Raw genomic sequence first — 456,980 nt, 5'->3', positions numbered from 1 at the left:
ATCCAACTGGCGCCGAAGACCACTCGGATCACGACGATGCGGATGCCGTCGACGACGATACTACGGATGCGCTCGGCGGCACTGACTGGCTGCTCGAACAGCTGAGCGGTAGCCGCACACAGGATCGCACACCCGCGCAGCGCGCACCGGCGCAGCGCGCACCGGAGTCGGAGGTGCCGGAGGCTGAGGTGCCGGAGGCTGAGGTGCCGGAACTGACCGTGCCGGAGCCGACCGTGCCGGAGCCGACCGTGCCGGAGCCGACCGGAGCAGCGGACGTTCTCGCCCCGCCACCCATCGCGCCTGATCCGCCCGTCGTGGCCGAAACACCCTTGACGCCAGAAGCGCCCATCGCGCCTGATCTGCCTCGTTCCGCGGACGCTCCGCCGAAGCTGCGCTGGTCGTGGGCCACCGAATCAGTCGAACCCATCAACCCCGTCGATCCGATCGAACCGGCCGCACCGACTGAGCGCGTCGTGCCGGCAGCTCAGACTGCGCCGACGGTTCCAATCGTGCCCCCAGTTCCAAGCGTGCCGGCAGTTCCCGAGGCTCCAAGCGTGCCGACGCAGTCAATTGCGCGCGCGCAGCCCGACGTTCCGCCTGAGTCGGTCGCGAACGCATCGGATACCGGCCCCGCAACTTTCCTGTGGGGACTGACGCCAAACGACCAAGTCGACCCGTTGATCCATCCGCAGGCGACGGAGCCTGTGGTGCCCGAAACCGCTCCGTCCCAGGTGGCCCCAGCCGTGTCGACCCCGGCCGTGCCGACCCCAGCCGTGCCGACCCCAGCCGTGCCGACCCCAGCCGTGCCGACCCCAGCCGTGTCGACCCCAGCCGTGTCGACCCCAGCCGTGTCGACCCCAGCCGTGTCGACCCCAGCACTCCCGACCCCAGCACTCCCGACCGCGGCACTCCCAACCACGGATGCGCCGCTACAGGAGACGGCGACCGACGCGTTCTTCACGTCGGCCGCGACGGGCTCACCGGCGGGCCTTGCGCCGGTCGGCCCTGCAGCTGTCGCCCACGCAGCTGTCGCCCACGCAGCTGTCGCCCACGCACCGGTCGCCCCCGCGCCCGGAGCGATCCCTGCCGCTGTGGCAACCAGGTCCCCGATTGCGGATGCCCGGCACGGCGCGGGCGGTCCGCGCGGGCCGCGCGACGCATCCGCTCGTCGGTCCACGCGAGTGCTGTTCTGGGTGGCCGGCGCGCTCCTCGTCGTCTTACTGCTGATCGGGCTGTTCGTGCTCGGCACCCGGCTCCCCACAATGTTTCAGGGTGCGCCTGCTCCCACGCCGACCGCGACGAAGACGGCAACTCCGACTCCCACGCCGACCCCGACGGTGGTCGCAACCGGGCCGCAAAGCCCCGGAACACACGCCTGGGACTCCCTGCGCGGCGGCGAATGCCTGCAACCGTTCACCACGCCGTGGGCGCTGACTTTCACCGTTGTCGATTGCGCGACTCCGCATGCCGCGCAACTCGTATACACCGGAGTGTTCTCAACGGATGCCGCCGCCGCGTACCCGGGTGTCGACCAGTTGGCCTCGCAGATCAATCTGCTCTGTAGTCGCCCCGGCATCCTGAACCTCACCGCTGCCGCTGCGTTCACCGATGCACAGATCCAGGCCGCGTATCCGGCGACCGCCGAGCAATGGCAAGGCGGTCAGCGTTCGTACTTCTGTTTCGTGAACCGTGCCGGCGGCGAGCCGCTGACCGGGAGCATTGCCGGCCCCGGCCCGTCCTGACCTGCCGGCTGCCGCGGTGCGGACCGCGCGCCCGAGACCGCACGCTCGAGACCGCCCGCCGAGACCGCGCGCCCCGCCCGTGCGCCGCTTCGCGCACGGTGCGCCAGTTTAACTGGCGCACGCCACACGTCGTGGCGCACGGTAGCGGGTGAGGAGCATCGTTGAGCAAAAAGTCCGCCGAAAAATAGAAAGTTGGTCCATTAGTCGACTAATGGACTAGAGTGGTCCTGTGTTCACCGATGACAGCCCACTCTTTCAGCAACTCGCTGATCGGATCGCTGATGACATCGCGGCCGGAACGTATCCGGAAGAGACCGCCGTGCCGTCGGCGACCGACTTCGCCCTGTTCTTTCACATGAACCCGGCGACGGTGAGCAAGGGGGTCAACCTGCTCGTCGACCTCGGCGTGCTCTACAAGAAACGAGGCATCGGCATGTTTGTCGCACCGGGAGCGCGAGACACCTTACGCAGGCGCCGCCTGAATGAGTTCCAGGACAAATACATTGATCCGCTGCTGGCTGAGGCCCGTGTCCTCGGCATCGACTCCGACACTCTGCAGCAGTTGATTTTCGAGAAAGTGGAGGACCACGCATGACGAACGCAATTGCCGTGCACGGTGTCACCAGAACGTTCGGGCGCATCAAAGCCCTGAATGACTTGAGCTTCGCCGTCGCCGAGGGGTCGATCCTCGGTCTGCTCGGTCGTAACGGCGCCGGAAAGACGACGATCATGTCGATCATCGCCGGCCAGGATCGCCCCAGCTCCGGCGGCGTCGAGGTACTCGGCGCTGCGCCGTTCGAGAACGCGTCCGTGTTGTCGCAGATTTCCTACGTGCGCGACAACCAGCGCTACCCGGACGACTACAAACTGCACCACGTGCTGCGAATCGCGCCCGACTTTGCCCCGAACTGGAACGCGGATGTCGCCGCAGAATTGGTCGACGGCTTCCGCATCCCCGGCAAGGCCCGGATCAAGAAGCTCTCGCGCGGGCAACTGTCGTCGATCGCAATCGTGCTCGGGATCGCCTCGCGTTCACCCGTCACGCTGCTCGACGAGCCGTACCTCGGGCTGGACATCACCGCTCGGGCACTCTTTCACGATGTGCTCATTCGCGACTATGCGGCGCACCCGCGCACGATTGTGCTGTCGACGCACCTCATTGAGGAGTCGGAGCGGCTCTTCGATCATGTCGTGATCATCGACCGCGGTACGGTCGTTGCAGACAGTCCCACCGATGAACTTCAGGGCCTCGCGTTCACGGTCAGTGGCACAGCGGATGCCGTCGGCCGGCTCGCAGCCGGCCGAACCGTGCTGCGCTCGCACGCGATCGGCGGCCTGCGGTCAGTGACCGTGCGCGGTGGCCTGGACGACACCATGCGAGCGGATGCCCGTGCGGCCGGCGTGCAGGTCGCCCCGGTCACCCTGCCGGAACTCGTCGTGGCATTCGGGGAATACGAGCCGGACTCGAGCGAGAAGCCAAGGCGATCGGGATCGGCGCGGGTGGGCGCACCCGCGGAAGAGAAAGTAGTTGCGGGTGCGGACGCATCCGGTGGGTTGGTTGCGGCGGGCGAACCGACCGCAGCGAAGAAGGGAACACACTGATGAGTACCGTCGTGTCATCGGTCAAGCTGCACCTGAACAAGCGCGAGACAACGCTGCTCGTGCCGCTTTACATCACAGCGCTGGTCGCGCTGGTGTCCGTGCTGATCTCGCTGTTCTTCTTGCGGTCGGGAAGCGTTCCAGGAAGTGCGATCTGGGTCGAGTCGTCCCGGTACAACCCAGGGTTGGTCTATGCCCTCGCCGGATTTCTGGGCTACCTCGGCGTGCAATCCGTGGGCACGACGTTTCCGTTCGCGCTCACCTTGGGCGCAACGCGGCGGGCGTTCACGGGAGGCACGCTGGTGTGGGCCGCGATCATGTCGGCCTACCTCACGGTCGTGTTCGCCGTGCTGATGTTGATCGAGAAGGCGACCGGCCACTGGTTCTCGAACTTCTACATCTTCGACGTCAACGTTCTGGGTGCCGGGGACCTGACCCGGCTGGTGCCGATCGTGTTCCTCGGCACGCTGACGCTCCTCACACTTGGCGGAGCTTTCGCCGCGGCCTGGGTACGATTCGGATCGCGTGGGCCTGTCGCGCTCGCGGTGTGCGTCGTGCTCGTCTTGATCGTCGCGCTGATCATCGTCATTCCTTCGATGCCCGCGATCGTTGCGGCATTCCAGCTGTGGTGGCTGGCCGTCGCGGCGATTGTCGTTGTGGCGTTGTCGGCGGCGGGTTCCTGGCTCATGCTCCGTTCGGCAATCGTGCGCTGACGCGCCCGAGCGCTCGGTGGTCGAGCAGGCGAGATCTCCACGGATCAGCTCACCAGGTCTCGATACAGTCGCTAGCGCTCCTTACTCGACCAACGGGTCCGGTGGCCGGGTAAAGAAGTCGCTAGCGCTCCTTACTCGACCAACGGGTCCGGTGGTCGAGTAGCCCGCGAGCTTTCGGTCCCTGAGCGCAGCCGAAGGGCGAGCAGGCGTATCGAGACCCGTTCAGCGACCGGATGCCGCATGGCGCGCCACGCGCGCCGTCAACCCGCTGCGCACGGCCGGCCACTCACCGCTGATGATCGAGAACACGACAGTGTCGCGGAGCGAGCCGTCTTTCCAGACCTGATTGTTCCGCAGCACGCCGTCCTGCTTGGCGCCGAGGCGCGCGATCGCAGCCCGCGACTGCTGGTTGTGCCAATGAGTGCGGAACTCGACCACGTTGCATCCGAGCGTCTCGAACGCACGGGTCAGCAGCAGCAATTTGGCGTCCGGGTTGATGCCGGTGCCTTGGGCGCTCGGCGCCATCCAGGTCGAACCGATCTCGACGCGTGCGTGCTCGGCCGCGATGTTCATGTAGGTGGTCAGGCCGCAGATTGCACCGGTGTCTGTGCGACGGATGGCCCAGGGCGCCATCATGCCGACCGCCTGCTCGGCGAGGCGACGGTCGATCTCGGCAGGCACAGCATCCGGGGTCGGTATGTTCGTGTACCACGTGCGCCACAACTCGCCATCGGCCACAGCGTCGGCGAGTTCGGCCGTATGATCGGTGCTGAGTTGCTCCAGAGTTGCAAGCCTGCCGGTAAGTGTGGGTGCGGCTGTGAAGTCCATGGATCAACGGTACGGCAGCAGCCGGCATTGACACGGTTCAGATCGCGTCGGTTTCCATGGGTTCGGTTGAAACCAGCTCGTGCACGCCGGAGATGATCTCGTCGGGTCGGAATGGGTAGCGTTCGATCTCTGCCTGATCACTGATGCCGGTGAGCACCAGGATCGTATGCAGCCCGGCCTCGATGCCAGCGACGATATCAGTGTCCATCCGGTCGCCGATCATGCCGGTGTTCTCCGAGTGTGCGCCGATCTTGTTCATCGCGGAGCGGAACATCATCGGGTTCGGCTTGCCGACCACGTATGGCTCCCGCCCCGTGGCCTTCGTGATGAGCGCGGCGATCGCGCCGGTGGCCGGGAGAGGTCCGTCGGCGCTCGGCCCGGTGGCATCCGGATTGGTCACGATGAAGCGGGCACCGTCGACGATCAACCGGATCGCCTTCGTAATCGCCTCGAACGAGTAGTTTCGGGTCTCACCGACGACGACATAGTCCGGGTCCGTTTCGGTCATGATGAAACCGGCCTCGTGCAGAGCCGTCGTGATGCCAGCCTCGCCGATCACGAACGCGCTGCCCCCGGGCAACTGCGACTTGCAGAACGCGGCGGTTGCCAGGGCGGAGGTCCAAATCGACTCTTCAGGAATTTCGAGACCGGATGCGCGCAGTCGCGCTGCCAGGTCGCGCGGCGTGAAGATCGAATTGTTGGTCAGCACGAGGAACGGGGTCTCGGCGTCCCGCCACTGCTGGATCAATTCTGCGGCACCGGGCAGTGCGTCGTTCTCGTGGACGAGCACGCCGTCCATGTCGGTCAGCCAGCATTCGATCTCGTCGCGGTTGCTCACTCATACCTCCCTTTTGTGCTGGTTCTAGCGTAACCGGGGCAGATGAACCGGAGGTTTCGAGCGCCTGCGCCCGCATACGTGGGGTCCATCTCGAGTTCTGAACAGATTTCGGGCATGTCGGTCTCAGCGAGGGCGCCGAATCTCGGCTTTTGCTGAACCGGATGAGAAACTGAGGGGGTGATCACACTGAGCGACGCACAGACCTGGACGGTGATCGGCGTGCTTGCGGCCGGTTTCGTCGGGTTCATGTCGGTCATCGTCACGCTGCTGAACCGCACCCTGAGCGCTGAACTTCGCGGTATCCGGACAGAGTTGAACGCGTTCCGCACCGAGGTGGCGTTGCGGTTTGAGAACATCGAGAAGCGCATGGACCGGTTTGAGACTCGGTTGGACGGCCTTGACCGCGATGTTCAGGCGCTCACAGGCAAGGTGTTCGGTCACGACCAGTAGCCAGGAGAGGTGACTGACCCGACGAAACCGAATCCGATGCGCTCTATTGGTGCAGGAGGGTGCGGATGTGGTCGGCGACGGTTTGCGGTTGTTCTGCGTGGATGAGGTGGTTGGCGTCGAGGCGTTCGTAGCGCCCGTTGGGGAGAGAATCAGCGTAACGACGTTGGTGTTCTTGAGCGGACACGTTCTGGCGTTCTCGCCCCTTCTCGGGGCGTCCTGCTGAGAGCGTGATCGTAAGGCACTTCGGGAGTTCGGGCGGCTGGGCGCGAAACGGCGGGATGGCTGCGGCCACCGCGTGGACTTCCTTGCGTGTCTGAGCGGTGCCGGCGGGGGTGAAGTCTTCGGCGAGCATGGCCTGATAGGTGTCGTCGGCATACCAGCGCCGCAGATTCCCACTGAACAGTCGCGCCAGCGGAGCGAACCGGGTCAGCGTCTGCGTCACCGCAAGCATGCGGTCCGTTTTGTGGACTGTCTGGTCCCAGCTGTCGTATGTGGGGGAGGTCTCTGGCGTTGGGTCGAGCAGCAGCAGTCCGCGCAGTCGGCCGCCAAGACGCTCGACGGCGCGGCGGGCGACCAGCCCTCCCATGCTATGTGCAACCAGCACGAACCGCCCCGGGACGACTGCCTCGACCATTGCCACCAGGTCGTCGGCCATGTCATCGATGCTGAGTTCTTCGGTGGTGCGACCGCTGAGAGCGCGCCCCGCACGGTCGTAGGTCACTAGCCGGGCCCGATCGGCTAGCAGCGCTACCACCGGGTCCCAGCCGGTTCGGCCGCAGCCCCCGCCCGCCTCGAACACCACCCAGTCATCCCCCGTGCCGGACTCTTCGACATAGACCGTGCGCCCATTGACTGCAACGATGCGACCGGGAACGTTTCTCACCCTGTTACCTCCTCAACTAATGTCAGATATGACAACGGTATCAGATGTGAAAGAGTAAGTGTATGAATGTCACTGAAGTGCTACTGCACCCGGTTCGCCTCCGGGTGATTCACGCATTGTCCGCGAGCGACGAGTTGGCCATCACGGAGCTGTGCGAGCGGATGCCGGAAATCTCGAAGTCAACCGTCTACCGCCATGTCGCGGTGCTCCTCGACGCGGGCCTCCTGGAAGTCGGCGGTGAACGACGGGTCCGCGGAGCGATCGAACGCAGCTACCGTCTACGTCGAGACCGGCCAACCCTTGACAGTGACGATGCATCGGCAATGACTCTCGATGAGTACCGCCGATCCTTTGCCGCGGCCGTGATGACCCTGCTCGCCGAATTCAACTCCTACCTCGACCGTGCGGGAGCGAACCCGACAGCCGATTCCGTCTCCTACCGCCAAAGCACCATCTGGGCGACTCCGGAAGAACTCACAGCGCTGAGGCAACAACTGATCACTCTGCTGGCCCCCACTCTCGCCAACCAACCAACATCCGGTCGACGGCCCTACTTGCTCAGCCCGATCCTCTTCCCAAGTGATAAGCCGACCGACGCCCTGTCAATCCCCTGAAACCGTGGAGGGCGGCCCCGTACGATCATCGAACAAGCCGAGGTCGTCATCCTTGGTCACGGCAACGTCGGGCATAACCCGCGGGCTCGCCTCGATGCGGATCGTCGCTACATCGACGACGTAATGCGGCGAGGGCAATCCGACGACGTCCGGGTGAGAAACACCGGGATGGCCGGAGCCCACGAGCACATGCAGCGGCTCCTTCGGGAGGCGGACCGCCCGTAGACGTTCTACGTGACTGCCTTTGGAGGAACGCAAGGTTGCGCTAGATCCACATGGCTCATCACGCTTCTAGATTCTCTTGGTGGAAACGCGGCGATGCATGGATGCACATCATTCGCAGACGCCCCTCGCCTGTCGCGCGAAACTGATGCGCCGTGCCCGGTTCGACAACCAGAATGTCACCGATCGATGCGGGAGTTTCTCCACCGTCGGCAGTGACGATGGCCTCGCCCTCGAGGACGACCCACGTCTCGCTGTATGGGTGACGGTGCGGGGCGGGACCCTGGCCTTGCTCATTGTCCACAAGGAAGAACGAGACACCAGATCCATGCTCCTCGCCTTCGAACTTGATCGTGCGGCCAGTGCCGATCACAAGCTCGGATCCCTCCACCTTATTCAGCATCGGGCTACTCCTTTGAATCGTATTGGGGGCGGTAGGCCGAGATAAAGGCCCCGACCCCGAGGTCTATGAGCTGCGTCAGTTCGTCTGCGTCAAATCCGCCATCCGGGCCGCAGAACATGACCCGGTTGCTTGGAATCCACAGGAGCATTCCCGTGAGGTGCTGCGCGGCAACCGGCGGCCGTGAAATCGACAGCAGCCCGCGCTCAGCCACGAGCCGGAGACAATCTGTCACTGATTCGAGCACCCTCTCGAAACCTCGTTGCCAATACAAACGTCCCAGATCTGGGAAGCGGGTTGCCTCGGCGAGGACCAGGCGTCGGATCTCCTGAACACGCGGGTTCATAATCGAACGGGTGAATTGCTCAGCGAGGAGCTTGATCGCTGACTCGGCATCTAGCGCAGAACGCATTGCGTCAGCGAGCTCGTCGAACGGATTGTGGATGCGGTCGCTCACGTCGGTGATGAGCGCTGTGAAGAGCCCCTCTTTGTCGACGAAGTACTTGTAGATCGTCTGCTTGGACACCGATGATGCTGCAGCGATCTGGTCGGTGCTCGTGCCGACATAGCCGTTGGCGACGAACAGTGTCAGGGCTGCGTCGAGCATCTGCTGTCGCTTTTCCTCGCTCCCCCGTGACGCGGGGCCGCCTTCGTTGTTAACTTGCATCGCGAACCTCCCTGGTACTAGACAGTACCGTACTATCTCGGTACAGTACCGTCTAGTACCGACCACGCGGGTCGGCAATGAGAGGAACACCGTGAAGCAGGTCGCCGCCGTATTCGGTCCCGTCATCGCCGAGTTCTTCGGTAACTGAGGGACAGCGGTGGGTAACGTCATTGCGCAACTATTCATCTCTTTGGACGGCGTCGTCCGGGCGCCTGAGAAATGGCATTTCCCCTTCATGAATGACGAGATGGCGTCCGCGGTTTCTGCTCACTTTGCGCGTGCGGATACGCTTCTGCTCGGGCGGGTGAGCTACGAGATTTTCGCTGATTCGTGGCCACACCGGCCGGGCGAGGAGTTCCTTGCACAGCGCATCAATTCGATGCCTAAGCTCGTCGCTACTTCAGGAACTGAGGCACTCACGTGGCGAAACTCCTCCATTGCCCACGCAGACCTGCGCGCACAACTCACTCATTTGGCCGCAGAGGAAAACGCCATCATCGCCGTCGCCGGAAGCATCACTCTCGTGCGCTGGCTCATCCGGGAACGGCTGCTTGACGAGCTTGAGCTCATGATTCATCCGATCGTGCTCGGCAACGGCGAAAAGTTGTTCGCCACTGGTCTCGACTCGATCACATTTGACCTCGCGCAGTCTGCAGTGTTCGCCACGGGTGTGCTCGACCTCATCTATCGGCGTTCAGCGGCGGCTGCGGATCAAACTGCCGAGAACAGAAGGAGCTAAAACAATGTCATTCCAGGCATACCTCGACACGATCGAAGACAAGACCGGCCTCACGCCGCGGGAACTTCTCGCGCTGGCACACGACAGAAAACTCGATATTCAACCGATCAAAGCGGGACCTATCATCGACTGGCTCAAGGAGGAGTACGGTCTCGGGCGCGGACACGCGATGGCTATGGTTCACGTCATCAAGAACGGGCCCACCATTAGCGAAAAGCACGTTGGGTCAGAAGGAAGTCACCGAGACGAGTCCACGGAACTGTGGCTGGATGGAAAGAACAGCCGGCCTGCGTAACGGTTGCTCCGTGTGCTGAACACACGACACGATCGCACAATCGGCATCCACTACCAAAGTCAATTACCAAGAGCCAACATCAATTACCAAGAGGGGTAACCGTGGTCAGCTACACGTCGAATATCATCACCCGTGGGCTCTCGCTCAAGGGCTACACGATGCCGCGCAATCCGACAATCTGTGGCGAGGTCATACAGCCTCGAACGATACCCTGAATGGGTGAACGAACCGACACCGGCAGCTCCGGAACAAGCGATGCCAGCGGTGTCAACGCATGAGCCGACGACGCACGAGGTGTCGACTCGTGACCAGCCTGCGCACGAGCATCCGACAGCCGAGTGGACGACGCACGGTGTCGGTCCGTGGCGTGGCGGCCGCGACGAATGGCCCGCCGACCCGCGCTTTGACCCGGAACTTCTCGAGCACGGCGACACCCGCAACGTGATCGACCGCTACCGGTATTGGTCGATGGAGGCGATCGTCGCCGACCTCGACACGACACGGCATCCGTTCCACGTCGCCATCGAGAACTGGCAGCATGACATGAACATCGGCTCGATCGTGCGTAGCGCAAACGCGTTCGGCGCGCACACAGTGCACATCGTCGGCCGGCGGCGCTGGAACAAGCGGGGCGCCATGGTGACCGACCGCTACCAGCATGTGGTGCACCACGCAGATGTCGTTGATCTGGTCGCCTGGGCACGTCACGAAAACCTGCCGATCATCGCGATCGACAACGTGCCCGGCAGTGTGATCATCGAGACGTTCGAGTTTCCGAAGGCGTGCGTGCTCGTCTTCGGACAGGAAGGTCCCGGGCTCTCGGTCGGGCTGCTCGAGGCCGCGGATGCCGTTGTCGAAATCAGCCAGTTCGGCTCGACGCGGTCGATCAATGCGTCAGCTGCGGCTGCCGTGGCTATGCATGCCTGGATTCTGCAACACTCGGGGCTCCGCCCAGCTGCTGAGTGATAGCGAAGCGGTCGACTGATGGTGCAGCGGCGGCATCATTCGACCGTTCGACTATCGCTCGACGGCCGCTGGCGTGCTACTCCGTCAGGTTGTCGCTGATCACGTCGAGCGCGAGCGACTTGGCGCGTGCGGCGTCGGCGCCAAGACGATCTGTCAGCGCTGCAACCAGCCCTTCGACCAGGATCGCCTGCGGCAGGCGCGACGCGAGGGTGATCTCGTCGCGGAAGGTTAGATCCGGCATGGTGACGACGAGGCTGATTGTTGCAGCCTCGGCCAGTGGGCTGCGGGCGAACGCCGTCACCGCGATCACCGTTGCACCGGCCGCGGTGGCCGCTTCTGCGACCCGCAGCGTCGAGGTGCTGGAGCCACTGCCGCTGATCGCCAATACGGCGTCTGCTGGTGTCAACAATCGGGCGGTGATCTGCTGGCCGAACACGTCCATCGGGGCCTCGGAGGCACGACCGATGCTGCTGAATCGGGCGGCCGCATCCAGGGCGAGCGAGGCCGACAGCCCGTTTCCGACGACGACAACACGACCGGCGGATGCCAGCGTCTCGACCGCCCGCTCGACCTCGGCTTCGTCCAGCAACGCCAGCATTGACGTAACCCCGGCTGCGACGTGCCGGAACGCGTCACCGACGATACCGGCCGCGCCGGCCGCCGCCGGTGCGGGTGCGACCAGATAGCCGGCATCCCGAGCCAAGAGCACGCGCAATTGCTGATAGCCGGAGAAGCCGAGACTTTGGCAGGTGCGCACGACGGTCGCACGCGACGCGCCCGCCAGCTCAGCTACCTGCCCGGAACTGAGTTCCACGATCTGCGCCGAGTGCTCCAGTAGCGCGGTTGCCACCGCCTGCTCCGTCGGTAGCAGCGAGGGCAAGAGCGAGCGAATGGTGGCAATCACCTCTCCGGGCTTGGTCGGCGTCATTTCTGCGGTCCGGCCGCGCGGGCGATCTGCTCGATGGCTGTCGCATCCAGATTGAACAGTTCTGTGCCGTCGTCCGGTCCGGGCGCCGAGACGAAGGTGACACGCGGTGCGGCGGACGCTGGCCCGCCGGTGACAGGCCCGCCGGTGACAGGCCTGCCGCTGACAGGCCTGCCGCTGACAGGCACGCCGCTGACAGGCCCGCCGCTGGCAGGCAGGTCAATGAGCGCAAAGCCGGCGCCGATCGTCGCGCGCTCCGTTCCGGCGGGAGCGAGCGCATCCGTCGTGTTCGTGATGCCTGGGGCGACCACGACGGGGATGCCGGCTGCCGTCACGACGAGACTGTGATGGTAGTGGCCCGAGAGAATTAGTCGCACACTGCTGCCCTCCGCGCTGCCGTTGGCGCCGGCGCAGGCCTCCAGCAGTGTCTCCGGGTGCTGAAGCTCGAGCGCTGCCAGCAGGGGGGTATTTGCCGGCACGGGTGGGTGATGCAGTACGACGATCGTGCCGTTCTCGGTGGGCTCCGCCAGCTGGGCGCGCAGGCGATCGAGTTGCGAGGCATCCATTTCGCCGTATCCGAAGCCGGGAACCGAACTGTCGAGGTGCACGATCCGGAAGCCGCGAACAGTTTTCGCGCCTTCGCGTTCGCCGAGCACGGTTTCGAAGCCGTCGCGGAGGTCGTGGTTGCCCATCGCATAGACGACTGCCGCCCCGCGCTGCGCCGCCCATGGCTCGATCGCCGCGCGCAGCGCCCGGTACGATGCTTCGCTGCCGTCATCGGAGAGGTCGCCGGATGCCACCACCGCATCGATCGCGTCGAGTTCGCCGGCGCGGTCAAGCACGCGCTGCAGCGCGGCGCGGGTGTCGACCAGGCCATAATGCAGCGAACCGTCACCGGAGAGGTGGGAGTCCGAAATGTGCAGAATGCGAAGCGCTTGCGTGTCTGAGGTCGATGGTTCCGATGTCGTCACGCGCTCACCCTACCGGTCGCCACCGACGTGCCGTGGCGCTGCCGATAGTGCCCGTTTCGGGCGAGAGTTGCTGCACTTGCAGATACTCTTGTCCGAAACGGACACTCCCGATGCAGATTGCCGCCGACACCGCGCGGGTCACAGTTCACCTTCGTCTTCGCGAATGGTCGGTGAGGCTTCTGTGCGAGCACGGCGAACAGAACGCCGCTTGAGGGCGGAGACGATCGGCAACTCCCACCGGCCCGAAATGATCCGATTGCGCACAGTGCCGGAAATCTGGTCGATGAGCATCGTGATCGCCACAACCGCGATCATGAGGATGCCGACCACATCCCAGATGCGGAATTGGATGTTGTCGATCAGCATCTTGCCGATGCCGCCGGCGCCGATCAGCCCGAGAATCGCGGAAGCGCGCACGCTGATCTCGAACCGATATAGCCAGAACGCGAGCACATCCGGCTTCGAATTGGGCCAGACCCCCCAACGCATGACCTGCACCCGGGATGCACCCGCGGCAGTCGCGGCCTCGATGGCACCACGGTCGACGGACTCGAAACTCTCGTACCCCCACTTGCCGAGTGTGCCGATCGATCCGAGCGCGATTGCCAACGCGCCGGTGAAGGCGGTGAGGCCGGTGACGGAGAGCATCAGCACGGCGATGACGACCTCGGGCACGGCACGGAGAACGGCGAAGAGTCCGCGCAACGGCAAGCGCACGACGCCGGGCATCAGCCCACGGGTGGCGAGCAGGCTCAATGGGAAGGAGATGATGATGCCGAGCATGGTTCCGAACCAGGCCATTGCCACCGAGAGCATCGTCGCACCGATCGCCGCCGGCAACTGTGCCCAGGCGGGCGGCAGGAACATCAGCCCCAGATAGTGCACGAGCTTCTGCGGGAAGGTGAGAAGGGCATCCCAGGAGATGTCGACACTCCAGAATGCAGCCAGCACGATGAGGGTGACCAGCACCCAGATTCCCTTACGCAGAAGGTTGTGCGGCTTGTGCGGCCGCGCGGCGATCACGGAGCCCGTCGAAGGGGGCGTGATTTTCGGTGCTGTGGTCGTCATTGCGCTCATCGGATCAACCTCTTGCGTGCGTAGGAGCTCAGGAGTTCCAGCAGCACGACGAGCACAAGGATCTCAAGGATGACGAGGCTGAGGTAGTGGTACTGGTAGAAGGTGCGCACCTTGTCGATGAGCATGCCCAGACCACCCGCGCCGACCAGGCCGATCACTGTCGATGCACGGATGTTGAGTTCGAGCACGTAGATCGTCTGCGAGATGTAGCTGGGCGCGACCTCGGGGAGCATTGCCGCGCGGTTCGCCTTTGTCCACGTCGCGCCGGCCGCGAGGCCGGCCTCCTGCCCGCCGCGGTCGAGGCCGTCGAGCGCTTCGGAGATCAGTTTGACCATGATCCCGAGGTTGAACAGCACCAGGGCCATGATGCCGGAGAGTGCGCCTGTGCCGATAACCGTGACGAACAAGGATGCGTAGAGCAGGTCGGGCACGCTGCGCACGACGTTCATGATGAAGCGGGTGATCCCGAGGAAGACACTGTTCGGATTGGTCGCCCGGGATGCCCAGAACGAAACCGGCAGCGCGATCACGATGCTCACGGCCGTGCCGATGATCGCCATTTGAATGGTCTCGACCAGTGCAGGGACGGTCTGGGGAAAGAACGAGTAGTCGGGTTGTGTGAGTTGAATGAGCGTGTTGCTCGCGTTCTGCGCGTTTCGCACCAGCGCGCCGAAGTCGACCCCGATGGCGACCGCTGCCCAGATCGTGATGCCTGCCAGTACGACGACGGCGACGAGAGTCTTCCACCACGTGCGGGGTTTGATCGGGCGACCCTTGACCGTTGGTCGAGTAGGCCGCCCGCGGCCGTATCGAGACCTGGTGACGGGGTCTCGATACGCTCGTGCCTCGCTAGACGACCACCGGGTGCTCGCGTTTGTCACGGCGACACCACCGGCGCGTCAAGCACGTCCTCGGCGGTCAATGATCGACCGTAGATCGCCTCGAAATCTTTCTCGTCAGCATCCGCACCGGGGCCGTCGTAGACGACCTCGCCGCCGCGCAGCCCGATCAGGCGTTGGCCGTAGCGCCGGGCGAGGTCGAGGAAGTGCAGGTTGACGACGACGGTGATGCCGAGGTCTGCGTTGATGCGCTGCAGGTCGCGCATGACCACGTGCGACGTCGGTGGGTCGAGTGACGCTGTGGGCTCGTCGGCGAGGATCACCTTCGGCCGCTGCGCAAGGGTGCGGGCGATCGCGACCCGCTGCTGCTGACCGCCGGAAAGCTCGGACGCGCTCGTATAGGCCTTCGACACGATCTCGACGCGTTCCAATGCCTGCATCGCGAGTTCCACGTCGGATTTCTTCCATGCGCCCAACAGGGTTCGCCAGGTCGATGTGTGGTGCAGTCGACCCATCAGAACGTTGTTGATGACGGTGGTGCGCTTGGCCAAGTTGAAACTCTGAAAGACCATGCCGACCTCGCTGCGCAGTGTGCGCAGCTCCTTGCCACGCAGGTGCGACAACCGATGGTCGCCAACGGTGATCTCGCCGGAACTGATCGGCACGAGCCCGTTGATGGTACGCACGAGTGTGGATTTGCCCGCGCCGGAGAGCCCGACCACGGCGACCATCTCGCCCGGCTCGATGTTCAGGCTGACCGCCTTCAGGCCGGAGAATCCGTTCGGGTAGGTCACTGCAACCGTGTCGAAGCGGATGCCCGCACCGCTGGTGTTCTCACTGCTCATTTCATGCCCCTTCTGCCATTTCGCTGGTCGAGTAGCGAGGAACGAGCGTATCGAGACCCGTATCGAGACCCGACTCGACCGAAGGACTCTCCTACCGGGTCTCGATACACTCGCTGGCGCTCGTTACTCGACCACCGGGTCTCGATACACTCGCTGGCGCTCGTTACTCGACCACCAGGTCTCGATACACTCGCTGGCGCTCGTTACTCGACCACCGGGTCTCGATACACTCGCTGGCGCTCGATACTCGACCACCGGGTCTCGATACACTCGCTGGCGCTCGTTACTCGACCACCGGATCTGCCTAGCCCAGACCGATGGATGCGGCGGCTGCCTGTGTCTTCTGCAGACTGGCAGGGTTCGCGTCGACCAGACCGGTGATCTGGTAGATCGCAGTGAGTGTTTTGACTCCCTCATCCGTGGAAGCGTAGTCCTTCATCGCGTTGGCGATCTTGGTCTGCCACTTCTTGCTCAGGTTCGCGCTGAGCGAGACGCCGTCGTTCGGAATCTCGTCGGTCAACGCGAAGACGACGACCTTGTTGCCGACGTCCGGCGTGTCAGCCTGCACGACCTCGCGAGCATCCCAATAGCTGGTGCCCACGGAGGCGTCACCGTTGTAGACCGCGAGAACGCTGGCGTCGTTCGCCGTGACCTGGACGACCTTGATGTCGTTGTCGACGTTGATGCCGACCTTCTTCAGCGCGGCCACTGGGAAGATGTAGCCAGCGGGAGAGGCGGCCTGCAGCAACGACACGGTTGCGCCCTTGATCTTTTTGATGCTGTCCAGACCAGCCGGGCCCTGGCCCGACTGGGTGCCGTTGCAGTACAACATGCCGTTTGCGCCCTTGACGGGTGTGTCTGAGCAGTACTTCGCCGGATCGTTTGTGAAGAACTGGGCCGCATAGCTCGACTTGCCGTTGCGCTGTGTCTGCAGGGCAGGAACGGCACCGTACTTGTCGCAGGCCTGACTCATCTGCAGGCTCGGCAGCATGCCGATCTGTGCCTGGTCGCTGCCGATCGCCTCAACCGCCGCCTGGTAGTCCTGCGTGATGACGCCCTTCACCGGGATGCCGAGCCGCTGCGTCAGTGCGTCCTCGAGGGGCTTGACCGACTCGACGAGCTTGCTCGCGTCGCCGGAGGGCACGAGCGCCAGCGTCAGCTGAGTCGGCGCGGCCGCCTTGTCGTTCGACTTGCCCGTGCACGGACCGGCCGCCGCGCCATTCGAGGAGGTGGGTGCTGAGATGTTCTGCTGCTTCACGCCGCACCCGCTGAGCGCGAGTGTGGTGACCAGCGCGAGGCCGATGGCCGTCGCGATGGCAAACTTTTTGCGTATCATTGCGTTCCTGTTCTGTGATGGTTGTGCGGTGTGGGTCATGGTTCAGAAAGTGCGGATTCTGACGGCCTGGATTCTGACCGTGCGGGTCCGTCGAGAGCAAGCGGATGCGCGGCGACAAAGGCGTGCGGATTAGCCGCCCAAGCGCGAACATCCGGATACAGCTCCTCGAACGTGCGAGCAACAGCGTGCGCCGGGCCGGCGTGATGGGAAAAACGGTCGATGAGCGCCGTCGCGCATCCAGCGCGAAGTGGCGCGGCGATGTCGTTGCCCCAGATATCGCCGATCGCCAAAACCGTCGCCGGTGAGCGATCGCCAATCAGCTCTGGCAGGAGGGTCGCCCAACCGGCGGGCTTGTCGGCATCCGTCACAACCCGGTCGATTGCGTCGGCCAGGCCGAGCGCGGTGAGCGTCTCGCGGATGCCGTCATCCGGCGCGTTCGTGAGCAATACCCGCTCGACGCGGCTGCCGAGCTCGTGCAACAGATCGTGCAGCCCGGTCGGCGTCGAGACCGGCAGTCTGCCGTCGGCGAGCGCGCGGCGGCTGGTCAGGTACGCGCGTTGCAATTCGTCCGCGGTCGCGCGATCGGAGGCCAACGCGGCGACCGCCGAATATCCGTCGATGTACGCCGGGGAACCAGGTTCGCCGTCTAAGAAGGCGCCGAGTCGTGCGCGAATTCCCGCATCGAGTTCAGCGGATGCGTCGCCATCGCGGTCCGCAATGCTCGCGTCATCGAGCAGGCCGGCGATGACGGCCTCAGCGTAGGCCCAGACCGGCGCATCTCCGATACAGACGGTCCCGTCGAAGTCGAGGACGAGAACGGGTCGGGCAGCATTGGCGACGGTCACACGTGCAGCCTAACTCGAAATGGTCGAAATGTTCACAAAAATCGTTTGCGTGAAACGATCGTTCACGAACCGTTAACATTCCAGGCGCGGCGAGCCCGCTGGCATCCGATTCAGTAGCCGAGAAAGGCATCCGTCTTAATGCGCCGCGCCGGCATGCCCTGCCGCCGCAGATCGCGGCGCACCGTGTGCACCAGCCCGCTCGGACCGGAGACATAGACCGTGCTAGCCCGCAAGTTCGGCACAGCGTCGGCGAGCAATTCGGCCGTGATCCGCCCGATCGGCCCGGTCCAATCGTCGTCCGGCTGGGTGACCACGAGCACGGCGCGCAGGCCGATCGCCCGCGCGGCCCGTTCGATGAGGTCGCGGTAAACGAAGTCCTCGGGGCGACTGACCCCGTAGACGAGAGTGATGTCCCGCCGGTGCGGGCGCTCGAGCAGGTGTCCAAGCATCGAGCGGAACGGCGTGATGCCGATGCCGGCCGCGATGAGCACGAGCGGCAACCTCGGGTCGTCGGGCAGTCGCAGGTCGCCGCCGACGTAGGTGCCGGTCAGTACGGTACCGTGTGGGGCCGCGATCAGCGCGCGCTTGAAACTGCTCACTGCGTCGCCGCTGGTAAAGCCGAAACGGATGTCGGACTCGGCGGGCGAGGACGCGATCGAAAACACGCGTCGCGCCCCATGGGCATCCGGTCGAGCGTGCGCCAGCTCCAGCTCGAGGAATTGGCCGGGCTGGAACGACACCGGATGCCGCGGGGTTGCGACCACCTCGAACGTTCCGGGCGCGATCTCGTCGACCGAGTCCAGCGTCAGCCGGATGCGTCGCCGCTGGGCGACGGCGAACGCCAGAATGTTGCCGATCAGGAGAGCGACCTCCGGGGTCAGAATCGGCAGTTGGGCGGAGGCGAGTAGGCCCACCAGTGCGGCGTAGACCACGCGCCAGCGCAGCGTGCTCGGTGAGGTGAGCGGTTCGGTCAGCATGAACGCGACGAGGAACAGGATCGGCCAGGATGTCGCGCCGGTCGCCAGCGCCGATGCGACGTCGACATTCCGCACGAGAGCGACCACGATGAGGGTCGCGACAGACGCGATGATGGCCGTGCCCGCCATCAACTGCTGTCGCACCCGCCACACGGTGAGGCCGCCGCAGATGATCGTCATGGGCAGCAGCACGGGCGAGGCCACCCACCAGGTCGCGTAGCCGAGGCCGACGAGCCCCGTGATGGCGACCGCGACAGCCGCCGGGTTGAAGATATGCCGACCGCGGAATGCAAGCAGATACTTCGATGCGGAGGCCGCGAGCGCCACGACCATTGTTGCCACGACGCCGCTTGGTGTGGTCGGTGCCGGGAAGATTAAGAACAGCAGCAGGGTGGTGATCAGCCAGGATCCCGGGTTCTGCGTGGTGCGAAACATCAGAGCGAACAGTGCGCCTGATCCCCAGCAGACAACGCCAATCAGCGCAAACGACGCGACGAGGTGCAGCAGGTCATACGGCACCTCTCCGAACAGGCTCAGCACGCCGGCGGTCACGGCTATCGCGGCCAGAGCGTAGATCACGAAGCGATACATCGAGACGTCGTCGATGTTGCTCTCGATCAGGCGTTTCATGCGGCATCCCCATCGAAGATCGTGAGCGCGGCCGAGTCGGTCCGCTCGATCGTCCCGTCGCCGTGAACGACGATGTAATCGAACGGTCCCAGGTGTGCCAGGCGTCCCGGCGGCACGAAGAACAATGCCGTCGCGAGGCCGTCTGCGTGCATCGCCGAGTCCGCGATCGCCCAGGCGGCGATCACCTCCGTGGTTGGGCGACTGGTGCGCGGGTTGAGGATATGGTGCCAGTCGCCCCAGGCCCGCCGGTTCGTCGCCGACCCGCAGATCGCACTGTGACCGAGGTCGCCGGATCCGCCAGCGTCGGCGGAGCCGCCGGAGCCGCCCGGGCCGCCTGGGTCGGCGTGCGCGGGGTCGCCGCCACTGATGCGCGCGGTGCCAATCAACCGGTCCGGCCAGATCGGATGCTCCAACCCGATCAGGTGGGTGGCGGTGCCGACGGCGATGTCGCCGCCGCCGTCGACGATGTATGCGTCGATGCCTGCCGCACGGATCAGGTCGGCGACCCGATCCACCGCATATCCTTTGCCCGCCGCGCCGACGTCGAACAGCAGGGGGCGGTCAAGCGCGATGCCGCGTGCGCGGAGCTGAGAACGGTGATCCCAGGCCGGTGTCGTCGCAATCTCCGGCCGTGGCCGCAACCCGACCGCTGCGTCGTAGCCGGCATCGCTCAGCGTCTGCCCGATCAACGGTGTCACCGCTCCGTCTGTCGCGTCGTACAGTCGGGCGTACCAGCGCAGCAGCCCGAGATGGTGCGGCGCAAGGGTGCGCGATCCGCCGTCTCGCGCCAGGCTCGACACCATCGAGTCGGCGCGAAACCGGGACCACACAGCATCCACCCGCTCCAGTTCGGCCGCGATCGAGGTGCGAAGTGCGTGGGGGAGCCCGCCGGCGGCATCCACGTACCACCGGGTTCCCAGCGCCTCGAACTCGAGCGCCGTCGCGGACTCAGCTATGGGCATCGGACTTGATGGTCGTGATGGCCTCGTTGAACCCCATCGAGGTCAAGGAGGAACCGGACACCCGCGATACGGAGACGTCGTCAAGCTTCTTGCCGATCACGAGGGAGTCGATGCCGGAGGCAAACTGGGACTGGAACTGCGCCGCGGTGCCCTGGGCGGTCGAGGTATCGAGTGAAAGTTTGGTCACCGTGTCGTTCGAGATCGTCACGGTGACACCGATCTCTTCGGTGCCGCCCGGTGACACGTATGAGCCGGTTGCACTGTACGTGCCGTTCTTGTAGGTCGTCGCCGAGGCCGCGGTTGCCGACTTCGCGGTGGTCGGCGTGCCGGACGCCGTGGGCGAGCCGGATGCGGTCGGCGAGTTCGACGCGGCGGCGGATGTCGGCTCGCTCGTCGATGCGGACGCTGCGGCCGTGGCGCCGACCGTTGTCGCAAGCGCGGTGTTCTGTGTGAGCACGACGGCCGCAGTGGCGGCGCCACCGATCAGGAGCACGGTCGCCGCTCCGATCGTCTTCTTGGTCGTGATGCCCGCCACGGTGCCCTCCGTTCGCCGTCGGTCGTCCTCATGGAAGCAGCTGGCGGCCGGTGTCTCTCCATTCAAGGTCCTGCGGACGCGAGAACAGCTTGGACCAAGACGATTATCGGCGGATCCCTTATTACCTCATAGCCAAAGCAACTCAGCCGATCAGACTCGTGAGGGGAGCAGAGGTGAGGGGAGCATATGCCCAGGCTCACGCTATGGGCGCCAGTGGCGTCTTACCCTACCGCTTCAGATCGTACCTGGCGTATTGTGTAAGACATGAAGGCGATTGTAACGTTGAGCAGTAAGGGGCAATTGACATTGCCGGCTGCAATCCGTCACGCCCTTGGGCTTTCGCAGGGAGACCGACTCGAGGTAACCGTCGATGCTGGCGAAGGCTCGGTGAAAATCTCGCCGCTGGCCACAATCGAAGAGTTGAGCGCGCACATCACCGGCTACGCGGCACAACGTGAGCCCGTGACCGACGTTGATGCGTACTACCAAGCCCACCGAAATACACCGAAGTGACCGCCGGCTCACTCGACGCCAACGTGGTGCTCAGGCTCTTACTCAACGATGTGCCGAAGCAGCATGCCCAGGCCGTCGCGCTGATCAACAGCGGAGGATCGTTTGCCATCTCCGACACGGCACTGATTGAGACCAACTTCGTGCTGGGCCGCGCGTACGGGCTCACTCGTGCCCAACAACGCGAAGCGATCGTGGGCATCCTCCTCCAACCCTCGATTCGCGGGAATCTCGAGTGCTTCGCGAACGCGTTTGAACTGTACGTGGAACATCCGGCCCTCTCCTTCGAGGACTGCTACCTGGTGGTCGCCGCGGATGCCGGTGGCAACTCCCCGCTCTGGACGTTCGACAAGAAACTCGCCAACCAAAGCACTGCGCGCTTGCTGAAGGCGTGAGCGCTCTCGCGACGGCGCGGGGCGCGCGCGGGCGCTCAGCCGATCAGGCTGGGTTGGAGGTCGCGCAGCGTTCGGAAGTGCGTCATCCGCACCACCCCGATCGCAGCGAGCACCAAGGCGACGGCTCCCCAGGCAGCCAGCACGCCGGCATCCGACCAGGCCAGGCCGAGGTTGCCGCCATACATCAGCTGGCGCAGACCGTCGACGGCGAAGCCCATCGGCAGCGCGTGATGGAGCGCGACGAGCGGGCCCGGCAGCGTCTGCCACGGGAAGGTGCCGCCTGCTGTCACCAACTGCAGGACCATCAGCACGAGGCCGAGGAACTGGCCGACACTGCCGAGCCACACGTTCAGCGCGAGGATGATCGCCGTGAACGTAGCGGATGCCAGCACCATCAACCCGAACGCGCCGAGCGGGTTGCTCACGTTGAACCCGAGCGTGACCGCGACGACGATGAAGACGGTCACCATCTGCACCACGCCGAGGATGCTCGGGGTGAGCCAGCCGGCCAGTGTCACCTTCAGTGGCGAGTGGAGCGCGGTGATTGCGCGTCGGGACACCGGCTTGACAATCAGGAACAGCGCATAGATGCCGATCCACGCGGCGAGGGCAACGAAGAACGGCGCGAGCCCCGCACCGTAGGTGCCCGCGCTGGTCACTTTTGAATTGTCCAGGTGCACCGGGTTCGCGATCGTCTGAGCCTGCTTCGCCTGCAGCGCATGCGAACTGTTCGGGATCTGCGCGATGCCGTTTTGCAGCCCATCGTGCAGGGTGGTCAAGCCGCTGGTCAGCGTTCCGAGTCCGCTATCCAGAGCGGATGCGCCGCTCGCTGCCTGCCCGGAACCCGCGGCCAGCTGTGCCGCGCCGCTCGCAGCTCGCTGGATGCCCTGCGTCAGGGCCGGCGTTGCGGCGGCAAGTTGCCCGGCGCCCGCGGCCACCTGATTCGCGCCGTTGGAGAGTTGGTCTACTTTGCCGACGGCGGCTTGCACCTGAGAATTGCCCTCGACGACGGCCGCGCCGAGCGGGTCGAGATACTGGGTGACGATCGCTTCCGCCTGAGAACTGGCCTGATCAGGAGCCAGACCCTGTGCTGTCAGTGCGGCGGTGATGCGGTTCACGAGATCGGCGCGTGCCTGCGGAACGCGGGTCGCGGCATCCTGCGAGACGGCGCCTGCCTGGTTGGCGACCTGCGCAAGTTGCGCATCGCCGGCGGCGACCTGCTGCGCACCGCTGGCAAGCCCGGCCGTCTGCGTTGGCAGGTCGGCGGTCTTCTGGCTCAGAGTGCCGAGGCCGTCGCTCAGTGCGGCGGAGCCGCTGGCGAGCTGTGCCGTTCCGCTGGCGAGTGCGCTCGCGCCGGATTGCGCGGCCGCTGCGCCATCCGCCAGTTGCTGCGCGCCGGCTGCGGCGGTGACGAGATCGCCGCGAATCGTGGACAGGCCGAGCAGGAATTGGCTGGCCGCCTGCTCGTTCACTTGCTGCACGATGGAGGTGCGGATTTTCTCCGCTGCCTGCGTTCCGATGGTCGACGCAAGGTAGCTGTTCGCATCGTTGGTCGTCAGCGTCACGGTCGCCTGGTGCGGCGAGGAGGTGCTGGCAGAGGCCAGTGCCTCAGAGAAGTCGGTCGGGAAGGTGATGACGAAGTCGTACTTCGAGTCGTTGACACCGTGCGTTGCTTCCGTCGACGAGACGATGCTCCAGGCGAATGAGCCGTCTTTCACGAGCTGGTTGGCAACAGTCGTGCCGTAATTCGTCGCAGCGCTGTTGACGATGGCGCCCGTGTCATCGACCACGATTGCCGCAGGGATCTGATCGAGCTTCGCGTACGGATCCTGATTTGCCCAGAGGTACAGGCCCGCGTAGATCAGGGGCACCACGGTCAGGGCGAGCAGCGCGAGAACGGCCATCCGTGTCGAGGTCAGGCGGCGCAATTCCGCCGCGATCATCTGAGGGATCTTCATGCGTCGCTCTCGTCCATTTCGGTCCCGGCGACTGCCGAAGGGTCCGACTCCGGCAGGTCATCGCTGTCGTGCATTTCGGTCCCTGAGCTTGCCGAACGGTCTGACTCCAGCAGGTCATCGGCCTCGTCCAAATCGGTGTCGTCGCGGCTCGGGTCTTCGTCGAACATCGCCAGCGGGCCGGATACCGCGGCGGCGGGTGTTGCGACGGCGGATTCCGCGGTGCCGGATGCCGCGGTGCCGGCCTCCTGCATCCGCTCGACGAGCGCGCCGGCGGCGATCGCCGACGCCGACGCGTCGCCCGCGATCACCAGCACGGCCAAGCCGCGTGCTGCGAGTTCGCGAGCGATCTCCCACCACTGAAGCGGATCCCCGCCGTGCCGGTCCGGTGAGACGATGACGAGCCCGTCGACGCCGGAGCGCAGCAGAGCCAGTTCGCACAACAGCCGAACCCGCTCGGTCGGGCGCATCGTGCCGATGGGCTGCCGCGCGTGGTCTGCGAGACCGAGCTGGCGAAGCATCCGCATGACGGCGAGCGGATGTGAGCGTCGCCCGGCGAACATCAGCTCTTCCGCGGTGACGCCGGCGACCGTGACATTGCTCGCCGGTTCGCACACCTCGGGGGCGTCGATCAGGGCGACGCGTGTGCGCATCCGTGAGTAGTCGGCTGAGCCGTCGATCGCGACGGTGCCGCTGTCTGGGCGCATCCGCCCCGATGCGATCAGGCCGAGAACGGTTGGCCGCTGCTCTGTTTCGGCGCGGGCGAGAGTGGCGTTTCCGGTCGCGAACGTCACGGTCGTGGCGGGCAGCACGATGTCGCGCTGGCCCTTCGTGACGGCGGCCAGTTCGATCCTCACGCGTCTGCTCCTTCGCGGAAAGTCAGCTGCGGCGTCGCAGCGATAAGAGCGTCGGCCTCGCGCCAGCCGAGCCCCGCTATGCTCAAACCGGCACGCATGACGAGCGAGTGGGCTCTGCGCGCGGACATCCGCGTTCTGGTCGCCTCGTCGAGCACGGACAAGGCGGCGCCCTCGATCAGGCGGGCAAGCGTCGCAGGCTCGATGTCTTCACGCAGTTGCCCTGCAGCGACCCCGCGTTCGACGGATGCGCGCAGCCGCCGCCGTGCCGGCCCGAGCGCGCGCGCCACCTGCTCGCGGTGCGGGCCGCGCACCGCGAGCTCAGCCATGACGCGAACGTTCTCGACCTCGCTCCAGAGTGTCGCACCGAACAGCGCGATCTCGACGCGGGCATCCGGATGGCTGATCGGATCAAGCGATGCGCCCACGCGCTCAGCGCCGCGGGTGAGCACCTCGGTGACGAGGTCGTCGCGAGTCGCGAAGTGGCCGTAGATCGAGCGGCGGCTGAGGCCGGCCTCGTCCGCGACGGCCGAGATCGGTGCGTCGATGTCGCGATTCAGAACGGATGCCGCCGCCACCAGAATGGCGGCCCGGTTCTCCGTTGCGTCGCGTCGCGTGGCGCGCGTCGGTGGGGTGGGTGAGGGTGTCGTGGGTCGTGCGGGTGTGGTGGGTCGTGGGTGCGGGGCGGGTTGCCGCGGCGGGTTGAGCATCCGTTCATCGTAGTATCTTGCACATGTTTGTGCAAGATAACGCCAAATTAGCCAACGACTCCGCCTTCCCCCGCCGAGTGCGCTCAAGTGGTCGTTTCGATGCCCAACGAGTAGCTCAGAACGACCACATGGACGCACTCGGCGTCTATAGCACGGGGAACGGGACTTGGGGCGAAACGTCAGAGCGAGCGGCGAGCGATCGCGACGAGGTCGCCTGCGGCACCATAGCCGGGGCCGGAGTCATTCCAGACCGCGCGCATGGTGCGGCCAAGCGCGATGCCTTCTGTCGAGACGGCGACCAGTTCTCCGGTCTTCAGCAGAGGCGCGACGGCGAGTTCGCTGATCACGGCAGGCGCAACGCCTGCGGCGACCGCAGCGCGTACGGCCGCGTTGCTGCCCAGCTCGAGCGCGGGGGCGACGAGTTCATGGTCGCCCAACGCCTCGTCGAGCGTGGTGCGGGTGCCCGAACCACGCTCGCGCACGACCAATTGAGTGTGAGCGAGTTCTTCGGCCGTCACCGGTCGACGGCGTTTCGCCCACGGATGAGTCGGGTCGACGATCACAACGAGCCTGTCGTGTGCCACTGGCGTGCTGCGCGCGTCGCCGGCGCGCACGGGTGACTCGACGAAACCGACGTCGCACGCGGCGTCCTTCACGAGTTGGAAAACCTCCGTCGAATTGTGCACGCGCAACTTGATATCCAACTCCGGATGCGTGCGCCGCAACTCGGCGAGCCACGCCGGCATGAGGCACTCGGCGACGGTCATGCTTGCCGCAACGGTGAGGTGCGTGTGGTGCTCGGCTCGCAGAGCATCCGTTGCGATGCGCAATTCGTTCGCGCTGTCCAGAACGGTGCGAGCCCAGTCGGCGACGACAGCGGCATCCGCGGTCAGCGTCGAGCCACGCGGGTGGCGATCCAGCAGGCGGATGCCGAGCGTCACTTCGAGTCGCGCGATCGCCCGGGTCGCATTCGGCTGCGCCATGCCGACACTGCGGGCCGCCGCACCGAGGCTGCCGTGCTCGGACACCGCGATGAGCAATTCGAGCACGGCAAGGTCCGGCCAACGATCAGGCATATCACAATGATATGTGGCGTTGCGTGATTGGCGGCTACCGGGCCGGATGCCGCAGTGAAAGTGTGGAGATCATGCCAGCAGAACTCCCGCCCACCGGCCCGATCGTCACCCATGATTCGCTCGCGGTGCCTGTTCCGGATGCTGCGCTCGCGGATGCTGCGCTCGCGGATGCTGCGCTCGCGGATGCTGCGCTCGCGGATGCAGCGCTCCCGGATGCAGCGCTCCCCACCGCTGCGCTCCCCGCCGCGGCGTCGACGCGCCACGGTACGCTCGTCGCACTCCTGCCGGGGCTCGGGCTGGCGGCCGCCGCTGTCGCGATCGCAATGGTCGTCGCCGCGTTTGTACCTACTCTGAGTGCCCTGCTGACGGCCATTGTGCTGGGCGTGATCGTGCGCAACACTGTGCGCCTTCCTGTCCGCGTCGAGAGCGGGTTGACCTTCGCGGCGAAGAAACTGCTGAGGGTCGGAATCGTATTGCTCGGGCTGCAGTTGGTGCTCGGCGACATCTTCGGGCTGGGTGCCGGCATGATCGTGGTCGTTGTCGCCATCGTGACGATCGGCATCTTCTCGACCCTTGTGATCGGCAAATGGATGGGCATCGGCGCCTCCCAGCGGCTCTTGATCGCCTGCGGGTTCTCGATCTGCGGCGCATCGGCCATCGCAGCCGCGGACGGTGTGATCGAGACGAAGAAGGAAGAGGAGGTCGTGGTCGCCGTCGCGCTCGCGACGATCTTCGGAACGCTGATGATTCCGTTGCTGCCGTTGTCGGCGCACGTGCTCGGGCTGAGTACGCACGATGCCGGGCTCTGGGCCGGCGGCGCGATCCATGAGGTCGCCGGAGCTGTCGCCGCCGGTGGTGTGATCGGTGGCGCCGCGCTCGGGCTCGCGGTCATCGTCAAACTCGCCCGCGTTCTGATGCTCGCGCCCGTGCTGGCCGGCATCAGCATCGCGCGCAGGCGTGCGCTGAAGGGCGAGGCCCACACGATCAAGCGACCGCCGATCATCCCGCTGTTCGTGGCCGGATTCGTGCTTATGGTGCTGATCGCCTCAACCGGGATCGTGCCCACACCCGTGCTGGGCGTCGCGAAGATAGTTCAAACCGCGCTGCTGGCGGCAGCCATGTTCGCGCTCGGCACCGGGGTGCGCTTCTCGACCTTCATGTCAGTCGGGTTCAAACCGTTCGCACTGGCAGCAGTGTCAACCGTGATCGTCGCTTGCACGGCCCTTGGCGGCGTGCTGTTGCTGGCCTGAACGCGGTCGATGTGGCCCGCGCGCAGATGCGCTCGCTCTGCGAGGGCGAGCGCATCTGCGCGCGGGCCGAACCGTGAATCAGCCGAGCACCTCTCGCAGCCGAGCGGCGAACCCGTCGGGGTCACTGGGCATTCCCGGCTGCGCCGTGAAGCCGCCGTGATTGCTGGGAAATTCCGTCACGGGGATGCCGACAGCCGCTGCAATCGCTCGGGCGCCGCGCGCCGCCATCGTCTGCCCAGACTCGACACCCGCGGCCAGTACGAGCCTGTCACCGAGCGAACGGAGCGCAGCGAGGTCAGGCCGATACGCGATGGTCGCCGGCATGTTGCGCAGCAAGGGATTGGTCCGCACCCCGTCGTCGTCTGCCGACATGCCGAACATTGCGGGGTCCGGGGCCGGCCGGTCGAGGTAGTCCGCCGGCACCGGCCCGTCGAACATCACGAACGCGATGAACTTCGCCATAGCCGCGCCATCGCCCTGCTCGGCGTAGGTGCGCTTCATGTCCGCGACCACGGCGAGGATCGCGTCGGCGTCGGGCAGTTCGGGCGCGCTGGGCGGCTCGTGTGCGACCACCATCCGCACGTCCTCCGGATGGGCGGCGGCCAGTGCCAGCAGGTTCACCGCGCCACCACTGCTGCCGAACGCGTCGACCCGGCCGACGCCCAGAGCTCGGACGACGCGGTGCAGATCGTCGACGTGCTGCTCGGTGCTGATGTCGGCGGAACCGAGGGGATTGCGTCCTGCGCCGCGTGGGTCGTACGTCACGACCGGCCGATCGGCGAAATGGTCGGCTAACAGCTGGAAGCCCGTTGCGTCCATCGGTGCCCCGAAGAGAAAGAGCGCCGGTCGGTCGGCCGTCGCCTGAGCGAGGTCGCCGCGGATGTCATAGGTGATCGTGTCGTCACCGTCGCCCACGGTGTGCGTGGTAATGGTCAGCTCGGTCATGTTGTCTTCCTATCTGAAGCTCGCCTCACACCGAGGCGAGCACCTCGCGCTCGAGGCGCTGGTAGCTGGTTTCCATGCCGTCGACCATGCCCGTGGCGAGCACGATGTCGCGGGTCGCCGCATCCGGATATTCGATGAGGAGGGTCAGCAGGGTCGCGCCGTCCTCCTCGTAGAGCTGCAGGTCGTTCGTCGTCGACGGGTAGTCGGTGCCGGTCATGTGCTCGGTCGTGACGGTTCGGCGTGGCGCATCGATGACGAGGTTCTCGCCGTCGAATCCGAACGGCTGCCCCGGTGTGCCGTCGACGGGCTCCCACGCGTAGCGGTAACGTCCGCCGACCACAGGATCGACCTCGCACACGGTCATGCGCCATCCCTCGGGGCCGAGCAACCATTGCCGCAGCAGCTCAGGCTCGGTGTGCGCGCGCCAGACGAGCTCGCGTGGACCCTCCACGAGTCGCGTGATGCGCACGTGCTGGTCGTCGAGCACCTCGAGCCGCGTGCCCTTGCCCTGCGCGTAGTCGCGGAGGTTCTGCAACACGGTGTCGAGCTGCGACATCGCCATCCGAGTGCCCTCGACCATGCCCATAGCGACTGACTGCTCGAGCGCTTTGAGGGACTCGAAATGCGTCACGCCGTGGAACCGGGTGCGCTCGCCATCCGTGTCGAAGGAGAAGATCATGCGCATCGGCGGCATCTCGGTGAGCAAGTCTCCGCTCTCGTTGGCGAAGCCGTCGAGCACCTCGAACGAGCCGGGCGCATCGATGCGGAGAAACTCCCACCGGGCGTGATGCGTCTGGCCATCCGGCCCCGTCATGGAGTACTGTGCGAGGCCGCCTGGCGTGAACTCGAACTGGGTGAATGTGGCGGGCCACCCGGGAGGACCCCAGAACCGCTCGAGCTGGCGCGGGTCGGTAAAAACGGTCCACACGCGATCGATGGATGCATCGAACTCGGCGTGGATGTTCATCGTCAGCGTTGCGGGGTCACTGATGATCTCAGTCACGGGCATGGCTTCCTCCTGGGTTTCTGGGTTTCGACTGTGGTTCGTCGGTTGTGGCGGTTGTCTCAGCTGTCTCGGCCGTCTCCGCGAGCAACGCATCGATGCGATGAATGCGGTGGCGCCAGAGATCCTGGTAGCGCTCGAGCAGCAGCTGCGCCCGGGCGATCATGGCGGGGTCGGTGCGCACGAGTCGCTCCCTTCCCTCAGCCCGCTTGATGATCAGGTGGGCAGTCTCGAGCACGGCGACATGTTTCTGCACCGCTGCGAACGACATGTCGTACGCAGCGGCGAGCGTCGAGACCGATTGCTCGGCCTCGATCGTCCGTCGCAGAATGTCGCGCCGCGTCGCGTCGGCGAGGGCCCGGAAGATCCGGTCCACCTCGTCGTCACTGAGCTCTGCTTCTACAACCATTTGGTTGTAGATTAAGGCCGACAGGTGCGAATGTCAACCCCTTCGCGGTTCGGGTTCCGTTCGGCGGCACAACAGTCTCTCCACCCAGCCGGCGGCGTTAGCATGTGCACATGACCGCAGAGAACCTGTTGCCCGAGCCCGAGACGCGACTGCCCGCCGAGCCGGAGGTGGTTGCTGCGCTCGCCGCAGCATCCGGCGATCTGGGGATGCTTCGCGCGGCGGTCACGGCGCATCCGACGTCGTCGCTGGCGTGGGTCACGCTCGCCGATGCAACGTTCGATCCGGATGCTCCGCTCGAGTCCTACGCGTATGCGCGCGTCGGATATCATCGCGGCCTCGATGCTCTGCGCAGGGCCGGCTGGCGCGGCCAGGGGCCGGTTCCGTGGACGCACGAACCGAACCGCGGTGTGTTGCGCTCGTTGTACGCGCTACGGCGCGCGGCTGCGGCGATCGGCGAGGCCGATGAAGTCGCCCGGCTCGACGAATTTCTCGCCGGCGCCGATCCGGATGCTGCTGCCGCGATCGAGGAGACGCGAACCGCCGAGATTCCGGTGCAGCAGAACCCTGTTCAGCATCATCCCTCGCCGCCGACGGAAGCGATCGTCATCCGAGGCGAAGACTGACCAGGCTGAAAGCGGGCCAGGTTTCCGCGAGAATTCGCACGATTTCCGCCTCCCGCGTGTCAGTGGACTATGCAAGACTCACTGCATGTCGGACAGTGGCGAAACGACAGTAGGCACGGCGGGGACGATCGAACCCGCCGAGTTCGACGTCTTTCTCGCCGGCCCGGTTTTCATGGACATCGTGCTTTCCGGCATGGAACACGCCCCGGTGCTCGGAACCGAGAGTTGGGCCGAATCGATGGGTACGTGCCCGGGTGGCATCGCTAACGTAGCGGTGGCGCTGAGCAGGCTCGGCCTCTCGATCGCGTTGGCGACGGCCTTCGGTGACGACGCCTACGGAGATTTTTGCCGGGAGAGTCTCGAGCTTTCCGAGGGCATTGACATCAGCCGGTCGGTGCGCATGGTCGGCAAGCACACGCCGGTCACCGTGTCTCTTGCCTATGACGGCGACCGCACGCTGGTCTCGCACGGGCACCCGAATGAGCACCCGAGCGTCGGCACCGACGTGCCGCGAGCCCGGGCCGTGTTCGCCTCGGTGGAGAGCGGCCGCAGCACGCCCTGGTTGCAGAAGGCGCGCGACAAGGGCGCGCGAGTCGTGCTGAATAGCGGCTGGGATGCATCCGGTCGGTGGGATCTGGATGGACTGACCGACTTGAAATTGGCCGACGTGTTCGTCGCGAATCAAGCAGAAGCGATGGCCTGGACACGCACAACGGATGCCGTCGCCGCGGTGCGCAAACTGGCCGAGCTTGTTCCGCTGGCGGTTGTCACACGCGGGCCGGAAGGCGTTGTGGCGCTCGATCGGGAATCCGAAGCCGTGGTCACGCTGCCCGGCATGGCCGTGAAGGCGCTCGACCCAACGGGCGCTGGTGACATCTTTCTCGCCGGGTTGATCTGCGGCTTGCTGATGGGTCGACCGCTTCGGGACGCACTTGTGCTGGGCTGCCTGAGCGGCAGTCTGTCGGTTGAGCGCCTCGGCGGTTCGTTCTCTGCGCCGACTCCAGAGGAACTGCAACAGTGGTACCGCGAGCACGTGCGGTTCGGCGAGCCGGCGTTTGAGAAGAATTATGGCTTTCTGTCGCAGTTGTTTCCGCACAACGAGCATCCGCGGTCCCCGCGCCGTACGATTCCGACGGTCGGCTTCCGGCCGTAACCGAAGCGAGGCGGGTGCGGAGCTCGGGGTCGGCTGTGAAACCCGGATCTGGCTGCGAGAGGAGTATGTTCGACAGGGTGATCCGTGGCAGCGCCAGCGCAAGGGTTCGCTCCGTGAAGCGACGCAGGTTCGCTGCAATCGGCATCGCGGTCGCTATCACCGCGACGCTCGCCGGATGCTTTCCGGTCGCCGAGCACGCCGCCGCGGATACCGTGCGCGGCCACACACCTCGTGCAACCGTCACCACCACGCGGCCGACCCCCTCGGCGATCCCAAATCCGGCGTTGTCGCGCCCCGCCACCGCCGAGCCGGGCGGCACCCCGGCGCCGAGCCCAACGCTGACGCCCGTTCCGGCGGGAACGGTCGTCGCGCAGGGGGACGTGGCCTCGCCGAAGGGCAGTATTCACTTTCACTATCGAATGGTCGCAAACGGCGACAACACATACTCCGCCCAGTACTCCGGCTTCACGTCGACGGTGCCGATTCCGGTGTCCGTCACACTGATCGATATTCCGCCCCAGGTCGGAGACGGGTTGACCTACCACGGAGTTGGCGACCACCAGCTCGGTGGTCCGACGACCACGGCGGTCTCGTCGTCGGCATCGCTCGGTTCCGAGGACCAACCCTCGTACCCGGTCGCTCTTGTGACGTACTCGTCTGTGGCCTCCGGTGATGGTGTGCCGGTCGAGCTCGGGCCGAACAAGGTTCTCGCCGTGAACACCGTGCACTGGTCTATTCCCGTTCGCCAGTCGAATGTGCATCCGATCGATGGCGGTGCGAGAACGTATGCCACCGGGTCGGTCACAGCGACCACCGCCGGCGGTGCCCCGCGGAGCTACCTGATCGCCCCGGGCGATATCACGGCTGTTGTCGCGCAGCGTTTTGGCATTTCGATCGAAGATTTGATCTGGCTGAACGCGAACTTGCAGGTGTTCGGCGATCAGCAGTATCTGTACGAGGGCACAACGCTGAATCTGGATCCGGACAGCCTCTGACCGGCATCCGCCGACCGGCACCGGTCGTCACCAGTGTTCGTTGATGATGGCCGCACGGCGGCGCAACGCGGCAGCCTGCCCGTGAAGAGCGATGCTCGCGCCGAGCACAATCTGCAACAGCAGACCGACGTTGTATCCGTTGCCAGCGAAGATCAGAATGCCCGTGAAGGTCGCATTGGGTTGTGCCGGAACGAACGGGAAGTACGAGACGGCCTGTCTGAGTAACGTCCATGCGATCACGATGGCCAGCCCCCAACGCAACGCACGATTCAGCGCCCGGCGACGCAATACGACGATAACGGCGACGATCAGACTCGCCAGTGCTACGGCACCCAGCCCCGCCAGCAGGTAGCCGCGGACGACTAAAGGCTCATACGGCGCCGGGCCCGACCACACGACGACAAGCAACCGGACAAGACCGCCGACGACGGTCGCGATTACGAACACTCCCACGGCGATCCTGCCGGTGCGGGAGCCACCGACCAGTCCGGTCTCGCCGCGGACGCCGAACCCCAGACAGAACACCGCGCCCGCAAGAATGAGCGCGGCAATGAACGAGACCACTGACAAGACCACATTCGGCACCGGATACCACGAGAGCGCGGTGACACCGTTCAGGGTGATGAACGGAAGCCCAATCAACAGCGAGAGCAGAGCGGATGCGGCGATTCCGCACCCTCCCCAGAGTGTCGTGAACCGCGTGGCGGTGCTCGCGGCGGGGCCCGGCGAATGCGACTCCACGGCAGTCACCGGTCCGGCAGCTGGGGTGGTGTTTCAGGCGAGGTGGACACTCTGCCGGATCCCTGGCGTGGGTGAAGTGCGAGCCAGCGATGGCCGACGACGATCCAAAGAACCAGTGCCCACGCGACGGCCATTGCGATCACCAGGTACAGAATCACCAAGATGATACTGAAGCCGCCGAATATCATGCCTCGATGCTTGCGAAAATGCTGTGCATCGGGTCAGCGAACCGAAGCGTATGGGCCGGTGCGTTACGAAATCCCGACCGCGCGGCGCGCGTTGATGGTCTTCACTTGCGATGGCAACGTGAACAGGTCGATGATCGTTCCGATCCCGAAGACCCCGAACGTCAGCAGCCACAGGATGCCGCGGCCGATCTTGCCCATGTAGAAGTGTTGAATGCCGGCAACCCCGATCAACGTGAACAGCATGAATGCGTATGCGGCGCCGATCGACCGTGGCGGCAGAACCGGCCCCGCCTGCACAAAGACGGTCTGTTGCGGTGCTGCCGGTGGCTGCGGTGCTGCGGGCGGTTGCTGGGCTGCTGGCGGTTGCTGGGCTGCTGGGTTTGACATTGCGGGCCCTTTCGTGGGTAACCATCACCATACTGAGTATGTAGTAGGTCTGCGAGCCCCACAATGGGCGACATCGTCCCTGGTGCCGTGCTGGTGGACGAGTGGCGCGCTGGCGGCCGTCGGGGTGCAGGCCGAGAATAAAACAGGTGCGGCCGTGGTGCGCCTGTGTTATATTCACCCACATGGATGAATATCAAACACAAACGCTTGATCGAGTGTTCGGCGCGGTGGCCGACCCGACTCGACGAGCAATCCTGACCCGCTTGGCCCGGTCCGACGAGCGGGTTACGGATGTTGCGCGCAACTTCTCGATATCGCTCAACTCGGTGTCCAAGCACATCCGGGTGCTCGAGGGTGCGGGCCTCGTGCGCAGAACCGTGCGTGGTCGAACACACATGCTGTCGTTGAACGGTGCACCGCTCGCGGATGCCTCTGAATGGCTGGAGCACTACCGCACGTTCTGGACTGACAGCCTCGCTGCCCTCGACCGCTTCGTCTCCGGCGCTCCGGATGCGAACGGTTCGGCCGCACACGCGAGCGCAGCCGACGACGACGACGACGCGGTGCGCCCATGACCGACATCGCAACTGCACCGGCAATCGTCGTGAGCCGGGTGATCAACGCGAGCGCTGAGCGGCTGTTCGACGCGTGGCTCGATCCCCAAGCCGTCGGCATATGGCTGCGGCCCGGAAATGCCGAGACCACCGATGCCACCATCGACGCACGCGTCGGCGGCCGGTTCACGATCGTGATGAACTCCGCAACCCCCACGATTCACGGCGGCACATATCAAGTGATCGATCGCCCGCGGCGGCTTGCCTTCACCTGGCGCTCGTCGCACACCGACGACCGGGACACGCTTGTCACCGTTGATTTCGTCGCGGTCGACGCGGCCGATGCCGCCGTGCCCAGCACCGAGGTCATCATCACCCATGAGCAGCTTCCGCACGAGAAGGCGCGGCTCGAGCACACCGACGGATGGTCCGACGGTCTGGCATTGCTCGAACGGTTCGTCGCCGAGACGCGCTGAGAGCACGTGATCATGTCCGTTATCGCCGGTGAGAGCAACACCCGTCAGAGACCGACGCGTCAGAATCTGAGTGAGGCAGCGGCCGTAACGCTCACGCTGGCGCTCGCCGCGGCATCCTGGATCGCGGCCATCGCCATGATGCGCGGCATGAACATGGGCGTCGCAACCGAGCTGGGTTCCCTCGCTTCGTTCATGCTGTTGTGGATCGTCATGATGGCCGCCATGATGCTTCCGGGTGCTGTTCCGGCAATGCTGCGACGGGTGCGCTTTGTCGGGCGGATGCGCGTGGCACCGTTCTTCATCGTCGCGTACCTCGCAATCTGGGCGGTAGTCGGCGTCGTGATGTACGCACTGTACAAGCCGCACGGCACCACCGTCGTGGGCGTGGTCGCGATCATCGTCGCAGCATATGAGTTGACGCCGCTCAAGCGCCGCTTCCGCAGCCTGTGCCACGACGGCGCGTGTACCGGACTTGCGTTCGGCCTGTACTGCGTCGGTTCCAGCATCGGCCTGATGGTGCTGTTGCTGCTCGTCGGCGCCATGAACCTCGTCTGGATGGCGGCTGTCGCCGCCCTCGTGCTCATGCAGAAGCTCCTGCCAGCGAAGGCCACGATCGACGTGCCGGTCGCAGGTGCGATCGCAGCACTCGGCGTTCTGATTCTGATCGCCCCGGCGGCGCTGCCGGGCCTCATGCCAGCCATGTGAAAAATACTGGAAAGAAACTGCGAAGCAAATACGAAGGAGAACGACCATGACCCAGCACACAACGGGCACCCGCGAGGAGTGGCTCGCGGCCCGGCTCGAACTGCTCGAGGCGGAGAAGGCCCTGACACACAATGGTGACGACGTCACTCGACAGCGCATGGCACTGCCTTGGGTGCGCGTCGACAAGGACTATCGGTTCGCGACCGACGCCGGTGAGGCATCTCTCGCGGACCTGTTCGCCGGCCGCACCCAACTGCTGATCTATCACTTCATGTTCGGTCCCGACTACACGGCCGGGTGCCCGTCCTGTTCTGCAATCGCGGATGGCTTCGACGGCTCAGTCGCGCACCTCGCCAACCACGACGTTTCATTTTTCGCCGTGTCGCGAGCTCCTCGGCCGAAATTACAGGAATTCAAGAAGCGAATGGGCTGGAGCTTTCCGTGGGCGTCGTCATTCGGCGGCGACTTCAACTACGACTACGGGGTCACGCACACGAAGGAGGACTGGGCGTCCGGAGCCGTCGACTACAACTACCGCTCGCTGGATGTGCGACCCGCCGAGTCTGGCGAGGAGAATCAATTTCTCACGGAGCTCGCCGCAAGCGTGGGAACGGACTGGCCCACCTATCGGCAGGAAGGCCCCGGAATGAGCGCGTTCGCGCTGGACGACGGCGTGATCTACCACACCTACTCGACATACGAGCGCGGGCTGGACGCGCTCTGGGGCATGTACCCGTGGCTCGACCGAGCTCCCCTCGGTCGCAACGAGTCAGGCATGTGGTGGCGTCGGCATGACGAGTACGTGACACAAGAGGCGTGAGCAGCCTCACAGCACAGAATCGGAGGAACTATCAATGCGCAAACTCATCGCAGCGTTCAAGACATCGCTCGACGGCAGGACGGAAGGCCCACAGGGATACGCAGACTGGGTTGCCGCCTGGTCAGACGACTACGGTCTGACGGAACAAGTGGACGCGTGCGTGCTCGGCGGCGGCATGTACCCCGGATACGAGCAGTATTGGACGACGATCCAGAACGATCCCACCGGCATCAACCCGCAAACGGGCACCGCGCCGACTGCCGGTGAGGTCGAATGGGCGCGAGTCGCCAGCAGCACTCCACACTACGTGCTCTCGAACACCCTTACGAGTGCCAATTGGCCGAACGTGCAGTTCCTGCGCAGCCTGGACGAACTGGCGGCGCTGAAACAACAGGAAGGCCGCGACATCTACCTGATGGGCGGGGCGACCATCGCGGCGAGCGCGATTGGCGGCGGGATCGTCGACGAGTTGCGGCTGATCGTCTACCCGCTGATCGTAGGTGAAGGGAGCGCCCTGTTTGCCACTGGCGGCACTCGCCGAGCACTCGAGCTTCGCTCGTCTGAGCAGCTTCCGGACGGAACGCTCAGCCTGGTGTACGGGATCGGTCGTGACTGACGTCGATCGCAACACTGTCCAGGAGTTCCGAGCGAATAAGGGACAGGTCGGCGGGGCGCTCGCAGGCACCCCGCTGATCCTGATCCACCACATCGGCGCCCGGTCCCGGATCGAGCGCGTCACACCATTGGTCTGCTCGCCGCAAGATGACGGCACCTTTGCAATCGTCGCGTCAAACGGCGGATCGGTGTCTCACCCTGCGTGGTACTACAACGTGATGGCCAATCCGAGTGTGATCGTTGAGTTCGAGTCTGAGACGTTTTCGGCGCTCGCAGAGGAGGTGACCGGTCAGGACCGAGATCGGCTCTGGCCAGCACTGCTGGCCGGTTCACCGAGTCTCACAGCTTTCGATGAAAGCACCGAACGATCGATCCCGTTGATCCTCCTCAGGCGCCACACACCATGACACTCCAGTCGGCGCCACGCACCAATTGCGCCTGAGCCGCCCAGGTGCCGCCGAGATCGATCAGCGTCGCCTTCGCAGCATCACGATAACGAGGATCAGGCCGCCGAGCGCGACAAGACCCGGCACAGCGTAACGGCGGATCAACACCGGCATGACGGTTGAAAGCAAATTGAGTTCGGCGGGTTCTGCAGACGGCGCCGCTGACCATTCACGTGCCGGTGCAGATGGGGTCGACGCAGATTGGGCTGGCGCGGTGGGAGCGGGCGTTGGCTGGACGGGTGTCGTCGGTGCCGGCTTCGCGGGTGCCGGCTTCGCGGGTGCCGGCTTCGTGGCTGCGGACTGCCCCGGTTCATCTTTCGCCGTGGCCGTCTTTGCCGCCGCGGGCTTTGCCGCCGCCTTCGTGGTCGTGACCTTTGCGGATGCAGCCTTCGCCGGCGCCGCTTTTTCGGCGGCAACCGTCGTGGTGGCGGCCGTCGCCGCAGCAGAATCGGAGGCCGCCGCAGCGGAGGTCGCAGCATCCGGCGCAGCGCTCGGCCCGAGCTTCGCCGAGATGCAGTCGACGAACTGGCCGAGGAGCTTGTCGCTGACATCCTGGATCACGCCACGCCCGAACTGCGCCGGCTTGCCCGTGACGGACAAGTCGGTCGAGACCTCGACCAGCGTGCCGGTGCCCTCCGTTGTGAGTTGTGCCACGACCGTCGCACCGGCCGTGCCGTTGCCGCGCTTGTCCTTGCCCTTGGCCTCGACGACCATCCGGCCGGTCGCTTGGTCGCGCTCGAGGAATGTGCCCGTACCGCCGTAGAGCATCGAGATCGGGCCGAGCTTGACCTTCACCGTGCCCTCGAAAGTGTCACCTTCCGCGGACGTCAGGGTGCCGCCGGGCACGCACGGCACGAGCATTTCCAGGTTGTTGAACGCGGCCCAGACGACGTCGATCGGGGCCGGAACGACAAACCGATGTTCGAGTTTCATGAGACTCCTGCTGATAGGGCAGCAGCGATGACCGCCTTGCGTGTCAGCACCGCTGCGAGGTGGCGTCGATAATCTGCGTCGCCGTTCAGATCGCTGGGAGGATTTGTGCCGTCCGCGACGGCTGTGGTTGCTTGCGCGATCGCGCTCTCGTCGATTGCGCGCCCGACCAGAACCTGCTCCACCGCTGGCACGCGCAAGGGCACCGAGCCCATGTTGGTCAGTGCAACGCGGGCATCAGCGATGACGCCGCCGTCAAGACGCAGCGTGACGGCGACACCGACGATGGACCACTGTTGTGCCACCCGGGTGAATTTTTCGTAGTGGCTCAGCCAGCCGTCTTTCTTCGGGATGCGCACCTGAGTGAGGATCTCATCTTCGCCGACTGCTGTTGTGAACAGATCCTCGAAGAAGTCCGCCGCTGCAACAGTGCGGGTGCCGCCGGGGCCGACTATGACGAACTCGGCATCCATCGCCAGCGCGGGTGCTGGCAGATCACCGGCGGGGTCTGCGTGCACGAGTGCGCCGCCGAACGTGCCGCGATGCCGGATCTGCGGGTCGGCCACGGTATGCGTTGCCTTAGCGATGAGTCCGGCGTACCGTGCGACGAGAGGGTTGGTTGCCACCTCCTGGTGCGGAGTCATGGCGCCGATCACCAGCGTGTCGCCGTCCTCGCTGACGCCGCGCAACGCGTCGATCTTGCCGAGGTCGATCACCATGCTCGGCGCCGCCATCCGAAGCTTCAGCACCGGGATCAGGCTCTGCCCGCCTGCCAGGATCTTGCCATCGTCGCCCGCCTCGGCCAGCAGCGCGAGTGCTTCCTCGACCGTGGCCGGCGCCGAATAGTCGAACGCTACCGGGATCATGACGCATCTCCTGTCGCTGTGTTTGTATGCGCTGTGTTGGTATCCGCTGCGCTGGTGCGCTTGCGGGCTTCTTCGATGGCGTTCCACACCCGACTGGGTGAGCAGGGCATGTGGATGTCCTCCACCCCGAATTGGCGAACGGCGTCGAGAATGCCGTTAACGATCGCGGGCGTCGAGGCGATCGTTCCCGCCTCACCGACGCCTTTGACACCGAGCGCGTTCGTCAGTGCCGGGGTGACCGTGCGGTCCGTGGTGAATGACGGCAGGTCGGCTGCGCTCGGCAGAAGGTAGTCGACGAACGAGCCGGACACCAGGGTGCCCGAATCGTCATAAACAGCCTCCTCGAACAGCGCCTGCGAAATGCCTTGTGCGAGACCGCCGTGTACCTGGCCATCGACCAGCAACGGGTTGATGACGTTGCCGATATCATCGACGCAGACGTAGCTGCGAAGTTTGACCTCGCCGGTCTCCGTGTCGACTTCGATCGCGGCCAGGTGCGTTCCGTGCGGAAAGTTGAAGTTCACCGGGTCGAAAGTCGCATCCGAGTCCAGGCTGGGCTCGAATCCATCAGGCATGTTGTGTGCCGAGAAGACGGCGAAGGCGATCTCGCCCAGCGTCATTCCCGCGTCGGTGCCCTTGACTCCGAATCGGCCGGCCGTGAATTCGATGTCGTCGCGATTGGCTTCCAGCAGATGAGCTGCGACGGTCTTGGCTTTCTCGATCACCTTGTCTGCTGCGGCGACCACCGCCATCCCGCCGACGACGAGAGAACGCGAGCCGTAGGTGTCCATGCCCTTTTGCGCCACTTGCGTGTCGCCGTGCAGGATCTCGACGTTGTCAAACGGCACGCCGAGGCGATCCGCGACGATCTGACTGTACGAGGTCTCGTGCCCTTGTCCATGCGGGCTGATACCGGTGACCACCTCGACCGCGCCGGTCGCCAGCACGCGAATCTGCGCGTGCTCCCAACCGCCCGCCGCATAGTCGAGAGAGCCGAGCACGCGTGACGGCGCAAGCCCGCACATCTCCGTGTAGGTGGAGACGCCGATTCCGAGTTGCACGGTGTCACCCGCTTCACGCCGCGCGTGCTGCTCGGCGCGCAGGGCGTCGTAGCCGAACAGCTCCAGTGCCTTGTCGGTTGCAGCCTCATAGTTGCCGGAGTCGTATTCGAGCCCTGCCACCGTTGTAAACGGGAACTCTTCGTGCTTGATCCAGTTCTTGCGGCGCAGTTCGATTGGATCCATGTTCAGTTCGACGGCGAGGTCGTCCATGATCCGTTCGATCGCGAACGTCGCCTCGGGTCGTCCCGCGCCGCGGTACGCACCGGTGACCACCTTGTTGGTGAACAGGTTGTTGCACTCGAAGCGGTAGGCGGGGAACTTGTAGATCGCGTTGAACATGAACGCGCCGAGGATCGGGATGCCGCCCCCGATGAGGCTCTGATATGCGCCCATATCGGCGAGCAGGTTCACGCTCAACCCGGTGACGACGCCCTCTTTCGTCGCCGCGATCTTGACGCGTTGCACCTGGGCGCGCCCGTGGTGGGCACCCATCAGCGATTCGGTCCTGGTCTCGGTGTACTTGCACGGCTTTCCAGTGTGCCGGGCGGCCAGCAGGGTGATGAACTCCTCCGTGGTCACCGCGAGCTTGCCGCCGAAGCCGCCGCCGACATCCGGTGCGATGACCCGCACCTTCGACTCAGGGATGCCCAGCGCAAGCGAGATCATCAGCTTGAGAATGTGCGGCACCTGCGTCGCCGACCACATCGTGATCTGCTCGCCGGTCGGATCAACGACGGTCGAGCGCGGCTCCATGAACGCCGGGATCAGTCGCTGCTGGTAATAGGTGCGCTCGAGCACGACATCGCTGTCGGCCAACGCAGCTGCTACGTCGCTTCCTGTGCCAGCGGCCGCGGAATCGAAGACCCACTTCGCGGACAGGTTGGTGCCGAGTTCCGGCTGGGCGAGCACCTCGTCTGTGAACGCCTCCTCGAGGTCGAGCACGACGGGAAGTTCGTCGTAGTCCACGTCGATGACGTCGAGGGCGTCTCTGGCCTGCGCGGCGGTGCGTGCGATCACGCACGCGACGATCTCGCCGGCGAATGCCACGCGGTCGATCGCGATCGGCAGGTACGGCACCGCCTTCTGGTCCGGCGTCACCGGCCACGCCGATGGGATGCTGCCCTGCTCAGCGGCTACATCCTTGCCGGTGAGCACCATGACGACGCCCGGCGCCTTCTTCGCCTCGTCGACGTTCAGCGAGGTGATGTTCGCGTGTGCGAACGGGCTGCGCAGCAGCGCGATGTGCAGCATGCCGGGCAGCACCATGTTGTCGGTGTAGCGCGAGCGCCCCGTGATGAGTCGCTGGTCTTCCTTGCGGGTGCGCGGTGCGCCGATCTCGGTGATGGTCATTTCGAGGCTCCAACCGGTTCGCCGACCGGGATTGTGGCACCGAGGTCGACCTTAGCAGCAGCCTGCACGGCCTTCACGATGTTGTGATATCCGGTACACCGGCAGAGGTTACCTTCGAGGCCCTCTCGGATCGTCTGCTCGTCGGGGTTCGGATGCTCGTTCAGCAGATCGATCGACTCCATGATCATGCCGGGCGTGCAGAACCCGCACTGCAGCGCGTGGTTCTCATGGAACGCCGTCTGCATCGGGTGAAGCTCGCCATCGCGTGCAATGCCCTCGATGGTCGTGATCTCATGTCCGTCAGCCTGAACGGCGAGCATGGTGCACGACTTGACGCTGACGCCGTCGAAATGCACCGTGCAGGCTCCGCAGTTGCTGGTATCACACCCGATCAATGTGCCTGTCTTGCCGACGACCTCGCGAAGATATTGCACCAGCAACATTCGCGGCTCGACATCGTCTGTGTATGACATCCCATCGACTGTTACCGTGATGGTTCTTCGCGCCATGGCATTTCTCCGTCCGCTTACACTTCGTCGTGTCTTCCCTGTATAACACCGACCCCAGGTAACGACAACCGGAACGGCGCGTCTTGGCGCCTGCGGGCGCGCAAGTCCAAGCGCATCCTCGCGGTGGGCGGACGCTGGAGGCGTCTGTTCAGCCGTCAGCGCCCTGATGTACCCGTCGATCGGTTTCGCTGAGCGGCACGTTCGTTCCGCCCCAGCGCAGGCCGATGATCTGCGCTGCGACTGAGACCGCGGTCTCCTCCGGCGTGCGTCCGCCGAGATCGAGTCCGATCGGGCTGGTCAATCGGGCAAGCTCCTCAGGGCCGAGCCCCGCTTCGACCAGGCGTACCAGTCGGTCCTCGTGCGTCTTTCGCGAACCCATTGCGCCGATATAGGCCGGGGCTTGCGTGCCCTCCAGCCGCAAGGCGAGGTCAAGCACCGGAACATCGAACTTCGGATCGTGGGTCAGTACGCAGATCACCGTCCGGGTGTCGATCCTGCCCTCATCGATCTGCTTCTTCAGATACTGATGCGGCCACGACACGACGACTTCGTCCGCGTTGGGGAACCGGGCCTTGGTCGCGAATACGGGCCGCGCATCGCACACGGTCACGTGGAAGCCCAGAATCGCACCCTGTTTTGCCACGGCAGCGGCGAAGTCGATCGCGCCGAACACGATCATCCGCGGCTTGGGTTGGAACGATGCGACAAACACACGCATACCGGTGTCCATGCGCTCGCCCTGTGCTCCATACGTTAGCACGGCCGTCGAGCCTGCGGCGAGCAGGCCGCGCACGTCATCTGTGACGGCTTCGTCGATGCGTGTGGTGCCGAGCGTGCCGCTCGCCGTCTCTGGACGCACGATGAGGCGCTTGCCGACGAGCGTCGCATCCGGATGCTCGATGATCGTCGCAATCGCGACCGGTCGGCCGGCGGTGATGTCGGCGGCGACCTCATCGAGGTCCGGGAACGACGTGCGCGAGAACGGCTCGACGAACACGTCGATGATGCCGCCGCAGGTCAGTCCGACGGCGAAGGCGTCGTCGTCGCTGAATCCGTAACGCTGCAGCACCGGCTGGCCGGATGCCGCAACCGTGCGGCACAACTCGTAGAGCGCGCCTTCGACGCATCCGCCCGACACGGAGCCGGAGACCGTGCCATCCTCTGTGACGAGCATCGACGCACCCGGCGGCCGGGGCGCCGATCGGATCGTGTGCACGACAGTGCCGATCCCGACGACTTCGCCGGCGTCCCACGACGCGAGCAGCTCGCCCAATACCTCACGCATTGGCTATCAACTCCAAGAGTTCAGCGAACGCGGCCAGCGAATGACCAGCCACGAGCCCATCCAGGGAAGGAAGCGCGGCAACGATGCCGCCTTGCACCGGAGCATATCCCGCTTTGCCGCGATGCGGGTTGGACCAGAGCACCACGCGAGCCAGCCGATGCAGGCGTTGCATCTGTTCGCCAAGCAATGCGGGGTCGCCCACCTCCCAACCGTCACTGGCGATCACGGCGACCGCCGCGCGCGCAAGGCCGCGCTGCCCCCATTGGTTCAGGAACTCGCGCAACCCCTCGCCGAGCCGGGTTCCGCCTGACCAGTCCGGGATCGCCTCGCCGGCCAAGAGCAGCGCTTTCTCGACGTCGTGCAGGCGCAGCGGCACCGTGATCCTGGTGAGTTTGGTTCCGAGCGTGAACACTTCTGTGCTGCGCGGAGCCGCGGCGACGACGCGATGCGCGAGCCGGAGCAGGCTGTCGGCGTACGGCTCCATCGAGCCGGAAATGTCAATCAGAAACACGATGCGTCGCGGCCTGGTTGTCGCGCGGCGGTAGCGAAGCCGGCCGGGTTCTCCTGCGTGGCGCAACTGTTCGCGCACGGTCTTGGCCGCATCGATAGCTCCCCGGCGCGACGGCCGCCGACGCACGCTGCGGCGCTGCGGAATCCGCACCGGCAGCGATGCGAACAGCCGGGCAAGCCGCGCCCGATCGGATGCCGTCAAGCTCGCGATGTCGCGATGCCGCAGAGTTTCTTCCCCGCTGGCCAGCACGGCGATCAGATGGTCCTCGCCCTCCTCGCCGGCGGTGTCGTCTCCGCCGACGTCGGCCTGTGTGACGGTTCGCGGGGCGGGCCTCGGCGTGCCGGTGCGGTTCGAGTGCTCGGAAAACCAGTGCTCGAAGGTCTTGTCGTACACCACCGTGTCGTCTGGGCCGGCGCACAGCGTGGCGCGGCCCGCCCAGTAGACGTGGCTGCGGCGCCCTGCGTTCAGCCGGGTCGAGGCATCAAGAAACGCCTGCGTGCGGTCGGGTCCAACGGCCAGGCCTGCCGCGCGCAGCGCGTGGGTGAATCCGATGAACATCGCCGAGATGTCGTGTTCGGCGCCGACGGCATCCGTCACATCGGTTGCATCCGTCGCATCGGTTGCGCTCATCGCAGCGGTTGCGCCAGTCGCATCGGCTGCGCCGGTCGCATCGGTTGCGCCGGTCAGTGCCGATACGTCTGTTGGTGGATCATTCATCGCACGCCCGTTATCTCAGACCGTCAGCATGGTATCCAGCGCCGATCGCACGCGCTCGGTGTCTTCGCGGTACTTGCAGACCGCGCCGATGGTGGCCGCGGCCGATTCAAGGTCGAGTTCACTCACGCCGAGTTGGTGCAGGGCGCGTGCCCAGTCGAGGGTTTCGGCGACCCCGGGGGGCTTCAGCATTTCACCGCGCAGCCGCAGCTCCTGCACGATGGTGGCGACCTGCTCTGCCAGCCGCTCGTCCACTTCGGGAAGCCGGGTTCGGAGTATCTCGACCTCGCGAGCCAAGCCCGGATGCTCGATCCAGTGATAGAGGCAGCGGCGTTTGAGCGCGTCGTGCAGTTCGCGCGTGCGATTGGAGGTCAGCACGACGATGGGCGGCACGGCCGCGGTGATCGTACCGAGTTCTGGAATTGTCACCTGATTCGTCGACAGCACCTCGAGCAGGAACGCTTCGAACTCGTCGTCGGCACGGTCGATCTCATCGACGAGCAACACGACGGGAGCCTCACGCAGAGCGCGCAGGATGGGGCGCGCCAACAGGAAACGCTCGTCGAACAGTGATTGTTCGAGTGCTGCGGTATCCAATGTGGTGCCGTCCTGTGCGGCACCGGCCGCCTCGACGGTGCGAAGGTGCAGGATCTGACGGGTGAAATCCCAGTCGTAGAGCGCCTGCGTCGAGTCGATGCCCTCGTAGCACTGCAGGCGGATCAGCGGAATGTCCAGCGATTGCGACAGCGCTTCGGCCAGCGCGGTCTTGCCGGTGCCGGGCTCGCCTTCCAGCAGCAGGGGTCGCTGCATTGCCAACGCGAGATAGGTAACGGTGGCGAGCCCTTCGTCGGCCAGGTAGCCGACGGATCGCAGGCGAGTGCTGACGTCCTGGGCTGAAGCTACGGTGCTTGTTGCTACGGTGCTTGTTGCTCCCGCGTTCATTGCTGCAGTGCTCATTGCCCCAGCTTAGGAAGGATCGGGCTGCGGGCATCCACGTCATCATCGGCACGCGTGTCGACGTCGGCTCCGCCGGCAAGGTCAGAGCAGTCGACCTCGAGCACGTCGTGGCGCGCCAGGTAGGCGCGCGCACCGTGGTCGCCGGAGCATTCGGCGGCGATCGCGGCCCAGTGATCTCTGCCCAGCAACACCGGATGCCCTCGTGCAGGATCGCCGGCACCGCCGCGAGCCCGTGCACCGATTTTGGCGCCGGCTTTGGCGCCGGTTTTGCCGCCGGCTCGGTATGACGCGCGCGCCAGGACGCCGGGTTCCGCGTGGCTGAGGACGCGGCGGATGACCTCAGCTCCGACATCCGGCAGATCGACCAGGTGAACGAGTGCCGCGGCAGCGTGGCGTGTGGCGATGGCGCCGAGCGCTGCGCGCAGCGATGCACCCATCCCCTCTTCCCAATCGGATGCTTCGACAATGGTCACCGGCTCGTCGGCCAGCAGCGCACGCACAGCGGGCGCGGCTGCACCGATCACAATGACCACCTCGGCGCATCCGCCGTTCGACAGGGTTCGGGCGGCGCTGACTGCCCACGGGAGTCCGTCTGCACCCTCGACGAGTGCTTTGGGCAGCCCCATGCGCCGACCGGCGCCCGCAGCCAGCAGCAGCCCGATCGCATCCGTCATGCTGTCGTTTCCGTCATACTGTTGCGTTCGTCATGCGCTGAGCTCGCCCAATGCCCCTTCCAGGGCGACCCAGCCGAGCATGGCGCACTTGACCCGCGCGACGTAGCGCGAGACGCCGCTCAGTGCGACGGCGTCACCGAGTAACTCCGGGTCGCCCTCGTCGGCTCCCTGCGAATGGATCATCGCACGGAAGGCCGCGATGCGCGTCGTGACGTCGCCTGTGGTCATGCCGGGAACAAGGTCGTGGAGCATGGAAACGGATGCTTGCGAGATCGAGCAGCCCATGCCATCCCAGCTCAGCGATTCGATTGCCTCGCCCGTGGCATTGAGGTGCACCTGCACGGTGACTTCGTCACCGCACGTCGGGTTGATTTGGTGGGCAGTTGCCGCAGCTGTGTCCTGCAGCCCGGCGCCGTGGCGCTCGCGGGCGTGATCCATGATGACCTGCTGGTAAAGGGCAGTCGTGCTGGTATCGGTCACGGTGTGCTCCCGGTTCGCACGGCAAGAAGTTCAACGGTGAACATGATTTCAGCCTACGCCGGGAGCGCGAGGATTGCTCCGCAGCCGTCGTCGCACGAACCAGGCATGCGATCGCGGTGCGCCACATGAGGCGCGGTGCGCCAGTCGAAGTGGCGCACCGCACGCGAAAAGGCGCACGAGTTCGTAAGACGCGCTCCGCACGGTGTAAACCGGGGAATGGAACAGACACAGGAATGGAATTGAACATGGAAGAGTCACGTCCGCCACTGCCGCCTTTCACTCGCGAGAGCGCGATCGAGAAGGTGCGCCTTGCTGAGAACGCTTGGAACACGCGCGATGCGGAGCGTGTTGCCGGGGGCTATTCGATCGACAGTCGGTGGCGCAATCGTGATCAGTTCGTCGTCGGCAGGCCCGCGATCATCGAGTTCCTGCGCGGTAAGTGGGAGCGCGAACTCGACTACCGGCTGATCAAAGAGATGTGGTTGTTTGGCGACAATCGCATCGCCGTGCGGTTCGCCTATGAGTCGCACGACGCGTCCGGGCAGTGGTTCCGCTCATTCGGCAACGAGTACTGGGAGTTCAACCCGGACGGCCGGATGCTGGTGCGGCATGCCAGCATCAACGACGTTCCGATCGCTGAGTCGGAGCGCAAATACCACTGGGATGCTTCCGGCCCGCGCCCGAAGGATCACCCAGAACTGCGCGACCTCGGGTTGTAGCGACTGAGCGTCGCAGGACTCCAGCTGGTGCGCAGCGCGCGCCGAGTCTGCTGCACCGCGTCGACGGTCAGCTCGACGATGCGCTCGGCCCCGGGGAGCGTCGCTGCTGCGGCCGGGTCCCAGTTCACGCGCGCCCGCCCCGACACCTGCAGCAGCCCGCCCGTGGCCCAATCGGGAAAGAGCAGACCCACGCGGGGGTTGAGCGTGATGTTGCCCAACGTCATGAACATCGCGTTGCCGTTGTAGTCCGGCCAGCGGAGCGTCTGGGGGGAGTCCACCACAACGAATCCCGGATTGCCGCCTCGGTGTGAGGCGTCAGCCGGGCCATCCGGATGCGACGTGCCGATGAAGAACGTGTCAGCCGCGCCGATCATCTCCATCTGGGCGGCCGACAATGTGGTGCCCGTCTCGACGGTGCTTTCGGTCTCGAAAGTGCGGCCCGGTTCGCGGTCCGGTTCCGGCAACGGCTGTCGACGGGAGATATAGCGCCCACAGTTCGAGTACACCTGCGCCGTGTCGATGGCGAAGCCGTCGGATCGCGGCTCCAGAAGCCCGTTCACGCGCATCCTGCCGTGGCTATCCCACAGGATCGTACCGGTCTCGCCACCCCGCGCGACCAGTGGCGCAAGCGGGTCGCTGGGCAGCGGCATTGCGTGCACGACCATGATGCGCGGGTCTGGCGCCTGCATGAATCCAGGCGTACCGGTGAGCATGGTCGCCCACATCCGCGCGTCGCGGTCATGGCCGGCGATCACGACGGCAGGCCGTGTGACCAGGAAATCCGCGGCGATTTCGGGAATCGACTTGCGAATGACCGCGCCAGAACTCCTTCCGGCGCGCTCTTGCACGGCCAGTTCGCCGGAATGGAATACCTCACTCATCGCGACTGGTCCGAGTCTTCGCGGCCCGAGTCACGCCTGCGCCAGGGTCGTCACATGTCGCGGCTGTCACTGGATGTGTTGGGTTCAGAAGAATCCACAGGTCGGTGCTTCACCGCTGGGCGCGGGACTTTCCTCTGCGCCGCTTGGGGCGAAGATCTCCAGCCGGATGCCGTCGGGGTCGGCGAAGAAGATGCCACCGGAGTTGGACCCTTCCGAGTGAGCCACGATGCTGTCGTGGAAGAACGGGGCATTCAATTCATGGGCGATCACCTCGGCGGCGCGAACCTGATCCATGTTCTCCACCTGGAAGGACAGGTGGTGCAGGCCAGGTGTCGACGTACTGAATCGCCCGGAGCTCTGCTGGAAGAGCGTGAGCACCAATCGACCGTCACGGCCCAGGAAAACCCAGCGTCGGCCCTCGTCTGTGCCTTCCCTGGCGATGCTCAGCCCAAGCAGGCGCTGATAGAAGGCCTTCGAACGCTCGAGCTCGGAGACGTTCAGCGCGACGTGACCCGTCTGCAACGACGTGAGCGTAGGGGTGATGGTGGATGTGGTCATGACTGCCCTTTCCGGCATCGGCCTACGATGCCGTCAATTGCGATTGTCTCTCCTTTTGCCTAACTATTCAAGTGATGATGTGTGGGTAGATATTCATTGCACTAGTGCAAGGCGCTGGCAAATAGTCATACGAAAAGTAACTTGAAATGATATCCGCATAAGTTAGAATCAGAACATGGAACGACCTTTGACTGGTGAGCCGCTTGCCGTCGATCTCGTGAATACCCGCTGGCATCGAGCCGGCGAGGAGTACGACCTGCTGGCAACTTTGCCAGGGCTCGTCCAATGGTTGGCCGAATGCAGCATCGACGTTCAGCCGGACGAGCGGATGCGCAGTGCTCTCGTCTACACGCGCTCCACGTTAGAGAGCATCTTCGACAACCAGCCCGGTGCTGAGGAGCGACTGAATTCAATCCTCGCGCGTGCACTCGTGGTCGATAGCATCCTTGACGGCGAGGTGCGGCACCTGCCTGTGTTCGCAGACGAGTCGTGGCGGCCGGCCTGGCAGGCTGCGCAGGACTATCTGCGGTTGCGCGGGGCTGGGCCAGACAACATCCGCCAGTGTGAGCATCCGTCGTGTGTGCTGTATTTCCACGACACGACCGGACGTCGTCGGTGGTGCTCGATGGCTGGATGCGGAAACCGCGCGAAGGCGCAGCGCCACTACTCCAGGCTTCGCACCGGCATCGCAGGCCGCGCGTAGCGCACTGGTGCGCCGGAACGTAAGGCAACAGGTCCAGAACAGATCTGACCCAGATCTGATCTGGATCAGAACAGATCTGGATCAGAACAGATCTGGATCAGAACAGATCAGAAAGAGGGATATCCGTGTCACTGCCCAGAGTCAGGCTGGCCAAGAAGATCCAGGTCGCAGAGGGGACGATGTCTTTCCACTTCGAGAAGCCCGATGGCTTCGAATTCAAGGCTGGGCAGTTCGCCGATTACACGTTGCTGGACCCTCCTGAGACCGACGCAGAGGGGGACATCCGCGGCTTCACGCTGTCGAGCGCACCATACGAACACCATCTTGCCTGCACGACCCGCATGCGTGACACCGCGTTCAAACGCGTGCTGGGGCAACTGCCGATCGGCACCGAGGTGGAACTCGACGCGCCGTACGGGTCGTTTACTTTACATAACAAGATCTCTCGACCGGCGGTGTTCCTGACCGGTGGCATCGGGATCACCCCAGCACGCAGTATCGTGCTCCAAGCCCAGCATGATCACACCGGCCACTCGATCGTCCTGTTCTACTCGAATAAGCGGCCGGAGGCTGCCGCCTACCTCGACGAACTGACCGGGCTCAGCGAGTCCAGCGCGAATTTCACGTTCGTGCCGACGATGACGAAGCCCGAGACATCCGCGGTCGGCTGGGCCGGTCATACGGGCCGGATCGACGCCGCGTTGCTGACCGAATACGTCCCCGACGTGGCGGCGGCGATCTACTACCTGTGCGGTCCGGCAGGTATGGTCAAGCAGATGCGCACGGTGCTTGCCGAGGCAGGGGTCGATGACGACGACATTCGCACCGAGGAGTTCACCGGGTATTGATTGAGCCGGGATCGCGGCTGTCGCGACCGCGCGGTGCTATTCGATGCGGTCGTGACCGTTCTTGCTGCCGAAAAGGCCGAGCCCACGGCGCGTGACCATCTCGAAAGCCTCTCGATACGTCGTCGGCACTGGCTCTCCGGGATCATAGCGCGACGCCAGCAGTGCCATCAGACCCGCACCAGGCGGGCTGAGCGGGCGATCGTCATCGCCGTGTGGCACCGGCGCGCGCGACTCGGGATTGGCGGGGACATAATGCGGATAGGTATCAGGCCAATCCTGCGGCTGGCGCGGTGAGGTCAGGTTGATCGCGTTGTTGATGGTGCGTGCGTCTCGGTCGCGTGCTGTCAGTCGCTTCAGGCGGAAACGCTCACTCAGGGTCGCGATCACGGCCGCGTGGTGCATCTGATCGTGGATGATCGTGTTGCGTGCGGTGTACGCAGAAATCGCGATAGCCGGCACGCGCACGCCGAGGCGATCGAAGCCGAACCCCATCTCCGTGTTCTTGCGCTCCTCCGGTGGTGTCGCGGCCGGCGGCGGAACGTGATCATGGATGCCGCCATGCTCATCGAAGGTGACCAGCAGCATGGTGTTGAGCGCGTTCGAACCCTTTTGGCTGGAACTCGACCGAATGGCGGAGTAAAGCTCGTGCAGGAAGGTGTCCCCCGCACGTACGTCGGAGATCGCCCCGCCGGTGATCACATCACCGTCGACCACGGTGTGTGCGAATCGCACGCCGGCCGGCGGATGCATGTCGTTGTGGTCGTAGAGCAGGCGGGGCTCGACGAACGAATATGCCGGCAGGTTGCCGCTTTCGACATCGTCGTAGAACTGCGTCATGGTGCGGAAGTTGGTGCGCCAGTATTTCTCGATCGAAGGCGCATGGATGAACCCGGTGAGCGAGACCAGCTGCCGGTCGTCGAAGTACACGGCCCACGGGATCTTCGCCTCCGAGAGCCGGTTGAAGATCGTCGGCACATTGTTGCCCGGATTGAACCATTTCGAGATGCCTTCAGGGCCGCCGGTGTTCGTGACGAAACCGTGCGAGGTCGACGCATGGAAGAACGAGCGATTGCAGAAGGTTTGCGATGGCACGGCGCAGTGCCAGTTGTCGTACACGGCGAACTGCTGCGCGAGGGTGGAGAACACCGGCAGTTGCTGCGGCGTAAATGCGCCCATCACGACGCGGTAGTCCTCGATATCGGGCTCGACGCCGGCCCGCACACTGAGGTCGTTGATGTAGTCGTGCACGAATCCGCTCATCGTCGGTTTCGTGCCTTTCGGCGGCGTGTTGAACGGCGGAAGCATGTCGCCCCCGTGCAGTGTTGCGTTCACGGCAGGGTCGATGTGATTGAACAGCTGCACGTTGACGTGGTTGTATTCTTCGCCCGGATCCGGTGCGGGCTGACGCATGACGAAGTCGGTGTCGCCCTCGTATGGATACGCCGGGACCTCGTTGCCGTTCAGATCGAGGTTGCTATGGTCGCCGAACGCGAGTCCGTTGAAATGCTCGCCTTTCGGCAGATTCGTCTCGTCATAGAGATAGCCGAGAAGGTTGTCGAATGATCGGTTCTCGAACATCACCACCACGAGATGGTCGAAACCGGGCGACTGCCGTGGTTGTACACGCCGGAAGCCGGTCTGAGAGAGAGGGGTGTCGGGCAGCGTCTCCTGATGCGCACCGGCGGAGGCGCCGATCGCCGCTCCGATCGCTCCTCCTGCGATTCCACCGACGACCGCGCCGGCGGCAGCCAGGCCGGCACCCTTAACGAACTGGCGCCGCGAGCGCTGCCGCGCGGGCTGGCCGTCTGGCAGTGGTGAGTCCTCCTGCGTGTCGGCTGGGCGCTCACCGTTCTCATCGGATGCCGTCATTGCGTATCTAATATATCGGAGGCCTATCGTCGCATCGGCCCGGTCAGGCTTCGCCCTGTCCGTGATGGTCGACGCGCGGTATGGGCGGAATAAAGAGGGGGATGCCCGCGGCGCGCGCAACCTCACGATAGGCGACTGCCAGCGAGGCGACACTCTCGTGCGCATTCAGGCCGCTCGGGTTGGGAACAACCCACAACTCGGCACCAGCCAGATCGCCGGGCTGTTGGCCGACGACCGCTCGCCGTTGTTCGAAGGCGGTGCGGAACGCCGTGATGCCCAACATCGCCACGACACGCGGCCGCAGGCGACGGACTTTCTCGCGCAGCGCCACCGCGCCCTCGCGCAGTTGTGTTGTGCTGAGCTCATCGGCACGTGCTGTCGCAAAGGCAACCAGCGTCGTCATCCCGACGCCTTGCGCGTGTAGGTGGGCCGCGTCGTCCGGCCGAAAACCTTCGGATGCATCGACAATGCGGTCCGTGATGCCCGCCTGATACAGCGCAGGGTAGAAGCGATTTCCTCGCCGCCCGAAGTCGGCCTGCACCGCAACACTGCGCAGTCCCGGGTTGATGCCGACCAGCAACAAGCGCACACCGGGCGCCACGAAATCGGGCAGCGATTTGCCTCGAAACTGATCGAGTTGCCCGCGCGTGTACGCCATTTCAGCAGCGTACTGCAGGCGTCCTCAGCCCTTGACTTGCTCAGTTTCGGTTGCCGACTCGTACGGCAGTCGCGCTATGCCCGACAGCGTCGCACTGACCGGCGGAGTTCTCATGGACGCCGACATCGCGGGCACTGGCTGGCGGCTGATCTTCCTGATCAACGTGCCTGTCGGGATCGCGGGCCTCGTCCTCGTCGGGATCGGCCAAGCGCTCGGCGTCGGATCGTTGTTCCGGCTCGTCCGGTCCGAGGTATCCGTCCACGCGGCGGGAGTCGGCAGCGGAGTCCTCGTCACGGCTCGACAAGCCGCGATGTCGATCGGTGTCGCCGGCCTCGGCAGCCTGTTCACCGGCCTTGCCGCACAAGGCACGATGCTGCACGCCGTCGTCGTCATCCCCGCCGTGCAAACAGGAATCACGCTGATTCTGGTCGCAGTCAGCCGACTCCTGCCGCGGATCGCGAGGTAGGAACAATTCGATCCCAACGCCAAATCCAAGGCAGCGAACCGGCGGCATTTCACCCGTCATAAACTCGCAATTCGAGGCTCGATTTTCTATCCAACTGGGTGCCAGTAGTGGAACGGCGACTGGGACGGGCGAGCACAGGCCGTCCCGGTTTGCGCATTCCGGAGCGCACGCTGTTCTTCAGCTACGGGGCTTTGTACCCACGCGGACAGCGCGGGCCGAGCGTTCAGCGCTGTGCCGTTACTGCTAACGCAGATTAGATATTCGACTGAATCAGATTCCGGCCGGAGCGGGGCCGCGGAGGAGCATCCCGGGGAGGATATCGCAGAGCCATGCCATGATCTGGTCGTGACTCCAGCCGCGCTCAGTGGCGAGCAGGTTGTAAGTGCTGTCGCCGTAGACGGTCATGAATGCGTCGGTCAGCTCATCGAAGGACCGGTCATCCCGGAGCGGCCACTTACCCGCGAGTATTTCCAACACCTGGCCGAACGCAACCCGGCGAAGGGTCTCATGGTACTTGTGCGTGCGGCGCACTTCATCGTCGGTGAGCGCAGCCGCGCGCAGTACTTCGGCGATAGCTGCTGCGCGCGCAAAAACGTCCCCGGCACCGCGGATGAAAATCCGCAGAGCCTGCGCCGCATCCGGCTCCGCCACCATTTCCCCCCACCAGGACTGGGCCTGCGGCGGGCGGGGATCCTCTTCACCGAGGACCGCTGCATCGATGACGGCACTGATCAGTTCGGGTTTGGTGTGGAAGACGAAGTACACGGTCTGTGAGGCCACTCCCGCGCGGGCAGCGATGCCCGCCATGGTGGCCCCATGGAATCCCCTGGCAATGAATTCCTTGTGCGCCGCCTGGACGATCTTGCGCCTGGTGGCGTCTGCTTTCTTCCTGCGGATGCTATTGACAGGCGAGGTCTCCGGGTTCATATTTAGAGTATCTCACTAGAGTATCACTCTAGTTAACTTCGTCGACAAGGAGCGTGTCATGAGAACGCGCAACTATCACCCTTTCCTCGCCTTCCGCTTTGCCGCCCGCCGGGGCGTGCGGCTCTTCGTGCCCGAGCCCGCTGCTGAAGTAAGGAGAATCCCATGAACACGTACTCATTAGGTACCCGCAAGGCCGCGCTCATAGCGATCGGCACAACCTGTGGGATCGCCTGGGCCGCGGGGTTCCGAGGCTACATGGTGGAACTCGCGGGCCAGACATCCACATTCAGCTGGTGGGGGACGTTCGGAACGATCCTCTTCCCTGGAGCCATTGCGGGCGGACTGCTGGGCTGGGCGGAAGCACTACGGCGCACCGGCGGGCGACGAGGATGGCGCTGGCTCGCTCTTGCACCACTCGCGTTTGCCGTCGCCCCACAGCTACTTCCCGATGCCATAGTGCACCTTTTCACCCAAGGTCTCGGCGGAGGGGCAATCGCCGTCCCTCTAATGGGGATCGGCGGGGGCTACGCCCTCTCTCGACGAGGACCGCTCTGGGCCAGACTCGTCTGCGGCATCGTCAGCGCAACCCTCGTCGCGATACTCGCCCTGACGGGACCCGGCATCGGCGGAGCCAGCCTCGCGCTTACTGAACCGCGCGGCGCCTGGGTTGCCGTGTTGGCCACGTCGTTCGTCGTTGTGCTTGCCCTCGCGTCGTCGATCCCGCACCGACCCACCGTCACAGCCGCGGACCGGGCCCCTTCGGACCGGACCGTCCGCTCCGAATCCAGCGCGGCCCGGTGGTCCGCCCGGTAACGGGGCATTCACCACAAACATCCGCTCACGGGCAGCCGAGTCTGGATCCGTTTGCGGTTGCCGGCTATGAAGGGCAGGGCAGGACCAGGCCTAACCGTTTGCCACCTTGCTCGTGGTTTCGCGGCCGGCCCAGATCGATCCGGTACACGGCCCCGCGGATCACCGGGCCTGAGGCTCTGTGTTGATGTCCTCGGCCTTCAATGCCTCTGCGTCTGCACGGAACTGGACCAGCCAGCGTTGCCACGCGAGACGCGGCCCATAAGCGGAACCCTCAAGGGGCGTCTTCGTCGCCTTGTCGGTGTGCGGGCGACGCGAGTCGCCGTGCTGCTTCGACGACGAACTGGCGGCGCCGTGCGCGCTCGTGCTGGTCGCTTGGCGCGGCTCCGGTGATCATCTCGGCTAGCTGCGGGACGGTTTGCCACCAGGCGGCGAGGGCGATCAGGGCGAACACGAGGTGAGCGGGGTCAAGCGCGGGGTCGAGCAGGCCGGCGCGTTGGGCGGCGGCGAAGCGTTCGACCTTTTCGCGGTAATGCGTCGTGCGTCCGACGGCATCAGCGGGCGGGCCGTCCTGGAGCCCTTCCCACTGCAGGAGGCGGCCTAGCTCGGGATGGGCAGAGTGGTAGTCATAGGTTGCCCCAGCGAATTCTCCGATGTCATCCAATCCGACCCCGGTGAGGGCGACTGCGGAGGCGAGACGTTCCAGTTCGGTCGCTAGCACGAGCTCCCAGAGCGCCTTCTTGTCGCCGAAATAGCTGTACAGCCGTTCCTTGTTCACGCCGGCGCGAGCTGAAATGGAACTGACCGTGGTGCCGTCGAATCCTCGAGCGGCGAACTCCGCCATGGCCGCTTCGCGGAGGCGCCGACGCGTGCCCTCAGTGTCCCATGCCATGACTTGAGGCTACCAACCGTGGAGTTGGAAAAAAGTGAAAAGCATCGTAGTATTCCAACCACATCGTTGGAGTTGGAGAAGTAGCATGAAACAGATGGATCGTCTTCCTCTGGAGATCCGTTCACCGCAACCCGGTTCGATAGCACTGGTGACGGGAGGCAACAGTGGCATCGGGTTCGAAATAGCGCGACAACTGCGTGATCACGGTGTCGTCGTGTGGGTGGGCGCGCGCGACTTCGATAGGGGGCTACAGGCGGCGAAAGAACTAGGCTCGACTGCTTGCGTCGTGCGACTGGACGTCACCGATCCGTCGCTGATTGCCGCGGCCTGGCCTACCGAAGCTCTAAGACCGCGGTCAACGCCGTCACCCTCCTCACGGCACAGGCACTCGGCAAGGACTTCAAGGTCAACGCGCTAGCGCCAGGCCTGCGCCGAACGAACCTCATCGCAGGCATGTCCGTTGGTGGCGACCCGGCCGAGGCCGCCACAGGAGCCGTTCGTCTCGCGCTGTTGCCCGACGACGCACCCACTGGGGCCCTCTGGTCCTGGGACGGCACCCGCACCCCCTGGTAGTCGAGGCGGGCGTTCCGCGCCATCCGCTCGCCCGCAACAACCTCTGAAGGCGGAACGGCGCGGCTGCTCGAGCAGTGGCGGCGGCGCTGCCCGATACAATGGGGTGGACTTGTCGTTACGCCGCACGGCCGCGGTCGGGTCCGGCCAGGTACCTGACCGTGAGGAGCATCATGCCGGCAATCGTCATCATCGGCGCCCAGTGGGGCGACGAGGGCAAAGGCAAAGCGACAGACCTTCTGGGCAGCCGCATCGACTACGTCGTCAAGTTCAACGGCGGCAACAACGCCGGCCACACGGTCGTGATCGGCACCGAAAAGTATGCGCTCAACCTGCTGCCGTCCGGCATCCTGACACCGGGCGTCACCCCGGTCATCGCGAACGGCGTCGTCGTCGACATCGAAATCCTCTTCAAAGAACTGGATGCCCTGATCGCGCGCGGCGTGGACGTCTCCCGTCTCAAGGTCTCTTCTAACGCACACGTCATCACTCAGTATCACCGCACGATGGACAAGGTCACAGAACGTTTTCTCGGCAAACGCCAAATCGGCACGACCGGCCGTGGCATCGGGCCGGCGTATGCCGACAAGATCAATCGGGTGGGCATCCGCATCCAGGACCTGTTCGACGAGAACATCCTGCGCCAGAAGGTCGAGGGCGCACTCGACCAGAAGAACCACTTGCTCGTCAAGGTCTATAACCGTCGTGCCTTCACGGTCGACGAGATCGTCGACGACCTGCTCAGCTACGCAGAGCGGCTGCGCCCGATGGTCGCAGACACCAGCCTGCTGATCAACCAGGCGCTCGATGCGGACAAGAACGTGCTGTTCGAGGCGGGTCAAGCGACGATGCTGGATGTCGACCACGGCACCTACCCTTTCGTCACCTCGTCATCGTCAACGGCAGGCGGCGCCGCGATCGGTGCGGGCATCGGCCCGGCACGCATCAGCAGGGTGATCGGCATCGTCAAGGCGTATACGACTCGCGTGGGCTCAGGACCGTTTCCCACCGAGCTGTTCGACGAGCAAGGGGAGTGGCTGCGTCAGGTCGGCGCCGAATTCGGCACCGTCACGGGTCGCCCCCGCCGCACCGGCTGGTATGACGCGTTGATCGCTCGCTACGCGACGCGCATCAACGGCGTCACCGACTTCGTGCTCACCAAACTCGATACTCTCACCGGGCTGGAGAAGATCCCGGTCTGCGTCGCGTACGACGTCGAAGGTGTTCGGCACGATGAGATGCCGGCTTCGCAGAGCGACTTTCACCACGCGCTGCCGATTTACCAGGAATTCCCGGGCTGGAAGGAAGACATCACCGGGGTGCGTCGGTTCGAGGATCTGCCGAAGAACGCCCAGGATTATGTCGTCGCGCTCGAAGAACTCAGCGGATCACGCATCTCGGCAATCGGCGTGGGCCCCGCCCGTGACGCGATCGTGGTGCGGCACGACCTCGTCGGCTAGCAGCCGCGGCGTGCGGTAGGGCCTGCGCCCGTTCGTGCGGCATGCGCCACTTCAACTGGCGCATGACGCACGAAGTGGCGCACTGGTTGAGGAGGCCGGTCCCTGGGCTTGCCCAAGGGCGGCCCGCGCTCAGACGATGCTGAAGTGCTCCGGCAAGCCGGCGCGGCCCGTCATGGCGAGCAGAAGGTCCTCACCACGCCCGGCATCCGCGGCGATGCCCGCAGCCAACCGCGCACATTCACGCACGGCGTCATCGGGAAACGCCGGACGGATGCCCGTTGCACGCTCGATATCCATCGTGTGTACCACCAGCTCGAACAGTCGCGTCCGCAAGTATTCCTGAAGCGGCATGTTGCCGCCGCGCACCGCGATCCGGCGGTCGAGTCGCTGGTCGCCCAGGCGTACGAGCACGCGCTTGTTGGCTGCCGCGATCGTCCGAACCGGATCGGAGCCGAGCGCAAGCCCGCTCTCGATACCGCGACGGGCGACGGCGGCGGAGGCCGCGGCATCCGGAGTCACGTGCGCGTAATACTGCTCTGCGGTCGCGATGCTGATGCTGTCTGGCTCATCGAGCGCCAGGTAGTCGATCACGGTCTGCACCGCACGTGAGGTGTGCCCGACGAGTGAGCGCACGCTCCAGACGCCGAGCCCGGGCAGCTCCCATTGATCGTCCGCGATGCGTGCGACGACATCCACGAAAGCCTTAGCCGTGCCGCCGTACAGTTCGATCGTGCTCACGACACAATATTCGCACGGCGCGGGCGGTAGGCACAGGGGATGTTATGCGGCGAAGTGGTGGCTTGGAGACGGCCGAAGCCGGCCTCCGGCGCCACGCATGCCAGCCCTTGCGCTCAACGCAATCGCCTCAGCTGCAGCGCGATGGCAGACTGGCGGCATGACTCGTGTCGCCGATGCTGAACTATCCGATCTGTGGAGCGGTTCGTACACCGCGGACTCGAATGGGCATGGCACCGGCATTGGCCTGCTTCGCACGACCGGCGACGGCACGCTCCGCGCAGTGCGAACGGCAGCACCGGCCGAATCGCCGTCGTTTCTGGTGCAGCACCCGTTTCTGCCTGTCGTTTATGCCGCCCAGGAGGCGGCGCAGACCGTCCAGACCTTCACGATCGTGGATGCGGCGGACGTGGATGCGACGGGCGTGGATGCGACGGGCGTGGATGCGGCGGGCGTGAATCCAGCCGGCTACCTCGAGCCGCTCGGCGCAGCGTGGCCTGCCGGAGCGGCCGTCTGCCACGTGACAGTCGATCCGGACGGCCGCTATGCGATCGCCACGTGCTGGGGCGACGGCACGGTGCACTTCTACGAGTTGGATCCCGCCGGCGCGATCGTGGCCGACCACGTAGCGGCGCCGGCGATCGACCCCTATGCCGATCTCCCCGGCGGCGTTATCACCGTGCCAGAGGCCGCGCCGCGCATCTCACGCGCACACGCCTCTCTCGTGCTGCCAGACGGCCGCGTTCTGACGACTGATCTCGGCTTCGACCTAGCGCGCGTCTGGCGTGTCGAGCCCGGCGTGGGGCTGGTGGCCGACCACGAGGTGACGCTGCCTGCGGGCAGCGGGCCGCGGCATCCGGTGCTGCATCCCGGCGGTGCCGTCTCAATCGTGACCGAGTATTCGATCGACGTTGTTACCGTGGCGCTCGGCCCGGACGGTCGATACGCAATCACGGATGTCGCGCCCGTGTTCGCCGGCGGACCGCACCCGGGCGACGCGGCGGCGCACATCAGCCTCGACGCGCGCGGCCAACATGTGCTTGTCACGGTGCGCGGGTCAAATCGCGTCGCCATGCTCGCGGTGCGCGACGATGGAGCGCGTCTTGAAGCCGTCGCCGACGTCGACTGTGGCGGCAATTGGCCCCGCCACCACCTGCAGCGGGGGTCATTTCTCTATGTCGCGAATCAGCTTTCCGACACGATCGCAACCTTCCGCCTGGATGCCTCCGGCCTGCCCTCGGAGCTGCTTCAGACCCTGCAGACCGGCTCCCCCACCTGCCTGATCGAGCGACGTTGATTCGGCTTCGTCGTAGACGCGGTGAGGTATCCGCTGCGGCTGGCAACAGCCGAGCACCCTCTTGGTGATCAAGGTTAGGTATGCCTACACTAAGTTCTATGACCGCATCCGCTTCGTACAACACTCGGCAGGCCGCTGTCACGTCGACGCAGGACAACGCACCGCGGCTCGGCGAGGGAGTTCCGCTCGCACGGATGCCCGCGCACTGGATGCTCGGCCGGCTCGGTAAGAAAGTCATGCGACCCGGTGGGCTGACGCCCTCGCTGCACATGCTTGACGCCCTGCAGATCGGCCCCGACGATGATGTCGTCGACATGTGGCCGGGCCTCGGGGTGACCACGGAGCGCACGCTCGCGGCGCATCCACGCAGCTACACGGCGATCGAACGTGGCGCGGCCGAGGCGGCACGCGTGCAACGGATGCTCACCCACGCCAACGAGACCGGTGCGGCCCGGCGATGCTTGGTGGAGCCCGCACACAAGACGAGTCTCGCCGACGGCGCCGCGAGCGTCGTCTACGGCGAGGCGTTGCTGACCCTCGAGCCCGCCAAACGCAAGGTCGCAACCGTGGCGGAGGCAGCCCGCCTGTTGCGCTCTGGCGGACGGTACGGCATCCACGAGCTACTGCTGACTCCGAAATCGCTGCCCGAGTCGGCGAAGGACGACATCGAGACGACCTTGACCCGCGTGTTGCACGTGCTGGCACGCCCGCTGACGACGGATGAGTGGCGCCGGCAGTTGGAGGACAGCGGGTTCGAGGTCGACTTCGAAGAGACCGGCAAGATGCTGCTGCTCGACATTCCGACCTTCCTCTCTGACGAGGGCTTGTGGGGCTCGACGATGTTCACGGCGCGGTGTCTCGCGCATCCGTCCGTGCTTCCGCGAATCACCGAGATCTGGAACGTGTTCCGCCGGTACCGCGACAACCTCGGCGCGATCGTCATGACGGCGCGTCGCGCCTGACTCGTCGCGCGCCTCGATCCGACCACGGCATGAAGGCGGCGTAGAACAGATTGCACCGCGGTCTGACGCGGCGGCCAGTCGTCGGCGACCCAGTCCGTGAACCACAACCAGCTGTCGTGCCAGCGTAGTGACTGCACAAGTTCGCGGTTCTCAACCAGTGTGCGAATGGCTGTATCCTCCACGTGTGATGCGATCGGTCAGGAACTCGCGCTCGACTTCATTCTCGGTTAGTTCAAGTGCCCGTCGGTAGGCGATCAGGGCGTCGTCGTCGCGGCCAAGCCGGTGCAGCAGGTCGGCTTTGATCGCCGGTAAGTATTGATATCCGGCAAGCCGCGAATCCCGCTCCAGCTCCTCGAGCTCAGCCAGTGCATTCGCCGGTCCAAACGCCATCGCCACCGCCACCGTGCGGTTCAATGCCACGACCGGTGATGGCCACACACCTATCAGGGCGTCATACAAGTTCACGATCTGCGGCCAGTCGGTCTGGCCGTATGTCGGGGCCTCGGCGTACAAGCAGGCGATCGCCGCTTGTAAGACGTAACGCCCCGGTTGACCTCCGTGGAGCCCGTCCATGATCAAGCCACGCGCCTCGGCGATCGCACTGTGATTCCAGAGCGATCGGTCTTGATCCTTTAGCCGTAGCAGCCGACCGTCACCATCAACTCGAGTAGCACGTCGTGCATCGGTGGCGAGAAGCAACCCGAGCAGCCCCCAGACTTCCCGCTCGTCGGGCATGAGCTCGCGCAGCATTCTGGCCAGGTGAAGCGCTTGGTCGACAAGATCAGCGCGCATCAACGACGAACCAGTGGGCGCTGTGTATCCAGCGGTGAAGAGCAGGTAGACGACGCCGAGAACTCCGCGCAACCCTTCCGGCAGTTCGGCGGAGCCCGGCACGCGGTAGGGGATGCGGGCCGACACGATCTTCTTCTTTGCCCGGGTCATCCGCGCCGCCATCGTCGGCTCAGACACCAGGAACGCTCGCGCGATGTCTGCGGTAGACACCCCACACACCAGCCTCAACGTCAGCGCCAGCTGGCCATCCTGCGCCAGCGCCGGGTGGCAGCACATGAAGATCAACCGCAGTCGTTCATCTTGAACGCCAGCGGCCGGTTCGACAGGTTCTTTTGACGTAACATCATCGACCAATTTCTCGGGTTCGACCAGCAGTGGCAGCTTCGACCGCAGCACCATCTCGCGCCGGATAGCATCCACGGCGCGCCGCTTGGCCGTTGTCGTGAGCCACGCTAACGGGTTGTCCGGGATCCCATCCCGAAGCCAGGCAACCAGTGCCGAGGCATAGGCCTCTTGGACGCATTCTTCGGTTAGGTCCAAGTCCCGAGCGACGCGGGCTGTCGCGGCCAGTACCAGAGCCCAGCCGCGCCGATGCGCGTCTCGAATTGCCGACTGGACGGCTGCTGCGTCCGTCATCCGTTAGGCGGATCGATCCACGATAAAGCCGCTGTCGACCGGTCGCACCTCGACGCCGCCGCCCTGCTGAGTGATCGGATTCCGCCGCGCGATTTCTAGGGCCGCGTCCAGGTCGTGAGCCTCGATCACGTAGAATCCGGCCACCACCTCCTTTGCATCGATGAACGGCCCATCCGTCACGACGTCGCCCCGAATCGACGTCGCTGTCGTGTCGGCGGGTCGCAGTGCGAACGCCGCGACCATGGCACCGGCCGCCACGACTTCGTCTGCATAGCGACCGTGGGCCTGGCTTGCGTCCGTTGTCGGTTTTTCGGTGTCAGCGAGATTCTTCGCGTAGATCAAGATTGCGTACTGAGCCACCAGGTTCTCCATTCAGATAGTGGATATTTTGCTCTTACACCACTACGACGAACAAGCGAGACGGAATCGACAGCCCCGACCCAAATCAGTCACCGACGGTTGCCTCGGCACCACCATCGCCGTTCATAACGCCCGAGCCGCTCTGCTTATGACACATCGGTTGCCTCGGCACCACCATCGATGGTCAAAACAACGCCGCCATCATTGGGCTGTGGCCGCACCCGTTTGCTCCGCGCGCCGAAGGCGCATTGGCCGCGCGTCGTCATCGGTGCCGCGGTCATCGTGGCTGCCCTCAACGGCTGATTGCCGCCGTAGCATCGTAGACTCTCCCAAATCGGCGCTGCGGCGGGAATCGGCCTGGTCTGGGTGCGTTTGAGGGCCACGAGGCCCATACTCACCCGGGTGATCGGCGCAGCGGGTGCGGCGTGACGGGTAGTGTCTCACTATGGCTTCGCACGACACCCCCATGAATGACACCGAGGCGGCGCTCGCCGAGCTGCACAGCATCCGCGAAAGCATCGACAATATCGACGCAGCACTGGTGCACATGCTGGCCGAGAGATTCAAATTCACCCAGTTCGTCGGAACGCTAAAGGCCGAGCACGGTCTGCCTCCAGCAGACCCGGAACGCGAGCGGGAGCAGATCCAACGCCTTCGTCGGCTTGCGGAGACGAGCCACCTCGACCCGGAGTTCGCAGAGAAGTGGTTCAACTTCGTCGTCGCCGAGGTGATCCACCATCACGTCGAGGCAGCCGAGCGCACCCCGGGGCGCGTGTCTGGCGGTAAGCCGGCGTGAGCCCGCGGTGGAACCCGGCGGCACTGCCGCGCCTGCACGGCAGAACTATCGTCGTCACCGGCGCCAACGCCGGAATCGGCTTCTTCACGAGCCTGCAACTGGCCGGCGCCGGCGCGCACGTCATTCTCGCATGCCGCAATGAAACGCGAGCGGATGCCGCAATCGCGGCCATCCACGCCCGCGTGCCTTCCGCACAGCTCGAGTTTCTCTCACTGGACACCGCCGACCTGACGTCAGTGAGCGCAGCTGCCGCGCGCATCCGAGGTCTGGAACGGGTCGATGTGCTGATCGAGAACGCCGGTATGGTGCATCCGCCGGCAGAACGCACCACAAACGGCGACGGCAATGAGCTCGTACTGGCGACGAACTTCTTAGGGCATTTCGCGCTCGCGGCCCAGGTGATGCCGGCGCTGCTGCGAACCTCCGGCGCACGAATCGTGTCGCTCGGCAGCATGGTCACGCGGCTGTACGACTTTCGCATCGGCGACCTGCAATTGCGCGCGCACTACACGCCGAATCGCGCGTACGCACACTCGAAGATAGCGGTTCAGTCATTCGGCTTCGAGCTCGATCGGCGGCTGCGCGCCGCCGATGCCGACGTTGCGAGCATCGTCGCGCATCCGGGTTATTCGATCGGTGGACTCACCGAGCGCATTGAGGGCGTAAACGAGCCGAGCGGCGGCAAACGCGCGGTGGATGCCCTGTTGTCGCCGATGGCGCAATCGAAGAGCCGTGGCGCCTGGCCTATCGTGCGCGCTGCCGTCGACTCGGCCGCGGTCGGCGGCCAGTATTACGGCCCGCGCTTGCTGACCGAGGGGCAGCCCGTACTGCAGCAGCCGACGCGCACAAGCGTCGACCCGGAGGTCGCGGCTGAGCTCTGGAGAAAGGCCGAGGAGTACACGGGCATGTCATTCGAGTAGCGTTCGCGTCATTGACGTGACGAGACGCTCCGCCTAAAGTTAATCCACGCTCCTTTTAGAAGCGGGTTCATCGTCGATCGGAGGCGTCGTGACCGTGCTGCACGCAATCATCCGCAGAGTGGAGGGCGCCCAGGCGCTGGACCGGTACGCCAAACCGGTCGTCGACTTCGTCGGTCGTAGCGTGAAACCGCGATGGATCCGCAATCTGCTCAGCGGCACGTATCTCGGGCATCCGATGCATCCGCTGCTCACCGATCTGCCGATCGGAGCGTGGAGTATGGCGACACTTCTCGACACGATCGGCGGACCGGACACCGAGCGAGCCGCCGACATTCTCGTGGTGGCCGGCATCGTCGCCGCAGCGCCGACGGCCGCAGCAGGGCTGAACGACTGGTCGGACACCTACGGGCCGGAAACCCGGGTTGGCCTCATCCATGCAACAGCCGTCGGCACCGCGGTCGCCGTGTACGCCGTCTCGGTGATCGCCCGAGCAACCGGTAATCGACGGGCCGGAAAATTGCTGGGTCTGGCCGGGTTCGCCGCACTCACCGCCGGCGGGTTTCTCGGCGGCTACCTCAGCTTTGTGAGAGGAGTGAACGTCAATCGCACCGCGTGGCAAGAAGGCGCGGCAGAATGGACCGCGGTGCTGCCTGACTCCGAGTTGCCGGAAGATGAGTCGCGTCGCGTTGACGCGGATGGGGTTCCGGTCATGCTGTATCGGCATGCGAATCGGCTCACAGTGCTGGCAGCTACGTGCAGCCACATGGGAGGCCCTCTCGATGAGGGCGCGATCGAAGGCGGATGCGTCACCTGCCCGTGGCACGGCAGCGTGTTCCGTCTGGAAGACGGCGGCATCGTGCGCGGACCGGCCACGAGCCCGCAGCCGCGCTTTGACGCGCGCGTGCGAGACGGCCAGATAGAAGTGCGTGCCGCCTGACCGGCTAGTGTCCGACGACAGGCCCGAAGTGCTCGGCGAGCGTTGCGCGGTGGGTGGCGCGGAGTTCCTCGAGGCCGACGGTGAAGGCATCCTGAATCTCGAGCACCGGTTGGGTGCCGATCTCGACATCGGTGACGCCGATGCGCAGCACCGGGTAATCGCGGCCCTCGCAGAGGCCGCGGAACTTCACGTCGTCTTCACGCGGCACGGACACGATCACCCGGCCGGCCGACTCGGAGAACAGGGCGGTCGCGGCGTCCACGCCGTCGCGCTCCATGATCTCGCCGAGCCAGACGCGGGCGCCGACACCGAACCGTAGCACCGACTCCGCCAGGGCTTGCGCGAGTCCGCCATCTGCGAGGTCGTGTGCGGAGACGATCAACGCCTCCGTCGCGCCGGCGTGCAGCAGTCCGGCGAGACGCTTCTCTTCGGCCAAGTCGACGATCGGCGGATGCCCACCCAAGTGCCCATGAATCGTGCCGGCCCAGGCGGATCCGTCGAGCTCCTCACGGGTGACCCCGAGCAGGTAGATGTTGTCACCGGCGTCTTGCCACCCACTCGGGATGCGACGGTCGACGTGATCGATCACGCCGAGAACGCCGACAACCGGCGTCGGGAAGATCGGCGTGTCGCCCGTCTGGTTGTAGAACGACACGTTGCCGCCGGTGACGGGAATCTCCAGCTCCAAGCATCCGTCTGAGAGGCCCTCGACGGCCTGGCCGAACTGCCACATCACCTCGGGGTTCTCCGGGCTGCCGAAGTTGAGGCAGTCGGTGACGGCCACCGGCACGGCGCCGGTCACCGCGACGTTGCGATATGCCTCGGCAAGCGCAAGCCGAGCACCCTGTTTCGGGTCGAGCTGGCAGTAGCGGCCGTTGGCATCTGTCGCGATCGCGAATCCGAGACCGGATGCCTCGTCCACGCGGATCATGCCGCCGTCGTCCGGGAACGCCAGCGCCGTGTTGCCGCCCACGTAGTAGTCGTACTGGTTGGTCACCCAGCTCTTGTCTGCCAGGTTCGGGCTGCCGAGCAGTGCGAGGAACTGCTCGCGGAGCGCCTCGGTGTCGTTGTCTGACGGTCGCTCCAGGGCCGACGCCGAGTCGGCCTGCAGCGCATCGAGCCAGCTCGGATAGGCGACGGGACGGTCGTAAACAGGCCCGTCGACCGCAACCGTGCGCGGGTCGACGTTGACGATCTCGACGCCGCGCCAGTTGATGACGAGCCGCCCGGTGTCCGTCACCTCGCCGAGCACGCTGGTTTCGACATCCCACTTGGCCGTGATGGCAAGGAATGCGTCGAGCTTCTCCGGTGCGACCACGGCCATCATCCGCTCTTGCGACTCGGACATCAGGATCTCTTCGGCCGTCAGGGTCGGGTCGCGCAGCAGCACGGAGTCGAGTTCGACGAACATGCCGCCGTCGCCGTTGGCTGCGAGTTCGCTCGTCGCGCAGCTGATGCCGGCCGCCCCGAGGTCCTGGATGCCTTCGACGACCTTGTCGCGGAACAGCTCGAGGCAGCACTCGATCAGGACCTTCTCGGCGAACGGGTCGCCGACCTGAACGGCGGGGCGCTTGGTCGGGCCTGTTGCGGTGAAGGTGTCCGACGCCAGAATGGATGCCCCGCCGATGCCGTCGCCGCCGGTGCGCGCACCGAATAGCACGATCTTGTTGCCGATGCCGCTGGCGTTCGCGAGGTGCAAATCTTCGTGGCGCAGCACGCCGACACTGAGCGCGTTCACGAGCGGGTTGCCCTGATACACCGGGTCGAAATAGGTCTCGCCGCCGATGTTTGGCAGGCCGAGGCAATTGCCATAGAACGAGATGCCCGAGACGACGCCGTGCACGACGCGAGCGGTGTCGGGATCGTCGATCTTGCCGAACCGCAGCTGGTCCATGACGGCGACCGGGCGTGCGCCCATCGAGATGATGTCGCGCACAATGCCGCCGACACCGGTCGCGGCACCCTGGAACGGCTCGATGTACGACGGATGGTTGTGGCTCTCGACCTTGAACGTCACGGCCCAGCCCTCACCGACATCCACGACGCCGGCGTTCTCACCCATACCGACCATGAGGTTCTGCTTCATGGCCTCGGTGACCTTCTGCCCGAACTGGCGCAGATACATTTTGGAGCTCTTGTACGAGCAGTGTTCGCTCCACATCACCGAGTACATGGCGAGTTCGCCGCTGGTCGGCCGGCGGCCGAGGATCGTCTTGATCTGTGCGTATTCGTCCGGCTTCAGGCCGAGCGCGGCATAGGGCTGCTCTTTTTCCGGTGTGGCGAGAGCGTTTTCGACGGTGTCTGGAATCTGCTCATTCACGGATGATGCGGATGCCGTGGGCTGGGTCACGCGGCGGGACTCCTTGGCTACTGGGCGCCGGAGGAGGGAGGGCGCCGAACCAGTCAAGTCTACCGACGGCGGCGGAGGCTCAGCCTCGATCAATGCCGAAGGTGCGGCGCATCAGCGCCTGCAGGTTGCGGTCGAGCGAGTCGAATCGATCGTCGACGTTCGTTTCCAGTCGGCCGATTTCGCTGCGCAACACGTGGATGAACAATGTTGAGACGATCGTGACCATGCCGATGAGGCTTGCAGCGAACACGCATATGACGGTCCACACCTGCGGCTCATTCATGGTCGACACCCCTCCATTGTCTCCGCGTTACAACGAGATTGCCAGGGCGCGAATCGTGCAGCCATGTGGCCAGTCGGAATGTGCACAACTGACACCGATATCGGCTTGTGCAGACCGAGCCAAATTCAGGTTGGTTGGGGTTGGCCCTGCCATGGCAGCAGCACGTGCGCATCGCTCCCGTACTATCGTGCTATGCGCCCGAATCCTGCGATTTTGGATACCTTCAGTGTCGATGAACCGGCGTTTCGGCTTGTCGGCAGGCAAGGAACAGCGTGGCGTGCTGGACAGCTTGCGCTCGAGCCGCTGGACGCGCGGACTGCCGTCATCGATCTCAGCTTGTATTGGCGGCCGATCAACACCGCGGGCGCGTGCTTGTGACGGGTCGAATGCATCCCGCGGAAATCCAGATCGACGCCTGTCTGGTTCGGGCGCTGCTGGCCGGGCAGTTTCCGCAGTGGGCTGCGTTGCCATTGGCGCGGTTCGACTCATCCGGAACGGTCAATGCGATGTTCCGGCTCGGGGGCGAGCTCGCGGTCCGACTTCCGCTCATCGCGAGCGGTGCTGCGAGCATTGAGCGCGAGGCGGTGTGGTTGCCGAAGTTGAGTCGGCAATTGAGCGGCCAGATGACCGGGGGCAGATCGCTAGCACGCATCCCTCGCGTGCTCGGTGTCGGCTCGGCCGGTGCCGGCTACCCGTGTCCGTGGCTCGTGGTCGATTGGCTGCCGGGGGCGTCGCCCGGGTTAGGGAGTGAGCCCGGCACGGATGCGCTCGCCCGCGACCTGGGCGCGTTCGTGCGCGCATTGCGCCGGATCGACGCGACGGATGCTCCGCCAGGCTATCGAGGCGGCTCGCTTCACCCGTTGGATTCCGCAGTGCGCGACTGCCTCAGGCAGGTCGAGGACGTCGTCGACAGTGCGGGTTTGCTCCGTCTGTGGGAGGAGTCGTTGGCGGCACCCCAGTGGGCGGGAGCGCCAGTCTGGACGCACGGCGATCTCCTCGCGGCCAACATTCTCGTGGCGGATCAACGACTGAGCGCCGTGCTGGACTTTGGTGCGGCAGGCATCGGCGACCCCGCATGTGACGCGATGGCCGCGTGGAGCGTGCTGCCGGCATCCGCTCGGGATGTCTATCGGCGAGCGATCGCTGCTGACGACGCAATGTGGCTGCGCGGGCGCGGTTGGGCGTTGGCGCAGGCGGCGATCGCGCTGCCGTACTATCGCGAGACCAACCCGGGCATGACAGCCAGTTCCGTGCATATTTTGACCGAGCTGATGCGTGGGTAGGCGGCGCACGAGGCGGGTGGCGCGTTGCCGATGCCGTGAACTCGATCGGCTGGGCAAGCTGCTGGCTGCCCGGTCGCCGCAGTAGATAGTGCAGTTCTCCAGCGGTATCGTCAAGGCACACACAATCACAGAGGAAGACCGATGACCGATTTGCCAGAATCGCCGCGTCAACCGAATCCGATACGGTCGCAGCCGGAAGCTCAGCGGCCTGCCGCTCCGCAGGTCGATGCGGCACAGCCGCAGTACGCGCAGCCGGTGCAGCAGCCGTACCAATCGCAGCCGTACCAACAGCAGCCGTACCAACAGCAGCCGTACCAATCGCAGCCGCCGTACCAATCGCAGCCGCCGTACCAATCGCAACCGCAGCCGGTCGTGCCGCAAGCGTATTATGCGGCACCGCAATACGTTGTGCCAGTGGTCGCGTATGCCCCGCCGCAGCCGAAGGGACTGAGCGTCACGTCAATGGTGCTCGGGCTCGTTTCTATTGTCTTCGGCTTCACTCTCCTGGTGCCGATCGGTGCTGTCGTGTTCGGGGCGATCGGGCTGAAGAGGGAGCCGGCAGGGCGCGGTATGTCGATCGCCGGCATCGTGCTCGGCGGCTTGTGCTTGGTGTTCTGGGCGTTTCTGGTCGTCTTTTGGATCGTAGCGATCGCCGGCTTGTTCGGCATCGCAGCCACTGTGCCGTCGGTGTCCAACTAGCTATTGATGTGCCACGCTTGTCACGGCAAACTTTCGTCCCGGTGAGTCAGGCGAGCGTGTAGAACTCAAGTGCGATGTTGTCGGGGTCTCGGAAAGCCACCAGCGACCCGCTCGAACCCTGCTTCACCGGTGATCGCCCGACGCCGACAGCATCCAAGTGTTCTGCCCACTGATCGAGAGTTTCGCGGTCGGCGACCGCGAAGCTGAGGTGATCCAACCCCGCGCGACGCTCCGAGAACGGCCCGGGGATGGCCTTGTCACCATGACTGTCGAGCACGAGCTCGAAGCCGGACCGGGCCATCATCACTCGGGTGATCTCGCTGACCTGCACCTGTTTCACGATCTCGAACCCGAGCACGTCGCGGTACCACGCGGCAGAGGCGGGCGCGTCGCTCACAGTCAGCGTGACGTGGTGGATCCCTGAAATCTCCGGAACGGTCATATTTCTGATCGTACTCATCCGGCGTTCTGGCGGCACCGGAGATTTGCCACGTGCGGCCTACTTGCTCCAACCGCCGGGAGGGCCGATCAGCAGGAACGCGCTCATGATCACGATGATGCCGACGACGAACAGTGTGACCAGGATTCCGGGGTGGCGCAAGAACCAACGCAACACGGCGCGGACCCAGGTGTGGTCGCGCGGGTCATCGGTTGCCTCGCGATGCCACTCCCCGGCGAGATTGCCGTGCTTGTCGAGCCACAGGTCGAACGGGATCGTCGCGTACGGCACGATCGCGGTCAGCACGGCCCCGACGATCAGCTTCACGCTCCACCGCTGGTTGACGCCGACCAACACCGCAGTCAGCGCATAGGTGATGAACACGAAACCATGAATCGAACCGCCGATCAGCACCGGCAGCGTGCCGAGCCCGCCGACGTATTTGAGCAGCATGCCGGCGATCAGCAGTGTCCAGGTGATCGCTTCGGCGATCGCGACCACACGAAAGAATTTGTGCGGTGTGATGCCGGTAGATGCGGACTCGGAGGAGGCATGCCGGGTTGTGTTCGGCTCGGTCGCCTTCGCTGCTGCGGCAGCAGTTTCCGGCGTGGTCAGGGGAGTGCTCATGCGTCAATACTGCCCGAGGCGGCCGCGAAGCACATCGAACGAAAGTTTGAATCCGGGTGCCTGGCTGCGCATGCGACCCCTGACCCGTCACGTTTGGCTGGCTAAACCCGATAGTTCCAGCCAACCGTGACGGGTCACGGCCGCTACGCGCAGGCCGGCCTCAGGCGATGATCGTCCAGGGGTTCTCGATCAGGCGGGTGAGCGACTGCAGGAACTGCGCAGCAAGCGCCCCGTCGACGATGCGGTGGTCGGCGGAGAGCGTATACCGCATCTGGTAGCGCGGCAGAATCTCGTCGCCGACGACGGTGGGCTCTCGCTTGGTGCCACCGACCGCGAGGATGGCACCCTCCGGCGGGTTGATGATCGCCGTGAACTGCTCCACTCCGAACATGCCGAGGTTGGAGATGGTGAACGTTCCACCGGACATCTGCTCGAGCGTGAGCTTCTTGTCGTTCGCGAGCGCGACAAGCTGTTTGGTCTCGACGCCGAGCTGCGTGACGGTCTTGGTGTCGGCATCCGGAATCACGGGAACGACCAGGCCATTCTCCGACGCCACAGCGACACCGATATTGACCCGGTGGTGCACCTGCATCGTCTCGCTGGTGTCGTCGATGTACGACGCATTGACCAGCGGATGCTCACGCAGCGCCAGCGCGCTCGCCCGGATCAGCAGGTCGTTGACACTGACCTTCGGCCGACCGGATGCCGTCAGCTGCGTATTCAGGTCGGCGCGCAGCTGCATGAGTGCTTCCGCATTGGCCACGGCTGTCACATAAAAGTGCGGGATGGTGCGTGCGCTCTCGCCGAGACGGCGCGCGATCACGCGGCGCGTTTTGGTCATCGGAACGGATTCGGAGCCGCGCTTCTCGTCTGCGCTTGTGGGCGCGGGAGCCCCACCGGCAGGCGCGGCGCCAGCCGTCGGGCTGACGGCGCGGGCTGGTGCCGGTGCTGCCAAAGCAGCCGCGGCGGCCGTGGGCGCGACCGCCGATGGCGCCTGGGTAGCTTCAGCCCCGGGGGCCAGAAGCCCATCGAGGTCCGTGCGGATGATCCGACCGCCTGGGCCGGTGCCGCGAACGTTCGACAGGTCGAGGTTGTGGTCACGCGCGAGCTTGCGCACGTAAGGGGAGGCGAATTGGCGCTCGCCATCTCCTGCACCCTCTGTTGGTCGAGTAACGAGCGACGAAGGAGCCCGCGTATCGAGACCTGGTACGGGGGTCTCGATACGCTCGCTGGCGCTCGCTACTCGACCAGCGTCGGGGGTCTCGATACGCTCGCTGGCGCTCGCTACTCGACCAGCGTCGGGGGTCGTCGCAGGAGCAGCAGGCGCGCCAGCATCCGCACCATCGTCGATCAGCGCGATCGGGGTGCCGATCGACACGTTCTCGCCCTCGGCAACGAGGATCTTCGACATCGTGCCGGCCTCGTACGCCTCGTACTCCATGGTGGCCTTGTCCGTCTCGATCTCGACAAGAATGTCGCCGACCTCGACCTTGTCGCCCGGCTGCTTGTGCCAGGTGGCGATTGCGCCCTCCTCCATGGTGTCGGAGAGTCGTGGCATGGTGATTTCGATCATGGTTCTTCGCCCGTCTGTGATCTAGCGGCGGCTGCGGTGCCCGACCGCATCAAGGGTCTGGCGGATGGCGCCGATCACATCATCCGCGGACGGCAGCGCTGCCGTCTCCAGGGGCTTCGAATAGGGCATCGGCACCTCGGCCATGGCAACGCGCCGAACCGGCGCATCCAGGTAGTCGAACGCGCCGTCCGAAATCGTCGCGGCAACTTCGGCACCGATTCCGTAGGTGAGCCAATCGTCTTCGAGGATCACGGCCGAGTGCGTTTTCTTGACGGATTCGACGATGGTCTCGCGGTCGAGCGGGCGCAGGCTGCGCAGGTCGACGACTTCGATGTCCAGGCCGTCAGACTCGGCGAGTTGCTGGGCGACCTGCTCGGCGACGTGCGCCATCCGTGAATAGCCGATCAGCGTGAGGTCCTTGCCGGTGCGGGTGACGGCGGCCTTGCCGATTTGCGCCGGGATGTCCTCGTCCGGCACCTCGCCCTTGGTGTTGTACAAGGCCAGGTTCTCCAGGAACAGCACGGGGTCGTCATCACGGATCGAGGCGAGCATCAGCGCTTTCGCATCCGCCGGGGTGCTCGGGGCGACAACCTTCATGCCGGGAACGAACGCGTAGTACAGTTCGATGTTCTGTGAGTGCGTAGCGCCGAGCTGCTGCCCGCCACCACCGGGCGTGCGGATGACCATGGGCACCTTGGCCTGGCCGCCGAACATTCCGTAGATCTTGGCCGCGTGGTTCACGATCTGGTCGATTGCGATCAGCGAGAAGTTGATCGTCATGATCTCGACGACCGGGCGCAAGCCCAGCATCGCCGCGCCGATTGCGGCACCGGTGAAGCCTTCCTCGGCGATCGGAGTGTCGCGCACCCGCTTCTCGCCGAACTCGGCAAGGAGGCCGGCCGTGATCTTGTACGAGCCCTCGAAAATGCCGATCTCCTCGCCGATCAGGAAGACATCCTGATCGCGGAGCATTTCGGAGCGCAGGGTGTCGTGCAGAGCCTGGCGATAGGTCTTGATGCTCATCGGGCGGCTCCTTGCGCGGCAGTCTGGGCAGAAGCGGGTGTCGGTGCCGGGTCGAACAACGGCTGCCCCGGGAGCCTGCGCGAATCGTTGGGGACCGGGGTCGCGTACGTGTAGTCGAACAGGGTGGAGACATCCGGGAAGGGGCTCGCCTCGGCGAACGCCGCCGCCTCGACCACGATCGCGGTCTCTTCTGCGTCGATCTGCTTGACGGCTGCGTCCGTGAGCACGCCGCTTGCAACGAGCTTGGCGGCGAAGGTGTGCACGGGGTCGTGCTCCTTGAGCGCCTCGACCTCTTCGGCGGAGCGGTACTTCGCGGGGTCGACGACCGAGTGGCCCTTGAGGCGTTCGGTCATCACCTCGAGCAGGAACGGCTTGCCGCTGCGCGCGGTCGCGACCGCACGCAGCGCCGCTTCGTAAACGGCTTCGGGGTCAAGCCCGTTGACCCGCTCGGATGCCATGCGGTACGACGATGCTCGTTTGTACAGTTCCGGCTCACCTGAGGCAGCCTCGACCGTTGTACCCATGCCGAGTCCGTTGTTGATGATCACGTAGACCACCGGCAGGTTCCAGATCGCAGCCAAGTTGAGTGACTCGTGGAACGCGCCGATGTTGGTCGTGCCGTCGCCCATGGTGCATAGCACGACCTCATCGCCATCGCGGTAATCGATCGCCAGCGCTGCTCCGGTGGCCAGCGGCAGCTGGCCGCCGACGATGCCGTAGCCGCCGAGCAGTCGCTGGGTGATGTCGAACATGTGCATCGACCCGCCCCAGCCCTTGGAGACGCCATCGATACGGCCGAACAGTTCTGCCATCACACGCTTGGGGTCGATGCCCTTGCTGATCGCATAGCCGTGTTCGCGATAGTTGGTGAACAGATAGTCACTGGGCCGCAGTGCAGACATCAGCCCCACGACCGCGGCTTCTTCGCCGAGGTTGAGGTGGCAGTAGCCGCCGATCAGGGCCTGCGTGTATGCGCGCGCCGCGCGCTCTTCGAAGCGGCGGATCAGGACCATCTGGCGATAAAAGTCAATCAAGCGGCCGTGATCCTGAGCCGGTCGTGCTTGCGTCTTCGGGCGGGACGCTGCAGCACCTCGTGCCGTCGTCTTCCGCGTCCGCGTCTGTGCGGTCACCGGGACTCCCTTCGTCGACCTTCGTGGGGTCGGACGTCTCGTGCATGTCGTCATTAATGACACTAACGAGTATCATTATATAGCAGGGGCGGTAACCCTGCACTGTTGTCCAGTATGCCCAGGTTTGACTGCCCAGGTTGTTTGCCCAGTCTTGTCCGACGAGGAGGCTCGCAATGCCTACTTTTGCCGAGGTGAGTGCAGGGCGCAAGCGCGGCCGTCCGACTGCGGACGAACGCGTGCAGCGCAGGGCGCAGATTCTCGACGTCGCACTGCCGGTCTTCCTGGAGAGCGGATTCGGCAACACCACCGTCGATCAGCTCGCCGCCGCCGCGCACGTCACGAAGCGCACGATCTACAGCTACTTCGGCGACAAAGACGGCGTGTTCACGGAGATGGTGCGCAGCCTCGCGACCACGGTCAGCGACCACGCTCCAGACAACGAATCACTTGAGTCGCTGGCCGCTCGCATCGTCTATCGCTTGGACTCGGCCGAGCTGATCGGTCTGCACCGCTTGGTCATCGCAGAATCCACCAGGTTTCCGGAGCTCGCCGTGGCCCTGCACGACAACGGCGAGGTGCAGCACATCGCACGGTTGCGTGAACAGATCCGCCGTGAGTACGGAGCGGATCCCGCCGATCGCGCGTCTGACCTGTTCACGCTGCTCGTCGGAGAGGACCACCGAAAGCGCCTGCTCGGCCTGTTGCCCGCCGTGACGGCGGATGCCGCGCGCGCTCACGCGCATGCTGTACTCGCGTCGTTCGGACTCGCGCGACCCTAGCCCGCTGGCCTGCGCCGCTTGGCGCGCGGTGCGCCACTTCAACTGGCGCAACGCGCACCAAGTGGCGCACGGCGGCGGCGGCGGTGGTGGTGGCGGGTAGGCTACGCCGCGGCGAGAGCCGCGATCGCGCTCGTGAAGAAGGTGAGGCCGTCCACTCCGGAGCGCATCGCGGCATCCGTATCGGGCCCGAAGCCGGGCTCGGTGGCGTGCTCGGGGTGTGGCATCAGGCCGACGACGTTGCCCCGATCGTTGGCCACACCGGCGATGTCGTTCAACGATCCGTTCGGGTTGACACCGACGTAGCGGAACACGACCCGACCCTCACCTTCAAGCCGAGCCAGCTCGTCAGCGGATGCGACGAACCCGCCTTCGCCGTTCTTCAGCGGGATGACGATCTCATCGCCTGCGGTGAATCCATTGGTCCAGGCGGTGGACGTGTTCTCAACGCGCAGCTTCTGATCGCGGCGGATGAACCTGCCGTGGTCATTGCGGATCAACCCGCCCGGCAGCAGGTGCGCCTCGGTGAGCATCTGAAAGCCGTTGCAGATGCCGAGAACAGGCATTCCCTTGTTCGCCGCATCCACGACCTCGGTCATGATCGGCGACAGGCTCGCGATCGCCCCGCAACGCAGGTAGTCGCCATAACTGAAACCGCCCGGCAGCACGAGCGCGTCGACTCCCCGCAGGTCGTGCTCGCCGTGCCAGAGGGCGACCGGCTCTGCACCGGCAGCACCGACCGCGCGCAGCGCATCCCGGTCGTCGAGCGAACCGGGAAACGTGACGACGCCGATCTTCATCGCGCGTGCCCTTCGGCAAGCTCAGGGACCGAGGTCGGCTCAGGAACCGGGGTGGGCTCAGCGACCGGCACGACCGCGATCGACACCACATCTTCGATCACACCGTTGGAGAGCACGTCCTCGGCGATTTGACGAACGGATGCCAGCAGCGCGTCGTCAGCTTGCAGCTCCGTCGTCAGTTCGAACCGCTTGCCAACGCGCACGTCGAAGTGCCCCTTGCCTGTTCGCGCGAGCGCGCTCGCGACGGCCTTGCCCTGCGGATCGAGCAGCTCGGCCTTCGGCATGACTTCTACGACGATGGTGGGCACGTGAGGCTCCCTTATATGACGAGATGCGGTGGGATGGCTCGATTCTACCGGCGCGGCCGGCAATGCCCGTCGTACGTCTATAGCGCCTCGCTATAAGGTGACTGCATGGTGGAGGAGTTGGCCGCTGTCATCCTGCAACGGGCGCGGGCACGTGCGGGGATCAGTCAATCGCAATGGGCGCGGCGATCCCACGTGCCGCAGCCAAGTATCTCGGCATACGAGGCGGGTGTCCGCGCGCCGCGGCCCGATACGGTGAGCAAACTCGTGGACGCGCTGCGCAACTTTTTGGCCCGCGACTATGACGGCGCGGATTACGGCATCATGTGGGGCCTGATCGCGGACGACCTGCCAACGATCGCGCAGGAATTGCTCAACGACGTTCGACGGGATTAGGCCAGCCCGGACTGGCGAAGCAGCACGTCTCGCAGCGTGTCGCGCACGGCGGCCATGCCACGATAGGTCTCCTCGAAGCTTGTGCTCAGCGGTGACAGGCCGATGCGCAAGCCGCCCGGGTCACGGTAGTCGGGCAGCACATCCTGCTGCCAGAGCATCGCGTTGACCTTGCGCATCGCCGGATGATTGACGGTCACGTGCCCGCCGCGCCGCGCCGCCTCGCGCGGGCTGGCGAGCGTGGCACCGAGCGGCGCGAGCCATTCGTCGGCGAGTGTGATCGCGAACTCGGTCAGCGCAACTGACTTCGCCCGCACCGCATCGATCCCGCGGTCCCCGATCATCGCAAGCGTGTCCTGCATCGCCAGCATGCCGATCAGCGACGGCGTTCCGCTGATGAACCGGCGGATGCCCGTGGCCGGCAGATATTCCGGACCCATCGCGAACGCATCCTCGTTTCCGAGCCAGCCGTGGATGGGCTGAGTGAGGCTCTCCTGCAGTTCGGCGCGCACGAAGCCGAACGCGGGCGACCCGGGACCGCCGTTCAGGTACTTGTACGTGCAACCGACGGCGAGGTCGGCACCCCACGTGTCGAGTTCGACCGGAACGGAGCCGACGGAATGGCAGAGGTCCCAGAGAATCAGCGCACCCGCGTCGTGGGTGATCCGCGTGATCTCTGCCGCATCGGCGAGGAACCCTGAGCGGTATGCGACATGGCTGAGCACAACCAGCGCCGTCTGCGGGCCGACGGCAGCCGCGACCTGTTCCGCGGTGACGCCGGCCGCCGTGTCGGACTCGATCCAACGCAGGGTCATGCCCGTTTCGGCCGCGATTCCGGTCAGCACATAACGGTCGGTCGGGAAGTTGTCGGTGTCGAGCACGATCTCTATCCGCCCACCGGCATCGGTCCCTGAGCTTGCCGAAGGGCGCCCTTCGGCAAGCTCAGGGACCGGGGCGCGCTCACGGAGCGAAGCGTCGACTGCCGCCCGGGCGAGCTTGTACAAGAGCACCGTCGTCGAGTCGCCGACAAAGGTCTGCCCGGCTGAGGCCCCGAGCGCGACCCGGCCGAGCGAGTCTCCGATCGTGAGAGGAAGCTGCATCCACTCTTCATCCCAGCCGCGGATGAGCCGATCGCCCCAACCTGCCGTCAGGAATCGCTGGATGCGCTCGATGCTCGCGATCGTCGGCCGGCCGAGCGAGTTGCCGTCGAAGTACACCAGCGGTCCATCCGTGCCGTAGAACTGTTTGCGAAAGTGTGCGAGGCCGTCGCTGCGGTCCGCGCGACGCGCGAACGCGAGGTGCGGATCGAGGCCGATACCGGCATCCGCCGGTGTGGTGTTGGTCATGTGATTGTGTCCTCTGTTGTAGGCGATGCAGTTGTAAACGATGCAGGTGTAAACGATGCAGGGTTGTCGATGGTGCAGCCTCGTGCGGTCGCCAGCCAGTGGGCGGTTTCGCGAGCTGCACCGGGCGGCCGCCCGGGCACCCGGGCGAATCGCGGGCCGAACGCTGCCTCTTCGGCCGAGCCGGCGATCGAGCGCACGAGTGCATCGCCGTCGAGTCCGACCTCGGCCAGTGCCAGCAGTTCGCGTTGATTCACGCCGACCGGCAGCGGCCCGTTGCCGAGGTCGGTGCCGTAGAGCACTCGACCGCCCGCGCCTGCGAACCTGCGCAGGTTGTCGCTCGCGACCTCGAAAGCGGCGGTCTTGCGGCCCCAGCCGTGGATATCGAGTGTCGAGATCCACACCAGACCTGCGGATGCCATTCGGCCGACCACGCCGTCGGCAAGTCGCTCGCTGAATGGAGTGTGCGCGAGTGCCGTAACTCCTGCATCGAGCGCGCGCTCGGCCTGGCCAACGCCCTCGGCGTGGGCGACGACGGGAAGCTCGTGTTCTCTGGCGGCAGTGACGATCGCGGCGAGCAGGGCATCGCTCGGCACCGGCCCGGCGACCGAGTTCAGCGTGACCTTGATGACGGATGCGCCGAGCGCGGCCTGCGCGGAAACCGCGCCGGCGGCATCCGTCGGCGCGGCGAGCTCGATCGCGGCACCCGACGGTGCCCATGATGAGCGTGACGGGTAGCCGCCGGTGCACGTCAGGAAGCCGCCGGCTATGCGTACGGCTGGGAGAGCGGGGTCACGCGAGTTCAGCCATCCCCCAGCAGTGGGCGGTTCCCAGCCCAGGTCGGTGACATCCGTCAGCCCGCCCGGCAGCAGAGCCCTGGCTTCGATTAGACCAAGGTGCACGTGGTGGTCGGTCAGGTGCGCAAAAACGGTGCCGGGAATGTGGATATCGACCTCGGTGGTCGAGCGGTCAACCAGAGTCGGTGGTCGAGTGGCGGAGGGTATCGAGGCCACGGGACGACGCGACGAGATCTCTTGGTCTCCTAGGGAAGTGTCCGCATTTCCGCCTACCACCAAGGCGCTAAGCGACCCCCACGCTCGATACGCTCGCTGGCGCTCGCTACTCGACCAGCGGGGCTCGCTACTCGACCGCAGACGATCAACGGGTTCAATGACCGGCGTGAGGCGCCCTGCCCAGGCGCGGAAGAGCGTGGGGCCGTGCCATCCGTTCGAGAAGAATTCGTCGGCCGCGATGAGCAGCCCGTCGGTCACGACGGCGCGCCGATCTCGGTGCGCACGGCGAACAGCTCAGGAAAGAAGGTGAGCTCGAGCGCTTTCTGCAGGAAGGTGACCCCGCTCGATCCGCCCGTGCCGGTCTTCATTCCTATGGTGCGTTGCACGGTCTTCAGATGACGGAAGCGCCAGAGCTGGAAGTTGTCTTCGAGGTCGACGAACTCCTCGCAGGCCTCGTAGGCGGCCCAGTTCTCGCGCGAGTTCTCGTAGATCACCCGGAACGTGTCGACGAGTTCTGCGTTGCTCTGGTAGGCCTTGGTGACGTCGCGGTCGAGCACTTCGGCGGGGATCGCGTAGCCGGCACGGTGCAGGTAGCGCAGGAACTCGTCGTACAGGCTCGGCTGCTCGAGCAGGTCGGACAGCAGCGCGTGCGCCGGCGGATTGCTCTCGAACACCCGCAGCATGCGCGCATCCTTGTTGCCGAGCACGAACTCGACGGCACGGTACTGCCAGGACTGGAACCCGGATGAGTTGCCCAGGAATCCGCGGAACTCCGCATACTCAGCCGGCGTGAGCGTTGCAAGCACGGACCACTGGTCGGTCAGAGTCTTCTGAATGTGCTTGACTCGGGCGACCCGCTTGAGTGCGACCTTGAGATCGTCTGCCCGAAACAGATCGCGCGCGGATGCGAGCTCATGCAGCACAAGCTTCAGCCACAGCTCGGTGGTCTGATGCTGCACGATGAACAGCAGTTCGTCGTGGTGTTCGGGAACGCTCACCGGGTTCTGCGCGCTCAGCAGCGTCGTCAGATCCAGGTAGGAGCCATAGCTCATGCGCTCGCGAAAGTCGGTGACCAGGGTGTCGTCGAAATCGCGGATGTTATCGCCTCCGGCCACGAAAAGCCTCCTTGCGCTCGTGTCGTGCTCTCCACCGTAGTTGACCAGCCTCGGTGATCGAGTAGCGCAGCGTATCGAGATCCGTCTTGCGCGGGAATGTCGGTGGTGTACGTGAACGTTGCCGAGTGTATTCGTTTGACGCATGCGACTCCAGGAGGTATATTCCATGTGGAATAACCCGTGCCGAATAGATCGAGGGAGGTGCGCGTGGCGACCGCAATCACGCCGCTCGGAATCGCCTCACTCGCTCTTCTCGCTGAGCAGCCGATGCATCCGTATGAGATGTATCAGACGTTGATCAAGCGCTCCGAGGATCGCATCGTCAAGGTGCGACCCGGTTCCCTCTATCACACCGTGGATCGACTCGTCGCAGACGGACTCGTGCGCGCGATCGGAACCGAGCGCGAGGGCAATCGCCCGGAGCGAACGACATACGAGATCACCGAATCCGGGCAGCTGAGCCTGACCGAGCGAGTCGCTGAGATGCTGGCGACGCGCGTCAATCACTATCCGGAGTTTCCGCTGGCGATCGGGGAGGCGCACAATCTCCCACGTGACACGGTTGTGGACCTGCTCCAGAGGCGCTTGGCGCAATTGCGAGCCGATCTCGAGTTTGTCGCAACCGCGGTTCGCGCAGTCACGCACAAGGAGCTTCCGCGCAAATACTGGCTGGAAATCACCTATCAAAAGGCCATCCTCGAGGCGGAAATCGGTTGGATAGAGAGCTTCGTCGCCGAGCTCGAATCAGGCGACATCGACTGGTAGCCGCGCCACGCGGCATCCGTCGTCCACAGATCATCACAACTACAAGGATTTCCCCCAATGGATAAAGTCACTCGGCCCTGGCCGGCGCTCTGGGCGCTGTGCGTCGGATTCTTCATGATCTTGGTCGACTCGACTATCGTGTCGGTCGCGAACCCGAAGATTATGGAAGGCCTGAACACCGACATCAACACGGTAATCTGGGTCACCAGCGCCTACCTGCTGGCCTACGCCGTGCCGCTGTTGATCACGGGCCGGCTCGGTGACCGCTTCGGGCCGAAGAATCTCTACTTGATCGGGCTCGTGGTGTTCACGCTGTCATCCGCATGGTGCGGAATGATGGGACTGCCCGGCGGCACGGTCGAGATGCTGATCGTCGCTCGCGTGTTCCAGGGGCTCGGCGCCGCGCTGATGACGCCGCAGACCATGGCCGTGATCACCCGGATCTTCCCGCCGCAGAATCGCGGTCAGGCGATGGGCCTGTGGGGTGCCGTGGCCGGTGTGGCCACCCTGGTCGGACCGATCCTCGGCGGTGTGCTCGTCGACGGATTCGGCTGGGAGTGGATCTTCTTCATCAACGTGCCGGTCGGCATCGTCGCTTTCGTGATGGCATGGCGGCTCGTGCCGCGGTTGGCGAAACGGTCGCACAAGTTCGACATTCTCGGTGTTGCGCTCAGCGCAGTCGGCATGTTCCTGCTCGTGTTCGGCATCCAGGAGGGTCAGACCTACAACTGGGGCACCATCGCAGGCCCGATCACGGTCTGGTCGCTGATCATCGGCGGCATCGCCTTCATGGTGGCGTTCGTGGTCTGGCAGCACTACAACAGGGGTGAGCCGCTGCTGCCTTTGAAGCTATTCCGCGACCGCAATTTCTCGCTGGCGAACGCCGCGATTACGACGGTCGGCTTCACGATCACGAGCATGTCGCTGCCGCTGGTGTTCTTTTTTCAGATCGTGCTCGGCTTTTCTCCGACACAGTCAGCGCTGATGCTGGTTCCGATGGCGGTGATCTCAGGGGCGCTCGCCGCACCCGTCGGCAAGCTCGTGGACAAGATCAACCCGCGCTATCTCGCCCTGGCCGGGCTGCTGTTTCTCGCTGTTGCACTGTTCTGGTACTCGGCCTGGCTCGACACCGATGTCAACCTGTGGTGGCGCTTGTTGCTGCCGAGCGCCTTGATGGGGCTCGCCAATGCGTTCGTCTGGTCGCCGATTTCCACGACGGCCACCTACAACCTGCCACAGGCGGATGCCGGTGCCGGCTCGGGCGTTTACAACGCGACCCGTCAGGTGGGCGCCGTTCTCGGCAGCGCGTCGATCGCGACGTTGATCGTCGCGCGACTCGGCGCCAACGGGCTGAAAGCATCCGCTACGGGTGGGGAAATTGCCGGTGCGTTGCCCGACCAGTTGAAGGCGGGTTTCACCGCCGCAATGGCGCAATCGCTGCTGCTGCCCGCCGCGGTGGCCCTGGTGGGTGCTGTGATCGTGATCTTCTTCGCCAAGCCGCGCAAGAACGAAGCGTGGACGCACGCGCTCACCACGCAGGGCGTGCGCACTGCCGCCGCGGCGGCAGCCCATGGGTCGCATGCTGCACCGGTCGATGTGGATGCCGTGCCTGCCGCTGCCGCCAGCCACACGACGCACGGGTCGCACGCGGCCACCGTCCAGGTCGAGGCCGAGGTCGAGGTCGACGCCGAATAGGTTGCTACACGGCAACGCGCACGCGGATGAGGTTCGCCCAGGGGTCCTCGAAGCTGAGTGACGCGCCATCGTCGCGCGTCTGCACGCTGTAGTGCGACATCCGTTCGCCAAGTGCGCCGAGGTCGTCGCTCGACGGCACGAGAATGTCGACGCGACCGAGTCCGAGCGCCGGAGCGCGACGGCCCGCACCGGCACTATTCCAGGTGTTCATGGCCATGTGATGGTGGTACCCGCCCGCGCTGACGAACAGCGCGGACCCGCCCATCGATGCCGTCGTGTCGAAGCCGAGCTTGTCGACATAGAACGCTTTTGCGGATGCCGTGTCCCCGACCGACAGGTGCACGTGGCCGACGACCGCACCGCCGATCACCGGATCCGCGATGGCCTCCTCGGTGAGATGTTCGTTCAAGAAGCCGTTCGGGTCGAGGTAGAGGGTGCTCATCTCGATCTGGCCGTGGGTCCAGCTCCACTGCGTGCGGGTGCGGTCCCAGTACAGTTCGACCCCGTTGTTCTCCGGGTCGGTGAAGTAGAACGCCTGGCTGACCAGGTGGTCTGCGCTACCCGTGAAGGTACCGGGCTCTTTCGTGGCGACCGAATAGACCGCCGCGGCAAGTGCCGTCTGGGTCTCGAACAGGATCGCCGTGTGGAACAGCCCTGCGCTCCGCGGCGCTGAAGCGCGCAATTCAGGCGCGTACTGCAGGATCACGACGGGGGTCGTTCCCCTACCGAGAACGGCGGTGTCCGCATCCTGGCTGAGCAGCTGTAGTGTGACGGCGTCGCGATAGTACGCGACCATCCGATCGAGGTTGCCGACCTTGAGCAATACGGCGCCCATTGCGGTATCTGCCGCAAGGCGGTCTGCTGACAGGTTGGTGGCTGCGGCGCTGGCGGGCGGACGGATGCTGCCGGTAGCGGATTCACTCATGCCGGATGCAACGTGCATGCGTCTGCATCTATTTCCGTGCCCCCGCGTCTGAGGTCAGTCTCTCGAGAAGTTCACGATATCGTGCGGCCGTCTGCTCGACGATGTCGGCGGGCAATTCCGGCGGTGTAGCGTCGGTCCCTGAGCTTGTCGAAGGGTCCCAGTGGGCCGATAGCCAGTTGCGCACGATCTGCTTGTCGAAGCTGGCCATGCGCTGTGCAGGCGAAGCACCGGATGCGTATGCGCGCGCATCCCAGTAGCGACTCGAGTCGCTCGTGAGCACTTCGTCCGCAAGGGTCAGCTCGCCGGTGATCGGGTCGGCACCGAACTCGAACTTGGTGTCAGCGAGAATCACGCCTCGTGCTTCGGCGATCGCCGAGGCACGAGCGTAGACCTCGAGCGAGCGGTCGCGAAGCTGCGCGGCGGCATCCGCTCCGACGAGGTCGACGGTTCGATCGAAGGAGATGTTCTCGTCGTGCTGACCCATCGGCGCTTTCCAGGCGGGAGTGTAAATGGGTGCGGGCAGCTTGTCACCGTTGCCCAATCCTGCGGGCAGTTGCACACCGCACACACTCTGCGTTCGCTGATACTCGGCCCAACCGCTGCCCGCGAGATAGCCGCGCACCACACACTCGATCGGATACATCGCGAGCGGCTTGACGAGCATTGCTCGGCCGGCAACGGCATCCGGAATCTGGTCGACGACGCGCCCGTCGCGCAGGGTGTGGTCGGGAATCAGATGGTTCGGGATGCCCGTCAGCTGGTCGAACCACCACAGGGAGAGCGTGGTCAGCAACTCGCCCTTGCCGGGGATGCCCGGTTGCAAGACGTGATCGAACGCACTCACCCGGTCGCTTGCGACCACGAGCAGCGCCGGTGCGCTCTCGACGATGGATGCCGCCCCGGGGTCGGACACGTTGGGATCGTGGCTGTCAGGAACGTACAGATCGCGCACCTTGCCGGAATAGACGCGGGTCCAGCCGTCGAGAGTGGGAGAAGTCACGGTCCCATGCTAGAGCGTGCGTTTCCACGCTCATGCGGCAGAATTGTTGCAACGAACAACGAACAACGAACGAACGGGCGGGCACGTGAGCGACCAGACAAACTGGGCCGGAAACTACCGATATCAGGCTGAGCAGATTCTGCACCCGGCATCCATTGCCGAGCTTCAGGATGCCGTGGCCGGCGCCGCGTCGATTCGCGCGTTGGGCACGCGGCATTCGTTCAACGACCTTCCCGACACCACGGGCGCCCTGGTAAGCGTCGACCGGCTGCCGCAGGAGGTTGCAATCGACGTGGAGAAGCGCACTGTCACGGTGCCGGCCGCGATGCGGTACGGCGATGTCGGCATCCGCCTGCACGAGCAGGGCTGGGGGCTGGGAAACCTGGCGTCGCTCCCCCACATCTGTGTTGCCGGAGCGATCGCGACCGGCACCCACGGGTCGGGCAATCGCAACGGCAACCTGTCGTCGGCGGTAGCCGCGATCGAATTCGTCGACGGCACCGGCGAACTCGTCACACTGCGGCGAGGCGACCCCGACTTCGGTGGAGCGGTCGTCGCAGTCGGCGCGCTCGGCGTGACGACGGCGGTGACCCTGGACATCCGACCGACATTCCAGCTCAGCCAACGGGTGTATACCGACCTCCGTTGGGATCGAGTGCTCACCGACTTCGATGCGATCACAGACAACGCGTACAGCGTCAGCCTGTTCACGAATTGGCAGGGAGAAACGGTCTCGCAGGTCTGGGTCAAGAGCGCGATCGGGGCCCACACGGCGGCTGATTCCGGTGCGGGCTCAGCGGTCGCATCCGCATCGGCATCCCCGGCGGATGACGAATTCTTCGGCGCGCGAGCCGCGACTGTGCCGCTGCACATGCTGCCCGGCATGTCACCCGACAATTGCACGCAGCAGCTGGGTGTCGCAGGGCCGTGGCACGAGCGGCTGCCGCACTTCAAGCTGGCGTTCACGCCGAGCAACGGCGAGGAGATCCAAAGTGAGTACCTGATGGACCGGCGGCACGCCGCAGCAGCGGCCGAGGCGCTTCGACCGCTCGGCGAGCTGCTTGCGCCGGTGCTGCAGGTCACAGAGATCCGAACGATGGCGGCGGATGATTTGTGGCTCAGCCCGGCGTTCGGCGCAGACACGGTCGCATTTCACTTCACCTGGCTACGCGATCAGGCCGGCGTCGAGGCCGTACTTCCTGCGATCGAGGCGGCGCTGGCGCCGTTCGCGGCGCGCCCGCACTGGGGTAAGGCGTTCATCGACGTGAACCGTGTCGTGTCGTCGTTGTATCCGCGGATGGCGGACTTCCGCCGACTCGCACAGCGTCACGACCCGCGCGGTGTGTTCCGCAACGAGTTTCTCGAGCGGCACGTATTCGGTTAGTCGGGAACTTTTGCTGCTGTGGCGCTGGCCACGGCGGAATTGCCGGCGGCCGTCGCAGCGCCGGCCTGCGCTGTTTTGCTCGCCGACGATGCCGCATTACTCGCTGACGGTGATGTGGTGCTCGCTGACGATGCTGCGTTGCTCGCCGCCGGTGCGCTCGCAGCGGTCTGCACCGCGGCTGCCGGTTGTGTGTCACCGGGGCCGAGAATGACCTCGGTAACGCGCGAGACGAGCTGCCGGAAGATGTCCTGCTTGTAACCGACGATGAATGCGACCACGAAGAGGATCGCGGTGCCCGAGATCGATACGTCGATCGTGCCGGATTTGGTTGAGCCGACCGTTCCGAGAAAGAAGACGACGATAAGGGCGCCGATGGTGCCGAAGGCGGCACCCATCGGCAAGCGGACGAGGTACCAGGCGTTCCAGGTGCGGGATGTCGCTGATGCCGGTTGCAGGCCGAAACTGCGCCAATGATCGGTAACTCCGGCGATCGCCGTGCACACGCCGCCGAGAGCGCCGCCCCACGGCACGCTGACTGGCAACACTCCCGCGATCGGGCTCGAGATTGCGCCGCGCACGCCCCACCAGTCCGCCATGTAGGCGACAGCCAGCAGCCCGAGCACGCAGAACTCGCCGAGCAGAAAGATCAACATTGAACTCGGGCGAATCCGTGACACCCAGTCCGCGGGCGAATCGATGACCTTGACCGCGGCCGTATGCGCGATTGCGCCGGTCGCCGCCGCAGTCTCAGATTTTGCGCCCACCGGCGCCCCTACTTTGCCCAGTGACGTACTTGTCGCACTCATGGCATCTCCAGCCGTTGTGCAGAAACCGTTGTGCAGAAATCTAATACCAGAATTCACTCGCCGCTATGGCGAATTTCCCTGTCGTTCGTGCGGGCTATTCAGAACAGAGAGCGTCGGCCTCTCGTTCAGCAGCCGCGGGTTGAAGCCGGCCGCGCGCTTGTACTGGTCGGCAATTTCGGTGAGCTCGTCGAGCGAGATCACGTCGAGAATGTCCGTGAAGCCGTCGGGCGCGCGCTCGTAGGCCATCTGCATGACCCTTTCCGGGCCGAGCGAGCGGTTGCTCAGAGTGAGCGATGCGGTGCTCGGCCGTCGCAGCCGCTCGTATTCGGCCAGCGCGTCGTCGATCGAACCGGCGGTGGCCAGCTGATATGCGATCGTTCGAGCGTCGATGATGGCCTGGGATGCGCCGTTCGAGCCGATCGGGTACATCGGGTGGGCAGCGTCGCCCAGCAGTGTCTGCCGGTCGAAAGTCCAGCGCTCGACCGGGTCGCGGTCGACCATCGGATATTCGAGCAGCTCGTCGGCGGAGTCGATGAGAGCCGGGATGTCGATCCAGTCGAACCGCCAGTCTGCGAACATGTCGGCGATGCGCTGCTTGTCGACTGATCGCATCCAGTCGTTTACCCCGGACTCGCCGCCGACGCGTTTTTCTGCGATGAAGTTGATGAGCGCAAGCCCGTCGTCGCCGGGTTCGGAGAGCGGGTACGCCACGAATTTCTGGCGTCCGTCGCCGGCCATGAACATGGTGCGGCCGTCGAGGTACGGCCGCACCCGGGCGGTGCCGCGCCATAGCGTCAGCCCGTTCCACACCGGAGCTCCCTGGTGGGGGTAGCGTTGCTCGCGGATCGCGCTGTGGATGCCGTCGGCCGCGATCACCACGTCGGCGCCTTCGGTGCGCTCACCGCCATCCCGTGAGCTGATCTGCACGAACTGGCGTCCCGAGTGGGCAGTCGTGGCAGTGGCGGCGCAGTCCAGCACGATCGCGCCGGGAAGTCGTGCATCGACCGCATCCGCCAGCAGCAGCTGCAGCCGACCGCGGTGAACGGAGTACTGCGGCCACGCGTACCCCGCGGCAATCCCGCGTGGCTCCGACCAGATCGACTGCCCGAAACAGTTGACATAGCTCAGCGTGCTGGTCGGGACTCCGAGTTCGGCTAGCGCGCCTCCCAAGCCGAGTTCTGTGAGCTCTCGGACGGCATGCGGCAGGAGGTTGATTCCGACGCCGAGTGGGCGCAGCTCGCCGACCGCCTCGTAGATCGTGACGTCCGTGATGCCGGCCGCGTGCAGCGACAGAGCAGTGGCAAGCCCGCCGATCCCGGCACCGATGACGATGACTTTCATCGCCGGCCTTTCGTGATCGGGACGGACCTCATGAGTCAGCTCTTCTGGCGGCTGCGAGCCTGGCTGCGGAGTCGAGGATCAGCTCGATGCCCATGCGGAAGATGTCCTCATCGCGAAGGTCGCGCAGATCGGCCGCGACGGCGGCGATGTGTTCGTGCTTCAGGGGGTCGACGAGCAGTGGGCCTTCAAACCACGAGTCCTCCGTCGAATCCGGCGAACTCGCCCGTCCGCGCGCAATACCCGCCGCCTCCGAGAGCACATATGACGCGAAGAGGGCGTAGTGACTCACCAAGTCGCCACCTTCGAGACCCGCCTCCGTGAACGCGGCGAGAATGAACTCGATCGTCGCTGTCTCGGCAGGACCATTCGTCGTGAGCACTGTCGCCTCGACGGCGATCGCAGGATGTGCCACGAACGTCGCGAGGGTGGCATGCGCTAGGTCGCGCAGGCGCGTTCGCCACGAGGCATTGTCCCGCAGTCGTATCAATGCAGTGGCTTGCAACTCGTCGAGCAGGGCGCGCATCAGGTCGTCCTTACTCTGAAAGTGCCGATAGACGGCGGTCGGGTCCACCCCGAGCTCCGTGCCAAGGGCGCGTACTGAGATGGTCGCTACGCCCGGCCGCGACGCAATCTCGAGGCCCGCTTCCACGATCGTGGCGTGGTCCAGGCGCTTCGAGCTCTGGGCCCGCGGTGATGTTCGTCCGTTCACGCTTTCACCATACCGGATTGAAAACAGTGTTGTCATCGCTGTTGACATTGGTGATGATTCTCGCCTAGCATCGCGAACAACCATTCGTCGATGAAGGGATCCGCACCGTGGCAGCAGCAGACGTGATCGTGACAGGGGCCAGGTTGTTCACCGGCAGCGGGCAGCCGTTGAGCGGAAAGGCGATGGTAATCGCCGATGGCCGAATCGTCGCCCTAGTCACCGAGGACGCCATCGGCAGCTATCGCGGACCATTGACCCGAATCGTGGACGTCGAGGGGTGCCTGGTTGCGCCGGGATTCCAGGACGCGCACATCCACCCGGTCGGCGGTGGTGTCGAACTCATGCAGTGCTCGCTCACCGAGGCGGAAGACGCGGCTGACGCGCTCGCCAGGCTTGACGCATATGCGACCGAGAACTCGGAGGGCTGGATCCTTGGCGGCGGATGGTCGATGGATCACTTCCCCGGGGGTGCGCCCGGTCGCCGACTGCTCGATGACGTCGTCGGAGATCGACCGGTTCTGCTGAGCAGTCGCGACCACCACAGCGTCTGGGCCAGCAGCGCGGCGATCCGAGCAGCCGGCATCGATGCAGCAACGCCCGATCCGGTTGACGGCCGCATCGAACGCGAGGTCGACGGGTTCCCGGCCGGCACATTCCACGAGGGGGCAGCGGACCTGTTCACTGAAGTGAGACCGGCCGTTGACGACGACCTCGCATACGAGGGGCTGCTTCGAGCTCAAGAGGAGTTGCTGAAACTCGGGATCACAGGTTGGCAGGACGCAATGGTCGGGGAGGGTTTCGCCGGAATGCCCGGCAACCTGCAGGCCTACCGTCGCGCTCTCGCTGAGAACACTCTGGTTGCGCATGTCGTCGGCGCCCAATGGTGGGTACGAGACGCGGGCGCGGAGCAGATCGTCGGCATGATCGATCGGCGGGCCGAATTCGCAGCGATCGACAGCGACCGCCTTCGACTGGGGACTGTGAAGATCATGGTCGACGGTGTTGCCGAGAACTTCACCGCAGCGATGAAGAACCCCTACCTCGACGGCCACGGACATGAGACGGAGAACTCGGGGCTGTCGTTCATCGACCCGCAGCGTCTGACTGAGTACGTGACCGAATTGGATCGCGAAGGATTCCAGGTGCACTTCCACGCACTCGGCGACCGCGCAGTACAAGAGGCGCTCGATGCAATCGAGGCAGCACGAGCAGCTAACGGCGCATCCGACGGCCGCCACCACCTGGCACATCTGCAGGTGGTTGCCGAGGACGACGCCGCACGCTTCGCGCCGCTGGGTGCTGTTGCCAATCTGCAGGCACTCTGGGCTTGCCACGAGGCCCAACTCGACGAGCTCACGCTGCCCTTCTTGCAGCCCGAACTCGAGGCGCGCCAGTATCCGTTCGGCGATCTGCAGCGCCAAGGTGTGCGGCTCGCCGCCGGAAGCGACTGGCCGGTCTCGAGCGCCGACCCGATCGCGGCGATCCACATCGCCGTCAATCGCGTGAGCCCAGGCAGGCACGACGCCCCTCTTGGTGGTGAGAGCCAGCGGATCGACATCGAGACAGCATTTGCCGCGTACACCTCCGGTTCAGCGTACGTGAACCATCGCGAGGCCGACACGGGCTCTATCGCACCCGGGTATCGAGCCGATTTCGTCGTGATCGAACCGGATCCATTCAGCGTGCCCGCTGCAGACATCTACAAGAGTGTCGTCGTTTCGACCTGGGTCGACGGCGCACCCGTCTACGTCCGCAATTAATCAGATTCGTTCACGATAGGAGTTTGCAATGCCCAGTACCCGAACAGGCCTACGTCGTCGCACGCGTGCTGCCGCCGCGACTGCATTTACGCTCGCTGCGGCCATCGCGCTGGCCGGCTGCTCGCCCTCCAGCCCGACTTCGGACTCAGGCAATAACGCGCCGTCGTACAAGCTGACGGCACAGACACCGAAGCCATCCGGTGACATCGACTCGTTTACCTGGGTTTCGTATGCCGAGCCATTTTCGCTCGACTACGTGTACGCGTTCGACTACTCGGACAACCAGGTGCTCTCGAATGTTTGCGAGTCCATGTTGCGCCTCAACCCCGATTTCAGCATCTCACCGGGACTTGCCGAATCGTACTCCAACCCGACGCCGCTGACCTGGGTGTATGAAATGCGGCCGGGAGTCACATTCCACGATGGCACCCCAATGACCGCGGCGGATGCCGTCGCGTCGATGCGTCGAAACATTGATCCGGCGGTCGGCTCGTCGTGGTTCTCCACCTATCAGAATGTCAAGTCGATCGATCAGACCGGTCCGATGGAGGTTACAGTCACTCTGACGAAACCGGACTCGCAGTTCAATCTCGGAATCAGCGGTTCCGCCGGTGTCGTCGAGTCGGCGCACACTCTCGCCGAGAAGGGCAAGAACTACGGCAACTCGACCGGCCTGGTCAACTGCACCGGCCCGTTCGAACTCACAGCGTGGAAGGCCGGCGAATCCGTCACCCTCACGCGCTACGACAACTACTGGGACACGGCACTGCGCGCCAAGGCCAAACAGGTCACGATTCTGTTCATGACCGACCCGAACGCCCGCGTCAACGCGCTGACCTCCGGCCAGGTCGACGGCGGCTGGATGGTGCCGTCGGAGGCCATCAACAAACTGCAGGCCTCCAAGACCGGCAACTTGTACTTCGGTCTGAACACCGCGGTCAACAGCCTCGTGGTCGGCAACCTTAATGGCGTGCTCGGCAACGTCGAGGTGCGCAAAGCGCTGCTGATGGCCTTGGACCGCCAGGGGATGGTCGACGCTGCAGCGAAAGGATTCGGTGAGGTGACCAATGCGCTGACCACGGAGTCCGTCTGGGGTGAGGCGACGGCCGCAACGCGCAAAGCGGCCTTCAGCGATCTCACCGACTACAAGTACGACGTCGCCGCGGCGAAGAAACTCGTCGAGAAGGCGGGCGCCACCGGAAAGACGATCGTGATCCGCACGGCACCGATGGGAAACGACTTCGCCATCGTCGCACAGGGAACTGCGGCCGCCGCAAAGTCGATCGGCCTCAAGGCGACGATCCAGACAATGACGCCCGACGCGTACACGACGCTGTTCTCGGACCCCAGCGCTCGCAAGGGGGTCGACCTGTTCTACACCTCGTGGTACCTGTCCACTCCGGACCCGTTGGAGATGTACGGTGTGCTGCAGACCGGCCAGTTCAGCAACTATGGAAACTGGTCGGACCCGCAGTTCGATAAGCTGGTGAACACGGCCGTTGGCACCGCCGACCCGGAACCGCGCGCGCAGATCTCCGTCAAGTTGCAGAAGATCGCGAATCAGCAGCTGCCCTGGCTGCCGCTGTTCCAAGGTCCGATGACCGTGTATCTCGGCAAGCACATCACGGGTGTCGCGCCATCGGTTGCGATGCTCTACTACCCATGGGCAGCGACCATTGGTGCGCGGTAGAGCGATCTTCCGGCGCGTCGCTGGCAAGCTCGGATCCCTCCTGCTGACGCTGTTCCTCGCCTCGCTGCTGGTCTTCTTCTCGCGTTTCCTGGTACCGGGGAGCCCCGTGAGCTTCCTGTTGCGCGGCAGGAAGCCATCGCCTGAGGCGCAGGCAGCGGTGACCGCGCAGTTCGGGCTGAACCTGCCGCCCTGGGAACAGTATGTTCACTGGGTCGGCGGAATGTTCCACGGTGACTTCGGTACCTCCCTGCAGTATCGGCAGTCGGTCGCCGCCGTAATCGGCGACCGACTGCCGGTGACTATCGGGTTAGTCGTCATCTCCGGCCTGATGATCATCGTCTTCGGCTTAGTCGCCGGGGTGGTCGCGGCACTCTACCGCGGCCGCCTCGGCGACCGGGCGATCCTCACCGTACTCACCGTGTTCGGCGCCATCCCTTCATTCGTGGGCTCGATCGTGCTCATTGCGATCTTCGCTGTGCAACTCGGCTGGTTTCCATCGTTCGGATCCGGCACGGGACTGCTCGACATGCTCTATCACTTGTTCTTGCCATCTGTAGCGATGGCCATTGTCTTCGTTGTGCTGGTGGCAAAGGTCACGCGCATGGCAATGGTCGAGCAACTGGGCCGTGAGCACGTCGAGGTCGCGACCAGTCGCGGGCTTGGGCGCTTCACCGTGATCCGCCGACACGTGTTCCGCAACGCGATCGGGCCGATCGTCACGGTCAGCGGCATGCTCATAGCCGGCCTGTTGGTCGCCACGACGATCGTGGAGTCGGCGTTCGGCATATCGGGCATCGGCTCGCTGCTGGTGCAATCGGTCAACCGGCTCGACTTTCCAGTCGTTCAGGCGATCGTGCTTCTGGTCGTCACCTCGTTCATCGTCGTCAACGCAATTGTGGATCTGCTCGAGCCGGTCATCGACCCTCGCGCCGCAGCAGGAGAGGGGGGACGATGAGCGCGCCAACACCGACGCTTGCCGTCAAGGTACTGAAGTCGACGCGTCGCAGACGGCCCAGGGCGAGCTGGACGATCAGCATCGTCGTTCTGGTCGCGGTGACGCTCGCGGCTGTGTTCGCACCGTATGTGGCCCCGTACGATCCCGATCACATCGACTTTCTGGCGATCTATTCAAATCCGAGCTGGGCGCACTGGCTCGGCACCGATTCACTCGGCCGCGACACCCTGAGTCGCATGATCTACGGAGCGCGTACCGCATTGCTCGGCCCGCTTCTCGTGGTTGTCGCCTCGACGCTGCTCGGCATCCTGCTCGGCCTGGTCGCCGGGTGGCGAGGCGGCTGGATCGATGCGGTGCTCGGCCGGGTGTTCGACGTGCTGTTCGCGTTCCCGTCTCTGCTGATCGCGATCATGGCGGTAGCACTGTTCGGCAAAGGACTGGTCGCCCCCGTGATCGCGATGAGCATCGCGTACGCCCCGTTCGTCGCGCGACTCACCCGATCACTGGTGGCGACCGAACGCGCCCGTCCGTATGTGTCGGCGTATCGAGTGCAAGGATTCGCCGGCGGGTGGATCGCGCTGCGCCGCGTTCTGCCGAATGTCGCGCCGGTCGTCGGTGCAGAGTCCACACTCAACTTCGGATACGTGCTCGCCGAACTGGCAGGCCTCTCGTTCCTCGGCCTCGGAGTGCAAGCGCCGACAGCCGACTGGGGTGCCATGATCAACGAAGCTCAGGCAGGCATCGCCGGCGGCTACTTCCTCCCGGCGATTGTGCCGGCCATCGCCGTTGTGATCGTCGTGGTCGCGGTGAACGTGATCGGGGAAGAGCTGTCCGACCGGATCGGTGGGGGAATGCCCGCATGACGCTCATGGAAATCTCGGGGCTCACACTCGAGCTGGCGAGCGGTAAGCGGTTGCTGCACGGCATCGATCTTTCGATTGCCGATGGCACGACAGTCGGCCTCGTCGGTGAATCCGGCTCGGGCAAGTCGCTGACGGCGCGGGCGGTGCTCGGCCTGTTCCCCGACCGATCGACACAAACGGGAATCGTGAACCTCAACGGCACCGATGTGTTGAAGGCGAACAAGAAGCAGCTGCAGTCGCTACGACGATCGACCGTCGCGATGATCTTCCAAGATCCGCGCGCCGGGATCAATCCGATGCGCACGATCGGAGACCACCTGACCGAGGAACTGCGCATCGGCGAGGGGTGGCCGGCGGCGAAAGCGACCCAGCGCGCCATCGAGTTGCTCACCGCCGTGCACCTTCCGCGACCGGAAGACCACCTGCGACAGTACCCGCACGAACTCTCCGGCGGGATGCTGCAGCGGGTCATGATCGCGGGCGCGCTCGCCGGGTCGCCTCAACTGCTCGTCTGCGACGAGCCGACCACCGCACTGGATGTCACGACGCAGGCCCAGATTCTCGATGTGCTCGCCGAGCAACAGCAGGAGCGCTCGATGGGCATGCTGTTCATCACTCACGACCTCAATCTCGCGGCGTCGCTGTGCGAACGCGTCTATGTGATGCGCGACGGACTGGTCGAGGAGCACGGCACCGCGAGCCACGTGTTCCGCAATCCGGCGACCGCATACACGCGGCGCCTGATCAGTGCCACCCCGACGATCGAGGTCACTGGCAATGAACCGCACGAATCCGCGGGCGCCGAACGGCCGGCTGTTCTCGAAGCGCGCGGCCTCGCCAAAACCTACCAGTTGCGCTCCCGTGAAGCGGTGCGCGCCGTCGTCGGGGCAACGCTCAGCATTCCGGCCGGTGAAGCTCTCGGCGTGGTCGGCGAGTCTGGCTCAGGCAAGTCGACACTCGCACGCATGATCGTCGGCCTCGAGCAACCCGACGCCGGAACGATCCTGATCGACGGGCGGGAACAGGACGGACGCGCACGCTCCCGCGCTGCCAGACTCGAACACGCGCGACACGTGCAGATGGTCTTCCAAGACCCTTATCTGTCACTCGACCCGCGCATCACCGCCGGCAGGGCCGTCGAGGATGCCGTACGTCTGCACCATCCGGAGGTCGGCACTCGCGATGCTCGCGCTCAGGTGCTGACGCTGCTCGACCAGGTCGGGTTGGCCCAGGCCCACGCACAGGCGCTTCCGCGCACCCTCTCCGGAGGGCAGCGGCAACGTGTCGCGATTGCCCGTGCGCTCGCGATCGAGCCCAGGATCCTGGTGATGGATGAGGCGACAAGCGCGCTGGACGTCTCCGTTCAGGCGCAGGTGCTCGAAGTGGTCTCCGACATCAGAGCCAAACGCGGCTTGACGGTGCTGTTCATCAGCCACAATCTGGCGGTGGTGCGCACCGTGTGCGAACGCACGCTCGTCATGCGCGCCGGTGAGATCGTCGAGAGCGGGCGCACGACTGACCTGCTCTGTGCGCCGCAACACGAATACACACGACTCCTCATCGATTCTGTTCCGCGCGCGATGGCCGCCGGCTGAGCGTCGACCAACCGGCCGCCGGGCCGCCCGGCCGGCTGGCCGCTGCCGCTGTCCGCATCCGAATTCATCACGAAAGGCGCAATACCGATGTCCCTCACCACCGTTTTCGAACGCGACACCCCCTCGCGCGCGGCGATCGCGCACCTGCTGGAGGGCAGCCAACTCGACTCCTTCTGGGTTGCCGACGCTCCGGGCACGCGGCGCCCGGCACTCGCGCAAGCGCTCCGATCCGATCTTGTCGTCGTCGGCGGCGGTTATCTCGGACTGTGGGCGGCGCTCCTTGCCAAGCGCGAGGATCCAGCCAGGCGGGTAGTGCTGCTGGAGGCGCGCCGGATCGGCTGGGCGGCATCCGGACGCAACGGCGGCTTCTGTGAGGCCAGCCTCACCCACGGCGAGCTGAACGGCATGAGCCGGTTCCCGAAAGAGTTCGATCGTCTGCAGCAACTTGGACGAGAGAATCTCGACGCGATCGAAAGCACGCTCGCCGAGTTGTCGATCGACGCCGAGTTCGAGCGCAACGGCGCATTCACCGTCGCCGTCGAGCCGCACCAGGTCGAGTGGGCACGCGAAGCGGCTGCCGAAGACGGCGTGGAATTCTTCGATCAGGCTGCGATGCGCCGCGAGATCGATTCGCCCACCTATCTCGCCGGCGCTCTGAACCGACGCGACACCGCGCTGGTGCACCCGGCGAAACTCGCAGCAGGCCTGGCCGACGCGTGCGAGAAACTGGGCGTCGAGATCTTCGAGGAGTCGCCGGCTGCGAACCTCGTGACGGAGTCCGACGGCTCGGTGCTCCTGCAGGTGAACGGACACGTTGTCAGCGCGGGTGCTGTGGTGCTCGCGACGAACGCGTTCCCGTCGCTGCTGAAGCGCAACCGGCTGATGACGGTGCCGGTCTATGACTACGTGCTGATGACCGAGCCGCTCACCGACGCGCAACGTGACGAGATCGGGTGGAAGGGGCGGGAGGGCCTGGCCGACATGGGCAACCAGTTCCACTACTACAGGCTGACGAGCGACAATCGCATCCTGTTCGGCGGTTACGACGCGATCTACCACTACGGTCGCGCAGTGAAGCCTGAGCACGAAGACCGGCGTGCCACCTTCGAAAAGCTGGCGGGCCACCTGCTGACCACCTTCCCGCAGCTGGAGGGAATCACCGCGACACACCGATGGTCGGGCGCCATCGATGCCTGCAGCCGGTTTTGCGCGTTCTACGGAGTCGCCCGCAAGGGTCGCGTGGCCTACGCCGCCGGCTTCACCGGCCTTGGCGTCGGCAGCACGCGTTTTGCTGCGCGCGTGCTGCTTGACTTGCTCGCCGGCCAGAAGACGGAGCTGACCGAGCTCGAGATGGTGCGCCGCAAGCCGACACCGTTCCCGCCGGAACCATTGGCAAGCGTCGGAATCAACCTGAGCCGGTGGGCGCTGAATCGCGCAGACCACAACGAGGGGCGCCGCAACATCGTGCAGAAAACGCTCGATGCGGTCGGGCTCGGCTTCGATTCGTAGCGCTCGTCGCTTAGTCGAACGCGGGTGGCCGACCGTCAACGACCCGCGCCGCGATGTCGGTGCGGTATTGCCCACCCTCCAACCGGATGCGCCCAATCGCCTCGTACGCGCGCCCGCGGGCCTCGGCGAAGGTCGTTCCGAGTGCGACAACGTCGAGCACACGCCCGCCGGTTGCGATCAGCGCGCCGTCGTCGCCGATCGCGGTCGCCGCGTGCAGGAGCTGCACCTCGGCAACGGATGCCGCAGCATCCGCACCCTCGATAACGCGCCCGGTCACCGGCGACGCCGGGTAGCCCTCGCTTGCGAGCACGACCGTGACAGCGACGTCGAGCGCGAACTCGGGCCGCGGCATCCCGGCCAGTTCGCCGGTGGCGGCGGCGAAGAGCAACCCGGAGAGCGGGGTGAGCAACCGCGGAAGCACTACCTGGGTCTCCGGGTCGCCGAAGCGCGCGTTGAACTCGATCACCCGGATGCCGCTCGGGGTGAGAATCAGACCGCAGTAGAGCAGGCCGACGAACGGGGTCTGTTCCTGCGCGAGTTGATGGATCGTCGGTAACGCGACCGTTTCGATGACGTCGTCGACGAACGTGTCGGGCAGCCAGGGCAGCGGCGAGTATGCACCCATGCCGCCGGTGTTCGGGCCGACGTCGCCGTCACCGAGTCGCTTGTAATCCTGGGCAGGCGCCAGCGGAAGCACGCTGTGTCCGTCGCTGAGCAGGAACAGCGACACTTCTTGGCCGTCGAGGAACTCCTCGATCAGCACGGCGCCGTGCTCAAGCCAGAACGCGGCGTGTGCGAGTGCTGCCGCGGCGTCTTCCGTGACAAGCACACCCTTGCCTGCCGCGAGGCCGTCGGCCTTCACGACATAGGGTGCGCCGAAGCGCTCGAGTGCGACCTGTGCCTCGAGCAGTGTCGAAGCTTGCAGAGATCGGCCGGTCGGAACGCCTGCCTCGTCCATGATGTGTTTGGCAAACGACTTCGACCCCTCCAGCTGAGCCGCCGCCTTGCCCGGGCCGAACACCGGAATCCCATGCGTGCGGAGCGCGTCGGCAACGCCGGCGACCAGCGGTGCCTCCGGCCCGATCACAACGAGTTCGATGCTGTGCTCGTTCGCATAATTCGTGACGATGCCGGGGTCGTTCGCGTCCAACGTCACGGTGTGCACATCCGCCGCGATCCCCGCGTTTCCGGGGGCAGCGGTGATCTCGTGGCCGGCGTTTTCGGAGAGCAGCGCCTTGATGATGGCATGCTCGCGGGCACCGGAACCGAGAACCAGAATCTTCACGGGTTAATGGTAGTTGCAAGCATGGCGTCGAGGCGCTGGACTCAGGGGACTCGGGGACTCGGGGGACTCGGGGACTGGAGGACTTGGGGAGCCGGGGACACGGGGACTCGGCACTCGAGGAGCCGGCGGATTCTGGGACGATGCGCACCTTGCGGAGCCGGGCACTCTGCGAGGATGGATGCGTGGCACGGGCGCGTATCTTGGACGACATCGGCGAGGATGCGGTGCGGGCTGCGCTGACGGCATCCGTCGCATGGATGGGTGATCAGTCGGCCCAGAGCAATTCGGCCCAGGGTAAGTCGGCGCAGGGCAAGTCGGCCCGGAGCAGTTCGGTGCCGCGCAGTTCGGTGCCGCGCAATTCGGTGCAGAGCAGTTCGGTGCCGCGCGACACGCTGGCGACGGCCGTACGCTACCTGCTGCAACTGCTCGCAGAAGAGGCTCCGGGCAACACTGTCGAGATGCGGGTGCCGCCGTTCGGCGCAGTGCAGTGCATCGAGGGCCCGCGCCACACGCGCGGCACCCCGCCCAATGTCATCGAGACGGATGCCGCCACCTGGCTCGCCCTCGCGACCGGAAGCGTCAGCTGGGCGGATGCGCTCGCCTCCGGCCGCGTCCACGCGTCCGGTCAGCGCGCCGACCTGACCGGTCGACTGCCGGTGCTCTCTCAGCAGGCGCTTCACACCCGAAGTGAGGGACAATAGCAGCATGACGCAAACCGACAGCGGGCGCCCGGCCGACCACGACGCATCCGCAGCAGATGCAGGCGCGACCGGTCACGGTGAGACCGGCGACGGAGCGACCGGCGACGGCTCGACGGACGCTGTCGTGTTTGACCAGACAATTACGCCCGAGAGGGTGCGCATCAAGCGCACGCCGCGCTACGGTCGCTTCATTTTGGTCGCGGTGCTCGTGTGCGCGGCTGCCGCGTTCATTCTCACGTATTCGTTCCCGCAGGGGCAGGGTTACGACCGCACATCGGTTTTCGGTTACATGTTGCTCGTCGCCATCGCTGTTGGCGTCGTGCTCGGCGCGCTGGTTGCGCTTCTGGCCGATCGGATCACTAGCCGCCGTGCCGCGACCGTTGTCGTCGACCGAATCGACGTGACAGAACGTGCCGATGCCGATGCCGGTGCGGACGCGGGCACAGGCGCGAACGCCGATGCGGGTGCGGATGCTGGCACTAGCGCGAACGCTGGTGCGGGTACGGGCCCACTCGCGCCGGGCCCAGGGCCCGGCGCAGGCAGCTGATCGCGGCGGTTACGCGCTAAGGGATGCTTCGCCCCGCCTGCGGAAAGTGAATGCTCATTTTCGCTATTTTGAATGTGCCTTACATAGGGCGGATTCGAAACAGCGAAAACGATTGCATCGAATCCTGGCGCACGAGTGCGGCCCCACGCGGCTCGCCGCGCCACTCCCTACGCAGCGCTACGCAGCGCCATCCTCCACGATCAGGCGGCGACACAGGGGCGGCTTCGGGCGCATACTGGCACCGTTCAGCTGAGCTGCGTGCGCTCGACCCATTCGAGGTATTCGGGCGTGACGGTGCCGGTGACGTAGTCCCCGGTGAAGCAGCACATCTCGAGGTTCGACACCTCGGAGCCTTCGATGATCGCGGCCTCCATGTCGGCGACCTCCTGGTAGATCAGGTTGTCCGCGCCGAGTTCGAGTGCGATCTCTGGAATCTTGCGCCCGGCGGCGATCAGTTCGCTGCGTGAGGGCATGTTGATGCCGTAGACGTGCGGATAGCGCACCGGTGGCGCTGCCGAGGTGAAGGTCACCTTGTTCGCCCCCGCAGCGCGAGCCATCTCGACGATCTGCTTCGATGTCGTGCCGCGCACGATCGAATCGTCGACGATCAGGATGTTCTTGCCCTTGAACTCTGACCCCATCGCGTTCAGCTTCTGCCGCACGCTCTTCTTGCGCTCAGCCTGCCCGGGCATGATGAACGTGCGCCCGACATACCGGTTCTTGTAGAAACCCTCGCGGTATTCGATCCCGAGCTTCTGCGCCACCTGAGACGCGGCTGGGCGCGACGAATCCGGAATCGGCATGACCACATCGATGTCACCGAGCGGCGTGTACTGTGCGATCGTGTCGGCCAGGCGATTGCCGAGTCGCAATCGCGCCTCGTACACCGAAATGCCGTTCATCACCGAGTCGGGCCGAGCGAGATACACATACTCGAACGAGCATGGGATCAGCCGTGGGTTTGCCGCGCACTGCTTCGAGTACAGTTCGCCGCTCGTCGTGATGAAGATGGCTTCGCCGGGGGCGACATCCCGCACCACGTCGTAGCCGAGCGCCTCGAGCACGAGCGATTCGGATGCGACGATCCACTCGTCGCCGAGCAGGCCGGCTGAGCGACGGCCGAGAATCAGCGGGCGGATGCCGAACGGGTCGCGGAATGCGAGCATCCCATGGCCGGCGATCATCGCGATCGTCGCATAGGAACCCTCGACGCGTGCGTGCACCTGCGCGACCGCGTTGAAGACCTGGTCTGGGTCGAGGTCGAGCCCGGAAACCTGCGCTTGCAACTCCGTCGCCAGCACGTTGAGCAACATTTCCGTGTCGCTCGTTGAGTTGACGTGCCTGCGGTCGACGTGGAAAAGATCGTCTGCCAGCTCGCGCGTGTTTGTCAGGTTGCCGTTGTGTACGAGGATGATGCCGTACGGCGCATTCACGTAGAACGGCTGCGCCTCCTGCTCGTTGGCGGCGTCACCGTTCGTGACGTAGCGCACGTGGCCGAGGCCCATCGTTCCGAGGAGCGAGCGCATGTCGCGGGTGCGGAACGCCTCACGCACCTGACCTTTGGCCTTGTGCATGTGGAAGGTGCTGCCCTCTGCGGTGGCGATCCCGGTTGAATCCTGCCCTCTGTGCTGCAAAAGAAGGAGGCTGTCGTAGAGCTGTTGGTTGACCGGCTCGGGAGAGACGATGCCGACGATGCCGCACATGCGTTAGCGGACTCCAGTTGGTGAGAGGCTGCACCCGGAACCGGGCGCTTCTAGTCTCGCACACGCGGTTAGGCGTGCGGTGCCGTGCTGTGTGCGCCGTGCCCGGCGAACGACCCGGCACGATTGGCTGCAGATTGTCGTGATTTCCCGCCAAACGTGACGGGTCGCGGAGGTGTGACCTGATCCCTCGAGCTCCATCGCGCCGGTACCCTTGTGACGTGACCGAGAACTCCACTGTGCACACCACATCGGCCTCGTACCGCGAAGCGGGCGTCGACACGGCGGCCGGCGACCTCGCCGTCGAACTGATGAAGGGCGCCGTCGCCGCAACGCACGGGCCCGAGGTGCTCGGCGGCGTCGGCGGATTCGCCGGCCTGTTTGACGCATCCGCTCTGAAAGCGTTCAACAAGCCGCTGCTGGCGACCTCGACGGACGGTGTCGGCACCAAGGTCGCGATCGCCCAGGCGATCGACAAGCACGACACGATCGGCCAAGACCTTGTCGGCATGGTCGTCGACGATATCGTCGTGGTCGGCGCGAAACCGCTGTTCATGACCGACTACATCTCGTGCGGCAAGGTCGTGCCAGCGCGGATCGCCTCGATCGTCGAAGGGATCGCCCGGGCGTGCTCCGCAACCGGCACGGCGCTTGTCGGTGGTGAGACCGCCGAACATCCTGGACTCCTCGGCCCAGACGATTACGATGTTGCCGGTGCGGCCGTCGGCGCCGTCGAAGCGGATGCCGTCCTCGGCGCCGACCGCGTGCGTGACGGTGACGTCGTGCTCGCCCTCGAATCGTCGGGTCTGCACTCGAACGGATTCTCGCTCGTGCGGCACATTCTGGCCGCCCGCGGAATCGGATTCACCGACCGACTCGCCGAGTTCGGCGGGCCCGGTGGCGGCGCTGGCGGCAATGCCACGGCCGCCGCCACGGTCGGTGAGGCGCTGCTGGAGCCGACGCGGCTCTACACCTCCTCGTTGTTGCGGGTGTTGGCTGACGCAACGCTCGGCGCATCCGTTCATTCGCTGTCGCACGTGACCGGTGGCGGCATCGCAGCGAACCTCGCCCGCGTGCTGCCGGTCGGCTCGTGGGTCGAGGTCGACCGTGCGACGTGGTCGCCATTACCCGTCTTCCGCGTGTTGAGCGACCTGGCCGGCACCACCTTGGAAAGCGCAGAGGGCACGTGGAATCTCGGCATCGGTTTCTTCGCCATCGTCGCACCGGATGCCGCCCTCGCCATCGCGGCGGTGCTCGCGGCAGACGGCATCCCGACCTGGCGGGTCGGTAGCGTCTCGACCGCACCCCGGGACTTCGCCGGCTTCGCGCAAGGTGCTAAAGGCGTCGACGGCGGCGCCGTTCGACTGATCGGCAGCTACCGCGCCTGACGAATCAGTCAGCTGACCGGTGCGCTGCGCCACGTGACGCGGCATGCGCCAGTTGAAGTGGCGCATACCGCAACAGTTGGCGCAGGTCGGCGACGAAACGTCTTCTTCCGCCCGGACCCCAGGTTGGGACACCGATCCGGCATCCCGAATGGTACGGTGCTGGCATGCCCGAGACACTGACCGAACCGCAGGCTTCCGTATCAGGCGCGCCGACATCGCAGACCGCGTCGATCTACACGCGTCTGCGTGCCGCGATCCTCGAACTTGATCTGACGCCAGGCGAGCGCCTGACCGAGCGCGGTCTCGAGAGCGAGTTCGCGGCATCCCGCACGCCAGTGCGCGCCGCATTGCTGCGCCTGGACACTGAGGGCCTCGTGCGCCGCGACGGCCGCGGCTGGATCGTCGCGCCGATCGACCTCGACGAGGTACGCGCGGCATCCGAATATCGTGAAGCGGTCGAGGCGGCAGCCGTGCGGCTGGCAATTGCACGCGCTTCGGAGGCCGACTTGGCCGGACTGCTCGAACTGCTGCGCTCCTTGCCCGGCGACGACGACATCGAGCACGGGGAGCCGGGGCCGAATTTCCACGTCGAACTCGCGCAACTTTCCTGCAACCCGTTCCTTGTCGCCGGAGTGCAAGACGTCGTGACCCGGCTCGCGCGCACCCGGTGGCTCGACCTGCGCACCGCGCAGTCGCGCGAGCAGGTGCGCAGCGAACATCGGCAGATTCTCGCAGCCCTCGAAGCGCGCGATGCGGATGCCGGTGCTCGCGCCGTCGTCGCACACATCCGGAATACGACGGATCGCCTGGTAGCGTCGCTGAACGCCGACCGCAGACGCTTCAAGGCGCGCGGGCTCTCGATCGTCGGGGAGCGTTGAAGCCGGTGGTCGAGTAGCGCACGAGGAACGAGCACGGAAGCCGGTCGAGTAGCGCGCGAGGAACGAGCACGCAAGCCGGTGGTCGAGTAGCGCGCGAGGAACGAGCACGCGTATCGAGACCGCTCACCGGGATCTCGATACGGCCGCGGGCGGCCTACTCGATCAGCGAAGGCGGGCGGCCTACTCGATCAGCGAAGGCAGGCGGAGGAACGAGCGCAGGGCGTGACAAATGTCACGGCGAGATCCTGACGGGCGGCCCGGGACGACGCGGACCAGGCGCGACACCATGAAAAGGTGAATCAGACAACAGCCATACAACTCACTAGCCTGCGCAAACGCTTCGGCTCGCTCGCCGCCGTAGACGGCATCGACATCACGATCGACACCGGCGAGGTCGTCGCGCTGCTCGGCCCGAACGGTGCCGGCAAGTCCACCACCATCGACCTGGCGCTCGGCCTCGCGACGCCGACCGCCGGCACAGCGACGCTGTTCGGGGCCGACCCACGCGCAGCCATCACAGAGGGTCGCGTCGGCGCCATGCTCCAGGGCGGTGCACTCCTGCCGGACATGACCGTCTCGCAAGCGGTCGCGTTGGTCGCGAGTGTGCACAAGCATCCGCTCACGGTCGCGGAAGCGCTGGAGCGAGCACGCTGCAGCGAGATCGCGAAGCAGAAGGTCAGCAAGCTTTCCGGCGGGCAGATGCAGCGCGCGCGGTTCGCAGTCGCCGTCGTGTCCAACCCCGAGCTGCTGATCCTCGACGAACCGACCGCCGCGATGGATGTCGAAGCACGCCGCGTGTTCTGGCAGTCCATGCAGGAGTTCACAGACGAGGGCCGCACCGTCGTGTTCGCGACGCACTACCTCGATGAGGCGGACACCTACGCAGACCGCATCATCATGCTCAGTGCCGGACGGATCGTTGCAGATGGTACGCCCGCCGAGGTGAAATCGGTCGTGTCGGGGCGCCGCATCCGCGCCGGCTTCGACTTCGACTGGACGGCAGAGATCGAATTCGAACTGCAGAGTCTGCCCGGCGTGACCAGCGTCGAGCATCGGGGTGAGCAGCTGACCATCGACAGCGACGATTCGGATGCTGCGCTTCGCACGCTCCTGTCGAACTACCCCGACCTGCACGATATCGAGGTCACCGCACACAACATGGACGACGCGTTCCTTGCACTGACACAAGCTGCACAATCCGACCAAACGCCGGCCGGGCGCGCGGCGTTGGCCGAACCAGAGCCCGCCGCGGCATCCGCCGCCATACTGAACGGAGCACACAAATGAGCATCGCCTACATCGGGCTGGAATCGGCCCGGCAACTGCGCAACGTGCGCGGCTTGATCTTCACCTTCGCCATCCCGCTGATGATGCTCTTGATCTTCGGCAGCGCATATGGCTCGGGCGGCGTCATCGACAAGACGACCGGGCTGCCGTGGGTCGTCGTGACCACAATCCAGATGGCCGGTTACGGCGGCATGATGGCTGCGCTCGGGCAGGCGTTCAACATCGTCACAGAGCGTTCGCTGGGCTGGAACCGTCAGCTGCGGGTGACGCCGCTGAGCGGAACCGGTTATCTGATCTCGAAGGTGGTGTCCGCGTTGGCCGTCGCGCTCGTGTCGATCGTGCTGCTGATCGTCGTCTCGGTGGTCGTGCTCGGGGCGAAGCTCTCCTTCCTCGGCTGGACCATGGCCGCTCTCGGGCTCTGGATCGGGGTCATCCCGTTTGCTCTGATCGCGGTGCTGATCGGCCAGTTCGCGAAGCCGTCATATGCCCAGCCGCTGTTCCTGATCGTCTTCTTCGGCCTGGCGATCCTCGGCGGCCTGTGGATACCGTTGCAGATCATGCCGAGCTGGGTCTCGAACGTGGCCCAGGCGGTTCCGTCGTATTGGCTTAACCGACTCGGCCAAATGGGGGCGAGCGTGAGCGGCAACGCGCTCGAACCCGTGCTGATTCTGCTGGGCTGGACGCTCGCGCTCGCCGTGTTCATCGCCTGGCGCTACAAGCGCGACGCTACCCGCAGTTGATGCGCGGCAATCGTGTCGGCTCGAACGCATCCGGTTGCGCAGACATCCGACGCATCCGGAAGTACAGTGGCTGACATGGATGCGGCGACGCTACCCGCCACACCAGGCTCGCCATGGCGAGCCTGGTGGAGGCGCGCTATGGCGAGCATCCGCAACCGCAACACGCGCGGATGGTACCGGGGGGCAGGCTTCGGCCTGATCTACCAGGTGGTCATGATCATCTCGATCTGGAGCAGCCCGAACGCATACGGGCTGACCCAACAAGTCATCGCGACCGTGCTGCTCGTTCCGTTCTATATCGGTTTCATCTTCCTGCCTCCGATGGGGTGGGGAGAACAGCGTCGGATCCGGGTGGCGATTCTTGCCGTGTACTGGCTCTACACGGGCCTGTACTTTCCGCTGATCGGCGCGGATGCACTATGGCTGTGGATTCTGGTCGGCGCGGTCGCCGCGACACTGTGCGAAGAACTCGTGCTCTTCATCCCGATCATCACGGTGCTCGTGGCGGTGCCGCTGCTCTACGGTTTCGTCACAGACTTCGCCGATTCCACGGCGATCGCAGCGCCGATCATCTTCTCCGTTGCCGTGATGATGTTCGGCATCAATGAGCAGATCAAGGCAATGCGCGAGCTCAAGCAGGCGCAAGGAGAAGTCGCGCGGCTCGCCGTGGTCGAAGAGCGCGCCCGGTTCTCCCGAGACATGCACGACGTGCTCGGCCACTCGCTGACCGTCGTCACGGTTAAATCGGAGCTCGCCCGGCGCCTGGTATCGATCGACCCCGCGCGGGCAGAGGCAGAGATCGCCGACATCGAACGGCTCTCCCGTGCGGCGTTGACCGATTTGCGGGCGGCAGTAGCCGGCTATCGGGAGATGACGTTGACCACCGAGTTGGGCGCTGCGCAGGCGGCGCTGGCTGCCGCGGACATCCAGGCACACCTGCCCGCGAACCCCGATTCGGTGGCAGCCGAGGTGCGCGAGCTCTTCGGATGGGTGCTCCGCGAGGCGGTCACCAACGTGGTGCGGCACTCAGATGCGCGCAACTGCTGGGTGCAGGTGACGCGGACGGAACTCACTGTCGACGACGACGGACACGGCATGGCGGATGCGACGATGCCGGCCATGCGAAGCGGCTCCGTTTTGGCCGGCGGCGCGTTCACCGACGCCCCCGGCGGCGATGCCGTTGCCGGTGATGCCTTTGTCAGCGGCGTTGGCCTTCTCGGCCTGCGCGAGCGTGCGGAAAAAGCCGACGCTGACCTTACGGTAACCGCGAGTGACCATGGCGGCGTTCGGGTTGCGGTCAGGAGGCGGGCGTGAGTGAACCGATCCGGGTGCTGCTCGCTGACGATCAGGCGCTGGTGCGTGGGGCTCTCGCCGCGCTGCTCGAACTCGAGACCGATCTCCACGTGGTCGCGCAGGTCGGTCGCGGCGACGAGGTGCTGGCGGCGGCACGCACTCACGACGCGCAGGTCGCCCTGCTCGACGTCGAGATGCCGGGAATGGACGGGCTGGCGGTGGCGCGGCAACTGCGGCAGCAGCATCCGCAGTGCCGGTCGTTGATCGTCACGACGTTCGGGCGGCCAGGCTACCTGCGGAGCGCGATGGAGGCAGGTGCAAACGGATTCATTGTCAAGGACACGCCGGCGAGCCAGTTGGCCGACGCCGTTCGCCGGGTCGCGCAGGGCTTGCGCGTGGTCGATCCGGCACTTGCCGCCGAGTCGCTCGCGTCTGGCGCGTCGCCACTTACCGAGCGTGAGACCGACGTCCTGCGCGTGGTTCAGCGCGGCGGTTCGGTCGCAGACATCGCCCGGGAGCTGCATCTGTCTGCAGGCACCGTTCGCAATCACCTGTCGAGCGCGATCGGCAAGACCGGCGCCCGCAATCGATCGGATGCCGCTGCAACGGCGGCCGAGCAGGGCTGGCTTCTCTGACGGACTGCAATGCCGGCCGAACACGCCTTTTACCCGTTGTGCGGCCGTGATTTAAATGATATCAAATACATATCACTTAATAGTCAGGAGGAAGCGATGAGTTCCGTACAGGAAGCGTCGCAACAAGAACCCGCGCAAAACGGTCGACGCGGTGGCAGGGTGGACATCCACGAGCGCCGGGCGTGGTCGGTCAGCGGATGGTTCGGGGTGCTCGCGCTCGCCGTCTGCGCGACTGCCGCAGTGCTGTTCGGTTTGAATGCGTTGCCATGGCTCGTGACGATCGCCATCGTGATCTTTGTCATCATCTTGGGCTCACTCGTGATCGTGCAGCCAGGTCAGACCAGTGTCATTCAGTTCTTCGGCCGGTATTCGGGCACGGTGCGCCAGACCGGCTTGTCCTGGGTGATACCGCTGTCGACGCGACGCTCCGTCAGTGTGCGCGTGCGCAACTTCGAGACCAACCGGTTGAAGGTCAACGATGCGGACGGCAACCCGGTCGAGATCGCCGCTATTGTCGTGTGGCAGGTCGCCGACACCTCAAAGGCGACGTATGCCGTCGACGACTATCGCGATTTCGTCTCGGTGCAAGCGGAGTCCGCCCTGCGCCACACGGCGACGACGCACCCGTACGACGATGCAGGAGCAGGCGGCGAGTCGCTGCGCGGCTCGACCGACCTCGTCGCGAGTGAACTCGCGGTGGAGGTCGCAGAGCGCGTGCTGCTTGCAGGCGTGGAGATCGTTGAGGTGCGAATCAGTCACCTGGCGTACGCATCCGAGATCGCCCAAGCCATGCTGCGCCGTCAACAGGCGAACGCCGTGGTCGCGGCGCGTTCGCGCATCGTCGAGGGTGCGGTCGGCATGGTGGAGATGGCGCTCGTCCGACTCAACGAAGGCAACATCGTCGAACTCGACGACGAGCGAAAAGCGGCGATGGTCAGCAATCTGATGGTCGTGCTGTGCGGTGATCAGCCGGCCTCGCCCATAGTCAACGCCGGATCCCTGTACTAGTCGTGGCCAGCGAGCGCAAACAGCTGCTGCTGCGGATCGATCCCGCCATCCACAACGCGCTGGCACGGTGGGCAGACGATGAGCTGCGAAGCGTCAACGCGCAGATCGAGATGCTGCTGCGCCAATCCTTGAAGAGTGCTGGCAGGATGCCCAAGAAGGCAGGTCCGTTGTCCAAGCGAGGGCGCCCGCGATCCGAGTGATTGAGTGGATCAGCCCAGCAACCAGCCGTTCTGCTCGGCGATCCTCACAGCTTCCGCCCTCGTGCGCGCCGCCGTCTTGCCGATCGCGCTCGAGAGGTAGTTGCGCACGGTGCCCTCGCTGAGCGTGAGGCTGCGCGCGATGTCCGCAACGGTCCCGCCCGCTCTCGCGACACTGAGCACGTCCGTTTCGCGATCGGTCAGGGGCGAGTCACCGCTTGCCAGCGTTTCAGCGGCTAGAGACGGATCGATCACGCGCAGCCCCGACGCCACCTTTCGCACCATCTCCGCGAGCTGGCGGGCCGGGGTGTCTTTGACGACGAACCCGCTCGCTCCGGCTTGCATGGCGCGTTTCAGGTAGCCGGGCCGACCGAACGTCGTCACGATCAGCACCTTTATGGACGGCAGGTGGGCGCGGAGTTCGGCTGCGGCAGCGATGCCGTCCTGCCCAGGCATCTCGACGTCGAGCAGGGCGACATCAGGATGTGTGTCCATCGCCGCGGCCAACACCTCGTCTCCGCGACCGACCTCCGCAACGACTTCGATGTCACGTTCGAGGCCGAGCATCGTGGCAAGGGCGCCGCGCACCATCGCCTGGTCGTCCGCGAGCAGAAGCCGGATCGGTTCGGTGCTCATGCGGCATCCGCCTGATGGGCCGGCGGCATTCCGACGTACAGTGAGAAGCCGCCGAGCTCGGATCGGCCGATCCGCAGCGACCCCCCGACGGCCTCGACGCGTTCTCCGAGACCGCGCAGGCCGGTACTGGTCGACGCGGTCAAAGCGGCCGGCCCGCGACCGTCGTCGGCGACCTCGATTTCGGCCGGCGAGATGCGGATGCGGCAGTGCTTCGCCTCGGAGTGGCGCACCACGTTCGTCACCCCCTCGCGCACCACCCAGCCGGCCAGTTCGCGATACCGGGTGGGCAGCGAGTCGACGGTCGTCGGCAGATCGGCGTCGATACCGGCGCTGGCGAGAATCGAGCGCGCGTTCGCCAGCTCGCCGACGATGTTCACGCCGCGATAGCCTGCCACGGTCGCGCGCACGTCGGCCAGCGCGCCGCGGGCCAGCTCCTCGACTGCCGCGATCTCGGCGCCCGCCTTGGTGCCCTCGTCAGCATCGATGAGCATGCCGGCGAGCTCGGCTTTGACCGTGATCGCGGTCAGCGAGTGGCCGAGGATGTCATGGATGTCGCGGGCAACCCGGCCACGCTCCTTCTCGACTGCGAGCCGCGCCAACTCGTGTTGCGTCGCACGCAACTGATTGATGGCGGCGATCTGCCTCGCGAATCCGGCCATCATCATCGAGATGGATGCAACGATGGCCGCGACGTAGAACAGCGACTCGCCGCGCACCCCGCCCGCATACTGGAACACGACAGTGAGGGCGCTCAGCACCCCGACGAGGGCTGCTGTCTTGCGCATTGAGAACATGCTCATGGCGATCACGACCCCGACGAAAGTCCACGTCTGGCTGACGTGCCAGCCGACAATCGGCCAGAGCATGAAACTCGCCGCCCACGTCGCAATGATCACCCAAATTCGCTTGCCGGGCGGCAGCCACCAGGCAAGTGGAACGGCGACTCCGACGGCGGCCGCGTAGATCACGATCAGAGCGATCGCCATGACGCGCAGCGGCACACTCGATGTGGTCTGGAAATATTCGTAGGCGAAGAAAGCGAGCCAGGTCAGCGCAAAGCTGAGCCCGAGATACCACTTGCGCGCGCCGCGGAACAGGAGTGCCTCCCGCATCGGCAGCTGGCTGATTTCCGGGAATCTCAGGCTCTCGCCGAAAGAGTCGAGGTCGGGCGGCTCACCCGGTTCGCCGCCTGGCCGGTGTTTCGTGCCGAGCATGCTGCCCAATATACTCAACCCAATCTACCCACCGGCGAGAGCGCATCAGCCACGCTTGGTGTCGCGACGGAACAGCAGCACCGTGCCCGCGGTGAAGATCAGCAGCCACAGGATGGCGTTGAGCAGGGCGAGCATGTCGAAGCCGTCACCGGTGAGCGGGGCACGCGCCAGCTCGCCGATGCCGTAAACCGGGGTCCACGCTGCAACGTTCTGCAGAATCTGCGGCATCATGCTGAGCGGGTAGAACAGGCCGCCGATGAACGAGAAGAACACGACGATCAGGCTGACGAACTGCATGGCGTTCTCGCTCGGCACCAGGTAGCCGACCAGCAGGCCGAGAGCGGTGAACACGAGAGATCCCAGAATCCAGACGGCGAGACCCGAAAGGATCCAGTCGGCGGCCGGCATGGCCACGCCGGTCAGCGCACCGGTGACGTATGTCGCCCCGACGGCGATCAGACCGAGCATGAGCCCGGCGATGATCTTCGTCGCGATGTTCGCGACCGGGTTCAGCGGGGTCAGCCGCAACTGTCTGCTCCAGCCCTGCATCCGCTCGACGGCGACCGATCCGCCAGCGGCCGTCGCGGACATCATCGCGCCGTAGAGCGCCATCGACACCATGATGTATGCGGCCACGGAGATGCCGCCCTGCGACACCGACGTGTGCCCCAGCGCGACGTGGCGTTGGGGGTAGCCGACGAGGAAATACATCGCGACCGGAAAAACGAGGGTGAAGATCAAGGTTCTGCGGTTGCGCATTTTGCGGCGCAATTCGATCCACAAGAATGTCAGGTTGAAACCGCCGAACGGCGGAACTTTGCGGTCGAGGTCGACCCGGTCGCGGGCGACGTTCGGTGCGACGGATGTTGAACTCATGCGTTGGCCTGCTTTTCGTTGTCGTCGCCCGTGAGGGCGATGAAGGCGTCTTCGAGGTTGTGGGAGGTGATTTCGAGGTTCACGGCCTGCGTTTGATTCAGCAGGTAGCGGGCGACGGCATCCGAATCGTCGGTGGAGACGAGAATGGTGTCGCCGCGCTTTTCGACCGAACGCACCCCGGTGACGGCCGCGATCGCCGCCTGGCCCGCGTTGTGCAGGGTCGCCCGCACGGTGCGACCGGATGCGAGGTTCTTGATCTCGGCAGACGTGCCGTCGGCCACGATCGAGCCTTTGCGCACCAGGATGATGCGGTCGGCATACGTGTCGGCCTCGTCAAGGTAGTGGGTGGCGAAGACGACGGTGCGTCCGCGGGCCGCATCCTGGCGAATGGCACCCCAGAAGTCGCGTCGACCCTCGACATCCATGCCGGTGGTCGGCTCGTCGAGCATCAGCAGCCCCGGGTCGGAGAGCAACGACATCGCGAACCGCAGGCGTTGCTGCTGGCCGCCCGAGCATTTGCCCACCATCCGGCCGCCGATGTCGCGGATGCCGGCGCGCTCGAGAACTTCGTCGACCGGCCGCGCATTCGCGAAAAATGTGGAGGTGAGTGTGACGGTCTCGCGCACGGTCAAATCCTTCAGAAGACCGCCGCTCTGCAGGACCGCGGAAACCTGACCGCGTGCGATCGCACCGCGCGGCGAGTGGCCATACACGGTGACAGAACCCGCATCAGGCTTGCTGAGGCCGAGCAGCATGTCGATCGTGGTGGTCTTGCCTGCGCCGTTCGGCCCGAGAAAGGCGACGATCTCGCCCGGAGCGACCTGCAGGTTGATGCCGTTGACGGCGTGCACGCGGCCGAAGCTCTTGGTCAGACCGCGGGCGTCGATGGCAAGCGCGGTGTTCGTGCCTGTCGTGCTTACGCGCGCTGGCCCGGCGGCCAGAGGCGCCGAGGCGGGGAGTGTTGTGTTGTCCATGCCTCCACTCTGACGGATGCGCCGGGCCGCGCCCACACACATCCGTCACGACCTGCATATGACGTCTGTCACACGTCTGATGAGGAGAAACATCGGTACGGTGCCGGCGGACAGAGCGTTGCCGCGGTCACCCGCGAAGCTGTCGATGACCGGCTGAACCGCAGGCGCAGCAGTAAGACGACGCGCGTTTGGAGGGGACTACGCGCGCTTGGAGGCGACTACGCGCGCTTGGACTGGTCGTGCGTCTCGAACTCGTCGTTCGCGTCGCCGTCGGGCTCGTAGTCAGCCCACTTCGAGTAATCGGCGTCGTTGTGGGAGTGCCCGGTCAATTCGCGCTCGAGTTCGTCGTAGTTGACGTTCGGGCTGTAAGCCTTCAGTTCGCGCGCGATCTTGGTGTGCTTAGCTTTTTGACGGCCGCGCCCCATGCGAGACCCCCTTACGATGACAGGCCGGGCGAGCAATGAGTCGCGCGGGATTGACGAACAGCAGAGATAACAAAACTAACGGCTAGTTTAGCATGAGGGCCGTAACAGCCGCCCGTCGGCCACGCAACCGATCACGATGGCCAAGCAACAGAATGAGAGGGTATCGGGCGTGTCTTCAACCGAAACCTCAACCCGGGTGGTGATCGTGGGGGCCGGCCAGGCGGGGCTGGCTGTCGCATACTATCTGCGACGTTTCGAGTTGGAGCCCGGGGTCGATTTCATCGTCTACGACCGAGGCCCTGGTACTGGCGGCGCGTGGCAATTGCGCTGGGATGCGCTGCGACTCGGCAGCGCGCATCATGTCAGCGATCTTCCCGGCATGTCAGAGCTCGGGATCAGTTTCGACACGGCCGATCGCACACTGCCCGCGAAGGATATCGTGGCCGGTTACTACCGACGTTACGAGGAACATTTCGACCTGCACGTGCAGCGTCCGGTCACCGTGCGCACCGTCTTCAACCGCGGCGCGGACCTCGTCGTCGGTCATGATCGTGGTGAGACCGTGACGCGCATGCTGGTGAATGCCACCGGAACCTGGGGGGCACCCTTCGTGCCGTATCTACCGGGCAGCGACACATTCTCCGGCCGGCATGTACACACGAGCGGCTATCATTCTGCGGAAGAGTTCGCCGGGCAGCGCGTCGTCGTAGTTGGCGGGGGAACGAGCGCCGTTGGTTTTCTGATGGAGCTGGAGGGCGTCGCATCCGAATTGACCTGGGCCACCCGTCGACCCGTCGACTTTCGAAATGAGTCAGAGCTCACCATCGAGGGCGGCGTCGCCGCCGTGTCGATGCAGGATGCCGCGGCTCGCGCTGGCCAGGCGCTGCCCAGCATCGTGAGTGGCACAGGCGTTCCCCGCACCCGACGAATCGTTGCGGCGATCGGTCGCGGTGTGCTGGTCGAGCGCCCGATGTTCACGAGCGTCGAGCCGGGCGGCGTGCATTGGCCGGACGGTTCATTCAGCCCGGCGGATGCGATCATCTGGGCCACCGGGTTCCGCCCCGAACTGCGACACCTCGCGCCGCTCAAACTCCGCGAGAAGGCCGGCGGCGTCACGGTCGAGCAGGGGGCTGCCTGGCAGGACCCGCGGATCTTCCTCGCCGGCTATGGCCCGACAGCCTCCACGATCGGCGCCAACAGGGCCGGGCGCGTGATTGCCCGGCAGATCATGGGCCAGCTGTAGCGTCGTCGCGCTGGCCGAGCTATGGGCGCCCTGTGCGGCCCGCGCGTCAGCGCTTCATGCGGCTCGCCCGCTTGCGCGAGTGCCGAGTGCTGGGTCGCGGCGTGGTCGGCGTGGGCTCTTCGGTCGTGGTGGACGTGGACGTGGCCTTCGATGCCGGCGCCAGCGGTCTGCGCGCCGGGGGCCTGATCGGTTCACCTCTGCGATCCTGCCCCGGCAGCGGGCGCGAACGGCGCCCATAGATCAACTCGGACGAGTCCAGCAGCCATGGCACGAGCGCGATCGTCACGCCGTGACACATCATCAGTTGCTTGCTGATCCGGCGGGCTCGGTGGTTGTGCAGCAGACTCTCCCACCAGTGCCCCACAATGTACTGCGGCAGGTAGACGGTGACGACCTCCGAGCCGTGCTCCTCGCGGCGCTTCTTGATGTACTTGACCAGCGGATAACCGAAATCTCGATACGGTGATTCGATGAGGTGCAGTGGAACGTGGATATTCATCTCGCGCCACTGCTTGCGCAGTTTCTCCGTTGCGTCCGCATCGACCGAGATGTTGATCGCCTCGATGCTTTCGTGCCGCGCTGCGATCGCGTAGTCAAGGGCCTTCAATGCAGGCTTCTGCATCTTGCCGATGAGCACGATGGCGTGGTCACCCGAGCTGCCGAACGTGGTTGTCGAGTCGACCTCGACCTCTTTTTCCACGTCGCGGTAATACCGGTTCACGCCGAGCATCAGCAGGAACAGGATCGGCATGAAGATGAACACCAGATAAGCGCCGTGCGTGAACTTCGTGATGGTCACCACCACCAGCACACTGAAGGTCAGGATGGCGCCGAACGCGTTGATGCACAGGCTCCGGATGATCGTGCCCCGGTTCTTCGCGCCGCCCCTCAGCAACGAGACCCAGTGTTTGACCATCCCGCTCTGGCCCAGCGTGAACGACACGAACACGCCGATGATGTACAGCTGGATGAGCTGGGTGAGATTGGCCTGATAGACCACCAGCAGGATGATCGCCGCAAGCCCAAGCAGGATCATGCCGTTCGAGTACACCAGGCGGTCGCCGCGCGTCGACAGCGCCTTCGGCGCATACGAATCTCGCGCCAGCACGGATCCGAGCAGAGGGAACCCGTTGAACGCAGTGTTGGCGGCCAAGAGCAGCACAACGGCCGTCGCCGCCTGAACGAGGAAGAACAGCACGGTGTTGTTCCCGAAGGTTGCCGACGCAACCTGCGCGATCAGACTGAGCTGCGGAGAGGTGGCGCACTGGCTCCAGCCGATCAGGTCGCACGGGTTCTCGGCGTAGTGCACGCCGGTGACCAGTGCCATTGCCGTCAACCCGGCGAACAGTGTGACCGCCACTCCGCCCATCATCAGGAGTGTCGTGCGCGCGTTCCGGATCTTCGGAACGCGGAACGCAGGAACGCCGTTGGCGACCGCTTCGACGCCGGTCAGCGCGCTGCATCCGCTCGAGAAGGAACGCAGTAGCAGAAGTACCAGCGCTGCCTGCGTCAGACCCTGTGCTTTCACGGCGTAGCCGGCGGAGGCGGCGACGGGCGGATGGCCCAGCAGCGTCTCGATCAACCCGGTCACGATCATCAGTGCAATGCTGCCGATGAAGACGTAGGTGGGAATGGCGAACGCCTTGCCCGACTCGCGAACGCCGCGCAGGTTGACGGCCGCGATGAGCACGACGAACGCAACCGCGAGCTCGGTGCGCCATGGGCTGAGCACAGGTAGCGCCGAGATGATGTTGTCCACACCGCTTGCGACCGAGACGGCAACGGTCATGACATAGTCGACCAGCAACGCGGATGCGACGATCAGGCCGGCCTTCTCGCCCAGGTTCTTGTGCGCGACCTCGTAGTCGCCTCCGCCCGACGGGTAAGCCTTCACCAGTTGCCGGTACGACGCCACCACGGTGATGAGCAGCACAACGACGGCCGCCGCGACCCACGGAGCCAGACTCAGAAAGGCGACCCCGCCGACGAGCAGGATCATCATCATCTCCTGCGGGCCGTAGGCCACGGATGACAGAGCGTCGCTGGCAAAAATGGGTAAAGCGATCCGCTTGGGCAGCAATTGACCCTCGAGCTTCTCACTCGGAAGCGGGTCTCCGATCAACCAACGTTTGGCAGATCGCCCATCTATTGCGGGGGACTTCCCCTCATTTGTCACGAGGCACGACACTACACTCTGCTAATCCGCTGTCAAGTTGACATGGCAGCGTGTCTGTATGAGGGCTGAGAGTGCGCTGAGATCGGTGTATTTCAGGGGTGTCTGTGACGGTGCGCGCGACGGAGTTCATGGCGATTCTTGATGCGGTTTTCACCGCACAACTTTCAGGTTAATTTTATCTGCTCGCGCGTACCGTTGGGGTATGGCAATCGCAAAGAGCCATACCGATCCACACCAGGTGGCAGAGCACGCCGCCGAATGGCTGGACGGCAAGCTGTTCCGAGTACTCGGACCGCCGCCGCTCGGGCCATACGGCTACGACGAGGCGACGCCGACCGGACAAGGTTCGTGCCCACTCTGCGGCAAACCAATGTCGCAGCATACGGTTGAACATGAAGAGGCGCACACGTTCCTTCACTGCCCGGATCCCGGTGTGACTGACGTAGCAGAATCAGGCCGCGCGGCTTGAACGCCGTTCGGCCTGACACAGTCTGACAAAAACACTCCCGGTGTCCGCATCGGGGCGGGAGCGCTAGGAGGATAACGCTGCGCGAATATCTGTGCGCGCTTCCGCGAGCCGGGCGCGCAACGCAGCGACAGCATCCGGCGAGATCGCACCGGCGGCCGCCTGCTTTCGAAGGTCGGCACGCAGTTGTTGGCGAAACTCGTTGATGACGAGTTCCGCTTCGCGTGCCGCCATGCGGGAGTTGCCTGCAGCGTCTGGCGCGGCGAAGGTCGCGGATGCGGCGCGTTTCGCGTCACGTTTCGCCTCGCGAGCCGCGGAGGCGAGATCGGCTCGAAGACTCTTCATCGCTTGATTGACGCCGGCGCGAACCTCGTCGGCGAGCCGTCGCACCGAATCGGTGACCTCGTTCTCGATGTCGGAGAGCTCGCCCGCGCGGGCGGCGAGTTCGGCGCGGCCGGCATCCGTGATCTGATAGACGGTCTTGCGGCCGTCCGTTTGCTTGGTCACGAGACCCTCGTCTTCGAGCTTCGCCAGGCGAGGGTAGATCGTGCCGGCGCTCGGCGAGTAGGTGCCGCCGAATCGGTCGCTCAGTGCCTGGATGAGCTCATAACCGTGCCTCGGCGACTCGTCGAGCAGACTCAGCAGATACAGCCGGAGGCTGCCGTGCGAGAACACAGCCGGGGTCATGCCGATGCCTCTGTCTTCACCCGTGTCGACGGGCGGCGCACGATCGAAATGTCGCCAGACACGGTGTTACCGGTCACGTCGATCCACTGTCCGTCGAGTGAGCCGGTCTGTTCCGTGAAGCTTTTGTCCTGGGCGCGTCGCACGACGGTGTCGTCGACCCGCAGCCGTCCGCTGATCGCGTTCACGCGGTAGCGCGCGCTGACACCTTGGTCGAGGCGCACCGTGACGTCTCCGGAAACGGTGTTGGTTGCGATCCGGTCGGGGGTGCCGCTGACGTCGAGGTAGATGTTGGCGCTCACGCTGTCCGCGCTGAACGAACGAAGTGCGCCAGAGGCTGTGATGTCGCCGGAGACCGTGTGCGCCGTGACCGCGCCAGCGTGATCGTGCACGGACAGTTCGCCGCCGACCGCGTTGAGGTCCAGATCTCCGGAAAGGCCGTCGACTGTGATCTCGCCGGAAACCGTGCTGAGCCGGGCATCCGTCGTCAGCCCTGAGATGAGCGCATCCGCCGAGACGACGCCCAGCTTCAGGGCGACATCGCGCGGGACCATTACGCTGATGTCGGCCCCGGCTTTGTCGCTCCAGGCGCGGAAGACGTCGAGAAAGTTGTCCCAACGCAACTGCGGATGATCGATCTCGAGCAGGTCGCCGTCGATTGAGATCTTCAACTCCTTGCCGCTCACCGAGTGCACTTCGACGCGCGCGCCGGGCTCGTCGTGGCCGATGATGTCGATCTGGCCGCCGATCAGCCCGACTTTCAGCTTGCGCACGCGCTCGATGTCAATCGTCTTCGTCTGACCGGGGTTCACCAGCCACTTTTCTTGTGCCATGTGTTTCTCCTTGGGTTGGCCTCCGGTCGCTTCCGGCCGGGGAGTGGGTGTGACGCGCCAGTTTCGAGATATAACGCGTTCTTGTAGAGACACGATATATCTCGAGTCTGGGAAGTGCAACACTATTTTGAGACTCCCGCTTGACATTGACGCGACGTCAATCTTTAGGGTGGAATCACAGCACAGGGAGGGAGGTGGGCATGGCGGTTGATACCGAAGCGGACTGGCCGATCCACGAGATCGCTCGGCTGGCCGGCACGACCAGCAGGACGCTGCGCCACTACGGCGACATCGGGCTGCTTGCGCCCAGCCGAATCGGCAGCAACGGTTATCGCTACTACGACCGTGCCGCTCTCGTGCGCCTGCAGCGCATCCTGCTCCTGCGCGAACTCGGCATGGGCTTACCAGCCATCGCCGCCATGCTCGCGAAGCAGACCGACACACCGGCCGCGCTGCGTAACCACTTGGAGTGGTTACGCCGTGAGCAGGAGCGGCTGGTGCGGCAGATCGCATCCGTCGAGCTGACGATTGCGGATCTGGTGGGTAGGCCCGACGGGAACACAACGAAAAACAAGAAGGGAGGCGGGCGACCGATGGCACAAGACATGCTTGACGGGTTCGATCACACGCAATACCAGCAAGAAGTGGAGCAGCGTTGGGGCGCCGACGCCTACGCGAAAAGTGACGCCTGGTGGCGTTCGAAGACGGATGCCGAGAAGAAGCAATTCCAGCAGACTCACGTTGACATCGCCCGCGACTACGCAACCGCGCGGGCCGCGGGAGTGGATGTGGCCAGCGATGAAGTGCAAGCGATTGTCGCGCGACACGTCGACTGGCTGAACCTGTCGGCGCCCGTGACCGGGAGGCGGATCACCAGCGGGCGACTGCGTGGTTACGGTGACATGTACGTCGGCGACCCGCGCTTCGCCGCGAACTACGGCGGGGTCGACGGCGCAGAATATGTGCGCGCCGCGTTCGAGGTCTACGCGGCTTCGCTGGCCGAATAGGTCGCGGCAGCCGACGGGCTCGTGCGCGCCTAGGCCGGAGGCGGCGAAGCCTGCGGCAGTCGGATCGCGAAGGGTGGCATCGCCCAGTGGATCAGCGTGCCGATCAGAAGGGCGAACGCGAGTGTGCCGAAGCCGACATTGCCGCCGAGAATCCAGCCGATGATCAGCACGGTGAGTTCGATCGCGGTGCGAACTATCCAAATCGGCCTGCCGGTGCGCGCGTGCAGGCCTGTCATCAGGCCGTCGCGTGGGCCCGGCCCGAGTTGCGCGCCGATGTACAGCCCTGTGGCGAGCGCCAACAGCACCAGCCCGCCGGCAAACAACAGGATGCGCAGCCACAGCTGGTCAGGCACCGGAATGATCGCGAGCCCCAACTGTGCGCTCGGTCCGATCAGCAGCGCATTGAGGATCGTGCCGAGCCCCGGCAGTTGCCGCAGCGGGATCCAGAGCAGTAACACGGCGAGTCCAATGATGTTCGTCAGCACTCCGAAGGGGATGCCCGTGCGAATCGACAAACCTTGGGTCAACACGTCCCACGGGTCGAGGCCGACGCCGGCCTGCACCATCGCGCTGATGGCGATGCCGTAGAGGAACAATCCAATCAACAACTGCGTAAGACGTCGCCCGAACCGGTAGCGGATGCCGCGACCCCAGGCGTCCTGCAGCGACGCCGTGTTCTTCAGACGCGTTCGAAGCGCTGCCGTCCTGTGCGTTCGTGGTCCGGGCATTCCTGGTCTGGGCGCTCCTGATTGGCGCGCTCCTGATCGGCGCACCCGTGGTTTGGCGATTTCCGTCACTATGCAATCCAATGTGAAAAGTGGCACTTGAACAAGAGGCCAATCCCTCTAGAGTGGACTTATGGCAGTCGAACTACTCACCGCCCGCGCGCTCGATGTGCTCCTGGGCGAGTGGCGCGGGCCGGGACCGGCCTACGAGGCGCTGGCCGATCGCATCCGGTTGCTCGTCTTGGACGGACGCGTTGCGATCGGCGCGCGGTTGCCCGCCGAACGCGAGCTTGCAGAACGGATGGCGCTGAGTCGCACGACCGTTGCCGCTGCGTATCGCAGGTTGCGCGAACGGGGTTTCGCGAGCAGTCTTCGCGGCTCCGGCACGCTCACGCGGTTGCCGTCGAGTGCCCCTCTGCAGCATGCCAGCCTCGGCGACGCTCTGCTCGACTTCACCAAGGCGGCCCCACCTGCCCCGCACGGTCTTGCTGCCGCCGCGCGTGCCGCGACTGAGGATTTGCCGGCCTTTCTCGGCGACTCCGGGTACGACCAGGTCGGCCTGCCCGTGCTTCGCGAGGCGATCGCGCGTCGATACGAGCAGCGGGGGGTTGCGACGGAACCCGACCAGATTCTCGTCACGGTCGGGGCGCAGCAGGCCATTGCCCTGATTGCGCGTACGCTGCTCAGCCGTGGCGATCGTGTGCTGATCGAGACACCGACCTATCCGCACGCGTACGAGGCGCTGAGGGATGCCGGTGGCCGGCTCGTCGGAGTGCCGGTTCTTGCCGACTTCGGACCGGCCGACTTCGGACCGGCCGACCCCGGATCGCCATCGCTATCACCATCACCCTCACCCTCACCGAGGATGGAGGCGGCCGCGGACGCTGGTGCGATCGTCGACGGTTGGGATATGGCGGCGCTCGAAGCCGCGATCCGTCGAACGAGCCCGGTGCTTGCCTATGTGATGCCCGACTTCCAGAACCCGACCGGCCGTAGCATGTCGCCCGCGTTGCGAGCCCGACTGCTTGAGGTCGCAGCAGGCCAGGGCACCCTCGTCGTCGCGGACGAGACGACGGCGGAACTGAACATCGACCGGGCCGGTCGATTCCTGCCCCTGCCGGCGTATGCGACCGGCAACCACTCGAGTGTGCTGCTCATCGGATCGGCCAGCAAGAGTCTGTGGGGGGGCTTGCGGATCGGCTGGATTCGCGCGGAAACCTCTATGATCCGCAGGCTTGCCGCAGTGCGTAGCGGGATCGACCTAGGCACCCCGATACTCGAACAGCTGATCGTCGCTCGGCTGCTGCCGGATGCCGAGCAGATTCAGGCAGAGCGAGCGCAACGGCTCGCGGCCGGCCGAGATGCCGTCGAAGATGAACTGGCTCGCGCGTTTCCCGGCTGGGATGTTCCGCGGGTGCACGGTGGTTTGGCGGCCTGGGTCAACATCGGTGTTCCGATGAGCTCGGCGCTCGCACTCGCCGCGCGCAATCACGGCCTGCTTATCACGGCCGGTCCGCGCTTCGGCATCGACGGGGCGTTCGAACGCTTTCTGCGGGTGCCGATCACGGGCAGCGCCGATCACGTGCAGCGCGCAGTCAGCGCCCTGACCCGGTCGTGGCCCGGCCTTGCCCAGCATCCGCTGCCCGATCCGGCATATTTGGCTGCCGTCGTGTGACCGCGGTTCGCACTGCGGTGCGCACCACGACCGGGGCTGCGACGGTTTCGCGGCGTGAGCACGGTTCCGCGGCGCAGCGACGATTTCGCGGCGTGAATGCAGAGACTGCAATGTTATGCTCGCAGCGGCTGACGACGTGGCCGGCGTCGAGCGAAGCCGCAGTCCGCGGCAGCTGTCATTCCCGAGGAGACTTTCGTGCATTTTCTTGCCGTTCTGAGTATGAAGAACCGTGCACTGATAGCCCTCGTGACGATTGTTGCGGCCGTGTTCGGTGGGATCGCACTCACCGGCCTCAAGCAGGAACTGGCGCCGTCCATCCAGTTCCCACAGTTGGCGATCGTCACGAGCTATCCGGGCGCATCGCCAGAGGTCGTCAACAACGATGTGAGCACGCCGGTCGAAAAGGCTATTCAGGGCGTGGCGAACCTCGACAGCAGCTCCGCGGTGAGCAGCACCAACCAATCGTTGATCACGGCCAAATTCACGTATGGAACCGACCTGGCTACGGCCGAGCAGAAGCTGAACCAGGCGATCAATCGCATCCAGTCGACCTTGCCCAGCGGCGTAACGCCGCAGGTGTTCAGCGGCAGCATCGACGACCTGCCGGTCATTCAACTGGCGGTCACGAGCACTGAAGGCACGAAGACGCTCGGTGCTGACATCACGCGGCTGGCGCTGCCCGACATCCAAAAGGTCAACGGCGTCAACGGTGCGCAGCTGATCGGAGCGGTCGGCCAGCGTGTGACAATAACCCCGGATGCCGCCAAGCTGGCCGCCGCCGGCCTCACCACCACCTCGATCAAGACCGCGCTCGCACAGAACGGCGTGCTGTTGCCCGCCGGTTCGATCACGGAAGACGGCAAGACCTACACCGTGCAGGCGGGCCAGAAGCTCACCTCCGTCGCCGACATCGCGGCACTGCCGCTGATCGGACTGCCGCCGACAGGCTCTGCGGGCGGCGCGGCGGGAGGCGCTTCGGCAAGCTCAGCGACCGCCGGCGCGGCTGCGACGGGCGCGACGGGCGGCGCTTCGGCAAGCTCAGCGGGCGGCGGTGCGGCTGCGACCAGCGGCGCTTCGGCAAGCTCAGCGACCGCCGGCTCAGCGACCGGGGCGAGCGCGACCGCACCGGCCGCGGTGCCCACGCCGAAGACGATCGGTGACGTCGCATCCGTCGCCGAAACGGACGACCCGACCACCACGATCTCGCGGGTGAACGGCAAGCCGGCGCTCACGATAGCGGTCACGAAACTGCCGAGCGCGAACACGGTCGATGTGTCGAAGGGTGTGCGGGCCATCGAGTCGAGTCTCGAGTCGAAGCTCGGACACGACGCAAAGATCACCGTCGTTTTCGACCAGGCGCCGTTCATTCAGCAGTCGATCAGCTCGCTGGCTGAAGAGGGTCTGCTCGGTCTGGCGTTCGCCGTGATCGTGATCCTCGTGTTCCTGCTGTCTGTGCGAGCCACCCTGGTGACGGCGATCTCGATTCCGACCAGTGTGCTCATCACATTCATCGTGATGCAGGCCACCGGTTACACGCTCAACATCATCACGCTCGGCGGCCTGACGATTGCCATCGGGCGCGTTGTCGACGACTCGATCGTGGTGATCGAGAACATCAAGAGACACATGGTGCCCGGCGCGGATCGATCGACGACGATCATCCACGCTGTGCGCGAGGTCGCCGGCGCGATCACCGCGTCGACGATTACGACGGTTGCCGTGTTCCTTCCGATCGCCTTCGTCGGGGATGTCACCGGCGAACTGTTCCGCCCGTTCGCACTGACGGTCACGATCGCACTGCTGTCGTCACTGCTGGTCGCGTTGACGATCGTTCCAGTGCTCGCGTACTGGTTCCTGCGCCCGAAGGCGTTGAAGCCTGGCGAGATTGCACCAGAAGACGACCCGACCTACCTGCCGGCAGCCGCCGGCCACGTGGATGAGCTCGAGCATCCGACTCGCCTGCAGCGCGGTTACCTGCCGATCATCCATTGGACGCTCAAGCACTCGGTTTCGACCATCATCATCGCCGTGCTCGTGCTCGGCGGTACGATCGCGCTCGTGCCGTTGATGAAGACGAACTTCCTCGGTGAGACCGGGCAGAACACCCTGAGCATCAGCCAGAAGCTCGCACCCGGCACAAGCCTGCAAGCCCAGGACGACGCGGCGAAGGTCGTCGAGAGCAAGCTGCTGAGCACGCCGGGCGTCAAGACCGTGCAACTTTCGATCGGCTCGAGCGGCAGTTCGCTGCGCGACGCGTTCACCGGCGGTGGTGGCGGCATCCAGTATTCGATCACAACGGACGACAGCGCCGATCAAGTGGCATTGCAGTCAACGATCGAGAAGGAACTGAAGACGATTTCGGATGCCGGGACCATCACCGTTGCAGCCTCCAGCGGGTTCGGCGCGTCAAGCGACATCGAGATCGATGTGTCCGCGTCGACGAGCGCAACACTCACGACCGCGACCAACAGCATTGTCGACTCGGTGAAGAAGCTCAACTCGATCAAACAGACCACGAGCAACCTCAGCGCCTCGCTGCCCTATGTCGCGGTCGTCATCGATCGTCAGAAGGCTGCGGAGGCCGGCTTGAGCGAGGTCGCTGTCGGCACGATCGTCTCGCAGGCGATGCAGCCAACAACGGTCGGCACCATCGCCATCGACAACACCACCTTGTCGATCTACATTCAGGATGCGACGGCCCCGACAACAACGGCAGCCCTGGCTGCGCTTGAGATTCCGACCGCCCGCGGGCCGGTCGCGCTGGACACGCTGGCAACCGTCACTCAGACAACGGGGCCAGCGACGGTCACAACGCAGAAGGGGCTGCGCACGGCAGCCATCAGTGCGACCCCGGCGACCGACAACCTGGCGGTGTCGAACGCAGACGTGCAGAAAGCGCTTGACACGACGAAGCTCCCGCAGGGTGCAACCGCGTCGATCGGAGGCGTGACCGCCAGCCAGTCGAGTGCGTTCTCGCAACTGGGGATCGCTTTGCTGGCCGCCATCCTGATCGTCTACGTCGTGATGGTGGCGACGTTCCGCTCGCTGCGCCAGCCGCTGCTGCTGCTGGTCTCGATCCCGTTCGCCGCAACCGGGGCGATTGCGCTGCAGGTGATCTCGGGCATCCCACTCGGCGTCGCATCGCTGGTCGGCGTGCTGATGCTGATCGGCATCGTGGTGACGAACGCGATCGTGCTCGTCGACCTGGTGAACCAGTATCGACGGCGGGGAATGACGGTTCCGGATGCCGTCGCGCACGGCTCGTCACGTCGGTTGCGGCCGATCCTGATGACCGCACTTGCGACGATCTTTGCGCTGCTGCCGATGGCGATCGGGCTCACCGGGCATGGCGGGTTCATCTCGCAGCCGCTGGCGATCGTGGTGATCGGCGGGCTCGTCTCGTCAACGCTCATGACATTGATCGTGCTGCCGACGCTCTACAACCTGGTGGAGGGTGCGCGCGAACGCCGCCTTGCTCGTCGCGAGGCGAAGGCCGCGAAGCTGCTGCCCGCGCTGGTCGACTGACGCCTACCGCCGCCCGGCTGGCTGGCGGATGGCGGCATTGATGCGGTTCCAGACATTGATGGATCCGATTGTGAACAGCAGCGCCGCGATCTGCCGGTGATTGAACACGGCGGTGATTTCATTCCCGAGCTCGTCGGGCACCGGATCGGGTTTGTCCGCCAGCCGGGTCACCGCCTCGGTGAACGCGAGTGCCGCGCGTTCACGCGCGGTGAAGTACGGTGCCTCGCGCCACGCAGCCACTGCCGCGATGCTCTCGTCGCTCGCACCGTCATCCTCACGGAGCTCACGCGTGTGCTCCACGGTGCACCAGCTGCATCCGTTGATCTGACTGGCCCGCAGCGTCACCAGGTGGGTGATCGCCGGCGGCACCTGTGCGGACGCCGCCACCTTGTTCAACGAGGCGAGGGCGTCCATGCCGCCTTCCAGCAGGAACGCCGGGTGAGGCATTCGCGCCTTGATGTCGACGATGGGGTCGGCGGTGGGGCCGGGGGTGGCTTCGGCCACCGGATCGCCCGCCAGTGCGACGGCGGGTGCGACCGTGGTGTCGACTTCTGACGCTGCGTTGAAGGTCTGTGTGTTGTCGGTCATGATGTATTCCTGTTCGGTATGTCACACCGCCTCGATCTGGGCGGTCATACAGGTGACCCGGTAAACGAAGGAGATGTGACATGACCGATCAGATCTTGTTGGCGACGCGGTTCGAGGAGCACCGGCCGCGCCTGCGCCGCCTCGCGCGCCGCATGCTGGGGTCGGATGCCGAGGCCGATGACGCCGTGCAGGAGACCTGGCTGCGGCTTGCGCGCACGCGCGACGACGACGTCGACAATCTGGGCGGATGGCTGACCACCGTCTGTTCGCGGGTGTGCTTGAACATGCTGCGCGCCCGTGCGACTCGCAACGAGACTGACTTCGCCGAAGGCTTGCCCGATCCCGTGGTGGAATCTGTCGCGGATGGCGACCCCGCGGCGGCAGCACAACTGTCGGATGCCGTCGAAACTGCGCTGCTGCTCGTGCTCGACCGGTTGAGCCCGGCCGAGCGCGTCGCGTTCGTGTTGCACGACACGTTCGATGTGCCGTTCGCGCAGATCGGCGAACTGCTCGAGCGTGCTCCGGATGCCGCCCGGCAGTTGGCGAGCCGCGCCCGTCAGCGAGTGCGCGCTGCCACCGCCGACGCGGATACTCTCGGCGCAGATAGCGGCCGGGGACTGGTTGACGCGTTCTTCGCGGCAGCCCGAGACGGAAACTTCGATCGTCTCGTGTCGGTGCTGGCACCCGACGTGCAGATGCGCGCGGATGGCGTGGCTTCGGCGACCGCGATCGTGCGCGGAGCCGCGCAGGTAGCAGCGCGTGCCGTGATGTTCGCCAACCCGACGGCGGTATTGCGTGCGGTTCGAGTGGACGGCCGGCCGGGCGTGATCGTCATCGTCGACGGCACACCCGTGTCGCTGTTCGCGTTCGCCATCGACGGCAGTCGCATCACCGGCATCGACGTCTACACCGGAGAGGTGCGTCTGGCCGGTATCCGCCTGCCCTGAGATGAGACCGGCGTCGGAAGGCACCTGCTCGACCATGATCACGTGGGGGCGCGCACATCCGTGGTCTGGGGTTCAGAACCGGTCTTGTCGTGGCTGTCACACCCCAACGCGTTTCGCGACGGTGCGACTCCGATCGACATTCTGCGCGAGCGCGGCTCCCGGGACGTCATTGACGCTCTCGACGTCGAGCAAGCCGGCAGGTACGCCTGAGAATGAAGCTCCGCCGGATCATCCCGTATGGCCCTTCTGCTTGGGCGCACGCACCTGGACATCCGTTGTATGTTCACCGCGGGCAGACGGTCGGTCGGTGGGATAACGCGCCTGCCTACGCGACGTGGTATCTGTCAGATTCGGCCGCTGGTGCGGCCGGTGAAGCGTTCGGAAACCTTGCAACCTGGAGGCAGAGCATGTTCGAGCCTCCGTTCCTGCCAATTGCACGCCGGGCGCTTGGCGTGTTCGAACTCGACCCCGGCACGAGACGATTGGACCTTGATAATGCCGGCGAACTCGCCAGCCGTGATGCCAGGCCTTCTCAAGTCGTGATCAGAAACACGGCATTCACTCAACCGTTCGCGGTTCGGCTGCGCTCAGCGCTTCGACTGCGCTCAGCGACCGGGCCTGGCGGTCGCTGACCGCAGTCGTAGCGCGCCCGCATAGGGTGGAACCATGCCAACACCGGAATTCATACTGAGCCTGCGCGAAAAGATCGGAACGCATCCGCTCTGGCTTAACGGTGTGACGGCGGTGATCCTGCGCGGCGACATCACCGAGGCGGGTGACGACGACCGCGAGGTGCTGCTCGTGCGTCGCGCCGACAACGGCACCTGGACGCCCGTTACTGGCATCATCGACCCGGGTGAGCAGCCTGCCGTCGCTGCAGAACGGGAGGCTCTCGAAGAGGCGAGCGTTGTTGTCGTCGCCGAGCGACTGGCGCAGGTTGGCGTGACGGAACCGGTCGTCTACGGAAACGGTGATCGCGCGCAGTACCTCGATCTGGTGTTCCGCTGCCGCTACGTCTCCGGCGACGCCGCCGTCGGGGACGACGAGAACACCCAGGTGCGGTGGTGCAGGCTCGACGCATTGCCGGAGTTTCGCGCCGACTATGCCGAGCGCATCCTGCAGGCTGCGAACGGTGGCCCGGAAGCGCGCTTCCGACGCTGAACGCGACACCGCGCGTGTACCGACCGACGTACCGACCGAATTCGACGAAATCGGAGTAGACGGGGGCACCCGCGGCAGGCATGATCGTCGCATGGAGATTCTGCAGGTCGCTCAGCATGCCGATGACCTTGATCGCGCCGCCGCATTTTACGAACTGGTGCTCGGGAGCAAGCCGGCAGCACGGTTCGATCCGCCCGGCCTGGTGTTCTTCAACGTGGGGTGCTCGCGGTTGCTGCTCGAGCAAGAGGCGCCGTCGGCTCTGGTGTACTTGCAGGTCGATGATGTCGTGGCCCGCGTGGATGAGTTACATGTGCTCGGCGTCGAAGTCATCGACGAACCGCGCGTGATCTATAGCCACACCGATGACAGTCTCGGGCCAGCGGGGACCGACGAGTGGATGGCATTCATTCGAGACACTGAGGGCAACACGGTCGGCCTTGCCAGTTTCGAGCCGCGGCACGACCCGTAAATCGGGCCAAAATCGCGCTCCGACGCGCCGGGCCAATCGCGGCCGACGTGTCGAATGCGCGAGAACAGGAAGATCGATCAGAAGCAGGCTGATTGCTCCTGTTCTCGGGTGAAAGCGCCGATGCGGCCTGTTCTCGGCCGCCGCATCACGCCGTCAGCACGCCATCTTTCCACACGCGTCGCACCAGGGGCACACCCGGCCGATAGGCGAGGTGAAGATAACTCGGCGCGGCGAGTTCAACCAGGTCGGCACGGGCACCGGGAATGACCCGGCCTATGTCGGTGCGTCGAAGCGCTGCGGCACCGCCTGCCGTTGCGGCCCACAGAGCTTCGGCCGATGTCATGTGCATGTCACGCACCGCGATCGAAATGCAGAATGGCATCGACGATGTGAACGACGACCCCGGGTTGCAGTCGCTCGCCAACGCGACGGTGACGCCCGCGTCGATCAGGCGGCGGGCATCCGGATAGGGGTGCCGTGTCGAGAACTCGACGCCGGCCAGCAGCGTCGCGACCGTGTTCGAGCCGGCGAGCGCTGTCACGTCATCATCGGTCAGATAGGTGCAGTGATCTACGCTTGCGGCGCCCAGTTCGACGGCAAGCTGCACGCCGGGGCCCGGCCCAAGCTGACTGGCGTGCATCCGGATGCCGAGCCCGCGCGCCGCCCCCGCCGTCAGGATGCGCCTGCTCTGCTCCGGAGTGAACGCCCCCGATTCGCAGAAGACGTCGATCCAGCGTGCGAGCGGCGCGCATGCGTCGAGCATCTCGCCGATGACCAGATCGACATAGCCCTCCGGATTGTCTGCGAACTCCGGTGGCACGACGTGCGCGCCGAGAAAGGTGACCTCGTCGGTCACAGTTCCCGCAAGCTCGAGCAGACGACGTTCGTCGGCGGCGGTCAAGCCGTAGCCGCTTTTGATCTCGACCGTCGTCGTGCCCTGGCTGCGCATTTCGCTGATCAGCGCGTTCAGGCGAGCCCGCAATTCGTCATCGGATGCTGCTCGCGTCGCGCGCACCGTGCTACGTATGCCGCCAGCCGTATATGGTGATCCGTCCATGCGCGCTTCGAATTCGGCTGAGCGATCCCCGGCGAACACGATGTGGCTGTGACTGTCGACGAAGCCGGGGATCATGGCCGCGCCGTTCAGGCTCGTGACGGTGTCCGCCCCTGCTGCAGCGGCTGCCGGCGCGGAGGCTGCGGAGCCCACCCAGGCGACGCGCCCGTTCTCGACGAGCACCGCGGCATCCGTCACGATACCGAGTGCAGAACCGTCACCGGGGCCATTCGGGTCATTGGTGACGAGCTGGCCGATGTCGGTGATGAGTTGGCTGGGCATAGGGTCATCCTCCTCTTATGCGTGCTGGTCGAGTAGCCCGCGAGCGCAGCGAGCCGGCGTATCGCGATCTTCGTGTCCCGCACAGTCGGGTCTCGATACACGACCTCGCTTGCGCTCGGCCGTTACTCGACCACCGGTACCGCTGGTCGAGTAGCCCGCGAGCGCAGCGAACCGGCGTATGCTCCAGCTGGTCGAGTAGCCTGCGAGCGCAGCGAGCCGGCGTATCGAGACCCCGTGTCCCGCACCGGGTCTCGATACACTCGCTCACGCTCGTTACTCGACCACCGGGCCGCCTACTCGACCACCGGGGTTTCGAGCATCGGCACGCGCAGTCCGCGCTCGCGGGCGACCTCGGCGGCGTGTTCGTAGCCGGCGTCGACATGCCGCATCACGCCGGTGCCCGGGTCGTTGACGAGCACACGGGCGAGCTTCTCGGCGGCCAGCGGAGTGCCGTCTGCGACGGTGACCTGACCGGCGTGGATGGACCGACCGATGCCCACACCACCGCCGTGATGGATGGAGACCCAGGTGGCGCCCGACGCCGTGTTCAGCAGTGCGTTCAGCAGCGGCCAGTCGGCGATAGCATCCGATCCGTCCTTCATGCCTTCGGTTTCCCGGTACGGCGAGGCTACCGAGCCCGAGTCGAGGTGGTCGCGGCCGATCACGATCGGGGCGGTGATTTCACCCGATGCGACCAGCTCGTTGAACTTCAGCCCGGCAAGGTGGCGCTCCTTGTAGCCAAGCCAGCAGATACGCGCAGGCAGGCCCTCGAAGTGCACCTTGTCCTGCGCCTTGGTGATCCAGCGGCGCAGGTGCTCGTCCTCGGGGAACAGCTCCAGGATGGCGCGGTCGGTCGCCGCGATGTCGGCCGGGTCTCCGGAGAGAGCAGCCCACCGGAACGGGCCCTTGCCCTCTTCGAACAGCGGGCGGATGTATGCGGGCACGAACCCGGGGAATTCGAACGCGCGCTCGAACCCGCCGAGCTTCGCCTCTGCACGGATGGAGTTGCCGTAGTCGAAGACCTCGGCGCCGGCATCTTGGAATGCGACCATTGCGCCGACTTGGGCGGCCATCGATGCGCGCGCTTTCGCGGTGAACCCTTCGGGATCCGCTGCGGCAGCCCGGTGCCACTCCTCGACGGAGATGCCGATCGGGAGATAGCTGAGCGGATCGTGCGCGCTGGTCTGGTCGGTGACGATGTCGATCGGCGTGCCGCGTTTCAGCAGCTCGGGGAATACCGTCGCAGCGTTGCCGACCAGGCCGACCGACAAGGCGCGCCGCTCCCCCTTCGCGGCGGTGACCCGTGCGATGGCGTCGTCGAGGTCGTCTGTGAGCTCGTCGAGGTAACCGTGGTCGACCCGACGCTGGAGGCGGTCGCGATCGACGTCCACGATCAGGACCACGCCCTCGTTCATCGTGACCGAGAGGGGTTGAGCGCCGCCCATGCCGCCGCATCCGCCGGTCAGCGTGAGGGTGCCCGCGAGGGTGCCACCGAATCGCTTCTCGGCGATGGCGGCGAACGTTTCGTACGTGCCCTGCAGGATGCCCTGGGTGCCGATGTAGATCCAGCTGCCCGCGGTCATCTGTCCGTACATGGTTAGACCGAGGTCTTCGAGCCGGCGGAATTCCGGCCAAGTGGCCCAGTCCGGCACGAGGTTCGAGTTGGCGATGAGCACGCGTGGTGCCCATTCGTGGGTGCGGAAGACGCCGACCGGTTTGCCGGACTGCACGAGCAGCGTCTCATCGGACTCGAGCGTTGTCAGCGTGCGGATGATCGCCTCGTAGGCATCCCAGCTGCGGGCGGCGCGACCGGTGCCGCCGTAGACGACGAGGTCGTCTGGGCGCTCGGCGACCTCTGGGTCGAGGTTGTTCATGAGCATGCGCATGGGCGCCTCGGTCTGCCAGCTCTTGGCGGTCAGAGTGGTGCCTCGGGGTGCGCGTACGGTGCGTGAAGTAGCCATACCAACAGTGCACACGAGAGCGGATGTCGCGGCAACCGTGCCCGCTCGTGTTCTGTCCGGTATCCCGGACGGCGGGCAGCGCGTGCGAACGTTGTCTCCACGCCGGCCCGGAGTTTTGACGACGCCCCGGACTGGCAGCCGGTTGCCAATCCGGGCTAGCGTCAAATACCCGGTCTAGCGCAGGCTGTGGGCCGCTACAACCGCGATCTCGTCAGCGACCGCGCCGAGAAGCCGAGAGTGCAGCCGCCATTGCTGCCAGTACAGCGGCACGCGGATGTCATCCTCACCGATCGCGACCAACTCACCGGTCGCTTCCAGCTCTCCGATCTGCGCAGCAGGGAGCATGCCCCAGCCGAGACCGAGCCGCACTGCAGTGAAGAACTCGCTCGATGCGGGGATGAAATGGCGCGGCTGCGCAGGCAGCTCGCCGCCGTGCCCGCTATGGTCGCCGCGCGCCTCGTGCTGCCGCAGGTAGCGATCCTGCAGATCGTCGCTGCGGTCGTAGATGACGACCGGCGCCGCACGCAGAGCGGATGCTGTCACTCCGTTCGCGAACCAGCGGTCCGCGAACTCGGGGTTGGCCATCGGGCGGTACCGCATCTGGCCGAGCGGGCGAACGATGCAGCCTTGGACCGGATCGGACACCGAGGTGATCGCCGCCATCACGCTGCCGTCGCGCAGGCGCGCGGTCGAGTGGTCCTGGTCTTCGCGAAACACGTCGAAGACGACGCGATGGGCGGCTGCGACCCGTGCCAGCGCAGGCAGCGCCCAGGTGGCTAGCGAGTCGGAGTTGATGACCAGAGGGATCGACGTGAAGGGGCGGACAGCATCCGGATCGCCCGGTCCGGCAGTCGAGGCATCGCCTGCCGAGACGTCACCGGCTGCGGCGCTGCCTTGCGCGGCGCCACGCTCCGCGCCACCGCCACCGCGCACCTCGACGCCGAGCGCTTGTGCCGCCTCGTCTTCGAGCAGTGTCACCTGGCGTGCCAGGCGCAGCACCGCCTCGCCTGACGAGGTCACGCGCACGGGTTTGACGCGCTGTAGCAGCACCCGGCCGACTGAGCCCTCCAGTGCCTTGATGCGCTGACTAATGGCCGACGGGGTCACGCGAAGCTGCCGCGCTGCCGCCTCGAAGGTGCCGCTGTCGACGACGGCGACGAACGCACGCAGCTGCTCAAGTTGAAGTTCCATGATTAGCAACGCTAATGCATCCGTAGAAACATTAGTTGGACTGAACATAAATGCGTGCCTAGAGTCGAAGCCATGGAGAGTCTGCCCGCGCTGATCGCGACGGCGGCGGCCGGGCTGGGGCTCGGGTTGTCGCTGATCATCGCCATCGGTGCGCAGAACGCGTACGTGCTGCGGCAGGGCATCCGCCGCGAGCACATCGCGGTGATCGTGGCGATCTGTGCGCTGTCGGACATCGTGCTGATCGCGCTTGGAATCTCCGGGATCGGGTTCCTGATCAAGCAATTCCCGGTGGCGCTGACGGTGATCCGCTACGCCGGGGCCGCGTTCCTGTTCGGCTACGGGCTGCTCGCCGCGCGGCGAGCGTTCAAGCGCCAGGTCTTGCAGGCGGATGCGTCCGCCGCGCGACCATCGCTGCGCACGGCTGTGCTGACCGTTCTCGCCCTGACCTGGCTGAACCCGCACGTGTATCTCGACACCGTGCTGCTGCTCGGGTCGGTCGCGAACACGCACGGTGATGCGGGCCGCTGGGCATTCGGCATCGGTGCGGCGATCGGCAGCGTGCTCTGGTTCTCGCTGCTCGGTTTCGGCGCCCGCTTTCTCGGCCCGCTCTTCGCGCGCCCGATTGCGTGGCGGATTCTGGATGCGGCGATCGCCGTCACGATGATCGCTCTCGGCACCCGGTTGCTCCTGGGCGTGTAGCGGACTGGTGTTGTGGAGGGGCGCAGCGGCGCGTGCAACGACAGGAGTAGCGACGCGCGCCGCGACGCGTGTCCCCGGCTGGGGATAGTGTGGCGCTATGTCCACCCCCGCTTCCGCCACCTCGCTATCCGAACAGTTTCTTGCGCTCCATCGCGGCGCGACGCCGCTCCTCTTGCCAAACCCGTGGGACGTCGGCTCCGCCCGCATGTTTGCGGCGATGGGTTTCGAGGCGCTGGCGACGACGAGCAGCGGGTTCGCGGCATCCGTTGGGCGGCTGGACGGCCAGGTGACACGCGACGAGGCGCTGGCGCACGCCGCCGAAATCGTGCGGGCGACAGCCCTGCCGGTCAGTGCCGATCTGGAGAACGGATTCGGTGCCGACCTCGCCACCGTCGCGGACACCTACACGCTTGCGGCACAGAGCGGGCTGGCCGGCGGCTCGATTGAAGACAGTACTGACAACCCTGACTCCCCAGTTCTCGACCTGGCCGCCGCCGCGGACCGGGTGCGCGCCGCCGCGGAGGCAGCACACGGTATTGACCCGCACTTCGTTCTGACGGGCCGCGCAGAGAACTATTTCCACGGGCGGCCGGACCTCGCGGACACGATCCGCCGGTTGCAGGCGTATCAAGAGGCCGGGGCAGACGTCTTGTACGCGCCGGGTGTGACGCTGGCTGAAGACATCCGCTCGATCGTGACCTCGGTGGATCGCCCTGTCAACGTGCTCGCGCGCCCGACCGCGCCGACAGTGGCAGAGTTGGGTGCCCTCGGGGTCGCCCGGATCTCGGTCGGCGGGGCGTTCGCGTTCGCCGCATACGGTGTCGCGGCCGAGGCGGCTCGTGAGTTTCTGGAGTACGGCACGTATGGCTTCGCGGCGCAGTCTCGGGCCGGTAGTGCAGCGGTCACCGCGGCGTTCGGTGATGCCTGACGATGGGCACGGCGAGCGTCTATCGGGCGGCCGACCAGGTGCGGATGCCGTGGAAGAACGGCGCAGGCACAACGCTCGAGGTCGCGCGACTCGACGATGCTGCGACCGGGCGGATGCTCTGGCGCGTGTCGATCGCTGACGTCGCTGACAATGGCCCGTTCTCGATCTTCGACGGCTACCGGCGGATCATCTCAGTGCTTGAGGGGGAGGGAATGCAGCTCACCGTCGGCGGTGAACGGTCGCGCCCGCTGCGGCGGCACGACGCATTCGCGTTCGACGGGGGCGCAATCACGAACTGCGAGCTGCTCGGCGGCCCGATTCGCGACTTCAACCTCATCTTCGCCGCGGATCGCGTTGCCGGGCGGATGCGTTGGGTGACCGTTCGCGGTCGCGAGCGCATCGCGAGCACGGCCGCGACACTGCTGGTCTACAACGCGGCGGATGAGACGGTGCACGCCGAGTCAGACACGAGCGCGGTCTCGCTCGACCCGGGAGACTGCCTGCGGATGGGCGATGCGGAGTTGAGCCTGCTCGCGCGCGGTTCGTCCGAGGCTGTCTGTGCCGTCATCGAGTTGTCGGCGCACAAGCGCCCGGTGGTCGAGTAACGCACGAGCGCAGCGAGTACGCACCCCGTTGGTCGAGTAACGCACGAGCGCAGCGAGTACGCACCTCGTTGGTCGAGTAACGCACGAGCGCAGCGAGTACGCACCTCGTTGGTCGAGTAACGCACGAGCGCAGCGAGTACGCACCCGTTGGTCGAGTAACGCACGAGCGCAGCGAGTACGTGTATCGAGACCCCCGACGACGACGGTGCGAGGTCTCGATACGTCTGCTCGCCCGTCGGCTGCGCTCAGGGACCGAAAGCTCGCGGACCACTCGACCAGCGCTCGGGCGAGACGACGCGACCGCCAACGATCACGCGCGTCACGTCCGACGCGGTCGCCACCATCGGCAGCTGCGCCGGCTCCGCGCCACCCGTGCGCAGCGAGCTCGGGTCGAGCTCGACGAGGTCGCAATACTCGCCGACCGCGATCCCGGTACTCGTGCCGCCGGCTCCAGAGTCCAACCCGAGCGCACGGTAGCCGCCGGCGCCTCCGATCTGCCACAGTTGCTCTGGACTGAACCGACCGCGCTGGCCCGATGACAACCGCTCGCCATATTCGAGCCCGCGCAACTCGAGCAGCGGGTCGATGACCGCATTCTGGTCGCTGCCGATCGACAGGTGCGCACCGGCATCCGCGAGCCGTCTGGCCGGACCGATGCCGTCGCCAAGATCGGCTTCCGTTGTCGGACACATCACAACCCCGACGGATGCCTCACCAAGCATACGAATGTCGTCGTCGGTCAGGTGGGTCGCGTGCACGGCGTTCAGCCGCGCCGATAACAATCCAACTTCAGCGAGCAGCGCTGTCGGCGTGCGTCCATAGGCGGCCAAGGAGTCCGCGTTCTCTTGCGGTTGCTCCGACAGATGGATGTGCAGCGGCACGTCAGCGGGCAGCTCGCGTGCAATCTCGGCCATCGCCTCGCGCGGCACCGCCCGAACCGAGTGAATCGCGGCGCCCAGCGTGACTAACGGGCGGCCCTCGAGCGCGTCGCGCAGGCGCGCCCAGCGGTCCAGCCAAGCGGATGCCGACCCATCCGAAAAGCGCCGCTGGCTCGGCTCCGGCGGTTTGCCGATTCCGCCCGTCAGATAGCAGGTGTCGAGCAGCACCAAACGGATGCCCGCCGCCTCGGCCGCATCAGCCAACGCCAACTCCATACCGTGCGCCGGGGGATAGGGCGTGCCGTCCGGTTGATGATGCACATAGTGGAACTCGCCGACCGCCGTGTAGCCGCAGGCGACCATTTCGGAGAAAACCCTGGTGGCGAGGTCGCGATAGCTGTCGGGGTTCAACATGTCGGCAGCGGCATACATCGACGTGCGCCACTGCCAGAAGTCACCGCCGTTGTCGTGTGTGCGGCCCCGCAACACACGATGGAAGGCGTGCGAGTGCGCGTTGCCGAATCCGGGCACGACGAGGCCGAGGGAAAGGCCGAGCTCGGCCTTCAGGCGCGAGTTCTCGTTGCGGGTCACGGTAGAGGCTTCGCCAGTGGTCTCGATACGCTCGCTGGCGCTCGCTACTCGACCGGCGATTCCGTCCGAACTTTGTTGGTCGAGTAGGCCGTCCGCGGCCGTATCAAGACCTGTATCGATCCGGCTGATGCGGCCGGAGGCATCCGTCTCAATGAGTACATCGTTGACGAAGTGATCCCCCAGCCACGCTTGCGCAGCTCGGATGATCACAGCAACTCTTTCAAGACCGTGACCAGCGCGTCGGCGCCCGCGACTGCGTCCTCGTCGCGAGCGAACTCCTGCGGCGCATGCGAGATGCCGCTCGGATTGCGCACGAACAGCATCGCGGTCGGCACGTGTGCCGCAAGCACGCCTGCATCGTGCCCAGCACCGGTCGGCAGCAGCGGAGCGTCGCCGCGTGCGTCCCCGAGCACGTGCGCGATCCGGTCGCGCAACTGTTGGTCGAAGTGCACCTCCGAGCTGTAGGACTCCTCCGCAACCTCGACGGCGCAGCCTTCCGCGTCAGCCGCGTCCGCAGCGGCGGCAGCGATCTCCCCAACCACGGCGCGGGCGTCGGCATCCCGATCCGCGCGCACGTCGAGCCAGACGCCGACCTGCGAGGCGATCACATTCGTGCCGCCTGGCAACGGTTCAAGGCGTCCCACGGTCGCACGCGACCCGGCGTGCGCCGTCGCGATCGCGCGGGCCGCGATCACCGCTCCTGCGGCAGCAAGCATCGGATCGTGCCTGTCGCTCATCGCAGTTGTGCCCGCATGATTGCCCTGGCCGGCGAAGCGCAGCATCCAACGACCATGCGCCAGAATGCTCGACGCGACTCCGACGGGTCGGTCCAGCTCGATTAGGCCGCGGCCTTGCTCGACATGGAGTTCGACGAAGACACCGATACGACTCAGTGCTTCCCGGTCGACGCCGAAGTGTTCGGGGGCGAGACCGAAGTCGCGTGCGGCATCCGCGAAGGTTGTGTCGGAGGCATCCGTCAGCGCGCCCGCGCGGGTCGGATCGATCGCGCCGGTCAGCAGTCTCGAGCCCAGGCAGGCGACACCGAAGCGGGAGCCTTCTTCTTCGGCGAAGACCATGACGGCGAACGGTCTGGTGGGCGTGAAGCCCTCGAGCTGCAGTTGCGCGACAGCGTCGAGGGCGCTGGCGACCCCGAGTGGCCCGTCGAACGCGCCTCCGCCCGGCACGGAGTCGAGGTGGCTGCCGGTGACGACCGCGTTCGCGCCGGGCTGCCCCCACCAGGCCCAGATGTTGCCGTTGCGGTCGGTCTCAATCGCAAGCCCTAGCGAAGTCGCCCGTTCGACGAACCAGTCGCGCAGCTCGCGTTCGGCCGGGTCGAAGACGTGGCGAGAGTATCCGCCGCGGCGCGCGTCGCGGCCGACATCCAAGATTTCGGCGAGCAGACCGATGGTGCCCGTCATCGGGTGCCTTGCCGTCTGGGGCCGGCCGGGCTGTTATGGCTGGCGGAATTTGCGCCAGTTCCGGCGCCGTGCGCCACTTCAACTGGCGCAGGGCGCACGAAGTGGCGCACCGGCAGCCACACCCTGCCCGACATCACCCCAGCACCCATCACCCCAGGTCCCCGATCACGGATGCCGCCGCGTCGACCACTCGCCCGCTCGCCACCATCGCGGCAACCGCTTCGATCTCGGGCGAGAGGAAGCGGTCGTGGCCCGGCCCTTGCACCTCGGTGCGTACGAGGTCGTGCACCGCACCGGTTGCCGCGCCCGGCGTGAGCGGAGCACGAAGGTCGAGCGCTCGCGCCGCTGTCATGATCTCGATGGCCAGCACCCGGCCGAGGCCATCGATCGAACGACGCAGCTTGCGGGCAGCAGCCCAGCCCATCGAAACGTGATCTTCCTGCATGGCGGAGGACGGGATCGAATCAACGGATGCCGGCGCAGCCAGCCGCTTCAGCTCGCTGACGATCCCCGCGGCCGTGTACTGGGCGATCATGAGCCCGGAGTCGACACCGACCTCGTGCGCGAGGAACGGCGGCAGCCCTTTGTTGCGGGAGACGTCGAGGAACCGGTCGATGCGGCGCTCCGACATGCTGGCGACATCCGCTGCCGCGATAGCGAGGAAGTCGAGCACGTACCCGATCGGTGCGCCGTGGAAGTTGCCGTTCGACTGTACGCGTCCGTCGAGCGTGACCACCGGGTTGTCGATGGCGCTGGCCAGTTCGCGCTCAGCGACCCGGGCGGCGTGGTCTGCGGTGTCGCGCGCGGCACCGTGCACTTGCGGCGCGCAACGCATGGAGTAGGCGTCCTGAACGGTTGGGTCTTCGGGGCCGGCATGACTGGCCACGATCGGCGAGCCCGCGAGCAGCCGCCGCAGATTCGTCGCCGATTCGGCCTGGCCGAGCTGCGGCCGCAGCGCCTGCAGATCGGCGGCAAAAACGGCGTCGGTGCCGAGCAAGCCCTCAACACTCATCGCAGCGGCGATATCGGCGGTTCTCAGCAGACGGCGCAGGTCGTGCAGCGCGAGAACAAGCATGCCGAGCATGCCGTCCGTGCCGTTGATCAGGGCGAGGCCCTCCTTCTCGGCCAGCTGGATCGGCTCGATGCCGGCGGCGGCGAGAGCGGATGCTGCGTCCGTCAGCTCGGATTCGCCGAACTCGTTCACGACCCGCACCTCGCCCTCTCCTGTCAACGCCAGCGCGCAGTGCGCGAGCGGCGCCAGGTCGCCGGAGCAGCCGAGCGAACCGTACTCGCGAACGACAGGGGTGATGCCGGCGTTGAGCATCCCGGCGTATGTCTGCACCGTTTGCACGCGAACGCCGGTGCGACCGGTCATGAGCGTGGATAGCCGCAACAGCATGAGGGCGCGCACGACTTCGCGCTCGACCTCGGGGCCGGAACCGGCGGCGTGCGAGCGGATCAAGCTTGTCTGCAGCTGCGCTCGCCGGTCAGCGGTGATGAACGTCGACGCCAGGGCGCCGAAACCGGTCGAGATGCCGTAGTGCGGGCGCACGTCGTTCGCGAGCGCTTCGATCCGTGCGCGCGAGGCGCCGACGCCGTCGAGCGCCTCAGCAAGCAATTCGATGCGCGCTCCGTGCCGGGCAACGGCGACGACATCGTCGAACGAAACGGGCCCGGTGCCGACCGGGACGGTATCCCCGCCAATGCCGCCGCGGTTAGCGGCGTCAGTGCCGGGGATGATGGAGTGCGAAGAGGTGCTCATCATTCGATTGCACTACATGCCACGAGCAGAGACAACGCGTCTAGACTGGCCACTGTCTGGGATCCCGGACGGCGCACGTTCGGACAGTGCGCCACAGATGCACGAAAACGCTGGAGTCGACCATAGTGGAGGCGATCTCGTCGAAGGTGCCTGCGGCGGATGCGACGCTGCGCATCCTCTCGCACCTCGCCGGCCAGCGTGGCCCCGTGCCCGCGTCGGCGATTGCGACCGCACTCGATCTGCCGCGCTCGACCGTCTATCAGTTGCTTGCCGTGATGCAGGAGCGCGGCTTCGTTGTGCACCTGCCCGAGGACCGTCGTTATGGCCTCGGCGTGCGCTCGCTCGAACTCGGCGGCGGTTACGCGCGGCAGGAACCGCTCGCCCACCTGGGCAGGATGCTGATCGCCGCCCTCGTGGACCGCGTCGGCGAAAGCGCGCACCTGGCCGTGCTCCACGGCAGAGACGTTGTCTACGTCGTCGAGGAACGTGCCGCGCATCGACCTGCACTGGTGACCGGTGTCGGAGTTCGGCTACCCAGTCATCTGACCGCGAGCGGGCGGGCGCTTCTGGCCGCGCTGCCCGCCGCACAGCTGCGTGCGCTGTACCCCAATGCGGATGCGTTCGCCGACCGCACAGGACGCTCACCGAGGACCTACAGCGAGTTGCGCCGCATTCTGCAGAGGACGAGACAGGACGGTTTCGCGAGCGAGGACGGCGAGATCACCGAGGGGATCGCATCCGTCGGGGTCGCCGTGCTCGATCACGTGGGCTGGCCGGCAGCCGGTATTGCCGTTACGTTCCCGCACGAGAACATTCCGCGGCAGCGCTGGCCGGAGCTGGCTATCGAACTCGACCGCACGGCCGCGGAACTCGGTCGGCGCATCCGCGGTCGGGTCAGGTGAACTGCGACGCATGGCATCCGCCCAGATCGCTGAATGTCGGCCGTGAACGGTTGTCAAACTTTCGTTCGGCGATAGTACTATTCCATAGTACGAAAATATTCGATACGTCTCGAACTAAACGAATGGGTGTGTCATGAGTGCGGAATCTCTTCCCCAGCGGGTGCGCGTCGCACCGGATATCGCACGCTCCTGGCTTTTGGTGCCTGCGACCAAACCGGAATCTTTTGACGCCGCCGTCGCCTCGCGTGCTGACGCAGTCATCCTCGACATCGAAGATGCGGTCGACCCGCAGTTGAAGCCGCGAGCCCGGCACGACGTGGTCGACTGGCTGCGCTCGGGCGGTCGAGCGTGGGTGCGGATCAACGATGCAACGACACCATTTTGGGCAGATGATCTCGCGGGGCTGCGCGGGTTGGAAGGCCTTCTTGGAATCGTGCTGGCGAAGACAGAGAGCGTGGAGGCGGTCTCAGAGACCGCAGCGACGCTCGGCGGTACTACCCCGGTCATCCCGCTGATCGAGTCGGCCATCGGCATCGAGGAAGCGGCGTCGATCGCGAAGGCCGTCGGGGCGTTTCGGCTGGCATTCGGCAGCGGCGATTTTCGGCGCGACACCGGGATGAGCGCGGAACCGGAGGCGATGGCATATCCCCGTGCTCGCCTCGTCGTGGCCAGCCGCGTCGGCCGGTTGCCCGGGCCGATCGATGGCCCGACCGTCGGTTCGAGCCTTCCACATCTGCGTGAGCATTCGGCCATCACCGTTGCCATGGGCATGACGGGCAAACTCGCGCTGTCGCCCGAGCAGACGCACGCCATCAACGAGGTGATCAGCCCAACGCCGACTGATGTCGCATGGGCGCTGGAATTCCTCGATGACTTCCAGAGTCGCGGCAGTGTTGTCCGAGATGGAAGTGATCTGCCGCGCTTGGCGCGGGCGCAGAAGATCGAGAAGCTGGCTCGTGCGTTCGGGGTTCCACTGGTCCGGTAGCCGATCAGTCCCAACCACGAGCGGGACACCTGCCCGATGTGCCCAGGACGGTGCCGCTGAGAACCTGATTGCCGACGCCGGATTCCCCGGCGCACAAGCAGAGGAGTCTCTCATGGCCACAATTTCTACACCCCGCGCGGATGCGCCGGCGGTGTCGCCCGCAGCGCGGTGGACGCGTGGTGCGCGCGTCGGCGTCGCCGTCGCATTCATCGCCGGCGGTGTGTTGTGGGTGATCGCCGAACTCATCGGATTCGGACTCGACGGTGCTGCCCGACTGAACTGGGCGGAATCCCATCAATTACTCGCCGGCATCGGTCTCCTCGCCGACATCCTTGCTGTGCCGTGCCTGTTGATCGCGACACTCGCTTGGTACTTTCTGGCTCGGTCCAGGTCTCCCCGACTCGCTCTCACGGGTGCGCTCATGCTGCTGTTCGGGCTCACCGCCCAATCCGTCAGCAACGGTGTGGACAACGCGCAATTCCAGATCGCGATGAGTGGAAAGGTCAGCGCGACGGAACTCGCGGCCGCCCTGGGCTCTGCACCGGTCGCATCCGTGCCGGGTGTCGCCTTCATGATCATGTTCTACCTCGGCGCGTTCGCGGGTATCATCGTGCTGATGATCGCCGTTTGGCGGTCCAGGACTCTTCCACGAACGGGAGCGGCTCTGGTGATCCTCTTCCAGCTTTCGACCCTGATCGGGCTGCCGATACCCGCGACCGTGCTGGCCGCTGCGGGGTTGATCATCATGGCGATCTCACTTCTTCGTACTCCGGCCGTCTCCTCGGTGACACCAACGGTGCGATGAACGCAGACAGGGCTCCTCTCACGGCGGCGCCCGAACGACTTGCGGCAGTGCCGCCTTCTCCGAGGCAGGCGGCCCCGCTGCTGCGCCAGCGGGGCACCACCGGCACAGCCGGCGCGGCATCCATCGGTCTGGCAGCACTCGCGGTACTGCTGTCAACACTCGCGCTCGCGTTGCCGATGCTCGGCGGAACACGTTTCATCGAGCTCGTCGACCAGAACCTTGTCACGTCGGTGGCAGTCGGGGCATCGTTCCCGATCGTCGGTGCGATCGTGCTCGTGCGGGACAGCGGCAATCTCTTGGGTTGGGTCTTCATCACGGCGGGGGAACTTCAAGCCCTGGCAACATTCGGCGCGCAATACGCGACGCACGCTCAACTGCCTGGCGCCGGCGTTGCTGCATTCGTCGCGGCGTACGCGTGGTATCCGGGAATGATGCTGCTGCTCACGCTCACCGCACCGCTGTTCCCCACGGGTCGCCCGGCGTCGAGGCGCTGGCGAGTTCTGTGCTTCGCCGGCGTGATCGTCAGCATCGCATCGTTCAGCATCGTGTTGACGGATGAGCCGATGCTCAATGGATTTCCCGCGTTCCGTGACCCGTTCGCGCTGGGAACCGGATTACAGCCGGTGCTCGACACAGCCGGGAATATCCTGCTGCTGTGCGCGGCCGCTTGTGCGCTTGTTGGAATCGCCGGGATCGTCGTTCGACTCGTGCGGTCGAACGGAGCACAGCGGCGCAGCTCGGTGTGGTTTGTCAGCGCGTTCCTGATCGGCGTCATCGCGCAGCTGCTTCAACCGGTAAGCCCGATCTTTCCGACCGTCGCGTGGGTGCTCGTGCCGGCGGCGTGGGGTGTCGCCATGACGCGGCACGGACTGTTCGAAGGCGATCGACTGCTCAACCGCACGCTGGTGTACTCAGCGCTGACGCTCGTCGTCGGCGCCATCTTTGGGCTGGCGGTCGGCCTCGCGGGTAGCTATCTCGGTGGCGCGCAGGCCGGCGCCGTCGTCGCTGCGATCGCGATCGCGTTCGCCATCGATCCGATCCGTCGGTTCGCCCAGCGGGTCATAGAGAGACTGCTTTACGGTAAACGGCGCGACCCGTTCGCGGCCATCGAGGCGCTCGGCGTTCGCCTCTCCGACACCTTCGCCCCACAAGATGTTCCGGATGCTATCGTCTCGACGGTCGTCGACGCACTGTTGCTGCCGTTCGCGTCGCTCACGCTCGAGGGTGAAGACGTCCCCGCCGCCACCGCAGGCGCGGTGAGCGGCAATGCTGTCGAACTGCTGCTCGAGTATGGCGGTGACCCTGTCGGCATCCTGCAAATCGGGTTGCGGGCAGGGCAGCGATTTCTCGATCCATCAGACGAGCGGCTTCTCAACGAAATCGCTCGTGAAGCCGGTGCCGCTGTTGACGGCGTGCGCCGCGAGCGCGAATTGGCACGGTCGCGAGCTGCGCTCGCGATGGCCCGCGAAACCGAACGCGACCGCATTCGCCGCGATCTGCACGATGGGCTCGGCCCGGCTTTGGCCGGAGTGGCGCTCGGACTGGGAGCCGCGCACAAGGCCATCGCGCCGCTTGCACCGGAGACCGCAAAACTGCTCACGCAGCTTCAGGCGGAGGTGCGAGACAGCCTGCGTGACGTGAAGGCGCTTGTGGCCGATCTTCGACCGTTGCCACTCGAGACCGGTGGCCTTGCTGCTTCAATTGAGCGCTACGCCGCTGTTCTCGTCGAGCGCTCGCTGGGACGTCTCACGATTGCGGCGTCCGTGGACGTTTCGCCGCTGCCCGAGGACGTCGAGACGGCCCTCTACCGCATCGTGCTGGAATCGCTGACAAACGTGACCCGGCACGCATCCGCATCATCGTGCATGATCGACATTCACGAGGCTAATGGTGTGGTGTTCCTGAGCGTGACGGACAACGGAATCGGGATGCCGGTCGCGGCCGGCGCGGTGTCGCTGGATTCGTCATCCGCTGGAATCGGATTGCGTTCGATGGTGGAGCGGGCACGCGAGTTGGGCGGCGAGTTGACGGTCACCTCAGTGCCGGATGCCGGCACCAGCGTGCGTGCCCGGCTACCGTCGAGTCGAGAGAGGGCAGCACGATGACCATCAGGGTCCTCATCGCTGACGATCATCCGGTGTTCCGCCACGGCGTGCGCGCCGCGCTGTCTGCGGACAACGGCCTCGAGGTCGTCGGCGAAGCGGACAACGGGCCGGATGCCGTCACGCTCGCCGAATCGACTGCAGCCGATGTCGTTCTGATGGATCTGAGCATGCCCGGCGGTGGCATCGAGGCGACCCGTGACCTTGTCGCGAGGATGCCGGCGGCCGCCGTGCTGGTGCTGACGATGTTCGATAACAGCGAGTCCCTGTTCGAAGTGATGCGGGCGGGAGCGAAAGGCTACCTGGTCAAGGGCGCAGACGAGGAGGAGATCCGTCGAGCGATCTACTCCGTCGCCGCCGGAGAAGTGGTATTCGGGGCCGGGATCGCATCGCGTGCACTCGCGCATTTCTCCGCGGCCGCCAGCGTAGGCGGGCGCGGCGGCCGCGTCTTTCCCGAACTGACGGATCGCGAAGTGGACATTCTCGAACTCGTGGCCGGCGGCCTGGTCAATGCAGAGATTGCGCGGCGATTGTTTCTCTCGGACAAAACCGTGCGCAACTACGTCTCGACCATCATGCTCAAACTGCAGTCGCACTCGCGCTCGGAGGTGATCGTGCAGGCACGTCATGCCGGCCTCGGCGGGGCTGCGCGCGAAGTACCCGGGGCGGCCAATGGCCCCGCGTGAGTTGTGCTCGCGTGAGCTGTGATCGTGCGTCAACGGGCCCGAGTGTGCCTTGCACGAGGTCCATCATCAACCACTACACGAGCACTTTAGATGAGTCTCGTCGCGCCGGAACTGCTCGACTATGAGATCGTCTCAGTACTGCGAGGACTGACTCTGGCCGAGCAACTCAGTGTGGCCAGAGCCCAAGACCTGTTGACCGACGTCGATGATCTTCCGGGTTCTGAGCGTCGCCAATCGACGGTCATTGCGCGGGCCCCGCTTGAACGCCGCTACAGGTCGGCGAACGCGTCGTACGGGTGCTCGATCGAGTCCGCGATCATCCGCAGGAAGCCGGCGGCGGTGCCCCCGTCGCAGACCCGGTGATCGAACACGAGCGAGAGTTGCATGATCGTGCGCGGCACAATCTGGCCGTCCACCACCCAGGGGCGCTCCAGCATCCGGCCGATGCCGAGGATCGCGACCTCAGGATGGTTGATGATGGCGGCGCTGCCGTCAACGCCGAGGGTGCCGTAGTTGTTGATCGTGAATGTCGAACCGGCCAGCTCCGCGGGCGTCGCCGTCCCGTAGCGCGCGGCGCTCGTGAGCCGCGCGAGTTCGGCGTCCAGTTCGCGCACGGTGAGCGCATCCGCAGTTCGGATGACAGGCACGACGAGACCGCGCGGCGTGTCGGTGGCAACCCCGAGGTTGACGCCGTCGAACTCGATCAGGTTGGCGCCATCCGGCGACAGCCGCGCGGCGAGCATCGGGTAGCCGGCGAGCGCGGTCAGGGTGAAGCGGGCGATCAACGCCACGATCGACGGATGCTTCTCCCCGATCCGGATGCGTCGGCGCAGCTCCCGCAGTTCGGTCGCGTCGACATCGACCCAGACGGTCGCCTCGGGGATCTCGCTGCGACTGCGCTTCATGTTCGCTGCAACCGTGCGGCGGAACAGGCTGAGCGGCGTTGCGGACCGGACGGTCAAGCCGGTGCGGGGGTCGATGTCGGCCATTGGCGTCGGCTTGGCAGAAGCAGCTTCGACATCGCTGCGGGTGATGATTCCACCGGGTCCAGATGGAATCACGGTCGTAAGATCCAGCCCGCGCGCTCGCGCGAGTTGGCGGACCACAGGGGAGCTGACCGCTACTGGTCGTGCCGGCGTGCTGGTGGCCGAGTAGCCAGTCTGTTGGTCGAGTAGGCCGCCCGCAGCCGTATCGAGACCCGTATCGGCGCCTGCGTCCGAGGTCTCTTGGTCTCCTAGGTGCGTGGGTCAGTAGTGGTGTTGGTGTGGTTTGGATGTTTGATCAGGGATTTTGGGTCCCAGTGTGGGATAATTTGGTATGGGATCGGATACTCCTGATGGTCTTTTCGATGAGTCGCTGATTGAACGGGTGATGCCTGATCTGTCGGTGATCCAGGCTGGCGCCGGGATCCATAAACGGTTCAAACCGTTCGATCCGGATCTGGTGATGATGGTGCCGCCGTCGTTGGACGAGTGGCTGCCGGAGGTTCATCTTTCCCGGTTCATTGCTGACGTCGTGGACAGTCAGCTGGACTTGTCGAAGTTTTATGCGTCGTATGCCAAGGCGAAGGGCCAGCCGCCGTATGACCCGCGCCTGATGGTTCGTGTGCTGCTCTACGGGTATTGCGTGGGCGTGCGTTCCTCGCGGGAACTCGAGCGTGCGTGTGTGGATGTGGTCGCTTTTCGTTGGTTGACCGCGCAGCAAGCACCCGATTTTCGTTCGATTGCCCGGTTCCGCAAACGTCACCTGTCGGCCTTGGGCAACGTGTTCTTGCAAGCGTTGGAGTTGTGTCGGGCGGCGGGGATGGTCTCGCTGGGGCAGGTCGCGTTGGACGGCACGAAGGTGCGGGCCAACGCGTCCCGCCGCAAGGCGATGAGTTACGCCCGTCTGACCCAAAGGCAGAAGGTCCTGGCCGAGGAGGTCTCCGATCTCCTCGCGGAGGCCGAGGCGATCGACACTGCGGAAGACACCCGGTTCGGCAAGGACAAACGCGGTGACGAGTTACCGGCCGAGCTTGCCCGGCGTGAAACGCGTTTGGGCAAGCTTGCCCAGGCGCGGGCTGCGCTCGAGGCCGACGCGGCGGCCAAAGCCCGTAAAGATGCCGAACAGAAAGCACGCGAGCACGGCGATGAGGACGGTGCGGTCAAGGAGAAGGGTCAGGACGCGGCAGCCAAAGCTGTGGTGGGACCGAAGACGCAACGCAACTTCACCGACCCGGACTCGAGGATCATGAAGACCGCGGACGGGTCCTTCCACTACTGCTATAACGGTTTCTGCCTGGTGGATAAGGACCATCAAGTGATCGTCAGCAACGATATGACGAACACCCCGAATGATTTCGAACAGTTGGCCCCGATGATTCAGAAAGCCGAAGCGACTCTGGGGGTACTGCCCGGTCAGGTTCTGGTCGATGCCGGCTTCTGCTCGGTGAAGAACCTCGAATTCGCGGAGGGCATCGAGGAAGCCAGTGCGGGCAAGACAGAGTTCTTCATCGCAACCCGCCGACTCAACGCTGCAGAGGAAGCGATCATGGGGACGGGTCAGCAACAGGCGGCCGCGGCGACCGCAAAACTACGAATGGTGCAAAGGCTGCGATCCAAACACGGCCACGATATTTATGCCAGGCGCAAAGCGATCGTGGAACCGGTGTTCGGACAGATACACACCAGGCAAGGCAAACACGTGCTCCTGCGCGGGCTTGATCAAGCCAAACACGAGTGGGACCTGATCGCCGGCTGCCACAACCTACTCAAACTTTTCAGCGCCACAACCGCACGGTCAATGAACGGACTGGGAACCTAACCCGTCAGGATCGGGCCGCCCCACCAGGACCAGTCAAGCTGCCGCCGTCGCTCCACGGTCTCTGCAACACCAGAAGACCCCACCGATCACACATGGCACGCCTGCCCGCCACGACAGCCAGCGGCCGGAAACCGCCGCCAACTCCCAACCCCAAACCACTACTGACCCTCGCACCTAGGGAAGTGTCCGCATTTCCGCCTACCACCAAGGCGCGAAGCGACCCCCACGCTCGATACGCTTCGCTACTCGACCACCGACGCTCGCTGGCGCTCGCTACTCGACCACCGGCGGTCGCGCTCGCAGCACGCCTACGGCGGCGGCGCGTGGTGTGCGTGGTCTCTGTCGTGCCGTAGCCGACGAGCACATTGCCGGAACCGGCTCCCTGCTGATCGAGTAGGCCGGGTCCCTGAGCTTGTCGAAGGGCGGCCGTATCGAGATCGCCGTCACTGACCTCTTCTTCAGTTGGGGAAGCATCGACAGTCGACTCCGCCAGCGAAGGCTCGGCGCTTCGGCTGCGCTCAGCAACCGGGCCATCCGCAACAGACAGCAGCGGCTCACCGACGGTCAGTGCTTCGCCCTCCGTGCCGTGCAGCGTCTCGACGACGCCCGCGAACGGGCTCGGCACTTCGACGACGGATTTGGCGGTCTCGACCTCGGCGATCGGCTGATCGACCACAATCGTGTCGCCGACGGCAACCAACCAGCGCACCAATTCGGCCTCGGAGAGGCCCTCGCCGAGATCCGGAAGTGTGAAAACGCGCGTGGTCACCGCGGACTTCCAGAGGAGTCGTCGAACCACTGCAACTCATCCACGGCGTCGAGCACTCGGTCGACCCCGGGCAGGTAGAACTTCTCGAGCTTCGGCGGCGGGAACGGAATGTCGAATCCGGTCACCCGCCGCACGGGCGCCGACAGATGGTGGAAGCAGCGCTCGGTGACCCGCGCAACGATCTCGGAGGCGACACTCGCGAACCCGGGAGCCTCCGCCACCACGACGGCACGGCCTGTCGAGCGCACGGCCGCGCAGACCAGCTCGTCGTCGAACGGGGTGATGGTGCGCATATCGATCACCTGCAAGCTGCGCCCTTCCGCAGCCGCGGCTTCGGCCGCGGCCAATGCGACAGGAACCGACGGTCCATACGCGATCAGCGTCGCATCCGTTCCCTCACGTGCGATGCGGGCGCGTCCGATTGAGGGCAGCGGTGCCGCGATGTCAACCTCGCCGCTCGTCCAATACAGCTTCTTCGGTTCGAGAAAGATCACCGGGTCTGGGGAGGCGATCGCCGCGCGGAGCAGGCCATAGGCATCCTGCGGGTTCGACGGCGACACGACCGTGAGGCCCGGCGTGTGCGCGTAATACGCCTCGGACGAGTCCGAGTGGTGCTCGACCCCCCCGATTCCGCCGCCGTACGGAATACGAATGACCATCGGCAGACGCACCATGCCGCGAGTGCGGTTGCCCATCTTCGCGACGTGGTCGACGATCTGCTCGAACGCGGGATAGGCGAACGCATCGAACTGCATTTCGACGACCGGGCGCATCCCGTTCATCGCCATGCCGACGGCAGTTCCGACGATGCCGGCCTCCGCCAACGGCGTATCGAAGCAGCGGTTCTCGCCGAACCGGGCGGTCAGCCCATCCGTGATGCGGAACACGCCGCCGAGCGGGCCGACGTCTTCGCCGAAGATCAGAACGGATGCGTCCGCCTCCAACGCGTCCGTCAGCGCACGGTTCAGCGCCTGCGCCATCGTCATCGTGGGCAGCGGTGTCGTCGCCGCTTCGCGGTCGGTGTCGTGCAACAGTGTCATGCCCGCTCGCCTCCTATCGGGAGTTCGTCGTGATCGCGGTCGATTTCATCAGCAAGCGTTGCCGCCTGTTCGTTCAGTTGCGGGGTGCGGTTCGCGTAGACGAACTCGAACAGATCGGATGCTGTCGGCGCGCTCTCCGCGTTCAGCGCATCGCGCAGAACCGTCGCCACTCGTTCGGCCTGGGCGTGCATTGCGGCGTCGTCGCCCTCGCTGAGTGCGCCGATGCTGCTGAGGTAGCTACGCATCCGAATGAGGGGGTCGCGGTCGCGCCACGGCCCGACCTCGGCGTCGCTGCGATATCGGGTGGCGTCGTCCGCGTTCGTGTGGGACTCGATGCGATAGGTGACGGCCTCAATGAGCACGGGGCCGCCGCCCGCGCGGGCCGACGTCACGGCATCCGTCATGACCGCCAGCATCGCGGCGAGATCATTGCCGTCGACACGCACGCCAGGCATTCCGTAGCCGATGGCTTTGTGCGCGAGCGAGGGCGCCGCGGTCTGCCGTGAGAGCGGCACTGAGATGGCGTAGCCATTGTTCTGAACGAGGAAGACGACCGGCAGGTGGAAGACCGCGGCAAAGTTGAGAGCCTCGTGAAAGTCGCCCTCACTGGTCGCGCCGTCGCCGCACATGGCCAAAACGACGGTGTCTTCGCCGCGGAGCTTCGCCGCATGCGCGAAGCCGACGGCGTGCAGCAATTGGGTTGCGAGCGGAGTGGACTGGGTCGCGACATTGTGCCGATGCGGGTCATAGCCGCTGTGCCAATCGCCGCGCAGCAGCACGAACGCTTCGACAGGGTCGACACCGCGGGCCAGCACCGCGACCGTGTCTCGGTAGGTTGGGAAGAGCCAGTCTTGATCGCCGAGCACGAGCGCCGCGGCGACCTGGCACGCTTCCTGGCCGTGCGACGACGGGTACACCGCGAGCCTGCCCTGGCGCACGAGCGCGCTGGCCTGGTCGTTGACGCGGCGGCCGATCACGAGTTGCCGATAGCCCTCGATGAGGCGGTCGGCGTCGGGCATCGCGTGGCGGATGCCGGCGCGCACCATGCCGTTCTGGTCGATCAGCTGCACGGGTTCGAGGTCGGGAAGCAGTGCAGCGTGGGTTTGTAGTCGCTCCGATTGTGTCGGAATCGAGTCAGGCATCCGTTCTCCTTCGAAAGACGTCGCTCTTCTCTAGGATGACTTTTCTTGGAGAATGTCGCCAGTCCGACGTACATTGCTAGATGTTTTGTGCTTCATGCAGTTCAGGCTGGCAGAATGTCTATCAACTGTAGGTTCCGCTAGGAAGGTTTGGACACAATGTCGGAGCCGTTGGACGAGGTGGATCTGCGAATCGTGACGCAGTTGCGGCGCGACGGGCGGGCATCCATCAGCGCGGTGGCGCAAGCTGCCCACATTTCGCGGGCGAACGCATACTCACGGGTGGCGCGCCTGGTCGATGCGGGGGTGATCACGGGGTTCACCGCGAAGGTCGATCCGGTGCGGGTCGGCAAAGCATCGTCGGCGTATGTGACCATGCGGGTCGACCAGGCGAACTGGCACGAGTTGCGCGATCAACTGATCGCCATTCCCGAGGTCGAGCATGTCGCGCTGGTCGGCGGTGACTTCGACGTTCTGCTGCTTGTGCGGGCGCGAGACAACGAAGATCTGCGGCGCGTCGTACTTGAAGAACTGCAGTCGATCGCAGCCGTGCGTGACACGAAGACCGCGTTGATCTTCGAGGACCACGACACCCGGTGATGCCGCAAGCCAGTGGTCGAGTAGCCCGCGAGCGTAGCGAGCAGGCGTATCGAGACCTGTCACGTCTAACCGGAAATTGCACGTAAAACAGGACACTCTCGCGATTTTCGTCCGGGCTTGCGCGCAGACTCCGGTCTGTCGTCGACGGCCTGCCCCGATCTTCATGAAGCAAGTGCTGCTGCGCGAGCCAGACGGCACAATCGGGCGCAAGCAGGCGTCATGGGCATTATCGTGCGCAGCAGCACGGTGAAGCCGGGCGACGATATCCGCATCGAGGCGCTGACCGAGTACGTGCCCTCCAGTCCGTCTAACGCAGCAGGGGGCGTGACATCTTGCGCGCACGCGGAATGACGGTGCGGGCCGCTATGGTGCATATCAGGGATTGATCTTCGGCCAACGCCGACGGCATAGCTGAAAGTAGGGATCGTGGTGACCCAGGCGTCAATGGACAATCCGATCATTAACTCTCCCTACAACGAACCAATGCAGCATTGGGAGATTGGCGACAAGGGTCCAACGGGTGAACTAATCGAGGGTAGACGCCCAAGCGAGTCATTTGTTCCGGTGCCCAAGCCGAAGAAGCGTGGCAAGCACGGCACGCTGATGTTCGAGCAGCCCCAGCTCGACATCCTCTCGGTCACCGATGAACTGATCGTCGAGAACGACGCGATTGACCAGTTGCGTGACGAGGTGCGGCACTGGCGCGACACCGGATACCCAAGCGTCACAGCCACCAGTCGCTGCCTACTCGAGCACTGGTCGAGCCCGACGCGTGACAACCGCATCCTTTTTGCCCAGCGTGAGGCGGCTGAGACCGCAATCTTCCTGCACGAGGTCGTCGGGCGCCCTGGCTACACGCCGAGCCGCGTCGGTGGTGCCGACTGGCGCACGCTGCTCAAAGACGCCAACGATACGCACAATGCAGGCCTTCCGCGTATTGCGCTGAAGATGGCAACCGGCACCGGCAAGACCGTCGTGATGACCATGCTCATCGCCTGGCAATCGCTGAACAAGATCGCCAACCCGCAGGACTCCCGCTTCGCCAAGCGCTTCCTTGTCATCACGCCCGGCATCACTATTCGCGATCGGCTCAGCGTGCTGCAGCCGGCGAGTCCCGACAACTACTACGACGAGCGCGACATCCTGCCGCGACATCTGCGCGGCGAACTCGGGAAGGCTGAGATCTCGGTGATCAACTATCACCAGCTCATGCAACGCGACGCGAAAGAGATCAAAGGCGTCGCAGCCAACACACGCAAGCTCCTGCTTGCGGGCAAGAACATGCCAGACGATCCCTTTAAAGAGACGCCGCAGGCCGTCGTCTCGCGAGTGCTCAAGGGTGTTGGCGGCACCCGCGGCAAGGGCGAGATCATCGTCATCAACGATGAGGCGCACCACTGCTACCAGGTGAACACCACGGACCGCGATCACGCTGATCTGAAGAGCAAAGCGGATGCCGACACCAAGGCCGACCTCGAAGATGCCAAGGTGTGGTTCCGAGGCGTCGACTGGATCCGCCGCTATTCCGGCGTTAAGACGGTCTACGACCTGTCGGCGACTCCGTTCTATCTCAAGGGCTCCGGCTGGAGTGAGGGGCTGATCTTCCCCTGGGCGGTCAGCGACTTCTCGCTGATGGATGCCATCGAGTCGGGCATCGTGAAGGTGCCCCGCCTGCCCGTCGACGATGACTCGGCCGGTGACGTCGTGAAGTATCTGAACCTATATGACCAGGTGAAGGATGACCCTGCGTGGCCCAAGACCGTGAGGGCCGCGCCCACCGAGCCCGGCTCGTGGATTATCCCCGCCGCTCTCGACGGCGCCCTGCGGAGCCTCTACAAAAGCTACGAAGTCTCATACTCTCGGTGGGAGGAGCACCTGCAGTCGATGGGCGAACCCCCGCCCGTGATGATCCTCGTCACCCCGAACACCGTGGTCTCCAAGCTAATCTACGAGTGGATCGCGGGCTACGAGAAGCGCGTCGGCGATGAGTCAGTGCACGTCACGGGCCATCTGGAGAAGTTCAGCAATGTCGAGAACGGCAGCTTGGTCGCCATTCCTCGGTCGATCATCATCGACTCCAAGCAACTTGAGGCTGACGACGCGATGTCGAAGGAGTTCAAGGATGCCGCAGCCGAGCAGATCGAGGCATTCAAGCGGACGTTGCGCGAAGCGGGTCGACACAGTGACGCCGAGAATCTTGATGACAAGGCGCTGCTGCGCGAGGTGATGAACACCGTCGGCAAGAAAGACAAGCTCGGAGAACAGGTGCGCTGCGTTGTGAGCGTCTCGATGCTCACCGAGGGGTGGGATGCGAATACCGTCACGCACATCCTCGGGGTGCGCGCATTCGGGTCGCAGCTGCTGTGCGAGCAGGTGATCGGGCGCGGCCTGCGTCGCCGGTCGTACGTTGCTGACGACAAAGGCATGTTCGGTGTCGAGTATGCGAACGCCTATGGCATTCCGTTTGCGTTCATCCCCGCGGATAAACCGGTGCCGCAGGCAAAACCGCCCGAGCCGGCTATCCGCGTCGAGGCGTTGGATGAGCGAGCCGAACTCGAGATCGACTTCCCCGTACTTTCCGGCTATCGCGTTGAAATCCCGGATGCCGAGCTCATCTTCGATGTCGATGATGCAGCCCGCATCCGCCTCGACAACGAGACGGTTCCCAGCTGGGTGCAGAACGAGCCTTTGATCGGCACGCCCGAGCGCATTGAGGGTCTGAAGGAGGTGCGCGAGCAGGAGCTCGCATTCCTCGTCGCCCGGCACATCCTCAACCAGTTCTTCACAACACAGGGTGATGCTCGCCCCTGGTTGTTCCCGCGCCTGGTCGAGTTCACCAAGCAGTGGTTGAATCAGTGCGTCGACACCGCTCCCGGCTATACGCTCGGCTACCTCTCCCTGGCGGAACCACAGCGACTCGCGGCCGAGGCGATCTACAACGCGATCACCAGACTCGAGAGCGACGACGCGCGTCGGCCGCGTCTGCGCCCAATCCTCAGCCCGTTCGAGCCGCGCTCCTCGACGACTGGTGTGTCTTTCGACACCCGCAAACACCACTTTGAGACGACACGCTCCCACGTCAGCCACGTCACCCTCGACGGCAAGGTCGGCAACGAATGGGAGCGAGAGCTCGCAGTGACCTGCGAAAAGCTCGCCGAAGACGGGGTTATCACGAGCTACGTGAAGAATGACCATCTCGGCTTCACGATCCCCTACGTGTACAAGGGCCGCTCGCACCAGTACTGGCCCGATTTCTTGCTGCGCCTGCCGCAACAGCCCGGCGAAGACTTCACCCGCACACTCATCGTCGAGGTCTCCGGCTCGCAGAAGAGCCCCGGCCCGACCAAGGAGAAGGCACGCACCGCTCGCGACAGCTGGTGCGCGGCCGTCAACAATCACGGCGGCTTCGGCCGCTGGGGATATGTGGAGATGGGCAAGGCTGCAGTTGACGACGCAGAGAATTACCTGCGCAAAGTGCTGCGCCTGCTCATCGCCGACGCGCCCATCGTCGGCGACCCCGACCTGTTGTATACGAACCTGCTCGCGGGGCTCTCCCGCGAAGAGTCCACGGAAGGCTGAGCATGGCACGCCGCGCTGCAATCAAGGGCCCAACCCCCGTCGACGCCATCACGCACGATGACACTCGCACCAACATTCCGACAGCGGATGCCGCGGGCACGTTCTACGACGAGACGAGAGACGCTCTTCCGCCCGTGCCATTCGATCGGCGTGACCCAACTCTGGACCCACAATTGGTGTGGCGTGGCAAGTTCGACGACGGCGATGACGAGATGCTCGTCGACGCGCCACCGATTTACATACAGGAGAAGATCGACCCCCGCGTGCTCATCGAGAACCTCCGCCGCTCCCCGGCCGCTGAGCGAGCGCAGCGAGCCGAAGCGCCTGCCCCCACAATGTTCGACTTCTCCGACTACGACGAACTCGACGAGCTTTCACAGGTCGAGTTCTACCAGCATCAGGAGAGCTGGAAGAACCGTATGATCCTCGGCGACTCGCTGCAGGTCATGGGCTCCCTCGCCGGGCGAGAGCAGCTGCGCGGCAAGGTGCAAATGATCTACCTCGACCCGCCGTACGGCATTAAATTCGGCTCGAACTGGCAGGTTTCGGCCCGCAAGCGTGACGTGAAAGACGGCAAGCTCGAGGATGCCGCCCGCGAGGCCGAGCAGATCAAGGCTTTCCGTGACACCTGGGAGTTCGGGATCCATTCCTACCTGTCGTATCTGCGCGACCGGCTCGTCGTCGCTCGCGATCTGCTCACGGAATCGGGGTCGGTGTTCGTGCAGATCGGTGACGAGAATGTGCACCTCGTGCGGAGCCTGCTGGACGAGGTGTTCGGGAGTGAGAACTTCGTGGCTACAGTCGACTTCAAGAAAACCGGCGGTTTCACTTCGTCTGCGCTACCGCGCAACTTTGACTACGTGCACTGGTATGCGAAGGACGCCACAGCTGTAAAGTTTCAACGGCTCTATGCGCCAGTATTGCCAGAGCCTGAAGACACTGCGTTCTACGATTACGTAGAGGATGCGGCCGGATGCCGCCGCGCATTGAATGCAAGTGAGAAGCGAGCGCCTCGTTCCCTCGTCGGGAGGCTCATCGCGCGCAATCCCCTGATATCTGACGGAGAAACGGCAGACGGTGGATTCATTATCGACTTTGAGGGTCAGGATTACCACCCAGCTGCTGGAAACCATTGGAAGACGAATCGTGCAGGTGTCGACAAACTCCAGGCTGCGCGCCGACTGATCGTAAAGGGCAACACTCTTCGATTTGTGCGCTACTGGGATGACTTTGCAGTTGACACGATCGGAAGCGTCTGGGCCGATACCGTCACGGGTGGCTTTCGCGGTGACGACAGGCTTTACGTGGTTCAAACCATCACGAAGGTCATCGAGCGCTGCATGCTCATGACCACCGACCCCGGCGACCTAGTGCTCGACCCCACCTGCGGCTCCGGTACGACGGCGTATGTCGCCGAACAGTGGGGCCGTCGCTGGATCACAGTCGACACCTCCCGCGTCGCGCTGGCCCTCGCGCGGCAGCGGCTCATGGGCGGAAGGTTCCCCTACTACCTGCTTGCCGACAGTGCAGAGGGGCGCAAGAAGGAAGGCCAGCTGTCGAGCACCGCCATCGATCCGCAAGGGGCCGGCAACGACATCCGGCACGGGTTTGTGTGCGAGCGCGTGCAGCACATCACGCTGAAGTCCATCGCGAACAACCCCGACATTCACGAGGGTATGACGCGTGACGAGATCGACGCGGCGATCAAGCGCCACGCCGACTTCGAGTATCTCTACGACAAGCCGTATGAGGACAAGAAACGGGTGCGGGTCACCGGCCCGTTCACGGTCGAGAGCCTGTCGCCGCACCGGTCGCTGACATTCGACGACGCAGAGGCGTTCCTGCCAGCATCTGACGACACGCTGGATGACGCGCAATTCGAAAAGTCCATTCTCGACAACTTGCAGCGTGCCGGTATCCAGAACGGACGCAAGGCCGAGCGCATCCATTTTGCAAGCCTCGACGCTTACGCCGGCACTCATGTGCAGGCGATCGGCGACCGCCGCAGCGGTGATGAGCCGAGCGCTGGTGCTGCATCCAGCCGAATCGCGATCGCGATCGGTCCGCAATATGGCACCGTCTCACCCGGGTTCATCAAGCGTGCCGCACGCGAGGCCATCGCCGACTCTGAGGTCGACCTGTTGTGCGTGCTGGGCTTCTCGTTCGACCCGCTTGCCACGAACGTCACCGAGGACGACGGCGTGACCGTCGTCGACGCAGGTGACGGCTTCGCCACCGTCGAGGGTGAGCGCGACCTCGGCCGCATCAAGGTCCTGCTGGTGCGCATGAACGCCGACCTGCTGATGGGTGAGCAGCTGAAGAAGACCGGCGCCGGCAACCTGTTCACGGTGTTCGGCGAGCCCGACATCGAGGTATCAGAGGTCGACGGCGGCAGGCTGCAGGTCGCCCTGCACGGCGTCGACGTGTACGATCCGACCACGAGCGACGTGCGCAGCGTTGGCACCGAGCGCATCGCCCTGTGGATGATTGACACCGACTACAACGAGGAGTCGTTCTTCGTGCGCCACTGCTATTTCACCGGTGGCAACGACCCCTACAAGAAGCTGAAGACCGCGCTGAAAGCCGACATCAACGCGGACGCGTGGGCGCAGCTCAATCGCGACGTCTCCATGCCGTTCGACCGCCCTTCCTCCGGCAAGATCGCCGTCAAAGTCATCAACGACTATGGCGACGAGGTCATGAAAGTTATTGAGGTCTAGCCATGCCCTTGCCTTACCGCACCGTTCTGCGGCTTCCCGCCGATATTGATGTTGTTCAACTCGCTGAGCAAGAGATCGAGGGCTGGATCGCTGAGAAGAAGATCACAGCAAAGGCGCGACGCGAGTTGGCTGCAGGTCAGTTCTTCGTGCCAGGTGTTCACCAGCTCAGCGGAAGCCACACGCTGTCCGTAGCGCATGCAGACCGGTCGGAGGACGGCAGTCGTCGACGCCTGTACCGGTTCACGGAAGCGAATGATGCGGGCGAGTGGCAAGTCGACGTTGTCGCGCTCGACTACTCGGCCGAAAGTCGCCGTGACGACGCGTTGGTCATTCTCTCTTCACGGGTCGATGCGCCTGATGCCACGGGTGAAGTGGACCCACCTCGCCTTGTACGTCGCATCCTTGAACGCCGCGAGATCCTGGATAGCAGCACTGCTGTTACGGCCGAGCCGAAGCTTATCCATGTCGATGATGTAGCCGAGGTCATGACCGCGATCACAGATCCGGATAGGTCGGTCTCCGTAATCGTCGCAGCGTCACCAGGCATTGATGTCAATGTGCAGTTCAGGGAACGGGTCGGGCAGCTCACCAGGAAAATCCTCGGTGCAGCAGGTGTCTTTGTGTTGACGCCTGACGCTCAACGCGAGCTGGCTGGCCGTTTGCCAGCTTCGCATGCTGTGCCGGAGGGTCGAGTTCGCACGTTTCTCCCTCAGGTTGACTTGGAAGATCCCCTCGACGGTAGACGTCACCGTGTACTTCGCCCCAGCGTCTTTGCAAATGCGATTCATGGTGGATCCGTATCACGGGCCTTGCAGGGCGTCTTCGCCATTGAGACGCGGGCTCCGAGGCTGAGCAGCCCTCTACCGAAGGATATCCGGAGGGCGATCGAATCGCTGGCCAGTGGTCTCGCAGAGATAACGCGTGCGGGGCGGATCGAAGAGCGAGCGCGAGCGGCGCGGTCAGCGCGCGATGTCTCGACGGCGACCGTCCCATCTGCAGAGTCGTGGCGCTACCGCATTGGCACGCTTCTGCGGAAGTGGTTGCATATCGACGGAGCAGTGACGGATTCTGACCTCGACACGTTGGACGACTTCATTGCGACGCAGACGGCGACGTCTGAGACGATTTTCGAGGACGCACGAAAACTTGAGCAGGAATTGAGTGCCGAGCGTGAGCGTGCAGTCGATCTGCAGCTTGAACTCGACGATCTCAGCCTCGACCTCGCGGACGCAGCAGACGAAGCTGAAGCAGCGCGTCGTCGTATTGAGTACCTACAGCGCCAACTTCGAGATGCAGGGAGGTATGCCGAAGCATACGCTGAGCCCGACAAAGACGCAGTCTGGGGCGCGCCCGACAGCATCGTGGAGCTTGTCGAACGGTTGCAGCCGTCATCTTCGTCTCCACATATGGCCAGCAGCCTGGTGATCTTCACCGGAGATGTGGCAGCAGCAGAGGAAGTGCAGAAGCGCGACCAGCTGGGGCGATACTGCAGCGCGATGTGGGAATACGTCCACGTGTTGTACGACTACGCCAGCCTCAAGGCATCAGGTGCGTTTAGTGGAAGCGTGCGCATGTATCTGATTGATGAGAGCGTGTTGGCTACGAAGTGCCCGCCGCAGCGGCATGCGGCGAAGGAGAGCGACACTGTATTGTCGAACGCGTCGTGGCGGGCGGAGCGCATTTTGCCTGTGCCAACATCAATCGCACCAACAGGAAGAACGCTGATGGAAGCACACTTCCGCCCGACTCATCGCGACGCATTCGCGCCTCGTATGTACTACTATGACGACACCGACAATAGTGGCAAGATCTACGTCGGATACATCGGCAAACACTTGACGAATACGAAAACGAAGAATTCGTGAATCGGCGTGAGTTCGTCCAATCACCTGAAAGATCGGGTCAGTTCAGGTTTAGCCAGCTGGCTGTGTCGGCATGCGGGCCCGGGACGAAAGCGGCACAACACACTCGGGTCGTCGCTAATCGATGTAGCGAATGAGCCTGCTCATTGGTGCGAGCAGGTGCATTTCGTCGACAGGCGACTGAATGAAATCACCGTTGTGGGCATAGAAAGCTCGCGCGCTTTCATCGCGGCAGTGGACCAGCACGGCTGCCGCACCAATGCTCTCGCTCAGCTGTACCGAACGCAGAAGTGCGTCACGCAGCAGTTCCCACCCGAGCCCCTGATTCGCATAACTCTCGTCGATTGCGAGCCTCGCGAGGAGGATACAGGGGATCTGTGACGGGCGACGTTTGGCGATCGGCTCGGGCACATCCGACTTCGCGACCGCAGCCATCGCGATCGCGTAGTACCCGACAACGCGGTCACCTGCCGTGATCACATAGGTGGTCGCGTTGTTGGCCTCTTGGTTTTGCCACGCATACTTTGTGAGCCACTCGTCAAGTTCTGCAGCTCCGCTGCGGAATTGCGTTCGATCATCTGATCGGAGCAGCTTTCTCGGTGCGCTCAGATCGGTCATTCAGCGTGATCGAACCGTGAACGGCGGGAGAACATCTTCTCGAACTTGCTGGTGGACGGCAGCGGCTCGTCAAGCAATCGCTGGAATTCCGCGAACTGTTCCTCGGTCGCGGTGAACCAGCGACGGTCAGCCAGGACGCGCTCGGCGTGTTCCACGGCGCTCCCCAGGATGAAGTCAGTCAGGGTGTGATCGGTGGTTTCAGCGGCGCGCCGCAAGATTGTCTCCTGGCGATCCGTCGCGCGGAGGTAGATTCGTTGGCTTTTCGAAGGGCGCGCGTCAATAACGTGCTCAGGCATCGCATGCTCCTTGTGTCGTACGCACATCGTACGCACGAGAATTGAGTGTTGTCAAACGCTCGACAGGCACGCGCCCAATGGCACGAGCGGGTGGGCTCGTTGTCGGTCGTGATCGGTAGCCTGACATACGTGATGACCTACACATCCGCTCAAAAGTCTGCCATTGACGAGATCACGCACCCGCTTCAACTGATCGCGTGCGCTGGCTCGGGCAAAACGCAAGTGATCTCGCAGCGCATCTCGCACATTCTCGCGCAGCCGGGCATCCACCCGAGGAATGTCGTGGCGTTCACTTTCACGGAGAAGGCTGCGGCCGAGCTGAAGGAGCGCGTGCACGCGATCGTGCGTGCCGAACATGGCGACGTCCTGGGGATGGCAGAGATGTTTATCGGCACGATGCACGGCTACTGTCTCAACCTGCTGCAGACGTACATCCCCGAGGCTTTCAAATTCAGTGTGCTGACCGAGATCACGCAGCGACTTCTCATCGACCGCAACAGTAAAGCGTCGGGACTGACCACCTGCCCCACGACGAGCGTCCAGGGGCATCTGCGCCGATATCAGAACTCAAAGTTGTATATGCAGGCGCTCTCCATCCTGCAAGAAGACGACGTTGACTTCGAGCTCATCCCGGATGGTGTCGACGAGAGCCTGCACGCATACCTTCAGCTGATTGCGAAGCGCAACTATTTTGACTACACGGCGATGGTTGCCACCGCGGTCGATCTTCTCGAGACGGATGCCGACGAGACCGAAGACATGAGTCGACTCCTTCTTCAGCATGTGAAGGACGATGTGCGCTACGTCGTGGTCGACGAGTATCAGGACCTCAACCCGCTGCAAGAACGGCTCGTCGCAGCCTTGGTGCGCTATGGCGCGAACCTGTGCGTCGTCGGCGATGACGACCAGACGATCTATCAGTGGCGGGGCAGTGAGGTCAGTCACATCCTCGACTTCGCGAATAACCACGAAGAAGTGCGCGCGATCGAGCTGGCAGACAACTTTCGCTCGTCGAAAGGCATCGTCGAGTTGGGTCGTGCCGTCGCCGAACGCATTCCCTCTGCAGAGCGGCTGACGAAGCGGATGGAGTACGCATCCCACCAGCAGTGGGAGCGTGGCGACATGCTCGCCCTCGAGTTCGGCGACGCGAAGGCCGAGGCGTTGTGGATTGTCGGTCGGCTGGAGCAGCTGCGGGGGCTTCCGTTCCAGGACGATCCCGGCAGCGTCCGGCGCGGCCTCTCCTGGTCTGACTGCGCTGTGCTCTTCCGCTCCGTCAAGGATGCCGGCCCGCTCGTCGAAGTGCTGCGCGCTCGCGGCATCCCGTACATCATCAAGGGTCTGGCCCGGCTGTTCGACGCGCCAGAGATCATCGCCGTGGTTGGGCTTTTCCGGTATCTGCAAAGTGAGATTGACAGCAGTGAACTGCGGGCACTGTGGGCAACGGCGAACGTGATCCCGCGGCCCGAACGTTTCTCCACAATGCTGCGCCGGTTGGATGCAGCCCGGCGATTCGATGGGGGTGACAGGTGGGGTCTTTACAATATCCAGCGCCTCTATCTCGAAGTGCTCGAGATCCTCGGTATTCGAGAAGACACGATTCCGGGTACGCCCGAACGTGCCGAGCTGGTGATGTATGAGCTTGGTAAGTTCTCTCAGGTCATCTCCGACTTTGAGACGATCTACTTCGCCTCGGAGCCCGAGCGCAAGTACGAGTCCTTCCTCGGCTTTCTCACGTATCAGGCACCGACGTACTACGAAGAATCGGATGAGGAGGCGAGTTACGCCACCCCGGATGCCGTGACCATCTCGACCGTGCACCGAGCCAAGGGCATGCAGTGGCCGGCCGTGTTCGTGCCGGCATTGAGGAAGAACCGGTTCCCTGCTGCCCGCGTCGGCGGACTCAACGTGTTCCACGTGATCCCTGTCGAGGCAGTGCCACATGGTGACCGTTACCGCGGCGGCCTCAGTGAGGAGACGCGTCTCTTCTACGTTGCACTCACGCGTGCGAAGAAATACCTCTACATGACCTGGGCGCCAGGGGATGCTGCCCGGTCAAAAAACGTCTCGGAGTTCTTCACCTTTGCGACCAAGTCTTCGTGGGTGTCTACTCGAGACTCCGGTCTGGCGGGCAGTGAGCGGCTGACACCGACGCCGAAGCTCGAGACCCCGGCAGTGAACCTTTCGTTCTCCGAGCTCAAGTATCTCTTCGAATGCCCTTATCAGTTCAAGCTGCGCTTCATGTACGGGTTCAATCCACCACTTGACGAGGCAATTGGATACGGTAAGGGGCTACACGATGCGCTGGCAGAAATGCACAAGCGAGCAATCGCGGGCGACGTACCCACTCGTGACGAAGCAGTCAGCCTCGTCGATCGTCACCTGCACACACCGTATGCGTATCCTGCGCTCCGTGAGCAGCTACATCGCGCTGCGGTGGACGCTATCGAGCGGTACTTCGACGTGCACGGCGAGGACCTCACCCGCACGATCCATTCGGAGAAGGAGATCGCGGTGACGGTCGGGCCCGGCGTGACGGTCGATGGCCGGATCGATCTCATCAAGAAACTCGAAACCAACGAAACTTCCATCGTCGATTTCAAGTCAACTTCGCGTGCGCAGCCCGAGAACGTCACAAGAGACCAACTGCACGTATACGCGCTCGGCTATGAAGAACTGACCGGCGCACGCGCTGATCTTGTCGAGGTGCTCAATCTCGATGAGGAGGGAAAGAACGTGCGTGAAGAAGTCGACGAGCGGCTGCTTGACGGCATCCGAGATCGAATTCTCGCGGTTGCAGATGATATTAGAGCCAATCGATTCGTCTGTTCGCACGATCACTCGAAGGACGGGTTCGACGACTTGAGGTGGCTTGTCGAAGGAGGGCGCTCACAATGATTCGTCACATCGCGGACGTCCGGGCATCTGCAGATTCTCAGGAGTGTGCGCGGTGGCACGGTGAGGCGGGGTGACAGCATCCGGATCCAAGGGCAGTCAAGCGGGCGGCGCGGCGGCTACCTACTGAAGTTGACGATGCTTCCGTTCAACGGCAACTGGTCGGTGCGTTTCTGTACCGTCGACAGATGGTCGGCGAAGTATTTGCCTGACACGTAGCTGTCGGTGTTCAACATTGCAGAAGGGGCGATAAACCCTGCATACGAGAAGCTGTTGATCACGTAGGGAACAGCGTCAGCGCCAATCAGATTCGGCTCGTTCATGAGCTGGAAGTGCAGATGGGCGGCGTTCGAATTCCCTGTGTTGCCGAGCTTCGCAATGGCCTGACCGGCCTTCACTTTGTCGCCCGGTTTGACGAGCAGCGAGCCCTTCTGCAGGTGCGCGTACATGGCCCAGACGCCCCCGCCGATGTCCTCGACGATGTTGTTGCCGTCGACGTTCTCCACGGTGATCTGCTTGGCAAGCACCGGATCGTCGGCGGGCAGCGTGCCCGGCGTGTTCGGTGCAAGCTCATTGAGCTCCGATGAGATCGTACCGTCGGCAACCGCGTAAACCGTTTGACCGTAGCCGAAGTAGCTCTCGTTCTTCGTCTTGTCGCCGGTGTAGAACTCGCCTTGGTCGTTGGTGCGCATCCAGTCGATTGCGAGGCGCTGGCTGTTCGAGAGTTTGCCGTCCAGGGGAGACAGCGACGGGATGTGCGGGAATCCGATGTCGCAGCATCCGTTCTGCGCCACCCAATTAGTGCCCTTCACGGGCGGCGCGATCACGCGGGCGGCACCGGCAGAGATGTTCACCGGTGCGACCAGATAGTTCACTTCGGTCGGGTCCTTGGCTCCTGGGTTTGAGGCCGCGGACAGGAACATGCGGTGCAAGACGATCTGCGGGGCATCCTTCAGGGATGCGAACGAGTAGCCGACGAGTAGCGCCCGGGATTGCTGCGGGGGAATCGAGGTGTCCGGTGCCGGGCTTGACGGCAACGTGCGTAGTCGATTGCAGTTGCCGTACTCGCACGTCGGGTCGACCAACTGCGTGCCGGAGAACGATGCGACGACCGTTGAGCGGTGCGCCTCATCGACCACCTGCACCTTTTCGAGCGTTGCGGATGCCCTGCTCGCGTTGGTCAGCAACAGATCGTAGACGACGTGGTACTTTCCGTCGGTGCCCTTGAACGGGAGCGTCGGAGCGCCGAGTTGCGTGACGGTGACGGCGGTGTACGCCGGTGGCAGGACGATGCGTTTTGTCGTCACTGTCGTTGTGCTGGGGGTTGTGCTGGTGTCGGGGGTCGAGGTGCATCCCGTAAGAACAAGCGCCAGGGCCAGCGCCCCGATCGCAATGCGTGGCCACTTCATGGTGTCTCCTTAGGAGGACGGATCTGTGTGGAGGCCGGCGCGTCGCGACGGCTGACGCCGGTGCAGATTGAACGTGTTCACACCCGGAGCGAACAGCCGACGGCTGTGCGCACTGGATTAGTATATTGGAATGCGCGAGTGGCGCATCGCAGCGGCGTATCGTGCCGGCGCGTCGTAGCGGCGCATCCGGAACTGTCTGGCAAGCAGGGTCGACTCGGCCTGAACGTAGTCGTGGCTCCAGCTGCCGCTGCTCACGATGCGGGATTCACGTGGGAAACTGAATGACATGTGCCCTAGCCCTGCCGAGCAGACCGTCGCTGTCGCATCCGTTTTGGCGGTGAATCGTGACGACCAGCACCGCTTCAGCAAGCCGAGTCGACAGGTCATCGTGCTGCTCGAGGGTCTCGGTGTCGAAGGGGATTCACACCTTGGAGTAACCGTGCAGCACCGGTCGCGGGTCGCTCGCGACCCCAGCGAACCGAACCTGCGCCAGGTGCACCTTATTCATAGTGAGCTGTTCGCGGAGCTCGCAGGCGCGGGGTATTCGGTCGCGCCCGGGGAGATGGGCGAGAACATCACGACCGTCGGCATCGATCTGCTTGCGCTCTCACGCGGCACCCGTCTGCACCTCGGCGACGACGCTGTGATCGAGATCACCGGATTGCGCGATCCATGTGAGCAGCTCAACGGGTTGGCGCGGCACCTGATGAAACAGGTGCTGCTGCGCGAACCGGACGGCACAATCGTGCGCAAGGCGGGCATCATGAGCGTGGTGGTGCATGGCGGCACGGTGAAGCCGGGTGACGGCATCCGGATCGAGGCGCCGGCCGAGCACGTGCCGCTGCAGCCCGTCTGACCCTGGTTTCCGAACCCCGAACCATTACCCGCGCGCACCCCCAACCCCACGCTCACGCTCTATGAGGTGCGGACTTATGTCGCTCAACCTCGGGGCAAAGCGACCGAAGTCCGCACCTCAACGGATGGGATCGGTGGGGTGGGCTGGGCGGGGGCGATCGCCGCGCTCGCGCTGCGGCTATGCCGAGCGCTGGTAGCTGCGGAAAGCCAGCGTCGCGAGCCAGCTCATCACGGCGACGAGGGCCGCGAGCAAGCCGAGATTGGCCCAGACCGCTCCCCAGTCCGGCGTGTTCTGCATGGCCTGGCGCCCGGCGACCACTGCCCATTCGAACGGGTTGTACCGCGCCACGTTGCCGACCCACTCCGGCGAGAGTTTCGTGTTCATGATCGCCGACGACAGGAACATCAGCGGCAACGAGATCAACTGTGAAATACCGATCAGCGCAGTCTGCGTTTTGGCAAGCAACGCGATCGCATTCGAGAACGCCGAGAACACGAAGGTCAGCAGCACCGCCGAAACAAGCAGAATCAGGATGCCTCCGGCCCCGCCGTCGAAGCGGGCACCAGCCCACCACGCCACACCGAGCACGATCAGCGTCTGCAGAATCGTGAGCACCGCCTGATAGAGCATCGTGGAGATCACCAGGCCGACGCGACTCGTCGGTGAGGTGAGAAAGCGATCCATCACCCCGCGATTCATGTCGTCGATATAGGTTGTGCCCGCCCAGGCGGCTCCGAACAGCGCCATCATCATGACGATGCCCGGCGTCAGATACTCCAGATAGCTGCCTGCCACGCCGAAGCCCGGGATGTCGATCACGGATTTGAACAGCTGCCCGAACAGCAGCAGCCAGATGATCGGCTGCACGAGATTCATGACCAGGTAGACGGGCATCCGCATGAATGCGCGGAGGTGACGCCCGGTCAGGATGGCCGTGTGGGTGATGAGCGCGCCAGGCTGGGCGGCCCGCGCACTCGAGGTGGACAGTGGTGCTGGTGCGATCACGGTACTCATGCCGCATCCTCCTTGGAATCGTGTGACTGTCCGGCCGCAAATGCGCGGCCGGTGTGCTTGAGATAAACGTCGTCCAGGCTGGGCCTGGCGACGGTGGCGGATGCGACCGGCACCGCGGCATCCTCGAGGGACGCGAGCATGCGCGGGAGCGCAGCCGCCCCGACATCTGCGCGGGCGCGCACCGTGCGGCCATCCGCAGACAAGTCGCGCAGCCCGGCGACGCGTGCCAGTGCGGGCAAGGCCCGTTCGGCGTGCGCATCCGGTGCCAGCTCCACGATGACGGCGTCGCCGTGTAGCGCGTCTTTCAGCTCGTTCGGCGTGCCCTGTGCGACCACGCGGCCGTGATCGACAATCGCCAGGCTGCTGGCCAGCCGGTCGGCCTCATCCAGATAGTGGGTGGTGAGCAGCACGGTCATCTGTTCGACCCGCGCCATCGCCTCGAGCTCGATCCACATTTCCGTGCGTGCCTCCGGGTCCAGCCCGGTGGTCGGCTCGTCGAGGAACAGCACCTGCGGCCGGTGCATCAGGCCGATGGCCACATCGAGCTTGCGCGCCATCCCTCCCGAATAGGTCTTGACCAGGCGGCCACCGGCATCCGTCAGCGAGAAGCGGTCAAGCAATTCGGATGCCCGCGCTCGCGCCGCGCGCGCCGGCATGCCCTGCAGGCGCCCGGCGAGTACGAGGTTCTCTGCTCCGGTGGCCATCGGATCGGAAACCTGCTTCTGGGCGACGAATCCGATAGTGCGCCGCACTCGATCGGGATGGCGCGCCACATCGATGCCGGCGACGGTCGCGCTGCCCGAGTCCGCGCGCGACAGTGTCGAGAGGATCTTGACCGTGGTGGACTTGCCTGCGCCGTTCGGGCCGAGCAGGCCGAAGATCGTGCCGGGCTCGGCCTCGAAGCCGAGGCCGTCAAGAGCTTTCACGCGCGGCTTGCCGCGCCCGCCCGGGTAGGTTTTGGTGAGGTTGTCGGCGACGAGCGCCGGCAAAGGTGTGATGTGTGCCACGAGGGGCTCCTTTTCTGTGGAGTCTCCGCGCGCGCTGTGATGATGCGCCGATAGGCTGACGTTGGGCCTTGAGTCAGCTGTTCACGCAGGTCCCGCACGCGGGAGACTTCAGGGTTTGGGTGGCTCGGATGTTCCAGCATCCGGGCCGCCTCTGGGTTATGAGTGCCGTGATGGTTACGAAGTCAGTTGTCGCTCTTTTCGTTCGTGGGTGTGGGGTGACTGGGGAACAACATCCGCGCGAGAACGATGAAGAAGATCGCGAGGCCTGCCAGCAGGGCGAGCCACGACCAGGCGAACCCGACCGTCATGCTCAGCACGACGAATGCGGCGAACGAAAGAATCCAGATGGCGGCTGTGTAGATGCCGAACCGTGCAGCGGCAACGGGGTCTTGAGTGAACCGGTCGTCAGCCTGAGCTTGGCGGGCGAACTCGCGAGCCCAGGGCTTCTTGCGGTTGGTCTGGGTGGCGCCGAGGAAGGCGAACAGCACGATGCCGGCGACGACTCCGAGAGAAGCGAACACAACCGCCCAGATCGCGATGACTCCAAGCGCAATGAGCCCGCCGATCTCGAGGCCGAAGACCGTGAGAAGCGTCGCAAAGAAATACCCGCCGGCTCTGTTGCTCGGCATCGGATGGTTCGTCGTCGTTTCCTGCACGAGTGAGAGCCCGACCAGCCAGGCGGCTCCGGTCGCCGCGATGCCGGTCATCAGGATGACGACCCCGGCGGGCAGTGCGAGCACGCCGATGGCGCCCAGCGCCGCCAGAAGCAGACCGACCGCCGTGGCAATCGCAGCGATGACGATGCCGACCACGAATGCAGGCTTGGGTCGCACGCGGTAGACCCGGTACGCCTCCTGGATGCTTATCGCAGGCCGCCCAGCTGACGATGCTCGCGCCGAGCCCGTGGCATGTTCGACCGCTGTCGGCTGCGGGGATCCATCGACCTCGGCAATCAGCTCGCGGATGTCGCCGAGCTCGTCGATCGCGCGCGTCGCCGCCGCGGGCGCATCCGTTCCGCTCGCGGTCAGTTCGTTGACGCGAGCGGAGAGATTGCTGCGCAGTTCTTCTTTGAGGTCTTGGAGTTCCGGAGTCATGGTGACCGTGCCGAAGACCTCGTCGAGGTACCGGTGGATGTTCGTGTTGTCTGCGGTGCTCATCCGAGGTTGCCTTTCACGTTCAGGAGGGAGTTGATGATGCGCTGGGTGGCCGTCCAGTCGCGCACGTTCTGGGCGTAGACGGCGCGACCGGCATCCGTTATTCGGTAGTACTTGCGGCGGCCGCCCTGGGTTTCATCGCCCCAGTAGGCCTCGACGAGTCCGTCTTTTGCGAGGCGGCGAAACGTGGCGTAGAGCGTGGCTTCCTTGATCTCGTAGTCGCCACCGGTGGCATCCCGGATCGTTTTGTAGATCTCGTAGCCGTATTGGTCGGAGGCACGCAGCACGCCGAGCACGATCGTGTCGGTGTGCCCGCGGAGCAGGTCGGACGCGAACGGCTCGGATCGCGCCGGTACGGCGGCCGCGGTTTCCGCTGCCGCCGCCGGCGTTTCATCATGAGCGTTCGGTGTCATGTCAGGTACTGTATCACGCACAGTACTATGGCATCAATACTAAATCTGCCTGCCCATCAGTTGACCTGCCGGATAGCAGGTCACCGCTTCGGCGGCGGAAGCTCAGTCGCGGAAGATGGTGACCGCTTCCCGGATCGCATAGAACACGATCACGAGGCCAGCAAGCGGATCTGCCCACCACCAGCCGAAGAGGAGGTCCAGGAGAATGCCGACCAGCACGCTCATGGCGAGGATCCCATCGATCAGCGTTACCCGGCCCTCAGCGGTCAGCACAGGGTTTGCCAACTTCCGGCCGGTATGCGCCTTGCCGAACGCGAGCGAGAACATCGCCACCGCTGTCAGTGCCGTCCACCCAACACCGCCCAGTAGCGGGGTTGGACGATGCGCGAGAATCAGCGCAATACCCGATTGGATCAACAGATACGCAGCCAGTGCGATGAAAGCCCAGCCAATCAGGCGAAGAGCGAGCCGTTGTCGATCCTCACCCACTCCGGTCAACTCCCAGATCACCACGGTGCTCGCGCCAATCTCGATCAGGCTGTCCAGCCCGAAGCCCAGCAGTGCTACCGACGAACTGGCGATCGCGAGGAATGCAAGAAGGACCACTCCGACCACGTTCCAGACGAGAGTGAAGACCTCCAACCCGATTCCGGTGCGACGCCAGCGAACGAGCTGGGCAGCAGACATCGAGTTGGAGGACACGCGAGGATCATAACCGGCGAACGCCCAGTAGTTCGCGACCACCAGCTCCAACGCGGCGCATCCGTCAATGACTACACTGACTCCGCGGCGCGATACCGTAGATCGGTGACGAAGCCCCTGGGTGTGGCCGTGCTGTTCGGCGGGACGAGCGAAGAACGCGACGTGTCGATCGCCAGCGCGCGTGAGGTAGTCCGTGCACTGCGCGAGCGCGGGCACAATGTGCTCGCCGTCGATACAACGCGCGGGGTGCTCTCGGCTGCGGATGAGCGGTCCGTTCTCGACGCGCAGGTTCGGCGCCGCCCACCGAGCGGGGCAGAACTCGAGCGGATGTCCAACCCAAGCGCCGCGCTCGTCCTCCCGGCGCAGCTGGCCGGCAACGACATCGACGTCGTGTTTCTGGCACTGCACGGCGGTAGCGGCGAGGACGGGCGCATCCAGTCGCTGCTCGAGCTCGCCGGCATTCTATACACCGGGGCCGGGCCGCTCGGCAGTGCGCTTGCGATGGACAAGGACGTGTCGAAGCGGCTGTTCCGGGAAGCGGGAATTCCGACGCCGGATTGGCGCATGGTGCCGACCGATGCGGCGCCCCGCGACGCTGCCGGCGAAGAGCCCATGCAGCTGTTCGTCGACGAAGTCGTCGTAGATTTCGGCCTGCCGATCGTGGTCAAACCGAACGCGCAGGGTTCTACGGTCGGGCTTTCGCTGGTGCGAGAGACCGAAGGGTTCGCGCGAGCGGTGGCCGTCGCATCCGTCATCGGTGAGGTGATGTTCGAGCGTTTCGTCCCAGGCCGGGAGCTGACGGTCGGTGTGCTCGACGGTGCGGCTCTCGCGGTGGGAGAGGTCGCGATTCCACGTGATTCCGTATTCGGCTACGTCGAGAAATATCAGGCCGGCGCCGTCGTGGAGAAATTTCCGGCCGCCGTGCCGGCCGTCGTCGCAGCGCGAGCGCGAGAGCTTGCGGCATCAGCTCATCGGACCCTCAAACTCGATGGCTACAGTCGCGCCGACTTCCGGCTTGATGCGGCGGGCGAGCTGTGGTTGCTCGAGGTCAACACGTTGCCCGGGCTGACGGCGACGAGCCTCCTGCCGCAATCCGGCGCCGCGGCGGGCATCGAATTCGGTTTGCTTTGCGAGCGCATCTGTGAACTCGGGATACGCCGCGCCATCCACTAGCCGGTGCGTGCGGCTGGGAGCCAGACATCCGAACCGAACGGGCGCAGTGTCGGTTGGTCGGCATAGCCGAGGTGGCGCAGCCCGAAAATATCTTCGATACTGCGCAAGAGTGAGTAGTGGTTGTACGGCGTGCTGCTTGTCGCATCCGCGCGCACGAACGGCGACAGGATAAGCGCTCCGATTCTGCCGCCGCCCTTGCCGCCGCCAGGCGCACTTTTAAGTGCTTCGACTGGGCCGCCCGGGTAAGCCACGTTCGGTCCAGACGGCTCGCGGCAGCACGCACTGGAATCGCCGTCGGCCTCATCGTTGACGATGATCAGCGCTCCATCAGCGCGGAACGCGGGCGAGGCTGTGATCCGGGGAACCCAGGTGGCCAGCCAGGCGTCCTCAGCCTCCGGCCCCGCGGGTTGGCCGACACAGGTCGCATCGTGGCCGTCGTTGCACAGGCTGGGAACGATGAAAGAGAAGTTCGCCGTCGTCGCTGCGGAAGCCAGGTCGCCGGTCAGGCGCGGAAGAGGACCGACATTCTGCGCGCAGGCAGCGGTGTCGACGACAGAGGTGAAATACAGAAACGGATTATGCCGGGCGGTGTACGCATCGCCGGGCGCTGCCTTCTGCGTGCGGTCAGCGGAAAACGGTCCGAGCCCAGGTTTGCCGCAGGTTGCCTGCTCTCGCCCACTGAGGTTGCCCATGTCTTCCAGATACCCTCGCCAGGTCAGGTGCGCGTCGGCGAGCTGGCCGACCAGCGTCGGCGTCCACGCAGGGTAGATGCACCCGGTGGATGCTTTCACCTGACCGTCGGCGGCAGGTCGCGGGCTGATCATGTTGCGGTAGTGGCCACAGTCGAGTTGGATGTCTTTGTTCGGTGCGACGCCGCCGATCATCGCCAGATAGTTGCCCAGGCTGTAGTGGGCGGTCCCGTAGTACTGGCTGAGCAGAGTTCCTTGCCGACGCAGAGTCTGCGAGAGATACGCGTATTTCGAGCCGGGCCCATATGACTGTGCGTAAGGCGAATTCTCAAGGACGATCACGAAGACGTGATGGATCGCCGACTGCGACTGCGGCACTGGTGTCACCGCGACCGTGGGCGAGGGTGTGGCGTTGGTCGGCAGGGCCGCCCGCCCAGGGGCATCCGCGGAGGTGCAGCCGGTGAGCAGCAGTGCCGTCACGAGCGCGAATAACGCGCAGCGGTGCGGCCGAAGCCGAGAACTCATATTCGATTATCTAAGCCTGAAGGTGCAAAATGCCGAACGGCGTTCGAGAGATCGGGGCTGCCCTGAGCGAGTGTTGCAGTGATGGGTGCGACGACCGTTGCCCTGGCGGTCGGCCCGGCGCCGGGTTGCGGCAGAATAAGGTTGCGGCCGGCGTCGCGATCGGGCCAGATGAGCCGCCGCATGTCCACGGATGGCTCAGACCCGATCTGCTGACGCACGCGGGAGCGGAACGCGCTGTATGAGTTCATCGCCTCCGCCTGATTGCCTGCAGCCAAATAGCTGCGGATCAGCAGACGTTCGGCGCTCTCGCGCAGCGGTTCAATTGAGAGTGCGAGCGTCGCGGCCTCTGTTGCTGCGTTGTTGAGACCACGACCGAGGAAGTTGTCCGCCAGCGCCTCCGCTGCATTCAGCCGACGCAGACGCAGCCGCTCCTGCCAGAACACGATCCAATCGGTGTACATCCCCGGAAGAAGTTCGGCATCGTCAAGCAGCCGCAACGATGCCAACGAGTAGGCCTCTGGCACGTTTTCCTCGATGGCCGTGAGGCAAGCGCGCACCGCTGCGAGGTCAACGCTCACGCGCGGGTCAAGCGATACCGGATCATGAGTGCCGGCCAGGAGCCCTGGGAACTGATGAACGAGCTGCCAGATACACGAGCGCAAGCTGCCTGCGGCTTGGTCTTGTTGACTGTCCGGCCAGAATAGCCCGGCAAGGTAAGCGCGCGAGCGCCCCCCGTGCAACGCAAGCACGCTGATCAGATTCTGCTGACGGCCGCTCGCCATGCGCGGAACACCGTTCCAGCGCAGGTTCCAGGCCCCCAGCAGGTTAAGGGACCACTGACCTTGCTCCACCTCGTCGACGGACATGACTAGCCACCCACCCTGGTGCGCGCCACGCAACAGACAGGCGGGTCGGGTCGACGGCCGCTACTGCATTGCGAGAACCGTTGTGTTAAGTTATCGCCCCGTTGTTGCGGCATGTCAACCGCAAGATGAGATCTCTTCGGCTTCACTTTTGCGTCGCGCTTCAGGTCGCCAGGGTCTCCGCGATGGCCCAATCGCGTACAACCTCGATGAGCTGTTCCAGTGTGGTGGCATACTGCACGACCGGCTCCCCTGTAACCGACGACTCGAACGTCAGCCGTGCGCGGAAACCGCCGTTATCGGACTGCTTTGCGATCAAGCGAATGATCATCGTTCCCGCCCGCACCGACTTCATCGTGGTCGATGCAGACTTCGGCATGCCCATGTCCGTATCACCTTTGCAGTCGAATTCTTGCCATCAACATGGCTGAGAGTATGGCCAACGACCGCGGATCTCAAGGTCGCTCGGCAGGGCGCTATCGTCTCGCTGACACAGCGATCACCGGCACCCAACACCGCCAGAATCCGGCGATGACGTCGCCGCGATAGCACAGCATCGCCTGCGTGACGCGGCGATCGCATGACGAAGACACCCCGATCACCGCGCTCGTACGCCGAGCTGACACGGTCGCTACGCGTCGCGATGTTGACTGAGTTTTCGAATACGTGGACAGTGCCGGCTAGCAAAAAGGGGGTGGCTGTCGATGTCCATTCCGAACTTTGGTTCCGCCGACACGGCGGCTGGGCCGTCTGTGAGCGTAGTGATCCCGACGCTCAACGAAGCGAGGAATCTTCCGTGGGTGATCCGACGCATCCCCGACTACGTCGATGAGGTCGTTCTCGTCGACGGCCACTCGAGTGATCGCACCGCCGATGTTGCACGGGTACTTCGGCCGGACGTCGTCGTGATCACCGAGTTGCGCCCGGGCAAAGGTGCGGCGATTCGCGCCGGCTTCGCGGAGGCCAGCGGTGAAATCATCGTGATGTTGGATGCGGACGGCAGTATGGACCCGCAGGAGATCGGCTGGTTCGTCTCACCTCTGCAGTACGATTTCGACTTCGTCAAAGGTTCCCGCTACGTCACAGGCGGAGGCTCCGAGGATCTGACGCGGATGCGCGACGCCGGCAACCGGGCCCTGACGGCTTTGACGAACGTCGTGTTCCGAAGCAACTTCTCCGACCTCTGCTACGGCTACATCGCGCTGCGCCGTGAGTGCGTCGACGTTCTGGACCTGGCAGCGGACGGTTTCGAGATCGAAACGGAACTTGTCGTGCACGCAGTGCTTGCCGGGCTTCGGATCGCGGAGGTTCCGAGCACCGAACTGTGCAGAATCTCCGGCCTCTCAAATTTGCACGCGGTGCGCGACGGTTTGCGTGTTGTCCGAACGCTTGGGCGAGCATGGGCCGGCTGGGCTGCACCCAGTGGCGGCGCGCGTCCCGAGGCGGTGCGCCGTGTGCCGTATCGCTACCCGCAGCCAAACTACCCGCATATCCCGACAGAGCCTGACTCTGTTCTTCACCCGCAGGTGATTTGAATGTTCGCGCCGAACACGCTGTGCGCGTTGAGCGTCGTCATCTGTGGTTACAGCGATGCCCGCTGGAACCAGATGCTGGAAGCGGTCGCCTCGATACGCTCCCAGACCCTGCCGGCGCACGACATCATCCTGGTCGTCGATCACAACCCTTCGCTCATGGCCCGGCTAGCGAAGGCGCTGCCCGACATCACGGTGATCGAGAACGCCGACCAACGCGGGTTGTCTGGCGCACGCAACACCGGCGTCCGGGCCACCACCGGAGACATCGTTGCCTTTCTCGACGACGACGCGACAGCCGCTCCGGATTGGCTGGAACAGCTGAACGGGGTATTCGATGACCCAGATGTGATCGCGGTCGGTGGGCGGATCGAACCGTTGTGGGAGGATGCGCGCCCTGCGCACTTCGCCGAAGAGTTGGATTGGATCGTGGGGTGCACCTATCGCGGCATGCCGAAAGTGGCTGCAGAGGTGCGCAATGTCATCGGGGCCAACATGGCGTTTCGTCGAGCCATGCTCGAGCGGGTCGGCGGGTTCGATACGGCTATGGGACGAGTGGGCACTCTGCCGCTCGGGTGCGAGGAAACCGAACTGTGCATTCGCGCGAGCATGCAACTCCCGTCGAGTCGGATCGTGTATGAACCCGCTGCCGTCGTCCACCATCATGTTCCCGCAGCGCGTGCCTCGGCGCACTATATGCTCTCACGCGCATGGTCCGAAGGAGTCTCGAAGGCGCAGGTTGCGCGCTTGGTCGGGCGTCGGCGAGCACTTCATTCAGAGCGTCACTACGCCCGAGTCGTGCTGCCGCGCGCATTCGTCGCGGGTCTGCGCGACTGGCGCCGTCGTGACGGCTCAGGGTTGCGGCGCAGCGCGATGGTACTCGCCGTCTTGACGGCGACAACAGCCGGGTACACGCAAGGGTGGATGTCAATCACCGTGCGGTCACTTGCCAGGGTAGCCAGATCGCTGCCCGGCGCAAGCAATGAGGGGGAGTATGAACATGCGGCATAATCTCATGATCGGATGCGTCGTCGCCGTGCTCGCGGCGGTAGCGAGCGTGTCATGGTCCGGTGCGGCGTTGGCCGATGTGCCAGTCTGCCAGCCGGCCACCCCGCCACCGACGGATGCTTTCCCCGGCGTCGTGACGGCTGCGGACAACTTCGAATCGGGCAGTCTGTCGCCCGCGTACACCGTGGTGACGACTGGCACTGGAACAGCGTCAGTCTCCTCGGCCGCGGCATACTCCGGAACCTGTTCTGCCTATCTGCACGTGACGGCTGACTCGAACTCGCTGGCGGACTTCTCCGTCCCGCTGGCTCCCGGGGCGACCGCGGCGTACGCGGACGCCTGGTTCGATATCACCGTCGCGGGCGAAACCGGCAACGATGTTCCGTACTTCCGCTTCTTCCTGGGCAGCACTCGTTACATTGACATCTATCGGTACAACAACAACGGCCAATTGTGGCTGCGTGTTCTGACTCCGACCGGCAACAGCTACACACGGCTTCGCTGGCAGAATATTCCGCTGAGCACATGGCACCACCTGGCCATGTATGTGCTGCCGAACGGTGCGGGCAGCACTGTGCAGGTGTGGTACGACGGCACGCTGGCGTACTCCAACACCCAGGTCAACACGGCGGCTACCGCTGTCAATAGAGTGCAGCTCGGCGCTGAACACAATCGTCAAATGGGCGACACCTACATCGATGACCTCATCGTCAAGAGCGTGCTGCCGTGACCGTGACGGGGCTTGCCGCGTCCGACCGCGGCCTCGCTTGGGGCGGTATGGTGTTCGACATCCACGGCCTGGTCGCGGTGCGTGTCGAGGAGCAAACCCCCGGCGCGGCACAGTTGCGGGACATGCTGGGGCCGTTCGCCGGTGAATCGCAGGCAGCGTTTGAGCTTCTGGTACGCGGGCCGCAGCCCCCGGTTCCGCGGCAATCGATGGCGGAAGACGTTTACCGGTTCACCGCCGATTCGCTCACCCTGCCGCGCGATCGCGTCACGATCGTGCGCAGCATAGACGGTTTCAGAGTTGAGGGAAGCGGCGAACTCCTCACCGCCGTCATCCCGGTGCTCGATCGGTTGTGCGTGATGCAGCGGACGGCGATGGTGCACGCCGCCATCGTCGACTATCGCGGCGCCGGAGTGCTGATGCCGGCGTGGGGCGGGGTCGGCAAGACCAGCACGATCGCGAAGCTGGTCGCGCTTCCAGGAGTTCGCTTTTTGGCAGACGACTGGGGATTCCTGCGCGGCGATGGAACATTGCTCGGCTACGCCAAGCCTCTGTTCATCAAACCGCATCATCGTGAGATCTATCCGCAACTGTTCGTCGGACCGCGCAAGCCGTTGGCGCCGGGGAGGTTGATTGCGCCGCTGTCCAGAGTCGCGACCGCTGTGCATCCGGTCATTGTTCGATATCCGCGGGCTGCGGCATTCACCCGGCGCTGGTCGCCGGAACACCGGATGGTGGCACCGGTCGATGTGTTCGGCAGCGAGAACATTGCGTCGAGCGTGCCGGTGCGGCTTGCACTGTTCTTGGAGCGCTTCGACGCGGACGATGCATCATTGCACTCGTGCACGCACGATTGGATGGCATGCCGAATAGTTGGAAACTTCCACACCGAGTTGCCGCTGGTTTCACGGCGACTCATCGAAGCGCTCGGGTCGAGCGGGTTGGTGCCGCTCGACCGTCACTTCAGCGAGAAGACTGCGGTCGTCGCTCGGGCGCTGTCTGACGTACCGTGCAAGCTGTTGCGTCTTCCGGTGGCGTGGTCGGCCGACCGCGCGTCCGACTACGTCACCGGAGTCGTTTCGAGACTGGTCGGCGCCCTCGATCAGGCCCGTGGAGAGGAGGTCGTTCCCGATGCGCCCGATTGAGATCTCCGTCATCATTCCCGCTCGCAACGCCGCACAGTGGGTGGGCGACTGTCTTCGTTCCGTCGCAGCGCAGCATGTCGCTGAAGTGATCGTGGTGGACGGCTGCTCCACGGACGCCACGGCCGAGATCGCGCAGTTACTCGGCGCGCGAGTGTTGTCGGACGAAGGTGCGGGGTTGCCTGCCGCACGGATGCTGGGAGTGCGTGCCGCACGCTTCCCGATCATCGCCTTGATCGACGCGGATGTCGTGCTGCCAGCCGGAGCGCTCGGGCGTCTCCTTGCGGAGTTTGTCGAGGGCGAATACGACGGCATTCAGTTCGGACTGGTCAGCGAGTCAGACGGTCCGGGCTATTGGGGCGGAGCGCTTGCATGGCACCACAATCACAGCCGGGTGCGATCCTGGTTCGGGGTGTCCGCGACGCTGATCAGGCGCGAGGTGTTGTTGCGCATCGGCTTCGACGATCGATTCCGCTCGGGAGAGGACATTGACTTGCGGCTGCGGCTGGCGGCCGCAGGCTGTCGGCTCGGCGTTTCCACAAATGCCGTGGTGCGTCATCGGTTCTTCGACAGCTTCGACTGCGCGCGCGACCAGTGGCTTCAAGACGGCGCGGGGCTCGCGCGAACCGCTCATGAGCATCCGCATCGAGCCGCGTGGCTCGTGCTTCTGCCGCTGCTCGCCACCGTGCGGGGCGTCGGCCTCGCACTCGTGAGCGCGCCGAAGTACCTGCCGTACTGGCTGGGGTTCCTGCTCTACAACTACCGCGCGATGTTCGGCCAGATGATGAGCTCCGATCTCGCAAAGCCATGACCGGGGCACAGTGGTGACCGGGGCTTCGGCGGGCATGCGCCGCAACCGCCTCATGCGATTGCGTTCTGGACGGTTGTCGCTCACCGGCAACGCGGCATGGTTGGCAGCCGCGCGGGTTGCGCCGATGCTCACCGGTTTCATCTTCTGGGCGCTCGCAGCGCTCATGCTGGCACCGGCCCAATTGGGGCTCGGGTCTGCAGTTGTCGCCTCCTCGCTTCTCACTGTTCAATTGGGTCAGCTCGGGGTCGGCCCTGCAACGCTGACCGCGCTTCCGGCCCACCCTTTGCAGAGCAGGCGGCTCATCGCGACCGGGCTCATCACGGTGTCTGTTGCCGCTGCGGCCGTCGCGGGTGGCCTCGTTGTGGTCACACGCATGATGGGGCAGGGTGTCGGCACCGCCTGGAATGACCCGGCCGCGGTGGCGATCTTCGTCGCGGCAGCGGTGCTCTCGGCTGGCGCGTACCAGTTCGACCACATCGCCGTCGCGCAGTCGCGTTCCGATCGGGCTCTGTTCCGCAGCATTGTGCAGAGCGGTGTGCAGCTCGGCACGCTCGTCGTGTGCGTGGCCCTCGGCAATCGCAATCTGATTGCGATCATCTCGGCGGTGGCTGCGGGTGCGGCAGCCAGTGTCCTGCTGGGCTGGTATGAACTGCGGCGGCGCGGCATCCGGCCGGACTGGCGCCACGGAGCCCAACCCGCGGAGACCGCACGACTGTTGCGCGTCGGCCTACCGAATCACGCGCTGATTCTTGCCGATCGGGCCCCCGGCTATCTGCTGCCTATTATCGTCGCGGCGGTGTTGTCTCCCGCGGCCGCAGCATCGTGGTACATCGTCTGGATGCTTGCAGCGGCCGTCTTCTTCGTGCCGCAATCCGCCGGGTATTCGTTGCAGACGGCGCTCGCCGCGCCCGCTGGAGCGGATGCCCCGCCCGCTGAGGCGGGAGCCTCCGCGGATACGGCAGGTGCCTCCCCTCCAGCGGGTGCCGCGCGCGGGCTCGTCAGAAAGTCGTTGCGGGTGAGCCTGCTCGTGACAACGATCGCAGGAGTGCTATTGGTGCTTGCCGGACCTCCTGCCCTGCGCCTGCTCGGCCCGGCGTACGCGAGCGCGTGGCTGTTGCTGCCCTTGTTGGTGCCCTCACTAATCGTCTGTTCGGTGACGCAGGTGTACTACGGAGTGTGCCGCGCCCAAGGGCGTTTAGCTGAGGCCACCGGCGTTGCAGTGCTGGCCGGGCTGATCGCGGTCGCGCCCGCGGCGCTCGTGCTGAGCGCCGGTGGTGGGCTGATCGGCATCTGCGTGCTGTGGCTGGTCGCGCAATTGGTCGCTGCGGCGATAGCGGGAATCAGGCTCTGGCAGCTCACGCACGCATCGCGCGAGCGGAGCCACAGTGTCGCCCTGTCGGGGCGCAACACGATCGGTCCGGCGCGATGACGCTGACGAAAGCATCCGTGCGCAGTATCGCCGCGACGTCGAATGCCGGGCAACAAGGCGGTGCCGCGCAGCGCGGAGGAAGGCTCTATGCGCCTTTGCTTCTCGGAGCAGTGCCGGCGGTTATCGGCGTCTGGGCGTTGACCCAGGTGAATTCGGCTGACATCGGCGACATCGGCGTCATCGGTGCACTGCCGCCCGCGTACTATGCAGCGCTTGGTCTCTCGCTGATCGGATTCGTCCTGTGCGTTCGCGCCGGTCGGCTGCATCCGCTGCTGCTGACGGAGCAGTTGATCGTGCTGATCGTCATCCTCAATGCCGTCGACCCGATCGTCCACGGACTGCCGCGGTTGGAGGCGAGCTATCGGCACCTCGGCATCGCAGAGTACATCGCACAGTACGGCCAGGTCGACCCGAAGTTGGATGCATATTTCGACTGGCCCGGCTTCTTCGGTGCAATCGGAATGCTGGCGGACGCGGCCGGCGTCCACGACCTGAGCGCCCTGGCCACCTGGGCGCCAGTGGGCGTGAATCTGCTGTTGCTTCCGATGTTGCTCGCCACGGCACGCCGCCTGACGCGCAACCCGCGCCAAGCATGGGCAGGAGTCTGGGTATTCTTCATCGCGAGTTGGGTGGGGCAGGACTATTTGTCGCCCCAGGCGTATGCGCTGTTGTTGTTGTTCACGGTGCTTGCCTGCGTCCTGACCGTTTTGGACGGCTGGGGATGGGCCGAACGTGCAGTGACCAGGGGTGGTGCACGCGGTCGACGCGTTGTCGACAAAGTGCTCAACACTATTCGCCCGAGTGCGACTTGGCTGGATCCGGCACCGCCGTGGCGTAGCGCCCACTCCCGCGGTCTGGAATACGTTGCGATCACGGCGGTCTGCGTGATCGTGCTGCTCGCGATGACCGTTGCCCACCAGCTCACGCCGTTCGCCGCCGTCCTCTTTCTATTCGGATTCCTTCTGATCGGGCGCAACCGGATGCCTGCGCTCGTCATCGTGGCGGCGATTCTGCCGATCTCCTGGCTCTTTCTCGGAGCGCAACCGTACTTGGCGGGGCACTTCGGCACCGTGTTCGGGTCGGTCGGAGATGTCGCGGCGGCGGCATCCGCTTCGGTGGCCGACCGCATGGCAGGCAGTGACGCGCACCAGTTCGTCGTCCTTCTCAGGCTCGCCGAAACCGGCGGCGTCTGGGCGTTGGCCGTCTTCGGCGCAGTCGTCGCGCGGGTGCGGCGCGTGACGTGGCTTGCCGCAGGCGTCGGGGTCGTAGCGCCGTTCGTTCTGCTGCCGGCGCAGCCCTATGGCGGCGAAATGTTGTTGCGCGTGTACATGTTCGGCCTGCCGTTCGCGGCGTGTTTGGCAGTGCTTCCGTTCCTGCCCAAACGGGCGGGGCGACTCGGGTGGAAGTCGTGCGCGTCCCTCCTGCTATTAGGCTCCCTGCTCGCAACGGCGACGCTGGTCACGCGATACGGCAACGACAGCATGGAGAACTTCACTCCGAAGGAGTTGGCGCTGGTCGACGCACTGTATGCGACGGCCCCGCGGGGCTCCACGCTGATCGAAGCTGTGCACGACACGCCCTGGCGCTTCACGCACTACGCCGCTTATCACTACACGACCGTCTTGGCGGCGCGTCCACGCCCCGATGCCGGTCCGCTCAATTGTGGTCACATCGACTCGATGCTAGCCGCGAAGGGCGGCTATCTCATTGTGACAAAAAGTCAGGAGACGGCAGCCCGGTTGCTCGGGATCGGCCCAGCGAATGCTGTCGAGAACTTCGTGGCCACCTGCGGGGCAGCTCCCGGATGGTCCGTGGTCGCACAGAATGGCGACGGGATTGTCTTTCACGTTCAGGGGGTGCCGCGTGCGAAAGGATGATCCGATCGTAAGCGCGGCAATCGGGCCCGCGGGCCTGACCACAGCCGTTGTCACCGTATGCGCAGTCGCTGCCGTGCCGCTGTCGTTCGCCGGTCCCGGCTGGTTGAGACTCGCCGTGGTCGGCCCGTTCTTGCTGGCCGGGCCCGGCGCGGCATTGGCGCTTTTCTTGTGGACGGCGAAGCCGGACGAGCCGCGACGACCGCAACGGTGGCTGCCGTTCGCCGTCACTGTGGCGATCGGTTCCAGCCTCGCCGCCAGCGTGCTCATCGCCACGGCCATGATCTACACGCACCTTTGGTATCCCTCGCTCGCCGTTTGCCTCCTGTCGGCGATAACTCTGGCCATCGTCACTGTTCCGGCCCGGCGACTGCGTTGGCCGGAACTCTTGATCAGGTGGGAGTCAATGACACGAGCTTCGGCCCTCAGAGCACAGCGGTGGGTCGCGCGGCACGCGGTGCCCGGCAGCCCCGGCACACGCTCGGGCTCGGGCTCAGGAACAGGCTCTGGCTCCGGCCCCGGCTCCGGTTCGGGCAAAGGCTCGTGAGCTGCGCCTCGTGCCGGAGCAATCGTGAGAGTGCGAAGCTTCTGTGCAGAACAGCCGCGCTGATCGCGGCCTGTCTCTTCTTGCCGGTCGGGTGTGCGAGCGGGGGGACATCGGTGCGGCCTGCCGACGCAGCTTCCCTGAATGACGGCATTCAGGCAGCGGTCACACACCACTGGGGTCGAGTGATCGCCGGCGACGAGTTCAGCAACACTGGGGCGCCCGATCCCGCCAAATGGAGTGTTTACCACGGCGCTGGTCATAGCGGAAACGGAGTGCGGAGCCCGGCCGCCTGGACAGTGGCCCATGGCGTGGCAACCGTTCACGGCGATGCGAACGGAGTCACCGGCGGTATGACCGCCCTGTTCGCACAGCAGCGCTATGGGCGGTGGGAAGTGCGCATGCGCACCAGCCGCCGAGTTTCCCAATATCACCCCGTGCTCATCTTGTGGCCACGAGACAATGTGTCGCCGAACTGCGCCGAGATCGACTATGCGGAAGGCGACGCGGATCCAACCACGGTGCAGTTCTTCTTGCACTACGGCTGCACCGGGTCCCACGCGCAGTTGCGTGTGCGGCGCGTGATCGATATGACGGCCTGGCACAACTATGCCGTCCAGTGGACGGCCGCCGGCATCGTCGGGTACCTCGACGGTGTCGAATGGTTCACGGATTCGAATCCCGCAGATCAGCCGACCGTTCCCCTGCGCCAGACCATTCAGCTCGACTGGTTTCCGAACGGCGAACCCACCCGCGCCGCCCAGTTGCAGATCGCTTGGGTGCGCGTCTATCGCTGAGCGTGCCGCGCCAGCCTGACGCTCACGCCAGCCTGACGCTCACGCGGGTCGGCTCATCACGCGGAGGCGCCGCAGCGCCAGCAGCGCGATCACGACGCCGCCCAGCCCGAGCCAGGTGACCGCCGATACCGCTCCGGCAGCACCGGAGTAGAACGCCACGGTCAGGCCGCCGCCGAGTGCGAGCGTGAGGAGAACGGCATCCGACTGCCAGAGCAGCACGTTGAGCACCGAAAGGTCTCCGGCCGGCGTGACCACGGGCGTGAGCAGGAGCACGGGCAACGGACCCTTCGCGGAATCGTATACGCGCACGACCACGATGAACGCGGCGAGCAGAATCCACCACGAAACGGATGCTGCGGATGCAGCGCCACCGTCCAGCCCTGTGCCGCCCAGCAGAGCACCGACGCCTCCGAAAAGGATCGCGGCGGCCGCCGGGGCGAGCGCGTGCGCGAGGGTGCGCGGTCCGATCGCCCAGCCATACAGGGATGCGCCCGTCGCGTTCGCGCTCGAGTCGCGCAGCCCGTCGCACCAGACGCCGACGCTCAAGAACGCGAGCAGAGCGCCGGGTAGCGCGATTGCCCAGCGGATGCCGTCGGGCGCTGCCCCGCAGATTCCGATCAGCCAGCCCGCCGTGACGATTCCGACAATGCCGAACGCCAGCCGCGTCGGGAAGCGTGTAATCGCCAGGATGTCGCGAGTGAACACCGCGAACGGCATCGGTCCGCCCATTGGAACGCGCAGGCGCCGCCCGCGCCGAGGTGGCTCCCGGAATCCGCCAGCAGCTGCAGCAGCATCTCCGGTGGTCAAAAGCATTCCGGTCGTCTGCCAGCGGCGCGATTGAGCGAGTGCTTTTGGAGCGGAGACGTTGTCGAGCAGAAACGGAATGCTGCCGGCCGTAACCAGTGCAATCACCATCGCCGCGGCGGGCCAGATGACCGGCGCGGACGTCGTGGCCGCCTGAAACGACAGCGCAAGCCACCCCCACGGGGTTGCGTTCGTTGTGACGAACGCGAGAGCGGGGAGGTCGGCGACGGCGAGAACGCCGGTGGCCAGGATTACGGCGGCAGCAGACACGGTGATCCAACGCCGCACCGCCTGCCCGAGCAGCCACGCGATCGACACGAGAACCGAGAAGGCGAAAGCCGCCACCAGGAAGAGAACAGCAGAGCTCGCTTCGGCGCTTGGGCCGATGGTTAGGCTGATAGTTGGGCCGGCGCTCGGGCCGGATGAGTTGCCGCTGACTGCCTGCGCAATGGCAATCAGCGCGGCAGTCAACACCAGAAGCAACGCCACCGCTGCGCATGACCACAGGAACGCCCGGCGCAGGCCGAGTCGCCGCGCGATCGGACTGCCGAGTAGGTACTGAATGAGAAACGGCCGCGGAACCGCCGGCCCTCGAATCGGCCCGACAAGCATTGCTCCGGCTACCAAGATCGATCCCGCGAGGGCGACGGCGCCCGTCGTAGCGGGTGTTCGTATCACTCCCTGCACGCTCGGTGTTGCTAGCCCCAACACGATGAATCGCAGAACGGGAAAGACTGCAATGGCTGTGGCGAGGCATGCGGAGTAGGTGAGGTAGGCAATGTCCCCGGTTCCGCGCCTGCCGCCGCGCTGGGCGATCACGGCTCGCGCTGCGCGCAGCGCGAGCCGATCGGAAACGGTGGTCACGGCTGGCCGAGCGTGACTCGAGCGTCGGCGACGGCATCCGCAAGTGTGGCGCTGTGCGTTGCGACGATGACGGCTGATCCGTTGGCTTTTGCGGTCAATATCGCCGAGCTGACCAGGGCGAGGCGGTCGCGGTCAAGCCGTTGCTCGGGTTCGTCCAGAATGAGGATGTCGAACGGGCGAATGAACGCGGTCGCGAGTGCGAACAACTGCGTCTGACCCGACGAGAGTTCGTGAGTGAAGCGCCGCGACAGCGCGCTGATCCCCCATTGCTCGAGTGCGCTGTCGGCGCGGTCGTCGGCCGTCTTGCCGATGATGCCCCAGCTGGTGGCGATGAATCGCAGCTGTTCTCGAACGGTCAGGTCCGTGGCAAATGCAGGCAGTCCGATCAAGGCGGAGATTGCTCGCCGTGTGTCGCGGCGTCGTTCGTCTGGGTAGGTGGCGTTCGGGCGGCTGCCGCCCAGTGAGACCGTGCCGGAGGTCGGGCGCAGCAAACCTGCGAGGATGCGTAGGAGTGTTGTCTTGCCGGAACCGTTCTGGCCGAGTACGGCGAGCGCGTGACCGGGACTGACGTGGGCCGACACGGGTGCCAGCAGAACTTCACCGTCAATGGATGCGCTGACCTGGTGGGCATCGAGCAGCGCGGTCATGCTTCCCATTGTTGCGCTTCGGCTTCGCTCACCGAACGCGTGGCTACGGTGTGGGCCGGAAGCCGCGCAACCGCAGACTGTTCGAGACGACAAAAACTGAGGAGAACGCCATCGCGGCGCCCGCCAGCACCGGGCCGAGCAGGCCGAGCATCGCGATCGGAATCGCAGCGACGTTGTATGCGAAAGCCCAGAACAGGTTGCCCTTGATGATGCCGAGCGTGCGTCGCGCCAGCCGAACCGCGTCGACCGCAGCGACCAAGTCACCGCTCATGATGGTGATGTCCGCCGCGGCGATCGCGGCATCTGTTCCGCCTCCCATGGCGATGCCGAGGTCTGCGGCCGCCAAAGCTGCCGCATCGTTGACCCCGTCGCCGACCATCGCAACAACGTGCCCCTCCGCTTGCAACTCACGGATCGCGTCGAGTTTGCCCTGCGGTGTGACACCGGCGCGGGCGTGCTCGATGCCGACCTGCGCCGCGATCGCCTGCGCCGCTCCGGCATTGTCGCCGGTGAGCAGCAGCGGGGTCAGACCGAGTTTTCGGAACTGCGCGATCGCATCCGCACTGCTTGGCTTCACCGTGTCGCCGACGGCGAGCATGCCGCGAGCTTCGCCGTCCCAGGCAATCGTGACCGCGGTGTTGCCCTGCTCTTCCGCCGCCTCGAGCGTCGCTTGCAATTCTTGCGGCACGCGGATGCCCCACTCGGCTTCCAGCCAACTTGCGCGACCCGCGAGCACGAGGCGCCCGTCGACGACGGCCTGCACGCCGCACCCTTGGTGCGAAGCGAAGCCTTGCGCATCATCGACCGGCAACCCGCGTGCAGTGGCAGCCGCCACGATCGCCCGCCCAATCGGATGCTCGGAGCCATGCTCCGCTGCGGCCGCCAGCCGTAGCAACTCGGCCTCACTCGTTGCAGCGATGTCTGCACCACTGTTGGAGCCACCGTCAGCTTCGGTGCTCGCGCTGACCACGGCGATCCCGGTCAGGGTCATCCGCCCGGTCGTGACGGTTCCGGTCTTGTCGAGCAGTACGGTGTCGATGCGCCGCGTCTGCTCGAGCACCTGCGGCCCACGGATCAGGATGCCCAGCTGTGAGCCGCGCCCGGTGCCGACGAGCAACGCGGTCGGTGTTGCAAGCCCGAGCGCGCACGGGCAGGCGATGATGAGCGTGGCGACGGCCGCGGTGAACGCGAGTTGCGCCGAGCCGCCGAGCACGAGCCATCCGATGAAGGTCAGGATCGCGAGCACGATCACGATCGGCACGAAAATGCCCGAGACGCGATCGGCCAAACGCTGCACCTGCGCCTTGCCGTTTTGTGCTTCTTCGACGAGGCGGCCCATTCTGGCCAGTTCGGTGTCCGCGCCTACCCGCGTCACCTCGACGACCAGCCGCCCGCCGACGTTCACGGTCGCGCCGATGACGCGATCGCCAGGGCTCACTTCGACCGGAACGGATTCGCCCGTCAGAATGCTGCGATCCACAGCGGATGCGCCATCGAGAATCATTCCGTCGGTCGCGATCTTCTCGCCCGGGCGCACGACGAACACGTCGCCGGGAACGAGGCTGCTGACCGGAACGCGCACCTCGCGCCCGTCGCGCAGCACCACGGCATCCTTCGCGCCGAGTTCGAGCAACGCACGCAGGGCGGCTCCGGATTCGCGCTTTGCGCGCGCCTCGGCGTAGCGGCCGGCCAGTATGAACACGGTCACCGCAGCGGCGACTTCAAGGTAGATCTCCTGGGCGCCGGCGTTCGGGTCGGCGAAGAAGGTGAAGCTCATGTGCATGCCGGGCATGCCGGCAGAACCGAAGAACAAGGCATACAGCGACCAGGCGAACGCGGCGATCACGCCGAGGCTGATCAGCGTATCCATCGTCGCGGCGCCGTGGCGGGCATTGACGAAAGCGGCGCGATGGAACGGCCAGGCACCCCACACGGCAACGGGTGCCGCGAGCGTCAACGCCAGCCATTGCCAGTTCGTGAACTGGAACGCCGGCACCATTGACAACACGACGACGGGCAGCGCGAGAGCGGCCGAGACGATCAGGCGGCGCAGCAGGCTCGCGGCCGCAGCGTCTGCCGGGTCGATTGCGGCCGCGGCATCGGCCGCGGCATCCGTCTGCGGTGGTGCGGGAACGGAAGCCGTGTATCCGGTTGCCTCAACGACGGCGATCAATTCGGCTGCGTTCAGTGGCGCGTCGGCGTGGACACGGGCCTTCTCCGTGGCGTAGTTTACGGTGGCCTCGACTCCGGGAACTTTGTTGAGCTTGCGCTCGATCCGGTTCGCACAGGAGGCGCAGGTCATACCGCCGATGTCGAGCTCGAGTTCTGTGAAAAGTGCTGCGCCACGCGCGCCCGCGGCATGCGACGAACTCGGCGCGCTCATCGTGGAACGGCCGCCAATTCGTAGCCGGCTTCCTCAATGGCGGCGCGAACAGCATCCTCAGTCAGTGGTGTGGCGGCGACGACCGACACGCGTGAACTGCCACCCGGCTTCAGCTCGACCGAAACGGATGCGACGCCGTCGAGCTCGGAAAGCTCCTCAGTCACACTCGCGACGCAGTGCGAGCAGGTCATGCCGTCGACGAAATACTCCTGAACATCCTCGCTCATGAACGCACCAGCCGGGCGATCGCAGCGGATGCTTCGCGCACCTTTTCCTCGGCGACCGCACCGCCTTCCCTGCTCGCCTCTGCAACGCAGTGGCTGAGGTGGTCCTCGAGCAGCGACAGCGCAACGGTCTCCAAGGCGCTGGTTGCGGCCGAAACCTGGGTGAGGATGTCGATGCAGTAGGTGTCTTCTTCGACCATGCGGGCGATGCCGCGCACCTGTCCTTCTGCGCGCCGTAGGCGTTTCAGCAGATCCTCTTTGTGTGCAACGTAACCGACCACGGTGGCTCCTTCAGCTATACCCTCGATGGGTATAGCGTATACCCCCATCGGGTATGAGTGGTACCCATGCGGGGTATCTGCTCAGAATTGATTTTCAACTGCATCGTTCACCAGCTGCGCAATGAATGCGGTCAACGCTCTGCCTTCAGCGCGAGCTACCTTCGGCCGCCCTTCGGCAAGCTCAGGGACCGGGCCTCCTCAGGGACCGGGTATCCTCAGGGCATCGCTCGACCAGCGGAAGGTCGAGCCAGGAGTTTGCGGTTCAGAATTCAGGCTGGAGTGGCACCCCACGACGCCGTGAGCGGCGTGTCAGCCGATGCAACCTGAATTAAGGCACCGGCCGGCCCGGCCAGGGGCGAGCAATCCGTAATCCTGGCTAGACTAGGTGGCTAGGAGCAGGTCATGACCGAGTCGAAGAACATCCTGGAAGCGCGCAATCAACTGTCGAAGCTGGTCGCTGCGGCCGCGAGTGGGTCTGACACGATCATTGCGAAGCGTGGCGTTCCGGTTGCCCGCCTCACAGCGGTTGCGCAAGAGCCACCGCACACGGCAGGTGGGCTCGCGCGATGGCTTGGCGACAACGGTGCGCCCGATGTCGGTCGGCGCGGCGTGAACGACCTCGACGCTCAGATCGCGGGTGAGCGCGAGGGCTGGGAATGATCTACCTCGACTCCTGCATCGTCATCTACGCGACAGAAGACGCAGGGCCGCGCGGCGCATCCGTTCGTCGCATGCTTGCCGAAGCAGGAGGCGAGATTGTCGCGATCAGCCCGCTCGTGATGCTCGAATGCCTCGTCGGGCCGCTCCGCGACGACAATCTGATGCTTCGAGATCACTACGAACGCGTGTTCACGCAGTTTCACGTGCTCGATTTGGGGTCTGACGTCTACCGTCGAGCGGCCGAGTTACGGGCGAAGCACGGCATCCGCACCCCGGATGCTCTGCACCTCGCGGCGGCGCAGCTGAGCGGATGCGACGTGCTCTGGACCAACGACGCCCGCCTTGCGAGGGCGTCGCACGGACTGGCGCGGGACGTGAGTCACGCGTAACGTGCACGTCGGCCATCGCGGCGCGCCCGCGCAATTGCCGTGCAGCCCGCGATCTGCAAGGATTACTATCCGAACGGTCGGTAAATACCGCGGCAGCTCAGCCTGCCATCACGTCCGAGCGTTCGACAGACGACGCGGTCGGGAGCAAGCATGGCGGAGGCCTATCTGGTGGGCGGCGTTCGCACGCCGGTCGGTCGTTACGGCGGGGCGCTCTCCAGCGTGCGACCCGACGATCTGGCAGCGCTCGTCATCGGCGAGGCGCTGCGCCGTGCGGGTCTCGACCCGCGCAACCTTGAACCGGATGCCCTCGACGACGTGATCTTCGGCGCCGCCAACCAGGCAGGCGAAGACAACCGCAACGTCGCCCGCATGGCCGTGCTGCTGGCAGGCTTGCCCGACGCGGTGTCGGGGATCACGGTGAACCGGTTGTGCGCATCCGGAATGTCGGCGATCACGATGGCGGCGCAGGCGGTGCGCGCTGGCGACGCCGACCTGATCGTCGCCGGCGGCGTCGAGTCGATGACGCGCGCGCCCTGGGTGCAGGCCAAACCGCAGAAGGCGTTCGCCAAGCCCGGCGCGCAGTACGACACCTCGATCGGCTGGCGCTTCCCCAACCCGGTGCTGCTGGCCCGCGACAAGGCCACCTTCTCGATGTCCGAAACTGCTGAGGAGGTCGCCCGCATCGACGGCATCACCCGCGAAGAAGCGGATGCGTTCGCCTTGCGCAGCCATCAGCGCGCCGTCGCTGCGGTGGATGCCGGCCGCTTCGCCGCTGAGACCGTGGCCGTTCCGACCGCCGGGAGCGATGTGCTCGTCGATGAGGGTCCGCGTCGGGACACCTCACTGGAGAAGCTGGCAGCACTTCGGCCGGTTGTGGCTGGCGGAAGCGTCGTCACCGCGGGAAATGCCAGCCCGCTCAACGACGGTGCATCCGCGATCGTGGTCGCCAGCGCCGCGGCGATTAAGCGCTACGGACTCGCCCCGCGTGCCCGCATCGTGGTCGGCACGAGCGCCGGGATTGCGCCGGAGATCATGGGGTTGGGTCCTGTTCCGGCGACGCAAAAGGCCCTGAAGCGCAGCGGCATCCGGCTTGATGAGCTCGGGTCGATCGAGTTGAACGAGGCGTTCGCGACGCAGTCGATCGCGTGCATCCGCCGCCTCGGCCTGGACGACGCTCTCGTCAACGCGGACGGCGGAGCGATCGCGCTCGGGCATCCGCTCGGCTCCAGCGGGTCGCGGCTGGTCGTCACGCTGCTGAACCGGATGGACCGAGAAGCCACCCGGTACGGGCTCGCGACGATGTGTGTCGGCGTCGGCCAAGGAACGGCGTTGATCGTGGAGCGGGTCTCGTGAGCGTGCTCGAGATCGAGCGCGGCGAGCACACGGTGATCGCGCGCCTGGACCGGCCCGAGGTGCACAACGCGATCAATCAGGAGCTCGTCGACGCGGTGCATTCGCTCTGCGCCGAGCTGGAGGCGACCCCGCGCATCCTGATCATCACCGGCTCACACGGCGTATTCGCCTCCGGGGCTGACATCGCCGAACTGCGCGAACGACGAGCGGCGGATGCGCACGCCGCTATCAACGCGACCGTCTTCGAGCGAGTCGCCGCCCTGCCGATGCCGGTCATCGCCGCGATCGACGGCTACGCGCTCGGCGGCGGTGCTGAACTCGCCTACGCCGCCGACCTGCGGATCGGCTCGCCGACCATGAAGATCGGCAACCCGGAGACCGGGCTCGGCATCATCGCCGCGGCCGGTGCGACCTGGCGGTTGAAAGAGCTCGTCGGCGAACCGCTCGCGTTGGAGATGCTGCTGACCGGGCGTATCCTCGACGCCCACGAGGCGCTCGCGGCGCGGCTCGTCAGCGCGTTGCATCCGTCGAACGCCCTGTTGGACGCAGCGCTTGCGCTCGCTGAACGCATCGACGCGAATGATGCCCTCGCCACGCGCTACACGAAAGAGGTGTTCCGGTCGGCGCGCTCGCAGCATCCACTGATCGACTCACAGGCGCAGGCGGTGCTGTTCGAGTCGGAGGAGAAGGCGCGGCGGATGACCGAGTTCCTCGAGCGCAAGCACACCCGCGGCACGCGTGGCTCGGGGTCGCGGGCGAGCGGTGCGCGCGGCGACGACCGTGAGGAGCAGCGATGAGCGACACTGCTCGAGTCGCGACGGAGTCGATCCTCACCGAGTTCCCTGTCGGCGTGCTCGGCGGCGGGCGGATGGGCGCCGGAATCGCGCACGCGTTCCTGCTGGCCGGCGCATCCGTCGTGGTGGTTGAGCGCAACGACACCGAAGCGGATGCCGCGCGCGGCCGCATCGCGCACGCGCTCGATCAGAGCATCGAGCGTGGGGCGACGGGCACGGCTGGGACGGCACTGACCCGCGACGCGCTACTGGCACAGCTTGCCGTCGGAACCGCCGTCGAACAATTCGCGGGCCGGCGGCTCGTGATCGAAGCCGTGCCGGAGGACCCGGCACTCAAGACCGACGCTCTTCGCCGGGTCGAGGCCGTTCTGATGGCGGATGCCGCGCTCGCTACCAACACATCGTCGATCTCGATCGACACGCTGGCGGCTTCGCTCGCGCTGCCGCAGCGGTTCGTCGGATTGCATTTCTTCAATCCGGTTCCGGCCTCGGGTCTCGTCGAGATCGTCGTCGGATCGGCGACCACGCCAGCGCTCGTCTCGGACGCGCAGGACTGGGTGGCCGCTCTCGGCAAGACTCCGGTGACGGTGCGGGATTCGCCCGGCTTCGCATCGTCGCGCTTGGGACTTGCACTCGGGTTGGAGGCGATTCGCATGCTCGAGGAGGGCGTCGCATCCGCAGAGGATATCGACGCGGCGATGGTGCTGGGCTACAAGCATCCGATCGGGCCGCTGCGGCTGACGGACGTCGTCGGGCTGGACGTGCGGCTCGGCATCGCCGAGTACCTGCACGGTGAGCTCGGCGACCGGTTCGAACCGCCCGCGTTGCTACGGGCCCTCGTTGCCGAAGGCAAACTCGGCCGCAAGACCGGCGAGGGCTTTTACCGCTGGGACGAGTCGTGATACCCGCTGGTCGGGTAGCGCCAGTTGTTGGTCGAGTAGCGCGCGAGCGCAGCGAGCACGCGGTTGTTGGTCGAGTAGCGCGCGAGCGCAGCGAGCACGCGTATCGAGACCTCAGTAGGTCGGCTCGGGGCGTCTCAATACGGCCGCGGGCGGCCTCCCCTTCGATACGGCCGCGGGCGGCCTCCTCAGGGCACCGCTCGACCAGCGGAGCCCGAAACGAACGAAAGGTGCAACCATGATCGACATCCTGCCCAGCTACGTCGGCGGAGCCTGGTCGACGACGGCCACGACGGTCGGCGCGGTCGAGGTGCTCGACGCATCCACAGGCGAGCCCGTGACGCGAGTCAGCACACGCGGCCTCGATCTCGGCGCGGCGCTCGACTACGCGCGCACGGTCGGGCAGGCCTCCCTCGGCACCCTGACCTTCCATCAGCGCGCCGTGTTGCTCAAACAAATGGCGCAGGTGCTCACCGAGCACAAGCCGGAACTGTACGAGCTCTCGGCCCGCACGGGCGCTACGAAGGCGGACTCCTGGGTCGACATCGATGGGGGCATCGGTGTGCTGTTCACCTACTCGTCGAAGGGCCGCCGCGAGCTGCCGAACGCGCAGGTCTACCTCGATGGCCCGGTCGAGTCGCTGTCGAAAGACGGTTCATTCCTCGGGCGGCATATCTATACCCGGCTGCCGGGCGTCGCCGTGCAGATCAACGCGTTCAACTTTCCGGTCTGGGGCGCACTCGAAAAGTTCGCACCCGCGTTCCTTGCCGGCGTACCGAGCCTGATCAAGCCGGCGACGCCGAGCGGCTACCTGGCAGAAGCGTTCGTGCGCGTTCTCGTCGACTCCGGGCTGCTGCCCGACGGCTCGCTCCAGCTGGTTTCCGGCGCCGTGCCGACGCTGTTCGACGAACTGCGTCTCGGCGACCTCGTTTCATTCACCGGGTCGGCGTCGACCGCTGAACGGCTGCGCGCGCACGACTCGATCCAGACCGGCGGCGTGCGGTTCACGAGCGAGACCGACTCGATCAACGCATCCGTACTCGGGGCGGACGCTGTCGAGGGCACCCCAGAATTCGACGCGTTCGTGAGGCAGCTCGTCACCGAGATGACGGTGAAGGCCGGCCAGAAGTGCACGGCGATCCGGCGTGCGATCGTGCCGCGGGCATCCGTCAAGCCGGTCATCGACGCCGTTGCCGTGCGGATCGCGGATCGCGTCGTCGTCGGCGACCCACGCGAGGAGGGCGTGACCATGGGGCCGCTCGTGTCGCTTGCGCAACGCGACGAAGTGCGCCGACGCGTGCAGGAACTGATCGCTGGCGGCGGCCAGGTGGTCGTTGGCTCGGTCGCTGGGTTTCCGGTCGCTGGGTTTCCGGTCGCTGAGCTTGCCGAAGCGCCGGGCCCTTCGGCAACCTCAGGGACCGAGGCCGGCTCAGGGATCGAGAGCGGTTCAGGGACCGAGGCTGGCGCAGGGACCGAGACCGGCTCAGGGACCGGAACAAGCTCAGGGACCGAGACCGGCGCGTTCATCGACCCGATGCTGCTCTACTTCACCGACGGCGGGGCCCCCGCCGTGCATCAGATCGAGGCGTTTGGGCCGGTGTCGAGCGTGATCGCGTACGACTCGACCGCAGAGGCCGTCGCGCTGGTCGCGCAGGGCGGCGGTTCGCTGGTGACGAGCATCGCCACCCGCGACCCACGGATCGCAACCGAACTGATGAGCGGCATTGCCGCGTACAACGGGCGCGTGCTGATGCTCGATCGGGATGACGCCCGCACCTCGACCGGGCACGGTTCGCCGGTGCCGCATCTCGTGCACGGTGGCCCGGGGCGGGCCGGCGGCGGGGAGGAGCTCGGCGGCATTCGCGCAGTGTTGCACTACATGCAGCGCACGGCAATCCAGGGCACCCCGGAGTTGCTGACGGCGATCACCGGGGTGTGGCATGCGGGCGCGAGCGTGCGGGCGGATGGCGCGCATCCGTTCCGCAAATCGCTGGCAGAACTGCGACTCGGCGACCAGGTCGTCTCAGAATCGCGCGTTGTGAGCCTGGAAGACATCGAACACTTCGCGCAGTTCACCGGCGACACGTTCTATGCGCACATGGACGAGGAGGCCGCGGCGGCGAATCCGTTCTTCCCCGGTCGGGTCGCACATGGTTATCTGCTCGTTTCGTTCGCGGCCGGCCTGTTCGTCGACCCGGCCCCTGGGCCGGTGTTGGCGAATTACGGGCTGGAGAATCTGCGGTTCGTGACTCCAGTGTCGCCGGGGGACAGCATCCGGGTGGCGTTGACGGCGAAGCAGATCACCCCGCGCGAGACCGACGACTACGGCGAGGTGCGCTGGGATGCCGTTCTGACAAATCAGAACGACGAGATCGTCGCAACCTACGACGTGCTCACCTTGGTGGCGAAACAGTAGGCGCCGCCGAGCGTTGGTCGGTGCGCCACCTGTTGCACGGTGCGCCACCTGAAGTGGCGCACCGTGCACAAGTTGGCGCAGAACGGGCCACGTTTGCAGCGCGCTCAGCAGCTCAGGGCCGCGGGTTGCGGGCGATGAAATCGTCGGCGATCTCGTCGAATGTTGACCAATGGATGCCGTCATGCCCGTTGATGTGCTCGATCAACCGCTCAAGCATGAGCAGCACCTGCGGGCGCCCTGACACATCCGGATGGATCGTCATCGGGAAGATCGCGTCGTCCATCTCGCGATAGACCCAGTCGAACTGGTCGCGCCAGGTCTGCTCGAGCTCGCGTGGGCTCACGAAACCGTGACTGTTCGGGCTGGCCTTGATGAACATCATGGGCGGCAGGTCGTCCAGATACCAGTTGGCAGGAATCTCGACGAGGCTGGTCTCCTCGCCGCGCACCAGCGGCTTCATCCAGGTCTCCGCCGGCTGCGAGTAGTCGATGTTCGTCCAGGTGTCGCCGACGCGCGTGTAATAGGGAGTGAAGTCGTTGTGCATGAGCGAGTGGTCGTACTTGATCCCTCGCTCGATCAGCAGTTCCGAGGTCACCGGCGAGAATTCCCACCAGGGTGCAACGCAGCCGGTCGGGCGCTTGCCAGTCGTGCGTTCGATGAGCTCGATCGAGCGGTCCAGCACGGCACTCTCCTGCTCGCGCGTCATCGCGATCGGGTTCTCGTGCGAATAGCCGTGCACACCCACCTCGTGCCCGGCATCGACGATCATGCGGGTCTGGTCTGGGAACGTCTCGATCGAATGGCCGGGCAGAAACCATGTTGTGCGCAGGTCATAGCGCTTGAACAGATTGAGCACGCGGGGCGTTCCGACCTCCCCCGCGAACATGCCTCGAGAGATGTCATCGGGCGAGTTCTCACCGCCATACGATCCCAGCCAGCCCGCGACGGCGTCAAGGTCGACTCCGAAAGCGACGCGAATGTTCTTTGCCATTTTCAATCATTCCTTTCAGTCAGCTGTGCCGGCCACATCGGCGGCTCAGTTCTGAGCGAACCAGCGCTGGGTCGCGGAGGCTGCCCAGGAGGGCGAGCAGCAGCATCCGGGCTTGCGAGGATCGCAATGTGCCGATCGGGATGGCACCGGCGGCGACCAGGTCGACGCCACCCCCGGACGCATAGAGCGGGGTAACCGGTCCGGCCGGAACCCGCGTGGACAGCGCGACGACGACGCCCCGGGCGGTGAGCTGCGCGACCTCGCGACAGAACTCCGGATTTGCGTTGCCGGCGCCCGTCGCCTCAAGCACGATTCCGGTGGCGCCGGCGGCGACGACAGCGTGCAGCGCGCCGGCGCTTACGCCGGGATAGACCGGGACGATGTCGACGGTAGCGTCGGTCAGATCAATGGTGTCGAGTGAGATCGGTGCCGCTCGTCTTGGCGAGGCATCGACGATGACTGCGCCGTCGCGCACCCGGCCGATCGGCCCGCCCGACGCCGATGCGAAAGCCGCTGGCGCGATCGTGTGAGCCTTCCGCGTGCCCGAGGCGGCGAAGATCAGCCCGTCGAAGACGATCATCGCGCCCAGGCCGCGTGCGTCGTCGGATGCCGCCACCGCGATCGCGTCGGACAGGTTGCGCGGACCATCCGCATCCGGGGCATCCGCAGATCGTTGGGCGCCGGTGAAGACGACCGGGCGTGAATCGGCGTGCACGAGGTCGGCGAGGAACGCGGTCTCCTCCATCGTGTCGGTTCCGTGGGTGACAACAACGCCGGCGATGGCCGCGTCGGCCAGGCCCGCGCGAATTCTGCGGGCGATCTCCAGCATGTCCGCGGGCTGAAGAAGAAAGCTGAGCACTTTGAGGACGTCCTGCACCTCGATGTCGAGGTTCTGGGCGTGGGCGGTCGGGTGGGCGGTCGCGACATCGGCCGCGCCGTGTGACGCGCGGGGACCCGCTATGGAAACGCGAGACAACAGCTGTTCGGCGCCATCCGTCGCCACCAGACCGCCGCGCACGCTTTGCCGCGACGAAATCGTGCCGCCGGTAGAAAGAACAAGCACCTTAGAAATCTTCACTGACCTCCGAAATCTGCACTGGCCTCGGTGGCTATGACGCCGCTTCGACGCCGTTACGACGCTGCTACGACTCTGCTACGACTCTGCTACGACTCGACATCGAGGAACCCGCTTGAGTGCGGTCCATTGGCTCCACGCTATCAGGGGCCCAATCGTTTGCCTATTGCACGGCGCGGAGCGTGCGCAGGAGCACCTCGCCCCGATATGATGACGGCGTCTCCGTTCGGGCTTGGGGATAGTGGTTGTCCGCATCGTGCATCCGGTGCTTTGTCTCAATGAATGAGGTTGCCGTGAGTCCTGCGAAGAGCCGCCCGGTCACATTGCGAATGATGTCGGAGATCCTGGGGCTGCATGTTTCGACGGTGTCCCGTGTGCTCAACACCCCGGGGAGCGATGTCGGACGCTGGGCGGCGCCCGAGACGGTCGAACGCGTGCAGAGCCTGGCTCGTGAGTTGAACTACCACCCGAACCCGCACGCGGCGAGCCTGCGTACTGCACGATCGTCGTTGGTGGGCGTGATCGTGCCACGGCTGCAAGACTTCGTACTCGCGACGATCTACGAGGGCATCGAGGAAGCTGCCATCGAGAACGGGTTCTCGACCTTCGTCACCAACTCGCTTGACTCGCCGGAGAACCAGCGTATTCGCACCCGGATGATGCTTGCGCGACGCGTCGACGGGATGATCTTCGGTGATGCCCAGCTGGGAGAAACCTTTCTCGATGAGTTGGCGGAAGAAGAGGTTCCGTTCGTACTGGTCAGTCGCGGCGACCCGAGGCACGTTTCGGTCACCGGTGACGACTATCTCGGCGGGCGGCTCGTCGGTGAACACCTGCTCGCGACCGGACGCAGGGACATCGCGATCCTTGGTGGTCCGCCATACGCCGTGACATTTAAGAACCGCACGCAGGGTGCGATCGACGTCTTCCGCGATGCGGGCATCGCGATCCCGGAGCATCGAGTCGTGTACGGGGACATCAATGCGGCCGGCGGCCGCAGCGGCACAGAGACGATACTGGCCGCGGGCGGAGTCCCAGACGCGATTTTCGCCACCAACGACTATTCGGCGCTCGGTGCGCTCGGGGTGCTCCGCGACCGCCGGCTCACCGTTCCAACCGATCTCGCTTTGGTGGGATTCAACGACACGCCCCTCGCTGCCGAGCTATCCGTATCGTTGACGACCGTGCGTTCGCCCATGCACGAGATGGGTCGACGGGCGTTCGAACTCCTCCTGATGCGGCTTCGCGGCAAGCCGGTTGAGTCCGAGATGTTGAAGCCCGAGTTGATCGTGCGCGATTCGACGGCAAGCAGTGTCCGCAAGCACAACATCGAACCAGAGGAGATCGAAAATTGACGTACACGATGCTGACCGGTGGGCGGGTCGTCAACAGTGGCGGTCAGGTTGACGCCGATGTGCTGATTAAGGATGGGAAGGTCGAGGCGATCGGTGATTTCACGGGTCTCGTCATCGACGGTGTAGAACGAGTTGATTGCAGCGGTCGGCTGTTGTTGCCCGGCGGTGTTGACGTGCACACCCACATCGATTCCCCGATGATGGGCACGACAACCGCTGACGATTTCGAGAGCGGCACCCGGGCTGCTGCGTGCGGCGGCACGACGACCGTCGTGGATTTCGCGATGCAGACCGCTGGCGACACGCTCCTCGGTTCGCTGGAGAACCATCACAAGAAGGCCGACGGCAAGGCTGTCATCGATTACGGCTTTCACATGTGCATCACGAACCTGTACGACGGAGCAACGGACGAATTTGCGGACATCATGCGGTCGGGTGTCACCAGCTTCAAAGTCTTCATGGCCTACCGTGGCACCCTCATGCTGCATGACGGAGAACTGTTCGAGGTGCTCCGCCAGTCGAGTCGCGTTGGTGGGCAGGTCTGCATTCATGCGGAAAACGGTGATGTCATCGATCGGCTCGCAGCAGATCTTGTAGCGGCGGGGAAGACGGGCCCTGGATCGCACGAGATCTCCCGACCCCCGGCGACTGAGGTCGAAGCGGTCCAGCGGGCAATCACGATCTCTCGAATGGCGGATGCCCCGATCTATTTTGTACACCTGTCCACGGAAGGCGCCGTTGAAGCCGTGGCCGCGGCGCAGTCCGCCGATTGGGCAGTTGCCGGAGAAACCTGCACACACTACTTGACGCTGGATCGCTCGCTGTACGATCAGCCGGGATTCGAAGCCGCGAAGGTGGTGCTGACACCGCCACTGCGGTCGGAAGAGCATCGAGCGGCCTTGTGGCGCGGGCTGCGAGCGGGAACTCTGAGCGTCGTCAGCTCCGACCACTGCCCGTTCTGTTTCGCGGAGAAGAAGCGCTTGGGGCAAGCCGACTTCCGGCTGATACCCAATGGGGGGCCCGGCGTCGAGCACCGGCTCTCCGTGGTCTACGGCGAGGGCGTCAGTCAGAACCGGATCACTCTGGAAAAGTTCGTCGAGCTCACGTCCACGGCGCCGGCACGCCAATTCGGCCTGTATCCGAAGAAGGGCGTGATTGCGCCTGGGTCCGATGCCGACATTGTCGTCTTCGACCCGAAAGGCCGCACCGCGATCAGCGCCGCAACTCAGAACCAACGGATGGACTACACGCCCTATGAAGGGTGGGACCTGCCCGGCGCGATAGCAGCCGTCTACTCGCGGGGCGATCTGATCGCAGAATACGGAAAGTATGTCGGCGCTGCCGGGAGAGGGCAGTTTCTCAAACGGGCGACGCTCTAAGCGGGGCACACGCTGGCCGCTCGCGCGAAGACGTGCCGTAGGCATCCGCTGCGCGAATCCGGCGTACTTGCGGCTGCCGACGACAAGCGGCATTGCCGCGGCCAATGTGAAGGTGGCCTCCCGCGCAAAGTTTGAGTGATCATTGCGCTTGGCGCGTTGGCGCGTTGTCGGGTTGGTGGCTTGGCGCGTTGTCGGGTTGGCGGCTTGGTGGCTTGGTGGCTTGGCGGGTTGGCGGGTTAGCGGGTTAGTGCGTTGTCGAGCTATCGCAGGGCAGCGGTGGCGTGCCTTGTCCTCCCCAGGGATGAGTTTGGATTCTTATCCACAATTCGAGGTTGACCGGCCATTTACGGGGTCGTAGTGTCGGTGGTTGGTGATGGACTGTAGTCATGAGCAACATGGCAGCAGCCCCCGATCCGACCGGCATCCCGGCCGACGCTTTCGGCACCGATTTCGGTGTTACGGCCGGTGGTTTTGGCAGGGCGGCCGGTGGTCTCGGGGGTGGGGCTGGGGCGGCTGGTGGGGCGGTGGGTGGTGTTCCGGCGGTGGCGGATGCTGCCACGCATGCGATTATCGACGGCGCGCGTGAGGCGTTGGCTCGGCTTGCGGAGGTCGATCCGACGGTGTTAAGTGCGGATGGTTTGTTGTGGTTCGCCGCCGGTCTGGAGGGTTTGACTCGGCTGGTTGATCACGGTCATGTTGTGGTGGCGGCGGAGATCGCGGTCCGGTCGCCGCGTACGGCGGGGTTTGAGGGGTTGGCTGCCCGGCACGGGTGTGCGTCGGCTGCGCAGTTGATTGAGCGGGTGACGGGGGTGTCCGCGCGTACGGCGCGGCAACGGGTGCGGGTCGCCGGCCAGGCGGCACCGCGGATCTCGGATGTGGGGTTGCCGTTGCCGGCACTGTTCCCGGCCGTCCGGGAGGCTCTGGCCGGTGGGGTGATCGGTATTGATGCGGCCGATGTGATCACAACCACGTTGAAGGTGTTGCCGCGCAGCATCCCGGTCGAGGCGGTGGCGTGGGCGGAGGCCACGCTGGTGGGCAACGCGGTCGGTACGCGGGAGGCGCCGCCGGTGTGTGCGGATTTGCTCCGCGGGCAGGCGGCGGCGTTTAGGGACCGGTTGGATCAAGACGGCATCCAGCCGCGGGATGACCGCCTGGTGGCCAAACGGGGTATCCGGTTCTTCCGCAGGGCCGATGGGATGCTGGGCGTTGACGGGGCGTTGCCGCCGGCGCAGGAGGCGATCATCGTCCCGGTCTTCGACGCGTTCCTGTCCCCGCGCACGGCCCCGGCGTTCCTGGCCGCGGACGAAGACGGCGCACGGGGCGCCGTCGTGGGCGCGGCCGGTGAGAACGCCGCGGATCCGGGCACTGTAGGCGAGGGCGCGACCGGTGACGGTGTGACCGGTGACGGTGAGTCGGGTGTGATGCGGGATCCGCGCACTACCGATCAGCAACGCGCGGACATTCTGACCGCGTTGTGCGAGGGCGCCGCCCGGATCGGGCTGACTCCGCAATTGCAGGGTGCCGCCCCGACCGTGTTAGCAATCGTGCAGCAGACCGACCTGGACGCCGGTGAAGGTTACGGGGTGGCGGTCGGCACCGATCAGCCGTTACCGGCCGCGACGATCCGGCAGATCGCCTGCGACGGCGGCACCCAACAGGTCACCGTCGACGCCGGTGGGCGGGTGATCGACCTGTTCTCCAAGGCGCGTTTCTTCACCCCGTCGCAACGCAAGGCGATGGTCGCCCGTGACGGACCCACCTGCGCGAGACCCGGTTGCAGAATCCCGGCGTACCTGGCCGAGGCTCATCATGTCATCCCCGACAGTGAGGGCGGACCCACCGAAATCGACAACGGCTGCCTGCTCTGCTGGTTCGATCACCGCCTTGTCGAACGTGGGGAATTCACCGTCAAGATGGTTCGCGGCAAACCCGTCTTCAGCCCACCCGGCTGGTACACCAAACGCGAATACCTGAAACCACACAAACACAAATGACGGCTCCGGTCCGAGCTCGGGACGCCGGCACGCTTATGCATTCCGGGCGTCGAGGTGATGCCACGAGATATCAGGCCGACCGTCTCACCTGCTTGGGCTGCCTCCGCGCAGAATGCCCGGGACGGGTGGGTCGTTCAGGATGCCGAAACCGCCTTCGTCGCTTCGGTTTGCGCGGATGCAGATTGGCATCTGTTTGCGGTCATAGCGACTACACAAACGTTAGGGTAATATTCAACCTGAGCGCAAAGACGGGCAGTGCAGCCCGGCTCGGCAGACCGAATGCGGATGCTTTCGGTCACCGAGATTGATTTCATTCTGTGGCCCGGCGCGCCGATCCACGGAGAAGGTGAGGTAGGTGCCATGACCGAGAGTGGTTCGAATGTTGTTCGTGCGGCGATTACGCAGACGCGGTGGACGGGTGATAAGGCGTCGATGTTGGATAAGCATGAAGGGTTTGCCCGGGAGGCGGCGGCTGCTGGTGCGCGGGTGATTTGTTTTCAGGAACTGTTTTACGGCCCGTATTTCGGGATTACGCAGGATAAGAAGTATTACGGGTATGCGGAGGCGGCGGATGGGCCGATCGTGCAGCGTTTCGCCGCCCTGGCCAAGGAACTGAATCTGGTGATGGTGTTGCCGATTTATGAGGAGGACCAGCCGGGGGTGTATTACAACACGGCGGTGGTGGTGGATGCGGACGGGACCATCCTGGGGAAGTACCGTAAGCATCACATTCCGCATTTGGAGAAGTTTTGGGAGAAGTTCTATTTCCGGCCGGGGAATTTGGGGTATCCGGTTTTCGCGACGGCTGTGGGGCCGGTGGGTGTGTACATCTGTTATGACCGGCATTTCCCGGAGGGCTGGCGGGAGTTGGGTTTGGGTGGGGCGCAGATTGTGTTTAATCCGAATGCGACCAAGCCGGGTTTGTCGAACCGGTTGTGGGAGTTGGAGCAGCCGGCTGCTGCGGCGGCGAATGGGTATTTTGTGGCGGCGGCGAACCGGGTGGGGCGTGAGGATAACGAGTACGGCGATGAGGCGGTGACGTTTTACGGGAATAGTCAGTTCGCGGATCCGCAGGGCAACATTATCGGCGGGTACGGGTCGGGGGAGGATGAGGAGGTCGTGATCCGGGATCTGGACTTGGACATGGTGCGGGCGGTGCGTGATGACTGGCAGTTCTACCGCGACCGCCGCCCCGATTCCTACACCCGCATCACCCAACCATAACGAGCGACGGTTCAGTAGCGAGGAAAAGTTGGTGGTCGAGTAGCGAGGAAAAGTTGGTGGTCGAGTAGCGAGGAAAAGTTGGTGGTCGAGTAGCGAGGAACGAGCGTATCGAGACCTGCGCGCGGTCTCGATACGCCCGCTCGCCCTTCGGCTTCGCTCAGGGACCGAAAGCTCGCGGGCTCCTCCACCAACGGGGTGTTGCTGTGACTTGAGCAGCCGCTTACGTTTCCTCGGCGCCCGTTTCCTCGCCGCCCGTTTCCTCGCCGCCCCAGCGTCCGAGCGCGACTATCGCATCACGCAAGGCAAGTCCGCGATCAGTCAACGCATACGCTCGGGTGTTGTGCCGGAGGGGTAAACGGAACAGTACGCCAGCCTCTTCGAGCTCGCGCAGGCGAGTCGCGAGCACGCTCATCGGCACGCCGATGTCGCGCTGCAGATCGCCGTAGCGCTGCGGCCCCTCGAGCAGTCGCTCTATGAGGAGCAGGGCCCACCGTGCTCCGACGATGTCGAGGGCCGCGGCGAGGTCGCTCACGCGGTCGCAGCGGCGTCAGGCTTCATCCAAAACGGCGAATAGTGGTAGCCGTCGGGGTCGTCGAACTCGCGCTGGTACATGAATGGGTAGTCGTCGATGTCGCCGATCCGCCCACCGGCGGCGCCAGCGCGCTCCGCGAGATCGTCGACCGCCTCGCGGCTGTCGAGGTCGAAAGAGACCGTGACCTTCGAGGGCGTCTGGGGTCCGCCGACCAGCTCTTCGACACCGCCGACGCTCGCGTACATCGCTCGACTGCCGAGCATGACGTACTGCTCGGGCGCGATAGCGAAGCACGACACATTGTGATCGGACATCTCGGCGTTGAAAGTCCAGCCGAGCGCGGTGTAGAAGGCGGTCGCGCGGTCGACACTCTCGACCGGGCACGTGATGAAAAGGCTCATGGGGCAGACACTATCAAAATCGAAGTATGACATCAAGTCCCAACCGTGTACACCCGCCGGGCCCGTGTTCCACGTGTCGGAGCATGCCGTTTCATCCTTACCCTGCTCGACGAGGGTGCCCGTTAGGCCTGTATTTGGCGGGATGTGCCGCCTTTCGGCGGAACGCGGGCTACCCTTCGAGACGGCCGCGGGCGGCCCTCCTCAGGGCACCGCTCGACTAACGGGGTGACACGGCGTTAGCGGGTTACTGGCCGTCCAGTCGCAGGATCGTGTCGGCGAGAACCCGGATTCCAGTCGAGATGTCGCTGGCGTCCGTCCACTCTTCTGGGCAGTGGCTCTTGCCGTCGTGTGAGGGAATGAAGATCATGCCCATCCGGGTCAGCCGGGCCATATGCACCGCATCATGGGTTGCTCCGCTCGGGATCGGCATCCATTGCGCCCCGATGCTGGTCGCCGCGGCACCCGCAATGTCCTGCACGTCGTCAGTGGTTTGGACCACGTCGTTGTCGTGTGTCCAGTCGAACTCGACGTCGACGCCGGTCTCGTTCGCGGAGGCCTGAATCTCCTCCGCAAGGCGGCGGCGCGTGCCGCTCAGCCAACCGGGATCGATGCTGCGTACTTCGCTGCGCATCGTCACCAGGCTCGGCACAACGTTCGGCGAGTCCGTCAGCGAGCGCACCTGCGTCGTCGTCGCCACGCCATGCACCGGCGCGGAGCAGCCTTCACGACGAACAGCAAGCACGGCCTCTGCAGCCGCGACCATTGCATCCTGTCGGGATTCCATGCTCCGGGTCCCGGCATGATCCGCCCGGCCGCGAAAGGTCGCGACGAGCCGTTCGATGCCGGCAATCGCGGTGACGATCCCGACCGGAATGCCGCGCTCTTCGAGCGTCGGCCCCTGCTCGATGTGCAGTTCAACATAACCGTGCAAGGCGCCGGTTCGCGCCCAATCGTTGGAAATCACCGCGCCCGGATCGAGCCCGAAACTCGCATATCGCTCGCCGAGGCTGATGCCCCGCAGGCTGACGCGATCGAGGTCCGCTGCTGTCAATTCACCTGCAAGGGTGCGGCTGCCCAGGCAGCTCAGCCCGAATTCATTCGGCTCCTCGCCGAGAAAGTCGATCACGATCAGATCGTGCGTCAGTCGGATGCTGTTCTCGCGCAACCGCCGAGCAGTTTCGATCCCGCCGAGCACACCGACGATCCCGTCGAATCTGCCGCCGGACGTGACCGTGTCCGTGTGGGAGCCGGTCACGATCGGCGGGGCGCCGGGCGTCGACCCGGCAAGCCGTCCGACAATGTTGCCGGCACCGTCCACGTGCACGTCGAGCCCCGCGCCCCGCATCGCGTCTTGAACCCACTGACGTGAGTCGCGATAAGGCTCTGTGAATACTTCTCTCGTCCATCCGGTGAGAGAGTCGTCACGGATGCCGGCGAGCTCGCTCAGTTCTGTTGCCACACGGTCGATGGAAGGTGTGAGGTCACCCGCAGCGGTCATGTGCAACCCACTCGCCCTCGCCCACTTGATTATCTACTTGCTCACGCCGTCAGCCAGTCTGCGGAGCGCGTCACACGCTCCCAGGCGCACGTCGGGCTGTGGGCGTCGGCGTCGATGTGGGTCGACGCCGACGCCCCATCCGACTTAGACGCCGACCTCGTCGGCCGCGTTCGGCTCGTTTGCCTCGTCGGCAAGGTCCGCAGCGCGCGCGTGCACATTCGGGCGCATCCGGTTGATCCAGAGGCAGAACAGGCCGCCCAGGATGACGCCGATCGGCCACGCGAACGGCGCCAGCGAACTGAATGCGGGCACGAAGGTCAGTGCCAGCGTGATGACTCCGGACGCGATCAGCGCATACACCGAGTTGAGGTTGGCGCCGCGGTGATAGAAATAGCGACCATCCGGCGCGTCGCTGTACAAGCTGGCGGCGTGGATCTGAGCCTTGCGGATCAGGTAGTAGTCCACCAGCACAATTCCGAGCAACGGCCCCATCAGCGCGCCGACTCCGCCGATGAACTGGTTGACGACAACCGGGTTCGAGTACAGGTTCCACGGTGTCACCACAATGGCGAGAACTGCCGTGATCAGGCCGCCACGTCGGAAGTTGATGTGCTTCGGCGCTGCATTCGATATGTCGTACGAAGGGGAGACGAAGTTGAGGATCACGTTGATTCCCGCGGTGGCGATGACGACAACGATGATCGTCAGCAGCAGCAATGTCGGGTTGTCGATGTCCTTGAGCAGCAGGATCGGGTCTTGGATGGCCTTGCCGTAGACCTTCACCGACGCCAACGCGATGACGATCGATACGACACCGAACGCGATGCCGTTCAACAACAGACCCAGGGCGTTGCCTCGGACGACGGCTCGACGGCTCGGCGACAGGCGCGTGAAGTCCGCGAAGTTCAGCATCGGTCCGGCCATGTAGGCGACGGTGATGAACATCGCTGCGCACGTTGCGACGAAGAGCGCTCCGAAGTTCTGGCTGGCGCCTGCCTCGTGATAGTTCCAGTCCAGTGACCAGCCGGCCCGGTTCAGCGTCCAGATGGCCAGGGCGGCCATGGCAACCCAGATCGCCGGGCCGGCGAACACCGTCAGTTTGCGCACGGTCTCGATGCCACGGTGCAATACGAGCAGCTGCACGGCCCACAGGAAGAGGAAGCAGATCCAACCGAGGCCCGACAGGCCGAGGAAGTCGCCCTTGGTCATCGGCTCGGTTGCAGGCCACAGCTTGACAACCAGGATCATGATGACCGCGGATGCCAACCAGGTCTGGATACCGTACCAGAAGATCGCAACGATAGCTCGCAAGAGCGCCGGGATGTTCGCTCCGAACACGCCGAAGCTCGCGCGGGCGAACACCGGGAAGGGCACGCCGACCTTCTGACCCGCGACTCCCATCAGGTTGCTCATGAAGTAGATGATCACGATGCCGAGGCTGAGTCCAACGGCCATCTGCCAACCGTTGATGCCGAGAACGATCAGGCCGACTGCGAAGGCGTAACCGCCCAGGCTGTGCCAGGCCGACATCCACCAGGCGAACAACTCCCAGGTTCCCCACTTGCCGACGCCGGAACGCGGCGCAATGTCTTTGTTGTACAACCGACTACTGAAACCGTCCGGGATGTTTGTCATCATTGACTCCTCATAGAACGCGAAAGGCTGAACCTTGGTCGGCGAAGCTCGGGTGCTCACGCGGGTGCCAGCCGACAAGGTCAGTTTGGCAAACGTTCGTGTAGTTGGCAAGGGCACTCCGTCCGAGGCCGCCGCGCACGCCCGACAACCTGTCCGATCGGCCGACCTGTGGGTCCGGCAACGTGATTCGTCGAGGCTCAGAGCGATTCGTCAAGGCACAGAGCGTTTCGTCGAAGCACAGAGCGTTTCGTCGAGGCTCAGACGCGCTTGCCGGCGCGCCCGCCTGAACCTTTGCTCGCGCGGCCACTCCGATCACGGCCACCCCGATCACGGTCGCGGCGCCGCCCGAACTGCACTGGCATCGCCATCAGCGGTCCGATGAACCGGCGCTGCAGTCGGCGAGCCGGCCCCCACACCGCCTGCACGAGATATTGCCCGAGGATGGCCCCCGCTGCCAGCGCCCCGGCAACCGCTGCGGCCGTCAACATGCTGAGGAGGCCGGTGAGCGAGCCATCCGCCAGCTGAAGCAGCCCCTGGAACAGGCTGAGCCCCGGCACGAGTGGCACGAGTGCCGAGACCACGATCGCCAGCGGTGGTGTGCGCACGGCGCGTGCCGCGATCGCGGCGAGCAGACCGACGACGATGGCAGCGCCGGCGGACGACCACACCCGCCCGAAACCTGACCCCAATCCGAGCGCGTAGATCAGCTCGGCCAGTGCTCCGAGCGCACAGATCGCCCAGAACGCCCGCCATGGCACCTGCGCGGCGAGCCCGAAGCCGAACACGATGACGACGGATGCCGCCAGCTGCGTTGGCAGCGTCGCGAACGAGGTCGTCGCATCCGCCTGGATCGTCAGCTGCAGCCCGAGTCTGCTGAGCAGCAGTGACGCGCCCGCGACGCCGGTGACGAGCCCGGCCGTGATGAGCAACGCTTCCATCAGTCGGGCTGTGCCCGTGACGTAGAAACCGGACAGCGTGTCGTGCACGGCACCGAACGTCGTGACACCGGCGAGCAGCATGATGATCGTGGCGACAACGACGATCGATGCGGATTCGCTGGGGTCGAACAGTTTCACCACCGCGGCGACGATCGGCCCGATCGCACCGCCGACGACGGACTGGTAGAACACGGGCACACGCCTGGACGCCAGCTTCGAGGTGAGGAAATCGATGATGAATGTCGCGACGAACGCGGCGGCGGCAACGAGCAGATCCCCACCGATCAGAAAGGCGGCGCCCGCGCCGAGAAGGCTCCAGCCGACTCGGCGCCACAGCCATGGCACCTGCGGCTTCGCGCTGACGATTGTGGCAATGCGCTTGCGCGCGCTGGCCACATCGAGCTTTTGCTCGATGATCTCGCTGATCAGGGCGGATGTCGCCGCCAGCTTCGCGTAGTCGAGGTTTCGGTATTTCACGTTGCGGCTGCGCGTGACAGACTCGTGGGTCTGCACATTCTCATAGGTGAGGGTCAGCAGCGTGTGCGTGATGTCGGCATCCGTGTTCTTCAGGCCGTAGGCCCGGGTGATCGCCTGCATCGCGGCGGTCGCGTCCTCCGCGCCGGCGCCGGCAGAGAAAATGACTTCGGCGATCCGCATCGTGAGGTCGAGAATTGCACGGGTATTCGGCGGGATGGCAACCGCACCCGTGCCGGCATCGGTCATGGTCGGCCGCTCATCCGCCGACCGACGGCGTGCGCAGGCCATCGAGAGCAACAGTAAGGACGTCGCCGGCGAGGGTTTCCGCGTCGACGGGTCCACCGGGTCGGTACCACTCGACGATCGAGTTGATCATGCCGAACAGCAGACGGGAGACGATCGCCGGGTCGATATCGCTCCGCAGCGAGCCCTCGTCTCGCGCCTGAACGACGAGCGCCGCGACCGCGCGGTCGAAGGCGCGGCGGCGGGTCAGCGCCCTGCGTTCGACATCCGTGTTGCCGCGCACGCGCAACAGAAGTGTCACAGACGGCAGCTTGTCGACGAGCACGGCGACTGCGCCGCGCAGCACGGCGGCGAGGCGATCGGCCGCGCTGGTTGCGGCATCCGGTTCAGTCTCGGTCGGCACGGTTTCGGCCGGCATGCGTTCGAACGAGATGTTGTCGGTTGGCGCATTCTCGGTCGGCGCGTTCTCGACCAGCACGGCCTCGAGGGCGGTCAGTGCTTCGTCGAGGGCGAGCTCGAGAATGTCTTCCTTGGCCGCAAAGTGATGATAGATCGCGGACTTCGAGAGCCCGAGCCGCTTCGCGAGCACGCCCATCGAGGTGGCGTCGTAGCCGAACTCGTTGAACGCGGCGACGGCAATCGTCAGCACGGCACGCTGATCGTAGCCGGGGCGGCCCCGCTTGAGCTCCGTCGCATCCGTCATGTCGTGCTCGGTGATGTCGTGCTCTGTCGTGTCGTGCGCAGTCATGTCGTGCCCAGTTTCGCACGGCGACAACGCCGACGTCTGTAGCGCGCGGCGATGATGCGCGGCGACGACGCACGGGCACGTTCAGCGCCTGGTCACTCATAGTGCGCGAAGTGCTGGATTGCCCGGGCAATCCGACATCTTGCGCACTTCGAACATTCGAGTGATCGTGAGGACGGGAAGAGAACAAGTTGTGCCCGCAATACGGAGCTGGTTCAACGTGCTAGAAGTCCTTTTTTGTCCGACTGTCGAATTCCTGCTAGCCGTGACGACCTTGGTGTGATTCGCTCCTCGCACGCAAGGACAGGCAATGACACCGACACCGAACGCGGCGCTCGCCTTCTGCTCCGGGCTGCAGGGCGTCGCGATCGTGAGTGCGGTCGTCATGGCAGCGATGGCCGTCGTGACTTTCCGCGCTCTGCGCCGAATTCCGGCCTTCCACCCATAAAATCACCACAATACAGAGGAGAAAACTCATGAAGTATCTGATTCTGATGCAGGTCGACCCGGCCGTCTTGGACTCGCTGTCTGCCGATGAGCAACAAGCCATCGGCGCGGGCCACCAGGCCTTCATCGAGCAGACCACGGCATCCGGCGAGATGCTGAGCACCCACGCGCTGGGTGACCCCAGCCAGACCACCACGATTCGCAGCGCCGGCGGCAAGCCGGAGGTGACAGACGGACCCTTCGCGGAGACGAAGGAGTTCATGGGCGGTTACTACCTGATGGACGTCGAATCGAAGGAGCGCGCAATCGAGCTCGCCCAACTGATTCCCGACGCGAGCATCGACGGTCTCGCACTGGAGATCCGGCCCGTGATGTTCTCAGCAGGGGCGAACATGTGACACCGGGTTTCGCAGACGAGAACCTGCTGCGCGCGCTCGCGCCGCAGGTTCTCGGCGCGCTCCTGCGGCGCTACGGTGCGAGCCAGTTCGACCTGTGCGAAGACGCCGTTCAAGACGCACTGCTTGCCGCGTACGAGCAGTGGCCGCGTCGCGGGAATCCGGATGATCCATTGGCCTGGTTGATCACGACCGCCCAGCGGCGGCTCATCGATCACATCCGCAGCGAGAAGCGGCGCCGGGATCGTGAATTGACACATGCGCGGCTGAGTCCAGCGGGCATCGCCCAGCTGCGTGAGCGACCCGGATCGCAAGCCGGGGCCGAGGTCGAGGCCGAGGCCAGGGTCGGGGCCACGGACGACAGTGTGCAGCTTCTCAGACTGTGCTGCCATCCGTCGTTGTCGCCCGCGGCGCAGGTCGCGTTGACGCTCCGCGCGGTCGCAGGGTTGACCACGGCGCAGATCGCACGTGCCTACCTGCTGCCCGAGGCTACGGTCGCGCAGCGGATCACGCGTGCCAAGGCACGCATTCGGGACGCCGGAGCAGTGTTCCCCTCACCGACGGATGCCGAGGATCGCATCACCTCGGTGCTGACGGTGCTGTATCTCATGTTCAACGAGGGGCACACGGCGACTGCGGGTCCCGCCGTTCACGACGTGGAGCTCAGCGGCGAAGCCATCCGGCTGGCACGGATGGTCTGCTCAGAGTCGCCCGAACGACTGTCCGACCGGCTGTCCGAACATGGTGAAGCGGCGGGCCTCCTCGCGCTCATGCTCCTGACGGATGCGAGACGGCCGGCCCGGACTACGCCGGACGGTGCGCTCGTCCCGCTCGACGAGCAAGACCGATCACTGTGGAATCAGGCGGCGATCGATGAGGGGGTTGCGATCCTCGAACGGACCCTTCTCGGGCGACGCCCGAGTGCGTATCTTCTGCAGGCAAGCATCGCGGCGCTCCACGATGAGGCGCCGAGCACGGATGAAACCGACTGGCCGCAGATTCTGATCCTCTATAAGCTGCTCGAGCGCGAGACGGGAAACCCGGTCGTCACCCTGAATCGTGCCGTTGCCGAGGCGATGGTTCACGGGCCCACCGCTGGGCTGGCGATCGTCGACCGGCTGCTCGTCGACCCGGTGAAAGCCAAGCGACTGGCTGCCGAGCCGCATCGGGTGCTGGCCGTGCGCGCACACCTGTTGGAGCAGGCCGGCGAACGCGAGGCGGCCATCGACGCGTATCGGTCCGCAGCTCGCGCGACGGCGTCCATCCCCGAGCGCGACTACCTCCTCGCCCGCGCCAGGAGGATGACCTGACCGCGCGCTACCGCTCACGCGTGTGCGCGCAAATATTCTTCGACCGCTTCACGGATCACGCGAGATTTCGTTGTTCCTCGCTGTTCGGCGATATGAGCTACTTCTGCGTCGAGTTTCTCTGTCGCCCGGACCTTTCATGCTGATGACGGCCTGTGCCCGGCGGCGGACAACCTCGGCCGCCGACTGTGCGCCATCTCGTGTACGGTGCGCCACTTCAACTGGCGCACCACGCCCGAAGTGGCGCACCGGAAGGGGCACATCGTCAAGCTCAGCGACCGCGCGCTACCGCAGGTCGTAGAGGCGCTTGAGCTTGCCGGTGCTCCGCTCGAGTGTGCCGGGTGTCTCGAGCTGCACGAGCACGGTCGAACCGACGTGCTGCTTGACGCGGTCGATGAGCAGCGCGCAGGCGCGAGCGCAGGCATCCGCGTCGTATTCGGGACGGGCCTCGATGCGCACGGTGAGCTCGTCGAGACGGGCGGGCTTGCGCAACTCCAGGATGAAGTGCGGCGACAGCTCGGGGATGCCCAGCACGATCTCCTCGATCTGCGTCGGGAACAAGTTGACCCCTCGCAAGACGATCATGTCGTCGTCGCGCCCGGTAATCCGCTCCATTCGGCGCATGCCGGGGCGTGCACTGCCGGGCAGCAGGCGCGTCAGGTCGCGCGTGCGATAGCGGATGATCGGGAACGCCTCCTTGGTCAGCGATGTGAAGACGAGTTCGCCGATGTCGCCGTCCGGCAGCGGCGTCAACGTCTGTTCGTCGATGACCTCAGGCAGAAAGTGGTCTTCCCACAGGTGCGGCCCGTCCTTCGATTCGATGCACTCGTTGCCGACGCCGGGACCCATCACCTCGCTCAGGCCATAGATGTCGAGCGCGTCGATGTCCAGCCGCTCCTCGAGTTCGTCGCGCATCTGGTTCGTCCAGGGCTCTGCGCCGAGCACGCCGACCTTCAGACTCGTCTCGCGAGGGTCGATGCCGGCCTCGGCGAGGGCATCCGCAATGGTGAGCAGGTAGCTCGGTGTGCACAGGATCACATCCGGGTGGAAGTCGTTGATCAGCTGCACCTGCCGACTGGTCTGCCCGCCAGAAACTGGTACGACCGTCGTGCCGAGCAACTGGGCGCCGTCGTGCAGGCCGAGGCCGCCGGTGAACAGACCGTAGCCATAGGCGTTGTGCACGAGCATCCCCGGGCGAACGCCGGATGCCCGCAGCGAACGTGCGATCAGCCGCGCCCAGTTGTTCAGGTCTGTCTGGGTGTAGCCGACGACGGTCGGTCGCCCGGTGGTTCCCGACGATGCGTGAATGCGTGCCACCTGGCTCATCGGCACGGCGAACATGCCGAACGGGTAGGTCTCCCGCAGGTCGTCCTTGGTGGTGAATGGCAGCTTCGCCACGTCGTCAAGCGAGCGGATGTCGTCGGGGTGCACCCCGGCATCCGCGAACTTGCGCTGATACAGCGGCACGTTCTCGTACGCGTGCCACACCGCGTGCTGGAGTCGTTTCAGCTGCAGCGCCTGGAGTTCGTCACGGGACATCCGCTCCTCAGGGTCGAGTTCGGCTGCGGCGGGGGCGGTCAAGCGGGTTTTCGTCGACGGTGACATGTGGTCCTTCTGATTACTGGTGCGTTGCTTCTTGCTCGCGCAGGGTGCTCTGGGGAACAGTGCTATGCGGGAACGGTGCTTTTGGGTACGGTGCGATTGGTGATGCGACTGCGACCGCGAAACTCCGCGATCGGGGTGCCGCCTTCGTCCGTGATGGTGACATCGTAGATGCCGCTACGACCGGCAAGTGCTCGGCGGTGCGCCGACGCGGTGAGCACTTGGCCGAGTGTGGCGCTCGCGAGGAACGTGATGTCGGCACCGGCCGCGACCGTCACTCGGTCGTCTTCGTTGCACGCGATCGCGAACGCGGTATCCGCCAGCGAGAAGATCATTCCGCCATGGGCGATGTCGAAGCCGTTGAGCATGTCGTCGCGAATTGTCATCGAGACGACAGCGTGGCCAGGTTCGGCCGTGTGGACGGTCATGCCGAGTGCTTCCGTTGCCCGATCGCGCTCGAGCATCGAGCCCGCGCCTGCGCCTGCGCGTGCTGCTGAGCCTGCGCCCGCTGCCGTGCCTGCTGCTGCGCCCGCTGTTGAGCGCGCTACTGCACGCTGTGCTGTGCGCTGCGCACCCTCTGACTTCGCCGTCACGTGGGCTATCATATACTGACTGAACGATCGGTTAGTAACGACTGGAGTCGATGATGACAGCCCCTGCGGAGCTGAACCCGGTGCCGAGCGACGAGCCTTCACTCTCGCCGGAGGAGCAGCAGTTCAACGATCTTCTCGCGGCCGACGGCCGCATCGAGCCGCGCGATTGGATGCCGGACAATTACCGGCGAGCGCTCATCCGCCAGATGGGGCAGCACGCGCACTCCGAGATCATCGGCATGCAGCCGGAGGCGAACTGGATTTCCCGCGCGCCGAGCCTAAAGCGCAAGGCCATTTTGATGGCCAAGGTGCAGGATGAGGCGGGCCACGGCCTCTACCTCTACTCCGGCACGCAGACGCTCGGTATCACCCGCGACGAGATGACCGATCAGCTCATCGCAGGCAAGGCGCGCTACTCGTCGATCTTCAACTATCCGACGCTGTCCTGGGCGGACATGGGCGCGATCGGCTGGCTCGTCGACGGCGCTGCGATCTGCAATCAGGTGCCGCTGTGTCGTGCATCGTACGGACCGTATGCGCGGGCGATGGTGCGCATCTGCAAGGAGGAGTCGTTCCACCAACGGCAGGGCTTCGAGATTCTGCTCGAACTCATGCATGGAACGGATGCCCAACGCGAGATGGCGCAGGATGCCGTCAACCGCTGGTATCGGCCGTCTCTCATGATGTTCGGGCCGCCCGACGGCGACTCGCCGAACTCTGCGCAGTCGATGGCGTGGAACATCAAGCGTTTCTCGAACGACGAGTTGCGTGACCGGTTCGTCGGCATGCTCGTGCCGCAGGCCGAGGTGCTCGGCATCACGCTGCCCGACCCCGACTTGACCTGGAACGAAGAACGCGGCGCATGGGACCTCGGTGCGATCGACTGGGCAGAGTTCCACGACGTGCTGGCCGGCCGCGGCCCGTGCAACGCCCAGCGGCTGGAACGCCGCCGCGATGCGCACGAGGACGGGCGTTGGGTGCGCGAGGCGGCCGCGGCATACGCATCCCGGTCCCTGAGCTTGTCGAAGGGCCCGAGTTCATCGAAGGCGGTGGCGGCATGAGCGGCGCAGCCCAGACCGGCCACGACGACGCATCCGGCTCGGCCAAGGAAGTGTGGCCGCTCTGGGAAGTCTTCGTGCGTTCCGGCCGGGGCCTGAGTCACGTGCACGCCGGGTCGCTGCACGCACCGGATGCCGACATGGCCGTTCGCAATGCCCGCGACCTGTACACGCGCCGAAATGAGGGTGTCTCGATCTGGGTCGTGCCCTCCGACGCGATCACCGCAAGCGATCCGGACGCCCGCGGCGCGTTCTTCACATCCCCCGCCGGCAAGAACTATCGCCACGCCGTCTACTACACGAAGGCCGAGGGGGTGAAGCACCTGTGAGCGCCTCTGTTGGTCGAGGCCCCGCTGCCGGTCGAGTAGCGGACGCCCCTGTTGGTCGAGTAGCGAGCGCCAGCGAGCGTATCGAGACCCCGCGAGCCGGTCTCGATACCGGTCTCGATACGCTCGTTCCTCGCTACTCGACCACCAAGTCCTACTCGACCACCGGGAATGCGCACGTCGCCGTCGACGTCGTCGCGCTCGAAGAGGAACTCGTCTCGCGCGGCATCGCCCCGTCGGCCGACGTCGCAGAGTACGCGCTCTGGCTCGGCGATGATGCCCTCATCCTGGCCCAGCGCCTCGGCTGGTGGATCTCTCGAGCCCCCGAGCTTGAGGAAGATGTCGCCCTCGCCAACATCGCACTCGACCTGCTCGGACACGCGCGATCTTTACTGCACTACGCAGGCACCGCGCTGGTGCCCAGCGCGGCTGACAGCAGCCACACGCCCCGCAGCGAGGACGATCTCGCGTACTGGCGCGAGGCATCCGAGTTTCGTAGTGTGCACCTGGTCGAGCAGCCGAACGGCGACTTCGCGCACACGATCGTGCGGCAGCTGATCGTCTCCTACTACCTGTTCGAGCTGTATCTACGGCTTCAGGCCTCGGCCGATGCGACCCTCGCAGCGATCGCGGCAAAAGCTGTCAAGGAGGTCGACTATCATCGCGACCACGCCCGACAGTGGATGCTGCGGCTCGCGCTCGGCACGGACGAATCGCGAGCCCGCTTGCAGACCGCGCTCGCCGACCTCTGGCCGTATGTCGACGAGCTGTTCCGCGATACGCCACTGATCGATCGGCTCGGCGTTGTTGAAGGTGGCGGTGTCGAAGGTGGCGGTGTCGAAAGCGGCGGCGTCGCAGTGCGTCCGTCGAGCTTGCGTGAACCGTTCGACGCGGCGCTCGCCGACCTGTTCGCCGAGTGCGAGCTGGAAGTGCCGCGCGGGCCGATCGCCCGCGGGGGAGGACGCGATGGCGTGCACTCTGAATATCTGCAATACATCCTGAGCGAGATGCAGTGGTTGACCAGGCAGCATCCGGGGGCGACGTGGTGATGACGATGTCTTCCGTTGGTCGAGTAGCGAGCGAAGATGGTGGTCGAGTAGAGAGCGCCAGCGAACGTATCGAGACCCGTATCGAGACCCGAATGGAGACCGCCTCACCGGGTCTCGATACGGCCGCCCTTCGGCAAGCTCAGGGACCGGGCTTCCGCAGGACATCGCTCGACCGGCGAAACCAGCGAGATGCTTGGGCGGTCGCGGCGACCGTCGTCGACCCAGAGCTGCCTGTGCTCACGATCGAGGACCTCGGTGTGCTGCGCGACGTGCAATTGAACGGCGACACCGTCGACGTCACGATCACCCCGACCTACTCGGGCTGCCCGGCGATGGACGCCATCCGTGACGATGTCGAAGGCGCGCTGATGGATGCCGGCTACGCGCATGTGCGCGTGCACCTGACGCTCAGCCCGGCCTGGACCACCGACTGGATGACCGAGGCCGGCAAGCAGAAGCTGGAGAAGTTCGGCATCGCGGCGCCGACCGGGAAGGCGCGTGCCGTCGGGTCCACGCGGGTGAGCATCCAGATGGCGGTGAAATGCCCACACTGCAACTCGCTCAACACGCGTGAGCTCGCACACTTCGGTTCGACCAGCTGCAAGGCACTCTACGAGTGCCGCGAGTGCCTCGAGCCGTTCGACTACTTCAAGGTGCTCTGATGACCCCGATCACCCGGCACCGGGCGCGGTTTCACACACTCGAGGTGGCGAACGTGCGACCGCTGACCGCGGACAGTGTCGAGGTCACGTTCGCCGTGCCGCCCGAGCTCGCGAACGACTACGACTACGCATCCGGTCAGCATGTCGCCCTACGCGCCCACCTCGATGGGCGCGAACTGCGCCGCAGCTACTCGATCTGCCGCCCGCCGTCGCCCGGCGCATTGTCGATCGCGATCAAGCGCGACCTCGGCGGCGTGTTCTCGACGTGGGCGAACAGTGAGCTGAAAGCCGGCGATCGGCTGGACGTGATGAGCCCCCAGGGCACCTTCACGACCGACCTCGACGATGTTGCGGGCAAGCACTTCGTCGCGATCGCCGCCGGCTCGGGCATCACGCCGTTGGTGGCGCTGGCTTCCAGCATCCTGTCGCGGGCCGACGATTCGCGATTCACCCTCGTCTACACGAACCGCACCGCTGTCGACGTGATGTTTCTCGAGGAACTCGCCGACCTCAAGGATCGCTATCCTGCGCGGCTCGCTCTTGATCACGTGCTTTCTCGCGAGCAACGCGCCGCGCCGTTGCTGACCGGCCGCATCGACGAGGATCGGTTGCGGCGGATGCTGGCCACGATCATCCACCCGGCCGCGGTCGACGAGTGGTTCCTCTGCGGGCCCTTCGAGTTGGTGCAGCTGTGCAGAGACACGCTGGCCGATGTCGGGGTGCCGACCGACAACATCCGCTTCGAATTGTTCACGACGGATGAGCCGGGCCGGGTCACCGGCGATGTCGGGCGACCGGTGATCGTCGACCCCGGCGACACCGTGTACACGCTTGAGTTCAACCTCGACGGCCAGGAATCGCGGGTCACTTCGCCGGTGAACGCCCACGAGAGTCTGCTGAATGCGGCACTGCGGGTGCGGCCCGACGTGCCGTTCGCCTGCACGGGCGGCGTGTGCGGCACCTGTCGTGCCAAGCTGGTCACCGGCGATGTGACGATGACCTACAACTACGCTCTCGAGCCGGATGAACTGGCGCGCGGTTATGTGCTGACCTGCCAGTCGCATCCGACGACGGAGAAAGTCGTCGTCGATTACGACGGCTGACGGCGCTCGTGTTGCGGCCGCTCGATGACGTCAGGGCTGAATGGTCGTCAAGGCTGAACCATCAACGAGAGGGGCGGATGCTGTGATCGATTTGACCATCGACGGAAACGTCGCCGAGATCGTGCTGAATGTTCCGGAGAAACTCAATGCGCTCGATGAGGGTGCGCTCGCCGCGCTCGACGCGGCGTACGGCGAGGCTCAGGATGCCGGCGTGCGCGCGCTTGTGCTGCGCGGTGAGGGTCGAGCATTCTGCGCGGGGCGCGACATTTCAAACGTCGACCCGGCGACGGATGACATGAGCGGATACCTGTTCAGACTGCTCACCCCGCTGATGAAGAAAATGAGCGTGTTTCCGGCGCCGACGTTCGCCGTCGCGCACGGCGCCTGCCTCGGCGTCGGACTCGGGTTGCTGATCGCGACGGACGTCGTCTACGTTGCCGATGACGCGAAGATCGGATCGCCGTTCGTCGCCTTGGGGGCGGTGCTCGATTCGGGTGGCCACGCACTGTTCTACCAGCGGCTTGGCGCGCACCGAACGCTCGACCTGATTTACACGGGGCGCTTGATGTCCGGTGAGGAAGCCGTCGGGGCCGGGCTGTTCAGCCGATTGCTGCCCGCCGCGGATGTGCTTGAGCAGACGCGCGCTGCGGCGCGGGTGGCGGCATCCGGACCGACGCAGGCGTTCCTCGCGAGCAAACGGATCGTGCAGCGTCTGCGCAGCGAACGGATCGGCCTGTGGCAAAACGTGACCGCAGAGAACGAAGCACAGGTGGCCTTGCAGGCAACTGCTGACTACAAGGAAGGCTTCATCGCCTTCCAGCAGAAGCGGCCCCCTGGCTTCATCGGGCGCTGAGTTGCTCATGGTGAGAAGGGCGATTCGCTGGGAGTTCACAGGGGTGATCGTGTAACGTTAGCTGGTCGGCTCTTGACACCACGCTGTGCGTGGATGGGTTTGTAAGTCAGGTGGGCCGGAACCGTAGGAGGCGCGAAGTGCGCCGCGGTACTACGGAAGATCACTGTATGTGAAACGGCCCCAGTCGAAGACAGCCTGGGTTCTTGCAAGGACGTGACGATTCTGTCGCGGGTTCTGCCATGCAATCAACGACAACCCAGGAAACCAGTCATGCCTTACAACAAGCAGCGTCCGTACGACAAGCAGAATTCCAGCGCATACGGAAGCAAGAGTTCCACACTGCGCAGCGGTGCGAAGAAGTCCGGTCCCAAAGCCGGGAGCAGGAGTCCGAACCACCGCGGATACCGCCCGGAACCCACCGAGGCTGCTGCCAAGAAGCAGCGCTGGAACGCCGACGAGCGCGCCGCCCGTCAGGGCAACCGCGACGGCGCACGTACCGATCGTCCGAACTGGGAACCGCGCGCTGCGGCAAGTTCGGGCAACGGTCGCACGGGTGACCGTCGCACCTCCGGCTCGCAGCACGCCTACGGTGACCGCAATGATCGCAAGCCGTATGGTGAGCGCTCCGACCGCAAGCCGTATGGCGAGCGCGGTGCCCGCAAGCCGTATGGCGACAGTGGTGCCCGACCGACTTATGCTGACCGCAAGCCCTACGGTGAGCGCGAGGCATCCGCTGACCGTGGGGACCGCAGGCCGTACGGTGAGCGCAACGACCAGAAGAACGCTGCCGATCGCGGTGGCCGCCCCGCGTATGGCCAGCGTAACGATCGCGACGGCCGCCCCGCGCACGGCGAGCGCCAGCCATACGGTGACCGCGCTTCCGTTCGGGACGGTCGCAGATCGACTTCCTCAGGACAGGCGACAAGCTCAGGGGCTGGATATGAGCATCCGAAGCGCACCTATGAGGATCGTGCTCCGCGTCGGAATTACGACAACGATCGTCCGAAGCGCACGCCCGAACGGCATTCCGACTTCTACCCAACGCGCACTTCGGTACGCGCAGGCTCTGACCACCGCTCAAGCACCGATCATCACTCGGGCGCGCACCACTTCACGCCGCAGGACGACGTCGTACTGGGCCGCCTCGAGGCCGAAGCGATCACGGCATCCGAAGTCGTCGGTGTGACGTTTGCCGACCTCGGGCTCGGCGGCAACATCGTTCGCGAGCTTGAGACGCTCGGTGCTGCCACGCCGTTCCCGATCCAGGCGGCAACGATTCCGGATGTGCTCGCGGGCAAGGATGTGCTCGGCCGCGGCCGCACCGGCAGCGGCAAGACGATCGCCTTCGGTGCTCCGCTCGTCGAGCGCTTGATGCAGCAATGGGCTGAACATGGCAAGGCAGGTGGGAAGCGCCAGTTCGGTCGTGCACCCCGCGCGCTCATTCTCGCACCGACCCGTGAGCTCGCCCTTCAGATCGATCGCACGGTGCAGCCGATCGCCCGTTCCGTCGGGCTATTCACAACACAGATCTACGGCGGTGTTCCGCAGGGCCGCCAGGTGGGCGCGTTGCAGCGTGGTGTCGACATTGTGATCGGCACCCCGGGTCGCATCGAGGACCTGATCGAACAGCGACGCCTCGACCTCAGCCAAGTCACCATTACGGTGTTGGACGAGGCCGACCACATGTGCGACCTGGGATTCCTCGAGCCGGTGCAGCGCATCCTGAGGCAGACCGCGAGCGGTGGCCAGAAGCTGATGTTCTCGGCAACGCTCGACAAGGGTGTCGCCAAGCTCGTCAGCGAGTTCCTGCCGAGCCCGGCCGTGCACGAGGTGGCCGGCGAGAATCAGGCCTCGAGCACCATCGACCACCGCGTTCTCGTGATCGAGCACCGTGACAAGGCCGCGATCATCGAGCAGCTCACCGACCGTGACGGCAAGACACTCGTTTTCGCACGCACCCGCGCGTTCGCCGAGCAGCTCGCCGAGCGACTGGACGACGCCGGCATCCCCGCGGTGTCCCTGCACGGCGACCTGAACCAGTCTCGCCGCACGCGCAACCTGGAGCAGCTCACCAGCGGGCGCGTCAACGTGCTTGTCGCGACGGATGTCGCCGCGCGCGGCATCCACGTCGACGATATCGACCTGGTCATCCAGGCGGATGCCCCGGACGAGTACAAAACCTACCTGCACCGCTCAGGGCGCACCGGGCGTGCCGGCAAGCCGGGCACCGTTGTCACTCTGATCCCGCGTCAACGCCGGCAGCGGATGGACGAGCTGCTCGATCGCGCCGAGATCACCGCGGACTACGCGTTCGCCGCTCCCGGCGACCAGCTGCTGACCGACTTGGCCTTGGCCGCGTCGGCGCAGCACGCCTGAGCAGCGGGCGCTCAGTCGGCGACGTGCATGGTTCCGCGACGCCAGACCGTGCGAAGAGAATACCCAAGGCTTGCTGCGTTGTCGGGGTCTGAATTCAACCGGATGACTATTCTCTTCGTATGCGCCGCTCCAAGGTAACCCGGTGTCGCTGGTCGAAGACGCAGACGGGCTCGATGACATCACCATGCGGGCGATTGCCCGGGAGTTCAACCAATCCGAAACGACGTTCATCCTCTCTCCGACCGTTTCGGCTGCAACCGTGCGGTTGCGGTCGTTCACGCCGAACGGTTCCGAGGTGTTCGGTGCGGGACACAATGCTCTCGGCGCCTGGTTGTGGCTCGTCGAGACCCGGTTCAGACACGTGGACGCGAGGGCCGGATTTGCGCAGCAGATCGGCGACGAGATCCTTCCGATCGAGGCACGTAGAAGTCCGGATGGCCGGGTCGTGGTCTCGATGTCGCAATCTGCACCGTCGTTCGGCAGGACCTTCGCAGACCGGGGTCGCCTCGCCGACTCATTACGGCCCGATCGCACCGCGTTAGATACCGGGCTCGATGCCCAAGTCGTCTCCACCGGTGCGGGCCACCTTCTCCTGCCCCTCGTCGACAAAGTGGCAGTGGACGCTGTGATTCCTGACGCGATGCCGCTCACGGCGATCCTTGAAGAAGTCGGTGGTGAAGGTTGCTATGTCTGCAGTCTTGACCCGAACACCGCGGATGCGCTCGCCTACGCGCGGTTCTTTAACCCCATCATGGGCATCGCGGAAGATCCGGCCACCGCTCCGGCAATCAGAAGCCTGGCCTGAAATCCTGCCGGCAGGGCGTGATCGAGCCGGGCTCCCTCCAGCCCGGTCGCGATGAACACTGTGGCGCAGGCGAGCAATTGCGCCCAAACGGCCCGCCCGCGCACGGCCGGTGCGGCGTCGCCGCCGTGGCGCGTGACAACGGCGGTCAGCCAGCACAACAGGGCGAGCGTCGCTGGCCCGGCCAGGAGCATCCGCCCGTACAACTGCGCGATCGTGGCGGCCAGCGCAAGCATGACGACGAGGATGAACCCCATCAGCAGTCGGTGGTCACGCCAGAACCGCCGGAAAGAAACGAAGACGGCCATAGCGCTCACACGGCGACTGTTACATCGGCAGTAGTTCGAAGATCTCCACCGCGCATTTCCCGTCGTGGTTGGACAGGAACGGGAGGCCATCGGTGAACGCCTTCGCTGAAGTCAGATCGTCGGCCTCGATGATCGTGTAGCCGGTCAGATCACCGGCTGTTGCGTCGGTGCCGTCATCGCGAACGGACACACTCGACCCGAACGGGCTGCCAACGTCGACCAGCGCCGGGCCGACCTTCTCCATCCAGGCGCCGAACGCTGCCATCCGCTCAGCGCCCTGTTCCGGCGTGAGGCCGGACATCGGGGTCGCCGGGCCACGATAGAGGTAGGTGAATTTCGCCATGTCGATCGTCCTTTCGAAAACCGGTACGCCTCGAGCGCGCCGTCACTGAATATCACGAACGACAGTGCCCGAAACGGACACCGGCAGGCAAGAATTGTTTCGGTCGGCCCTGCTCGTGGGCGCGACCGCGGTTCGTATGATGTGTAGACCGGTATCGATCAGAGACTGGAGAGCTTATGCAGTATGCACTGCTCGCCTACGGCCGTCAGAGCAGTCAAGAAACGGCGCACCCGATTGAGGATGCGATCGCCGCCGTGCTGACCAGGCCGGAGGTCACCGGCTGGGCGAGGCTGCACGCCGATGAGTCGGCAACGACCGTGAGGCACGGCACGGCGGGCGCGCTGCTGACCGACGGGCCGTTCATCGAAACCAAAGAATTCCTCGCCGGCGTGATCTTTGTCGACGCCGACGATCTGGATGGGGCCCTGGCGATCGCGCGGGCTTTGCAAGAGGCCCGGACTTCAGGCGCCATCGAGGTCCGACCTGTTCGCGAGACCCTGTTCCGTGGCACTTGAGGCCGTCTTCCGCGCGCACTGGGGTCGCGTGCTGGCCACTGGTTGGCATCCTCGGTGACATCGAACTGGCTGAGGACGCCGCGCAGGAAGCGTTCGCGACCGCCGCCGAGCGCTGGCCTCGCGACGGTGAACCGGCCAATCCCGTCGGCTGGCTGATCACCACCGCACGCAACCGCGCGATCGATCGCATCCGCCGCCAACTCGTCCTGGCGGAGAAGACAAGACTGCTTGTGCGCGACCTCGAGCGTGAATCCGCGGCAAGCATGCACGACGCCGTCACCATCCCGGATGAGCAGTTGGAACTGATCTTCACCTGTTGCCACCCGGCATTGGGATTGGAGACGCAAGTCGCGTTGACCCTGCGGACGCTCTGCGGGCTGACCACGGAGGAGATCGCGCGGGCGTTCCTGGTCCCGCCCGAGACGATGGGCAAACGGCTGACGCGAGCCAAGCACAAGATCCGCGACGCCGGCATCCCGTTCACCGTGCCGCCCAACGATCGAGTTCCCGACCGGTTGGCGGCGGTCCTCGGCGTGGTCTACCTCGTGTTCAACCAGGGCTGGGGAGGCGGCCGCATCGACCTTGCAGCCGAAGCGATCCGGCTCGGGCGAGTGCTCGTGGAACTGATGCCTGATGAGGGCGACGTGCTTGCGCTGCTAGCACTGATGCTGCTGCACGATGCGCGCCGAGTCGCCCGGCAAAGCGACGGCGATATCGTCCTGCTCGACGACCAGGACCGCGCCCTGTGGGACGAGCAACAGATCAGCGACGGCCGGAACCTCCTGCAACGTGCGATCGCGCGCGGTAGCACCGGACCGTACGCCGTGCAGGCGGCCATCGCCGATCTGCACCTCCAGCAGCCTCGCGACTGGCACCAAATCGCAGCCCTGTACGAAAGGCTTGGGCAACAGACGGGCTCGCCGGTCGTGGAACTGAACCGGGCCGTCGCCGTGGCCGAGATCGACGGGCCTGAGGCGGCACTCGCCATCCTCGACGGCCTCGAACTCGACCACTACCGCTACTTCCACTCCGCCCGCGCCGAACTGCTGCACCGCGCCGGCCGCGATGGTGAAGCCGACGCCGAATACCGGAAGGCGATCGACCTCGCACAAACCGAGCCCGAACGACGTGCTCTGCAGAACCGGCTCGCCGGGCTTGGCTTGCCGGTGTTCCGCACGAAACCGACCCAACCAACGCCTCGCGTATAGGCCGTCGGCACATCCAATGGATCACCATCCGTTTCACCGCGTGCAGACGGATCGCCTATCGATCAATGTGGGCGGTCCCCCTTGGCCGTTCCTCTTCTGGCTTCTGAATCAGGAGTCACCTCGGTGAATCGTCGGCTGCTGGGATTGTCGGGCGGGCGTCGGTGCGAGGTTTTAGGGTGAGCGCGTGACGATAGTGCTTCGAAACGTTGGAGCCGGTGAACTCGATCAATTGTTCGAGGGGGAACAGGACGCTGCGGCAGTTGAGATGGCGGCATTCACCCACGCAGATCCGTCTGATCGGGCCGCATTTGACGCCCACTATGAGCGCATCCGAAACGACTCGGACAATAATGCCGCCGACGCGCACCGCTCAAGGTTGGGCGTACGGGGCGCGACCCGTGTCCCGAAGGGGGTCCTCGATCCGTTCAGGCCAGCGCCATCTTCACGGCTGCCTCTGCGTGAAGTTGAGTTGTCGGAAAAATGGGTATCGGGTTGTCGTTCTCACCGATGAGCAATTCGATTTCGGTGCATCCGAGTATGACTCCCTCTGCTCCTCGTTCGCGTAACGAAGCGATAATCGCAACGTACTGTTCGCGGGATGCATCGTTGATTATGCCCAGAACGAGTTCCTCATAGATGACGCGATGGATAATCGCCCGCTGAGCCGCGTCGGGCACGATGACCCTCAACCCGTGGGCGGCAACGCGGTCTTTGTAGAATTCCTGTTCCATCGTGAATGCGGTTCCGAGTAGCGCGACGTTGGCTATCCCGCTCTCGGCGACGGCGATCGCGGTCGCGTCTGCCAAATGCAACAGAGGAATGGTGACAGCATTCTCGATGTCCGGTGCGACCTTATGCATTGTGTTGGTGCACAGAACGAGAAAGTCGGCTCCGGCGGCCTCGAGGCGGCGGGATTGTCCGGCAAGAATCCGACCTGCTGACGCCCAGTCGCCGGTCGACTGGAAGTGTTCGATCTCGGCAAAGTCGACAGAGGTCATGACGAGTTTGGCGGAGTGCAATCCGCCAAGCTGATCACGGACGGCTTCATTGATCAGCTGGTAATACAGGGCTGAGCTCTCCCAGCTCATCCCGCCGAGCAATCCGATCGTCTTCATATCTGGAGACTAGCCGACAGCAGACCAACACCCTGGTTTACGAGACAGACGGGCTTCAGTGCACGAACCCATCCCGATTGTCGACGAGATCGTTGCGCTCTTCCAGTGGCGGATACCCCGTCACGAGCGGAGTGTCAACGCCGAGCGGGCCGAGTTTCGCTGCCCCGCCCGGAGAGCCGAGCGGCTTGGTCAGGCCGGGCAGCGGTTCCGAGAAGAATCGCGTGTTGTCGGCGATGAACGCCTCCCAACGATCCGGTACGTCGTCCTCATACGCGATGGCGTCGACGGGGCAGACGGGCTCGCACGCCCCGCAGTCGACACACTCATCCGGATGGATGTACAACGACCGGCCGCCCTCGTAGATGCAGTCGACCGGGCACTCGTCGACGCAGGCGCGATCCATCACATCGATGCACGCTGCTCCGATGACATACGGCACGGTGGCCTCCTTCTGTTGGCGCTGCCTTGGTGGCACTGTTCGCAGCCATTTTAGAGGATATTTCTCCGCTTTAATAGTTATCATCGAAGAGTGGCCCACTTCGGGCGGCAATGGAGGAAGAAATGGCAGTCAAGGTCTGCGCAGAGTCCGATCTGCAGCCCGGTCAGAGCGTCAAGGTTCTCGTCAACGGCAAGGCCGTCGCGCTCGTGAAAGATGACAACGGCACCTGCCACGCCATCGGCGACACCTGTTCGCACGCGGAGATCTCACTCTCAGAGGGCTTCGTCGAGGGCAGCAACCTTGAATGCTGGGCGCACGGTGCACGCTTCGACCTCAACACAGGCCGCGCACTGACGCTCCCGGCGACGGACCCGGTTCCGGTCTACGAACTGAGCATCGTCGACGGTGACATCTACGTGGCCGCCTGAGCCGCAGCATCCGAGCGGCCGCACCTGTAGCACGGCACGCGCCACCCTGCACCCGCCGCACCGCATCCGCACGACCCTAGCCGAGAGAGAAAACCGATGATCACGTCACTCGAACCCCCGACCCAGGAAGAGATCGAGGAGGCGCTCAAAGACGTCATCGACCCCGAACTGGGCATCAACATCGTCGATCTCGGCCTGGTGTACCAGTTGGGCTGGGATGATGAGACTTCGACCCTGGTGATTTACATGACGCTGACGACCGCTGAATGCCCGCTGCAGGACGACATTTCCGCACAGACCGCGCAGGCACTCGAGGGCATCGTCGAGTCGCACACGATCAACTGGGTTTGGGTGCCCGCCTGGGGCACCGAGCGCATCAGCGAGGACGGGCGCGACATGATGAAGGCCATGGGGTTCTATGTCTGAACGCGCGCAGTCTGACGTTCTCACACGCGAAGAGCGGATGGCGGTGATTGCGACGCAATCCGTCGCGCACGCAGCCGAAGAAGCGGAGCGCCCCTACGCCTACCTCGAGCCACGCATTCATGGGGCGCTGACGCAGGTGATCGACCCGGAGATCCGTAGGCCGATCACGCAGCTCGGCATGGTTTCCGAGATCAGCGTCGACGACACCGGCGCCGCGACCGTAGGCATCCGCTTGACGATCGCCACCTGCCCCAACTCGAAGAGCATCCAGCAGGATGTCCACGACACAGTCGCGAAGGTCGCCGGCGTCACCGCCGTGACCGTGCTCGTCACTGCCATGTCGCCAGCCGAACGCGAGAAGCTCGTTGTGAAGCTCCGCGGTGAGGCGGCAACCCGCGGCATCCAATTCGGCCCGGACTCGCCCACCCGCGTCTACGCGGTCACGAGCGGCAAGGGCGGCGTCGGCAAGTCGACCATCACCGCCAACCTCGCGGTCGCGCTCGCGGCAAAAGGCCTGCGGGTCGGTCTCATCGACGCGGATGTCTTCGGCTTCTCCATCCCTGGACTGCTCGGCCTGGTCACCGCGAACGAAGACGGCGTGCGGTCCGCTCAGCAACCGACCCGGGTGGACAGCATGATGCTGCCGCCGATCGCATACGGGGTGAAAGCGATCTCGATCGGCATGTTCATCGAGGACGACTCCGTCGCCGTCGCCTGGCGTGGGCCGATGTTGCACCGCACCATCAAGCAGTTCCTCACCGACGTGCACTTCGACGAGTTGGATATTCTGTTGCTCGACCTGCCCCCCGGCACCGGCGACATCGCGATCTCGGTCGGGCAGATGCTGCCGCACGCCGAGATTCTCGTGGTCACCACCCCGCAGCCTGCCGCAGCGGATGTCGCGGAGCGTAGCGGCGCGCTCGCCCGCCAGACCGGGCAGAGCGTGTTCGGCGTGATTGAGAACATGGCCGGGTTCGCGGCACCGGACGGTTCCATGATCGACCTGTTCGGCAGCGGCGGCGGCTCCGAAGTTGCCGCCCGCCTGTCTATCGGCCAGGAGCAGCCGGTGCCGCTGCTGGCTTCCGTTCCGCTCAGCCTCGCATTGCGCGAGGGCGGCGATGCAGGCATGCCCGTTGTGCTGCAGCATCCGGATGACCCCGCTGCGATCGCCCTGAACGCCGTTGCCGACCTGATGGCCGCGCGTGGCGCGCGCGTGCCGCAGGCGCACGCTGCCTGAGGCCGGCCGACCTGAGGTCACCCAACCAGCTGCCAGCCGAAAACGGATGCCCCCCCCAGCGGTTCACCCGCTGAAGCAGGCACGCGCTGGCCTGGCCACACCGATGGTGAGGTTGACGCGATCACCCTGCCGGCGGCGTTGACCAGCGTTGCTGGGCCCGGCAGTGAACTGAGCAGCGGGAGCACTCGGCGCTCTAATCGTGAGGCTGTGATGTCGAGTGCTGCAACGCCGACGAATGTGCCGACCGCGCGCACCGGCTGCGCGAGGGTAAAGGCGTAGTCGGTCCTGCAGACATAGTCAACGTATGGCCCTGCGACATGCCTGAATCCGGTCCGTTCGGGTATCGAAAACCATTCGGCCGCGGTGTAGTCGAAGAAATCCGGCGCCGTGGGTTCGAGGTTGACTCGAAGTGCTTCGGGATCACGGTGCGGCACGGCCCACCACCACTCCATCCAGTGGGGCGCATCTGCGAGGATGCCCGGTGCAACAATCACGCCGGCGCCGGCAACGGGACCCGGGCTTTCAACGACATCCGCGATCGCGCCTCGAAGGTCGATCAGGTCCTCGCGAACCGGCTGCTTGAGCGCGGCTATCCGGGCGAAGCCGTGGACAACGGGTCGGAGCAAAGCGAAGAGGTCTTCGAGTTCCGTAGTGATCTGGGCCAACCGGCTGAGTGCTTTCGTCGAGTTCACTGCGTATCACGCCCCATGGTCGCTGTGCCACTGTTCTCGCCCTTGTAGAGGCCCACCCGAAGCAGGAGCAAACGATTCGTCTCGGTGAGGACGCTCGCTTCCACGCACGCTCTGGCGCGCTGTCGCGCATGCTCGGAGATCGCAGCAATCAACGACTGTCTCGAGCGGATGGATTCAGCGAGCTCGTCGTCTGAAAGCGGCTGCCAAAGAAGATCACCGATTTCCACACGGAACTGCTGCTCCTCCCGGGTCAGCCGCGCCGATTGAGACGCCGCGGCGATGACCACCCACAATTGCGCATCGGCCCGTCTGCGCTCCGCGGGATTCGCCGCCACCCTCAGACGCTCCAGCTGAACGTCCAGCGCCTCGATCTCGTCCGGCAAGGCGCGCTCGGCGGCCAGATACGCGGCCATGCCGGAGATCGCGCGACGGTAGTCGCCGAGTTCGCGGAGATCGTGCGTGCTGAACTCTGCCAGCCGGGGGGGCGGCAGCGACAGGTCGCTGTCAACCGGCATATGGGCAAAGGTGCCCCCGTCCCGGCCGCGCCGGGTAACGACCAGTCCGCGTTCGCGGAGAATCGCCAGTGCTTCGCGCAACGTGACAGGCGCGACGCCGAGTCGACGCGCAAGGTCAGCCTCGGGCGGGAAACGCTCGCCGTCCAGAATCAAGCCCAGCCGGATCGCCTGCGCGAGCCGCCCAGTGATTTGATCGGCGCGACCGGTCTCGTTCGTGTCCGCGTTAAGGATTGCACTGATAGTCGCGGTCGTCAGGCCGACCTCTGCCGGGCGGTTCGACGCCATTTCTGTGCACTCCCGCTGTCTCGTTGAGCCTGAAACTCTTCGAATTCGATCCAAAAAAAGTATAGCCTTCCGCAAACATATGGGTTTAGTGTTTTAGTGCCGCGTTGCGATTGTTTACCTTCAATGTGCGCGTGTTCGAGATCGACGTTTCAAACAGAAGCCGGAGTACGCAATGATGCAACCCGAAGCTCAAGTCGAACTGCACGACAAGGAAGACGCTGCTCGCCTCAAGCGCCTCGGATACCCGCAGGAACTGCGACGGGTGCTCGGATTTTTCGACAATTTCAGCGTGGCATTCTCGTACCTGTCACCGATGGTCGGCGTGTATTCGCTGTTTGTGCTCGGAGTCGGCGCAGCCGGACCGGCTTACATCTGGCTGATGATCCCCGTTGTCGGCTTCATGCTGCTCGTCGCCCTCGTGTTCGGCGAACTGGCCAGCCATTACCCGATCGCTGGCGCGCTGTACCAATACGGCAGGCGAAACGTCGGCCCGAGCTACGGATGGTGGGTTGGCTGGATTTATGGGCTGGCATTGCTGGTCACCGTCGCCAGTGTCGACACGGGTGTCATTCCGTACCTCAGCGCGCTCATCAACAACCTGTTCGGCACAAAAATCGACCCGACCTCGCACGTCGTCATTCTCATTATCACGATCGCGTACATCGTGGTCCAGACCACGCTTAACAGCATTGGCGCCAAGGTCATGGGTATTGTCGCCCGGTTGGGCGTGTATGTCGAGACAGTCGGCACGTTCGGCGTCGCCGTCGCATTGGCGTTCGTGGGGTTCCACCACGGCTTTGACTTCCTCTTCAGCACGCACGGCGCCGAAAACCTCCACACCAACACATTGGGCGTCGGCTTCGGCGGCAACTGGTTCTTCGGCGCAGCGCTGGTGGCAATCCTCGCGCACGCGTACATCTTCTATGGCTTCGAATCGGCGGGTGACATCTCGGAGGAGACCAAGCAGGCGTCCAAGGTCGTGCCCCGCGCGATGCGTGGAGCGTTGCTGTACGGAGGAATTGCGTCGTTCGTGCTCGTGGCCGCGCTGCTGCTCGCAACGCCTTCCTCCGCTCATGGTTACGCGTCTGCGATCTCATTCGCAGGCGGCATCCCGGTGATCCTCGCCGAGTTGCCGGCCTGGGCGCAGGATCTGTTCTTGTTGGTCATCTGCGTCGCGTTCTTCTCCTGCGGTACGGCGGTGCAAGGCGCTGGGTCCCGACTTGCATACTCGTACGCACGCGACAAGGCGCTGCCCGCCAGCAAGTGGATCAGCAAGGTCTCACCTCGGTTCCACACACCGATCAATGCGCTGCTCATCGCTGGAATCATTCCGATCCTGTTTTCGCTGCTGGTGACTGTGCAACCGAGCGCCAAGAACATTCAGATTCTGTGGTTTCAGTACCCGGCAGGGATCAACCCGTTGACCGCGCTCGTGTCGTTCGGCGTGTCCGGCATCTATCTGTCGTTCTTGCTCACCGTCATCGGATCGATGATCGCGCACGCCCGCGGGTGGAAGCCTATGGGTGCGTTCAAACTCGGCAAGTGGTATTGGCCGGTTGCGATTGTCGGGGCGGCATACCTCGCGGCCATGCTCGTCAACATCCTGATACCGACGGGCCTTGACAGCCCTCGCGGTGCCTTGTTCAATTTCGACTGGATAACGCTCGTCGTCATGCTCATTTTGTTGATCGTCGGCGGCATCTATTTCGTGATCGCGCGCCCCGACAAGCGTGCGCCGAAGATTATCGATCTCGGGCAGGCCGATGCAACTGCGAAGCCTATCGAGTGATCGGCTGGCCGTGCCTGCTGTGTGCGTTCCATGGCGCGGCAGCGTGCTTCATACTCGAGGGAGAAGTCGACCTGACAGAGCGTGCAAGTTTGCATATGTGACCTACCCGCACTGGCGCTGAGACGATGGGCGGTACACCGAGACTGACGATCTAGGTCCATTGTGCTCGGCCGCTGATTCCGGAACAGTGAGAGTCGAGCGCGAGGGTCAACTTTCGGGATAACGGCCCGGGGCGCGTCCGCTCGTATCGGATCCGAGCACACTGGAGGGGCGTCGATGATGAGATTCCAGGGGACGACGGGCGGAGTAGCGGCGCTCGCTGTCGTGGTTATGGTTGGCGCGACGCTGACTCTGACGGCCGGGGCGTACCCAGGCGCGGCAACGAATGCCGGCGCCGCAGCGGAGGCGAACGCCGCAGCGGAGGCGAGCACCGCGGTGAAGGCAGACCGCACTCCAGACCTCCCGCTTCCGGCGGGTGCGCAGGCCGTCATGGACAAGCCGCAGTTCGCCAGCGCGTCGCTGGGGCTGCTGCAAACGGATGCCGCCGGTCACGTCGTGCAGGCGCATGCTGCCGATCAGATGTTCATGCCGGGCTCTACTGCGAAACTCTTCTCGACATCCGCCGCGTGGAAACTGCTCGGCGCCGATCACAAATTCACGACTCCGGTCTATGCCGTCGGCAGCCGAGACAAGAGCACTCTCAAGGGTGACCTTGTGCTGGTGGGTTCCGGCGATCTCTCGCTCGGCGGTCGCACGACGAAGTCGGGCGGCATCGCGTGGGAGAACTTCGACCACGCCGACGCGAACTCGGTTCCCGGCGCGGTTCTGACGCCCGAAGATCCGCTCGCTGGTATCAAGAACCTGGCCGCGCAGGTGCGCAAGTCTGGCATCACCCGCGTTGACGGCAATGCGATGATCGACGATCGGCTGTTCCACTCGACGTTCGAACCGGACCCGACCCCCGTGATGATCAACGACAATCTCATCGACCTGTTGGCAACTCCGACGACCGAAGGCAAGGATGCGACGTTGACCTATCGACCGCACGCGTCCTCGCTGAAGGTCGTCTCGGACGTGAAAACTGTCGCCGCCGGTCAAAAGAGCGTGCTGACGATCAAAGGGCATGCGCCCGGCACTATTAAGGTCACCGGCACGATCGCAGCAGACGCCAAGCCTATGCTGCAGACCGCCGATATTGCGGATACGGCCTCGTTCGCTCGCACCGTGTTCATCGACGCGTTGAAGAAGGAGGGTGTGGCCGTGACGGCCAAGGCAACGGGCACGAACCCGAAGGTGCTGCCGTCAGCCAAAACGTACACGAGCAAGACCAAGGTCGCCGCATACGTCTCACCGCCGTATAAGGACTACGCCAAGCTGATTCTGAAGGTCAGCCACAACCTCGGCGCCAACCTGGCCGTGTGCCTGTTGGCGGTTCAAGCCGGCAAGACCGACTGCAATGGCGGTTTTGCCCCGATGCACGCATTCCTGAAGAAGGTCGGGGTCGATACGACCCTGGTCGCGCAATCCGACGGGCGCGGGGGCGTCCCCGTCGACCGCGTGTCACCGATTGCGCTCACTCAACTCCTGCGCTACTGGCTCACCCAACCGGACTTCGACGCATTCAGAGCCTGCCTGCCGATCCTGGGTGTCGACGGCTCTCTGAAGGATGTGCAGACCTCCAGCCCCGCACGTGGCAAGGTCATGGCCAAAACCGGCACCGTCGCCGATCTGGACAGACTCAACGGACGGCTCACAGTGCAGACCAAATCGCTCGCCGGGTTCTTCCAGGCTGCTGACGGCAGCTGGCAGGTCTTCAACGTCGTCGTCAACAACGTCGTCGTCAACAACGCCGGTGGCGATGCCACCGTGCAGCCAATACTTGACGCGAACGATGACGTCGGTGCCATAGCAGCCTCCCTCTGGTCGGCGGCCAACCCGTAGCGCGGGAGCGGATCGTTCCCTAGCTTGCCGTTCCCTGAGCTTGCCGAAGGGTCCGGGTGGGGCGCGCTTCGGCTGCGCTCAGCGACCGCCCGCTCCGTCGTCGCGGAGGGTGTGAGCCCGTGCTCTCAGCCGAACCTCAGCGTCAGCGTGCGGGCCTCGGGTCGAAGCGCGAAGTCGGGCCAGACATCCGGCCCGCACGCCCGCGAGCCGAGGCCATGCTGTGCCGCGTCGATGTAGAGATAGCTCGCGTCGCTCGCAGGCAGCTCATGCGGGTGCCGCGCGGCCGTCACCTGCTGCGCGGTGTGCCGTGCCAGCGTGAAGCCCGGCCGACGCCCGGCCGCATCCGGATCCGCGACGATCGACAGAGCGGATGCCCCGCCTCGCGTCAGCTCGAGCGTGCGCAGCTCCGACCGGTGCCCGCTCTCCTGCGGGCGACCGTAGTCCGTCGTCAACTCGTCGATGCCGAGTTCGTAGTGGCCGACGTGTGCGGCGCGCATGCTGTCTGGATATGACTCGTTCGGCCCCAGCCCGAACCAGCGCACGCCATCGATGCTCTGCGGCAGATCGAAGCGAATGCCAATCCTCGGCCATACCGTCGACCATCCCGTCGACGGGGAGATCTGCACACTCAGCCGAAGCTGTTCGCCGTCGGGGGTGTCGATCAGCTGCCAGGTGCACGTGGTCCAGACACAGGCGGAGGAATTGGCCGGCGCCGTGCGCGTCACCGTGCGCAGAACCTCGTCGCCGACGCGCACCGATTCGACGCGGTGGGTGACCCGGTCCAGTCCCTCACTGCGCCAGAGGTCGGCGATCGGAGGTGCAGGCGTACCACGCCCGAACACGAGCCCGTGTGGGGAATCCTGCATCGTGAACGGGTCGGAATCGTAGCTGCCGAAGGACGCGCCTTCGTCGTTGTCGGTGGGTGCGCGCCAGAGTTCGAGCCTTGGGCCGGCCACGGGCATGCCGTTCAGTTCTACAAGGGCGCCGTGCTCGAACACGGCGGGGCCGATCCGAAGGGTGCCGTTGGTCGAGTAGCGGGCGCCAGCGAGTGTATCGAGACCCCCGGGAGCCAGCGCGTGGGGTCTCGATGCGCGCGCTCGTCCCTCGCGTGCTACTCGACCACCGCTGAGGTCGAGCTGCGCGCTCGCGACGACATGCCCGGCTGGTGCCCAGGGTGCGTCGGAGACCAGAACGGCATCGATGGTCAGCCACAATTCGCCCATATCAGCAGCGACGGTATCGATCGAACGGCGCGGCAGAGCGACTGTCGCCGAATCGCCGGCGGTGATCGGGCCGCCAAGCTCCAGGTCGCCGCTGTGCTGGAGCACGCCATCGCGTTCGATGCGCCAGGCGAAGCGCAGATCGGAGGTGTCTGCTGAGTGTCGCCGGTTTGAAATCGTGGCCCGGCCATCCGCGAACGCGAAGCGGATCGGCTGCGTAACGGCCTTGTACTCGAACAGGCCGGGCGAAGGGGTGTCGTCGCTGAGCACGAGGCCGTCCATGACGAAGTTGCCGTCGTGCACGACCTCCCCGAAGTCGCCGCCGTAGCCGTAGAACGGGGTTCCGCCGTCGGCTCCGGTGCCTGCCGTGTGGGTGAGGATGCCGTGGTCGCGCCACTCCCAGACGAAGCCGCCGTGCAACCGCGAGAACCGGTCGACGAGTTCCTCATATTGGTCGATCGCGCCCGGGCCGTTGCCCATCGCGTGCACATACTCGCAGAGCAGGAACGGCTTGGTGCGCTGCCGGGCGCCCTCGGTGCTGGTGCAGCCGAGCAGCGGCGTGGTGTCGCCATCCGTTCCGATCGCGATCACCTCGGGGATCGGGGCATACATGCGCGAGTAGACATCCGTATACGCGCCCGTGTAGTCGCCCTCGTAGTGCACCGGCCGGCCGCGGTCGCGTTCGTGCACCCAGGCGGCCATCGCGGCGAGGTTCGCACCAGTGCCGGACTCGTTGCCGAGCGACCAGATGATAATGCTCGGATGGTTCTTGTCGCGCTCGACGGTGCGTTCGATCCGGTCGAGGTAGGCGTCGCGCCAGGCGGGGGCGTCGCTGGGGTTCTGCACCCAACCATCCTTTTCGAAGCCGTGTGTCTCCAGGTCGCACTCGTCGATCACCCAGAAGCCCAGCTCATCCGCGATGTCGAGCACGCGCGGATGCGGCGGGTAGTGACTGGTGCGGATCGCGTTGACGTTGAACTTCTTCATCATCGCCATGTCGGCGCGCGCGTGCGTCTCGTTGAAGACGCGGCCGCGTTCCGGATGCGTCTCGTGCCGGTTGACGCCGTGCAGCACGACGCGCCGACCGTTGACGAGCAGCTGGTCGCCGCGGATTTCGACCGTGCGAAAACCGACACGCAGCGTGATCGATTCGGCCGCGTTCGAGACGTGGGCGTCGTAGAGGCGGGGCAGCTCGGCCGACCAGGGTTCGACATCCGCGATCGTGATCGCTGCGACCTCGGCCGGGCTGGCCCAGGTCTGCTCGATGCCGAGTTCCGGTAGACGCAGCGTGATCGGGTATGCGCTGGCGGATGCCTTCAGCTCGGCCTCGAGCACCCCGGCACCGCTGGTGGTTCCTCCGTTGCTTCGCTCGTCGCCGTTGCTTTGCCTGTCGCCACCGTAACCGGCGCGCAGCCACACATCGTCGATGCCGCCCGCCGGCCTGGCCAGTAGCGTGACATCACGGAAGATGCCGGGCAGCCACCACTGGTCCTGGTCCTCAAGGTAGCTCGCGGCCGACCACTGGTGCACGCGCACGACGATGACGTTGTCGTCGTCGAACACGGCGGCATCCGTCACGTCGAATTCCTGCACGAGCCTGCTGCCTTTGCCGACTCCGATCTCGTGGCCGTTCAGCCAGACGCGGTAGGTGGACTCGACCCCGTCGAAACGCAACAGGATGCGCTCCGCATCGCGCCAGCTTGCCGGAATCGTGAGGTGGCGGCGGTAGTCGCCCGTCGGGTTCTCATCCGGAACGTGCGGCGGGTCGATCGGGAACGGGAACTGCACGTTCGTGTAGATCGGCAGGCCATATTTTCCGTCGCCCTTCAGCACCCAGTGTGCAGGAACGGGGAGTTCGTCCCAGGCGCTGTCGTCGTAGTCGGCGGCGGCGCTGTCTGTCGCGCCTTCCCCGGCGGGCAGTGCCCGGTCGCCCGCCGAAGTGCCGGGCGCAGCGGGCAGAAGGCGGAATTTCCATTGGCCGTTCAATGAAATCGACGGAGAATCGGATGCGAGATGCGCGCGCGGTGCGGTGCGGGCGCCCTGGCCGGGTGCGGTGCTTTCCAGGTAGGACAGGTCATTGGAGGCGCTTGGCATGATCTTCTCACTTCGTCGTGCCGGGGAGTCGGAGGGGTGAATCCGACTTTATCATCAAAACGGAACAAGTGACCTATTTTGGCCGGTAAGCTGGCAGAGCGGGCTGGCCGAGCAGCCTGGCCGAGCGAGCTGCAGCATCCGTGCCCGGTCCCTGAGCTTGTCGAAGGGCGGACCAGCTCACCGGCGCGTGGATGGGGAGGGAACCGATGGCAACACCATCCGGACCCGCACGTCGCGGGCAGTATTCCAAGACAGCTGCTCGTCGGCAACAGATCTTGCACGCCGCGCACCAGGTTTTCGCAGCCCGCGGCTATCACGCGGGGTCTCTACGTGAGGTGGCGGGAGCAGCCGGGATCAGCCTTTCGAATCTGACCCATCACTTTCCGACCAAAGAAGACCTGCTGCTGGCCGTGCTCGAGTTGCGTGATCACGGGGGCGCCCTTCGGCAAGCTCAGGAACCCGAGACGGCGGATGCCGCAGGCTTTCGTGAGCACCTCCTTGCGCAGGCTCGCGCGAACGAGAGCATCCCCGGGCTGATCGCGTTGTACGCGGTGTTATCCGCCGAGTCGACGACGACGGAGCATCCGGGTCGCGAGTACTTCATCGGCCGCTTTTCCTCACTGCGCGAGGCGTACACGCGCGAGTTCGAGGCACTTCGTGACGCCGGCCGGTTGCGTGAAGGGGTCGACCCGTTGATCGCGGCGAGTTCGCTTGTCGCGCTGTGGGACGGCATCCAGTTGCAATGGTTGCTGCAACCGCAAACGGTCGACGTTGCCGAACACCTGGCCACGTTCCTCGACCTGATCATCCTGCCCCCCGGTCCCTGAGCTCGCCGAAGGGCCCGTCGTTAGGGCGCTTCGGCTCCGCTCAGCGACCGGGACGCCTGAGCTTGCCCGTCCGATCCCTGAGCTCGCCGAAGGGCCGCCCGACTCCGCTCCGGGAACGGCAATGACCCACGAACCCCGCCAGCGGGAATGCATTCGCGCGGTGCGTGGTTGGCTAGATAGATGCAAACGCATAGAGCGCCGATCGACGCGGCAGAGCGGCATTGAACGCGAGAGGATGAGGCATGGCAGGCACATTAGAACTCGGGCTCGACACGTTCGGCGACATCACGAACGACGCAAACGGCGAGAAGCTCTCGTACGCGCAGGTCATTCGCAACGTGATCGACCAGGCGGTGCTCGCCGACCAGGTCGGGGTCGACTTCATCGGCCTCGGTGAGCATCACCGGGCCGACTTCGCGATCTCCGCACCGGAGACAGTGCTGGCGGCGATCGCGGGCCGGACCGAACGCATCCGTTTGGGATCCGCTGTGACGGTTCTCAGCTCCGACGAGCCGGTGCGCGTGTTCGAGCGTTTTGCGACGGTGGATGCGGTATCCGGCGGCCGTGCCGAGATCATTCTCGGCCGCGGCTCGTTCACGGAGTCGTTCCCGCTGTTCGGCTACGACCTCGCCCAATACGAGGAGCTCTTCGACGAGAAGCTCGACCTGTTCTCCCACCTGCTGCGTGAAGATGCCGTCACCTGGCAGGGTCGACTGCGCGCGCCGCTGACGAACCAGCAGGTGTATCCGAAAACAGAGCGCGGCCGCATCAAGACCTGGATCGGCGTCGGTGGGTCGCCCGAGTCCGTCGTGCGTGCAGTGCGTTACGAGCTGCCGATGATGCTCGCGATCATCGGCGGGGCGCCCGCGCGATTCTTGCCGTTCATCGACCTGTACAAGCGTGCGGCCGACAAGCTCGAGACGGCGCCGTTGCCGCTCGGAGTGCACTCGCCGGGGCACATCGCCGACACCGACGAGCTGGCCCGTGAGCAGCTGTGGCCGCACTATCGTGAGTCGCTGGACCGGATCGGAGCCGAGCGTGGCTGGGGCCCGACGACTCGGGCCGGATACGAGAGCGAAATCGCATCCGGATCGTTGTATGTCGGCTCGCCTGAGACGGTCGCGCGCAAGATCGCGGCGAGTATCACCACGCTCGGAGTCGAGCGCTTCGACCTGAAGTACGCGACCGGCCCAATGCCGCACGAGCAACTGATGCACAGCGTCGAGCTGTACGGCAGCACGGTGATTCCGATGGTGCGCGACCTGCTGGCGTAGGTGTGGCGCGGTGCCGGTCGGCGAGCCGTCACGTTTGGCGCAAGAACGACGGGTTTTTGAACCAAACGTGACGGCTCGCGGGCGCGGGCGCGGGCCCGCTCTACGATGTGCAGATGGCAAATGTTCGAGATCTGCAGCTTCAGGATGGCCGCACCCTGCGCGTGCATGACAGCGCGCGTGCCGCGGATGCCACGAACGAGCCGACCGTGCTGTGGCATCACGGTTCTCCGCAGACCGGGGCACTGCTCGAGCCGTTGCTGGCAGCGGCGGCCGCGCGGGGCATCCGCATGCTGTCGTATGGTCGGCCGGGCTATGGCGGGTCGTCGCCGCACCCGGGTCGGAGTGTTGGTTCGGCGGCTTCCGATGTCGAGCAGCTGGTCGATACCCTCGGTGTCGAACGGTTCGCCGTGATGGGGGCATCTGGGGGCGGCCCGCACGCGCTGGCCTGCGCGGCTCTACTGCCCGAACGAGTCGTTGCCGTGGCGTGCCTGGCGACCCTGGCTCCGCTGGCGCCGTACGCGGCGGATGGCCTCGACTGGTTCGCGGGGATGGCGTCAGACGGTGCTTCCTTGCGTGCCGCTGTGCGGGGACGCGCCGCGCGCGAGGAGCACGAGAACACCGCGGAGTTCGATCCGTCAAGCTTCCTTGAGCGCGACTATGCGGCGTTGAATGACCGTTGGTCATCGCTCGGCGCGGACGTCGCGGTTGCATCCGCTGCCGGGCCGAATGGTTTGATCGACGACGATCTCGCTTACGTGGCACCGTGGGGCTTCGAGATCGCGAATATCGGGGCACCCGTGCTGCTGGTGCACGGCAGTCGCGACCGCGTCGTGCCCCCGGCACACTCGGAGTGGCTCTTGCGTCAGCTGCCCGATGCAGAACTGTGGGTTCGCCCGCGCGATGGGCACATTTCGGTGCTGGATGCGTGCCCGGTCGCGTTGGACTGGCTTCGCGCGCGATGGTGAGGGCCGCGCGACGCCCGGCCACAAGCGCACTTGACGGATTTGCACTCGGCGCCGTGAAGAGGGAGGGCGTGGTGAGTTGCTGCCGGGCCATTCGCTGGGGCTTGAGCGCGCGCGCCGAAGATTTGGCCACAGAGTGGGAGAATTGCCCACAATCGACGTAGTTCGCAGTGAAGGGGTGGTACCGCACGTGCCGAAAGCGAAGAAGCTCGAAAAGGCCGCGAAGAAGGCATACTCGGACGCCAAGGATGCGGTCGATGAAGCGTTGCTCCGAGCGAAGAAGCTGGAGAAGAAAACCCGCGCCAAAGCGAAGGCAAAGGCGAAGGACCTGGAACTGTCGCTGAAACGGGCCAAGGGGACCGCGCCTGCCAAGAACGACAAGGCCTCGAAGGGGGCCAAGTCGAAGAAGAGCGAGCCTGCGAAGAAGCCGAGCGCTGCGAAGTCTGCCAAGGCGGCCAAGTCGGCAGCTCCGGCCAAGAAGGCAGCTTCGGCCAAGAAGGCCGCGTCTTCCAAGACTGCCGTGTCTGCCGAGAAAGCCACGCCGGTCAAGCCCGCAGTGTCGTCGGGCACCGCAACGCCGAGCATCCCAGCGCCTGCTGAGGCGGCAGCCCCGGCAGAGGCGCCTGCCCACGCCCCACTGACGATGTTGGAGCGTTCCACCGTCGCGATGCTGCGCGGCCAAGCCCACGCGAAAGGGCTGGAGAACTACTCGCGACTGAACAAGGCAGGCCTGATCGCGCTGCTGAAGAACTCGTGAGCGAAGCCGTTTGCCGCCTGGCAACCTTGCCCCGGTAGCGTCGTGAGGCTCAGAGCGCCGGACGAATTGACGGGAGCTCAGTTGTGAACGACTCTCCGCCCGGAACCCTGCTCCGCAGCAGCTTTGCCGCGCCGGAGCGAACACTGCTGGACATTCTGCGAGACACGACGCAGAGGTTCCCTGAGGCATCGGCACTCGAAGATGCCGCAGGCGCCCTGAGCTATCGGGAACTGATGGCGCGCGTCGTGCGTGTGAGCGCGCGGCTGCATGAGGCCGGCGTGCAACCCGGTGATCGCGTCGGCGTGCGGATGCCGTCCGGCTCACGAGAACTGTACGTGGCGATCTTGGCGATTCTGGCGGCGGGCGCCGCCTATGTTCCGGTGGATGCCGACGATCCCGTCGAGCGCGCCGAACTCGTCTTCGGCGAGGCTACGGTGAGCGGAGTGATCGTAGCTAACGGCGTCTTCGAGCCGTCATCGCGACTTGCGCTCGACGAAACCAGGCCGGCAGGCGAGCGGACCCAGCCGTTCGGCGAGGCCGGCCGGTCGGTAGCGGGACATGACCATCCGCCTGGCGACCGCTCGCTCTTTGCTGGCACCCCGCCACACGCCAGCACGCATGCGAACGTGATCGTGACGCCGCCCTCGCCTGACCATGACGCGTGGATCATCTTCACCTCGGGGTCGACGGGCACTCCGAAGGGCGTCGCCGTGACGCACCGTTCGGCCGCCGCATTCGTCGATGCAGAAGCGCGACTGTTCGTGCAACGGGAGAAGATCGGGCCCGGCGACCGGGTGCTCGCCGGACTGTCCGTAGCATTCGACGCATCCTGCGAGGAGATGTGGCTGGCCTGGCGCAACGGCGCCTGCCTGGTTCCCGCGCCGCGCTCGCTGGTGCGCAGCGGAACGGATCTGGGGCCTTGGTTGACCACGCACGGCATAACGATCGTCTCGACGGTGCCGACACTCGCGGCGCTGTGGCCGGTTGAGTCCCTTGAGAACGTTCGACTGCTCATCTTCGGCGGCGAAGCGTGCCCGCGCGAACTGGTGGATCGCCTGGCGGTCGAGGGGCGTGAGGTGTGGAACACCTACGGACCGACCGAAGCGACTGTCGTGGCGTGCGCGGCGCTGCTGCATCCCGGCGAACCCGTGCCGATCGGCCTGCCCTTGGACGGCTGGGATCTCGCAGTTCTCGCCGCGAACGGGCAACCCGTTGCAGACGGCGAGGTCGGTGAGCTCGTCATCGGCGGTGTCGGCCTGGCCCGGTACCTCGACCCGGTGAAGGATGCCGAGAAGTACGCTGCGGATGCCGCGCTCGGCTGGCCGCGCGCCTATCGCAGCGGTGACCTCGTGCGTTTTGAGCCCACTGGGCTGATCTTTCAAGGCAGGGCAGACGATCAGGTCAAGGTCGGTGGACGACGCATCGAGCTGGGTGAAATCGAAGCGGCACTGCAGGCGCTGCCGGGAGTAACGGCCGCCGCGGCCGCAGTACGAACGACCGAGGCGGGCAACAAGGTGCTCGTCGGTTACCTGTCGGTCGCCGACCCAGGCGCATTTGATCGTGCGGCCAGCCTCACCCGGCTACGCGCGGAACTCCCTGCGGCGATCGTGCCGCTGCTCGCGGTGATGGATGAACTGCCGACGCGCACCTCGGGCAAGGTCGATCGCGACGCGCTACCCTGGCCGTTGCTGCAGGACCCCGCCGAATCCGACAGCATGGACGAGGGCCTGCGGCAGCTCGCCGAGCAGTGGCGCTCCGTGCTCGGAATTCCGGTGACGGATGCTGACGCGAACTTCTTCGACCTCGGCGGCGGCTCCCTCGCTGCGGCTCAGCTGGTCACCCGCATCCGCGAGAACGATCCGGAATTCACGGTTGCCGATATTTACGCACACCCCAGGCTCGGTGCGATGGCGACCGAGTTGAAAGCGCGGGCCGACGATGGGCCGGTGGTGCGGACATCCGAACACGTCGTTTCGCGGACGCCGCGGCGGATGCAGTGGCTGCAGACGATTCTCGGCGTCCCACTGTTCATTCTGAGCGGGGTGCGCTGGCTGCTGTATCTGTTGACGGCAAGCCAGATCCTTTCCGGTTTCGGCGGCTTCGGCTTTCTGCCGCACGTCAATGTGTGGGGGCTCGTGATCGCACTGCTGATCTTCGTGACGCCGTTCGGGCGGATGGCAATCTCCGTCGTGTGCGCCCGCACCCTGCTTGCCGGGGTGCGCGCCGGCGACTATCCGCGCGGCGGCGGCGTACATCTGCGGCTGTGGCTGGCCGAGCAGATCGCGCATCAGCTCGGTGCGGTCAGTCTCGCCGGAGCGCCATGGATTTCGTACTATGCGCGCGCGCTCGGCGCGACCATAGCTCCCAACGTCGACCTGCACGCGATCCCGCCGGTCACGGGGATGCTGCGCATCGGCGCCGGGGCTTCGATCGAGCCGGAGGTCGACCTTTCCGGCTACTGGATCGACGGTGACCTGCTGCGCATCGGCGCGATCCGCATCGGCGGAAACTCCTCGATCGGGGCCCGCAGCACGCTGCTGCCCGGTGCGCGGATCGGCAAGAACGCGGTGGTTGCTCCGGGGTCGTCTGTGTTCGGCCGTGTGCCGGCCGGGCAGCGGTGGGCCGGTTCGCCGGCCGCTCGGGTCGGTTCGGCCGATCTGTGGTGGCCGTCCGAGCGGCCGCGGCAGGCCACGCGTTGGGTCTTTGCGTTCGGTGGGGCTTCGCTGATCGTTTCACTGCTGCCGTTCATCGCGCTTGCGGCGGGGGTTGTCGTGGCAGCGCCTGTGCTGCGCGACGCGCCGAGCCTCGGCGTTGCCGCCCTGCGCGCGTTCGCGATGCTGGTGCCCGCGACGATCGTGGCTGGCATTGTGCTGGCGTTGCTCGTTGTGTTGTTCGTGCGGGTGCTGGGGATCGGCATCCGCGAGGGAACGTATCCGGTGCGCTCTCGGATCGGCTGGCAGGTCTGGGCGAGTGAGAGACTGCTTGATCTGGCGCGCACCATGCTTTTCCCCATCTATTCGAGCCTGGCCACGCCGGTCTGGTTGCGGATGCTCGGGGCGAAGGTGGGGCGGGACGTCGAGGCGTCGACGGTGCTGCTGCTGCCCGTGATGACGACGGTGAAAGACGGTGCGTTCCTGGCCGACGACACCCTGGTTGCCTCCTACGAGCTCGGCGGTGGCCGGCTGCGGGTCGCCCGTGCCGAGATCGGCGCCCGAGCGTTCCTCGGCAACTCCGGGATGGCCGGGCCCGGGCACACGGTGCCGCGCGACGGGCTGGTTGCTGTGCTGTCTTCCGCCCCGCGCAAGTCGAAAGCCGGCTCGTCGTGGCTCGGATCGCCGGCCGTGCGTCTGCGCAGAACCGCGGCGGTCGGGGATCAGAGTCGTACTTTCGCCCCGCGCGCCTCGTTGCGCATCGCCCGTACACTGTGGGAGCTGTGCCGGTTCGTGCCCGTTGTTGTGACCTGCGCGGTCGGGCTCGGGGTGCTGCTCATGCTTGCCGCCATCACAGCGGCGTTCGATGTCTGGCTGGCTGTGCTGCTCAGTGGCGTCGTCATGCTCGCGGCCGGAGCCGTGGCCGCCGCCTTCTCGACGGTGGCGAAGTGGCTGCTGGTGGGGCGCATCCGGGCGGGTGAGCATCCGCTCTGGTCATCGTTCGTGTGGCGCAGTGAGGTTGCAGACACGTTCGTCGAAATGGTCGCGGCTCCCTGGTTCGCGCAGGCGGCCGCTGGCACTCCCGCGCTGGTCTGGTGGCTGCGCAGCCTCGGCGCCTCGATCGGGAGTGGGGTCTGGTGCGACAGCTATTGGCTGCCGGAAGCAGACCTCGTGCGGCTCGGCGACGCGTCGACCGTGAATCGCGGTTGTGTGGTGCAGACACATCTGTTCCATGATCGAATCATGAGCATCGACACAGTCACTTTCGATACCGGGTCGACGATCGGCCCGCACAGCGTCATCCTGCCCGCTGCGCGGATCGGCAGCCACGCGAGCGTCGGGCCGGCGTCGCTCGTGTTGCGCGGCGAATATGTGCCAGCGTTCAGTCGCTGGAGCGGCAACCCCATCGGGCCGTGGCGTGAAGTGACGACCGCCGACTATCACACGTCGACCAAGTGATGAGCAGCAAACGATGAGCACGGTCCAGTGATGAGCACGGTCCAGTGATGAGCACAGTCCAATGATGAGCACGGTCCAGTGATGAGCACGGTCCAAGCGGGTGCCAACAGTGCGGGGGATACCTACCTGCCCGGCCTCGGCAATGGCGGATACATTGTCGCGTCGTACGACCTCGACCTCGACTATCGCGTGGTCAGAAACCGGCTGGATGCCACGGCGAAGATTCAGGCGGTCGCAACCGAGCCGTTGCATCGGTTCAGTTTCGACTTGGCAAAGCTGCGAGCGGTCAAGGTGAGCGTCAACGGCGTTCCCGCTGCCAAGATCTCGCATCCCGGCTACAAGCTGGTTGTCACGCCGGCGTCGGTTGTCGCGGCGGGGTCGGTGTTCACCGTCATCGTCAGCTACGGCGGGGCGCCCGCTCCCCGGCGCAGCCCGTGGGGCGCCGTCGGCTGGGAGGAACTGACAGACGGCGTGATCGTCGCCGCCCAGCCGTCCGGGGCGTCCACCTGGTTCCCGTGCAACGACCACCCGGCGTCGAAGGCGACCTACCGCATCCGCGTTTCGACGGAGCAGCAGTACACGGTGATCTGCAATGGCAGGCTCCGAGACCACCGGGTCGCGCACGGCAAGGGCGTCTGGGTGTACGAGCAGGCGCAGCCGACTGCGACCTATTTGGCGACCGTGCAGATCGGCCAATACAAGCGGGCGCACCCCGACCTGAACGGAGTACGCGGGTTGTTCGCGTACCCGCTGGCGATCGAGCACCGGGTGCACCGTGACTTCAGACACCTCGACCGCATGATGGCCCTGTTCCAGGAATCGTTCGGTCCGTACCCGTTCGACGGCTACGGCGTGGTCGTGACAGCCGACGACCTGGAGATCCCGCTGGAAGCACAGGGCATGGCGGTCTTCGGTGCGAACCACGCCGACGGTAACGGCGGATCCGACCGGTTGATCGCGCACGAACTCGCTCACCAGTGGTTCGGAAACAGCGTCGGCATCGCCGCCTGGCGGCACATCTGGCTCAACGAGGGATTCGCCTGCTACGCGGAATGGTTGTGGTCGGAGCGCTCCGGCTCGTCCAGTGCGGATGCCTGCGCCCGTCTTCACCACGCGCAGCTCGCCGAACTGCGTGCGAACCTCTCGATCGCCGACCCGGGGCCCGGCGCCATGTTCGACGATCGCGTCTACAAACGCGGCGCCTTGACACTGCACGCGCTGCGGCTGCGAATCGGCGACGACGCGTTCTTCCGGCTGCTGCACGACTGGACGGATGCGTTTCGCTACGGATGCGTCACGACCGCCGATTTTCGGGCGCTCGCGTCCCGCTACTCCGACGCACCACTGGACGACTTCTTCGACCGGTGGCTGGTCGACCACGCGCTTCCGGCGCTCCCGCCGCCGCGCTGAGCCACGGCGATCCCAACCACGAACGCCCAGTCGATCTGCGGATGCGTCACCGCGTAGCGAGCGCGCTCGTCACCGATCTGCGCCGTTACCGCACCACCGGTCGCGTCAGCCGCGATTGCCGGGTCAGCCGCGCTCGCCGTGCGGTAAAAGGTGACGTTTGATGGATCGAGTGTCAGCCCGCGCCCGTCGGCTTTCAGCACGGCCTCGATCGCCGTCCACCGGCGCAGCGTTGCCTCAGCGGATTCTGCGTCGATGCCGGGCGGGGCGGGTGCGATCGACCGGACGCCGGAAATGCGGTCCTTGCCGGTGTCTGCAGGCTCGACGTCGACCCCGATCGGCCCTGCCGTGGTCGCGGCGGCAACGACGACGCCCACGCATCGTGACACGCTCACGTGGATGCGCCCGCGCGCAGCAATGGGAGCCGCGATGATCGGCTTCCCGTGCGGCCCGCCGCAAGTCGGGCACATCGCGTCGACCCTCACTGCGTCGGCGGGCACCGCCGACACATAGGCGACGAGTTCCCTGATGAGTGCTCTGCCGAGCGCAAAGCTGTGTGCGGCTTCCGGTCGAGTGAACGCGGCGTAGCGTGTGCGCTCGCGCTGGCTCAAGAGAGCCAATGCTGGGGCATCCGCTCGCCAGGCGCCGGGATCTGCCCACGCAATGCCGAGGGATCGGTCCGCCGCGAGCACAGCCAGTTTGAAGCCTGTCGCACCAGACTCGGCGGCTCGGGCCTCGCCATTTGTGGAAGACACGAGTGTCATGATAGATCGCGCTCATGCCATCGCGCCTTGGGACACCGCGCTGCCCGCAAGCTACCGCAGGTCCGCCGTCAGCACGAAGATCCCCGCAGCCACCAGCCAGAAAACGGCAATGGCGACACCGTCGCACAGGCGCAGCGGCACCTCATGACGCTCCGTGCGAGTGGGGTATGCACCGAACGCGCGCGCATCCATCGCCAGGGCGACCCGTTCGGCATGCCGAATCGCGGCGGCCAGCAGCGGAACCACCGAGCCGAATCCGCGTCGGATGGCGCCGATCGGCCCACGCCCGCCCGCCGAGCCGCGCACGCGGTGCGCCTGCCGGATCACCTCCAGTTCGCGGCCGAACCGGGGCACGAAACGGTAGGCCGCGAGCACCGTGTAGCCGATTCGGTATGGAACGCGCAGGTAACGGACTGCCGACCGCACGAAGTCCGCCCCCTGCGTCGCCAGCGAGCAGGCCAACGCGAGCACGATCAGCACGGCCAGGCGCAGAGCCGTGGCCAAGCCCACCTCGAGAGCGCCCGCGTACAGCTGGAATCCACCAAGTCGCACCACCACAGGAGTGTCGGCAACCATGGCCGGATCGGTCCAGACCCCGAAACTCACCGTCAGAACGCAGACGAACGCCGGCAGTGCGACCAGTAGCAGGATCAGCGCTTTCAGGCTCAGACGCACTCCGACGAGCAGGATGACCACTCCAAGCACCGTGAGCGCGAACGGCGTGGCGACGTTGCGGGTGAACAGTGCAGCCACGATGACCGGCAGCACTGCGGCGAGCGTGGCCAGCGGATTCAGGCCGTACAAGAACCGCCGGGGCGTAGCATCCGATCGTGCCTGATACGGGTCGGTCACCGTTCCCCTGCCGGTGCCCGCACCCAAACCCGCGCTCTCGCCCGTGCTCATAGCGACGGCCCGGGCAGGTCGCTCAACCGCACGACGCCCTGCAGTTCCGGATGCTTGCGCAGCCCGCGCATCGCCTGCGCGAGCGGTGGCAGCCGCAGCCCGGCGCGGTCGATCAGTGCGGCATCCGCGAACGCCGCCTCGGTTCGTACGTGCGCCAACAACCGGCCGCCAGACAGCACCGCGACATGGCTGGCATGCTCGGCGACCAACTGCAGATCGTGCGTGACGATGATCACCGTGGTGCCGGCTGCGTTCAGGTCATCGAGAATTGCCAATAGCTCTCCTGCGCGTGCGCGATCTTGCCCGAACGTCGGCTCATCCAGCACCAGAACGTCCGCGCCGTCAATGAGTGCGGACCCGACAGACAGGCGTCGCTTCTGCCCGCCCGACAGCAGGAACGGATGCCGGTCGCGCACGTCTGCGAGCCCGAACCGTTCCAGCATCGCGCTGACCCGCGCGTCGATCTCGGCGGCGGCGACTTTGCGGATGCGCAAACCGTGCGCCAGCTCATCGAACACGGTGTAGGCCAGGAACTGATGTTCCGGGTTCTGGAACACGAAGCCCACGTGCGCCGCTCGCTCACGCGCGCCGGCCCGGCCGACGTCGAGCTGCCCGAGCCGGACTGCTGCGCGCGGTGACGGTACGACCCCGGCAATCGCCTGCACCAGGGTCGTCTTGCCAGCGCCGTTAATGCCGATCACGGCGAGAAAATCACCGCGGTGGATGTCCAGACTCACCTCGTGCAGAACCGGCACTTTCCCTGTGTGCACCGTGAGTTCGCGCACCTGGATGAGCGCGGCATCCTCGCGGTCTTGCTGGAGCTGCCTTCGGCCGCGCTCGGGCACCGCGTCTGCGGGCACCGCGTCTGCGGGCACCGCGTCTGCGGGCACTGAGTCCAGGGCTGCGCGCAACTCGGCGGGAGTCAGCGGCAGCGGGTCCAGCTGCAGGCCTGCGGCACGCAGCCGAAGCGCGGCCAGAGTCGCGACGGGCAGCCAGACGCCGAGCTGCAGGAGCGCATCCGCGTTGTTGCGCAGCGTCGGACCGACCGGTCCGTCGAAGGCGAGCCGGCCCGCGGCGTCGAGCACGACGACTCTGTCGACCAGGTCGATTGCGGCGTCGAGGTTGTGCTCGACCAGCACGATCGCACGGTTCGATGGGCCTTCGACGAGTGAGCGCAGCACGGCATACACTTCATCGATTCCGGCGGGGTCCAGGTTCGCAGTCGGTTCGTCGAGAACCAGCAGGGGGGCATCCAGTGCCAGCGCGCAGGCGATCGCAAGTCGCTGTCTGCCGCCGCCTGAGAGCCGGTCTGGGCTCTCGGCGCGGCGCTCCCACAAACCCACCTGGCGCAGGGCCGTCTCGGCGCGCCCTCGCACAACCTCGACCGGCAGTCGCAGATTCTCCGGCCCGAAGCAAACCTCGTCGAGCACGCTGCCGGTGACGATCTGGGCATCCGGATCTTGGAAGACCATGGCGACGTTCTCGCTCAGCCGAGCGGGCGAGGTGTCGGCGGTGCTCACGCCGCCGACGGTGACGGTGCCGTCGAGGGTGGCGGCGATCGCGTGCGGGATGAGCCCGTTCATCGCCAGCGTGAGAGTGGACTTGCCGCAGCCGCTCGGGCCGAGCAGGAGCACGACCTCGCCCGGGCGCACCGTGAACGTGATGTTGTCGGGAGTGCAGCGATCCTGTTCGGCGTGGCGGATGCGCACGCCGTCGATTGTGAGCACCGGCGGCGTTTCGACCCGCGCGTCAGGCGCGGCAGCGGGCGTCGCGTCGGGTCTTGTGTTGCTCGCCGCGTTGCTCGTCGTGTTGCTCGCCGCAGTCACGGAACTGGATTCTGCACCCGGGCGACGCGGCGCCGATCAATGGGAAGCGCGAGGCCGCGGCCGACGCCCGCCCGATTCAGCCCGGCCGCGACGGCGCGGCCGAGCACTGTGAAGACCACCAGGCTGACAACGAACACACCGGGCTTGACGATCTGGACCCACAGCGGCGCACGTTCGCCGGCGACGGCGATGAACTCGGCGACGGCGATACTCAGCCCGACGACAACCGCTGTCAGGTAGAAAACCCAGCCACGCCAGTACCGGTACGCGCTGACCGCGAACGGCACCTCCTGCAACGCTCCGACGAGCGCAAACGCCGGAATGTAGGCGACACCGCCTGGAAAGAACGGGGCAGCAACGAGGCCGGCCAACGTCGCTGTCGCGAAGGCAACGCCGCCACGCCGCAACAATGATTGAGCGATCACGCCGGGAAAGACGTATGCCCCGACGATCAGGCCATACAGCGGAGGGGCGACCGCGAGTAGCGCGGTGCCGGCGTAGATTGTCGGCAGGCACACGATGCCGCCCGCGACGCCGATCGCGGCGAGCGTCAAGAGCAGGCGGGTGCTCAGCTTGTGCATGTGTGTCGTTTCGAGTCGTGTTCGTGCGAGTCGTGTTCTTGCAAGGCGTATTCGTGCCAGTCAGGGGCGCTGCACAGCGAAGCTGCTCTACAAACTTAGCTGAGGCTTGCCTAACAATCCACTTCGCATTCCGCTCTGAACCCGCGGCCGAGTGCGCTCATCTGGTCGGTATCGAGCGTGAAAACGAGCCGGAAATGGCCACATGGACGCACTCGACGCAATCTGTGGGGTGAGGGGCGGGGCGAGCTCAGGCGAGCGCAAGCATTCCGGCGGCACCGACCGCCAGCACGAGGCCAACCCACTGCACCGGTGCGATCCGCTCGCGTAAGACGACGGCCGCGAGGATGATCGTTCCGGCCGGATACATTGCCGTCAGCACAGCGATCACACTGAGGTCGCCGATGCGCATTCCGACCAGCATCAGGATGTTCGCGGTCGCGTCGACCAACCCGCCCGCTGTCGCGAGCACTATGCCCGGTCGCCAACCGCCTCGAGCAGGTGCGGCGCTGCCGTCATCAGCGCTGCCGCCATCGGCCGTGCCGTGCCCGCCAGCGGTGGTGACCCAGCCCGTAACCCCGCCCGTAACGCTGCTCGTCACCCCGCGCGTGACGTCGGCCAGAACGCTCACCCGGCGCCCGCGCCGGTGCCACAGGGTAATCAGCCCGACGGTCGAGAACATGATCGCGGCGTTGACACCGCGGTTCATGATCAGCGGCACCAGCCCAGATTCGTGCGGGGTCGCGTCGATCAGGATCATGAAGACGCCGATCATGAGGCCGGAGCCGATCGCCATCAGAATGCCGCGCAGGCTGGGCCGAACGGCGCCGCGCTCGGGTACGAAGCCGACCAGCACGACCGCGACGAGGGCGAGCGCGAGTGCCGCGTAGCCGATCGGGGCAAATCGATCGCCGCCGATCAGCCCCCACGACATCGGGATCACCGCCGACACGACCGCGGTCAGCGGCGACAGGATGCTCATCGGCCCGATCGCCAGGCACGCGTAGAGCAATGAGATCGCGATGGCGCCCGTAACGCCGGAGAGTCCTCCCCAAAGGATCGCGCTCGGCGACCACGATCCACCGACGAAGGGTGCGACCGCCAGCAACAGAACCAGCCCGGCCGCGGCGGTGATCGCGGTGACGCGAATCGGGCTGATCCGTTTGGCGGCCAGGCCGCCGAGAAAGTCTGCGGAACCGAAGATCAGGGCAGCGACGAGGCCGATGATGACGGTGAACACAGGAAACCAGCTTAGGCGAAAGCAGCTGAACGCCCGCCGGCGCCCGGTGCGCCGGGTGTTGCACGGTGCGCCACTTCAACTGGCGCAACGTGTATGAAGTGGCGCGAATCCCGCCGGGCTACCCGATCGCGGCGCTCAGCCCCTCGGCCAGGGGCGTGGTGGGGCGGCCGATCAACCCTCGCAGTTCTCCGTTCGTCTCGCCGAGCAGGCCGTCGCGGATGTTGCCGTCCAGGGCGACGACGAAGCCGGCAGTCCCAGCATCCAGACCCGCGTCGGTGAGGATGCGAAGGTGCTCGTCTGAGCTCACCGGCGTGTACACGACGGAGCGGTCGATGATGCTGGAGATCGCGTCCGCGAGGTCATCGAAGCTCCACGCGACGTCTCCGGTGACTTCGTAGACGCGCCCGACGTGACCGTCTTCGATCAGCACGACCGCGGCAGCGTCCGCATAGTCGGCGCGGCTCGCGCTGGCGACCCTGCCGTCGCCGACGCTGGCCAGTACGGTGCCGGTCGTGCGCGCCTGCTCCAGCACGCTGACGTAGTTCTCGGTATACCAGCCGTTGCGCAGAATCGTGAACGGCAACCCGGATGCCGTGATCGCCGCCTCGGTCGCCTTGTGCTCGGGCGCCACCGCCAGCGCCGTGTCGTCCGCGTGTGGCGCACTGGTGTAGACGATGCGGCCGACACCGGCGGCGACAGCAGCATCGATGACATTCAGGTGCTGCTGCAGGCGGTGGCCGACCTCGCTGGCCGAAATCAGCAGCAGGGTGTCTGCACCGGCGAAAGCACGCTCGAGTGTTGCCGGATCGTCGTAGTCGATCGGTGCGACGGTGACGCCGCGCTCGGCGAAGTCCGCGATCTTCTGCACATTGCGGCCTGCGGCGACAATCTGCTCAGGCTCGACTCCGCGAGCCAGCAGCGATTCGATGACGAGTCGACCGAGGTGGCCTGTTGCGCCGGTGACGACAATGCTCATGGGATTCCTTTCGTTGGCTATCGGCCCAACCATGCGGTCTGCCGGTTTCTTCCCGGTTTGCGCAACCCGGTTCCGGCAACCCGGCTCAGGCAACCCGGCTCAGGCAATCCGGCATCGGCAACCCGGCATAGGCAACCCGGCATAGGCATCAGGGTCTACGCATCCCGCCGATCGTCGTCGTCGCCGTCGCGAGCCTGCAAGTTCTCCAGCCGCGCGTTGTACGCGACCAGTTCGGCGTCACCGTCGCGATCGGCTTGCCGGTCGAGTCGTTTGGCGGTGCGCTCGTCGGACTTCGCCCACATCGTTGCGACTCCAAGCGCCACCAACACCATCGGTATCTCGCTGGCGCCCCAGGCGATCCCGCCGCCGGTGTGCTGATCAGCGAGCAATGCCGCTGTGTTCGTCTGTCCGAGCGCGTGGTACCAGTCGGCGGCGAGCACGCCGTCGCTCATCATGAGGGCGACTCCGAAGAACGCGTGGAACGCCAGCGTTGCAAGCAGAACCATGAACAGGATCGGGTACGGTGGGCGTTTCGGGCCGGGGTCGATGCCGATGAACACCCAGAAGAACAGGTAGCCCGACAGCAGGAAGTGCACATACATCAGCACGTGCCATTCGTGAGTGGAAAGCGACGCGTAGAACGCAGGCGAATAGTAGAACACGATCAGGCTGCCTGCGAAGATCACGCCGGCGACGACGGGTTGCGCGAGAAAGCCCAGAAAGCGCGAGTGAGTGAACAGCAGTAACCATTCGCGGATGCCGCGACTTCCGTCGTGCCTGCTCGGTAGCGCCCGCAGGGCAAGCAACACCGGGCCCCCCAGAACGAGCAGCGGGGGAATGAACATCATCAACGCCATGTGCTCGACCATGTGACTACTGAAGTGGACCAGCCCGTAGACGGCGGGGCCGCCGCTCGTCGCCCATACCAGCACCGCGCAACCGGCTACCCAGCAGATCGACCGATAGATCGGCCAATGATCGCCGCGTCGGCGCAGCACTCGCGCCGCCCACAGGTAGCAACCCGCGAGGACGATTGCGAGCCCGAGCCACATCCATTCCCAGTGCCACACGGTGAACATCCGGAGCATCGTCACCGGCGGCGGATACGGAAACCCGAGAAGACCCGCGCGTGCCGCATCGCCGGTCAACGGAGCCTGCGACACCGGTGGCGGGCTCTTCGCGAGTCCGACGGCGATGCCGATTGCGAGGGTCATGAACACGACTTCGCTCACGGCAAGTCGAACGAACAGTCTCCGGTTCATCGGGTCTGCCTTCAGTGCAGGGATCACCCGCTTGCGCTGCAGCGCCCCAGCGAAGCCGAGAATCACCAGGATGCTCGCCTTGGCCACAATCAGAAGTCCGTACGGCGCAAGCAGGTCCGCGAACGTGTTCAAGCGCAGCGCCGCATTGACGACGCCGGAGAAGCCGACGGCCACGAACGCCCAACCTGCCAGCGTCGAATAGCGAGCGACGGCAACGCCGAATCCGCGTTTCACCGTCGTGCGCAGCAGAAGAAGTCCGGCGAGGCCGCCGACCCACACGGTGACCCCGACCAGGTGCACGGCCAGGCTGTCGACGGCGTTCGCATGTTCGAACGAACCGGCGGCATGCCCGGAAAGTGCGAGCGGAAGCAACGCGAAGAGCGCGAATCCGGCCGCAACTCCCACGGAGGTGAGTCTGTTCGCGAACAGGGCGATCACGGTCGCCACCAGCACGCACCCAGCAGAGACCACCAGCGACTGCCCGAGCTCGATCTGGAAAAGGAAAGTTGTGAATGCTGACGGGAACAGCGGATCACTGATCGCAACGCCGGAGACCTGGATGCCAGTCAGCACGATCACCACGCACGCCGCAACGAACCAGACGGCGCCGGCCCAGGCTGCCCAGCGCACCGCACGCCACTGCGAACGGCCGACTTCGCCTGGCACCTTGGTCTGCCCGGGCAGCACGAACGCGGCCAAAACGAGGAGTCCGACCGTTCCTGCTGCGGCCGTGTCGTGAATGGCTCGCACGATCGGCAGACCCTTGTCGACGATCGGCCCAGGGTCGAGCAATGCCGTGCCTGTTGAGAAGCCGCCGCCGAAGGTCATCGCCGCCAGCGATGCCGCCACAGCGAGCGGCACGCAGAGCACGAGGACGATGCTGGGGATGCTGACGCGCGGCAACCGGATCTCGGATTCTGGTTCAGGCTCCGGTCGGCCCCGCGTTGTGGATTGTGTTGTCGTCATGTCAGTCGTCGCCTGCTGAGTCGTCGCTCATGTCAGTCGTCGTCGGGCTCCGGGCCGGAGCCCTTGCCCGCGGCGTCTGGAGTGCGTGGCCGCCGTCGTGCAGTCACCAGAACCACGATCACGCCGATCACCGCGAGAACGATGATCACGACGGCGATTGCGATGATGATGCCGAGCGATGATGAGTTGGCGGTTGGAGTGGTTGTCGAATTCGGCGCGTTCGCGGCAGCGGTCGGATCAGCAGTGTTCGCGCCGGCCGCTGCCGAGCCGGCCGGGGTGGGCTCGGACCCTGCCCTGCCGCACGCAGGCCGTTCCTGTGACCCGGCGGCGGCCGTGGTTCCCGCGGGCGGCTGATAGCTGAAGCCGAACGAATTCGACACGGTATGGCCGTCCGCAGACACGACCTGCCAGGTGACGACGTATTTGCCCTCAGCACCAAGTGCCACGGGCGCTGACACGACTCGGCCGTCGATGGTCGGGCAGCCCGTTTCGAAGTGCGTGTTCGCTCCATCCGGACCGGTGACTTGCAGCAGCGCAGATGAGCCGTTGCCCGACAGGTCGAGCACGATGTCATCGAACGTGAGGGAAACGGTCTTCAGTGGCGTGGTCTGCACCGAGTCTGCTTTCGGGGTGCTGTCGACGAGGTAATCGTGCGCGCTGGCACCGGCTGCTGGGGCCAGCGCCAGCGCGCATGCGACGAACGCAGCGGCGACACTCGCGAAGATCCGCGTTCGTCTCGTGCTGTGTGTTGCGTGCGTGCGTGTTGTGCGCGAGTGCATTGCGCGCGAGCGTGTCGGCATCCGCATGGCTAGGCGTCCCTGCCCGTGTCGTTGTGTTCACCGGTGGCCGCCTTGGCCGCGCGGCCCTGCCTTGCGAGTGCGAACACGGCGACCACGAGCGCGATTGCGCCGAGCGCCAGCCCGCCTAGCCCGACCCAGACGCCTGCGGATTGCAGGTCACTGGAACCCGACGATCCGGATGCGGCATCCGTCGGATCTGCGGTGGGTGTTGTGGCGACCGTGGCCACGGTGGCCGCGCCCGACGCGCTCGGCAGTGCGTCGTTGATGTACAGCGTGGGCGCCGGATGCTGCGGCTCGGTACCCGAAGCGGGCGTCGGCTGGTTCCAGTCGACGACCGATCCATCGGAATACGTTTGGTGTGTCGGCAGCATGACGCTGCCTGTGTCGGGCACCGGCCCTGCCGACACGGAGAACTGCTGGAATTGGCCTGGGGCGATCACCGAGGCGGCGTCGGCCGTCCAGACCACCTTGCTGACCGCCTCGGTGATCGTTGCTGTCGCCGTCTTGACGGGTGTCGCGAGCTTTTCGGTCGTGACAACGGTTTGCCACCCTGCGATCGGCTGGTACGAAACCGTTGAGAACGGAGTTGTGGTTGGGAAGTCGACTTCAAGCTTCACCGTGCTCGCCGTCGCTGACTCGGTCGGCACGCGGAACGTGAGAACCGCGTACGAACCCGCCGTCGCCTGGTCCGGCGTTACGCGCACGTGGGCGCTCGCCGCCAGCGGAGCGGCCAGAGCCAGCGCCGAAGCGACGCCGAGCGTTGCCACCGTTCGAATGATCGTGATTTTCTTCATGGAGGGATGTCTTTTCTCGGGCGCAGGGCGCGCCCTTTGGGAGTGCAAGAGTAAGTGGCCCGCGGGCGTCGCGGGAATGAGCAGTGCAACTGACCGGCTGTCAGAATTGCGCGCAGCGCTGTTCGTGGCGGTGCAGCTCGTGGGCAGCACGATCGAGAGCACTGCAGATCGTCAGGCGCAGACTGGCGCGAGCATGGGCGGGCCGCGGTGGCGCATCCGCCCGATCATCAGGAGCGTGCGTGGCACGATGACCGGTTGTGAGTTGATGAGGGCAGTAGGAGGCGCATCCGGTCCGGTCGGCGCGTCGGCGAGCGTGCCCGCGACACCGACGATACGCACCGCAGCGGTCGCCAGCAGCCCCCAGAACGCGGCCTCTCCGTAGCGGAACGCCAGGATTGTGACGAGGGCGGCGCAAGCGTGCCCGACCCACATGCCGACGCTGTCCGGCATCATCGACACGTGAGCGGATGCTGCGGCACCGGTTGCGATCAGGTGGCCCCCGGCATGCAGATGGCCACCAGCCTCGCCGGCCGCGAACCGCGCCGGGCCGGGGGAGCTGAGGCTGAACAGCGCGTGGAACACGAACTGACTCAGCACGACCGAGATGCTCAGTCGCAACACAGAGAGCTTCTTGCCTGCGAGTGCAACGCACGCGGGCACGCAGAACGCGAGTGACAGTGCGACGGCGAGTGCGCCGGGAGTTCCGCCGCCGGCGAGAACATGGAACAGTGCGGACACGAACACTGCGGCGAGTGCCGCCAGCGTTCCGCGGGCAACGCGTGCCCAGCGTGTCCCCATGATGCTCCCGTCGAACTCGGCCTGCACTGTTTTGGCCTGCACTGTTTTGGCCTGCACTGTTTTGGCCTGCACTGATTTAGCCTGCACTGATTTAGCCCGCACTGTCCAGCCTACGGCAGCGCGATCCCGCCGCTTGCGCGGTTTTCCACAACCCGGTCATTGTCCACTGAGCCGCGCTCGTCTCCGCAGGCTGTCGGCCCAGCCGGATACCATGGCCGGGTGAGCTGGAACGCCGAGATCCCCGGGTATGTCCCCGACGACATCCCGTGGGATCCGGACGAGTTGGTTCCGCCCCCGGATGAATACGGCACTGATGAGTACCGCACTGATGAGTACGAACCCGAGCCCCCCGGTGGTCGAGTAGGGAGCGCCAGCGACCGTATCGAGACCCTCGGTGGTCGAGTAGGGAGCGCTAGCGACCGTATCGAGACCCCCACCGAAACCCTTATCCGCTCCCCGTTCAATCCGCCATCGGCCGCTCCTCACGCCGGCGCCGATCCGCTCACCGTGCTGCACTCCGTGTTCGGTTATGACGCCTTTCGCGGCGACCAGGCCGCCGTGATCGACCGCGTGATCGGCGGCGGCGACGCCGTGGTGCTGATGCCCACCGGCGGTGGCAAAAGCCTGTGCTACCAGCTCCCCTCCCTTATCCGCGACGGCACTGGCATCGTCGTTTCACCGCTGATCGCGCTCATGCAAGACCAGGTCGACGCGCTGAAGGCCGTCGGCGTGCGCGCAGCCTTTCTCAACTCGACCCAGGATGCCGCTGAACGCTCGCGCGTTGAACGTGCCTATCTCACCGGGCAACTCGACCTGCTCTATGTTGCCCCGGAAAGGCTGTCGTCCGAGGCGACGAAGCAGTTCCTTGCTCGTGGTCGGATCGCCCTCTTCGCCATCGACGAAGCCCACTGCGTGTCGCAGTGGGGGCACGACTTCCGCCCGGACTATCTGGCGTTGTCCGAATTGGCCGAGCGCTGGCCCGATGTGCCACGGATCGCGCTGACAGCCACCGCGACCCGCGCCACGCACACCGAGATCACCCAGCGGCTGAAGCTCGAGCACGCCGAGCACTTCGTCGCGAGCTTCGACCGGCCGAACATCCAGTACCGCATCGTCGCGAAGAGCGAGGTGCGCAAGCAACTCGTGAACTTCATCCGCGGTGAGCATCAGGGTGACGCCGGTATCGTCTACGGTCTCAGCCGCAACACAGTCGAAAAGACGGCTGAGCTCCTCCGAGACAACGGCATCGACGCGATGCCGTACCACGCCGGTCTGGATGCAGCCACCCGCGCCCGCACGCAGGCCCGCTTTCTGCGCGAAGACGGTGTTGTCATCGTCGCGACGATCGCGTTCGGCATGGGCATCGACAAACCAGACGTGCGTTTTGTCGCGCACATCGACCTGCCGAAATCCGTCGAGGGCTATTACCAGGAGACCGGTCGCGCCGGCCGTGATGGTGAGCCGTCCACTGCCTGGCTGGCATACGGGCTGCAAGACGTTGTGCAGCTGCGACGCATGATTGATGAGTCGCCCGGCGACCTCGCCCACCGCAGAAGAATGTCCGCGCATCTCGACGCGATGCTCGCGCTGTGCGAGACCGTGCAGTGCCGCCGTGTGAACCTGCTTTCCTACTTCGGCCAGGCCTCCCAGCCGTGCGGCAACTGCGACACCTGCCTGGCACCCCCGGAAAGCTGGGACGGCACCGTGCCGGCCCAGAAGTTGCTCTCCACGGTTGTGCGGTTGAAGCGCGAGCGGCATCAGCAATTCGGTGCTGGGCAGCTCATCGACATCCTGCGCGGCAAGCGCACCCCGCGCGTGGAACAGCACCGGCACGATCAGCTCGCGACCTGGGGGATCGGGCAGGAGCTTAGCGATCAGGCGTGGCGCGGCGTCGTGAGGCAACTGCTCGCGCAGGGGCTCTTGAAGGTCAACGACGACGGCTACGGCACGCTCGCGATCACGCCAGCCAGCGCCAAGGTGCTGTCTGGATCACATGTGGTGCAGTTGCGGCGCGAAGTCGAGCGGCCCGCTCGCTCGCGCGCGGCATCCGGGTCGAAAGGCGCCCTGGCGGAGCTTCCGGAATCGGCCCTAGCGCTATTCGAGGCGCTGCGCGCGTGGCGCGGCGAACGGGCGCGCGCACAGGGAGTTCCCGCCTATATCGTGTTCGGTGATGCAACGTTGCGCGGCGTGGCACTGACCCGACCGGCTACGCTCGCGGAACTCGACGGCATCAGCGGCATCGGAGCGAAGAAGCTCGAAACCTATGGGCAGCAGTTGCTCGACGTGGTGGCATCCGACTCATCGTTGGTCGAGTAGGCCGCTCGCGGCCGTATCGAGACCACCGGCAGTCGCCTACCGCTGCGGGTACACCGTCTCTCCGCGCTCCAACATCGCCACATACTCGGCGATTTTGCGGGCACGGGTTTCCGCACGCTTCACGTTTCCGATCCGGAACAGGATGGCGAACCGATTCTGACTCGTCAGAGTCGCAAAGAACGCGGATGCCGCGGGGCTGGCCGCCAGCGCTGCGGCCAGATCGTCCGGCACCTCCGCCGTGCTGTGCGACGCGTAAGCGGCGTCCCACCGGCCATCTGCCCGGGCTCGCTCGATTTCACGTAGTCCTGCCGGCTGCATACGACCTGATTCGATCAGCCGCGTCGCTTTTTCGCGATTGATCTTCGACCAGATGCTGCGCGCTCGCCGCGGTGTGAACAGCTGCACATAGTGATCGTCGTTCAACCGGCCGACCTGCCCGTCGATCCAGCCATAGCACAGTGCGACCTCCACAGCCTCGGAGTAACTGACGCTTGGCCGCGTCCCGCCCTTCTTCGCGATTGCCAACCGGATGCCGTCGCTTGAGGCGTGCTGATCGTGGAGCCAACGCTCCCACGCATCGGCGTTCTCGCAGAACACGATCTCGCGTTCGGTCACCGGAATCACCTGCCCTCGTCAAGCAATCTAATCAATGTGCGTAGATTGCGCGTCGTCGTCAACGCCTTGAAGCGGGCGCGCGACGAGGCTTTTCCGACGACGCTGTCGACCGTATGCCCTCGCTCGACGGTCCAATAGAGCACGCCGTCGCCGTCCGCGATGCTCTCCAGTGCCGGGTCAAGGTCAAGGTCGAGCAACACGGAGCGGGGACCGTTGTCGATCGGTTCCTCGTCGATCACGAAAATGACATACGGATGCCAGCCCTCGCGCTGTGCATCGAACGGGAATGCATCGACGACCCGTTGGAGCTCGTCGAGCGTCAGCACGTGCACCCACGCTTCGTAGCCGAAGCGCTCGCGCAGCGCTGCTTCGATCAGCGGCCGCAGTTCCGCAGCGGGCGCATCCGCCTGAAAAACCACATTGCCGCTAGCCAGCACTGTCTTCACGGCGCCGAAACCGCGTTCGCGGAACAGCGCCGCAAGGTCGGCCATCTTGATGTTGATTCCACCGACATTGACTCCGCGCAACAGAGCAACATATCTCTTCATCGACACCAATGCCTCCTGGTAAAGCATGCCGTGTGCCTGCGCCGCTTGCCAATATTAGTGTGGTGCGCCGCTAAGCTCGGCAGCGTGAGCCCAGACTCGGCGCCGACGCCAGCGAAGAAGCCGCGCATTCCACGCCGCTTTGCGCTTGGCGGCGGTATGGCGCTGGTCGCCGTTCTGGTGTACCTCGTAGTGATCGGGCTCTATGCGTCCAGCGGCCGGTTTGCCCCGCTCGGCACGCTCGACGAGCCCCCGCCGGCCGGCGGCGTCACGGTGTTGCTGAGTCCGGATGCGGTGAATGCGGCGGGAGGACGTCTTCATGTGAACATGCAGGTCGTGCCGTCGAAACAACTGATTGCGGATGACGGTTTGACGTTCGCGCGAACGATTACGGTCGTCATCGCACCCACAGCCGGTGAGCAGTCGATCACCTTCGCACAGGGGTCGGTGCCGTCCGTTGTGCCTCTGGACATCATCGTTGACGGCTCGGTCGAAAACTGGCCACTCGACCAGTACCGCGTGCCGCAACTCGTCGTGTTCGCCTATAGCGGTAGTGGAACCTCGAAGGTTGCCATGCCGGCGGATGTGCGAAGTCTGTCCGGTTACATTCCGGGCTGGAATCTGAAGTGGAAGATCAACCCTGCCGCTAAAACGCCGACTGATTCCACGGTCGCGGCTGCGCAATCTGAACTCCCCACCATAGATCTGCGGATCATCCGTTCCAGCAGCACGATCGCATTCGGGATCGTCTTACTCATCCTGATGGTGGTGATGGCTTCCCTGGTGTTGTTCGTCTCCATTTCCGTGTTCCGAGGTAAACGCAAGGTCGAGCCGTCGTTCATGAGCTGGACGGCAGCGATGCTGTTCGCAACAATCCCGTTGCGCACCTTCCTGCCCGGCTCACCGCCGATCGGCTCGTGGATCGACTACCTGGTCGTTCTGTGGGTGGTCATCGGCCTCATCTCTGGGATGGTGATCTATGTCAGCGCGTGGTGGCGCTGGGGTGCGCGCGCCGATCGAGTCGGTCCCTCCGTTCCGTGAGCCCGTTTCCGTTCCCTGAGCCCGTTTCCGTTCCCTGAGCCCGTTTCCGTTCCCTGAGCCCGTTTCCGTTCCCTGAGCTTGCCGAAGGGTCCCACGACGAACCCGTCGGCGCTGTGACTTTCCACAGGCCGTTCGCGCGGCATCCGCAGTGAATTTGTCACTTGCGCACGCACGACTTCGCAACCCGGCGCATCCGGCATAGCGTGGAGGTGACGTGACCGAATCGTAAAGCGCCGCACAGGCGATACGAACGCGAACCACAAACACGAAGAAGGACCGACGATGGTTGACATTGCCTCCCGCACGAAAGCACGAAGCGCCCGCACGGATGAAATCTCGCTTGCGACGGGTCCGATCGACATGGATGCGCCGCCGGTCACGGTCGACATCGCCTCGCTCGGCCGCCAACTCCTCGGCAGCTGGCCGGATGCCCGCATCGCGGCGCGAAAGCTGTCCGCTCGTTCCGATATGCAACGCATCGAAGGGCAGACCTACCAGGAGCATCGAGCACGCGTGTTCGGCCAACTGAGCCTGCTCGTTGAAAATGGCCAGGTGCATCGCGCCTTCCCGATGGCGCTCGGCGGCAAGGACGACCACGGCGGTAACATCGCCGGCTTCGAGGAGCTCGTCACAGCCGACCCGTCGCTTCAGATCAAGGCAGGCGTGCAGTGGGGTCTGTTCGGTGCGGCTGTGCTGCACCTCGGCACCGAGCGTCATCACGAGAAGTATCTGCCCGACATCATGAGCCTGAAGGTCCCCGGCGCGTTCGCGATGACGGAGATCGGTCATGGCTCGGATGTCGCCTCCATTGCGACCACGGCGACCTACGATCCCGCAGCTCAAGAATTCGAGATCCATACGCCGTTCGCGGGCGCGTGGAAAGAGTTCCTCGGCAATGCCGCCGTCGACGGCAAGGCGTGCGTCGTGTTCGCCCAATTGATCACACAGGGCGTCAACCACGGTGTGCACGCGTTTTATGTTCCGATCAGGGACGACAGCGGCCAGTTCCTCCCCGGAATCAGCGGAAAGGACGACGGTCTCAAGGGTGGCCTGAACGGCATCGACAACGGTCGGCTCTGTTTCAACCACGTGCGCATCCCCCGCGTCGACCTGTTGAACCGATACGGCGACGTCGCCGACGACGGCACCTACACGAGCCCGATCGCCAGCTCTGGCCGGCGGTTCTTCACCATGCTCGGAACTCTCGTGCAGGGCCGCGTCTCCCTTGACGGTGCCGCGACGATCGCCTCGGAGATGGGCCTGGCGATCGCGATCACCTACGGAAGCCAGCGCCGCCAGTTCAACGCGGCCAGCGACACGGAAGAGGAAGTCATCCTCGACTACCAGCGGCACCAGCGGCGGTTGATCCCTCGGTTGGCGACGACGTATGCGCAGATCTTCGCGCACGACAAGTTGCTGCTGAAGTTCGAGGAGGTGTTCAGCGGCAAGGCGGACACCGACGACGATCGTCAAGACCTCGAAACGCTGGCCGCTGCGCTCAAGCCGCTCTCGACCTGGCACGCACTCGACACGCTGCAAGAGGCACGCGAAGCGTGTGGCGGAGCGGGCTTCATGGCCGAAAACCGCCTTGTGGGGTTACGTGCCGATCTGGACGTCTACGCCACTTTTGAGGGCGACAACAACGTGTTGCTGCAGCTGGTCGCCAAGCGTTTGCTCACCGACTATTCTCGCAAGTTCGCCAAGGCGGATGCCGGTGCCCTCGCCCGCTACGTCGTCACGCATGCGGCCGATCGCGCCTACAACGGCTCGGGTCTGCGCAGTATTGCCCAGACTGTCGCCGACTTCGGCTCGACCGCGCGTTCAGTCGGGCAATTGCGCGACACGAACACGCAGCGAGAGTTGCTGACGGATCGCGTCGAGACGATGATCTCCGAAGTGGCGATGCGCCTGCGTCATGCGAACAAGTTGTCGAAGCCGGAGGCCGCTGCACTGTTCAACTCGCAGCAGAACGAACTCATCGAGGCGGCGCGCGCACACGGCGAGTTGTTGCAGTGGGAGGCGTTCACCGAGGCGCTCGAGCGTGTGACGGACCACGGCACCAAGCAGGTGCTGACCTGGTTGCACGACCTGTTCGGGCTGACGGTGATTGAGAAGCATCTCTCCTGGTACCTGATCCACGGGCGGCTCTCGCCGCAGCGCGGGCAGGCGGTCAGCGCATATATCGACCGTTTGGTCGCCCGGCTTCGCCCGCACGCAGTAGACCTTGTGGATGCCTTCGGTTACAGTCCCGAGCATCTGCGCTCGACCATCGCAACGGGCATCGAGCGCGAGCGCCAAGACGAAGCCCGTGACTACTACCGGTCGCTGCGCCTGTCGGGCGCCGCACCGATCGACGAGAAGTCGCTCAAGCCGAAGAAGCACTGACTCGGCGAGGCGTTACTCTGACAGCAACGAAAGGGGCTGCCATGGCCATCACCGATTTCGAGCGCTACCCGCTGACGTTCGGGCCGAGCCCGATCCACCATCTGCCACGGCTGACCGCGCACCTGGGCGGTGCTGATCTCTGGGCCAAACGCGAAGACGTGAACAGCGGCCTCGCATTCGGTGGCAATAAGACGCGCAAGCTCGAATATCTCATTCCGGATGCTCTCGCCCAGGGCGCGGACACCCTCGTCTCGATCGGTGGTTACCAATCCAATCACACCCGCCAGGTGGCGGCAGTTGCTGCGAAACTCGGGCTCAAGGCGCGCCTCGTGCAGGAGAACTGGGTGGACTGGCCGGACCCGCTCAGCGACCGGGTCGGCAACATCCAACTTTCGCGGATCATGGGCGCGAAGGTCACGCTGGACAGCGCCGGGTTCGATATCGGCATCCGCAGCAGTTGGCAGCAGGCGATCGATGAGGTGATCGCGGATGGCGGCACGCCGTATCCGATTCCGGCGGGCGCATCCGATCATCCGTTGGGCGGTCTGGGGTTCGCCAACTGGGCGTACGAAGTCGAGCAGCAGGAGCGGGAGCTCGGCGTCTTCTTCGACACGATCATCGTCTGCGTCGTCACCGGCTCGACCCACGCCGGGATGGTCGCGGGCTTCGCCGGGCAAGACCGCCCTCGGCGGGTCATCGCGATCGACGCGTCCGCGACGCTGGGGAAGACGCGTGCACAGGTCGAGAAGATCGCCCGGAACACGGCCGAGCTGATCGGGCTCGGCAGGGAGCTCCGCGACGACGAGATCACGATTCTGGGGGATTGGGCCGGCGACTTCTACGGCATCCCGGTCGAGTCGACGCTGGAGGCGATCAGGCTCGGCGGCTCGCTCGAAGGCATGATCACCGACCCCGTCTACGAGGGAAAGTCATTGGCCGGTTTGATCGATCTCGTGAAGTCCCGTGACATCCCAGCGACGAGCACCGTACTTTACGCGCATCTCGGCGGGCAACTCGCGCTCAACGCCTACAGCGGGCTGTTCCGCTCCTGACACGCATCCCCGTCCCATACCCTCCGTGAGGTGCGGACTTTTGTCGGATATCCCCAACCGATAGCGGCAGAAGTCCGCACCTCAACTGGGGCTGGGGGCTGGGGGGGACGCGGGAGGGCGCAGTTCAGATCAAGCCGAGCGCCTGCACGGCTTCGCGCTCCTCGATGAGCTCGGCGACGGAAGCGTTGATTCGTTCTTGCGAGAACGTATCAATGTCGAGCCCCGGCACGATCTGCCAGCCGCCGTCGATTCCGCGCAGCGGGAACGACGAGACGAGGCCCTCGGGCACACCGTACGACCCGTCAGACACAACGCCCGCTGAGGTCCACCGCTCACCTGTCCCGTTCACCCAGTCGAAGACGTGGTCGATCGCGGCACTGGCGGCGGATGCCGCGCTCGATGAACCGCGCACCTGGATGATCTCGGCCCCGCGTTTCGCGACCCGCGGGATGAACTCGTCGGCCAGCCATGCTTCCCCGACCAGTTCGGTGACCGGGCGTCCGTCGACCAGGGCATGGGAGACATCCGGATACTGGCTGGCCGAATGGTTGCCCCAGATGGCGACGCGTTCGAGTTCGCCGACGTGCACGCCCAACTTCGTTGCCAGTTGCGCAATCGCCCGATTGTGGTCGAGCCGCGTCATCGCGGTGAAACGGTCGGCAGGAACATCCGGTGCGTGAGCGCTCGCGATGAGCGCATTGGTGTTGGCAGGGTTGCCGACGACGAGCACCCGCACATCGGATGCCGCCCCCTCGTTGATCGCGACGCCCTGCGGACCGAAGATCGCGCCGTTTGCCTCGAGCAGATCCGCCCGCTCCATGCCAGGTCCGCGCGGGCGGGCGCCGACCAGAAGCGCAACGTTGGCGCCGTCGAAGGCGCGGGTCGCGTCATCCGTCACGTCGATCGAGTGCAGGAGTGGAAAAGCACCGTCCTCGAGCTCCAGCGCCGTGCCGTTCGCTGAGGCGATGCCCTGTGGGATCTCCAGCAGCTTGAGGGCCACCGGGGTGTTCGGGCCGAGCAACTGCCCGGAGGCAATGCGGAACAGCAGCGCGTAACCGATCTGGCCGCCGGCGCCGGTTACTGTGACGGTGACGGGCGCGGTGGTGGTGGGTGCGGTGGTGGTGGGCGCCTTGGTGGTGGGCGCAGTTGTGGCAGGCGCTATCGGCGCGGTGATGTCGTTCGAGGAGGGCACCTGATCAGCCTATGTCGACTGGTGCCGGTGCGGCGCCGACAAGACCCCCGGCCGGACTACGCCGAGCCCGGCCGGGGTCTTGGCAACGGTGCCGGGACCTCCGAGGGGAGGCGGCCGTCACCAACGGATCAATCAGTGGGGGGCGCTTCCTGATCCGCAGAGGCAATGTATTTGAGAAGCTTGAATGAAAGGTAAGTAGTTGCTGGTGCTCAGCTGATTGTATGGTGACGATTAGATCACAGCACACCCTCCTCGGCCGCTTCTGCGGCCGTGTCACCGGTCGGGCGTGGATGGCGCGGCTGGCTGCGCGGGTCCCGTAGCAGCGCCGTCAGAATGAGTGCGATAAGCGGAAGGGCGACCAAGACGCCGAGTGCGAGCTGGAGGCCGAGGGTGTCGGCGAGCAGGCCGAGTACCGGGGTGAATAACCCACCGATCGAGACGGCGAGCCCGACGGTCACCCCGCTGGCCGTTCCGATGCGGTGCGGCAGGTAATCCTGTCCCAGGATCACGAACACGGCGAACGGGATGAAGATGGTCACGCCCGTGATGGCAACAAACGCCATTGCCACTGGCCACGTCGGCGACAGCACGATTCCGGCCATCGCTGGGATCGTCAGCGCGAAGCCGATCCGGATGCTCAGCAGCCGTCCGAAGCGGTCGGCCAACCAACCGCCGATCAGCGTTCCACCCGCTCCCGCGATCAAAAACAGGGTGAGAGCGGCTCCGCCCTCGACCAGTGTCGCATCCAGGTTATGGATGAAGTACACCGCCAGGAACGAGGTCAGCCCGAAGAACACGATCGAGCGCACCACGACGATCGAGGTCAGGCGCAGAAAGGCCGGCCAGTTGTCATCGCCGATCACGGCGGCCGGTCGACGTTTGTCCGTGGTGCGTCCGTCCAGCACGGTGTGCAGTCTGCTGATCAAGATCGAAGCCATCACCAGTGCGGGTAAAACGAGGAGTACGGTGCCGCCGAGCCCCGTGGCCAGAAGCAGCGGTGTTGCGACGAGAGAACCCAGCGCGAATCCGACGTTGCCGCCGAGCGCGAAGACGCTCATCGCTCGATTGCTGTTTCCGGATGCCTGTCGTGCGGCTCTCGCAGCCTCCGGATGGAACGCGGCGATGCCGAGACCGGACAGCGCAATGAGAAGCCAGGTGACGAGATAGGTCGGAGACAACCCAACCAACCCGACGCCGATGGCGGCAGTGAGCATTCCTGCCGGGATCATCCAGCGTCGTGGCGCGCGATCGCCTAACCAACCGAAGGCCGGCTGAGCGACCGATGACAGAACGGTCGCGGCCAGGGTCAGTCCGGCGATCGCGGCGTAACTGTACCCGCGCTCTGCAACGAGAAACGGCAATAGGGCAGGAACGACACCCTGGTAGATGTCGTCTGCCACATGGGCGGACGCCATCAGGGCGACGCCCCTGCGATTGACAGGCACCGCGTTCATGCGCGACGGCGTGGCGCGTAGCGAAGAAGCGGCTGCTTGTGCCACCGCTGCCGCGCCATCTTCTAAGTTCGCCCCGCCTTCGTTTTGCAGTCTATTCCCGTGGCAGTCGAAAAAGGGCCCCTCACCGGTGTGAGAGGCCCCGAGTATCGGGCTATCAGCGTCCCTTGCGCGGCTTGATGAAGGCGGTCTCGGCCTTCTCCCGCTTTTGCGCGCGCTTGTCTTTCAACGACAGCTGCGCGGCCTTTTTCGTTTTTTCTCCTCGAGGCGATTTTCCAGCCATTTCCACTCCGCTTCCCTTTGTCAGATGGCGTGCTTCCGACGACCATAGCCCACTTGCCCGAGGAAAGCATCTTTTGTCTGATCAGGAAAAAAACTTCGGAGTCGAGCGTGACTAGAAAGCACGCTTCACGAGAAATCGTGCGTGACTAGAAAATGTCTCTGATGAGAAGATGCCTGTGACTAGAAGATATCGGGGCTGGGCGCGCTTGCGTGCCGGATCACGACATCCGCGTGCCTGTCGAACCGGTAGCCGACACCGCGGACGGTGCGCACGATGTCTTCGTAACGGCCGAGCTTGGCGCGCAGCCGGCGAACATGCACGTCGATGGTGCGCTCGTTCGGGATCTCCTCTTCGTCAGAAGACGACCACAGGGAGGAAATGATCTCGGCACGGTCGATCGTGCGGCCCTCGCGCAGCACTAAATACTGCAGCAGCTCGAATTCTTTGTACGTCAGAGCCACCGTCTGGTTGTCGAGTACGAGGCGTTTGCGCGAGATGTCGACGACGACGCCGTTGAGTGCGCGGTCCTCATCCTCATCCTCGTCAACGTGGCGGTGCCGGGCAACGGCCGCAGGGTCCTGCAGCGCGAGTCGGACGACGTCGACGTCGCGGCCGCCAGCGCCTTGCGGCGCGAGGGCCACCGCGGCATACGTTTCTGAACCGGGGGCAAGTTCCGTGGTCAGGCGCTTGAGCGCCTCGACAATGCGGCCGAGGTCGGTACCGGCTGCAGCGGCCTTGGCTTCGTCGATTCCGACGTAGAGCACGAATCCACGCGCTTCGGTTCCGCTGGGGACTGCGCGAATACGCGCGGGGGCGGGTGCAACGGGCGCAGCTGGCGTGGACTGTTCGGGCGCGTGCACGGGTCGAACGGGTGTTGCGCGCTTCTGCACAGGCAAGGGGGTTATCCGGTTCGGCTGCCGAACCGGGTGCACCGGGCGCGGGTTGGCTGCGTGGCGGAGCGCGGGATGAGTGGCACTGCGCACGACGGGGGCGCTGGAGGTGCTGCTGACAGCAGCGCTGCCGATGGAGGTGCTGTCAATGGTGCTGTCGATGGTGCTGATCGGGTCGATGGTTGCGAGAGACATCTGAAAAGTCCTTTGGTGATGATGCGGGTCGTGCTGGGTGAATGCCGAATCGGGCTGCGGCGAGAGTGCGGCAATCGATGTGATGCGGATTCGCCCATTGCTCTGGAACCGACAGTGCGCGGATTCGAGAGCGTGTTGAGACCGGAACGCTATCCGGTGCGGATGCCGAGACCAGGCATCCGTGGAACCGTGCGTGTTGCGCGAAATCAGATTCGCTGCATCGCGAGGGTTCGGCGGGAGGTCGTCAGATTAGCGACACATTCGACAACACATGACGCGCTCGCAGCCGGGCATCATCATGCCGGCATCCCCAGGGGCCTCAAAGGAGGTCAAGGAGCGCGATTTGTCAGTCATGTTTCTCAGTAAAGCGCCTTGCGTCGCCGGATGTCAAATTGTTGCGCAGTGTTGCACCAATTGGGCACGGTGCGTCCAGGCCGCGCGGGCGATCAGTGCCACTCAGACGGTGCCGTAGAGGCGGTCGCCGGCGTCGCCCAGACCGGGCACGATGTAGCCGCGCTCGTTGAGGCGTTCGTCCACGGCGCCGAGTACGAGCGTGACATCCCGGCCCTCCGAGAGCTTCTCAACGGCCGCAATGCCTTCCGGTGCCGCGAGAATGCAAATCGCCGTCACATCCACGGCACCGCGTTTGAACAAGAACTCGATCGCGGCACCGAGAGACCCGCCGGTGGCGAGCATCGGGTCGAGCACGAAGCACTGGCGATCGGAGAGATCGTCGGGCAGGCGCTCGGCGTACGTGGTCGGCTGGAGAGTTTCCTCGTCGCGCACCATGCCCAGGAATCCGACCTCCGCGCTCGGCACCAACTTGACCATGCCCTCGAGCATGCCGAGACCGGCGCGCAGGATCGGCACGACCAGCGGCTTCGGATCACTCAGGGTGACGCCCGTCGTGTGCGCCACTGGGGTCTCGATTTCAACGGAAGTAATTCGAACGCTTCGGGTCGCCTCATACGCCAGCAGAGTGACGAGTTCCTCCGTCAGCGCCCGAAAGGTCGCAGATGCGGTGTCGCGGTTGCGCAGAACCGTCAATTTGTGGGTGATCAGTGGGTGGTCCGCAACGTGCACTCGCATAGGCTCAATCTAGTCGATCCGGCCCGCCGTCATGAGCCGGCTGCCTGCTTGTCGAGAAGGAGAATCCTGTGGCTCCCCGAGTGGCGATCGAGCACCACGAATGGATGCTGCGCGCTCTCGCCGACGCGCGCCTCGCGGTCGCCACTGGCGACGTTCCGGTCGCTGCCCTGATTCTGGATCCGACAGGGCGCGTGATCGGCACAGGACGCAACGAGCGGGAGAAGCTACAGGATCCGACGGCGCATGCCGAGATCGTCGCGTTGCGCGCCGCTGCGCACGCTCTCGGAGACTGGCAACTGAACGGTACGACGCTTATCGTCACCCTGGAGCCGTGCGTGATGTGCGCAGGCGCGATCCTCGCAGCGCGCGTGCCACGGGTGGTGTTCGGCGCGTGGGACGAGAAGGCCGGCGCGGCAGGAAGCGTGTACGACGTGCTCCGCGATCGCCGGCTGAACCACCGGGTCGAGGTCATCGCCGGTGTCGAAGCGGATGCCTGCGCCGCAGTCCTCGAGGAATTCTTCGCCGGACGTCGCCCCTAGGTTCCCTGCCCTTTGAGACGGTCTCCCTTCGGCTCCGCTCAGGGACCGGAGGGTCAGTCGATACTCTTGATGACGATCGCGTCTGTCGGCGGGTTCGTGTCGTTCGGGTCGACGTAGACGTCCGGCTCGATGTAGATCACTCGGGCTGCCGGTACCGCCTGCCGGATACGCGCCTCGATCTCGTTCGTTTCGACTGCGATCGTGCGCAGTCGATGATTGGCCGCCATGCCCAGCTTGGCGGCGACCATGAGTTCATCCGGTCCGAGATACAGGGTCTTCATGTGGATGATGCGCGGCGCATGCTCACCGGAAGTGATCGCATCCCGGATTGCGGCGACATCCGCATCGCTTGCGCCCTCGCCGACGAGCAGGCTCTTCGTTTCGATTCCGAGGATGATCGCGACCGCCACCAGCAGGAGACCGATCAGGATGGTTCCGACAGCATCCCAGATGCCGTTGTGCGTGATGATCGTCAGGCCGACGCCGAAGAGCGCGAACGTCAGACCGACCAGAGCCGCGACATCTTCGAGCAGGACGACCGGCAATTCGGGCGCCTTCGCGTTGCGGATGAAGCCGACCCACGTGCTGTTGCCTTTGTGCGGCTTGGACTCGTGGATGGCGGTGCGCAGTGAGAAACTCTCCATGCCGATCGCGATCACCAGCACGAGCAGCGGTAGCCACCACACCTCGAGCGGGTGCGGATTCTGAAGTTTTTGGATGCCTTCATACAGCGAGAAGACGCCGCCGACCGAGAACAGGATGATCGACACAACGAACGCGTACACGTAGCGTTCGCGTCCATAACCGAACGGATGCTCGCTGTCTGCGGCCTTCTTGGCCTTTCGGCCCCCGAGCAGGAGCAGCAACTGATTGCCGGAATCCGCTAGTGAGTGCACGCTTTCGGCGAGCATCGACGACGACCCCGAGAACGCCCACGCGATCAGTTTGGTCACGGCGATGCCGAGGTTGGCTGCGAACGCGGCGATGATCGCCCTGTTGCCTCCCGATGCGCTCATGCCCCAATCCTATTGACGCGCCGATCGGTTGCGACCATACGTGTGTCGCCTCTCGGCGGGTCGGTTGCGTTGCAGGGGATGAAAGGATGCGCGTGTCGTTGTTGACCGAGTGGTCGGGGCCGATTCTGGCGCATCACTGCGGGGTCATGTGCGCATGAGTGGGGTTTGTGATTGGCGTGGTGTTCGGGCGAGTTGTGCGAGCCAGTTCGGGGGGTGGATGGTGGGTGTGCCGTGGTGCATTGTCACGGTCCAGATTCCTGTGTCGAGCATTCTGTGGTGCCACCAGCAGGCGAGCACGCCGTTGTCGACGTGGGTTGGCCCGCCGCGGTGATCGGGCACGACGTGGTGTGCTTCTGAGGCTGTGGCGGGGATGGGGCAGCCGGGCACGATGCACGTCAATCCGTCTCGCGCGGCCATGGCTCGGCGTTGTGCTTTCGTGAAGTACCTGGACTTGCTGCCCAGCTTGATGATGCGCCCGCCGGGGCCGAGGATCACCGATTGCACGCCACCGTCACAGACGAATTGACGAACGACCGATGCCGGGATCGGGTCTTCGATGCCCGAAATCTTGCCCGTGCCGTAAGGTGCGTCGCGGTCGAGTGCGCTGGGGTCGAGCGTGTCGGGGTCGAGTGCGCTGGGGTCGAGTGTGTCGGGGTTGAGTGTGTCGGCTTTCGCGGTGATCAGTACGGTTGGTGGGGTGCTGAACTCTTGCGAGGCGCCGAAAGATTTGACCATCGCGGCGAACAAGTCGGCTTTCTGCTGTCCGGCCGTGCGCGGATCGGCCGCAATGCCTCGCTCCTCGTTCTCTTCCTTCTCGAGGAATTTCGGTGCGGTCCGCGGGGTGACGACCGCTTCCAGCACTGCGAGGGTGATTGCGGCGATCTCTGGTGTGACGGCTCCGCCGAACGGGTGGACACCGTTCTTTGCCGTGCGAGACATCCAGAAGTCCCGACGTTGCAGGGCCTCTTCGGCCGACGGCTCGACTCCGTCGGGATCCAGAGCGTCCCGCCAGGCTCGCGCCTGGATCCGGATCAGGTCCGCCGGCAGCGGGATACCGGCCATGCCGGCCATGCCGGCCACCCCAGTTTCGGACGGGATCGCCGTCTCGGACGCCACCGCCTCCCCGTCTTCTTGCATGAATTGCTGACCTGTCGCGGCAGCGACCAGGAGTCGCTCGGCGACCAGCAGATCATCGATCGCGGCTCGGGGTGAAGCCGTCGACAACTCGCGTGTGATGGCCTCCGCCGTGTCCAACCCGATACGACCCGCCGTGAACGCGGCCCCAACGGTCGAGAAGAGAGCGGGCAGGGCCGCGCCGGTCGCTGATGTGCGCGGCAACGCGGTGGCGCCCAGTCTCAACCGTCGGCGGATGGTCCCGGATGCTGCGGCGGTGACGCGTTCGAGCAATTCGACACTGTTGCGACACCCGCGGGTCGCTGCCAAACCGTTCGAACCGAATGCGGGGTCGCTGCGTTTGTCGACCTCCGTGGCCGTGGCCACCCGGAGCGCGTCGATGACCCGCCCCGCTTCTTCCGCCCGCGCCGTGATGAGGAGTAGATCATCCGCGCTCATCGCCCACAGCGCGGAAGAATCGATGGTCGACGCGGCGTCGATCATGTTCTCCAGTGCGGCGGTCGGGTTGTCCATACCCGTAAGTCAACCAGGCACCACCGACATTGAGCAGGGCATGAATGCGCAGATCAGAAGCAACTTCCCGAGTGTGTGTCATCCGGACCAGTGTGCGTTATTCGGCGCGTCTGCGTCGTGCTCGCCGGGGTCTCGATACGCTCGCTAGCGCTGACTACTCGACCACCGGCCCCCCGTTGGTCGAGTAGCGCACGAGCGCAGCGAGTACGCGTATCGAGACCCGCGTTCACCACTCGACCGGTGCCCGTCGACCACCAGTCAGTCGACCGCTGCCACCTCCAGCAACCACACCTGCTCCGGATACGATGCCGGCGCCTGCAAACCCGCGGAGGCCAACGCGCGGCCCGACAGCACCGTTCCCTCGGGCGCATCCGCCGTACCGAACCAGGCCGGCACGGGATAGCCGTGCGGTCGGCCGCCGTTCGAGGCCCAGCCGATCGTCAGCGGGCGCACGCGGTAGCGGCGATCCGGGTCTAGCTCTCGCAGGGTGAACCGGCCGAGCGGCAGCACGACAGGCAGCGCGAGGTACGCCAGCGAAAACAGTGCGTGCGAGCGATCATGCGACACCACGCCGCTGATCCACAGTGCCGGGTCGCTCTCGTCCATCCGCACGAGATCCCCGGAGTGCAACAGCGATCGCTGCGTCTTGTACAACGCGATCCACTCGCCGAGCTGGGCGAATTCGGCATCAGTGGCGCGGGTCAGATCCCACTCGATTCCGAAATGGCCGAACAGCGCGGTGCCCGCGCGGAAGCTCAGGTCGTGAACCCGCCCGGTGGTGTGCGAACGACCGGATGCGACGTGCGAGCCGAGCAGTTCGGCCGGCAGCAATTGCGCGGTCCAGCGGTTCATCTGCTGCCGTTCGAGCGGGTCGATGCAGTCGCTCACCCACACCCGGTCGGTGCGTTCGAGCACGCCGAGATCGACCCTCGCGCCGCCCGACGAGCACGATTCGATCTCCAGTGCGGGGAAGCGGCGCTTCAGCTCGTCCATCAGCCGATAGGTGGCAAGGGTCTGCGCGTGCACGCCCGGCTCGCCGCCCGGGGTCGTGCCCGCATCCACGAGGTCGCGATTGTGGTCCCACTTGATGTACGGGATGTCGTATTCGGCAAGGATCGCCGTCATCCGCTCGAGAACGTAGGCGAACGCATCCGGAATGCCGAGATTGAGCACCTGCTGGTGACGCGACGGCACCGGGATTCGGCCGCCGGTCTGCATCACCCAGTCCGGATGCGCGCGCGCCAGATCCGAGTCGAGGTTCACCATCTCCGGTTCGAACCACAGCCCGAACTGCATGCCGAGTGAGCGAACGTGATCGACCAGCGGGCTGAGGCCATTCGGCCACACCGTCTCGTCGACGTACCAGTCGCCGAGGCCGGCATGATCGTTGCGGCGGTGGCGGAACCATCCGTCATCGAGCACGAAGCGCTCGACTCCGAGCTGTGCCGCGCGGTCGGCCAGCGCGGTCAGTCGTGTGAGGTTGTGATCGAAGTAGACCGCCTCCCAGACGTTGAGGGTCACCGGACGAGGCGAATGCGGATGCTGCGGCCTCGCCCGCAAATAGCGGTGAAACCGTCGCGCCTGCTCGTCGAGCCCTACGCCGTATGAGCCGTACAACCACGGGCCGGTGTAGCTTTCGCCCGCGCCAAGACGCACCTCGCCGGGCAAGAGCAGCTCGCTACCGCCCAGCACCTGGTGGCCGGTGCTCAGCCGCTCCGCGTAGTGCCGGTGGTTGCCGCTGAAGCCGACGTGGAGCCCCCAGACTTCGCCGGCCGCAAAGCCGAAACCGGGGGTTCCGACGGTGAGTACGGTTGCGGCATCCGCCCCGGTGCGCCCGTGGCGACCCTCGCGCAGGTGCGTGCCGACCGTGAGTTCGCGGCGCTGCGGCGCGCGTTCCTTGCTCCACCTGCCGGCGAAATCGAGGATGTCCCGCGCTCGCGGTGGGAGCGGCAGCGCGAGGGAGAGTTCATCCAGTTGATAGTCGTCGCCGTCATTCCTGAGTGTGGCGCGCGTGCGGAGCAGCCCGGAGGGGGCAAGTTCGATTTCGAGCAGCAGGTGCAATTGCGCGACCGGGTCGACCGCCTCGATGCTGATCCGGGCGCCGCCGTCGACGCTGATCAACGTGGAACCCGGGGCGCCGTCGTTGTGGATGCCGGCTGGCCCCGTGGCGTCCTGTTCCGTCGCGCCAGTCACGGTCGTGGAGTCCCCTGCGCTCGCGCCCTGGGCCGAGCTCGCGCCCTGGGCCTGGATCGCGAGCTTTGAGGTGCGGAACCAGGGTGACCACGCACCGCCTGCTCGGCTGCCGGACAGGCCCGGCCGGCCGGCCCAACCGGTACGTTGCTCGGGCAGCAGCGCCAGCCGGATCGGTTCGTCGACGACGTTGTTCACCTGCGGAGGCACATTGCCCAGCGTGAGGGCGAGTGCGTCCAGGGCGGTCAATTGCCCGAGGTCGGCACTCCAGTGGGTGATCGCGGGCAGGAGCCCGCCACGCAGATCGACGAGCACGCTGACTCCCGCAGCCCGCAGATGCACGATCGTATCCGGCGATTCGACGGTGAACACGGATGGGTTCGACGCAGACGGGTCAAGCGTAGGCATTGTCACTCCAGGATCTCGATGCTGTCTGCACAAACGTATTGCATGCGCATCGGGCGGGCATCTTCTGGGGTGTGTGGAGCAGGCGACCTCGGTGAATAGGCTGATCGCATGAGTGTTGAGGCTACAACGAACCTGCCGGCTATTGCGATCCTCGGGGCGGGATCGATGGGCAGGGCCATTTTGAGCGGCTTGCTGAAGCCGGGCGTCCTGGTCGAGGGCGGCATCCGTGTCACGAATCGAAGCGTGGAGAAAGCCGCTGAACTTGCGGACGTGCCGGGTGTGACCGCCTACGCGACCGACGAGGATGCGCAGACCAACCGGCGTGCCGTCGATGGGGCCGGTATCGTGCTCGTCGCTGTCAAGCCGGCGATGGTGCCCGACCTGCTCACCGAGATCGCGGATGCGCTCGCGCCTGGCGCGCTCGTGATCAGCGTTGCAGCAGGCGTGACGGTGGCGACGTTCGAGGCGGTGCTGCCGGCATCCGTCGCGGTGGTGCGCTCGATGCCGAATACGCCGGCGATCGTCGGGCGCGCCGTGACCGGCATCAGCGCGGGCACCCGGTCGGGCGCGGCCGAACTGGCGCTCGCACGCACCCTGTTCGAGACCGTCGGCGAAGTAGTCGAAGTACCGGAACGCCAACTGGATGCCCTCAGCACGATCTCCGGCTCCGGCCCTGCCTACGTCTTCTATCTGATTGAGCAGTTCACTGCCGCAGCGATCGACAAGGGCTTCAGCCCGCAGCAAGCGGCGCAGCTGGTCAATGGAACCTTCCTTGGAGCATCCGAGCTGCTCGCGCACTCCGAGCAGACGCCGCGCGAACTGCGCATCCAAGTGACAAGCCCGAAAGGCACGACCGAGCGTGCCGTGGCCGTACTTGAATCGGCCAACCTCAAAGCCCTATTCGACCGTGCGACTGATGCGGCGTTGGCCAGAGCGCGAGAACTCGCAGCCGGCACCTGACGTCGCGCCACTTCGCGCACGGTGCGCCACTTCAACTGGCGCAAGCGACCGAATGTGGCGCACGTCGGGTGCCCGGCGCGTGGGCGGGCGCGCGCTTGCAGGGCGAGCGTTCAGTCATCGAGCGCAGCAAAGCGCTCGATGTCACCCTCAGTGCCGGAGACGATGACAAGGTCATGGTCGGAAACCACCGTGTCTGGAGCGGCGTAGGTGAACGGCTTACCTGGCGATTTCACTCCGACGACCGTGATGCGGAACTTGCTGCGCACCCCAGTCTGCAGCAGTGTGCGGCCGCGGATCGCCTTCGGCGGGTACATCTTGACGAGTGCGAAGTCGTCGTCGAATTCGATGAAGTCGAGCATGCGGCCAGAGACGAGGTGGGCGACGCGCTCCCCGGCCTCCGCTTCGGGGTAGATCACATGATTGGCGCCGATCCGCTCGAGGATCTTGCCGTGCGATTGCGAGATCGCCTTCGCCCAGATCTGCGGGATCTTCAGGTCGACCAGATTCGCCGTGATCAGCACGCTGGCCTCGATCGATGAACCAACGGCGACGACGGCGACCGAGAAGTCTTTCCCGCCGATCTGCCGCAGTGCGTCGATTGAGCGCGCATCCGCTTGAACGGTGTGCGTGACCCGGTCTGCCCACTTCTGCACGAGCAGCGCATCGGCGTCGACCGCGAGCACCTCTCGGTCGAGGCGAGCCAGCTTGCCGGCCGTGCCCGCGCCGAATCGGCCGAGGCCGATGACAAGAACGGGGGCGTCGTGCCGCATACGATCAACACTGCTGCGATCAACCAACGATCGGCCTCTCTTCCGGGTATTGGTATAGCTGCCTTCGATGCTGCTGCGCGAGCGCTGCGGCGAGTGTCACTGTACCAACGCGCCCGAGGAACATTGTGGCGGCCAGCACATACACAGCCGCATCGGGGGCGTGCTCGGTCACCCCTGTCGTCAGCCCGCAGGTTGCGAACGCACTGATGACGTCGAAAAGTACGTCGTCGAGCGGCGCATTCGTGAGGTGCACAACCAGGATGCTGGAGACTGCCACGATCGATGCTCCCCAGAGCACGACGCTGACCGCGACCCGCAGCACGTCGACCGGGATGCGTCGCCGGAACGCCTCCATCGGCTCGACACCGCGCGCCTCGGCGAACGCCGCCAGGAAGAGCACGGCGAGCGTTGTGACTTTGATGCCGCCCGCGGTGGAGGCGGAGCCGCCGCCGATGAACATCAGCATGTCAGTGATGAGCAGACTCGAGCCATGCATCTGGCTCATGTCGATCGTCGCGAAGCCGGCCGACCGGGTCATCGCGGATAGGAAGAACGACTGGAAGACGGCGTCGCCCGGGCTGAGGCCGCCGAACGTCTTCGGATTGTTCTGCTCGAGCGCGTAGTACATCACCGCGCCGACCAGGAACAGGATCGCAAACGTGACCACAGTGAGCTTCACGTGCACAGACCAGCGACGATTCCCGCGCCGGCGCCGCAGGTTCCGCGTGATCGCGTAGATCACCGGAAAACCGATCGCGCCGCAGAACACCCCCACCATCAGAGCGCCGAGAAAAACATAATCGGTCGCAAACGGCGCGAGCCCTTCGGCGTTCGGTGCAAATCCGGTGTTCGTGAACGCCATAGCCGAGTAGTAGAAGCTGTTGAGAATGCCTTCGCCGAGCGGAAAGCCGTGCGCCAGAATCCGCGGGAAAAGCACAAGCGCGACCGCTGCCTCGATCACGACGACGCTGAGTGCGACGGTCACAAGGAGATTGCCGATTTCCCCGAGCCTGACGGCCTGCCCCTCCGCAACCGGTCCACTGTGCACTCGGGACGGGTTGCTGTCACTCGCGGCGATCAACTTGGCGCGCAGCCCGAGCCGGCGCGAGATGAACATTCCGAGAATCGATGCGAGCGTGAGCACGCCGACAGCGCCGATCTGCACGCCGACATAGACGAGCACGTGGCCGAAGCCGGACCAATGCGCGGCCATGTCCACCGTCGACAGGCCGGTGACACAGATGACAGACACCGCGGTGAACAGCGCATCCGCCAGCGGTGTCGTGCTGCGGGTCACGGTCGCGATCGGCATCGAGAACAGCAGGGTGAATACCAGAATGAGTCCGGTGAAGACGACAATCGCGAAGCGCGAGGGGCTACGGCCGGCGAAGAGGTTGACGCCTTCTCGCACACGACCCCACCAGGTGGTCGGTACGAGCAGCGGGCCCGGCGTAGCGCGCATCGGTGCCCCCTATCGCTTGATTCCTCGCGAGCATATCCCCCGCACGCCGCGTTGTCATGGTACTCGGACGGGCGAGTGACTACCCTTGAGGAATGGCAGACATCTTTGACATCGTTGCGGACGCGACGAGGCGCGACATTCTGCGGGTCGTGCTTGACGCGTCGCTCGCTCCGAGCGGCGGCGAAATCAGCGTGTCAGAGATCGTTTCGGCCCTCGAACTGAGCCAGCCCACGGTGTCGAAGCACTTGAAGGTGCTGCGGGATTCGGGTCTCGTGCTCGTGCGCGAAGAGGGACAGCATCGCTACTACCGCCTCGACCCGGAGCCCCTCGAGGCGATCGAGGATTGGCTGTTCCCGTTCCTCAGCGTAGGTTTCGAGCCAGGCGAGGAAGTCTTCGGGGCGGGGCTGGCCGACGAAACGCGGGAGTTCGCGAGTTCGGTGGGTAAGGTGATCGCGGACACGAGCCATCGAGTCACCAGTGCAGCGCTGCTGGTGACCGGAAAGAAGCGCCGCACCCACTAGGCAAGGGGCTCTTCGTTGGTCGAGTAGCGAGTTACGAGCGTATCGAGACCACCGACGGGGGCTCTTGGTCTCGACACGCTGCGCTACTCAACCAACAGACTCGGCAGCCCGCGTTTTCTATGCCAGCACGCGGGTGCGCTAGACTTGGCCCTCGGTGCCGTCAGCATATTGCTCGGCATGCCCTTGAACTTTGTGAGGTGTCCGTGGGTTCCGTTATCAAGAAGCGCCGCAAGCGTATGGCGAAGAAGAAGCACCGCAAGCTTCTTCGTAAGACACGCCACCAGCGTCGCAACAAGAAGTAGCGCGAGCGCAGCTAGCTTCTTTCGGAGCGTCGAGGCCGCAGCGGTCTCGGCGCTTTTTGCTGTGAAGCGTTTCGTGGCGCGTGTTTCGTGAGGCGCTGTAGTCGTCGCGCCGGTCGTAGGCTGGTGAGGTGACCTCGGTTCAATTGACCCTCATCGGTAAGCCCGGTTGTCATCTCTGCGATGACGCCCGCGACATCGTTGTGCGCGTCCTCGACGAATTCGAACCGGATGCCGTCAGCCACCGGCTCACGGAACTCTCGATTCTCGACGACCCCGCTTTAGCACAGCGCTACGCGGAAGAGATTCCCGTACTTCTGATCGATGGCACCGTGCACACCTATTGGCGTGTTGATCCAGCCCGCCTGAGGTCTGCCCTCACGACTGCACTGAGGGAGGCTCGATGACCATCCGTCACATCGTTGTCTGGAAGCTGGCGGCAGGCGACCTCGCCGCCCGGGCGGAGCAAGCCGCCGAGATCAGTCGGCTGCTGCACACGCTGCCGCCGTTGGTGCCGGAGATCCGCTCTCTCGAGGTTGGAATCAATGTGCTGAAGCCCGGCGACAACGCAGACGTCGTACTCACGGCGGATTTCGATGATGAGGATGCTCTCGGTCGCTACGCGACGCATCCGGAGCATCTGAAGGTTGCCGCCTACATTCAATCCGTTGTGGGTTCTCGTCTTGCGGTCGACCACCGCATTGCACGGCTGCTCGCCGAATAGGTTTCGTCGAGCAGCCGTGCGCAGCGCTGCGCTACTCTTCGCGTTCGACGAGCTTGGCCTCCGCGGCGTTCTTACGCACCGACTCGACACCATTGAGAGCACTCGCCTTCGAGTTGTAGCTCTCGCTGCTCGCAATGATCTGACCGTTGCTCGCCTTCAAGTTGAAGCGCCAGTGACCACCCTTGTCTTTGAAGAGATCGAACGTGCCTGCCATCTCGATTCACCTGCCCCCATCGTGTGACGATGACCGAACGGTCATCAGATTCAATATACGAACGGGGCCGCGCCCGCGCTAGAGGGCGGCAGCATCTGCTCGCGTTGCTATCGTGATCTTCCAGAAGGGGAACGCATGGCGACGCCGGAAATCTCACTCAGTCAGGCCTTCCAGATCGTCGATCTCGCCGGCGTGTTGGCAAATGCGATCTTGGGCGGCATCGCTGCGCGGTTCGCGCGTCTCGACCTGGTCGGATTCATCATCCTGGCGATCATCTCGGGGCTGGGCGGCGGGCTGATTCGTGACACACTGTTGCAACGCGGCACCCCGGTGGCGCTGACAGATCCGATCTATCTCGGTGTCGCGATCGTCGGGGCCGTTGTGGCGTTCTTCATCCCATTCACCGGCAAGATCTCCAACCGGATGCTGATCCTGCTCGATGCGCTTGCCGTCGGCTGTTGGGCGGCTGTCGGTGTGCAGAAGGGGCTCCTGGCCGGCCTCGGCTGGTTGCCCGCGATCGTGCTCGGCATGACCACGGCGATCGGGGGTGGCATGGTCCGCGACGTTCTGCTGATGAAGGTGCCGACGGTGTTCGGCGGAAACACGCTCTACGCGACCAGCGCCCTGGTTGCCTGCGTGGAAATGGTGATTTTCAGTTCGCTCGGCCTCCCAACCATCGGGTCGGTTGTTGCCATTCTGAGTGGCGCTGCGCTGTCGTTGCTTGCGCGGCGGTTCGGTTGGACGCTGCCCACCCAGGTGCGCCTGCGCAGACCGGAGCGGCTCACCGGGTGGCTGTCCGAGTGGTGGAGCGGCGCAGGCCGGCGTCTCAGGAAGACGACAGGCGGCCGTGGCGGCTGACGTGCGCTTCCGCTGTCGGGAGCCCCTGCCCGTCGGGGGCCCTCGATAGGCTAGCCCCATGGTCGAGGGGCGAGTGCCGCACGCACAGCACGCGGCCCCACAACTGCCGCCGTGGGTGCGCCACAGGCGGAGCGCATTCGGCTGGATAGCGCTCTGCCTCGGGTTGCTGATCGCCGCAGCGATAGCCCTTGTGCTTGCCCTGATCATTGTCGCGCTCGCGCTCGCTGCGTGGTTTGTACGCGGCATCGTCTGGCTGAGCGCCTGGGCCTGGGGTTGGTTCTGGTTCGGCGTGACCCGGCTACGCGCGCGGCAGTACCCGTTCGTCTTGCACAGGCCGACACGGCCGCGAGCGCGATCCACGGTGCTGAACGATTCATTCCTGTCCACGCTGCCTCGGCTGGTCGGCACCACTGCGCGTGTTGCCGTTTTTCTGCTCGCACCGATCGCGCTGCTGGCCAGCCTCGTCGGCCTCGTGCTTCCGAGTTTGCGCGCCCGGCCATATTTCGCGATCTTCTCGCTGCCGGCACTGGAACGCAAGCTCACGGGTCTCGGCCGTCGCCGTGGTTTCTTCGATGACGGCCACGACGCTGCAGTGGTCGAATACGACGTCTTCCTGGCCACCCATTTTCCGCAGCGCGCGGATTTTCTGGCCTGGTGGCGCGATCCGCGCGCCCCGCGCCGATTCTCCCCTCAGGCTCGCAAGTGGAGCAGCCCGACCCATTTAGGTGCGCTCGAGCTTGGACCGTATCCGGACGTGCTGGGGTTTCCGGGGCTTGCCGCTGCCGCGATGCGCCGCACCGAGATCCGCGGTCTGCGTGAACTGTTCATCTCTCAACGCGAAATCGACGACATGGGCGATCCTGACCTCGATGATCGGGCAGAATGCGCAGTCATCCGAACGTCCTCGCGGATCGGGGCCGACGGCATCCGGCGCTGGATTCTGCAGTTGCCGAGCACGCAAACGTGGCATCCGCGCTCGGGCCAGGCGCCGAACGACATCACGGCGGATGTCGTCGCGCTCTCGTTGCGCGAGACCACGTTGACCCGTGCCGCCTGCCAGGCGATGCAGTTGGCCGGGGTGCAGCCGCACGACCTGGTGCTTGCGGCCGGTTTCAGTCTGGGCGGCATGGTCGCCGGGCAGTTCGCCGAATGCGCGAGCGCGCACGGGTTCACCGTGTCGCACGTGATCACGGCCGGTTCACCGATCGGGCGCGACCGGATCGACTCGTCCATCCGGGTGCTGTCGATCGAGCACATCCTCGATTCGGTGCCGCGGATGGAAGGCCGGGAGAACCCGATCTGGGCCGAGCCGAAACCCAGCGCACCTGAGTGGGTGACCGTCAAAGCGGGTCCGCCGCTGCCGCGCGGCTACCGCATTTCGTCGACGCATCACTCACCGAGCTATGCCGAAACCGCGGGCGCAATCGAGGACCATCCGATCGATGAGCGCGTCAGTCGCTATCTGAACGGCGACGTGCCCGGCACCGGCGCACTCGAGTTCTTCGGGCCGGGGCAGGAGCTGCGCGACTATGCGGCCACTCGCGTCGGGGGCGGCCATCCGCGTTCCGCGGTGCCGGTGTATCTGCATGCGACGGTGGAGAGCGGTGTGACTCGCGGCACGCTGCGCACGACGTTGCGGCGCGTGCCGGGCGTGATCGCGGTGGACATTTATCAGTCGCGCACCGGGTTTCCGACGACGATCGTGTGGAACGCCGACGTTCTTGTGCGCAGTCTGCGGCCGTGGTTCAGGGATGTCGAGCGGCCGGTCGTGTACCGGGGGCTGCTGTCGCTTCTGAAACGGCGGCGTGCAGTCGGGATTCACCTGCGGCTGCAGGCGAAGGAAAGCCCCGGCGTGCTCTGGGAGGCGACGGTGCAGCGGATGGAGGACGGTCGCTGGCGTGAGTCGGTGGACGTGTCGTTCACGACTGCGGCGGCTGAGACCGAGTATCTGCCCGTGCTGCTGCCGGATGGCTGGACGTCACGAATCAACTACTACCCGGCGGATGCCTTCGAGTGAGGGGTCTCGATACGCCCGCCGGAGCCGGTGATCGAGTAGCGAGCGCCAGCGAGCGTATCGAGATCCGGTGAGCCGGCGTGTGGGGGTCTCGATACGCTCGCTCGCTGCGCTCGCAGGCTACTCGACCACCGGAGCCGGGCCGGTGATCGAGTAACGAGCGTCAGCGAGCGTATCGAGATCTGGGGTGAGCGATCTACGGAGTCAGGCGCGTCGGACCGCGGAACAGGTAGGTGACCTCGCGGATCGACGCCTCGTGCAGCATCAGCATCAAAACACGTGCCAGTCCCATGCCGAAGCCGCCGTGCGGCGGCACTCCGTAGCGGAAGAAGTCGAGGTAGTCGGCGATCTCGCCCGGGTCCAGCTCCTTGTCAACCGCCTGCGCCTCGAGAATGTCAATGCGGTGTTCGCGCTGAGCGCCGGTGGAGATCTCCGTGCCATTGAAGATCAGGTCGTAACTGTTGGTCAGGCTCGTGTCATCCGCATGCCGCATGTGATAGAACGGCCGAATGCTCGAAGCGTAATCAGTCAGGAATACGAATTCGTGCCCATAGGTCTCGGCGACATACGCGGAGATCTGCCTTTCGCCCTCCGGGTCCATGTCGTCGTCTTCGCGTGGAACCTCGTAGCCGCGGGAGGCGACGATCGCCTTCGCCTCTGCCAGCGGAATGCGCGGGAACGGCGTCGTCGGCACTGTGATTTCCACTCCGAACAGTGCCTGGATCTCTTCTCCGTGTTTCTCCTTGACGGCCCTGAAACCGGCGACGAGCAGGTTCTCGTGCATCGTCATCACGTCTTCGTGGCTGTCGATCCAGCTGATCTCGGCATCGACGCTCGTGAACTCCGTGGCATGGCGGCTGGTGAACGACGGGTCGGCACGGAAGGCCGGGCCGATTTCGAAGATCTTGCCGAACCCCGCTGACTGCGCCATCTGCTTGAAGAACTGCGGGCTCTGCGCCAGGTAGGCCTTGGTGTCGAAGTACTCCACCTCGAAAAGCTCAGCGCGCGATTCGCTCGCACTGGCCATCAGCTTCGGCGTATGCAGCTCGATGAATTCGTTGTCCACCCACCAGGTGCGCAGCGCGTGCTCGAACGTGGTCTGGATCCGGAAGATCAGGTTTTGCTTCGGGTGCCGAAGATCGAGAAAACGCCAGTCCATCCGCTTGTCAAGGGAACTGTCCGCCGCGATCGGCGTCTCGGCGATCGCCTCGGCGGTGACGCTCAGGCCGGTCAACTTGACCTCGATGCCGCCGAGCTTGACCCGCTCGTCGTGCTTGAGCTCACCGGATGCCGTGACGAATGTCCCCTGCGCAAGCCCAGAAATCGTCGTGGCCGGCTCGTCCGCGACGACGCTGCCATCGGCATCCGTCGTTCGCGGGTTGACCAGTTGCACGGCACCGGACTCGTCGCGCAGAATGACGAACTGCACCTTCTTCTGATCGCGCACGGTGTCGACCCAGCCACTCACGTTCACGGGGCCGTCGGGCCGGGCTGCCAGGTTCTTGACCAATACACGTTCGCTCACGGGCATCAAGCCTACGCGGTGACGTCACCCGCCGGGCTCTCGGCCAATTCACCAGCGGGCCTTCCGTAGACTGGATGCCGTGGTAGCAAGCCAGGTCCACCTTGTCCGTCACGGCGAGGTGCACAATCCGAGTGGCATCCTGTATGGCAGGTTGCCCGGTTTTCGGCTCTCTGAACTCGGCCAGAAGATGGCTCAGCGCGCCGCGGATGATGTCGCGGCGCGGGGCCGGCCCATCGTTGCCTTGGTTGCGTCCCCGCTACAGCGCACTCAGGAATCGGCTGCTCCGTTCGCCACTGAATTCGAGCTACCCATCACGACCGACGCGCGATTGATCGAACCGGCCAATCACTTCGAGGGCACCGTCATGAGGCAGGCGCTGCGCAATCCGATCAACTGGCCGTGGCTGGTCAATCCGTTCCGGCCGAGCTGGGGAGAGGCATACTCTTCGATCGTCAAGCGGATGCGCTCCGCAGTTGACGCTGCATTCGATTCGGTCGAATCGGGCGATGTCGTGCTGGTCAGTCACCAGCTGCCGATCTGGTGCTTCCACTTGGCGCTGATCGGGGAGCGATTCATGCACGACCCGCGGAAGCGTCGCTGTGCGCTGTCCAGTATCACCACCTTGGAACGGCACGGCGGGGACGTGGTCGAGGTCGGTTATTCTGAGCCGGCGGCGCCACTCGCAGCAGACGCCACCGACATTGGAGCGGTGTGATGCACCGTCGAACTGCGGCAGCGGTCGTCGTCGGCGCGCTTGCGCTGGCGCTCACCTTGACCGGCTGCAGCAACGACTCGCTGGCCGCGCAATATGCGGCAGGCAGCAACAAGAACTACATTGCAGGCAGCGGGGTCACCGAGGTCAAGGCGGCCGATCGCGGGGCGCCGATCAACTTCACCGGCGAGACCGAAACGGGCACGCCGGTGTCAGCATCCGAGTACCGGGGCCAGGTGCTCGTCGTGAACTTCTGGTATGCCCAGTGCGGGCCGTGCCGGATTGAGGCGAAGGACCTGCAGACCCTGAGCCAGAAATATGACGGTAAGGGTGCGGTGTTCCTCGGCGTGAACACGCGGGACTCCGCCCACGACGTGCTGTCATTCGACAAGGCTTTCTCCGTCACCTATCCGTCGGTGCTCGACGCTGCGACCGGCTCCGTGCAACTGGCGTTCAGCGGATCGATGCGGCCGAATGCCACGCCGACGACCCTCGTGCTCGACAAACAGGGTCGCGTTGCCGCGCGCATCGAGGGCCCGATCAATGATCAGCCATCCACCCTGGATACATTGATCAGCGACGCGGTCGCGGAGAGTCCAGCGTCGTGAACGGCGTCGGCTCGCTCATCACCGGACCTCTGCTCATCGCGATTCCCGTCGCCATCCTGGCCGGGCTCGTCTCCTTTGCCTCGCCGTGCATCCTGCCGCTCGTGCCCGGTTACCTTGCGTACGTCGGCGGGTTCACCGATGGGCGGTCCGCTGCCGCGAAAGACGACAAACGCGGCCGCAACCGGCTGGTGCTCGGCGTCGCACTGTTCGTGATCGGTTTCGCCGTGGTTTTCGTCATCGGCGGGTTCCTACTCGGTGCCGTCGGGTTCTGGCTGATCGAATGGCGCGACCTGCTCACCCGCATCGCCGGTGTTATCGTGATCCTGCTCGGCCTCGTCTTCGTCGGGCAGTTCACCTTCCTTCAGCGCACGTTCAAACCGAGCTGGCGACCGGCGATGGGGTTGGCCGGCGCCCCTATCCTCGGCGTCGTCTTCGCCATCGGCTGGAGCCCCTGCACGGGGCCGACGCTCGTGGCCATCTCCGGGCTGAGCCTGAGCGGCGGCTCGCCCTGGCAGGGCGCGTTGCTCGCCCTGTTCTACGCGCTCGGCCTCGGCGTTCCCTTCCTGTTGATCGCGCTCGGCTTCGGTTGGGCAAGCGGGGGCATCGCATTCCTGCGCCGGCACATCCGGGCGGTCAATATCATCGGAGGAGTTCTGCTCATCGTGATCGGCCTGCTGATGGTCAGCGGTGTGTGGAACTACTGGATCATCCAACTGCAGGGGGTGCTTCCCGATTTCCGACCGGCCATCTGATCACATCGACTCCGTCGAGCCCGCCGCCGACATCACGCAACCGAAGCTCGGCTTCGTCGGCTGGTTGCGCTGGATCTGGCGTCAACTCACCAGCATGCGCACCGCGCTGTTCCTTCTGTTGCTCCTCGCCGTCGCGGCGATCCCCGGCTCCCTGGTGCCGCAGACCAGCGCGGACCCGAACGGCGTCGCGCAATACAAGATCGACCATCCTGAGCTGTATCCAATCCTGAAGAACCTGCAGGTCTTCGACACCTACACGTCCGTCTGGTTCTCCGCGATCTATTTGCTGCTGTTCATCTCGCTGATCGGATGCGTGATCCCACGCACCAAGCATCATCTGGACGCTCTGCGAGCCAAGCCTCCGCGCACGCCGGTGAGGCTGAACCGGATGGCGGGATTCCAGGCGACCACGATGGTCTCCGCTCTCCCGTTGACCGACGTGATCGAGGGAGCGCGGAGGCTGCTGAAGGGCTCCGGCTACCGGGTGGTGACGTTCGAGAAGAACGGCGAAGCATCCGTCTCGGCGGAACGCGGGTACCTGCGCGAGACGGGGAACCTGGTGTTCCATATCGCGTTGCTCGGCGTGCTGCTCGCCGTCGGGGTCGGCGGCGGGTTCGGCTTCACCGGTCAGCGCGTCGTGACGACCGGACAGACCTTCGTCAACACGCTGGTGAATTACGACTCGTTCAACCCGGGTCGATTCGTGAACACGGGGGCCTTGACCCCGTATTCGGTCACCTTGAACAGCCTTGACGTCACCTACGAGCAGTCGAATCCGAACGCGATCGGGTTGCCGCTGGACTACACGGCGCACGTCACGACCAAGAACGCGGACGGTACGGCTGCGCAGCGCACGATCAAGGTGAACGAGCCTCTCGGCATCGGCGGAACGAACATCTACCTGCTTGGAAACGGCTACGCTCCGAAGATCACCGTGCGCAATCCGGCCGGCGACATCGTGTTCCAGGACGCCGTGCCGTTCCTGCCGCAAGACACCAACCTCACCTCACTCGGGGTCGTCAAGGTGCCTGATGGGCTGAAGAAGCAGCTCGGCATGGTCGGCTTCTTCTATCCGACCGCGCAGAAGTTGGGCACAGGCGCTTTGGCGTCGTCCTACCCTGCACTGCGCAAGCCGGTGCTGACGCTTCAGGTGTTCTCCGGCGACTTGGGCTTCAACAACGGCGCGGCCGTCTCTGTCTATACGCTGGACACGGACAAGCTGACGAAGCTCAATGGCCCGGGCACCAAACAGGCCGCAATCGAGCTCACTCCGGGGGCGACCGAGCAACTGCCGGGCGGATTGGGCACCGTGACGTTGGACAGTGTCGAGCGATTCGCGTCGTTCGATGTGCATCACGACCCCACCCAGACCTGGGTGCTCGTATTCGCGATCCTGATCCTCGGCGGGCTGTTGACGTCGCTGTTCGTGCCGCGACGGCGCATGTGGGTCAAGGCGATCAGCCAGCCGGACGGCCTGCTGCGGATTGAGTATGCGGGCCTTGCCCGAGGAGACGATCCCGGCCTGGACGCCGCTGTCGACGCGCTCGCCACCAAACATCGAGAGCTCATCGGCATCGATACCCCCTCCAAGCAAAGCGTAGGCTTACCCTCGTGACCGAGACTCTCGCGCAGTTTTCTATCCTGTGTATCTATTCGGCAATGGGTATCTACGCCATTGCCTTCGTCGCATTCGCGATCGACCTGGCCGACCGCGGAGCGCGCAAGACCCTGGCGGCCGAGGTCCCGAGTGCGGTGGAGCGCCGCGCTGAAGCAAGCGCGGGCGGCACCGTCAGCGTGACGCAAGCGGGCGGTGGCACCACGACCTTGACCCGCACTACCGGTCGCGTTGACGATGAAGTCCGTTGGGGTCGCAGGAAGACATCGCGCAGCCTGCGCGTCGCCTTCGTGCTGACCACGCTCGGTTTCGTCTTCCATGTCGCCGGCGTGGTGTTGCGCGGGCTGGCCGCCGGCCGAGTGCCGTGGTCGGACATGTGGGAGTTCTCGATCATGGGCACGGTGCTGATGATCGGCATCTTCCTGCTGGTCAACATTCGCTACGATCTTCGGTTCCTCGGCTCGTTCATGACCGGGCTCGTGCTGTTACTGCTCGGCATTGCGACGATGAGCTACTACGTGCCGGTGGCTCCGCTGCCGCCGGCCCTGCAGTCGTATTGGCTTGTCATCCATGTGACGGTCGCGTTCATCTCCACCGCGTTCTTCGCGATCGGGTTCGCGCTCTCCGGCGTGCAGTTGCTGCAGACCCATCGGGAGGCGCAGGTGGCGGCCGGCAAGCCGCAGACGCTGCCATTCCTCGGAACGATACCCGGGGCGGCTGCACTGGAGAACCTGGCCTATCGCACGAATATCGTCGCCTTCATCCTGTGGACGTTCACTCTGATCGCCGGTTCGATCTGGGCGGAGAAGGCCTGGGGCCGCTATTGGGGCTGGGACACCAAAGAGGTCTGGACGTTCATCATCTGGGTCATTTACGCAGGGTATATCCACGCGCGGGCAACCCGCGGCTGGCGGGGCTCACGCTCGGCCTGGCTGGCGATCATCGGATTCTCGGCCGTCATGTTCAATTTCGGCATCGTCAATATCTTCTTCCACGGCCTGCACTCCTACAGCGGCCTCGGTAGCTGACGCGACTCAATTCGTTCGCCGACTCAATCCGTGCGCTGACTCAATCCGTTCCCTGACTCAATCCGTTCCCTGAGCTTGCCGAAGGGCAGCGAGCGAGCCTGTCAGTGCGCCGCAGGTCGGTCTTCCCGCGGCCACGGCGATAACGCTGGCGGCGAGTGACAGCGCGACCAGAATCGGGCCCACAATGTCCAGACCGCCACGGAGCCCGAGCGATGTGGCCAGGATGCCGAGGCCGACCGCGACGACGCCCTGAGCGAGGTAGGCCATCAGATAGACGAACGAGAGCGTTCCAGCCCGGTGGTGCGCAGGTGCGTTCTCGTTGATCAGTCCCAGTCCGCCGAGGAAGAGCAGTCCGCTTGAGACTCCGAAGACCACAGACGCAACCACGAACAGCGGCAGCGACGACAGCTGAGCGCTGACGAGCAGAAGCGCGGAGGCGAGCGCACCGAGTAGTCCGCCGGCGACGACAGCGGTGCGCGGCTGCATCCGCCGGAAAACGATGGATGCGGCGCCGCTTCCGACCGCGCTGATCGCGAGAACGCTGCCTGCGATCAGCGCGTTGTCGGTGTGTAACACGTCTTTGACGATCTGCGCGCCGAGCGAGATGAAGATCGCGCCGACGGCGAAGGTCACGGTCACGGCGAACGTTGCCGTCGCCACGACGCCGCGCAACCGGCGTGGGACGCGGATCGGTCGCGGACGCCAGCGGCCCAGACTATCTGTTCCGCGAACATGCCGAGGCAGGAAGAGGGCTGCGATCGTTACGGCGCCGGCAACGACCAGCAGCGCCCAGAATGTCAAGGCCCGCGGCCACGGTGCGTATTGCACGAGGGTGCCGCCGACGACCGTCGCCAGGGTGAGCCCCACTGCGATCGCAATAGTGTTGATCGAGCTTGCGCGCCTACCCGTTCGATCGAAGTCGACGAGTGCGGCACCGGCCGGACTCAGTGAAAGGCCGACCCCGATGCCTTGGAAGACACGCCCGATGAACAGCCATTCCACGCTCGGGGCGAGTGCGAAGATCAGCACTCCGACAATAATCGATGCGAGGCCGGCCAGAATCGCGGAGCGCCGGCCGATGTAGTCCGAGATGCTGCCGAAAATCAGCAGAACGACAACCAGCACGATCGGGTAGACAGCGAAAACCATCGTGATGACGGCCGGAGTCAGTGCCCACGCGCGTTCGTACAGCGGGTAGATCAGTGCGGGAGAGCCGCTGGCCCACAGCGCGACGACGACGACGGCGGCAGCGCTCCAGAACGCGAGTGTCGTGCGGTGGTGGGCGCGGGCATCCACGGTCGGCCGTTCTGAAGCGCCGGGTGTTGCATCGAAATCGGTCATAGTGTTCATGCTCCAGGGCGGCGATCGTGATGCACACCATCTCAGGGTGGGCATCGAGTGGGGTGGGGGTGGAGATCGGCGCCGTTGCCACGTGTGGAACAACATGTCAGAGGCCACCGACATTCCTGCGCGTACTGATCCGAGGCGCCGAATTCATGCGGCAGTTTTGTGTGGGTCGCGATCGATGCCGCTCAGCGCCGCGCGGTCTCCAGCAGGCGGTAGCAGCGCTCGAGGCGAGCGATCCACCAGGCGCGGCGGTCGGCATCCGCGGCGTGCTGCGTCAGCAGCGCTTCGTCTGCTTCCACTCGACGCACCGGGATCGCACCGTCGACCGGCCTGAGCGGCTCGGGCGTCACATCCGCCGCAAGCAGGGCGGCCGTTCCCAGCCCACAGTCGTAGTCCAGGTCGATAAGCGCGGCGGCCAGGTGTGCGCCCATCGCCAGGCCGACCGAGGTGTCAAGCGCACTCGAGATGACGGCGGGTAGCCCGGCGTCTGCGATGACACGAAGCGCTGACCGGATGCCGCCCAGCGGCTGCGCCTTGATCACAAGGAGGTCGGCAGCGCCGGCGCGTGCGACCGCCAGTGGGTCGCTCGCCTTGCGAACGCTTTCATCGGCTGCGATCGGAACACCCATGTATTTCGTGCGCTTGCGAATCTCTACAAGCTCATCGATGGTCGCGCATGGCTGTTCGACATATTCGAGATCGAAAGCCGCGAGCGCGTGGATGGCGTGCTCTGCCTCGTCCACGTTCCACAGCCCATTCGCGTCGATTCGGATGCGTCCGTCAGGGCCGAGTACGTCCCGCACCGCACGCACACGGGCGACGTCGTCGGCCAGGCCTTGTGCTACGTCGGCTACTTTGACTTTTGCGGTGCGACAGCCTGGAAATCGAGCCAGGATGCCGGCAACCTCGGCTGCAGCCACGGCGGGCACCGTAGCGTTCACGGGAATGCGATCACGCAGAGCCGGCGGCACGCTCGTCCACCCGAAATCGATCGTCGCAGCAAGCCAGGCGGCCGCCTCGGCATCGGTATATTCGACGAACGGCGAGAACTCGCTCCAGCCCGCCGGGCCCTCGACGAGTAACGCCTCGCGCACGGTAATGCCGCGGAACCGTGTTGTCATCGGCAGTGCGACAACGCGGGCGGTGCCCAGCAGCTCGGACAGGTCTGGTACGTCGGATAGGTCGGGCAGCGAGGCAGGCGACGTCATCTGCCCAGTTTGGCACTATTGGATGGCACTGTGACGGCGCTTCGGCTGCGCTCAGCGACCGAGGTGTGGCGCTTCGGCTGCGCTCAGCGACCGAGGTGTGGCGCTTCGGCTGCGCTCAGCGACCGAGGTGTGGCGCTTCGGCTGCGCGGTTCCTGAGGAGGCCGCCCGCGGCCGTCTCGAAGGGCAGCGACCGAGGGACGGCGCTTCGGCTGCGCGGTTCCTGAGGAGCGCGGTGGAGCTTGGGGATCGCGAAGCGATCTGCGACCCCAGCGCCGAGCGAGCCTGGGAGCGAGGGTTGAAGCCCGCGGCCGTCTCGAAGGGCAGCGACGGAGAGCGGCGGCGCATCGTCCTCAGTTGATGCAGGTCGCGGTGCTGTAGTTGTGGGTAGCGGACGAGGCCGATGGCGCCGGTGCTGGAGCTGTTGACGCGCTCGTCGTGCCGCCCGAGCCAGGCGCCGCCGGCATGATTCCGTCGGTACCCAGCACGACGGTGACCGTCTTCACGCTGGCGGTCTGTTGCACGGCTGCACCCGGCAGATACGCTGCGACCGCCTTGGCCTGGCTCTCCTGGCCCGCCGGATACTGGATGGTCGTTGTCGTGAGCGTGGATCCGTCGCCAGGGGTGCCGACCTTGAAGCCGGCCGATTTCAGCGTCGCAGTCGCTTCGGCGGCGACGCCGTTGGTGTCCGAGCCGTTCAGCACCGTCACGCTCACGCTGGAAGGCGAGGCGGCGGTGGCCTTGGTATAGGCATCCGGTGTGCCCATGATGGTGCGGATGAACGCGGGCATCGCCGCGGTGTCGACCTGCACGATCGATACGTCGGTTCCGTCGACGGTGATCGTCGGGGTGCCTGTGATCGGAATGGTCGCCGAGTTGATCTTGCTGCCTGTGAGGCCGTGCAATTGGGCAGCAAGAGTGAGGAGGTTCAGGCCGGGGTCGGTCTCGATCGCTGACCCGATAGCGGAGAGCACCTTGTTCAGTTCGACGGGGTTCAGCAGTGTTCCGGCCGACAGCAGCTTGTGGGCTTCGACCGAAAGGAAGTATTGCTGGCGGATCTCGCGGTCGAGGTCACCGCCGGGCAGGCCGTGCCTCTGCCGCACGAAAGCGAGCGCCTGGCGGGCGTCGAGCGTGGAGACCCCGGCCGGAAACACTGCGCCAGAGTAAGGATCGTCGACGGCCGCATTCAGACACACCTGGATCGGCCCGAGCGCGTTCGCGACATCGTAGAACCCGAGCATCGAGATGCGTACGTAGTGGTCGATCGTGAGTCCGGTGAGGTTCTGCACGGTCTCGATGAGGAGCTGGGCACCGCCGGCGTCGCCGCCGCTCTGGCTTCCGTCGGAGAACGCGGAGTTGAGTTTGCCCATGCCGTTACCAGGGATGTTTACCCACGAATCACGCGGCAGAGAGATCAGAGTTGCACTTGCACCGCCAGCCGGGATGTGCAGGATCATCATCGTGTCGGTGTTCGTGCCACCGCCGTCCTGCGTGGTGCCGAGTTGAGCCAGTTCCGCGGCGGATGCGTTCGCCGGGCGGTGATCGTCACCGACCAGGAGGATGTTCTGGGCGGCACCGTCGACATCCGTTTTCGGTTTGTTCGAGGGAATCGCGTTCACGTGCGTGATGTGCGAGGTGAGCACCCAGTAGTTGTAAGCGATGTAGCCGCCGGTGGCCAGCAGAAGCACCACGATCACGGTGATGCTGATCGCGATGGCGCGCCGCAGTCGATAGCGCGGGCGTCGACGGTGCTCAGTAGGAATGGCCACACCGAACCCTATGCACGTGGGATGGGAAAGCACCCGATTCAACCCCCGCTTTCCAGACAATCGCCAGGGACTGCACTGCCGGAGTGAAGGTCGGTGCTGGCCGTCTGGGCTGCCCGTAGGCTTGGGGCATGGTGGAGCAGGCGGTCGAGCAGGTGTCAGAGATCTTCGACGTGACGCAGTGGGCCAACGTGCCCGAGTTCGGGCAACTCACGGATGTGACGTACCATCACTCGGTCGACGGACGCATTGCCCGCGTTGCGTTCAATCGGCCGGAAGTGCGCAACGCGTTCCGGCCGCACACCGTTGACGAACTCTATGCAGCGTTGGAGGATGCCCGCACGAATTCGCGGATCGGCGCGGTCTTACTCACCGGAAATGGCCCGAGCCCGAAGGACGGGGGCTGGGCGTTCTGCTCCGGTGGCGACCAGCGCATCCGTGGTCGTGATGGCTACCAGTACGAAACCCCAGCTGGTCGAGTGACGCCCGACGAAGGCCGGCGGTCGAGTAGCGAGGAACGAGTGTATCGAGACCAAGGGCCCACGCGACCAGGCCGCCTGCACATCCTCGAGGTGCAACGCCTGATCCGCTTCATGCCGAAGGTGGTGATCGCGGTCATTCCCGGTTGGGCCGCCGGCGGCGGTCACTCGCTGCATGTCGTCTGCGACCTGAGCATCGCGAGCGCCGAACATGCCAAGTTCAAGCAGACGGATGCCGATGTCGGCTCGTTCGACGCCGGTTACGGCAGCGCGTACTTCGCTCGTCAGATCGGGCAGAAAGCGGCGCGTGAGGTATTCTTCCTCGCTCGTGAGTACTCAGCGCAGCGTGCCTACGAACTTGGTGCTGTCAACGCTGTCGTGCCGCACGCCGAGCTTGAGGCGACAGCGATCGACTGGGCACGCGAGATCCTGACCAAGTCGCCGACGGCCATCCGGATGCTCAAATTCGCCTTCAATGCGGTCGACGACGGCATGGTCGGTCAGCAGGTGTTCGCCGGTGAGGCGACACGGCTGGCCTACGGCACCGACGAGGCGGTCGAGGGCCGCGATGCGTTCCTTGAGAAGCGCGATCCGGACTGGTCGCCGTATCCGTGGCAGTTCTAGTACGGCCCTCGCTCGTCGAGGAAGAAGCTGCCATAGGCTGACAGAGTGACGCGCGCGCTCGTGACGGTTCCAGCCGATCAGCCCGGCGTCCTGCTTCGTGCATTGCACCTGGCGTTGACCGGCGACGGCCCCGCCGTGCTGCCGCGTGCGCTGCGGGCGCCTGGGGCTGCGCCGCCGCTGCCAACGAGCGTTGCCCAGGACGTCGCTCTGGTCATCGAGACCTCGGGCTCGACCGGCGTGCCCAAGCGAGTGGTGCTGTCGCGGGACGCACTGCTGGCCAGCGCAGCGGCGTCCGCAGGAGCGCTCGGCGGTGACGGCCAATGGCTGCTCTGCCTGCCCGGCCACTATGTTGCCGGCAGCAACGTGCTCGTGCGTTCGATCGTCGCGGGCACGACTCCGGTGGTGCTCGGCGATGGGCATTTCGATCCGCGCGCTTTCGGCGACGCGGCCGCGAGCATGACCGGTGACGGCCGCTTCGTGTCGCTCGTGCCGGTGCAGCTGGCGCGCCTGGTCGAGACGGCATCCGACCCCGCAACAGGCGACCCTCGACTACTCGAGGTGCTTCGCCGCTTCGACGGTGTGCTCGTCGGTGGGCAGGCGCTGCGTCCGGCGCTACGTGATCGTGCCGTTGACCTCGGGCTGAAACTGACCCGCACCTACGGCTCGAGCGAGACCGGTGGCGGCTGCGTCTACAACGGCATTCCGATCGGCACAACCCGCCCTCGCGAGGTCGGAGGCCTGCTCGAGCTGGCCGGACCGGTGCTCGCAGACGGCTACCTCGACGACCCCGCGCGAACGGATGCCGCGTTCCACATCGAGGACGGCATCCGTTGGTATCGCACCGGCGACCTCGGCGCCGTCGAGGCCGGCGGGCGCGTCACGGTGCACGGCCGCGCTGATAACGTGATCGTCTCCGGCGGCGAGAAGGTGCTCCTCGACGCGGTCGAACGTCGTGTGCGCGAGGCGCCCGGATTCGGTGCCGCCGTTGTCGTCGCGGCAGACAGCGCAGAGTGGGGTCAGGTGCCGGTCGTGGTGGTCGAACGGGTCGCAGCGCTCGACGGCTCGTTGCCGTTGGCCGCGCTGCGCGAGCACGTCGTCACGGCACTGGGTCGTGCTGCCGCCCCGGCGCGCATCGTCGTCGTCGAGCAGATACCGCGCCTCGCCTCCGGCAAACCCGACCGGCAGGCGCTCGCCCGGATTGTCGGCACGCAAGCACCATAGCCCTCATCGATAGAATGCGGCCTGTGAGCAGCAAGCCCAAAATGCAGAGAATGTCGCCTGCCAATCAGAACCGCACCGGTAAGAGCCGTCGCAAAGGCGGCCACCCCGGCGGGCGGCCAGGCAAGGTCGAGCCGGCGACGGCATCCGATTGGATTGCTGGGGCGCGGCTGCGCACTCTTCCACTCGCCATCGCGCCCGTGTTGATCGGCACAGGGGCGGCGATCGCAGTTGCGGGCCCCGACACCTACCACTGGGTGCGCGCACTGCTCTGCCTCGTCGTTGCCCTGGCCTTGCAGATCGGCGTCAACTACGCGAACGACTACTCAGACGGCGTACGCGGCACAGACAAGTACCGGGTCGGCCCGAGCAGGCTCACCGGGTCGGGCAAGGCGAAACCGCGCGCGGTGCTGACGACGGCGCTCGTCTTCTTCGCACTGGCAGCGCTTGCCGGGCTCGCCCTGGTGATCCGCACGCAGCAGTGGTGGCTGCTGATTGTCGGCGCGGCCGCCATAGCGGCAGCCTGGTTCTACACCGGCGGCAAGCGGCCGTACGGCTATTTCGGGCTCGGCGAAGTCTTCGTGTTCATCTTCTTCGGGCTCGTCGCAACGGCCGGAACCCAGTTCGTGCAGGTGCTCGCCGTCACGCAGGAGGCCTGGTTCGGCGGTGTCGCGATCGGCCTCATCGCAGTCGCAGCGTTGCTCATCAACAACATCCGGGACATCGACGAAGACAAGCTGGCAGGCAAGCGCACCCTGACGGTGCTGATCGGGCGTACAGCATCCGTCGTGTTGTATTGCGTGTTCCTGTTGCTGCCATACGCGATTCTCGCGCTGCTCAGCCTGGCGTACCCGCTCGGCTGGCTCGGCCTCTTCGGCATGCTGGTCGCACTGCCGGCATGTCTGATCGCGGTGACGGCGAAGACCGCGAAAGAACTGATCCTAGTGCTGCAGCTGACCGGGATCGTCGGTCTTGTCTACGGAATTGCGCTCGGCGCCGCTTTCGCGTTCTGACGTGGATGCCGACGCCGACTCTTCCGCCGCGACAGCGTCGTCGATGAGGTGATCCTCGACATCATCGTCTTCACGGATGCGCTTCCTCGCCGACGCTTTCGGCTTTGCGCTCTTGCGCGCAGCATCCAGATCACGCGCAAGGCCGTGCCGCGGCCCCGCCAGCAACAAGTAGGACAGGCACAGTCCGACGACCGCGGCGATGATTGCGGACAGCCACCACGGCAACCCGAGCACCATCAGAATGACCAGCGGCACGATGATCAAGAGCAGACGCAGTGCCGTGTAGGTAACCCAGTGCGGAATGGCATTCACACACACAGTGTACGGACAGTAACCTTCGGGAAACCGTGGAGTCGCCAAGGGCTACGATTGAGGTATGGTCCGACTGGCAGTGCCGCTTGCCGTAGCGGTCGCACTCGTGTACATCTACACGATTGTGGACTGTGCGCTCTTCGACCGGGCGCGCACCCGCGGATTGCCCAAATGGGCGTGGATCTTCGTGGTCATCTTGTTCCCACTGATCGGCAGTGCGCTGTGGTTCCTGATCGGTCGCGGCCGGCGCAATGCCGCAACGAACATGCGTTCCGTTGCACCCGATGACGATCCGGAATTCCTGAGAGGGCTGGGCAAGGCATCGGTGAAGAATCCGAAGCGGTCTCGCGAGCAAGAGGAACGCATCCGCCAGATGGAGAAGGATCTCGCCGAACTCGACGAGACCAATAAGAAGAACGGCGAGTCCGACCAGCCCGGCCGACGGGATGCCTGAGGGTCCTGCGACGCAGGGCGTCAGTGAGACCCAGGATGTCGGTGAGACGCACCGTGTAAGCGCGACGCTCGGCGTCAGCGCGGCCAGCGATTACTCGATCGCGCTCCTGAGTGCTCTGGTGCGGCTCGGTGTTCGGCACATCGTGCTGAGCCCGGGATCGCGCTCGCAGGCGCTTGCCCTCGTCGCCGCTGAGTTGGAGCGGGTCGATGCGGTGCGCTTGCACGTGCGCATCGACGAACGTGTCGGCGGTTTTCTGGCGCTAGGGCTGGCAGTGGAATCCGGGCTGCCCGCCGTTGTTGTCACAACCAGCGGCACGGCGACGGCGAACTTGCATCCCGCTGTGCTCGAAGCCCATCACTCCGGCGTGCCGATGATCGTGCTGACGGCCGACCGGCCAGCCGAGCTACGCGGCATCCGAGCGAACCAGACGACCAGGCAGGCCGGGTTGTACGGGGGTGCCCTGCGGCTTGCGTGTGACGTGCCTGCGCCGACCGGTGAAGCCGGCGAAACGGATGCTGCGGCCACACTCGCCGGGCGTGCCTGGTCGGCTGCGCTGGGCGTGGGAGCTGCCGCGTCCGGCCCTGTGCACCTCAACATCGCGTTCCGTGAGCCCCTGTCCGCGCCCGTGCCCGACCTGTCGCCCCTCCTCGCTGGTCGAGTAGCGAGGAACGAGTGTATCGAGACCTCGCCCGCCGAGACCTCGCTCGCCCGGACCCCGCCCGCACTTGCTGGTCGAGTAGCGAGGAACGAGCGTATCGAGACCCCGCCGGCCGAGACCTCGCCCGCACAGACCCCGCTCGCCCGGACCGCATCCGCGCGCGAGACCGTCACACTCGCCGCAGGCCCCCACACCGTCGTCATCGCGGGCCACGGTGCCGGCCCGGAAGCAGAAGCCCTCGCCCATGCCGGCGGTTGGCCGCTGCTTGCGGAGATCACGAGCGGCTCCCGCTTCGGCCCGAATCTCGTGGTCGCATACCGTGAACTGCTGAACGAGCCCGAATTCGGCGGGCGGGTCGAGCGCGCGATCGTGTTCGGGCATCCGACGCTCAGCCGCGAGATACCAGCGCTGCTCACGCGCGGTGACGTCGAGTCCATTGTGGTGGCGCCGCACGGCGACGAGTTCTACAACCCGGGCCGCCGGGCACGTGCCGTCGCCGCGGTCACGCTCGACGAGGGCATCGACCCATCTGTACGTGCGGCGCGGGAATGGGTCGGCCGGTGGGTCGTCGCAAGCAGAAGGCTCGGCGAGGCCGCACTTGTCGGCGATGCTACCCACGCTGCCCCGGATGTCGAAGCGGGCCGTTCGAGCAGCCCTGCTGATCGCATCAGCTATGCCCGGAGCGAAATGGCCGCTGTGCAGGCGCCGGTCACGCGGCGGATGCTCACAGAGGCGCTGTGGCGCTTCACCTGGCCGCATGACCGGCTCGTCTTCGGTGCGTCCCGTTTGATTCGGGAGGCGGATCGCAGTGTGCCGGGCAAGAACATCCGGGTTCATGCGAACCGGGGGTTGGCCGGCATTGACGGCACCATCGCCACCGCCGTCGGCATCGCTCTCGCGCACGAAGCGGACGACTCGGCCGGCGTCACGCGTGTGCTGCTGGGGGACCTCGCCCTACTGCACGACGTCGGGGCACTCGCGTTCGGCGTCGGTGAGTCACGCCCGCGCATCCAGGTGATCGTCGGCAACGACGGTGGCGGCACGATCTTCGATGCCCTCGAGGTCGCCTGGAGTGCACCGGCGGAGGCGATGGAGCGCGTGCTGCTCACTCCCCAGCAAGTCGACATCGAGGCGCTGGCGAAGGCGTACGGATGGGCCTACGCGCGGGCGAGCACGCACGGCAAGCTCGACCAGGCGTTGTCCGCACCGATCGAGGGGCCGAGCATCCTGGAAGTTCCGCTGCCGCGCTGACGCGGTGTGACCGCCGACAGGCCATCTGCTGACAGAATGGTGCAACCGATCAAGGGGAGCACCGTTATGTCAAGGGGAGCACTGTGATGGCGAAAACTGCAACGCGGCAGCACGGCAACTGGACCATGGATGCAGCGGATGCGTTGCGAGCCGGCCCCGGCTTCTCGCTCGCCGAACAAGACACGAACGCGCAACCCGGTTTCGACGGTGACAAGAGCGACGGTGCGCGCGCGCTGGCGGCGGCATCCATTCGGCTTGCCGAATTGCAGGAGCGCCTGTTCGCGTCGAGCACCGCCGGCGACACGCGATCTGTGTTGCTGGTCTTGCAGGCGATGGATTCCGCGGGCAAGGGCGGCATCGTCGGGCACGTGGTCGGCGTCGTCAACCCGATGGGCGTGCACTACACGGCCTTCAAGAAGCCGACGGCCGAGGAGCTCGCCCATGACTTCCTCTGGCGGGTTCGCAAGCACGTGCCCGGCGCCGGCATGCTCGGCGTGTTCGATCGGTCGCACTACGAAGACGTGCTCATCGGCCGGGTGCGCAACCTGGCCGCACCCGAGGAGATCGAGCGCCGCTACGGTGCGATCAACGCGTTCGAGCAGGAGCTGACCGCCAACGGCACCGTCGTGCTCAAGGTGATGCTGCACTTGGGCAAGGCCGAGCAGAAGCAGCGGCTGGGCGAACGACTAGCCCGACCTGACAAATATTGGAAGTACAACCCGGGCGATGTCGACGAGCGGATGCTGTGGGACGACTACCAGGCCGCCTACCAGATTGCGATCGATCGCACCTCGACGCCGACCGCACCCTGGCATGTGGTGCCGGCCGACAAGAAGTGGTACGCCCGCCTGGTCGTGCAGCAACTGCTGATCGATGCGCTCGCGCGCATGAACCTGACCTGGCCTGCTGCCGACTTCGACGTCGAGGTAGAGAAGGCGCGTCTCGCGGCGTCGTAGACGCGCTCCGCAGGTCGATACGGGTCTCGATACGGGTCTCGATACGCTCGCTAGCGCTCGCTACTCGACCACCATCTTCAGCGCTCGCTACTCGACCAACGAGAGGTTTACCCGAACGCCTCTTTGACGGGGCGGAACTTCATCTTCGTCTCCGCCAACTCGCGATCGGGGTCGGAACCGGCGACGATGCCGCAGCCGGCGTAGGCGGTGATGTCGCCGTTGGCCTCGACCTGGGCACCGCGCAGCGCGATCGCCCATTCGCCGTCACCATCCGCGCCGATCCAGCCGACCGGGCCGGCGTAACGGCCACGGTCGAACGGTTCGAGTTCGTCGATGAGCGCGAGCGCGGCATCCGTTGGGCTGCCGGCGACAGCCGCCGTCGGGTGCAGCGCAGCGACCAGGTCGAGAGCGCTCGATCCGTCGGTGAGGCGACCCGAGACATCCGTCGCCAGGTGCCAGAGGTTCGGCAGCTTGAGGGTGAACGGTCCGGGGCCGCCGGGGCGCCAACCTTCAGACGGCGGCGCAGGGTCGGTTGGCCGATCACGAGCATTGCGAAGTGGGATTCGGTGTCCATTCCGGCCTTGGTGAGCATGCGGAGGGATTCCAGGTCGGTGTTGGCCATCGGATGAGCTTCGTCGATGACGATCACGGGCAGGCGGGCGCGTTCGTCCAGTTCCCCGGCCAGGAGCGAGGCGGTTTGGGGCCAGGGCACCGAACTAGAACGAGGCGCTCCCGCCGAGCGCGGTGACGATAGCGGCGTGGATGCCGCGCAGGGTGATCGTGGGGTCGGCTGGTACCGGCACATCACCCTGTCCATGCTCGCGCACGCGTTCCCGAGCGTGACCCGGTCAAAAAAGAGGGACCAAATCCAGGCGGATCCAACCTGATCACGTTGGGCCTGCCCAAGATCAGACACCTCATTGTCCACCTGGTCCTGGCCACACCGCCGAACCCCGAACACGTCCTGAACCGGTCACGCTGGCGCCGACAACACCAGCAAACCGCGAAACGACACCACGTATTAGGAACAACTACACACGCCCAAAACGCGACTGTAGTACTGGTGAGTGAAGAACCGGCGCATCGTCTTCGCGGAGGTGGCGCACGGTTCGGGTAGTGCCTCGATTCGCACCTTGCCTTGATTGTACTGCTTCTTCTGGTCGAGCGACCCGGTGAGGGGGTCCATCCACTTTGCGGCCATGGATACACTCGTTGTCCTTGCGCGTGTTCGAAGTGGTGGTGCAGGCGTTCGATCCGCCCGGCCAGGAAGCTTCAGGATTTCCGTAACTCGTCGAGGCAGTCGCTGCCGATGCGTTCAGCCAGTAGGCCCTGCGGCGGCGGACCCCTCGCGGAGGGGCCCTCGTCGCGTCGATGAGGCCGCGCTGCTCAACTCGGACCAGCAGCGCGTACCCGGTTCCTTCGACGATATCGGCGAGACCCTCGTCTCGTAACCGCGGCGTGATCTCGTTGCCTTGTGCCAGCTCTGTGGCGAGGCTTGCGAGCACGATGCCTTCGAGGGTGCGCTTGCGCATCTCGGTCGTCTGTTTGGCCATCTCGACCCCTTTTGCTATTCAGTCATGCCGACTACTCGTAGGTAGTAACGCCGGCTATCAGTAGATAGCATCACCGAATACTGGCTTCATTCCCGGCTTGACATGGCGCACGACCTTCCCTAACCTGAGATTGCGACGAAAATAGTCGTAAATTTAGAGAAATGTTTCGTGACAGTGAGGTCAGACAAGATGGTAGAAAAGCTTCCGCCTGGGTTCGTCCACACCGACGGATCTCAGTTCCTCGACGGCTGGAGCCGTCCTATTCGCTTCACCGGGGTGTGCATCGGCGGGTGGCTCAACATGGAAAACTTCATCACGGGCTACTCGGCGAGCGAGACGCTCATGCGCATGAAGGTCGCCGGCGCGATCGGCGCCGACCGAGCCGAGCGCTTCTTCGAGCGGCTCCTGACCGCGTTCTACGGCGAGGCGGATGCCGAATTCCTCGGCTCGCTCGGCATGACGATCGTGCGCATCCCAGTCAACTACCGGCACTTTGAGTCAGATGCAGACCCATTCACAATCCTGCCGACCGCGTTCGACCACCTGGACCGTGCGATCGAGGCGTCGGGCCGGCACGGGATCTACTCGGTCATCGACCTCCACGCACTGCCCGGCAGCCAGAACCATCACTGGCACTCCGACAACTCGACGCACGAGCCTCACCTCTGGCAGCACCCGCACTTTCAGGACCGCGTCGAGAATATCTGGAAGGCGATCGCCGAGCACTACAAGGACAACACCTGGGTCGCCGGCTACAATCTGATGAACGAGCCGGCCGATGAGTCGCGCGCGGTTGTTGGCGCGCTCTACCGTCGGCTCTACGAGGCAGTGCGCGCGATCGACGCCGAGCACACCATCTACCTCGACGGCAACACTTATTCGACCGAGTTCGACATGTTCGACGCCGAGCCGTGGCCGAACACAGTCTACTCACTGCACGACTACGTCGCAGCCGGTCTCGGCCGCGGGGGAGACTACCCCGGCCTCACCGACGGCACGTACATCGACAAGGAGTACGCCCGGCAGAAGTTCCTTCAGCGCTCCGAGTACGCACGTGACACGAGCACGCCCATCTTCGTCGGCGAGTTCGCGCCGATCTACACGGGCGACGAACGCACGGATGCGATGCGTCGGCAGATCCTGGAAGACCAGCTCGAGCTCTACCGCGAATTTGACGTCAGCTGGACGAGCTGGATGTACAAGGACCTCGGCCGTCAGGGCCTCGTCAACGTCGCGGCGGAATCCCCCTACCGTCGCCGGTTCGACGGCTTCGTCGCGAAGAAGAACCGGCTCGCAGCCGACCAGTGGGGCAGCGACCGCCTGGGCGGCGAGGGCGTGCGCGAGGTTAGCGAGGCCGTGCAGGAGTTGATGGCCCGTGAGTTCCCCGCGTGGACCCCGTACCCGTGGGGACGTTTCGACACGGTCGCAACCCTGCTGAACAACCTGCTCTTCGCCCAGCCGCTCGCCGACGACTACGCCGAACTGTTCCGGGAACTGACCGACGACGATCTCGACGCCCTCGCCGACTCGTTCTCGTTCGAGAACTGCGTGGTGCGTGAGAGCCTGCGCGACCAGCTCGTCTCCGGCCAGGGCGCACAGGCGGTGCCTGCGGCGTCGGCCGGGCAGGCGTAGCGTCGTGCGGGCTGTAGTCCTCCGGTCGGCCGGGGATGCGCCCCGGATCGAAGAGGTCGAACTGTCGGCGCCCCGAACGGGCGAACTGCGGGTTCGCATCGAGGCAGCCGGGGTCTGTCACAGCGACTACCACTACATGACCGGTGACCTAACGGCACCTCTGCCGCTCGTGCTCGGGCACGAAGGCGCGGGCATCGTCGAGGAGGTTGGTCCCGGAGCGGCCGGTCGCATCCACGTGGGCGATCGGGTCGCTCTCCTGTGGCGACCACGGTGCGGCCGGTGCGCGGCCTGCGTTGCAGGCAACCCGGTGCTGTGCGAACTCGGACCCGTGCAGGCCAGGACCGGCGGCCTGCACGACGGCACCTCGCGCCTGTCGCTTCCCGACGGTGGCGAGCTCCACCACCTGATGGGTGTCTCGTGCTTCGCCGACCGCGTCGTGGTGAACGAGAACGCGGCGGTGCCGGTCCCCGACGGCGTGCCACCGGAGGTGGCGGCGATCTCGGCGTGCGCGGTGATCACGGGAGTCGGGGCGGTCTTCCACGAGGTGAGCGAAGCGGCCGGCCGACCTCTGCTCGTGCTGGGCGCCGGTGGTGTTGGTCTATCGAGCGTGATGGGCGCTGCTCTCGTGGGCGCGCATCCGCTGATCGTCGTCGACGTCGACGACGCGAAACTCGACCTCGCCCGCGAACTGGGCGCGACGCACACGATCAACGCAGCCGATGAGGATGTGGAGGCGAGGGTTCTCGAGATCACCGGTGGTGCCGGTGTCCCGTGGGCGATCGAGGCGATTGGACGACCGCAGACGCTGAAACAAGCGCTCGCCTGCGTCGCTCCGGGCGGCACGCTCGTCGCGGTCGGACTTGCTCGCGCCGACGCGACGTTCGCCGTTCCGGTCAATCTGCTCGTGCAACGGCAGAAGCGGATCGTCGGTTCGCTCTACGGGTCGAGCAACCCGCCGCTCGACCTTTTACGCATCTTTTCGCTGTATCTCGCAGGCAAGCTGCCCATCGACCGACTCATCGGCGATCGCCTGCCGCTCGACCGATTCGCGGAGGCGTATCGTGGCCTCACCGTCGGCGCGGTTGGGCGCGGAATCCTCGTGCCCTAGCGGCACGTCAACCTGAAGGAGAACCTACGGATGGTCCGCTCACAGGAGTGGTACGGCGGCGAAGGCCGCGACCCTTATATCCACCGGGCATGGATGCGCCGGGGGACGCCCGATCACGCATTCGACGGGCGGCCGCAGATCGCGATCGCGAACACCGCGAGCGATCTAACCCCCTGCAACATGCACCTCGACGAGGTCGCGCAACACGTCAAGCACGGAGTGTGGGAGGCCGGCGGCGTCCCCCTGAACCTGCCGATGGTCTCGCTCGGCGAGACGCTCGTGCGACCGACGGCGATGCTGTGGCGCAACATGGCGGCGATGGCGACGGAGGAGATGCTTCGAGCCAATCCGATAGACGCCGTCGTGCTGCTCGGCGGATGCGACAAGACCATTCCGGCGCTGCTCATGGGCGCCGCCTCGGTCGACCTGCCCGCCGTCGTGGTTCCGGGTGGGCCGATGTTGAACGGCTACTTCCGGGGCGAGCGGATGGGCTGCGGCACCGGTGTGTGGAAGCTCTCCGAGGAAGTGCGCGCGGGAGCCCTGTCCGAAGCCGAGTTCGAGGCGACCGACAAAGAGATGATCCGCAGCAAAGGTCACTGCAACACGATGGGCACGGCTTCGACCATGGGGCTGATGGCGGAGGCGCTCGGCATGACGATCCCTGGGGTCGCCGGCACCCCGGCCGCTGACAGCAGACTGCTCGAGGCGGCTCACGCGAGCGGCAGACTCGCCGTCGAGCTCGCGCTGGAGGACCGCCGCATCTCTCAGGTGATCACCAAGGAGTCCTTCCATAATGCGATCGTCGCGCTCGCGGCGATCGGAGGCTCGACCAACGCGGTCGTGCACCTGCTGGCGATCGCCGGGCGGCTGGGCATCGACCTCACCCTCGACGACTTCGATCGCATCGGAGCGCAGGTACCGCTGCTGGTAAACCTGCAGCCAGCCGGTCACTACCTGATGGAGGACCTGTTCCGTGCGGGCGGGTTCCTCGCCGTGCTCGATCAGCTGCAGGACCTGCTCGACCCCGCGGCGACGACGGTGACCGGCAAGCCGCTCACCGAGTATCTCGGCAGCCACCAGGTATGGGACCGCGATGTGATCACCCTTCGTGACAATCCGCTCCAGGTAGACGCGGGCATCGTAGTGCTCCAGGGCAACCTGGCACCGCGGGGCGCGATCATCAAGCCGGCCGCAGCGACCCCGGAGCTCCTCGTGCACACGGGACGCGCGGTCGTGTTCGATTCCATCGAGGATGCGCACGCGCGACTCGACGACCCCGACCTCGACGTCGACGCCGACTCGGTGCTCGTCCTGCGCGGCTGTGGCCCCAAAGGATACCCGGGCATGCCGGAGGTCGCGAACATGCCTCTGCCGAAGAAGCTGCTGAAGCAGGGCATCCGTGACGTGGTCAGGATCTGCGATGGTCGCATGTCGGGAACGGCATACGGCACGGTCGTGCTGCACGTCGCCCCGGAGGCCGCCGCGGGCGGTCCTCTCGCCCTGGTACAGGACGGTGACCTTATCTCACTGGATGTCCCGGCACGGCGTCTCGAACTGCTGGTCGGCGAGGCCGAGCTGGCGGGCCGCCGGGCTGCGCAACGCGAGGTCGACGGCTTCGCGAACGCGGACCGCGGGTGGCAGAAGCTGTACATCGATCACGTGCAGGGCGCCGACACGGGCGCCGACCTCGACTTCCTGGTCGGCTCCAGCGGCTCCGTCGTCACGAGGGAGTCGCATTGAGCGGGAACGAAGCGTCACAGGCGCGGCCCGAGCTCGGGCTGGTGCGGGCGCAGGTCGATGGGCGGGCCGTGTGGGCCGTGCGACGCGGCGACGACTATTCGCCGCTCGGCATGAGCCTATCCGAGTTGCTCAGGCTACCTGCGCACGAGGCCCGATCGGCGGTCGACGCCGCGCGCGGCGGGGGGCTCACGCCGGAGCGTCTGCTCGCTCCGATCGACCCCCAGCAGGAAGTGTGGGCAGCGGGTGTCACCTACCTGCGCAGTCGCGACGGTCGCATCGAGGAGGCGAGCGATGGAACGCCGTACGACCGTGTCTACGTGGCCGAGCGTCCCGAGCTCTTCTTCAAGTCGACGGGAGCGCGGGCGATCGGGCCTGGCGCGCCGATCGGCATCCGCGCAGACTCGGCCTGGAACGTTCCCGAGCCGGAACTCGGGATCGTCCTCGATGCCGACGGCGGGTTGTTCGGCTATGTCCCCGGAGATGATGCGTCGAGTCGGTCGATCGAAGGGGAGAACCTCCTCTACCTGCCGCAGGCGAAGATTTACACCGCATCGTGCGGGCTCGGCCCCGAGATCGTCCCGGCGTGGACGGTCAAGGGTCCCTTCGAGATCGGCCTGGAGATCCGGCGCGACGGTGGGCTGGAGTTCGCGGGCGCCGCTTCGACCGGCCAGATGGCCAGGCGCCTCGACGACCTCGCGGACTGGCTCTACCAGGGACTCGACTTCCCCGACGGGGTGATCATGCTGACGGGCACCGGCGTCGTGCCCGAGGCGGATTTCACGCTGCTGCCCGGCGACGAGGTCGTGGTCGACATCTCCGGCATCGGACGTCTGTCGAACCCAGTCGTTGAAGTGGGCCGACACGAAGGAGCAAGACAGTGACATCGGCGGACCAGACCACCACCGACCTCGAGACGGCGATGACGGATGCTGCAGCGGCAGCTCCCCTGCTCGCCGTCTCGTCACCGGGGGAGCGCGCCGGGTGGCTGCGGGCGATCGCCGACCGGCTGGACGCCGACTCGGAGGCGATCGTCGAGCTCGCGATGCGCGAGAGTCACCTGACGGGCCCCCGCCTCAGAGGCGAGCTGGTGCGCACGACGTTCCAGCTCCGGCTGTTCGCCGAGGCGGTCGAGGACGGACGCTATCTTGAGGCGACGATCGACCATGCCGATCCCGATTGGCCGATGGGCGCGCGACCCGACCTTCGACGAGTGTTCCGCCCCCTGGGCCCTGCAGCGGTCTTCGCGGCGAGCAACTTCCCGTTCGCGTTCTCGGTCGCCGGCGGCGACACGGCCGCGGCGATCGCTGCGGGCGCACCGGTCGTCGTGAAGGCGCATTCGGCGCATCCCGAGCTCAGCCGCGCGGTGGCCGGGCACCTGCACGCCGCGCTCTCGGAGTCCGGGGCTCCCCGAGGTGTCTTCGCGCTGGTGGAAGGACGCGAGGTGGGCCGCACCCTAGTTCTCGACCCGCGACTGACGGTCGCGACCTTCACCGGGTCTCTCGGCGGAGGTCGTGCCCTGTTCGACCTGGCGGCCTCGCGGCCCGAACCGATCCCGTTCTACGGCGAGCTGGGCAGCGTGAATCCCGTCTTCGTGACGGCCGCTGCTGCCGGAACTCGTCCCCAGCAGATCGCCGACGGCTTCGCTGCGTCGATGAGCCTCGGCGTCGGTCAGTTCTGCACGAAGCCGGGCGTGCTGCTGGTGCCGGAGTCGTCGGCCCTGACCGGACTCGTCGTCGATGCGGTGCGCGCCAGCGCCGGCGGTCCGATGCTTTCGGATGCGATTCGCGAGGGGTTCTACGAGAGGCTGGCTCCTCTTTCGGATCGCGACGACGTCGACCTGCTGGCCGGCTCGCTCGATCGCCTCGACCAGCCGATGCCGACCGTGTACGGCACGGACGCGACGACGCTCATCGCGCACGCCGACGAACTGCTCGAGGAGCATTTCGGCCCGGCGGCGCTGATCGTGCGTTACACCTCGGAGGACGAGCTGCGCACCGTGGCACGCGTCCTGCAGGGCCAGCTGACGGCGACGGTGCACGGCGAGGAGGACGACCACGTCGGCGATCTCCTGGAACTGCTCGCCGCGAAGGCCGGGCGCGTGCTGTGGAACGAGTGGCCGACCGGAGTCTCGGTGACCTACGCGCAACAGCACGGCGGACCCTATCCCGCCACGACCGCACCGCACTTCACGTCGGTCGGCACGGCCGCGATCGCGCGGTTCCTTCGGCCCGTCGCGTACCAGGGCACCCCGGATGCCCTGCTGCCGCCCGCCTTACAGGAGTCGAACCCGTGGGACATCCCGCGGATCGTCGACGGTTCGCCGGCGGCCGGTCAGCCGGCGTAGTCGTTGAGAAGTGCGCCTCTCACTCCCGGCCGCACCGCGAAGACAGCCCCTGCCTGCGGTTCGGCGTCGTCGGCCAGATGCTGCCGTGACGACGTGACGTACAGCGTGTCGAGCGCAGGACCCCCGAACGCCGCGGCGCTCGTGTGCATGACACCGGGCACCTCGACGATCTCGCTGAGGATTCCGGTAGCGTCGTAGCGTCGCACCGCGCCTCCGCCCCAGAGCGCGACCCACAGCCCGCCCTCGGCGTCGATCGCCATGCCGTCCGGCGCCCCGGCGACCTCGTCGCTGAATTCGACGAACGGCCGCCGTCCGTGAAACGAACCGTCGACGGGGTCGAAGTCGAACACGTCGACGCGCCGGGTCGGAGTGTCGACGTAGTATGCGTGTGCACCATCGTGACTCCATTGCAGGCCGTTCGAGATGGTGATGCCCGTCAGTGCGATCGAGGTCGAGCCATCGGCCTCCAGGCGATAGAGGGATGCCGCGCCCGGCGCCTCGTCGTAGGCCATCGTGCCGCAGAAGAAGCGACCTCTCGGGTCGCAGCCGCCCTCGTTGAGGCGGATGGCGGGGTCGGCGAGCATGTCGGGGAGCCGGCGTTCGAGGGAGAACTCCTCGTCGAAGTGCGAGAAGCCGTGCTCGGTTGCCACGATGAATCCGCTCGCGGCACGTCGGCGGATGACCGCGGCAACCGGGCTTCCGACGTCGTGGCGCACGGGTTGAGGTTGCGAGGTGAGGTCGACGACGGCGCCCGCGAGCATGTCGACGACGAGCATCCGCTGCCCGACGCGATCCCAGAACGGCCCTTCGCCGTGCCAGGTCACCGGCGGCGTGATCTGCTCGGCTCTCATTGCCAGCCTCCATCCACTACCCAGGTCTGCGCGGTCGCCAGCCGGGAGTCGTCGGCTGCCAGCCAGAGCATCATGCGGGCCACATCCGCAGGGTACAAGAGCTCGGGCAGGCACTGGGCGGCCAAGATCTTCTCGTGCTCCGCTTCTCCGACCCAGCTGGTGAGCTGCCGCTCCGTCATGATCCAGCCGGGGATGATGGCGTTCACGCGGATTCCGTCGCCACCGAACTCGCGGGCCAGCGTGCGCGTCAGGCCTTCGATGCCGGCTTTCGCGGTGATGTAGACGGGGAGGTCGACCAGGTCGATGTGCGCGCTGATGGATCCGAGGTTGATGATCGAGCCTCCGCCGGCGGCCTTCATCATCGGCTGCACGGCCTGCGCCGCGAAGAAGTGGTGCCGCACGTTCACGGCGATCCCGTCGTCCCATGCGGCGAGATCGAGGTCGGACACCGTGCGGCGGGTGTCGTTTGCGGCATTGTTGACGAGGACGGTGATCGGTCCGAGGCGGTCGAATGCACGCGCGATCGCAAGCTGCAGTGCCGGGATGTCGCGCACGTCGATGACCTGGAAATACGGCTCGGGCTCGCCGCGGTCTGCGATCTCGGCGACCAGCCGGGCCGCCGCATCCTCGTCGATGTCGACGAACGCGACGCGGGAGCCCTGCGCGGCGAGCTGGGAGACGAACTCGGCTCCGAGACCGGAGGCACCCCCGCTGACGAACGCGGTGCGCCCGGCAAGCGACGGGTAGCGGGCGAACTCAGGCACCTGCATCCCCACGCTGTGTGGCCGCCAGTGCGCGCAGCGCTTCGACGGCGAGAGGGTGCTCGCCCTCTTCGTGCCAGCCGGAGAAGGCGATGACACCGGTGGGCGCGTCGCCGACGCGGATGGGCATGCCACCGCCGGCCGCCATCAGCTGACGGGGATCGTAGAGCGACTCCGTGGCGAAGTCGCGACCCTGCGAGAGGAACAGCCGCTTCACGAAGAATAAGCTGCGTGCATATGTCCTGACGATGCGAACCTTGCGATCCAGCCAGAGGTCAAGATCGGCGCTCGTGCCGGGAAGCGCCGCGTGGAACACACACTGATCGCCGAGGAAGATCGTCACGGCACCCACGAGACGGTCCGCCCGGAGCCGCTCGACCGACCAGATGCCGAGTCGCCAGGCGTCGTCGTAGCCGAAGCGTTCGAGCCATGCGGCGTCTTCGTCGGCGAGCAGGGATTCGAGTTCGAATTCTGCATCGGTGATCGTCATTGACATCCTCTTCGATGTAAGGTTTCGGTAGGCAAGAGAAAACTATCTGAAAAGTCAGCCTATGAGCTCGCCAGCACGCCGTCAACCGCCCCGCCTTGTCGGGCGGGCCCGACGTGTGGCCGCAGATACCATGAGGCCTATGGAACATGACGCCACGGGCGAAGCGCCGCACACGCGGGCCACGCTCTCCGAAGTCGCCGCGCTCGCGAAGGTGTCGGTCGCCACGGTCTCTAAGGTGCTGAACGGACGCAGCGGTGTCTCGGATGACACGCGCAGCCGCATCGAGTCCCTGCTCGACGAGCGGAACTACAACCGCCGCCTCAGCGCTCAGAGCACCGCCCCGCTGATAGAGGTGCTCTGCTACGAGATCGACAGCCCGTTCGGCGGGGCGGCCATCGTCGGCATCGAGCGGGTTGCCCGCGAGCAGGGCATCGGCATGGTCGTCACCGGTGCGGAGGACTCCCATCTGCCCGGGCGCGGGTGGGTGGACGGCGTGCTGCGCAGGCAGCCGCTCGGCATCATCCTTGTCGCCTCCCTGCTGCCCGAGAAAGACAAGGCACGGCTGCGCAGCCGTGCTATCCCGATCGTGATGATCGACCCGTACGGTGCCCCGGCCTCCGATGCGCCCTCGATTGGCTCGGCCGACTGGAACGGCGGATTCCTCGCAACGCGGCACCTGATCGAGCTCGGCCACGAGCGCATTGCGATCATCACGGGGCCGGACAGCATGATGGCCTCGACCGCCCGCCTGTCCGGCTATCGCGCGGCGCTCGAAGCGGCGGGTATCGCGGTGCGCCGCGACTACATTCGCCCGGGCAACTTCCATCGCGACGACGGATTCACCGAGGCCCGCGAGCTCCTCTCGTCGGCCGAGCCACCGACCGCGATCTTCGCCTCCAGCGACCTGCAGGCGCTCGGCGTCTACGAGGCCGCGCGGATTCTCGGCCTCCGGGTGCCGGATGACCTGTCGGTGGTTGGCTACGACGATCTGGCGATAGCCCAGTGGGCCGGGCCCCCGATGACCACGGTTCGTGTCCCGCTGGCCGAGATGGCCGAGCAGGCCACGCACCTGGTGACCAGGCTGCGCGACGAGCCGGAGCTCGCATTCAGTCGCGTCGACATGGCGACGTCGCTCGTGGTGCGCGAGAGCACCGCCGCTCCGCGTTCCTAGAGCCTGGCCCGCTCTGCAGGGTCGCCCTGCGGTCCTCAAGCGCACATTCGAAACGAAATGTTTCCAAGTTTGATGTAAAACTTGACTTCAAGTTATCGCTGTGGCTACATTCGAATTCAATGCCACGGCGTGTCCCACGGACGTGCCACACGAAGACGACGAGGTCTCATGACCTCGACGAACTTCGACCGCGTCGGGTCTGCTGTCCCGGCGCCAACTCGGACGCGGTGACGTGTCCGCGATGCAAAAGGACTGACATGCGATTCACATTCACATCGAAAACAGTGCTTCGGTCGATCGCCGCCCTGGCGGTTGCCAGCCTGGCGGGCATGGGGCTGGCCGCCTGCTCCGGCTCCAGCCAGGGAGAGGCTGGCTCTGCGACGAGCGGAACGATCAACTGGTGGGGCTGGACGCCCACCAACTCGGACGAGGCGAAAGCGTTCATCGCCGCGTTCAACAAGGAATATCCGGACATCAAAGTCAACTTCAAGCTGGTCGGCATCTCCGACTACCAGGCCGCGATGCGTCCTGCTCTCGCCTCCGACAGCGGACCTGACGTGTTCGACCTGCAGCCCGGTGCCTACGTGCAGCAGTTCGGCAGCTACGCCGAAGACCTCACCCCGGTCGTCGAGAAGGCGCTCGGCAGCGACTGGAAGTCCCAGATCGCGAGCATCGCCGTCGACGGGCTCACCGCGAAGGGCAAGCTGACCGCGCTTCCGGTCGGCTCATCGTACGCTGGTTCGCTCTGGTACAACGCCGAGCTGTTCAAGAAGTACAACCTGCAGCCGCCGAAGACGCTCGACGAGTGGAAGAAGGTCTGCGACACCTTCGCGAGCAACGGAGTCGGCTGCTTCGCGCAGGGTGCCTCGCAAGAGGGCTTCGACCAGGACACCCTGCAGGCCATCTCGAACTCGGTCGAGCCCGGCTACTGGACCAAGGCTTCCAAGGGCGATGCCAAATGGGACTCGCCCCAGATCGTGCAGACGCTGAAGATCTGGAAGGACCTCTTCGACAGCGGCATCATGCAGAAGGGCGCGCTGGGCGCTCAGCAGTACCCGGACATCAACAACGCCTTCCTGACCGGCAAGTACGCGATGGTGATGATGGGCAGCTGGTACACGCAGTATGCGACACAGGATGCGATGACCCAGGCCATCTCGGCCGCGGGTGTTGCAGGCGCCAAGCCGTTCCCCATCCTGCCAATCACGTTCCCGGATGTCGCGGGCATGGGCAACACGAGCGAGATGTTCGGTGATGCCGACTACGGTCTGGCGGTGGCGAGCAAGTCGAAGCACAGCGCAGCAGCCGAGACCTTCGTGAAGTGGATGTCCACCAGCAAGGCGGGCCAGCAGGTCGTAGCCGACCGGCTCGACACCACCCCGGTCCTCAAGGGCATCGCGCCGGACTTCAGCACCATCAAGTTCGTGGATCCGACTCTGCAGACTGACCCGGTAAACGCCTACCTCAAGGGCACGGTCTCCATCAACGAACCGCGGTTCGCCCTGCTGAACGCCGACATCGAGAACGCCTTCCTCGCCGCCGCGCAGTCGGTCGGAAGCGGAAGCGCGACCCCGCAGGCAGCCGCGACGACACTGCAACAGGCGGCGGACGCGGTCAAGGCGAACGGATGACCGTCTCCACCAAATGGTTGAGCAGCGCGGTCGACTCTTCGAGTCGGCCGCGCCGCCGACGGCGGCTCCACTCATCCGGGGTGCCGTGGATCCTGCCGGCTCTTGTTCTCAGCGCAGGGCTGATCTACTACTGCATCGGCTACACCGGATACATCTCGACTCTCAACTGGGACGGGGCGAGTCCCGACCCCGAGTCCATCGGACTGCGGAACTACGTCAACATCTTCAACGACCCGGTGTTTTGGAAGTCGATCTGGCACACGGTCGCATTCTTCATGGTCACCTTCGGCCTGCAGACCGTGATCGGCGTGGTGTTCGCGGTCATCATGCACTCGCGCATCAAGCTCGCAGTGGTCTACAAGGTGATCATCTTCGTCCCCGTGGTCCTGGCCCCCGCCATCATGGCTCCGGTGTTCCGTCAGATCTTCGCCGCCGACGGCCAGCTCAACTGGGTGCTCGACCACATCGGCCTCGGGTTCGTCGCCCAGCCGTGGATCGGGCAGGAGTCGACCGCCTTGCCGGTAATCATGGTGATCACCATCTGGCAGTGGACGGGGCTCACCTTCGTGCTCTACTACGCGGCGATGAGCCAGATCGACAACTCGCTTCTCGAAGCGGCCCGCATTGACGGGGCCGGCAACGTGCGGACCCTAACCAGCATCATCTGGCCGAGCCTACGTGGCACCACCATCGCACTCGCGATCCTCGGCGCCATCGGGGCGCTTAAGACCTTCGACGTACCCTGGCTGGTGACGATCGCCGGTCCCAACAATGCGACCCAGTTCCTCGGCACGTACATCTACCAGATGACGATCCAACTGGCCCACGTGGGCTACGGCGCCTCCCTATCGATCATCCTGCTGATCATCGCGCTCGTCATGGCAATCATCGTGCAGGTGGGCGGCCGCGAGAAGTCAGGAGGCCGCTGATGTTCGAGGTCCGCAGCTGGTGGGGCAAAGGCCTCCTCCAGATCCTGGCGACACTGCTAGTGCTGCCTTACCTCTTTCCACTGGTCGGGATGGTTCAGGGCTCGTTCGCCGGTGACGGCTGGGGCAACTACCGAGACGTCCTCCAGGTTCCAGGGTTCTTCCGGTTCTTCCTGAACAGCGCCATCATCGCCGCCGGCGTGATCATCCTCGTCTACAGTGTGACGATGCTCGCGGCCTACGGTTTCGCCAAACTGCACATCCGTTTCCGCGAGGTCTACTTCTGGATGCTGCTGGCCTGCCTCACCCTGCCCGAGGTTGTGCTGCTCACGCCGCTGTTCGCGACCACCCAGGCGCTCGGGCTGTTCAACACATACTGGGCGGTGATCCTGCCGCTCGCGGCGTTGCAGGTCCCGTTCGCCGTCCTGCTGACGCGCAACTTCATCAACGGCCTGCCCGATGAGATGTTCGAGGCGGCCCGTGTCGACGGGGCGACCTCGATGCGCGGGTTCCTTTACCTGGTCATCCCGCTCACCAGGCCCATCGCCGCGGCGGTGCTGATCTTTACCCTGATCGGGGCATGGAACGACTACCTGATGCCGCTGGTGTTCCTGCAGTCGCAGGACACGCAGACCATCACGCTGGTCCCGCAGTTCTTTGTGGGTGAGTTCAGCAGCGACCAGACCAAGATCCTGGCCTCCGCCGTTCTGACGGCCATCCCGGAGATCGTCGCCTATCTGTGCCTTCAGGGCATGTTCGAGCGCGGCCTCGCGGCCGGCGCCATCAAGTGATCCAAACTGAAGGAGTCGAAAAATGCCATTGATCCAAGTCGACCTCGATCGCGCGCTCTACGACGCGTCACACGACGCGATCGGCGACGCGATCCACGACGCGCAGATCGAGGCGCTCGGGATACCTGCCGACGACCGATTCCAGGTGTTCCGGCCGCGAGAGACGAGCGAGCTCAAATTCGACCACGGGTACAACGGCGTGGACCGGCAGAATCTGTTGCTAATCCAGGTGACCGCGGTGCACATGTACCCGGTCGCAGTGAAACGCCGGTTCTTCGAGTCGGTGGTCGCCAAGCTGGCGCCGGTCGGCATCAGGGCGGAGGATGTTCTCATTTCACTCGTCGAGAACGGCTTCGAGGACTGGTTCGCGGGCAAATGAGCGGCGAAGAACGGATGCGGCGTCACGACGACGCGCCCCTGAGCGTGCTTTTCCTGGGCGGTACCGGTACGATCAGCGCGGCGAGCGTGCGGCTCGCCGCCGCCTCCGGGATGACCGTCACCGTTTTCAACCGCGGCACTAACGCGGCAGGGCGTTCTCTGCCCACCGAGGTCGAGCACCTGACCGGCGACGCCGCGAGCAGCGAGTCGGTCCTGGCGGCCTTGGGCGAGCGCACCTTCGACGCAGTCGTGAACTTCCTCTCCTTCAACGAGGACGACGTGGCCCGCTGTGTCGCACTCTTCGCCGGCCGTATCAGGCAGTACGTGCACATCAGCTCGGGCTCGATCTACGCCAAGCCAGTGCTGATGACGCCGATCACCGAGTCCACCCCGATCGGCCCCAACCCGCCGCTGCCGTATGCCACCGCGAAGTGGCGCGCCGAGCTCGCGCTCGCCAAGGCGCATCGCGAGCTCAGGTTCCCCGTCACCGTGATCCGTCCTTCGCACACATACGACGACGCGAACCCACCGCTGCCCGGCGGCTGGACGGTTGTCGACCGCATCGCCCGGGGGGCCGAGATCCCCGTGCACGGCGACGGCACCTCCCTGTGGACGCTGACGCACGCCGACGACTTTGCGCAGGGGCTGGTCGGACTGCTCGGCAGCGACCGTGCCATCGGGGAGACTTTCCACATCACCGGTGACGATGTGCTTACCTGGGACCAGATCTACACGCTGTTCGCCACCGCGCTCGGGGTCGAGCCGCGCCTGGTGCACGTCGCGAGCGAGCTGTACCCCGTGGTGGCGCCCGATTGGTTCTGGTCGGGTGAGTTCGTAGGCGACCTCGGCCACTCTGCGGTCTTCGACAACTCGAAAATCCGCCGCTTCGTGCCCGGCTTCGCACCGCACATGACGTTCGAACGAGCGGTGAGGCGGATGTTGGAGTGGCGCAACGCGCACCCCGGCACTGCGCGCGGCGACTCCGCCACCGAAGACGTGCTCGACCGTGTCGTCGACGCCTATCACGCCGCGCACCAAGCGTTCAGCGACCGGGCCCCGGCGTTCGTGCAGGTGCGGTCATGACGACAGAGCTTCGCCCGCTTGGTACGACGGGCCTGGGGGTCACCGCGCTCTGTATTGGCACGAGCCCTCTCGCCAGCATGCCCCAGCTGTACGGCTACGGCGTGAGCGACGAACGGGCCGTGTTGACCATCGACGCGGTGCTCGATAGCGCGATCCGCTTCATCGACACGTCGAACGGCTATGGCGCGCACGGCGAGGCCGAGAAGCGCATCGGGCTCGCGATCGCCGCGCGCGGCGGACTCCCTGATGACGTGGTGCTCGCGACGAAGGTCGACCCCGATCCCGAGACGGGCGACTTCTCCGGTGCCCGGGTGCTCGCCTCGTTCGAGGAGAGCCTCGAACGGCTCGGCGTCGACCGCGTGCCGCTGCTGTACCTGCACGATCCTGAGCGAATCCCGTTCGAGGAGGCCATCGCACCCGGTGGTCCGGTCGAAGCGCTGGAGCGCCTGCGGTCCGAGGGACGGGTCGACCGCATCGGTGTCGCGGGCGGCCCGATCGGTCTTCTCGAGCGCTATCTTGACGCCGTCGGATTCGATGTGGTCCTCAGCCACAACAGGTACACCTTGCTCGACCGATCCGCGGAGCGTCTTTTCGTCTGGGCGCGCGAGCTCGGGATCGGGGTCGTCAATGCCGCACCGTACGGTGGCGGGATGCTTGCCAAGGGTCCCGATGTGCAAGGCAAGTACGGCTACGGCGAACGTGAAGACGGTGTCGCGGCGGCAGCCCGTCGAATGGCGGCCGCCTGCGCTGCGTGCGAGATTCCCCTCGCGGCAGCGGCATTGCAGTTCTCCCTGCGCGCCGCATTCATCGACTCGACCGTGGTGGGCGTCTCCTCGCCCGAGCATGTCGCGCAGACCCTCGATTACGCGGCGATGGATATCCCCGACGCCCTCTGGGCCGAACTGGAGACGATGGTCCCCTCCTCCGCGAACTGGCTGGACTGACCGAAACGCATGCAGACACTCGCGATCAGCATCCTCGCTGCCGCAGGAATCGCATCCAACTCGCTGATCGCCCCAGTGCGCAGCGCACCGCACCGACGTCGACATCGTCGCGGTCGCATCCTGCCACGACGCGTTGGGGTTCGCCACGCGGCACGGGAACGCCTCGGCCTACATGCGCCATCTGGGCTTGAGTGCGGATCGTTCCGTCGAACTCGTGTACGTGGTGCCGCCGCAGTCCGAGCGTGCGCGCTGGACGATCGCCGCGCTCGGGGCCCGCAAACGCGTGCTGTCGGAAACCCGATGACCATTAACGCGTCCGAGGCTCGCGAGGTGCTGGCGGCCGCGGAGTGAACCAGGCGCACGGCGTTCGATGCCTTTCGCTACTACTATCACCCGCTCCAGGCCTGTCTGCGCGCGTTCGTCGGCTCCGCCGCGCCCGGGCGCCTGCTCGACGTCGCCGCGACCGTCACCTGCTTGAACCCCTGCGATCCGCGCTCATTGCGGCACGCCCGAGCATGGCGGCTGGGCGCTCGTGAACGCCGACTCCTACCCCTGCACTGGATGCGCAGCCTGCTCGGTGAACCGGCCATGGTGGCGGCAGCGACCGAGCGCGACCCGCTGGCGGCCGACCTCAGCATCGGCGCCGAGCTCGCGTTCGCAGGCGTAGTGCGAGGACGGGTGGCGGTGAGCATGAGGCCCGAGGTCTCCCTGGCATCCGAGATCACGATTGTCCGCGAAGCTGGGGCCGTCCGCGTGGACAACCTGGAGTTCCCCTGGCGCTGGCAATCGATCCGCGTCGAGCAGGAAGGGGTCAGCCGCGTCTCGACGGCCGCGTGGCTCGGGACCTACCATCACCAACTCACGGCGGTGCTCGACGCCTTTCGGTGGGAGCGGCCGCCCGCGACGGAAGGGGCCGACTAAGTCAAGAACATGACGACGGTCGACGCGATCTACTGGCCGTCAGTATTCGCTAGCGACACCGAGCGACCCGGCAAAGATCGTGTACGGCTGGTATTTGTTGGTCTGCGTGACCGGGCGCTGGGAACTGGCCCTTCCGATCGTGTGCTTTCAGAGTCGTTTTCGGCGTATGGAGCGATGATGGAACTTGAAATGCCGGACAACACCACAACGGTCGTTCGTTTTGGTATAGGGAACGCGAGCCTCCATTACAGCACTGGAGGTGGGGCCGCTGGAGGTCCGAGCATCCCAACTGCCCACGCAGCGGCCATACCGATCGTGGATGTGCTCGTGGATTTGTCGCCATATTGGCGTCGGGCCTAAGTTCGGTTAGCGCAGCGACCGAGTATTGGGCGTCGCTCAGATTGACGACGCTCGCCTCTTGCCGGGAGACGATGGCTTTTAGCGTGCCGGGATTTGGTTTCTGGTGGTCGGCGTCGTCGATCTGACGACGTTCGGATAGTCGAACGGCGCGGCGCGCAATTTTGAAGGATCACGCCGGGCCGGAGGATCACTGTTGCGACCAGGCGCTCCGGCTCGCTGCCGGCACGTCCTCAATCACTAGTGCTATCCGCCGCCGTTGCGGCTACGAATTGATGTCATCGAAATTGCTGAGGGCCGCTCGCACATCGCGACCGATATTCCGCCGCAAGTAGAGGAGTCCAGACCATTTATCGTTCATGGCGGGACGACCGAGGCGGTCTTCATTCGCATGGTGGAACGCCCCGGGGAGGAGAGTATCCCGATCACGGCCCCGATGATTCATGCGACCCCGGCAGCTGACCGCGCCCTCCTTCGAGGCCGCCGACTTGACTAGTACTAGTCGTTGTCGCAGTCGGCGAGATTGCATTGGTTGTTGTTGCGGCGGCGCTGGGCGCTCGGATGCGGCGGCGCTGAATTACCCGAACGCCTCTTTGACGGGGCGGAACTTCATCTTCGTCTCCGCCAACTCGCGATCGGGGTCGGAACCGGCGACGATGCCGCAGCCGGCGTAGGCCGTGATGTCGCCGTTGGCCTCGACCTGGGCACCGCGCAGCGCGATCGCCCATTCGCCGTCACCATCCGCACCGATCCAGCCGACCGGGCCGGCGTAACGGCCACGATCGAACGGTTCAAGTTCGTCGATGAGCGCGAGCGCGGCATCCGTCGGGCTTCCGGCGACAGCCGCCGTCGGGTGCAGGGCGGCGACCAGGTCGAGAGCGCTCGATCCGTCGGTGAGCCGACCCGAGACATCCGTCGCCAGATGCCACAGGTTCGGCAACTTCAGCGTGAACGGCATCTCGCTCGTCGTCAGCGTCGCCGTGTGCGGCGCGAGCGCATCAAGCACGCTCCGCACTGCGAAGTCGTGCTCATCGCGGTCTTTCGGGCTGGTCGCGAGCGCCACGGCGGCTTCATGATCGGATGCCGCGCCCTGGCCTCGCGAAATCGTTCCGGCGAGCACGCGCGCGTCGACCGCACCGCGGTGCACATGCACAAGCGTTTCGGGGCTCGAGCCGAGAAGACCGTCGACGGCGTAGGTCCAGCAGTCCGGGTAGCCGAGAGCGAGTTCGACCAGGGCGCGACGTACGTCGGACTCCAACGGCAGGTGGGCGCGGACGTCGCGGGCGAGAACGACCTTGTTCACGGCGCCCGCTTCGATGTGAGTCAGCGCAGAGCGAACGAGGTCGGTGTAGCCGTCGGGGCTCAGCGTTCCGGGAAGCATCGTCAAGCGGTATTCGGCGCCGAACGGAGTCGGACCGGGCACGGGCGCGTACGAAGATCCGTCCTCCGCGGGCCGCACCCGGGTAATCCAGCTGCGCCCGTTGCGGCGCCCGATGATGGTCTGCGGCACGATCAGCACGCTCGTGCTATTGCTTACGGCCGCGAACGCGAACGTGCCGAATGCGATCAGGCCGGTGCCGGGCAGTGCGATCGGGTCCTGCACCTCAGAGGTCGCCTGCAATTCATGCCACGCGACAGCGGCATCCGCAATTCGATTGGGGCCGGAGAATTCGAGTCGCAACGCCTCGCCGATGCCCGCGATGCCCTCGCCCTTACGTAGCCATAGGAGCGGATGACGGGCATCAAGAAATGGAATGAGCTGGCGCACGTCGTCGAGGGGGATGGTTTCGACGCTCAGCGCCCGCACGCCGGTTGCAATTGCGGTCACCAGATCAGCCTACGCTGGGGTGCCGTGTTCGCTCACACCAAGAGCGTCACCTGCCACAGCCGCGGCGAGCCCATCGAGAATCAGGTTGAGCCCGAACTCGAACTCGTCGCCGAAATCGTACCCGGGCTGCAGCACGTGGTCGGTCGCCAGCTCAACGAGATGCGGGTAAGCGCCGGCTGCGAACAGCTGCATCATCGGCTCGGCGACGCCGGCTGCGGTGTCGCGGCCCTCAAATGGCAGGGCCGCCTCTTGCAGTGCGAATCCGTAGAGGTAGCTGTCGAGGAGCGCGTATGCGTGCGCGGTCATTTTGACGGAGAAACCGCCGCCACGGAGAACGCCGATGATTCTGTCGTGGTGCCGCAGGGTTGCCGGGCCCGGTGTGGTTCTCGATTCGAGGAGCGTGATCGCCCAGGCGTTCCGCCTGAGCACTCGGCGGGCGCCGTGCGCCCATCGATGCAACTCCGGGCGCCATTCGCCTTCCAGAGAGGGCAGCTCGATCTCTTGGAAGACGAGATCGACGATGCCGTCGAGGATCTCGTCTTTGTTCGAAACATAGTGATACAGCGACATCGGCTTCACGCCGAGCGTCTGGGCGAGCGAGCGGATGGTCAGTGACCCGATTCCGCTCTCTCCAGCGATCGTGACGGCACCACGCAGCACGCGTTCGCGGTTCAGCGGCGTGCGGGTATGAGGACGTTCGCTCAATTCTTGGGACATTGTTCACCTAGCCTATTGCATTCTCGTACTTAGTACGATACTTTCATCGTACTAAGTACGAAATGAGATCTTCGAAAGGAACAACCCATGAATTCGATCACGGCGCACACCCAGGTGCCGCGGACAGACAGCGGTACTGCGCCAGTCACCATGCGAGGCGTCGTCCAGCAACGCTATGGCTCGGCCGATGCGCTTCACGTGCAGAGCATCGCCCGACCCACGATTGCCGACAACGAGGTACTCGTGCAGGTGCACGCTGCTGGCCTGAGCCGGGCGACCTGGCATCTGATGACCGGCAAGCCGTACCTCATGCGTCTCGGTTTGGGGTTGCGAGGTCCGAAGAGCACCGTGATCGGGCAGGACCTCGCCGGCACAATCGTTGAGGTCGGTTCGGCAGTGCGCGCATTCTCAATCGGAGACGAGGTCTTCGGCATCGGCAGCGGTTCGTTCGCCGAATATGTCGCTGCAGCTGAGGGCAAGTTGGCCCGCAAGCCGTCCAACATAACGTTCGCGCAAGCCGCAGTAATTCCAGTCTGCGGGCTCACGGCCCTGCAAGGCTTGCGTGATGCCGGCCACGTCGAAGCAGGGCAGAACGTCCTGATCACTGGCGCGGCCGGTGGTGTCGGCTCCTTTGCCGTGCAGCTGGCCAAAGCATTCCGCGCCACCGTGACCGCTGTGTGCGGCACCGCGAAGGTCGATCTTGTGCGATCGCTCGGCGCCGACCATGTCGTCGACTACACCCGAACTGATTTCGCGGATGCTGCGCAACGGTACGACCTGATCCTGGACATCGCGGGCAATCCGACTCTCGCGCGGCTGCGCCGAGCGCTTACCCTTACCGGAACGGCCGTGATCGCCGGCGGCGAGCACGGCGGCAACCTGACCGGCATGAGCCGTCAGCTCCGAGCCGTGGCGGTGTCACCGTTCATCCGCCAACGGTTGGCCATGCTCATGTGCGTTCAATGCGGCAGCGACCTCGAACAGCTTGCCGATCTCGTCGAGCAGGACACCATCACACCGAGCGTGGACCGGTCCTTCCCGCTCGAGAAGGTCGCCGACGCAATGCGTTACCTCGAATCGGGCCAGGTACGAGGAAAAATCGCCGTCACCATCTGACCGCCGGCACGCAACTGCAGTTCCCCGTGGACCCGACACCAACATCCTGGGCTTCACCGGTTGCGTCGGCGACGTGAAGCGTCAGACAGATATTTGGGTTGGTGGACAGCAGACCGCCCAGATAGGTGACATCACGATCGGCGCAACCGTCCATGATCACTTTGGACGCCAGCCACGGCGGACTGTTCGACCTCGTGCCCACGAACAGGCACAGGGGTTCACGCTGGACCGGACTATGCACGCTGGCCCGGACCGGATCGCGAAGGGCATCCGGTCCGTCGCGCAATGTCCTCTCCAGCGCAAATGGCAATCCGGCTCGGCACTCTGTTCGGCAACTGGGTATGGGCCGCACGCTCGCTGATGAGCCCGACCGTGGAACGGCCGGATAGAACAGCCTTGTGTTTCGCGCGGGGTCGCAGGGTCAGTCCACCATAAGACCATTCTGTACAACTCATGGCAAGAGTGTTGTACGTTAGGGGCATGGACGTGACGATCAGTAAGCTGCGGGCGGAGTTGGCGAGCTGGGTAGAGCGCGCGCGTGACGGTGACGAGATCATCGTTACTGACAGAGGAATACCCGTTGCGCGCCTTTCATCGGTAGCGACCGCGCCCCTGATCGAACAGCTCACCCAGGCCGGGATATTGGGCAAGCCGGCTCGTGCGGGGCGGCCTACTGCGCGTGGCGCAACGCGCGTCCACGCTCGCGGATCCGTGGCTGATTTAGTCAGTGATCAGCGACGCTGAGCATGGCGATCGTGTACTTCGACAGCAGCGCCTTCGTCAAGCTGCTGGTCGAGGAAGACGGCAGCGAGGTGGCCGCCGCGCTCTGGGACGGCTGCGATGCCGCAGTCTCGTCGCGACTGGCCTATCCGGAAGTACGTGCCGCGCTGGCGGCTGCTGGTCGCGATCACCGGCTGGAGCCCGACGATCAGCGCCGTGCCGAGGCGGCGTGGGAGGAGTTCTGGGCCACGACCCGACCGGTTGCGTTGACCGAGACGATCACCATGCACGCCGGAGAGCTTGCGGGTGCGCATGCGCTGCGCGGTGCAGACGCTGTGCATCTGGCGAGCCTCCTTGCCGTTGGAGCGGCGGATACCTTGTTCGCAGTCTGGGACAGACGACTGCGCTCCGGTGCCAAGGCCGCCGGAGCGCGGGTGGTCCCGACTGCGTAGCACATTCGTCGCGTGTGTACCCGGCCCGGTGATATGCCTGAAGTCACGTTGTCAGCGAAACGGCGACCGGCCGTCGCGTGGCAAAGTGCTAGCATTGATAGCACGGAGGTGGTCAGGATGGCGGCAGTCAGCGTCAGAGATCTTGATGACGACGTCAAGGAGCGTCTTCGCGTCCGCGCGGCCGAGAATGGTCGGTCGATGGAAGCCGAGATCCGCGCGATCCTCATTGCAGCGGTGAACGAGCCGAAATCTTCAGAAGGCCTGTTGTCGGCTGTGCTTGACCGATTCGGCGCCCTCGGCGGTGTCGAGCTGGAGTTGCCTGTGCGTGTAACGCCCACCCGGGCCGCCGAGCTCGCATCGTGATCGTCGTCGATACAAATGTGATCTCAGAGCTCATGAGGCCGTCCCCGGCACGGGTTGTCGCGGACTGGGTACGCGCGCAGTCACAACGTGAGCTCTACACGACCGCGGTCACGCTGGCAGAGGTTCGCTACGGCATCGAGAGGCTGGATGCTGGTCGTCGCAAGGAGCAGTTCGCGATCACGGCCGACGAGGTTTTTGCCGCGTTCGGCCAATACATCCTTCCCTTCGATTCAGCGGCAGCCCTTCACTACGCCACCATCGTGAGCGCTCGTGACCGCGCCGGCGCGCCGATCGACGGATTCGACGCGCAGATCGCTGCAATCTGCCGCAACCACAACGCGATCTTGGCGACGCGCAATGTCAAAGACTTCCAGGGCACCGGAATCGAGATCACCGACCCCTGGCAAGTCGGCTGAGCGGCAGCACTCATCCGCAGTTCGCCGTGGACCCGACACGAACATCCTGGGCTTCACCGGTTGCGTCGGCGACGTGAAGCGTCAGACAGATATTTGGGTTGGTGGACAGCAGACCGCCCAGATAGGTGACATCACGATCGGCGCAACCGTCCATGATCACTTTGGACGCCAGCCACGGCGTCAGGTCGACACCGCCCGTGCTACTCGTCCAGATCCCTGCGGGCACCCAAGCCAGATATCCGTCGGACGCCGCCGACAAACCGATGGTCGCAGTGGCGCCGGCCTTGAGCCAGGTCGGAGCCTTGACGATGTAGAGAGTGTCTCCTTTGGGAACACCCATCTTGAACTCGTCGGTGCGAGTCCCGTGCACGTTACCGAAGACGCCTTGGATGGTGACCCCGCCGATCGTGGCGTCGATGTTGCCGCTTGGTGCGGTCCCTGAGGTGCCATCGGTGCACGAGAGTCGCACGGTGTGGCCCGCTCGGACGGTGTTGGAACTCGGTGTCGCCGGTGAGGGCGCAATTGAGGCGGACGGTGGCGTCACGGACGATGTCGCAACACAACCAGCCATCGTCAGCAGCACGGCCGCGGCGGATGCAGCCGTTGCGGACCATCGACAGAACAACGATGTCCCCGTCATGGGCTCATGCTACCCGCCCCGCTTACGACCTTCACGGCGCGAGCTGGTGCCCGGGAGCTCAGGCAAGCGCCTCGCGAAACCCCAACTAAGCTTGAATCTGTGAGCAAGGCCGACCTCAGCAAACAGCCGTCGCAGGTCGCGGCGATGTTCGACACGGTCTCGACCCATTACGACCGCACCAACACCGTGTTGTCGATGGGCAACGCGTCGCTGTGGCGAGTGGCCACGACGCGTGCGGTCGCCCCGAAACCGGGTGAACGCATCCTGGATGTGGCGGCGGGCACCGGCACGTCCAGTGCCGCGCTGAGCCACAATGGGGCGTTCATCACGGCTGCGGATTTCTCGGCGGGCATGATCGAGGTGGGTCGTCTGCGCCACGCATCCAACCCGTTCATCGAATTCGTTCAAGCGGATGCGACGCAACTCCCGTTCGACGACGCCAGTTTCGATGCCGTCACGATTTCGTTCGGGCTGCGCAACGTCGAAAACCCGAAGCAAGCACTTGCCGAGTTCTATCGCGTGCTGAGGCCCGGCGGCCGGGTCGTCATCTGTGAGTTCTCCCGCCCCCCGCAAACGCTGATCCGCACCGGCTACTTCGGCTATCTGCGCTACGCGATGCCCGCGTTGGTGCGCCTGGCATCGTCGAACCCGGATGCGTACGACTACCTGATGGAATCGATCCGCGACTGGCCGAGCCAGAGCGTGCTCTGTGGATGGCTGCGTGCGGCCGGCTTCACAAGCGTCGCCTACCGCAATCTGACAGCCGGAATCGTGGCCCTGCATCGCGGCGTGAAGCCTGCCGGGCCCAAAACACAACCCAAGCCTGCCCGACCGGAAACAAAGGGGAAGTAGTGGCGCCATCGATTCCGCTGATGCGGCGCGGCAGCACACTTGCGAGCCAATTCGGATTGACAGAACGCATCTTCGCGTCCGGCGAGGACAAGGCGTTCGCTGCGGCGATCGAGGCCGGGCTCGACACGGTCGAGCTCGGCTTGCACGCGCAGATGCGCTACGCGGACCAACTGGCGGATGTCACCGCTCGCTACCTCTTGAAGGCCGGCGGCAAGCGCGTGCGGCCCATGCTCACGCTGCTGACTGCACAGCTTGGCGACGGAAATACGCCGCAAGTGATCACCGCGGCCGAGGCAGTGGAGATCACCCACCTGGCGTCGCTGTACCACGATGACGTGATGGATGACGCGCTGATGCGGCGTGGTGTGCCGAGCGCTCAGACGGTGTGGGGCAACTCCGTCGCCGTGCTGACCGGCGATCTGCTGTTCGCTCGCGCCAGCAAACTGGTGGCGGACCTCGGCGAACGGGCGATCCGGTTGCAGGCCGACACGTTCGAGCGGCTCTGCCTCGGCCAGTTGCATGAGACGATCGGCCCGGAACCCGACGAGGACCCGATCGAGCACTACCTCGGTGTGCTTGCCGACAAAACCGGGTCGCTGATCGCCGTCGCAGCCCAGATGGGCGTCGTGTTTTCCAATGCCTCGAGCGCTTACGAGACCCCAGTGGTGATGTTCGGCGAGAAGATCGGCGTGGCCTTCCAGCTCATCGACGATGTGATCGACTTAACTTCTGCGGCCGAAACGACGGGCAAGATGCCCGGAACCGACTTGCGTGCCGGTATTGCGACACTGCCGTTGCTGAAGCTGCGAGAGCGCGCCCCTCGGGACGCCGATGCTGCCGCACTGCTGCACCGCCTCGAGACTGAAGTCATCGGCGCTCCGGCCGACGTTAATGTCGCCGATGTCGACGTGACCGGCGCCGTGGCTGCGCTGCGTGAACACGACGTCACCACCGAAACGCTCGCCGAAGCACACGAGTGGGCGCGCCAAGCCGTTGCGGCCTTGGCGCCGTTGCCTGAAGGCCCCGTCAAGAAGGCTCTCTCTCGCTTCGCAGACACGATTGTCGAGCGTTCCAGCTGATCGTGAAGGACTCTATGAACAGGCTCAGACTGGCGATCGTTGGAGCCGGACCGGCCGGCATCTACACCGCGGACATTCTGTTGCGCGCCGAGCGCAACTTCGATGTGTCGATCGACCTGTTCGAGCAGTTGCCGGCGCCGTACGGGCTCGTGCGCTACGGGGTTGCGCCGGATCATCCCCGCATCAAGGGCATCATCACGGCACTGCGGGAGGTGCTCGACCGCGGAGTGATCCGCGTGTTCGGCAACGTGCGTTACGGCGAAGACATCACACTCGATGATCTCAAGCAGCACTACAACGCGGTCGTCTTTGCAACCGGCGCCGTGCACGATGTCGACCTGGGCATCCCCGGCATCGACCTCGAGGGTTCCTACGGCGCCGCCGACTTCGTGAGCTGGTATGACGGGCATCCGGATGTGCCGCGCACCTGGCCCGTCACGGCGGCTTCCGTCGCGGTGATCGGCAATGGCAACGTGGCACTGGACGTCACGCGAATGCTCGCCAAGCATGCCGAAGACCTTCTGCCGACCGATATCCCGCCGAACGTATACGATGTCATGAAGTCGTCGCCGGTGACGGACGTGCACATCTTCGGGCGGCGCGGGCCGACTTCGGTCAAGTTCACACCGCTCGAGCTGCGCGAACTCGGCGAGCTGCGTGACGTCGACATGATCCTCGACGACGAGGACTTCGACTACAGCGACGCAGCACGCACCGCGATCGCCAGCAACAAGCAAGTCATGGTGATCGACCGCATCCTGCAGCAGTGGCGGCAGCGCGCTTCGGCAAGCTCAGGGACCGGCGGCGCGAGTCGGCGCATCCACTTGCACTTCTTTGCGCGACCGGTCGAGATCGTCGGCGACGAGAACGGCCGGGTTGCGGCCATCCGTTACGAGCGTACGAAGCCAGACGGTCATGGCGGCGTCATGGGCACCGGAGAGCTGCGCGAGACCGCGGTTCAGGCCCTTTATCGGGCGGTCGGTTATTTCGGGTCGCCGCTGCCGGGTGTTCCGTTCGACAAAAAGCACGGCATCATCCCGAACCGCGAGGGCCAAGTGCTGCGCAAGAGCGATAACGAGCAGTTCTATGGGGTCTATGCGACGGGCTGGATCAAGCGGGGGCCCGTCGGTCTGATCGGCCACACGAAGTCGGACGCGATGGAAACCGTGCAGCACATCATCAACGACCAGGGCAACTGGTGGGCACCCGCTGAGCCGAGCGAGGAATCGGTTCTGACCATGCTGAACGAGCGTGGAATCGAGTACACCAACCTCGACGGCTGGCACAACCTCGACCAGCATGAGCTCGCGTTGGGTGAAGCCGAAGGTCGCACCCGCATCAAGGTTGTGCCGCGCGACGAGATGGTGCGCATCTCCAATCCGCGTCCGCCAACCCCCGCTCCCTGAGCGCGCTGCTGCCCCTCCCGTTGGTCGAGTAGCCCGCGAGTTTTCGGTCCCTGAGCGGAGTCCAAGGGCGAGCCGGCGCATCGAGACCACTTTCCGTCCCCGCTCGTACCCGAAAGGCCGCGACCGAGATCCGACCTCGTAGGCTGAGGCCATGGCGTCAGCGGCGACACAGCAGGAGTGGCAACCGGATGTTCTCGGCAAGCACTTCGAGCAACTCACGTTGCCGCTCGGCAGCGACAACGAGGGTGAGGTCGTCGCCACTCTCGTGCGGCACGTGCCGCCGTTCCGCTTGCAACTCGGCCGCCCGGTTGCTGCCGGCACCGACGTGCTCTATGTGCACGGCTGGTCGGACTACTTCTTTCAGCGGCATCTCGCGGAGTTTTTCAGTCGGGCGGGTGCTCGATTCTTCGCTCTCGACCTGCGCAAATACGGTCGCAGTCTGCGCGAGGGCCAGACTCCGGGTTTCATCACCGACCTTGCGACCTACGACGAAGACATCGCGGCAGCACGCGAAGCGATGGGTGGCAACCGGCGGCTGATCGTGATGGGGCACTCGACGGGCGGCCTCATCTTCAGCTTGTGGGCGGAGCGAAATCCGGGCGTGGCATCCGCTGTGATTTTGAACAGCCCCTGGCTGGAGTTCCAGGCGAGCGCACCGGCTCGCACCGTGGTCGCACCACTGGTCGGGCTCGGTGCGCGCGTCGATCCGCTGGCCAGGATGCCGTCCCTCGACTTCGGCTTCTACAGTCGCTCGGTGTCCGCTGCGATGGACGGCGAGTGGGAGTACAACATGCAGTGGCGCCCTGAACGCGCCTTCGCGGTGCGGCCGGCTTGGCTGAACGCCATTCTGGTCGGGCATGCACGGGTGGCCATCGGGCTGGCGATCGACGCGCCGGTGTTTACGATGCTGTCCGCTAAGTCGACGCTGCTGCCGCACTGGACGCCGGCAATGCTGCGAAGCGACATCGTGCTGAAGGTCGACGATATCGCGCGCAGCGCACTGAAACTCGGGCCGATAGTGACCGTTGCCCGTTTCGACGGGGCGTTGCACGACATCATGTTGTCCGAACAGTCCGTGCGCGAGGAGGCGTTTCGGCAACTGACACGCTGGCTCCGCGGCTACGTCGCAGGCGGCGTTCGAATGTCATGAAGCCGGGGTGGGAGTACCGTCGGAGCATGATCAGCTCGCCCTGTGCTGCGCTCGCCGACGCGGAGACTCACGTCACAGAAACAGCAGGGCGCTGAGGTGTCGACATCCGCTCAGATGCCGGGGTCGACATCCGTCGCCTCGCAGAGCCGCCTCGGGGCGGTCGCGCGGTTCGGCCTGCTGATCGGCCCGATGCTGAGCATGATCGACTCGAGTGTCGTCAACGTGGCGATTCCAGACATCGCCACCGAGTTCAAAGCCCCGCTCGATCAGGTTCAGTGGGTCGTCAGCGCATATCTGCTCGCGCTCGGCATCGGCCTGGCCGTCACCTCCTACCTGGCGAAGCGGTTCGGAACCCTGCGAATCTACCTGTTCAGCATGCTCGCGTTCGTGGTCACCTCTGCGGTGTGTGCGATCGCACCCAGCGTTGACTGGCTGATCGCCTTCCGCGCGCTGCAGGGTTTCGCGGGCGCGCCCCTCGTGCCGCTGGCGATGGGGATGCTGCTGGACAAGAGCGCACGCGAGAAGTTTCCGATCGGGGCGGCGCTCGTGCTGTTTCTGGCCCCGTCGCTTGGCCCAACGCTCGGTGGTCTGCTGATCGGCAGCGGCGGATGGCGGTGGATCTTCCTCATCAACATCCCCGTTGGCATCTTTGGTCTGCTCACGCTCGTGCGCGTTCCGAAGTCGGCGGGACCGCCCACGGTGCCCGGGACCCGGTTCGATCCGATCGGATTCTTGTTACTTGCCCTTGGCGTCACCGGAACACTGTACGGTGCATCACAGGGAACGGCAGACGGCTGGAACTCACCGGATTCATACCTGCCGCTCGGCGTCGGAGTCGTGTTGCTGGTCGGGTACACGTTCTGGGCTCTGCGTCGGGAGAACCCGGTCGTCAACCTGTTGATGATTCGACATGGCAACTCTGCGCTCGCCCTGCTGCTTCAGGTGTTGTGTTCTGTCGTCACGTTCGGCACGATCTTTCTGATTCCCGTGTTCACGCAGTCATTGCAGGGCTACAGCGCCCTGGAGACCGGGCTCGCACTGTTGCCGCAGGGCATTGTCATGGGACTCGGCACCGCCCTCGGGCAGGTGCTTTCGAAACGGATCTCACTGCGGGTGCTGGTTGTCGTCGGCTTTGCAGCGTTGGCCGCATCGAGTGTTTTCCTGGTGCTGATTGCACCTGACACACCGCTGTGGGTGACCGCGATCATGCTCTGCGGGCGAGCCATCGGCATCGGGTTCGTGACGACTCCGCTGCTGATGTCCATGCTGGCGCCGCTGGAAGACAGTGAGCTTGCCGACGGCAACACTCTGTTCAATATCACGCAGCGGATCGGCGGTTCCGTCGGCGTCAGCATCCTCGGCTCGATGATCGCAACCGGCGTTGGTCTGAGTGCAGTGGTCGACTCGTTCCACCTGGTGGGCTGGATCATGATTGCCGTGGCAGTAGTCGCCGCGTTCGCGTCGCTTGCCCTGCGGCCGCGGGCGGAGCCGGTGGCCGCGTAGCAGGTGGCCGCGTAGCGCGGTGAACCGGCAGGAATAGCATGGACCTGGCGGGACGGTCGTTCCGGCCGCCAGATCAGCACAGGAGCACTCATGTCCACGATCAGTCGAGATGTCGTCATCGTCGGGGCCGGCGCATCCGGTCTCACCGCCGCAACGGAGCTGAAGAAGGCAGGCTTGAGCGTCGCGGTGCTCGAGGCTCGCGACCGGGTAGGCGGGCGGGTCTGGACCAACGACATCGACGGGGCAACGCTTGAAATCGGCGGCCAATGGGTCTCGCCCGATCAGGATGCGTTGAAGCGCACGTTGAGCGAACTCGGGCTCGAGACGTACTCACGCTACCGTGACGGGAAGAACGTCTATCTTGACCGCAACGGCGAGTTGCACCGCTTCGACGGCGAGATCTTTCCTGTGCCGCCGCGCACCGAGCAGGAGATCGTCAGTCTGATTGAGAAACTGGACGCTCTGGTTGCCGAGATCGATCCGGATCGGCCGTGGGCGCATCCGCGGGCGAAGGCGCTCGACGAGATCTCGTTCAGCCGCTGGTTGCAGACGCAGACCGACGACGTGGAGGCGCAGGACAACATCGGCATGTTCATCGCCGGAGCCATGTTGACCAAACCGGCCTACGCGTTCTCCGCGTTGCAGGCGCTGCTGATGGCGGCCAGCGCGGGTAGCTTCAGCCACCTCGTCGACGCCGATTTCATCCTTGACGAGCGCGTGGTCGGTGGGCTGCAGCGCGTTCCGCTGTTGCTGGCGGAGCAGCTCGCTGACGACGTGCACCTCGAGCAACCCGTGCGGGCGCTCCACTGGGGACCGGATGGCGTCACCGCAGTGACCGATGATCTCGAGGTCGCGGCGCGCTTTGCGGTGCTGGCCGTGCCGCCGGTGCTGATCAGCCGGATCGCGTTCACACCGCCGCTGCCGCGCAGGCAGCAGCAGTTGCACCAGCATCTGTCGATGGGTTTCGTCATCAAGGTGCACGCCGTCTATGAGACTCCGTTCTGGCGCGAGGACGGCCTCTCCGGCACCGCCTTCAGCCCATACGAACTTGTGCACGAAGCGTACGACAATACGAGCTACGGCGACGACCGTGGCACCCTCGTCGGCTTCGTCTCCGACGAGAAAGCCGACGGCGCATTCGCCGAGAGTGCGGACGAACGTAGGCGTCGCATCCTTCAGTCGCTCTCGCACTACTACGGTGAGAAGGCGCTGACACCGATCGTCTACTACGAGAGCGATTGGGGCAGCGAAGAGTGGACGCGCGGCGCATACGCCGCCAGCTTCGACCTCGGCGGCCTCGCCCGGTACGGCAGCGATCTACGGATGCCGGTCGGCCCCATTTGGCTCTCCTGCAGTGATGTCGCAGGCAAGGGCTATCAGCACGTCGACGGGGCTGTCCGGGTGGGCCGCGAAACGGCCGCGGCGATCATCGCGGCGGCGGCCCTGCCCCCCTTGGTGATCGAGTAGCGAGCGCTAGCGAGCGTATCGAGATCTGGTGGGTTGACGCGTGGGGGGTCTCGATACGCGTGCTCGTTCCTCGCGCGCTACTCGACCGGCGGGGGGCGCCTTGGTGATCGAGTAGCGAGCGCTAGCGAGCGTATCGAGATCTGGTGGGTTGACGCGTGGGGGGTCTCGATACGCGTGCTCGTTCCTCGCGCGCTACTCGACCAGCGGGTGGGGGGTCAACGGAAGTTGACGAACTGCAGGTCAACGTCGAACGTCTGGCCCTTCAGCAGTGCGATCGTGGCCTGCAGGTCGTCGCGGCTCTTTGAGGACACGCGCAGTTCGTCGCCCTGAATCTGGCTCTTCACGCTCTTCGGCGCCTCCTCGCGGATGACCTTGCCGATCTTCTTCGCCTGGTCCTGTTCGATGCCCTCCTTGAGGGTCGCCTCGATGCGGAATTCCTTGCCGCTTGCGTACGGCTCGCCGTGGTCGAGGCTCTTCAGCGAGATGCCGCGTTTGACGAACTTCGACTGCAGAACGTCGAGGATCGCCTTGACGCGCTCCTGTGAGTTCGCCTTCATCAGAATCTTCTCACCGCTCCACTCGATCGAAGCGCCGATGTTCTTGAAGTCGTAGCGCTGCTCGACCTCTTTGTGAGCTTGGTTGACGGCGTTGTCCGCCTCCATCTTGTCGACCTTGCTGACCACGTCAAAGGATGAATCTGCCATGCCTGCCAGTGTAGTCAGGGCACCCGGCGGCCGCGGCGGGTATAACCAAGCAACCAGAACGACGGAGATGATCATCAGCAGGAACCAGGCGACCAGCTTCGTCAGCGGCACCGGCTCCCAGCCGCCGACCTGGTCTGGGTAGGTCCACGCGTGAGACCAGGTGCCGAGATTCTCGGCCAGCCAGATGAAGAACGCGACGAGACCGAAGGCCGCGACCAGAGGCATCCGCAGTGTCTTGCGAAAAACGCGGAAGTACATGACGCACGGGCCGAAAACGACGAGCACGGCGACCAGCAACAACCAGCGCACGTCGAACACGTAGTGGTGCGTGAAAAAGTTGGCGTAGATCGCGGCGGCGAGGATGGCGGTGATCCAGCGCCGCGGATATCGCGCGAACCGCAGATCGAACAGTCGGTAGACGCGCACCATATATGAACCGATTGCGCCGTACATGAAGCCGGTGAGCAGTGGCACCGAGAATAGCCGAAGCACGCCGCCCGGGTCGTAGGCCCACGATCCGACGTCGGTTTTGAACAGTTCCATGACCGTTCCGACGATGTGGAACAGGATGATGACGCGGAGTTCGCGGAGCGTCTCGAGTTTCGTTGCCACCATCACGATCTGGATGGCGATCGCGGTCAGTGTGAGAGCGTCGTTGCGAGCGAGCCAGGCGTCATCCGGATACCAGAGCCGAACTGCGGCGATTGCGAGCAGCAGCGAGGCGCCGAAAATGCAGGCCCAGGCCTGTTTTGCACCGAAGACCAGGAACTCGACGAACGCGCCCCACGCCCTGCTGGTCGGTGCACGGGCGATCAAACGATGGGCGGCAGCCTCGATGCGTTGCTCGAGCGGTGTGAACCGGTTGGCTGCGCGGTCGCGTCCTATGCTGGAACCCATGATGACCTCGAGCGTATTCGCATCCGCTGTTCTGGCGGGGACGGTTGTGGCGGGGACCGTTCTGTCAGGGACAATGCTGGCTGAAACCGGGTCGGATGTCGCCCCGTGGCTGATCCTCGCGGGTATTGTGATCGTGTTGGGTGCGATCGTGCTGATCGGCGCGCGCGTTCTGCGAGGGAGGCGCGAGGCCGCTGCGGCGGCTGCTGGCGCGACTGCCGCGACTGCGCCGGCTGCGACTGCCGACGCCGACCCCGACGGAGGCCCGATTTCACCAGACGACGTGCGGTGAGTATTCTTGTGTAGCGCCTTCGGCCAGGTGAATACATGTGGCCGAAAGCGCGTCGGCGGGTTACCCAAGCGGCCAAAGGGATCTGACTGTAAATCAGACTGCTCAGCATTCGGGGGTTCGAATCCCTCACCCGCCACATTACAAAGCGCCATCGAGCCGGCGTCGTTTCGAGGGAGTCTTGAGGGTATTCGGCTACCTGGTTGATGGCTGCGCCCATGCTTTAGCCACAATCGCTGAGAAGCGGGCTGCGCTCAAATCGAGAAGATCCGATCGCCCGGAAGAGTTCTGCGCGCTCAGCGCGCCGGCACGTCCAGCAGACCGCGGCGAAAGCCCTCGGCCACCGCGGCCGCCCGGTCGCCGACACCGAGCTTCGTGTAGATGCTCAGCAGGTGCGTCTTCACGGTTGCTTCGCTGACATGCAGCCGATCACCCGCCGCCCGGTTCGTCGCGCCGTCGGCCACGAGTGCGAGCACCTCGAGTTCGCGCGGGCTCAGCAGACTCTCTTCCGGCGTGCGCACGCGGCCCACAAGCCGCGACGCCACCGATGGTGAGAGCACCGCATCGCCAGTGGCCGCGGTGCGGATCGCGCGCAGCAGCTCGTCGCGCGGGGCATCTTTGAGCAGGTATCCGGTCGCGCCCGCACCGATTGCAGGCAGTACATCGGCGTCAGCGTCGAACGTCGTCAGCACAACGACGCGGCCGCGGATGCCGAGGCGCGTGAATTCACGGATGGCGGCGACGCCGTCCATCCGCGGCATCCGCAGGTCCATGAGCACGACATCAGGATCGAGCACCCGCGCGAGAGCGACCGCTTCGGCGCCGTCCGATGCCTCGCCGACGACCTTCACGTCTTCGGCGGACGCCACCATACCGACGATGCCGTCGCGCACAACGGGGTGATCGTCGACCACGAGAAGGGTCACCGCGTTCATGCCGGCACCTCCGCGCGCACGACTGTCCCGTGACCCGGACGGGATTCCACGACAAGGTCCCCTGCGGCCGACGCAAGCCGCTCGCGCATCGCGATGAGGCCGTAGCCGCCAACCTCGTCGGGCGGTCGCTGCAGCCGGTCCACGAGGTCGAAGCCGTGGCCGTCGTCCCGCACCTCGAGACGGATGCGCCCGGCATCCATTCGCAGGGTGAGCGTGACCTGCCCGGCTGCCGCATGCCGCTCCACGTTGGCCAGCGCCTCCTGCGCCGTGCGCAGCAGCGCGAGCTCCGTCTCGGTCGTGAGCGACCGGGTTGTACCGAAGGTCGTGACCGTGGCAGGGATGCCGGTGCGCGCCGACCAGCCTCGGGTGGCGGTCGCGAGGGCGTCGGGCAGTGAGCTCTTCGCGAGCGCCGCCGGCCGCAATGCCTGCACGGACAGACGTGCCTCCGCGAGGCCGTCCCGGGCGAGTGCGAGCGCTGCGTCGGTGTGGTGCCGCCGGGTGTCATCGTCGACGGCCTGCTCTGCGGCTTGCAGTTGGGTGATGATGCCGGTGAACCCCTGTGCGAGCGTGTCATGAATTTCCCGAGCGAGCCGTGCGCGCTCACTCTCAGTCGCCCCACGAGCGAGGCTGTCCTCGGCCAGGTGCAGCCCGAGCGACGTTCCACACATCACCGCGATGTTCAGCAGCACCACGGCGACCGTCCCAGCGATGCCCGCGGCGTCATCCCCGAAGCTGGAGCTCTGCGCGAGACCCGCCACCGTCGCCGTGGCTGCGACTGCGAGCAGCTCCCACGGCCACTTCACGATCGAATACGCGAATGAGAACGTCGCGATGGTGAGGAACCCGAACATGCCCCCACGCAGCACGAGGGCGAAGTTCAACGCGATCACGACGGTCATGAATGCCGCCACGACGGCCGGACGATCCCGCCATGCGAACGGAAGCGTCCGCATAACGAAGACCACTAGCCCGTACGCGACGCACAAGATGAGCGTCGGCACCAGCCGCGACCAGGAGCCCCATTCCGTCACGAGCACGAAGGTGATCAGCATCCCGAGCACGAGATACGGGGCAATGGCGAGTGTGGCCCGCCAGCGTGGGTCGATCACAACGTGACCCTACGCCCTCGCGGGGAAGAGCGCTCGGGTGCGCGGCAGATTCACGAGGATCGCGACGGGCAGGACCAGGATGCCGCACACCGCCTGTTCGATACGCACCCAGTCCGGCAGGAAGCCGGGGATGGACACGATCACGGCGATGGCCACGACGACGACGGGGCTGATGATGCACAGCCGCACCCATGCAGGGCGCGAGCCGCGTGCGGCGCGGACCGCGAACAGGAGCAGAACGATCGCGCTGCCGAGCACGAGCGAGCAGCGGATCCAGATTGCGTCGGCGAACCCTGCGCCGGCAGCTGACGCGCCGGCGAGGAAGACGAGCATCCCGGTACTGACGGCGAGAAACGCCGAGACGAGGGAGAGGACGGGGCGGAAGGCAGTGCGACGGGCGTCGGCGAGCGCCGAGTCGAGGGAGGTGAGTATCTGTGACATGGTTCCAGCGTCGTCGTTGGCGTGGGGTGGCGGATCAGCCGATCGGTCAGGGTTCCGCACCGATCGGCTGAGCCGACGTCGAGCGAGCCCGAGTCTCACGACAGGTGACGCCGGTGCGGAGAGGCTGAAGTTGAGCACCTCTACCTCTCCGCACGTGAACACGAGTACGGTCGTGTGATCAGTTCCCGGTGTTCAGGGTGTTCATGGCGTTCACGACGTTCACGACGTTCACGACGTTCCCGGTGTTCAGGGTGTTTATGCCGACACCCGTGAGCCTTCTGGCCTGGGTTCGTTCCTTGTTGCTTCACCGAAGGCCCTCACGCCCAGCTGTCGGGCGAAGAACCGGGTATCGATTTGCTCGGTCGGCACGTGGAAGTGCGATCCGGGGAACGCGTGGAGCGTCTTGACGTGCGACGCGAATGCGTCGAACAGCGCCAGGCCTGACTCGCGATCGATTTCGGGATCGTCCCACGGCAACAGGAACTCGATCGGGATCGTGACGTGTCGTGCCGCCTTCAGGATCGTGTCGTAGACGAACACGCCGCCGAAGATCGCCGCACGGATGCGCGGTTCGGCCACCGCAAGCGGGATTCCGATCGCGCTGGCGGTCGTCATACCGGAGTAGCCGGTCGGCGCAGCCGTGCCGATCTCGGGGAGCGACTGCAACGCGTCGATCGTCATCCGCCACTCCGGCACAGCACGCTCGGCCAGCGAATCGTTGAACGGCGCAATAATCGGAGCCAGCGGCTCACCCCGGTCGCGGGCATCCAGCAGGGCGTCAACCCACTGCTGGTCATGGCGCGAACGGGCGCGATCGCCGTGACCGGGTGCGTCGATCGCCGCGACGTGGAATCCGTCGCGCACGACTGCTTGTACGGCACGAGCCACCAGGCCCGGCGACCGCTTGTGCAGGCCACCGCCGTGACCCATGAGCAGAAGCGGAGCGTTCGGAGTCGGCTGTTCCGGTGACCATAAGACGCCCGGAACCTCTCCGATAGTGAAGCTGCGGTCGACGACGCCCTCCGACGAGGTCTCCGCGACGAAATTCAGATGCATGATGGTGCCTTTCGAGAGAATGCTTATGCGGAGCACTCCTCGGCGACACCTAAATCGTCGCGCAGTCGTAAACGCAAGAAGGAGCACCCCATTGGGTTGCAGTGTTCACGGTGCTCACCTCCTCGATCAGGTCACGACCACGCAATAATACGGACTCGCTCGACGCATCGCAAGGCATCGCCGAGGGCATCTCACGCTCACAACTCAATGGGGCACCTCAGGCGACCGACCGAAACGCCCGTGAACTGGCCGCGGTGCCTCGCGTGATGGTCGAAATGGGGTTCGAATCCCTCACCCGCTGGGTTCGTATCGCTCAGGGTTGTCGCTCGTCGCGCAGGCTTGTCGTTCAGGCCTATTGCTCAGACACACATGCCCCGTTCGCGTCGGGCGACGCGGACGGGGCATGACCTCATTTGGGGTTGAGGTGGAGGGGATACTCCACATTGAGAGATGCCCCCGCGAGCGGATCATGACGCTGTAGCCCCGAACTGGGGGCACGAAAACAACTGATGTCCTCATTAATACGGATACCTGAGCTGTCTGCCGCCTCGTAGAGTCCGAAGTGGGGATCGCAACAACACCGACGAGGGGCGGTAGGTGGCAATCCCCATCAAGCCGGAGGGCCCCGGCCGCTTGTCGGGAAGTGAGTGTCGGGGCCCCGGTTTTTCTGATTGCGAACGCCGTTTTCGCAGTTGCCACGTCCACGCGGCGACCGGTGCCGTCGTCTTCTCGTCCTGGCTGGACTTCCTAGCCTGACCACTCGTCGTGTTCACCTATTTCGTTCTCCCACCCTGCTGTGTTGTCTTATTCGCTCGCCTCGTGCTCGTGTCTTGTCCGCCCGCCTCGTCCTCCCCAATCGCGAGCTTCAGTGAGTCCTCCACAATTTTGTCGTGGTTGTAGGAACGGATGTTCGAATGTCAGTGGTCTGGTGTTGACTACAGGCATGGAGACGATCATCGTAGAGGGGCCACAGGCAGCCAAGTTGCAGTCTGCGATCGGTGACGTGCAAGCAGAAGTCATCGCCTCGCTGGTGGGGATCGACAAGATGATCTCGTCATTGATGGCCTGGCGCGCAGAACTCGTGGAGCAGGCGCACCAATGGGCGACGGTCAACGAGGATGCTGTCGTTCCTTTCGGCGTCTCGGCGGTGCGACAGACAGAGTTGGCGCGTCGCTCATTCGTGGCAGAGATCGCGTGCGCGCTGCACATCCCGGAATCGACGGCTGACCAACTCATCGGCGAAAGCGACTTGCTGGTGAACGGACTGCCGGACACGCTAGATGAGTTGCGACACGGGCGCATCGGCTATCAGCAAGCGCGGGTGATTGTCGGAGAATCACACGGCCTGGATGCCGACATCCGGGCCAAACTTGAGGCCGCCCTGATTGGGCCGGCTGGTAGTTTGACGGCGAGTCGGCTGCGGGTGCGTGCGCGACGGGTTCGTGAACAGTTGGAACCCGACAGCATCGAAGCGCGCACGAAGACGGCATTAGAGAAACGCTTTATCGGCGTGGACCCCGGGCGTGATGGCATGTCCTGGCTGACTCTGTACGGGCAAGCGGCGGTAATCGAGGGAATCGATGACCGGCTGCAGCGGGCCGCCACCGCCAAGCGTGCCGCCGGCGATCCTCGCACGATCTCTCAACTTCGCGCAGATATTGCGGCGGCGCTCCTGCTGGACGGGGTGCCAGGGTTGGCCGCTTCCCACCCGGCAAGCGCCGGCAGCCGAGGCGAGGAACCTTCGGGCGGCGACAGCGTGGGCGACCCGCGTGCGGCCGACGGTGGCGCAGAGGGCAGATCGGGCGCGAATCCCGATCCGGTGCTCGCCTCGTTGGACTTTCCCGTGGACCTGCTGGATCGGATTCGCCCGCAAGTGATGGTGACCGTGCCGGTGTTCAATCTGATGGGTTTGACCGAAGAGCCCGGTAGCCTCAGTGGTTGCGTCCCGATCGACGCAGATACCGCGCGGCGTCTGGCCGCTCACGCACCGAGCTTCACTCGGCTGCTGACGCATCCGCAAACCGAGGCCGTGCTTTCAGTGGGTCGAGATTCCTATCGCGTTCCGGCCGATCTGCGACAATGGTTGCGCATTCGTGACGGGATGTGCCGATTCCCCGGTTGCACCCGCCGGGCCGTGCACACCGAAATCGACCACACCGGGCAGTGGCAAGCCGACGGACTCACCCAATACGACAATCTTGCGTGTTTATGCGCCAAACATCACCATCTGAAAGACCAAACCGTCTGGCAAGTCGTACAGCGCGGCAATGGAATCCTGGAATGGACCTCGCCAGCTGGACGCACCTACCGCACCGAGCCCGAAACCAACCTCCCGACACCGCCAGGTGTGATCGCAAGTGACGATTCCGGCGGGGATCGACATCCACCAGACACCAGGCCCGATCGCATCATGCCGCGGCGCGAGCCCGACGCGAAGCCTAAGCCCGCGGCCGAATGCGAGCCCGACGCACCGAGTGCGCTCGACAGAAGCGACGAGGGATCAGATGTGCCGCCGTTCTGATTGCCTATGCAGCGGCACCATGACACCCTGGTCGGCATGAAGCGCATCGACCCGGGTCCGCAGGCCGACGAACGAACATCACTGATTGAGTATTTGAACTATCAGCGAGCGACGGTCCTGATGAAGACCGCTGACCTGAGTCGAGAGCAGTTATGCCGAAGGCACCCACCGTCAGAGCTCACGCTGGCCGGACTGCTGAAACACCTCTGGCTCGTCGAGGACTCATGGATCACTGACCGATTTCTCGGGCAGTCGGAGCTCGAACCCTGGAACAGTGCCCCATTCGACGGAGACCCGGACTGGGAAATGCACAGTGCACTCGACGACGATCCGGATTGGTTGCGCGCGTCTTATGCCGACGCATGCGCCAGGAACGACGCGCTGATTGCCGGACATGGTTTGGACGACCTCGCTGTTCGCAAGCTACGCAACGGCGACGATTGGACTCTCCGTTGGGTGCTCCTGCACCTGATCGAGGAGACGGCCCGCCACGCAGGTCATGCCGACCTGCTGCGTGAAGCGATAGACGGCGCCGTCGGCGAGTAGATGCGCAAGCGCGCATGCACGCAAGCGAGCATGCGAGTCGGAGAGCTGCCGGGTCGTTAGGCCGAGACGACCGGTAGGTGCTCAGTCGATCACGCGGATGAGTTCCCATACCTCGGGCGCACCGGCCGGGCGAACATCGAAAATCTGCGACTCGCCAGCGTCGGTCGTTCCCTGAAAGCGCCACCCGTTCACGGGAGCAGGCAAGTGAGTGAGTGCTGGACTCAACAACAGGTCGGGGTCGGGACCAAGCCGGGTCGGCGTATCCGTCACCCGATAGCGGATGCCGGCCCACACCATCCGCGCGGGTACACCGCGGCTGTCCAGCCAGATTGTGACAGCTTCTGCCGTGTGCGTGATGCTCATCTCAATCCCCTCGTCTCATTGCTCGCTCGCCATTACCGTGTTACACGGCCCTCGAATAGATATTCGAATATCAAAGAGGATAAGCACACTCGGCGCGACACGCCAAACGCAGGCCAAATGTCGCCGCGCCTCTGCCGCGGCGTCTCAACTCATGGCCCCCATAGGATCAAGGCATGACTTCTGTTGCTTCATCCGAACTGCTCGACCTCGCCCGGAAGACCGCGCTCACCGCTGGCGCCCTGATCTTCAAGCGCCGCCAGCAGGGTGTCGAGGTCGCGGCGAGCAAGACTGCACCGGAGGACATCGTGACCTTCGCCGACCGGGAATCCGAAGAACTGATTCGCTCGCTGCTCGCAAAAGCGCGCCCGAACGACGGCTTCTTCGGCGAGGAGGGCGCGGCCACCGGCGGGTCCAGCGGCCTCACCTGGGTCGTCGACCCGATCGACGGGACCGTCAACTACCTATACGGAATCCCAGCGTATGCGGTGTCAATCGCCGCCGTCGAAGGCGAGCCGGACACCAACACCTGGAACGCCCTGGCCGCTGTCGTCTTCAACCCTGCCGCCGACGAACTGTATACGGCCAGCGCGGGGGCTGGTGCTTACCTCGGTTCGCAGCGCCTCACCGTCCCGACCGGAAAGACGCTCTCTTTGGCACTCGTCGGCACCGGCTTCTCCTACGACTCGGCGCGCCGCGCCTTGCAAGCGGATGCCGTCAGCCACCTGATCAGCAGCGTGCGCGACATTCGACGGATCGGTTCGGCAGCCCTCGACCTGTGCTCGATCGCATCCGGCCGGCTCGACGCGTACTACGAAAAGGGCCTGAAGCCCTGGGATCACGCCGCCGGCGCGCTCGTCGCCGCAGAAGCGGGTGCCAGGGTAGCCGGGATGCACGGTGTTCCCGCCAGCCGGGCACTGATCATTGCGGCGGAGCCCGGGCTGTTCGACCAACTCGAGCCCATCCTGGACCGGCTCGGTGTCATCGACCGCTGAGGTCGCGCGCGCTCGCGGCGCAAGCGGCGGGTGCAGCGGGCGGGTGCAGCGGGCGAGTGCAGCGGCGGGTGCAGCAAGCAGGCGCCGAAGAACTGCGTGTAGCACTCTTTCAGGAACCCCCCGGTACCCTTGATGAGTTCGCTGTTCGGACCGTGCTTGAAAACACGACCAGAAACAACGGCATGTGACGAAGCCCGCCGCCCGCCGCACCAAGAAGGCCACCGAAAACGTGACTGATGTTCGCCCGCTCACCCGGCGCGAATTGAGGGCTCAAGAACGTGAGCACGAGCGCGTGCTGGCCGAAGCTGCTGCGCTTCCTGCTGTGTCACCAGCTTTGCGGATGCCGCCACTCGCGCCCTCCACGCACCGCGATTCCGCGCACACCAAATCCGCGCCGCGTCGTCGACGATCACCAGCGGCGAGAGCGTTCAGCGTGATCACGATGATTGCGGTGGCCGGCATGGCGATCGCAACCAGTGTTCCGGCCAAAGCGCTGATGTCGTCAGAGGACGTTGCTGCAGCGCGAGCGGTCAGCTCGACCAACGCGCTGCTTTCGGGAGACGTGCAGACCCTTGCCGGGGGAGAGGCCGGGCCGCAGGGTGTCTCCCGCGAGGGCATTGCCGCCGTCTCGGCCGTCGCTGTTTCGGGGTTCGCGAACGCGCGGCACGCGAACACATTCAACAACAACACCTCGGGCGCGATTCAGTGGCCGTTCCCGTTCGGCGTGCCGATCAGCGACTACTTCGGACCGCGCGCCGCGCCGACAGCCGGCGCGTCGACGAACCACCTCGGCGTCGACTTCGCACCGGGCGACGGAACGGCGATTCAGTCAATCGCAGACGGCGTTGTGCGGCAGATCGTGCCGACCGACAGCAGCGGCCTCGGCGTGCACGTCATCATCGACCACCGGATCAACGGGGCCCTCGTCTCCAGCGTCTACGGGCACATGCGCGTCGGGTCGGTCCAGGTGGCCACTGGGCAGAGCGTCAAGGTCGGTGACATCGTCGGGCTCGTCGGAAACACGGGCACCTCGACCGGGTCACACCTGCACTTCGAGATCCGCATCGATGGCACGCGCCCGGTCGACCCGTACGCCTGGCTGAACGCCAACGCGGGCTGAGCTGACCTGCCGCGCCGCCTAGATCAGCCAGACGGTCGTGTCTGGCGGCAGCATCCGGTCGACGATCGGTTCGCTCGAGAGCAGAACATCACCGTCAGTCAGAGTGACCGGCTCGGTTCCTGTGTTCGCAATGACCGTGACCGTGCCATTGCGATACGCGACGACGTCGGTTCCGAACCCGTGAATCCACTCGATCGCCCCGGTTCCGAGGTCGTGCGCGCGGCGTTCGGCCAGCAGCCGCCGGTAGAGCGACAGGGTCGAGCCCGGGTCCTCGCGCTCGACATCCCGAGCGAGGCGCGCCCATTGCACCGGCTGCGGTAGCCAACTCACCGTTCCATTGTTGAAGCCGTAGGTGGCACCAGTACTGGTCCACGGAATCGGCACGCGGCATCCGTCTCGCCCATAGCGCTCGCCGTGCGTGCGGAACCACGTGGGGTCCTGACGCGCGGAATCGGGCAGGTCGATCACCTCAGGCAGACCGAGCTCTTCGCCCTGATAGAGGTAGCTCGAGCCAGGCAGCGCCAGCATCAGCGTTGTGGCCGCGCGGGCGCGCCGGAGGCCGAACGCCGGGTCGGGCAAGCCGAGGCTCTTCGGCCCGAGGCCCGCGCCTTGCGGGTTCGGCACCGTCAGCGCCAGCCGGGTCGCGTGCCGCACCACATCATGGTTCGAGAGCACCCAGGTGCTCGGTGCGCCGACAGCACTGAACGCATCGATCGAGTCTTGGATGACCGCACGCAGAGCGGATGCCTGCCACGGCGTCTCGAGATACGCGAAATTGAACGTCTGCTGCATTTCGCCCGGTCGCACCCAGTCCGCCAGGCGAGTGAGTGGCTGCACCCAGGCTTCGCCGCACAGGGCCCGATCACCGTCGTACTCGGCCAGCACGGCGTGCCAGTCACGGTAGATCTCGTGCACGCCGTCTTGTTGCCAATAGGGCGGAGGGGGTGGCGCGCCTGTGGCCGCATCGCCTGTGCCCGCAGCGGTTCCGCCGCCCATGCTGCCGGAGCCGGAAGGCGGCGTGTAGTCGGGGAGTCCGGCTGCCTTGACCAGCCCGTGCGCGACATCTATTCGGAAGCCATCGACGCCGCGATCCAGCCAAAATCGAAGAATCTGCCTGAAATGTTCGCGCACCCATTCGCTTTCCCAGTTCAGGTCCGGCTGCGACGTGTCGAAAAGGTGCAGATACCACTGGCCGGGCGTGCCGTCCGGGCGATTGACGCGCGTCCACGCCGAACCGCCGAACACGGACTCCCAGTTGTTCGGCGGCGTCGACCCGTCGACGCCCTTGCCGTTGCGGAACATGTAGTGATCTCGCGCGTCGCTGCCTTCTGGCGCGGCGAGAGCATCCTGAAACCACGCATGGTCACTGGACGTATGGTTCGGAACCAGATCGATGATCACCTTGAGCTGCGCATTGTGCGCGGCCTCCAGAAGCGCGTCGAAGTGCTCGAGCGTGCCGAACAGCGGGTCGACATCGCAGTAATCGGCGACGTCGTAACCGGCGTCGCGCTGAGGCGACGTGTAGAACGGCGACAACCAGAGGGCATCCACCCCGAGTTCGGTTAGCGCGGGCAGCCGGCCGGCAATTCCGCGCAGATCACCGACACCGTCTCCGGTGGAGTCGGCGAATGAGCGCGGGTAGACCTGATAGATCACGGCGGAGCGCCACCACTCGGTGTTATTGGGTCCGTCAGCGCGGACAACTCCGGCGGTGTCGCTGGAATTGCTCGTGATCATGGTCGGTCCTCCGTAGGCTACTGGTACGTCCATCCTCTCGCATTCGCCTTCGAGGTCCGCGCAACGTGGGTGACCCGCACTGCTGGCAGTGCGAGGTGGGCCGTCAGAGCTGCTCGCTCATTTCGCGGTCGCTGTACGCGATGCGGCGGAGTCTCGCTTGCGCTCCGGCGGCGCCCGCAACGTATGGTCCCCATACCGTTCCGACGAAGCCGCCTGCCGTCTCCGAACTGAGCACTGAGGCATCGACTGCGGAGGAGCAGCGTTCTCCGACGCGGAAACAAACGCTCGAGGCGGTTGTCTCGGCAACGATCTCGAGCGGCGCATCGTCGGAAAGAGTCCAGTGATCGCGTTCGATGTCCACGTCTGCCGCCCGTTCGATGATGCCGACTCGGCGGCCGTCGATTTCGAGTCTGATCGAGTACGAGTCGCTCTGCCGCAGGGCGAGTCCGACGGCCGCGCCGGGCTCGACCGCGTCGAAGGTCACCAACAGCTGCGCTCGGTGGTGGGCTAACCGGTAGAACAATGCCGACGGCCGGCCGCGGTTCGCCGACGCCGAGAGCACGACACCGGTCGTCGTCTCCGCGGCGAATCGTGCGTCGCCGCGCACGCTGAGGGCGCCTGCGACTCTGGCCGGCTCGAGCTCCCACGCGCACGTGCGCTCGCCGACGGCTGTCAGCATCCCGACACCCGGATTGACAACCGGCCAACCGTGTTCCCACACGACGTCGGCGACGAAGGTCTCGCGGCCGAGGATGTGACGGCCGTTCTCGGTGCGCACGCCGAGGAGTGCCGCTGCCCACGATCCGTCGGTGCGCTGCACGAAGTCGGCGTGCCCCACGTTCTGCACCGGGTGCCGATCACCGAGGTGGCGATGGCTGATGATCGGATTGCGCGGACAGTTCTCATATGGCCCCGTCACCGACCGCGAGCGAGCGATCATGACGGCGTGATCACGGTACGTGCCGCCCTCCGCGGTGAGCAGGTAAAACCATCCCTCCCGCTCGAAAATGTGCGGACCCTCGCTCCAGGTGTCGCCGCGCAGCGCGCCGCCCCACACGACCGTCTCGGGCCCTGTGAAGAGCCCGGTGGCCATGTCGATCTCCCGCACCCAAATCGCCGTCTGCCCCTCGTATTGCCCGGGATCGAGGATGCGTGCCGCGCACCAGTACGCCGTGCCGTCATGGAAGAAGACCGACGGGTCGAATCCGTCGGCATCCGCCACCCAGATCGGCGACGTCCACGGGCCAGCCGGATCCGCAGCGGAGATGATGAACTGGGTCTCCGGCCGGTGATCGACCTGGGAACCCACGACGTAGAAGCGACCGTCGTGGTAGCGGATGGTCGGCGCGTAGATTCCGCCGGAGTCGCGAGCATTCCCCAGATCGAATTTTTCCGGACGGGTGATCGCGGCGCCGAGCGATCGCCAGGTGCGCAGATCGGTGCTTTCGTGGATCGGGATGCCCGGCAGATACTCGAATGTTGAATTCGCCAGGTAGTAGTGTTCGCCGACTCTGCACAGGGACGGGTCTGGGTAGAAGCCTGGCAGAACCGGATTCGGCAGTTCGGTTTTGCGTTGTGCGGATGGTGGCATCACTTCTTGAGTTGCGATTTCAGCGTTGTCTGCAGCGCGGTCAGCGCCTCCTTCGGTGTCGCCTTGAGCGAGAGAACCGATTGGGCCCACGTCGTCATCGCGGGAGTGCTGTCGACGAGTGACACATTCGCGAACAGTGCTGCTCCGCCCGGTGCTGCCCAGGTCTTGCAGATCGGCTGCCAGACCTTGACGAGCTTCACGTTGCTCGCGCTCGACTGGAACTCGCTTGTCGCGGCGATGGACTTGAGCGGAGGAAGGCCGATCCCCGTGTTCTGTGTCCACAGTTTCGACATGTTCTTGTAGTAATAGGTGAGGAACGCCTCGGAGCCCTTCTGGCTCGGCGTGTTCTTGTACATCATGATGTTGTTCGGAAAATAGAGGGCACCCTTCTTGCCTGCGGAGCTGACCAGCGGGTCGCCGAGCACGAGCTCCTGCTGCACGGCACCGGTCACGTTCTGCGGCAACCCGGGCACGTCGATGCCCATCGCGCACGTGCGGTTGCTCCACTGCGTGTTGGTGTTGGTGCTCGAGTATCCGAGGTTGCCGGGGTCGACGTATCCCTTCTTGATCATCTCAACGACCCAGTCCAGGGCTTCGATGTTCGTCTGCGTCACGCAGTTCGGCTTCTGCTCTTCGTCGAAGAGTCCGCCGCCGTTGTTGATCAGCACGCCGGTGAGTGTTTGAAAGCTGTTTCCATTGCTCGACGCGCTGCTGAGGCTGAAGCCGTACACGCCGTTCTTCTTCAGCGCGGCGCAGGCATCGAGGTAGCTCTGCCAGTCTGTGGGTGCCTCGGCGCCGGCCTTGTCGAGCAGCGTCTTGTTGTACCAGAGCACGCGCATGTCGAGGTTGTATGGAATCGCGACGTATCCCTTCTCCGTCTTCATGGCGTCGAGGAGCCCGGGTAGGAAGTCGTCGTAGAGGCCGTTGCTCTTCCACTGGTCGAGGAGGTCGTCGGCGTAGGCGATCTTGTCCTTGGTGGCGAACTGGAACGCCTGGGTGCCACCCCCGGAGCTCACTGCGGGCCCCGTGTTGGAGGCGATCGCCGAGGAGAACGTCTGGTTGAAGTTCGCCCACTAGATCTCTTGATAGGTGGCCGATGGGAGACCATTGGTCGGCTTATAGGCCAGGGTGATTTTCTTGTCGAGCGGGTTGAATGCCGTGCCGCCCCAGGGCATGTTCCAGAACTTCATCGACCCGCCGGACGACCCGCCTGCGCCGCCGGAACTGCAGGATGCCAGTGCGATCGTGGTAAGCCCGGCGCCTGCCAGGCCCAGGAAGGCGCGGCGGCTGAAAGCGTTGGGTGTCTGCGTTGACATAGGTTTCTCCTTGCGGCAACCGCCGCTTGCTCGTCTGCGAACGCGACCTTATGGCCGCAATATTTGCGCAAACTGTATTTGTTTACGCTCACTACATTTCGAATTATGCTGTCAGTACTCCCAAATGACAAGAAATTTGCGCGTAAATCTTTTGCGCAAATATTCTCCAGCCATAAGATGGCCATGTGTCTGTAGAGCCCCATGAAGCCGTGCGCCCGACTCTGGCGGCCATTGCTGCGCGAGCCGGCACGAGCATCCCCACCGTTTCGAAGGCACTGCGAGGCGGAACGGACGTCGCGCCCACGACACGCGACCGCATTCTTCGTGCCGCCGAACAACTCGGCTACAAGCGACCTAAAGGTCTTGGGCTGGTGCGCGACACCGAGTCGGGGCCAGGGCTCGTGGATTTCGTGCTGGCCTCCGGCGAGAGCTCCTGGACCAACCGGGCGCTCAGCGGTGTGGAGGGCGCGGCAAACGACGCCGATCTCGATGTCGTGATCACCCTGGTGCGCCCCAATTCAGACTGGGTTGACCGTGTTCTGCGTCGTGCGTCGTGCGGAACGATTTTGGCGGTCGTCGCGCCAACGTCCGGCCAGTGGCGGCGCCTGTCCGAGGCGGAAAGGCCGGTCGTGCTCCTCGACCCGATGGTGTCTCCGCCGAGAGGCGTCGGCAGTGTCGGCGCCATGAATTGGCAGGGCGGCAGGTCGGCGGCCGAACATCTGGTCGAACTCGGCCACACGCGTATCGCCGTCATCGATGTGTCCGATTCGTATGAATACAGCAGGGCACGACTCGACGGATTCAGGTCGGTGCTGGCCGCGGTGGGGCTTGAGCTTGCCCCGGCCAACCACGCGCACGTCGGTTGGGAGCGCGACACGGCGAGGGCATCCGCCGTGGGCATGCTGTCGAGGGTGGACCGCCCGACGGCGGTGTTCGCCTGCACTGAGACTCTGGCGCTCGGTGTGTACGATGCGGCCGCGGAACTCAAGCTGTCTATTCCCGGTGACCTGAGTGTGATCGGATTCGATGACCTGCCCGAAGCGGGTTGGGCGTCTCCGCCGATGACCACGGTGCAGCAGCCGATCGCCGAAATGGCGGCGTCCGCATTGCGCATGCTGCTGCGGATCGGCCGATCGGGTTCTCAGGTAGAGGGCCAGGCTCCTCGCGAAGAACTGGCGACCACGCTCATTGTGCGCCGATCGACCGGGCCGGTCGGCGCCTGAGCCCGGTGGTGCGCGCCGCCGGCAGAGATCGTCGGCAGAGATCGTCGGCAAAGATCGCCGGCAGGAACCGCCGGCACGGGTCGACCGCATAGCGGTGCGTCTCACGATACTGTCGACGCATGTTGCCCCATCATGACGGGTCGTCCATGCACGTCTCGAACCCCGCACCTGCTCTCGGCGACACGGTGCAGGTCAGCGTGCGCATTCCGCGCGGATTCGGACCAGTCACCGCGGTGCGCACGCGTTCGAACCCCGACCACGAGCCGCGGTTCTCGGATGCCGAAGTCATGGCATCCGCCGACGGGTGGGACTGGTGGACGGCGCCGGTCACGGTGGAGAACCCGGTGCACGGGTATCGATTCATGATCACTCGAGGCGACGGCTCGAGTGTGTGGCTGAACGCGACGGGCATCCACGAGACCGAGACGCTCGACTCGGAGGACTTCAAGCTGGTCAGTTACGACGCACCGCCGAGCTGGGTGGCGTCGACGGTGTTGTATCAGCTGTTTCCCGACCGGTTTGCTCGTTCGGCGGCCGCGGACACGCGGCCGCTGCCGGACTGGGCGATCCCTGCGCACTGGGGCGACCCGGTCGAGCTGGAACAACCCGGGCGCTCGCAGCAGTTCTACGGCGGTGACGTCGACGGCATCATCGAGCACCTGGACCACTTCGAGCAACTCGGGGTGAGCCTGATCTACCTGACCCCGGTGTTTCCGGGGCGGTCGAATCATCGTTACGACGCATCCAGTTTCGCAGAAGTCGACCCGCTGCTCGGCGGCGATGACGCGCTGATCCGACTGGTTGAGGCGGCGCACGCACGCGGGCTGAAGGTGATCGGGGACCTCACGACCAACCACTGCGGAGACGGTCACGAGTGGTTCCAGGCCGCATACGGGCATCCGGATGCGCCGGAAAGCGAGTTTTTCTACTGGCTCAACGATGAGCACACGGAATACGTCTCTTGGATGGGCGTGAGAAGCCTTCCAAAGTTCAATTGGAAGTCGGCAGAGCTGCGCCGACGCTTCATCGAGGGCCCCGATTCCGTCGTTGCGAACTGGTTGAAGCCGCCGTATTCACTGGACGGCTGGCGCATCGACGTCGCCAACATGACAGGGCGGTACCGCGACGAGGACCTTAACGGCGAGGTGCGGCGCATCATCCGGCGCACGATGATCGGGATCAATCCGGACACCATCCTGCTCGGTGAGTCGACCAACGACGCGGCCCCTGATTTTCAAGGCGACGCCTGGCACGGCGCGATGACCTACGCGAACTTCACCCGGCCGCTGTGGAGCTGGCTGTCGCTGCCGGGCAGTGAGTCGAGCTATTTCGGGCAGCCGGTCGGCACGATTCCGCAGTTGAACGGCGTGCAGTTCGTCGCGGCGCACACGCAGTTCACCGCCGGTTTCCCGTGGCGCACGCTGCTCGGCACCATGAATGCGTTGGACACCCACGACGTGCCGCGGTTCTTGACCCATGCCCGGCCGGATGTCGTTCCGGTCGCGTTCGGTCTGTCTGTCACGTTCCCGGGCATTCCGGTCGTGTGGGCCGGCGACGAGTTCGCGCTGACCGGCGAGGACGGCGAGGCGTCGCGCACGCCGCTGCCGTGGGGCGAGCTGGCGCTTGAGCCCGTTGGTAATGGTCTCGATACGCTCGCTGGCGCTCGCTACTCGACCAACGTTCCCGGTGGTAATGGTCTCGATACGCTCGCTGGCGCTCGCTACTCGACCAACGTTCCCGTTGGTCGAGTAGCCCGCGAGCGCAGCGAGCAGGCGTATCGAGACCCCGCAGCCACCTTCGACCTCTATTCGCGCCTCATCCATCTGCGTCGCGACCACCCGGCCCTGAACGGCGGCGGCATGCGCTGGCTGCACATCGGCGGCGATGTCCTCGTGTTCGTGCGCGAGTCCGCTACCGAAAGCATCCTCGTTCTTGCGGCGCGAGCCGACGTCGACGTGCGGCTTCCGCCCGATGCGCTCAGCGGTGCGGATGCAGCGGTGGCGGTTTTCGGTGACGTCGCGCTCGCGGTCGTGCCGTCCGTCGAGGAGGACGAGGGCGGCATCCGCATGACGTCGCCTGGTCCGGTGTTCGCGGCGTGGCAGTTGCCTGGGGTTGTTGTCGGCTGACATCGGCTGATCTCGAATGTCGCGGGATGTCTTCATCCGGTTTTTGCGTGGCCGTCCAGATGATATCCTCATACGGTTGCCAAAACGCGGACGATTGTCGCGTCACGGTGTCGCCCCGATAGCTCAGTGGTAGAGCACTTCCATGGTAAGGAAGGGGTCGTCAGTTCAATCCTGACTCGGGGCTCGTCTCTTGTGCAGGTGATGCGCGGAGGTGGCGGCGGGGTAGCTCAGGTGGTTAGAGCACACGGCTCATAATCGTGGTGTCGCGGGTTCAAGTCCCGCCCCCGCTACTGGCCCCGGAATCTCGCCATTCCGGGGCCATCTCGGGCCCGTGCTCGGCTTCTGTTCCAGAAAATGCTATGTTCCATGTTATGCGGAACAGCACTGGTTACGGAACGAGCGATCTGATCGACCGCTTCATGAAGTACCTGCGCACGGTGACGCCTTCTGGCACTCGCAACCACATCGAACCTCCGTTGTTGCCCAGCGACAGTGGGTGGGATGCGCGCATACGCTGGATCATCGCGACTCAGCCTGTAGAGCTGGGTGTTGAGGTGAAGCTCTCGGCGGGCGTCATCGAAGTCGATCAACTCCCCATCCCCGGGCCGGGCGTCACTCCCGTGCTGATTGCTCCGTTCATCCCTGCCCGCAAGCAGCAATTGCTCGAGCAGGCGGGCTGGTCGTATTGGGATACCACGGGAAACGTGATGATTCGACACGCGGGGCCAGTCGTCTTTGTCCGGCAGCAAGGAGCGATGAAGGATCCGCTGCCGGATGTCAAGCCGGTGGCGCGGTTGCGATCCTTGAAAGGGCAGGCGGCGTCGGAGGTCATGGTTGGTCTCTTGGCGAACGGGGGTCAAGCCGGATCAATCAGGGACTTTGCACGGCAGAACAATCTGCCGGTATCAACGGTGAGCCGTGTCGTGTCACTGTTGAGGGAGGAGAACTATCTGCAGCCGACCGGAGGTGGCCCGATCGTGATCGCCGACCGGCTGGCCGCCGCGCAGCGTTGGGCAGAGGACTACAGCTTCGGGAAGACCTTCAACGCCAAACGATACTTCTCGCTTTCCGGGCCAGAGCTTGCTCTGCAGCGCATCACTGGAGCGGCTGTCCCATACGCCATTACCGGCGTCAGGACCGCACGTGAATGGCTGCGCGACCGCGGGCGCATTGCGAGCCTGCCGGCAACCGAACTTTGGATCTATACGACGGATCTGGCTGCTCTTCAACGAGCAGCAGATCTCGCCCCTGACCGGCGCGATGGAAACATCCGCGTCGCTGAGTGCGAGTTCCTCAACCGCGGCGAGCACACGCGAACGGCCGACGGACTGCGTTACGTCACCCCATGGCGAGCTGTCGGCGACTTGCTGTCGGCGACTGGCCGCCTTGCCGGCGTCGGCGAAGACCTCGCGCGGGACCTGATCGAAGATCAGGGGATGTCCAATGGTTGACCCCAATGTCGCACCGGAATACGTTGCCGCCCGGCACGCGCTGTTGGATGTTCTCGAAGTGCTCCACGAACAGCGTGCCGGTCTGATTCTCGTCGGAGCCCAAGCGGTCTACTTGCACGCTCCGGCCGATCAAGCCAGGCAGCCGACCTACACCACCGATGGTGACCTCGCCATTGATCCGGACCTGCTAACTGAGCGTCCGGACATCGGGGAAACTCTTCTCGCGGCGGGATACCAAGCTCACAGCAACCCAGGTACCTTCTTCGCGCCGAACGGCATCGAGATCGACCTTATGGTTCCCGCCGGAGTTTTGCCTCCATCCTCGCGACGGACCGCGCCGTTGCGTGGGCCGAGCCCCGCCACTGCCCGGCGAACTGCGGGCCTTGAGCTCGCCCTACTCGATGCTTCCCCAATGCAGATCACAGCCCTCAATCCAGCCGACAACCGAACGATTACGCTGCGTGTCGCGGGTCCCGCTGCTCTGGTTGTGGCGAAACTGATCAAGCTCGCGGAGCGACTTGCCGGGCATAGGCGCGATCGGGTGATCTCCAAAGACGCCGGTGACTTTCTCCGCCTCCTGCGCTATTGCGATGCTGAAGCCATTGGTTATTGTCTCCGTGAGCTGAGCGGCAAAGCTGTCGGCTCCCACGTTATTGAGTCGGCGACTGATTTCCTTCGCGATGATCTTTCCTCCCGCAACCCGAAACTGATTCGGCTCGCGGTCGATGATTTGGAAGGGATCGAACCTGCGGCCCAAGTCGAGACGGCGTTTCGTGTGCTGGCCGCCCGCATGCTCGCGGCCGATGACGCCGGCAATGGACGCCAACGTGGTTGACGGCGTTGAATAAGCGGCAAAGGAACTCTGGCCGGCGGTCTGCTTTCGGGAATCACTGCGGAAGGGTGCCCACCAAATTGGACGCATATTGGGCACAGCCGGGTGAATTCGCCCGTCGTTCAGCATTGCTCAGATCAGTCAAGATGGTTGATTTTACGCGGAATCTTGACTCGCTGAACGCCCCACGTTGAGCCCAATACGAGCACACGGCTCATAATCGTGGCATCGCGGGTGGTTGAGTCTCGCCCCCGTTACTGGCCCCGGAATCTCGCAATTCCGGGCCTTCTTCATGTCTTCGAATCGGCCAAGGTTGGCAACCGGTGGAGGATCGCTGATTTTCAATCCGCGATTAACGCGCCCGGCGACGCGCGATCACGATCGCGACGACGATCAGCACCAAACCGACGACGAGCACTATGGGTCCAACGGTCGCCCACAACGAGGAGCCGCTCATCGCCGACCCGCGCACAACGTTGAGTCCCTGCAGGGTCCACACCAACCCGACAGCGCCGAGGATGACGCCAGGGACAAGAAACGGCCAGATGCGCTTCACGCCTCCGACCCTACTTCCGTTATGTCGGTAATGCTGGCCTCAATGTCAGAGGATCGTTGATGATTTGTCAACGTCCATCAGGACTGCCCGTGGCAGGCCAGTTCGTGCTCCTGTCGGAGGTTGTTTCCCGAGCCAGTCGGCGGTGCACACTAAGCGCATGTGCATTGTCGGTAGTCTGGTAGGACTAGCTGGTGCGCGGGCGATTGTTCGCGTCTATGTCGGCACGACTTGCTAACCAGCGCACCACGCGCGCTCGACGCTCGGTGGCAGCTGTGTCCGCTCCGCTCGTATTGAAATGTGTAGGTGAAGTTTGTGAGCGAAGGCGACACGCGTGCGTCGAAGAGACCCACTGTCAAGCAGGTCGCGCATGCTGCTGGTGTCTCTGTTGCAACTGTTTCCTACGTGCTTTCCGGTCGGCGCGGTAGAAGCAGCGGTGTGTCAGAAGGTACGCGTTTGCGTGTGACCGACGCGGCCGCCGAATTGGGCTATCGACCAAATCGCACAGCCAGAGCGATGCGGACCGGTCGGACCGGTGTGATCCAGTTGGCATTGCACATGTTGAGCGATCCGTGGTCAATCGCTATTGCCGAGCGGGTCACCCGGTTCGCAAGCGAGCGTGGCTTCAGCACGTTCATCCTGCCGGACTATGACTGGCGCAGCGCACTTGAACGTGTCGAATGCGACGCTGCATATTTGGCGGTTGATACCGACTTCACCTTGAGTGACGAGCGAAGAGCGCTGGCCCGGTTCGCGCAAACGGGCCCGCGGCTGATCGTGTACAACGGCGTTCTCGAGCCCGATGGTTACGACGTCATCCGATTCCATGACACTGCTGCCGCGACAATTGCGATGCGTCATCTTCTTGAGTCGCACACCCAGATCGCTTGCCTCGCGAAGGTGCAGAGTCGGGCTGGCACAGTGGGGCCCCGCGTTCTCGCGTACCGAGCGGAGCTCGTGCGTGCTGGCATCACAGCATTGCCGCAACACATGGGCTGGTATTCAGGAACGGTAGCGAGCTCATTTGCCGCGGCCGTTGAACTGCTGTCGACGAGCCCGCGCCCAACAGCCGTTTACGCAGAAACGGACTTCGCCGGTATTGCTGCCATCCATGCAGCCCATTTCTTGGGACTGAGTGTTCCCGCCGACGTTGCAATCATCGGGACAGGCAACGCACCGGACTCGGAAGACGTCGTTCCCAGCTTGTCCTCCGTCGGTTCCGCTGCTTTCGCGGATCGACTGGCTGAGATGCTGATTGCTCGAGCGAGTGGTGCGGATAGCTCGGAGGGGCACCTCGTTGAGCTGCAGCTGTCACTTTTCCATCGGAATTCGTCTTAAGTTGACGGCGAAGTACTCGATCTGCTTGTATACAACGTGTAGTTAATCGTTTAGCACATCGGGTAAACCGCAATCGATCAAAGGAGATTCAATGCAGCGACGTTCAATCCGCGCACTTGCAGCGGGCGTGGCAGTGCTCACACTCGGGATGTTCGGCCTGACCGCGTGCTCGGGCGCGCCGGCTTCCTCGGCTTCGACGGAAAAAATCACGCTCACGTACGGCATCTGGGACAAAAATCAGGAGCCGGCGATGAAGCAGATGGTCGCCGCTTTCGAGAAGCAGAATCCGAACATCACCATCGACATCCAGCTGACGGCGAATGCTGACTATTGGACAAAGCTTCAGACTGCGGCATCGGCGGGCAGTGCGCCTGACGTCTTCTGGATGAACGGACCCAATTTTCAGCTTTACGCCTCGAATGGGCAATTGGCCCCACTTGATAATGTCAAAAAGAGCGACTATCCCAGCAACCTCATCGACCTGTACACGTACGACAACAAGTTGTATGGGGCTCCGAAGGACTTCGACACGGTCGGCGTCTGGTACAACAAGAAGCTGTTCGACGCGGCGGGTGTTGCGTACCCCAAGGCCGGCTGGACGTGGGACGAATTCACCGCCGACGCCAAAGCGTTGACCAACAAGACAACTGGAACGTTCGGAGTCGCGGCACCGCCGTACGGCCAGGAGAACTACTACGACACCGTGGCTCAGGCCGGCGGATACATCATCAGCAAGGACGGGAAGAAGTCCGGGTATGACAACCCGAAAACCATTGAGGGAGTCAAGTTCTGGCTGGATCTGGTCAAAGACGGGGCGTCCCCGAGCCTCCAGCAGATGACAGACACCTATTCCGCCGATCTGTTCACTTCGGGCAAAATCGCGATGTACTGGGCCGGATCCTGGAACCCTGGCGCGTTCGCGAAGTCGTCGATCGCGGCGGATATCAACGTGGCGCCGTTGCCGCAGGGTCCGACAGGCAACCAGTCCATCATCCACGGCCTGGCGAACGTGGTCTCAGCAAAGAGTGCACACCTCGACGCTGCGAAGAAATTCGCGGCATTCGCCAGCGGCAAGACGGCGGCAGACTTCATGGCGAAGTCGGGGGCGGTCATCCCCGCCTTTAACGGGACGCAGACGTTGTGGGTCAAGTCCCTCCCGAATTATGATCTGCAGTCATATATCAATGAGGTAAAGACCGCGGTTCCGTTCCCCATCTCCCGGAACACGGCGGCGTGGAACGCCGACGAAACTGCAATCTTCTCAAAGGTATGGTCTGGCTCCCTTGATCTGGACGCCGGAATGAAGCAACTGGCGGCCTTGATGAACGCCGCTCTCGCGAAGGAATAGCGGCGCGAGAATGTCATCGACTATGACACGGGCGCGGGTGCCGGGGAAGACCCCGGCGCCCGCGGTCCGCCGCAGTGGCCTACGGGACTCGCCATGGTGGGCGCTTTTATTCGTCGGCCCAACGGCCATCGGGCTCGCAGCCTTCTACTTTTGGCCGATCATCCGCACCGCGTATTTGTCTCTGACTAAGAGCGGCGCTTTCGGCGGGGAGACCTGGATAGGGTTTGCGAACTTCGCGGAGCTTTTCACCACTCCGGAGATGATCGGTGCTGGAATCAACACGGCCGTGTACGCGGCCGTGGCACTCATCGGCATTCCGGTGGCGATTGTGATCGCCAGCCTGCTCAACACGCCCGGCCTGAAAGGCCGCGGGGTCTACCGTGTGCTCTACTTCGTCCCGGTCGTCACGATGCCGGCCGCTATCGCTCTCGTGTGGGCATTCATCTACAACGGTGACTATGGCATTCTGAACCAGACACTTCGCCTGGTCGGAATCCAGGGAACGAGTTGGATCTCCAACCCGTCGACCGCCCTGGTTGCCGTTGCAGTTGTCGGCATCTGGTCAACTCTCGGCACAAACATCGTCATCTTCGTTGCCGGCCTGCAGGGTATCCCGCCTTCACTCTACGAGGCGGCGAGTCTGGACGGCGCCGGACCGATTCGACGATTCTTCTCCGTCACGTTGCCCCTGCTCAGCCCGAGCGTGTTCTTCGTGACAGTCATCACAATGATCGCTTCACTGCAGGTTTTCGACCTGCTCTATGTGATGATCCCCGCGCTCAGTCCCGCTCACCAGGCAACGACGACAATTGTCACTCTCTTCTACAACGTGGGTTTCGTCAACAACGAGCGCGGGCTGGCGGCCGCAATCGCGATCGTTCTCATGATTGTGATTCTCATCCTCACCGCCGTTCAGTTCCGACTTCAGCGAAAGTGGGTGCACTACGATGTCTGAGTCGACGATGTCGCGACCGCGACCTCGAACACGTGCGCAAGCCAATGGCTCGTCGCCTTCCGTCGGTCGTCCGGCGCCTCGGACGAAGCGGTGGCGCGACCGGCAGCCGTGGGTCGTCCACGCGATTCTGATTTGCGGCGTTGTGGCAGTGATCTTCCCATTCGCCTGGGAACTTCTCACAGCGTTCAAAACATTTGACGGGGCGCACGCTGTCCCGGCTCAAATCGTTCCTAATCCATGGGACTTCGGCAACTTCGCAGAGGCCATCAGCACGCTCCCATTCCTGTCGATGTTGACCAACTCGGTCGTTCTCACTCTCGGCCGGGTTCTAGGGCAAGTCGTCTTGTGCACCATGGCCGGCTATGCCTTCGCGAGACTCCGATTCAGATGGCGGACTCCGATATTCTTGGCATTTCTGTCGGTCCTGATGGTCCCATCGCAACTCTTCCTCCTTCCGCAATTCGAAATCATTCAACGACTCGGGTGGATGAACACTCTGGCTGCGTTGATCGTGCCGGGAATGTTCAGCGCGTTCGGCTGCTTCCTGATGCGTCAGTTCTTCATGACGATTCCGACCGAACTAGAAGAGGCGGCTCGAGTCGACGGTGCGAACGCTTGGCAGATCTTCTACAAAGTCATGCTCCCGCTCGCGAAGCCGGGCATCGTCGCACTCGCCGTGTTCACCGCACTGTGGTCATGGAACGACTTGCTCTGGCCGTTAGTCGTCACCACCGACCCCGCCAAGGAGCCGCTCACGGTCGGCATCGCTCAACTCATCGGCATCCACATGACCAACTACCCGGTGCTGATGGCGGCGGCGGTGTTGGCCAGCCTGCCCATGCTCGTCACATTTGCCATCCTTCAGCGCCAATTCATTCAGGGAATCGCGCTGTCGGGAACGAAAGGATAGAAACACTGTGCCAGTAGGAACTGTGCCACTACGAATTGGAATCGCCGGCTTCGGAGCGCGAGCGTCGCTATGGCGCGAAGTATCCCGACCACGCAATGCGGCCGTAATCGCGGCAGTCTGGGATCCGGCCGAGCGCGCGCAGAAAGGCGCTGCCGAGGCGATTCCCGGCGTGAAAATCGCGCGATCCCTCGATGATTTGCTCGACTCTCAGCTCGATGCCGTGATGGTGCTCTCGCCTGACTTCACCCACGCAGAGGTAGCCATCGCCGCATTACGCGCCGGTGTGCCGGTTTTCTGCGAGAAGCCGCTGGCGACCACCGCAGACGACGCCGACCGCATCCTTGAGGTTGCTCGTGAGACGGGCACGCGTCTGTACGTTGGACACAACATGCGGCATCTTCCCATGGTGCGCATGATGCGCGACATCATCCGCTCCGGCCGGATCGGCGAGGTGAAGGCAATCTGGTGCCGCCACTTCGTAGGCCACGGCGGTGACTTCTATTTCAAGGACTGGCACGCTGACCGGACAAAGTCGACTGGGCTGCTCCTGCAGAAGGGTGCTCACGATCTGGACGTGATCCACTGGCTTGCCGACTCGCGCACCGCTTCGGTGGTCGGGATGGGGGGTCTGACCGTCTACGGCGATATCACCGATCGCAGGGACCGCTCCGAGGAACGCATGGATGAGTGGATCAGCCATGACAACTGGCCGCCTCTGTCGCAGACGGGCCTGAACCCCGTGGTGGATGTCGAGGACATCTCGATGGTGCTGATGCACCTGCAGAATGGTGTCTACGCCAGCTATCAGCAGTGCCACTTCACTCCCGACTACTGGCGTAATTACACGGTAATCGGAACCGAGGGCCGCATGGAGAACTTTGGAGACGGGGAGGGAGGGACCATCAAGCTCTGGACCAAGCGAGGCGACTTTCGCGAGGCGGATGACACCATCGTCATTCCCGCCGCGGAAGGCACACACGGCGGCGCGGATACTTTGCTGATCGCAGAATTCCTGAAATTCGTGAGAGACGGTGGCAAAACCGAAACGTCGCCCGTCGCAGCGCGTGACGCGGTCGCAACCGGAGAGGCCGCGACGATTTCGTTGCGCAACGACGGATGCACGGTGGACATCCCAGCCGCGTCGCCGGAGGTTCGGCAATACTTTGAATTGCAGCCGTAGTCACCCGTGACATCCGCTTTTATGTTGTCTGAGGGTGTCCATTCGATGCGGACGTCGGCGGGAGCGATCGAAAGGTCGTGCCGTTGAGGGTGAATGCGGTCGGCGCAACGTCGGTGCGGGTCACCGAGCTCGGACTCGGGACCGCGCAACTCGGCGATCTCTATGCAACGCTTGACCAGTACGTAGCGAACGAAATCGTCGACGAAGCATGGCGGGCCGGGATTCGATATTTCGACACCGCGCCGTTCTACGGCTTGGGCTTGGCCGAACAGAGGCTTGGATTGGCCCTGGCAGACAGGCAGCGCAGTGATTACACGCTCAGTTCGAAGGTCGGGCGAGTGATTAACGAGAACAGCGGCACGACCAGGTGGTGTTGGGACTTCAGCGAAACAGGCGTTCAGCGCTCGATCCGAGAGAGCCTGGACAGACTACGCAACGACCACCTGGACATCGTGCTCATCCACGACCCGCAAGACAATCTTGATCAGGCCATCGCGGAAGCATACCCTGCACTGCGATCACTCCGTGACCGAGGCGCGATCGGTGCGATCGGGGTCGGCACGGGAGATGTGGCAGCGCTCACACGTTTCGTGCGTGAGTGCGAGTTGGACGTCATCATGCTCGCCGGACGCTACACACTCCTTGACCGGAGTGCGAGTACCGCGCTACTGCCACTGTGCGCCGATCGAGGCGTTTCGATCCTTAATGTGGGCGTGTTCAATAGCGGGCTGCTCGCGACGGATGCGCCTGCCGACGGTGCTCGCTACGAATATCAAACGGCGTCGCGATCGCTGGTGCGCAGTGCGCAGTGCATTGCCCGCGTCGCACGCGCACATGGAATGACCCTGCCAGAAGCAGCGCTGCGGTTTGCGGCTTCGGACGGACAGATCGCATCCGTTGTCGTGGGAGCCGACGGTCCTGAGCAAATCCGCGCCAACGCGGCTTTGCTCGATCAGCAGGTCGTCCGACACAGCGAATGGGACGAGTTCGTCGCACACTGCGATGCCTTTGTCGCAGATTGACTTTGCCGCAGATTGCGTTTGTCTCAGATTGACTTCGTGCTATGGCTGCTGTGCACTCTATCGATTCGATCGGGCTGCTATTCGGCGAACGACTGCAGACTGGCGGGATACTCGAGACCACCTTGCAGCGCGATTCCTGGCCCTGTCGGTGCTTGAACATGGCCGGTCTCGTCGACGTATTGTCCGCGCGCCACATGGGTCGCAGTGACCAGCGACTCGAAATACGTCGTGTTCGAAATTGCCATGCAGAGATGCTGAGCCGGCAGGTCCGCCCCATGGACTTCAGCGCGAACACGGTAGGCGTCGGCGAGGTGCGCCGTGCGCATTGCGCCGGTAACCCCGCCGCGAAGGCCGGTGCTGGCTCGCACTCCGAAGGTGGCGGCGCCTGCCGCGATGAAATCACCAGAGTTCATGTGTGCTCCATCTGAGGTCTCCGCCACCAGCAGGGGAACCTGAACAGCGGCGGCCAGCCGCCTATATGCGCTGACGCTGAATTCCCGCATCGGCTCCTCGTACCAGAGGTAACCCGCTTCGCTCAAGGCGTGACCGACATAGATAGAATCAGGCAAGTCGAAACCGGCGGAGCCGTCATACATGAGTGGAATGCCGTCGCCGACATGGGAGCGCAGCGCAAGCACGAGTCCAGCGTCGCGGCGAGCGTCACCCCACGCGTGAAGCTTGATGCCGTGGTAACCGAGCGCGAGACATTGATCCGCAACGTCAAGGAACTCCTCAATTGAGGCGAATGTCGAAGTCGACGCATATGCAGGAATCGAGGTCCGGAAACCGCCGAGTACTTGCCAGACCGGCTGACCATAGATGCGACCGGCCATGTCCCAGAGGGCGATATCAGCTAGCCCGAACGCGGGCAACGGCAACTCGTGAATGCGATCGAGTTCCCACAGGCGGTGCCACAGCCACTCGCGTTGCAACGGATCTTGCCCGACCAATTCTGGTCGCAACACCCGCTCGACGAGGTCTTCGAGTATCGCTGCACCTCCTGGACGTGCAAATAGTGCGACTCCGACGGCACCCTCATCGGTGCCGATACGCAGCACTGCGCCCTCCGCTGCCGGTCCGCTGCCAGCCAGGCCATCTCTCCAGCGGAATGCCGGTTCGGCAGCCGGGACACGAACGGGAACAGACTCTACGTGTGTGATTCTCATGATCGCTTTCTTCGTTCACGTTGATTCTTGCAGGACTGCCGGCTGCGCAACTCAGCCCGCGCGCATTACGACAGGAGCCAGCGGCAAACCGCCTGCAGCTTCATCGATTCGAATGAGTTCATTCCATTTGGCGGTGCGTTCGCCACGGGTGATCGACCCGACTTTGACGATGTCGGCCGACCATCCGGTCGCAAGGTGCGCGACCGACACGTCCTCGGTTTCACCCGAACGAGCCGAGACGATGACACTCAAGCCATTCTCTCGTGCGGATGCAACCGCGGATTGCGCCCCGGTCACCGTGCCAACCTGGTTGACTTTGATCAGTACGGAATCGACTTCGCGAGCTGACGCGGCAGCGCGTATCCGGGTCGCGTCGGTCACGAGGTAGTCGTCGCCGACGACGACCGCGGCCTGACCGGCAACCGCGAGTCTCATTCCCGGCGAGTCATCCTCGCCAGCCGGATCCTCGAGGGTGATCACGGGGTAGGAGCGGCAGATCGTCATCAGTTTTTCGATCCAGGCCGCGGTGGAGTATGCGGTGTCGCTGACACGATATTCGCCGCGGGAGTGAAATTGGCTGGCCGCGATGTCGAGCGAAATACCCACGTCGACTCCCGGAATCAGCCCGGCGCCCTCGATTCCTGAGACCAGCACGTCGAGCGCGTCCTCCGTGTTCGTGACGTCTGGCCAATACCCGCCCTCATCCGCCACCCCGTGCCTCGGGCCGCGTGTCGACATGATCTCACCCACCGACCGGTACACCTCGGCCACGCACGTCAGCGCATCCGAGATCGAGGTCGCAGACAGCGGGTAGACCATGAAGTCTTGCACGGCCGTTCGGTGCGCGGCATGAGCTCCGCCGCCGAGAATCTGTATTTGCGGGCGGGGCAGGTTGGTGGGGGACGGGTTCAGCAGTTGCCAGGTGGGGATGCCCCGAACGCTCGCAGCGGTGTGGAGTGCCGCCAGCGACGTCGCCGTTGTCGTGTTTCCGCCGAGATTCGCGCGGCTGGGGTCGTCATCGAGTCGGTCGAGAATACGGTCGATCCCCTGCTGATCCGCCACATCATGCCCGATGAGCGCGGGTGCGATTCTCGAGTGCACGAGGCTCACCGCCCGTGACACCCCTTTTCCGCCGAGCCGGTCGCCGCCGTCGCGCAATTCGATCGCTTCGCGGCGGCCGGTGGATGCCCCGGCCGGTGCAATCCCTCTTCCGCGGGCGCCGCTTGTTGTCTCAATCTCGACTTCGACGGTGGGAATCCCACGCGAATCCCAGACGGACCGGCCGCGGACCGATGCAATCGTGTCGCTCATGAGTTCGCTCCCGTTTCTTGGTCCAGCAGTTCCCAGACCGGGTCCCCGGACCGCAGCGCCTCCACTGCAATCGCCTTTATTTTCGCCCGCTCGGCGTGATCGAGGTACTCGACCGGCGACGCACCCGCAACCCTGGCCAGCAGCAATGCCGGAAGAATTCTCATGATCCGAGCATGCGTGTCGGCAGGCGGCTCCCAGGTCACCTCATTGAGGTATGCGCGTTCGAACCGCTGCGAGGCTTCGCGAAACTCCAGCCGATGCGGCGCCAGATGGACTTCCTTCAGCGCGAGGTGAGTCAGGCAGAACGCGGCGTCGAATGCGGGATCGCCCCAGGTTGCGCACTCCGCGTCGATGATGATCGGGCGCGTCCCCACCAAAATGTTCTTCGGGCTCAGATCGCCATGCACGAGCGCGAGTTGTGTCGTGCGCAGCCCGTCGACGACATCCGCGATCGCGTGCGCCGACTCCGGCACGGCGTCTGCCGTGCGCAGCAGGTAAGGTTCGATGCGCAGCGACTCGAAGAGTTCTTGGTTGGCGAACCTATTCGCCAGGCCCGGCTTGCGCGTGCTCGAAGCGTGAATCTGTCCGAGAAGTCGCCCGACCGTTTCAGCAGTTCCGGGGTTGACCTCGCCCGCCATCAATACGCTTTTCCAGTTGCGGTACTCATCCGGCTCAAGGTATTCGAGCGCGATCGCGAACGTGACGGCATCGGTGGCGAGCACCCGCGGGGTGCACCCCGGCACCGCCGTGCCGACATACTCGAGCCAGGCTGCTTCGGATGCGCCACGGCCCACCGGTGCGCGCCAATCGGCGGCGACCTTCAGCTGCTCCCGCGCACGCTTGAGCACGAACTTCTCGGCACCACGGCGCACGAGCCAGATGTCAGAAGACACGCCGCCGGAAAGGGGCTCGATGCGCACCGGTTCACCGGGTGCGATCAAGCCGATATGTTCCAGCAGTGCCGTCGCCTCTTCGCCTACCGCTGAGGCCGCCGCGTGTGCGAGTTCTGATTCAGTCACTGGCCCGCCGCCGGGTGACCGTATGCTGCCTGCTCCAGGCCGCGGATATAGCCGATTGCGAAGAGCCGCCCAAGCGTTTCGTATCCTGGCCGGTCGTTCGACTCGCCCTCGAGCGTCGGCACGTGGTCTGGCCGCATCGCGCCCTCGAATCCGATGTCATGGTAGGCGCGCATGCACTCCGGCATGTCCGTTTGGCCCGCATCGTGGAACGTCTCCCGGAATTGCTCGACGGTGCCCTTCACATCGCGGAAATGCACGAATGGGATCTTGCCGGTTCCGAACTCGCGGATGAGCTCGGGAATCGAAATGGTTCCGTCGAGAACATCGGACATGAGCGCGAAGTTGCCTTGGCAGAAGGTGATTCCGTTGTAGTCGGACGGCACGAGATTCACCAGTCGTCTGAATCCGTCCACAGAACTCATGATTCGCGGTATGCCCCGGTCGAGCTGCTGAGGTGGGTCATCCGGATGCATGGCCAGGCGAACGCCGGCCTTCTCTGCCTCAGGAACCACGGCCTTCAGGAAGTACTCCAGTGCCTCCCACATCTGGTCCGCCGAAACCTCTCCTGGTTCGATCAGTTGCGGGCCCGACTGTGCGATGGAGCGGGTATAGCCAGTAACAAGAGCACCGCCGCGATCGGGCAAGGCGGTGTCGGTGCGCCCCCAACTGCTCAGCGCCATCCAGTTGTACGCCATTGTTGGAATGCCGAGCGCCCCGAGGGCGTGGATCTGCTCGATGAACTGATCGATCTGTTCGTCGCGGCCGTCAAGGCCCATGCGGATCCGGTCCATCGGGGCGGTGTCCTCGGTTGCGACGAGCCTGAACCCCCACCGCTCGTAGATCTCGATATTGTGCTTGAGTGCCGGGATGCTCCACGGCACGTCGTCGCGGTTGTCGGGCTTCCAGCCTTCTTTACCGACCGATGCGAACATCCGCTGGTCTTGTTCTGCACCGTTGAGCACGCCAACCGCGTTGGTCACGCCCGCTTGTCGAATGAGTTTCCACGTTTGTTCCGGCCGGGGTGGCAGGAATTCGCTGAGTTGAATCATGAGTCGATAACCTCCGGTTGTCGCGTCTGTGCCTGTTAGATCTGTGTCTGTTAGATCCGTGTCGCGGGTGGCGCCGGTCAATCCTTGGTCGGCAGCGCAGCTGCGACTCGGGCGAGAAGCCCGCCGTCGACGCGGATTTCAGCCCCGGTGACAAAGCTGGCGCCGTCGCTGGCGAGAAACGAGCACACGTCGCCGATCTCGCGCGGTTGAGCGACCCGGCCGAGGGCGTGCGCGGTACCCCAGTTCGCGATTGTCCGCTCGATTCCTTCTGGCGTGCCGTCCGACCACTTCTTGGCGGAAGTACGCAGCATCGGGGTGTCCACGGAACCCGGCAGCACGGCGTTCACTCGAACGCCATACGCTGCTTCATCGACAGCGAGCGCACGGGACATCGCGTTCAAGGCACCCTTGGTCATGGTGTACCCGACAACGTTGTTTTGGGTCGCGACGCCCTGCACCGATGAGATCACGGTGACCGTGCCGCGATTGGTGCGGATCTGTGTGATCGCCGCCTGGATGGCGAGGAACACTCCGCGAACGTTCACCTGATAGACCCGATCGAACTCTTCCGGAGTGGTCGTCGCGACATCGCCATAAGTCTGAATCCCTGCAGAGGTCACAAGATGGTCGATTCGGCCGAATTCCTTCAGTGCCAGCTCCACGGTCGCGCGATGCGTCGCCTCATCGGCAACGTCGCCGTGGATGCCCACAGCCTTGGCACCAGCGGCCCTGATGCTCGCCACGGCCTCATCCACGTTGCGTGCGGTGTGCCCCTGAATCACCACTGACGCGCCGGCCGCAGCGAAGGCATCCGCGGCGCCCCGCCCAATGCCCGCAGATCCGCCGGTGATGATGACGACGCGCCCCTTGTGTTGACGCCGCTGGTCGAGCATCGTTACTCCTTCAGTTGTTTCTGTGTTGTTCGATCGGTGGGAAGGCAGCGGGGCCCGTTTGTCACAAAACGCCGAAGCGCGCAAATGCTTCCGTTGCACTCATTCCATTGTCGATGGCCTTGCACACGAGGTTCTCTGTGGATGCCTTCTCAAGCGCCGCCTCGATGACCTCCGACTCGATCTCGCGCGGGATAACGAGCACCCCGTCGATGTCGCCGACGATCAGGTCGCCAGGCGTGATGCGCACACCTCCGATCTCGACCGGGACCCGGTAGTCGGCCACAATGGTGCGCACGGATGAGTCCTGTGCGAAGTTGCCCCAGCTGAACACGGGGAAATCCCGAGCGAGCACCTGCACGGTGTCGCGGTGATATCCGTCAAGCACCGCGCCGAGTGCTCCGCGCTGCTGCGAGGTGGCGGTGAGAATTTCACCCCAGATTGCGGACTGGTTTGAAATCCGAGGCGCGAGGTAGATCTCACCGGGCTCAAGCTGATCGAGTGCCTCAGTCAAGAATCCGAATGGCTTCTTTTGTGGACCGTAGACATCGGACACTATGACCGGCATCGCGCGGCCCGCAAGCTTCATCTGGGGGAGCAGCGGACGGATCTCGGGCGGCAGGAACTGCCGGGTGTGACCCATCCCATCCAGGATGTCGCCGATGACGGCCGTGTAGAGCTTCGCGGTGATCAGCCCGAAGAACTCGGAGTCGGATTGCGTGGTCATCGTCCGGGCCTCCGATCGAATCCGGCCGGGCTCAGGCACCGGGCCGAGTGGCGTGATAAGTCGCGTTTCGATTCGCGAGTACAGATTGCTTGCAGCACCGCACACCGTTTCGTCAATGCCAACGAAAAGTTCGTTGGTCGATGCGATTCAATATAGCCACTTGTATACTAGGCTGCAAGTACGTTGTCCGAGAGGGAGTTCATGTCCAGTGCGCGCGGTACCAGAAGTGACGTGGCGATGGCCCCCAGCCGTGCAGACAGTCCTTTTGACCTGGCCCAGGTCATCGGCCTGCCGCCGTTGCGGGAACGTCGAGCGCGGTATCGCGTGTCGGATGCGGTATATGAGCAACTCAGTGAGGCCATCCGGAATCTGCAGCTGCCTCCCGGCACGCCGATCTCAGAGCCGGGCGTCGCGGCATGGTTGGGCGTCAGCCGGTCACCAGTTCGCGAAGCCTTTACCCGGTTGGTGGATTTGGGACTCGTGAACGTTGTCCCACAAGTGGGAAGTCATATCGCGCCCATCTCATTGCGAGAAGTGGAGGAGGCGGTGTTCATCAGAACAGCGCTGGAAACGAGTGCCTTCCAACGCGCGATCCGCGACGAAGACCGCGACACCGACGAGATCCAGCGCCTCGTGACCGAGAATCAGGCGGCGGCTGAACGACATGACCTCGAAGCCTATTTCGACACGGATGAGCGGTTGCACGAAAACGTGTTCGCTCTCGCGGGGTTGCCCCGGCTCTGGCAGGTCGTTCGCGGGACGAAACTGCAGCTCGATCGGCTGCGCCGGCTGCATCTCGAGGCCGCGATTGTCAACCCGGAAATCGGCGCTGAACACCAGATGATCGTCGACGCATTGCGCGACGGGGCTGAATCGAACGGCGTGCGCGTACTGGCGCAGCATGCGACGCGCATTCTGATCGACACGCAAAGGCTCCAAGTCGACAATCCGACGTATTTCGAGGCCTGATCGCCCACGCACCCTATCCACAGAGAGGAACCTCGTGACCGAACGAGTTGACATCGTCGTTTCGCGCCGCGCCGAGTGCGGCGAGGGCCCCTATTGGCACGCCCCAACCAACACCGTGTATTGGGTGGACATTCCCTTGGGTGAGATCCTCAGCACGAATCTCAGCACAGGATTGACGGCTGTGGTGACGTACCCCGAAATGGTCGGCGCGGTCGCGCCGAAGGCATCCGGTGGTGTCGTTGCTGCCGTTGCATCCGGATTCGTCGGCCTGGATGACCTCGGCAAGGTGACGCACCGGGTCGACTGTATTGAAGACGGCATCAGAATGAATGATGCGAAATCCGACCCCGCCGGTCGGTACTGGGCCGGCAGTTGTGCGATGGATTTCCGTGATACTGCCGGCGGCCTGTGGCGACTGGACGAAAACTGGAACGCCGCACTCGTGGTGCCAGGCCTCACCCAACCTAACGGTATGGGCTGGAGCCCGGACGGCTCATTGTTCTACCTGGTCGAGACGCAGGCCAAGCAGATCCTGAGCTTCCCGTTCGAGCCTGGCACCTCGACGCTCGATCCGACGCCAACAGTGCTCGTTGGCCCTGAGAACTTTTCCGGGTATCCTGACGGGCTGGCAGTCGACGCGCGCGGTCATCTCTGGGTTGCCGAGTTCGCTGGGCACGCGATTCGCGAATTCGCACCGGATGGCGAGTTGCTGCGAACGGTCGCGCTGCCAACGGCCCAACCCACGTCGTGCGCGTTCATCGGGCCGCAGTTGGATCAGCTTTGGGTCACGTCTGCTGCAGCGCAGCTCGACTCGGCCGACGACCCTGATGCGGGCTCGGTTTTCGCGATCCACGGTCACGGCACTACCGGACTCGCCGTCTCGATCTTCGGAGGGTAGCCGGTTGTGATCACACTCCGTTCCGACGTCTTCGACGTCACGCTCGCGCCTGAGCGCGGTGCCGACATTGTTCAGGTCTTAGACCGTGCCACCGAGGTGCCTCTGTTCGCTGTCTCACCGACGGGTCAGGTGACCGCCCCGCGGCTGTCGCCAAGTGACTCGATGGTTCAGTGGCTCAACGGCTACCCCGGCGGATGGCAACTGTTGGCACCGAATGCGGGCCCCGAGCGCACTCATGAGGGTGTGAACCAGGGGTACCACGGCGAGGCCGCGCTGGCGGAATGGATCGTTCTTGGGCGCAGCGACACCACGGCCACCCTCGCCACGACTCTGCTCACTGCACCGCTGCGGCTGGAACGGCACGTCGCTCTCGAGGGCCATGAACTCATCGTGACCGACACCGTTACCAATCTCTCGCCCGATCCCACGACAGCCAGACTCGTCCAGCATCCGGCGTTCGGCTCGCCCTTCCTCGATGAACACAGCTACATCGTCGTGAGCGCGGCAACCGTCGTGGCCGACGCCGATGCCCCTGGCAGCCTTGCTGCGATCGACGCGGTCGGAAGACCATCCGATGTCCTCGCCGGTGGCCCTGTGCCGAACAGTATTGCGCTGCCTGGACCGGGCTCTGCGGAATCCCTGTTCGCGGCGTTGACCGATTTTCCAGAAAACGCGACGAACGCGACATTCATGAGCCCGAGTCATGGCTTCGGCATACGGTTGAGCTGGGATCGGACGGTCTACCCGAACGCGTGGCTGTGGATCGAAGCGAACGCAGGACCGGGGTGGCCGTGGTTTCGGCGCATGTATGCGGTTGCGGTCGAGCCGGCGAACGTGCTTCCAGGGGACGGAGCGACGACGGACGGGCGGGAACGTGGCGGGATCGGCGTGCGCCTTGCGGGGGGTGAGTCACTTGTTTCAACGGTTCGGCTCGCTCGCGTTCCGCTCTCCGATACCTAATAGGATTCACCGCCCAACCTGAATCAGAACAAACAGAAGGAAGACCACATGCAATTCGGACGACTCGGCCCGCTTGGCGCAGAGATCCCAGTCGCTTGCGTCGAAGGATCGGTATACGACCTGAGCTCGATCACCCACGACATCGACGGCGCCTTCCTGCGGGATGACCCGGTCGGTATGGCGAGCGGCGCACTTGCGCAGCTGCCTCTGGTCAAGGATGCACAGAGCCGGCGAATCGGGGCCCCGATCGCGCGGCCTGGCGCGATCTATTGCATCGGGATGAACTACGCGGCCCACGCACGAGAAGGTGGATCAGAACCGCCGTCGCAGATTGTTGTCTTCCTCAAACCACCGCATACCGTGGCCGGCCCGCATGACGACTTCATCGCGCCGCGCGGCATGCTCAAACTGGATTGGGAAGTCGAACTGGCGGTCGTGATCGGCAAGCGTGCCTGGCAGCTCGATGGCTCGGCGGATCCGCTTGACTACGTTGCGGGTTACACCATTGCGAACGATCTCTCCGAGCGGCATTGGCAACTCGAGGTCTCGGGTGGGCAGTGGTCGAAGGGCAAGAGCGGGCCCGGCTTCCTGCCGCTCGGCCCGTGGCTGGTCCCCACCGGCGAGGTCGATCCGAGTGATCTTAGGCTCCAGAGCCGCGTGAATGACCAGCCGCGACAGGATTCACGCACATCGGACTTGATCTTCGACGTGCCCACAATTCTGCGGGACCTCAGTCAATTCACCGTGCTGGAAGCAGGCGACGTCGTGCTGACCGGAACACCCGAGGGCGTCGCGCTCTCCGGCCGGTTCCCGTATCTCATTCCGGGCGACGTGATGGAACTCGAAATCGAGCAACTCGGAGCGCAGCACCAGCGCGTGCTGCCAGATAATTAGGAGAGCCGCAACATGGGAAATTTCAGTTCAAAAGTCGCGGTGGTCACCGGCGGCGCGTCGGGTATCGGAAACGCCGTGGTGGCACGCCTGCTCCGAGAGGGTGCGCGAGTCGCCGTGTTCGATCGCGATGAGATTCGGCCCGTTCCTGACGCGTCCGACGCGCTATTCGGCGTGACCGTTGACGTCACAGACCAGCCGGCGATCGTGGACGCTGTCGCTGCGACCGTGCAGCGGTGGGGGAAGATCGACGTGCTGGTCAACAGCGTCGGCGTCGGCGCGGCCGGAACGGTGCTCGAAAACGATGACGTCGAGTGGCGCCGGGTCTTCGATATCAATGTGATGGGGACTGTGCGTGTCATTCGCGAGGTGCTGCCGCACCTGATCGCCGCCCGTCCGTCCTCCGTCGTCACCGTTGCGTCCGCGGTTGCGTTGACCGGCTTCCCGAATCGGGCCTTATACAGCGCCACGAAAGGGGCACTCGTATCGCTCACGCGCGCGATGGCATCCGATCATCTGAAGGATGGCGTTCGATTCAACTCGGTCTGCCCCGGAACAACCGAAACACCGTGGATACAGCGGCTATTGGATGCTGCGGATGACCCCGTCGAGGAGCGCACGCGACTCGAGGCTCGCCAGCCTCATGGTCGACTGGTGTCCGCCGATGAGGTGGCGGACGCGGTCGCCTACCTCGCGAGCCCGCTCGCAGGATCAACGACGGGAGTGACGCTCTCGGTCGATTCCGGGATCGAGTCGCTTTACACCGCGTAGTGGCGCGTGTTTGCGCGCCAGCACCCCCTGAATCAGGCAACGCGCTTCGTCGTTGAGCTTCGTCGCGCCACCCGCCCGCTGCCGCTGATCGGGTTCGTCGGACCCTTCACAACTGCACGGAGCCACGGGAGTCTGGACCACATGTCATACGCTTAGGCTCAAGAATGAACGAATTGGCGCGATTTGAGGAAGCCTGAATGACTGAAGCGACTCAGCACAATCAGGTGCCGTCGGCGGATTCGCCGAGCATTGCGTCGCGATCAGCGTTGCTTCTTCCGCTCCCTCCATTGCAACGGCCGGGCTCGCGGTACCGGATCTCTGACGCCGTATATGCACAACTCAGTGAATCTATTAGGAACTTGGGATTGCCGCCGGGCACACCGATATCAGAGCCGGGCATCGCCGCCCAATTGCAGGTCAGCCGCTCTCCAGTACGCGAGGCATTCACACGATTGGCCGACATGGGGCTGGTGTTGGTGATCCCTCAGGTGGGCAGCTTCATCGCCCCGATCTCCTTGGCCGAGGTTGATGACTCGGTCTTCATCCGCAGCGCGCTCGAGACCAAAGCATTCAAGAGGGCGATCGAGGCGGGAGTGCCCGACACCACAGAAATGCAGAAGTTTGTCGACGCTAACCGCGCGGCGGCCGCTGCTCAAGATTCCGAGGCTTTCTTCGCAACCGACGAACAAGTGCACCAGAGTGTGTTCGTTCTTGCCGGCGTACCCAGACTTTGGGATGTCGTACGTAGCACGAAGCTGCAACTTGACCGCCTCCGACGGCTCAGCCTGCCCGTGTCGATTCGTAACCCAGAGCTCGTCGATGAGCATCAGCGCATCGTCGATGCGCTTCGCACCCGTGATGAGGCTGCCGGTGTCTCGGTCATTGAAAACCATGCAACGCGCATCTTCGCCATGGTCGATGGCTTGAAGGCGGAAAATCCCAGCTACTTTGCACCGTGAGGCGCGGAAATGCGCGTTTGGCCTCTCCACTGAGCCGGAGCTTGGCTAGATATTCTTGGCACATAATTCGATCCGTTCAATCCTCATGCGAACGTCGTTCCCCACGACTGGTTCGGCCGCAAGACCCGGCGCAATCCTTGCGTGCCAACGTGTTGCTGGACGGTGTGTCGTTGCGAGAAGCGTGCACTCGTGCGGCATTGTGGAGGGGCCAGGGCCGCCTAGGTCGCAGGATCGAAGGGTTGCGCGGTTGATTGACGTAACTCACGCACCGGTGGGCGGTGCGAGTGGAAGCCCGCCGAATTCCTCATCGATGCTGGGCAGCTCGTTCCACTTCGCGTGCGCTCGCCTCGAGTAATGGAGCCGACTTTGACCGCATCGGCGCACCATACGGTCGCGAGGTGTGAGACCGAGACGTCCTCGGTCTCACCGGAGCGAGCGGAGACGATCATGGCGGTTCCCCCCGCGCGAGCGGCCTTGGCGGTATCCGATGCCGGGGTGAATGTTCCCGCTTGATTCACCTTGATCAGCGCTGCTCCAATCTGGCCATCGACTGCGGCACGAGCCAGTCGTGACGAGTCCGTCACGAGAAAGTCATCTCCGACCGCTACGGCTCCCAGCTGCCGAACGGCGAGGGCCATGCCGGCGGGGTCGTCCTCACTCGCCGGGTCCTCGCTCGAGGTGATCGGGAACTCGCCGCAAAGCCGACCGAACTCGTCGATCGCTTCCGCCGTGTCGAAGAGGTGGCCGCCGACACGATACTCATCGGCGGACTCGAACTGGGTCGCCGCGATGGCGATGGCGATATCGCTCCTGGGCGGTAACCAGCCAGCTCGATGCCGTAGGTGATGATCTCGAGCGCGTCTCGCGTGTCGACGACTTCCGGCCAATGGCCACGCTTGTCGGCGACTACACGGGGTAAACTGCGCTGGCGCAGGATGTCGCCGACGGCGAGATACGTCTCTGCGACGTCGGTGAGGGACTGACGGATGGTCTGAGCTGCCACTGGGTAGGCCATGAAGTCCTGCACGGGGCTGCGATGTGCCGCATGGGCGCCGCCGCCCACGATGTGGATCTGCGGGCGGGATGTACTCGCTGCGCGAGGCGAGGTCGACGCCGAGCATGTTTCCATCTGATGCGTCGGCCGCGTGCGCCACGGACAGGGAGACCGCCGTGGTGGTCTTGCCCCCGATGTGTGAGCGCCGTGGATCGAGGTCGAGTTCATCGAGGATCGCGTCGACGGCGGCCTGATCGGCGCGTCGAGACCCGTCAGCGCAGGGGAGACTGGATCGTGCACGCGAGCGACGGCGGAGCGGGCGCCTCGCCCGCGCAGCCGACCGGTGCCGTGTCGGAGTTCGATCGCCTCGCGGCGTCCTGTCGACGCGCTGGCTGGCGCGATGCTTCGCCCAACGCTGCCGCACGCCGTGCGGATCTCGACTTCGATGTTCGGCAGGCCGCGCCAGTCCCAGCCTTCTTGGGCCTGGGCGGACACGATTGCATCGGACATTCGAGTTGTACCCCTTAGTCGGTCATTGGATGATGGAGTGGAACGGAACCCCGGAGCGCGTCCCCAACGTGGTCGCGCATGAGCTTGCGCTCCTAGATCCTTTTCCGCCGCCGCCGTATCCTCGTCGACCAGCGACTCGACGCGTGTCACGGCTGGAGTGCCCGAGCCGATGGCCTGTTGAAAGGCGCTTGTCTCCAGTGCGCGTCGGACGGAGACGGCCTCCTCCCCTTCGTGGAAAGAGATCGGCGCGCCCTGGCTACCGACCTGTGGCACCACGGTGATCAGCCCAAGGTCCGCGAGCCGGGTAATGGCTTCGTGGACGGGGCACGGCTCACTTTGAGTGCGGCCGCAACCACAGGAGCTGAGATCGGTGTCGCGGGCGGAGGCTGCAGATTCAGGATCGCCTCGCTCAACGCTGTGAAGACGGCGTCGAACATCCGATAACGGATTCGCGGAGCGGCCACGAGCGCAAGGCTCGCCAGGCCTGCACTCGTGCCGAGCTCCGGCACGGAAAGAGACTCAGACATGGGCGCATCTTCCTGCGAATTATCCCCTTGCATACTTGCATACTTGCATGTCATACTCGCTAAGTCCGTTGCAATCGAAGGAGAGAGCATATGAAGTTTCGCAGGGTACTGATGGCCGTCGCCGGCGGCACGATCGCTGTAATGGCACTGGCCGGATGTTCCGGCGCAGCAGCAGGGTCATCCTCGGCCGCAGCAAAGGCTGGGCCGAAGATCGGTTTGATCATGCTCCAGGGAGACACGTACTTCCAGGGCATTCAGTCGGCACTTGAAGCGGCCGTGAAGAAGGACGGCGGCACCGTCACAGCAGCCGTCTCTAACGGCGACCCGGCCACGGAGAACCAAGCGGCCCAGAACATGATTCAGGCACACGTCGGCGCGGTTCTCATGCAGCCCGCCGCGGACCAGGCGTCTGTGGCAACGATGGAGGCGATCAAGGCTGCGAAGATCCCGCTGGTCTGCTATGGCAACTGCGTCGGCCCCACCGCCGTCGAAGGACTCGCCGATGGTCTGATCCAGTCAGACAACACGGCTCTTGGCACGGGGACCGGTGAGGTCGCCGCCAAGTATGCGAAGGACAAGCTCGGCGGCAAGGTCACCCTCGGCATCCTGAACTGCGATGTCGCCTCTGCGTGCAAGCTGCGCAAGGCTGGCTTCCTCAATGAGATGAAGAAGGCTGGGGTGGAGGTGACCATTGCGACCGACCAGGAAGGTTACCTGGTCGACAAAGCGACACCGGTCGCTTCCGCGATGTTGTCGGCACACTCCGAGATCAACATGATCTGGGCATCGAATGACGGCGGCACCGCCGGTGCAACGATCGCTGTGCAGCAGGCGAAGTCGAAGATCCCGGTATTCGGCACCGACATCTCCACTCAGATCGCGCAATTCCTCATCTCATCCGATGACGTGCTGCAGGCATCGACCGGGCAGGATTCGGCTGGCACGGCAGAGGGCGCCTACGCGATGGCGAAGAAGGTCATCGCCGGCGAGAAGGTCTCGCCGTTCAGCGTGAGCCTGCCAGGTGTGGTGTACGACCGCGCGAACCCCGCCACGATCAACAAGTTCCTAGGCAAGTAATCCGCGCACGAGGTCGGGGATACAAGGTGTCCCCGACCAGGTTTCTCAAGGAGGTGCACCGTGCACGACCTGGTTCTCCAGTGCCGGGATCTGTCGAAGTCTTTCGGCGCGGTACGCGCGCTCAGGGGTATCGACTTCACCCTTGAGCGGGGAGAGGTGCGGGCGCTTCTCGGGAAAAATGGTGCGGGCAAGTCGACACTTGTGAACCTCGTATCGGGATCGCTTCAGCCAGACGGCGGAATTATGACGCTAGAAGGCAAGACCGTCACATGGACGAGTCCCCGGGCCGCCCGCGAGGGTGGCATCGCGGTCGTCCACCAGGAGTTCAGTCTCGTCCCAGGGCTCACCGTCGCCGAAAACATCACCCTGGGCAAATGGCCCAGTCACACGGGCCTGATCAACCAGCGTGCGGTTCGGGACGAGGCGTCCGCTGCGCTGGCTCGACTGGGTGTCGACGTTCCTCTGGATGTCCAGGTCGGGTCTCTCGCGCTGGCCGATCAGCAGATCGTGGAGATCGCGAAGGCGCTTGCGGAGGAGCCCCGAGTGCTAATCCTCGATGAGCCGACCAGCGCCCTCAACGCCCATGAAGTGGCGAGCCTATTGGCGCTCGTTCGTCGACTGGCCGAAGGAGGGATGTCAATCGTCTACGTCTCCCACCGGATGAAGGAGATCCCGCTTGTCGCTGACACTCTGACCGTGTTACGTGACGGCGAGCTCATCGCCACCGAGAACGTCACCGACGTGACGACCAACCGCGTGGCCGAACTCATCAGCGGCGATGAGTCCGTCGCCACCGTTCACGTCAAACGGGACATGACCACGGCCCCTACAATCATCGAGGTCGTGGACCTGAATGTCCCAGGACGTCTTCAGAGTGTCTCCTTCGCTCTGCACGAGGGGGAGGTGCTCGGTGTCGCCGGCCTGCTCGGCTCGGGGCGCACCGAGCTTCTGGAAACGATCTTCGGGCTGCGCCACGACGCCACCGGCGTCGTGAAGGTTGCCGGACGGCCGTGTCTGCGCAGACGCCCCCGGCGAATGCTGAACCTCGGTATCGCTTTCACCTCGGAGGATCGGAAGGGGAGCGGCATCGTGCCGATCCTGGGGATCGGCGAGAATATCCTTCTTTCAGCCAGGGGACGGGTGCTTCCTACCCTCTGGTTGCGCGCTCGGCGCGAGGCAGCCATCGTCACCAGGACGATGGCGTCGATGTCCGTTCGGGCCTCGTCTCCCGCCCAGGAGATCGGCACTCTGTCAGGTGGAAACCAGCAGAAGGGTGTGATCGGCCGTGCCCTGGCCGCCGACATGCGCGTGCTGCTGCTGGACGAACCGACGCGTGGCGTGGATCTTCACGCGAAGGGGCAGATCTATCAATTGATCCGTGATCTCGCGGACCGCGGCGTGTCATCCATATTCGTCTCGTCCGAACTTGAGGAGCTCGCAGAAGTGTGTGATCGAGTGCTCGTGCTCCGGGACGGCCGCATCCGAGAACAACTCATCGGTGACGAGGCTACAGCGGAACGAATTTTAGCCCTCACCATCCAGCAGGAGGAAGAAAGTGACTGAATCAACATCCGAAGCGGTCGCGGCCTCGCAGCGTGCGCCCGTGAAGGTCCGTGCCTGGCAGCGCGCCGCCAAGAAGATGTTGGGCTGGCAGAGCCTCGGGCTGCTGGTGGTCCTGATCCTGCTCTACATCGTGCTCTCGTTCGCCTCCCCCATCTTTTTCACAGCCTCCAACCAACTGGCGATTCTCCAGAATGCTGCATTCTTCGGAATCGTTGCGTTCGCAATGACGCTCGTCATCGTGTCAGGTGAGATTGACATTTCGGTCGGCTCGCTGGCAGCGCTCTCCTCCTCACTGCTCGGCGTCTTCGTCGCACAGCAGCACATCCCGATGGTGATCGCCGTCATCCTGGTCGTCCTCATCGCACTTGTGATCGGCGGGTTCACTGGAGTCATGCGCACCTACTTCGGAGTACCGACCTTCATCTCTACATTGGCGCTCTACCTGAGCCTGCGTGGACTGGCGCAACTCATCACGAACAACTTCCCACTGCCATTGAACCCCGGTGACTTCTTCTATTGGGGCTCTGGTCAGGTCTTGGGGATTCCGGTGGCAGCGATCTATCTCGCCGCTGTGGCCCTCATCGTCGCAGTCATCGCCCAGCGCACGGTTTTCGGGCGGTCCATCTATGCGGTCGGCGGTAATTCAAAGGCGGCAACCCTATCGGGAATCCCTGTCAAGCGCGTGAAGATCGCCGTGATGATGATCTCTGCACTGTCCGCGGCGATCGCCGGGCTCCTCCAGAGCGCACAGCTTGCGTCGGGAAATAGCACGATCGCCGTGGGCCTCGAATTCCAGGCCATCGCAGCCACCATCATCGGCGGCACCGCATTGGCGGGCGGCAAAGGAACAGTCATTGGCACCATCATGGGTGTGATCTTCATGGCCGCCATCCTGAACGGCATGGTCTTGCTGAACGTCAATCCATACGCGCAAGCAGTCATCCAAGGCGCCGTGGTGCTGGTCGCTGTGATCATCAACGTCTGGCGCACCCGACGCACCGCGAGCGAGTGAGTGAGTGGTCCACAAGAGAACGACGATGGAGGACCAAGAGCATGACGACCCGTAGCGATGCGGAGACCGTCGCGCTGATGAAATCACGATTGTACACACCGGTCGTCGGCGACATCCTGGATGATCTGGGTCGCACCCATCTGGTTCCTTCCGCCCAAGGTCCGCCCAGTGCTGCCGCAGATGCAGCTGGCCGGGCGATGCCAGCCATCGTCACTGATGTCTACGGAATGCAGGGAAAGCCGTTCGGGCTGCTCACGGACGCGCTGGATCAGCTCGAGCCCGGCGAGGTCTACCTCAGCACGCGTGTCGTCCAGCCGGTGGCCATCTGAGGCGAGATCCTCACGGCGACTGCGCAGCGGCGCGGTCGGTGCCATAGTGGACGGTTGTCACCGGGACACGAAGCAGGTGCTCGCCCGACACTTCCCGGTGTTCAGCTGGGTCGGCTACGCCCAGGACTCCTCGGTACGGATGGTCCTGCGAGACTACAGGGTGCCGATCGAGATCGACGGCGTGTGCGCGACGCCCGGCGATCTCATCTTTGGCGACCTCGGCGGCGTATTGGGGTGCAATGTGGTGGCGGTCGGCAAGTGGCGGGCCCGATTCGTTGAGACCCGAATGGAGGGTCTGGTCGATGAGCGGCGTCCGGGATGTCCGCCTACAATCACCGACGATCAAGTCGAGGAAGTCGTGGTGGCGACACTGGAGTCACCGCCGAAGAACGCAACGTACTGGTCGAGAACGAAGAGGGCTGAACGCTCCGGTCTGTCGAAATCGACGATCGGACGGATCTGGAAGTCGTTCGAAATGAAGCCGCACCGTCAGGACGGGTTCAAACTCGCCACCGACCCGCAGTTCGTGGGGAAGGTCTACGACATTGTTGGCCTATATCTGAATCCGCCGGAGGCGGCCGTTGTCTACTCTGTGGATGAGTTATGCGAAACTTCGCATAACTCGTCCGATGTGAAGTCTTCGGTTATGTGAAGTTTGTCGGTGTTTGGGGTGGTGGGCGGCTTGGTGGGCGGCTTGGTGGGGGCCAGTCTCTTCGCATAATCCGGAGTTTAGATCGCTTGCCGGAGCCAGGCCAGCAGGTCTCGCCTGGTGGTCTCCACCTGCCCGGAGGGCAGCGCCCGGCCTTGCCAGATCAGCACCTGCTACAACCGGTGCGGCATCGCCCACGCGGTCTGATACGAACCGAATTGCAATGTGCGCTGCAGCCGGAGCGCAGGGATGCCGTCCTTGGCGGTAGCGAACGACCACACCACCTGTAACTACACCGTCAACGGGGTGCGGGTCCGATCGAAAATTGTGCCTGCCGTCACCGAGGTACGATGTGAGCATGTAATTGGCCCCACCGGGCACAGTGCTGAGATCGATCAGGAACCCGACAACGCGACCGGCGTGATGCTGAACCGGAGTGGTGTGATTGCTCTCCGCAAACGAGATCGTCGCGCGCGTCTTTGCTTCTATGACGCATACCGACGTGCTCATTTGCCGGATGCTCTCAAGGAGGAACGACCTCAGCAGTTCGCCCGGCTGCGCGCCCGCCGTGTTGACTACCCATACGGCCGTGTCTTGGGTGCCGCCGTCTTGTTCAGCGAACGCACGGAGCATCTCCAGGCTGAGCAGCCGGAGCTCGACCTGAACGGTGCCGCTACCGCAGGGACAAAGGATCGGGAGCCGAGCGGGGAGATGCCGCAGACTTCAGCAAGCGCCCGCGTTCGAACATCACTGTTGAGTGGGTAGCAGGGACAATCGTGCGAATCCGATGACCGACTCACGATCGAACGGGTAAGTGTTCCGTGCACTATTTTGCTTTTGACGTGTCGATTCGCCTATGAGTCGTCGCAAGAGTGAGTTGGAACCGGTAGTTGACGTTCTCCTCAAACCACATCATGAAATTGGTTCCCCAGACGTTGTTCTGGAGGTTGAAGTGGAACCCGCGGGCAGGGTCACCGAAGCGATTGTCGAACGCCAATATGCGGGGTTCGCCGATTGCGACAACAGGCGCATCGAGTGTCTTGATATCCACGGTTGACGAAGAGTCTGCATAGTGGGCGCCGCTGAGAACGGCGTGCAGATTTCTGTTTCCGTTGCGCACGACTTGTGACGGGTCAACCCACACGCCGAGCTTGTCAATCTTCCACAGGTTGGGATTAGCCACTCGCGGGTTGATCGCGAACCAACTCGCTTCGGGGAGACGATTGGCGTCCTTACCTTCAAGGCTCAGCGTGATGTCGATTGTGGGTTCGGTGGCGTCGAAGAAGTAGACGATCACAATCCGTCGCGGTGCTCCGAACTGGTCTGTTGCCTCCGGCGGCATTCCAAGCTCGATGCGTACGGTGTCGCCACTGGAGGAAGACGTACTGCCGAGCATTTCGACACGTGGTCGATACGTGGCGTTCTTCGGTTGCGGGTCGACGTACTCAAACCCGGGCTTGCCGAAATCAGCGAGCGCCCAGTCGCCTGTCACACTCAGATCCCGGCAATACTCGCGAATCCAGCGCTCATAGTCGCCGGCGCCGAACGTCTGGTAGGTATACGCGCCGAGCGCATTCTCGGGGCCGGCCCATTGCGTGCCGGTACTGTCGACCAGCGAGGCAACGGACCCATCGCTGTCGAACACGACTTCGAAGTTGCCCAGCCGGTGCGTTGAGTTGACGCCGATTGGGTCCATTTGGGCATTGGCGGCAGTCGCGGTGAGTGCTTGCAGGGCCTGCTGTGCCTCATGTCGCTTGTTGTCTTCGAGGCCGTCTATCGCCTGGGTGATCCGATCTCGTTGCTCCTGCCACGACCGTTCGAAATCGCTGTACAAGTGCTCGGCATCGGCCGCTCGAGCTCTCTGGAAGTCCGTTTTGGCGTAGTTGACGAAGTCGGGGAGGAACGTCTTGAGGTCCTCACCCCACGTGTGCTCGGCCACCAGAAGCAGAGGGTCGCTGAACGCGTTGTATTCGGGCGTGCCGACTATGATCCGGCCGTCGGCCACCCATGCGGTGCGCAGCCGTAGGAGTTCTCGGAACTGCGATACTCGGAGCGGATCGCTCGCGATCCCATGTATCCAGGTGTCGCCGATTTCTTCCGTCAGGATGGGCAAGCGCTCCCGTATCGCCATGATGTCTTTTGCGTACGCCTCGAGTGTCGAGGCACGCACCGTCGCTTCCGGATACTTCTGCTTCAGGAGGTCGAATAGTGCGGCAATATCCTCCGGGGTCGGCGGACCCGTGTTGTCGTTTGTAAAGGCGAGATAGAGTGCGCCCTCGCACCCGTCCAGTTCTGTTGCCTGACCCGGCACCGCGGAACCGTAGGCAGCGTCGTAACTTACAACCACCTCAGACCCGTCCTCCGCCTGCCAGACGAAGGCAGGCGGAACGTCCGGAACGGCCGAAGCAGGATTCACGCCGAGGTGGAGATATCGAATCCCGGCGCGTGCGAGGAGCGGCACCATCCCGATCGTGTGCCCGGGGACATCGGTCATTTTCGCCGATGTCGTTGTGATTCCGAATCGGCGATCGAGCCGGGCGGCGATCGATAGGCCGTAGTCGAACAGCAGTGGATCCATTGCCTCGGTGTGCGTTGAAACAGGCAGCCCGTGCCACGCGATGTGGCCAGCCCGGATAGCCCGCTCGAGCTGCTCAACCTGAGCCGGCGAGCCGGCTTCGAGCACATGATTGATCAGCCACGAACCGGTCGTCCAGATAAAGCTGGTCCCGCTGTCGCTTTCGGCCAGCTGCTCGGCTAATGCGATGGCCTTCGGGATGTAGTCGTTCTCATATTTATCGACGACATCGGCGGCGTATCCGGTAAAGCCAAGATCGAGGTGTGTCTTGAAGACGACGTGCACTGTCTTGATCATGAATTGATCGATTCCATTCGTTAATCGAGAGTCTTACTCGTCGCTTGTTCGCGTGCCGCGCACATAGGCCTTGACCGTCGCGAATCGCTCGCTCGCCGAGTTTTTTGTGCGCCGGATGGAATATGGCCCTACTGCCGCGGGTACGATAAACGTCTCTGCGTAGTGCACCACATACGGTTCGAATGCGCCGCTCGGGCTCACGACCTCGACTTCATCGCCTTCGACGAGGTTGAGGACATTCACTGTTCCATCTGTGTCGTGCGCCGCTTCTTCAGAGAACCAGTGGCGCCGCACCTCGATGAATTCGAGAGCATGCAAGCCCGTGCGCTCTTCGGTGACGTCTTCCGATTCGCAGATCAACTCGACGGTGTCGAGCAGATTGTCCTCGACCCACGTCGTGTCCCGCTCCCATTGGATGTTCTTCACGCCGTGGTCGATGTGAACAGGCCGGGGAACACCGTCGAGGCCGAGCCGATCCCAGTCCCAGAGTTTGAACGTGAAGATGAACGGAGTTGCCGAGATTTCCAACACCATCGAATTGGCGCCGGAGCAGTGCACTGTTCCGGCCGGGATGGCGAAATGATCATGCTTCTTGGCCGGAAATCGGTTGACGAACTCGTCAGCCGGGAACGGATGCTGCCCGTCGCTTGCCTGACGAAGTGCCGACTCGAGTTCGTGCGGGTCGGTGCCGGTCTTCAGGCCGAGGTAGACGACCGCGCTCTCGTCGGCGTCCAGCAGATAGTAGCTCTCGTCTTGCGTGTAGTGCATTCCGAAGGTGCGTTGCATGTAGTCCGTCAATGGGTGGACCTGCAACGAGAGGTTGCCGCCTCCCATTGTGTCGAGAAGGTCGAAGCGGATGGGGAATTCGGCGCCGAAGCGTGAGAAAGTGCGATCACCCAACAGTGTGCGCGGCTGACTCAGCACGAGATCCATGGCCGGAATTTCAACGACGCGACCGTCCCGCTCGAGCAGGAGCGAGTTCTCTTCGGGCACGCAATCGAAACACCAAGCATAGTTCTCGGATGCCGGGTCCAATCCGATCTTTTGCTTCATCCATTGTCCGCCCCAGACTCCGGGGTCGAAGAAGGGCACGACGCGGAACGGTTTCGTAGCGGCTGTCTGAAGCGCGAGTCGGAATGAGTCGCCGGTGATCAATGCGGCCTCCTCGATACCGCGATTTGTGTCGAGGAGGAAGTCCACGCGGTCCAGGAAGGTGCGCTTGTGCTGGTCAGCAGTGCGCCATTCGACAAAGAAGCCACGCTTGTACTTGCGGAGATCGTCTTCGGAGCCGTTGTCGCATCGCCAATTCGGGGCGCCCGCGCGCTGCCGCCGCTGAATCTCCCAGCGCGCGAGGTCCGCGAGCACCACGATGTCGGCATCCGAAACGGCGAGCGTCGCACCCCAGCCGACGACAATCGTCGGCTGGCCGGAAGAAGCGATTTCGGCACCGAGGTCGAGCAGGGCTTGTGCGTCGTAGAACTCGTCGAGCGCGTAGTTGCTCAGAACGCCGAAGACTCGGTCCTCGGTCAGATTCCGTCCGATCAGTCCATCGATCGCCTCGATCGGCAGCGCGGCCCTCTCCTCGACGTTGACGATCGTGAATGTCGGCATGGCGCGTTGGAGAGTTGCGAGCATTTGGGGCAGGTCGACCCCCGGGTAGGTGTCGATCGCAATGACTGACGCGGCTGACGCCGAGGCAGCGTCGGCCAAGTGCCCCCATGCGTCATCACCTGTCCAGATCGTGCTTCCAGCAGGCAGCGGGATCGTCGGTTGGGTGATGTAGTTAGTACGGGCGTCGGTTGCGTGAGTCACCAGAATCCTTTCAATGGTCAACGGTTGGATTCGGCCAACGCCGAAAGCCCAAGAAGTACGGAGTGCTCCGGATTCTCGGGGAGAAGCATCCGCGGCCGCGGGAACGACGACCACAGATGCGTGTTTATGTATGAGGTGAGGGCGGGGAGCACGTGAACGGGTGTGCGCAAGACGCCGCCTGTCACCACGACGACGTCGGGGTCATATGCGTGGCACAACGAAACAGCGGCGGCACCCCAGATGCGCACGAATCGCTGCAGGACGTCGCGGGCGATGTCATCGTCAGCTGACATCAGGTCGAGAATGCCGACTGAGCCGTTCTCAAGCAGACGGTGCCAGGCATCCGAGGTCGCGAATTCCGGGTGCTCGCGAATCGCTCGCTCGAGCGCCCAGGTGCTTGCAACCGCCTCGGCGCAGCCAACGTTGCCGCAATTGCAGAGTGGGCCGTCGATGTCGACGGTGACGTGGCCACCAAGCACGCCCGCATGGTCGTGAGCGCCGCGGATGAGGCGGCCATCCATTATCGCGGCGGTGCCGATACCGGTTCCGAGCATGACCAGGACGGCGTCGGTGTGGCCTTGAGCGACCCCGAAAGCGACCTCGCCGAACAGCGCTGCGCGGGCATCGTTTTCAATCAGCGCAGGCACATCAAAGACTTGTGCCGCCCATGATCGAAGGTCCATCCCCAGTGCGTATGTGTACTTGCCGTGGGCGGCCACAAGAGTGCCGCTGGCCTGGTCGACGATGCCCGGCACGGCGACCGCGACCTGGTCGATGACGGCGTCGACCGTCGCGCGCAAATCCCCGGCTGCGAGACGAATGGTTTCGAGATCGACGGGGTGACCGGAAACCGGAATGCGTGCGGAAGAAAGCGCACGACCGGCGTCGTACACGCCGAGTTTGGCCGACGTGCCGCCTAGGTCAATGCACAACGTTGTCATCGTTCCTCCTGATAATGCTGGTAACGTTACCACATACTGCGTGCGGACGATGCACCCAACTCTGGACCTACGAATGTCGAACGAGAACATGGGTGCGCGGGGTGGTGTACCTTGTCTGCTATGAGTGGCGGGCGCCGGGACAATGATCTACCGCCTGTGAGGACCAAGCCCCCTACGATCAAGGATGTTGCCGAGCGAGCCCAGGTCAGTCCCATGACCGTATCCCGTGTCTTCGATGGCAGCGCCAACGTGCGCCCTCGGTTGCGCACGCGTGTGGAGAGGGCGGCGCTCGAGTTGGGCTTCCGCCGGAATGAGAATGCTCGCAGCCTGCGGCCTGGGCACAAATCCGGACTCATCGGTGTCACGATCACCAACATTGCGAACCCGTACTATGCCGAGTTGCAGCGTGGAATCGAGCAAGTCGCCGCCAAGGCCGGTCGGCGCATCATGGTGGGAAACTCCAACGAAGATCCCGATCTCGAGCGCCAGCTCGTCGCCGACTTCATCGGCCGCCGGGTGGAAGGCCTGATTGTTGTGCCCGCTGACCCTGCTCATTCTGAGCACCTTACCCGCGAAGCGTTGGGCAACATTCCAATGGTCTTTGCCTCGCGCCCCGTTCCGGGCCTTGAGGTCGACACGGTACTAATCGACGACATCGGAGGGGCATACGAGGCGACCAGCCGACTTCTGGACGAAGGTCACCGACGTATCGCGTTCTTGGGTACGCGCACGTCAGTGCTGACCGGACAGCGCCGTCTTGAGGGCTACCGACATGCTCACCGTGATCACAATGTGCCCGTGTACGAGCACCTCATCCGCACAGGGCAGCAGGAAGCCGCGGGAGCGGAACGAGCGCTGGCTGAGCTGTTCACTCACGCGCTCCCACCGACCGCGGTCTTCTCCGCAAATAACCGCAACACACTCGGCGCCATCCGCGCCATCGTCACGTTCCACTCGACCGCTCCGGCGCATGCGCCGGAGGTCAGGCTCATCGGATTCGACTCGTTCGAGTTCGCGGACCTGTCACCAGTGCCTTTGTCTGTCGTTGCCCATGATGGCGGCGAACTGGGTCGACGCGCGGTTGAACTGCTGCTCGCCCGCATCGAGGGGCAGGCAAGCAACAGCCCGGCGCACACCGTTGAGTTGCCTGTAGAACTACAGATCGAGCCGCGGCATCTTCGCTGACACCGAGCTCGCAGTCGCCGCCCAGCGGATGTTCGGCGCCATCTGTACGCGCGGCGATTGCCGCGGTACGTTCGGCGATGCGCGACGTCTCGATCGGAATTGCAATGGTTGCGTTACCAGAATCGGTGTGATACTTTCAACCCATTGGTAACGATACCAACCCAAATCATTGAACAAGGGAGTTCCTGTGAAGGCTCAGAAATGGCTCGCTGCAGCGGCGATTGTCATTACAGCAACGGCCGGCCTCGTCGCCTGCTCATCTTCAAGCGGCACGACAGCGAAGACCGGAACAATCAATTTCACCGAGGACAAGGGGTGGAACTACGACCCACTATCGACGGCCGCTAAGAAGGAAATCGGCGTATCACTCAAGACCAGCACCTACAGCGACCAAAATCAGTTCCAGGCATTCGTCAAGCAGTCACTGCGAACCCCCAAGGCGCCGGATATTTTCACGTGGCACACCGGTACCCAGCTCGAGCAGCTCGTGAAGCAGGGACTCGTCGCTGACACCAGTAGCATCTGGAAGCAAGCGATTGCAGACAAGTGGGTTTCGCCGGCGATCGAGAAGATGTTCACGATCAATGGCAAGCAGTACTGTGTGCCGCTCGAGGTTGACTACTGGGGGATGTACTACAACAAGGCGATGTTCGCCAAGTACAACCTGACGCCGCCCACCACGTGGAGCGGAATGCTGGACGTTGCGGCGACGCTGAAATCGCACGGCATTACCCCCTTCTACAGTCAGAGCGGCAATCCCTGGGCGTTCGTGTGGTACATGATCACGATGACCGGGACGGATGTCAGCCAATACAATGCAATCAACGACGGAAAGGCGTCGTACACCGACCCGCAGGTCAAGGCCGCGATGGATGTCTGGCTCCAGATGTTGCAGAAGGGCTACTTCAGCGACCCGGGTTCCAAGACGCAAAGTCAGACCAACTTCAAAGACGGGCAGTCCGCCATGCAGCCGTTCGGCACGTGGTACCCGGGCACGCTCGGCCAGGTAGGCATGAAGCCGGGCACCGACTGGGGCATTTTCCCAATCCCTGCAATCAAGACCCAGAACGGCAAGACGCCCGTCGCGGTCGAGCCGGCCCCGGTGTGTGTCACGGCGAAGGGGGCCAACAAGACGCTGGCACTCAAGTACGCGCAATGGCTGATGAGTCCCAAGGCTCAGACGACCTGGTCGAAGGCGCAGGGAATCTTGCCCTACAACCCGCAGGCGACGGCGGCCAACGCGACACTACAGGACTTCGGCAAGCAGGTGACGGATGAGGCGAAGTTCGAGGCCTACCTCCGCTACTACGAGGCCGCGCCGGCTCCGGTTCTGACAGCTGCGTTGAACAACTTCACCGGGTTCATGACTAACCCAGGCGACCCGACCAAGTACTTGCAGAGCATCGAAAGCACATCTGCGCAGTACTGGGCCAGCAACAAGTAAGTGCTGATGAACTCCAAACCTATGGGGTATCAGCGGGCCGCCTGGGCCTTTGCCGGCCCAGGCGTGCTCCTTGTGCTCCTGGCCATGTACATCCCGATTGTCTACACGATGTACCTGAGCTTGACGAGCTACAACGGGTTGGGCACACCGCAGTTCGTCGGGTTTCAGAACTATGTGACGATGTTCCAGGATCCGGCGTTCCTCACCTCGGTGATGAACACGGCGATCTGGGTCGTGGGCACGTTGATCGTCCCAGTCGGAATTGGGCTGGTGGTCGCTTATTTGACCTTCGGGCTCAAAGGGGGGACGTGGTTTCGGATCCCCTTTCTCATTCCCTACGCGCTGTCAGGTGTCGCCATTGGTGTGGTCTTCAACTTCATCTTCCAGAACGGCGGAGCACTGTCGCAGGCGCTGGCATTCTTTAACCTTCCGGGCGCGGAGACGCGATGGTTGCAGGAAGCGCCGCTCAACACGATCGTGATGATTTTCGCGTCGGCATGGCAGGGGATCGGGGTCAACGCCTTGCTCTTCATCGTGGGATTGCAGTCGATCCCGAAGGAGCCGCTGGAGGCGGCCAGGATCGATGGGGCGAACGGGTGGCGACTCTTCACGTCGATGGTGTGGCCGCTGCTGCGACCTTCAACCACGATCGTCGTCGGGCTGTCCATCGTCAACAGTCTGAAGACGTTCGACATCGTGGAGACGATGACCCAGGGCGGGCCGAACCGTGTCTCCGAGACCCTAGGCGTGACGATGTATGCAGACACATTTCAGAACAGTGAATACGGGCTGGGTGCGGCAGTGGCGATCTTCTTGACAATCGTCACCGTGGCCGCCTCAGTTCTCTACCTGCGGCGGCAGCTCACCATCGGAGACTCGTCAGGTCGCGGGAAGGTGGCACAAGCATGATCGGACGCATCGGCCGGTACCTCGTTCTGAGCATCCTCGGGATCGTTTGGCTTTTGCCGATCTATCTGCTGCTCGCCAATTCCAGCAAGTCGAACGCAGGCTTCTCCGGCACGCAACTGTGGACGACCGGGAATCTCGGTGACTTCTGGGCGAACGTCGTTCTGGTCTTCACAACGACGGACGTTTCAGCAGGCTTCGGTGTCTCGGCGATCTATGCGATTATTGCACCGGTCATCGCCGTCATCCTCGGCGCGTGTATCGGCTTCGCTGTGATCGTGTTGAAGCTCAAGCATGGTTTCGCGTGGTTCTTCATCGTCTTCTGCGGCACCGTTTTTCCGATTCAGATGATGCTGATTCCGTGGTTCAGCTTCTACGCCAACTCCGGGATGTACGACACGATCGTCGGGATGATCATCATCTACTCGATCGTGGCCCTACCGTTCTCGGCGTTTGTCATGCGCAATTTCTTCGCAGGCATCGCGGAAACGGTGTTCGAAGCATCCGTCGTCGACGGAGCGAATATGTGGCAGATCTTCACACGCATCTACCTGCCGATGAGCACCAGCGCGCTCGTGGTGGTATTCATCCTCCAAGCGACGTGGGTGTGGAACGATTTCTTGCTGTCGTTGATCCTCACCCAAAGCGACGCGCGCCCGTTGATGCCACTGCTCAACGCACTCCAATCAACGCAGGGCGGCGGCCCCGGTTACACGGTCACCCTCACTGCAGCGCTCCTTGTCTCGGTGCCGACCGCTGTGCTCTTCCTCTTTACTCAGAAGTTCTTCCAGAAGGGGCTCACACTGGGTCAATACTGAGCGCCCTCGCGCCCGCTGCAGTCGACCGACTGCTGCACCTACCTCTCGTCACTTTCATCCACGGAAAGAGGAACGTTCGTGTCCGTACGCAAGCTCATCAAGACCCGACCATGGGACGATCAGGATGCCCGGCTCGGCCTGATCGAGCGCGCAATTTGCGCGGAGGCCACCGTCGGCTCCACCGGTGTCGCCATTCTGTTGGAACCGCTCATGAAGACCGTCAATGGTGTGCGCGTGCAGAGCGTGCGCATGATCGGCCGCGACGTAGAACTCGCCGGCCGTGCGCTTCGCCCTTCGCTGACAACCTCCGACGGCAGTGAACTGGTTGTCGCGGTCGAAGACGGTCCGGCCGGGAGTCTTCGCCTGCTCGTTCGGACGGTGGATGAGCCGGTGCAGGTGAGCCTGGCCGTGCCGGAGGTCGGAGCGGAGCGGATCGAGTTTCTGCTTGAGAATCAGCGCGAGTGGACCATTCACCTGGTGCATCACTCGCATTTTGACTTCGGCTACACAGACCGGCAGACGGAGGTGTTTGCTGCGCAGCGCTCGTACCTGGACAGCGCCCTCGACCTGATCGAGGAAACCGAGCAGTGGCCGGAGGAGGCCCGTTTCCGGTGGAACAGCGAAGCACTGTGGGCGATCTCCGACTGGCAGGCACATCGCCCCGAGAATCAGATGGATCGATTGGTGCGGCACGTCAAGGCCGGCTCGATTGGCCTCAGCGCGCTGCCGTACAACCTGCACACCGACGTGTGCTCGACCGACGAACTGCACGAACTGTTGCGCGGCGCTCGCCGGTTGCGCGACGAATACGGCATCCCATTCGCATCCGCCATGCAGACCGACGTGCCCGGACAGGTCGCGGGCCTGCCCGACGCGCTGCAGGAAGTCGGCGTGAAGTATCTCTCAGTCGCGCACAACTGGGCCGGCCGCTCACAGCCCCACACGACCGGCGCTCTCAACTTGCCGCGCCTCTTCCGCTGGCGCTCGCTCGCGGGCAACGAAGTGCTCGTGTGGATGACAGACAGCCCACACGGGCTGGCGTATATGGAAGGCCCCATGGTGGGGTTCACCGAGGGGATCGAGCAAGTCGAGAACTACTTCCCGGCCTACCTCACCGCGATGGCCACCAAGGGTTACCCATTCCCACCCGGCGTGTTCGGCGCGCATGGCGAATCTCTGGACGGGCGGGACCCATACCCGTGGGATATTTTGCACCTGCGCGTTCAGGGCTTCATGGGCGACAATGCTCCCGCGCGACTGGCATTGCCGAGCATCGTTCGGCAATGGAACGACACGTGGGATTCGCCACGACTGCGAGTCTCGCGCAATGAGGACTTCTTTGAAGATGCCGAGGCACGACTCGGTGATGAACTCATCACAGTCGAAGGCGACTGGGGCGACTGGTGGGTCGAAGGCGTCGGCTCGGCTGCAGTGCCGATGGCTTTCATGCGCAAGGCTCAGGCCGAGGTGGTCGAGGGTCGCACGATCTCCCAGCTGAGTGCGCTGTCCGGCGGTCAGGCGGTACGGGATGAGGCTACGCGGTCATCCGAAACGTATGACGCGATTTCAATGTTCAACGAGCACACGTGGGGAGCCGGCAATTCCTGGACCCACGGCGACGAGGGGTTCTCCTCCGGAGAGCTGCAGTGGCAGTGGAAAGTTGCACAGAGCCTGGTCGCGCAGCAGAGGTCGTCAGAACTCCTGGAGACCGCACTGGCCTACCTTGGCCAGATGGTCGCGACCGCCCCGGACGCGGCCGCCAGCTTCGTCATCGCCAACCCGACCAGTCTGCGCCGCAGCGGCGTCGTCCGATTCCTGCTGCCGGAGGCGGCTGTGCCGTTCAGCACCGAGATCGAGCTGGTCGACGGCCGCGACGGGTCGCGTGTGCCATTCGTGCTCGAACAACAGTCAAACGCCGCCCACCGGGAGTCGGGCCGCTGGGTCGAGGCACGCCTAGAGAATGTCCCGGCGTTAGGCTCTGTCCGCGTCGACGTTCTGGCCGCCGGCGGCGCTCGTGCCGCGACGGCCACGGGGCATCAGCAGCAGGCCGCATCGCGGAGTGCATCAGGAAGCAGCGAATACGGACTGATCTCTCTCGGGGACTCCGGCCGCAGTGAAGGATCCGATACCGAGCGGATGCCGCGCGGCGAGCTCCTGACGCTCGAGAACGAGTATCTCACTGTGCGCGTCGACGAACATATGTCGACCATCGCATCGATTGTCGAGAAGCGGACCGGCCGGGAGCTGGTCAACCAGGATGCCGTCGTCGGATTCAACGGCTACGTCTACGACGAGTATGCAAGCTCGGGAGTCGGATTCAACCATTTGGCGAACAAGCTCGCGGTGAGTGAGCGACTCGAGATGCTTGCAACCCGCACCCTTGCGCGGCCGTCGCGCGTCGTCGACCGCACCACAACGGAGCTCGAGCAAACACTGGTCTACGAGTATCAGGCAGACGGTGTCAACTGGGTGAGGGTGACTCTCCGTCTGCGTCATGGAGAGCCGCGGCTGCTGATCGAGAACCGCCTGTCCAAGCCGTCGCGTCTGGTCAAAGAGAGCGCGTACTTCAGCTTTCCGTTCGCCGGAGACGCCGCTCGCATGCGGTTCGAGGTCTCGGGCGGCGTCACGGGTGATGGGTTGCCGCACATCCCGGGTGCTCCGCAGCACATGCGCGGCATCCGCGACTGGGTCCTCGTGGAGAACGAAGACAATGCGGTGGCATGGGTGACGAGAGACGCGCCGCTGGTCGAGCCGCATGCGATCGCGGTGCCGTATGCGCCGTTCCCGGCGAGCACGAGCCCGTCAGAGCCGGGAACTGTTTACTCGTGGGTGCACAACAACGTCTGGGACACGAACTTTCCGATCGAACAGGGGTTCGAGGCCACATTCGGCTATGCCGTCGGTGTCCGCGAGGGCAGCGACGAGTCGCCGAGCGAGCTCGCGTTGCGCACGGCGGCCGCACTTGTGCATCCGCTGCGCGCCGCGCGCGCGACGGGGACCGATACGGATGGGCCGGCGGAGCAGAGCGCGCTGACAATATCCGACCCACGAGTGCAGGTCGTGGGATTGGCCCAAGCGGATGATGGTGCCATGATCGTGCGGCTTCAGTCATTCGCCGACGAGCCGGTGCAGGTCGAACTCCGGTTCGGTCGCGAACTTCTGCGCGCGGCCGCGTCGACCTATCTCGGAGACGAGCTCGCCGACCTCGTCGTGAGCGGCAATTCCGCATCCCTGCAACTGCGACGCTTCGAGGCGGCGGCAGTCAAGGCCGTTGTAAAGACTCCGTAGTTCATGGGTGGCTTCTACAGAATGATCTCGTCTCGACGACGGAGAAGCGCCTGATGGTGACAAAGTTCGGGATGATCGCTGCGTCGAACATCGCAGCGGAGGCCTTGCTCGAACCAGCGGGGCGTCGAGACGACGTTCAGGTGATCCGCGTCGCTGCGGTGCGCCCCGGAGCCGCCGATGCATTTGCCGGCTTGTGGGAAATTCCTCGCGCCTCCGGTGACTATGAGGATATTCTCGCGGATGCCGACATAGATGCGGTGTATGTGTCCAATGCCGCTTCGGACCACGCGCGCTGGACGATCGCGGCCCTTGAGGCGGGAAAACATGTGCTCTGCGAGAAACCGATCGCTGTCAGCGCCGAGGAAGCTCGGGCAATCAAGGCCGCCGCAGCAGTCGCGGGCCGGGTCGTCATGGAGGGTTTCCACTATCGCTTCCATCCCTTTTTCGGGCTCCTCGAGCAACTCGTCGCTTCTGGGCGTTTCGGGAATCTGCGGTCGATCCGCTCTGTCATCAACGGCACACGTGCATATCACCCTGCGTCAATCCTGCACGTGGCCGAGCTCGGTGGCGGGGCGCTGCTGCACAACGGCGTCTATGGTGCGCACTGGACACGCCTGCTCTTCGACGCTGAGCCGATCGGCGTCCGGGCGAAGCAGCGCCTGAATCCCAGCGGGGCGGATTCAGAGACGTCTGCCGAGTTGAATTTCCCAGACGGCCGCGCTGCAACCATCCAATGCTCGTTCGACCGAGACGATCCAGTCTCGCTCGCTTTGAGCTTCGAGGAGGCAGAAGTCGTGGCAACCGGACCGATTGGCCCGCACCACGGCCACAGCTTCCGCATCAGGCCGACCGTTGGCCCGACCGAGGTGGGCACCGTCGCCGGACGCACCAGTTTCGACTACCAACTCGAAGAATTCGTGCGGCGAACCGGTGATATCACCCGCAGCAGCGGCAGAGGCGACGACGTCGTGGCGAACTTGAGCGTTGTCGAAGCTGTTCGTCGTTCAGCACACTCAGGACATTTGGAGCGGGTTGGCGAGCGACCGGCCGATTCCCACAATCACTGATTCAACCGAAGGAGCACCAATGACCGACCAGACCGGCCTGCGCCGCACGTATCCGTTTGACCACGAACGAGCGATCAATGGCCTGCGCAACAACGCATTCCAGACCTTCCAGATCGGCGACCAGCGAGTTGACCTGGTGGCCGAACCGCTTCTGCGACGAACGGACACTGGCTCCGAGCAGCCGATCCGAGTTCGATCCGCCGCGCGGCTATCCAGGGCGATCGTCACGCTGGCGGGTGGAACGGTGCTCGACCTGCAGGCGGAGGACGCGCCGGGCGGGGCCCGCTTCTTCCTTCCCGAACACGAACAGCTGGCTCGAGTGAGCGTTCAGTTCCCAGAGCTCGGTGAAGAATCGGTGCTGCTGGAGGTTCGCCCCGTTCGGCACTGGAGTGTTTCTCTCGTGCATCATTCCCACTTTGACATCGGCTACACCGACCTGCAGGGCCGGGTCATTGTCGAGCAACTCGCATACCTCGATGATGCCCTCCGTCTCGCCGAAGCCGACGGCGGAGATGGCGCAAGTGCGTTCCGCTGGAGCGTTGAGTCGATCTGGGTGTTGCGCGAGTGGATCGCTCGCAGACGACCGGAGACCGTCGAGCGGTTCATGGCCCAAGTGCGCGCCGGCAAGATCGAGATTGCCGCGTTGCCGTTCAACCTGCACACCGAGGCCTGTTCGACCGAGGAGTTGCACGGGCTGCTGCGGTACTCGCAGGAGATTGCAGAACGGTACGGTCTGACCGTTCCTGTTGCCTACCAGACGGATGTCCCGGGCTGCGTCGGCGGCACAGTCGATGCGCTCGCCGATGCAGGCGTGAAGTATCTCGCGGTCGCACACAACTGGGCAGGCCGGTCCGTGCCTTACCTCGGTGCCGGCGAACACCTCCCGCGGCTGTTCCGCTGGGCCTCACCCGCAGGCAACAGTGTGCTCGTCTGGATGACCACCACGGCGCAGGGGATGGCCTACCAAGAGGCCGCAAATCTAGGGTTTCATGACAGCGTCGATCACGTCGACGACCTGCTTCCGCTGTACCTGCTGCGCGAGGAGACGGCCTCGTTTCCGTACGATGAAAACGTCTTCGGGTTCGCCTGTGCCGATCGCGAATTCAACCGCGCGCCGTACCCGTGGGACGAGATCCATCTGCGAGTGATGGGGCGCGTGGGCGACAATTGCCCGCCGAACCGGCGACTGTCCGAGGTCGTCGAAGCGTGGAACGAGCGCTGGGAGTACCCGAAGCTCGAAATCACTCGCACTCAGGATTTCTTCGAACAGATCGAAGCGGCACACACCGACGAGATTGAGACATACACGGGTGACTGGAACGACTGGTGGGCTGACGGAATTGGCTCGGGCGCCCGCCAACTGCAGATGAATCGCGGGGCGCAGTCAGCGCTTGCACAGGCGAGGTCTGTCGTGGCCATGCTCGGCAGTGCCGTCGGGGCGGGTGCCGACGGAGGTGCTGCTGATGGCTTTGCGGCCCGCATGGACCACGCCTGGGAAAGCGTCGAACTCTTCGACGAGCACACGTGGGGAGCCGCGTCCCCGTGGACTTCCGGCGACGCAGCCCAGTCCTCGGGCACCGACCAGTGGCACTGGAAGGCCGAAAAGGCGATCCGTGCCGAGCAGGACTCCTGGCTGCTGACTCAGGAGGCACTGCGCGCCTTCGCCGAGGAGGGCGGCGGCGTCGGAGACGCATCCGTCTGGATCGTGAACACTGCCGGCATGGAGCGCAGCGGCTTGGTCTCCGCATTCGTGCCCGAGAGCCTCGTGCACTCGACCGCGCGCATCCGTCTGGTCGACTCCGTCACGGGAGCGGATCTCGCGTTTGCTGAGCGCAACCAGATCAATCCCGTGCACCGCGACGCCGGACGCTTCGTCGAATTTCTGATCGAGGGGGTGCCGGCGCTCGGCTCACGCCGCGTCGATGTCGTCATTGATGACACGCACGGCCGTGCGACCTCGCCTGAAGGCACCGTGATCGTGAGTAGCGCCGCGGCACCGGTGTGGCAACTGGAGAACGGTCGCCTACGGGTGCAGGTCGATCCCTGTACAGGAGCCATTTCGTCCATCCGGGATCTGGTCACGGGCCGCGAGCTCGTGAACGACGGCTCCGCGTTCGGATTCAACAGCTATGTGCATGATCGACTCACACCCCGCGGTGAATTCAACCACCTCTCCGGTTTCATCGCAGACAACGGACCCGACTTGGTGCTGCTCGCGGACCGTGCGACCCCCTCACACGTTGCCTTCGAAGGCGCGGCCACTGATGCTGCCGGGTCGTGGCTGCGCTACCGAATCTTCGGGGTCGGAATGGATTCCGTGGTGACCACGCTGCGATTGATCGGTGAGTCCGACTTCGTGGATATCACCAACCGTGTTATCAAGCCGTACACGGCAGAAAAGGAGTCCGGGTTCTTCGCCTTCCCGTTCGCGATCGAGCAGCCGACCGTGCGATACGAGATCGCCGGATCAGTTGCAGGCGATGACCTTCCGGCCGTTCCCGGCGGGGCAGATTACATGCACGCCGTCCGCGATTGGGTGACGCTGCACTCGAGTGACAGGTCCGCGACCTTGGTCACCCAGGATGCCCCACTCATCCAGGTGGGCGATATTGCGTTACCGTTCGCACCCTTTCCCGGTACTCTGAAGGCCGCAGAGCCCGCAACGATCTTCTCCTGGATCCACAACAACATCTGGGACACGAACTTCCCGACGGGGCAAGCCTTCGAAATGGCGTTCCACTATCGAGTGCAGGGCTTCCTGGCCGAGAGTGTGGAGGCTGCAGGAATCCGCGGGGCGGACCTGGCGCAAGACCTTGTGCGTCCGTTGCTTGCGGTGGCAGCGGATGCCGGGGGCGAACCCGCCGCGAGGACATCGCTGCTCGAGATCGACGACGCGCGTGTCCGCATACTGAGTGTCGCGAACACGGAGCGGAACACCTTACTGGTCAAGCTTCAGTCGCTCGCGGAATCGAACCTCGACGTCACCCTGACCACGAGTCACCCCGTCGGGGAGGCGTGGAATGCCGGCATGAACGGTGCTCGCCGAGCCGGTATCGACATCCGCAACGGTCACAGTCTGATTGTCCGGGTAGCCCGGTTCGGAACGGCAGCGGTGGAGCTTCGCCGCGCCTGAATCCGCGGAGTGCGCCAACAGCCCTACGGGCCAAGCACGTCTGGGGTCCGGATGCTCGTGACCGTTACGGCGAGCTCAACCAGCCGAGGAGTCGGGTCGGTCACGGTGCCGTCAATGCGACCGAAGAGCATCTCGGCGGCTCGGGCACCGAGTTCCTTCGGGTCGTGGGCCATAACGATCATTGGAACGGGCATCAATTCGCTGAGTTCGACATCGTCAAAGGCCGCGAGCGTCGGCGCAACCGAATGTTCGCGATCAGGCCGGTATCCGATTGCGAGCAGTGCTCCGATTGTATTGCGGTTGTTCGCACTGAATACTGCGGTCGGCGGATCAGGAAGCTCGAGAAGTCGGGACAGCGCGATGCGAGCGGACGCGACATCTTGTTGTCCACGCTGGATGAGTCGCGGATCGATGGGGATGCCGTGGTCGGCATGCGCGCGGGCGAATCCCTCGTGACGCCGCTCGGCGGTGGAGACCGACACCGCGTTGCCGAGGAACGCGATCCGAGTGTGCCCGGCCTCGATCAGGGCACTGGTTGCGCGGTACGACGCCCCGATGTCGTCCAGTACCACGGCATCAGCATCGACCCCGCTGACGCTGCGTGACGCCAACACCAAAGGAAGATTGCCGGCCCGCGAACGCATCAGGTGCTCGGATGAGCCTCCCGTTGGGACGACGATTAGGCCTTCGACTTTCCGTCCAACGAAATCCGAGATGAGTTGACGCTCCCGGGCGAGGTCTTCTCCACTATTGCCGAGGAGGATCCTTCGGCCGTGTTTTGCGGCGACCTCTTCGACCCCGAGTGCGAACTGGCCGTAGTACGGATTGCCCAGGTTGGTGATGGCTACGCCGATGAGTCCCGAGGAATGGCCTGGGCGCATGCTTCGCGCGTTCTCGTTGCGGTGGTAGTCGAGCATTGCGACGGCGTCGCGAACCTTGCGCCGCTGCTCGGGCCGCACGCTTTGTGCGCCGGAAAGGGTACGCGAAACGGTCATCGGGCTGACGCCTGCCAGCGCCGCGACGTCTTTGATCGTGGCCTGACGCTTCGGAGGCTGTTCGTTCCGAATCATCCGTATGTTGCCCCCTGTTCCGGCCGTTCGGGGCGAATCGAGCACTGTCGATAACGTTACCATGGGAAATAGCGCACAGATTGTCTTGCCGGTTACACCGCTTAACACGGGGGTCCACGAAGCGACTTCACCGCGATTCTCACAGCGCGAGGCAGCCGACGACTCCGTTTGCGTGCGACCGCGTATCGGTCGATATTGCGCGCCATGTCGCAGGCTGACTGATGCTACCAACACCGCCCAAGCCACGTGAGCAGCAACGCGCAACCGCTATACCGACAGAGACCTAAGCGGCCTTTGAAAGGCTCTGGCCGCGGCCGCGACTATGTCAAACTTGAACGAGATTGAGGACTATCGACGTGGGCCGCGATGTGCGTGATTCGTTGAGAACGCTGGGAAGTGCGTCCAATACGTCGTCGTCTTCGCAACCGGAATAGGGTTCGAATCCTACGCCCTCCGCGTTAGTCGAGATGCAACGGCACTTTGTTTCACTAGGCGTCGGGTTCCGCTCGTCTGCCCCTGCGACTGATCTGGCCAGGAGGGTTGGCGGTATTCCTTGTCGGGTCGTCTACTTCGCACGTGACGACCGCCGGGTGATCGTCGTCTTCGCGCACCAGAGTCGGAAGTCGTGGACACATTTTGGACACAACCGAGAGAAATCCAACACCATCCTGCACTGCTCACATGGGCGAAGATGATTGAAATTCCAAAGAATTTCGACTCGACGCACACCCTGAGCCGAGGCCAATACGAGCACACGGCTCATAATCGTGGTGTCGCGGGCTCAAGTCCGATCGCCACCTCGATCACCCATCAGTAGCTGGGTTGATAGTAGAGCAACACATTTCCGGAGTCGAAGGGGCGAACACGGGTCAACTTCAAGGGACCGTTCCAGATCCGGCGAAAAGTTTCTGGCCCTCGTCGAGGATGACCGGGTTCACCATGAGACGCAGCTCGTCGACAAGGTGGGCTCGGAGAAGCGTAGCGGTGAGCCCGGAGCTGCCGAGGATGGCCGCGGATCCGCGCCGATTCGTCTTGAGTTCGGCGATTCCTTCGACGGTAGTGAGGCTGATGTCAGAGGCGCCCCAGTTCACGGTCTGCAATGAGCGCGAAACGACGAACTTGGCCAGCGAGTTCATCCGGTCGGCGATCCGGGCATCGAAATCGGATCCGACGTCGCTCATCCAGAATGCGACCATCTCCTCGTAGGTGACGCGACCCAGAACCAGTGTGTCAACTTCGTCGAGTTGCTCGGCCGAATACTCGGTGAACTCTGGACCGAACGTCTGCCAGCCCACATCCCTGTCGAGCGTGCTGTGATAACCGTCGGCACTGACAGCCATGAACGAGAACAGGTGCATCGTGGAGAACCTCCGTTTCGCTGGGTGAGATGCGCGGTCGAGCGCCACTCAGTTGCTCAGTGGCTCAGCTGCGTACGACTCGGTAGCGCAGGTCGGCCAGCTGTTCGGTGCGATTCAACACGTCGAGTTCGAGCCGCACTGGAGACGGAAGCGCTTCGATCAAACGGGTTCCTGCTCCGAGAAGCGCGGGTGCGATGTGGACCACAATGTCGTCGAGTTCGCCCGCCTCGAGCGCTTGAGTCGCTGTAGCGGCTCCGAGGATGACGACATCCTTACCGGATGCCGACGCGCGAGCGGTGGCGAGCGCATCCGCAATTGGCCCAGGCACCGCGGTGACGTCGCCGGCTTCGAGTGCCCGATGAGTCACCACAAATACCGGACCGTGCCAGGCGCCGCCGTAGATCCCGGCCGTGCCATTGTGGTGCGCCACCGCGCCGTCGTACCAACGCCGACCGCCCAGGATAGCGCCGACACCATCGAGCACCTGCTTGGCCAACGGCGGCATTGTGCTTACGCTCCCGTCCATCCAGGACATGTCGTCGTTCGGTGCCGCAATAAAGCCGTCCAGCGACTGGGTGACGTGCCAGATCGTCGAACCCATATCTGATACCTCCGCAGGCTTGCGTTTTGAAAGTCAACCTAGAATAAAAGCAGTGCTTGCAGTTTGCAAGTGATTAGTTGTGCGGGCTTTTTCGATTGCAAGGATTGGCGAGAGTGGCGGGATCAGTGAGATCGACGAGATCGACGGGGTCGGCGACGGATGACCACCGATCGGGCTGCCCGATCAACCTCGCGATTGAGGTCATCGGCGACAAGTGGTCGCTGTTGATCGTCCGCGACATGATCTTCGGTGAACGCCATCGCTACGGTGAGCTGCTGGCCGGGTCGAACGAAGGAATCGCGACGAACATTCTTGCCGACCGGCTCAAACGGCTTGTTGCGCAGGGGATGATTACCAGACGGGCCGACCCCGGGCATCCGAATAGCGCCCGTTACGACCTGACCGAGCCCGCCATAGAATTGGTTCCCGTGCTCGCCGCGCTGGGGGCTTGGGGTCGGCGGAACCGCCCGGCATCTCGAGCGCTCTCCATTCGGGCGCAGGTTCTCGAAGACGGTGGTCCCGAATTGTGGGACGCGTTCATGGACGAGCTTCGTGAACAGCATCTTGGCAGCCCCAGGGTGAACCGGTCGCCGTCCGTGTCCGCTCAGCTCAGGGCCGCGTACGAAGAGGTTATTGCCGAGGAAAGCGCCACCGTTCCGCGCGCATAGAGCGCGATCGGATGCCGCGTGCGCACCGAAACAATGCAGTACGCGCGCGCGCGCGCAGCGTCTCAATTGACCGCTTCGGCACGTACGTCGGAAACATGTGCGTGGCCGCTTTTTAGCAACAGCGGCTCGACTCACCGCGTCATGCGTCCGCGATTCTGGAGATGACACTCGACTCGTTTAGGGTAGGTTCCAAAACTTCTGAGAAGCCACGACAGTCCGCTCTGCTACACCACGCCGCGGGCGGAAAGCACTACCGCCAGCAATAACGGTACGAAGCAAAAGGCCACAAGCGTCCAGTACCAAATCGTCATTGTCATGCCCACGCGAATCAATACTCGCCGCGTGGAGCGCCCGCGAACGGCGAATTGCCGGAGCGCGCGCACGAGCCCGTAAGCGCGTCGCCGTCTTCCTAATCGACAGAGGTCGATGGAGAGCACGAGGCAAGCAATCCAGACGCCCAGCCACAGCGTCGGCACGAGGATCCACGTAAAGATCGATGTGATTGGATTCGATGATCCGGTCAGTGTGCCTGAAGTGTCAAATTCCGACTGGACAGTGAGCACAATGATTGCTCCGACGATCAGAAGGATGGTGCCGACCGCATAGCGGCCGAGCCACGCAGCGCGTTGACCGAGTACCGACATCTCGGCGATCGGCGGCAATGGGTCGCTGTGCGCCACGATTGCTAGTCCAAATAGGAACGTGAGCGCCAGGCTGCCATAGCAGCCGATAGCAACCACAATCGACATAGACACAGGGAGATACTTGACAAGAAGAAGCAAAACGGTTGGTATCACAACGAACGCGGATGCGATGAGAATCAATCGCACAATCTTCGTTGCGGAGAAAGTGTCAACAAGGGCGACCGCGACTTGTGGCGGCTGACGTTCATTAGTGGACTTCATGCGGCGACTGTACGGGGAGCCACCGTCAATCGCCATCGGTGTGGTCCATCAGGCGACGTGTGAAACCGCGGCGCAGCTCACTCGGGTCGCCGGGCCACCATCAGGTCCATTCGACCGCTCTGCGCGATCTCGCCGTGGTGATTGTGCAGCGTCACCTGACGCTCGACGATGCCGAAGTCAACTTTGCTCGTCGGCCGCGTCGAGAGGATCTCAACCGTGCACGTCTCGGTGTCGCCGATGAAGATCGGCGCCGTGAAGTGCCATCCGTCGGTGCTGAGCAGGGCGACCGCGCTGCCTTCGAACACGCCGGTTCGTGCAATCAAACCCAAGCAGAGGGATGCGCCCAGGCGCCTTCGACTGGCACGACCGCGGCGTCATCGCACCCCGTCTGCTTCCGATCCAGTTCGACGCGCGAAAGTACAAGATCGACGAACGCTTCATACTGCGCTGATCAGCGAACTGTGCTGATCAGCGAGCGGTCAGCGCTACTTCAACCGACCGGATGCCGTCGGCCTCCCACGGGCGCTTCAGTCGCGCCCGAAAGCGGTAGACCCCCGGCCTATCGGCCTGAACGAACACCTCGGGCCCCGCCACCGGATCGCCAGGAACGAGGTCGCCAGGAACGAGGTCGTCTGTTTGTGCCTGAACCTCCGTACGGGGAACTCGGATGCCCCCGTTTGGGGATCGAGCGCCTACGAATATCCGGTGGCGCCGCCACTGCCGAGAGGCAACGGAATGGTCTCGCCCGCGAGCCCGGCAGCCTGAATATCCATCAGCATCCTCGAGGTGGCTATCGTTCCAGAGACAGCGGCGACTCAGCCGTCGTTGACTTGGGCGAAGTCGTCGTCCGTGGGTTCATCGTCGTCGTCCGTATCGGAGGATGATTCGAGCGGCTCGGTTTCCAGTTCGTCGGAGATATCTGAGCCCTCGATGAATCGCTCCGGTTCGTCCTCGAGCGGCACTTCGGGCGGATAATCCGCGCCCCCATCCGCTGTGTTGACCATGGTCGACGTCCTCTCTCAACTCACGCCGGGAGCGACCGGCGGAGGTCACGCTACGCCGCACCGGCCGCCAGATCAAGAGCCAGCACGCGGTTCTGTCGCTGAGCCCGATCGTCGATAATTGAGATGTCCCTCACCGCGACCGACGGAAGGATGCGCTGATCTCGCATGCAATGAATTCGACCGCGTTGCGCTCAAAAGACTCAGAAGAAGAGTCCGGGGTGCGCTGGGGGATCGTCGGGCCCGGCTCCATCGCCCACCGCTTCGCCGACCAACTGTCGCACAGTCGCACCGGGCGGCTAACGGCGGTGGCCAGCCGCAGCCTTGACCGGGCGCGCGCATTTGCCGGCGAATATACGGATCCCGCGGGTGTACGCGATGCGGCGGCTCCACGCGATGCGCCAGCTCCGCGCGATGCCGCGGCCACCGCGGCCACCGGCATCCGCTCGTATGGGTCCTACGCAGAGCTTTTCGCCGACCCCGAGGTCGACGCGGTCTACATTGCGACGGTGCACACCGAACACGTGCAGGGCGCCATCGACGCAGCCCGCGCGGGAAAGCACATCGTGTGCGAGAAGCCGCTCGCGGTCAATCAGGCCGGCGTCTTCGCAATCGTCGATGCTGCTCGTACGGCCGGGGTCTACCTCGCCGAGGGCTACATGTACCGTTTTCACCCGCAGACCGCCAAACTCGTCGAACTCGTTCGCGACCGCGCCATTGGCGAACTGCAGCACGTCGAAGCGTCGTTCACCTACGCCGCAGAGCTGCCGGCCGAGCACCGCCTGATGAATCCGGCGCTTGCCGGCGGCGGCATCCTCGATGTCGGCGGCTACCCGGTTTCAGCGGCACGATTGCTGGCCGGCGCGGCCGTCGGCGAGCTGTTCGCCGACCCGGTCTCGTTCACAGGGCGCGGCACGGTCGGGGCGACCGGCGTGGACGAATGGGCCAGCGCATCCCTCGAGTTCCGCTCCGGCATCTCCGCGCACGTCACCTGCGGCACAACCATCGATATTGGCAGCGGCATCGTGCTGTACGGGTCCGCCGGCCGGATCACTGTTGCCGACCCGTGGTTGCCAAGCGTTACGGATGGCTCACGCATCGAGATTGCCCGCGCCGGTGCGGCCGTCACGTCGATTCGCATTCCGGGCGCGTACCAATACGCACTGCAGGCTGACGCGCTCGCGGAGAATCTTGCGGCAGGGCAGAGCCCGCAAATCATGTGGGCGGACAGCATCGGCAACGCACGCGTGCTCGATCAGTGGCGCAGAGCCATCGGCATGCGCTACCCGTTCGAGTAGGGCCGACCTCTGAATAGACCGGTCAGCGAATAGGCGGGTCAGCTGGCGCGTTCGACGACGCAGTCTGGTCCCGGATAGATCAACGTCTCATGCCCGTCGTCGAAGCGTACAAGGTACGGTGGGGTGCCGTCCTCCCCACGCACTTCAAGAATTTCGCCGTGTCGATCCGGGTTGTCCACCGTCTTGCCCCGAATGAGAATCCGCTCGCCTGCCGTCGCTTGCATGGCTCATCATCTCCTCTGCTAGAGCAAGGCTACGCCGTCGAGCGACCTGTCGACAGAGGGAAACAGTCGAGGTCGACCACGGGCGTGCGCGGGCATAACCACATGTAGGTCTCAGGCGCGCACCAAACCGAGATGCCGCACAAATGGCAGGAAATCGCGGTCGGAGAATAACAGGCTGTGTCCGTTCTCAATGCAGAATGAGGCGATGATCACGTCAGCGGTTTTGCGCACGGTCACACCACGTTTGCGCAACGCTCGGTAGTTCTCCGCTGCGCGCAGCGCTGCATCCACGCCGAGCATGGGGAAGACGGTGAATGACAGCAGAGCCTGCCGCGCCCGAGCGAAGTCGGGGTCTGAACGGAAACCCTGAAGCACCTCGGTGAGGATCAGGTCCCCGATTGCCAGCCGTTCTACGCCCAGCAATTCATTCAGTGTTCCGGCGGCTACTGAGTCTGCGCCGTTGAAATAGTCGATCCAGACGCTCGAGTCGACGACGATCATGAGGCATCGCGTCGCAACTCGTCAAGGTCTCCATCCCAGGGCAGCTGCCCTCGAAGCTCGCGCACCGCAGCTTGTTGCCCCAGGCGCACGAGCGTCACCAATCCGAGCCGAACGACCTCCTTCTTCGTGGTCGCCCCGGTTGCCGCTTGCGCCTGTGCGAGAAGAGCGTCGTCTATTTCGATGTTCGTGCGCATCGCGCGCCCTCCGATCAGGTCCTCTGCTCGCCTCACGGCGAATGTGTATGAAATGTGTTTGCCATACACATTCTAGCGCGGGTTGACGCGCTTTACTCGGCCGGTGCTACTTGCTTCCGCGCCACCATGAGGTCCATCCGCCCCTCCTGCACAGTTTCGCCCCGCTGATTGCGCAACGTGAGCTGGCGCTCGACGATGCCGAAATCACCTTTGCTCGTCGGGCGGGCGGAGAGGATCTCGACCGTGCAGGTCACGGTGTCCCCGATGAAGATCGGTGCAGTAAACCGCCACTGGTCGATGCCCAGCAGCGCAACCGCGCTGCCCTCGAACACGCCCGTCCGGGCGATCAACCCCAGACACAGGGATGCGCCGAGCATTCCGTGCACGATCCGCTGCCCATAGCGGGTCGCCTTGGCGAACTCCGCGTCGGTGTGCACCTGGTTGTTGTCGTTCGTCCACGCGGCGAACGACATCACGTCAGCCTCGGTGATGGTGCGACCGGGTGAGACGAACGACTGTCCGGCGCTCAGGTCCTCCAGATAAAGCGGCATCGAATGTCTCCTTCGACAGTGTGTCTTTCGACGGTATGCCTTACGAGGTTATCGCGGCCACACACCCGAACTGCCGCGCCGGTGGCTGCCCATCAGATGCGTATCGATGATGCCGACCGCTTCCATCAGCGCGTACATCGTCGTCGGGCCGACGAACGCGAATCCGCGTTTGCGCAGCGCCTTCGACAGCGCGACAGACTCCGGCGACTGCGTCGCAAGGTCCGCGTATGAGGTCGGCGTTGGCGTCGCATCCGGTTGGAAAGACCACACGAAGTCGACGAGTCCGCCGTCCTTGCGGAGCGCAATCGTCGCGCCTGCGTTCGTGATAACCGCACGGATCTTGAGTCGATTCCGCACGATACCGGGGTCGGCGAGCAGACGAACAATGTCGGCGTCGGTGAAGGCGGCGACGGCATCCGGGTCGAAATCCGCGAACGCGGCACGAAACGCAGGACGCTTGCGCAGAATCGTCGCCCAGGACAGGCCGGCCTGAAACGCCTCCAAGCTGATCCGCTCGTACATGCCGTGCTCGTCGCGCACCGGCATGCCCCACTCGGTGTCGTAGTACTCGCGCATCAGCGGGTCAACGGATGCCCAAACCGGCCGCGCGAGACTGTCATCGCCTGTCACGAGATCGCTTGCCGCAGGATCGCCGAGCGCGCGATCGCCTGGCACAGGATCGTCGAGCGCAAGTGGATCATTCATTCAACCATTCTGACGGATGCCGCCGTCATGCGGCACGGGTTCCCGCGTGCTCAAGTGCGAGCAGTGTGCGCTTGGCATCCAGCCCGCCGACGTAGCCGCCGAGCGACCCGTTCGAGCGCACCACCCGGTGACATGGCACGATGACCGGCAGCGGGTTTGTGGCACAGGCCGAACCGACTGCGCGCACCGCGCGTGGGCTGCCGGCAGCCTCTGCGACCTGCGCATAGCTCTCGGTGCTGCCGTAGGCGATTTCGGGCAGGTGGCCGAGCACGGTGCGACGGAAGCCGTGCGAAAGGCTGAAATCCAATGGCAGGTCGAACCGGCTCCGCTGCGCGGCGAAGTACTCGTCCAGTTCGCGGGCGGCGCCGTCCAACTGCCGTGGTGCCTTCAGGATGCGCGGACTCACCTCACGCGCGAGCCGTTCGAGCACGCGCTCATGATCTTCGCTCTCGTACGCGACGCGCACGAGGCCACGCGGCGTTGCGGCCAGCAGCAGCGGGCCGACCGGGGAGTCAATGATCCGGTAGGCGACATCGAGCACTCCGGCGTTTTCGGCTCGTTCTTCCAGAAGCACGTGCAGGTGCGCGACGGCCTGCGGGTCGACCTCGGTCAGTTGCTCGGGCAGCTCACGCGCCAGTTCGGGCAGTCCGGTCAGTTCCGTCAGTTCGGTCAGTTCGTCTCCAGTTGCGTTCATCGGACCTCTCCTTTCGTCATTCGACCAACGGATGCGCGCAGCGCCTTGACCCCGTCTGCGGCCGCGCGACGCGCGGCATCCGGGCTGCCGCCTAGGATCGAGGCGACCTCGGCATAGGGGAGTCCGCCCAGGTAGTGGTACGCGACCGCGTGCCGCTGCTTCATCGGGAGCTCGCCGACGGCGATCCACAGGTCGAGATCGCCCGCATCCGGAATGCCGATCGTCGAGGCACGCTCGGGCACGTTCTCAACGGGCACGGCGTGGCGGGCGCGCGCCCGGGTGATGTCAATGGCCTTGCGATGCGCGATCGTGACCAGCCAGGCCTGCACGTTCGCATCCTCAGGCAGCGACGGATAGGCCCTCAGCGCGGCCAGAAACGTCTCTGACCAGGCGTCGTCGGCATCCACCGGCCCGACCACGGCGCGGCACACGCGCAGCACAGTGGCACCGTGCTGTGTGACGAGCTGCTCGAATGGCTTTTTCATGTTCATCACACCGTAGACGCACTGGCGGCCCGAAACGTGAGATCAGTGCTCACGACAGTGCTCGCGACAGTGCTCACGACACCTGCCCAGACCCGCCGATGGCCGGTCGGGCGATGTGGGGCGTTCCAGCTCCACACAGCCCGACCGGTGCCATGGCTTCTTTCTCTAGTTAGGCGCGCTTGACCCTGCGACGGCTGCCGATCAGCAGACCGAAGCCGGCGACCAGCAGCAGGGCGATCAGACCCCAGAAGCCCGCGAGGTCCGAACCGGTGTCGGCAAGACCCACTGCGGTCGGAACCGCGGCAGCCTCACTCGCCGCGACGGTACCCGATGGCGTGAGCACCACGACCGGTGTCGCGGGTGTGCCGGGCGTTCCCGGGGTTCCCGGTGTGCCGGGTGCGCCGGGTGTTCCCGGTGTGCCGGGTGTTCCGGGTGTGCCCGGGGTGCCGGGTGTTCCCGGGGTTCCCGGTGTGCCCGGTGTGCCTGGGGTGCCTGGAACAGTTGTCGTCGCCCCTGTTGTCGTACTGTTTCCAATCACGCTGATCGCATTTCCCCCGATCGTCACAGGCAGATTCACACCGATCGGCAACTGAATACCCCCCAGTATTCCGCCGTTGCCGTTCGTCACAGCGCCACCGAGGCCCGCGATCGGGTCGGCAACCGAGGTCACCGCTGTCGTGGCATCCGTGCTGGTCGAGTCGCCGATCCCGCTGATCGCGTTACCGCCGACCGTGACCGGCGCATTCAGACCCACGAGGGCCTGAATGCCGCTGAGGATGCCCTCGGCGCCTGACGTGGTGGCCGAGCCCGCGCTGCTGCCTGCGGCACCTTCAGTCGCGCTCGTCGACGTCATCGCGTTGCTGCTGGATGAGTCTCCGATCACGCTGATTGCATTGCCGCCGACCGTCACGGGTGCGTTCACCCCGACCAGGGCTTGCAGACCGCTCAGGATACCGTCCGCCCCTGAGGTGGTCGCGTTGCCCGTGTGGTTGCCGGAAGCGCTGCTGCCTGTGGCACCTTCAGTCGCGCTCGTCGACGTCATCGCGTTGCTGCTGGATGAGTCTCCGATCACGCTGATTGCATTGCCGCCGACCGTGACCGGCGCCGTGACGGACCCCAGAACCTGGTTGCCGCCTCCGATGCTGTCCTTGCCGGAGGTCGTTACAGCCGACCCACCGGATGCCGCCGCCGGCGTCACTGCACCGGTTGCGGTATTCGACACCGCGCCACTCGATGACGAGTCGCCGACAACGCTGATCGCGTTGCCGCCGACGTTCACCGGAACGCTGACGCTCGCCAGCGCCTGGTTATCCGACAGCACGCCGGCAAGCCCGGAGGTGCTGGCGGCCACGGGTGGCGCGCTCGCTGCGGGTGTTGCCGCAGAACTGGTCGTCGCGTGACTCGATGACGAGTCGCCGATCACGCTGACGGCGTTGCCGCCGAGCGTGATCGGTAGCGAGATGGACAGTCCGGCCTGATTGCCGGACGCGGCCCCACCGTCGCCGCTGGTCTCCGCGGCATTAGCCGCGGTGGCCCCGACGAACGAGAGACCGCCGAGAATCACTGTGAACCACAGTGCCCTCGACACAATCTTGTTCATGATGAATTGCTCCTTGAATGAGTGTTTGTCTGCTCCTCGGGCGCAGAAGTGCCGGGGAGACTTCGGTTCGTGTTCTGCCCAAAGCGGCAGAGTGAACCCACTCAGTCAGGAGTTGAATCGTGGTCGGCTGCGGGCGACGACGGCAGCACGTCGTTCTCGCTGCTCCCACTGACACCGGCCGCTGGGCCGACGCCATACGAGGCGGAAGCGATGTCCGCGCTCGAAGAAATACCGCCAGCGCCACCTGGCCCGGAAGACGCGCCGCTAGCGCCGGGTGGCGACAGCGCGAAGGGTGTGCCGGCAGGCGTGCCCGGATCGCCGCCGGGCGAACCCGGTGTGCCCGTCTGAGGGCTCGTGATGGCCCCTCGAGTGCTCGCATCCGCTGTAGCCGTCAGGAATCCAGCCGACCACGCTTCGGAAGTGGCCGTCGCGGACTCGATGGCGAAGAGCCCCGAACCGGTCGCGGAGCCACCCGCGGTACCCACGCTTTGCGAGCCAGACGGATCGGCGCCGGGCACCGTTCCAGGACTGCTCGCCGTGCCGCCGCTCGGCGGGCCGACCGGCGAAATTCCGGTGCCACCGGCATCCGATATCACACCGGAAACCGTGCCGACAATCGAGCCAACTGCGCCGTCGACCAGGCCGGTCGTTGGTGCCGTGATGGTGCCGATCGGGTTCGCGCCGAGGAGCTGGTTCGCGCCAGGCACAGCGCCTAACACGTTGTCGACGACGCCTGCCACTGGGGTCACGACCTGCGAGACGATTCCGGACTGTGCCGCCTGAGCGACCGAACCGACGACGGGGGATACCGATCCGACGACCGCGTTGACGGCGGTGCTGACCGGAGCGGGCAAAACGGTCGGTAGTGCGCTGGTGACCGGAGCCGTCACGCTATTGACGACGGCCGTTGTTGTGCCGATTGCTGAGGTCACGGCGCCATCCAATGAGCCGACGGCGGAGGTGATCCCGCCCAGCAGCGACGGGCCGGACGGCGTCGGTTCCGCAGCGGATGCCGACGGCGACGTGAGCAGAGAACCGAGGACGAACAAGCCCGCAGTTGCGATCAACGACCCGAAGACCAGGCGCAGCACGACGGCGGTGTGACGCTGCGCGTCATTGGCGTATTCCATCGCCGTCACCCCCCTGCAATGGCGATCTGCTCGTCACTGTACCGCGAAATCGACGATTCGTCATTAGTTCTGGCGAATTCTTCGCAGTTGACCGCGTCATGATCGGCCGTCTTGTGCGTCTCTTGAATCAAAGGCACCTACGTGAATCAAAGGGACGCACGGCTGGATCGAAGGGGGCGCACACCATGGCATGGAGTCTGAACACGATTTTTTCAGCGGTGACCGTGTCGGGTCGACCGCGCAAACCGGTCGAGGTGGGCGACACGAGTGCGCCGCGGCTGCCGGATGATCCGACGCTGTATCGCGAATGGCCGAGGATTGGCGCGGTCGTGATGCCGACACGCTTAGCGCGTCGAGACGAGTTGGCTGCCTTACGTCGCTGGCATGAACTGCTGGCGTGAATGCCGTGAGCCCGGCTCAGGTTTGTACCGCAGTGCGTGGGGCACGGATCGCCGCGGCCAGCTCTGCCAGGGCGGCGTAGCTGTGGCCGCTGACGAACGCGTCGCAATACGACAGTGCTGCCGCCATGCCGCCGACCAACGGCTGGTATCCCGGGGCCGCTTTGCGCGGATTGACCCAGATGATGCGGTACGCGAGTCGCCGCAACCGTGCCATCTGAACGGCCACCTGTGCAGGGTCATCCTGCGCCCAGCCGTCAGAGAGGATGACGATGACCGCACCCCGCGCCAACCCGCGGCGGCCGTGCTCGTCGACGAAACGGCGGATGCTTGCCGCCAAGCGGGTTCCGCCGGCCCAGTCCGACGTGCTGGCCGCCGCCCGGTCCAGCGCTTGGCCGGGATCGCGCAGCGCCAGCTGCCTGGTCAGCCGCGTCAGCCGAGTCGAAAAGATGAACGCTTCCGCCTGCGCACCGGTGACTGCGCCGTGCAGCAGTGACAAGAATATTCGCGTGAACGGCTCCATCGAGCCGGATACGTCGCACAACAGAATCAGGCGACGCTGCTGGAGACGTCGGCGCGCGTAGACCAGGCGCAACGGGTCTCCGGCGGTGCGCTGGGCTGCGCGCACAGTCCGCCGCAGATCCAACGGCGCGTTGCTGCGCGGTGAACGCCTCGTGCGGCGACTGAGCCGCTGCGGAGTCGAGAGCGCGATCTGCCCCACCAGTTCACGCATGCGGCCGATCTCGTCGGCGGAGAGTTCCGCGAAAGACATCTCATGCAGCCGCTCTTCTGCAGAGGCGACCGCCAGGATCGCCTCCCGCTGGCGCGCCCCAGAATCTGCCGAGTCGTCATCGCCGGCTGAAGCAGGAGCGGGCAGCGGGGGCATCCGTTCGTCGTCTTGCGTCTCGGGCGGGGTGTCGCTCGGGCGGCGGTCCGGTGCGGCCGCTCTGGTGCGCTCCTCTGAGCCGACGGCGGGAGGCGCGTTCCGGTCGCCTCTGCTGTCGGCCGGGTCGAGCATCCCATCGAATACCGCAGCGAAGACCGCGTCGAACACCGCAAGTTGGGCTTGGGAGGAGACGAGCACGATCCGGCAGGCCCAGTACAACGGCGTGCGCGAGACGGGTGGCATCAATGTGAGTGCCTCGGCTAGACGCGCCGCCCGATCGGGTGAGAGCGCAAGCCCTGCTCGGCGCAGCGCCGTGGTGAATGCTGCGGTCAGTGCCGCCGCTTCCACACCGGTGCCGGCCAGGCTGGGCGAATCGACTGGCACGACCTGTGGCTCCTCAGGCACGCTCGCCGACCAGCCAGGCTGCACCCCGGGCAGATGCGAGATCGAGGTCATCGCGATTCTTCAGCACAGAACCCCAGGTCTGGTCGACGGTCGCCTCGTCGAGGCGTTCCACACCCAAGACGCTCAGTGCAGACACCCAATCGATGGCCTCGGCGATTCCGGGAGGCTTCGCGAGGTCGAGCGAGCGCAGTTTCGTGACGGCGGATGCCGCATCCAGCGCGATTCGCCCCGCGCTTTGCGGCACGCGGCGGCGCACGATCTCGGCGATCCGCTCCGCTCCGGGATAGTCGATCCAGTGGTACAGGCAGCGCCTGGTCAAAGCGTCGTGCAGATCCCTGGTGCGGTTCGAGGTCAGAATGACGATCGGCGGATGCGTGGCCCGAATCGTGCCCAGTTCCGGAATCGTCACGGACGACTCCCCCAGCAGTTCGAACGTGAATGCCTCGAACTCGGCGTCTGCTCGATCGATCTCGTCGAGCAGAAGAACGGCAGGGCGCGGGCCTGGGTGTTCGATCGCTTGCAGCAAGGGGCGCCGCAACAGATAGTCCGCACCGAACAGTTCGTGCTCCTCGAGGTCGACATTCCTCGACTCTGCCAACCGGATGCCCAGCAACTGGCGCGGATAATTCCATTCGTAGAGCGCTTCGCCGGCGTCGATTCCCTCGTAACACTGCAGTCGGTAGAGGGGTGTGTCGAGCACCCGGGCAAGCGCCTTCGCCGCTTCGGTCTTTCCGACGCCCGGCTCACCCTCCAACAGGATGGGCTGCGGCAGCCGCACGGCGAGGAACAGTGCCGTAGCCAGACCGACGTCGGCGAGGTAATCCCCGCTGTTCAGTGCGGCTGTCAGTGCGTCGACATCGGGGAGGCGCCGCAGCACGTCCTGCTCGGCACCCGCCCGGCTGGGCTCGTTCACGGGATATCCGCTTTCGCGGTGAGGCCGTGCGCGACGGTCTCGATACACTCGTTCCTCGTTACTCGACCAGCGGGTGGGCGCGCGACGCAGGGATTAGTGAGCAAGCGCATACCGCTCCGTATCTGCGAGAAATGCGGCGCGGCATCCGGATGAGCAGAAGTACACGGTGCGGCCGTCGAACTCGGTGTGCAGCGAGGATTCGGCGACCACGACGGACATGCCGCAGACCGGGTCGATCGCGGTCTCCACGGTGACTGTGGCCTTTTGTGCGGCGGCTTGTTGTGCGGTGGCGTCTTGCTCGGTTGCGTTTTTTGCGCTCGCGGCGCGTTCGGCGATCAGTTGGGCCAAGATTGACAGCGCGATCTCGGGCGCGGTGTGCGCACCCAGATCAAGCCCAGCTGGGCTGTGCACGCGGGCGCGTTGCTCCTCATCGACGCCCAGCGATGCCAGCACGTCTGCGCCGCGCGCCCGGCTGGCGACCAGAGCGATGTATGGCACGTCGGCGCGCAACGCGGCCTCCAGAGCCGGCTCCTCTTCCCATCCGTGCGACGCGACGATCAGTGCGGCATCGCCTGCGTCCGGGGCGACGGTGGCATCGGTGACCTGCTCCATGGTCATGCCGAGATCTGCTCCGAGTACGACTAGGGACTGCGCGATCGGCGTGTTGCCGACGATGAGCACCCGAGGCGCCGGAACGCGTGGTTCCAGGAAGATCTCGATTGACCCGCCGCTGACGCAGGGGTTCGAGACGCTGACTGCACCCTCCTCGCGCACGTTCGATGGCGCTCCAGGGGCGACGCGCAGGAGAACAGGTTCGTTCGATGCCAGGGCCTTGAGTGAATATTCGCGCACCGAGGCCGAAACGCAGTTGCCGCCGACGAAACCCTCGATCGTGCCGTCCGTGAGCACGACAGCGGTATCGCCGGCATGCGCACTTGTCGGCCGCTCGGCCCGCACCACTGTCGCGCGGACGAACGGCTCACGCCGATCGGTCAACTCCTGCGCCCGCTTCGCCGGGTCGATGCCCGGCGGTGAGGATTGCGGCGGTGAGGATTGCGGCGGTGAGGATTGCGGCGGTGAGGGTTGCGGGGGCAGCATGATGGCGCGCCTGCTCAATACGGAGGAGTTGCGCGGCCTTGCATGGCTTCCCAGACCCGAGCAGGCGTGCACGGCATGTCCATGTGGACGACGCCGAACGGGGCAAGGGCATCCACGATCGAATTCACGATCGCAGGTGGTGAGCCGACCGTCGCGGACTCGCCGATTCCCTTCGCGCCGATCGGGTGGTGCGGTGAGGGCGTCACGGTGTAATCCGTCTCCCAGTTCGGCACCTCGAGCGCGGTCGGGATCAGATAGTCCATGAATGAACCGCCGAGGCAGTTGCCGTCTTCGTCGAACTCGATCATCTGCATGAGTGCCATACCGACGCCGTCGGTGAGGCCCCCGTGCACCTGACCCTCGATGATCATCGGGTTGATGCGCGTGCCGCAGTCGTCGACGGCGATGAAGCGGCGCACCTTGACGTGCCCGGTCCCGGGGTCGACATCGGTGACGCAGATGTACGCGCCGAACGGGAACGTCAGATTCGGCGGATCGTAGGTGACTTCAGCGTCCAGGTTTCCGTCGATCCCGTCGGGCAGGGCTACCGTGCCGTGCGCCCCCATGGCGATCTCAGAGATAGTCTTGCCGACGCTCGGGTCGCCCTTGACGAACCAGCGGCCCTTCTCCCACTCGAGGTCTTCCGGTCGGGTCTCCAGCATCGCAGCCGCAATGAACTTGGCCTTCTCTCGCACCTTGCGGGCGACCAACGCGACCGCGCCACCGCTGACCGGCGTTGACCGGCTGCCGTAAGTGCCGAGGCCGAACGGTGTCTGATCGGTGTCGCCGTGCACGACATCGATGTCCTCCGGCGGAATGCCCAGCTCTTCTGCGACGATCTGGGCGAACGTCGTCTCGTGGCCCTGGCCCTGCGACTGCACCGAGATGCGCACGACCGCCTTGCCGGTCGGATGCACGCGGAGCTCTGCCCCGTCGGCCATGCCGAGGCCCACGATGTCCATGTGCTTGCGCGGGCCTGCTCCGACGGTTTCGGTGAAGAACGAGATGCCGATGCCCATCACCTCGCCACGGGCGCGCTTCTCTTTCTGCTCTTCCCGCAGCTCGTCGTAACCGGCGATCTGCATGGATTTGCGCATCGCCCGCTCGTACTCGCCGGAGTCGTACTCCCAGCCCGTCTTGTTCTTGTATGGGAACTGTTCCGGCTTGATGAAGTTCTTCAGTCTCAGTTCTGCAGGATCCATCTCCAGTTTGCGAGCGAGGACGTCGACCATCCGCTCGACGAGGTAAACGGCCTCGGTCACGCGGAACGAGCAGGCGTACGCGACGCCGCCCGGCGCCTTGTTCGTGTACACGCCGGTCACGGTGCAGTGCGCGGCCTGCAAGTCGTAGCTGCCGGTGAAGATGTGGAAGAAGCCGGCGGGATACTTCGACGGTTGCGCGGTCGCATTGAACGCGCCGTGGTCGGCGAGCACGTTCGAGCGCAGGCCGAGGATCTTGCCGTCCTTGGTCGCGGCGATCTCGCCGTGCATGATGTAGTCGCGGGCGAACGAGGTGGACATCAGGCTCTCCGAGCGGTCCTCCACCCATTTGACCGGCTTGCCCGTGACGATCGACCCGACCACCGCCAGAATGTAGCCGGGGTAAATGCCAACCTTGTTGCCGAAACCGCCGCCGATGTCGGGCGAGATGATGTGGATCTTGTGCTCGGGGATGCCCGCGACCAGCGCGAAGAGCGTGCGGTGGGCGTGCGGCGCCTGCGAGGTCTCGTAGAGCGTCAGCTTGCCGCTGACCGGTTCGAAGTCGGCCACCGCCCCGCAGGTCTCCATCGGCGCCGGGTGCACCCGCGGGTAGACCATGTCCTGGCTGACGACGACGTCTGCGGCGGCGAACACCGCGTCAGTCTCTGCCTTGTCTCCGGCCTCCCAGTCGAAGATGTGGTTGTCGGTCTTGCCTTCGATGTCATCGCGGATCACGGGCATGCCGGGGTCCATCGCCTTGCGCGCGTTGATCACCGGAGGCAGGATGTCGTATTCGACGTCGATGTGCTGCAGCGCGTCGCGAGCAGAGTATCGGTCTTCCGCGATGACGAACGCGACCTCTTGACCCTGGAAGCGAACCTTGTCGGTGACCAGAACGGCTTGCACGTCTGCGGACAGCGTCGGTGCCCAGGCGAGGCCGAGCGCCTCGAGATCTTTGCCGGTGATGACCGCCTTCACACCGGGCTGGGCCAGCGCCTCGGTCGTGTCGATGGACACTAGGCGTGCGTGCGCAACGGGTGCGCGCAGGATCGCACCGTGCAGCATGCCGGGAAGCACGATGTCGTCAACGTAGTGGCCCATGCCGCGAACGAATCGCGGATCTTCCTTGCGCTGGAGCCGGCCGTAGCCGATCGGGCGATCCGCAGCATCCGCCGCCGGATTCGATGGTCGCTCCTCGATGATGGTCATGCCGTCACGTCTTCCTCTAGGAGATCCTCTACATCTGTGCTGTCTACAAAGACCGCGTCGCCCTCGGGGTGGTGGGCCGCCCATTGCACCGATCGCACGATCGTGGCGTAGCCGGTGCAGCGGCACATCTGGCCGGAGATCGCCTCGCGGATCTCGTCGTCAGTCGGGTTCGGGTTCTTGTCGAGCAGCGCGCGCGAGGTGAGCATCATGCCCGGGGTGCAGAATCCGCACTGAAGCCCGTGTTCCTCCATGAATCCGTGCTGAATCGGATCCAGCGTGGCGCCGGATGCGAGACCCTCTACGGTGCGGATCTCGTGCCCGTCCGCCATCGCGGCGAGCACGGTGCACGATTTCACCGGTTGGCCGTCCATCAAGACGACACACGTGCCGCAATTGGACGTGTCGCAACCCCAGTGGGTGCCCGTGAGTCCGAGATTCTCGCGGATAAAATGCACGAGGAGCACTCGGGGCTCGATCTCGCGCGTAACCTCGTCGCCGTTGACGGTCATCGTTACTTGCATCGAATTCAGCCTTTCCGTGCGTGCGTTCTTTCTATACGTGCTTTGTTCTATACGTGCTTTGTTCTGTTGTGCGCGCGATTGGCGTGCTTATGCCTGGGCTTCGAGCGCGCGCGTGACGGCGCGACGAAGTACGCGGCGAGTCAGCTCGTCGGCGAGATGCCTCTTATAGTCGACCGGGCCGCGCTGGTCCGCCGTCGGCCTGCACGCGATCGAGGCGAGCCGGCCGGCTTCGGCAAAGAGATCGTCGCTCGGCTGCTGCCCGGTGAGCAGAGCCTGGATTTCAGCGATCGTGCCGTCGAGATTCACAGCCGTCAGGCCGACAGCGGCGTCTTCGATGGTGCCATCGGCTGCCAGGGTAACGGATGCCCCCGCCGCGGTGACTGCCCAGTCGCCGACTCGACGCTCCACCTTCTCGTATGCGCTGCCCGAGTTTTCTCGAATCGGGAGGCGCACCTCGCAGAGCAATTCGCTCGGCTCGAGAGCTGTCTCGTACGGACCTCGGTGGAAGTCGCTGATCGGCAGCACCCGCTCACCGCCGGGCCCCCGGATCACCAACTCGGCGCCGAGCACATCGCAGACCGTGGTCAAGTCTTCAGCCGGATCGCCTTGACACAGTGACCCGCCGATGGTGCCGCGATTGCGCACGACCGGGTCGGCGATCACGCGCTCGGCGTCTGTGACGATGGGGAACAGGTCGCCGACCTCGCCGGACTCCAGGAGCGACGTGTGCCGCGTCATCGCCCCGATCAGCAGCTGCTCGCCGTCTCGTCGGATGTAGTCGAGCTCGGTCAACTCGTTGATGTCGACCAGGAGTTCCGGCTGCGCGAGCCGGAGCTTCATCATCGGCAACAGGCTGTGGCCGCCGGCGACCACGAGGGATTCCGGCCCGTGGCGTTCTAGAAGCGCGATCGCGTCATCAACGCTGCTCGCGCGGGCGTAGTCGAATGCTGCAGGAATTTGCACGACAGCCTCCTCATCGAGGCACTCGGGTTGCCCGCTAAAACGCGGGTCTTCTTCAGTCTCACTCAGCGGCTAGGGGAAGTCAACGAATGCCCCCCGAGTGGGGTGTGTGGTTCGACTGGCGCCGAGTTTAAGGCAGGGTTGATTCGGGCAGGAGCTGGAAGCCTTCACGCGCCGCGGCATCCCGTAGTTCGTGGTCGAAGGCAGCCATGATGAGGCATGCTGGATCGAGTTCCCGTGCGGCGAGCGCACTTGCCAGCTGAATTGCGTCGTACGCACGCAGACCGTGCGATGCCGCCAGCGAGGCAGCAACATCGAGAATGGCCGAGGTCACGCGGACGGGAACGAGTGGGCCATCCGTGTTGAAAAGATCATTCTCAAAAGCGCGCACGAGCACGCGTGCGTTCTGTGCAGTCAGGGCCAGCATCCGATTCTTCCGCCAGAGGGCGGCGGGCACCTCAACGCGGCAGAGCTGGCTCACCAGCATTGCCTCGAGTTCGCGGATGACTTCGCAGCCTTTCTCGTCCGCGTAGAGCTTCACAATCGCGGAAGAGTCAGCGAAGACACTCATGACCTATGCACGCGGACTCGCAGCTTTACAGACACCCAGCTGCACCGACACTCACTTTGACGGGCGCTCATGATCGCAGTGTAGAGACGACCTCCGACAGGGGGATTCCAGCGCCAGCCGCTGCACGTGCCCGGGCAAGAGCGTCGGCGCTCGGCCGTGTCGCAGTCGTACTGCCGTCGGCGAGCATGCCCGCTGATCGCAATCGATTTCGTAGGCGCACCGCGAGCGGATCGGTCTCGTCGGCATCCGACGCGAGTGTGAGCACTCTGGTGAGGAACTCGTTCATGCTGAGCCCCTCGGCACCAGCCAAATGTTGCACCCGTTTGACGAGCGCGTCGGGGGCGCGCCAAGTAACCTGCGACATGTCTGCAGTTTATCATGACTGCAGGCATGCCTGCATCCGTTCTGGGAGGAGGCGAGCAACAGTCGGAAACGACCCGGATCGGGCCATCGTGCTGAAGCGCACAAATCGGCTGAGCACGCGGGAATACTCTCGAGCATGTGCTCGTTGAGCATCAAGTACATGCAAACGCATGGAGATATTGGGCGATGAGGGAGTGGCAGGGCGATGCAATTCGGAATCTTCACGGTCGGAGATGTGACGACCAACCCACTGACGGGGCAGACGATCAGCGAGCACGATCGGATCAAGAGCACCGTCGCGATCGCGCGAAAGGCCGAAGAAGTCGGGCTTGATGTCTTCGCCACCGGCGAGCATCACAACCCGCCGTTCGTTCCGAGCTCCCCGACCACGACGCTCGGTTTCATCGCGGCCCAGACGGAGCGAATCATCCTCTCGACGTCGACCACCCTGATCACCACCAACGACCCGGTGAAGATCGCCGAGGACTTCTCCACCCTCCAGCACCTCGCGGACGGCCGGGTCGACATCATGCTCGGCCGCGGCAACACCGGTCCGGTCTATCCATGGTTCGGTGAAGACATCCGTCAGGGCATTCCGCTGGCGCTCGAGAAGTATGCGCTGCTGCGCCGGCTCTGGGACGAAGAGGTCGTCGACTGGAGTGGCAAGTTCCGCACGCCGCTGCAGGGTTTCACCGCGACGCCGCGCCCGCTCGACGGAGTGCCTCCGTTTGTGTGGCACGGCTCGATCCGCAGCCCGGAGATAGCAGAGCAGGCTGCGTTCTACGGCGACGGCTTCTTCTCCAACCACATCTTCTGGCCGGCCGAGCACACCGCGAAAATGGTCGCCTTCTACCGCCAGCGCTTCGAGCACTACGGCCACGGCGACGCGTCACAGGCGATCGTCGGCCTCGGCGGCCAGGTGTTCATGCGCAAGAACTCGCAAGACGCCGTGAATGAGTTCCGCCCGTACTTCGACAACGCGCCCGTCTACGGCCACGGCCCGTCGCTGGAAGACTTCACCTCGCAGACGCCGCTCACCGTCGGCAGCCCGCAAGAGGTGATCGACCGCACGCTCGGTTTCCGCGACTATGTCGGCGATTATCAGCGTCAGCTGTTCTTGCTCGACCACGCCGGTCTCCCCCTCAAGGTCGTGCTCGAGCAACTCGACCTGCTCGGCGAAGAGGTCATCCCGGTGCTGCGCGCCGAATTCGCGAAGAACCGCCCGGCGAGCGTTCCGGATGCGCCCACGCACGCCGCACTGGTCGCCGCGCGCGACAACGCGGCCGCTGCTGGGGCGCTGCCGGCGGATGCCGATGCTCGCGTCGCATCCGCAGCGGTAGCATCCGCAAAGTAAGGAGTTCCACAAAATGGCAGCAAAGAATCTCGCCGTGATCTCGGCCGGTTTGAGTCAGCCGTCATCGACCCGGATGCTGGCCGATCGACTCGTGGCGGCCACGGTCTCACGGCTCGAAGACGCCGATGTCGAGGTCACCGTGCAGACGTTCGAACTGCGCGACCTCGCGCACGACATCATCAACAACATGCTGACCGGGTTCCCGAGCCCGAAGCTCGACGCTGTGATTGAGGCTGTGACGACGGCCGATGGTCTGATCGCCGTGACGCCGATCTTCACGACGAGCTACAGCGGCCTGTTCAAATCGTTCTTCGATGTGATCGACAACCAGGCGCTCGCCGGGCTGCCGGTTGTGATCGCGGCGACGGCGGGAACGCCGCGGCATTCGCTCGCGCTGGATTACGCAATCCGGCCGATGTTCACGTACCTGCACGCTGTGGTCGTGCCGACCGGCGTGTTCGCCGCGTCGGAGGACTGGGGCAGCGGTGACGACGCGGTCAAGACGCTGCCCGATCGCATCGAGCGCGCCGCGACTGAGCTGGCGCCGTTGGTGGCGGCATCCGAACGCTCGAGCCAGGTGCGCGACCCGTTCGTCATCACGAGCGACCTCAGCCCGGTGGGTGGTTTTCAGCCGGAGTAGTGCCCCCGGATTTTACAAAACGACGGAGATCTTCGCGACACGCCGAACCAGCGATCGCGACACGCCCAGCGGCGGCCAGAATCTCCGTCGTTTTGTTGCGGGCCCGCAGAGGTGCAGATTGGGCGAGAACCGCATGATTTCAAGGGTGAATGTCAGGGGTATCGAGTATTCTGGTCAGAGAGGCAAAAAAAGTTCAAAACACTACATGTAGTGGAATGACAAGCGTGTGATTCACGTTATATAGTGGGTAACCACCGCACGAACACTTCGGATGGGGTTCGTAAACACAGGGTTTTCGAGCAACTGCGGTAGAGCCGGTGGCGCGGCTTGAAAGCTACTCTGGGGAGGCCAATATGGACTACGAAAACGACACAGTCGGCGGCTACGCAGTGCCCGTCGACCCCATGGATCTTCTGCAGTGCGACAGCTGCCAGTAGGCGGCGGCACTTCGACACGCTCAGCAACCGCAACAGGTAAGCTCAGCGCCTATTAGCCAGAACCCCGGTCACACCATGATGGTGCAGCCGGGGTTCTTGCTTGTCCGGGGGCGGCCAGGGGAGGAGGCCCAGCGGCATCCGTAGAATGAACGGGTGCCAGTGAACCCCGAAATCCAAGGCAGGGTCTACCCGCCGACCGAGCCGTACCTTGTCGGCCGGGAAAAAATCCGCGAATTCGCGCGCGCCGTCTTCGCGACCAATCCGATCAACACCGATCCGGATGCCGCCCGCGCGGCCGGTCATGCCGATGTCGTCGCGCCGCCGACCTTCCCCGTCGTCGTGCAAGAGGCAACCCTGGCGCAACTGCTGGCCGACCCGGATGCCGGCATCGACTTCAGCCGTGTCGTGCACGGTGAGCAGCGTTTCAGCTACACCCGCCCCGTCGTCGCCGGCGACGAGTTGACAGCCCAATTGACGATCACGAGCGTCAAGACGCTGGGTGGCAACGCGATGGTCACGGCCGAATCCGCCATCACGGATGCCGCCGGCCAGCACGTCGTGACCGCCACATCCACCCTCGTCGTGAGAGGGGACGACCAGTGAACGCCCTCGCCTCCGACTCGCCCGCCTTCGACTCGCTCGCCGTCGGCGACCTGGTCGCGGAGGCCGAGTACCCACTGACGCGAGATTCCCTCGTGCGGTACGCCGGGGCATCCGGCGACTTCAACCCGATCCACTACCGCGACGATGTCGCGGCATCCGTTGGGCTGCCCGGGGTGCTCGCCCACGGCATGCTCACCATGGGGCTGGCCGTGCAGGCCGTTGTCGACTGGGCGGGCGACCCCGCTCGCGTGGTCGACTATCAGGTGCGCTTCACACGCCCGGTGCTCGTCGACGCGGCTGAGGGCGCGACCGTTACGGTCACTGCCAAAGTCGGCCAGCTGGATGCCGATGCTCGCGTCGCGCGCATCGACCTCACCGTGAGCGCGGCCGGCCAGACCGTGCTCGGCAAGGCACAGGTGCGCGTCAGGCTCGCGTGACCGAGCGCGTACCGCGCAGATCAAACAAGGTGCGGGGCAAACAAGGCGCAGAGAAAACACGGCGCAAAACAGGACCAAGCAAAGCAACGACGTAGCAGGAATTCAGAACAGAGCACAGAACGCAGCCATGACGACTTCATCGATGACGCACCCGACCGCGTTGTCCGAACTCACGACAATCCGTGTCGGCGGTGTGCCGGCCAGCCTCGTGGCGCCACCCACCGAGCCTGAGCTCATCGAGACGGTGCGCGCGATCTGGCAAGATCGCCGGCACTGGCTACTGCTCGGCGGCGGCTCGAACACGGTCGCAGCCGATCGCGGATTCGACGGCACGGTCATCCGCATCGTGACGACCGGAATCGAGCGGCTTGACGACGGCTCGAGCGACCGGGTTCACTTGCGGGTACAAGCAGGAGAGCCGTGGGATCGCGTCGTAGCGACAGCGGTGCGAAACGGCTGGAGCGGCATTGAAGCGCTCTCGGGCATCCCGGGCTCGACCGGGGCAGCGCCCGTGCAGAACATCGGGGCATACGGGCAAGAGCTGTCCGGGTGCCTCACCGCCGTCGACTTTCTCGACGAGGCAACCGAGCAGCTGCGCCGGATGCCGGCTGCCGAGCTCTCGCTCGGCTACCGCACGTCGGCGTTCAAGCGGGGGCTGGCCGGTGTTGTCACCGCGGTCGAACTCGAACTGATGGCAGACACCACGCAGATCGGTGCGCCGTTGTCCGCGCCGGTGGGCTACGCCCAACTGGCGGACGCGCTCGGCGTGCAGCTCGGAACCCGGGTGCCGCTCGCGGAGCTGCGGCGCACGGTGTTGGCGCTGCGCGCCTCCAAGGGCATGGTGCTCGACCCGAACGATCCGGACTCGGTCAGCGCCGGCTCGTTCTTCACGAACCCGATCGTCGGCGCGGAGTTTGCTTCAACACTGCCAACCAAGGCGCCGCGCTGGCCACTCGAAGAGGAGGAACCGGATCTTGTGGTGCCACTGGACGCGACGGATGCCGACCACAGCCGGTCCGTCGCAGCGGTCGCGGAGGCGGCCGGTCAGCGCGCCCTGCGCCAGGCCGCACGAGAGCGCACGGTGAAACTGAGCGCGGCGTGGTTGATCGAGCAGGCGGGCATCCGTCGTTCGTTCGCTCTGCCGGGCTCGCGCGCCGCGATCTCAAGCAAACACACTCTGGCGATCACGAACCGCGGCGGTGCCACGGCCGAGGAAATCGCGCAGCTCGCCCGCTATGTGCAGGGTCGGGTGCAGTCCGAATTCGGAGTGGTGCTGCAGCCGGAGCCCGTGCTCGTCGACGTGTACCTGTAGCCGGCATCTGCGCTCTTCCCTGGCCGAGCGCGAGGCCGGCGCACTCGGCGGTGATGGCTAGGCGCGCTTGCGCTGCTCGCGGCGGATGAGCGACAGCAGGGCCATCAGCAGGATGAACGCGCCGAGCGCGATCACCGCGGTCAGGATGACGCCGCCGGCGCCGAGCGCGCCGGCCCACGCGCTGAACGCCGCGCCGTTCGTCGGCGAGCCGACCACTGTCAAAATCAGTACCGCCGTCGCGCTCACCAGCAAGCCCCACACGATCGCCCCCGAGCGGATGCGCGGCCGCGGCCGAGCAGGCTGCCTCCCGGTCGCATCCGGTGACGCCGCGCTCGGCGCAGCAGTAGTTGGCGAGGCAGTAGTTGGCGCAGCAGCAGCTGGCACAGCGGCTGCTTCTGCAACAGTGTCTGAAACGCTGCCTGCAACGGTGTCTGCAATGCCGCCTTCAACGCCGGCGTCACCGGTGCCGGTGTCGCTGCTGTCGCTGGGAAAAAGCGTGTCGGTCACGTCGGACTCCTCGGGGTCGTGGCGGTCGGTCTCATTGCCGCTGTCGGCGGCTCTGGCGGTCATCGCGTTGGCTTTGCGGATGCGGGCGCGCCAGGCGTGCTCGTCGTAAGCGGCGGCGTCGGCGCCGTCGACGAACCGGGTACGCCGTCTGTGGCCGTCCGGTCGTACACGACGTCGACGGAACCGACCCACTGGGTGATGCGCACGATCACGTCCGGCATGGCGGCAGCACCGTAGCTGATCGAGGATCGCACGGCACCATCGGCCAGGCGCGTGATTGTCGGATCCTGCGCGGTGGTGCTGTTCTGGTTGATCGTGCGGGCGTCGAAGGCCCGCCCGCCCGTCTGCTGCGTTGCCTCGACTCGAACTGTGAGCCCGCGCACGATGTAGACCTGAGTCTGCCCGATGCCCTGTTGCACGTCGATCACACGCGTTGCATCCGGCGACGTCGTACCGCTGTTCGCATCCAGGTAGAGGGAATAGGTACCGAGCGGTACGAAGACTCGCGTGCTCGCAACGCCTTGATCATGTGCCGAGCCGATGACCAGATCGCGGCCGCGCGGTGGCAGCGCCGTGAGCACGCTGGCAAGCACGAGAAGGATCGACACGAAACTCAGGAATCCGCTGCGCCGCCGCAGCACGCCGGCCAGAATGATGGCCAGACCGAAGACAAGGGTTGCGCTCGCAAGGCCGATCGTGACGGCGTAGCCCGCGATATCCGGAGTGCTGAATGCGACGGCCGTTGTGATCGCGCCGGCGAGGATCGCGACGCCGAAGGTGATCCCGATGTATGCGCCGCTGGTTCGCGGATTGGCGAGCCTGCGCTGCCGGCGTGCTTCATTCGCCTCCGCTGCCATCGCCTGGGACTGGGCGCGGATCTCGGCAGAGCGTTGCTGGCGCACGGCGCGCTGCTCGGCGTCCTGCGTGCTACGCCACGCGTCGTGCTCGGCCTTCCACTGGGCCTGGGACTCCTTCCACGCTTCGAGACCTTCCGGGTCGCTCGGCGCCTGCGACGCGGGAGGCGCCGGTTCGGCGGTTGCGGAGCCGGCCGTTGCGTGGCCGGTGGCAGGCGCGGTGGTGGCGGCGAATGGTGCTGCACCAGCGGCATCCGTTCGGAGGTTCGCCGTGCTGTCGGAGAATCCGGCTCCCGGGGCGGGAGGCGTCGCGGAAGCCGTTCGCGCGCCCGTTTGCTCGCCCCGGGAAGTCCAACGGTTCGATCGTGCCGCCCAGACGATCACGGCCACGATGAGGCCGACGATCACCAGGCTCCACAGCGTGCGGCCGACAGCTGCGGGCCAGAACGGCTCGCTCCAGAACTGGGCTCCGGCCCACCAGATACCCTGTGTGACCGGCAGGAAACTGAGCAGTGCGATGACCGCGATCGCCACGACCGGAGGGTCCAGCCGCCCGGAGATCAGCCGCTCCAGGTGGATGTTGTCCTGCGAATCGGGCAGCAGCAGCCACGCCGCGGCGTAGAAGAGGAACGCCGGGCCGCCGAGAACGGCGATCACCACGAGGATGCCGCGCACGATGAGCGGATCGATGCCCAGGCGCTCGGCGATGCCGCCGCAGACGCCGCCGATCCAGCCGTTGCTGCGCACGATGCCGAGGCCGCGCATCCAGTTGAAGAAGCGGTTGGAGCCAGCGCTGCCCTGGGAATAGTTGGGCGCGGTGTTGCCGGGTTGATTGTTGCCGGGTGGAGTGCTGGTGGGTTCTGCCATGTCTCCAATGCTGGCGGCGCCGGCCGCCTGCCGCTATCAGGGACTCCCCTGAGCGCACCCTGAATCTTGCACTGCACCGCCCACGAGCTTGCGGACTCTGATTGGATGCTTACGTGACTCCCGCCGCACCCCCCGCCCCCGTGCGCCCCGGGCGAGCGCCCCTTCAGCGCCCGCGCGAGTGCGTGCTCGGTGGCGTGTGCGAGAGCTTGGCGCGCCATCTCGGCGTATCGGTGTTGAGCATGCGTTGGCTTGCCGTCGGCCTGGCTTTCTGCGGTGGCGCCGGACTGCTGCTCTACCTGTGGCTGTGGGCACTTGTGCCGCTCGAGCGAGCTGATTTCCCACGGGAGGTGGCCGGCGTGCACGAGGCGCCCGGCCGGTACAACGTGCCCGGTTTGCACGGTGCGGGAGTGCACCGTGGCGTGCCCGTCGCCTGGCTGCTGCTGGCGGTCGCCGCGGTGAGCGCCGGATTCGTCCTCGTGCTGACCGGCCAGGATGCGAGCAACCCGGATGCGAACGTCGCGATTCCGCTGGTCACTGCTGCGGTCTCGATGATCGCGTGCGCGGCGGGAGCGGTCGCATGGGAGCAATTCGTGGACGTGAGCGGCACTGCTCGGCCGCGATCGGCATCCGTCATTCGAATTTTGGCGGGCGTGCTGCTTCTCGGTGTCGCGCTACTGCAGATGTTCGCGAGCGGGTCACACCCCGTGCTCGAGTTGCTCCTGGTGCTGGTCACCTTGTTGGCGGGGCTGGTGGTTCTGCTCGGGCCGTGGGGGTTGCGGCTCTGGCAGGAGGTGATCGCAGAGCGCACCAAGCGGGTGCGTGAGGAGCAGCGGGCGGAGATCGCCGCGCACCTACACGATTCCGTGCTCCAGACGCTCGCGCTGATTCAGAATCGGGCCGGCGCATCCAGCGAGGTTGCCCGCATTGCGCGGGCGCAGGAACGAGAGTTGCGCGAATGGCTGTACGCGGGCGGCGGCCCGGTCGAGGGCGATCTGGGCAGCGAGTTGCGCGATTTCGCGGCAGCGCTCGAACTCGACTATCCGGTGCACATCGAAGTGATCACCGTCGGCGGCAGTGTCGGCTCCCCCAGCCTTCAGTCGTCGAACGGCGAGGTTGCAGCGGCCGTGCGAGAGGCGATGCTCAATGCCGCGCGGCACGCGGGCGGTGACGTGTCCGTATATCTGGAGGGCTCGGCATCCGCCCTCGATGTGTTCGTACGCGATCGTGGCGCCGGCTTCGACCCGGCTGCGGTGCCGGCCGATCGACTCGGCGTGCGGGAATCGATCGTCGGGCGGATGCGTCGCGCCGGCGGACGTGCAACCGTCGCGCCGGGCGCGGGCGGCGTCGGCACGGAAGTGCACGTGCATATCGAACGGCAGAGCACGGGGAGTGAGAGGAGTACGGGGAGTGAGAATGCTCGGCCTCAGAAAGTCGCCCCTGAGGGGGTTGAACCCAAGGGGTTTGAACCTGAGGAGAAGGAGGGATACACGTGAATGATTCGCCGATCACGGTGGTGATCGTTGACGATCACTCCATTTTCCGTTCCGGGCTGCGCGCCGATTTGGATGCGTCGATCCAGGTGCTCGCCGAGGCCGGCGATGTGAGTTCTGCCGTCGAGGCCATCGTCGAGCATCAACCGCGCGTCGTGCTGCTCGACGTGCACCTGCCGGGCGGAGCCGGCGGGGCCGGTGCCGGTGGAGTCGGTGGCGCCACTGGGGGTGTTGGTGGTGCTGCCGCTGGCGTGGCCGCTGCCGCCGGGGCGAGCGGTGGCGCTGAAGTGTTACGCCGCTGTTCGGGGCGCTGCCCGAACACCCGGTTCCTGGCGTTGAGTGTCTCGGATTCCGCTGAGGACGTCGTCGGCGTCATCCGGGCGGGAGCGCGCGGCTACATCACCAAGGGCAGCTCGGGTACCCAGGTCTCACAGGCCGTTCGCGCCGTCGCAGACGGCGACGCGGTGTTCTCCCCGCGCCTGGCCGGCTTTGTTCTGGATGCGTTTGGGGCGGCATCCGGTGAGCAAGCGGAGGCGAGCGACGAACTGGACCGTTTGTCGGCCCGCGAGCGTGAGGTTATGCGGCTGATTGCGCGCGGGTATTCCTATAAAGAGGTCGCGGCCGAGTTGTTCATCTCGATCAAGACCGTGGAAACGCACGTGTCTGCCGTGCTCCGCAAGTTGCAGCTTTCGTCGCGGCACGAGCTGACGGCGTGGGCGCTGGAGCGGCGGCTGCTGTAGTCGCAGAGACGGTGCGAAAGGTGATGCCGGGCAGAGCTCGTTCCCAGAGCTTGTCGAAGGGTCTGCCCGTTGAGAGTTCAGTCTCAAAGTAGTTGACGAAAGTCAACTATCGCTATATAGTTGACCGTTGTCAATTATTAGCAGGAGTCAGATGTCACGCGACACGCGTCCCACGCAATCACGCACCAAAGAACGCAGCACAGAAGGCAGCGCAGCAGGCAGCGCAGCACGCACAGCAGTATCGGAGCCCGTGGCCGCCGGCGGGGGAATGACCCACCGCCAAGTGCTCGAAGCTTTGTCAGGGCTCCTCCTCGGCATGTTCGTCTCGATCCTGGCCGGCACGGTGGTCAGCACCTCGATGCCGTTGATCATCTCCGACTTGAAGGGCGACCAGTCCGCTTATACCTGGGTTATCACGGCCACCCTGTTGGCGACCACGGTCTCGACCCCGCTCTGGGGCAAGTTCGCCGACCTCTTCAACCGAAAGCTGCTCATCCAGCTCGCACTTGTCGTTTTCGTGCTCGGCTCGGCCTTGGCCGGGTTCTCGCAGAACACCGGTACCCTGATCGGCTTCCGGGTGTTGCAGGGCCTCGGTGCCGGCGGCCTTGCCGCGCTCAGCCAGATCATCATGGCCGACATCATCAGTCCGCGTGAACGCGGCAAGTACGCCGGACTGTTCGGTGCAGTCATGGCGCTCGGCACGATCGGCGGCCCGCTACTCGGTGGCGTGGTGACGGATGCCTTCGGCTGGCGCTGGAACTTCTTCATTGCGCTGCCCGTTGCGATCGTCGCAATCCTGCTGCTGCAGCGCACTCTGCACCTGCCGAAGCTTGCCAAGCGAGCGGTCTCGATCGACTATTTGGGTGCCGTGCTGATTACCGCCGGAGTCTCGCTCCTGCTGGTCTGGGTGACTCTGGCCGGCACTCAGTTCGAGTGGGCATCGCTGACCTCGTTTGCGATGGTGCTCGGTGCGGCGGCGCTGTTGATTACCGCCGTCATCGTCGAGTTCAAAGCGAAGGAGCCGATCATCCCGCTTTCGCTTTTCAAGAACCGAACCTTCACCCTGTCCGTCATCGCCAGTATCTCTGTCGGCGTGTCGATGTTCGGCACCTCGGTCTACCTGGCGCAGTACATGCAGTTGGCGCGCGGTGCGACGCCCACCGAGTCCGGACTGCTGACCATTCCGATGATGGCTGGCCTGCTGATATCCTCGACCCTGTTCGGAAACCTGATCAGCCGCCGCGGCAAGTGGAAGTCGATCATGGTGTCCGGCTCTGTGCTGATCGTCGCCGGCTCGCTCCTGTTGGGCAGCCTGCAATATCAGACCAGCCTGGTGCTAGTCGGCGTCTACATGTTCATTCTCGGCGTCGGCGTCGGCATGATCATGCAGAACCTGGTGCTGGTTGTGCAGAACACGACGGACGTAGCACGTCTCGGTGTCGCCACAAGCGGAGTGACATTCTTCCGCAGCCTCGGTGGCACCATCGGCGTGTCGGTGATGGGCACGGTTCTCGGCACCTACATCGCCAACCACATCAAAGACGGCGTCGGCGCTCTGAGCCCGGCCAACCAGGCTGTTGCAGCGCACGCCCTCGGCGATGGGACGATCCCGCACGTCGCGAGCCTTCCGGGTGCGATTCGAGTGCTGGTCGAGTCGGCGTACGGCTCCGGCGTCGGGTTGGTGTTTTTGGTTGCAGCACCGCTGGCCGTGGTCACACTCATCATGGTCGCGTTGCTGCCCAACATCCCACTCGGCACCAAGAACGCGATCGACCTCCAGCGCGACAAGCACGCAGCGCACCAGGTCGAGGTGGAAGATGTGGAAGACACCCTGATCGGCGTGAGCGCCGGATATGTGGCGCTCCCGCCGGTCGGTCAAGCGCACCCGACCGGTTCGATTCGGGTGATCGACAGCGCGCATGGGGACGCGCCCGGGGCGGGTTCGCGTTAGGAGGCGGAGATCATGACTGAGATGCGTGATACGGATGCCCCCGCGACTGCGGTGACGGATGCCGCCGTGCGGGACGCGCCGGAAGCTGCGATGGATGCCGCTGTGGGTGCGGTGACGGATGCCGCTGTGGGGGACGCGATCGTGGATGTCGAGGAGCAGCTGAGCGTGCTGATGGGCCATGTCAGGGCAAGCATCCGCGATACTGCCGTGCGTGTGGATCCGGCACTGCAACCGTTCGGTTTGACGGTGTTGCAGACGCTGGGTCGCTGCGGGCCGCTTCATGCCGGCTCTCTTGCCGACCATCTCGCGGTCGACCGGAGCATGATCAGCAGGCAGGCCCGCCAGCTGGAAGAGCTCGGGCTGGTCGAGTTACGGGTTGACCCGAGTGACGGCCGTGCACGCATCATGGCGCTCACGCCGCGCGCCGTGGCAAGACTCGAGGAGGTGCGCGCCGGAAACGCGGCACTGATGCACACCCGCCTTCGCGCCTGGCCGCTGGATGACCTGCGTCAGATCGCCGCCCTCCTCGGGCGCCTGAACGGTCCGGCCGCGTAGTGCCGGAGATATCGACACTCTCGCGGGTTGTCAATATGTCCTAACAAAGCTGGCAAAAGTCGTGTATCGTGAGGATTCACTGATTCTTACGAAGAGAAGGCCTTCGCGCAGCATGACAGAGCCCATACCAACGGAGCCGGCACCGACCGAGCGCGCACTGCCTGAGCACGCACAGTCAGATCGCTTCGACGTCATTACCATCGGCAGAGTCGGTGTCGACATCTACCCGCTCCAGCATGGCGTCGGACTGGAGGACGTCGAGACATTCGCGAAGTTCCTCGGTGGCAGCGCGACCAACGTCTCGATTGCCGCAGCCCGGCATGGACTGCGTTCGGCCGTGATTACCAGGGTCGGCAACGATCCGTTCGGACGGTTCGTGCACCGAGAACTGAGTCGGCTCGGAGTCGACGATCGGTTCGTCAGCGGTGTCGAGGGCTTGAACACCCCGGTGACGTTCTGTGAGGTCTTCCCGCCTGATGACTTTCCGATCTACTTTTATCGGGCCCCGATCGCACCGGACCTCGTGATCAACGATGACGAGCTGGACCTGGCCGCGATCGCAGACGCGAAGATCTTCTGGGCCACGGTGACAGGGCTCTCGCAGGAGCCGAGCCGCTCGGCTCATCACGCCGCCTGGGCAGCGCGCGGACGTGCGCCGCTGACGATCCTCGACCTCGACTACCGACCGATGTTCTGGGAATCACGAGATGTGGCGCACCACGAAGTGTCCCGTGCGCTGGAGCAAGTTACGGTCGCTGTTGGCAATGCCGAAGAGTGCGAGGTCGCCGTCGGCGAGACCGAGCCGATGCGCGCAGCGGATGCTTTGCTCGATCGAGGCGTGCAGCTTGCGGTGGTCAAGCAGGGGCCGCGCGGTGTGCTGGCGAAGACTCGTGATGAAACAGTCGAGGTCGGCGCGTTCCCGGTCGAGGTCGTCAACGGGCTCGGTGCCGGCGACGGCTTCGGCGGGGCACTTTGCCATGGCCTGCTCGAGGGCTGGCCGTTGGAACGGGTGATCGCATTCTCGAATGTCGCAGGGGCGATCGTGGCCTCCCGACTGGAGTGCTCGACCGCGATGCCATCCAGTGACGAGGTCGAGGACGCCCTCCGTGCCGGGTCGCTTTCGGTCGGCACTGGCGATGCCGGCCTGCTCGGCGGCCCGCTCGGCGGCACAGCGACGGGAGACGTCAATGCCACCGCGTGAATTCCCGGTCGACACGATCGAAGGACCGCTGACTGCGAGCGACTTTGCGCACATCCGCAGCGTCAGGCTCACGGAGCCGGCTGCGATAACTCACGCACTCGACGCTCGGCGACGCAGGCCGCTCGCGGTCGGAGACAACCGGCTGTTCATCATCGCAGCGGACCATCCCGCTCGCGGTGCGCTGGGTGTGGGGGATGACGCCATGGCAATGGCCAACCGCTACGACCTGCTGCAGCGGCTCGCACTCGCGCTGAGCAGACCCGGTGTGGACGGCGTGCTCGGAACCCCGGACATCATCGAGGACCTGGCGATCCTGGGCGTGCTCGACGACAAGATCGCCGTCGGCTCGATGAACCGGGGCGGGCTGCGCGGCGCGGTCTTCGAAATGGATGACCGCTACACAAGCTACGACATCGACTCGATCGCCGAATCGGGTCTCGACTTCGCCAAACTCCTGCTGAGGATCAATCTCGCAGACCAGCACACGGCGAGCACCCTTGAGCGCACGGCGCGCGCCGTCACCCACGCGGCCGAGCGCAAACTGCCGATCATGATCGAACCGTTCATCAGCGAATGGGCCGACGGGCACATCCACAACGACCTGAGCGCGGAAGCGGTGATCATCTCCATGGCGATCGCGGCAGGGCTTGGCGCGAGTTCGGCGTACACCTGGCTCAAGCTGCCGGTTGTTCCGCAGATGGAACGCGTCATGCAAGGCTCGACACTGCCGACGTTGTTGCTCGGCGGTGACCTGAACGGCAGGCCAGATGAGACGTACCGTTCCTGGGAGCACGCGCTGGCGCTGCCCGGAGTTCACGGTCTGGTCGTTGGGCGCACCATTCTGTATCCAGCGGATGGCGATGTCGCCGGCGTGGTCGACACCGCGGCGCGGCTCGTGCACGCCTGAGTGGAGGGGGAACAACCGGTGCAAACGAACGAGTGGCTTTTTCCGGCAGGTACAACCAAGCGCGACGGGTGGTCGAGCGTTATCGACGCGCAGGTCGACGGATGGCGACACACCGGAATCCGCATCGGCGAACCGTTAGCGGGCACCGCGCTCGCGCTCGACGCAGGCGAGGTGGAGCGCATCGTCGTTCCACTCGCCGGCTCGTTCCGGGTGCACGTCGGTGATGGTGGTGGCGTCGATGGCGACGGCAGTGGCGGTGATGGTGATGGTGGCGCCATGTCGCACGACTACGAATTGGGAGGTCGTTCCAGCGTCTTCGACGGGCCTACGGATGTGCTCTATGCCGGGGCAGGATGCTCGCTGTCGATCAGGGGAAGCGGGAGGGTCGCGGTTGCCGAGGCGCCGGCATCCGTTCGCAAACCGACGCAGTACATCGCGCGCGACGACGTGCCCGTCGAGCTGCGCGGAGCAGGACGATCGAGCAGACAGGTGCACAACTTCGGAACACCAGGCGCGCTCGACGCGGCGAAGCTGATCGTCTGTGAGGTGATCACGCCTGCCGAGAACTGGTCATCGTATCCGGCGCACAAGCACGACGAGCACGTGCCGGGCGTGGAATCGCGACTCGAGGAGATCTACTACTTCGAGACCGCGGTCACGCGCGGTGCGAGTGGGTCAGACGGGGCCGCGCCATTCGGCATGTTCGCCACGTACACGTCGTCGGGAGGAGAGATGGCGACCAACGCTCTCGTTCGCACGGGCGATATCGCACTCGTGCCCTTCGGCTATCACGGCCCGGCCGCCGCGGCGCCGGGCTACGACCTGTACTACCTGAATGTGATGGCGGGCCCGGACGACGAGCGGGTCTGGAACATCACGGACGACCCGGCACACGCCTGGGTCCGCGGGATGTGGGACGGTCAGGAGATCGACCCGCGGCTGCCGTATGCGAGATTGAATGGAGACAACCGATGACGACCAGGAGGATGACCGTCGCTCAGGCACTTGTGGAGTTTCTCGCCCACCAGTGGACAGTTGACGGTGAGCTGCGGGAACGAACGATCCCCGGAATGTTCGGTATCTTCGGCCACGGAAACGTTGCAGGCATCGGGCAGGCGCTCAAGCAGTTTGCCGTTGAGGATCCGACGCTCATGCCGTACCACCAGGCACGCAACGAGCAGGCGATGGTGCACGAATCCGTCGGGTTCGCCCGGATGCGTCGCCGTCGCGCAACCTTCGCATGCACGTCGTCCGTTGGACCAGGTGCGACCAACATGCTCACCGGTGCTGCCTTGGCGACGACCAACCGGCTGCCTGTGCTGCTGCTGCCTTCTGACACGTTCGCAACGAGGGTCGGCGACCCGGTTTTGCAAGGACTCGAGGCGCCGCACGATGGCAGTCTGTCCGTCAACGATGCGTTCAAGCCGTTGTCGCGCTTCTTCGATCGAGTGCAACGTCCGGAGCAGTTGTTCTCCGCCGCGCTTTCGGCCATCCGCGTGCTCACCGATCCCGTGGAGACCGGCGCCGTCGTGATCGCGCTGCCGGAGGATGTGCAGGCCGAGGCGCTTGACGTGCCGGTCGAGTTCCTCGAAGACCGCGAATGGCACATCCGCAGGCCGCAGCCGGATCGTGAGGCGCTTGAGCGTGCCGCGCACGCCATCCGGAACGCGAAGAAGCCGTTCATCGTCGCGGGCGGCGGCGTGATCTATTCGGATGCGGCCGGCTCATTGCGTGCGTTCGTCGAAGCGAGCGGGATCGCGGTCGGCACCTCGCAGGCCGGCGTCGGCGCGTTGCCGTGGGATCACGCGCTGTGTTTGGGAGCGGTCGGTGCGACGGGTACCACGGCTGCTAACCGGTTCGCGGCGGACGCGGACCTGGTGATCGGCATCGGGACGCGGTACAGCGATTTCACGACGGGGTCGCGGTCGGCATTCCAGAATCCGGACGTGACGTTCGTCAATGTGAACGTCGCCGGCTTCGATGCATTCAAGCTCGGCAGTAGCATTCCGGTCGTCGCGGATGCGCGTGAGGCTCTCGATGCGCTGACCGCAGCCCTCGGTGACGCGCGCACCTCCGCGGAGTACGGCGCACGAGTTGCCCGCGAGAAAACGCATTGGGACGCCGTCGTTGACGCGGCGTTCACGCCGAGCGGCGCACCGCTTCCCGCGCAAGCGGAGATCATCGGTGCGGTCAACGCTGCGTGCACCCCACGCGATGTCGTGGTCTGCGCGGCAGGGTCGCTACCGGGCGACCTGCACAAGTTGTGGCGTGTGCGTGATGACCTCGGCTACAACGTGGAGTATGCATACTCGTGCATGGGTTACGAGATCGCCGGAGGACTCGGAGTCAAGCGCGGTGCGCCGGATCGTGACGTGTTCATCATGGTCGGTGACGGCTCCTATCTGATGATGCATACCGAACTGGTGACGGCCGTGGCCGAGGGTATCAAGGTGATCGTCGTGCTGGTCCAGAACGACGGATTCGCGTCGATCGGCGCTCTGAGCGACACGGTCGGTTCACAGCGCTATGGCACCAAATATCGGTATCGCGATGAGGAGCACAACGGGTTCGAGGCGGGTGAGCGGCTCCCGGTGGATCTGGCGGCGAACGCGGCAAGCCTCGGCATCGACGTCATTCGAGTCGAGCCGGCCCCGGATGTGATCGCTCGCCTGCGTGACGCGCTCGTCCGGGCTAAAGCATCCAACACGGCAACTCTCATCCACGTGAACAGTGACCCTCTGCTGTTCTCGCCAGATGGAGAAGGGTGGTGGGACGTGCCGGTAGCCGCGGTATCAGCTCTCGAGTCGACCCAGAGGGCTCGGCTTCAGTACGAGCATGAGCGCACGGTGCAGCGCCCGCTGCTCCGGTAGCCGAGCGGCGGGAGCTTGTGCGCCGGCTGTTTCGGCAATCTCACCACAACAGCTCAGTCGTTCTCCTCCTTCGTTACCTTCACCGAGACGACTCCGCGGATCTCCGAGAGGCCCTCGACGAGGTCTTCGAGCGGGCCTGGCTTTTTGGCGTGGAACTTCATCTGTGCGATGACGCGCGGTGCCTTGCCTACAGCCTCGATCTTGCGTGTGTCTGTCAGGGACGCCTCGTAGCCGAGCCGGGTGGCTGCGACCAGGATCAGACGCAGAATGCCGCGACCCTCCTTGTACTGCACGATGAAGATCTGATCCTTGTCGATGGTCGGAATCCTGCGGCCGAGAATCGTGAGCACGCCGACCGCAGCGAGATACAGAAGCGTCGCGGATGTCGCCAGCACGAGCATGCCTGCCCCGCATGCCATTCCGATGGCGGCCGTCACCCAGATGGACGCTGCTGTCGTAAGCCCGTTGACGACGTTCTGTCTCACGAAGATGACTCCCGCGCCGAGGAAGCCGATGCCGGACACGATCTGCGCGGCAATACGGGAAGGGTCAAGCACGACCTCCGTGCCGATTACGGTGCTGAACCCGTAAGCGGAGACGAGCGTAAACACGGCCGCCCCAAGGCCGACCAGAGTGTGCGTACGCAGCCCCGCGCTTTTGAGGTGACGCTGTCGCTCGAATCCGATAACAGCAGAGAGGACGAACGCGACGACGAGAAGCAGCAGCTGCGTCAGCGTCGACGCCGAGAACGGTTCGAGTGAGATCATTTCTGCCTTTCGGCCGATTCCGCGGCCTGTAACAGATAATGATAGTATGTCCGAACATGACTGCGGTAATGCGGCATCGATATCGGCTACTAGGCGGCGCCCTCGTGCACTAGAGTTTGTAAAGACATATTGATCTTTGCCAATCCGGGATCCAAAGAAGGAGTACCGATGATTACGGTGGCGGGTGCGCCGGTCAGCTTCGGCGTTTTCGAGTTGAGTCCTGAGGATGGTGTCAAGCTTGCAAATGCTGACGAGGTGTGTACAGTCCTGCGTGACACCGGCTATGCCGGGGTAGACATGGGGCCCGTCGGGTTTCTGGGGCGCGATGCCGAGTTGCGAGAACGACTGACCCGCTACGGCCTCGAACTCGCAGGCGGCTGGATCGATCTGCCCTTCTCCGATGGCGAGGCGTTCGACGCGGCGCTGGCGACACTCGACGACACACTCGATGTTTTCGTCGAGGCGGCCGAGGGTGAGCCGAGCAGGTTACCACTGCCAACGCTGGCATGCAGCGGCTCCGCCATGCGTAGGGCAAATCCGGGTGGAGGAGCGCAGTTCGCGCTGACCGACGAGCAGTGGAAACCGTACGCAGACAATGTCACGCGCGCCGTCGAACGCGTGCGCGGCCGTGGGCTGGAGCCGACGTTCCACCATCACGCTTGCACCTATGTCGAAACTCCTGCCGAGATCGACCAGCTATTGAGCCGCACGGATGTCGGGCTCACCTTCGACACCGGCCACCTCATTCTCGGTGGTGGCGATCCGCTCACCGGATGGCGTCGCTGGAGAAAGCGCATCAACCACTTGCACCTCAAAGATGCGCGCAGCAGTGTTCTGGAATCCGTCGTGAAGGGCAAAGGCGACATGCGGGCAGTTTGGGCCGGTCGGGCGTTCGTGCCGTTCGGGGAGGGAGATCTGGATCTGAACGGCATCATGAACGAGGTCGTCGCCAGCGGCTTTGACGGTTGGCTGATCGTCGAGCAAGACACCATCCCGCGCATCGACGACGATCCGGCTCAGATCGTTGTCGACCACGGCACGAACCGGGAGGCATTGAGAAAGTGGCTGTAACCACTCGCAGAATCCGGGTCGGTGTCGCAGGCCTCGGCGCCGTGGCTCAGTCTGTGCACCTCCCGCTGTTGCAACGACGGTGGGACCTGTTTGAGATCGCAGCCGTCGCCGACCTGTCAGCCACCGCGACGAACGCAGTCGGCGAGCAGTTCGGTGTCGGGTCGGAACATCGACACACGAGCTTGGACGAGATGCTCGAGCGGGAGTCGCTCGACGGTGTGCTGCTGCTCACGTCGGGCTCGCACGGAGATGCGGCGGCAGAATGCGTGAGGCGCGGTGTCGGCGTGTTCTGCGAAAAGCCGCTGGCCTACACGCTGGCCGAGATCGACAGGCTGCAGGCCGCCGAGGCCGTGGCGGACAGACCGCTGCTCCTTCTCGCGTACATGAAGGAATATGACGTGGCCGTACAGCGGCTACGCGAACGCTTGCCCACGGCATCCGAAATGCGTTATGTGAATGTCGAAGTGCTGCACCCGAGCGGGCCGTCGCAACTCGCCTACGCGAACATTCGGCGGCCGGTGCACGACGCGGATCCGGATGCCCTCGCCGCCGTCGTCGACGCCGGTCACGCGGTGATCCGGGAGGCCATCGGAGCTGAGGCACCGCGCGAGTTCGGCGACCTGTACGCGAACGTGATTCTGGGTAGTCTCATTCACGATATCTCGCTGGTGCGCAGCCTGTTCGGACAGATTCGCGACATCGAGCGTGCGACACTGTGGGCGACGCAGGATGCGCCGGGGTCTCTGGAGGTCTCCGGCACTATCTCGGATGAGGTGCGTTTCCATCTGCATTGGCATTATCTGGAGAACTATCCGCGCTATCGCGAAACCGTGACGATGCATCACACGACCGGCAGCCTCGAGCTTGAGTTCACCGTGCCGTATCTGCTCAATGCCCCGACGGAGCTGCGCATCGTCTCGCGGGACGGCGAGGGAGAGTCGGTCGAAGTCGTCCGCGATGTCGCGGAGGCTTTCGAACGCGAACTGGTCGCGTTCCACCGCATGGTGACGGAGCGGACGGCACCGCCGACCGGGTCGGCGCAGGGCCGACTCGACGTCGTGACGGGGCAGAAGATCACCCGTGCGCTCGCGGCGAGTCGGGGCATTCCCCTCGGAGGCGAGGCGGCGGCGACCGCCCTTGCGTAGCACGCGTCGTTGTTTCTGATAATGTCAGCACATATACAATGGGATGCGTCCTGCCATAGAAAGCCGGGGTGAGCAATGAGCGACACAGCAGACACCACGCTGTCAACGGATTTGTTCATGAGCATTGATCGTTCAGGTCCGATCCCGTTGTATTACCAAGTTGCGACACGAATCGAAGAGGCTATTCGCGACGGTCGGCTCCCGGCAGGGGCAAAACTGGAGAACGAAGTTGCGCTCAGCGAGCGGCTTGGCTTGTCACGGCCGACTATCCGCAGAGCGATCCAAGACGTCGTAGACAAAGGCCTTCTTGTAAGGCGTCGGGGAATCGGCACTCAGGTTGTGCACGGTGAGATCACCCGTCAGGTGGAGCTCACAAGTCTGCACGAAGATCTCGAACGCTCGGGCAGGCATCCGTCAACCGTCCTCCTCGTGCGCGAGGTCATTCCGGCCGACGAGGCGATAGCGGCGCTACTCGTGGTGGCAGAGGGCTCACCGGTGCTGCATCTGCGGCGCTTGCGCAGCGCCGATGACACACCCGTCGCGATCCTCGAGAATCATCTCCCTGCGGATTTCGCAGACCTGAGTGAAAGCGATCTCACGCGCTATGGCCTGTATCAGGTCTTGCGCGCCCGAGGCACGACCATGCGCGTCGCCCGCGAGCGCATCGGGGCCAGGCGAGCGACTAACCCGGAGAGCAAGCTGCTGGACATGGACAAGGGCGCACCGGTGCTCACCATGGACAGGACCGCATATGACAGCTCGGGTCGCGCTGTTGAGTATGGGCGCCACTGCTACCGCCCTGACATGCATTCGTTTGAGGTCACACTCGTCGACCGTTAGGTCGGCGTCGCTCGTTGCATACGACGGCGACGTGTTCGGACAAGCGTACGTTGACCCCTGACGTTTAAGGCTTCTTATGTCGTGAAGTTAACGCGCGTCGTACGACCCGGAGAGCTCTTCCACGACCCCGAGCAGGGTCGGGTACCGCGTGCCGCCACCGCCGACCGCGATGAAGTCGGGAGCGAGAAAGGCCGGGGAGTCGATGGCACCGCGTGAGTATCCGAGATAGTTTCCGCCGGACTGTTCCAGGATCAAAATCCCGGCGGCAACGTCCCACGGACTGGTCGAGAACCCCATCGTCGCGTCGGCCCATCCGGCGGCAACGTGGGCGAGACACAGCGCGGCACTGCCGAAGTTGCGTACCGCCTGGAAGCCGACCAGCAGCGTGCCGTGCGCCTCGAGGGCGGCGGCATCGAAGAGTTGCAGGTCACGCGCGTTGGGAAAGCTTGAGACGATAGTCGCTGAGAGCTCGTTTTCTGCGGCCAGAGCGTGAAGTCTCCGCCCGCCCAGCCAGGCGCCGGTGAGGTCCGCGCTGAACAGATCACCGCTGACCGGGTTGAAGACGACGCCGGCAACCACACGATCATCGATGACGGCTGCGATGGAAACGCACCATAGGGCGATGCCGCGAGCGAAATTAGAGGTGCCGTCGATCGGGTCAATGTACCAGATCACCCGCCCCGTGCCGATTTTTCCGCCCTCTTCGCCGATGATGGTCGAGTCGGGAACCTCACTGAGGATCACGGAGACGATCTGGCGCTCAGAGGCTTTGTCGTGCACCGTGACGATGTCGTGTACGTCGCGCTTGAAGTCGAGCCGCATCGTGGTGCGGAAGGCGGCGAGCAGCTGATCGCGCACACTCCGCGCCGCCGTGGTCGCGACGCCTCGTAGGCTTCGGGATTCCTCTTGGATATTCATGTCGCGGCCCGATAAGTCAGGAGCGCGGTGCCTTGTGCGTCCGTGCCGTCGTCCGGCGCTACGTGCATCAGGATGTCACCGGAGTCCTCGGTGAGGGCGAAGGGATTGCGAGTGACGACGTGTCCGGCATCACTGAATGCGGCCACTGGCATTTCTTGTTGCACCCGATGGGCCGGGAAGTCGACTATCGCGATGCCACCGAGCTCGCACGGGTCACTTCCGTGTTGAGTCGGTAGGACCGCAATGCCGCTGCACAAGACTCGTCCGCCTCCCGCATACTGTGCATCCTGGTAGTCGACGAAACCGCTCGGATTCGACCAGCGATCGAGTTCTGTTCCATTTTGAGTCCATGTGGTGAACTCCCTGGATCCCCAGTTGGCGCCGTGCAGCACCCCGTTCTCGGCATCGCTGACAATCCAGCCGACATGATCCCGAACCCGGAATCTCTCCGTCACCTCGAGCGTTGCGGGATCGATTGTGAATACGATTGCGTTGCTGGCGGGACGGTACTCGGCCACGGGCACCCATACCTCGGCCCCGTCAAAAGCAATGCCGCCGGGGTGATAGTTGTGACCGTCTGCAAGAAGGATGTCGCGCAGGAGACTTCCCTCGTCGTCCAGAACAAATACGTGACCAATGCCACGACCCGCAGTTCTCCATGGTGGATTCGGGAGGCGTTGCGGTTCCTCAGTGACCTCGACCGACGAAAGGATGATGCGGTCTCCGGCGAAGGCCAGTCCTTGTGGGTGGTGGGTCGCGAATCTGAGGGGGATGCGTCCCACGAGTTCCCAGCGCGTATCACGTCCGGCCTGGAAGACGCTCCGCGCGCCCGTCATCAGGTTTATGTTGTCGCCTGTGTACATGGATGAGTCCGCCTTAGTGAACCTGGAGAGAAGGGGGGCATCAGATTGCCTCCCCACCATCGTGCCTTCTTACAATATCCTTTGTAAAGACATATGATGCGTCACGCTCCACGCTCCACGCTTTGCATTTGCAGTGGTGCGCGTCGGCACTACAATCCCGTAAATTCATGTTCGTACATCTTGACTTTTCGGTTAAATGTCAATACGTTCTAACAAAGTGGCAACGGCGCTCACTTAGCCCGCACCCCCATTTACCCTTGGGTGCCGCCCTGACGCGCTGTGGGGTCACCTGATCTATTTACCGAGAAGTATCAGAAGGATCACCATGAAAACACATCGCGGGATTTTGGCCACCGCTGTCGCGGCGGTTGGTTTGCTGGCACTAGCAGGCTGTTCGTCCGGAAGTAGTCCGGCGTCAAGTTCCTCCAAGGATTCGGTCACGGTCTTCATAAGTGGAGGTGCCAATATCCAGGACCTGTGGCAGAAGTCACTAATCCCGGCGTTCGAGAAGACGCACAAGGGTTACAGCTTCAAGGTCATCCTCGACCTGCATGGCACGCATGACACTCAGACCATCGCGAAGCTGACCAGCGCTGCGCAAACCAAGAAGGATCCGGGGTACGATCTCGTCGATGGCGCATTCATCAGCCAAGTTTCGCAGGCAGGCCTCCTCACGCCCGTATCAACGAAGAATATTCCGAATCTCAAGAACGTGCCGGCAAGCACGCTGAAGGCAGGCGGCACGAGCGGGATTCCGTATCGTGGCTCGTCCGTGCTGCTGGCGTACAACTCGGACGCGGTGAAGACTCCACCCAAAACAATGGACGACTTGTTGGCTTGGATCAAGGCAAACCCGGGCAAGTTCACGTACAACACGCCGAACACGGGCGGCGCTGGCCAGTCGTTCGTGACGGCTGTCCTCGACAAGTACGTCCCAGCCGCGGTTCGTGAACAGATGGTGACGGGGTACGACAAGAGTCTCGAGAGCCATTGGGATCAGGGCTTGGCGGAGCTTGCGAGCCTCAACCCCTACGTTTACCAGAAAGGTGTGTATCTGAACGGTAACGTTGCGGCAATCGATTTGCTTGGTAGTGGTCAAATCGATATGACGCCGATCTGGTCCGACCAATTGCTGACGGGCTTGAAGAGCGGACAGTTGCCTCCAACGACGAAGTACACGCAGATCTCCAATCCATCACTCACGGGCGGAGCGGCTTATCTCGGTATTCCAAAGACCTCGACCCACCAGAAGGCTGCCTTGACGGTCGCCAATTGGTTGCTCACTCCGCAAGCTCAGGAGTTGATGGTCACCACGGTTGCCGGGTACCCAGTCATCAGTCTCGATCAGTTGCCGGCATCGGTGCAAACCACGTTCAAGGGCACGGATTCGAGCAACCTTCGACCGACGTACTTCGCGTCAATGAACCAAGACATGAACAACCTGTGGGCGCAGAAGGTACCTGGGAAATAATGACGACGGCCCCCCTACGAAAGCGACTCGCTGGGAAGGGTGCGGTCGTCAAGAGGACGTCCAAGCTCTCCCCTCTCGGCTTTGTCATGGCGCTGCCGCCCATCCTCCTGGTCGTGGTGTTCATCGGGCTTCCGGTCATCCTCGCCTTGGGCTTCACGCTGGGCTTCACAGGTGGCCTGAACTCGGTGGTCTCCACGATCGGGCTCAATGTGCATCAGGCGACGCACTGGTGGGGCACGCTGGCCGCGTACGAGGAAGTATTTACCTCTGCGAGGTTTCTCGCTGACCTTCTAGTCACTGTTGTGGTGACTCTGATCAGTTCCGCTGTTGTGCTCTTCATGGCGCTCGGCATCGCTTTGTACCTGCGTATGAAGGGCGGCGTGGTCGCCACGTTCCTGTCCGGCCTGGCGGTGGTTCCGCTCTTCATCCCCGTGGTAATCGGATCGTGGGCCATCATCACGTTCTACGCCCCTGACGGATTTCTTCGGAGCATCTTCGCCACATTCGGGCTGGTGGGGCCGACGTTCGGATACACCGTCGTTGCCGTTGTGATTGGTTCGGTGTGGGTGTCGCTTCCGTTCGCAGTCCTACTGATTACATCGGGGATGCAATCCATTCCCGACGCGATGATCGAGGCTGCGCGTGATGCTGGGGCCGGGACTCTCCGCATCGCTTGGTCGGTGATGATTCCGATGGCCTTTGTACCCATAGTGATTGCGGGCACATTCACAGCAATCGGTGTCATCGGTTCCTTCACAGTGCCGTATTTCACTGGCCCGAATACACCGAACATGCTAGGTGTCGAACTCACCAACTACTTCACCTCGTTCAATCAGCCTCAGCAATCCGTTGTTATGGCGTTTGCGATTTTCATCGCCGCATCGGGAATCGCCGTGTACTACGTGTGGGCGAACTTTCGTGGAGCAAAGACACAGGGAAGAGTCTGATGGCTGACACGATCGATGCCACCCCACTGACTCTCGCCAAGGTGCACGCGCGGCGGGCCAGGGCTGGTGGCCGCGCACAAGAGGTTGCCCCGGGTCGCTCTGGCGGGGTCGCGAGCAGTGTACTGATCGCGATTTTCGTCGCCTTCATGATCTTGTTCATCCTCGGCCCGTTGCTCTGGCTTGCGGTCCACGCATTCGCAGGGAGCTGGACATATCCGAGCCTCGCCCCGCGTTCCTGGACGCTGCATTGGTGGTCTGAGGTGTTCAGTGACCCTGCGCTGGGAACGGCCGTGCTCAATTCGTTGATCATTACGCCGCTGGTTGTTATCGCATCGGCAGTAATCTGCCTGCCCGCGGCCTACGCGTTCGCACGGTACAACTTCGTAGCAAGGAAGTCTTTTTTAGTCGGCCTTTTCGCGGTGAACGCGTTCCCGAAGATAGGGCTGTTCGCGACGCTCGCAACCCTGTTCTACGCGCTCAATCTGATGAACACCGTCCTAGGGATTATGATCGTGCAGATTCTCGGCACAATCATCTTCATGACCTGGATCCCTGCTGCGGCCTTCGCCGCTGTACCTCGAAATCTTGAAGAGGCCGCGAGGGATGCCGGTGCTTCCAAGCTTCGTGTGTTCATCAGCATCACGCTTCCAATGGCGATGCCGGGGATCCTAGTCGCCGCCGTGATGTCGTTTCTTGCCGCGTTCGATGAGGCTCAGGGTACCTATCTTGTTGGAGCTCCAACGATCTTCACCATGCCAACCGAGATGTACACACTCGTCTTGAACTATCCGAACCAGGTCGCCGCAGTCTTTTCAATCCTGATGTCCATTCCGTCCGTGGTCCTATTGATGGTTGCCAGAAAGCGCATCATGGGTGGCCAACTCGCTGAGGGATTCCAGATCAGATAAGGAGGTATGCCATGAGCACACCGCAAGGAACCACGCTCCGAGAGGCAACTGATTCCGCCAGCCTGGGCAACTCGATTTCCGGTCTGCAAATTGCTGGTTTGAACAAGGCGCTCGGGGGTCGCACGATCATCGACGAACTCAATCTTTCGGTGAACGAAGGCGAGCTTGTCTCGCTACTCGGGCCATCCGGTTGCGGAAAGACAACAACCCTTCGCATGATCGCCGGCTTCCTGTCCCCGGACAGCGGTTCGATCATCGTGGCTGGTCGCGATGTCACGAAGCTGGGCGCGGAGAAGCGCCCGAGCGCGATGGTGTTCCAGAACTACGCGCTCTGGCCGCACATGACGGTATTCAAGAACGTTGCGTTCCCGCTCAAGCTCCGTAAGGTGCCGAGGGATGAGATCGAAAGCCGCGTTGTCGCGATGCTTGAGATGGTCAACCTTTTGCACCACCGGGAGTCCAGGCCAGCGCAGATCTCCGGCGGCGAACAGCAGCGGGTCGCACTTGCCCGGGCTCTCGTGCAGGAACCCGACCTGTTGCTGCTCGACGAACCTCTCTCGAACCTCGATGCCAAGTTGCGGCTAAAGGTGCGTGAAGACATCCGCGAGATCCAACAACGACTCGGAATCACGACCGTCTTTGTCACACACGATCAGGATGAGGCGCTCTCGATGTCTGATCGCATCGCGGTGATGAATGCAGGCAAGATTGAGCAATATAGCTCGCCCGCTGAGCTCTACGAACAGCCGAAGACGGCATTCGTCGCGGGCTTTATCGGTACGATGAACCGGGTCGAAGGCGCATACAAAGACGGCCGAATTGTGGCGGGCACGGATATTGTCGGAATCCGTCCCGAAGACGTCGTGTTCAGTCGTGATGAGACGCCGAGTAGCCTGCCGGTCACCGTTGAGCGAGTCATTCCTCGCGGTCACTTTCACGAAGTGTTCCTGCAGCGCTCCGATTCGCTCCTTCGCGCTTACATTTCTGGCGACGTACCGGCGCTCGGTTCTACCGGCTTCGCCAGCATTACGAAGGCAATGACGTTCCGAGATGGCAAGCTGATTATGGAGAGCGCGGAAGGCGCTGGAACCACCGCGTGACCGCCAACCGTGCTTTCGCATTCCGCACGGGAGTGGCAGCACACCGAGGGGACTCGAGTCGGTTTCGCGAGAACACCCTTCCCGCCATCCGCTCGGCGATCGAGGCCGGTGCTGAGTTTGTCGAGATCGACGTGCGCGTCACCTCGGATGGCACAGTGATCGTTCTGCACGATCCGACACTCGAACGGCTGTGGGGGTTGCCGCTCGATGTGACCGAGGTAACGGTAGAGCAGGTGCGTGCACTTGGTGATGCCGACAACCGGCCACCGCTGCTGACGGAGGTGCTCGCTGAATTTGCGGGATCGGGGTCCACCCTGCTGATCGACATGGATGAGGCCGCACCGGCCGAGGCGGCCTTTCGGGTGACCGTCGGCTCAGATATCCAGATCGCGTGGTGCGGCGACCTGAACGGAATGCGTATCATCCGCTCGTTAGATCCACATGCGCGCATCTGGATGCCATGGGATCACCCGTACGCGCCGACGCGCGCCGACCTGGCACTGCTTGCCCCCGAGCGGGTCAATTCTCCCTACCTGGCGATGACGCACGAACGCGTGGACGCGATCCACGCGCTCGACTGCAAGGTCGCCGTGTGGACCGTAGACGACGAACTCACGATGCGATGGGTATTGGGGTTAGGAGTGGACACTGTGACGACCAACAGGCTCGCCAGACTGCAACGAATCGTTGGCGAGGGGCCGTCCGATCAACGCGCGCGAACGGGTGCGTCGATTGATGGGGTCGATCTCGACGCGGCGCTCGTCGTCGCTCGCGGGCTAGCCGAGTGGGAGATCGACTTCACTAGTTCCACCGATCCGGGCCAGATTTCCACCAAGAAGGATGCGGCAGACCTGGTCACGGAGGTTGATGTGGCGGTCGAGCGACAGGTGCGTGAGGTGATCGGCCTGCACTTCCCCGACCACGACTTCGTCGGTGAAGAGATGGGCGGTTCTGCCCGAGCAGGCGTGCCCTGCTGGTACCTCGACCCTGTCGACGGAACAGCAAACTTCGCCAATCGAATCCCGTGGAACGCGTTCTCGCTCGGCCTGGTGCTGGACGGCACGCCAATGGTCGGTGTCGTTGCCGATCCCTGGAGAGCCGACCTCTTCGAGGCAGTGCGTGGGCGAGGAGCCAAGCTGAACGGCTCCGTGCTCACCATCCCGACCAGCGAGACGGCAGAGGATCCGCTGAGCGGTCGCATTCTTTCGACTGAGCTCGCCAATCAGGTACCGTGGCCCGGCATGCTGCAGTTGCTCGAGAAGCTCGGCGAGCGCTACTGCACCATGCGTGTCATGGGATCGGGAACGATGACCCTCGTAGGGGTCGCCGCGGGGCGCGGTGTCGGCGCGGTGATTGGAAAATATGGCCCGGAGGACCACGTCGCGGCAGCCCTTATCGTGAAGGAGGCAGGTGGCGTCGTTCTCGACTCGACCGGCGCGCCGAATCTCTTCCCGGCATCCGGTGGGATCATGGCAGCTTCACCCGAGGCCGCTCAGGCGGTCTTCGACCTGTGGCGGGCTTCCCGCGAGGAGGCCGGTGCATCCGAGTGAGCGCACGGCGCAGCCACTCAGCTTTACACTGGTCACAGCGTCACATACACTTGTCGAGGTAGTTGAATTCTGCCAAGCTTTTTTGCGCCCATTTTGAGCGGCTTTCACGCCATCGCCTCGATCGTCAAGCGGAAGAAACGGTGTGAATTCTTCCCATAGGGCGGTGGCTCAATTGGTAGAGCAGCGGTCTCCAAAACCGCAGGTTGCAGGTTCAAGTCCTGTCCGCCCTGCAAGTCGGTGCTTATGCACCGGCCCACGAAAGGTGTAACAAGGTGGCCCGAAAAGTTATCGACGAACCGAGTGAAGAGGTCGTCGCCAACGCCAAGAAGGAACGCGACGCACGTCGCGGACCCTTCGCTCGGATCGCCCTGTTCATGCGCCAGGTGATGAGTGAACTCCGCAAGGTGATCACACCGACGCGTCGCGAGTTGTTCAACTACACCGGCGTCGTGCTGGTCTTCGTCGTCATCATGATGGGCTTCACCTTCGGCCTCGATCAGCTGTTCGGCTGGCTCGTGGTCCTCGTGTTCGGAAAAGGCTAAGGCGCGCACGACCGCAACAGCCGACGCGAAAGTCGGCGAACAGTGCCGGAGCAGACCAGAGCTGTGGCCGGATACAACAGAAATGGAATGGTAATCAGTGTCTGACAGAGACCGCGACGACGCCGACTGGGCGACCGCTGCAGAGCAGTCTGCCGAGGACGACGAGGCGCAGACCGGCAACGTGCTCGCATCCGAGGAAGAATCGGTCGAGTCATCCGAGCACGAAGCACTGCACACGGTCGATGAGAACGGCAACGACATCGATCTTGACGCCGTGCTCGACGCCATCGCACAAGCCAGCGACCCCGAAGCGGATGCCGCGGTGGACGAAGCCCTCGAGGTCACCGACGCCGCTGATGCCGAGGCGGCTGTTGAGGCAGTCGAGGATGAAGAAGAAGTCGAGGAAGAAGAAGAAGTCGAGGAAGAAGAAGCTGTCTTCGACCCATACGCCGAATTCGAGGCCGAACTGCGCAGCCTGCCGGGCAAGTGGTATGTCATCCACTCCTACGCCGGTTTCGAACGCCGTGTGAAGTCGAACATCGAGAACCGCAAGCAGTCGATGGCCATGGAAGACTACGTCTTCCAGGTCGAGGTGCCGATGGAAGACGTCGTCGAGATCAAGAACGGCCAGCGCAAGATGGTCACCAGGGTGCGCATCCCCGGCTACGTGCTTGTCCGCATGGACCTGAACGAAGACAGCTGGTCCGTCGTGCGTCACACCCCCGGTGTCACCGGCTTCGTCGGCAACGCTCACAATCCGACGCCGCTGCGATTCCAAGAAGCATTCTCCATGCTGAAGAGCCTCGTGCAGGTTGAGGTCGCTCCGGTCGGCAGGGCAACCGGTGGCAAGGGGCAGAAGCAAAGCGCACGCGTTTTGCCTGCAGAGGTCGACTTCGAGGTCGGCGAGACGATCACCATCAAGGAAGGCTCGTTCGCAGGCCTGCCCGGTACGATCAGCGAGATCAAGCCCGAGAGCGGCAAGCTCACCGTGCTCGTCTCGCTATTCGAACGCGAAACGCCGGTTGAGCTCAGCTTCGACCAGGTGACAAAACTCTAACCACCGGTTGTCGAGTAGGCCGCCCGCGGCCGTATCGAGACACAGACCAACACATAAACCACCGCGATCCGCACAAGGCCGGTTTCGCGGGAGAGCAGGCGGAGCGCATCCGTCACTCGAACACAGAAAAGGAAACAGTATGGCCCCGAAGAAGAAGGTTTCTGGTCTGATCAAGCTTCAGATCAATGCCGGCGCCGCCAACCCTGCCCCGCCGATCGGCCCCGCGCTCGGTCAGCACGGCGTCAACATCATGGAGTTCTGTAAGGCGTACAACGCTGCGACGGAATCGCAGCGTGGCAACGTGATCCCGGTTGAGATCACCGTTTATGAGGACCGTTCGTTCACGTTCGTTCTGAAGACCCCTCCTGCCGCAGAGCTCATCAAGAAGGCGGCGGGTGTTGCAAAGGGTTCCGGCGTTCCGCACACCACCAAGGTCGGCAAGCTGACCAGCGATCAGGTTCGCGCGATCGCCGAGCAGAAGATGGCCGACCTCAACGCGAACGATCTTGACGCGGCATCCAAGATCATTGCGGGCACCGCTCGCTCGATGGGAATCACGGTCGAATAACCCCCCGGGATCTCGATACGCGGTTCGCTTCGCGAACCGCTACTCGATCACCGAAATCACCAGTGGCAGCGCCGGCCAGGCGCAGATGACCACACTCTCGAATCAGGAGATTCACATGGCACAGAAGTCAAAGGCTTACAGGGCCGCGGCCGAGAAGATCGAAGCCGGAAAGTTCTACACACCCACCGAAGCCGTCGCACTGGCGAAGCAAACCGGTTCCGCGAAGTTCAACTCGACTGTCGAGGTCGCGCTGAAGCTCGGCGTCGACCCGCGCAAGGCCGACCAGATGGTCCGCGGTACGGTAATTCTGCCGCACGGCACGGGCAAGACTGCCCGCGTCATCGTGTTCGCGACCGGCCCAGCGGCCGAGGCTGCGATTGCTGCCGGCGCTGACGAGGTCGGCGGTGACGACCTCATCGAGCGCGTCGCAGGCGGTTGGACCAATTTCGACTCCGCAGTTTCAACGCCGGAGCTCATGGGCAAGGTCGGTCGACTCGGTAAGGTCCTCGGCCCCCGCGGCCTGATGCCGAACCCGAAGACCGGAACCGTGACCCCGGATGTGGCGAAGGCCGTTTCCGACATCAAGGGCGGCAAGATCGAGTTCCGTGTCGACAAGCACTCGAACGTGCACTTCGTCGTCGGCAAGGCCGCGTTCACCGCCGAGCAGCTCACCGATAACATCTCGGCGGCGCTCGACGAGATCGTGCGTTTGAAGCCGTCTGCGTCGAAGGGTCGTTACATTCAGAAGGGTGCGGTCTCGACGACGTTCGGCCCCGGCATCCCGCTGGACGTCAACGTCATCTAACCGCAACTCGTGAAGGCCCCGCTTCGGCGGGGCCTTTTCGCATCTGTGCGCGCAAAAACAGGATGGTCGCACCAGAACAGGCAGGAGTCGCCTGTTCTCACGTGAAAGCAATGAAGCCTCCTGTTCTCGGGCAGTGGAGGGCGGCGGGAGGAGGCGCACGAAACTGTTAGAGCGGTGGCAGGGTGGGGCGGAAGAGGCGGGATAGTTCGATGAGCGAACTAGTTTGCTAACGTGGAGGGATGAGCGAAACGCAGGTGGCGGCTGGCCGTTCGCCGCAAACGGCTGCAGACCTCACAGCACTCGCGGCGGCCGTTCAAGCGCTGACGCGCGCGAGCAGGCTGCTGGAACGCGCCTCGAATGAGTTGAGCCTTTCCGACTTTCGGATGCTGTCCGCAATCGCAGACGGCGAAGCTCGCGCGAGCAGACTCGCCGCCCGCCTCGCCGTCGGGAAGCCGACCGTCAGCGCCGGCATCGACTCGCTCGAGCGGCGCGGGTTCGTGGCTCGATCACGGGTGGAGGGTGACCAGAGGGCATCCGCATTATCGTTGACTGGCGCGGGCGCGGACATCCGAAACCGGGTAGAGCAGGCGATGGTGCAGCGACTTGAGGAGCTCTGCGCGCACACGCCGGATGCTGCCCGTGTCGTCGCAGCACTTGAACAATTGGGCGGTGCCATCGAAGCAGTCATGACCGAGCGAGTCGCCGAATGAGCGCTACGCCGCCGACAGCAGATCAGCCGAGCATGACCCAGCCGAGCACGACCCAGCCGAGCACGACCGCGGCCGGCCAGCCGACCGCGACCGGGCGCGCAGCAGACACGTCCGGCTGGGTGCGCCGGCTCTGGCGCTACATGCTCCGGCACCGGCGCAATCTCGTGATCGCCCTGGGCGCCGCGATTCTCGGCAGCACCTGCCAGACGCTGACCCCGCTGGTCGCGCGCCAGATCGTCGACGGCGTTGTCGTGGCGAAGACGCAGCAGCTGTGGCCGTGGCTGGTTCTGCTCGTCGCGCTGTCAGCGGCAGCCTTCGGGTTCGCCTATCTGCGGCGGTATCGTGGCGGCCGCGTCGCACTCGAAGTGCAGACCGACCTGCGCAACGACATGCACGATCATCTGCAGGCGATGGATCTCACCAACCTCGATCGGATGCCCACCGGCCAGCTCGTCGCCCGCGCCAACTCCGACTCGACCCTCGTTCAGATGCTTCTGAGCTTCCTGCCGATCGTCAGCGGCAACGTGATCATGCTCGTGTTGTCTCTGGTCGTGATGCTGTTCTTGTCCCCGTTGCTCGCGCTCGTCAGCCTGGTGATCGTGCCCGCTCTGCTCGTGATCTCATATCGGATGCGCACCCGCGTCTTCCCCGCATCGTGGGACGGTCAGCAGCGCGAAGGCGATCTGGCCCAGATCGTCGACGAGGACGTCGGCGGAGTGCGCGTCGTGAAGGCGTTCGGGCAGGAGCGGCGCGAGCTCGAGCGGCTCGCGGCATCCGCTGGCGTGCTGTACGGATCGCAGATGCGTGCGGTGCGCATCCAGTCCCGTTTTCAGCCGCTGCTCGAGGCGGTGCCTGCGATCGGCCAGGTCGCCATTCTGGCGCTGGGTGGCTGGCTCGCGCTGAACAATGCGATCACGCTCGGCACCTTCCTCGCGTTCTCGGCGTACGTCGCTCAGCTGATGGCGCCGGCGCGCCAGCTTGCCGGCATCCTGACGATCGGGCAGCAGGCGCGAGCCGGCGTCGAGCGGATCTTCCAGCTTCTCGACCTCACACCCGCGATAACGGATGCGCCGGGCGCCGTCGATCTGCCGGCTGGCGTCGGCCAGCCCGCGGTGCGCGGGGCCGAGATCGAGTTCGCCGACGTGCAGTTCACCTATGCGGGCGGTGCGCCCGCGCTCGGCGGCTTCAACCTGCACCTCGCACCCGGCGAGCGGGTTGCGCTGGTCGGCGCAAGCGGCAGTGGCAAGTCCACGGCGGCCATGCTTGTCTCGCGCTTCTACGATCCGCAGGGCGGTGCCGTGCTGGTCGACGGCCACGACGTGCGTGGCCTCACGAGGCACTCGCTGCGGCAGCAGATCGGCGTGGTGTTTGAGGAGAGTTTTCTGTTCTCGGACTCGGTGCGGTCCAACATCGCATACGGCCGACCGGATGCGAGCGATGCCGACATCGAGGCGGCCGCTCGCGCGGCCCAGGCTCACGAGTTCATCCAGGCGCTGCCACACGGCTACAAGACCGTGGTGGGCGAACGCGGTCTGAGCCTCTCCGGTGGGCAGCGTCAGCGCATCGCGCTCGCGCGCGCCATCCTGAAGAGTCCGCGCATCCTGGTTCTGGATGACGCGACCAGTGCGATTGATGCCAAGACCGAAGAGCACATTCACGACGCACTGCGCGACGTGCTTGCGGAACGCACCGTTCTGCTCGTTGCTCACCGGCAGTCCACGCTTCAACTCGCTGACCGCGTCGTGCTGCTGGATCATGGTGTCGCGGTCGACACGGGCAGTCACAGCGAGTTGATGGAACGCAACGCTGCGTATCGACTGCTGCTGTCCGGGCTCGGCGATGACCTCGACGACGAAGCTGATGACAGCATTGAATCGCTCGCCGCGCTGGCTGCTGACCGGGAAAGCGCACCGGCAGCCGCCTCGGCAGGCCAAACGGCAAGCGAACAGGCAAGAGAACCGACCGGAACGACGGCGTCGGCGTGGAACGGTGCGGACGGGGACGCACCGAGGTCGGCATCCCGCTCGGTCGGCGGGCCAAGTCTGGGGCCGGGTCTCGGAGGCAGCGGCGGAGGGGGAGGAAGCTGGCGGCTCGGCCTCGCCCCGACGCCTGAGCTTCTTGCGAAGGTCGCCGCGCTGCAGCCGGTCAAGGACTTTCCGACCGTCGACCTCGACGCCGAGGCAGCGCACAGAGGTACCTTCACGCTGGGCGCCGTGCTCCGCGAATTCCGGCGGCCGCTGCTGATCGGGTTGATCCTCGTCGTCCTCGACGCGTTGGCCGGGCTCGCCGGCCCTGTGCTGGTCAAGACGGGTATCGACGACGGGGTCGCGACGGGGTCTGCTGCCGTGCTGTTCGCGGCATCCGGAATCTACCTCATGGTGGTCCTCGCCGACTTGCTCACCGAGATCGGCGAAACGTTCGTCACCGGGAGAGTTGCGCAGCGCGTGATGCTGTCGTTGCGCATCCGGATCTTCGCTCAGCTGCAGCGGCTATCGCTCGACTACTACGAGCGCGAAATGGCCGGCCGCATCATGACGCGGATGACGACGGATGTCGACCAGTTCGAGTCGCTGATTCAGAATGGCCTGCTGAACGCTCTCGTCTCGATCGTTACGTTCGCAGGCGTTGGCGTGACGCTCGTGTTGGTCAGTGCGGAACTGGGTTTATGGGTGCTGTCCGTGATCATCCCGCTGGCAATCGCGACGATGATCTTCCGTGGCAAGGCCGCGCGGCTCTATGAGCTGTCGCGCGAGCGCATCGCGGTGGTCAACGCCGATTTTCAGGAGAGCCTCTCCGGCGTGCGCGAATCTCAGGCGTTCGTGCACGAGGCTGCGACAGAGCAGCGGTTCCACGGACTCGGTGATCGCTACCTGGAATCCCGGGTCGCGGCCCAGCGGCTCGTGGCGGTGTACTTTCCGTTCGTGCAGTTCCTGTCCGGCGTTGCGGATGCCATCGTGCTCGGCGTCGGCGCGACCCTGATCGTCTCGGGCCAGCTGACAACCGGCGCGCTCATCGCATTCATGCTCTACATCGACATGTTCTTCTCGCCGATTCAACAGCTCTCGCAGGTGTTCGACTCGTGGCAGCAGACCCGAGTGTCTGTCCGACGCATTTCCGACCTGATGCGGCTGGAAACGCTGACGCCGGAGGTGGATGATGCCCGTGACCCTGGCCGCCTGACCGGCCGCATCGGGATCGACGACGTGCACTTCGCGTACCCGGTGCCGGCGGATGCTCGGCGAATCGGCGCGGGCGAATTGCGCGGCCCTCGAGATGCGCACCTCGCCCTGTCGGCCGACGCCGGGTTCGTGCGTGCGCCCGAGGCTTTGAAAGGAATCGACCTGCAGATCGAACCCGGTGAAACCGTCGCACTTGTCGGCGAGACCGGCGCCGGCAAGTCAACGGTGATGAAGCTGTTGGCCCGCTTCTACGATCCGGATTCCGGGCGAGCGCATGTTGATGCCGGCGATCTGCGCACGCTTGACCTGCGCGACCTCGATTTGCGCGCATTTCGCGTGCAGCTGGGTTACGTGCCGCAGGAGGCGTTCCTGTTCACGGGCCGCATCCGCGACAACATCGCCTATGGTCGACCGGATGCCTCGGATGGCGCTGTCGAGGCGGCCGCCCGCGCCGTCGGCGCGCACGACTTCATTGCCGAGTTGAGCGGCGGCTATCTGCACGAGCTGTCAGAACGCGGCCGGTCGCTGTCGGCCGGTCAGCGGCAGCTGATCGCGCTCGCGCGGGCCGAACTGGTTGACCCGGTGCTCTTGCTGCTGGATGAGGCGACCTCCAACCTCGACCTCGCCACCGAGGCGCGGGTGTCGGCCGCCATGCAACGCGTCGCCCGTGGCCGCACGACCGTCGTGATCGCGCACCGGCTGCAGACCGCGCAGGCTGCGGACCGAATCATCGTTCTCGATCACGGCACGATTGCCGAAGTCGGCTCGCACGATGAACTGCTCGCGCGCGGCGGCCGCTACGCAGCCATGTGGGATGCGTTCGCTTCCGTCGGTCAGCCGCGCTAGCGTGCTGTGGCTGCATTGCGCCACTTCTTGAGCCGTGCGCCCGCTGAAGTGGCGCACCACGCATGAACGGGCGCACACAGGCTCGCTGTTGAGCGGGTCGCGGTCACGCCGATAGCGAGCCTCGCCACGTGCGGGTAGCCGCGACCGTGCCGGCATCGAGCCCGGACGCCGCGAAGAACGCGGGCAGATCGAGGCCGTCCACCGCGTCGCGGAATGCTCCCTCGGTCGTCGTGCCGTGCGCGACGCAGATCGCCTCCAGCTGAGGCTCGCGCGATGGTTCCGCGTTGGCGCCGGGAGCGGATGCTGCGCGCAACTCGCCGAGGCGCACCGTCTCCAGATAGTCGTCAACGATCTCGTCCGGCTCGACCTGCGCCGCAGCAAGCAGCAGCATGGCGATTTGGCCGGTGCGGTCGCGCCCGCCCATGCAGTGGAAGAGCACGCCGCCGGGCGGAGCATCCGCTAGCGCACGAAGCACCGCTCCGCTTCGTTCCGGAAGAGCACGCAGGTGCGGCAGAAAATACAGGGCGGTGCCGACCAGTCCGTTGTCCAAATGGTCTTTCCAGAACGCTCGATTGTCCAACCCGTCGAGGTCGACCTCGACTGTGGTCAGCCAGTCGGGGCGCGCGTGCGTGTCGCGGGCACGCTCATCCGGCTGACGCAGGTCAACAACCGAACGGATGCCGCTCTCGCGCAGTTGCTCCCAGCCCGCCGGCGTGACCCCGTCGATGTTCTCCGACCGGTAGAACACGCCGCGCGGTGTGGTCGACCCGTCGCTGCGGCGCAGACCTCCGAGGTCGCGGGCATTGACGAGTCCTTCGACACGGAGCGTGCGATCCGGCCGGCGCGGCGAACCCTGTGTTGATCCTGGTAGCGAGTGCCGAGGCGGCGGGTGTCTGCGCGAC

General features: G+C 64.8%; 442 protein-coding genes, 4 tRNA genes and 8 pseudogenes (2 of these 454 only partly in view). 242 read left to right on the top strand and 212 right to left on the bottom strand.

All coding sequences use genetic code 11. From position 1 onward, the window contains the following. The 4 genes from QU604_RS20525 to QU604_RS20510 all read left to right on the top strand — a co-directional run. Nucleotides 1–1,742, top strand: partial view of a septum formation family protein gene (locus QU604_RS20525; protein WP_308466455.1) — the 3' portion only. Its footprint begins 31 nt before the window's first position; only the last 1,742 of its 1,773 coding nucleotides appear in the window; its start codon lies beyond the left edge, outside the window; it ends in the stop codon at nucleotides 1,740–1,742. Nucleotides 1,743–1,971: 229 nt separating this feature from the next. Further along, complete coding sequence (locus QU604_RS20520) at nucleotides 1,972–2,337, top strand: GntR family transcriptional regulator (RefSeq protein WP_308466454.1); 366 nt, start codon at nucleotides 1,972–1,974, stop codon at nucleotides 2,335–2,337. Continuing rightward, entirely contained in the window at nucleotides 2,334–3,344 is a 1,011-nt protein-coding gene (locus QU604_RS20515; RefSeq protein ID WP_308466453.1) for an ABC transporter ATP-binding protein, read from the top strand. Before QU604_RS20520 ends, QU604_RS20515 begins: the two co-directional genes overlap by 4 nt. Further along, nucleotides 3,344–4,054, top strand: a complete 711-nt coding sequence (locus tag QU604_RS20510; protein ID WP_308466452.1) for a hypothetical protein — start codon at nucleotides 3,344–3,346, stop codon at nucleotides 4,052–4,054. The genes QU604_RS20515 and QU604_RS20510 overlap by 1 nt, the downstream gene beginning before the upstream one ends. A 222-nt stretch (nucleotides 4,055–4,276) precedes the next feature. Here the strand turns inward: QU604_RS20510 and QU604_RS20505 are convergent, their stop codons facing one another. After that, entirely contained in the window at nucleotides 4,277–4,882 is a 606-nt protein-coding gene (locus QU604_RS20505) for a GNAT family N-acetyltransferase (RefSeq protein WP_308466451.1), read from the bottom strand. Between the two features lie 37 nt (nucleotides 4,883–4,919). Continuing rightward, the gene (locus QU604_RS20500) at nucleotides 4,920–5,720 is read right to left on the bottom strand and encodes an HAD-IIA family hydrolase (RefSeq protein ID WP_308466450.1); all 801 of its coding nucleotides are present in this window, start codon (nucleotides 5,718–5,720) and stop codon (nucleotides 4,920–4,922) included. 177 nt (nucleotides 5,721–5,897) lie between these two features. Between QU604_RS20500 and QU604_RS20495 the strand changes: the two genes are divergently transcribed. Continuing rightward, complete coding sequence (locus QU604_RS20495; protein WP_308466449.1) at nucleotides 5,898–6,170, top strand: hypothetical protein; 273 nt, start codon at nucleotides 5,898–5,900, stop codon at nucleotides 6,168–6,170. Nucleotides 6,171–6,213: 43 nt separating this feature from the next. On the opposite strand, the gene QU604_RS20490 is transcribed toward QU604_RS20495, so the two are convergent. Beyond that, nucleotides 6,214–7,053 (bottom strand): alpha/beta fold hydrolase, encoded by an 840-nt coding sequence (locus QU604_RS20490; protein ID WP_308466448.1) that lies wholly within the window; start codon nucleotides 7,051–7,053, stop codon nucleotides 6,214–6,216. A gap of 62 nt (nucleotides 7,054–7,115) precedes the next feature. Between QU604_RS20490 and QU604_RS20485 the strand changes: the two genes are divergently transcribed. Next, on the top strand, nucleotides 7,116–7,667 hold the full coding sequence (locus QU604_RS20485; protein ID WP_308466447.1) for a helix-turn-helix domain-containing protein: 552 nt from the start codon (nucleotides 7,116–7,118) through the stop codon (nucleotides 7,665–7,667). Here QU604_RS20485 and QU604_RS20480 read toward each other — a convergent pair. From QU604_RS20480 to QU604_RS20470, 3 genes are all read right to left on the bottom strand, one after another. Further along, nucleotides 7,656–7,856 carry a hypothetical protein gene (locus tag QU604_RS20480; protein WP_308466446.1) on the bottom strand — a complete coding sequence of 67 codons (201 nt, stop codon included), beginning with the start codon at nucleotides 7,854–7,856 and terminating at the stop codon, nucleotides 7,656–7,658. The genes QU604_RS20485 and QU604_RS20480 overlap by 12 nt on opposite strands. 94 nt (nucleotides 7,857–7,950) lie before the next feature. Continuing rightward, complete coding sequence (locus QU604_RS20475; protein WP_308466445.1) at nucleotides 7,951–8,292, bottom strand: cupin domain-containing protein; 342 nt, start codon at nucleotides 8,290–8,292, stop codon at nucleotides 7,951–7,953. Between the two features lie 4 nt (nucleotides 8,293–8,296). Next, nucleotides 8,297–8,956 carry a TetR/AcrR family transcriptional regulator gene (locus QU604_RS20470; protein ID WP_308466444.1) on the bottom strand — a complete coding sequence of 220 codons (660 nt, stop codon included), beginning with the start codon at nucleotides 8,954–8,956 and terminating at the stop codon, nucleotides 8,297–8,299. A gap of 157 nt (nucleotides 8,957–9,113) precedes the next feature. Between QU604_RS20470 and QU604_RS20465 the strand changes: the two genes are divergently transcribed. The 3 genes from QU604_RS20465 to QU604_RS20455 all read left to right on the top strand — a co-directional run bounded on the left by QU604_RS20465 (nucleotide 9,114) and on the right by QU604_RS20455 (nucleotide 10,956). Next, on the top strand, nucleotides 9,114–9,695 hold the full coding sequence (locus tag QU604_RS20465) for a dihydrofolate reductase family protein (protein WP_308466443.1): 582 nt from the start codon (nucleotides 9,114–9,116) through the stop codon (nucleotides 9,693–9,695). A 4-nt stretch (nucleotides 9,696–9,699) separates the two neighbouring features. Next, nucleotides 9,700–9,990, top strand: a complete 291-nt coding sequence (locus QU604_RS20460) for a DUF4287 domain-containing protein (RefSeq protein ID WP_308466442.1) — start codon at nucleotides 9,700–9,702, stop codon at nucleotides 9,988–9,990. A 219-nt stretch (nucleotides 9,991–10,209) separates the two neighbouring features. Next, nucleotides 10,210–10,956 (top strand): TrmH family RNA methyltransferase, encoded by a 747-nt coding sequence (locus tag QU604_RS20455; RefSeq protein WP_457852543.1) that lies wholly within the window; start codon nucleotides 10,210–10,212, stop codon nucleotides 10,954–10,956. Between the two features lie 76 nt (nucleotides 10,957–11,032). Here the strand turns inward: QU604_RS20455 and QU604_RS20450 are convergent, their stop codons facing one another. The 10 genes from QU604_RS20450 to QU604_RS20405 form a co-directional block, all read right to left on the bottom strand. Next, complete coding sequence (locus QU604_RS20450) at nucleotides 11,033–11,884, bottom strand: MurR/RpiR family transcriptional regulator (protein WP_308466441.1); 852 nt, start codon at nucleotides 11,882–11,884, stop codon at nucleotides 11,033–11,035. Beyond that, a complete protein-coding gene (locus tag QU604_RS20445) occupies nucleotides 11,881–12,852 on the bottom strand; it encodes a metallophosphoesterase (RefSeq protein WP_308466440.1) in 972 nt (323 codons plus the stop codon). Before QU604_RS20445 ends, QU604_RS20450 begins: the two co-directional genes overlap by 4 nt. A 138-nt stretch (nucleotides 12,853–12,990) precedes the next feature. Continuing rightward, on the bottom strand, nucleotides 12,991–13,920 hold the full coding sequence (gene phnE / locus QU604_RS20440; RefSeq protein WP_308466439.1) for a phosphonate ABC transporter, permease protein PhnE: 930 nt from the start codon (nucleotides 13,918–13,920) through the stop codon (nucleotides 12,991–12,993). Nucleotides 13,921–13,925: 5 nt separating this feature from the next. After that, on the bottom strand, nucleotides 13,926–14,810 hold the full coding sequence (gene phnE, locus QU604_RS20435) for a phosphonate ABC transporter, permease protein PhnE (protein WP_308466438.1): 885 nt from the start codon (nucleotides 14,808–14,810) through the stop codon (nucleotides 13,926–13,928). Continuing rightward, on the bottom strand, nucleotides 14,807–15,613 hold the full coding sequence (gene phnC / locus QU604_RS20430) for a phosphonate ABC transporter ATP-binding protein (protein ID WP_308466437.1): 807 nt from the start codon (nucleotides 15,611–15,613) through the stop codon (nucleotides 14,807–14,809). Before phnC ends, phnE (QU604_RS20435) begins: the two co-directional genes overlap by 4 nt. Before the next feature lie 304 nt (nucleotides 15,614–15,917). Beyond that, complete coding sequence (gene phnD, locus QU604_RS20425) at nucleotides 15,918–16,949, bottom strand: phosphate/phosphite/phosphonate ABC transporter substrate-binding protein (RefSeq protein WP_308466436.1); 1,032 nt, start codon at nucleotides 16,947–16,949, stop codon at nucleotides 15,918–15,920. A gap of 35 nt (nucleotides 16,950–16,984) precedes the next feature. Then, a complete protein-coding gene (locus QU604_RS20420; RefSeq protein WP_308466435.1) occupies nucleotides 16,985–17,794 on the bottom strand; it encodes an HAD family hydrolase in 810 nt (269 codons plus the stop codon). 110 nt (nucleotides 17,795–17,904) lie between these two features. Further along, nucleotides 17,905–19,401, bottom strand: coding sequence for a ferredoxin--NADP reductase (locus QU604_RS20415; protein ID WP_308466433.1), 1,497 nt, complete (start codon nucleotides 19,399–19,401; stop codon nucleotides 17,905–17,907). Next, nucleotides 19,398–20,363 carry an FAD:protein FMN transferase gene (locus QU604_RS20410; RefSeq protein ID WP_308466432.1) on the bottom strand — a complete coding sequence of 322 codons (966 nt, stop codon included), beginning with the start codon at nucleotides 20,361–20,363 and terminating at the stop codon, nucleotides 19,398–19,400. The genes QU604_RS20415 and QU604_RS20410 overlap by 4 nt, the downstream gene beginning before the upstream one ends. Continuing rightward, on the bottom strand, nucleotides 20,350–20,898 hold the full coding sequence (locus tag QU604_RS20405; RefSeq protein ID WP_308466431.1) for a hypothetical protein: 549 nt from the start codon (nucleotides 20,896–20,898) through the stop codon (nucleotides 20,350–20,352). Before QU604_RS20405 ends, QU604_RS20410 begins: the two co-directional genes overlap by 14 nt. 264 nt (nucleotides 20,899–21,162) lie before the next feature. On the opposite strand from QU604_RS20405, the gene QU604_RS20400 reads away from it, so the two are divergent. Next, complete coding sequence (locus tag QU604_RS20400) at nucleotides 21,163–21,411, top strand: AbrB/MazE/SpoVT family DNA-binding domain-containing protein (RefSeq protein ID WP_308466430.1); 249 nt, start codon at nucleotides 21,163–21,165, stop codon at nucleotides 21,409–21,411. Further along, nucleotides 21,408–21,803, top strand: coding sequence for a type II toxin-antitoxin system VapC family toxin (locus QU604_RS20395; protein ID WP_308466429.1), 396 nt, complete (start codon nucleotides 21,408–21,410; stop codon nucleotides 21,801–21,803). The genes QU604_RS20400 and QU604_RS20395 overlap by 4 nt, the downstream gene beginning before the upstream one ends. Before the next feature lie 35 nt (nucleotides 21,804–21,838). On the opposite strand, the gene QU604_RS20390 is transcribed toward QU604_RS20395, so the two are convergent. The 4 genes from QU604_RS20390 to QU604_RS20375 all read right to left on the bottom strand — a co-directional run bounded on the left by QU604_RS20390 (nucleotide 21,839) and on the right by QU604_RS20375 (nucleotide 26,398). Further along, nucleotides 21,839–23,761 (bottom strand): YhgE/Pip family protein, encoded by a 1,923-nt coding sequence (locus QU604_RS20390; RefSeq protein WP_308466428.1) that lies wholly within the window; start codon nucleotides 23,759–23,761, stop codon nucleotides 21,839–21,841. Further along, nucleotides 23,758–24,615 carry a P-loop NTPase family protein gene (locus QU604_RS20385; protein WP_308466427.1) on the bottom strand — a complete coding sequence of 286 codons (858 nt, stop codon included), beginning with the start codon at nucleotides 24,613–24,615 and terminating at the stop codon, nucleotides 23,758–23,760. The genes QU604_RS20390 and QU604_RS20385 overlap by 4 nt, the downstream gene beginning before the upstream one ends. Then, a complete protein-coding gene (locus QU604_RS20380) occupies nucleotides 24,612–25,322 on the bottom strand; it encodes a TetR/AcrR family transcriptional regulator (RefSeq protein ID WP_308466426.1) in 711 nt (236 codons plus the stop codon). The genes QU604_RS20385 and QU604_RS20380 overlap by 4 nt, the downstream gene beginning before the upstream one ends. A gap of 179 nt (nucleotides 25,323–25,501) precedes the next feature. Next, the gene (locus QU604_RS20375; RefSeq protein WP_308466425.1) at nucleotides 25,502–26,398 is read right to left on the bottom strand and encodes a LysR family transcriptional regulator; all 897 of its coding nucleotides are present in this window, start codon (nucleotides 26,396–26,398) and stop codon (nucleotides 25,502–25,504) included. Between the two features lie 71 nt (nucleotides 26,399–26,469). On the opposite strand from QU604_RS20375, the gene QU604_RS20370 reads away from it, so the two are divergent. Then, entirely contained in the window at nucleotides 26,470–27,648 is a 1,179-nt protein-coding gene (locus QU604_RS20370) for a YeiH family protein (protein WP_308466424.1), read from the top strand. A gap of 78 nt (nucleotides 27,649–27,726) precedes the next feature. On the opposite strand, the gene QU604_RS20365 is transcribed toward QU604_RS20370, so the two are convergent. Genes QU604_RS20365 through QU604_RS20355 form a run of 3 tightly spaced genes read right to left on the bottom strand, consistent with a single transcriptional unit; the run spans nucleotide 27,727 to nucleotide 30,005 of the window. Then, a complete protein-coding gene (locus tag QU604_RS20365; protein ID WP_308466423.1) occupies nucleotides 27,727–28,593 on the bottom strand; it encodes an alpha/beta fold hydrolase in 867 nt (288 codons plus the stop codon). Nucleotides 28,594–28,618: 25 nt separating this feature from the next. After that, entirely contained in the window at nucleotides 28,619–29,602 is a 984-nt protein-coding gene (locus QU604_RS20360) for an SRPBCC family protein (RefSeq protein ID WP_308466422.1), read from the bottom strand. After that, on the bottom strand, nucleotides 29,589–30,005 hold the full coding sequence (locus QU604_RS20355; RefSeq protein ID WP_308466421.1) for an ArsR/SmtB family transcription factor: 417 nt from the start codon (nucleotides 30,003–30,005) through the stop codon (nucleotides 29,589–29,591). Before QU604_RS20355 ends, QU604_RS20360 begins: the two co-directional genes overlap by 14 nt. A gap of 110 nt (nucleotides 30,006–30,115) precedes the next feature. On the opposite strand from QU604_RS20355, the gene QU604_RS20350 reads away from it, so the two are divergent. The 3 genes from QU604_RS20350 to QU604_RS20340 all read left to right on the top strand — a co-directional run bounded on the left by QU604_RS20350 (nucleotide 30,116) and on the right by QU604_RS20340 (nucleotide 32,776). After that, on the top strand, nucleotides 30,116–30,628 hold the full coding sequence (locus QU604_RS20350; protein ID WP_308466420.1) for a DUF3151 domain-containing protein: 513 nt from the start codon (nucleotides 30,116–30,118) through the stop codon (nucleotides 30,626–30,628). Nucleotides 30,629–30,713: 85 nt separating this feature from the next. Next, a complete protein-coding gene (locus QU604_RS20345; RefSeq protein WP_308466419.1) occupies nucleotides 30,714–31,781 on the top strand; it encodes a carbohydrate kinase family protein in 1,068 nt (355 codons plus the stop codon). 113 nt (nucleotides 31,782–31,894) lie between these two features. After that, complete coding sequence (locus QU604_RS20340; protein ID WP_308466418.1) at nucleotides 31,895–32,776, top strand: LysM domain-containing protein; 882 nt, start codon at nucleotides 31,895–31,897, stop codon at nucleotides 32,774–32,776. 27 nt (nucleotides 32,777–32,803) lie between these two features. Here QU604_RS20340 and QU604_RS20335 read toward each other — a convergent pair whose 3' ends face one another. The 3 genes from QU604_RS20335 to QU604_RS20325 form a co-directional block, all read right to left on the bottom strand. After that, nucleotides 32,804–33,517: a hypothetical protein gene (locus tag QU604_RS20335; protein ID WP_308466417.1), complete on the bottom strand. Its 714-nt coding sequence runs from the start codon at nucleotides 33,515–33,517 to the stop codon at nucleotides 32,804–32,806. Between the two features lie 5 nt (nucleotides 33,518–33,522). After that, entirely contained in the window at nucleotides 33,523–33,705 is a 183-nt protein-coding gene (locus tag QU604_RS20330) for a hypothetical protein (RefSeq protein ID WP_308466416.1), read from the bottom strand. 63 nt (nucleotides 33,706–33,768) lie between these two features. Then, nucleotides 33,769–34,092, bottom strand: a complete 324-nt coding sequence (locus tag QU604_RS20325; protein WP_308466415.1) for a TM2 domain-containing protein — start codon at nucleotides 34,090–34,092, stop codon at nucleotides 33,769–33,771. 182 nt (nucleotides 34,093–34,274) lie between these two features. On the opposite strand from QU604_RS20325, the gene QU604_RS20320 reads away from it, so the two are divergent. The 6 genes from QU604_RS20320 to QU604_RS20295 are packed head-to-tail and all read left to right on the top strand — an operon-like array spanning nucleotide 34,275 to nucleotide 37,669. After that, on the top strand, nucleotides 34,275–34,667 hold the full coding sequence (locus tag QU604_RS20320; RefSeq protein ID WP_308466414.1) for an ArsR/SmtB family transcription factor: 393 nt from the start codon (nucleotides 34,275–34,277) through the stop codon (nucleotides 34,665–34,667). Then, nucleotides 34,664–35,122, top strand: coding sequence for an SRPBCC family protein (locus tag QU604_RS20315; RefSeq protein ID WP_308466413.1), 459 nt, complete (start codon nucleotides 34,664–34,666; stop codon nucleotides 35,120–35,122). Before QU604_RS20320 ends, QU604_RS20315 begins: the two co-directional genes overlap by 4 nt. Before the next feature lie 12 nt (nucleotides 35,123–35,134). Then, complete coding sequence (locus QU604_RS20310; protein ID WP_308468989.1) at nucleotides 35,135–35,827, top strand: copper chaperone; 693 nt, start codon at nucleotides 35,135–35,137, stop codon at nucleotides 35,825–35,827. Between the two features lie 46 nt (nucleotides 35,828–35,873). Next, a complete protein-coding gene (locus QU604_RS20305) occupies nucleotides 35,874–36,647 on the top strand; it encodes a DUF899 domain-containing protein (protein WP_308466412.1) in 774 nt (257 codons plus the stop codon). Between the two features lie 34 nt (nucleotides 36,648–36,681). After that, nucleotides 36,682–37,263, top strand: coding sequence for a dihydrofolate reductase family protein (locus tag QU604_RS20300; RefSeq protein ID WP_308466411.1), 582 nt, complete (start codon nucleotides 36,682–36,684; stop codon nucleotides 37,261–37,263). Next, nucleotides 37,256–37,669, top strand: coding sequence for a nitroreductase family deazaflavin-dependent oxidoreductase (locus QU604_RS20295; RefSeq protein ID WP_308466410.1), 414 nt, complete (start codon nucleotides 37,256–37,258; stop codon nucleotides 37,667–37,669). The genes QU604_RS20300 and QU604_RS20295 overlap by 8 nt, the downstream gene beginning before the upstream one ends. A gap of 60 nt (nucleotides 37,670–37,729) precedes the next feature. Here the strand turns inward: QU604_RS20295 and QU604_RS20290 are convergent, their stop codons facing one another. The 9 genes from QU604_RS20290 to sufU form a co-directional block, all read right to left on the bottom strand. Then, nucleotides 37,730–38,641, bottom strand: a complete 912-nt coding sequence (locus QU604_RS20290; RefSeq protein WP_308466409.1) for an SRPBCC family protein — start codon at nucleotides 38,639–38,641, stop codon at nucleotides 37,730–37,732. Then, the gene (locus tag QU604_RS20285) at nucleotides 38,638–39,504 is read right to left on the bottom strand and encodes an FAD binding domain-containing protein (RefSeq protein ID WP_308466408.1); all 867 of its coding nucleotides are present in this window, start codon (nucleotides 39,502–39,504) and stop codon (nucleotides 38,638–38,640) included. Before QU604_RS20285 ends, QU604_RS20290 begins: the two co-directional genes overlap by 4 nt. Then, nucleotides 39,501–41,915 carry a xanthine dehydrogenase family protein molybdopterin-binding subunit gene (locus QU604_RS20280; RefSeq protein WP_308466407.1) on the bottom strand — a complete coding sequence of 805 codons (2,415 nt, stop codon included), beginning with the start codon at nucleotides 41,913–41,915 and terminating at the stop codon, nucleotides 39,501–39,503. The genes QU604_RS20285 and QU604_RS20280 overlap by 4 nt, the downstream gene beginning before the upstream one ends. Then, nucleotides 41,912–42,424, bottom strand: coding sequence for a (2Fe-2S)-binding protein (locus QU604_RS20275; protein WP_308466406.1), 513 nt, complete (start codon nucleotides 42,422–42,424; stop codon nucleotides 41,912–41,914). The genes QU604_RS20280 and QU604_RS20275 overlap by 4 nt, the downstream gene beginning before the upstream one ends. 148 nt (nucleotides 42,425–42,572) lie before the next feature. After that, nucleotides 42,573–43,709, bottom strand: a complete 1,137-nt coding sequence (locus QU604_RS20270) for an XdhC family protein (protein ID WP_308466405.1) — start codon at nucleotides 43,707–43,709, stop codon at nucleotides 42,573–42,575. Then, nucleotides 43,702–44,937, bottom strand: coding sequence for a vWA domain-containing protein (locus QU604_RS20265; protein WP_308466404.1), 1,236 nt, complete (start codon nucleotides 44,935–44,937; stop codon nucleotides 43,702–43,704). Before QU604_RS20265 ends, QU604_RS20270 begins: the two co-directional genes overlap by 8 nt. 15 nt (nucleotides 44,938–44,952) lie before the next feature. Beyond that, a complete protein-coding gene (locus tag QU604_RS20260; protein ID WP_308466403.1) occupies nucleotides 44,953–45,891 on the bottom strand; it encodes an AAA family ATPase in 939 nt (312 codons plus the stop codon). Further along, the gene (locus QU604_RS20255) at nucleotides 45,888–46,565 is read right to left on the bottom strand and encodes a nucleotidyltransferase family protein (protein ID WP_308466402.1); all 678 of its coding nucleotides are present in this window, start codon (nucleotides 46,563–46,565) and stop codon (nucleotides 45,888–45,890) included. Before QU604_RS20255 ends, QU604_RS20260 begins: the two co-directional genes overlap by 4 nt. Nucleotides 46,566–46,595: 30 nt before the next feature. Continuing rightward, entirely contained in the window at nucleotides 46,596–47,045 is a 450-nt protein-coding gene (sufU, locus tag QU604_RS20250) for a Fe-S cluster assembly sulfur transfer protein SufU (RefSeq protein ID WP_308466401.1), read from the bottom strand. 245 nt (nucleotides 47,046–47,290) lie between these two features. Between sufU and QU604_RS20245 the strand changes: the two genes are divergently transcribed. Continuing rightward, a complete protein-coding gene (locus tag QU604_RS20245; protein ID WP_308466400.1) occupies nucleotides 47,291–47,764 on the top strand; it encodes a nuclear transport factor 2 family protein in 474 nt (157 codons plus the stop codon). Here QU604_RS20245 and QU604_RS20240 read toward each other — a convergent pair. Together QU604_RS20240 and QU604_RS20235 are read right to left on the bottom strand one after the other, a co-directional pair. Beyond that, nucleotides 47,734–48,645: a pyridoxamine 5'-phosphate oxidase family protein gene (locus QU604_RS20240; protein ID WP_308466399.1), complete on the bottom strand. Its 912-nt coding sequence runs from the start codon at nucleotides 48,643–48,645 to the stop codon at nucleotides 47,734–47,736. The genes QU604_RS20245 and QU604_RS20240 overlap by 31 nt on opposite strands. Before the next feature lie 84 nt (nucleotides 48,646–48,729). Beyond that, nucleotides 48,730–49,203, bottom strand: a complete 474-nt coding sequence (locus QU604_RS20235) for a VOC family protein (RefSeq protein ID WP_308466398.1) — start codon at nucleotides 49,201–49,203, stop codon at nucleotides 48,730–48,732. A 175-nt stretch (nucleotides 49,204–49,378) separates the two neighbouring features. On the opposite strand from QU604_RS20235, the gene QU604_RS20230 reads away from it, so the two are divergent. Together QU604_RS20230 and QU604_RS20225 are read left to right on the top strand one after the other, a co-directional pair. Next, the gene (locus QU604_RS20230; RefSeq protein WP_308466397.1) at nucleotides 49,379–49,906 is read left to right on the top strand and encodes a CGNR zinc finger domain-containing protein; all 528 of its coding nucleotides are present in this window, start codon (nucleotides 49,379–49,381) and stop codon (nucleotides 49,904–49,906) included. Nucleotides 49,907–50,031: 125 nt separating this feature from the next. Further along, complete coding sequence (locus tag QU604_RS20225) at nucleotides 50,032–50,754, top strand: ferredoxin--NADP reductase (protein WP_308466396.1); 723 nt, start codon at nucleotides 50,032–50,034, stop codon at nucleotides 50,752–50,754. A 36-nt stretch (nucleotides 50,755–50,790) separates the two neighbouring features. Here QU604_RS20225 and QU604_RS20220 read toward each other — a convergent pair whose 3' ends face one another. Together QU604_RS20220 and QU604_RS20215 are read right to left on the bottom strand one after the other, a co-directional pair. Further along, nucleotides 50,791–52,623: an alkaline phosphatase family protein gene (locus tag QU604_RS20220; RefSeq protein WP_308466395.1), complete on the bottom strand. Its 1,833-nt coding sequence runs from the start codon at nucleotides 52,621–52,623 to the stop codon at nucleotides 50,791–50,793. A 43-nt stretch (nucleotides 52,624–52,666) separates the two neighbouring features. Beyond that, nucleotides 52,667–53,281, bottom strand: a complete 615-nt coding sequence (locus tag QU604_RS20215; protein WP_308466394.1) for a mismatch-specific DNA-glycosylase — start codon at nucleotides 53,279–53,281, stop codon at nucleotides 52,667–52,669. A 76-nt stretch (nucleotides 53,282–53,357) separates the two neighbouring features. Here QU604_RS20215 and QU604_RS20210 point away from each other — a divergent pair, with 76 nt between their 5' ends. Then, complete coding sequence (locus QU604_RS20210; protein WP_308466393.1) at nucleotides 53,358–53,747, top strand: MFS transporter; 390 nt, start codon at nucleotides 53,358–53,360, stop codon at nucleotides 53,745–53,747. Between the two features lie 270 nt (nucleotides 53,748–54,017). Here the strand turns inward: QU604_RS20210 and QU604_RS20205 are convergent, their stop codons facing one another. Continuing rightward, nucleotides 54,018–54,674: a TetR/AcrR family transcriptional regulator gene (locus QU604_RS20205; RefSeq protein ID WP_308466392.1), complete on the bottom strand. Its 657-nt coding sequence runs from the start codon at nucleotides 54,672–54,674 to the stop codon at nucleotides 54,018–54,020. Nucleotides 54,675–54,836: 162 nt separating this feature from the next. Between QU604_RS20205 and QU604_RS20200 the strand changes: the two genes are divergently transcribed. Then, a complete protein-coding gene (locus tag QU604_RS20200) occupies nucleotides 54,837–55,487 on the top strand; it encodes a hypothetical protein (RefSeq protein ID WP_308466391.1) in 651 nt (216 codons plus the stop codon). Nucleotides 55,488–55,758: 271 nt separating this feature from the next. Here the strand turns inward: QU604_RS20200 and QU604_RS20195 are convergent, their stop codons facing one another. Then, entirely contained in the window at nucleotides 55,759–56,376 is a 618-nt protein-coding gene (locus QU604_RS20195; protein ID WP_308466390.1) for a TetR/AcrR family transcriptional regulator, read from the bottom strand. A gap of 85 nt (nucleotides 56,377–56,461) precedes the next feature. Here QU604_RS20195 and QU604_RS22285 point away from each other — a divergent pair. The 3 genes and pseudogenes from QU604_RS22285 to QU604_RS20185 form a co-directional block, all read left to right on the top strand. Then, nucleotides 56,462–56,641: pseudogene (locus tag QU604_RS22285) on the top strand (short-chain dehydrogenase); the annotation flags it as partial. Between the two features lie 14 nt (nucleotides 56,642–56,655). Then, nucleotides 56,656–56,949 (top strand): Rossmann-fold NAD(P)-binding domain-containing protein, encoded by a 294-nt coding sequence (locus tag QU604_RS20190; RefSeq protein ID WP_308466389.1) that lies wholly within the window; start codon nucleotides 56,656–56,658, stop codon nucleotides 56,947–56,949. 170 nt (nucleotides 56,950–57,119) lie between these two features. Beyond that, nucleotides 57,120–58,406, top strand: coding sequence for an adenylosuccinate synthase (locus QU604_RS20185; RefSeq protein WP_308466388.1), 1,287 nt, complete (start codon nucleotides 57,120–57,122; stop codon nucleotides 58,404–58,406). Nucleotides 58,407–58,535: 129 nt separating this feature from the next. Here QU604_RS20185 and QU604_RS20180 read toward each other — a convergent pair whose 3' ends face one another. Next, nucleotides 58,536–59,144, bottom strand: a complete 609-nt coding sequence (locus QU604_RS20180) for a maleylpyruvate isomerase N-terminal domain-containing protein (RefSeq protein WP_308466387.1) — start codon at nucleotides 59,142–59,144, stop codon at nucleotides 58,536–58,538. A gap of 157 nt (nucleotides 59,145–59,301) precedes the next feature. On the opposite strand from QU604_RS20180, the gene QU604_RS20175 reads away from it, so the two are divergent. Then, a complete protein-coding gene (locus QU604_RS20175) occupies nucleotides 59,302–60,438 on the top strand; it encodes a lactonase family protein (protein WP_308466386.1) in 1,137 nt (378 codons plus the stop codon). Between the two features lie 98 nt (nucleotides 60,439–60,536). Beyond that, nucleotides 60,537–61,400 (top strand): class I SAM-dependent methyltransferase, encoded by an 864-nt coding sequence (locus QU604_RS20170; protein WP_308466385.1) that lies wholly within the window; start codon nucleotides 60,537–60,539, stop codon nucleotides 61,398–61,400. 150 nt (nucleotides 61,401–61,550) lie between these two features. On the opposite strand, the gene QU604_RS20165 is transcribed toward QU604_RS20170, so the two are convergent. Both QU604_RS20165 and QU604_RS20160 read right to left on the bottom strand, forming a co-directional pair. Next, entirely contained in the window at nucleotides 61,551–62,828 is a 1,278-nt protein-coding gene (locus QU604_RS20165; RefSeq protein ID WP_308466384.1) for an RNA polymerase sigma factor, read from the bottom strand. A 3-nt stretch (nucleotides 62,829–62,831) separates the two neighbouring features. After that, on the bottom strand, nucleotides 62,832–63,188 hold the full coding sequence (locus QU604_RS20160) for a YciI family protein (protein WP_308466383.1): 357 nt from the start codon (nucleotides 63,186–63,188) through the stop codon (nucleotides 62,832–62,834). A gap of 445 nt (nucleotides 63,189–63,633) precedes the next feature. Here QU604_RS20160 and QU604_RS20155 point away from each other — a divergent pair, with 445 nt between their 5' ends. From QU604_RS20155 to QU604_RS20145, 3 genes are all read left to right on the top strand, one after another. Continuing rightward, entirely contained in the window at nucleotides 63,634–63,984 is a 351-nt protein-coding gene (locus tag QU604_RS20155; RefSeq protein WP_308466382.1) for a chorismate mutase, read from the top strand. Then, nucleotides 63,981–64,904: an SDR family NAD(P)-dependent oxidoreductase gene (locus tag QU604_RS20150; RefSeq protein ID WP_308466381.1), complete on the top strand. Its 924-nt coding sequence runs from the start codon at nucleotides 63,981–63,983 to the stop codon at nucleotides 64,902–64,904. Before QU604_RS20155 ends, QU604_RS20150 begins: the two co-directional genes overlap by 4 nt. A gap of 88 nt (nucleotides 64,905–64,992) precedes the next feature. Further along, entirely contained in the window at nucleotides 64,993–65,841 is an 849-nt protein-coding gene (locus QU604_RS20145) for a Rieske (2Fe-2S) protein (RefSeq protein ID WP_308466380.1), read from the top strand. Between the two features lie 4 nt (nucleotides 65,842–65,845). On the opposite strand, the gene purL is transcribed toward QU604_RS20145, so the two are convergent. Together purL and QU604_RS20135 are read right to left on the bottom strand one after the other, a co-directional pair. Then, on the bottom strand, nucleotides 65,846–68,191 hold the full coding sequence (gene purL, locus QU604_RS20140; protein WP_308466379.1) for a phosphoribosylformylglycinamidine synthase subunit PurL: 2,346 nt from the start codon (nucleotides 68,189–68,191) through the stop codon (nucleotides 65,846–65,848). 79 nt (nucleotides 68,192–68,270) lie between these two features. Then, nucleotides 68,271–68,474: a hypothetical protein gene (locus QU604_RS20135; RefSeq protein WP_308466378.1), complete on the bottom strand. Its 204-nt coding sequence runs from the start codon at nucleotides 68,472–68,474 to the stop codon at nucleotides 68,271–68,273. 192 nt (nucleotides 68,475–68,666) lie between these two features. Here QU604_RS20135 and QU604_RS20130 point away from each other — a divergent pair, with 192 nt between their 5' ends. From QU604_RS20130 to QU604_RS20120, 3 genes are all read left to right on the top strand, one after another. Further along, nucleotides 68,667–68,852 (top strand): hypothetical protein, encoded by a 186-nt coding sequence (locus QU604_RS20130; RefSeq protein ID WP_308466377.1) that lies wholly within the window; start codon nucleotides 68,667–68,669, stop codon nucleotides 68,850–68,852. Nucleotides 68,853–68,860: 8 nt separating this feature from the next. Continuing rightward, entirely contained in the window at nucleotides 68,861–69,757 is an 897-nt protein-coding gene (locus QU604_RS20125; RefSeq protein WP_308466376.1) for an aminoglycoside phosphotransferase family protein, read from the top strand. Nucleotides 69,758–69,898: 141 nt separating this feature from the next. After that, a complete protein-coding gene (locus QU604_RS20120) occupies nucleotides 69,899–70,456 on the top strand; it encodes a DUF4190 domain-containing protein (RefSeq protein WP_308466375.1) in 558 nt (185 codons plus the stop codon). Between the two features lie 46 nt (nucleotides 70,457–70,502). Here QU604_RS20120 and QU604_RS20115 read toward each other — a convergent pair whose 3' ends face one another. The 5 genes from QU604_RS20115 to pdhA (QU604_RS20095) form a co-directional block, all read right to left on the bottom strand. After that, complete coding sequence (locus QU604_RS20115) at nucleotides 70,503–70,898, bottom strand: VOC family protein (protein ID WP_308466374.1); 396 nt, start codon at nucleotides 70,896–70,898, stop codon at nucleotides 70,503–70,505. Nucleotides 70,899–70,955: 57 nt separating this feature from the next. Continuing rightward, nucleotides 70,956–71,522, bottom strand: a complete 567-nt coding sequence (locus QU604_RS20110; protein ID WP_308466373.1) for a DUF3817 domain-containing protein — start codon at nucleotides 71,520–71,522, stop codon at nucleotides 70,956–70,958. 160 nt (nucleotides 71,523–71,682) lie between these two features. Next, entirely contained in the window at nucleotides 71,683–73,095 is a 1,413-nt protein-coding gene (locus QU604_RS20105; RefSeq protein WP_308466372.1) for a dihydrolipoamide acetyltransferase family protein, read from the bottom strand. A 21-nt stretch (nucleotides 73,096–73,116) separates the two neighbouring features. Next, nucleotides 73,117–74,118 carry an alpha-ketoacid dehydrogenase subunit beta gene (locus QU604_RS20100; RefSeq protein ID WP_308466371.1) on the bottom strand — a complete coding sequence of 334 codons (1,002 nt, stop codon included), beginning with the start codon at nucleotides 74,116–74,118 and terminating at the stop codon, nucleotides 73,117–73,119. Further along, entirely contained in the window at nucleotides 74,115–75,152 is a 1,038-nt protein-coding gene (gene pdhA, locus QU604_RS20095) for a pyruvate dehydrogenase (acetyl-transferring) E1 component subunit alpha (RefSeq protein ID WP_308466370.1), read from the bottom strand. The genes QU604_RS20100 and pdhA (QU604_RS20095) overlap by 4 nt, the downstream gene beginning before the upstream one ends. Before the next feature lie 269 nt (nucleotides 75,153–75,421). Between pdhA (QU604_RS20095) and QU604_RS20090 the strand changes: the two genes are divergently transcribed. Next, complete coding sequence (locus QU604_RS20090; protein WP_308466369.1) at nucleotides 75,422–76,027, top strand: TetR/AcrR family transcriptional regulator; 606 nt, start codon at nucleotides 75,422–75,424, stop codon at nucleotides 76,025–76,027. Between the two features lie 101 nt (nucleotides 76,028–76,128). On the opposite strand, the gene purQ is transcribed toward QU604_RS20090, so the two are convergent. Together purQ and QU604_RS20080 are read right to left on the bottom strand one after the other, a co-directional pair. Beyond that, the gene (gene purQ, locus QU604_RS20085; RefSeq protein WP_308466368.1) at nucleotides 76,129–76,824 is read right to left on the bottom strand and encodes a phosphoribosylformylglycinamidine synthase subunit PurQ; all 696 of its coding nucleotides are present in this window, start codon (nucleotides 76,822–76,824) and stop codon (nucleotides 76,129–76,131) included. After that, complete coding sequence (locus QU604_RS20080) at nucleotides 76,821–77,132, bottom strand: phosphoribosylformylglycinamidine synthase subunit PurS (protein WP_308466367.1); 312 nt, start codon at nucleotides 77,130–77,132, stop codon at nucleotides 76,821–76,823. Before QU604_RS20080 ends, purQ begins: the two co-directional genes overlap by 4 nt. Nucleotides 77,133–77,237: 105 nt before the next feature. On the opposite strand from QU604_RS20080, the gene QU604_RS20075 reads away from it, so the two are divergent. Then, nucleotides 77,238–77,525 (top strand): helix-turn-helix domain-containing protein, encoded by a 288-nt coding sequence (locus QU604_RS20075; RefSeq protein WP_308466366.1) that lies wholly within the window; start codon nucleotides 77,238–77,240, stop codon nucleotides 77,523–77,525. On the opposite strand, the gene QU604_RS20070 is transcribed toward QU604_RS20075, so the two are convergent. The 3 genes from QU604_RS20070 to kynA form a co-directional block, all read right to left on the bottom strand. Beyond that, nucleotides 77,522–78,868 (bottom strand): kynureninase, encoded by a 1,347-nt coding sequence (locus QU604_RS20070; RefSeq protein ID WP_308466365.1) that lies wholly within the window; start codon nucleotides 78,866–78,868, stop codon nucleotides 77,522–77,524. The genes QU604_RS20075 and QU604_RS20070 overlap by 4 nt on opposite strands. Continuing rightward, the gene (locus tag QU604_RS20065; protein WP_308466364.1) at nucleotides 78,865–79,878 is read right to left on the bottom strand and encodes an amidohydrolase family protein; all 1,014 of its coding nucleotides are present in this window, start codon (nucleotides 79,876–79,878) and stop codon (nucleotides 78,865–78,867) included. Before QU604_RS20065 ends, QU604_RS20070 begins: the two co-directional genes overlap by 4 nt. Nucleotides 79,879–80,132: 254 nt before the next feature. Then, nucleotides 80,133–80,930 (bottom strand): tryptophan 2,3-dioxygenase, encoded by a 798-nt coding sequence (gene kynA / locus QU604_RS20060; RefSeq protein WP_409350044.1) that lies wholly within the window; start codon nucleotides 80,928–80,930, stop codon nucleotides 80,133–80,135. A gap of 270 nt (nucleotides 80,931–81,200) precedes the next feature. Between kynA and QU604_RS20055 the strand changes: the two genes are divergently transcribed. Both QU604_RS20055 and QU604_RS20050 read left to right on the top strand, forming a co-directional pair. Next, complete coding sequence (locus QU604_RS20055; protein WP_308466362.1) at nucleotides 81,201–81,758, top strand: PadR family transcriptional regulator; 558 nt, start codon at nucleotides 81,201–81,203, stop codon at nucleotides 81,756–81,758. 57 nt (nucleotides 81,759–81,815) lie between these two features. Next, entirely contained in the window at nucleotides 81,816–83,453 is a 1,638-nt protein-coding gene (locus QU604_RS20050; protein ID WP_308466361.1) for a DHA2 family efflux MFS transporter permease subunit, read from the top strand. 4 nt (nucleotides 83,454–83,457) lie between these two features. On the opposite strand, the gene QU604_RS20045 is transcribed toward QU604_RS20050, so the two are convergent. Further along, entirely contained in the window at nucleotides 83,458–84,288 is an 831-nt protein-coding gene (locus QU604_RS20045) for a VOC family protein (protein ID WP_308468988.1), read from the bottom strand. A gap of 118 nt (nucleotides 84,289–84,406) precedes the next feature. Beyond that, complete coding sequence (locus QU604_RS20040) at nucleotides 84,407–85,378, bottom strand: phosphoribosylaminoimidazolesuccinocarboxamide synthase (RefSeq protein WP_308466360.1); 972 nt, start codon at nucleotides 85,376–85,378, stop codon at nucleotides 84,407–84,409. A gap of 85 nt (nucleotides 85,379–85,463) precedes the next feature. Between QU604_RS20040 and QU604_RS20035 the strand changes: the two genes are divergently transcribed. After that, a complete protein-coding gene (locus tag QU604_RS20035) occupies nucleotides 85,464–86,762 on the top strand; it encodes an FAD-binding protein (RefSeq protein ID WP_308466359.1) in 1,299 nt (432 codons plus the stop codon). On the opposite strand, the gene QU604_RS20030 is transcribed toward QU604_RS20035, so the two are convergent. The 3 genes from QU604_RS20030 to QU604_RS20020 form a co-directional block, all read right to left on the bottom strand. Then, nucleotides 86,759–87,568 carry a hypothetical protein gene (locus QU604_RS20030; protein WP_308466358.1) on the bottom strand — a complete coding sequence of 270 codons (810 nt, stop codon included), beginning with the start codon at nucleotides 87,566–87,568 and terminating at the stop codon, nucleotides 86,759–86,761. The two genes, QU604_RS20035 and QU604_RS20030, sit on opposite strands and share 4 nt — an antisense overlap. A 63-nt stretch (nucleotides 87,569–87,631) precedes the next feature. Further along, entirely contained in the window at nucleotides 87,632–88,909 is a 1,278-nt protein-coding gene (locus QU604_RS20025) for a flavin-dependent oxidoreductase (RefSeq protein ID WP_308466357.1), read from the bottom strand. A 28-nt stretch (nucleotides 88,910–88,937) separates the two neighbouring features. After that, nucleotides 88,938–89,618, bottom strand: a complete 681-nt coding sequence (locus QU604_RS20020; protein WP_308466356.1) for a TetR/AcrR family transcriptional regulator — start codon at nucleotides 89,616–89,618, stop codon at nucleotides 88,938–88,940. A 107-nt stretch (nucleotides 89,619–89,725) separates the two neighbouring features. Here QU604_RS20020 and QU604_RS20015 point away from each other — a divergent pair, with 107 nt between their 5' ends. The 6 genes from QU604_RS20015 to QU604_RS19990 all read left to right on the top strand — a co-directional run bounded on the left by QU604_RS20015 (nucleotide 89,726) and on the right by QU604_RS19990 (nucleotide 97,990). Then, nucleotides 89,726–91,378 (top strand): amidohydrolase, encoded by a 1,653-nt coding sequence (locus QU604_RS20015; RefSeq protein WP_308466355.1) that lies wholly within the window; start codon nucleotides 89,726–89,728, stop codon nucleotides 91,376–91,378. A 28-nt stretch (nucleotides 91,379–91,406) separates the two neighbouring features. Beyond that, nucleotides 91,407–93,068 carry an ABC transporter substrate-binding protein gene (locus QU604_RS20010; protein WP_308466354.1) on the top strand — a complete coding sequence of 554 codons (1,662 nt, stop codon included), beginning with the start codon at nucleotides 91,407–91,409 and terminating at the stop codon, nucleotides 93,066–93,068. After that, nucleotides 93,058–94,023 carry an ABC transporter permease gene (locus QU604_RS20005; RefSeq protein WP_308466353.1) on the top strand — a complete coding sequence of 322 codons (966 nt, stop codon included), beginning with the start codon at nucleotides 93,058–93,060 and terminating at the stop codon, nucleotides 94,021–94,023. The genes QU604_RS20010 and QU604_RS20005 overlap by 11 nt, the downstream gene beginning before the upstream one ends. After that, the gene (locus QU604_RS20000) at nucleotides 94,020–94,886 is read left to right on the top strand and encodes an ABC transporter permease (protein ID WP_308466352.1); all 867 of its coding nucleotides are present in this window, start codon (nucleotides 94,020–94,022) and stop codon (nucleotides 94,884–94,886) included. The genes QU604_RS20005 and QU604_RS20000 overlap by 4 nt, the downstream gene beginning before the upstream one ends. Continuing rightward, on the top strand, nucleotides 94,883–96,481 hold the full coding sequence (locus tag QU604_RS19995) for a dipeptide ABC transporter ATP-binding protein (RefSeq protein ID WP_308466351.1): 1,599 nt from the start codon (nucleotides 94,883–94,885) through the stop codon (nucleotides 96,479–96,481). The genes QU604_RS20000 and QU604_RS19995 overlap by 4 nt, the downstream gene beginning before the upstream one ends. An 87-nt stretch (nucleotides 96,482–96,568) precedes the next feature. Further along, on the top strand, nucleotides 96,569–97,990 hold the full coding sequence (locus QU604_RS19990; RefSeq protein WP_308466350.1) for an NAD(P)/FAD-dependent oxidoreductase: 1,422 nt from the start codon (nucleotides 96,569–96,571) through the stop codon (nucleotides 97,988–97,990). A 10-nt stretch (nucleotides 97,991–98,000) separates the two neighbouring features. Here the strand turns inward: QU604_RS19990 and purD are convergent, their stop codons facing one another. Continuing rightward, nucleotides 98,001–99,275: a phosphoribosylamine--glycine ligase gene (purD, locus tag QU604_RS19985; RefSeq protein WP_308466349.1), complete on the bottom strand. Its 1,275-nt coding sequence runs from the start codon at nucleotides 99,273–99,275 to the stop codon at nucleotides 98,001–98,003. A 257-nt stretch (nucleotides 99,276–99,532) separates the two neighbouring features. Between purD and QU604_RS19980 the strand changes: the two genes are divergently transcribed. Next, complete coding sequence (locus tag QU604_RS19980; RefSeq protein WP_308468987.1) at nucleotides 99,533–99,976, top strand: sterol carrier family protein; 444 nt, start codon at nucleotides 99,533–99,535, stop codon at nucleotides 99,974–99,976. A 4-nt stretch (nucleotides 99,977–99,980) separates the two neighbouring features. After that, complete coding sequence (locus QU604_RS19975; RefSeq protein ID WP_308466348.1) at nucleotides 99,981–100,523, top strand: hypothetical protein; 543 nt, start codon at nucleotides 99,981–99,983, stop codon at nucleotides 100,521–100,523. 245 nt (nucleotides 100,524–100,768) lie between these two features. Here the strand turns inward: QU604_RS19975 and purF are convergent, their stop codons facing one another. Further along, nucleotides 100,769–102,226 (bottom strand): amidophosphoribosyltransferase, encoded by a 1,458-nt coding sequence (purF, locus tag QU604_RS19970; protein WP_308466347.1) that lies wholly within the window; start codon nucleotides 102,224–102,226, stop codon nucleotides 100,769–100,771. Nucleotides 102,227–102,444: 218 nt separating this feature from the next. On the opposite strand from purF, the gene purM reads away from it, so the two are divergent. The 8 genes from purM (at nucleotide 102,445) to QU604_RS19930 (ending at nucleotide 109,652) form a co-directional block, all read left to right on the top strand. Then, nucleotides 102,445–103,611, top strand: coding sequence for a phosphoribosylformylglycinamidine cyclo-ligase (purM, locus tag QU604_RS19965; protein WP_308466346.1), 1,167 nt, complete (start codon nucleotides 102,445–102,447; stop codon nucleotides 103,609–103,611). A 164-nt stretch (nucleotides 103,612–103,775) separates the two neighbouring features. Further along, nucleotides 103,776–104,489, top strand: a complete 714-nt coding sequence (locus QU604_RS19960) for a GntR family transcriptional regulator (RefSeq protein WP_308466345.1) — start codon at nucleotides 103,776–103,778, stop codon at nucleotides 104,487–104,489. A 294-nt stretch (nucleotides 104,490–104,783) separates the two neighbouring features. Next, entirely contained in the window at nucleotides 104,784–105,776 is a 993-nt protein-coding gene (locus QU604_RS19955) for an ABC transporter ATP-binding protein (RefSeq protein WP_308466344.1), read from the top strand. Then, on the top strand, nucleotides 105,773–106,516 hold the full coding sequence (locus QU604_RS19950) for an ABC transporter permease (RefSeq protein WP_308466343.1): 744 nt from the start codon (nucleotides 105,773–105,775) through the stop codon (nucleotides 106,514–106,516). Before QU604_RS19955 ends, QU604_RS19950 begins: the two co-directional genes overlap by 4 nt. Nucleotides 106,517–106,654: 138 nt before the next feature. Further along, a complete protein-coding gene (locus QU604_RS19945) occupies nucleotides 106,655–107,830 on the top strand; it encodes a sensor histidine kinase (RefSeq protein WP_308466342.1) in 1,176 nt (391 codons plus the stop codon). Further along, nucleotides 107,827–108,444 (top strand): response regulator, encoded by a 618-nt coding sequence (locus QU604_RS19940; protein WP_308466341.1) that lies wholly within the window; start codon nucleotides 107,827–107,829, stop codon nucleotides 108,442–108,444. Before QU604_RS19945 ends, QU604_RS19940 begins: the two co-directional genes overlap by 4 nt. A gap of 96 nt (nucleotides 108,445–108,540) precedes the next feature. After that, nucleotides 108,541–109,452, top strand: a complete 912-nt coding sequence (locus QU604_RS19935) for an SPFH domain-containing protein (RefSeq protein WP_308466340.1) — start codon at nucleotides 108,541–108,543, stop codon at nucleotides 109,450–109,452. 2 nt (nucleotides 109,453–109,454) lie between these two features. Beyond that, a complete protein-coding gene (locus QU604_RS19930) occupies nucleotides 109,455–109,652 on the top strand; it encodes a type II toxin-antitoxin system antitoxin (RefSeq protein WP_308466339.1) in 198 nt (65 codons plus the stop codon). Nucleotides 109,653–109,661: 9 nt separating this feature from the next. On the opposite strand, the gene QU604_RS19925 is transcribed toward QU604_RS19930, so the two are convergent. The 5 genes from QU604_RS19925 to QU604_RS19905 form a co-directional block, all read right to left on the bottom strand. Further along, complete coding sequence (locus QU604_RS19925) at nucleotides 109,662–110,285, bottom strand: response regulator (protein WP_308466338.1); 624 nt, start codon at nucleotides 110,283–110,285, stop codon at nucleotides 109,662–109,664. Continuing rightward, entirely contained in the window at nucleotides 110,282–111,499 is a 1,218-nt protein-coding gene (locus QU604_RS19920; protein WP_308466337.1) for a sensor histidine kinase, read from the bottom strand. Before QU604_RS19920 ends, QU604_RS19925 begins: the two co-directional genes overlap by 4 nt. Before the next feature lie 45 nt (nucleotides 111,500–111,544). After that, nucleotides 111,545–112,375: an ABC transporter permease gene (locus QU604_RS19915; protein ID WP_308466336.1), complete on the bottom strand. Its 831-nt coding sequence runs from the start codon at nucleotides 112,373–112,375 to the stop codon at nucleotides 111,545–111,547. Beyond that, on the bottom strand, nucleotides 112,372–113,349 hold the full coding sequence (locus tag QU604_RS19910; protein WP_308466335.1) for an ABC transporter ATP-binding protein: 978 nt from the start codon (nucleotides 113,347–113,349) through the stop codon (nucleotides 112,372–112,374). Before QU604_RS19910 ends, QU604_RS19915 begins: the two co-directional genes overlap by 4 nt. A gap of 218 nt (nucleotides 113,350–113,567) precedes the next feature. Next, nucleotides 113,568–113,774, bottom strand: coding sequence for a DUF3073 domain-containing protein (locus QU604_RS19905; protein WP_308466334.1), 207 nt, complete (start codon nucleotides 113,772–113,774; stop codon nucleotides 113,568–113,570). A gap of 169 nt (nucleotides 113,775–113,943) precedes the next feature. Between QU604_RS19905 and QU604_RS19900 the strand changes: the two genes are divergently transcribed. Next, nucleotides 113,944–115,017, top strand: a complete 1,074-nt coding sequence (locus QU604_RS19900) for an NAD(P)-binding domain-containing protein (protein ID WP_308466333.1) — start codon at nucleotides 113,944–113,946, stop codon at nucleotides 115,015–115,017. 46 nt (nucleotides 115,018–115,063) lie between these two features. Here the strand turns inward: QU604_RS19900 and QU604_RS19895 are convergent, their stop codons facing one another. Beyond that, nucleotides 115,064–117,193: an APC family permease gene (locus QU604_RS19895; RefSeq protein ID WP_308466332.1), complete on the bottom strand. Its 2,130-nt coding sequence runs from the start codon at nucleotides 117,191–117,193 to the stop codon at nucleotides 115,064–115,066. Nucleotides 117,194–117,395: 202 nt separating this feature from the next. Between QU604_RS19895 and QU604_RS19890 the strand changes: the two genes are divergently transcribed. Beyond that, nucleotides 117,396–117,662: a hypothetical protein gene (locus QU604_RS19890; RefSeq protein ID WP_308466331.1), complete on the top strand. Its 267-nt coding sequence runs from the start codon at nucleotides 117,396–117,398 to the stop codon at nucleotides 117,660–117,662. A 63-nt stretch (nucleotides 117,663–117,725) separates the two neighbouring features. On the opposite strand, the gene QU604_RS19885 is transcribed toward QU604_RS19890, so the two are convergent. Together QU604_RS19885 and QU604_RS19880 are read right to left on the bottom strand one after the other, a co-directional pair. Further along, on the bottom strand, nucleotides 117,726–118,346 hold the full coding sequence (locus tag QU604_RS19885; RefSeq protein WP_308466330.1) for a PadR family transcriptional regulator: 621 nt from the start codon (nucleotides 118,344–118,346) through the stop codon (nucleotides 117,726–117,728). After that, nucleotides 118,343–119,176 (bottom strand): DUF4097 family beta strand repeat-containing protein, encoded by an 834-nt coding sequence (locus QU604_RS19880; RefSeq protein WP_308466329.1) that lies wholly within the window; start codon nucleotides 119,174–119,176, stop codon nucleotides 118,343–118,345. Before QU604_RS19880 ends, QU604_RS19885 begins: the two co-directional genes overlap by 4 nt. A gap of 200 nt (nucleotides 119,177–119,376) precedes the next feature. Here QU604_RS19880 and QU604_RS19875 point away from each other — a divergent pair, with 200 nt between their 5' ends. Further along, nucleotides 119,377–120,183 (top strand): MerR family transcriptional regulator, encoded by an 807-nt coding sequence (locus tag QU604_RS19875; RefSeq protein WP_308466328.1) that lies wholly within the window; start codon nucleotides 119,377–119,379, stop codon nucleotides 120,181–120,183. A 29-nt stretch (nucleotides 120,184–120,212) separates the two neighbouring features. Here the strand turns inward: QU604_RS19875 and yczE are convergent, their stop codons facing one another. Further along, on the bottom strand, nucleotides 120,213–120,911 hold the full coding sequence (yczE, locus tag QU604_RS19870) for a membrane protein YczE (RefSeq protein WP_308466327.1): 699 nt from the start codon (nucleotides 120,909–120,911) through the stop codon (nucleotides 120,213–120,215). 130 nt (nucleotides 120,912–121,041) lie between these two features. Between yczE and yczR the strand changes: the two genes are divergently transcribed. Further along, entirely contained in the window at nucleotides 121,042–122,583 is a 1,542-nt protein-coding gene (yczR, locus tag QU604_RS19865; protein WP_308466326.1) for a MocR-like transcription factor YczR, read from the top strand. A 195-nt stretch (nucleotides 122,584–122,778) separates the two neighbouring features. Then, nucleotides 122,779–126,108: an efflux RND transporter permease subunit gene (locus QU604_RS19860; RefSeq protein WP_308466325.1), complete on the top strand. Its 3,330-nt coding sequence runs from the start codon at nucleotides 122,779–122,781 to the stop codon at nucleotides 126,106–126,108. A gap of 3 nt (nucleotides 126,109–126,111) precedes the next feature. Here QU604_RS19860 and QU604_RS19855 read toward each other — a convergent pair whose 3' ends face one another. Continuing rightward, nucleotides 126,112–126,696 (bottom strand): carboxymuconolactone decarboxylase family protein, encoded by a 585-nt coding sequence (locus QU604_RS19855; protein ID WP_308466324.1) that lies wholly within the window; start codon nucleotides 126,694–126,696, stop codon nucleotides 126,112–126,114. An 80-nt stretch (nucleotides 126,697–126,776) separates the two neighbouring features. Between QU604_RS19855 and QU604_RS19850 the strand changes: the two genes are divergently transcribed. From QU604_RS19850 to QU604_RS19830, 5 genes are all read left to right on the top strand, one after another. Continuing rightward, nucleotides 126,777–127,643 carry a sigma-70 family RNA polymerase sigma factor gene (locus QU604_RS19850; protein ID WP_308466323.1) on the top strand — a complete coding sequence of 289 codons (867 nt, stop codon included), beginning with the start codon at nucleotides 126,777–126,779 and terminating at the stop codon, nucleotides 127,641–127,643. 42 nt (nucleotides 127,644–127,685) lie between these two features. After that, nucleotides 127,686–127,853, top strand: coding sequence for an antitoxin Xre/MbcA/ParS toxin-binding domain-containing protein (locus QU604_RS19845; RefSeq protein WP_308466322.1), 168 nt, complete (start codon nucleotides 127,686–127,688; stop codon nucleotides 127,851–127,853). Between the two features lie 2 nt (nucleotides 127,854–127,855). Continuing rightward, entirely contained in the window at nucleotides 127,856–128,275 is a 420-nt protein-coding gene (locus tag QU604_RS19840; protein ID WP_308466321.1) for an RES domain-containing protein, read from the top strand. Between the two features lie 34 nt (nucleotides 128,276–128,309). Continuing rightward, nucleotides 128,310–128,804: an NUDIX hydrolase gene (locus QU604_RS19835; protein ID WP_308466320.1), complete on the top strand. Its 495-nt coding sequence runs from the start codon at nucleotides 128,310–128,312 to the stop codon at nucleotides 128,802–128,804. A 91-nt stretch (nucleotides 128,805–128,895) separates the two neighbouring features. After that, entirely contained in the window at nucleotides 128,896–129,273 is a 378-nt protein-coding gene (locus QU604_RS19830) for a VOC family protein (RefSeq protein WP_308466319.1), read from the top strand. 145 nt (nucleotides 129,274–129,418) lie between these two features. Here QU604_RS19830 and hutI read toward each other — a convergent pair whose 3' ends face one another. From hutI to QU604_RS19815, 3 genes are all read right to left on the bottom strand, one after another. Further along, nucleotides 129,419–130,609, bottom strand: coding sequence for an imidazolonepropionase (gene hutI / locus QU604_RS19825; protein WP_308466318.1), 1,191 nt, complete (start codon nucleotides 130,607–130,609; stop codon nucleotides 129,419–129,421). A gap of 293 nt (nucleotides 130,610–130,902) precedes the next feature. Beyond that, complete coding sequence (hutU, locus tag QU604_RS19820) at nucleotides 130,903–132,570, bottom strand: urocanate hydratase (RefSeq protein WP_308466317.1); 1,668 nt, start codon at nucleotides 132,568–132,570, stop codon at nucleotides 130,903–130,905. A gap of 174 nt (nucleotides 132,571–132,744) precedes the next feature. After that, nucleotides 132,745–133,761 carry a LysR family transcriptional regulator ArgP gene (locus QU604_RS19815; RefSeq protein ID WP_308466316.1) on the bottom strand — a complete coding sequence of 339 codons (1,017 nt, stop codon included), beginning with the start codon at nucleotides 133,759–133,761 and terminating at the stop codon, nucleotides 132,745–132,747. 72 nt (nucleotides 133,762–133,833) lie between these two features. Between QU604_RS19815 and QU604_RS19810 the strand changes: the two genes are divergently transcribed. From QU604_RS19810 to QU604_RS19800, 3 genes are all read left to right on the top strand, one after another. Beyond that, nucleotides 133,834–134,460, top strand: coding sequence for a LysE/ArgO family amino acid transporter (locus tag QU604_RS19810; RefSeq protein WP_308466315.1), 627 nt, complete (start codon nucleotides 133,834–133,836; stop codon nucleotides 134,458–134,460). A 97-nt stretch (nucleotides 134,461–134,557) separates the two neighbouring features. Then, nucleotides 134,558–135,388, top strand: a complete 831-nt coding sequence (locus QU604_RS19805; RefSeq protein ID WP_308466314.1) for an isocitrate lyase/PEP mutase family protein — start codon at nucleotides 134,558–134,560, stop codon at nucleotides 135,386–135,388. 2 nt (nucleotides 135,389–135,390) lie between these two features. After that, nucleotides 135,391–135,993: a HutD/Ves family protein gene (locus QU604_RS19800; RefSeq protein WP_308466313.1), complete on the top strand. Its 603-nt coding sequence runs from the start codon at nucleotides 135,391–135,393 to the stop codon at nucleotides 135,991–135,993. A gap of 245 nt (nucleotides 135,994–136,238) precedes the next feature. On the opposite strand, the gene QU604_RS19795 is transcribed toward QU604_RS19800, so the two are convergent. From QU604_RS19795 to hutH, 3 genes are all read right to left on the bottom strand, one after another. Continuing rightward, on the bottom strand, nucleotides 136,239–137,672 hold the full coding sequence (locus tag QU604_RS19795) for a formimidoylglutamate deiminase (RefSeq protein WP_308466312.1): 1,434 nt from the start codon (nucleotides 137,670–137,672) through the stop codon (nucleotides 136,239–136,241). Continuing rightward, nucleotides 137,669–138,880, bottom strand: a complete 1,212-nt coding sequence (locus QU604_RS19790) for an allantoate amidohydrolase (protein ID WP_308466311.1) — start codon at nucleotides 138,878–138,880, stop codon at nucleotides 137,669–137,671. Before QU604_RS19790 ends, QU604_RS19795 begins: the two co-directional genes overlap by 4 nt. A 148-nt stretch (nucleotides 138,881–139,028) precedes the next feature. Continuing rightward, nucleotides 139,029–140,645, bottom strand: a complete 1,617-nt coding sequence (gene hutH / locus QU604_RS19785; RefSeq protein ID WP_308466310.1) for a histidine ammonia-lyase — start codon at nucleotides 140,643–140,645, stop codon at nucleotides 139,029–139,031. A 122-nt stretch (nucleotides 140,646–140,767) separates the two neighbouring features. Here hutH and QU604_RS19780 point away from each other — a divergent pair, with 122 nt between their 5' ends. The 5 genes from QU604_RS19780 to QU604_RS19760 all read left to right on the top strand — a co-directional run bounded on the left by QU604_RS19780 (nucleotide 140,768) and on the right by QU604_RS19760 (nucleotide 146,122). Beyond that, nucleotides 140,768–141,544, top strand: coding sequence for an IclR family transcriptional regulator (locus QU604_RS19780; RefSeq protein WP_308466309.1), 777 nt, complete (start codon nucleotides 140,768–140,770; stop codon nucleotides 141,542–141,544). A 133-nt stretch (nucleotides 141,545–141,677) separates the two neighbouring features. Then, on the top strand, nucleotides 141,678–142,529 hold the full coding sequence (locus QU604_RS19775; protein ID WP_308466308.1) for an HpcH/HpaI aldolase/citrate lyase family protein: 852 nt from the start codon (nucleotides 141,678–141,680) through the stop codon (nucleotides 142,527–142,529). A gap of 112 nt (nucleotides 142,530–142,641) precedes the next feature. Further along, nucleotides 142,642–143,334, top strand: a complete 693-nt coding sequence (locus QU604_RS19770) for a hypothetical protein (RefSeq protein ID WP_308466307.1) — start codon at nucleotides 142,642–142,644, stop codon at nucleotides 143,332–143,334. Further along, nucleotides 143,331–145,439: a sensor histidine kinase gene (locus QU604_RS19765; protein WP_308466306.1), complete on the top strand. Its 2,109-nt coding sequence runs from the start codon at nucleotides 143,331–143,333 to the stop codon at nucleotides 145,437–145,439. The genes QU604_RS19770 and QU604_RS19765 overlap by 4 nt, the downstream gene beginning before the upstream one ends. Further along, nucleotides 145,436–146,122: a response regulator gene (locus tag QU604_RS19760; RefSeq protein WP_308466305.1), complete on the top strand. Its 687-nt coding sequence runs from the start codon at nucleotides 145,436–145,438 to the stop codon at nucleotides 146,120–146,122. Before QU604_RS19765 ends, QU604_RS19760 begins: the two co-directional genes overlap by 4 nt. A gap of 269 nt (nucleotides 146,123–146,391) precedes the next feature. Here the strand turns inward: QU604_RS19760 and QU604_RS19755 are convergent, their stop codons facing one another. Further along, nucleotides 146,392–147,228 carry a dihydrolipoamide acetyltransferase family protein gene (locus QU604_RS19755; RefSeq protein ID WP_308466304.1) on the bottom strand — a complete coding sequence of 279 codons (837 nt, stop codon included), beginning with the start codon at nucleotides 147,226–147,228 and terminating at the stop codon, nucleotides 146,392–146,394. 301 nt (nucleotides 147,229–147,529) lie between these two features. On the opposite strand from QU604_RS19755, the gene QU604_RS19750 reads away from it, so the two are divergent. After that, nucleotides 147,530–148,924, top strand: a complete 1,395-nt coding sequence (locus tag QU604_RS19750) for an IS1182 family transposase (protein ID WP_457852546.1) — start codon at nucleotides 147,530–147,532, stop codon at nucleotides 148,922–148,924. Nucleotides 148,925–148,928: 4 nt separating this feature from the next. Here the strand turns inward: QU604_RS19750 and QU604_RS19745 are convergent, their stop codons facing one another. Genes QU604_RS19745 through pdhA (QU604_RS19735) form a run of 3 tightly spaced genes read right to left on the bottom strand, consistent with a single transcriptional unit; the run spans nucleotide 148,929 to nucleotide 151,875 of the window. After that, nucleotides 148,929–149,693 carry a biotin/lipoyl-containing protein gene (locus QU604_RS19745; RefSeq protein ID WP_308466303.1) on the bottom strand — a complete coding sequence of 255 codons (765 nt, stop codon included), beginning with the start codon at nucleotides 149,691–149,693 and terminating at the stop codon, nucleotides 148,929–148,931. Next, on the bottom strand, nucleotides 149,690–150,733 hold the full coding sequence (locus QU604_RS19740) for an alpha-ketoacid dehydrogenase subunit beta (RefSeq protein ID WP_308466302.1): 1,044 nt from the start codon (nucleotides 150,731–150,733) through the stop codon (nucleotides 149,690–149,692). Before QU604_RS19740 ends, QU604_RS19745 begins: the two co-directional genes overlap by 4 nt. After that, nucleotides 150,730–151,875, bottom strand: coding sequence for a pyruvate dehydrogenase (acetyl-transferring) E1 component subunit alpha (pdhA, locus tag QU604_RS19735; protein ID WP_308466301.1), 1,146 nt, complete (start codon nucleotides 151,873–151,875; stop codon nucleotides 150,730–150,732). The genes QU604_RS19740 and pdhA (QU604_RS19735) overlap by 4 nt, the downstream gene beginning before the upstream one ends. A 156-nt stretch (nucleotides 151,876–152,031) precedes the next feature. Between pdhA (QU604_RS19735) and QU604_RS19730 the strand changes: the two genes are divergently transcribed. From QU604_RS19730 to QU604_RS19715, 4 genes are all read left to right on the top strand, one after another. After that, entirely contained in the window at nucleotides 152,032–152,472 is a 441-nt protein-coding gene (locus tag QU604_RS19730) for an Lrp/AsnC family transcriptional regulator (protein ID WP_308466300.1), read from the top strand. A 219-nt stretch (nucleotides 152,473–152,691) separates the two neighbouring features. Beyond that, a complete protein-coding gene (locus tag QU604_RS19725) occupies nucleotides 152,692–152,823 on the top strand; it encodes a hypothetical protein (RefSeq protein ID WP_308466299.1) in 132 nt (43 codons plus the stop codon). Between the two features lie 93 nt (nucleotides 152,824–152,916). Next, nucleotides 152,917–156,051 (top strand): BPTD_3080 family restriction endonuclease, encoded by a 3,135-nt coding sequence (locus QU604_RS19720; protein ID WP_409350043.1) that lies wholly within the window; start codon nucleotides 152,917–152,919, stop codon nucleotides 156,049–156,051. A 2-nt stretch (nucleotides 156,052–156,053) separates the two neighbouring features. Next, nucleotides 156,054–158,771 (top strand): site-specific DNA-methyltransferase, encoded by a 2,718-nt coding sequence (locus QU604_RS19715; RefSeq protein ID WP_308466297.1) that lies wholly within the window; start codon nucleotides 156,054–156,056, stop codon nucleotides 158,769–158,771. Nucleotides 158,772–159,109: 338 nt separating this feature from the next. On the opposite strand, the gene QU604_RS19710 is transcribed toward QU604_RS19715, so the two are convergent. Beyond that, entirely contained in the window at nucleotides 159,110–159,235 is a 126-nt protein-coding gene (locus tag QU604_RS19710) for a hypothetical protein (RefSeq protein WP_308466296.1), read from the bottom strand. Nucleotides 159,236–159,307: 72 nt separating this feature from the next. Continuing rightward, nucleotides 159,308–159,559 carry a hypothetical protein gene (locus QU604_RS19705; protein WP_308466295.1) on the bottom strand — a complete coding sequence of 84 codons (252 nt, stop codon included), beginning with the start codon at nucleotides 159,557–159,559 and terminating at the stop codon, nucleotides 159,308–159,310. Between the two features lie 270 nt (nucleotides 159,560–159,829). On the opposite strand from QU604_RS19705, the gene QU604_RS19700 reads away from it, so the two are divergent. Further along, entirely contained in the window at nucleotides 159,830–160,636 is an 807-nt protein-coding gene (locus QU604_RS19700; RefSeq protein ID WP_308466294.1) for a hypothetical protein, read from the top strand. A gap of 114 nt (nucleotides 160,637–160,750) precedes the next feature. Here the strand turns inward: QU604_RS19700 and QU604_RS19695 are convergent, their stop codons facing one another. Next, nucleotides 160,751–161,251 (bottom strand): GNAT family N-acetyltransferase, encoded by a 501-nt coding sequence (locus tag QU604_RS19695; RefSeq protein WP_308466293.1) that lies wholly within the window; start codon nucleotides 161,249–161,251, stop codon nucleotides 160,751–160,753. Beyond that, entirely contained in the window at nucleotides 161,248–161,547 is a 300-nt protein-coding gene (locus QU604_RS19690) for a type II toxin-antitoxin system TacA family antitoxin (RefSeq protein ID WP_308466292.1), read from the bottom strand. The genes QU604_RS19695 and QU604_RS19690 overlap by 4 nt, the downstream gene beginning before the upstream one ends. A gap of 132 nt (nucleotides 161,548–161,679) precedes the next feature. Here QU604_RS19690 and QU604_RS19685 point away from each other — a divergent pair, with 132 nt between their 5' ends. After that, nucleotides 161,680–164,442, top strand: a complete 2,763-nt coding sequence (locus QU604_RS19685; protein ID WP_308468986.1) for an ATP-dependent helicase — start codon at nucleotides 161,680–161,682, stop codon at nucleotides 164,440–164,442. 116 nt (nucleotides 164,443–164,558) lie between these two features. Here the strand turns inward: QU604_RS19685 and QU604_RS19680 are convergent, their stop codons facing one another. Both QU604_RS19680 and QU604_RS19675 read right to left on the bottom strand, forming a co-directional pair. Next, a complete protein-coding gene (locus tag QU604_RS19680; protein WP_308466291.1) occupies nucleotides 164,559–165,848 on the bottom strand; it encodes a M23 family metallopeptidase in 1,290 nt (429 codons plus the stop codon). A 117-nt stretch (nucleotides 165,849–165,965) separates the two neighbouring features. Beyond that, a complete protein-coding gene (locus tag QU604_RS19675) occupies nucleotides 165,966–166,136 on the bottom strand; it encodes a hypothetical protein (protein ID WP_308466290.1) in 171 nt (56 codons plus the stop codon). Between QU604_RS19675 and QU604_RS19670 the strand changes: the two genes are divergently transcribed. Beyond that, a complete protein-coding gene (locus QU604_RS19670) occupies nucleotides 166,135–166,704 on the top strand; it encodes an MOSC domain-containing protein (RefSeq protein WP_308466289.1) in 570 nt (189 codons plus the stop codon). The two genes, QU604_RS19675 and QU604_RS19670, sit on opposite strands and share 2 nt — an antisense overlap. 177 nt (nucleotides 166,705–166,881) lie before the next feature. On the opposite strand, the gene QU604_RS19665 is transcribed toward QU604_RS19670, so the two are convergent. The 5 genes from QU604_RS19665 to QU604_RS19645 form a co-directional block, all read right to left on the bottom strand. Next, on the bottom strand, nucleotides 166,882–167,718 hold the full coding sequence (locus tag QU604_RS19665) for an ABC transporter permease (protein WP_308466288.1): 837 nt from the start codon (nucleotides 167,716–167,718) through the stop codon (nucleotides 166,882–166,884). Further along, a complete protein-coding gene (locus QU604_RS19660; RefSeq protein WP_308466287.1) occupies nucleotides 167,715–168,725 on the bottom strand; it encodes an efflux ABC transporter ATPase subunit, DrrA-related in 1,011 nt (336 codons plus the stop codon). Before QU604_RS19660 ends, QU604_RS19665 begins: the two co-directional genes overlap by 4 nt. Before the next feature lie 182 nt (nucleotides 168,726–168,907). After that, on the bottom strand, nucleotides 168,908–169,882 hold the full coding sequence (locus QU604_RS19655; protein ID WP_308466286.1) for a permease prefix domain 1-containing protein: 975 nt from the start codon (nucleotides 169,880–169,882) through the stop codon (nucleotides 168,908–168,910). Next, the gene (locus QU604_RS19650; protein WP_308466285.1) at nucleotides 169,879–170,292 is read right to left on the bottom strand and encodes a PadR family transcriptional regulator; all 414 of its coding nucleotides are present in this window, start codon (nucleotides 170,290–170,292) and stop codon (nucleotides 169,879–169,881) included. The genes QU604_RS19655 and QU604_RS19650 overlap by 4 nt, the downstream gene beginning before the upstream one ends. 102 nt (nucleotides 170,293–170,394) lie before the next feature. Beyond that, a complete protein-coding gene (locus tag QU604_RS19645) occupies nucleotides 170,395–170,994 on the bottom strand; it encodes a cation efflux transmembrane domain-containing protein (RefSeq protein ID WP_308466284.1) in 600 nt (199 codons plus the stop codon). 105 nt (nucleotides 170,995–171,099) lie between these two features. On the opposite strand from QU604_RS19645, the gene QU604_RS19640 reads away from it, so the two are divergent. Next, nucleotides 171,100–172,167, top strand: a complete 1,068-nt coding sequence (locus QU604_RS19640) for a D-alanine--D-alanine ligase family protein (RefSeq protein WP_308466283.1) — start codon at nucleotides 171,100–171,102, stop codon at nucleotides 172,165–172,167. Here the strand turns inward: QU604_RS19640 and QU604_RS19635 are convergent. The 3 genes from QU604_RS19635 to QU604_RS19625 form a co-directional block, all read right to left on the bottom strand. Next, nucleotides 172,164–173,381 (bottom strand): alkaline phosphatase family protein, encoded by a 1,218-nt coding sequence (locus tag QU604_RS19635; RefSeq protein ID WP_308466282.1) that lies wholly within the window; start codon nucleotides 173,379–173,381, stop codon nucleotides 172,164–172,166. The two genes, QU604_RS19640 and QU604_RS19635, sit on opposite strands and share 4 nt — an antisense overlap. Next, entirely contained in the window at nucleotides 173,378–174,247 is an 870-nt protein-coding gene (locus QU604_RS19630; RefSeq protein ID WP_308466281.1) for an AfsR/SARP family transcriptional regulator, read from the bottom strand. Before QU604_RS19630 ends, QU604_RS19635 begins: the two co-directional genes overlap by 4 nt. Before the next feature lie 160 nt (nucleotides 174,248–174,407). Further along, nucleotides 174,408–174,629, bottom strand: coding sequence for a hypothetical protein (locus QU604_RS19625; RefSeq protein WP_308466280.1), 222 nt, complete (start codon nucleotides 174,627–174,629; stop codon nucleotides 174,408–174,410). Nucleotides 174,630–174,948: 319 nt separating this feature from the next. Here QU604_RS19625 and QU604_RS19620 point away from each other — a divergent pair, with 319 nt between their 5' ends. From QU604_RS19620 to QU604_RS19580, 9 genes are all read left to right on the top strand, one after another. Further along, entirely contained in the window at nucleotides 174,949–175,779 is an 831-nt protein-coding gene (locus QU604_RS19620) for a glycosyltransferase family 2 protein (RefSeq protein ID WP_308466279.1), read from the top strand. Next, entirely contained in the window at nucleotides 175,780–176,787 is a 1,008-nt protein-coding gene (locus tag QU604_RS19615; RefSeq protein ID WP_308466278.1) for a glycosyltransferase family 2 protein, read from the top strand. Next, nucleotides 176,771–177,514 carry a LamG-like jellyroll fold domain-containing protein gene (locus tag QU604_RS19610; RefSeq protein ID WP_308466277.1) on the top strand — a complete coding sequence of 248 codons (744 nt, stop codon included), beginning with the start codon at nucleotides 176,771–176,773 and terminating at the stop codon, nucleotides 177,512–177,514. The genes QU604_RS19615 and QU604_RS19610 overlap by 17 nt, the downstream gene beginning before the upstream one ends. Then, complete coding sequence (locus QU604_RS19605) at nucleotides 177,511–178,656, top strand: hypothetical protein (RefSeq protein WP_308466276.1); 1,146 nt, start codon at nucleotides 177,511–177,513, stop codon at nucleotides 178,654–178,656. Before QU604_RS19610 ends, QU604_RS19605 begins: the two co-directional genes overlap by 4 nt. Continuing rightward, nucleotides 178,643–179,464: a glycosyltransferase gene (locus QU604_RS19600; protein ID WP_308466275.1), complete on the top strand. Its 822-nt coding sequence runs from the start codon at nucleotides 178,643–178,645 to the stop codon at nucleotides 179,462–179,464. Before QU604_RS19605 ends, QU604_RS19600 begins: the two co-directional genes overlap by 14 nt. 13 nt (nucleotides 179,465–179,477) lie before the next feature. Further along, a complete protein-coding gene (locus QU604_RS19595) occupies nucleotides 179,478–180,893 on the top strand; it encodes a polysaccharide biosynthesis protein (protein WP_308466274.1) in 1,416 nt (471 codons plus the stop codon). Next, nucleotides 180,890–182,770, top strand: coding sequence for a hypothetical protein (locus QU604_RS19590; protein WP_308466273.1), 1,881 nt, complete (start codon nucleotides 180,890–180,892; stop codon nucleotides 182,768–182,770). The genes QU604_RS19595 and QU604_RS19590 overlap by 4 nt, the downstream gene beginning before the upstream one ends. Further along, nucleotides 182,757–183,314, top strand: coding sequence for a hypothetical protein (locus QU604_RS19585; protein ID WP_308466272.1), 558 nt, complete (start codon nucleotides 182,757–182,759; stop codon nucleotides 183,312–183,314). The genes QU604_RS19590 and QU604_RS19585 overlap by 14 nt, the downstream gene beginning before the upstream one ends. 113 nt (nucleotides 183,315–183,427) lie before the next feature. Next, a complete protein-coding gene (locus tag QU604_RS19580) occupies nucleotides 183,428–184,108 on the top strand; it encodes a glycoside hydrolase family 16 protein (protein ID WP_308466271.1) in 681 nt (226 codons plus the stop codon). Between the two features lie 39 nt (nucleotides 184,109–184,147). Here the strand turns inward: QU604_RS19580 and QU604_RS19575 are convergent, their stop codons facing one another. The 5 genes from QU604_RS19575 to QU604_RS19555 are packed head-to-tail and all read right to left on the bottom strand — an operon-like array spanning nucleotide 184,148 to nucleotide 189,311. Next, on the bottom strand, nucleotides 184,148–185,776 hold the full coding sequence (locus QU604_RS19575) for a hypothetical protein (RefSeq protein WP_308466270.1): 1,629 nt from the start codon (nucleotides 185,774–185,776) through the stop codon (nucleotides 184,148–184,150). Then, nucleotides 185,773–186,423, bottom strand: a complete 651-nt coding sequence (locus QU604_RS19570; protein WP_308466269.1) for an ABC transporter ATP-binding protein — start codon at nucleotides 186,421–186,423, stop codon at nucleotides 185,773–185,775. Before QU604_RS19570 ends, QU604_RS19575 begins: the two co-directional genes overlap by 4 nt. A 43-nt stretch (nucleotides 186,424–186,466) precedes the next feature. Continuing rightward, nucleotides 186,467–188,806 (bottom strand): heavy metal translocating P-type ATPase, encoded by a 2,340-nt coding sequence (locus QU604_RS19565; protein ID WP_308466268.1) that lies wholly within the window; start codon nucleotides 188,804–188,806, stop codon nucleotides 186,467–186,469. Beyond that, complete coding sequence (locus tag QU604_RS19560; protein ID WP_308466267.1) at nucleotides 188,803–189,033, bottom strand: heavy-metal-associated domain-containing protein; 231 nt, start codon at nucleotides 189,031–189,033, stop codon at nucleotides 188,803–188,805. The genes QU604_RS19565 and QU604_RS19560 overlap by 4 nt, the downstream gene beginning before the upstream one ends. Further along, complete coding sequence (locus QU604_RS19555; protein WP_308466266.1) at nucleotides 189,030–189,311, bottom strand: metal-sensitive transcriptional regulator; 282 nt, start codon at nucleotides 189,309–189,311, stop codon at nucleotides 189,030–189,032. Before QU604_RS19555 ends, QU604_RS19560 begins: the two co-directional genes overlap by 4 nt. A 402-nt stretch (nucleotides 189,312–189,713) precedes the next feature. Between QU604_RS19555 and QU604_RS19550 the strand changes: the two genes are divergently transcribed. From QU604_RS19550 to QU604_RS19525, 6 genes are all read left to right on the top strand, one after another. Further along, nucleotides 189,714–189,971: a type II toxin-antitoxin system Phd/YefM family antitoxin gene (locus tag QU604_RS19550; RefSeq protein ID WP_308466265.1), complete on the top strand. Its 258-nt coding sequence runs from the start codon at nucleotides 189,714–189,716 to the stop codon at nucleotides 189,969–189,971. After that, entirely contained in the window at nucleotides 189,968–190,360 is a 393-nt protein-coding gene (locus QU604_RS19545; protein ID WP_308466264.1) for a type II toxin-antitoxin system VapC family toxin, read from the top strand. The genes QU604_RS19550 and QU604_RS19545 overlap by 4 nt, the downstream gene beginning before the upstream one ends. 150 nt (nucleotides 190,361–190,510) lie before the next feature. Continuing rightward, the gene (locus QU604_RS19540; RefSeq protein WP_308466263.1) at nucleotides 190,511–191,713 is read left to right on the top strand and encodes an acetyl-CoA C-acyltransferase; all 1,203 of its coding nucleotides are present in this window, start codon (nucleotides 190,511–190,513) and stop codon (nucleotides 191,711–191,713) included. Beyond that, a complete protein-coding gene (locus QU604_RS19535; RefSeq protein ID WP_308466262.1) occupies nucleotides 191,710–192,510 on the top strand; it encodes an enoyl-CoA hydratase/isomerase family protein in 801 nt (266 codons plus the stop codon). Before QU604_RS19540 ends, QU604_RS19535 begins: the two co-directional genes overlap by 4 nt. Continuing rightward, nucleotides 192,507–193,409: a 3-hydroxyacyl-CoA dehydrogenase family protein gene (locus QU604_RS19530; protein WP_308466261.1), complete on the top strand. Its 903-nt coding sequence runs from the start codon at nucleotides 192,507–192,509 to the stop codon at nucleotides 193,407–193,409. The genes QU604_RS19535 and QU604_RS19530 overlap by 4 nt, the downstream gene beginning before the upstream one ends. Nucleotides 193,410–193,644: 235 nt before the next feature. Further along, nucleotides 193,645–195,822 (top strand): aldehyde dehydrogenase family protein, encoded by a 2,178-nt coding sequence (locus QU604_RS19525; protein ID WP_308466260.1) that lies wholly within the window; start codon nucleotides 193,645–193,647, stop codon nucleotides 195,820–195,822. Between the two features lie 112 nt (nucleotides 195,823–195,934). Here QU604_RS19525 and QU604_RS19520 read toward each other — a convergent pair whose 3' ends face one another. Together QU604_RS19520 and QU604_RS19515 are read right to left on the bottom strand one after the other, a co-directional pair. Then, nucleotides 195,935–196,813 carry a polysaccharide deacetylase family protein gene (locus QU604_RS19520; RefSeq protein WP_308466259.1) on the bottom strand — a complete coding sequence of 293 codons (879 nt, stop codon included), beginning with the start codon at nucleotides 196,811–196,813 and terminating at the stop codon, nucleotides 195,935–195,937. A 19-nt stretch (nucleotides 196,814–196,832) separates the two neighbouring features. Further along, complete coding sequence (locus tag QU604_RS19515) at nucleotides 196,833–197,876, bottom strand: asparaginase (RefSeq protein WP_308466258.1); 1,044 nt, start codon at nucleotides 197,874–197,876, stop codon at nucleotides 196,833–196,835. 305 nt (nucleotides 197,877–198,181) lie between these two features. Here QU604_RS19515 and QU604_RS19510 point away from each other — a divergent pair, with 305 nt between their 5' ends. The 4 genes from QU604_RS19510 to QU604_RS19495 all read left to right on the top strand — a co-directional run bounded on the left by QU604_RS19510 (nucleotide 198,182) and on the right by QU604_RS19495 (nucleotide 203,840). After that, the gene (locus QU604_RS19510; RefSeq protein WP_308466257.1) at nucleotides 198,182–199,243 is read left to right on the top strand and encodes a LacI family DNA-binding transcriptional regulator; all 1,062 of its coding nucleotides are present in this window, start codon (nucleotides 198,182–198,184) and stop codon (nucleotides 199,241–199,243) included. Beyond that, entirely contained in the window at nucleotides 199,240–200,622 is a 1,383-nt protein-coding gene (gene hydA / locus QU604_RS19505) for a dihydropyrimidinase (RefSeq protein ID WP_308466256.1), read from the top strand. Before QU604_RS19510 ends, hydA begins: the two co-directional genes overlap by 4 nt. A gap of 386 nt (nucleotides 200,623–201,008) precedes the next feature. After that, nucleotides 201,009–202,616, top strand: a complete 1,608-nt coding sequence (locus QU604_RS19500; protein ID WP_308466254.1) for an HNH endonuclease signature motif containing protein — start codon at nucleotides 201,009–201,011, stop codon at nucleotides 202,614–202,616. Nucleotides 202,617–202,976: 360 nt separating this feature from the next. Beyond that, entirely contained in the window at nucleotides 202,977–203,840 is an 864-nt protein-coding gene (locus tag QU604_RS19495) for a nitrilase-related carbon-nitrogen hydrolase (RefSeq protein ID WP_308468985.1), read from the top strand. Nucleotides 203,841–204,060: 220 nt separating this feature from the next. Here QU604_RS19495 and QU604_RS19490 read toward each other — a convergent pair whose 3' ends face one another. The 6 genes from QU604_RS19490 to QU604_RS19465 form a co-directional block, all read right to left on the bottom strand. After that, a complete protein-coding gene (locus tag QU604_RS19490) occupies nucleotides 204,061–204,372 on the bottom strand; it encodes a winged helix-turn-helix transcriptional regulator (RefSeq protein ID WP_308466253.1) in 312 nt (103 codons plus the stop codon). Further along, the gene (locus QU604_RS19485) at nucleotides 204,369–204,773 is read right to left on the bottom strand and encodes a VOC family protein (RefSeq protein WP_308466252.1); all 405 of its coding nucleotides are present in this window, start codon (nucleotides 204,771–204,773) and stop codon (nucleotides 204,369–204,371) included. Before QU604_RS19485 ends, QU604_RS19490 begins: the two co-directional genes overlap by 4 nt. 244 nt (nucleotides 204,774–205,017) lie before the next feature. Further along, nucleotides 205,018–206,232 (bottom strand): M20 family metallo-hydrolase, encoded by a 1,215-nt coding sequence (locus tag QU604_RS19480; protein ID WP_308466251.1) that lies wholly within the window; start codon nucleotides 206,230–206,232, stop codon nucleotides 205,018–205,020. Nucleotides 206,233–206,415: 183 nt separating this feature from the next. Further along, the gene (locus tag QU604_RS19475; protein WP_308466250.1) at nucleotides 206,416–207,909 is read right to left on the bottom strand and encodes an NCS1 family nucleobase:cation symporter-1; all 1,494 of its coding nucleotides are present in this window, start codon (nucleotides 207,907–207,909) and stop codon (nucleotides 206,416–206,418) included. 254 nt (nucleotides 207,910–208,163) lie between these two features. Continuing rightward, the gene (locus QU604_RS19470) at nucleotides 208,164–209,567 is read right to left on the bottom strand and encodes a threonine/serine exporter family protein (RefSeq protein WP_308466249.1); all 1,404 of its coding nucleotides are present in this window, start codon (nucleotides 209,565–209,567) and stop codon (nucleotides 208,164–208,166) included. A 10-nt stretch (nucleotides 209,568–209,577) separates the two neighbouring features. Further along, entirely contained in the window at nucleotides 209,578–210,267 is a 690-nt protein-coding gene (locus QU604_RS19465; RefSeq protein WP_308468984.1) for a TetR/AcrR family transcriptional regulator, read from the bottom strand. Nucleotides 210,268–210,619: 352 nt separating this feature from the next. On the opposite strand from QU604_RS19465, the gene QU604_RS19460 reads away from it, so the two are divergent. The 3 genes from QU604_RS19460 to QU604_RS19450 are packed head-to-tail and all read left to right on the top strand — an operon-like array spanning nucleotide 210,620 to nucleotide 212,461. Next, a complete protein-coding gene (locus QU604_RS19460; RefSeq protein ID WP_308466248.1) occupies nucleotides 210,620–210,757 on the top strand; it encodes a hypothetical protein in 138 nt (45 codons plus the stop codon). Nucleotides 210,758–210,785: 28 nt separating this feature from the next. Further along, on the top strand, nucleotides 210,786–211,154 hold the full coding sequence (locus QU604_RS19455; protein WP_308466247.1) for a YciI family protein: 369 nt from the start codon (nucleotides 210,786–210,788) through the stop codon (nucleotides 211,152–211,154). Next, complete coding sequence (locus tag QU604_RS19450) at nucleotides 211,151–212,461, top strand: RNA polymerase sigma factor (RefSeq protein ID WP_308466246.1); 1,311 nt, start codon at nucleotides 211,151–211,153, stop codon at nucleotides 212,459–212,461. The genes QU604_RS19455 and QU604_RS19450 overlap by 4 nt, the downstream gene beginning before the upstream one ends. A 14-nt stretch (nucleotides 212,462–212,475) precedes the next feature. Here QU604_RS19450 and QU604_RS22280 read toward each other — a convergent pair. The 3 genes and pseudogenes from QU604_RS22280 to paaI form a co-directional block, all read right to left on the bottom strand. Continuing rightward, nucleotides 212,476–212,580, bottom strand: a pseudogene (locus tag QU604_RS22280) (ribbon-helix-helix protein, CopG family); the annotation flags it as partial. Between the two features lie 163 nt (nucleotides 212,581–212,743). After that, nucleotides 212,744–214,063: a phenylacetate--CoA ligase PaaK gene (paaK, locus tag QU604_RS19445; protein ID WP_308466245.1), complete on the bottom strand. Its 1,320-nt coding sequence runs from the start codon at nucleotides 214,061–214,063 to the stop codon at nucleotides 212,744–212,746. 62 nt (nucleotides 214,064–214,125) lie between these two features. Continuing rightward, nucleotides 214,126–214,653, bottom strand: coding sequence for a hydroxyphenylacetyl-CoA thioesterase PaaI (gene paaI / locus QU604_RS19440; protein ID WP_308466244.1), 528 nt, complete (start codon nucleotides 214,651–214,653; stop codon nucleotides 214,126–214,128). Between the two features lie 50 nt (nucleotides 214,654–214,703). Between paaI and paaA the strand changes: the two genes are divergently transcribed. The 8 genes from paaA (at nucleotide 214,704) to QU604_RS19400 (ending at nucleotide 222,885) form a co-directional block, all read left to right on the top strand. Beyond that, a complete protein-coding gene (gene paaA, locus QU604_RS19435) occupies nucleotides 214,704–215,714 on the top strand; it encodes a 1,2-phenylacetyl-CoA epoxidase subunit PaaA (RefSeq protein WP_409349982.1) in 1,011 nt (336 codons plus the stop codon). Beyond that, nucleotides 215,711–216,040 (top strand): 1,2-phenylacetyl-CoA epoxidase subunit PaaB, encoded by a 330-nt coding sequence (gene paaB / locus QU604_RS19430; RefSeq protein WP_308466243.1) that lies wholly within the window; start codon nucleotides 215,711–215,713, stop codon nucleotides 216,038–216,040. The genes paaA and paaB overlap by 4 nt, the downstream gene beginning before the upstream one ends. Further along, on the top strand, nucleotides 216,037–217,086 hold the full coding sequence (gene paaC, locus QU604_RS19425; protein WP_308466242.1) for a 1,2-phenylacetyl-CoA epoxidase subunit PaaC: 1,050 nt from the start codon (nucleotides 216,037–216,039) through the stop codon (nucleotides 217,084–217,086). The genes paaB and paaC overlap by 4 nt, the downstream gene beginning before the upstream one ends. A gap of 92 nt (nucleotides 217,087–217,178) precedes the next feature. Continuing rightward, complete coding sequence (paaD, locus tag QU604_RS19420) at nucleotides 217,179–217,748, top strand: 1,2-phenylacetyl-CoA epoxidase subunit PaaD (RefSeq protein ID WP_409350042.1); 570 nt, start codon at nucleotides 217,179–217,181, stop codon at nucleotides 217,746–217,748. Further along, nucleotides 217,748–218,851 (top strand): 1,2-phenylacetyl-CoA epoxidase subunit PaaE, encoded by a 1,104-nt coding sequence (paaE, locus tag QU604_RS19415; protein WP_308466241.1) that lies wholly within the window; start codon nucleotides 217,748–217,750, stop codon nucleotides 218,849–218,851. Before paaD ends, paaE begins: the two co-directional genes overlap by 1 nt. A gap of 82 nt (nucleotides 218,852–218,933) precedes the next feature. Further along, entirely contained in the window at nucleotides 218,934–219,704 is a 771-nt protein-coding gene (locus tag QU604_RS19410) for an enoyl-CoA hydratase/isomerase family protein (protein WP_308466240.1), read from the top strand. A gap of 270 nt (nucleotides 219,705–219,974) precedes the next feature. Beyond that, nucleotides 219,975–222,080 (top strand): DEAD/DEAH box helicase, encoded by a 2,106-nt coding sequence (locus QU604_RS19405; RefSeq protein ID WP_308466239.1) that lies wholly within the window; start codon nucleotides 219,975–219,977, stop codon nucleotides 222,078–222,080. Between the two features lie 142 nt (nucleotides 222,081–222,222). Then, nucleotides 222,223–222,885, top strand: a complete 663-nt coding sequence (locus tag QU604_RS19400) for a PhzF family protein (RefSeq protein WP_308466238.1) — start codon at nucleotides 222,223–222,225, stop codon at nucleotides 222,883–222,885. Here the strand turns inward: QU604_RS19400 and QU604_RS19395 are convergent. Together QU604_RS19395 and QU604_RS19390 are read right to left on the bottom strand one after the other, a co-directional pair. After that, the gene (locus QU604_RS19395; protein WP_308466237.1) at nucleotides 222,807–223,199 is read right to left on the bottom strand and encodes a hypothetical protein; all 393 of its coding nucleotides are present in this window, start codon (nucleotides 223,197–223,199) and stop codon (nucleotides 222,807–222,809) included. The genes QU604_RS19400 and QU604_RS19395 overlap by 79 nt on opposite strands. A gap of 10 nt (nucleotides 223,200–223,209) precedes the next feature. Beyond that, a complete protein-coding gene (locus tag QU604_RS19390; protein WP_308466236.1) occupies nucleotides 223,210–223,533 on the bottom strand; it encodes a YciI family protein in 324 nt (107 codons plus the stop codon). A 176-nt stretch (nucleotides 223,534–223,709) separates the two neighbouring features. On the opposite strand from QU604_RS19390, the gene QU604_RS19385 reads away from it, so the two are divergent. Both QU604_RS19385 and QU604_RS19380 read left to right on the top strand, forming a co-directional pair. Further along, nucleotides 223,710–224,048 (top strand): YciI family protein, encoded by a 339-nt coding sequence (locus QU604_RS19385; RefSeq protein ID WP_308466235.1) that lies wholly within the window; start codon nucleotides 223,710–223,712, stop codon nucleotides 224,046–224,048. After that, entirely contained in the window at nucleotides 224,045–225,256 is a 1,212-nt protein-coding gene (locus QU604_RS19380; RefSeq protein ID WP_308466234.1) for an RNA polymerase sigma factor, read from the top strand. Before QU604_RS19385 ends, QU604_RS19380 begins: the two co-directional genes overlap by 4 nt. A gap of 425 nt (nucleotides 225,257–225,681) precedes the next feature. Here the strand turns inward: QU604_RS19380 and QU604_RS19375 are convergent, their stop codons facing one another. Both QU604_RS19375 and fdxA read right to left on the bottom strand, forming a co-directional pair. Next, nucleotides 225,682–226,371 carry an aspartate/glutamate racemase family protein gene (locus QU604_RS19375; RefSeq protein WP_308466233.1) on the bottom strand — a complete coding sequence of 230 codons (690 nt, stop codon included), beginning with the start codon at nucleotides 226,369–226,371 and terminating at the stop codon, nucleotides 225,682–225,684. A 55-nt stretch (nucleotides 226,372–226,426) separates the two neighbouring features. Beyond that, the gene (gene fdxA / locus QU604_RS19370) at nucleotides 226,427–226,810 is read right to left on the bottom strand and encodes a ferredoxin (RefSeq protein ID WP_308466232.1); all 384 of its coding nucleotides are present in this window, start codon (nucleotides 226,808–226,810) and stop codon (nucleotides 226,427–226,429) included. Between the two features lie 122 nt (nucleotides 226,811–226,932). On the opposite strand from fdxA, the gene QU604_RS19365 reads away from it, so the two are divergent. The 3 genes from QU604_RS19365 to QU604_RS19355 all read left to right on the top strand — a co-directional run bounded on the left by QU604_RS19365 (nucleotide 226,933) and on the right by QU604_RS19355 (nucleotide 228,901). Continuing rightward, a complete protein-coding gene (locus QU604_RS19365; protein ID WP_308466231.1) occupies nucleotides 226,933–227,238 on the top strand; it encodes a non-heme iron oxygenase ferredoxin subunit in 306 nt (101 codons plus the stop codon). A gap of 96 nt (nucleotides 227,239–227,334) precedes the next feature. After that, nucleotides 227,335–227,664 (top strand): metal-sulfur cluster assembly factor, encoded by a 330-nt coding sequence (locus QU604_RS19360; RefSeq protein WP_308466230.1) that lies wholly within the window; start codon nucleotides 227,335–227,337, stop codon nucleotides 227,662–227,664. 37 nt (nucleotides 227,665–227,701) lie between these two features. Beyond that, nucleotides 227,702–228,901 carry an Mrp/NBP35 family ATP-binding protein gene (locus QU604_RS19355; protein WP_409350041.1) on the top strand — a complete coding sequence of 400 codons (1,200 nt, stop codon included), beginning with the start codon at nucleotides 227,702–227,704 and terminating at the stop codon, nucleotides 228,899–228,901. 17 nt (nucleotides 228,902–228,918) lie between these two features. Here the strand turns inward: QU604_RS19355 and QU604_RS19350 are convergent, their stop codons facing one another. Next, complete coding sequence (locus QU604_RS19350; protein WP_308466228.1) at nucleotides 228,919–229,593, bottom strand: cache domain-containing protein; 675 nt, start codon at nucleotides 229,591–229,593, stop codon at nucleotides 228,919–228,921. Beyond that, nucleotides 229,590–230,393 (bottom strand): FadR/GntR family transcriptional regulator, encoded by an 804-nt coding sequence (locus tag QU604_RS19345; RefSeq protein ID WP_308466227.1) that lies wholly within the window; start codon nucleotides 230,391–230,393, stop codon nucleotides 229,590–229,592. The genes QU604_RS19350 and QU604_RS19345 overlap by 4 nt, the downstream gene beginning before the upstream one ends. Before the next feature lie 172 nt (nucleotides 230,394–230,565). Between QU604_RS19345 and QU604_RS19340 the strand changes: the two genes are divergently transcribed. Both QU604_RS19340 and dacB read left to right on the top strand, forming a co-directional pair. Then, on the top strand, nucleotides 230,566–232,182 hold the full coding sequence (locus QU604_RS19340) for an APC family permease (protein ID WP_308466226.1): 1,617 nt from the start codon (nucleotides 230,566–230,568) through the stop codon (nucleotides 232,180–232,182). A gap of 276 nt (nucleotides 232,183–232,458) precedes the next feature. Further along, nucleotides 232,459–234,123, top strand: coding sequence for a D-alanyl-D-alanine carboxypeptidase/D-alanyl-D-alanine endopeptidase (gene dacB / locus QU604_RS19335; RefSeq protein WP_308466225.1), 1,665 nt, complete (start codon nucleotides 232,459–232,461; stop codon nucleotides 234,121–234,123). Between the two features lie 125 nt (nucleotides 234,124–234,248). Here the strand turns inward: dacB and QU604_RS19330 are convergent, their stop codons facing one another. Further along, the gene (locus QU604_RS19330) at nucleotides 234,249–237,437 is read right to left on the bottom strand and encodes a glycoside hydrolase family 2 TIM barrel-domain containing protein (protein ID WP_308466224.1); all 3,189 of its coding nucleotides are present in this window, start codon (nucleotides 237,435–237,437) and stop codon (nucleotides 234,249–234,251) included. Between the two features lie 206 nt (nucleotides 237,438–237,643). Here QU604_RS19330 and QU604_RS19325 point away from each other — a divergent pair, with 206 nt between their 5' ends. From QU604_RS19325 to QU604_RS19300, 6 genes are all read left to right on the top strand, one after another. Further along, entirely contained in the window at nucleotides 237,644–238,264 is a 621-nt protein-coding gene (locus tag QU604_RS19325) for a TetR/AcrR family transcriptional regulator (protein ID WP_308466223.1), read from the top strand. Between the two features lie 242 nt (nucleotides 238,265–238,506). Continuing rightward, entirely contained in the window at nucleotides 238,507–239,538 is a 1,032-nt protein-coding gene (locus QU604_RS19320) for an LLM class flavin-dependent oxidoreductase (RefSeq protein WP_308466222.1), read from the top strand. Nucleotides 239,539–239,651: 113 nt separating this feature from the next. Then, nucleotides 239,652–240,503: an alpha/beta fold hydrolase gene (locus tag QU604_RS19315; protein WP_308466221.1), complete on the top strand. Its 852-nt coding sequence runs from the start codon at nucleotides 239,652–239,654 to the stop codon at nucleotides 240,501–240,503. A 142-nt stretch (nucleotides 240,504–240,645) separates the two neighbouring features. Further along, entirely contained in the window at nucleotides 240,646–241,257 is a 612-nt protein-coding gene (locus QU604_RS19310) for a hypothetical protein (RefSeq protein WP_308466220.1), read from the top strand. A gap of 83 nt (nucleotides 241,258–241,340) precedes the next feature. Then, nucleotides 241,341–245,366 (top strand): Pls/PosA family non-ribosomal peptide synthetase, encoded by a 4,026-nt coding sequence (locus QU604_RS19305; protein ID WP_308466219.1) that lies wholly within the window; start codon nucleotides 241,341–241,343, stop codon nucleotides 245,364–245,366. An 81-nt stretch (nucleotides 245,367–245,447) separates the two neighbouring features. Further along, nucleotides 245,448–246,776: a M1 family metallopeptidase gene (locus QU604_RS19300; protein ID WP_308466218.1), complete on the top strand. Its 1,329-nt coding sequence runs from the start codon at nucleotides 245,448–245,450 to the stop codon at nucleotides 246,774–246,776. Here the strand turns inward: QU604_RS19300 and QU604_RS19295 are convergent. The 10 genes from QU604_RS19295 to QU604_RS19250 all read right to left on the bottom strand — a co-directional run bounded on the left by QU604_RS19295 (nucleotide 246,695) and on the right by QU604_RS19250 (nucleotide 257,752). Further along, nucleotides 246,695–247,528, bottom strand: coding sequence for a 4'-phosphopantetheinyl transferase family protein (locus QU604_RS19295; RefSeq protein WP_308466217.1), 834 nt, complete (start codon nucleotides 247,526–247,528; stop codon nucleotides 246,695–246,697). The two genes, QU604_RS19300 and QU604_RS19295, sit on opposite strands and share 82 nt — an antisense overlap. A gap of 60 nt (nucleotides 247,529–247,588) precedes the next feature. Then, on the bottom strand, nucleotides 247,589–248,440 hold the full coding sequence (locus QU604_RS19290) for an energy-coupling factor transporter transmembrane component T (RefSeq protein WP_308466216.1): 852 nt from the start codon (nucleotides 248,438–248,440) through the stop codon (nucleotides 247,589–247,591). Continuing rightward, nucleotides 248,437–250,266 carry an ABC transporter ATP-binding protein gene (locus tag QU604_RS19285; RefSeq protein ID WP_308466215.1) on the bottom strand — a complete coding sequence of 610 codons (1,830 nt, stop codon included), beginning with the start codon at nucleotides 250,264–250,266 and terminating at the stop codon, nucleotides 248,437–248,439. The genes QU604_RS19290 and QU604_RS19285 overlap by 4 nt, the downstream gene beginning before the upstream one ends. After that, a complete protein-coding gene (locus QU604_RS19280; RefSeq protein ID WP_308466214.1) occupies nucleotides 250,263–250,847 on the bottom strand; it encodes an ECF transporter S component in 585 nt (194 codons plus the stop codon). Before QU604_RS19280 ends, QU604_RS19285 begins: the two co-directional genes overlap by 4 nt. Before the next feature lie 247 nt (nucleotides 250,848–251,094). Next, complete coding sequence (locus QU604_RS19275) at nucleotides 251,095–252,084, bottom strand: EamA family transporter (protein WP_308466213.1); 990 nt, start codon at nucleotides 252,082–252,084, stop codon at nucleotides 251,095–251,097. Nucleotides 252,085–252,202: 118 nt separating this feature from the next. Further along, complete coding sequence (locus tag QU604_RS19270) at nucleotides 252,203–253,060, bottom strand: SDR family oxidoreductase (RefSeq protein WP_308466212.1); 858 nt, start codon at nucleotides 253,058–253,060, stop codon at nucleotides 252,203–252,205. A gap of 155 nt (nucleotides 253,061–253,215) precedes the next feature. Further along, on the bottom strand, nucleotides 253,216–255,288 hold the full coding sequence (locus tag QU604_RS19265) for a bifunctional copper resistance protein CopD/cytochrome c oxidase assembly protein (protein ID WP_308466211.1): 2,073 nt from the start codon (nucleotides 255,286–255,288) through the stop codon (nucleotides 253,216–253,218). Between the two features lie 32 nt (nucleotides 255,289–255,320). Then, nucleotides 255,321–256,067, bottom strand: coding sequence for a copper resistance CopC family protein (locus QU604_RS19260; RefSeq protein WP_308466210.1), 747 nt, complete (start codon nucleotides 256,065–256,067; stop codon nucleotides 255,321–255,323). 29 nt (nucleotides 256,068–256,096) lie between these two features. Next, on the bottom strand, nucleotides 256,097–256,882 hold the full coding sequence (locus tag QU604_RS19255) for a YcnI family copper-binding membrane protein (RefSeq protein WP_308466209.1): 786 nt from the start codon (nucleotides 256,880–256,882) through the stop codon (nucleotides 256,097–256,099). 171 nt (nucleotides 256,883–257,053) lie between these two features. Next, on the bottom strand, nucleotides 257,054–257,752 hold the full coding sequence (locus QU604_RS19250) for a hypothetical protein (RefSeq protein ID WP_308466208.1): 699 nt from the start codon (nucleotides 257,750–257,752) through the stop codon (nucleotides 257,054–257,056). Nucleotides 257,753–257,899: 147 nt separating this feature from the next. Here QU604_RS19250 and recQ point away from each other — a divergent pair, with 147 nt between their 5' ends. Next, nucleotides 257,900–259,996, top strand: a complete 2,097-nt coding sequence (recQ, locus tag QU604_RS19245; protein ID WP_409349981.1) for a DNA helicase RecQ — start codon at nucleotides 257,900–257,902, stop codon at nucleotides 259,994–259,996. 36 nt (nucleotides 259,997–260,032) lie between these two features. On the opposite strand, the gene QU604_RS19240 is transcribed toward recQ, so the two are convergent. Together QU604_RS19240 and QU604_RS19235 are read right to left on the bottom strand one after the other, a co-directional pair. Next, nucleotides 260,033–260,611: a YdeI/OmpD-associated family protein gene (locus QU604_RS19240; protein WP_308466207.1), complete on the bottom strand. Its 579-nt coding sequence runs from the start codon at nucleotides 260,609–260,611 to the stop codon at nucleotides 260,033–260,035. A 5-nt stretch (nucleotides 260,612–260,616) separates the two neighbouring features. Further along, nucleotides 260,617–261,159, bottom strand: a complete 543-nt coding sequence (locus QU604_RS19235) for a DUF1697 domain-containing protein (RefSeq protein WP_308468981.1) — start codon at nucleotides 261,157–261,159, stop codon at nucleotides 260,617–260,619. An 84-nt stretch (nucleotides 261,160–261,243) separates the two neighbouring features. Between QU604_RS19235 and QU604_RS19230 the strand changes: the two genes are divergently transcribed. From QU604_RS19230 to QU604_RS19220, 3 genes are all read left to right on the top strand, one after another. Beyond that, on the top strand, nucleotides 261,244–262,197 hold the full coding sequence (locus tag QU604_RS19230) for a DUF8686 domain-containing protein (RefSeq protein WP_308466206.1): 954 nt from the start codon (nucleotides 261,244–261,246) through the stop codon (nucleotides 262,195–262,197). A 282-nt stretch (nucleotides 262,198–262,479) separates the two neighbouring features. Continuing rightward, nucleotides 262,480–264,582 (top strand): acyl-CoA dehydrogenase family protein, encoded by a 2,103-nt coding sequence (locus QU604_RS19225; RefSeq protein ID WP_409349980.1) that lies wholly within the window; start codon nucleotides 262,480–262,482, stop codon nucleotides 264,580–264,582. A gap of 41 nt (nucleotides 264,583–264,623) precedes the next feature. Then, nucleotides 264,624–265,634 carry a 1-aminocyclopropane-1-carboxylate deaminase gene (locus QU604_RS19220; protein WP_308466205.1) on the top strand — a complete coding sequence of 337 codons (1,011 nt, stop codon included), beginning with the start codon at nucleotides 264,624–264,626 and terminating at the stop codon, nucleotides 265,632–265,634. 124 nt (nucleotides 265,635–265,758) lie between these two features. Here the strand turns inward: QU604_RS19220 and QU604_RS19215 are convergent, their stop codons facing one another. From QU604_RS19215 to upp, 5 genes are all read right to left on the bottom strand, one after another. Continuing rightward, nucleotides 265,759–266,826 (bottom strand): malate dehydrogenase, encoded by a 1,068-nt coding sequence (locus QU604_RS19215; RefSeq protein ID WP_457852542.1) that lies wholly within the window; start codon nucleotides 266,824–266,826, stop codon nucleotides 265,759–265,761. Nucleotides 266,827–267,062: 236 nt separating this feature from the next. Then, the gene (locus QU604_RS19210) at nucleotides 267,063–268,325 is read right to left on the bottom strand and encodes an MFS transporter (RefSeq protein WP_308466204.1); all 1,263 of its coding nucleotides are present in this window, start codon (nucleotides 268,323–268,325) and stop codon (nucleotides 267,063–267,065) included. A 109-nt stretch (nucleotides 268,326–268,434) separates the two neighbouring features. Next, the gene (locus tag QU604_RS19205; protein ID WP_308466203.1) at nucleotides 268,435–268,560 is read right to left on the bottom strand and encodes a hypothetical protein; all 126 of its coding nucleotides are present in this window, start codon (nucleotides 268,558–268,560) and stop codon (nucleotides 268,435–268,437) included. Between the two features lie 179 nt (nucleotides 268,561–268,739). After that, the gene (locus tag QU604_RS19200; protein WP_308466202.1) at nucleotides 268,740–269,645 is read right to left on the bottom strand and encodes a winged helix-turn-helix domain-containing protein; all 906 of its coding nucleotides are present in this window, start codon (nucleotides 269,643–269,645) and stop codon (nucleotides 268,740–268,742) included. Nucleotides 269,646–270,101: 456 nt separating this feature from the next. Continuing rightward, the gene (gene upp, locus QU604_RS19195) at nucleotides 270,102–270,734 is read right to left on the bottom strand and encodes a uracil phosphoribosyltransferase (protein ID WP_308466201.1); all 633 of its coding nucleotides are present in this window, start codon (nucleotides 270,732–270,734) and stop codon (nucleotides 270,102–270,104) included. 68 nt (nucleotides 270,735–270,802) lie between these two features. On the opposite strand from upp, the gene tadA reads away from it, so the two are divergent. Next, on the top strand, nucleotides 270,803–271,273 hold the full coding sequence (gene tadA, locus QU604_RS19190; RefSeq protein WP_308466200.1) for a tRNA adenosine(34) deaminase TadA: 471 nt from the start codon (nucleotides 270,803–270,805) through the stop codon (nucleotides 271,271–271,273). 53 nt (nucleotides 271,274–271,326) lie between these two features. On the opposite strand, the gene QU604_RS19185 is transcribed toward tadA, so the two are convergent. The 3 genes from QU604_RS19185 to QU604_RS19175 form a co-directional block, all read right to left on the bottom strand. Further along, nucleotides 271,327–272,289 (bottom strand): cation diffusion facilitator family transporter, encoded by a 963-nt coding sequence (locus tag QU604_RS19185; RefSeq protein WP_308466199.1) that lies wholly within the window; start codon nucleotides 272,287–272,289, stop codon nucleotides 271,327–271,329. Nucleotides 272,290–272,433: 144 nt separating this feature from the next. Beyond that, entirely contained in the window at nucleotides 272,434–273,936 is a 1,503-nt protein-coding gene (locus tag QU604_RS19180; RefSeq protein ID WP_308466198.1) for an HNH endonuclease, read from the bottom strand. A gap of 258 nt (nucleotides 273,937–274,194) precedes the next feature. After that, nucleotides 274,195–276,534: an alpha-galactosidase gene (locus QU604_RS19175; RefSeq protein WP_308466197.1), complete on the bottom strand. Its 2,340-nt coding sequence runs from the start codon at nucleotides 276,532–276,534 to the stop codon at nucleotides 274,195–274,197. A 108-nt stretch (nucleotides 276,535–276,642) separates the two neighbouring features. Between QU604_RS19175 and proC the strand changes: the two genes are divergently transcribed. Beyond that, nucleotides 276,643–277,494, top strand: a complete 852-nt coding sequence (gene proC / locus QU604_RS19170) for a pyrroline-5-carboxylate reductase (protein ID WP_308466196.1) — start codon at nucleotides 276,643–276,645, stop codon at nucleotides 277,492–277,494. Between the two features lie 110 nt (nucleotides 277,495–277,604). Here the strand turns inward: proC and QU604_RS19165 are convergent, their stop codons facing one another. Further along, complete coding sequence (locus tag QU604_RS19165) at nucleotides 277,605–278,264, bottom strand: potassium channel family protein (RefSeq protein ID WP_308466195.1); 660 nt, start codon at nucleotides 278,262–278,264, stop codon at nucleotides 277,605–277,607. Between the two features lie 19 nt (nucleotides 278,265–278,283). After that, nucleotides 278,284–279,726 (bottom strand): TrkH family potassium uptake protein, encoded by a 1,443-nt coding sequence (locus tag QU604_RS19160; RefSeq protein WP_308466194.1) that lies wholly within the window; start codon nucleotides 279,724–279,726, stop codon nucleotides 278,284–278,286. Between the two features lie 92 nt (nucleotides 279,727–279,818). On the opposite strand from QU604_RS19160, the gene QU604_RS19155 reads away from it, so the two are divergent. From QU604_RS19155 to QU604_RS19140, 4 genes are all read left to right on the top strand, one after another. Continuing rightward, entirely contained in the window at nucleotides 279,819–280,247 is a 429-nt protein-coding gene (locus QU604_RS19155) for an ArsR/SmtB family transcription factor (RefSeq protein WP_308466193.1), read from the top strand. A gap of 203 nt (nucleotides 280,248–280,450) precedes the next feature. After that, nucleotides 280,451–280,549 (top strand): 30S ribosomal protein bS22, encoded by a 99-nt coding sequence (locus QU604_RS19150; RefSeq protein ID WP_003792170.1) that lies wholly within the window; start codon nucleotides 280,451–280,453, stop codon nucleotides 280,547–280,549. 128 nt (nucleotides 280,550–280,677) lie between these two features. Then, entirely contained in the window at nucleotides 280,678–280,953 is a 276-nt protein-coding gene (locus tag QU604_RS19145) for a glutaredoxin family protein (RefSeq protein WP_308466192.1), read from the top strand. Beyond that, nucleotides 280,950–281,270, top strand: a complete 321-nt coding sequence (locus QU604_RS19140) for a Dabb family protein (RefSeq protein ID WP_308466191.1) — start codon at nucleotides 280,950–280,952, stop codon at nucleotides 281,268–281,270. The genes QU604_RS19145 and QU604_RS19140 overlap by 4 nt, the downstream gene beginning before the upstream one ends. 31 nt (nucleotides 281,271–281,301) lie before the next feature. Here QU604_RS19140 and QU604_RS19135 read toward each other — a convergent pair whose 3' ends face one another. After that, nucleotides 281,302–281,484 (bottom strand): YegP family protein, encoded by a 183-nt coding sequence (locus QU604_RS19135; protein ID WP_308466190.1) that lies wholly within the window; start codon nucleotides 281,482–281,484, stop codon nucleotides 281,302–281,304. Between the two features lie 135 nt (nucleotides 281,485–281,619). Between QU604_RS19135 and QU604_RS19130 the strand changes: the two genes are divergently transcribed. Both QU604_RS19130 and QU604_RS19125 read left to right on the top strand, forming a co-directional pair. Next, the gene (locus QU604_RS19130; protein ID WP_308466189.1) at nucleotides 281,620–282,342 is read left to right on the top strand and encodes a trimeric intracellular cation channel family protein; all 723 of its coding nucleotides are present in this window, start codon (nucleotides 281,620–281,622) and stop codon (nucleotides 282,340–282,342) included. 58 nt (nucleotides 282,343–282,400) lie between these two features. Further along, nucleotides 282,401–284,359 (top strand): hypothetical protein, encoded by a 1,959-nt coding sequence (locus QU604_RS19125; protein ID WP_308466188.1) that lies wholly within the window; start codon nucleotides 282,401–282,403, stop codon nucleotides 284,357–284,359. Between the two features lie 193 nt (nucleotides 284,360–284,552). Here QU604_RS19125 and aspS read toward each other — a convergent pair whose 3' ends face one another. After that, a complete protein-coding gene (gene aspS, locus QU604_RS19120; protein ID WP_308466187.1) occupies nucleotides 284,553–285,887 on the bottom strand; it encodes an aspartate--tRNA(Asn) ligase in 1,335 nt (444 codons plus the stop codon). A 73-nt stretch (nucleotides 285,888–285,960) separates the two neighbouring features. Between aspS and QU604_RS19115 the strand changes: the two genes are divergently transcribed. From QU604_RS19115 to ccsB, 5 genes are all read left to right on the top strand, one after another. Beyond that, nucleotides 285,961–286,596 carry a histidine phosphatase family protein gene (locus tag QU604_RS19115; protein WP_308466186.1) on the top strand — a complete coding sequence of 212 codons (636 nt, stop codon included), beginning with the start codon at nucleotides 285,961–285,963 and terminating at the stop codon, nucleotides 286,594–286,596. Continuing rightward, complete coding sequence (locus QU604_RS19110) at nucleotides 286,596–287,201, top strand: TlpA family protein disulfide reductase (protein WP_308466185.1); 606 nt, start codon at nucleotides 286,596–286,598, stop codon at nucleotides 287,199–287,201. The genes QU604_RS19115 and QU604_RS19110 overlap by 1 nt, the downstream gene beginning before the upstream one ends. Continuing rightward, nucleotides 287,198–287,953, top strand: coding sequence for a cytochrome c biogenesis CcdA family protein (locus QU604_RS19105; RefSeq protein WP_308466184.1), 756 nt, complete (start codon nucleotides 287,198–287,200; stop codon nucleotides 287,951–287,953). The genes QU604_RS19110 and QU604_RS19105 overlap by 4 nt, the downstream gene beginning before the upstream one ends. 94 nt (nucleotides 287,954–288,047) lie before the next feature. Then, nucleotides 288,048–289,568 carry a cytochrome c biogenesis protein ResB gene (resB, locus tag QU604_RS19100; protein ID WP_308466183.1) on the top strand — a complete coding sequence of 507 codons (1,521 nt, stop codon included), beginning with the start codon at nucleotides 288,048–288,050 and terminating at the stop codon, nucleotides 289,566–289,568. Further along, nucleotides 289,565–290,596: a c-type cytochrome biogenesis protein CcsB gene (gene ccsB / locus QU604_RS19095; RefSeq protein ID WP_308466182.1), complete on the top strand. Its 1,032-nt coding sequence runs from the start codon at nucleotides 289,565–289,567 to the stop codon at nucleotides 290,594–290,596. Before resB ends, ccsB begins: the two co-directional genes overlap by 4 nt. Before the next feature lie 57 nt (nucleotides 290,597–290,653). On the opposite strand, the gene QU604_RS19090 is transcribed toward ccsB, so the two are convergent. The 3 genes from QU604_RS19090 to QU604_RS19080 all read right to left on the bottom strand — a co-directional run bounded on the left by QU604_RS19090 (nucleotide 290,654) and on the right by QU604_RS19080 (nucleotide 294,917). Beyond that, nucleotides 290,654–291,937, bottom strand: a complete 1,284-nt coding sequence (locus tag QU604_RS19090; protein WP_308466181.1) for an MFS transporter — start codon at nucleotides 291,935–291,937, stop codon at nucleotides 290,654–290,656. A 191-nt stretch (nucleotides 291,938–292,128) separates the two neighbouring features. After that, on the bottom strand, nucleotides 292,129–293,151 hold the full coding sequence (locus QU604_RS19085) for an o-succinylbenzoate synthase (RefSeq protein WP_308466180.1): 1,023 nt from the start codon (nucleotides 293,149–293,151) through the stop codon (nucleotides 292,129–292,131). Nucleotides 293,152–293,501: 350 nt separating this feature from the next. Beyond that, nucleotides 293,502–294,917: an LCP family protein gene (locus tag QU604_RS19080; RefSeq protein ID WP_308466179.1), complete on the bottom strand. Its 1,416-nt coding sequence runs from the start codon at nucleotides 294,915–294,917 to the stop codon at nucleotides 293,502–293,504. Between the two features lie 128 nt (nucleotides 294,918–295,045). Between QU604_RS19080 and QU604_RS19075 the strand changes: the two genes are divergently transcribed. Genes QU604_RS19075 through QU604_RS19065 form a run of 3 tightly spaced genes read left to right on the top strand, consistent with a single transcriptional unit; the run spans nucleotide 295,046 to nucleotide 298,248 of the window. Next, entirely contained in the window at nucleotides 295,046–296,017 is a 972-nt protein-coding gene (locus QU604_RS19075) for a 1,4-dihydroxy-2-naphthoyl-CoA synthase (protein ID WP_308466178.1), read from the top strand. A 45-nt stretch (nucleotides 296,018–296,062) separates the two neighbouring features. Continuing rightward, nucleotides 296,063–297,238, top strand: a complete 1,176-nt coding sequence (locus QU604_RS19070) for an AMP-binding protein (protein ID WP_308466177.1) — start codon at nucleotides 296,063–296,065, stop codon at nucleotides 297,236–297,238. Between the two features lie 41 nt (nucleotides 297,239–297,279). Continuing rightward, nucleotides 297,280–298,248: a 1,4-dihydroxy-2-naphthoate polyprenyltransferase gene (locus tag QU604_RS19065; RefSeq protein ID WP_308468977.1), complete on the top strand. Its 969-nt coding sequence runs from the start codon at nucleotides 297,280–297,282 to the stop codon at nucleotides 298,246–298,248. On the opposite strand, the gene QU604_RS19060 is transcribed toward QU604_RS19065, so the two are convergent. After that, nucleotides 298,177–298,560 carry a DUF4229 domain-containing protein gene (locus tag QU604_RS19060; RefSeq protein WP_308466176.1) on the bottom strand — a complete coding sequence of 128 codons (384 nt, stop codon included), beginning with the start codon at nucleotides 298,558–298,560 and terminating at the stop codon, nucleotides 298,177–298,179. The genes QU604_RS19065 and QU604_RS19060 overlap by 72 nt on opposite strands. A 64-nt stretch (nucleotides 298,561–298,624) precedes the next feature. On the opposite strand from QU604_RS19060, the gene QU604_RS19055 reads away from it, so the two are divergent. From QU604_RS19055 to QU604_RS19045, 3 genes are all read left to right on the top strand, one after another. Beyond that, complete coding sequence (locus QU604_RS19055; protein ID WP_308466175.1) at nucleotides 298,625–299,014, top strand: PLD nuclease N-terminal domain-containing protein; 390 nt, start codon at nucleotides 298,625–298,627, stop codon at nucleotides 299,012–299,014. Further along, entirely contained in the window at nucleotides 299,007–300,923 is a 1,917-nt protein-coding gene (gene menD, locus QU604_RS19050) for a 2-succinyl-5-enolpyruvyl-6-hydroxy-3-cyclohexene-1-carboxylic-acid synthase (RefSeq protein WP_308466174.1), read from the top strand. Before QU604_RS19055 ends, menD begins: the two co-directional genes overlap by 8 nt. Before the next feature lie 86 nt (nucleotides 300,924–301,009). After that, on the top strand, nucleotides 301,010–301,879 hold the full coding sequence (locus QU604_RS19045; RefSeq protein ID WP_308466173.1) for a PPK2 family polyphosphate kinase: 870 nt from the start codon (nucleotides 301,010–301,012) through the stop codon (nucleotides 301,877–301,879). 107 nt (nucleotides 301,880–301,986) lie between these two features. Here the strand turns inward: QU604_RS19045 and QU604_RS19040 are convergent. Together QU604_RS19040 and QU604_RS22275 are read right to left on the bottom strand one after the other, a co-directional pair. After that, nucleotides 301,987–302,364, bottom strand: a pseudogene (locus QU604_RS19040) (chorismate-binding protein); the annotation flags it as partial. Nucleotides 302,365–302,450: 86 nt separating this feature from the next. Next, nucleotides 302,451–302,528, bottom strand: a pseudogene (locus QU604_RS22275) (hypothetical protein); the annotation flags it as partial. Between QU604_RS22275 and QU604_RS19035 the strand changes: the two are divergent. Then, complete coding sequence (locus tag QU604_RS19035) at nucleotides 302,518–302,766, top strand: hypothetical protein (RefSeq protein WP_308466172.1); 249 nt, start codon at nucleotides 302,518–302,520, stop codon at nucleotides 302,764–302,766. The pseudogene QU604_RS22275 and the gene QU604_RS19035 sit on opposite strands and share 11 nt — an antisense overlap. 144 nt (nucleotides 302,767–302,910) lie before the next feature. On the opposite strand, the gene QU604_RS22270 is transcribed toward QU604_RS19035, so the two are convergent. After that, the gene (locus QU604_RS22270; protein WP_409349979.1) at nucleotides 302,911–303,432 is read right to left on the bottom strand and encodes a PadR family transcriptional regulator; all 522 of its coding nucleotides are present in this window, start codon (nucleotides 303,430–303,432) and stop codon (nucleotides 302,911–302,913) included. A 189-nt stretch (nucleotides 303,433–303,621) separates the two neighbouring features. Between QU604_RS22270 and QU604_RS19025 the strand changes: the two genes are divergently transcribed. From QU604_RS19025 to QU604_RS19005, 5 genes are read left to right on the top strand one after another with little or no spacing between them, the layout of a single operon-like run. Then, nucleotides 303,622–305,064 carry a glycoside hydrolase family 5 protein gene (locus QU604_RS19025; protein ID WP_308466171.1) on the top strand — a complete coding sequence of 481 codons (1,443 nt, stop codon included), beginning with the start codon at nucleotides 303,622–303,624 and terminating at the stop codon, nucleotides 305,062–305,064. A 4-nt stretch (nucleotides 305,065–305,068) separates the two neighbouring features. Further along, nucleotides 305,069–306,172 carry a zinc-binding dehydrogenase gene (locus QU604_RS19020; protein WP_308466170.1) on the top strand — a complete coding sequence of 368 codons (1,104 nt, stop codon included), beginning with the start codon at nucleotides 305,069–305,071 and terminating at the stop codon, nucleotides 306,170–306,172. 30 nt (nucleotides 306,173–306,202) lie between these two features. Continuing rightward, on the top strand, nucleotides 306,203–307,912 hold the full coding sequence (locus QU604_RS19015; protein ID WP_308466169.1) for an IlvD/Edd family dehydratase: 1,710 nt from the start codon (nucleotides 306,203–306,205) through the stop codon (nucleotides 307,910–307,912). After that, the gene (locus QU604_RS19010; RefSeq protein ID WP_308466168.1) at nucleotides 307,909–308,793 is read left to right on the top strand and encodes a fumarylacetoacetate hydrolase family protein; all 885 of its coding nucleotides are present in this window, start codon (nucleotides 307,909–307,911) and stop codon (nucleotides 308,791–308,793) included. Before QU604_RS19015 ends, QU604_RS19010 begins: the two co-directional genes overlap by 4 nt. Beyond that, on the top strand, nucleotides 308,790–310,256 hold the full coding sequence (locus QU604_RS19005; RefSeq protein WP_308466167.1) for an aldehyde dehydrogenase (NADP(+)): 1,467 nt from the start codon (nucleotides 308,790–308,792) through the stop codon (nucleotides 310,254–310,256). Before QU604_RS19010 ends, QU604_RS19005 begins: the two co-directional genes overlap by 4 nt. On the opposite strand, the gene QU604_RS19000 is transcribed toward QU604_RS19005, so the two are convergent. Genes QU604_RS19000 through QU604_RS18990 form a run of 3 tightly spaced genes read right to left on the bottom strand, consistent with a single transcriptional unit; the run spans nucleotide 310,244 to nucleotide 312,358 of the window. Beyond that, nucleotides 310,244–311,107, bottom strand: coding sequence for an SMP-30/gluconolactonase/LRE family protein (locus tag QU604_RS19000; RefSeq protein ID WP_308466166.1), 864 nt, complete (start codon nucleotides 311,105–311,107; stop codon nucleotides 310,244–310,246). The two genes, QU604_RS19005 and QU604_RS19000, sit on opposite strands and share 13 nt — an antisense overlap. Next, complete coding sequence (locus tag QU604_RS18995) at nucleotides 311,104–311,871, bottom strand: SDR family NAD(P)-dependent oxidoreductase (RefSeq protein ID WP_308466165.1); 768 nt, start codon at nucleotides 311,869–311,871, stop codon at nucleotides 311,104–311,106. Before QU604_RS18995 ends, QU604_RS19000 begins: the two co-directional genes overlap by 4 nt. Next, nucleotides 311,864–312,358 carry a heme-binding protein gene (locus tag QU604_RS18990; RefSeq protein WP_308466164.1) on the bottom strand — a complete coding sequence of 165 codons (495 nt, stop codon included), beginning with the start codon at nucleotides 312,356–312,358 and terminating at the stop codon, nucleotides 311,864–311,866. Before QU604_RS18990 ends, QU604_RS18995 begins: the two co-directional genes overlap by 8 nt. Before the next feature lie 139 nt (nucleotides 312,359–312,497). Here QU604_RS18990 and QU604_RS18985 point away from each other — a divergent pair, with 139 nt between their 5' ends. The 8 genes from QU604_RS18985 to QU604_RS18950 all read left to right on the top strand — a co-directional run bounded on the left by QU604_RS18985 (nucleotide 312,498) and on the right by QU604_RS18950 (nucleotide 320,203). After that, a complete protein-coding gene (locus tag QU604_RS18985) occupies nucleotides 312,498–313,529 on the top strand; it encodes a LacI family DNA-binding transcriptional regulator (RefSeq protein WP_308466163.1) in 1,032 nt (343 codons plus the stop codon). Nucleotides 313,530–313,786: 257 nt separating this feature from the next. Beyond that, complete coding sequence (locus tag QU604_RS18980) at nucleotides 313,787–315,160, top strand: ABC transporter substrate-binding protein (protein WP_308466162.1); 1,374 nt, start codon at nucleotides 313,787–313,789, stop codon at nucleotides 315,158–315,160. Further along, entirely contained in the window at nucleotides 315,157–316,089 is a 933-nt protein-coding gene (locus tag QU604_RS18975; RefSeq protein WP_308466161.1) for a carbohydrate ABC transporter permease, read from the top strand. Before QU604_RS18980 ends, QU604_RS18975 begins: the two co-directional genes overlap by 4 nt. An 89-nt stretch (nucleotides 316,090–316,178) precedes the next feature. Further along, the gene (locus QU604_RS18970; RefSeq protein ID WP_308466160.1) at nucleotides 316,179–316,877 is read left to right on the top strand and encodes a carbohydrate ABC transporter permease; all 699 of its coding nucleotides are present in this window, start codon (nucleotides 316,179–316,181) and stop codon (nucleotides 316,875–316,877) included. A gap of 22 nt (nucleotides 316,878–316,899) precedes the next feature. After that, nucleotides 316,900–317,256 (top strand): tautomerase family protein, encoded by a 357-nt coding sequence (locus QU604_RS18965; protein ID WP_308466159.1) that lies wholly within the window; start codon nucleotides 316,900–316,902, stop codon nucleotides 317,254–317,256. Further along, complete coding sequence (locus QU604_RS18960; RefSeq protein WP_308466158.1) at nucleotides 317,253–318,338, top strand: NAD-dependent epimerase/dehydratase family protein; 1,086 nt, start codon at nucleotides 317,253–317,255, stop codon at nucleotides 318,336–318,338. Before QU604_RS18965 ends, QU604_RS18960 begins: the two co-directional genes overlap by 4 nt. Continuing rightward, on the top strand, nucleotides 318,335–319,282 hold the full coding sequence (locus QU604_RS18955; protein ID WP_308466157.1) for an aldo/keto reductase: 948 nt from the start codon (nucleotides 318,335–318,337) through the stop codon (nucleotides 319,280–319,282). Before QU604_RS18960 ends, QU604_RS18955 begins: the two co-directional genes overlap by 4 nt. Nucleotides 319,283–319,843: 561 nt before the next feature. Beyond that, a complete protein-coding gene (locus QU604_RS18950) occupies nucleotides 319,844–320,203 on the top strand; it encodes a hypothetical protein (RefSeq protein WP_308466156.1) in 360 nt (119 codons plus the stop codon). 934 nt (nucleotides 320,204–321,137) lie between these two features. On the opposite strand, the gene QU604_RS18945 is transcribed toward QU604_RS18950, so the two are convergent. After that, nucleotides 321,138–322,388, bottom strand: coding sequence for an isochorismate synthase (locus QU604_RS18945; RefSeq protein WP_308466155.1), 1,251 nt, complete (start codon nucleotides 322,386–322,388; stop codon nucleotides 321,138–321,140). Between the two features lie 9 nt (nucleotides 322,389–322,397). Continuing rightward, nucleotides 322,398–323,105, bottom strand: a complete 708-nt coding sequence (locus QU604_RS18940) for a TetR/AcrR family transcriptional regulator C-terminal domain-containing protein (RefSeq protein WP_308466154.1) — start codon at nucleotides 323,103–323,105, stop codon at nucleotides 322,398–322,400. A gap of 87 nt (nucleotides 323,106–323,192) precedes the next feature. On the opposite strand from QU604_RS18940, the gene QU604_RS18935 reads away from it, so the two are divergent. The 5 genes from QU604_RS18935 (at nucleotide 323,193) to QU604_RS18915 (ending at nucleotide 326,172) form a co-directional block, all read left to right on the top strand. Beyond that, nucleotides 323,193–324,221 carry an NAD(P)-dependent alcohol dehydrogenase gene (locus QU604_RS18935; RefSeq protein WP_308466153.1) on the top strand — a complete coding sequence of 343 codons (1,029 nt, stop codon included), beginning with the start codon at nucleotides 323,193–323,195 and terminating at the stop codon, nucleotides 324,219–324,221. 453 nt (nucleotides 324,222–324,674) lie between these two features. Then, nucleotides 324,675–324,965, top strand: coding sequence for a type II toxin-antitoxin system Phd/YefM family antitoxin (locus tag QU604_RS18930; protein WP_308466152.1), 291 nt, complete (start codon nucleotides 324,675–324,677; stop codon nucleotides 324,963–324,965). 11 nt (nucleotides 324,966–324,976) lie between these two features. Continuing rightward, the gene (locus QU604_RS18925; RefSeq protein ID WP_308466151.1) at nucleotides 324,977–325,393 is read left to right on the top strand and encodes a type II toxin-antitoxin system VapC family toxin; all 417 of its coding nucleotides are present in this window, start codon (nucleotides 324,977–324,979) and stop codon (nucleotides 325,391–325,393) included. A gap of 117 nt (nucleotides 325,394–325,510) precedes the next feature. Then, nucleotides 325,511–325,756: a FitA-like ribbon-helix-helix domain-containing protein gene (locus QU604_RS18920; RefSeq protein WP_308466150.1), complete on the top strand. Its 246-nt coding sequence runs from the start codon at nucleotides 325,511–325,513 to the stop codon at nucleotides 325,754–325,756. Next, on the top strand, nucleotides 325,753–326,172 hold the full coding sequence (locus QU604_RS18915; RefSeq protein ID WP_308466149.1) for a type II toxin-antitoxin system VapC family toxin: 420 nt from the start codon (nucleotides 325,753–325,755) through the stop codon (nucleotides 326,170–326,172). Before QU604_RS18920 ends, QU604_RS18915 begins: the two co-directional genes overlap by 4 nt. Nucleotides 326,173–326,182: 10 nt before the next feature. On the opposite strand, the gene QU604_RS18910 is transcribed toward QU604_RS18915, so the two are convergent. Next, nucleotides 326,183–326,812, bottom strand: coding sequence for a hypothetical protein (locus QU604_RS18910; RefSeq protein ID WP_308466148.1), 630 nt, complete (start codon nucleotides 326,810–326,812; stop codon nucleotides 326,183–326,185). A 99-nt stretch (nucleotides 326,813–326,911) separates the two neighbouring features. Here QU604_RS18910 and QU604_RS18905 point away from each other — a divergent pair, with 99 nt between their 5' ends. The 6 genes from QU604_RS18905 to QU604_RS18880 all read left to right on the top strand — a co-directional run bounded on the left by QU604_RS18905 (nucleotide 326,912) and on the right by QU604_RS18880 (nucleotide 334,269). After that, a complete protein-coding gene (locus QU604_RS18905) occupies nucleotides 326,912–327,664 on the top strand; it encodes a class I SAM-dependent methyltransferase (RefSeq protein WP_308466147.1) in 753 nt (250 codons plus the stop codon). 20 nt (nucleotides 327,665–327,684) lie between these two features. Continuing rightward, nucleotides 327,685–328,743, top strand: coding sequence for a polyprenyl synthetase family protein (locus tag QU604_RS18900; protein WP_308468976.1), 1,059 nt, complete (start codon nucleotides 327,685–327,687; stop codon nucleotides 328,741–328,743). Nucleotides 328,744–328,757: 14 nt separating this feature from the next. After that, on the top strand, nucleotides 328,758–330,149 hold the full coding sequence (locus QU604_RS18895; protein WP_308466146.1) for an FAD-dependent oxidoreductase: 1,392 nt from the start codon (nucleotides 328,758–328,760) through the stop codon (nucleotides 330,147–330,149). Nucleotides 330,150–330,300: 151 nt separating this feature from the next. Continuing rightward, nucleotides 330,301–331,299: an alpha/beta hydrolase gene (locus QU604_RS18890; RefSeq protein WP_308466145.1), complete on the top strand. Its 999-nt coding sequence runs from the start codon at nucleotides 330,301–330,303 to the stop codon at nucleotides 331,297–331,299. A 96-nt stretch (nucleotides 331,300–331,395) separates the two neighbouring features. Further along, entirely contained in the window at nucleotides 331,396–332,802 is a 1,407-nt protein-coding gene (locus tag QU604_RS18885; RefSeq protein WP_308466144.1) for a DHA2 family efflux MFS transporter permease subunit, read from the top strand. Between the two features lie 90 nt (nucleotides 332,803–332,892). Further along, a complete protein-coding gene (locus QU604_RS18880) occupies nucleotides 332,893–334,269 on the top strand; it encodes a flavin monoamine oxidase family protein (protein ID WP_308466143.1) in 1,377 nt (458 codons plus the stop codon). Between the two features lie 215 nt (nucleotides 334,270–334,484). Here QU604_RS18880 and QU604_RS18875 read toward each other — a convergent pair whose 3' ends face one another. Together QU604_RS18875 and QU604_RS18870 are read right to left on the bottom strand one after the other, a co-directional pair. Further along, nucleotides 334,485–334,973: a YajQ family cyclic di-GMP-binding protein gene (locus tag QU604_RS18875; RefSeq protein WP_308468975.1), complete on the bottom strand. Its 489-nt coding sequence runs from the start codon at nucleotides 334,971–334,973 to the stop codon at nucleotides 334,485–334,487. An 18-nt stretch (nucleotides 334,974–334,991) separates the two neighbouring features. Then, a pseudogene (locus QU604_RS18870) lies at nucleotides 334,992–335,870 on the bottom strand (DUF817 domain-containing protein); the annotation flags it as partial. Here QU604_RS18870 and QU604_RS18865 point away from each other — a divergent pair. Both QU604_RS18865 and QU604_RS18860 read left to right on the top strand, forming a co-directional pair. After that, the gene (locus QU604_RS18865; protein WP_308466142.1) at nucleotides 335,869–336,159 is read left to right on the top strand and encodes an LPXTG cell wall anchor domain-containing protein; all 291 of its coding nucleotides are present in this window, start codon (nucleotides 335,869–335,871) and stop codon (nucleotides 336,157–336,159) included. The pseudogene QU604_RS18870 and the gene QU604_RS18865 overlap by 2 nt on opposite strands. 54 nt (nucleotides 336,160–336,213) lie before the next feature. Then, nucleotides 336,214–336,295, top strand: a tRNA-Tyr gene (locus tag QU604_RS18860). Between the two features lie 157 nt (nucleotides 336,296–336,452). Here QU604_RS18860 and QU604_RS18855 read toward each other — a convergent pair. The 4 genes from QU604_RS18855 to QU604_RS18840 form a co-directional block, all read right to left on the bottom strand. Next, complete coding sequence (locus QU604_RS18855; RefSeq protein WP_308466141.1) at nucleotides 336,453–337,091, bottom strand: response regulator; 639 nt, start codon at nucleotides 337,089–337,091, stop codon at nucleotides 336,453–336,455. Then, nucleotides 337,088–338,200: a sensor histidine kinase gene (locus QU604_RS18850; protein ID WP_308466140.1), complete on the bottom strand. Its 1,113-nt coding sequence runs from the start codon at nucleotides 338,198–338,200 to the stop codon at nucleotides 337,088–337,090. The genes QU604_RS18855 and QU604_RS18850 overlap by 4 nt, the downstream gene beginning before the upstream one ends. 9 nt (nucleotides 338,201–338,209) lie before the next feature. Beyond that, on the bottom strand, nucleotides 338,210–338,641 hold the full coding sequence (locus QU604_RS18845; protein ID WP_308466139.1) for a hypothetical protein: 432 nt from the start codon (nucleotides 338,639–338,641) through the stop codon (nucleotides 338,210–338,212). A 255-nt stretch (nucleotides 338,642–338,896) separates the two neighbouring features. Further along, nucleotides 338,897–339,697, bottom strand: a complete 801-nt coding sequence (locus QU604_RS18840; protein WP_308466138.1) for a dienelactone hydrolase family protein — start codon at nucleotides 339,695–339,697, stop codon at nucleotides 338,897–338,899. Between the two features lie 868 nt (nucleotides 339,698–340,565). Here QU604_RS18840 and QU604_RS18835 point away from each other — a divergent pair. Both QU604_RS18835 and QU604_RS18830 read left to right on the top strand, forming a co-directional pair. Then, on the top strand, nucleotides 340,566–342,218 hold the full coding sequence (locus QU604_RS18835; protein ID WP_308466137.1) for an HNH endonuclease signature motif containing protein: 1,653 nt from the start codon (nucleotides 340,566–340,568) through the stop codon (nucleotides 342,216–342,218). A gap of 36 nt (nucleotides 342,219–342,254) precedes the next feature. Next, nucleotides 342,255–342,764 carry a DinB family protein gene (locus tag QU604_RS18830; protein WP_308466136.1) on the top strand — a complete coding sequence of 170 codons (510 nt, stop codon included), beginning with the start codon at nucleotides 342,255–342,257 and terminating at the stop codon, nucleotides 342,762–342,764. Between the two features lie 81 nt (nucleotides 342,765–342,845). Here QU604_RS18830 and QU604_RS18825 read toward each other — a convergent pair whose 3' ends face one another. Beyond that, nucleotides 342,846–343,127, bottom strand: coding sequence for a hypothetical protein (locus QU604_RS18825; protein ID WP_308466135.1), 282 nt, complete (start codon nucleotides 343,125–343,127; stop codon nucleotides 342,846–342,848). A 173-nt stretch (nucleotides 343,128–343,300) separates the two neighbouring features. On the opposite strand from QU604_RS18825, the gene QU604_RS18820 reads away from it, so the two are divergent. Together QU604_RS18820 and QU604_RS18815 are read left to right on the top strand one after the other, a co-directional pair. After that, entirely contained in the window at nucleotides 343,301–344,119 is an 819-nt protein-coding gene (locus QU604_RS18820) for an inositol monophosphatase family protein (protein WP_308466134.1), read from the top strand. A gap of 184 nt (nucleotides 344,120–344,303) precedes the next feature. Further along, nucleotides 344,304–345,239 (top strand): M23 family metallopeptidase, encoded by a 936-nt coding sequence (locus QU604_RS18815; RefSeq protein WP_308466133.1) that lies wholly within the window; start codon nucleotides 344,304–344,306, stop codon nucleotides 345,237–345,239. Between the two features lie 18 nt (nucleotides 345,240–345,257). On the opposite strand, the gene QU604_RS18810 is transcribed toward QU604_RS18815, so the two are convergent. From QU604_RS18810 to QU604_RS18795, 4 genes and pseudogenes are all read right to left on the bottom strand, one after another. Then, nucleotides 345,258–346,976 carry a glycoside hydrolase family 13 protein gene (locus tag QU604_RS18810; RefSeq protein ID WP_308466132.1) on the bottom strand — a complete coding sequence of 573 codons (1,719 nt, stop codon included), beginning with the start codon at nucleotides 346,974–346,976 and terminating at the stop codon, nucleotides 345,258–345,260. A 103-nt stretch (nucleotides 346,977–347,079) separates the two neighbouring features. Further along, a complete protein-coding gene (locus QU604_RS18805; RefSeq protein ID WP_308466131.1) occupies nucleotides 347,080–348,567 on the bottom strand; it encodes a glycoside hydrolase family 43 protein in 1,488 nt (495 codons plus the stop codon). Continuing rightward, nucleotides 348,567–349,625, bottom strand: a pseudogene (locus QU604_RS18800) (ABC transporter substrate-binding protein); the annotation flags it as partial. The pseudogene QU604_RS18800 and the gene QU604_RS18805, both read right to left, overlap by 1 nt. Nucleotides 349,626–349,640: 15 nt before the next feature. Then, nucleotides 349,641–349,883, bottom strand: coding sequence for a hypothetical protein (locus QU604_RS18795; RefSeq protein ID WP_308466130.1), 243 nt, complete (start codon nucleotides 349,881–349,883; stop codon nucleotides 349,641–349,643). A gap of 185 nt (nucleotides 349,884–350,068) precedes the next feature. On the opposite strand from QU604_RS18795, the gene QU604_RS18790 reads away from it, so the two are divergent. From QU604_RS18790 to QU604_RS18770, 5 genes are all read left to right on the top strand, one after another. Further along, a complete protein-coding gene (locus QU604_RS18790) occupies nucleotides 350,069–351,106 on the top strand; it encodes a LacI family DNA-binding transcriptional regulator (protein WP_308466129.1) in 1,038 nt (345 codons plus the stop codon). Between the two features lie 119 nt (nucleotides 351,107–351,225). Further along, nucleotides 351,226–353,232, top strand: a complete 2,007-nt coding sequence (locus QU604_RS18785) for a glycoside hydrolase family 13 protein (RefSeq protein ID WP_308466128.1) — start codon at nucleotides 351,226–351,228, stop codon at nucleotides 353,230–353,232. 112 nt (nucleotides 353,233–353,344) lie between these two features. Next, a tRNA-Thr gene (locus QU604_RS18780) sits at nucleotides 353,345–353,416 on the top strand. Between the two features lie 32 nt (nucleotides 353,417–353,448). After that, a tRNA-Met gene (locus tag QU604_RS18775) sits at nucleotides 353,449–353,522 on the top strand. An 81-nt stretch (nucleotides 353,523–353,603) separates the two neighbouring features. Next, a complete protein-coding gene (locus QU604_RS18770; RefSeq protein WP_308466127.1) occupies nucleotides 353,604–354,683 on the top strand; it encodes a hypothetical protein in 1,080 nt (359 codons plus the stop codon). Between the two features lie 394 nt (nucleotides 354,684–355,077). On the opposite strand, the gene QU604_RS18765 is transcribed toward QU604_RS18770, so the two are convergent. Then, entirely contained in the window at nucleotides 355,078–355,644 is a 567-nt protein-coding gene (locus QU604_RS18765; RefSeq protein ID WP_308466126.1) for a hypothetical protein, read from the bottom strand. A 223-nt stretch (nucleotides 355,645–355,867) separates the two neighbouring features. After that, the gene (locus tag QU604_RS18760) at nucleotides 355,868–356,071 is read right to left on the bottom strand and encodes a hypothetical protein (RefSeq protein WP_308466125.1); all 204 of its coding nucleotides are present in this window, start codon (nucleotides 356,069–356,071) and stop codon (nucleotides 355,868–355,870) included. 303 nt (nucleotides 356,072–356,374) lie between these two features. On the opposite strand from QU604_RS18760, the gene QU604_RS18755 reads away from it, so the two are divergent. The 6 genes from QU604_RS18755 (at nucleotide 356,375) to QU604_RS18730 (ending at nucleotide 362,821) form a co-directional block, all read left to right on the top strand. After that, nucleotides 356,375–357,406, top strand: coding sequence for a LacI family DNA-binding transcriptional regulator (locus QU604_RS18755; protein WP_308466124.1), 1,032 nt, complete (start codon nucleotides 356,375–356,377; stop codon nucleotides 357,404–357,406). A gap of 91 nt (nucleotides 357,407–357,497) precedes the next feature. Beyond that, the gene (locus tag QU604_RS18750; RefSeq protein WP_308466123.1) at nucleotides 357,498–358,754 is read left to right on the top strand and encodes an ABC transporter substrate-binding protein; all 1,257 of its coding nucleotides are present in this window, start codon (nucleotides 357,498–357,500) and stop codon (nucleotides 358,752–358,754) included. A 10-nt stretch (nucleotides 358,755–358,764) separates the two neighbouring features. Next, on the top strand, nucleotides 358,765–359,709 hold the full coding sequence (locus tag QU604_RS18745) for a carbohydrate ABC transporter permease (RefSeq protein WP_308466122.1): 945 nt from the start codon (nucleotides 358,765–358,767) through the stop codon (nucleotides 359,707–359,709). After that, complete coding sequence (locus tag QU604_RS18740; RefSeq protein ID WP_308466121.1) at nucleotides 359,702–360,619, top strand: carbohydrate ABC transporter permease; 918 nt, start codon at nucleotides 359,702–359,704, stop codon at nucleotides 360,617–360,619. The genes QU604_RS18745 and QU604_RS18740 overlap by 8 nt, the downstream gene beginning before the upstream one ends. A gap of 22 nt (nucleotides 360,620–360,641) precedes the next feature. Further along, a complete protein-coding gene (locus QU604_RS18735) occupies nucleotides 360,642–361,799 on the top strand; it encodes a Gfo/Idh/MocA family protein (protein ID WP_308466120.1) in 1,158 nt (385 codons plus the stop codon). A gap of 89 nt (nucleotides 361,800–361,888) precedes the next feature. Further along, nucleotides 361,889–362,821: an aldo/keto reductase gene (locus QU604_RS18730; protein WP_308468974.1), complete on the top strand. Its 933-nt coding sequence runs from the start codon at nucleotides 361,889–361,891 to the stop codon at nucleotides 362,819–362,821. 77 nt (nucleotides 362,822–362,898) lie between these two features. Here the strand turns inward: QU604_RS18730 and QU604_RS18725 are convergent, their stop codons facing one another. The 6 genes from QU604_RS18725 to QU604_RS18700 all read right to left on the bottom strand — a co-directional run bounded on the left by QU604_RS18725 (nucleotide 362,899) and on the right by QU604_RS18700 (nucleotide 368,983). Then, entirely contained in the window at nucleotides 362,899–363,987 is a 1,089-nt protein-coding gene (locus QU604_RS18725) for an enolase C-terminal domain-like protein (RefSeq protein WP_308466119.1), read from the bottom strand. Nucleotides 363,988–364,038: 51 nt separating this feature from the next. Continuing rightward, entirely contained in the window at nucleotides 364,039–365,298 is a 1,260-nt protein-coding gene (eno, locus tag QU604_RS18720; RefSeq protein ID WP_308466118.1) for a phosphopyruvate hydratase, read from the bottom strand. Then, on the bottom strand, nucleotides 365,295–366,317 hold the full coding sequence (locus tag QU604_RS18715; RefSeq protein WP_308466117.1) for a phosphotransferase family protein: 1,023 nt from the start codon (nucleotides 366,315–366,317) through the stop codon (nucleotides 365,295–365,297). The genes eno and QU604_RS18715 overlap by 4 nt, the downstream gene beginning before the upstream one ends. Further along, nucleotides 366,314–367,366: a mannonate dehydratase gene (locus QU604_RS18710; protein WP_308466116.1), complete on the bottom strand. Its 1,053-nt coding sequence runs from the start codon at nucleotides 367,364–367,366 to the stop codon at nucleotides 366,314–366,316. The genes QU604_RS18715 and QU604_RS18710 overlap by 4 nt, the downstream gene beginning before the upstream one ends. A gap of 77 nt (nucleotides 367,367–367,443) precedes the next feature. Then, entirely contained in the window at nucleotides 367,444–368,259 is an 816-nt protein-coding gene (locus QU604_RS18705) for an SDR family NAD(P)-dependent oxidoreductase (protein WP_308466114.1), read from the bottom strand. A gap of 61 nt (nucleotides 368,260–368,320) precedes the next feature. Beyond that, a complete protein-coding gene (locus tag QU604_RS18700) occupies nucleotides 368,321–368,983 on the bottom strand; it encodes an RraA family protein (RefSeq protein ID WP_308466113.1) in 663 nt (220 codons plus the stop codon). A 201-nt stretch (nucleotides 368,984–369,184) separates the two neighbouring features. Between QU604_RS18700 and QU604_RS18695 the strand changes: the two genes are divergently transcribed. The 6 genes from QU604_RS18695 (at nucleotide 369,185) to QU604_RS18670 (ending at nucleotide 374,431) form a co-directional block, all read left to right on the top strand. Then, the gene (locus tag QU604_RS18695; RefSeq protein ID WP_308466112.1) at nucleotides 369,185–369,952 is read left to right on the top strand and encodes a GntR family transcriptional regulator; all 768 of its coding nucleotides are present in this window, start codon (nucleotides 369,185–369,187) and stop codon (nucleotides 369,950–369,952) included. A gap of 34 nt (nucleotides 369,953–369,986) precedes the next feature. After that, the gene (locus QU604_RS18690; RefSeq protein WP_308466111.1) at nucleotides 369,987–370,850 is read left to right on the top strand and encodes an SMP-30/gluconolactonase/LRE family protein; all 864 of its coding nucleotides are present in this window, start codon (nucleotides 369,987–369,989) and stop codon (nucleotides 370,848–370,850) included. Nucleotides 370,851–370,856: 6 nt separating this feature from the next. Next, nucleotides 370,857–371,810 carry a DUF4432 family protein gene (locus QU604_RS18685; RefSeq protein WP_308466110.1) on the top strand — a complete coding sequence of 318 codons (954 nt, stop codon included), beginning with the start codon at nucleotides 370,857–370,859 and terminating at the stop codon, nucleotides 371,808–371,810. A 48-nt stretch (nucleotides 371,811–371,858) separates the two neighbouring features. Then, nucleotides 371,859–372,704 (top strand): fumarylacetoacetate hydrolase family protein, encoded by an 846-nt coding sequence (locus QU604_RS18680; protein ID WP_308466109.1) that lies wholly within the window; start codon nucleotides 371,859–371,861, stop codon nucleotides 372,702–372,704. A 12-nt stretch (nucleotides 372,705–372,716) separates the two neighbouring features. Then, complete coding sequence (locus QU604_RS18675) at nucleotides 372,717–373,472, top strand: SDR family NAD(P)-dependent oxidoreductase (protein ID WP_308466108.1); 756 nt, start codon at nucleotides 372,717–372,719, stop codon at nucleotides 373,470–373,472. A 197-nt stretch (nucleotides 373,473–373,669) separates the two neighbouring features. Beyond that, nucleotides 373,670–374,431 carry a GntR family transcriptional regulator gene (locus QU604_RS18670; RefSeq protein ID WP_308466107.1) on the top strand — a complete coding sequence of 254 codons (762 nt, stop codon included), beginning with the start codon at nucleotides 373,670–373,672 and terminating at the stop codon, nucleotides 374,429–374,431. A 218-nt stretch (nucleotides 374,432–374,649) separates the two neighbouring features. Here the strand turns inward: QU604_RS18670 and QU604_RS18665 are convergent, their stop codons facing one another. The 3 genes and pseudogenes from QU604_RS18665 to QU604_RS18660 form a co-directional block, all read right to left on the bottom strand. Then, nucleotides 374,650–375,318, bottom strand: a complete 669-nt coding sequence (locus QU604_RS18665) for a phosphopyruvate hydratase family protein (RefSeq protein WP_308466106.1) — start codon at nucleotides 375,316–375,318, stop codon at nucleotides 374,650–374,652. Next, nucleotides 375,303–375,935: pseudogene (locus tag QU604_RS22265) on the bottom strand (hypothetical protein); the annotation flags it as partial. The pseudogene QU604_RS22265 and the gene QU604_RS18665, both read right to left, overlap by 16 nt. A gap of 281 nt (nucleotides 375,936–376,216) precedes the next feature. Beyond that, the gene (locus QU604_RS18660) at nucleotides 376,217–376,462 is read right to left on the bottom strand and encodes a hypothetical protein (protein ID WP_308466105.1); all 246 of its coding nucleotides are present in this window, start codon (nucleotides 376,460–376,462) and stop codon (nucleotides 376,217–376,219) included. 90 nt (nucleotides 376,463–376,552) lie between these two features. On the opposite strand from QU604_RS18660, the gene QU604_RS18655 reads away from it, so the two are divergent. Genes QU604_RS18655 through QU604_RS18635 form a run of 5 tightly spaced genes read left to right on the top strand, consistent with a single transcriptional unit; the run spans nucleotide 376,553 to nucleotide 381,095 of the window. Then, nucleotides 376,553–377,539, top strand: a complete 987-nt coding sequence (locus tag QU604_RS18655) for a substrate-binding domain-containing protein (RefSeq protein ID WP_308466104.1) — start codon at nucleotides 376,553–376,555, stop codon at nucleotides 377,537–377,539. Nucleotides 377,540–377,599: 60 nt separating this feature from the next. Beyond that, on the top strand, nucleotides 377,600–379,102 hold the full coding sequence (locus tag QU604_RS18650) for a sugar ABC transporter ATP-binding protein (RefSeq protein WP_308466103.1): 1,503 nt from the start codon (nucleotides 377,600–377,602) through the stop codon (nucleotides 379,100–379,102). After that, nucleotides 379,095–380,114 carry an ABC transporter permease gene (locus tag QU604_RS18645; protein WP_308466102.1) on the top strand — a complete coding sequence of 340 codons (1,020 nt, stop codon included), beginning with the start codon at nucleotides 379,095–379,097 and terminating at the stop codon, nucleotides 380,112–380,114. The genes QU604_RS18650 and QU604_RS18645 overlap by 8 nt, the downstream gene beginning before the upstream one ends. Nucleotides 380,115–380,155: 41 nt before the next feature. After that, entirely contained in the window at nucleotides 380,156–380,443 is a 288-nt protein-coding gene (locus QU604_RS18640; protein ID WP_308469025.1) for a hypothetical protein, read from the top strand. After that, nucleotides 380,331–381,095: a helix-turn-helix domain-containing protein gene (locus tag QU604_RS18635; RefSeq protein ID WP_308468973.1), complete on the top strand. Its 765-nt coding sequence runs from the start codon at nucleotides 380,331–380,333 to the stop codon at nucleotides 381,093–381,095. The genes QU604_RS18640 and QU604_RS18635 overlap by 113 nt, the downstream gene beginning before the upstream one ends. Before the next feature lie 176 nt (nucleotides 381,096–381,271). Here the strand turns inward: QU604_RS18635 and QU604_RS18630 are convergent. The 4 genes and pseudogenes from QU604_RS18630 to QU604_RS18615 form a co-directional block, all read right to left on the bottom strand. Then, nucleotides 381,272–381,454, bottom strand: a pseudogene (locus QU604_RS18630) (IS1595 family transposase); the annotation flags it as partial. Nucleotides 381,455–381,918: 464 nt separating this feature from the next. Then, nucleotides 381,919–383,964, bottom strand: coding sequence for a DUF5054 domain-containing protein (locus tag QU604_RS18625; RefSeq protein ID WP_308466101.1), 2,046 nt, complete (start codon nucleotides 383,962–383,964; stop codon nucleotides 381,919–381,921). Nucleotides 383,965–383,997: 33 nt separating this feature from the next. Continuing rightward, a complete protein-coding gene (locus QU604_RS18620) occupies nucleotides 383,998–385,776 on the bottom strand; it encodes a class I mannose-6-phosphate isomerase (RefSeq protein ID WP_308466100.1) in 1,779 nt (592 codons plus the stop codon). 17 nt (nucleotides 385,777–385,793) lie between these two features. Then, nucleotides 385,794–386,717, bottom strand: coding sequence for an ROK family protein (locus tag QU604_RS18615; RefSeq protein ID WP_308466099.1), 924 nt, complete (start codon nucleotides 386,715–386,717; stop codon nucleotides 385,794–385,796). A gap of 120 nt (nucleotides 386,718–386,837) precedes the next feature. Here QU604_RS18615 and QU604_RS18610 point away from each other — a divergent pair, with 120 nt between their 5' ends. The 7 genes from QU604_RS18610 to QU604_RS18580 all read left to right on the top strand — a co-directional run bounded on the left by QU604_RS18610 (nucleotide 386,838) and on the right by QU604_RS18580 (nucleotide 398,558). Further along, on the top strand, nucleotides 386,838–387,902 hold the full coding sequence (locus QU604_RS18610; RefSeq protein WP_308466098.1) for a LacI family DNA-binding transcriptional regulator: 1,065 nt from the start codon (nucleotides 386,838–386,840) through the stop codon (nucleotides 387,900–387,902). Nucleotides 387,903–388,089: 187 nt separating this feature from the next. Next, nucleotides 388,090–389,346, top strand: coding sequence for an ABC transporter substrate-binding protein (locus tag QU604_RS18605; protein ID WP_308466097.1), 1,257 nt, complete (start codon nucleotides 388,090–388,092; stop codon nucleotides 389,344–389,346). 6 nt (nucleotides 389,347–389,352) lie between these two features. After that, nucleotides 389,353–390,255, top strand: coding sequence for a carbohydrate ABC transporter permease (locus QU604_RS18600; RefSeq protein ID WP_308466096.1), 903 nt, complete (start codon nucleotides 389,353–389,355; stop codon nucleotides 390,253–390,255). Then, nucleotides 390,252–391,070 (top strand): carbohydrate ABC transporter permease, encoded by an 819-nt coding sequence (locus QU604_RS18595; protein WP_308466095.1) that lies wholly within the window; start codon nucleotides 390,252–390,254, stop codon nucleotides 391,068–391,070. Before QU604_RS18600 ends, QU604_RS18595 begins: the two co-directional genes overlap by 4 nt. Before the next feature lie 78 nt (nucleotides 391,071–391,148). Then, the gene (locus QU604_RS18590) at nucleotides 391,149–394,358 is read left to right on the top strand and encodes a glycoside hydrolase family 38 N-terminal domain-containing protein (protein WP_308466094.1); all 3,210 of its coding nucleotides are present in this window, start codon (nucleotides 391,149–391,151) and stop codon (nucleotides 394,356–394,358) included. 53 nt (nucleotides 394,359–394,411) lie between these two features. After that, the gene (locus QU604_RS18585; RefSeq protein WP_308466093.1) at nucleotides 394,412–395,425 is read left to right on the top strand and encodes a Gfo/Idh/MocA family protein; all 1,014 of its coding nucleotides are present in this window, start codon (nucleotides 394,412–394,414) and stop codon (nucleotides 395,423–395,425) included. A 19-nt stretch (nucleotides 395,426–395,444) separates the two neighbouring features. Further along, nucleotides 395,445–398,558: a glycoside hydrolase family 38 N-terminal domain-containing protein gene (locus tag QU604_RS18580; RefSeq protein WP_308466092.1), complete on the top strand. Its 3,114-nt coding sequence runs from the start codon at nucleotides 395,445–395,447 to the stop codon at nucleotides 398,556–398,558. A gap of 23 nt (nucleotides 398,559–398,581) precedes the next feature. Here the strand turns inward: QU604_RS18580 and QU604_RS18575 are convergent, their stop codons facing one another. From QU604_RS18575 to QU604_RS18565, 3 genes are all read right to left on the bottom strand, one after another. Beyond that, nucleotides 398,582–399,628 (bottom strand): LacI family DNA-binding transcriptional regulator, encoded by a 1,047-nt coding sequence (locus QU604_RS18575; RefSeq protein ID WP_308466091.1) that lies wholly within the window; start codon nucleotides 399,626–399,628, stop codon nucleotides 398,582–398,584. 875 nt (nucleotides 399,629–400,503) lie between these two features. Beyond that, nucleotides 400,504–400,986: a dihydrofolate reductase family protein gene (locus QU604_RS18570; RefSeq protein WP_308466090.1), complete on the bottom strand. Its 483-nt coding sequence runs from the start codon at nucleotides 400,984–400,986 to the stop codon at nucleotides 400,504–400,506. A gap of 64 nt (nucleotides 400,987–401,050) precedes the next feature. Then, nucleotides 401,051–401,587 carry a dihydrofolate reductase family protein gene (locus tag QU604_RS18565; protein WP_308466089.1) on the bottom strand — a complete coding sequence of 179 codons (537 nt, stop codon included), beginning with the start codon at nucleotides 401,585–401,587 and terminating at the stop codon, nucleotides 401,051–401,053. 125 nt (nucleotides 401,588–401,712) lie between these two features. On the opposite strand from QU604_RS18565, the gene QU604_RS18560 reads away from it, so the two are divergent. Continuing rightward, the gene (locus QU604_RS18560) at nucleotides 401,713–402,255 is read left to right on the top strand and encodes a winged helix-turn-helix transcriptional regulator (RefSeq protein WP_308466088.1); all 543 of its coding nucleotides are present in this window, start codon (nucleotides 401,713–401,715) and stop codon (nucleotides 402,253–402,255) included. Between the two features lie 224 nt (nucleotides 402,256–402,479). Here the strand turns inward: QU604_RS18560 and QU604_RS18555 are convergent, their stop codons facing one another. The 3 genes from QU604_RS18555 to QU604_RS18545 all read right to left on the bottom strand — a co-directional run bounded on the left by QU604_RS18555 (nucleotide 402,480) and on the right by QU604_RS18545 (nucleotide 404,164). Then, a complete protein-coding gene (locus QU604_RS18555) occupies nucleotides 402,480–403,196 on the bottom strand; it encodes a hypothetical protein (protein ID WP_308466087.1) in 717 nt (238 codons plus the stop codon). Nucleotides 403,197–403,237: 41 nt separating this feature from the next. After that, on the bottom strand, nucleotides 403,238–403,465 hold the full coding sequence (locus tag QU604_RS18550) for a hotdog family protein (RefSeq protein ID WP_308466086.1): 228 nt from the start codon (nucleotides 403,463–403,465) through the stop codon (nucleotides 403,238–403,240). Between the two features lie 510 nt (nucleotides 403,466–403,975). Next, nucleotides 403,976–404,164: a hypothetical protein gene (locus QU604_RS18545; protein WP_308466085.1), complete on the bottom strand. Its 189-nt coding sequence runs from the start codon at nucleotides 404,162–404,164 to the stop codon at nucleotides 403,976–403,978. A gap of 170 nt (nucleotides 404,165–404,334) precedes the next feature. Between QU604_RS18545 and QU604_RS18540 the strand changes: the two genes are divergently transcribed. Continuing rightward, on the top strand, nucleotides 404,335–405,459 hold the full coding sequence (locus tag QU604_RS18540) for a Gfo/Idh/MocA family protein (RefSeq protein ID WP_308466084.1): 1,125 nt from the start codon (nucleotides 404,335–404,337) through the stop codon (nucleotides 405,457–405,459). A 38-nt stretch (nucleotides 405,460–405,497) separates the two neighbouring features. On the opposite strand, the gene QU604_RS18535 is transcribed toward QU604_RS18540, so the two are convergent. From QU604_RS18535 to QU604_RS18495, 9 genes are all read right to left on the bottom strand, one after another. Then, nucleotides 405,498–405,683: a DUF1918 domain-containing protein gene (locus tag QU604_RS18535; RefSeq protein WP_308466083.1), complete on the bottom strand. Its 186-nt coding sequence runs from the start codon at nucleotides 405,681–405,683 to the stop codon at nucleotides 405,498–405,500. 111 nt (nucleotides 405,684–405,794) lie between these two features. Then, nucleotides 405,795–406,184 carry a type II toxin-antitoxin system VapC family toxin gene (gene vapC, locus QU604_RS18530; protein ID WP_308466082.1) on the bottom strand — a complete coding sequence of 130 codons (390 nt, stop codon included), beginning with the start codon at nucleotides 406,182–406,184 and terminating at the stop codon, nucleotides 405,795–405,797. Beyond that, on the bottom strand, nucleotides 406,181–406,414 hold the full coding sequence (locus QU604_RS18525) for a type II toxin-antitoxin system VapB family antitoxin (protein WP_308466081.1): 234 nt from the start codon (nucleotides 406,412–406,414) through the stop codon (nucleotides 406,181–406,183). Before QU604_RS18525 ends, vapC begins: the two co-directional genes overlap by 4 nt. Nucleotides 406,415–406,470: 56 nt before the next feature. Beyond that, the gene (locus QU604_RS18520; protein ID WP_308466080.1) at nucleotides 406,471–406,929 is read right to left on the bottom strand and encodes a MaoC/PaaZ C-terminal domain-containing protein; all 459 of its coding nucleotides are present in this window, start codon (nucleotides 406,927–406,929) and stop codon (nucleotides 406,471–406,473) included. A gap of 48 nt (nucleotides 406,930–406,977) precedes the next feature. After that, nucleotides 406,978–407,634: a DNA-3-methyladenine glycosylase I gene (locus QU604_RS18515; protein WP_308466079.1), complete on the bottom strand. Its 657-nt coding sequence runs from the start codon at nucleotides 407,632–407,634 to the stop codon at nucleotides 406,978–406,980. Between the two features lie 25 nt (nucleotides 407,635–407,659). Continuing rightward, the gene (locus tag QU604_RS18510; RefSeq protein WP_308466078.1) at nucleotides 407,660–408,328 is read right to left on the bottom strand and encodes a methylated-DNA--[protein]-cysteine S-methyltransferase; all 669 of its coding nucleotides are present in this window, start codon (nucleotides 408,326–408,328) and stop codon (nucleotides 407,660–407,662) included. After that, a complete protein-coding gene (locus QU604_RS18505) occupies nucleotides 408,325–408,813 on the bottom strand; it encodes an RNA polymerase sigma factor (RefSeq protein WP_308466077.1) in 489 nt (162 codons plus the stop codon). The genes QU604_RS18510 and QU604_RS18505 overlap by 4 nt, the downstream gene beginning before the upstream one ends. 169 nt (nucleotides 408,814–408,982) lie before the next feature. After that, nucleotides 408,983–410,413, bottom strand: a complete 1,431-nt coding sequence (locus QU604_RS18500; RefSeq protein ID WP_308466076.1) for a hypothetical protein — start codon at nucleotides 410,411–410,413, stop codon at nucleotides 408,983–408,985. 101 nt (nucleotides 410,414–410,514) lie between these two features. Further along, nucleotides 410,515–411,543, bottom strand: coding sequence for a hypothetical protein (locus QU604_RS18495; protein ID WP_308466075.1), 1,029 nt, complete (start codon nucleotides 411,541–411,543; stop codon nucleotides 410,515–410,517). A 185-nt stretch (nucleotides 411,544–411,728) separates the two neighbouring features. Here QU604_RS18495 and QU604_RS18490 point away from each other — a divergent pair, with 185 nt between their 5' ends. Further along, entirely contained in the window at nucleotides 411,729–411,944 is a 216-nt protein-coding gene (locus QU604_RS18490; protein WP_308466074.1) for a hypothetical protein, read from the top strand. Nucleotides 411,945–411,960: 16 nt separating this feature from the next. Here the strand turns inward: QU604_RS18490 and QU604_RS18485 are convergent, their stop codons facing one another. From QU604_RS18485 to QU604_RS18450, 8 genes are all read right to left on the bottom strand, one after another. Next, on the bottom strand, nucleotides 411,961–413,283 hold the full coding sequence (locus tag QU604_RS18485; RefSeq protein ID WP_308466073.1) for a vWA domain-containing protein: 1,323 nt from the start codon (nucleotides 413,281–413,283) through the stop codon (nucleotides 411,961–411,963). Further along, entirely contained in the window at nucleotides 413,225–414,145 is a 921-nt protein-coding gene (locus QU604_RS18480; protein ID WP_308466072.1) for an AAA family ATPase, read from the bottom strand. Before QU604_RS18480 ends, QU604_RS18485 begins: the two co-directional genes overlap by 59 nt. A 93-nt stretch (nucleotides 414,146–414,238) precedes the next feature. After that, nucleotides 414,239–415,243: an XdhC family protein gene (locus QU604_RS18475; protein ID WP_308466071.1), complete on the bottom strand. Its 1,005-nt coding sequence runs from the start codon at nucleotides 415,241–415,243 to the stop codon at nucleotides 414,239–414,241. 14 nt (nucleotides 415,244–415,257) lie between these two features. Next, a complete protein-coding gene (locus tag QU604_RS18470) occupies nucleotides 415,258–417,651 on the bottom strand; it encodes an aerobic carbon-monoxide dehydrogenase large subunit (RefSeq protein WP_308466070.1) in 2,394 nt (797 codons plus the stop codon). Next, a complete protein-coding gene (locus tag QU604_RS18465) occupies nucleotides 417,648–418,172 on the bottom strand; it encodes a (2Fe-2S)-binding protein (protein ID WP_308466069.1) in 525 nt (174 codons plus the stop codon). The genes QU604_RS18470 and QU604_RS18465 overlap by 4 nt, the downstream gene beginning before the upstream one ends. A gap of 87 nt (nucleotides 418,173–418,259) precedes the next feature. Beyond that, nucleotides 418,260–419,135, bottom strand: a complete 876-nt coding sequence (locus tag QU604_RS18460; RefSeq protein WP_308466068.1) for an FAD binding domain-containing protein — start codon at nucleotides 419,133–419,135, stop codon at nucleotides 418,260–418,262. Between the two features lie 127 nt (nucleotides 419,136–419,262). Further along, the gene (locus QU604_RS18455; RefSeq protein ID WP_308466067.1) at nucleotides 419,263–419,703 is read right to left on the bottom strand and encodes a type II toxin-antitoxin system VapC family toxin; all 441 of its coding nucleotides are present in this window, start codon (nucleotides 419,701–419,703) and stop codon (nucleotides 419,263–419,265) included. 67 nt (nucleotides 419,704–419,770) lie between these two features. Then, nucleotides 419,771–420,067 (bottom strand): hypothetical protein, encoded by a 297-nt coding sequence (locus QU604_RS18450; RefSeq protein ID WP_308466066.1) that lies wholly within the window; start codon nucleotides 420,065–420,067, stop codon nucleotides 419,771–419,773. A gap of 204 nt (nucleotides 420,068–420,271) precedes the next feature. Here QU604_RS18450 and QU604_RS18445 point away from each other — a divergent pair, with 204 nt between their 5' ends. The 5 genes from QU604_RS18445 to QU604_RS18425 all read left to right on the top strand — a co-directional run bounded on the left by QU604_RS18445 (nucleotide 420,272) and on the right by QU604_RS18425 (nucleotide 424,849). Then, nucleotides 420,272–421,420 (top strand): LLM class flavin-dependent oxidoreductase, encoded by a 1,149-nt coding sequence (locus tag QU604_RS18445; protein WP_308466065.1) that lies wholly within the window; start codon nucleotides 420,272–420,274, stop codon nucleotides 421,418–421,420. A gap of 13 nt (nucleotides 421,421–421,433) precedes the next feature. Beyond that, nucleotides 421,434–422,060, top strand: a complete 627-nt coding sequence (locus tag QU604_RS18440; RefSeq protein ID WP_308466064.1) for an FMN reductase — start codon at nucleotides 421,434–421,436, stop codon at nucleotides 422,058–422,060. Between the two features lie 590 nt (nucleotides 422,061–422,650). Then, on the top strand, nucleotides 422,651–423,100 hold the full coding sequence (locus QU604_RS18435; RefSeq protein WP_308466063.1) for an FAS1-like dehydratase domain-containing protein: 450 nt from the start codon (nucleotides 422,651–422,653) through the stop codon (nucleotides 423,098–423,100). Continuing rightward, a complete protein-coding gene (locus tag QU604_RS18430) occupies nucleotides 423,097–423,537 on the top strand; it encodes a MaoC family dehydratase (protein ID WP_308466062.1) in 441 nt (146 codons plus the stop codon). The genes QU604_RS18435 and QU604_RS18430 overlap by 4 nt, the downstream gene beginning before the upstream one ends. Before the next feature lie 100 nt (nucleotides 423,538–423,637). Then, nucleotides 423,638–424,849, top strand: coding sequence for a UDP-N-acetylmuramate dehydrogenase (locus QU604_RS18425; RefSeq protein WP_308468972.1), 1,212 nt, complete (start codon nucleotides 423,638–423,640; stop codon nucleotides 424,847–424,849). Nucleotides 424,850–424,906: 57 nt separating this feature from the next. Here QU604_RS18425 and QU604_RS18420 read toward each other — a convergent pair whose 3' ends face one another. Together QU604_RS18420 and QU604_RS18415 are read right to left on the bottom strand one after the other, a co-directional pair. Next, nucleotides 424,907–425,356, bottom strand: a complete 450-nt coding sequence (locus QU604_RS18420) for a hypothetical protein (RefSeq protein WP_308466061.1) — start codon at nucleotides 425,354–425,356, stop codon at nucleotides 424,907–424,909. 59 nt (nucleotides 425,357–425,415) lie between these two features. Beyond that, complete coding sequence (locus QU604_RS18415; protein ID WP_308466060.1) at nucleotides 425,416–427,077, bottom strand: PspC domain-containing protein; 1,662 nt, start codon at nucleotides 427,075–427,077, stop codon at nucleotides 425,416–425,418. Between the two features lie 113 nt (nucleotides 427,078–427,190). Between QU604_RS18415 and QU604_RS18410 the strand changes: the two genes are divergently transcribed. The 8 genes from QU604_RS18410 to iolD all read left to right on the top strand — a co-directional run bounded on the left by QU604_RS18410 (nucleotide 427,191) and on the right by iolD (nucleotide 436,791). Further along, nucleotides 427,191–428,570 (top strand): PspC domain-containing protein, encoded by a 1,380-nt coding sequence (locus QU604_RS18410; protein WP_308466059.1) that lies wholly within the window; start codon nucleotides 427,191–427,193, stop codon nucleotides 428,568–428,570. Next, complete coding sequence (locus QU604_RS18405) at nucleotides 428,567–429,307, top strand: LuxR C-terminal-related transcriptional regulator (protein WP_308466058.1); 741 nt, start codon at nucleotides 428,567–428,569, stop codon at nucleotides 429,305–429,307. Before QU604_RS18410 ends, QU604_RS18405 begins: the two co-directional genes overlap by 4 nt. 268 nt (nucleotides 429,308–429,575) lie before the next feature. Continuing rightward, entirely contained in the window at nucleotides 429,576–431,258 is a 1,683-nt protein-coding gene (locus QU604_RS18400; RefSeq protein WP_308468971.1) for an MDR family MFS transporter, read from the top strand. A 12-nt stretch (nucleotides 431,259–431,270) separates the two neighbouring features. Beyond that, nucleotides 431,271–431,813: a MarR family winged helix-turn-helix transcriptional regulator gene (locus QU604_RS18395; RefSeq protein ID WP_308466057.1), complete on the top strand. Its 543-nt coding sequence runs from the start codon at nucleotides 431,271–431,273 to the stop codon at nucleotides 431,811–431,813. Nucleotides 431,814–431,925: 112 nt separating this feature from the next. Continuing rightward, a complete protein-coding gene (gene iolC, locus QU604_RS18390; RefSeq protein ID WP_308466056.1) occupies nucleotides 431,926–433,014 on the top strand; it encodes a 5-dehydro-2-deoxygluconokinase in 1,089 nt (362 codons plus the stop codon). Then, a complete protein-coding gene (locus tag QU604_RS18385) occupies nucleotides 433,001–433,921 on the top strand; it encodes a class I fructose-bisphosphate aldolase (RefSeq protein WP_308466055.1) in 921 nt (306 codons plus the stop codon). The genes iolC and QU604_RS18385 overlap by 14 nt, the downstream gene beginning before the upstream one ends. 18 nt (nucleotides 433,922–433,939) lie before the next feature. Then, nucleotides 433,940–434,896 (top strand): 5-deoxy-glucuronate isomerase, encoded by a 957-nt coding sequence (gene iolB / locus QU604_RS18380; protein ID WP_308466054.1) that lies wholly within the window; start codon nucleotides 433,940–433,942, stop codon nucleotides 434,894–434,896. Continuing rightward, nucleotides 434,893–436,791: a 3D-(3,5/4)-trihydroxycyclohexane-1,2-dione acylhydrolase (decyclizing) gene (gene iolD / locus QU604_RS18375; protein ID WP_308466053.1), complete on the top strand. Its 1,899-nt coding sequence runs from the start codon at nucleotides 434,893–434,895 to the stop codon at nucleotides 436,789–436,791. The genes iolB and iolD overlap by 4 nt, the downstream gene beginning before the upstream one ends. A gap of 53 nt (nucleotides 436,792–436,844) precedes the next feature. On the opposite strand, the gene QU604_RS18370 is transcribed toward iolD, so the two are convergent. Next, nucleotides 436,845–437,558: an MgtC/SapB family protein gene (locus QU604_RS18370; protein WP_308466052.1), complete on the bottom strand. Its 714-nt coding sequence runs from the start codon at nucleotides 437,556–437,558 to the stop codon at nucleotides 436,845–436,847. Between the two features lie 168 nt (nucleotides 437,559–437,726). Between QU604_RS18370 and QU604_RS18365 the strand changes: the two genes are divergently transcribed. The 3 genes from QU604_RS18365 to QU604_RS18355 all read left to right on the top strand — a co-directional run bounded on the left by QU604_RS18365 (nucleotide 437,727) and on the right by QU604_RS18355 (nucleotide 440,614). Then, on the top strand, nucleotides 437,727–438,629 hold the full coding sequence (locus QU604_RS18365) for a sugar phosphate isomerase/epimerase family protein (protein ID WP_308466051.1): 903 nt from the start codon (nucleotides 437,727–437,729) through the stop codon (nucleotides 438,627–438,629). Then, entirely contained in the window at nucleotides 438,620–439,774 is a 1,155-nt protein-coding gene (locus QU604_RS18360; RefSeq protein ID WP_308466050.1) for a Gfo/Idh/MocA family protein, read from the top strand. The genes QU604_RS18365 and QU604_RS18360 overlap by 10 nt, the downstream gene beginning before the upstream one ends. A 75-nt stretch (nucleotides 439,775–439,849) precedes the next feature. Further along, a complete protein-coding gene (locus tag QU604_RS18355) occupies nucleotides 439,850–440,614 on the top strand; it encodes a GntR family transcriptional regulator (protein ID WP_308466049.1) in 765 nt (254 codons plus the stop codon). A gap of 87 nt (nucleotides 440,615–440,701) precedes the next feature. Here the strand turns inward: QU604_RS18355 and QU604_RS18350 are convergent, their stop codons facing one another. Further along, nucleotides 440,702–441,532 (bottom strand): inositol monophosphatase family protein, encoded by an 831-nt coding sequence (locus QU604_RS18350; protein WP_308466048.1) that lies wholly within the window; start codon nucleotides 441,530–441,532, stop codon nucleotides 440,702–440,704. Then, nucleotides 441,529–442,368: a DUF6454 family protein gene (locus QU604_RS18345; RefSeq protein WP_308466047.1), complete on the bottom strand. Its 840-nt coding sequence runs from the start codon at nucleotides 442,366–442,368 to the stop codon at nucleotides 441,529–441,531. The genes QU604_RS18350 and QU604_RS18345 overlap by 4 nt, the downstream gene beginning before the upstream one ends. Before the next feature lie 352 nt (nucleotides 442,369–442,720). On the opposite strand from QU604_RS18345, the gene QU604_RS18340 reads away from it, so the two are divergent. The 12 genes from QU604_RS18340 (at nucleotide 442,721) to QU604_RS18285 (ending at nucleotide 456,078) form a co-directional block, all read left to right on the top strand. Then, complete coding sequence (locus tag QU604_RS18340) at nucleotides 442,721–443,866, top strand: extracellular solute-binding protein (RefSeq protein ID WP_308466046.1); 1,146 nt, start codon at nucleotides 442,721–442,723, stop codon at nucleotides 443,864–443,866. Beyond that, nucleotides 443,866–444,813 (top strand): ABC transporter permease, encoded by a 948-nt coding sequence (locus QU604_RS18335; RefSeq protein ID WP_308466045.1) that lies wholly within the window; start codon nucleotides 443,866–443,868, stop codon nucleotides 444,811–444,813. The genes QU604_RS18340 and QU604_RS18335 overlap by 1 nt, the downstream gene beginning before the upstream one ends. Then, nucleotides 444,813–445,721: an ABC transporter permease gene (locus QU604_RS18330; RefSeq protein WP_308466044.1), complete on the top strand. Its 909-nt coding sequence runs from the start codon at nucleotides 444,813–444,815 to the stop codon at nucleotides 445,719–445,721. The genes QU604_RS18335 and QU604_RS18330 overlap by 1 nt, the downstream gene beginning before the upstream one ends. A gap of 11 nt (nucleotides 445,722–445,732) precedes the next feature. After that, nucleotides 445,733–446,821, top strand: coding sequence for an ABC transporter ATP-binding protein (locus QU604_RS18325; protein ID WP_308466043.1), 1,089 nt, complete (start codon nucleotides 445,733–445,735; stop codon nucleotides 446,819–446,821). Beyond that, nucleotides 446,818–448,371, top strand: coding sequence for an inositol monophosphatase family protein (locus tag QU604_RS18320; RefSeq protein WP_308466042.1), 1,554 nt, complete (start codon nucleotides 446,818–446,820; stop codon nucleotides 448,369–448,371). Before QU604_RS18325 ends, QU604_RS18320 begins: the two co-directional genes overlap by 4 nt. A gap of 157 nt (nucleotides 448,372–448,528) precedes the next feature. After that, nucleotides 448,529–448,601, top strand: a tRNA-Trp gene (locus tag QU604_RS18315). Nucleotides 448,602–448,643: 42 nt separating this feature from the next. Beyond that, entirely contained in the window at nucleotides 448,644–448,913 is a 270-nt protein-coding gene (secE, locus tag QU604_RS18310; RefSeq protein WP_308466041.1) for a preprotein translocase subunit SecE, read from the top strand. A gap of 97 nt (nucleotides 448,914–449,010) precedes the next feature. After that, nucleotides 449,011–449,970, top strand: a complete 960-nt coding sequence (gene nusG, locus QU604_RS18305; RefSeq protein WP_308466040.1) for a transcription termination/antitermination protein NusG — start codon at nucleotides 449,011–449,013, stop codon at nucleotides 449,968–449,970. 139 nt (nucleotides 449,971–450,109) lie between these two features. Further along, nucleotides 450,110–450,538 carry a 50S ribosomal protein L11 gene (gene rplK / locus QU604_RS18300; protein ID WP_308466039.1) on the top strand — a complete coding sequence of 143 codons (429 nt, stop codon included), beginning with the start codon at nucleotides 450,110–450,112 and terminating at the stop codon, nucleotides 450,536–450,538. A gap of 115 nt (nucleotides 450,539–450,653) precedes the next feature. After that, nucleotides 450,654–451,343, top strand: a complete 690-nt coding sequence (gene rplA / locus QU604_RS18295; RefSeq protein ID WP_308466038.1) for a 50S ribosomal protein L1 — start codon at nucleotides 450,654–450,656, stop codon at nucleotides 451,341–451,343. Nucleotides 451,344–451,582: 239 nt separating this feature from the next. Beyond that, a complete protein-coding gene (locus QU604_RS18290) occupies nucleotides 451,583–452,053 on the top strand; it encodes a MarR family winged helix-turn-helix transcriptional regulator (protein WP_308466037.1) in 471 nt (156 codons plus the stop codon). Continuing rightward, on the top strand, nucleotides 452,050–456,078 hold the full coding sequence (locus QU604_RS18285) for an ABC transporter ATP-binding protein (protein WP_308466036.1): 4,029 nt from the start codon (nucleotides 452,050–452,052) through the stop codon (nucleotides 456,076–456,078). Before QU604_RS18290 ends, QU604_RS18285 begins: the two co-directional genes overlap by 4 nt. Before the next feature lie 103 nt (nucleotides 456,079–456,181). Here the strand turns inward: QU604_RS18285 and QU604_RS18280 are convergent, their stop codons facing one another. Then, on the bottom strand, nucleotides 456,182–456,980 hold the 3' portion of the coding sequence (locus QU604_RS18280; protein WP_308466035.1) for a tyrosine-protein phosphatase. It continues 32 nt past the right edge of the window; only the last 799 of its 831 coding nucleotides appear in the window; the start codon falls outside the window, past its right edge; its stop codon occupies nucleotides 456,182–456,184.

This window comes from Rathayibacter sp. SW19, assembly GCF_030866825.1.
Taxonomy (GTDB): Bacteria; Actinomycetota; Actinomycetes; order Actinomycetales; family Microbacteriaceae; genus Rathayibacter_A; species Rathayibacter_A soli.
This window is presented reverse-complemented; position numbering and strand designations above follow the sequence as displayed.

Coding starts and splice junctions, on each gene's coding strand:
- QU604_RS20515 (WP_308466453.1), top strand. CDS start 2,334: ATGACGAACGCAATTGCCGTGCACGGTGTCACCAGAACGTTCGGGCGC.
- QU604_RS20510 (WP_308466452.1), top strand. CDS start 3,344: ATGAGTACCGTCGTGTCATCGGTCAAGCTGCACCTGAACAAGCGCGAG.
- QU604_RS20505 (WP_308466451.1), bottom strand. CDS start 4,882: ATGGACTTCACAGCCGCACCCACACTTACCGGCAGGCTTGCAACTCTG.
- QU604_RS20485 (WP_308466447.1), top strand. CDS start 7,116: ATGAATGTCACTGAAGTGCTACTGCACCCGGTTCGCCTCCGGGTGATT.
- QU604_RS20475 (WP_308466445.1), bottom strand. CDS start 8,292: ATGCTGAATAAGGTGGAGGGATCCGAGCTTGTGATCGGCACTGGCCGC.
- QU604_RS20470 (WP_308466444.1), bottom strand. CDS start 8,956: ATGCAAGTTAACAACGAAGGCGGCCCCGCGTCACGGGGGAGCGAGGAA.
- QU604_RS20460 (WP_308466442.1), top strand. CDS start 9,700: ATGTCATTCCAGGCATACCTCGACACGATCGAAGACAAGACCGGCCTC.
- QU604_RS20450 (WP_308466441.1), bottom strand. CDS start 11,884: ATGACGCCGACCAAGCCCGGAGAGGTGATTGCCACCATTCGCTCGCTC.
- phnE (WP_308466439.1), bottom strand. CDS start 13,920: ATGACGACCACAGCACCGAAAATCACGCCCCCTTCGACGGGCTCCGTG.
- phnC (WP_308466437.1), bottom strand. CDS start 15,613: ATGAGCAGTGAGAACACCAGCGGTGCGGGCATCCGCTTCGACACGGTT.
- phnD (WP_308466436.1), bottom strand. CDS start 16,949: ATGATACGCAAAAAGTTTGCCATCGCGACGGCCATCGGCCTCGCGCTG.
- QU604_RS20415 (WP_308466433.1), bottom strand. CDS start 19,401: ATGAAACGCCTGATCGAGAGCAACATCGACGACGTCTCGATGTATCGC.
- QU604_RS20410 (WP_308466432.1), bottom strand. CDS start 20,363: ATGCCCATAGCTGAGTCCGCGACGGCGCTCGAGTTCGAGGCGCTGGGA.
- QU604_RS20400 (WP_308466430.1), top strand. CDS start 21,163: ATGAAGGCGATTGTAACGTTGAGCAGTAAGGGGCAATTGACATTGCCG.
- QU604_RS20390 (WP_308466428.1), bottom strand. CDS start 23,761: ATGAAGATCCCTCAGATGATCGCGGCGGAATTGCGCCGCCTGACCTCG.
- QU604_RS20380 (WP_308466426.1), bottom strand. CDS start 25,322: ATGCTCAACCCGCCGCGGCAACCCGCCCCGCACCCACGACCCACCACA.
- QU604_RS20375 (WP_308466425.1), bottom strand. CDS start 26,398: ATGCCTGATCGTTGGCCGGACCTTGCCGTGCTCGAATTGCTCATCGCG.
- QU604_RS20370 (WP_308466424.1), top strand. CDS start 26,470: ATGCCAGCAGAACTCCCGCCCACCGGCCCGATCGTCACCCATGATTCG.
- QU604_RS20365 (WP_308466423.1), bottom strand. CDS start 28,593: ATGACCGAGCTGACCATTACCACGCACACCGTGGGCGACGGTGACGAC.
- QU604_RS20360 (WP_308466422.1), bottom strand. CDS start 29,602: ATGCCCGTGACTGAGATCATCAGTGACCCCGCAACGCTGACGATGAAC.
- QU604_RS20355 (WP_308466421.1), bottom strand. CDS start 30,005: ATGGTTGTAGAAGCAGAGCTCAGTGACGACGAGGTGGACCGGATCTTC.
- QU604_RS20350 (WP_308466420.1), top strand. CDS start 30,116: ATGACCGCAGAGAACCTGTTGCCCGAGCCCGAGACGCGACTGCCCGCC.
- QU604_RS20345 (WP_308466419.1), top strand. CDS start 30,714: ATGTCGGACAGTGGCGAAACGACAGTAGGCACGGCGGGGACGATCGAA.
- QU604_RS20330 (WP_308466416.1), bottom strand. CDS start 33,705: ATGATATTCGGCGGCTTCAGTATCATCTTGGTGATTCTGTACCTGGTG.
- QU604_RS20325 (WP_308466415.1), bottom strand. CDS start 34,092: ATGTCAAACCCAGCAGCCCAGCAACCGCCAGCAGCCCAGCAACCGCCC.
- QU604_RS20320 (WP_308466414.1), top strand. CDS start 34,275: ATGGATGAATATCAAACACAAACGCTTGATCGAGTGTTCGGCGCGGTG.
- QU604_RS20315 (WP_308466413.1), top strand. CDS start 34,664: ATGACCGACATCGCAACTGCACCGGCAATCGTCGTGAGCCGGGTGATC.
- QU604_RS20310 (WP_308468989.1), top strand. CDS start 35,135: ATGTCCGTTATCGCCGGTGAGAGCAACACCCGTCAGAGACCGACGCGT.
- QU604_RS20305 (WP_308466412.1), top strand. CDS start 35,874: ATGACCCAGCACACAACGGGCACCCGCGAGGAGTGGCTCGCGGCCCGG.
- QU604_RS20300 (WP_308466411.1), top strand. CDS start 36,682: ATGCGCAAACTCATCGCAGCGTTCAAGACATCGCTCGACGGCAGGACG.
- QU604_RS20290 (WP_308466409.1), bottom strand. CDS start 38,641: ATGAAACTCGAACATCGGTTTGTCGTTCCGGCCCCGATCGACGTCGTC.
- QU604_RS20285 (WP_308466408.1), bottom strand. CDS start 39,504: ATGATCCCGGTAGCGTTCGACTATTCGGCGCCGGCCACGGTCGAGGAA.
- QU604_RS20280 (WP_308466407.1), bottom strand. CDS start 41,915: ATGACCATCACCGAGATCGGCGCACCGCGCACCCGCAAGGAAGACCAG.
- QU604_RS20275 (WP_308466406.1), bottom strand. CDS start 42,424: ATGGCGCGAAGAACCATCACGGTAACAGTCGATGGGATGTCATACACA.
- QU604_RS20270 (WP_308466405.1), bottom strand. CDS start 43,709: ATGCGTGAGGTATTGGGCGAGCTGCTCGCGTCGTGGGACGCCGGCGAA.
- QU604_RS20265 (WP_308466404.1), bottom strand. CDS start 44,937: ATGAATGATCCACCAACAGACGTATCGGCACTGACCGGCGCAACCGAT.
- QU604_RS20260 (WP_308466403.1), bottom strand. CDS start 45,891: ATGAGCACTGCAGCAATGAACGCGGGAGCAACAAGCACCGTAGCAACA.
- QU604_RS20255 (WP_308466402.1), bottom strand. CDS start 46,565: ATGACGGATGCGATCGGGCTGCTGCTGGCTGCGGGCGCCGGTCGGCGC.
- QU604_RS20245 (WP_308466400.1), top strand. CDS start 47,291: ATGGAAGAGTCACGTCCGCCACTGCCGCCTTTCACTCGCGAGAGCGCG.
- QU604_RS20240 (WP_308466399.1), bottom strand. CDS start 48,645: ATGAGTGAGGTATTCCATTCCGGCGAACTGGCCGTGCAAGAGCGCGCC.
- QU604_RS20235 (WP_308466398.1), bottom strand. CDS start 49,203: ATGACCACATCCACCATCACCCCTACGCTCACGTCGTTGCAGACGGGT.
- QU604_RS20230 (WP_308466397.1), top strand. CDS start 49,379: ATGGAACGACCTTTGACTGGTGAGCCGCTTGCCGTCGATCTCGTGAAT.
- QU604_RS20220 (WP_308466395.1), bottom strand. CDS start 52,623: ATGACGGCATCCGATGAGAACGGTGAGCGCCCAGCCGACACGCAGGAG.
- QU604_RS20215 (WP_308466394.1), bottom strand. CDS start 53,281: ATGGCGTACACGCGCGGGCAACTCGATCAGTTTCGAGGCAAATCGCTG.
- QU604_RS20210 (WP_308466393.1), top strand. CDS start 53,358: ATGCCCGACAGCGTCGCACTGACCGGCGGAGTTCTCATGGACGCCGAC.
- QU604_RS20205 (WP_308466392.1), bottom strand. CDS start 54,674: ATGAACCCGGAGACCTCGCCTGTCAATAGCATCCGCAGGAAGAAAGCA.
- QU604_RS20200 (WP_308466391.1), top strand. CDS start 54,837: ATGAACACGTACTCATTAGGTACCCGCAAGGCCGCGCTCATAGCGATC.
- QU604_RS20195 (WP_308466390.1), bottom strand. CDS start 56,376: ATGGCATGGGACACTGAGGGCACGCGTCGGCGCCTCCGCGAAGCGGCC.
- QU604_RS20185 (WP_308466388.1), top strand. CDS start 57,120: ATGCCGGCAATCGTCATCATCGGCGCCCAGTGGGGCGACGAGGGCAAA.
- QU604_RS20175 (WP_308466386.1), top strand. CDS start 59,302: ATGACTCGTGTCGCCGATGCTGAACTATCCGATCTGTGGAGCGGTTCG.
- QU604_RS20170 (WP_308466385.1), top strand. CDS start 60,537: ATGACCGCATCCGCTTCGTACAACACTCGGCAGGCCGCTGTCACGTCG.
- QU604_RS20165 (WP_308466384.1), bottom strand. CDS start 62,828: ATGACGGACGCAGCAGCCGTCCAGTCGGCAATTCGAGACGCGCATCGG.
- QU604_RS20155 (WP_308466382.1), top strand. CDS start 63,634: ATGGCTTCGCACGACACCCCCATGAATGACACCGAGGCGGCGCTCGCC.
- QU604_RS20135 (WP_308466378.1), bottom strand. CDS start 68,474: ATGAATGAGCCGCAGGTGTGGACCGTCATATGCGTGTTCGCTGCAAGC.
- QU604_RS20130 (WP_308466377.1), top strand. CDS start 68,667: ATGCGCCCGAATCCTGCGATTTTGGATACCTTCAGTGTCGATGAACCG.
- QU604_RS20125 (WP_308466376.1), top strand. CDS start 68,861: ATGCATCCCGCGGAAATCCAGATCGACGCCTGTCTGGTTCGGGCGCTG.
- QU604_RS20120 (WP_308466375.1), top strand. CDS start 69,899: ATGACCGATTTGCCAGAATCGCCGCGTCAACCGAATCCGATACGGTCG.
- QU604_RS20115 (WP_308466374.1), bottom strand. CDS start 70,898: ATGACCGTTCCGGAGATTTCAGGGATCCACCACGTCACGCTGACTGTG.
- QU604_RS20110 (WP_308466373.1), bottom strand. CDS start 71,522: ATGAGCACTCCCCTGACCACGCCGGAAACTGCTGCCGCAGCAGCGAAG.
- QU604_RS20105 (WP_308466372.1), bottom strand. CDS start 73,095: ATGATCGAAATCACCATGCCACGACTCTCCGACACCATGGAGGAGGGC.
- QU604_RS20100 (WP_308466371.1), bottom strand. CDS start 74,118: ATGAGCATCAAGACCTATCGCCAGGCTCTGCACGACACCCTGCGCTCC.
- QU604_RS20090 (WP_308466369.1), top strand. CDS start 75,422: ATGCCTACTTTTGCCGAGGTGAGTGCAGGGCGCAAGCGCGGCCGTCCG.
- purQ (WP_308466368.1), bottom strand. CDS start 76,824: ATGAAGATCGGCGTCGTCACGTTTCCCGGTTCGCTCGACGACCGGGAT.
- QU604_RS20075 (WP_308466366.1), top strand. CDS start 77,238: ATGGTGGAGGAGTTGGCCGCTGTCATCCTGCAACGGGCGCGGGCACGT.
- QU604_RS20070 (WP_308466365.1), bottom strand. CDS start 78,868: ATGACCAACACCACACCGGCGGATGCCGGTATCGGCCTCGATCCGCAC.
- kynA (WP_409350044.1), bottom strand. CDS start 80,930: ATGAGCTATGGCTCCTACCTGGATCTGACGACGCTGCTGAGCGCGCAG.
- QU604_RS20050 (WP_308466361.1), top strand. CDS start 81,816: ATGGATAAAGTCACTCGGCCCTGGCCGGCGCTCTGGGCGCTGTGCGTC.
- QU604_RS20045 (WP_308468988.1), bottom strand. CDS start 84,288: ATGGGCGCCGTATTGCTCAAGGTCGGCAACCTCGATCGGATGGTCGCG.
- QU604_RS20030 (WP_308466358.1), bottom strand. CDS start 87,568: ATGAGTGCGACAAGTACGTCACTGGGCAAAGTAGGGGCGCCGGTGGGC.
- QU604_RS20025 (WP_308466357.1), bottom strand. CDS start 88,909: ATGAAAGTCATCGTCATCGGTGCCGGGATCGGCGGGCTTGCCACTGCT.
- QU604_RS20010 (WP_308466354.1), top strand. CDS start 91,407: ATGCCCAGTACCCGAACAGGCCTACGTCGTCGCACGCGTGCTGCCGCC.
- QU604_RS20000 (WP_308466352.1), top strand. CDS start 94,020: ATGAGCGCGCCAACACCGACGCTTGCCGTCAAGGTACTGAAGTCGACG.
- QU604_RS19995 (WP_308466351.1), top strand. CDS start 94,883: ATGACGCTCATGGAAATCTCGGGGCTCACACTCGAGCTGGCGAGCGGT.
- QU604_RS19990 (WP_308466350.1), top strand. CDS start 96,569: ATGTCCCTCACCACCGTTTTCGAACGCGACACCCCCTCGCGCGCGGCG.
- QU604_RS19980 (WP_308468987.1), top strand. CDS start 99,533: ATGGGTGATCAGTCGGCCCAGAGCAATTCGGCCCAGGGTAAGTCGGCG.
- QU604_RS19975 (WP_308466348.1), top strand. CDS start 99,981: ATGACGCAAACCGACAGCGGGCGCCCGGCCGACCACGACGCATCCGCA.
- purF (WP_308466347.1), bottom strand. CDS start 102,226: ATGTGCGGCATCGTCGGCATCGTCTCTCCCGAGCCGGTCAACCAACAG.
- QU604_RS19960 (WP_308466345.1), top strand. CDS start 103,776: ATGCCCGAGACACTGACCGAACCGCAGGCTTCCGTATCAGGCGCGCCG.
- QU604_RS19950 (WP_308466343.1), top strand. CDS start 105,773: ATGAGCATCGCCTACATCGGGCTGGAATCGGCCCGGCAACTGCGCAAC.
- QU604_RS19945 (WP_308466342.1), top strand. CDS start 106,655: ATGGCGAGCATCCGCAACCGCAACACGCGCGGATGGTACCGGGGGGCA.
- QU604_RS19935 (WP_308466340.1), top strand. CDS start 108,541: ATGAGTTCCGTACAGGAAGCGTCGCAACAAGAACCCGCGCAAAACGGT.
- QU604_RS19925 (WP_308466338.1), bottom strand. CDS start 110,285: ATGAGCACCGAACCGATCCGGCTTCTGCTCGCGGACGACCAGGCGATG.
- QU604_RS19920 (WP_308466337.1), bottom strand. CDS start 111,499: ATGCTCGGCACGAAACACCGGCCAGGCGGCGAACCGGGTGAGCCGCCC.
- QU604_RS19915 (WP_308466336.1), bottom strand. CDS start 112,375: ATGAGTTCAACATCCGTCGCACCGAACGTCGCCCGCGACCGGGTCGAC.
- QU604_RS19910 (WP_308466335.1), bottom strand. CDS start 113,349: ATGGACAACACAACACTCCCCGCCTCGGCGCCTCTGGCCGCCGGGCCA.
- QU604_RS19905 (WP_308466334.1), bottom strand. CDS start 113,774: ATGGGGCGCGGCCGTCAAAAAGCTAAGCACACCAAGATCGCGCGCGAA.
- QU604_RS19890 (WP_308466331.1), top strand. CDS start 117,396: ATGGCAATCGCAAAGAGCCATACCGATCCACACCAGGTGGCAGAGCAC.
- QU604_RS19885 (WP_308466330.1), bottom strand. CDS start 118,346: ATGACCCCGGCTGTGTTCTCGCACGGCAGCCTCCGGCTGTATCTGCTG.
- QU604_RS19880 (WP_308466329.1), bottom strand. CDS start 119,176: ATGGCACAAGAAAAGTGGCTGGTGAACCCCGGTCAGACGAAGACGATT.
- QU604_RS19875 (WP_308466328.1), top strand. CDS start 119,377: ATGGCGGTTGATACCGAAGCGGACTGGCCGATCCACGAGATCGCTCGG.
- yczE (WP_308466327.1), bottom strand. CDS start 120,911: ATGCCCGGACCACGAACGCACAGGACGGCAGCGCTTCGAACGCGTCTG.
- yczR (WP_308466326.1), top strand. CDS start 121,042: ATGGCAGTCGAACTACTCACCGCCCGCGCGCTCGATGTGCTCCTGGGC.
- QU604_RS19855 (WP_308466324.1), bottom strand. CDS start 126,696: ATGACCGACAACACACAGACCTTCAACGCAGCGTCAGAAGTCGACACC.
- QU604_RS19850 (WP_308466323.1), top strand. CDS start 126,777: ATGACCGATCAGATCTTGTTGGCGACGCGGTTCGAGGAGCACCGGCCG.
- QU604_RS19840 (WP_308466321.1), top strand. CDS start 127,856: ATGAAGCTCCGCCGGATCATCCCGTATGGCCCTTCTGCTTGGGCGCAC.
- QU604_RS19835 (WP_308466320.1), top strand. CDS start 128,310: ATGCCAACACCGGAATTCATACTGAGCCTGCGCGAAAAGATCGGAACG.
- QU604_RS19830 (WP_308466319.1), top strand. CDS start 128,896: ATGGAGATTCTGCAGGTCGCTCAGCATGCCGATGACCTTGATCGCGCC.
- hutI (WP_308466318.1), bottom strand. CDS start 130,609: ATGCCCAGCCAACTCATCACCGACATCGGCCAGCTCGTCACCAATGAC.
- hutU (WP_308466317.1), bottom strand. CDS start 132,570: ATGGCTACTTCACGCACCGTACGCGCACCCCGAGGCACCACTCTGACC.
- QU604_RS19815 (WP_308466316.1), bottom strand. CDS start 133,761: ATGGAACTTCAACTTGAGCAGCTGCGTGCGTTCGTCGCCGTCGTCGAC.
- QU604_RS19810 (WP_308466315.1), top strand. CDS start 133,834: ATGGAGAGTCTGCCCGCGCTGATCGCGACGGCGGCGGCCGGGCTGGGG.
- QU604_RS19805 (WP_308466314.1), top strand. CDS start 134,558: ATGTCCACCCCCGCTTCCGCCACCTCGCTATCCGAACAGTTTCTTGCG.
- QU604_RS19800 (WP_308466313.1), top strand. CDS start 135,391: ATGGGCACGGCGAGCGTCTATCGGGCGGCCGACCAGGTGCGGATGCCG.
- QU604_RS19790 (WP_308466311.1), bottom strand. CDS start 138,880: ATGACGGGCACCATCGGTCTGCTCGCCGAAATCTTGGATGTCGGCCGC.
- hutH (WP_308466310.1), bottom strand. CDS start 140,645: ATGATGAGCACCTCTTCGCACTCCATCATCCCCGGCACTGACGCCGCT.
- QU604_RS19775 (WP_308466308.1), top strand. CDS start 141,678: ATGAGTGCGGAATCTCTTCCCCAGCGGGTGCGCGTCGCACCGGATATC.
- QU604_RS19770 (WP_308466307.1), top strand. CDS start 142,642: ATGGCCACAATTTCTACACCCCGCGCGGATGCGCCGGCGGTGTCGCCC.
- QU604_RS19765 (WP_308466306.1), top strand. CDS start 143,331: ATGAACGCAGACAGGGCTCCTCTCACGGCGGCGCCCGAACGACTTGCG.
- QU604_RS19760 (WP_308466305.1), top strand. CDS start 145,436: ATGACCATCAGGGTCCTCATCGCTGACGATCATCCGGTGTTCCGCCAC.
- QU604_RS19740 (WP_308466302.1), bottom strand. CDS start 150,733: ATGACACTGTTGCACGACACCGACCGCGAAGCGGCGACGACACCGCTG.
- pdhA (WP_308466301.1), bottom strand. CDS start 151,875: ATGCCTGACTCGATTCCGACACAATCGGAGCGACTACAAACCCACGCT.
- QU604_RS19730 (WP_308466300.1), top strand. CDS start 152,032: ATGTCGGAGCCGTTGGACGAGGTGGATCTGCGAATCGTGACGCAGTTG.
- QU604_RS19725 (WP_308466299.1), top strand. CDS start 152,692: ATGGGCATTATCGTGCGCAGCAGCACGGTGAAGCCGGGCGACGATATC.
- QU604_RS19720 (WP_409350043.1), top strand. CDS start 152,917: ATGGACAATCCGATCATTAACTCTCCCTACAACGAACCAATGCAGCAT.
- QU604_RS19715 (WP_308466297.1), top strand. CDS start 156,054: ATGGCACGCCGCGCTGCAATCAAGGGCCCAACCCCCGTCGACGCCATC.
- QU604_RS19710 (WP_308466296.1), bottom strand. CDS start 159,235: ATGGATAAGCTTCGGCTCGGCCGTAACAGCAGTGCTGCTATCCAGGAT.
- QU604_RS19705 (WP_308466295.1), bottom strand. CDS start 159,559: ATGAATCGCATTTGCAAAGACGCTGGGGCGAAGTACACGGTGACGTCT.
- QU604_RS19695 (WP_308466293.1), bottom strand. CDS start 161,251: ATGACCGATCTGAGCGCACCGAGAAAGCTGCTCCGATCAGATGATCGA.
- QU604_RS19690 (WP_308466292.1), bottom strand. CDS start 161,547: ATGCCTGAGCACGTTATTGACGCGCGCCCTTCGAAAAGCCAACGAATC.
- QU604_RS19685 (WP_308468986.1), top strand. CDS start 161,680: ATGACCTACACATCCGCTCAAAAGTCTGCCATTGACGAGATCACGCAC.
- QU604_RS19680 (WP_308466291.1), bottom strand. CDS start 165,848: ATGAAGTGGCCACGCATTGCGATCGGGGCGCTGGCCCTGGCGCTTGTT.
- QU604_RS19670 (WP_308466289.1), top strand. CDS start 166,135: ATGTGCCCTAGCCCTGCCGAGCAGACCGTCGCTGTCGCATCCGTTTTG.
- QU604_RS19675 (WP_308466290.1), bottom strand. CDS start 166,136: ATGTCATTCAGTTTCCCACGTGAATCCCGCATCGTGAGCAGCGGCAGC.
- QU604_RS19665 (WP_308466288.1), bottom strand. CDS start 167,718: ATGAGTACCGTGATCGCACCAGCACCACTGTCCACCTCGAGTGCGCGG.
- QU604_RS19655 (WP_308466286.1), bottom strand. CDS start 169,882: ATGAGCACCGCAGACAACACGAACATCCACCGGTACCTCGACGAGGTC.
- QU604_RS19650 (WP_308466285.1), bottom strand. CDS start 170,292: ATGACACCGAACGCTCATGATGAAACGCCGGCGGCGGCAGCGGAAACC.
- QU604_RS19635 (WP_308466282.1), bottom strand. CDS start 173,381: ATGAGTTCTCGGCTTCGGCCGCACCGCTGCGCGTTATTCGCGCTCGTG.
- QU604_RS19630 (WP_308466281.1), bottom strand. CDS start 174,247: ATGTCCGTCGACGAGGTGGAGCAAGGTCAGTGGTCCCTTAACCTGCTG.
- QU604_RS19625 (WP_308466280.1), bottom strand. CDS start 174,629: ATGGGCATGCCGAAGTCTGCATCGACCACGATGAAGTCGGTGCGGGCG.
- QU604_RS19620 (WP_308466279.1), top strand. CDS start 174,949: ATGTCCATTCCGAACTTTGGTTCCGCCGACACGGCGGCTGGGCCGTCT.
- QU604_RS19615 (WP_308466278.1), top strand. CDS start 175,780: ATGTTCGCGCCGAACACGCTGTGCGCGTTGAGCGTCGTCATCTGTGGT.
- QU604_RS19610 (WP_308466277.1), top strand. CDS start 176,771: ATGAACATGCGGCATAATCTCATGATCGGATGCGTCGTCGCCGTGCTC.
- QU604_RS19600 (WP_308466275.1), top strand. CDS start 178,643: ATGCGCCCGATTGAGATCTCCGTCATCATTCCCGCTCGCAACGCCGCA.
- QU604_RS19590 (WP_308466273.1), top strand. CDS start 180,890: ATGACGCTGACGAAAGCATCCGTGCGCAGTATCGCCGCGACGTCGAAT.
- QU604_RS19570 (WP_308466269.1), bottom strand. CDS start 186,423: ATGACCGCGCTGCTCGATGCCCACCAGGTCAGCGCATCCATTGACGGT.
- QU604_RS19565 (WP_308466268.1), bottom strand. CDS start 188,806: ATGAGCGCGCCGAGTTCGTCGCATGCCGCGGGCGCGCGTGGCGCAGCA.
- QU604_RS19560 (WP_308466267.1), bottom strand. CDS start 189,033: ATGAGCGAGGATGTTCAGGAGTATTTCGTCGACGGCATGACCTGCTCG.
- QU604_RS19550 (WP_308466265.1), top strand. CDS start 189,714: ATGACCGAGTCGAAGAACATCCTGGAAGCGCGCAATCAACTGTCGAAG.
- QU604_RS19545 (WP_308466264.1), top strand. CDS start 189,968: ATGATCTACCTCGACTCCTGCATCGTCATCTACGCGACAGAAGACGCA.
- QU604_RS19540 (WP_308466263.1), top strand. CDS start 190,511: ATGGCGGAGGCCTATCTGGTGGGCGGCGTTCGCACGCCGGTCGGTCGT.
- QU604_RS19530 (WP_308466261.1), top strand. CDS start 192,507: ATGAGCGACACTGCTCGAGTCGCGACGGAGTCGATCCTCACCGAGTTC.
- QU604_RS19525 (WP_308466260.1), top strand. CDS start 193,645: ATGATCGACATCCTGCCCAGCTACGTCGGCGGAGCCTGGTCGACGACG.
- QU604_RS19520 (WP_308466259.1), bottom strand. CDS start 196,813: ATGGCAAAGAACATTCGCGTCGCTTTCGGAGTCGACCTTGACGCCGTC.
- QU604_RS19500 (WP_308466254.1), top strand. CDS start 201,009: ATGAGCAACATGGCAGCAGCCCCCGATCCGACCGGCATCCCGGCCGAC.
- QU604_RS19495 (WP_308468985.1), top strand. CDS start 202,977: ATGACCGAGAGTGGTTCGAATGTTGTTCGTGCGGCGATTACGCAGACG.
- QU604_RS19485 (WP_308466252.1), bottom strand. CDS start 204,773: ATGAGCCTTTTCATCACGTGCCCGGTCGAGAGTGTCGACCGCGCGACC.
- QU604_RS19475 (WP_308466250.1), bottom strand. CDS start 207,909: ATGATGACAAACATCCCGGACGGTTTCAGTAGTCGGTTGTACAACAAA.
- QU604_RS19470 (WP_308466249.1), bottom strand. CDS start 209,567: ATGACCGATGCCGGCACGGGTGCGGTTGCCATCCCGCCGAATACCCGT.
- QU604_RS19465 (WP_308468984.1), bottom strand. CDS start 210,267: ATGACGGATGCGACGGAGCTCAAGCGGGGCCGCCCCGGCTACGATCAG.
- QU604_RS19460 (WP_308466248.1), top strand. CDS start 210,620: ATGACACCGACACCGAACGCGGCGCTCGCCTTCTGCTCCGGGCTGCAG.
- QU604_RS19455 (WP_308466247.1), top strand. CDS start 210,786: ATGAAGTATCTGATTCTGATGCAGGTCGACCCGGCCGTCTTGGACTCG.
- paaK (WP_308466245.1), bottom strand. CDS start 214,063: ATGTCACCGTCGACGAAAACCCGCTTGACCGCCCCCGCCGCAGCCGAA.
- paaA (WP_409349982.1), top strand. CDS start 214,704: ATGATGACAGCCCCTGCGGAGCTGAACCCGGTGCCGAGCGACGAGCCT.
- paaB (WP_308466243.1), top strand. CDS start 215,711: ATGAGCGGCGCAGCCCAGACCGGCCACGACGACGCATCCGGCTCGGCC.
- paaD (WP_409350042.1), top strand. CDS start 217,179: ATGGAGACCGCCTCACCGGGTCTCGATACGGCCGCCCTTCGGCAAGCT.
- paaE (WP_308466241.1), top strand. CDS start 217,748: ATGACCCCGATCACCCGGCACCGGGCGCGGTTTCACACACTCGAGGTG.
- QU604_RS19405 (WP_308466239.1), top strand. CDS start 219,975: ATGCCTTACAACAAGCAGCGTCCGTACGACAAGCAGAATTCCAGCGCA.
- QU604_RS19390 (WP_308466236.1), bottom strand. CDS start 223,533: ATGGCGAAATTCACCTACCTCTATCGTGGCCCGGCGACCCCGATGTCC.
- QU604_RS19385 (WP_308466235.1), top strand. CDS start 223,710: ATGCAGTATGCACTGCTCGCCTACGGCCGTCAGAGCAGTCAAGAAACG.
- QU604_RS19375 (WP_308466233.1), bottom strand. CDS start 226,371: ATGAAGACGATCGGATTGCTCGGCGGGATGAGCTGGGAGAGCTCAGCC.
- QU604_RS19365 (WP_308466231.1), top strand. CDS start 226,933: ATGGCAGTCAAGGTCTGCGCAGAGTCCGATCTGCAGCCCGGTCAGAGC.
- QU604_RS19360 (WP_308466230.1), top strand. CDS start 227,335: ATGATCACGTCACTCGAACCCCCGACCCAGGAAGAGATCGAGGAGGCG.
- QU604_RS19355 (WP_409350041.1), top strand. CDS start 227,702: ATGGCGGTGATTGCGACGCAATCCGTCGCGCACGCAGCCGAAGAAGCG.
- QU604_RS19345 (WP_308466227.1), bottom strand. CDS start 230,393: ATGGCGTCGAACCGCCCGGCAGAGGTCGGCCTGACGACCGCGACTATC.
- QU604_RS19340 (WP_308466226.1), top strand. CDS start 230,566: ATGATGCAACCCGAAGCTCAAGTCGAACTGCACGACAAGGAAGACGCT.
- dacB (WP_308466225.1), top strand. CDS start 232,459: ATGATGAGATTCCAGGGGACGACGGGCGGAGTAGCGGCGCTCGCTGTC.
- QU604_RS19330 (WP_308466224.1), bottom strand. CDS start 237,437: ATGCCAAGCGCCTCCAATGACCTGTCCTACCTGGAAAGCACCGCACCC.
- QU604_RS19325 (WP_308466223.1), top strand. CDS start 237,644: ATGGCAACACCATCCGGACCCGCACGTCGCGGGCAGTATTCCAAGACA.
- QU604_RS19320 (WP_308466222.1), top strand. CDS start 238,507: ATGGCAGGCACATTAGAACTCGGGCTCGACACGTTCGGCGACATCACG.
- QU604_RS19315 (WP_308466221.1), top strand. CDS start 239,652: ATGGCAAATGTTCGAGATCTGCAGCTTCAGGATGGCCGCACCCTGCGC.
- QU604_RS19300 (WP_308466218.1), top strand. CDS start 245,448: ATGAGCACGGTCCAAGCGGGTGCCAACAGTGCGGGGGATACCTACCTG.
- QU604_RS19290 (WP_308466216.1), bottom strand. CDS start 248,440: ATGAGCACGGGCGAGAGCGCGGGTTTGGGTGCGGGCACCGGCAGGGGA.
- QU604_RS19280 (WP_308466214.1), bottom strand. CDS start 250,847: ATGCACAAGCTGAGCACCCGCCTGCTCTTGACGCTCGCCGCGATCGGC.
- QU604_RS19270 (WP_308466212.1), bottom strand. CDS start 253,060: ATGAGCATTGTCGTCACCGGCGCAACAGGCCACCTCGGTCGACTCGTC.
- QU604_RS19265 (WP_308466211.1), bottom strand. CDS start 255,288: ATGACGACAACACAATCCACAACGCGGGGCCGACCGGAGCCTGAACCA.
- QU604_RS19260 (WP_308466210.1), bottom strand. CDS start 256,067: ATGCACTCGCGCACAACACGCACGCACGCAACACACAGCACGAGACGA.
- QU604_RS19255 (WP_308466209.1), bottom strand. CDS start 256,882: ATGAAGAAAATCACGATCATTCGAACGGTGGCAACGCTCGGCGTCGCT.
- QU604_RS19235 (WP_308468981.1), bottom strand. CDS start 261,159: ATGAAGAGATATGTTGCTCTGTTGCGCGGAGTCAATGTCGGTGGAATC.
- QU604_RS19225 (WP_409349980.1), top strand. CDS start 262,480: ATGGTTGACATTGCCTCCCGCACGAAAGCACGAAGCGCCCGCACGGAT.
- QU604_RS19220 (WP_308466205.1), top strand. CDS start 264,624: ATGGCCATCACCGATTTCGAGCGCTACCCGCTGACGTTCGGGCCGAGC.
- QU604_RS19205 (WP_308466203.1), bottom strand. CDS start 268,560: ATGGCTGGAAAATCGCCTCGAGGAGAAAAAACGAAAAAGGCCGCGCAG.
- QU604_RS19200 (WP_308466202.1), bottom strand. CDS start 269,645: ATGTCTCTCGCAACCATCGACCCGATCAGCACCATCGACAGCACCATT.
- upp (WP_308466201.1), bottom strand. CDS start 270,734: ATGCGAGTGCACGTTGCGGACCACCCACTGATCACCCACAAATTGACG.
- QU604_RS19185 (WP_308466199.1), bottom strand. CDS start 272,289: ATGAGCGCATCGGGAGGCAACAGGGCGATCATCGCCGCGTTCGCAGCC.
- QU604_RS19180 (WP_308466198.1), bottom strand. CDS start 273,936: ATGGACAACCCGACCGCCGCACTGGAGAACATGATCGACGCCGCGTCG.
- QU604_RS19175 (WP_308466197.1), bottom strand. CDS start 276,534: ATGCCTACGCTTGACCCGTCTGCGTCGAACCCATCCGTGTTCACCGTC.
- proC (WP_308466196.1), top strand. CDS start 276,643: ATGAGTGTTGAGGCTACAACGAACCTGCCGGCTATTGCGATCCTCGGG.
- QU604_RS19165 (WP_308466195.1), bottom strand. CDS start 278,264: ATGCGGCACGACGCCCCCGTTCTTGTCATCGGCCTCGGCCGATTCGGC.
- QU604_RS19160 (WP_308466194.1), bottom strand. CDS start 279,726: ATGCGCGCTACGCCGGGCCCGCTGCTCGTACCGACCACCTGGTGGGGT.
- QU604_RS19155 (WP_308466193.1), top strand. CDS start 279,819: ATGGCAGACATCTTTGACATCGTTGCGGACGCGACGAGGCGCGACATT.
- QU604_RS19140 (WP_308466191.1), top strand. CDS start 280,950: ATGACCATCCGTCACATCGTTGTCTGGAAGCTGGCGGCAGGCGACCTC.
- QU604_RS19135 (WP_308466190.1), bottom strand. CDS start 281,484: ATGGCAGGCACGTTCGATCTCTTCAAAGACAAGGGTGGTCACTGGCGC.
- QU604_RS19130 (WP_308466189.1), top strand. CDS start 281,620: ATGGCGACGCCGGAAATCTCACTCAGTCAGGCCTTCCAGATCGTCGAT.
- QU604_RS19125 (WP_308466188.1), top strand. CDS start 282,401: ATGGTCGAGGGGCGAGTGCCGCACGCACAGCACGCGGCCCCACAACTG.
- aspS (WP_308466187.1), bottom strand. CDS start 285,887: ATGCCCGTGAGCGAACGTGTATTGGTCAAGAACCTGGCAGCCCGGCCC.
- QU604_RS19110 (WP_308466185.1), top strand. CDS start 286,596: ATGCACCGTCGAACTGCGGCAGCGGTCGTCGTCGGCGCGCTTGCGCTG.
- resB (WP_308466183.1), top strand. CDS start 288,048: ATGCGCACCGCGCTGTTCCTTCTGTTGCTCCTCGCCGTCGCGGCGATC.
- QU604_RS19090 (WP_308466181.1), bottom strand. CDS start 291,937: ATGACCGATTTCGATGCAACACCCGGCGCTTCAGAACGGCCGACCGTG.
- QU604_RS19085 (WP_308466180.1), bottom strand. CDS start 293,151: ATGACGTCGCCTGCCTCGCTGCCCGACCTATCCGACGTACCAGACCTG.
- QU604_RS19075 (WP_308466178.1), top strand. CDS start 295,046: ATGGTGGAGCAGGCGGTCGAGCAGGTGTCAGAGATCTTCGACGTGACG.
- QU604_RS19065 (WP_308468977.1), top strand. CDS start 297,280: ATGCAGAGAATGTCGCCTGCCAATCAGAACCGCACCGGTAAGAGCCGT.
- QU604_RS19055 (WP_308466175.1), top strand. CDS start 298,625: ATGGTCCGACTGGCAGTGCCGCTTGCCGTAGCGGTCGCACTCGTGTAC.
- menD (WP_308466174.1), top strand. CDS start 299,007: ATGCCTGAGGGTCCTGCGACGCAGGGCGTCAGTGAGACCCAGGATGTC.
- QU604_RS19045 (WP_308466173.1), top strand. CDS start 301,010: ATGGCGAAAACTGCAACGCGGCAGCACGGCAACTGGACCATGGATGCA.
- QU604_RS19035 (WP_308466172.1), top strand. CDS start 302,518: ATGACGATCACGGGCAGGCGGGCGCGTTCGTCCAGTTCCCCGGCCAGG.
- QU604_RS22270 (WP_409349979.1), bottom strand. CDS start 303,432: ATGGCCAAACAGACGACCGAGATGCGCAAGCGCACCCTCGAAGGCATC.
- QU604_RS19025 (WP_308466171.1), top strand. CDS start 303,622: ATGGTAGAAAAGCTTCCGCCTGGGTTCGTCCACACCGACGGATCTCAG.
- QU604_RS19015 (WP_308466169.1), top strand. CDS start 306,203: ATGGTCCGCTCACAGGAGTGGTACGGCGGCGAAGGCCGCGACCCTTAT.
- QU604_RS19000 (WP_308466166.1), bottom strand. CDS start 311,107: ATGAGAGCCGAGCAGATCACGCCGCCGGTGACCTGGCACGGCGAAGGG.
- QU604_RS18990 (WP_308466164.1), bottom strand. CDS start 312,358: ATGACGATCACCGATGCAGAATTCGAACTCGAATCCCTGCTCGCCGAC.
- QU604_RS18985 (WP_308466163.1), top strand. CDS start 312,498: ATGGAACATGACGCCACGGGCGAAGCGCCGCACACGCGGGCCACGCTC.
- QU604_RS18980 (WP_308466162.1), top strand. CDS start 313,787: ATGCGATTCACATTCACATCGAAAACAGTGCTTCGGTCGATCGCCGCC.
- QU604_RS18975 (WP_308466161.1), top strand. CDS start 315,157: ATGACCGTCTCCACCAAATGGTTGAGCAGCGCGGTCGACTCTTCGAGT.
- QU604_RS18970 (WP_308466160.1), top strand. CDS start 316,179: ATGGTTCAGGGCTCGTTCGCCGGTGACGGCTGGGGCAACTACCGAGAC.
- QU604_RS18965 (WP_308466159.1), top strand. CDS start 316,900: ATGCCATTGATCCAAGTCGACCTCGATCGCGCGCTCTACGACGCGTCA.
- QU604_RS18960 (WP_308466158.1), top strand. CDS start 317,253: ATGAGCGGCGAAGAACGGATGCGGCGTCACGACGACGCGCCCCTGAGC.
- QU604_RS18955 (WP_308466157.1), top strand. CDS start 318,335: ATGACGACAGAGCTTCGCCCGCTTGGTACGACGGGCCTGGGGGTCACC.
- QU604_RS18950 (WP_308466156.1), top strand. CDS start 319,844: ATGCGCAGCCTGCTCGGTGAACCGGCCATGGTGGCGGCAGCGACCGAG.
- QU604_RS18940 (WP_308466154.1), bottom strand. CDS start 323,105: ATGTCCCAAGAATTGAGCGAACGTCCTCATACCCGCACGCCGCTGAAC.
- QU604_RS18935 (WP_308466153.1), top strand. CDS start 323,193: ATGAATTCGATCACGGCGCACACCCAGGTGCCGCGGACAGACAGCGGT.
- QU604_RS18930 (WP_308466152.1), top strand. CDS start 324,675: ATGGCAAGAGTGTTGTACGTTAGGGGCATGGACGTGACGATCAGTAAG.
- QU604_RS18920 (WP_308466150.1), top strand. CDS start 325,511: ATGGCGGCAGTCAGCGTCAGAGATCTTGATGACGACGTCAAGGAGCGT.
- QU604_RS18910 (WP_308466148.1), bottom strand. CDS start 326,812: ATGACGGGGACATCGTTGTTCTGTCGATGGTCCGCAACGGCTGCATCC.
- QU604_RS18900 (WP_308468976.1), top strand. CDS start 327,685: ATGCGGCGCGGCAGCACACTTGCGAGCCAATTCGGATTGACAGAACGC.
- QU604_RS18895 (WP_308466146.1), top strand. CDS start 328,758: ATGAACAGGCTCAGACTGGCGATCGTTGGAGCCGGACCGGCCGGCATC.
- QU604_RS18890 (WP_308466145.1), top strand. CDS start 330,301: ATGGCGTCAGCGGCGACACAGCAGGAGTGGCAACCGGATGTTCTCGGC.
- QU604_RS18880 (WP_308466143.1), top strand. CDS start 332,893: ATGTCCACGATCAGTCGAGATGTCGTCATCGTCGGGGCCGGCGCATCC.
- QU604_RS18875 (WP_308468975.1), bottom strand. CDS start 334,973: ATGGCAGATTCATCCTTTGACGTGGTCAGCAAGGTCGACAAGATGGAG.
- QU604_RS18865 (WP_308466142.1), top strand. CDS start 335,869: ATGATGACCTCGAGCGTATTCGCATCCGCTGTTCTGGCGGGGACGGTT.
- QU604_RS18855 (WP_308466141.1), bottom strand. CDS start 337,091: ATGAACGCGGTGACCCTTCTCGTGGTCGACGATCACCCCGTTGTGCGC.
- QU604_RS18845 (WP_308466139.1), bottom strand. CDS start 338,641: ATGTCACAGATACTCACCTCCCTCGACTCGGCGCTCGCCGACGCCCGT.
- QU604_RS18840 (WP_308466138.1), bottom strand. CDS start 339,697: ATGCATCTGAATTTCGTCGCGGAGACCTCGTCGGAGGGCGTCGTCGAC.
- QU604_RS18830 (WP_308466136.1), top strand. CDS start 342,255: ATGAAGCGCATCGACCCGGGTCCGCAGGCCGACGAACGAACATCACTG.
- QU604_RS18825 (WP_308466135.1), bottom strand. CDS start 343,127: ATGAGCATCACGCACACGGCAGAAGCTGTCACAATCTGGCTGGACAGC.
- QU604_RS18820 (WP_308466134.1), top strand. CDS start 343,301: ATGACTTCTGTTGCTTCATCCGAACTGCTCGACCTCGCCCGGAAGACC.
- QU604_RS18810 (WP_308466132.1), bottom strand. CDS start 346,976: ATGATCACGAGCAATTCCAGCGACACCGCCGGAGTTGTCCGCGCTGAC.
- QU604_RS18805 (WP_308466131.1), bottom strand. CDS start 348,567: ATGCCACCATCCGCACAACGCAAAACCGAACTGCCGAATCCGGTTCTG.
- QU604_RS18795 (WP_308466130.1), bottom strand. CDS start 349,883: ATGTCAACGCAGACACCCAACGCTTTCAGCCGCCGCGCCTTCCTGGGC.
- QU604_RS18785 (WP_308466128.1), top strand. CDS start 351,226: ATGTTGCCCCATCATGACGGGTCGTCCATGCACGTCTCGAACCCCGCA.
- QU604_RS18770 (WP_308466127.1), top strand. CDS start 353,604: ATGCGGAACAGCACTGGTTACGGAACGAGCGATCTGATCGACCGCTTC.
- QU604_RS18765 (WP_308466126.1), bottom strand. CDS start 355,644: ATGCTGAACGACGGGCGAATTCACCCGGCTGTGCCCAATATGCGTCCA.
- QU604_RS18750 (WP_308466123.1), top strand. CDS start 357,498: ATGCAGCGACGTTCAATCCGCGCACTTGCAGCGGGCGTGGCAGTGCTC.
- QU604_RS18745 (WP_308466122.1), top strand. CDS start 358,765: ATGTCATCGACTATGACACGGGCGCGGGTGCCGGGGAAGACCCCGGCG.
- QU604_RS18740 (WP_308466121.1), top strand. CDS start 359,702: ATGTCTGAGTCGACGATGTCGCGACCGCGACCTCGAACACGTGCGCAA.
- QU604_RS18725 (WP_308466119.1), bottom strand. CDS start 363,987: ATGAGAATCACACACGTAGAGTCTGTTCCCGTTCGTGTCCCGGCTGCC.
- eno (WP_308466118.1), bottom strand. CDS start 365,298: ATGAGCGACACGATTGCATCGGTCCGCGGCCGGTCCGTCTGGGATTCG.
- QU604_RS18710 (WP_308466116.1), bottom strand. CDS start 367,366: ATGATTCAACTCAGCGAATTCCTGCCACCCCGGCCGGAACAAACGTGG.
- QU604_RS18705 (WP_308466114.1), bottom strand. CDS start 368,259: ATGCTCGACCAGCGGCGTCAACACAAGGGGCGCGTCGTCATCATCACC.
- QU604_RS18700 (WP_308466113.1), bottom strand. CDS start 368,983: ATGACCACGCAATCCGACTCCGAGTTCTTCGGGCTGATCACCGCGAAG.
- QU604_RS18695 (WP_308466112.1), top strand. CDS start 369,185: ATGTCCAGTGCGCGCGGTACCAGAAGTGACGTGGCGATGGCCCCCAGC.
- QU604_RS18680 (WP_308466109.1), top strand. CDS start 371,859: ATGCAATTCGGACGACTCGGCCCGCTTGGCGCAGAGATCCCAGTCGCT.
- QU604_RS18675 (WP_308466108.1), top strand. CDS start 372,717: ATGGGAAATTTCAGTTCAAAAGTCGCGGTGGTCACCGGCGGCGCGTCG.
- QU604_RS18670 (WP_308466107.1), top strand. CDS start 373,670: ATGACTGAAGCGACTCAGCACAATCAGGTGCCGTCGGCGGATTCGCCG.
- QU604_RS18660 (WP_308466105.1), bottom strand. CDS start 376,462: ATGTCTGAGTCTCTTTCCGTGCCGGAGCTCGGCACGAGTGCAGGCCTG.
- QU604_RS18655 (WP_308466104.1), top strand. CDS start 376,553: ATGAAGTTTCGCAGGGTACTGATGGCCGTCGCCGGCGGCACGATCGCT.
- QU604_RS18640 (WP_308469025.1), top strand. CDS start 380,156: ATGACGACCCGTAGCGATGCGGAGACCGTCGCGCTGATGAAATCACGA.
- QU604_RS18635 (WP_308468973.1), top strand. CDS start 380,331: ATGTCTACGGAATGCAGGGAAAGCCGTTCGGGCTGCTCACGGACGCGC.
- QU604_RS18625 (WP_308466101.1), bottom strand. CDS start 383,964: ATGATCAAGACAGTGCACGTCGTCTTCAAGACACACCTCGATCTTGGC.
- QU604_RS18615 (WP_308466099.1), bottom strand. CDS start 386,717: ATGACAACGTTGTGCATTGACCTAGGCGGCACGTCGGCCAAACTCGGC.
- QU604_RS18610 (WP_308466098.1), top strand. CDS start 386,838: ATGAGTGGCGGGCGCCGGGACAATGATCTACCGCCTGTGAGGACCAAG.
- QU604_RS18600 (WP_308466096.1), top strand. CDS start 389,353: ATGAACTCCAAACCTATGGGGTATCAGCGGGCCGCCTGGGCCTTTGCC.
- QU604_RS18595 (WP_308466095.1), top strand. CDS start 390,252: ATGATCGGACGCATCGGCCGGTACCTCGTTCTGAGCATCCTCGGGATC.
- QU604_RS18585 (WP_308466093.1), top strand. CDS start 394,412: ATGGTGACAAAGTTCGGGATGATCGCTGCGTCGAACATCGCAGCGGAG.
- QU604_RS18580 (WP_308466092.1), top strand. CDS start 395,445: ATGACCGACCAGACCGGCCTGCGCCGCACGTATCCGTTTGACCACGAA.
- QU604_RS18575 (WP_308466091.1), bottom strand. CDS start 399,628: ATGATTCGGAACGAACAGCCTCCGAAGCGTCAGGCCACGATCAAAGAC.
- QU604_RS18570 (WP_308466090.1), bottom strand. CDS start 400,986: ATGCACCTGTTCTCGTTCATGGCTGTCAGTGCCGACGGTTATCACAGC.
- QU604_RS18565 (WP_308466089.1), bottom strand. CDS start 401,587: ATGGGTTCGACGATCTGGCACGTCACCCAGTCGCTGGACGGCTTTATT.
- QU604_RS18555 (WP_308466087.1), bottom strand. CDS start 403,196: ATGGCGATTGACGGTGGCTCCCCGTACAGTCGCCGCATGAAGTCCACT.
- QU604_RS18545 (WP_308466085.1), bottom strand. CDS start 404,164: ATGGTCAACACAGCGGATGGGGGCGCGGATTATCCGCCCGAAGTGCCG.
- QU604_RS18540 (WP_308466084.1), top strand. CDS start 404,335: ATGAATTCGACCGCGTTGCGCTCAAAAGACTCAGAAGAAGAGTCCGGG.
- QU604_RS18535 (WP_308466083.1), bottom strand. CDS start 405,683: ATGCAAGCGACGGCAGGCGAGCGGATTCTCATTCGGGGCAAGACGGTG.
- vapC (WP_308466082.1), bottom strand. CDS start 406,184: ATGATCGTCGTCGACTCGAGCGTCTGGATCGACTATTTCAACGGCGCA.
- QU604_RS18520 (WP_308466080.1), bottom strand. CDS start 406,929: ATGCCGCTTTATCTGGAGGACCTGAGCGCCGGACAGTCGTTCGTCTCA.
- QU604_RS18515 (WP_308466079.1), bottom strand. CDS start 407,634: ATGAATGATCCACTTGCGCTCGACGATCCTGTGCCAGGCGATCGCGCG.
- QU604_RS18510 (WP_308466078.1), bottom strand. CDS start 408,328: ATGAACGCAACTGGAGACGAACTGACCGAACTGACGGAACTGACCGGA.
- QU604_RS18505 (WP_308466077.1), bottom strand. CDS start 408,813: ATGAAAAAGCCATTCGAGCAGCTCGTCACACAGCACGGTGCCACTGTG.
- QU604_RS18500 (WP_308466076.1), bottom strand. CDS start 410,413: ATGAACAAGATTGTGTCGAGGGCACTGTGGTTCACAGTGATTCTCGGC.
- QU604_RS18495 (WP_308466075.1), bottom strand. CDS start 411,543: ATGGAATACGCCAATGACGCGCAGCGTCACACCGCCGTCGTGCTGCGC.
- QU604_RS18490 (WP_308466074.1), top strand. CDS start 411,729: ATGGCATGGAGTCTGAACACGATTTTTTCAGCGGTGACCGTGTCGGGT.
- QU604_RS18485 (WP_308466073.1), bottom strand. CDS start 413,283: ATGACCTCGATCTCGCATCTGCCCGGGGTGCAGCCTGGCTGGTCGGCG.
- QU604_RS18475 (WP_308466071.1), bottom strand. CDS start 415,243: ATGCTGCCCCCGCAACCCTCACCGCCGCAATCCTCACCGCCGCAATCC.
- QU604_RS18470 (WP_308466070.1), bottom strand. CDS start 417,651: ATGACCATCATCGAGGAGCGACCATCGAATCCGGCGGCGGATGCTGCG.
- QU604_RS18465 (WP_308466069.1), bottom strand. CDS start 418,172: ATGCAAGTAACGATGACCGTCAACGGCGACGAGGTTACGCGCGAGATC.
- QU604_RS18455 (WP_308466067.1), bottom strand. CDS start 419,703: ATGAGTGTCTTCGCTGACTCTTCCGCGATTGTGAAGCTCTACGCGGAC.
- QU604_RS18450 (WP_308466066.1), bottom strand. CDS start 420,067: ATGTCGCAGGTTACTTGGCGCGCCCCCGACGCGCTCGTCAAACGGGTG.
- QU604_RS18445 (WP_308466065.1), top strand. CDS start 420,272: ATGCAATTCGGAATCTTCACGGTCGGAGATGTGACGACCAACCCACTG.
- QU604_RS18440 (WP_308466064.1), top strand. CDS start 421,434: ATGGCAGCAAAGAATCTCGCCGTGATCTCGGCCGGTTTGAGTCAGCCG.
- QU604_RS18415 (WP_308466060.1), bottom strand. CDS start 427,077: ATGGCAGAACCCACCAGCACTCCACCCGGCAACAATCAACCCGGCAAC.
- QU604_RS18400 (WP_308468971.1), top strand. CDS start 429,576: ATGACCCACCGCCAAGTGCTCGAAGCTTTGTCAGGGCTCCTCCTCGGC.
- QU604_RS18395 (WP_308466057.1), top strand. CDS start 431,271: ATGACTGAGATGCGTGATACGGATGCCCCCGCGACTGCGGTGACGGAT.
- iolC (WP_308466056.1), top strand. CDS start 431,926: ATGACAGAGCCCATACCAACGGAGCCGGCACCGACCGAGCGCGCACTG.
- QU604_RS18385 (WP_308466055.1), top strand. CDS start 433,001: ATGCCACCGCGTGAATTCCCGGTCGACACGATCGAAGGACCGCTGACT.
- iolD (WP_308466053.1), top strand. CDS start 434,893: ATGACGACCAGGAGGATGACCGTCGCTCAGGCACTTGTGGAGTTTCTC.
- QU604_RS18370 (WP_308466052.1), bottom strand. CDS start 437,558: ATGATCTCACTCGAACCGTTCTCGGCGTCGACGCTGACGCAGCTGCTG.
- QU604_RS18365 (WP_308466051.1), top strand. CDS start 437,727: ATGATTACGGTGGCGGGTGCGCCGGTCAGCTTCGGCGTTTTCGAGTTG.
- QU604_RS18355 (WP_308466049.1), top strand. CDS start 439,850: ATGAGCGACACAGCAGACACCACGCTGTCAACGGATTTGTTCATGAGC.
- QU604_RS18350 (WP_308466048.1), bottom strand. CDS start 441,532: ATGAATATCCAAGAGGAATCCCGAAGCCTACGAGGCGTCGCGACCACG.
- QU604_RS18345 (WP_308466047.1), bottom strand. CDS start 442,368: ATGACGGGCGCGCGGAGCGTCTTCCAGGCCGGACGTGATACGCGCTGG.
- QU604_RS18340 (WP_308466046.1), top strand. CDS start 442,721: ATGAAAACACATCGCGGGATTTTGGCCACCGCTGTCGCGGCGGTTGGT.
- QU604_RS18335 (WP_308466045.1), top strand. CDS start 443,866: ATGACGACGGCCCCCCTACGAAAGCGACTCGCTGGGAAGGGTGCGGTC.
- QU604_RS18330 (WP_308466044.1), top strand. CDS start 444,813: ATGGCTGACACGATCGATGCCACCCCACTGACTCTCGCCAAGGTGCAC.
- QU604_RS18325 (WP_308466043.1), top strand. CDS start 445,733: ATGAGCACACCGCAAGGAACCACGCTCCGAGAGGCAACTGATTCCGCC.
- rplK (WP_308466039.1), top strand. CDS start 450,110: ATGGCCCCGAAGAAGAAGGTTTCTGGTCTGATCAAGCTTCAGATCAAT.
- rplA (WP_308466038.1), top strand. CDS start 450,654: ATGGCACAGAAGTCAAAGGCTTACAGGGCCGCGGCCGAGAAGATCGAA.
- QU604_RS18290 (WP_308466037.1), top strand. CDS start 451,583: ATGAGCGAAACGCAGGTGGCGGCTGGCCGTTCGCCGCAAACGGCTGCA.
- QU604_RS18285 (WP_308466036.1), top strand. CDS start 452,050: ATGAGCGCTACGCCGCCGACAGCAGATCAGCCGAGCATGACCCAGCCG.